At 66.6% G+C, this 455197-nt stretch carries 424 protein-coding genes, 14 tRNA genes, 3 rRNA genes, 11 pseudogenes and 1 other annotated feature (2 of these 453 cut by a window edge); of the genes and pseudogenes, 255 read left to right on the forward strand and 197 right to left on the reverse strand.

Annotated elements, in window-relative coordinates; genetic code table 11:
- A protein-coding gene (locus ACJEIK_RS05520) for a 4-hydroxy-3-methylbut-2-enyl diphosphate reductase (protein WP_318986864.1) crosses the window boundary here: on the forward strand, window positions 1–375 show its final stretch. 636 nt of this gene lie to the left of the window's left edge; the window shows 375 of its 1011 coding nt (coding positions 637–1011); its start codon lies off the left edge, out of view; the stop codon is at window positions 373–375.
- A gap of 20 nt (window positions 376–395) precedes the next feature.
- Here ACJEIK_RS05520 and ACJEIK_RS05525 read toward each other — a convergent pair whose 3' ends face one another.
- Window positions 396–1514, reverse strand: coding sequence for a DUF6542 domain-containing protein (locus ACJEIK_RS05525; protein ID WP_409431159.1), 1119 nt, complete (start codon window positions 1512–1514; stop codon window positions 396–398).
- Window positions 1515–1597: 83 nt separating this feature from the next.
- On the opposite strand from ACJEIK_RS05525, the gene ychF reads away from it, so the two are divergent.
- Window positions 1598–2689, forward strand: coding sequence for a redox-regulated ATPase YchF (ychF, locus tag ACJEIK_RS05530; RefSeq protein ID WP_409431160.1), 1092 nt, complete (start codon window positions 1598–1600; stop codon window positions 2687–2689).
- 12 nt (window positions 2690–2701) lie between these two features.
- On the opposite strand, the gene ACJEIK_RS05535 is transcribed toward ychF, so the two are convergent.
- The 5 genes and pseudogenes from ACJEIK_RS05535 to ACJEIK_RS05555 all read right to left on the reverse strand — a co-directional run bounded on the left by ACJEIK_RS05535 (window position 2702) and on the right by ACJEIK_RS05555 (window position 9192).
- Window positions 2702–5527 (reverse strand): class I SAM-dependent DNA methyltransferase, encoded by a 2826-nt coding sequence (locus tag ACJEIK_RS05535; RefSeq protein WP_064860383.1) that lies wholly within the window; start codon window positions 5525–5527, stop codon window positions 2702–2704.
- Between the two features lie 112 nt (window positions 5528–5639).
- Window positions 5640–6761, reverse strand: coding sequence for an XRE family transcriptional regulator (locus tag ACJEIK_RS05540; protein ID WP_073697082.1), 1122 nt, complete (start codon window positions 6759–6761; stop codon window positions 5640–5642).
- Complete coding sequence (locus ACJEIK_RS05545) at window positions 6754–7092, reverse strand: hypothetical protein (protein WP_409431161.1); 339 nt, start codon at window positions 7090–7092, stop codon at window positions 6754–6756. Before ACJEIK_RS05545 ends, ACJEIK_RS05540 begins: the two co-directional genes overlap by 8 nt.
- A gap of 517 nt (window positions 7093–7609) precedes the next feature.
- Entirely contained in the window at window positions 7610–7747 is a 138-nt protein-coding gene (locus ACJEIK_RS05550) for a hypothetical protein (protein WP_163692738.1), read from the reverse strand.
- A 228-nt stretch (window positions 7748–7975) separates the two neighbouring features.
- Window positions 7976–9192 (reverse strand): annotated as a pseudogene (locus ACJEIK_RS05555) (IS110 family transposase).
- 296 nt (window positions 9193–9488) lie between these two features.
- Between ACJEIK_RS05555 and ACJEIK_RS05560 the strand changes: the two are divergent.
- Together ACJEIK_RS05560 and ACJEIK_RS05565 are read left to right on the forward strand one after the other, a co-directional pair.
- Window positions 9489–9888 (forward strand): annotated as a pseudogene (locus ACJEIK_RS05560) (VOC family protein).
- Between the two features lie 28 nt (window positions 9889–9916).
- The gene (locus tag ACJEIK_RS05565; protein WP_064858224.1) at window positions 9917–10663 is read left to right on the forward strand and encodes a class I SAM-dependent methyltransferase; all 747 of its coding nucleotides are present in this window, start codon (window positions 9917–9919) and stop codon (window positions 10661–10663) included.
- A 5-nt stretch (window positions 10664–10668) separates the two neighbouring features.
- On the opposite strand, the gene ACJEIK_RS05570 is transcribed toward ACJEIK_RS05565, so the two are convergent.
- Window positions 10669–11247, reverse strand: coding sequence for a TetR/AcrR family transcriptional regulator (locus tag ACJEIK_RS05570; RefSeq protein WP_346415183.1), 579 nt, complete (start codon window positions 11245–11247; stop codon window positions 10669–10671).
- Between the two features lie 48 nt (window positions 11248–11295).
- On the opposite strand from ACJEIK_RS05570, the gene ACJEIK_RS05575 reads away from it, so the two are divergent.
- Window positions 11296–12156, forward strand: coding sequence for a phytanoyl-CoA dioxygenase family protein (locus ACJEIK_RS05575; protein ID WP_409431162.1), 861 nt, complete (start codon window positions 11296–11298; stop codon window positions 12154–12156).
- Window positions 12157–12175: 19 nt separating this feature from the next.
- Here the strand turns inward: ACJEIK_RS05575 and ACJEIK_RS05580 are convergent, their stop codons facing one another.
- From ACJEIK_RS05580 to ACJEIK_RS05595, 4 genes are all read right to left on the reverse strand, one after another.
- The gene (locus ACJEIK_RS05580; protein ID WP_135356691.1) at window positions 12176–12403 is read right to left on the reverse strand and encodes a hypothetical protein; all 228 of its coding nucleotides are present in this window, start codon (window positions 12401–12403) and stop codon (window positions 12176–12178) included.
- Between the two features lie 111 nt (window positions 12404–12514).
- Entirely contained in the window at window positions 12515–13207 is a 693-nt protein-coding gene (locus ACJEIK_RS05585) for a guanylate cyclase (RefSeq protein WP_267324817.1), read from the reverse strand.
- 177 nt (window positions 13208–13384) lie between these two features.
- Complete coding sequence (locus ACJEIK_RS05590; protein ID WP_409431163.1) at window positions 13385–14215, reverse strand: adenylate/guanylate cyclase domain-containing protein; 831 nt, start codon at window positions 14213–14215, stop codon at window positions 13385–13387.
- A 34-nt stretch (window positions 14216–14249) separates the two neighbouring features.
- On the reverse strand, window positions 14250–15137 hold the full coding sequence (locus tag ACJEIK_RS05595) for an alpha/beta fold hydrolase (protein ID WP_409431164.1): 888 nt from the start codon (window positions 15135–15137) through the stop codon (window positions 14250–14252).
- 137 nt (window positions 15138–15274) lie between these two features.
- On the opposite strand from ACJEIK_RS05595, the gene ACJEIK_RS05600 reads away from it, so the two are divergent.
- The 5 genes from ACJEIK_RS05600 (at window position 15275) to ACJEIK_RS05620 (ending at window position 20219) form a co-directional block, all read left to right on the forward strand.
- The gene (locus ACJEIK_RS05600; RefSeq protein WP_409431165.1) at window positions 15275–15910 is read left to right on the forward strand and encodes an Mce protein; all 636 of its coding nucleotides are present in this window, start codon (window positions 15275–15277) and stop codon (window positions 15908–15910) included.
- Complete coding sequence (locus tag ACJEIK_RS05605) at window positions 15907–16536, forward strand: hypothetical protein (RefSeq protein ID WP_061001190.1); 630 nt, start codon at window positions 15907–15909, stop codon at window positions 16534–16536. The genes ACJEIK_RS05600 and ACJEIK_RS05605 overlap by 4 nt, the downstream gene beginning before the upstream one ends.
- A gap of 79 nt (window positions 16537–16615) precedes the next feature.
- On the forward strand, window positions 16616–17854 hold the full coding sequence (locus ACJEIK_RS05610) for a WS/DGAT domain-containing protein (protein ID WP_409431651.1): 1239 nt from the start codon (window positions 16616–16618) through the stop codon (window positions 17852–17854).
- A gap of 63 nt (window positions 17855–17917) precedes the next feature.
- Window positions 17918–18379 carry a DoxX family protein gene (locus ACJEIK_RS05615; RefSeq protein ID WP_409431652.1) on the forward strand — a complete coding sequence of 154 codons (462 nt, stop codon included), beginning with the start codon at window positions 17918–17920 and terminating at the stop codon, window positions 18377–18379.
- 112 nt (window positions 18380–18491) lie between these two features.
- On the forward strand, window positions 18492–20219 hold the full coding sequence (locus ACJEIK_RS05620; RefSeq protein WP_061001192.1) for a DUF3556 domain-containing protein: 1728 nt from the start codon (window positions 18492–18494) through the stop codon (window positions 20217–20219).
- Here ACJEIK_RS05620 and ACJEIK_RS05625 read toward each other — a convergent pair.
- Window positions 20209–21006, reverse strand: a complete 798-nt coding sequence (locus ACJEIK_RS05625) for a FadR/GntR family transcriptional regulator (RefSeq protein WP_061001193.1) — start codon at window positions 21004–21006, stop codon at window positions 20209–20211. The genes ACJEIK_RS05620 and ACJEIK_RS05625 overlap by 11 nt on opposite strands.
- 194 nt (window positions 21007–21200) lie before the next feature.
- Between ACJEIK_RS05625 and ACJEIK_RS05630 the strand changes: the two genes are divergently transcribed.
- The 3 genes from ACJEIK_RS05630 to ACJEIK_RS05640 are packed head-to-tail and all read left to right on the forward strand — an operon-like array spanning window position 21201 to window position 24299.
- A complete protein-coding gene (locus ACJEIK_RS05630) occupies window positions 21201–22346 on the forward strand; it encodes a thiolase family protein (RefSeq protein ID WP_409431166.1) in 1146 nt (381 codons plus the stop codon).
- Window positions 22343–23143, forward strand: coding sequence for a crotonase/enoyl-CoA hydratase family protein (locus tag ACJEIK_RS05635; protein WP_318986257.1), 801 nt, complete (start codon window positions 22343–22345; stop codon window positions 23141–23143). The genes ACJEIK_RS05630 and ACJEIK_RS05635 overlap by 4 nt, the downstream gene beginning before the upstream one ends.
- A 13-nt stretch (window positions 23144–23156) precedes the next feature.
- Window positions 23157–24299 carry an acyl-CoA dehydrogenase family protein gene (locus tag ACJEIK_RS05640; RefSeq protein WP_318986256.1) on the forward strand — a complete coding sequence of 381 codons (1143 nt, stop codon included), beginning with the start codon at window positions 23157–23159 and terminating at the stop codon, window positions 24297–24299.
- Between the two features lie 91 nt (window positions 24300–24390).
- On the opposite strand, the gene ACJEIK_RS05645 is transcribed toward ACJEIK_RS05640, so the two are convergent.
- On the reverse strand, window positions 24391–25137 hold the full coding sequence (locus ACJEIK_RS05645) for a fasciclin domain-containing protein (RefSeq protein ID WP_226520904.1): 747 nt from the start codon (window positions 25135–25137) through the stop codon (window positions 24391–24393).
- Window positions 25138–25270: 133 nt separating this feature from the next.
- Complete coding sequence (locus tag ACJEIK_RS05650) at window positions 25271–26491, reverse strand: MFS transporter (RefSeq protein WP_318986282.1); 1221 nt, start codon at window positions 26489–26491, stop codon at window positions 25271–25273.
- A gap of 111 nt (window positions 26492–26602) precedes the next feature.
- On the opposite strand from ACJEIK_RS05650, the gene ACJEIK_RS05655 reads away from it, so the two are divergent.
- Window positions 26603–27118 (forward strand): gamma carbonic anhydrase family protein, encoded by a 516-nt coding sequence (locus ACJEIK_RS05655; RefSeq protein WP_409431167.1) that lies wholly within the window; start codon window positions 26603–26605, stop codon window positions 27116–27118.
- A gap of 54 nt (window positions 27119–27172) precedes the next feature.
- Here ACJEIK_RS05655 and tet(V) read toward each other — a convergent pair whose 3' ends face one another.
- Window positions 27173–28456 (reverse strand): tetracycline efflux MFS transporter Tet(V), encoded by a 1284-nt coding sequence (gene tet(V), locus ACJEIK_RS05660; RefSeq protein WP_409431168.1) that lies wholly within the window; start codon window positions 28454–28456, stop codon window positions 27173–27175.
- Window positions 28457–28686: 230 nt separating this feature from the next.
- The gene (locus tag ACJEIK_RS05665) at window positions 28687–29478 is read right to left on the reverse strand and encodes an enoyl-CoA hydratase (protein WP_318986254.1); all 792 of its coding nucleotides are present in this window, start codon (window positions 29476–29478) and stop codon (window positions 28687–28689) included.
- Between the two features lie 122 nt (window positions 29479–29600).
- Between ACJEIK_RS05665 and ACJEIK_RS05670 the strand changes: the two genes are divergently transcribed.
- The 4 genes from ACJEIK_RS05670 (at window position 29601) to ACJEIK_RS05685 (ending at window position 33763) form a co-directional block, all read left to right on the forward strand.
- The gene (locus tag ACJEIK_RS05670; RefSeq protein ID WP_318986253.1) at window positions 29601–30701 is read left to right on the forward strand and encodes a CaiB/BaiF CoA-transferase family protein; all 1101 of its coding nucleotides are present in this window, start codon (window positions 29601–29603) and stop codon (window positions 30699–30701) included.
- A 27-nt stretch (window positions 30702–30728) separates the two neighbouring features.
- Window positions 30729–31481: a 3-hydroxyacyl-CoA dehydrogenase gene (locus ACJEIK_RS05675; RefSeq protein WP_226520909.1), complete on the forward strand. Its 753-nt coding sequence runs from the start codon at window positions 30729–30731 to the stop codon at window positions 31479–31481.
- A 14-nt stretch (window positions 31482–31495) separates the two neighbouring features.
- Window positions 31496–32497, forward strand: a complete 1002-nt coding sequence (locus ACJEIK_RS05680; RefSeq protein ID WP_293018595.1) for a nitronate monooxygenase family protein — start codon at window positions 31496–31498, stop codon at window positions 32495–32497.
- A gap of 120 nt (window positions 32498–32617) precedes the next feature.
- On the forward strand, window positions 32618–33763 hold the full coding sequence (locus ACJEIK_RS05685) for an acyl-CoA dehydrogenase family protein (RefSeq protein WP_409431169.1): 1146 nt from the start codon (window positions 32618–32620) through the stop codon (window positions 33761–33763).
- 165 nt (window positions 33764–33928) lie between these two features.
- Here the strand turns inward: ACJEIK_RS05685 and ACJEIK_RS05690 are convergent, their stop codons facing one another.
- On the reverse strand, window positions 33929–34051 hold the full coding sequence (locus ACJEIK_RS05690) for a hypothetical protein (RefSeq protein WP_020099274.1): 123 nt from the start codon (window positions 34049–34051) through the stop codon (window positions 33929–33931).
- Window positions 34052–34387: 336 nt separating this feature from the next.
- On the opposite strand from ACJEIK_RS05690, the gene ACJEIK_RS05695 reads away from it, so the two are divergent.
- The 3 genes from ACJEIK_RS05695 to ACJEIK_RS05705 are packed head-to-tail and all read left to right on the forward strand — an operon-like array spanning window position 34388 to window position 37901.
- The gene (locus tag ACJEIK_RS05695) at window positions 34388–36604 is read left to right on the forward strand and encodes an MMPL family transporter (protein ID WP_409431170.1); all 2217 of its coding nucleotides are present in this window, start codon (window positions 34388–34390) and stop codon (window positions 36602–36604) included.
- Window positions 36601–37269 carry a TetR/AcrR family transcriptional regulator gene (locus tag ACJEIK_RS05700; RefSeq protein ID WP_409431171.1) on the forward strand — a complete coding sequence of 223 codons (669 nt, stop codon included), beginning with the start codon at window positions 36601–36603 and terminating at the stop codon, window positions 37267–37269. The genes ACJEIK_RS05695 and ACJEIK_RS05700 overlap by 4 nt, the downstream gene beginning before the upstream one ends.
- Before the next feature lie 2 nt (window positions 37270–37271).
- The gene (locus ACJEIK_RS05705) at window positions 37272–37901 is read left to right on the forward strand and encodes a class I SAM-dependent methyltransferase (protein ID WP_226520912.1); all 630 of its coding nucleotides are present in this window, start codon (window positions 37272–37274) and stop codon (window positions 37899–37901) included.
- On the opposite strand, the gene ACJEIK_RS05710 is transcribed toward ACJEIK_RS05705, so the two are convergent.
- A complete protein-coding gene (locus tag ACJEIK_RS05710) occupies window positions 37888–38616 on the reverse strand; it encodes an NAD-dependent deacylase (RefSeq protein ID WP_226520913.1) in 729 nt (242 codons plus the stop codon). The genes ACJEIK_RS05705 and ACJEIK_RS05710 overlap by 14 nt on opposite strands.
- Before the next feature lie 61 nt (window positions 38617–38677).
- On the opposite strand from ACJEIK_RS05710, the gene ACJEIK_RS05715 reads away from it, so the two are divergent.
- On the forward strand, window positions 38678–39040 hold the full coding sequence (locus ACJEIK_RS05715) for a GntR family transcriptional regulator (protein ID WP_226520914.1): 363 nt from the start codon (window positions 38678–38680) through the stop codon (window positions 39038–39040).
- A gap of 121 nt (window positions 39041–39161) precedes the next feature.
- Here ACJEIK_RS05715 and ACJEIK_RS05720 read toward each other — a convergent pair.
- From ACJEIK_RS05720 to ACJEIK_RS05790, 15 genes are all read right to left on the reverse strand, one after another.
- Window positions 39162–39235: transfer RNA gene (locus ACJEIK_RS05720), tRNA-Ile, on the reverse strand.
- 5 nt (window positions 39236–39240) lie between these two features.
- Window positions 39241–39312, reverse strand: a tRNA-Arg gene (locus tag ACJEIK_RS05725).
- A gap of 3 nt (window positions 39313–39315) precedes the next feature.
- Window positions 39316–39403: transfer RNA gene (locus tag ACJEIK_RS05730), tRNA-Ser, on the reverse strand.
- Window positions 39404–39407: 4 nt separating this feature from the next.
- A tRNA-Ile gene (locus tag ACJEIK_RS05735) sits at window positions 39408–39481 on the reverse strand.
- 60 nt (window positions 39482–39541) lie between these two features.
- Window positions 39542–39618, reverse strand: a tRNA-His gene (locus ACJEIK_RS05740).
- Window positions 39619–39620: 2 nt separating this feature from the next.
- A tRNA-Ser gene (locus ACJEIK_RS05745) sits at window positions 39621–39705 on the reverse strand.
- Between the two features lie 4 nt (window positions 39706–39709).
- A tRNA-Glu gene (locus ACJEIK_RS05750) sits at window positions 39710–39780 on the reverse strand.
- Between the two features lie 4 nt (window positions 39781–39784).
- Window positions 39785–39856: transfer RNA gene (locus ACJEIK_RS05755), tRNA-Gln, on the reverse strand.
- 4 nt (window positions 39857–39860) lie between these two features.
- Window positions 39861–39945 (reverse strand) — tRNA-Tyr (locus ACJEIK_RS05760).
- A 1-nt stretch (window position 39946) separates the two neighbouring features.
- Window positions 39947–40022 (reverse strand) — tRNA-Asn (locus ACJEIK_RS05765).
- Window positions 40023–40079: 57 nt separating this feature from the next.
- Window positions 40080–40574, reverse strand: coding sequence for an HNH endonuclease (locus ACJEIK_RS05770; RefSeq protein WP_409431172.1), 495 nt, complete (start codon window positions 40572–40574; stop codon window positions 40080–40082).
- A 63-nt stretch (window positions 40575–40637) separates the two neighbouring features.
- Window positions 40638–40711: transfer RNA gene (locus tag ACJEIK_RS05775), tRNA-Leu, on the reverse strand.
- 5 nt (window positions 40712–40716) lie between these two features.
- Window positions 40717–40806: transfer RNA gene (locus tag ACJEIK_RS05780), tRNA-Leu, on the reverse strand.
- Between the two features lie 182 nt (window positions 40807–40988).
- Window positions 40989–41243 (reverse strand): hypothetical protein, encoded by a 255-nt coding sequence (locus ACJEIK_RS05785; protein ID WP_293018584.1) that lies wholly within the window; start codon window positions 41241–41243, stop codon window positions 40989–40991.
- Window positions 41244–41303: 60 nt separating this feature from the next.
- Complete coding sequence (locus ACJEIK_RS05790; RefSeq protein WP_409431173.1) at window positions 41304–42500, reverse strand: PucR family transcriptional regulator; 1197 nt, start codon at window positions 42498–42500, stop codon at window positions 41304–41306.
- A 130-nt stretch (window positions 42501–42630) separates the two neighbouring features.
- Here ACJEIK_RS05790 and ACJEIK_RS05795 point away from each other — a divergent pair, with 130 nt between their 5' ends.
- Together ACJEIK_RS05795 and ACJEIK_RS05800 are read left to right on the forward strand one after the other, a co-directional pair.
- The gene (locus ACJEIK_RS05795) at window positions 42631–44136 is read left to right on the forward strand and encodes a flavin-containing monooxygenase (protein ID WP_409431174.1); all 1506 of its coding nucleotides are present in this window, start codon (window positions 42631–42633) and stop codon (window positions 44134–44136) included.
- A gap of 34 nt (window positions 44137–44170) precedes the next feature.
- Window positions 44171–47314 carry a cytochrome P450 gene (locus ACJEIK_RS05800; protein ID WP_409431175.1) on the forward strand — a complete coding sequence of 1048 codons (3144 nt, stop codon included), beginning with the start codon at window positions 44171–44173 and terminating at the stop codon, window positions 47312–47314.
- Here the strand turns inward: ACJEIK_RS05800 and ACJEIK_RS05805 are convergent.
- Entirely contained in the window at window positions 47287–48555 is a 1269-nt protein-coding gene (locus ACJEIK_RS05805; RefSeq protein ID WP_138248212.1) for a uracil-xanthine permease family protein, read from the reverse strand. The two genes, ACJEIK_RS05800 and ACJEIK_RS05805, sit on opposite strands and share 28 nt — an antisense overlap.
- Window positions 48556–48618: 63 nt before the next feature.
- On the reverse strand, window positions 48619–49146 hold the full coding sequence (locus ACJEIK_RS05810; RefSeq protein ID WP_409431176.1) for a DUF1697 domain-containing protein: 528 nt from the start codon (window positions 49144–49146) through the stop codon (window positions 48619–48621).
- Window positions 49147–49200: 54 nt separating this feature from the next.
- On the opposite strand from ACJEIK_RS05810, the gene ACJEIK_RS05815 reads away from it, so the two are divergent.
- Both ACJEIK_RS05815 and ACJEIK_RS05820 read left to right on the forward strand, forming a co-directional pair.
- Window positions 49201–49644 (forward strand): PPOX class F420-dependent oxidoreductase, encoded by a 444-nt coding sequence (locus ACJEIK_RS05815; RefSeq protein WP_409431177.1) that lies wholly within the window; start codon window positions 49201–49203, stop codon window positions 49642–49644.
- A gap of 18 nt (window positions 49645–49662) precedes the next feature.
- Window positions 49663–49851 (forward strand): DUF5302 domain-containing protein, encoded by a 189-nt coding sequence (locus ACJEIK_RS05820; protein ID WP_226520921.1) that lies wholly within the window; start codon window positions 49663–49665, stop codon window positions 49849–49851.
- Here the strand turns inward: ACJEIK_RS05820 and ACJEIK_RS05825 are convergent.
- From ACJEIK_RS05825 to ACJEIK_RS05835, 3 genes and pseudogenes are all read right to left on the reverse strand, one after another.
- The gene (locus ACJEIK_RS05825; RefSeq protein WP_409431178.1) at window positions 49848–51131 is read right to left on the reverse strand and encodes an acyltransferase family protein; all 1284 of its coding nucleotides are present in this window, start codon (window positions 51129–51131) and stop codon (window positions 49848–49850) included. The genes ACJEIK_RS05820 and ACJEIK_RS05825 overlap by 4 nt on opposite strands.
- Before the next feature lie 44 nt (window positions 51132–51175).
- A pseudogene (locus tag ACJEIK_RS05830) lies at window positions 51176–52396 on the reverse strand (MFS transporter).
- A 5-nt stretch (window positions 52397–52401) separates the two neighbouring features.
- On the reverse strand, window positions 52402–52923 hold the full coding sequence (locus ACJEIK_RS05835; protein ID WP_061005372.1) for a helix-turn-helix domain-containing protein: 522 nt from the start codon (window positions 52921–52923) through the stop codon (window positions 52402–52404).
- Window positions 52924–53024: 101 nt separating this feature from the next.
- Between ACJEIK_RS05835 and ACJEIK_RS05840 the strand changes: the two genes are divergently transcribed.
- Complete coding sequence (locus tag ACJEIK_RS05840; RefSeq protein ID WP_293018570.1) at window positions 53025–53810, forward strand: aldolase; 786 nt, start codon at window positions 53025–53027, stop codon at window positions 53808–53810.
- 24 nt (window positions 53811–53834) lie between these two features.
- A complete protein-coding gene (locus ACJEIK_RS05845; protein WP_409431179.1) occupies window positions 53835–54713 on the forward strand; it encodes a dihydrodipicolinate synthase family protein in 879 nt (292 codons plus the stop codon).
- A gap of 6 nt (window positions 54714–54719) precedes the next feature.
- Here the strand turns inward: ACJEIK_RS05845 and ACJEIK_RS05850 are convergent, their stop codons facing one another.
- Window positions 54720–55016, reverse strand: coding sequence for a DUF732 domain-containing protein (locus ACJEIK_RS05850; RefSeq protein WP_409431180.1), 297 nt, complete (start codon window positions 55014–55016; stop codon window positions 54720–54722).
- Window positions 55017–55136: 120 nt separating this feature from the next.
- Between ACJEIK_RS05850 and ACJEIK_RS05855 the strand changes: the two genes are divergently transcribed.
- Window positions 55137–55715: an HhH-GPD-type base excision DNA repair protein gene (locus ACJEIK_RS05855; RefSeq protein ID WP_267324842.1), complete on the forward strand. Its 579-nt coding sequence runs from the start codon at window positions 55137–55139 to the stop codon at window positions 55713–55715.
- 69 nt (window positions 55716–55784) lie between these two features.
- On the opposite strand, the gene ACJEIK_RS05860 is transcribed toward ACJEIK_RS05855, so the two are convergent.
- Entirely contained in the window at window positions 55785–56447 is a 663-nt protein-coding gene (locus ACJEIK_RS05860; protein ID WP_226520928.1) for a nitroreductase family protein, read from the reverse strand.
- A gap of 33 nt (window positions 56448–56480) precedes the next feature.
- Here ACJEIK_RS05860 and ACJEIK_RS05865 point away from each other — a divergent pair, with 33 nt between their 5' ends.
- The 5 genes from ACJEIK_RS05865 (at window position 56481) to ACJEIK_RS05885 (ending at window position 59904) form a co-directional block, all read left to right on the forward strand.
- Window positions 56481–56630, forward strand: a complete 150-nt coding sequence (locus ACJEIK_RS05865) for a DUF1059 domain-containing protein (RefSeq protein WP_064859942.1) — start codon at window positions 56481–56483, stop codon at window positions 56628–56630.
- 114 nt (window positions 56631–56744) lie between these two features.
- On the forward strand, window positions 56745–58169 hold the full coding sequence (locus tag ACJEIK_RS05870; RefSeq protein ID WP_409431181.1) for a CHAD domain-containing protein: 1425 nt from the start codon (window positions 56745–56747) through the stop codon (window positions 58167–58169).
- Window positions 58170–58269: 100 nt separating this feature from the next.
- Window positions 58270–58698 carry a MarR family winged helix-turn-helix transcriptional regulator gene (locus ACJEIK_RS05875; RefSeq protein WP_293018695.1) on the forward strand — a complete coding sequence of 143 codons (429 nt, stop codon included), beginning with the start codon at window positions 58270–58272 and terminating at the stop codon, window positions 58696–58698.
- A gap of 8 nt (window positions 58699–58706) precedes the next feature.
- The gene (locus ACJEIK_RS05880; RefSeq protein WP_409431182.1) at window positions 58707–59102 is read left to right on the forward strand and encodes a nuclear transport factor 2 family protein; all 396 of its coding nucleotides are present in this window, start codon (window positions 58707–58709) and stop codon (window positions 59100–59102) included.
- A gap of 61 nt (window positions 59103–59163) precedes the next feature.
- A complete protein-coding gene (locus tag ACJEIK_RS05885) occupies window positions 59164–59904 on the forward strand; it encodes an SDR family NAD(P)-dependent oxidoreductase (protein WP_293018561.1) in 741 nt (246 codons plus the stop codon).
- Between the two features lie 67 nt (window positions 59905–59971).
- Here ACJEIK_RS05885 and ACJEIK_RS05890 read toward each other — a convergent pair whose 3' ends face one another.
- Complete coding sequence (locus ACJEIK_RS05890) at window positions 59972–61000, reverse strand: hypothetical protein (RefSeq protein ID WP_293018559.1); 1029 nt, start codon at window positions 60998–61000, stop codon at window positions 59972–59974.
- A gap of 45 nt (window positions 61001–61045) precedes the next feature.
- Window positions 61046–61807 (reverse strand): hypothetical protein, encoded by a 762-nt coding sequence (locus tag ACJEIK_RS05895; protein WP_409431183.1) that lies wholly within the window; start codon window positions 61805–61807, stop codon window positions 61046–61048.
- A gap of 207 nt (window positions 61808–62014) precedes the next feature.
- On the opposite strand from ACJEIK_RS05895, the gene ACJEIK_RS05900 reads away from it, so the two are divergent.
- Entirely contained in the window at window positions 62015–63151 is a 1137-nt protein-coding gene (locus tag ACJEIK_RS05900) for a mannosyltransferase (protein ID WP_409431653.1), read from the forward strand.
- On the opposite strand, the gene ACJEIK_RS05905 is transcribed toward ACJEIK_RS05900, so the two are convergent.
- Window positions 63135–63407 (reverse strand): 4a-hydroxytetrahydrobiopterin dehydratase, encoded by a 273-nt coding sequence (locus ACJEIK_RS05905; RefSeq protein WP_061001910.1) that lies wholly within the window; start codon window positions 63405–63407, stop codon window positions 63135–63137. The genes ACJEIK_RS05900 and ACJEIK_RS05905 overlap by 17 nt on opposite strands.
- A 174-nt stretch (window positions 63408–63581) precedes the next feature.
- On the opposite strand from ACJEIK_RS05905, the gene ACJEIK_RS05910 reads away from it, so the two are divergent.
- Window positions 63582–64469 (forward strand): hypothetical protein, encoded by an 888-nt coding sequence (locus ACJEIK_RS05910; RefSeq protein WP_409431184.1) that lies wholly within the window; start codon window positions 63582–63584, stop codon window positions 64467–64469.
- A 73-nt stretch (window positions 64470–64542) separates the two neighbouring features.
- Window positions 64543–64926, forward strand: a complete 384-nt coding sequence (locus ACJEIK_RS05915; RefSeq protein WP_064860509.1) for a (deoxy)nucleoside triphosphate pyrophosphohydrolase — start codon at window positions 64543–64545, stop codon at window positions 64924–64926.
- Window position 64927: 1 nt separating this feature from the next.
- Here ACJEIK_RS05915 and ACJEIK_RS05920 read toward each other — a convergent pair whose 3' ends face one another.
- Window positions 64928–65200, reverse strand: coding sequence for a hypothetical protein (locus ACJEIK_RS05920; RefSeq protein ID WP_061001917.1), 273 nt, complete (start codon window positions 65198–65200; stop codon window positions 64928–64930).
- A 93-nt stretch (window positions 65201–65293) separates the two neighbouring features.
- A complete protein-coding gene (locus ACJEIK_RS05925) occupies window positions 65294–65461 on the reverse strand; it encodes a hypothetical protein (RefSeq protein WP_110767632.1) in 168 nt (55 codons plus the stop codon).
- Window positions 65462–65529: 68 nt separating this feature from the next.
- Between ACJEIK_RS05925 and typA the strand changes: the two genes are divergently transcribed.
- Entirely contained in the window at window positions 65530–67434 is a 1905-nt protein-coding gene (gene typA, locus ACJEIK_RS05930; RefSeq protein ID WP_061001920.1) for a translational GTPase TypA, read from the forward strand.
- Between the two features lie 48 nt (window positions 67435–67482).
- On the opposite strand, the gene ACJEIK_RS05935 is transcribed toward typA, so the two are convergent.
- Window positions 67483–68355 carry a hypothetical protein gene (locus ACJEIK_RS05935; protein WP_064860508.1) on the reverse strand — a complete coding sequence of 291 codons (873 nt, stop codon included), beginning with the start codon at window positions 68353–68355 and terminating at the stop codon, window positions 67483–67485.
- 64 nt (window positions 68356–68419) lie between these two features.
- Between ACJEIK_RS05935 and ACJEIK_RS05940 the strand changes: the two genes are divergently transcribed.
- Window positions 68420–70327 carry an ABC transporter family substrate-binding protein gene (locus tag ACJEIK_RS05940; RefSeq protein ID WP_166427960.1) on the forward strand — a complete coding sequence of 636 codons (1908 nt, stop codon included), beginning with the start codon at window positions 68420–68422 and terminating at the stop codon, window positions 70325–70327.
- On the opposite strand, the gene ACJEIK_RS05945 is transcribed toward ACJEIK_RS05940, so the two are convergent.
- Window positions 70314–71615: a chloride channel protein gene (locus ACJEIK_RS05945; protein ID WP_409431185.1), complete on the reverse strand. Its 1302-nt coding sequence runs from the start codon at window positions 71613–71615 to the stop codon at window positions 70314–70316. The two genes, ACJEIK_RS05940 and ACJEIK_RS05945, sit on opposite strands and share 14 nt — an antisense overlap.
- Window positions 71616–71634: 19 nt before the next feature.
- On the opposite strand from ACJEIK_RS05945, the gene mshB reads away from it, so the two are divergent.
- Window positions 71635–72522, forward strand: a complete 888-nt coding sequence (mshB, locus tag ACJEIK_RS05950; protein ID WP_409431654.1) for an N-acetyl-1-D-myo-inositol-2-amino-2-deoxy-alpha-D-glucopyranoside deacetylase — start codon at window positions 71635–71637, stop codon at window positions 72520–72522.
- 90 nt (window positions 72523–72612) lie between these two features.
- Complete coding sequence (locus ACJEIK_RS05955; RefSeq protein WP_082761914.1) at window positions 72613–73065, forward strand: hypothetical protein; 453 nt, start codon at window positions 72613–72615, stop codon at window positions 73063–73065.
- Between the two features lie 302 nt (window positions 73066–73367).
- Here the strand turns inward: ACJEIK_RS05955 and ACJEIK_RS05960 are convergent, their stop codons facing one another.
- Window positions 73368–74675: a hypothetical protein gene (locus ACJEIK_RS05960; protein WP_409431186.1), complete on the reverse strand. Its 1308-nt coding sequence runs from the start codon at window positions 74673–74675 to the stop codon at window positions 73368–73370.
- A gap of 213 nt (window positions 74676–74888) precedes the next feature.
- On the opposite strand from ACJEIK_RS05960, the gene ACJEIK_RS05965 reads away from it, so the two are divergent.
- On the forward strand, window positions 74889–77468 hold the full coding sequence (locus ACJEIK_RS05965) for a bifunctional FO biosynthesis protein CofGH (protein WP_409431187.1): 2580 nt from the start codon (window positions 74889–74891) through the stop codon (window positions 77466–77468).
- 127 nt (window positions 77469–77595) lie between these two features.
- Window positions 77596–78057 carry a DUF2231 domain-containing protein gene (locus ACJEIK_RS05970; protein ID WP_061005150.1) on the forward strand — a complete coding sequence of 154 codons (462 nt, stop codon included), beginning with the start codon at window positions 77596–77598 and terminating at the stop codon, window positions 78055–78057.
- A gap of 122 nt (window positions 78058–78179) precedes the next feature.
- Here ACJEIK_RS05970 and ACJEIK_RS05975 read toward each other — a convergent pair whose 3' ends face one another.
- Both ACJEIK_RS05975 and ACJEIK_RS05980 read right to left on the reverse strand, forming a co-directional pair.
- Window positions 78180–80207: an NADPH-dependent 2,4-dienoyl-CoA reductase gene (locus ACJEIK_RS05975; RefSeq protein WP_138249641.1), complete on the reverse strand. Its 2028-nt coding sequence runs from the start codon at window positions 80205–80207 to the stop codon at window positions 78180–78182.
- Entirely contained in the window at window positions 80204–80770 is a 567-nt protein-coding gene (locus ACJEIK_RS05980) for a PadR family transcriptional regulator (protein WP_064860503.1), read from the reverse strand. The genes ACJEIK_RS05975 and ACJEIK_RS05980 overlap by 4 nt, the downstream gene beginning before the upstream one ends.
- A gap of 257 nt (window positions 80771–81027) precedes the next feature.
- Between ACJEIK_RS05980 and fdxA the strand changes: the two genes are divergently transcribed.
- Both fdxA and dapC read left to right on the forward strand, forming a co-directional pair.
- On the forward strand, window positions 81028–81348 hold the full coding sequence (gene fdxA / locus ACJEIK_RS05985; RefSeq protein WP_029121628.1) for a ferredoxin: 321 nt from the start codon (window positions 81028–81030) through the stop codon (window positions 81346–81348).
- A 2-nt stretch (window positions 81349–81350) separates the two neighbouring features.
- On the forward strand, window positions 81351–82454 hold the full coding sequence (dapC, locus tag ACJEIK_RS05990) for a succinyldiaminopimelate transaminase (RefSeq protein WP_064860517.1): 1104 nt from the start codon (window positions 81351–81353) through the stop codon (window positions 82452–82454).
- Window positions 82455–82457: 3 nt separating this feature from the next.
- Here dapC and ACJEIK_RS05995 read toward each other — a convergent pair whose 3' ends face one another.
- Window positions 82458–83753 carry a DUF1214 domain-containing protein gene (locus ACJEIK_RS05995; RefSeq protein WP_267324851.1) on the reverse strand — a complete coding sequence of 432 codons (1296 nt, stop codon included), beginning with the start codon at window positions 83751–83753 and terminating at the stop codon, window positions 82458–82460.
- A complete protein-coding gene (locus ACJEIK_RS06000; RefSeq protein ID WP_323848628.1) occupies window positions 83743–84852 on the reverse strand; it encodes a sulfotransferase in 1110 nt (369 codons plus the stop codon). Before ACJEIK_RS06000 ends, ACJEIK_RS05995 begins: the two co-directional genes overlap by 11 nt.
- A gap of 151 nt (window positions 84853–85003) precedes the next feature.
- On the opposite strand from ACJEIK_RS06000, the gene ACJEIK_RS06005 reads away from it, so the two are divergent.
- Both ACJEIK_RS06005 and ACJEIK_RS06010 read left to right on the forward strand, forming a co-directional pair.
- Window positions 85004–86044, forward strand: a complete 1041-nt coding sequence (locus tag ACJEIK_RS06005; protein WP_323848575.1) for a TIGR03617 family F420-dependent LLM class oxidoreductase — start codon at window positions 85004–85006, stop codon at window positions 86042–86044.
- Window positions 86045–86060: 16 nt separating this feature from the next.
- Window positions 86061–86504 (forward strand): MarR family winged helix-turn-helix transcriptional regulator, encoded by a 444-nt coding sequence (locus ACJEIK_RS06010; protein WP_267324952.1) that lies wholly within the window; start codon window positions 86061–86063, stop codon window positions 86502–86504.
- A gap of 4 nt (window positions 86505–86508) precedes the next feature.
- Here the strand turns inward: ACJEIK_RS06010 and ACJEIK_RS06015 are convergent, their stop codons facing one another.
- Window positions 86509–87435 carry a LysR substrate-binding domain-containing protein gene (locus tag ACJEIK_RS06015; RefSeq protein WP_409431188.1) on the reverse strand — a complete coding sequence of 309 codons (927 nt, stop codon included), beginning with the start codon at window positions 87433–87435 and terminating at the stop codon, window positions 86509–86511.
- A gap of 69 nt (window positions 87436–87504) precedes the next feature.
- Here ACJEIK_RS06015 and ACJEIK_RS06020 point away from each other — a divergent pair, with 69 nt between their 5' ends.
- Window positions 87505–90942 carry a bifunctional proline dehydrogenase/L-glutamate gamma-semialdehyde dehydrogenase gene (locus tag ACJEIK_RS06020; RefSeq protein WP_267324853.1) on the forward strand — a complete coding sequence of 1146 codons (3438 nt, stop codon included), beginning with the start codon at window positions 87505–87507 and terminating at the stop codon, window positions 90940–90942.
- Window positions 90943–90952: 10 nt separating this feature from the next.
- Here ACJEIK_RS06020 and ACJEIK_RS06025 read toward each other — a convergent pair whose 3' ends face one another.
- The 3 genes from ACJEIK_RS06025 to ACJEIK_RS06035 form a co-directional block, all read right to left on the reverse strand.
- Complete coding sequence (locus ACJEIK_RS06025; RefSeq protein WP_409431189.1) at window positions 90953–91972, reverse strand: isopenicillin N synthase family dioxygenase; 1020 nt, start codon at window positions 91970–91972, stop codon at window positions 90953–90955.
- A gap of 83 nt (window positions 91973–92055) precedes the next feature.
- Window positions 92056–92292 (reverse strand): hypothetical protein, encoded by a 237-nt coding sequence (locus ACJEIK_RS06030; RefSeq protein WP_409431190.1) that lies wholly within the window; start codon window positions 92290–92292, stop codon window positions 92056–92058.
- A gap of 105 nt (window positions 92293–92397) precedes the next feature.
- Window positions 92398–92940: an NUDIX domain-containing protein gene (locus tag ACJEIK_RS06035; protein WP_374704289.1), complete on the reverse strand. Its 543-nt coding sequence runs from the start codon at window positions 92938–92940 to the stop codon at window positions 92398–92400.
- A gap of 163 nt (window positions 92941–93103) precedes the next feature.
- Between ACJEIK_RS06035 and ACJEIK_RS06040 the strand changes: the two genes are divergently transcribed.
- Complete coding sequence (locus ACJEIK_RS06040) at window positions 93104–94501, forward strand: acyl-CoA synthetase (protein ID WP_064860497.1); 1398 nt, start codon at window positions 93104–93106, stop codon at window positions 94499–94501.
- A 3-nt stretch (window positions 94502–94504) separates the two neighbouring features.
- Here ACJEIK_RS06040 and ACJEIK_RS06045 read toward each other — a convergent pair whose 3' ends face one another.
- Entirely contained in the window at window positions 94505–95830 is a 1326-nt protein-coding gene (locus tag ACJEIK_RS06045) for a hypothetical protein (RefSeq protein WP_267324854.1), read from the reverse strand.
- A 99-nt stretch (window positions 95831–95929) separates the two neighbouring features.
- Here ACJEIK_RS06045 and ACJEIK_RS06050 point away from each other — a divergent pair, with 99 nt between their 5' ends.
- Window positions 95930–96352: a PPOX class F420-dependent oxidoreductase gene (locus ACJEIK_RS06050; protein WP_064860496.1), complete on the forward strand. Its 423-nt coding sequence runs from the start codon at window positions 95930–95932 to the stop codon at window positions 96350–96352.
- Between the two features lie 10 nt (window positions 96353–96362).
- Here the strand turns inward: ACJEIK_RS06050 and ACJEIK_RS06055 are convergent, their stop codons facing one another.
- From ACJEIK_RS06055 to ACJEIK_RS06065, 3 genes are all read right to left on the reverse strand, one after another.
- The gene (locus ACJEIK_RS06055) at window positions 96363–97112 is read right to left on the reverse strand and encodes a hypothetical protein (RefSeq protein ID WP_138249636.1); all 750 of its coding nucleotides are present in this window, start codon (window positions 97110–97112) and stop codon (window positions 96363–96365) included.
- 224 nt (window positions 97113–97336) lie between these two features.
- A complete protein-coding gene (gene dapD / locus ACJEIK_RS06060; protein WP_064860512.1) occupies window positions 97337–98269 on the reverse strand; it encodes a 2,3,4,5-tetrahydropyridine-2,6-dicarboxylate N-succinyltransferase in 933 nt (310 codons plus the stop codon).
- Window positions 98270–98440: 171 nt separating this feature from the next.
- Window positions 98441–100255: an NAD(P)/FAD-dependent oxidoreductase gene (locus tag ACJEIK_RS06065; RefSeq protein WP_267324855.1), complete on the reverse strand. Its 1815-nt coding sequence runs from the start codon at window positions 100253–100255 to the stop codon at window positions 98441–98443.
- Between the two features lie 114 nt (window positions 100256–100369).
- Here ACJEIK_RS06065 and ACJEIK_RS06070 point away from each other — a divergent pair, with 114 nt between their 5' ends.
- From ACJEIK_RS06070 to abc-f, 6 genes are all read left to right on the forward strand, one after another.
- Window positions 100370–101416 carry a 2,3-butanediol dehydrogenase gene (locus ACJEIK_RS06070; RefSeq protein WP_133425586.1) on the forward strand — a complete coding sequence of 349 codons (1047 nt, stop codon included), beginning with the start codon at window positions 100370–100372 and terminating at the stop codon, window positions 101414–101416.
- Between the two features lie 14 nt (window positions 101417–101430).
- Entirely contained in the window at window positions 101431–102225 is a 795-nt protein-coding gene (locus ACJEIK_RS06075) for an acetoin reductase (RefSeq protein WP_133425587.1), read from the forward strand.
- A 23-nt stretch (window positions 102226–102248) separates the two neighbouring features.
- Window positions 102249–103529, forward strand: a complete 1281-nt coding sequence (locus ACJEIK_RS06080; RefSeq protein WP_133425588.1) for a GAF domain-containing protein — start codon at window positions 102249–102251, stop codon at window positions 103527–103529.
- Window positions 103530–103555: 26 nt separating this feature from the next.
- Entirely contained in the window at window positions 103556–104620 is a 1065-nt protein-coding gene (gene dapE / locus ACJEIK_RS06085) for a succinyl-diaminopimelate desuccinylase (protein WP_212812648.1), read from the forward strand.
- On the forward strand, window positions 104617–104979 hold the full coding sequence (locus tag ACJEIK_RS06090; protein ID WP_212812647.1) for an RNA-binding S4 domain-containing protein: 363 nt from the start codon (window positions 104617–104619) through the stop codon (window positions 104977–104979). Before dapE ends, ACJEIK_RS06090 begins: the two co-directional genes overlap by 4 nt.
- A gap of 143 nt (window positions 104980–105122) precedes the next feature.
- Window positions 105123–106712, forward strand: coding sequence for a ribosomal protection-like ABC-F family protein (gene abc-f, locus ACJEIK_RS06095; protein WP_409431191.1), 1590 nt, complete (start codon window positions 105123–105125; stop codon window positions 106710–106712).
- A gap of 228 nt (window positions 106713–106940) precedes the next feature.
- On the opposite strand, the gene ACJEIK_RS06100 is transcribed toward abc-f, so the two are convergent.
- Both ACJEIK_RS06100 and ACJEIK_RS06105 read right to left on the reverse strand, forming a co-directional pair.
- Window positions 106941–107777 carry a type VII secretion target gene (locus ACJEIK_RS06100; protein ID WP_409431192.1) on the reverse strand — a complete coding sequence of 279 codons (837 nt, stop codon included), beginning with the start codon at window positions 107775–107777 and terminating at the stop codon, window positions 106941–106943.
- Between the two features lie 71 nt (window positions 107778–107848).
- Window positions 107849–109504 carry an AAA family ATPase gene (locus tag ACJEIK_RS06105; RefSeq protein ID WP_409431655.1) on the reverse strand — a complete coding sequence of 552 codons (1656 nt, stop codon included), beginning with the start codon at window positions 109502–109504 and terminating at the stop codon, window positions 107849–107851.
- Window positions 109505–109605: 101 nt separating this feature from the next.
- On the opposite strand from ACJEIK_RS06105, the gene ACJEIK_RS06110 reads away from it, so the two are divergent.
- From ACJEIK_RS06110 to ACJEIK_RS06140, 7 genes are all read left to right on the forward strand, one after another.
- Entirely contained in the window at window positions 109606–110181 is a 576-nt protein-coding gene (locus tag ACJEIK_RS06110) for a TIGR00730 family Rossman fold protein (protein ID WP_133425593.1), read from the forward strand.
- Between the two features lie 11 nt (window positions 110182–110192).
- Window positions 110193–111974, forward strand: a complete 1782-nt coding sequence (gene fadD6, locus ACJEIK_RS06115) for a long-chain-acyl-CoA synthetase FadD6 (RefSeq protein ID WP_409431193.1) — start codon at window positions 110193–110195, stop codon at window positions 111972–111974.
- Between the two features lie 183 nt (window positions 111975–112157).
- Window positions 112158–112982: a dihydropteroate synthase gene (folP, locus tag ACJEIK_RS06120; RefSeq protein WP_267324953.1), complete on the forward strand. Its 825-nt coding sequence runs from the start codon at window positions 112158–112160 to the stop codon at window positions 112980–112982.
- Window positions 112983–112996: 14 nt separating this feature from the next.
- Window positions 112997–113920, forward strand: coding sequence for a glucosyl-3-phosphoglycerate synthase (locus ACJEIK_RS06125; protein ID WP_409431656.1), 924 nt, complete (start codon window positions 112997–112999; stop codon window positions 113918–113920).
- A 46-nt stretch (window positions 113921–113966) separates the two neighbouring features.
- On the forward strand, window positions 113967–114272 hold the full coding sequence (locus tag ACJEIK_RS06130) for a DivIVA domain-containing protein (protein WP_060999033.1): 306 nt from the start codon (window positions 113967–113969) through the stop codon (window positions 114270–114272).
- The gene (locus ACJEIK_RS06135; RefSeq protein WP_409431194.1) at window positions 114269–114850 is read left to right on the forward strand and encodes a DNA-3-methyladenine glycosylase I; all 582 of its coding nucleotides are present in this window, start codon (window positions 114269–114271) and stop codon (window positions 114848–114850) included. Before ACJEIK_RS06130 ends, ACJEIK_RS06135 begins: the two co-directional genes overlap by 4 nt.
- A gap of 153 nt (window positions 114851–115003) precedes the next feature.
- Window positions 115004–115171 carry a DUF3117 domain-containing protein gene (locus ACJEIK_RS06140; RefSeq protein WP_005059648.1) on the forward strand — a complete coding sequence of 56 codons (168 nt, stop codon included), beginning with the start codon at window positions 115004–115006 and terminating at the stop codon, window positions 115169–115171.
- Window position 115172: 1 nt separating this feature from the next.
- Here ACJEIK_RS06140 and glgA read toward each other — a convergent pair whose 3' ends face one another.
- A complete protein-coding gene (gene glgA / locus ACJEIK_RS06145; RefSeq protein ID WP_409431195.1) occupies window positions 115173–116342 on the reverse strand; it encodes a glycogen synthase in 1170 nt (389 codons plus the stop codon).
- 77 nt (window positions 116343–116419) lie between these two features.
- On the opposite strand from glgA, the gene glgC reads away from it, so the two are divergent.
- A complete protein-coding gene (gene glgC, locus ACJEIK_RS06150) occupies window positions 116420–117634 on the forward strand; it encodes a glucose-1-phosphate adenylyltransferase (RefSeq protein ID WP_061010717.1) in 1215 nt (404 codons plus the stop codon).
- Here glgC and ACJEIK_RS06155 read toward each other — a convergent pair.
- From ACJEIK_RS06155 to ACJEIK_RS06180, 6 genes are all read right to left on the reverse strand, one after another.
- Window positions 117631–118224, reverse strand: coding sequence for a DUF4126 domain-containing protein (locus ACJEIK_RS06155; protein ID WP_406775606.1), 594 nt, complete (start codon window positions 118222–118224; stop codon window positions 117631–117633). The genes glgC and ACJEIK_RS06155 overlap by 4 nt on opposite strands.
- 72 nt (window positions 118225–118296) lie before the next feature.
- Complete coding sequence (locus ACJEIK_RS06160; protein ID WP_406775607.1) at window positions 118297–118971, reverse strand: methyltransferase family protein; 675 nt, start codon at window positions 118969–118971, stop codon at window positions 118297–118299.
- 8 nt (window positions 118972–118979) lie between these two features.
- Window positions 118980–120617, reverse strand: a complete 1638-nt coding sequence (locus ACJEIK_RS06165) for an ABC transporter permease (protein WP_409431196.1) — start codon at window positions 120615–120617, stop codon at window positions 118980–118982.
- Entirely contained in the window at window positions 120614–121537 is a 924-nt protein-coding gene (locus ACJEIK_RS06170; RefSeq protein ID WP_406775609.1) for an ATP-binding cassette domain-containing protein, read from the reverse strand. Before ACJEIK_RS06170 ends, ACJEIK_RS06165 begins: the two co-directional genes overlap by 4 nt.
- Window positions 121534–122187, reverse strand: a complete 654-nt coding sequence (locus tag ACJEIK_RS06175) for a TetR/AcrR family transcriptional regulator (protein ID WP_061007091.1) — start codon at window positions 122185–122187, stop codon at window positions 121534–121536. Before ACJEIK_RS06175 ends, ACJEIK_RS06170 begins: the two co-directional genes overlap by 4 nt.
- Window positions 122188–122593: 406 nt before the next feature.
- The gene (locus ACJEIK_RS06180; RefSeq protein WP_234789560.1) at window positions 122594–123352 is read right to left on the reverse strand and encodes an O-methyltransferase; all 759 of its coding nucleotides are present in this window, start codon (window positions 123350–123352) and stop codon (window positions 122594–122596) included.
- Between the two features lie 237 nt (window positions 123353–123589).
- On the opposite strand from ACJEIK_RS06180, the gene sigE reads away from it, so the two are divergent.
- The 4 genes from sigE (at window position 123590) to tatB (ending at window position 126927) form a co-directional block, all read left to right on the forward strand.
- Window positions 123590–124423 carry an RNA polymerase sigma factor SigE gene (sigE, locus tag ACJEIK_RS06185; protein WP_082762086.1) on the forward strand — a complete coding sequence of 278 codons (834 nt, stop codon included), beginning with the start codon at window positions 123590–123592 and terminating at the stop codon, window positions 124421–124423.
- A 90-nt stretch (window positions 124424–124513) separates the two neighbouring features.
- Window positions 124514–124921 carry an anti-sigma E factor RseA gene (rseA, locus tag ACJEIK_RS06190; protein ID WP_061007153.1) on the forward strand — a complete coding sequence of 136 codons (408 nt, stop codon included), beginning with the start codon at window positions 124514–124516 and terminating at the stop codon, window positions 124919–124921.
- Between the two features lie 84 nt (window positions 124922–125005).
- Window positions 125006–126499, forward strand: coding sequence for a S1C family serine protease (locus ACJEIK_RS06195; protein WP_409431197.1), 1494 nt, complete (start codon window positions 125006–125008; stop codon window positions 126497–126499).
- Window positions 126499–126927 (forward strand): Sec-independent protein translocase protein TatB, encoded by a 429-nt coding sequence (tatB, locus tag ACJEIK_RS06200; RefSeq protein ID WP_061007151.1) that lies wholly within the window; start codon window positions 126499–126501, stop codon window positions 126925–126927. The genes ACJEIK_RS06195 and tatB overlap by 1 nt, the downstream gene beginning before the upstream one ends.
- Window positions 126928–126932: 5 nt before the next feature.
- On the opposite strand, the gene ACJEIK_RS06205 is transcribed toward tatB, so the two are convergent.
- Window positions 126933–127640, reverse strand: coding sequence for a TetR/AcrR family transcriptional regulator (locus ACJEIK_RS06205; protein WP_082934543.1), 708 nt, complete (start codon window positions 127638–127640; stop codon window positions 126933–126935).
- Window positions 127641–127783: 143 nt separating this feature from the next.
- Here ACJEIK_RS06205 and ACJEIK_RS06210 point away from each other — a divergent pair, with 143 nt between their 5' ends.
- The 3 genes from ACJEIK_RS06210 to ACJEIK_RS06220 all read left to right on the forward strand — a co-directional run bounded on the left by ACJEIK_RS06210 (window position 127784) and on the right by ACJEIK_RS06220 (window position 131697).
- Window positions 127784–128869, forward strand: coding sequence for an oxygenase MpaB family protein (locus ACJEIK_RS06210; protein WP_064857796.1), 1086 nt, complete (start codon window positions 127784–127786; stop codon window positions 128867–128869).
- A gap of 41 nt (window positions 128870–128910) precedes the next feature.
- Window positions 128911–130602 (forward strand): aldehyde dehydrogenase family protein, encoded by a 1692-nt coding sequence (locus ACJEIK_RS06215; RefSeq protein WP_409431198.1) that lies wholly within the window; start codon window positions 128911–128913, stop codon window positions 130600–130602.
- A 183-nt stretch (window positions 130603–130785) separates the two neighbouring features.
- Window positions 130786–131697, forward strand: a complete 912-nt coding sequence (locus ACJEIK_RS06220; protein WP_409431199.1) for an acyl-ACP desaturase — start codon at window positions 130786–130788, stop codon at window positions 131695–131697.
- Between the two features lie 3 nt (window positions 131698–131700).
- On the opposite strand, the gene ACJEIK_RS06225 is transcribed toward ACJEIK_RS06220, so the two are convergent.
- From ACJEIK_RS06225 to ACJEIK_RS06245, 5 genes are all read right to left on the reverse strand, one after another.
- Window positions 131701–132705: a beta-ketoacyl-ACP synthase III gene (locus ACJEIK_RS06225; protein WP_212812625.1), complete on the reverse strand. Its 1005-nt coding sequence runs from the start codon at window positions 132703–132705 to the stop codon at window positions 131701–131703.
- Window positions 132706–132734: 29 nt separating this feature from the next.
- Window positions 132735–133868, reverse strand: coding sequence for an Mrp/NBP35 family ATP-binding protein (locus ACJEIK_RS06230; RefSeq protein WP_061007146.1), 1134 nt, complete (start codon window positions 133866–133868; stop codon window positions 132735–132737).
- A 43-nt stretch (window positions 133869–133911) separates the two neighbouring features.
- Window positions 133912–135414, reverse strand: coding sequence for a lytic transglycosylase domain-containing protein (locus tag ACJEIK_RS06235; RefSeq protein WP_409431200.1), 1503 nt, complete (start codon window positions 135412–135414; stop codon window positions 133912–133914).
- A 119-nt stretch (window positions 135415–135533) separates the two neighbouring features.
- Window positions 135534–136127, reverse strand: coding sequence for a DUF1003 domain-containing protein (locus tag ACJEIK_RS06240; protein ID WP_409431201.1), 594 nt, complete (start codon window positions 136125–136127; stop codon window positions 135534–135536).
- Window positions 136124–137437, reverse strand: a complete 1314-nt coding sequence (locus ACJEIK_RS06245) for a magnesium transporter MgtE N-terminal domain-containing protein (RefSeq protein ID WP_061007144.1) — start codon at window positions 137435–137437, stop codon at window positions 136124–136126. Before ACJEIK_RS06245 ends, ACJEIK_RS06240 begins: the two co-directional genes overlap by 4 nt.
- 25 nt (window positions 137438–137462) lie before the next feature.
- On the opposite strand from ACJEIK_RS06245, the gene ACJEIK_RS06250 reads away from it, so the two are divergent.
- Window positions 137463–138428, forward strand: a complete 966-nt coding sequence (locus ACJEIK_RS06250; RefSeq protein WP_061007143.1) for a CoA ester lyase — start codon at window positions 137463–137465, stop codon at window positions 138426–138428.
- A 10-nt stretch (window positions 138429–138438) separates the two neighbouring features.
- Here ACJEIK_RS06250 and ACJEIK_RS06255 read toward each other — a convergent pair whose 3' ends face one another.
- On the reverse strand, window positions 138439–138669 hold the full coding sequence (locus tag ACJEIK_RS06255) for a DUF4190 domain-containing protein (RefSeq protein WP_061007142.1): 231 nt from the start codon (window positions 138667–138669) through the stop codon (window positions 138439–138441).
- Window positions 138666–139325, reverse strand: coding sequence for a DUF4190 domain-containing protein (locus ACJEIK_RS06260; RefSeq protein ID WP_409431202.1), 660 nt, complete (start codon window positions 139323–139325; stop codon window positions 138666–138668). The genes ACJEIK_RS06255 and ACJEIK_RS06260 overlap by 4 nt, the downstream gene beginning before the upstream one ends.
- Before the next feature lie 80 nt (window positions 139326–139405).
- On the opposite strand from ACJEIK_RS06260, the gene ACJEIK_RS06265 reads away from it, so the two are divergent.
- The 6 genes from ACJEIK_RS06265 to ACJEIK_RS06290 all read left to right on the forward strand — a co-directional run bounded on the left by ACJEIK_RS06265 (window position 139406) and on the right by ACJEIK_RS06290 (window position 144966).
- Window positions 139406–139906, forward strand: coding sequence for a general stress protein (locus ACJEIK_RS06265; RefSeq protein WP_029121280.1), 501 nt, complete (start codon window positions 139406–139408; stop codon window positions 139904–139906).
- Window positions 139907–140074: 168 nt separating this feature from the next.
- Window positions 140075–141484 (forward strand): ABC transporter substrate-binding protein, encoded by a 1410-nt coding sequence (locus tag ACJEIK_RS06270; RefSeq protein WP_374704282.1) that lies wholly within the window; start codon window positions 140075–140077, stop codon window positions 141482–141484.
- Window positions 141481–142359 carry a carbohydrate ABC transporter permease gene (locus ACJEIK_RS06275; protein ID WP_061004138.1) on the forward strand — a complete coding sequence of 293 codons (879 nt, stop codon included), beginning with the start codon at window positions 141481–141483 and terminating at the stop codon, window positions 142357–142359. Before ACJEIK_RS06270 ends, ACJEIK_RS06275 begins: the two co-directional genes overlap by 4 nt.
- A 1-nt stretch (window position 142360) precedes the next feature.
- Window positions 142361–143197, forward strand: coding sequence for a carbohydrate ABC transporter permease (locus tag ACJEIK_RS06280; protein ID WP_409431203.1), 837 nt, complete (start codon window positions 142361–142363; stop codon window positions 143195–143197).
- A gap of 3 nt (window positions 143198–143200) precedes the next feature.
- The gene (locus tag ACJEIK_RS06285; RefSeq protein ID WP_064858965.1) at window positions 143201–144376 is read left to right on the forward strand and encodes an ABC transporter ATP-binding protein; all 1176 of its coding nucleotides are present in this window, start codon (window positions 143201–143203) and stop codon (window positions 144374–144376) included.
- Window positions 144373–144966 (forward strand): suppressor of fused domain protein, encoded by a 594-nt coding sequence (locus ACJEIK_RS06290; RefSeq protein WP_409431204.1) that lies wholly within the window; start codon window positions 144373–144375, stop codon window positions 144964–144966. The genes ACJEIK_RS06285 and ACJEIK_RS06290 overlap by 4 nt, the downstream gene beginning before the upstream one ends.
- Before the next feature lie 3 nt (window positions 144967–144969).
- On the opposite strand, the gene ACJEIK_RS06295 is transcribed toward ACJEIK_RS06290, so the two are convergent.
- On the reverse strand, window positions 144970–145248 hold the full coding sequence (locus tag ACJEIK_RS06295) for a hypothetical protein (protein ID WP_409431205.1): 279 nt from the start codon (window positions 145246–145248) through the stop codon (window positions 144970–144972).
- A gap of 87 nt (window positions 145249–145335) precedes the next feature.
- Window positions 145336–146442, reverse strand: a complete 1107-nt coding sequence (corA, locus tag ACJEIK_RS06300; RefSeq protein WP_409431206.1) for a magnesium/cobalt transporter CorA — start codon at window positions 146440–146442, stop codon at window positions 145336–145338.
- A 136-nt stretch (window positions 146443–146578) separates the two neighbouring features.
- Here corA and ACJEIK_RS06305 point away from each other — a divergent pair, with 136 nt between their 5' ends.
- Together ACJEIK_RS06305 and ACJEIK_RS06310 are read left to right on the forward strand one after the other, a co-directional pair.
- On the forward strand, window positions 146579–147721 hold the full coding sequence (locus tag ACJEIK_RS06305) for an NADP-dependent malic enzyme (protein ID WP_061004157.1): 1143 nt from the start codon (window positions 146579–146581) through the stop codon (window positions 147719–147721).
- A gap of 5 nt (window positions 147722–147726) precedes the next feature.
- Window positions 147727–148587, forward strand: coding sequence for a glycine betaine ABC transporter substrate-binding protein (locus tag ACJEIK_RS06310; protein WP_061009865.1), 861 nt, complete (start codon window positions 147727–147729; stop codon window positions 148585–148587).
- Between the two features lie 311 nt (window positions 148588–148898).
- On the opposite strand, the gene ACJEIK_RS06315 is transcribed toward ACJEIK_RS06310, so the two are convergent.
- Both ACJEIK_RS06315 and ACJEIK_RS06320 read right to left on the reverse strand, forming a co-directional pair.
- The gene (locus tag ACJEIK_RS06315; RefSeq protein ID WP_061004151.1) at window positions 148899–149729 is read right to left on the reverse strand and encodes an SDR family NAD(P)-dependent oxidoreductase; all 831 of its coding nucleotides are present in this window, start codon (window positions 149727–149729) and stop codon (window positions 148899–148901) included.
- A gap of 29 nt (window positions 149730–149758) precedes the next feature.
- Entirely contained in the window at window positions 149759–150595 is an 837-nt protein-coding gene (locus ACJEIK_RS06320; protein WP_061004153.1) for an SDR family oxidoreductase, read from the reverse strand.
- A 240-nt stretch (window positions 150596–150835) separates the two neighbouring features.
- Between ACJEIK_RS06320 and ACJEIK_RS06325 the strand changes: the two genes are divergently transcribed.
- Together ACJEIK_RS06325 and ACJEIK_RS06330 are read left to right on the forward strand one after the other, a co-directional pair.
- On the forward strand, window positions 150836–151732 hold the full coding sequence (locus ACJEIK_RS06325; RefSeq protein ID WP_409431207.1) for a TIGR04222 domain-containing membrane protein: 897 nt from the start codon (window positions 150836–150838) through the stop codon (window positions 151730–151732).
- Complete coding sequence (locus ACJEIK_RS06330) at window positions 151729–152823, forward strand: DUF692 domain-containing protein (RefSeq protein ID WP_409431208.1); 1095 nt, start codon at window positions 151729–151731, stop codon at window positions 152821–152823. The genes ACJEIK_RS06325 and ACJEIK_RS06330 overlap by 4 nt, the downstream gene beginning before the upstream one ends.
- Here the strand turns inward: ACJEIK_RS06330 and ACJEIK_RS06335 are convergent.
- Together ACJEIK_RS06335 and ACJEIK_RS06340 are read right to left on the reverse strand one after the other, a co-directional pair.
- On the reverse strand, window positions 152820–156464 hold the full coding sequence (locus tag ACJEIK_RS06335) for a multifunctional oxoglutarate decarboxylase/oxoglutarate dehydrogenase thiamine pyrophosphate-binding subunit/dihydrolipoyllysine-residue succinyltransferase subunit (RefSeq protein ID WP_409431657.1): 3645 nt from the start codon (window positions 156462–156464) through the stop codon (window positions 152820–152822). The genes ACJEIK_RS06330 and ACJEIK_RS06335 overlap by 4 nt on opposite strands.
- Before the next feature lie 207 nt (window positions 156465–156671).
- Window positions 156672–157442, reverse strand: coding sequence for a hypothetical protein (locus ACJEIK_RS06340; RefSeq protein ID WP_061006162.1), 771 nt, complete (start codon window positions 157440–157442; stop codon window positions 156672–156674).
- A gap of 159 nt (window positions 157443–157601) precedes the next feature.
- On the opposite strand from ACJEIK_RS06340, the gene ACJEIK_RS06345 reads away from it, so the two are divergent.
- Together ACJEIK_RS06345 and ACJEIK_RS06350 are read left to right on the forward strand one after the other, a co-directional pair.
- Window positions 157602–158888 (forward strand): multidrug effflux MFS transporter, encoded by a 1287-nt coding sequence (locus ACJEIK_RS06345; RefSeq protein WP_409431209.1) that lies wholly within the window; start codon window positions 157602–157604, stop codon window positions 158886–158888.
- 186 nt (window positions 158889–159074) lie between these two features.
- A complete protein-coding gene (locus ACJEIK_RS06350) occupies window positions 159075–160880 on the forward strand; it encodes a DHA2 family efflux MFS transporter permease subunit (protein ID WP_409431658.1) in 1806 nt (601 codons plus the stop codon).
- A gap of 450 nt (window positions 160881–161330) precedes the next feature.
- Here ACJEIK_RS06350 and ACJEIK_RS06355 read toward each other — a convergent pair whose 3' ends face one another.
- From ACJEIK_RS06355 to ACJEIK_RS06365, 3 genes are read right to left on the reverse strand one after another with little or no spacing between them, the layout of a single operon-like run.
- Entirely contained in the window at window positions 161331–161939 is a 609-nt protein-coding gene (locus ACJEIK_RS06355; protein ID WP_131808739.1) for a hypothetical protein, read from the reverse strand.
- A 33-nt stretch (window positions 161940–161972) separates the two neighbouring features.
- Window positions 161973–163325 carry an FAD-binding oxidoreductase gene (locus ACJEIK_RS06360; RefSeq protein WP_409431210.1) on the reverse strand — a complete coding sequence of 451 codons (1353 nt, stop codon included), beginning with the start codon at window positions 163323–163325 and terminating at the stop codon, window positions 161973–161975.
- The gene (locus ACJEIK_RS06365; RefSeq protein ID WP_409431211.1) at window positions 163322–166747 is read right to left on the reverse strand and encodes a TM0106 family RecB-like putative nuclease; all 3426 of its coding nucleotides are present in this window, start codon (window positions 166745–166747) and stop codon (window positions 163322–163324) included. The genes ACJEIK_RS06360 and ACJEIK_RS06365 overlap by 4 nt, the downstream gene beginning before the upstream one ends.
- Before the next feature lie 11 nt (window positions 166748–166758).
- Between ACJEIK_RS06365 and ACJEIK_RS06370 the strand changes: the two genes are divergently transcribed.
- The gene (locus ACJEIK_RS06370; RefSeq protein ID WP_204158508.1) at window positions 166759–167139 is read left to right on the forward strand and encodes a DUF2200 domain-containing protein; all 381 of its coding nucleotides are present in this window, start codon (window positions 166759–166761) and stop codon (window positions 167137–167139) included.
- Here ACJEIK_RS06370 and ACJEIK_RS06375 read toward each other — a convergent pair.
- The gene (locus ACJEIK_RS06375) at window positions 167136–167675 is read right to left on the reverse strand and encodes an LppP/LprE family lipoprotein (protein WP_061006180.1); all 540 of its coding nucleotides are present in this window, start codon (window positions 167673–167675) and stop codon (window positions 167136–167138) included. The two genes, ACJEIK_RS06370 and ACJEIK_RS06375, sit on opposite strands and share 4 nt — an antisense overlap.
- A gap of 111 nt (window positions 167676–167786) precedes the next feature.
- Here ACJEIK_RS06375 and ACJEIK_RS06380 point away from each other — a divergent pair, with 111 nt between their 5' ends.
- Both ACJEIK_RS06380 and ACJEIK_RS06385 read left to right on the forward strand, forming a co-directional pair.
- Window positions 167787–169673 carry a DEAD/DEAH box helicase gene (locus tag ACJEIK_RS06380; RefSeq protein ID WP_061006169.1) on the forward strand — a complete coding sequence of 629 codons (1887 nt, stop codon included), beginning with the start codon at window positions 167787–167789 and terminating at the stop codon, window positions 169671–169673.
- Complete coding sequence (locus ACJEIK_RS06385) at window positions 169670–170770, forward strand: acyltransferase (protein ID WP_135356703.1); 1101 nt, start codon at window positions 169670–169672, stop codon at window positions 170768–170770. The genes ACJEIK_RS06380 and ACJEIK_RS06385 overlap by 4 nt, the downstream gene beginning before the upstream one ends.
- Here the strand turns inward: ACJEIK_RS06385 and ACJEIK_RS06390 are convergent.
- Window positions 170767–171870, reverse strand: a complete 1104-nt coding sequence (locus tag ACJEIK_RS06390; protein ID WP_409431212.1) for a DUF5685 family protein — start codon at window positions 171868–171870, stop codon at window positions 170767–170769. The genes ACJEIK_RS06385 and ACJEIK_RS06390 overlap by 4 nt on opposite strands.
- A gap of 97 nt (window positions 171871–171967) precedes the next feature.
- Between ACJEIK_RS06390 and ACJEIK_RS06395 the strand changes: the two genes are divergently transcribed.
- A complete protein-coding gene (locus ACJEIK_RS06395) occupies window positions 171968–172693 on the forward strand; it encodes a siderophore-interacting protein (RefSeq protein WP_409431213.1) in 726 nt (241 codons plus the stop codon).
- Here the strand turns inward: ACJEIK_RS06395 and ACJEIK_RS06400 are convergent.
- Genes ACJEIK_RS06400 through ACJEIK_RS06410 form a run of 3 tightly spaced genes read right to left on the reverse strand, consistent with a single transcriptional unit; the run spans window position 172690 to window position 175928 of the window.
- A complete protein-coding gene (locus ACJEIK_RS06400) occupies window positions 172690–173262 on the reverse strand; it encodes a TetR/AcrR family transcriptional regulator (RefSeq protein ID WP_135356706.1) in 573 nt (190 codons plus the stop codon). The genes ACJEIK_RS06395 and ACJEIK_RS06400 overlap by 4 nt on opposite strands.
- Window positions 173262–174509, reverse strand: a complete 1248-nt coding sequence (locus ACJEIK_RS06405) for a cytochrome P450 (RefSeq protein ID WP_409431214.1) — start codon at window positions 174507–174509, stop codon at window positions 173262–173264. Before ACJEIK_RS06405 ends, ACJEIK_RS06400 begins: the two co-directional genes overlap by 1 nt.
- Window positions 174510–174563: 54 nt before the next feature.
- Window positions 174564–175928 (reverse strand): FAD-binding oxidoreductase, encoded by a 1365-nt coding sequence (locus ACJEIK_RS06410; RefSeq protein ID WP_409431215.1) that lies wholly within the window; start codon window positions 175926–175928, stop codon window positions 174564–174566.
- A gap of 101 nt (window positions 175929–176029) precedes the next feature.
- Here ACJEIK_RS06410 and ACJEIK_RS06415 point away from each other — a divergent pair, with 101 nt between their 5' ends.
- On the forward strand, window positions 176030–176377 hold the full coding sequence (locus tag ACJEIK_RS06415) for a hypothetical protein (RefSeq protein WP_409431216.1): 348 nt from the start codon (window positions 176030–176032) through the stop codon (window positions 176375–176377).
- Here ACJEIK_RS06415 and ACJEIK_RS06420 read toward each other — a convergent pair.
- Window positions 176364–177002 (reverse strand): TetR/AcrR family transcriptional regulator, encoded by a 639-nt coding sequence (locus ACJEIK_RS06420; RefSeq protein WP_234785446.1) that lies wholly within the window; start codon window positions 177000–177002, stop codon window positions 176364–176366. The two genes, ACJEIK_RS06415 and ACJEIK_RS06420, sit on opposite strands and share 14 nt — an antisense overlap.
- An 80-nt stretch (window positions 177003–177082) precedes the next feature.
- Between ACJEIK_RS06420 and ACJEIK_RS06425 the strand changes: the two genes are divergently transcribed.
- From ACJEIK_RS06425 to ACJEIK_RS06435, 3 genes are read left to right on the forward strand one after another with little or no spacing between them, the layout of a single operon-like run.
- A complete protein-coding gene (locus ACJEIK_RS06425; RefSeq protein WP_409431217.1) occupies window positions 177083–178030 on the forward strand; it encodes an oxygenase MpaB family protein in 948 nt (315 codons plus the stop codon).
- Between the two features lie 28 nt (window positions 178031–178058).
- Window positions 178059–178889, forward strand: a complete 831-nt coding sequence (locus ACJEIK_RS06430; protein ID WP_409431218.1) for a uracil-DNA glycosylase — start codon at window positions 178059–178061, stop codon at window positions 178887–178889.
- Between the two features lie 3 nt (window positions 178890–178892).
- Complete coding sequence (locus tag ACJEIK_RS06435) at window positions 178893–179945, forward strand: LLM class flavin-dependent oxidoreductase (protein WP_409431219.1); 1053 nt, start codon at window positions 178893–178895, stop codon at window positions 179943–179945.
- Here the strand turns inward: ACJEIK_RS06435 and ACJEIK_RS06440 are convergent.
- From ACJEIK_RS06440 to ACJEIK_RS06450, 3 genes are all read right to left on the reverse strand, one after another.
- Window positions 179942–180388, reverse strand: a complete 447-nt coding sequence (locus ACJEIK_RS06440) for a nitroreductase family deazaflavin-dependent oxidoreductase (RefSeq protein ID WP_135357945.1) — start codon at window positions 180386–180388, stop codon at window positions 179942–179944. The genes ACJEIK_RS06435 and ACJEIK_RS06440 overlap by 4 nt on opposite strands.
- Complete coding sequence (locus ACJEIK_RS06445; RefSeq protein ID WP_267324884.1) at window positions 180385–180831, reverse strand: HIT family protein; 447 nt, start codon at window positions 180829–180831, stop codon at window positions 180385–180387. Before ACJEIK_RS06445 ends, ACJEIK_RS06440 begins: the two co-directional genes overlap by 4 nt.
- A gap of 83 nt (window positions 180832–180914) precedes the next feature.
- The gene (locus tag ACJEIK_RS06450) at window positions 180915–181382 is read right to left on the reverse strand and encodes a VOC family protein (RefSeq protein WP_267324885.1); all 468 of its coding nucleotides are present in this window, start codon (window positions 181380–181382) and stop codon (window positions 180915–180917) included.
- 27 nt (window positions 181383–181409) lie between these two features.
- On the opposite strand from ACJEIK_RS06450, the gene ACJEIK_RS06455 reads away from it, so the two are divergent.
- Window positions 181410–182237 carry an AraC family transcriptional regulator gene (locus ACJEIK_RS06455; RefSeq protein WP_267324886.1) on the forward strand — a complete coding sequence of 276 codons (828 nt, stop codon included), beginning with the start codon at window positions 181410–181412 and terminating at the stop codon, window positions 182235–182237.
- Between the two features lie 17 nt (window positions 182238–182254).
- On the forward strand, window positions 182255–183631 hold the full coding sequence (locus ACJEIK_RS06460; RefSeq protein WP_267324887.1) for an amidase: 1377 nt from the start codon (window positions 182255–182257) through the stop codon (window positions 183629–183631).
- Here the strand turns inward: ACJEIK_RS06460 and ACJEIK_RS06465 are convergent.
- Window positions 183628–184590, reverse strand: coding sequence for an esterase family protein (locus tag ACJEIK_RS06465; RefSeq protein WP_267324888.1), 963 nt, complete (start codon window positions 184588–184590; stop codon window positions 183628–183630). The two genes, ACJEIK_RS06460 and ACJEIK_RS06465, sit on opposite strands and share 4 nt — an antisense overlap.
- Before the next feature lie 76 nt (window positions 184591–184666).
- Window positions 184667–185155 (reverse strand): DNA-deoxyinosine glycosylase, encoded by a 489-nt coding sequence (locus ACJEIK_RS06470; RefSeq protein WP_267324889.1) that lies wholly within the window; start codon window positions 185153–185155, stop codon window positions 184667–184669.
- Between the two features lie 42 nt (window positions 185156–185197).
- On the opposite strand from ACJEIK_RS06470, the gene ACJEIK_RS06475 reads away from it, so the two are divergent.
- Both ACJEIK_RS06475 and ACJEIK_RS06480 read left to right on the forward strand, forming a co-directional pair.
- Window positions 185198–186277, forward strand: a complete 1080-nt coding sequence (locus ACJEIK_RS06475; RefSeq protein WP_061010184.1) for an adenylate/guanylate cyclase domain-containing protein — start codon at window positions 185198–185200, stop codon at window positions 186275–186277.
- Between the two features lie 67 nt (window positions 186278–186344).
- On the forward strand, window positions 186345–187145 hold the full coding sequence (locus tag ACJEIK_RS06480) for a family 16 glycosylhydrolase (protein ID WP_064858941.1): 801 nt from the start codon (window positions 186345–186347) through the stop codon (window positions 187143–187145).
- Here ACJEIK_RS06480 and ACJEIK_RS06485 read toward each other — a convergent pair whose 3' ends face one another.
- Both ACJEIK_RS06485 and ACJEIK_RS06490 read right to left on the reverse strand, forming a co-directional pair.
- Entirely contained in the window at window positions 187146–189257 is a 2112-nt protein-coding gene (locus ACJEIK_RS06485) for a heavy metal translocating P-type ATPase (RefSeq protein WP_135357952.1), read from the reverse strand.
- Window positions 189254–189457: a cation transporter gene (locus tag ACJEIK_RS06490; protein WP_061002753.1), complete on the reverse strand. Its 204-nt coding sequence runs from the start codon at window positions 189455–189457 to the stop codon at window positions 189254–189256. Before ACJEIK_RS06490 ends, ACJEIK_RS06485 begins: the two co-directional genes overlap by 4 nt.
- Before the next feature lie 97 nt (window positions 189458–189554).
- On the opposite strand from ACJEIK_RS06490, the gene ACJEIK_RS06495 reads away from it, so the two are divergent.
- The 5 genes from ACJEIK_RS06495 (at window position 189555) to ACJEIK_RS06515 (ending at window position 193014) form a co-directional block, all read left to right on the forward strand.
- A complete protein-coding gene (locus ACJEIK_RS06495) occupies window positions 189555–189767 on the forward strand; it encodes a hypothetical protein (protein WP_061002755.1) in 213 nt (70 codons plus the stop codon).
- Between the two features lie 79 nt (window positions 189768–189846).
- Window positions 189847–190398, forward strand: a complete 552-nt coding sequence (locus tag ACJEIK_RS06500) for a hypothetical protein (protein ID WP_061002758.1) — start codon at window positions 189847–189849, stop codon at window positions 190396–190398.
- Between the two features lie 65 nt (window positions 190399–190463).
- Window positions 190464–190937, forward strand: coding sequence for a hypothetical protein (locus ACJEIK_RS06505; RefSeq protein ID WP_061002760.1), 474 nt, complete (start codon window positions 190464–190466; stop codon window positions 190935–190937).
- Window positions 190938–190976: 39 nt separating this feature from the next.
- A complete protein-coding gene (locus ACJEIK_RS06510) occupies window positions 190977–191459 on the forward strand; it encodes an isoprenylcysteine carboxylmethyltransferase family protein (protein WP_162563442.1) in 483 nt (160 codons plus the stop codon).
- Window positions 191460–191775: 316 nt separating this feature from the next.
- A complete protein-coding gene (locus ACJEIK_RS06515; RefSeq protein WP_409431220.1) occupies window positions 191776–193014 on the forward strand; it encodes a DUF222 domain-containing protein in 1239 nt (412 codons plus the stop codon).
- Between the two features lie 154 nt (window positions 193015–193168).
- Here ACJEIK_RS06515 and ACJEIK_RS06520 read toward each other — a convergent pair whose 3' ends face one another.
- The gene (locus ACJEIK_RS06520; RefSeq protein WP_133425698.1) at window positions 193169–195124 is read right to left on the reverse strand and encodes an ABC transporter ATP-binding protein; all 1956 of its coding nucleotides are present in this window, start codon (window positions 195122–195124) and stop codon (window positions 193169–193171) included.
- A 20-nt stretch (window positions 195125–195144) separates the two neighbouring features.
- Entirely contained in the window at window positions 195145–196878 is a 1734-nt protein-coding gene (locus ACJEIK_RS06525; protein ID WP_409431221.1) for an ABC transporter ATP-binding protein, read from the reverse strand.
- A 147-nt stretch (window positions 196879–197025) separates the two neighbouring features.
- Between ACJEIK_RS06525 and ACJEIK_RS06530 the strand changes: the two genes are divergently transcribed.
- Entirely contained in the window at window positions 197026–197538 is a 513-nt protein-coding gene (locus ACJEIK_RS06530) for a DUF3558 domain-containing protein (RefSeq protein WP_061002656.1), read from the forward strand.
- Entirely contained in the window at window positions 197535–198074 is a 540-nt protein-coding gene (locus tag ACJEIK_RS06535) for a DUF3558 domain-containing protein (protein ID WP_061002649.1), read from the forward strand. Before ACJEIK_RS06530 ends, ACJEIK_RS06535 begins: the two co-directional genes overlap by 4 nt.
- Here ACJEIK_RS06535 and ACJEIK_RS06540 read toward each other — a convergent pair.
- Window positions 198071–198574 (reverse strand): histidine phosphatase family protein, encoded by a 504-nt coding sequence (locus ACJEIK_RS06540; protein ID WP_135357957.1) that lies wholly within the window; start codon window positions 198572–198574, stop codon window positions 198071–198073. The two genes, ACJEIK_RS06535 and ACJEIK_RS06540, sit on opposite strands and share 4 nt — an antisense overlap.
- A 52-nt stretch (window positions 198575–198626) precedes the next feature.
- Here ACJEIK_RS06540 and ACJEIK_RS06545 point away from each other — a divergent pair, with 52 nt between their 5' ends.
- The 3 genes from ACJEIK_RS06545 to ACJEIK_RS06555 are packed head-to-tail and all read left to right on the forward strand — an operon-like array spanning window position 198627 to window position 203930.
- The gene (locus ACJEIK_RS06545; protein WP_064858936.1) at window positions 198627–199766 is read left to right on the forward strand and encodes an exonuclease SbcCD subunit D; all 1140 of its coding nucleotides are present in this window, start codon (window positions 198627–198629) and stop codon (window positions 199764–199766) included.
- Window positions 199763–202387: an AAA family ATPase gene (locus tag ACJEIK_RS06550; protein ID WP_064858935.1), complete on the forward strand. Its 2625-nt coding sequence runs from the start codon at window positions 199763–199765 to the stop codon at window positions 202385–202387. Before ACJEIK_RS06545 ends, ACJEIK_RS06550 begins: the two co-directional genes overlap by 4 nt.
- A 37-nt stretch (window positions 202388–202424) precedes the next feature.
- The gene (locus ACJEIK_RS06555; protein ID WP_409431222.1) at window positions 202425–203930 is read left to right on the forward strand and encodes a GMC family oxidoreductase; all 1506 of its coding nucleotides are present in this window, start codon (window positions 202425–202427) and stop codon (window positions 203928–203930) included.
- Window positions 203931–203932: 2 nt separating this feature from the next.
- Here ACJEIK_RS06555 and ACJEIK_RS06560 read toward each other — a convergent pair whose 3' ends face one another.
- Window positions 203933–205135: an acyl-CoA dehydrogenase family protein gene (locus ACJEIK_RS06560; protein ID WP_138249539.1), complete on the reverse strand. Its 1203-nt coding sequence runs from the start codon at window positions 205133–205135 to the stop codon at window positions 203933–203935.
- Between the two features lie 78 nt (window positions 205136–205213).
- Here ACJEIK_RS06560 and ACJEIK_RS06565 point away from each other — a divergent pair, with 78 nt between their 5' ends.
- Window positions 205214–206470: an alpha/beta hydrolase gene (locus tag ACJEIK_RS06565; protein WP_409431223.1), complete on the forward strand. Its 1257-nt coding sequence runs from the start codon at window positions 205214–205216 to the stop codon at window positions 206468–206470.
- A gap of 1 nt (window position 206471) precedes the next feature.
- Here ACJEIK_RS06565 and ACJEIK_RS06570 read toward each other — a convergent pair whose 3' ends face one another.
- The 4 genes from ACJEIK_RS06570 to ACJEIK_RS06585 are packed head-to-tail and all read right to left on the reverse strand — an operon-like array spanning window position 206472 to window position 211856.
- A complete protein-coding gene (locus ACJEIK_RS06570) occupies window positions 206472–208148 on the reverse strand; it encodes an ABC transporter family substrate-binding protein (protein ID WP_409431659.1) in 1677 nt (558 codons plus the stop codon).
- Entirely contained in the window at window positions 208148–209983 is a 1836-nt protein-coding gene (locus tag ACJEIK_RS06575) for a dipeptide ABC transporter ATP-binding protein (protein ID WP_409431224.1), read from the reverse strand. Before ACJEIK_RS06575 ends, ACJEIK_RS06570 begins: the two co-directional genes overlap by 1 nt.
- The gene (locus tag ACJEIK_RS06580; protein WP_409431225.1) at window positions 209980–210885 is read right to left on the reverse strand and encodes an ABC transporter permease; all 906 of its coding nucleotides are present in this window, start codon (window positions 210883–210885) and stop codon (window positions 209980–209982) included. Before ACJEIK_RS06580 ends, ACJEIK_RS06575 begins: the two co-directional genes overlap by 4 nt.
- Entirely contained in the window at window positions 210882–211856 is a 975-nt protein-coding gene (locus tag ACJEIK_RS06585) for an ABC transporter permease (RefSeq protein ID WP_409431226.1), read from the reverse strand. Before ACJEIK_RS06585 ends, ACJEIK_RS06580 begins: the two co-directional genes overlap by 4 nt.
- Window positions 211857–212079: 223 nt before the next feature.
- Between ACJEIK_RS06585 and ACJEIK_RS06590 the strand changes: the two genes are divergently transcribed.
- The 7 genes from ACJEIK_RS06590 to ACJEIK_RS06620 all read left to right on the forward strand — a co-directional run bounded on the left by ACJEIK_RS06590 (window position 212080) and on the right by ACJEIK_RS06620 (window position 220647).
- Window positions 212080–212325, forward strand: a complete 246-nt coding sequence (locus tag ACJEIK_RS06590; protein ID WP_135357966.1) for a hypothetical protein — start codon at window positions 212080–212082, stop codon at window positions 212323–212325.
- A gap of 265 nt (window positions 212326–212590) precedes the next feature.
- Window positions 212591–212839 (forward strand): hypothetical protein, encoded by a 249-nt coding sequence (locus tag ACJEIK_RS06595; protein ID WP_135357967.1) that lies wholly within the window; start codon window positions 212591–212593, stop codon window positions 212837–212839.
- 118 nt (window positions 212840–212957) lie between these two features.
- The gene (locus ACJEIK_RS06600) at window positions 212958–213662 is read left to right on the forward strand and encodes a response regulator transcription factor (RefSeq protein WP_409431660.1); all 705 of its coding nucleotides are present in this window, start codon (window positions 212958–212960) and stop codon (window positions 213660–213662) included.
- Window positions 213640–215244, forward strand: coding sequence for a sensor histidine kinase (locus tag ACJEIK_RS06605; protein WP_061002644.1), 1605 nt, complete (start codon window positions 213640–213642; stop codon window positions 215242–215244). The genes ACJEIK_RS06600 and ACJEIK_RS06605 overlap by 23 nt, the downstream gene beginning before the upstream one ends.
- A gap of 23 nt (window positions 215245–215267) precedes the next feature.
- Entirely contained in the window at window positions 215268–217163 is a 1896-nt protein-coding gene (locus tag ACJEIK_RS06610; RefSeq protein WP_409431227.1) for an ArnT family glycosyltransferase, read from the forward strand.
- A 288-nt stretch (window positions 217164–217451) separates the two neighbouring features.
- A complete protein-coding gene (locus ACJEIK_RS06615) occupies window positions 217452–218708 on the forward strand; it encodes a glycosyltransferase (protein ID WP_409431228.1) in 1257 nt (418 codons plus the stop codon).
- A gap of 34 nt (window positions 218709–218742) precedes the next feature.
- The gene (locus tag ACJEIK_RS06620) at window positions 218743–220647 is read left to right on the forward strand and encodes an ArnT family glycosyltransferase (protein ID WP_409431229.1); all 1905 of its coding nucleotides are present in this window, start codon (window positions 218743–218745) and stop codon (window positions 220645–220647) included.
- A gap of 80 nt (window positions 220648–220727) precedes the next feature.
- On the opposite strand, the gene ACJEIK_RS06625 is transcribed toward ACJEIK_RS06620, so the two are convergent.
- Complete coding sequence (locus ACJEIK_RS06625; protein WP_409431230.1) at window positions 220728–221141, reverse strand: PaaI family thioesterase; 414 nt, start codon at window positions 221139–221141, stop codon at window positions 220728–220730.
- Between the two features lie 242 nt (window positions 221142–221383).
- Here ACJEIK_RS06625 and cysD point away from each other — a divergent pair, with 242 nt between their 5' ends.
- From cysD to ACJEIK_RS06645, 4 genes are all read left to right on the forward strand, one after another.
- Window positions 221384–222334, forward strand: coding sequence for a sulfate adenylyltransferase subunit CysD (gene cysD, locus ACJEIK_RS06630; RefSeq protein WP_207546812.1), 951 nt, complete (start codon window positions 221384–221386; stop codon window positions 222332–222334).
- A 1-nt stretch (window position 222335) separates the two neighbouring features.
- A complete protein-coding gene (gene cysN / locus ACJEIK_RS06635) occupies window positions 222336–224183 on the forward strand; it encodes a sulfate adenylyltransferase subunit CysN (protein WP_064858925.1) in 1848 nt (615 codons plus the stop codon).
- Window positions 224180–224926: a 3'(2'),5'-bisphosphate nucleotidase CysQ gene (locus tag ACJEIK_RS06640; RefSeq protein WP_133425649.1), complete on the forward strand. Its 747-nt coding sequence runs from the start codon at window positions 224180–224182 to the stop codon at window positions 224924–224926. The genes cysN and ACJEIK_RS06640 overlap by 4 nt, the downstream gene beginning before the upstream one ends.
- A gap of 317 nt (window positions 224927–225243) precedes the next feature.
- Entirely contained in the window at window positions 225244–225969 is a 726-nt protein-coding gene (locus tag ACJEIK_RS06645) for a hypothetical protein (protein ID WP_135357971.1), read from the forward strand.
- Between the two features lie 8 nt (window positions 225970–225977).
- On the opposite strand, the gene ACJEIK_RS06650 is transcribed toward ACJEIK_RS06645, so the two are convergent.
- Both ACJEIK_RS06650 and ACJEIK_RS06655 read right to left on the reverse strand, forming a co-directional pair.
- A complete protein-coding gene (locus tag ACJEIK_RS06650) occupies window positions 225978–227132 on the reverse strand; it encodes a hypothetical protein (protein WP_135357972.1) in 1155 nt (384 codons plus the stop codon).
- Window positions 227125–228051, reverse strand: coding sequence for a metal-dependent hydrolase (locus ACJEIK_RS06655; protein ID WP_061002629.1), 927 nt, complete (start codon window positions 228049–228051; stop codon window positions 227125–227127). The genes ACJEIK_RS06650 and ACJEIK_RS06655 overlap by 8 nt, the downstream gene beginning before the upstream one ends.
- 110 nt (window positions 228052–228161) lie before the next feature.
- Between ACJEIK_RS06655 and ACJEIK_RS06660 the strand changes: the two genes are divergently transcribed.
- From ACJEIK_RS06660 to ACJEIK_RS06675, 4 genes are read left to right on the forward strand one after another with little or no spacing between them, the layout of a single operon-like run.
- Window positions 228162–228782, forward strand: a complete 621-nt coding sequence (locus ACJEIK_RS06660; RefSeq protein WP_135357973.1) for a TetR/AcrR family transcriptional regulator — start codon at window positions 228162–228164, stop codon at window positions 228780–228782.
- A 45-nt stretch (window positions 228783–228827) separates the two neighbouring features.
- Complete coding sequence (locus ACJEIK_RS06665) at window positions 228828–229106, forward strand: hypothetical protein (RefSeq protein WP_061002634.1); 279 nt, start codon at window positions 228828–228830, stop codon at window positions 229104–229106.
- Window positions 229107–229159: 53 nt separating this feature from the next.
- Entirely contained in the window at window positions 229160–229756 is a 597-nt protein-coding gene (locus tag ACJEIK_RS06670; RefSeq protein WP_064860608.1) for a cysteine hydrolase family protein, read from the forward strand.
- 27 nt (window positions 229757–229783) lie between these two features.
- Window positions 229784–230254, forward strand: coding sequence for an Rrf2 family transcriptional regulator (locus tag ACJEIK_RS06675; RefSeq protein WP_061002640.1), 471 nt, complete (start codon window positions 229784–229786; stop codon window positions 230252–230254).
- 104 nt (window positions 230255–230358) lie between these two features.
- Here the strand turns inward: ACJEIK_RS06675 and ACJEIK_RS06680 are convergent, their stop codons facing one another.
- Complete coding sequence (locus ACJEIK_RS06680) at window positions 230359–230979, reverse strand: TetR/AcrR family transcriptional regulator (RefSeq protein ID WP_064860609.1); 621 nt, start codon at window positions 230977–230979, stop codon at window positions 230359–230361.
- A gap of 77 nt (window positions 230980–231056) precedes the next feature.
- Between ACJEIK_RS06680 and ACJEIK_RS06685 the strand changes: the two genes are divergently transcribed.
- Together ACJEIK_RS06685 and ACJEIK_RS06690 are read left to right on the forward strand one after the other, a co-directional pair.
- Window positions 231057–231947 carry an alpha/beta fold hydrolase gene (locus tag ACJEIK_RS06685; RefSeq protein ID WP_064860610.1) on the forward strand — a complete coding sequence of 297 codons (891 nt, stop codon included), beginning with the start codon at window positions 231057–231059 and terminating at the stop codon, window positions 231945–231947.
- Window positions 231947–232603: a maleylpyruvate isomerase family mycothiol-dependent enzyme gene (locus tag ACJEIK_RS06690; protein WP_064860611.1), complete on the forward strand. Its 657-nt coding sequence runs from the start codon at window positions 231947–231949 to the stop codon at window positions 232601–232603. Before ACJEIK_RS06685 ends, ACJEIK_RS06690 begins: the two co-directional genes overlap by 1 nt.
- On the opposite strand, the gene ACJEIK_RS06695 is transcribed toward ACJEIK_RS06690, so the two are convergent.
- Complete coding sequence (locus tag ACJEIK_RS06695) at window positions 232575–232964, reverse strand: VOC family protein (protein ID WP_064860612.1); 390 nt, start codon at window positions 232962–232964, stop codon at window positions 232575–232577. The genes ACJEIK_RS06690 and ACJEIK_RS06695 overlap by 29 nt on opposite strands.
- A gap of 74 nt (window positions 232965–233038) precedes the next feature.
- Here ACJEIK_RS06695 and ACJEIK_RS06700 point away from each other — a divergent pair, with 74 nt between their 5' ends.
- Both ACJEIK_RS06700 and ACJEIK_RS06705 read left to right on the forward strand, forming a co-directional pair.
- Entirely contained in the window at window positions 233039–234052 is a 1014-nt protein-coding gene (locus tag ACJEIK_RS06700; RefSeq protein ID WP_064860613.1) for a nitronate monooxygenase, read from the forward strand.
- A gap of 20 nt (window positions 234053–234072) precedes the next feature.
- Window positions 234073–234570 (forward strand): DUF4232 domain-containing protein, encoded by a 498-nt coding sequence (locus tag ACJEIK_RS06705; protein WP_061007303.1) that lies wholly within the window; start codon window positions 234073–234075, stop codon window positions 234568–234570.
- Here ACJEIK_RS06705 and ACJEIK_RS06710 read toward each other — a convergent pair.
- Genes ACJEIK_RS06710 through ACJEIK_RS06720 form a run of 3 tightly spaced genes read right to left on the reverse strand, consistent with a single transcriptional unit; the run spans window position 234557 to window position 237404 of the window.
- Complete coding sequence (locus ACJEIK_RS06710) at window positions 234557–235438, reverse strand: DUF4097 family beta strand repeat-containing protein (RefSeq protein ID WP_064860614.1); 882 nt, start codon at window positions 235436–235438, stop codon at window positions 234557–234559. The two genes, ACJEIK_RS06705 and ACJEIK_RS06710, sit on opposite strands and share 14 nt — an antisense overlap.
- A gap of 20 nt (window positions 235439–235458) precedes the next feature.
- On the reverse strand, window positions 235459–236103 hold the full coding sequence (locus ACJEIK_RS06715; protein WP_064860615.1) for a response regulator transcription factor: 645 nt from the start codon (window positions 236101–236103) through the stop codon (window positions 235459–235461).
- Window positions 236091–237404 carry a sensor histidine kinase gene (locus tag ACJEIK_RS06720; protein WP_064860616.1) on the reverse strand — a complete coding sequence of 438 codons (1314 nt, stop codon included), beginning with the start codon at window positions 237402–237404 and terminating at the stop codon, window positions 236091–236093. The genes ACJEIK_RS06715 and ACJEIK_RS06720 overlap by 13 nt, the downstream gene beginning before the upstream one ends.
- Before the next feature lie 184 nt (window positions 237405–237588).
- Between ACJEIK_RS06720 and ACJEIK_RS06725 the strand changes: the two genes are divergently transcribed.
- A complete protein-coding gene (locus ACJEIK_RS06725) occupies window positions 237589–238485 on the forward strand; it encodes an LLM class flavin-dependent oxidoreductase (protein WP_409431231.1) in 897 nt (298 codons plus the stop codon).
- Window positions 238482–239729: an amidohydrolase gene (locus ACJEIK_RS06730; RefSeq protein WP_409431232.1), complete on the forward strand. Its 1248-nt coding sequence runs from the start codon at window positions 238482–238484 to the stop codon at window positions 239727–239729. Before ACJEIK_RS06725 ends, ACJEIK_RS06730 begins: the two co-directional genes overlap by 4 nt.
- On the opposite strand, the gene ACJEIK_RS06735 is transcribed toward ACJEIK_RS06730, so the two are convergent.
- Complete coding sequence (locus tag ACJEIK_RS06735; protein ID WP_409431233.1) at window positions 239669–240160, reverse strand: hypothetical protein; 492 nt, start codon at window positions 240158–240160, stop codon at window positions 239669–239671. The genes ACJEIK_RS06730 and ACJEIK_RS06735 overlap by 61 nt on opposite strands.
- 179 nt (window positions 240161–240339) lie before the next feature.
- Between ACJEIK_RS06735 and ACJEIK_RS06740 the strand changes: the two genes are divergently transcribed.
- The 3 genes from ACJEIK_RS06740 (at window position 240340) to ACJEIK_RS06750 (ending at window position 243636) form a co-directional block, all read left to right on the forward strand.
- Window positions 240340–240981: a DUF1942 domain-containing protein gene (locus ACJEIK_RS06740; RefSeq protein ID WP_409431234.1), complete on the forward strand. Its 642-nt coding sequence runs from the start codon at window positions 240340–240342 to the stop codon at window positions 240979–240981.
- A gap of 248 nt (window positions 240982–241229) precedes the next feature.
- On the forward strand, window positions 241230–242906 hold the full coding sequence (locus ACJEIK_RS06745) for a class I SAM-dependent DNA methyltransferase (protein ID WP_061010752.1): 1677 nt from the start codon (window positions 241230–241232) through the stop codon (window positions 242904–242906).
- The gene (locus tag ACJEIK_RS06750; RefSeq protein ID WP_204158348.1) at window positions 242893–243636 is read left to right on the forward strand and encodes a hypothetical protein; all 744 of its coding nucleotides are present in this window, start codon (window positions 242893–242895) and stop codon (window positions 243634–243636) included. The genes ACJEIK_RS06745 and ACJEIK_RS06750 overlap by 14 nt, the downstream gene beginning before the upstream one ends.
- A gap of 331 nt (window positions 243637–243967) precedes the next feature.
- Here the strand turns inward: ACJEIK_RS06750 and ACJEIK_RS06755 are convergent.
- Window positions 243968–244040: transfer RNA gene (locus ACJEIK_RS06755), tRNA-Arg, on the reverse strand.
- A 158-nt stretch (window positions 244041–244198) separates the two neighbouring features.
- On the opposite strand from ACJEIK_RS06755, the gene argS reads away from it, so the two are divergent.
- The 6 genes from argS (at window position 244199) to rho (ending at window position 252837) form a co-directional block, all read left to right on the forward strand.
- Window positions 244199–245851, forward strand: a complete 1653-nt coding sequence (gene argS, locus ACJEIK_RS06760; RefSeq protein WP_061003010.1) for an arginine--tRNA ligase — start codon at window positions 244199–244201, stop codon at window positions 245849–245851.
- Window positions 245852–245874: 23 nt separating this feature from the next.
- A complete protein-coding gene (gene lysA / locus ACJEIK_RS06765; protein ID WP_409431661.1) occupies window positions 245875–247245 on the forward strand; it encodes a diaminopimelate decarboxylase in 1371 nt (456 codons plus the stop codon).
- Complete coding sequence (locus ACJEIK_RS06770; protein ID WP_061003014.1) at window positions 247242–248561, forward strand: homoserine dehydrogenase; 1320 nt, start codon at window positions 247242–247244, stop codon at window positions 248559–248561. Before lysA ends, ACJEIK_RS06770 begins: the two co-directional genes overlap by 4 nt.
- The gene (thrC, locus tag ACJEIK_RS06775) at window positions 248561–249628 is read left to right on the forward strand and encodes a threonine synthase (protein WP_409431235.1); all 1068 of its coding nucleotides are present in this window, start codon (window positions 248561–248563) and stop codon (window positions 249626–249628) included. Before ACJEIK_RS06770 ends, thrC begins: the two co-directional genes overlap by 1 nt.
- 5 nt (window positions 249629–249633) lie before the next feature.
- A complete protein-coding gene (thrB, locus tag ACJEIK_RS06780; protein ID WP_409431236.1) occupies window positions 249634–250563 on the forward strand; it encodes a homoserine kinase in 930 nt (309 codons plus the stop codon).
- Between the two features lie 291 nt (window positions 250564–250854).
- Complete coding sequence (rho, locus tag ACJEIK_RS06785) at window positions 250855–252837, forward strand: transcription termination factor Rho (protein WP_409431237.1); 1983 nt, start codon at window positions 250855–250857, stop codon at window positions 252835–252837.
- A gap of 66 nt (window positions 252838–252903) precedes the next feature.
- On the opposite strand, the gene ACJEIK_RS06790 is transcribed toward rho, so the two are convergent.
- Window positions 252904–253440, reverse strand: coding sequence for a TetR/AcrR family transcriptional regulator (locus tag ACJEIK_RS06790; RefSeq protein WP_409431662.1), 537 nt, complete (start codon window positions 253438–253440; stop codon window positions 252904–252906).
- A gap of 212 nt (window positions 253441–253652) precedes the next feature.
- Here ACJEIK_RS06790 and fadD1 point away from each other — a divergent pair, with 212 nt between their 5' ends.
- The 18 genes from fadD1 (at window position 253653) to ACJEIK_RS06880 (ending at window position 269789) form a co-directional block, all read left to right on the forward strand.
- Window positions 253653–255215, forward strand: coding sequence for a fatty-acid--CoA ligase FadD1 (gene fadD1 / locus ACJEIK_RS06795; RefSeq protein ID WP_409431238.1), 1563 nt, complete (start codon window positions 253653–253655; stop codon window positions 255213–255215).
- A gap of 77 nt (window positions 255216–255292) precedes the next feature.
- Window positions 255293–255634 carry a YciI family protein gene (locus tag ACJEIK_RS06800; RefSeq protein ID WP_061003022.1) on the forward strand — a complete coding sequence of 114 codons (342 nt, stop codon included), beginning with the start codon at window positions 255293–255295 and terminating at the stop codon, window positions 255632–255634.
- 61 nt (window positions 255635–255695) lie between these two features.
- Window positions 255696–256889 carry an RNA polymerase sigma factor gene (locus tag ACJEIK_RS06805; protein ID WP_409431663.1) on the forward strand — a complete coding sequence of 398 codons (1194 nt, stop codon included), beginning with the start codon at window positions 255696–255698 and terminating at the stop codon, window positions 256887–256889.
- 128 nt (window positions 256890–257017) lie between these two features.
- Window positions 257018–257254 carry a 50S ribosomal protein L31 gene (rpmE, locus tag ACJEIK_RS06810; RefSeq protein ID WP_020104122.1) on the forward strand — a complete coding sequence of 79 codons (237 nt, stop codon included), beginning with the start codon at window positions 257018–257020 and terminating at the stop codon, window positions 257252–257254.
- Window positions 257255–257354: 100 nt separating this feature from the next.
- Window positions 257355–258434, forward strand: a complete 1080-nt coding sequence (gene prfA, locus ACJEIK_RS06815) for a peptide chain release factor 1 (RefSeq protein WP_060998862.1) — start codon at window positions 257355–257357, stop codon at window positions 258432–258434.
- Window positions 258434–259258 (forward strand): peptide chain release factor N(5)-glutamine methyltransferase, encoded by an 825-nt coding sequence (gene prmC / locus ACJEIK_RS06820; RefSeq protein WP_205848794.1) that lies wholly within the window; start codon window positions 258434–258436, stop codon window positions 259256–259258. The genes prfA and prmC overlap by 1 nt, the downstream gene beginning before the upstream one ends.
- Window positions 259259–259303: 45 nt before the next feature.
- Entirely contained in the window at window positions 259304–259963 is a 660-nt protein-coding gene (locus ACJEIK_RS06825) for an L-threonylcarbamoyladenylate synthase (protein WP_064857753.1), read from the forward strand.
- The gene (locus ACJEIK_RS06830) at window positions 259960–261156 is read left to right on the forward strand and encodes a glycosyltransferase family 4 protein (RefSeq protein ID WP_020104126.1); all 1197 of its coding nucleotides are present in this window, start codon (window positions 259960–259962) and stop codon (window positions 261154–261156) included. Before ACJEIK_RS06825 ends, ACJEIK_RS06830 begins: the two co-directional genes overlap by 4 nt.
- A 259-nt stretch (window positions 261157–261415) precedes the next feature.
- On the forward strand, window positions 261416–261889 hold the full coding sequence (locus ACJEIK_RS06835) for a hypothetical protein (RefSeq protein WP_064857760.1): 474 nt from the start codon (window positions 261416–261418) through the stop codon (window positions 261887–261889).
- Between the two features lie 8 nt (window positions 261890–261897).
- The gene (atpB, locus tag ACJEIK_RS06840; protein ID WP_020104129.1) at window positions 261898–262650 is read left to right on the forward strand and encodes a F0F1 ATP synthase subunit A; all 753 of its coding nucleotides are present in this window, start codon (window positions 261898–261900) and stop codon (window positions 262648–262650) included.
- Window positions 262651–262726: 76 nt separating this feature from the next.
- Window positions 262727–262990 (forward strand): F0F1 ATP synthase subunit C, encoded by a 264-nt coding sequence (locus tag ACJEIK_RS06845; RefSeq protein WP_020104130.1) that lies wholly within the window; start codon window positions 262727–262729, stop codon window positions 262988–262990.
- 9 nt (window positions 262991–262999) lie between these two features.
- Entirely contained in the window at window positions 263000–263524 is a 525-nt protein-coding gene (locus ACJEIK_RS06850; protein ID WP_064857754.1) for a F0F1 ATP synthase subunit B, read from the forward strand.
- Window positions 263525–264865 (forward strand): F0F1 ATP synthase subunit B/delta, encoded by a 1341-nt coding sequence (locus tag ACJEIK_RS06855; RefSeq protein ID WP_064857755.1) that lies wholly within the window; start codon window positions 263525–263527, stop codon window positions 264863–264865.
- 35 nt (window positions 264866–264900) lie between these two features.
- A complete protein-coding gene (gene atpA / locus ACJEIK_RS06860; protein ID WP_020104133.1) occupies window positions 264901–266550 on the forward strand; it encodes a F0F1 ATP synthase subunit alpha in 1650 nt (549 codons plus the stop codon).
- A gap of 7 nt (window positions 266551–266557) precedes the next feature.
- Window positions 266558–267478, forward strand: a complete 921-nt coding sequence (locus ACJEIK_RS06865) for a F0F1 ATP synthase subunit gamma (RefSeq protein ID WP_020104134.1) — start codon at window positions 266558–266560, stop codon at window positions 267476–267478.
- A 24-nt stretch (window positions 267479–267502) separates the two neighbouring features.
- Window positions 267503–268933 (forward strand): F0F1 ATP synthase subunit beta, encoded by a 1431-nt coding sequence (gene atpD, locus ACJEIK_RS06870; protein ID WP_029105840.1) that lies wholly within the window; start codon window positions 267503–267505, stop codon window positions 268931–268933.
- A gap of 36 nt (window positions 268934–268969) precedes the next feature.
- Window positions 268970–269335: a F0F1 ATP synthase subunit epsilon gene (locus ACJEIK_RS06875; RefSeq protein WP_064857757.1), complete on the forward strand. Its 366-nt coding sequence runs from the start codon at window positions 268970–268972 to the stop codon at window positions 269333–269335.
- A gap of 7 nt (window positions 269336–269342) precedes the next feature.
- Complete coding sequence (locus ACJEIK_RS06880) at window positions 269343–269789, forward strand: DUF2550 domain-containing protein (protein WP_043397045.1); 447 nt, start codon at window positions 269343–269345, stop codon at window positions 269787–269789.
- 1 nt (window position 269790) lies between these two features.
- On the opposite strand, the gene ACJEIK_RS06885 is transcribed toward ACJEIK_RS06880, so the two are convergent.
- Entirely contained in the window at window positions 269791–270372 is a 582-nt protein-coding gene (locus tag ACJEIK_RS06885; RefSeq protein WP_064857758.1) for a cob(I)yrinic acid a,c-diamide adenosyltransferase, read from the reverse strand.
- Between the two features lie 71 nt (window positions 270373–270443).
- Here ACJEIK_RS06885 and murA point away from each other — a divergent pair, with 71 nt between their 5' ends.
- From murA to rrf, 4 genes are all read left to right on the forward strand, one after another.
- Window positions 270444–271697 carry a UDP-N-acetylglucosamine 1-carboxyvinyltransferase gene (gene murA / locus ACJEIK_RS06890; protein WP_020104139.1) on the forward strand — a complete coding sequence of 418 codons (1254 nt, stop codon included), beginning with the start codon at window positions 270444–270446 and terminating at the stop codon, window positions 271695–271697.
- A gap of 387 nt (window positions 271698–272084) precedes the next feature.
- Window positions 272085–273601 (forward strand): 16S ribosomal RNA (locus tag ACJEIK_RS06895).
- Window positions 273602–274032: 431 nt separating this feature from the next.
- Window positions 274033–277138: ribosomal RNA gene (locus ACJEIK_RS06900) — 23S ribosomal RNA — on the forward strand.
- A gap of 150 nt (window positions 277139–277288) precedes the next feature.
- Window positions 277289–277402 (forward strand): 5S ribosomal RNA (gene rrf, locus ACJEIK_RS06905).
- The 16S, 23S and 5S rRNA genes sit together here, the layout of an rRNA operon.
- 71 nt (window positions 277403–277473) lie before the next feature.
- Here rrf and ACJEIK_RS06910 read toward each other — a convergent pair.
- The 3 genes from ACJEIK_RS06910 to ACJEIK_RS06920 form a co-directional block, all read right to left on the reverse strand.
- Complete coding sequence (locus tag ACJEIK_RS06910) at window positions 277474–277983, reverse strand: methylated-DNA--[protein]-cysteine S-methyltransferase (protein WP_409431239.1); 510 nt, start codon at window positions 277981–277983, stop codon at window positions 277474–277476.
- A complete protein-coding gene (locus ACJEIK_RS06915; RefSeq protein ID WP_409431240.1) occupies window positions 277980–279500 on the reverse strand; it encodes a DNA-3-methyladenine glycosylase 2 family protein in 1521 nt (506 codons plus the stop codon). The genes ACJEIK_RS06910 and ACJEIK_RS06915 overlap by 4 nt, the downstream gene beginning before the upstream one ends.
- A 321-nt stretch (window positions 279501–279821) precedes the next feature.
- Window positions 279822–280640: a hypothetical protein gene (locus ACJEIK_RS06920; protein WP_409431241.1), complete on the reverse strand. Its 819-nt coding sequence runs from the start codon at window positions 280638–280640 to the stop codon at window positions 279822–279824.
- A 161-nt stretch (window positions 280641–280801) separates the two neighbouring features.
- On the opposite strand from ACJEIK_RS06920, the gene ACJEIK_RS06925 reads away from it, so the two are divergent.
- Window positions 280802–281764 carry a DUF1214 domain-containing protein gene (locus tag ACJEIK_RS06925; RefSeq protein WP_409431242.1) on the forward strand — a complete coding sequence of 321 codons (963 nt, stop codon included), beginning with the start codon at window positions 280802–280804 and terminating at the stop codon, window positions 281762–281764.
- 1 nt (window position 281765) lies between these two features.
- Here ACJEIK_RS06925 and ACJEIK_RS06930 read toward each other — a convergent pair whose 3' ends face one another.
- Together ACJEIK_RS06930 and ACJEIK_RS06935 are read right to left on the reverse strand one after the other, a co-directional pair.
- Entirely contained in the window at window positions 281766–282062 is a 297-nt protein-coding gene (locus tag ACJEIK_RS06930; protein WP_061005366.1) for a hypothetical protein, read from the reverse strand.
- A 43-nt stretch (window positions 282063–282105) separates the two neighbouring features.
- Complete coding sequence (locus ACJEIK_RS06935) at window positions 282106–283707, reverse strand: adenylate/guanylate cyclase domain-containing protein (protein WP_061005368.1); 1602 nt, start codon at window positions 283705–283707, stop codon at window positions 282106–282108.
- Between the two features lie 64 nt (window positions 283708–283771).
- On the opposite strand from ACJEIK_RS06935, the gene nucS reads away from it, so the two are divergent.
- A complete protein-coding gene (gene nucS, locus ACJEIK_RS06940; protein WP_061005370.1) occupies window positions 283772–284452 on the forward strand; it encodes an endonuclease NucS in 681 nt (226 codons plus the stop codon).
- The gene (locus ACJEIK_RS06945; RefSeq protein WP_374704309.1) at window positions 284449–284739 is read left to right on the forward strand and encodes a hypothetical protein; all 291 of its coding nucleotides are present in this window, start codon (window positions 284449–284451) and stop codon (window positions 284737–284739) included. Before nucS ends, ACJEIK_RS06945 begins: the two co-directional genes overlap by 4 nt.
- A gap of 6 nt (window positions 284740–284745) precedes the next feature.
- Here ACJEIK_RS06945 and mce read toward each other — a convergent pair whose 3' ends face one another.
- Window positions 284746–285222 carry a methylmalonyl-CoA epimerase gene (gene mce, locus ACJEIK_RS06950; protein WP_061007289.1) on the reverse strand — a complete coding sequence of 159 codons (477 nt, stop codon included), beginning with the start codon at window positions 285220–285222 and terminating at the stop codon, window positions 284746–284748.
- Between the two features lie 83 nt (window positions 285223–285305).
- On the opposite strand from mce, the gene ACJEIK_RS06955 reads away from it, so the two are divergent.
- From ACJEIK_RS06955 to ACJEIK_RS06965, 3 genes are all read left to right on the forward strand, one after another.
- Window positions 285306–286487, forward strand: a complete 1182-nt coding sequence (locus ACJEIK_RS06955) for an acetyl-CoA C-acetyltransferase (RefSeq protein ID WP_061007298.1) — start codon at window positions 285306–285308, stop codon at window positions 286485–286487.
- Between the two features lie 63 nt (window positions 286488–286550).
- Window positions 286551–286910 (forward strand): DUF3817 domain-containing protein, encoded by a 360-nt coding sequence (locus ACJEIK_RS06960; protein ID WP_061007288.1) that lies wholly within the window; start codon window positions 286551–286553, stop codon window positions 286908–286910.
- Window positions 286911–286923: 13 nt separating this feature from the next.
- Complete coding sequence (locus ACJEIK_RS06965; protein ID WP_061007287.1) at window positions 286924–287811, forward strand: tetratricopeptide repeat protein; 888 nt, start codon at window positions 286924–286926, stop codon at window positions 287809–287811.
- 51 nt (window positions 287812–287862) lie between these two features.
- On the opposite strand, the gene ACJEIK_RS06970 is transcribed toward ACJEIK_RS06965, so the two are convergent.
- Window positions 287863–288723 carry an alpha/beta fold hydrolase gene (locus ACJEIK_RS06970; protein ID WP_064857941.1) on the reverse strand — a complete coding sequence of 287 codons (861 nt, stop codon included), beginning with the start codon at window positions 288721–288723 and terminating at the stop codon, window positions 287863–287865.
- Window positions 288724–288766: 43 nt separating this feature from the next.
- On the opposite strand from ACJEIK_RS06970, the gene ACJEIK_RS06975 reads away from it, so the two are divergent.
- Window positions 288767–289366, forward strand: coding sequence for a TetR/AcrR family transcriptional regulator (locus ACJEIK_RS06975; RefSeq protein ID WP_061007285.1), 600 nt, complete (start codon window positions 288767–288769; stop codon window positions 289364–289366).
- Here the strand turns inward: ACJEIK_RS06975 and glgB are convergent.
- Complete coding sequence (gene glgB / locus ACJEIK_RS06980) at window positions 289353–291527, reverse strand: 1,4-alpha-glucan branching protein GlgB (RefSeq protein WP_061007284.1); 2175 nt, start codon at window positions 291525–291527, stop codon at window positions 289353–289355. The genes ACJEIK_RS06975 and glgB overlap by 14 nt on opposite strands.
- Complete coding sequence (locus ACJEIK_RS06985; RefSeq protein WP_061007297.1) at window positions 291524–293590, reverse strand: alpha-1,4-glucan--maltose-1-phosphate maltosyltransferase; 2067 nt, start codon at window positions 293588–293590, stop codon at window positions 291524–291526. The genes glgB and ACJEIK_RS06985 overlap by 4 nt, the downstream gene beginning before the upstream one ends.
- A 182-nt stretch (window positions 293591–293772) precedes the next feature.
- Between ACJEIK_RS06985 and ACJEIK_RS06990 the strand changes: the two genes are divergently transcribed.
- Both ACJEIK_RS06990 and ACJEIK_RS06995 read left to right on the forward strand, forming a co-directional pair.
- Window positions 293773–296391: a glycosyltransferase family 1 protein gene (locus ACJEIK_RS06990; protein ID WP_061007283.1), complete on the forward strand. Its 2619-nt coding sequence runs from the start codon at window positions 293773–293775 to the stop codon at window positions 296389–296391.
- A 62-nt stretch (window positions 296392–296453) separates the two neighbouring features.
- Window positions 296454–297233, forward strand: coding sequence for a virginiamycin B lyase (locus ACJEIK_RS06995; protein ID WP_409431664.1), 780 nt, complete (start codon window positions 296454–296456; stop codon window positions 297231–297233).
- Here ACJEIK_RS06995 and ACJEIK_RS07000 read toward each other — a convergent pair.
- Window positions 297230–298327 carry an FAD-dependent oxidoreductase gene (locus ACJEIK_RS07000; RefSeq protein WP_409431243.1) on the reverse strand — a complete coding sequence of 366 codons (1098 nt, stop codon included), beginning with the start codon at window positions 298325–298327 and terminating at the stop codon, window positions 297230–297232. The genes ACJEIK_RS06995 and ACJEIK_RS07000 overlap by 4 nt on opposite strands.
- Before the next feature lie 103 nt (window positions 298328–298430).
- On the opposite strand from ACJEIK_RS07000, the gene ACJEIK_RS07005 reads away from it, so the two are divergent.
- Entirely contained in the window at window positions 298431–298877 is a 447-nt protein-coding gene (locus ACJEIK_RS07005) for a MarR family winged helix-turn-helix transcriptional regulator (protein WP_061007280.1), read from the forward strand.
- Between the two features lie 10 nt (window positions 298878–298887).
- Here the strand turns inward: ACJEIK_RS07005 and ACJEIK_RS07010 are convergent, their stop codons facing one another.
- On the reverse strand, window positions 298888–300882 hold the full coding sequence (locus ACJEIK_RS07010) for an ATP-dependent DNA helicase (protein ID WP_061007279.1): 1995 nt from the start codon (window positions 300880–300882) through the stop codon (window positions 298888–298890).
- Window positions 300879–302156, reverse strand: a complete 1278-nt coding sequence (locus tag ACJEIK_RS07015; protein ID WP_061007278.1) for a nicotinate phosphoribosyltransferase — start codon at window positions 302154–302156, stop codon at window positions 300879–300881. The genes ACJEIK_RS07010 and ACJEIK_RS07015 overlap by 4 nt, the downstream gene beginning before the upstream one ends.
- Before the next feature lie 53 nt (window positions 302157–302209).
- On the opposite strand from ACJEIK_RS07015, the gene clpS reads away from it, so the two are divergent.
- The 8 genes from clpS (at window position 302210) to ACJEIK_RS07055 (ending at window position 308193) form a co-directional block, all read left to right on the forward strand.
- Window positions 302210–302521 carry an ATP-dependent Clp protease adapter ClpS gene (clpS, locus tag ACJEIK_RS07020; RefSeq protein ID WP_082761918.1) on the forward strand — a complete coding sequence of 104 codons (312 nt, stop codon included), beginning with the start codon at window positions 302210–302212 and terminating at the stop codon, window positions 302519–302521.
- A 3-nt stretch (window positions 302522–302524) separates the two neighbouring features.
- Window positions 302525–303106, forward strand: coding sequence for a DUF2017 domain-containing protein (locus ACJEIK_RS07025; protein ID WP_061007277.1), 582 nt, complete (start codon window positions 302525–302527; stop codon window positions 303104–303106).
- Window positions 303103–304122, forward strand: a complete 1020-nt coding sequence (locus tag ACJEIK_RS07030; RefSeq protein WP_061007276.1) for a P1 family peptidase — start codon at window positions 303103–303105, stop codon at window positions 304120–304122. Before ACJEIK_RS07025 ends, ACJEIK_RS07030 begins: the two co-directional genes overlap by 4 nt.
- Window positions 304123–304147: 25 nt before the next feature.
- Window positions 304148–304807 (forward strand): rhomboid family intramembrane serine protease, encoded by a 660-nt coding sequence (locus ACJEIK_RS07035; protein WP_061007275.1) that lies wholly within the window; start codon window positions 304148–304150, stop codon window positions 304805–304807.
- A gap of 138 nt (window positions 304808–304945) precedes the next feature.
- Window positions 304946–305713 (forward strand): cyclic nucleotide-degrading phosphodiesterase, encoded by a 768-nt coding sequence (locus ACJEIK_RS07040; RefSeq protein ID WP_061007274.1) that lies wholly within the window; start codon window positions 304946–304948, stop codon window positions 305711–305713.
- A gap of 39 nt (window positions 305714–305752) precedes the next feature.
- Entirely contained in the window at window positions 305753–306535 is a 783-nt protein-coding gene (gene rph, locus ACJEIK_RS07045) for a ribonuclease PH (RefSeq protein ID WP_061007273.1), read from the forward strand.
- Entirely contained in the window at window positions 306525–307133 is a 609-nt protein-coding gene (gene rdgB, locus ACJEIK_RS07050) for an RdgB/HAM1 family non-canonical purine NTP pyrophosphatase (protein ID WP_409431244.1), read from the forward strand. Before rph ends, rdgB begins: the two co-directional genes overlap by 11 nt.
- Before the next feature lie 148 nt (window positions 307134–307281).
- Window positions 307282–308193, forward strand: coding sequence for an endonuclease domain-containing protein (locus ACJEIK_RS07055; protein ID WP_234785413.1), 912 nt, complete (start codon window positions 307282–307284; stop codon window positions 308191–308193).
- 41 nt (window positions 308194–308234) lie between these two features.
- On the opposite strand, the gene ACJEIK_RS07060 is transcribed toward ACJEIK_RS07055, so the two are convergent.
- Window positions 308235–308855, reverse strand: coding sequence for a TetR/AcrR family transcriptional regulator (locus ACJEIK_RS07060; protein ID WP_061007271.1), 621 nt, complete (start codon window positions 308853–308855; stop codon window positions 308235–308237).
- A 55-nt stretch (window positions 308856–308910) separates the two neighbouring features.
- Here ACJEIK_RS07060 and ACJEIK_RS07065 point away from each other — a divergent pair, with 55 nt between their 5' ends.
- Window positions 308911–309798 carry a haloalkane dehalogenase gene (locus tag ACJEIK_RS07065; protein ID WP_061007270.1) on the forward strand — a complete coding sequence of 296 codons (888 nt, stop codon included), beginning with the start codon at window positions 308911–308913 and terminating at the stop codon, window positions 309796–309798.
- Between the two features lie 3 nt (window positions 309799–309801).
- Here ACJEIK_RS07065 and ACJEIK_RS07070 read toward each other — a convergent pair whose 3' ends face one another.
- Together ACJEIK_RS07070 and ACJEIK_RS07075 are read right to left on the reverse strand one after the other, a co-directional pair.
- Window positions 309802–310140 (reverse strand): DUF3817 domain-containing protein, encoded by a 339-nt coding sequence (locus tag ACJEIK_RS07070; RefSeq protein ID WP_061007269.1) that lies wholly within the window; start codon window positions 310138–310140, stop codon window positions 309802–309804.
- Window positions 310137–310508 (reverse strand): hypothetical protein, encoded by a 372-nt coding sequence (locus tag ACJEIK_RS07075; protein WP_061007268.1) that lies wholly within the window; start codon window positions 310506–310508, stop codon window positions 310137–310139. Before ACJEIK_RS07075 ends, ACJEIK_RS07070 begins: the two co-directional genes overlap by 4 nt.
- Window positions 310509–310717: 209 nt before the next feature.
- On the opposite strand from ACJEIK_RS07075, the gene ACJEIK_RS07080 reads away from it, so the two are divergent.
- The 3 genes from ACJEIK_RS07080 (at window position 310718) to istB (ACJEIK_RS07090) (ending at window position 313571) form a co-directional block, all read left to right on the forward strand.
- Window positions 310718–310804, forward strand: a tRNA-Leu gene (locus tag ACJEIK_RS07080).
- A 412-nt stretch (window positions 310805–311216) separates the two neighbouring features.
- Window positions 311217–312761 carry an IS21 family transposase gene (istA, locus tag ACJEIK_RS07085; protein WP_109558051.1) on the forward strand — a complete coding sequence of 515 codons (1545 nt, stop codon included), beginning with the start codon at window positions 311217–311219 and terminating at the stop codon, window positions 312759–312761.
- Between the two features lie 54 nt (window positions 312762–312815).
- Window positions 312816–313571, forward strand: a complete 756-nt coding sequence (istB, locus tag ACJEIK_RS07090) for an IS21-like element helper ATPase IstB (protein ID WP_074360265.1) — start codon at window positions 312816–312818, stop codon at window positions 313569–313571.
- Window positions 313572–313850: 279 nt separating this feature from the next.
- Here the strand turns inward: istB (ACJEIK_RS07090) and ACJEIK_RS07095 are convergent, their stop codons facing one another.
- Window positions 313851–313982, reverse strand: a complete 132-nt coding sequence (locus ACJEIK_RS07095) for a hypothetical protein (protein ID WP_110784233.1) — start codon at window positions 313980–313982, stop codon at window positions 313851–313853.
- A gap of 222 nt (window positions 313983–314204) precedes the next feature.
- On the opposite strand from ACJEIK_RS07095, the gene ACJEIK_RS07100 reads away from it, so the two are divergent.
- Window positions 314205–315293, forward strand: coding sequence for a fatty acid desaturase family protein (locus ACJEIK_RS07100; protein ID WP_406775737.1), 1089 nt, complete (start codon window positions 314205–314207; stop codon window positions 315291–315293).
- Between the two features lie 3 nt (window positions 315294–315296).
- On the opposite strand, the gene ACJEIK_RS07105 is transcribed toward ACJEIK_RS07100, so the two are convergent.
- Window positions 315297–315455 carry a hypothetical protein gene (locus tag ACJEIK_RS07105; RefSeq protein WP_406775738.1) on the reverse strand — a complete coding sequence of 53 codons (159 nt, stop codon included), beginning with the start codon at window positions 315453–315455 and terminating at the stop codon, window positions 315297–315299.
- A 411-nt stretch (window positions 315456–315866) separates the two neighbouring features.
- On the opposite strand from ACJEIK_RS07105, the gene ACJEIK_RS07110 reads away from it, so the two are divergent.
- Window positions 315867–317012, forward strand: a complete 1146-nt coding sequence (locus ACJEIK_RS07110) for a glycosyltransferase (protein ID WP_234785414.1) — start codon at window positions 315867–315869, stop codon at window positions 317010–317012.
- Between the two features lie 32 nt (window positions 317013–317044).
- Complete coding sequence (locus ACJEIK_RS07115) at window positions 317045–318022, forward strand: glycosyltransferase (RefSeq protein ID WP_204158620.1); 978 nt, start codon at window positions 317045–317047, stop codon at window positions 318020–318022.
- 37 nt (window positions 318023–318059) lie between these two features.
- On the opposite strand, the gene ACJEIK_RS07120 is transcribed toward ACJEIK_RS07115, so the two are convergent.
- On the reverse strand, window positions 318060–318938 hold the full coding sequence (locus ACJEIK_RS07120) for an NYN domain-containing protein (RefSeq protein WP_409431245.1): 879 nt from the start codon (window positions 318936–318938) through the stop codon (window positions 318060–318062).
- Window positions 318939–319020: 82 nt separating this feature from the next.
- Between ACJEIK_RS07120 and ACJEIK_RS07125 the strand changes: the two genes are divergently transcribed.
- The 4 genes and pseudogenes from ACJEIK_RS07125 to gyrB all read left to right on the forward strand — a co-directional run bounded on the left by ACJEIK_RS07125 (window position 319021) and on the right by gyrB (window position 324218).
- Window positions 319021–319896 carry a formylglycine-generating enzyme family protein gene (locus ACJEIK_RS07125; RefSeq protein WP_409431246.1) on the forward strand — a complete coding sequence of 292 codons (876 nt, stop codon included), beginning with the start codon at window positions 319021–319023 and terminating at the stop codon, window positions 319894–319896.
- 219 nt (window positions 319897–320115) lie between these two features.
- Window positions 320116–320819, forward strand: a pseudogene (locus ACJEIK_RS07130) (GntR family transcriptional regulator).
- 70 nt (window positions 320820–320889) lie between these two features.
- A complete protein-coding gene (locus ACJEIK_RS07135; RefSeq protein ID WP_409431247.1) occupies window positions 320890–322242 on the forward strand; it encodes an arylsulfatase in 1353 nt (450 codons plus the stop codon).
- Between the two features lie 62 nt (window positions 322243–322304).
- Window positions 322305–324218, forward strand: a complete 1914-nt coding sequence (gene gyrB, locus ACJEIK_RS07140) for a DNA topoisomerase (ATP-hydrolyzing) subunit B (protein WP_406802721.1) — start codon at window positions 322305–322307, stop codon at window positions 324216–324218.
- Window positions 324219–324222: 4 nt separating this feature from the next.
- Here gyrB and ACJEIK_RS07145 read toward each other — a convergent pair whose 3' ends face one another.
- A complete protein-coding gene (locus tag ACJEIK_RS07145; RefSeq protein WP_406802719.1) occupies window positions 324223–324543 on the reverse strand; it encodes a DUF202 domain-containing protein in 321 nt (106 codons plus the stop codon).
- Complete coding sequence (locus ACJEIK_RS07150; RefSeq protein WP_406802718.1) at window positions 324540–324908, reverse strand: YidH family protein; 369 nt, start codon at window positions 324906–324908, stop codon at window positions 324540–324542. The genes ACJEIK_RS07145 and ACJEIK_RS07150 overlap by 4 nt, the downstream gene beginning before the upstream one ends.
- Window positions 324909–325109: 201 nt before the next feature.
- Here ACJEIK_RS07150 and ACJEIK_RS07155 point away from each other — a divergent pair, with 201 nt between their 5' ends.
- The 10 genes from ACJEIK_RS07155 to ACJEIK_RS07200 all read left to right on the forward strand — a co-directional run bounded on the left by ACJEIK_RS07155 (window position 325110) and on the right by ACJEIK_RS07200 (window position 333801).
- Window positions 325110–326561 (forward strand): ABC transporter substrate-binding protein, encoded by a 1452-nt coding sequence (locus tag ACJEIK_RS07155; RefSeq protein WP_406802717.1) that lies wholly within the window; start codon window positions 325110–325112, stop codon window positions 326559–326561.
- 28 nt (window positions 326562–326589) lie between these two features.
- The gene (locus ACJEIK_RS07160; RefSeq protein ID WP_406802716.1) at window positions 326590–327477 is read left to right on the forward strand and encodes an ABC transporter permease; all 888 of its coding nucleotides are present in this window, start codon (window positions 326590–326592) and stop codon (window positions 327475–327477) included.
- Window positions 327474–328223: an ABC transporter ATP-binding protein gene (locus tag ACJEIK_RS07165; RefSeq protein WP_406802715.1), complete on the forward strand. Its 750-nt coding sequence runs from the start codon at window positions 327474–327476 to the stop codon at window positions 328221–328223. The genes ACJEIK_RS07160 and ACJEIK_RS07165 overlap by 4 nt, the downstream gene beginning before the upstream one ends.
- Before the next feature lie 29 nt (window positions 328224–328252).
- Window positions 328253–329737 (forward strand): SulP family inorganic anion transporter, encoded by a 1485-nt coding sequence (locus ACJEIK_RS07170; RefSeq protein ID WP_406802714.1) that lies wholly within the window; start codon window positions 328253–328255, stop codon window positions 329735–329737.
- Window positions 329738–329833: 96 nt separating this feature from the next.
- Window positions 329834–330427 carry a DsbA family protein gene (locus ACJEIK_RS07175; protein ID WP_406802744.1) on the forward strand — a complete coding sequence of 198 codons (594 nt, stop codon included), beginning with the start codon at window positions 329834–329836 and terminating at the stop codon, window positions 330425–330427.
- Window positions 330428–330819: 392 nt separating this feature from the next.
- A complete protein-coding gene (locus tag ACJEIK_RS07180; RefSeq protein WP_061007255.1) occupies window positions 330820–331020 on the forward strand; it encodes a hypothetical protein in 201 nt (66 codons plus the stop codon).
- 354 nt (window positions 331021–331374) lie between these two features.
- Window positions 331375–331659: a type VII secretion target gene (locus ACJEIK_RS07185; protein ID WP_409431665.1), complete on the forward strand. Its 285-nt coding sequence runs from the start codon at window positions 331375–331377 to the stop codon at window positions 331657–331659.
- A 3-nt stretch (window positions 331660–331662) separates the two neighbouring features.
- Window positions 331663–332208, forward strand: coding sequence for a WXG100 family type VII secretion target (locus ACJEIK_RS07190; RefSeq protein WP_409431248.1), 546 nt, complete (start codon window positions 331663–331665; stop codon window positions 332206–332208).
- Complete coding sequence (locus tag ACJEIK_RS07195; protein ID WP_409431249.1) at window positions 332097–332957, forward strand: hypothetical protein; 861 nt, start codon at window positions 332097–332099, stop codon at window positions 332955–332957. The genes ACJEIK_RS07190 and ACJEIK_RS07195 overlap by 112 nt, the downstream gene beginning before the upstream one ends.
- A 61-nt stretch (window positions 332958–333018) precedes the next feature.
- A complete protein-coding gene (locus ACJEIK_RS07200; RefSeq protein WP_409431250.1) occupies window positions 333019–333801 on the forward strand; it encodes a hypothetical protein in 783 nt (260 codons plus the stop codon).
- Window positions 333802–333859: 58 nt separating this feature from the next.
- On the opposite strand, the gene ACJEIK_RS07205 is transcribed toward ACJEIK_RS07200, so the two are convergent.
- The gene (locus tag ACJEIK_RS07205; RefSeq protein WP_409431251.1) at window positions 333860–334450 is read right to left on the reverse strand and encodes a TIGR03086 family metal-binding protein; all 591 of its coding nucleotides are present in this window, start codon (window positions 334448–334450) and stop codon (window positions 333860–333862) included.
- A 99-nt stretch (window positions 334451–334549) separates the two neighbouring features.
- On the opposite strand from ACJEIK_RS07205, the gene ACJEIK_RS07210 reads away from it, so the two are divergent.
- On the forward strand, window positions 334550–335968 hold the full coding sequence (locus tag ACJEIK_RS07210) for an SDR family oxidoreductase (RefSeq protein ID WP_293019500.1): 1419 nt from the start codon (window positions 334550–334552) through the stop codon (window positions 335966–335968).
- A gap of 25 nt (window positions 335969–335993) precedes the next feature.
- Here the strand turns inward: ACJEIK_RS07210 and ACJEIK_RS07215 are convergent, their stop codons facing one another.
- Entirely contained in the window at window positions 335994–337283 is a 1290-nt protein-coding gene (locus tag ACJEIK_RS07215) for a DUF2786 domain-containing protein (protein ID WP_293019498.1), read from the reverse strand.
- 203 nt (window positions 337284–337486) lie between these two features.
- Between ACJEIK_RS07215 and ACJEIK_RS07220 the strand changes: the two genes are divergently transcribed.
- On the forward strand, window positions 337487–337879 hold the full coding sequence (locus tag ACJEIK_RS07220) for a DUF4267 domain-containing protein (protein WP_409431252.1): 393 nt from the start codon (window positions 337487–337489) through the stop codon (window positions 337877–337879).
- An 18-nt stretch (window positions 337880–337897) separates the two neighbouring features.
- On the opposite strand, the gene ACJEIK_RS07225 is transcribed toward ACJEIK_RS07220, so the two are convergent.
- Window positions 337898–338797 carry a hypothetical protein gene (locus ACJEIK_RS07225; protein WP_293019495.1) on the reverse strand — a complete coding sequence of 300 codons (900 nt, stop codon included), beginning with the start codon at window positions 338795–338797 and terminating at the stop codon, window positions 337898–337900.
- Between the two features lie 8 nt (window positions 338798–338805).
- Window positions 338806–339141 (reverse strand): hypothetical protein, encoded by a 336-nt coding sequence (locus ACJEIK_RS07230; protein WP_293019494.1) that lies wholly within the window; start codon window positions 339139–339141, stop codon window positions 338806–338808.
- Between the two features lie 449 nt (window positions 339142–339590).
- On the opposite strand from ACJEIK_RS07230, the gene ACJEIK_RS07235 reads away from it, so the two are divergent.
- A protein-coding gene (locus ACJEIK_RS07235) for an IS3 family transposase (protein ID WP_409431666.1) occupies window positions 339591–340831 on the forward strand; the annotation gives its coding sequence in 2 pieces (ribosomal slippage) (window positions 339591–339876 and window positions 339876–340831; 1242 coding nt in all).
- Window positions 339866–339983: a sequence feature (AL1L pseudoknot), on the forward strand. (Overlaps the previous gene by 118 nt.)
- Window positions 340832–341069: 238 nt before the next feature.
- Window positions 341070–341840, forward strand: a complete 771-nt coding sequence (locus ACJEIK_RS07240) for an NgoMIV family type II restriction endonuclease (RefSeq protein WP_293017736.1) — start codon at window positions 341070–341072, stop codon at window positions 341838–341840.
- A gap of 4 nt (window positions 341841–341844) precedes the next feature.
- Here ACJEIK_RS07240 and ACJEIK_RS07245 read toward each other — a convergent pair whose 3' ends face one another.
- Window positions 341845–342930: a DNA cytosine methyltransferase gene (locus ACJEIK_RS07245; RefSeq protein WP_293017734.1), complete on the reverse strand. Its 1086-nt coding sequence runs from the start codon at window positions 342928–342930 to the stop codon at window positions 341845–341847.
- 172 nt (window positions 342931–343102) lie between these two features.
- Here ACJEIK_RS07245 and ACJEIK_RS07250 point away from each other — a divergent pair, with 172 nt between their 5' ends.
- Window positions 343103–343555, forward strand: a complete 453-nt coding sequence (locus tag ACJEIK_RS07250; RefSeq protein ID WP_409431667.1) for a very short patch repair endonuclease — start codon at window positions 343103–343105, stop codon at window positions 343553–343555.
- Here the strand turns inward: ACJEIK_RS07250 and ACJEIK_RS07255 are convergent.
- On the reverse strand, window positions 343499–344434 hold the full coding sequence (locus ACJEIK_RS07255; protein WP_103850854.1) for an IS3 family transposase: 936 nt from the start codon (window positions 344432–344434) through the stop codon (window positions 343499–343501). The genes ACJEIK_RS07250 and ACJEIK_RS07255 overlap by 57 nt on opposite strands.
- Window positions 344431–344721, reverse strand: a complete 291-nt coding sequence (locus tag ACJEIK_RS07260) for a transposase (protein ID WP_103850853.1) — start codon at window positions 344719–344721, stop codon at window positions 344431–344433. Before ACJEIK_RS07260 ends, ACJEIK_RS07255 begins: the two co-directional genes overlap by 4 nt.
- A gap of 446 nt (window positions 344722–345167) precedes the next feature.
- On the opposite strand from ACJEIK_RS07260, the gene istA (ACJEIK_RS07265) reads away from it, so the two are divergent.
- Together istA (ACJEIK_RS07265) and ACJEIK_RS07270 are read left to right on the forward strand one after the other, a co-directional pair.
- Window positions 345168–346778 (forward strand): IS21 family transposase, encoded by a 1611-nt coding sequence (istA, locus tag ACJEIK_RS07265; protein ID WP_406775775.1) that lies wholly within the window; start codon window positions 345168–345170, stop codon window positions 346776–346778.
- Between the two features lies 1 nt (window position 346779).
- A complete protein-coding gene (locus ACJEIK_RS07270) occupies window positions 346780–347577 on the forward strand; it encodes an ATP-binding protein (RefSeq protein ID WP_138247680.1) in 798 nt (265 codons plus the stop codon).
- Between the two features lie 568 nt (window positions 347578–348145).
- On the opposite strand, the gene istB (ACJEIK_RS07275) is transcribed toward ACJEIK_RS07270, so the two are convergent.
- Together istB (ACJEIK_RS07275) and istA (ACJEIK_RS07280) are read right to left on the reverse strand one after the other, a co-directional pair.
- Window positions 348146–348901, reverse strand: coding sequence for an IS21-like element helper ATPase IstB (gene istB, locus ACJEIK_RS07275; RefSeq protein WP_074360265.1), 756 nt, complete (start codon window positions 348899–348901; stop codon window positions 348146–348148).
- Between the two features lie 54 nt (window positions 348902–348955).
- Window positions 348956–350500, reverse strand: coding sequence for an IS21 family transposase (gene istA, locus ACJEIK_RS07280; RefSeq protein WP_109558051.1), 1545 nt, complete (start codon window positions 350498–350500; stop codon window positions 348956–348958).
- 218 nt (window positions 350501–350718) lie between these two features.
- Here istA (ACJEIK_RS07280) and ACJEIK_RS07285 point away from each other — a divergent pair, with 218 nt between their 5' ends.
- The 4 genes and pseudogenes from ACJEIK_RS07285 to ACJEIK_RS07300 form a co-directional block, all read left to right on the forward strand.
- Window positions 350719–351585: a DUF262 domain-containing protein gene (locus ACJEIK_RS07285; RefSeq protein ID WP_409431253.1), complete on the forward strand. Its 867-nt coding sequence runs from the start codon at window positions 350719–350721 to the stop codon at window positions 351583–351585.
- Complete coding sequence (locus ACJEIK_RS07290; protein ID WP_293017728.1) at window positions 351572–352327, forward strand: MAE_28990/MAE_18760 family HEPN-like nuclease; 756 nt, start codon at window positions 351572–351574, stop codon at window positions 352325–352327. The genes ACJEIK_RS07285 and ACJEIK_RS07290 overlap by 14 nt, the downstream gene beginning before the upstream one ends.
- Window positions 352324–353403, forward strand: a complete 1080-nt coding sequence (locus ACJEIK_RS07295; RefSeq protein ID WP_293017726.1) for a DNA cytosine methyltransferase — start codon at window positions 352324–352326, stop codon at window positions 353401–353403. The genes ACJEIK_RS07290 and ACJEIK_RS07295 overlap by 4 nt, the downstream gene beginning before the upstream one ends.
- Before the next feature lie 267 nt (window positions 353404–353670).
- A pseudogene (locus tag ACJEIK_RS07300) lies at window positions 353671–353885 on the forward strand (IS1634 family transposase); the annotation flags it as partial.
- 15 nt (window positions 353886–353900) lie between these two features.
- Here the strand turns inward: ACJEIK_RS07300 and ACJEIK_RS07305 are convergent.
- From ACJEIK_RS07305 to ACJEIK_RS07325, 5 genes are read right to left on the reverse strand one after another with little or no spacing between them, the layout of a single operon-like run.
- Window positions 353901–355622, reverse strand: coding sequence for a hypothetical protein (locus tag ACJEIK_RS07305; RefSeq protein WP_293017724.1), 1722 nt, complete (start codon window positions 355620–355622; stop codon window positions 353901–353903).
- On the reverse strand, window positions 355619–356722 hold the full coding sequence (locus ACJEIK_RS07310) for an AAA family ATPase (RefSeq protein WP_293017722.1): 1104 nt from the start codon (window positions 356720–356722) through the stop codon (window positions 355619–355621). The genes ACJEIK_RS07305 and ACJEIK_RS07310 overlap by 4 nt, the downstream gene beginning before the upstream one ends.
- Window positions 356719–358593 carry a DUF1998 domain-containing protein gene (gene drmB / locus ACJEIK_RS07315; RefSeq protein WP_293017720.1) on the reverse strand — a complete coding sequence of 625 codons (1875 nt, stop codon included), beginning with the start codon at window positions 358591–358593 and terminating at the stop codon, window positions 356719–356721. Before drmB ends, ACJEIK_RS07310 begins: the two co-directional genes overlap by 4 nt.
- Entirely contained in the window at window positions 358593–361829 is a 3237-nt protein-coding gene (locus ACJEIK_RS07320) for a helicase-related protein (RefSeq protein WP_293017718.1), read from the reverse strand. Before ACJEIK_RS07320 ends, drmB begins: the two co-directional genes overlap by 1 nt.
- Window positions 361826–363445 carry a nuclease-related domain-containing DEAD/DEAH box helicase gene (locus ACJEIK_RS07325; protein WP_293017740.1) on the reverse strand — a complete coding sequence of 540 codons (1620 nt, stop codon included), beginning with the start codon at window positions 363443–363445 and terminating at the stop codon, window positions 361826–361828. The genes ACJEIK_RS07320 and ACJEIK_RS07325 overlap by 4 nt, the downstream gene beginning before the upstream one ends.
- A 99-nt stretch (window positions 363446–363544) precedes the next feature.
- Between ACJEIK_RS07325 and ACJEIK_RS07330 the strand changes: the two genes are divergently transcribed.
- A complete protein-coding gene (locus tag ACJEIK_RS07330; RefSeq protein WP_293017716.1) occupies window positions 363545–364684 on the forward strand; it encodes an RNA polymerase sigma factor RpoD/SigA in 1140 nt (379 codons plus the stop codon).
- A 107-nt stretch (window positions 364685–364791) separates the two neighbouring features.
- Here the strand turns inward: ACJEIK_RS07330 and ACJEIK_RS07335 are convergent, their stop codons facing one another.
- The gene (locus ACJEIK_RS07335) at window positions 364792–365388 is read right to left on the reverse strand and encodes a hypothetical protein (RefSeq protein WP_293017714.1); all 597 of its coding nucleotides are present in this window, start codon (window positions 365386–365388) and stop codon (window positions 364792–364794) included.
- Window positions 365389–365711: 323 nt separating this feature from the next.
- On the opposite strand from ACJEIK_RS07335, the gene ACJEIK_RS07340 reads away from it, so the two are divergent.
- From ACJEIK_RS07340 to ACJEIK_RS07350, 3 genes are all read left to right on the forward strand, one after another.
- On the forward strand, window positions 365712–366266 hold the full coding sequence (locus ACJEIK_RS07340; RefSeq protein ID WP_293017712.1) for a hypothetical protein: 555 nt from the start codon (window positions 365712–365714) through the stop codon (window positions 366264–366266).
- A 199-nt stretch (window positions 366267–366465) separates the two neighbouring features.
- The gene (locus ACJEIK_RS07345; protein ID WP_409431254.1) at window positions 366466–367791 is read left to right on the forward strand and encodes an RNase H family protein; all 1326 of its coding nucleotides are present in this window, start codon (window positions 366466–366468) and stop codon (window positions 367789–367791) included.
- Window positions 367792–367831: 40 nt separating this feature from the next.
- Window positions 367832–368785: a metallophosphoesterase gene (locus ACJEIK_RS07350; protein ID WP_409431255.1), complete on the forward strand. Its 954-nt coding sequence runs from the start codon at window positions 367832–367834 to the stop codon at window positions 368783–368785.
- A gap of 286 nt (window positions 368786–369071) precedes the next feature.
- Here ACJEIK_RS07350 and ACJEIK_RS07355 read toward each other — a convergent pair whose 3' ends face one another.
- The 3 genes from ACJEIK_RS07355 to ACJEIK_RS07365 form a co-directional block, all read right to left on the reverse strand.
- Window positions 369072–370385, reverse strand: a complete 1314-nt coding sequence (locus ACJEIK_RS07355; protein ID WP_052536990.1) for an IS256 family transposase — start codon at window positions 370383–370385, stop codon at window positions 369072–369074.
- Window positions 370386–370510: 125 nt separating this feature from the next.
- Window positions 370511–370906: a hypothetical protein gene (locus ACJEIK_RS07360; RefSeq protein WP_409431256.1), complete on the reverse strand. Its 396-nt coding sequence runs from the start codon at window positions 370904–370906 to the stop codon at window positions 370511–370513.
- 74 nt (window positions 370907–370980) lie between these two features.
- Complete coding sequence (locus ACJEIK_RS07365) at window positions 370981–371679, reverse strand: endonuclease/exonuclease/phosphatase family protein (RefSeq protein ID WP_293021436.1); 699 nt, start codon at window positions 371677–371679, stop codon at window positions 370981–370983.
- Between the two features lie 176 nt (window positions 371680–371855).
- Here ACJEIK_RS07365 and ACJEIK_RS07370 point away from each other — a divergent pair, with 176 nt between their 5' ends.
- Window positions 371856–372470 carry a DUF2510 domain-containing protein gene (locus ACJEIK_RS07370; RefSeq protein WP_293021438.1) on the forward strand — a complete coding sequence of 205 codons (615 nt, stop codon included), beginning with the start codon at window positions 371856–371858 and terminating at the stop codon, window positions 372468–372470.
- 105 nt (window positions 372471–372575) lie between these two features.
- Window positions 372576–373595 carry a hypothetical protein gene (locus tag ACJEIK_RS07375; RefSeq protein WP_409431257.1) on the forward strand — a complete coding sequence of 340 codons (1020 nt, stop codon included), beginning with the start codon at window positions 372576–372578 and terminating at the stop codon, window positions 373593–373595.
- 201 nt (window positions 373596–373796) lie between these two features.
- On the opposite strand, the gene ACJEIK_RS07380 is transcribed toward ACJEIK_RS07375, so the two are convergent.
- From ACJEIK_RS07380 to ACJEIK_RS07425, 10 genes are all read right to left on the reverse strand, one after another.
- Complete coding sequence (locus tag ACJEIK_RS07380) at window positions 373797–374498, reverse strand: SDR family oxidoreductase (RefSeq protein ID WP_409431258.1); 702 nt, start codon at window positions 374496–374498, stop codon at window positions 373797–373799.
- A 188-nt stretch (window positions 374499–374686) separates the two neighbouring features.
- On the reverse strand, window positions 374687–375142 hold the full coding sequence (locus ACJEIK_RS07385) for a hypothetical protein (protein WP_409431259.1): 456 nt from the start codon (window positions 375140–375142) through the stop codon (window positions 374687–374689).
- On the reverse strand, window positions 375132–376217 hold the full coding sequence (locus ACJEIK_RS07390; protein WP_293021445.1) for a hypothetical protein: 1086 nt from the start codon (window positions 376215–376217) through the stop codon (window positions 375132–375134). Before ACJEIK_RS07390 ends, ACJEIK_RS07385 begins: the two co-directional genes overlap by 11 nt.
- Window positions 376218–376273: 56 nt before the next feature.
- Complete coding sequence (locus ACJEIK_RS07395; RefSeq protein WP_293021446.1) at window positions 376274–376537, reverse strand: hypothetical protein; 264 nt, start codon at window positions 376535–376537, stop codon at window positions 376274–376276.
- 13 nt (window positions 376538–376550) lie between these two features.
- Complete coding sequence (locus tag ACJEIK_RS07400) at window positions 376551–377075, reverse strand: hypothetical protein (RefSeq protein WP_293021447.1); 525 nt, start codon at window positions 377073–377075, stop codon at window positions 376551–376553.
- A gap of 7 nt (window positions 377076–377082) precedes the next feature.
- On the reverse strand, window positions 377083–377904 hold the full coding sequence (locus ACJEIK_RS07405; protein ID WP_293021449.1) for a hypothetical protein: 822 nt from the start codon (window positions 377902–377904) through the stop codon (window positions 377083–377085).
- A complete protein-coding gene (locus ACJEIK_RS07410; protein WP_409431260.1) occupies window positions 377897–378331 on the reverse strand; it encodes a hypothetical protein in 435 nt (144 codons plus the stop codon). The genes ACJEIK_RS07405 and ACJEIK_RS07410 overlap by 8 nt, the downstream gene beginning before the upstream one ends.
- The gene (locus ACJEIK_RS07415; protein WP_409431261.1) at window positions 378310–380889 is read right to left on the reverse strand and encodes a hypothetical protein; all 2580 of its coding nucleotides are present in this window, start codon (window positions 380887–380889) and stop codon (window positions 378310–378312) included. Before ACJEIK_RS07415 ends, ACJEIK_RS07410 begins: the two co-directional genes overlap by 22 nt.
- A 3-nt stretch (window positions 380890–380892) precedes the next feature.
- Window positions 380893–381180, reverse strand: a complete 288-nt coding sequence (locus ACJEIK_RS07420) for a WXG100 family type VII secretion target (protein WP_293021455.1) — start codon at window positions 381178–381180, stop codon at window positions 380893–380895.
- Complete coding sequence (locus tag ACJEIK_RS07425; protein ID WP_135357610.1) at window positions 381180–381482, reverse strand: WXG100 family type VII secretion target; 303 nt, start codon at window positions 381480–381482, stop codon at window positions 381180–381182. Before ACJEIK_RS07425 ends, ACJEIK_RS07420 begins: the two co-directional genes overlap by 1 nt.
- 275 nt (window positions 381483–381757) lie before the next feature.
- Between ACJEIK_RS07425 and ACJEIK_RS07430 the strand changes: the two genes are divergently transcribed.
- Complete coding sequence (locus ACJEIK_RS07430) at window positions 381758–382714, forward strand: mechanosensitive ion channel family protein (protein WP_293021458.1); 957 nt, start codon at window positions 381758–381760, stop codon at window positions 382712–382714.
- Window positions 382715–382752: 38 nt separating this feature from the next.
- Here the strand turns inward: ACJEIK_RS07430 and ACJEIK_RS07435 are convergent, their stop codons facing one another.
- Window positions 382753–383058 carry a GreA/GreB family elongation factor gene (locus ACJEIK_RS07435; RefSeq protein ID WP_293021460.1) on the reverse strand — a complete coding sequence of 102 codons (306 nt, stop codon included), beginning with the start codon at window positions 383056–383058 and terminating at the stop codon, window positions 382753–382755.
- A gap of 181 nt (window positions 383059–383239) precedes the next feature.
- On the opposite strand from ACJEIK_RS07435, the gene ACJEIK_RS07440 reads away from it, so the two are divergent.
- On the forward strand, window positions 383240–384967 hold the full coding sequence (locus tag ACJEIK_RS07440; RefSeq protein ID WP_409431262.1) for an SWIM zinc finger domain-containing protein: 1728 nt from the start codon (window positions 383240–383242) through the stop codon (window positions 384965–384967).
- 174 nt (window positions 384968–385141) lie between these two features.
- Here ACJEIK_RS07440 and ACJEIK_RS07445 read toward each other — a convergent pair whose 3' ends face one another.
- A complete protein-coding gene (locus ACJEIK_RS07445) occupies window positions 385142–385357 on the reverse strand; it encodes a FitA-like ribbon-helix-helix domain-containing protein (RefSeq protein WP_226521144.1) in 216 nt (71 codons plus the stop codon).
- Window positions 385358–385551: 194 nt separating this feature from the next.
- On the reverse strand, window positions 385552–387531 hold the full coding sequence (locus tag ACJEIK_RS07450) for an OPT family oligopeptide transporter (RefSeq protein ID WP_409431263.1): 1980 nt from the start codon (window positions 387529–387531) through the stop codon (window positions 385552–385554).
- Between the two features lie 137 nt (window positions 387532–387668).
- Here ACJEIK_RS07450 and ACJEIK_RS07455 point away from each other — a divergent pair, with 137 nt between their 5' ends.
- Both ACJEIK_RS07455 and ACJEIK_RS07460 read left to right on the forward strand, forming a co-directional pair.
- A complete protein-coding gene (locus tag ACJEIK_RS07455; protein ID WP_071288080.1) occupies window positions 387669–387866 on the forward strand; it encodes an antitoxin Phd in 198 nt (65 codons plus the stop codon).
- Entirely contained in the window at window positions 387863–388246 is a 384-nt protein-coding gene (locus ACJEIK_RS07460; protein ID WP_226521146.1) for a type II toxin-antitoxin system death-on-curing family toxin, read from the forward strand. The genes ACJEIK_RS07455 and ACJEIK_RS07460 overlap by 4 nt, the downstream gene beginning before the upstream one ends.
- Here the strand turns inward: ACJEIK_RS07460 and ACJEIK_RS07465 are convergent.
- The 3 genes from ACJEIK_RS07465 to ACJEIK_RS07475 form a co-directional block, all read right to left on the reverse strand.
- On the reverse strand, window positions 388243–389871 hold the full coding sequence (locus tag ACJEIK_RS07465) for a peptide chain release factor 3 (protein WP_409431264.1): 1629 nt from the start codon (window positions 389869–389871) through the stop codon (window positions 388243–388245). The genes ACJEIK_RS07460 and ACJEIK_RS07465 overlap by 4 nt on opposite strands.
- Before the next feature lie 69 nt (window positions 389872–389940).
- A complete protein-coding gene (locus ACJEIK_RS07470; RefSeq protein WP_409431265.1) occupies window positions 389941–391752 on the reverse strand; it encodes a sulfatase-like hydrolase/transferase in 1812 nt (603 codons plus the stop codon).
- Between the two features lie 192 nt (window positions 391753–391944).
- Complete coding sequence (locus ACJEIK_RS07475; protein WP_409431266.1) at window positions 391945–393768, reverse strand: fatty acyl-AMP ligase; 1824 nt, start codon at window positions 393766–393768, stop codon at window positions 391945–391947.
- 205 nt (window positions 393769–393973) lie between these two features.
- Here ACJEIK_RS07475 and ACJEIK_RS07480 point away from each other — a divergent pair, with 205 nt between their 5' ends.
- Both ACJEIK_RS07480 and ACJEIK_RS07485 read left to right on the forward strand, forming a co-directional pair.
- Window positions 393974–394357, forward strand: a complete 384-nt coding sequence (locus ACJEIK_RS07480; protein WP_409431267.1) for a DUF6153 family protein — start codon at window positions 393974–393976, stop codon at window positions 394355–394357.
- Between the two features lie 47 nt (window positions 394358–394404).
- On the forward strand, window positions 394405–395058 hold the full coding sequence (locus ACJEIK_RS07485) for a DUF305 domain-containing protein (protein WP_409431268.1): 654 nt from the start codon (window positions 394405–394407) through the stop codon (window positions 395056–395058).
- A gap of 162 nt (window positions 395059–395220) precedes the next feature.
- Here ACJEIK_RS07485 and ACJEIK_RS07490 read toward each other — a convergent pair whose 3' ends face one another.
- Together ACJEIK_RS07490 and ACJEIK_RS07495 are read right to left on the reverse strand one after the other, a co-directional pair.
- Window positions 395221–397584: a lysylphosphatidylglycerol synthase domain-containing protein gene (locus ACJEIK_RS07490; protein ID WP_409431269.1), complete on the reverse strand. Its 2364-nt coding sequence runs from the start codon at window positions 397582–397584 to the stop codon at window positions 395221–395223.
- Window positions 397585–397632: 48 nt separating this feature from the next.
- On the reverse strand, window positions 397633–399414 hold the full coding sequence (locus tag ACJEIK_RS07495) for a penicillin-binding transpeptidase domain-containing protein (RefSeq protein WP_409431270.1): 1782 nt from the start codon (window positions 399412–399414) through the stop codon (window positions 397633–397635).
- A 126-nt stretch (window positions 399415–399540) separates the two neighbouring features.
- Between ACJEIK_RS07495 and ACJEIK_RS07500 the strand changes: the two genes are divergently transcribed.
- The 3 genes from ACJEIK_RS07500 to ACJEIK_RS07510 all read left to right on the forward strand — a co-directional run bounded on the left by ACJEIK_RS07500 (window position 399541) and on the right by ACJEIK_RS07510 (window position 401621).
- On the forward strand, window positions 399541–400278 hold the full coding sequence (locus ACJEIK_RS07500) for an SDR family oxidoreductase (RefSeq protein WP_346415384.1): 738 nt from the start codon (window positions 399541–399543) through the stop codon (window positions 400276–400278).
- Between the two features lie 168 nt (window positions 400279–400446).
- On the forward strand, window positions 400447–400677 hold the full coding sequence (locus ACJEIK_RS07505; protein ID WP_406775977.1) for an ATP-binding cassette domain-containing protein: 231 nt from the start codon (window positions 400447–400449) through the stop codon (window positions 400675–400677).
- 46 nt (window positions 400678–400723) lie between these two features.
- A protein-coding gene (locus tag ACJEIK_RS07510) for an IS5 family transposase (RefSeq protein ID WP_371824527.1) occupies window positions 400724–401621 on the forward strand; the annotation gives its coding sequence in 2 pieces (ribosomal slippage) (window positions 400724–401070 and window positions 401069–401621; 900 coding nt in all).
- Between the two features lie 170 nt (window positions 401622–401791).
- On the opposite strand, the gene ACJEIK_RS07515 is transcribed toward ACJEIK_RS07510, so the two are convergent.
- Window positions 401792–403198 carry an IS1380 family transposase gene (locus ACJEIK_RS07515; protein WP_016341434.1) on the reverse strand — a complete coding sequence of 469 codons (1407 nt, stop codon included), beginning with the start codon at window positions 403196–403198 and terminating at the stop codon, window positions 401792–401794.
- Between ACJEIK_RS07515 and ACJEIK_RS07520 the strand changes: the two genes are divergently transcribed.
- A complete protein-coding gene (locus tag ACJEIK_RS07520) occupies window positions 403148–405034 on the forward strand; it encodes a solute carrier family 23 protein (RefSeq protein WP_244872969.1) in 1887 nt (628 codons plus the stop codon). The genes ACJEIK_RS07515 and ACJEIK_RS07520 overlap by 51 nt on opposite strands.
- A 210-nt stretch (window positions 405035–405244) precedes the next feature.
- Window positions 405245–405377, forward strand: a pseudogene (locus tag ACJEIK_RS07525) (IS256 family transposase); the annotation flags it as partial.
- A 98-nt stretch (window positions 405378–405475) separates the two neighbouring features.
- Here the strand turns inward: ACJEIK_RS07525 and ACJEIK_RS07530 are convergent.
- Window positions 405476–406021, reverse strand: coding sequence for a hypothetical protein (locus ACJEIK_RS07530; protein ID WP_135355698.1), 546 nt, complete (start codon window positions 406019–406021; stop codon window positions 405476–405478).
- A 608-nt stretch (window positions 406022–406629) separates the two neighbouring features.
- Here ACJEIK_RS07530 and ACJEIK_RS07535 point away from each other — a divergent pair.
- The 3 genes from ACJEIK_RS07535 (at window position 406630) to ACJEIK_RS07545 (ending at window position 408963) form a co-directional block, all read left to right on the forward strand.
- On the forward strand, window positions 406630–407109 hold the full coding sequence (locus ACJEIK_RS07535) for an MspA family porin (RefSeq protein ID WP_409431271.1): 480 nt from the start codon (window positions 406630–406632) through the stop codon (window positions 407107–407109).
- 428 nt (window positions 407110–407537) lie between these two features.
- A complete protein-coding gene (locus tag ACJEIK_RS07540; RefSeq protein WP_061004163.1) occupies window positions 407538–408221 on the forward strand; it encodes an MspA family porin in 684 nt (227 codons plus the stop codon).
- A 46-nt stretch (window positions 408222–408267) separates the two neighbouring features.
- Window positions 408268–408963: a hypothetical protein gene (locus tag ACJEIK_RS07545; protein WP_084377652.1), complete on the forward strand. Its 696-nt coding sequence runs from the start codon at window positions 408268–408270 to the stop codon at window positions 408961–408963.
- Between the two features lie 229 nt (window positions 408964–409192).
- Here ACJEIK_RS07545 and ACJEIK_RS07550 read toward each other — a convergent pair.
- Window positions 409193–410119: pseudogene (locus ACJEIK_RS07550) on the reverse strand (IS1380 family transposase); the annotation flags it as partial.
- 167 nt (window positions 410120–410286) lie between these two features.
- Between ACJEIK_RS07550 and ACJEIK_RS07555 the strand changes: the two are divergent.
- On the forward strand, window positions 410287–411600 hold the full coding sequence (locus ACJEIK_RS07555; RefSeq protein ID WP_052536990.1) for an IS256 family transposase: 1314 nt from the start codon (window positions 410287–410289) through the stop codon (window positions 411598–411600).
- Between the two features lie 122 nt (window positions 411601–411722).
- Window positions 411723–413042, forward strand: coding sequence for an ISL3 family transposase (locus ACJEIK_RS07560; protein WP_073698465.1), 1320 nt, complete (start codon window positions 411723–411725; stop codon window positions 413040–413042).
- A gap of 6 nt (window positions 413043–413048) precedes the next feature.
- On the opposite strand, the pseudogene ACJEIK_RS07565 reads toward ACJEIK_RS07560, so the two are convergent.
- A pseudogene (locus ACJEIK_RS07565) lies at window positions 413049–413540 on the reverse strand (transposase); the annotation flags it as partial.
- A gap of 467 nt (window positions 413541–414007) precedes the next feature.
- Window positions 414008–414349, reverse strand: a complete 342-nt coding sequence (locus ACJEIK_RS07570; RefSeq protein WP_244872621.1) for a hypothetical protein — start codon at window positions 414347–414349, stop codon at window positions 414008–414010.
- Window positions 414350–414674: 325 nt separating this feature from the next.
- Here ACJEIK_RS07570 and ACJEIK_RS07575 point away from each other — a divergent pair, with 325 nt between their 5' ends.
- The 4 genes and pseudogenes from ACJEIK_RS07575 (at window position 414675) to ACJEIK_RS07590 (ending at window position 418086) form a co-directional block, all read left to right on the forward strand.
- Window positions 414675–416279 carry an FMN-binding glutamate synthase family protein gene (locus ACJEIK_RS07575; RefSeq protein ID WP_371824558.1) on the forward strand — a complete coding sequence of 535 codons (1605 nt, stop codon included), beginning with the start codon at window positions 414675–414677 and terminating at the stop codon, window positions 416277–416279.
- A gap of 120 nt (window positions 416280–416399) precedes the next feature.
- Window positions 416400–416670: pseudogene (locus ACJEIK_RS07580) on the forward strand (DUF4235 domain-containing protein).
- Between the two features lie 157 nt (window positions 416671–416827).
- Window positions 416828–417391 (forward strand): CsbD family protein, encoded by a 564-nt coding sequence (locus ACJEIK_RS07585; protein ID WP_409431272.1) that lies wholly within the window; start codon window positions 416828–416830, stop codon window positions 417389–417391.
- A 26-nt stretch (window positions 417392–417417) separates the two neighbouring features.
- Entirely contained in the window at window positions 417418–418086 is a 669-nt protein-coding gene (locus ACJEIK_RS07590) for an IF2 family translation initiation factor (RefSeq protein ID WP_244872620.1), read from the forward strand.
- A gap of 286 nt (window positions 418087–418372) precedes the next feature.
- Here ACJEIK_RS07590 and ACJEIK_RS07595 read toward each other — a convergent pair whose 3' ends face one another.
- On the reverse strand, window positions 418373–419770 hold the full coding sequence (locus ACJEIK_RS07595) for a chloride channel protein (RefSeq protein ID WP_212812414.1): 1398 nt from the start codon (window positions 419768–419770) through the stop codon (window positions 418373–418375).
- A 75-nt stretch (window positions 419771–419845) separates the two neighbouring features.
- Window positions 419846–421005 (reverse strand): IS3 family transposase gene (locus ACJEIK_RS07600; RefSeq protein ID WP_110783901.1). Its coding sequence is split into 2 segments (ribosomal slippage): window positions 419846–420714 and window positions 420714–421005, totalling 1161 coding nucleotides; the frame shifts between segments, so codons are not numbered across the junction.
- A 274-nt stretch (window positions 421006–421279) separates the two neighbouring features.
- On the opposite strand from ACJEIK_RS07600, the gene ACJEIK_RS07605 reads away from it, so the two are divergent.
- From ACJEIK_RS07605 to thpD, 5 genes are all read left to right on the forward strand, one after another.
- On the forward strand, window positions 421280–421756 hold the full coding sequence (locus ACJEIK_RS07605) for a MarR family winged helix-turn-helix transcriptional regulator (protein WP_061004315.1): 477 nt from the start codon (window positions 421280–421282) through the stop codon (window positions 421754–421756).
- An 821-nt stretch (window positions 421757–422577) separates the two neighbouring features.
- Window positions 422578–423120: a diaminobutyrate acetyltransferase gene (gene ectA, locus ACJEIK_RS07610; RefSeq protein ID WP_061004313.1), complete on the forward strand. Its 543-nt coding sequence runs from the start codon at window positions 422578–422580 to the stop codon at window positions 423118–423120.
- Between the two features lie 75 nt (window positions 423121–423195).
- A complete protein-coding gene (gene ectB / locus ACJEIK_RS07615; protein WP_212812413.1) occupies window positions 423196–424482 on the forward strand; it encodes a diaminobutyrate--2-oxoglutarate transaminase in 1287 nt (428 codons plus the stop codon).
- A 40-nt stretch (window positions 424483–424522) separates the two neighbouring features.
- Window positions 424523–424915 (forward strand): ectoine synthase, encoded by a 393-nt coding sequence (locus tag ACJEIK_RS07620; RefSeq protein WP_061004310.1) that lies wholly within the window; start codon window positions 424523–424525, stop codon window positions 424913–424915.
- Window positions 424912–425796 carry an ectoine hydroxylase gene (gene thpD, locus ACJEIK_RS07625; protein WP_133427341.1) on the forward strand — a complete coding sequence of 295 codons (885 nt, stop codon included), beginning with the start codon at window positions 424912–424914 and terminating at the stop codon, window positions 425794–425796. The genes ACJEIK_RS07620 and thpD overlap by 4 nt, the downstream gene beginning before the upstream one ends.
- 303 nt (window positions 425797–426099) lie before the next feature.
- Here the strand turns inward: thpD and ACJEIK_RS07630 are convergent, their stop codons facing one another.
- Window positions 426100–427212, reverse strand: a complete 1113-nt coding sequence (locus ACJEIK_RS07630; protein ID WP_409431273.1) for a hypothetical protein — start codon at window positions 427210–427212, stop codon at window positions 426100–426102.
- Between the two features lie 134 nt (window positions 427213–427346).
- Here ACJEIK_RS07630 and ACJEIK_RS07635 point away from each other — a divergent pair.
- Window positions 427347–428532: pseudogene (locus ACJEIK_RS07635) on the forward strand (FAD-binding domain).
- Between the two features lie 129 nt (window positions 428533–428661).
- On the opposite strand, the gene ACJEIK_RS07640 reads toward ACJEIK_RS07635, so the two are convergent.
- Window positions 428662–429384: an alpha/beta fold hydrolase gene (locus tag ACJEIK_RS07640; RefSeq protein ID WP_409431274.1), complete on the reverse strand. Its 723-nt coding sequence runs from the start codon at window positions 429382–429384 to the stop codon at window positions 428662–428664.
- A 285-nt stretch (window positions 429385–429669) separates the two neighbouring features.
- Between ACJEIK_RS07640 and ACJEIK_RS07645 the strand changes: the two genes are divergently transcribed.
- The gene (locus ACJEIK_RS07645) at window positions 429670–429978 is read left to right on the forward strand and encodes a DUF3040 domain-containing protein (RefSeq protein ID WP_061009540.1); all 309 of its coding nucleotides are present in this window, start codon (window positions 429670–429672) and stop codon (window positions 429976–429978) included.
- Between the two features lie 225 nt (window positions 429979–430203).
- Here ACJEIK_RS07645 and ACJEIK_RS07650 read toward each other — a convergent pair whose 3' ends face one another.
- The 4 genes and pseudogenes from ACJEIK_RS07650 to ACJEIK_RS07665 form a co-directional block, all read right to left on the reverse strand.
- Window positions 430204–430497, reverse strand: a complete 294-nt coding sequence (locus ACJEIK_RS07650) for an ANTAR domain-containing protein (RefSeq protein WP_110917505.1) — start codon at window positions 430495–430497, stop codon at window positions 430204–430206.
- A 343-nt stretch (window positions 430498–430840) separates the two neighbouring features.
- Window positions 430841–431482 (reverse strand): annotated as a pseudogene (locus ACJEIK_RS07655) (1-acyl-sn-glycerol-3-phosphate acyltransferase); the annotation flags it as partial.
- A gap of 30 nt (window positions 431483–431512) precedes the next feature.
- A protein-coding gene (locus ACJEIK_RS07660; RefSeq protein WP_212806691.1) for an IS3 family transposase occupies window positions 431513–432696 on the reverse strand; the annotation gives its coding sequence in 2 pieces (ribosomal slippage) (window positions 431513–432444 and window positions 432444–432696; 1185 coding nt in all).
- Window positions 432697–433443: 747 nt separating this feature from the next.
- Window positions 433444–433707: a hypothetical protein gene (locus ACJEIK_RS07665; RefSeq protein WP_061009545.1), complete on the reverse strand. Its 264-nt coding sequence runs from the start codon at window positions 433705–433707 to the stop codon at window positions 433444–433446.
- 153 nt (window positions 433708–433860) lie between these two features.
- Here ACJEIK_RS07665 and ACJEIK_RS07670 point away from each other — a divergent pair, with 153 nt between their 5' ends.
- The 6 genes from ACJEIK_RS07670 to ACJEIK_RS07695 all read left to right on the forward strand — a co-directional run bounded on the left by ACJEIK_RS07670 (window position 433861) and on the right by ACJEIK_RS07695 (window position 440155).
- The gene (locus ACJEIK_RS07670) at window positions 433861–435654 is read left to right on the forward strand and encodes a thiamine pyrophosphate-requiring protein (protein WP_061009555.1); all 1794 of its coding nucleotides are present in this window, start codon (window positions 433861–433863) and stop codon (window positions 435652–435654) included.
- Window positions 435654–436106, forward strand: coding sequence for a hypothetical protein (locus ACJEIK_RS07675; RefSeq protein WP_082761787.1), 453 nt, complete (start codon window positions 435654–435656; stop codon window positions 436104–436106). Before ACJEIK_RS07670 ends, ACJEIK_RS07675 begins: the two co-directional genes overlap by 1 nt.
- 86 nt (window positions 436107–436192) lie before the next feature.
- On the forward strand, window positions 436193–436816 hold the full coding sequence (locus tag ACJEIK_RS07680; RefSeq protein WP_409431275.1) for a gluconate 2-dehydrogenase subunit 3 family protein: 624 nt from the start codon (window positions 436193–436195) through the stop codon (window positions 436814–436816).
- Window positions 436817–436877: 61 nt separating this feature from the next.
- Window positions 436878–438482: a GMC family oxidoreductase gene (locus tag ACJEIK_RS07685; protein WP_133427350.1), complete on the forward strand. Its 1605-nt coding sequence runs from the start codon at window positions 436878–436880 to the stop codon at window positions 438480–438482.
- 97 nt (window positions 438483–438579) lie between these two features.
- Window positions 438580–439623 carry an enolase C-terminal domain-like protein gene (locus ACJEIK_RS07690; RefSeq protein WP_409431276.1) on the forward strand — a complete coding sequence of 348 codons (1044 nt, stop codon included), beginning with the start codon at window positions 438580–438582 and terminating at the stop codon, window positions 439621–439623.
- A 91-nt stretch (window positions 439624–439714) separates the two neighbouring features.
- On the forward strand, window positions 439715–440155 hold the full coding sequence (locus ACJEIK_RS07695) for a hypothetical protein (protein ID WP_234785588.1): 441 nt from the start codon (window positions 439715–439717) through the stop codon (window positions 440153–440155).
- 41 nt (window positions 440156–440196) lie between these two features.
- Here the strand turns inward: ACJEIK_RS07695 and ACJEIK_RS07700 are convergent, their stop codons facing one another.
- From ACJEIK_RS07700 to ACJEIK_RS07715, 4 genes are all read right to left on the reverse strand, one after another.
- Window positions 440197–442026 carry a glycoside hydrolase family 15 protein gene (locus ACJEIK_RS07700; RefSeq protein ID WP_082762300.1) on the reverse strand — a complete coding sequence of 610 codons (1830 nt, stop codon included), beginning with the start codon at window positions 442024–442026 and terminating at the stop codon, window positions 440197–440199.
- A gap of 94 nt (window positions 442027–442120) precedes the next feature.
- Complete coding sequence (locus tag ACJEIK_RS07705; RefSeq protein WP_061003474.1) at window positions 442121–443137, reverse strand: SDR family oxidoreductase; 1017 nt, start codon at window positions 443135–443137, stop codon at window positions 442121–442123.
- Between the two features lie 12 nt (window positions 443138–443149).
- Window positions 443150–443764: a DUF4383 domain-containing protein gene (locus ACJEIK_RS07710; RefSeq protein ID WP_162563861.1), complete on the reverse strand. Its 615-nt coding sequence runs from the start codon at window positions 443762–443764 to the stop codon at window positions 443150–443152.
- A 379-nt stretch (window positions 443765–444143) separates the two neighbouring features.
- Window positions 444144–444629 carry a nitroreductase family deazaflavin-dependent oxidoreductase gene (locus ACJEIK_RS07715; RefSeq protein ID WP_061003490.1) on the reverse strand — a complete coding sequence of 162 codons (486 nt, stop codon included), beginning with the start codon at window positions 444627–444629 and terminating at the stop codon, window positions 444144–444146.
- A gap of 426 nt (window positions 444630–445055) precedes the next feature.
- Here ACJEIK_RS07715 and ACJEIK_RS07720 point away from each other — a divergent pair, with 426 nt between their 5' ends.
- Window positions 445056–445691 (forward strand): hypothetical protein, encoded by a 636-nt coding sequence (locus tag ACJEIK_RS07720; RefSeq protein ID WP_205848878.1) that lies wholly within the window; start codon window positions 445056–445058, stop codon window positions 445689–445691.
- A gap of 22 nt (window positions 445692–445713) precedes the next feature.
- On the opposite strand, the gene ACJEIK_RS07725 is transcribed toward ACJEIK_RS07720, so the two are convergent.
- Window positions 445714–446841 carry a sensor histidine kinase gene (locus tag ACJEIK_RS07725; RefSeq protein WP_409431277.1) on the reverse strand — a complete coding sequence of 376 codons (1128 nt, stop codon included), beginning with the start codon at window positions 446839–446841 and terminating at the stop codon, window positions 445714–445716.
- Window positions 446841–447575, reverse strand: a complete 735-nt coding sequence (locus ACJEIK_RS07730) for a response regulator transcription factor (protein ID WP_409431278.1) — start codon at window positions 447573–447575, stop codon at window positions 446841–446843. Before ACJEIK_RS07730 ends, ACJEIK_RS07725 begins: the two co-directional genes overlap by 1 nt.
- A 137-nt stretch (window positions 447576–447712) precedes the next feature.
- Between ACJEIK_RS07730 and ACJEIK_RS07735 the strand changes: the two genes are divergently transcribed.
- From ACJEIK_RS07735 to ACJEIK_RS07745, 3 genes are all read left to right on the forward strand, one after another.
- Window positions 447713–448012, forward strand: coding sequence for a hypothetical protein (locus tag ACJEIK_RS07735; RefSeq protein WP_409431279.1), 300 nt, complete (start codon window positions 447713–447715; stop codon window positions 448010–448012).
- Between the two features lie 96 nt (window positions 448013–448108).
- Window positions 448109–449296, forward strand: coding sequence for a CaiB/BaiF CoA transferase family protein (locus tag ACJEIK_RS07740; RefSeq protein ID WP_409431668.1), 1188 nt, complete (start codon window positions 448109–448111; stop codon window positions 449294–449296).
- A complete protein-coding gene (locus tag ACJEIK_RS07745) occupies window positions 449289–450437 on the forward strand; it encodes a thiolase family protein (protein ID WP_064860010.1) in 1149 nt (382 codons plus the stop codon). The genes ACJEIK_RS07740 and ACJEIK_RS07745 overlap by 8 nt, the downstream gene beginning before the upstream one ends.
- Here ACJEIK_RS07745 and dmpG read toward each other — a convergent pair.
- The 3 genes from dmpG to ACJEIK_RS07760 are packed head-to-tail and all read right to left on the reverse strand — an operon-like array spanning window position 450434 to window position 452516.
- Window positions 450434–451441, reverse strand: coding sequence for a 4-hydroxy-2-oxovalerate aldolase (gene dmpG / locus ACJEIK_RS07750; protein WP_064860009.1), 1008 nt, complete (start codon window positions 451439–451441; stop codon window positions 450434–450436). The genes ACJEIK_RS07745 and dmpG overlap by 4 nt on opposite strands.
- On the reverse strand, window positions 451438–451893 hold the full coding sequence (locus tag ACJEIK_RS07755; protein WP_064860008.1) for a hypothetical protein: 456 nt from the start codon (window positions 451891–451893) through the stop codon (window positions 451438–451440). The genes dmpG and ACJEIK_RS07755 overlap by 4 nt, the downstream gene beginning before the upstream one ends.
- Entirely contained in the window at window positions 451890–452516 is a 627-nt protein-coding gene (locus ACJEIK_RS07760) for a TetR/AcrR family transcriptional regulator (protein WP_064860021.1), read from the reverse strand. Before ACJEIK_RS07760 ends, ACJEIK_RS07755 begins: the two co-directional genes overlap by 4 nt.
- Window positions 452517–452594: 78 nt before the next feature.
- On the opposite strand from ACJEIK_RS07760, the gene ACJEIK_RS07765 reads away from it, so the two are divergent.
- The 3 genes in view from ACJEIK_RS07765 to ACJEIK_RS07775 are tightly spaced (each overlapping or abutting the next) and all read left to right on the forward strand, a layout consistent with a single transcriptional unit that may run on beyond the window.
- Window positions 452595–454109, forward strand: a complete 1515-nt coding sequence (locus tag ACJEIK_RS07765) for a bifunctional 3-(3-hydroxy-phenyl)propionate/3-hydroxycinnamic acid hydroxylase (protein WP_409431280.1) — start codon at window positions 452595–452597, stop codon at window positions 454107–454109.
- Entirely contained in the window at window positions 454106–454975 is an 870-nt protein-coding gene (locus ACJEIK_RS07770; RefSeq protein ID WP_409431281.1) for an alpha/beta fold hydrolase, read from the forward strand. The genes ACJEIK_RS07765 and ACJEIK_RS07770 overlap by 4 nt, the downstream gene beginning before the upstream one ends.
- A protein-coding gene (locus tag ACJEIK_RS07775) for a VOC family protein (protein WP_409431282.1) crosses the window boundary here: on the forward strand, window positions 454972–455197 show its 5' portion. It continues 758 nt past the right edge of the window; only the first 226 of its 984 coding nucleotides appear in the window; its start codon is at window positions 454972–454974; its stop codon lies off the right edge, out of view. Before ACJEIK_RS07770 ends, ACJEIK_RS07775 begins: the two co-directional genes overlap by 4 nt.

Genomic DNA, 455197 nt, shown 5'->3' on the forward strand with positions numbered 1-455197 from the left:
CCGCCCAGCGACGACATCTGCTACGCCACCCAGAACCGCCAGGTCGCGGTCAAGGCGATGGCTCCCGAGTGCGAACTCGTGATCGTCGTTGGCTCGCGGAACTCGTCCAACTCGGTTCGTCTGGTCGAGGTGGCCCTGAACGCCGGCTCCAACGCCGCGAAGCTCGTCGACTACGCCGAGGACATCGACCCGGTCTGGCTCGAGGGCGTCACGACGGTCGGCGTCACCTCAGGCGCGTCGGTACCGGAAATCCTGGTGCGCGGCGTGCTCGAGCGCCTCGCGGAATTCGGCTACGACACCGTCCAGCCGGTCACCACCGCCAACGAAACGCTGGTGTTCGCGCTGCCGCGCGAGATTCGTCCCGCCCGGCACTAGTTCTTCGAACGCAGACGCGGTCAGTCCCAGTTGTGGGGCTGACGCGGCCGGCGTTCGCGGGGCTCGGCTGCCGCATCGTCGTCGGCACCGCGGTACCGCACCCGGGAGACGGGGTGGTGGGCGCCGCTGGGCGGTGCGTTGCGCGACGGGCGGGCCGGGGACTGGTAGCGGTCGCCGGGCTCGTACGGATCGTCGGCGTAGCGACGCCGCCGCGGCTCGGCTGCGGACGGACGCTGCGGTCGCTCGTAGCGGTCCCGCTCCCGCGGCTCCCGGTAGTCATAGCGCTCCTGCGCGGCGCGGCGCGGCTCACCGGCCGGACGCGGACGGCGCCGGGGCTCGTCGGGCACGGCATACGAATCGGTGGCGGCCGGGCGGGGACGTGCGGGCCGCGGCCGACGCATCTGGCCGGGCACCGGTTCGATCAGCTCGGTGTCGCCGGCCTGCGCCCGAGCGCGGGACGGACGCGGCGCGCGCTGCGGATCGGCAGCGCTGCGGCGCGGCGACTCCGCCGCCGAACGACGCGACGAGGTGGCACGGGTACGGGAGCTGCGGGGCGTCTGGCCTGTCGTCAGCTTGGTGAGCTTGGCCGACAGCGTCGCGGCGAGACCGGCGGGCGCGACGTCTTCGTCGTCGGCCTGACGGCGGCTGCGGCGCGGCTTGGGCTCGGCGACGGCCTCTTCCGTGTCGTCTTCCTCGTAGGTCAGGAACTGCGGCAGGACGAACCAGCGGATCAAACCGAGGATCAGAACCGTCGCCGCGGTGAAGAACATCGTCGGGAAACGCTCGATCAGCGGATAACCGCAATTGATCAACAGGTCCTTGATGCCGGCGATCTTGTCGCTGTGGAACATGAAATACGCGCCCGGCACGGCGACGAAAAGGATCAGCGGGGGCTGGATGACCGCGGTGAAAATCCCGGACCGCCGCACGCCGAGCACAGCGAGTACACAGCCGGCCACGTAGCAGAAAGTGAAGAAAGCGCTGAGTTCTTTGTCACCGGTGCCGGCGTCGTAGGCGAAGCCGATCGCGGTGGCTGTGACGGCCAGCACAATGGCTCCCCACCAGGGGATTCCCGGGATGCTGGGCAGCGCCGAGCGGCGATCGAGGGCGGCTTCGGGCCCATGATGCTCTGCTGACACTCCTAGACCGTACCGGCAATCTGGGCCACTGTGCCTGCAGGTGGGCGTTGGGACGGTGTGGCGTCTCCTAAACTAACGAACTCGTGGGTCTGAACCTGGGAATCGTCGGTCTGCCGAACGTCGGGAAGTCGACGTTGTTCAACGCGTTGACACGTAATGACGTGCTCGCGGCTAATTATCCGTTCGCAACGATCGAACCCAACGAGGGTGTCGTCCCGCTGCCCGACCCGCGGCTCGACAAGCTCGCCGAGATCTTCGGTTCCGAGAAGACCGTCCCGGCGCCCGTGACGTTCGTGGACATCGCCGGCATCGTCAAGGGCGCGTCCGAGGGCGCGGGCCTGGGCAACAAGTTCCTGGCCAACATCCGCGAGGCCGACGCCATCTGTCAGGTGGTGCGCGCCTTCGCCGACGACGACGTCGTCCACGTCGACGGCCGCGTCGACCCCAAGTCCGACATCGAGGTCATCGAGACCGAGCTGATCCTCGCCGACATGCAGACGCTCGAGAAGGCGCTGCCGCGGCTCGAGAAGGAAGCCCGGACCAACAAGGACCGCAAGCCGATCGTCGAGGCCGTGGCGGCGGCCCAGGCGGTGTTCGACGAGGGCAAGACCCTGTTCTCCACCGGCAAGGACTGGTCTGCCCTGCGTGAGCTCAACCTGATGACCGTCAAGCCGTTCCTGTACGTCTTCAACGCCGACGAGTCGGTGCTGACCGACGAGGCCCGCAAGGCCGAGCTGACTGCGATGGTCGCCCCGGCCGAGGCCGTGTTCCTGGACGCCAAGATCGAGGCCGAGCTGCTGGAGCTCGACGACGAGTCCGCCGCCGAGCTGCTGGAGTCCATCGGCCAGACCGAGCGCGGCCTGGATGCGTTGGCGCGCGCCGGTTTCCGGACGCTGAAGCTGCAGACCTACCTGACCGCGGGACCCAAGGAATCGCGGGCGTGGACCATCCACCAGGGCGACACCGCGCCTCGCGCAGCGGGCGTTATTCACACGGACTTCGAGAAGGGCTTCATCAAGGCCGAGGTCGTGGCGTTCGACGACCTGGTCGAAGCCGGCTCCATGGCCGCCGCCAAAGCCGCCGGAAAGGTGCGGATGGAAGGCAAGGACTACGTCATGGTCGACGGTGACGTGGTCGAATTTCGCCACGGACAACCATCTAAGTCAAAGTCGTGACCGGTCGGTCCTTCACGGCGCGGCTGCCGTGAGTCGGTAGGTGGTGGTGTAGGCCTCGGGCCGCCCGCCGCCACCCGGTGCGATGGCGGCCTCGGGATCAGACGCGGCGGCCAGGTTCAGGGCCAGCAGTTGCGCCAGCAGGTCTTCCTCTGGATTGAACCCGTACGCGCGGACAACGGCGGCATCGAGAACGTCGTGTAGCGCCCGCAGTTCCGACTTCCCAGGGGTACGCAGCGCGTCGTACTGCTCTCCCAGCGTGATGCCCTTGGCGAGCTTCGCTTCGCGGTAGTCGATGATGGCGGCCATCGCTTGCGCGACCTCAGCCACGGCCTCTCCTGGTGAGGTCGGCCACGGAAACGAATCCCATACCGTGGTCGACGTGTAGCGAAGGTCGGACTTCAATTTGGAGCACCGCTCCTCGAACCACGCTCTATGAAGCGCCGACGACACGACGCCGAGGGTGTAGTCGTCATCGAAGGCAATGACGGTCATCGAATCGTCGGGTCGGATCGACGTGTCCACGAATTGGAAGACGGAGACCCGCTGCTCTGCCGCCACCCGAGACGTCGCGATGTAGCGCTGCAACGGAGCGAACGCCTCGATCATGTCGTCGCGCCGATACGAATGCTGCCACCACTTGTTCAGGAAGTTCTTGTTGTGCCAACGCACCTGTGCTTTCGAATTGCGTTTGAGGATCGCGGCATTCGCGGTGGCCTCCTTCTCGGCAGCCGCTTCCCGGTCTGGCAGCACCAGCTTGCGCAGCCTCGCCAGGGCACCTGGAGCAGCGACCTTGACGTCCAGCGCGTCGTCGTGGGGGAGGTCGATGATGAAGTTCTGGGGTCCGAGGGAGTGGAGCAGCACCTTCCCACCGAGGACTGGGTGAATGAACGCCGCCGAACCGGGGTCTGTCTTGCCAAGGTCGGCGGCCTCGCCTCCGGTCAAACGGAAGGCATCGATTTTTCCCGTCGTCTGGCCTTGGAAGATCCGCTTCGGGGCCTTGTTTTGGGGCAGCGAGGCGGCAGTCCCGACGTCGGTGACCGGCCTCAGGCTGGCGGCGATGTCTTCGACTTCGAGTCGGAGTTGCCCATTGTTCAGCCAAAGGACCTTCTTCGCGGGTGCGTGGTTCGCGCCCTTCACCCAGTTGACGATGGACACGTGAACCACGGCGTCACCCGACCACGGGGTGACCGAGACGGCTTCGAAGATCACCCCATCGTTCTTGACGACGTAATCGAGTGACGCCTTCCGCGAGTCGCCGTCGCGTACCGCCTGCGTAGCGACAAACCCCGCTCGGCCGCCCTGGGGTAGTGCCTTGTGCGCCAGGGGAAACCAGTAGGTGACGAAGTCACTCACGCCGGGGTTCGGATACTTCCCGTCAAGGTCTGATACGTAATCGGCACCGAGTTCGGCTGCCATCTTCCGCCGACCCAGATAGGGCGGGTTGCCGATGAGCACGTCCGCGCTGGGCCACTCCGAGAAGAGAGCGTCGCGGCAGCGAATCGACTCGTCGAGGTTGTCCAGGGGGAGTGCGTCGACGTACTCCTCCAGCTCGTCGGCAGCCAGCTTCTTTGCCATCATCATGGTCACCTTTGCCACCTCGACGGCGAAGGCGTTGGTGTCGATTCCCATGAAGTGATCGGGCGTCACGTAGGAGATCGTCGCCTGGCCGGACTTGGTGCGGCGGCGAGCAGCGATGCGATTCTTGACCTCGACCTCAAGGCGGCGCATCTCCCGATAGGCCACGTACAAGAAGTTGCCCGACCCGCACGCCGGATCGAGCACTCGGTAGCTGGCCATTGCTAGCTGAATCTGCTCCAGGTCGCCGATCGTCTTGGCGGCTTCGATTCGCTCCATCCAGGGGTCCACGATGCAGGGGATCACCACTCGGGCGATGTCGGCCTGAGACGTGAAATGAGCGCCGTAGGCGTGACGTTCGTCCTTGTCCATCGAGGTCTCGAACAGAGTGCCGAAGATCTCGGGGCGGACGGCAGCCCAGTTCGTTGTGCACGCCCACCGAATGGCATTTAGCTCGTCTCGGTTCATCTCAATCGGCGTGATGTTCTCGAAGATGCCGCCGTTGAAGTAAGGCGTCCCGACGAACTGGCCACCCTTCGTCCGACCGGGCGTGTTCATCTCTCGGAACAGTGAGCCGAGCAAGTCGTAGGCGTCGCGGCCAGATTTGGCCTCTTCGACAACGCGGGTGAAGAACTTCTCGGGCAGCAGGCCGATGTCTTCGGCGAACATCGCCACGACCGACTGGAGAACGAAGTGCTGAGCATCCAGCCGAGGGACCCCGCGATCCTTCATCGAGCGAAACACGCTGGAGACTTGCGCCGCCGCCTCGCGCGTGACCTGAACGAGGTCGTTGCCGAATAGCGGTGTCTCGGGCTCCGGCAAGAGGAACGCGAGCACTTCTCTCCGGTTGACCAGATCATCGAGCTTCAGTACGTCCATTGGAGCGTCGAGTTGGAGGTCGAAATCGTAGACCCAGAACTCGTCAAAGTTGCAGAGCACCACGTAGTTCGGGCGGTGGGGCACCACCTGGATCCAATACTGGAAGGCCTGTCGGAAGTGCTTCGAGAGGTCGGTCCCGGCCTTCTTCATCTCGATGATGCAGCGCGACTCCCAGAGCAGATCGGCGAATGAGGTGCCCTTGGTCTCGGCCTTCCGAACGCGTGCCTCCAGGGTTGCCCCGGCCTCTCGGACGCCGCCGTTTCCGAACGCTTTGAACAGTCGGTCGAGGAAGACCTGAGCCTCGCCCTTCTCGTCACCCTTGAGGAGGTTATGCCGGTACGCGATGAACTCGGCGAGATCCTGCTGGAGCGTCTCAGGCTGCACGGCCCGGCCCCTGAGTCGGCGCGAACGCTTTCGATGGTGTCGAGGCCATGACAGGCACTGTAAAGCCGTCCACTGACGTCACCCGAGGGGACACGGCGACCGCTCCCGAGCGTCACTCGTCTTTGACGAGGCGCAGAACCGGGCGCTGATCTTCCTCTCCCAGGAGGTCGCGCAGCTGCCCAGGGCTGATCTTGAGGACATCCGCGAGAACGGGTACGCCCGCGCCGTGCTGACCAGCCAGCTCGACGCCCTTCCGCAGAAGCGTTGCTACCTCACCGGGGTACGCGCTGGTGGGGTCCGCCGACGGGTCGTACGTCATGGCCAATCGTTGGTAGGCCCGCCGTGCGGACGAATCAGTCGTGCGATGCCGCTCCACCATCCGACGGACCAACGACTTTGGCGAAACACCCCACGTTCGACCCAGTCGATGCAGGGCCGGTAGATCGAGCCTCTCGGGCAGTACCGCGTCCATAGACGCGGCAGGGGTTAGAAATGCCGCAGCAAACTCGTCTGCCTCACGCTCCACCGCCTGGCTCGACTCGCCGGAGTCTCCGTGAAGGAGCAAGTGGCCGACCTCGTGAGCGATCGAAAATCGATGTCCGAAGACGTTCTCGCTGCGCCGGGGCGTTGTGATGATGATAGGACGGTCCACGATCACTACCGAGAAGGCGTCGACCGCATCGATCTCGCCTAGCGGACGCACTGCTACCACGATGCCGTGAGATTCCACGGTGGCTACCAAGTGCTTCACCGGCCCATCGGGGAGGTTCCAGTGCCTGCGCAGCATCGCAGCGGCGTCCGCAGGCGCGGTGCCAGGCTCAATTTGCGGTAGGTCCGGTACCGGCAGCTTGACGTACCTCTCAAGCGCGAAGGTCAGTTCCCACATCAGTGTTGCCGTCGCGACTGCTCGTTGACGGTCGCTCGCGCGAGCGGATCTCAAGCTCCGAAAATGCGCATGGACGGTATCCATACGGGCGAGAGGGCGGCCCACCCCGAAGAACCCCGGTCGCACCCTCAAGGCCTTCGCCATTCGATCGATAACGTCAGGACGCGGCGAGTTAACGCCCGCCTCGTACTGGCCGATCGCGGCAGGCGAAACGCCCACTTCTGCGGCGAGGTCCGTCTTGCTTATCGCAAGGCGCACACGGGCCTGGGTCAGCCGCGCTGGGTCGAATCGACCATGCGTTTGACCGGCCTCGGGCCAGTCGAACAAGCTTGGCGGATCATCAGTCATCCGTGCTCGGGCGCTCCTGCGGCCGCGGCTCGACCGAGGGACCCTCGGGCGTGCCGCTGTCGAACGAGTCCGCACTCGACGTATCGCGATCGGTGTCGGAGGTGGGCTCCCAGATCGACTCGAGCCCACGAACTTCGACCTTGCCGGTGGCTTCGTCCAGAACGGCGACGCCCCAACTTATCGACTGCAACTGCCACGGCGACGATTCAACCATCACCAGCACCACCGGCATCTTGTCGCCTGCTGCCCGCAACGTGTGACCGAGTTCGCCGCCCGGAGGATCGTCGTCGTCAGCCCGGCCCTCGTCCACCAGGACGGGATCGAACAACATCGGCGGCGGGGGAGAAGCGGAGAAGCCATTCTTCCGCGTCGGACTCGAAGCGAAGAAGCTGACCGCATCCGCAGAGCCGGGGACCCGCCACACGTACACCAGGCAATCGTTGACCACCGGGATCTGTAGCCAGCCGGAGTGAGCTTCTGCGACTGGAAGCCGCGCCCCGTCAGCGCATCATTGGTGTCGTCCAGCAGGTCACGCCACTGACTTCCGAAGGCCATCGAGTATCGAGTGCCCGCGACTTGATGAGCGTCTGCGAAGCGATTATGTCGAGACCGTATGACCTCGACCAGCGCGTCACGGACTGTTTTCGCGTGCGGGCCGAGAGCATTGGTGGGGGAACTCGGAACCATGAAGGCGTCTCCTGTATCCGCGTCCGGGAGCGTGGATCGAACTGGACGCGACTTTAGTATTGCACACGTTTCGCGCGTAGCTGCTATATCTGCAATGTGAAAACGCGCATCGGCGAGCCGGGCTGGCGACCGCCGGGACGGTGAGCGGCCGAACAGGTTTTCTAACCGCCGATACGGCGGCGCATCCAGGTTGGCGGCGGCGGCATGGTGCCCTCGCGGACGCGGCGAGCGATGTCGAGCGGCGACGCGAAGCCCCAACCCTGGCCCATCGAGTGGACCAGCACGTCGTGGGAGACCACCAGGGCGCCCAGCCCGGGTCGTCGCCGTGCTCGTATGAGGGCTCGATGCCGAGAAGGTGTCCCCAGAACGTCGACATCCGGACCGGGTCGACACAGTCGATCGTCACTCCCGACCATTGGTTCGGCACCGCGGCACTCCCCTCCCTCTGTGGATCAATCATGCGCTTGGCGGGCGACCGCGGGAAGCGCTCGACGAGGCGAGCTTGATGCTCCTATTTCTGTTAATAGTCAAGCGGCGTGGTTGAGCTGGGTGTTTAACCATTGGCGGTAGGTAGCGGCGAGGGTGTCGTCGCGTTTGAGGCCGCGTTCGAGGCGGGAGATGTCGTTGGGCCATACGCCGAAGTGGTCGGCGACGGCGGTGAGAGTGATGTTTGTGGCTCGACGAGCCGGGCGGAGGTCGCTGTAGTCGTCGATCGGGCTGGGTGCGGTGAGGTGTTTGAACATCTCGCGGGCGATAGCGCGTTTGAGCATCCGCAGGATCTCTTTTTTGGACCGGCCGGCGGCGGTCTGGCGGGTGACGTAGTCGCGGGTGCGTTGGTCGTGGGCCATGCGGACCAGGGCGATGCGGTACAGGGCGTTGTTGGCGGCGCGGTCGCCGCCGCGGGAGAGTCGGTGGCGGCTGGTTTCCCGGACGAGGCCGGGATGGGAGCGACACCGGTGAGCATCGCAAAGGAGGCTTCGCTGCGGAGCCGTTGGGGGTTGGTGCCGGCGGTGATGATCAGTTGAGCGGCGGTGTCCGGGCCGACGCCGTGGGCGGCCCGGAGTGCAGGATTGAATGCAGCAGTGAGGGTGTCGAGCTCAGCAGTGATTTCGTCGGCCTGATCTTGCAGGAAGGTGACGCGGCGGGCCAGTGTTTTGCAGGCCGTCAGTACTGAGACCGTGACGGGATCGTTGTGTGTAGCGGGTCGGCATCTGGACAGCGCGGCCACGAGCGTCAGCGTGGTGGTGTAGCCGCGGTAGCGCTCGCGTATCTCGGCGGGAGCGGTGACGAGGAGGTCCTTGATCTGCTGGATGGCTGCGGTGCGGGCTTTGACGGCGCCGCGACGGGCGGTCAGCAGGGCTTTGAGTGCATTGGTGTGGGGGTCTTTGGGGACGGCTGGGCTGTTGCTGGCCAGCGCGGCGCGGGCGGCACTGTAGGCATCGAGCGGGTCGGATTTTCCTTGCCTGCGCCTGGCTGCCCGGTCGGGTCGGTTGACTTCAACGACGTGAATAGCGTTGGCCTGCAATGCTTGTGTGAGTCCGGCGCCGTAGCTGCTGGTGCCCTCGACTCCTGCGGTCACGATGTCACCAAAGCTGCGGGCCCAGCAGATCGCGGCCCAGTAGCCGGTGGGGTTGGTGCGGAATTCGGCGTCGCCGAGCGGTTGGCCGGTGTCGGTGATGGCGGCGACGTGGATGGTGTCCAGATGGGTGTCGGCGCCGATGACGACTCGGCGTGGGGATGTCACGATGGTGGTGTCCTCTCCGTAGTAATGAACCGTGCGGGTGGGTGACAACCCTGCGGGGCGGGCAGACAAGACATTGATGAGGAACGGCCAGGCTCCTGATTAGGTCATGTCCGCCCCGCTGGGCTCTCGGGGCAACGCTTGCTCGCGCGTCGCTGGTGAGACAGATCAAGTCGAAGACAACCCAGCAGGGCGTCAGTCGGTGGGAGGGTCATCACCAGCGGCGAACGAGCAAGGTCATCCTCGCCCGAACGGGTTGAACACAATCAATGTCGGTGGTCGCCGATATCGTGCGCAGCATGAAGCTTGTTTCCACCCGCATCATCACCGCCGACGTCCCGAGCCTGGTCGGCTTCTATGAATTGGTGACCGGGGCCGAGGCGGTCTGGGCCAATGAACTGTTCGCGGAGATCCCCACGCCGGTGGGCACTTTGGCGATCGGCAGCGACAAGACCGTGCCCTTGTTCGGGGCGGGTTCCGCCGAGCCGGCGGCCAACCGGAGCACCATCATCGAGTTCATCGTGGATGACGTCGACGCGGAGTACGAACGGCTGCGAAGCCGGTTGGACGAGGTCGTCACCGAGCCCACCACGATGCCGTGGGGTAACCGGTCGCTGTTGTTCCGCGATCCCGACGGCAACCTCGTCAACCTCTTCACGCCCGGTGAGAGACGATGCCAAGGCCAAATTCGGGGCGTAGTAGCTGATATGCGGCATAGCATCTGCTGGTGAGCTTCGTCGTCTCGCCGGACGCGTACGGCCGCTACATGGGCCGATACGCCGAGCCGCTCGCGGACGTCTTCGCCGCCTTCGCCGGGATCACGGCCGGAGCGAAGGTGCTCGACGTCGGCAGCGGACCCGGCGCGCTGACAGCGCGGCTGCTGGCGACGGGCGCCGAGGTTGCGGCCATCGATCCGTCGCCGCCGTTCGTCGATGCGATCCAGGCGCGGTTCCCCGGGCTCGACGCCCGCCTCGGGACCGCTGAGGAACTGCCTTACGACACTGCGACTTTCGACGCCGCGCTCGCCCAACTGGTGGTGCATTTCATGACCGATCCCGTCGCCGGCATCGGGCAGATGGCGCGGATGACCCGGCCCGGGGGCGTCGTCGCGGCGTGCGCGTGGGACGGCCCGACGGGTGCGCTGGCACCGTTCTGGGACGCCGTCCACGTGATCGACCCCGACGCACAGGACGAGGCGTTGCTATCTGGCGCGCACAGAGGCCACCTCACCGAGATCTTCGACGCCGCCGGGCTACGCAACGTGACAGAGGATGCCATCGCCATCGACGTGCTGCACCCGAGCTTCGAGGAGTGGTGGGAGCCGTACACGTTCGGTGTCGGACCGGCCGGGGACTACGTCCAGCGCCTCGATGACGAGAGGCGCGGCATGCTGAAAACCGTTGCGCGCGAACGTCTTGGCGACGGACCGTTCACCGTGACGGCCACGGCGTGGGCGGCGCGCGGCACCGTCTGATCCCGTCACGAAATGCCGAGTGTCGCGGCGACCAGATGCCAGAGCCGTTCGGCGGCAAGATCGGGATCGGCACGCGGTGTGGCCCGGAGCTGTTGGGCGATGCTGTGCCGCAGTCCGCCGATGACGAACGCCCCGGCGCTGTCCGCGTCGATGTCGTCGGGCAAGTCACCGTCGTGCTGCCCGCGGCGGATGTTGTCGGCCGCTGCCTCGCTCATCGTCTGCAGATGAACCGCTTCGAGTTCGGCGAGTTCGGGGTCCAGCGTCGCGCGGCCGAGCAGGATCGGCGCCAGCTCATCGTCGAAGTGGTAGACGACGAAACGGCGGGTGCGCTCGCGCTCCCGGACTCCCCAGTCGGCGTCGACGGGTAGGTGCACGTCGGCGATGGCATGGCGCAGCCCGTGATAGAAGTCGTCGTAAACCGCTGCGAGAAGCCCACTTTTGGAACCGAAGTGGTGATAGAGGGCGCCGGTGCTGAGCTGCGCCCGGCGGGTCAGTGCGCTCAGTTCGAGCACGCCGTTGCCGCGCACCAGTTCGTCGCGCGCGGCGGTCAGAAGTTGTTGACGTCCGATCGGGGCACGTGCCATAGTCCAAAACATAACAGAACTTGGTTATGTTTCGGCGGGAGTGGAGCAATGAGCACTGAAGTGTCATCGCTGGCGGACTTGAGCGGCGACCTGGCCGGCACCTATCGCCGGACCGAAAGCAGCGGCGCGACCGTCGACCCCGCGATCGTCGATGCCGATCTCGCCACGATGACGCGCGACGGCTACGTGATCCTGCCCGATCTGCTCAGTGCGACCCAGCTGGACGAGATCCGCGCCGCCGTGACGCCGATGCTGGATCGACACGGCCGCAACGGTTTTGAGGGACGGTCGACGCAGCGCATCTACAGCGTGCTCAACAAGACCGCGGCGTGCGACGTCATCGCCGACCACCCGCGCGTGCTCGCACTGCTGGACCGGATGTTCCTGCCCAACTATCTGCTGTCGATGCTCCAGGTGATCAACATCCTGCCGGGGGAACAGGCGCAGATGCTGCACACCGACGACGGCTTCTACCCGCTGCCGCGGCCCCGCGCCGCGTTGGGCGCGGCGACCATCTGGGCCATCGACGATTTCACCGCCGACAACGGCGCCACCGATGTGGTGCCCGGCAGCCAGCTCTGGGGTGACCGGTTGCCCGGCGACGACGTCGAGCGCAAGCCCGTCGTGATGAGCGCCGGGTCGTGTGTGTTCTTCCCCGGCACGCTGTGGCACGGCGGCGGGGCGAACCGCACCGACCTTCCGCGGCTGGCGGTCACCGCCCAATACTGCGAGCCGTGGCTCCGGCCTCAGGAGGCATTCACGTTGTCGATGACCCGCGACACCGTCCGCCGGGTATCGGAAGACATACGCCGCATGCTCGGCTACAGCATTCACCCGCCCTTCATCGGGCAGGTGGACGGCATGCACCCGAAGCGGCTGCTGGAGATCGCCGGCGATCAGTACGCCTGATCGTCGACGATCAGGCGGATCAGTACGGCACGTCGGTGGCGCCGGCGGAGGTGTCCTTCTCGTCGTGATTCGACTCGTGGAACCCGAAGTCGTACGGGTTCGGGCCCTGCTGCGGCAGGTCGAATTCGTCACCGCCGTAGGGGACGTCGGGGTCCGGGTCGGCTCCCGCCATCGGAGCGAGACTTACGGCGCCGCCGATCGCGGCCGCTGCAATCCATGGTGCAACCAGCGCGATTTTCTTTCGCATGCCGCCTCCTGTGAGCTGCCCGTTTGCTGGGAATTTGCGCACAAATGCTAGTCGCCTATTGACTTCATTGACGGCGATTGAGTTTATTGGCCGGCTTTCCGGGCGGACATGTCAGGCCAGGATTTCGATCTCGTCGCCCAAGTGGTAGCCCGGCGTCAACGACAGCGAATCACCACTCCAGAACGACCCCGGATCGAAATAGTTCTCGCGTTTCTCGGTGACCAGCAGACCCATTTCCTCGTAGGTGATGGCCACCGTCTCCGCGCAGTAGGCGGTCTCGAGCCCGGCCGACCGCCGGCGGTTCTTGTCGCGCTCGGCGGATTCGCGAACCTTGCGGTGCACCAAGGGAATTCCGCGTGTGTAGTCGCTGATCACCGGCGCCCGCCCGCGGAACCACCGACCCGTCAACCGGGCGGTGGTGGGAAACGCCGTGCCGTCCATGCGGGCCACCACTTTCAGGGCCAGGTCTTCCTGCTGGCGGGTGGCATACGGCGTGAGCTGGCGCAGCCAGCACCGCTGTCCGTACACGTACACCCACCGCTCGACGGCGGCGCGCAGATCGTTGAGTTGCACACCGCGGTGATGACTGCCGCTCCACAGGCATTCGAGTTTGTCGCCGAGTTCGGCGTGCCAGATCAGCGGCGGCAGGTCGTCGATGGCGACCGTCATGCCGACGTGGTTCACGGGGGCGTTGGTGAGCGTCTGAATGGCGCGGTCGGGCTTGGAAGCCCCACGGAACAACCAGATGTCGCCCGTCCGGGTCTCGGCCAGCGCCCGCTCCACTGTCACCGCGTTTCCAGTCATCTGGGCAGCTTAGACATTCCCCGGCGCTTCGCTCGTCCATAATCACTGCATGCGTGGCGTGTGGAAGTGGGTTGGCCTGGCCGGTGTCGCGGGCGTGGTCGCCGGTGGCGTGTTGGTCGCGCGCGATCAGCGCAAGCGCGAGTCATACACGGCCGACGATATTCGCGCCCGGTTGCATCAGCGGCTGGCCGAATCCGGCGGGAGCCAGCCCACGGCATAGAGCCGATGGTCCCCGGTGAAGCCCTTCAGCTCCGCCACCCGGCCGCTGTCGAAAGTGATGTCCGCGCAGGAAGCCGAGGCGGACAAGGTATCTCGGACGGCCTTGCTCACGAGCACTTCACCGCCGTCGGCCTGGCTCGCCACCCGCGCCGCCATGGCGACGTTGCGCCCGAACAGGTCATCGCCGCGGCGCACCGACTTGCCGGTGTGAATCCCGATGCGGACCCGGACGCCGCCGGGCGCCTTCGCCAACTGCTGCTGCATGTCGATGCTGCAGCGCACGGCCTGCTCGGGCTCGGCGAAGGCGATCATGAAACCGTCGCCCTGACTCTTCACGACCAACCCCGACTGCTTCTTGACACACCGGCCGACCAGCTTGTCGTGATGATCGATCAGCCGCACCCAGGCTCGGTCACCCATGCGCTCGTTGAGCGCCGTGGACCCTTCAATGTCGGAGAACATGATCGCCACGCGGCCCGTCGGCGCCAGCTTGGCCAGGTCCGGCCGCTCGACCTCGGCCCAGCCGGCGAGCTCCTCGATCGACGACCACATCGCACCGCCGAAGCCCTCTTTGTTGATGAGGTTGGCGGTCTGCCACATCGTCTTCACCGCCGCGCGGCCGCCGGCCAGAAGCAGATTCGTGCGGGGCTCGGACGGCGCGCGCAACTCCGCGATCTCCTGCCGCGCGGCCCGCAGCCGGCCTCGCGTTACCCGCAACGCGATGGTCTCGACGACGACCACCACGGCGAGCACACAGCTGGCGATCAGCGAGATCGTCGATACCGTCACCGCTCAAGTATCGAGGCGACGGGCCGCGATCGGGTCATTGACGGACGAACTGCACCACCGCGTCGGTGAACGCGTCGTTGTCGTCGCCTGCGGCGGTGTGCCCGGCGTCGGACAGCTCGACGAACTGCGCGCCCGGCACCTTCTGCAGAAAGTCCTGCACGCCTTCGGTGCTGACGACGTCGGAGAGCTTGCCGCGGATCAGCAGGATCGGGATCTCGAGGCTGATCGCCGCGTGCTCGAGCATCTCGGCGCGCTCGAACGGGTCGTCGCCGGGCGCGGTGAGGAATGCCGGGTCCCAGTGCCAGAACCACTTGCCGTCGTGCAGCCGCAGGTTCTTCTTGAGTCCCTCGACGCTGCGCGGCCGGGTGCGGTGCGGCAGGTACGCCGCGACGGCGTCGGCGGCCTCTTCCAGCGAGGCGAAGCCGTCGATGCCGCTGAACATGAAGTCGCGAATTCGCGCGCTGCCGCTCTTCTCGAACCGCGGCACGACGTCGACCAGGACCAGTTTGGTCACCAGTTCGGGACCGGCTTCGTGCGCGACGGGCAGGCTGGTCAGGCCGCCCATGCTGGCGCCGATCAGGGCTACCGGCCGGCCGATCTGATAGATCACCTGCAGCGTGTCGCCGGTCAGCGTCTCCAGTGAGTAGTTCGCCGTGGGGGAACGGTCGCTGTCACCGTGCCCGCGGCTGTCCAGTGCGACGACGTGGAAGCCGGCGTTCGCGAGAATCTGGCCGGTGTTCTTCCAGGAATGCCGGTTCTGGCCGCCGCCGTGCAACATCAGGATGGTGGGCTTGTCCGCGGCGGTGTCCGCGTCGCGGTTCCACTCGTCGGCGACCAGGGTCAGTTCGTCGATACCGCGGAATCGCACCGTCTGTGCATTGCTGCCGCCATCGGCCGGGGAAGTGCGTTCGTCGGTGCTCACTGGGAATCCTCTCGTCACTTCTCCTGCACGTTACCGAGCTGTGCTAACTGAACCGAACATGACCCTGGTCACCCCGCGGTCTCTAGACTCGGCCGAGGTGTCGCCGCCCGGCCGGGCGTGCGGCGAGAGGAAGGCATATGGCTGACGAGCACGGGCGGCACAGGAATCCAGACGAGGTGGACGACGACGACGCGGGCGCCCCGGACGTGACCCCGGATGCCGACGACGACACCCCGGCCGTTTCCGATGAGGAAGCCCTCGCTTTCCTGAAACATGCTGCACCCCAACGGGATAACCGGGTGTTCGCGGCCTTGGTCGTGGGCGTGCTGGTGGTGGGTGCGCTGGGCGCGTTGGTGGCCTGGCTCGGTCAGCGTGAGCTGCAATTGCGTCGCGACGACGCCCTGCACGACATGTACCTGACCGCCGGTAAACAGGTTGCGGTGAATCTCACGACCATCGACTACCGGCACGTCGACGACGACATCAAGCGGGCGCTGGACACCTCGACCGGCGCCTATTTCGACGACTTCAAACAGCGTTCGGTGGCTGTGGTGGACTCGGTGAAACAGCAGCAGTCGGCGTCGGTCGGCACGGTCACCGAGGCCGGCGTGGAGTCGGCGAACGACACCACTGGTGTGGTCCTGGTCGCGGTCAAGGTGCACACCGAGGTCGGCAGTGGGCCACCGCAACGCGACCGCTACTGGCGCGTGCGGTTGACGATGCAGAAGGTGGGCGACAGCGTCAAGGCGTCGAAGGTGGAGTCGATCCAATGAGCAAGCACGAGATGGACGAACCTGATGAGCCGGCCGACGCGGAGGTCGAGTCGACGGAGCCGGAACAGGATGTGGCCGAGGCGGTCGAGACGGAGTCGGCGGCGCCCAATGCTGCTGTGCGGCAAGTGAACCCGCACCGGGTCGGTGGCATCGAGTGGGCGCGGGTGACGGCGTACCGGGTCCTGCCGGTGCTGGCCCTGGTGCTCGTGATCGCGGCCGGCGGACTGTGGTATCTGACCACCAAGCACAGCAATGACGCCCAGCGGGCCGCCGTGATCAAGCTGGCCAGCGACGGCACGGTCACCCTGCTGTCGTACCAGCCGGACACGGTCCGTCAGCAACTGACGGACGCACGCAAGCTGCTCACCACACCGTTCCTGGACGAGTACACGACACTGACCAAGTCGGTGATCCCCGGCGCCGAACAGCGGCACATCGCGGCGGCGACGTCGGTGCCCGCCGCCGCCGCGGTCTCGGTCGAGGAGAACCATGCCGTGGTGCTGGTGTTCGTCAACCAGACGGTTCGCGTCGGTGACCAGCCGCCGACCAGCACCCCGACCAGCGCGCGAGTGACCCTGGAACGACTGGGGGGCCAGTGGCTGATCGCCAAGTTCGAGCCGGTGTGATGGTCGTGATTTGTGCACGATTTTCCGCGGTGGGCGCGGATTTTCGTGCACAAATCCCAGGGTGGTGGACGTGACCCGGATGGCGGCGGCCGACGCCCAGAGTTTCTGGATGTCGGCGAAAATCCCCAACGACATGTTTCTGGTGTGCGGGTTCGACGGTGTGCCCGCTGACCTGGACGCCGCGCTGGCAGCGGTCCGCCGCAACGTGGCGGCGTGCCCAGAGTTGTTGGTACGCATCGACGATTCGCGTCCCTGGCGCTATCCGTCCTGGGTGCGCTGCGATGTCCCCGAGATCGTCGTGCACGAACCCGGGGACCGCACGTGGTCCGGGTGCCTGAGCGCCGTGTGCGCGCTGGCTGCCAGTGACCAGCTCGACGCCACCGTGCGGGCATGGCGACTGCACGTCTTCGCGGGCGTCAACTGGATACCGGAGACGACACGGCCGGGCACCGTCGCCGTTGTGCAGATGTCGCACGCCCTCGCCGACGGGCGGCGCGCGACGGCACTCATGGGCCGGATCTTCGGCCGGGACCAGCCGGTGCCGGCGGTGGTCGAGTCGCGGCTGGGGACGTGGGCGCTGCCGTACCTGGCGTGGCGGGCCAGCGCTGCTCATCGCCGGCTCGTGCACGACACGGAGTCGGGTGCTGTTGCCGCACCGGCCGATTCGTGGCCGGTGCAGGCGACCAACAACGCGCCGGCGGGCCCCGACACCATGCGGACGGTGGTGCGTCACCGTACGGATCTGCCCGGGCCGACGGTGACGGTCGGCGTGCTGGCGGCCATCTCCGAGGCGCTGGCGGCCGAGCTGGGCGGGGTGACCGCGCTCGGGGCCGAGGTGCCGATGGCCAAGACGGGGGTCCGCCGGGCGTACAACCACTACGGCAACGTCGGCGTGGCCCTGCACCCGGATTTGCCTTTCCACGAGCGGGCGGCCCGCATCGAGTCGGAACTCGCCATGCGGCGGCAGCGGTTCGAGCATCCCGCGGCCGCGGCGAGCGGTGCCGCCACCGCGGCGGTGCCGGCCCGGCTGCTGCGTTGGGGCACTGAGCAATTCGATCCGCACGTGCGGTCGACGACGGCCACCGGCAACACCGTGGTGTCGAGCGTGCACCGCGGCGCGGCCGATCTGACATTCGGCGGCTGCCCGGTGGTGTTGACCACCGCGTGCCCGGCGTTGTCGCCGATGATGGGCCTGACGCACGGCGTGCACGGCATCGGGGACACCGTCACGATCAGCGTGCACGCGTCCCCGTCGGCCTTACCGGATGTCGATTCGTATGTGGAACGGTTGTCTGCGGTGCTGGACGCCGGGGGCTAAATTCATCGCGTGACTGCTTACGCGTTCTCGATCCTGCTGCTGCGGGTGGTGCTCGGTCTGACGATGGCTGCGCACGGATACAACAAGTTCTTCGGTGGCGGCCGCATCCCCGGTACGGCCGCCTGGTTCGACAGCATCGGCATGAAGCCCGGCATGCTGCACGCCCGGCTGGCTGCCGGCACCGAAATCCTGGCCGGCCTGGGCCTGGCTGCCGGCTTCCTGACGCCGATCCCCGCCGCGGGGTTCGTGGCGCTGATGGTGGTGGCCGCATGGACCGTGCACCGCGAAAACGGCTTCTTCATCGTGAAATCCGGCTGGGAGTACAACCTGGTGCTGGGCGTCGCGGCCGTGGCGATCGCGGGCACCGGTGCGGGCCGCTACAGCCTGGACTGCCTGCTCTTCCACAACACCGGCTTCTATCACCTGCTGCACGGCTGGTGCGGTCTGGCCATCGCGGTGGTGCTGGGCCTGGCCGGTGGCATCGGGCAGCTGCTGATCTTCTTCCGTCCGCCCGCCAAGGCCTGAGCACCTGTCGTCGGCCCGGGGCGCGGGTTTCTCGAATGCCGGCGACCTGGCTACCGGACGAACTGAGGGGATCTGATTCCGTCAGACTAGAACACGTTCTAGTCTGACGGGCATGGGTTTTCTCACGCAGGACACTCCTGTCATCGACTTCGAGGAGTGGAACAAGGGCAGCCGCGCGCAGAAGATCGTCCCGATGGCCCGGCACTGGGCCGAGACGGGCTTCGGCACCCCGGTGGCGCTGCACCTGTTCTACGTCGTCAAGATCGGCCTGTACATCCTGGGTGGCTGGCTGATCGCGTTGTCCACCAAGGGGATCGACGGATTCACGAACGTCGCCGCGTGGTGGACCGAGCCGATCGTGTTCGAGAAGGTCGTGCTCTACACGATGCTGTTCGAGGTGATCGGCCTCGGCTGCGGATTCGGCCCACTGAACAACCGCTTCTTCCCGCCGATGGGCTCGATCCTGTATTGGCTGCGGCCGAAGACCATTCGTCTGCCACCGTGGCCCGGCCGCATCCCGCTGACGCGCGGCGATGCCCGGACCCCCGTTGATGTGCTGCTCTACGCCGCGCTGCTGGTCCTGCTCGTCGTCGCGCTGTGCGCCGACGGCACCGGTCCCGTCCTGCCCGGCGCGCATGTCGGCGTGCTCCCGATGTGGCACATCTGGGCCATCCTCGGGGTACTGGCGCTGGCGGGCCTACGCGACAAGGTCATCTTCCTGGCCGCCCGCGGCGAGGTGTACGGCTCGTTCACCGTCGCCTTCCTGTTCGCCGGCTACGGTGTCGACCTGATCATCGCCGCCAAGCTCGTGTGCATGGTGATCTGGCTGGGCGCCGCGACGTCGAAACTCAACCACCACTTCCCGTTCGTCATCTCCACGATGATGAGCAACAACCCCGTCCTGCGGCCGAAGTTCATCAAGCGCGCGTTCTTCGAACACTTCCCGGACGACCTGCGCCCCGGTCGCCCGTCGCGCTTCATGGCGCACTTCAGCACCCTCATCGAAGGTGCGGTGCCGCTGGTGCTGTTCTTCAGCCACGGCGGCTGGCCGACGTACCTCGCCGCGTTCGTCATGCTGTGCTTCCACTTCGGCATCCTGTCCGCGATCCCCATGGGTGTGCCGCTGGAGTGGAACGTCTTCATGATGTTCTGCGTCGTGACGCTGTTCGTCGGGCACGCCGACATCGGCATCACAGACCTGACGTCGCCGTGGCCGCTGGTGCTGTTCGCGGTCGTCGCGGGCACCGTCGTCATCGGAAACCTGTTCCCGCGCAAGGTCTCTTTCCTGCCGGGCATGCGGTACTACGCCGGCAACTGGGACACGTCGCTGTGGTGCATCAAACCGTCCGCGTCGGAGAAGATCGAGAAGAACATCGTCGCGATCGCCAGCATGCCCGCGACCCAGATGGAGCGGTACTACGGCAGCCCCGAGAACGCGCAGATGTACCTGTACATGGGCTACGCGTTCCGCGCCTTCAATACCCACGGCCGCGCGCTGTTCACGCTCGCGCACCGCGCCATGGCCGGACAGAACGAGGACGGCTACACCCTGACCGACGGTGAGCGCATCGTCTCGACCGCCATCGGCTGGAACTTCGGCGACGGCCACATGTCGAACGAACAGCTCGTCGCGGCGCTGCAGGAGCGGTGCCACTTCGAGCCGGGCGAGGTGCGGATCGTCATGCTCGATGCCCAGCCCATCCATCAACAGACGCAGCAGTATCGCCTGGTCGACGCCGCCACCGGCGAGTTCGAGCGCGGCTACGTGAAGGTGCGCGACATGGTGACCCGCCAGCCGTGGGCCGACGATGTCCCCGTGTACGGCGTGACTAGCGCATGACGTCGCGGACCTTGAGGTCCTCCATGCCGGCGAACAGCAGGCTGTTCGCGACGTCGAGGTGCTTGCGCCAGTGCGCTTCGGCGGCCGCGGCGTTGCCCGAGCGCATGAGCGTCATGAGTCGGCGGTAGGACTTCATCAGAATGTCGTAGTCCGACTTGGACATCGGCCGGTTCTCGCGCATCGCGAACGCGATGTGGCGGACGGTGATCTCGTGCAGCATGCCGGCGACGATGGCCAGCGTCGCGTTGCCCGACAGCTCGACCATGCGCTGGTGGAAGTCGCCGGTGGTCTCGGCCATGCGGCCCGTCTCGAGCCCGGACGGAACGTACTCGGCCAGCATGGTGTCGAGTTCGTCGAAAGTGGCGGTGTTGCCCTGCTCGGTCAGCAGCCGCACGACGGTCGGTTCGATCCCGGCGCGCGCGGTGGTCACGTCGGCGATCGTCGCGCCGGACAGCTCCAGCAGCAGACCCGCTGGGCGCGCGACGATCTCGGGTCCGGGGACGCGGACACGGGCACCGGTGCGCGACCCGCGGCGTACCTCGACCAGGCGCTCGGATTCCAGGACCCGAACGGCTTCGCGCAGGGTCGGGCGGCTGACCCCGAAGTGGGCCATCAGCTCGGCCTCGTTGGGCAGGAAGTCGCCTTCCTTGAGCTGACCGTCGACGACCATCCGGCGCAGGGTGCCGGCCACCAGTTCCGCGGTTTTGGGGGAGCGGATGGGGCCGCTGGCCGAGGATGGCACAGTACGTGGGTCGATCATCGGCGACAACGGCGGAGTCTGCGCCATCTGGGCCCTCCTTGAACCGTTTGTGCTGGCCTCGTCTTAGGCAACTCAGTAAACCATGTGAGGCGGCGTGACCCCGTCATTCGCGGAAATGGCGCCGATCTACCAACTAGTAGGTTGACCTAGTAAACCTTCTGTTCTATGTTCGCATATGACCAGGTCTTTACGGGTGTCAATTCATGTTGAAGGAGAAGTCCGTGGCTGAAGCAGTCATCGTCGAGGCGGTCCGCTCGCCCATCGGGAAGCGCAACGGCGCCCTGTCGGGTGTGCACCCGGCAGAACTCTCGGCTCAGGTGCTGGGCGCCCTGGTGCAGCGCGCCGGCGTCGACCCGGCACTCGTTGACGACGTGATCTGGGGCTGCGTCATGCAGGCCGGCGAGCAGGCGCTCGACATCGCCCGCACCGCGGTCCTGACCGCCGGCTGGCCCGAGACCGTCCCCGGTGTCACCGTCGACCGCCAGTGCGGCTCCAGCCAGCAGTCGGTGCACTTCGCCGCCGCCGGCGTGGTCGCCGGCCACTACGACGTCGTCGTCGCCGGCGGTGTCGAGTCGATGTCGCGTACCCCGATGGGCTCGTCGCTCGCCAACGGTGGCCACCCGTACCCCGAGGCGTTCCGCGCCCGTTACGACCAGACCCCCAACCAGGGCACCGGCGCCGAGATGATGGCCGAGAAGTGGGGCCTGTCCCGCACTCAACTCGACGAGTTCTCGTTGCGGTCGCACGAAAAGGCCGCTGCCGCACAGGATGCCGGTGCGTTCAAGGACCAGATCGTCGCCATCAAGGACCAGGACGGCAATATCGTCACCGAAGACGGCGGCATCCGCCGCGGCGGCACCGTCGAATCCATGGCCGCCATCAAGCCGGCCTTCAAGGAGGACGGCGTCATCCACGCCGGCAACTCGTCGCAGATCTCCGACGGTTCGGCCGCGCTGCTGATCATGTCCGCCGAGAAGGCAAAAGAGCTGGGGCTCAAGCCTCTTGCCCGCCTGCACACCGGCGTGCTGGCCGGCGCCGACCCGGTGATGATGCTGAGCGCCCCGATCCCCGCCACGCAGAAGGCGCTGGCCAAGTCCGGCCTGAGCGTGGGTGACATCGGCGTGTTCGAGGTCAACGAGGCCTTCGCGCCCGTTCCGATGGCCTGGCTCAAGGACATCGGCGCCGACGAGAACCGGCTGAACCCGAACGGCGGCGCCATCGCCCTCGGCCACCCGCTCGGCGGCTCCGGTGCCCGCATCATGACCACGCTGCTGCACCACATGCGGGACAACAACATTCAGTACGGCTTCCAGACCATGTGTGAGGGCGGCGGTCAGGCCAACGCAACCATCCTGGAACTGCTGTGACCTCGGTGTCCGCCGAACCCGGCGCCCTCTCCGAGCGGCGCGGCAACGTCCTGCTGATCACGATCAACCGGCCCGATGCGCGCAATGCCGTCAACCAATCAGTCAGTGTTGGCGTCGGCGACGCGCTGCAGGCCGCGCAGGACGACCCGGAAATCCGGGCCGTGGTGATCACCGGCTCCGGCGACAAATCGTTCTGTGCCGGTGCGGATCTCAAGGCGCTCTCGCGCGGTGAGAATCTCTTCCACCCCGATCACACCGACTGGGGCTTCGCCGGCTACGTCAGCCACTTCATCGACAAGCCCACCATCGCGGCGGTCAACGGCACCGCCCTGGGTGGCGGCACCGAACTTGCGTTGGCCAGCGACCTCGTGATCGCCGAGGAAAGCGCGAAATTCGGCCTGCCAGAAGTGAAGCGGGGCCTGATCGCCGGTGCCGGCGGCGTGTTCCGGATCGTCGAGCAGCTGCCGCGCAAGGTCGCGCTGGAACTGCTGTTCACCGGTGAGCCCATGACGGCCGCGGACGCGCTGCGCTGGGGCCTGATCAATCAGGTGGTCCCCGACGGCACCGTCGTCGACGCGGCACTGGCTCTGGCGGAACGGATCACGTCCAACGCGCCGCTGGCCGTGCAGGCCAGCAAGCGGGTGGCGTACGGCGCCGACGACGGCGTGGTGACCGACGAGAAGGACGGCTGGAAGCGCACCAACCGCGAGTTCGTCACCCTGCTGCAGTCCGAGGACGCCAAAGAAGGCCCGCTGGCGTTCGCACAGAAACGTCAGCCTGTATGGAAAGCCAAGTGACGGAGAAGAAATCGTGAAGCGGACAGTATTCGAAGCGGAGCATGAGGCGCTCCGGGAATCCACCCGGCAGTACATCGAGCGTGAGCTCGTCCCCAATGCCGAGAAGTGGGAAGAGCAGCGCATGGTCGACCGGTCGGCGTTCGTCGCCGCCGGCAAGTATGGCCTGATCGGGTTCAACATGCCCGAGGAGTTCGGTGGTGGCGGGTCCGATGACTTCCGCTTCAATGCCGTCATCGACGAGGAGCTGGCTCGTTACGGCGGCCCGGCGCCGTCGCTGAGTCTCCAGAACGACGTCGTCGCACCGTATTTCAAGCACCTCGCGAACGACGAGCAGAAGGCGCGGTGGATGCCGGGCATTGCCAGCGGCGAGCTGATCCTCGCTGTCGCGATGACCGAGCCCGGCGCCGGCAGCGACCTGGCGGGCATCCGTACCTCGGCGGTGCGCGACGGCGACGACTGGATCATCAACGGCTCCAAGACCTTCATCTCGTCGGGCATCAACTGCGACCTCGTCGTGGTGGTGTGTCGCACCAATCCCGAAGCCGGGCACAAGGGCTTCACGCTGCTGGTCGTCGAGCGCGGGATGGCAGGCTTCGAGCGGGGTCGCAAGCTCGACAAGATGGGTCTGCACGCGCAGGACACCTCGGAGCTGCACTTCGAGAACGTGCGGGTACCGCACGCGAACCTGCTCGGCCAGGAAGGCCGCGGCTTCTACCACCTGATGCAGAACCTGCCGTCCGAGCGGCTCGGCATCGCGATCTCGGCGATCGCCGGCGCGCGCGAATCCTGGCGCCAGACACTGCAATACGCCAAGGACCGCAAGGCCTTCGGGCAGCCGATCGGCAGCTTCCAGCACAACCGGTTCCTACTGGCGGAGATGGACACCGAACTCGACGTGTGCGAGCGGTACATCGACCGGTGCCTGGAGGGCGTGCTCGACGACGACCTGTCGGCCGTCGAGGCAGCCAAGGCCAAGTGGTTCTGCACCGAGACCGCCAAGAAGGTCATCGACGGCTGCGTGCAGCTGCACGGCGGCTACGGCTACATGATGGAGTACCGCGTCGCCCGCGACTACTGCGATGCCCGCATCCAGACGATCTTCGGCGGCACCACCGAGATCATGAAGGACATCATCGGCCGCGACCTCGGTCTGTAGTCGGCACCGCCGACGCGGCCTGTAGCCCCGCACAAAACCAATCGGCGCCCCCGCACAACGTGGTGCGGGGGCGCCGATTTCGTTTGTCTGACTAGCGCGCGGCCGACGTGGTGGTCGGGGCCGCCGACGTCGACTCGGCGGCGCTCGGAGCCGCGGAGGTCGACGTGGTAGTGGTGGCCGACGTCGAGGACGTGGAGGTCTCGCTACCCGCGGCGGTGACCGGGGCCGGGGCGTCCGCCATGTCCAGCACGGTGTCGATCACGTAGATGCGGGCGTTGCTCGCCTCGATGGCGCCACACACGAGCTTGGCGGTGTCGTTGACCTTGATGTCGCCACCGTCGCCGGTCACCTTGATCTGGGTGCCCTGCTGCGTCGGGCGCTGGCCCTTGACGGTGTCATTGCCCAGCACGCCCAGGAAGACGTGGTAGTAGTCCAGGCTGGTCAGCGCGGCCGGGTCGGCCTTCAGGGCCTCCAGCTTGGCCGGATCCAGCGCCGCGAAGGCCTCGTTGGTGGGCGCGAAAACCACGTACGGGCCGTTGTCCAGCACGCTGGTGATGTTCACGGCGGGGTTCAGGCCACCGGACACCGCCGAGTTGAACGTGCTGATCGCCGGAATCGCGGCCAGCACCTGGCTCACCGGCTTGTTGACCAACGTCTTCAGGTCGGGCATGCCTGCCTTGACCTTGTCGCAGCCGGGGCCCTGGGGGTCCACCGTCTTGTTGGTCGGCGGCGGCAGCGGCGGCGGGTCCGCGTATGCGGACACTGCCAGCGGCAGCGATGCGGTCAGGGCGGCGACGGCCGCGGTTACGCCCAGAAATCTGCTGGTGCGAGTCTTCATGGTTCGGCTCCTCAGCTGTTCATGACGCGCACCCCGCCCGACCGGGGAGACCCCATCCGGGGCGTGGCGCCCGTCGAATGGTAATGGCTGGCGCTGTGAAACAGCAAAATCAGCTACCGGCGGTCCGTTTTACTCAAGTGGTTCTGACCTGCACTTTTCGTACGCTGAAGCACAGCGCTGCGGCGACCGCGCACAAGCCGGCCGCCAGTTGAAACGCCAGGTCATAGTTACCTTGTAGATCACGAAGCCAGCCGGCTGCGGCCGCTGCGACCGCGGCGCCGACCTGGTGCGCGGCAAACACCCAGCCGAACACCACGGGGGACCGATCACCGAAGTAGTCGCGGCACAGCGCGATCGTGGGCGGCACTGTGGCAACCCAGTCCAGGCCATAGAAGACGATGAACACCCAGGTGCCCGGGTCGGCGTGCGGAGAAAGCAGCGAAGGCAGCAGCATCAGCGAAATCCCGCGTCCGACGTAATACACAGTGAGCAGGAGTCGCGGATCGACGCGGTCGGTGAGCCAGCCCGAACAGACCGTGCCGGCCACGTCGAGGACGCCAATGGTGGCCAGCAGGCCCGCCGCGACGGTCGTCGGCATGCCGTGGTCGCCCGCCGCGGGGATGAAGTGGGTGCCGATGAGCCCGTTGGTCGTCATGCCACAGATCGCGAAGCTGCCGGCCAGGAGCCAGAACACCGGTACCCGGGCCCCGATGACGAGCCCGTCCAGTGCGGACCGGAAGCCGTTCGCGGGTGCCGCGGTGGGTGCGGGCGGATGGTGGCGCATGACGATGACGACGGGTGCGATGACCGCGAACGCGGCCGCGGCGACGGTGAGGCAGGCCCAGCGCCAGCCGTGGCGGGTCGCGACCTCGGCGACGAGCGGCAGGAAGATCAGCTGCCCGGTGGCGCTGGCCGCTGTCAGCACGCCCGTCACCAGGCCGCGGCGCTCGTCGAACCAGCGGGTGGCGACGGTCGCCACGAATCCCATCGAGATGCATCCGGTGCCGATGCCGACCAATACGCCCCAGCACGCCACCAGCTGCCAGCCGGTCGTCATCCGGACCGACAGCGCCGAACCGGCCGTGATCAACCCCAGCGCCACCGTCAGCACCGGCCGGACGCCGAACCGGTCCATCAGGGCCGCCCCGAAGGGGGCGGTGACTCCGAACAGCGTCATGTTGACCGACATCGCCAGGCCCACGGTGGCGTGCGACCAGCCGAACTCGTGGTGCAGCGGTGTCATCAGCACGCCGGGCACCGCCCGGAAACCGGCGGCGGCCAGGATGGCGAGGAAGCTGACGGCGGCCACCGTCCATGCGGCGCGAGTCGGCGCGGTCGTCGAGGTGAGCGTCACCGCACCACTCTGGCCGGTGGGCAGAGCCCGGGCCAGTGGCAGAACCGACACGAACCGCACAGATTGCGCCACGCTCTCGGCCGTCGGTGCATGCGTCCTAACATGGCCCGCATGTCAGGACCATTGATCCGTCCCATCCAGGGCCACGCCCCGCAGCTGCACGACGAGTCGTGGGTCGCGCCGACCGCATCGGTGCTCGGCCAGGTGACGCTCGCCGAGCGGGCCAGCATCTGGTACGGCACCACGCTGCGTGCCGAGTTCGAGCCCATCGAGATCGGCGAAGGCTCCAACATCCAGGACGGCTGCACAGTGCACGTCGACCCGGGCTTCCCTGTCAAGGTGGGTGCCGGCGTCAGCGTCGGGCACAACGCGGTCCTGCATGGCTGCACCGTCGAGGACGGTGCGCTGGTGGGCATGGGGGCCATCGTCCTCAATGGAGCGACGATCGGCGCCGGGTCGCTGGTCGCGGCCGGAACCGTTGTGCCGCAAGGTTTCGTGGTGCCGCCGGGCACCATGATCGCCGGGGTGCCGGGCAAGATCCGCCGCGAGCTGACCGAGGACGAGATCAACCACAACCGCATCAACGGCCAGGTTTACGAGCACCTGCTGACGCTGCACCGCGGTTAGAACCAGGGATTCGTGCACGATTTTCCGCGGGCAGCGCGGAAAATCGTGCACAAATCACAGGGGATGGGCAAGTTCGTCGGCGCGCATCTTCGCGATGACCCAGGCGAAGGCCGTCAGCACCGCCGGCACGACGCCGGACACCACGAAAATCCATTGCATCGGAACGATTTTCGACAGCGGGCCGACGATCGCGTAGGACACCGGCAGGAACACCAGCGAGACGAAGAAGTCGAGACTCGACACCCGCCCCAGCATCTCGGTCGGTACCCGCATCTGCAGCAGCGTTCCCCAGATCACCATGCTGGCGCCCTCGCCGATGCCGACGAGGAACGTCGCGGCCAGCATCACCGGAAACGACCACGTGCTGCCGACCACGACCAGGGGCAGCGCGCCCAGGCCCCAGATCACCATCATCGCGGTCAGGTAGTGCCGCGGCATCCGCGCTGCGGAAACCGCAAGCGCGCCAACGGCACTGCCGATGCCGAAGCCGGCCATGATGAAACCGTAGGCACGCGGGCCGTCCTCGAAGCGTCGTTCGGCGATGAACGGCACCAGCACCTCGATGGGTCCCAGCACCACCAGCACGTACACGCTGGCGACCAGCAGGGTCCACAACAACCACGGCGTGCGGGTCATGAACCGGAAACCGTCGCGCAGGTCGTGCAACACGTGCTTGTGCTCGACCGGTTCCCCGTCGGCCGGGGTGACGCTGGGCCGGGTGGCCACCAGCAGGACCAGTCCGACGGCGAACAACACTGCGACGGTGGTCGCGCCGACGCTCGGGAACGTCAGCCCCACGAGGACGCCGGCGGCGGCCGGCCCGATCGCCTGCTGCAGCACGGGGCGCACCACGCCCTCGATGCCGTTGGCCGCCAACAGTTGTTCGGCCGGCAGGATGCGGGGGAGCAGCGCGCTGTATGCCGGGAAGAAGAAGGCTGCGGCGATGCCGAGGCACGTCGCCGCCACCGCCATGTGCCAAATGCGCAGCGCCCCAGTTGAACTGAGAACGGCGACGGCCGTCACCGCGGCGAGGTTGACGGTCTCGACGGTGATGATGATGTTTCGTCGGTTCAGCCGGTCGGCCGCGATGCCACCGACCAGCACGAAGCACACCAGGCCGGTACCCAGACAGGTCGCCACCAGCGACAGCGCGGCCGGATCGTTGTCCAGCGCGATGACCTGCAGCGCGGCCACGACCGTCCACATGCCCTCGGCGAAGATGGACAGCGAGACGGCCGCGATGAGCAGACGGTATTCGCGGAAACGTAAGGGCGCGAACACCCGCCAGCGGTCAGTGGTCCGCGGTTCTGGCGTTTCGACGTCGAACTGGGAACTCACCAGTCCATCGTCCCGCGCCCGTCAAGCGATTTAGCCGCCGAAGGGCGTGTGGCGGGTCGACGACGTGCGCGACGAATGTGCCGTCAGATCACCGATTTCATGGATTCGGTGACCTGACGGCACGCTCACGAAGTTGCCTGGCCCCCGCGGCGCCGGGAGGGTGCAGTCAGAGCGTCAAATCGGCGAATCTGGCGATCTGTGGGCACGCTCGGTGCGCCAACCGACACGGGTCAGACGTCGGAGTAGACGGGCAGCCGGCGCTGCTGGAAGGACGCGACGCCCTCGCGGAAGTCGGCGGCGTGCAAAAGCTGGATCTGCCCGGCGGTTTCGCGGGCGAAGGTGTTGTTCAGCTCGGTCAGGGTGGCGTCGTTGACGGCCTGCTTGGTCTTGCGCAGGGCAACGGCCGGACCGGACTTGAGCGCCGCGAGCACCCGGTCGACCTCGGCGTCGAGTTCCTCGGCGGCGTGCACGGAACTCACCAGCCCGGCGGCAAGAGCCTCGGATGCGGGCAGCTTCTCGGCCAACAGGGCCATCCGCATCGCCCGGGCCCGGCCGATCGAGGCGGCAACCAGAGCCGAGGCGCCGCCGTCGGGCATCAGGCCGATCTTGGTGAACGCCAACAGGAAGGACGACTTCTCCGACGCCAGGATGATGTCGCACCCGAGGGCCAGCGACACCCCGACGCCGGCGGCGACGCCGTGCACCACCGCGACCGCGGGCTTGGGCAGGTTCACCAGCGCCGCGACGGCCCGGTTGGCGGCGTTCAAAACCGCTGCGGCATCGAATTGCTTGGCGTCCTGGTCCTCGGCACTCAGGCCCGCGCCGGAGCAGAAGCCGCGACCGGCGCCGCCCAGCCGCACCACCTTGACCTCGGGATCCGTCGCGGCCTGGAGCACCGCGTCGCCGAGGAGTTCGAGCATTCCCAGCGACAGTGAGTTCAGCGTGTCCGGCCGGTTGAGCGTCACGGACAACACGCCGTCGTCCAAAGCGACGGTCAGATCGTCTGATCCGGTGTAAGTCATTCAGTACCCCAGTTTCACGGGCGGGCCAGATGCCCGCACTAGACAGACTTCGTTATACAAGTAAGCTATGTCGCGGTCAATACGACTGGGATCAATTCGATCTACACGAGGTGCGTAAAAAGATGGCTGGACCCCTGCAAGGACTGCGCGTTGTCGAGCTGGCCGGCATCGGCCCCGGGCCGCACGCGGCGATGATCCTCGGCGACCTGGGCGCCGACGTCGTGCGGGTGGACCGGCCCAACAAGGTCGCCGGCGTGCCCATGCCGGCTCGCGACACGATGCTGCGCAACCGCCGCTCCATCACGGCCGATATGAAGAGCGACGAGGGCCGCGAGCTGGTTCTGAGCCTGATCGCCAAGGCCGACGTCCTCATCGAAGGCTTCCGGCCGGGCGTCACCGAGCGGCTGGGTCTGGGCCCCGAGGACTGCGCCAAGGTCAACGAGAAGCTGGTCTATGCGCGCATGACGGGCTGGGGCCAGACCGGCCCGCGCGCGCTGCAGGCCGGCCACGACATCAACTACATCTCGCTCAACGGTCTGCTGCATGCTGTCGGCCGCAAGGGCGAGCGCCCGGTGCCGCCGCTGAACCTGGCCGGTGACTTCGGCGGCGGTTCGATGTTCCTGCTGGTCGGCATCCTGTCCGCACTGTGGGAGCGGCAGTCCTCGGGCAAGGGCCAGGTCGTCGACGCCGCGATGGTCGACGGCTCCAGCGTGCTCATGCAGATGATGTGGAGCTTCCGCAGCCAGGGCATGTGGAGCGACGAGCGCGGTACCAACATGCTCGATACCGGCGCGCCGTACTACGACACCTACGAGACCTCCGACGGCAAGTACATGGCGGTCGGCGCCATCGAGCCGCAGTTCTACGCCGAGCTGCTGGCCAAGCTGGAGCTGGACCCGGCGTCCCTGCCGGCGCAGCAGGACGTGAGCCGCTGGCCCGAGCTGCGCGACATCTTCACCACCGCCTTCAAGGCGCAGACTCGCGATCACTGGGCCAAGGTCTTCGAAGGTTCGGATGCCTGCACCACGCCGGTGCTGAGCTTCGCCGAGGTCGAGACCGAGCCGCACATCACCGAGCGCGACACGTTCTTCCGGTTCGCCGACGGCGGCGACAACCTCGAGCCCATGCCGGCGCCGCGGTTCTCCCGCAGCGTGCCGGGCACCCCGACGCCGCCCCGCGCGCCCGGTTCCGACACCGAGTCGGTCCTGCGCGACTGGGCCTGAGTTTCCAACCAGAAGGGAATTGCATCAATGCAGATCAAAGATTCCGTCGCCGTCGTGACCGGCGGTGCGTCGGGCCTGGGCCTGGCGACCACCAAGCGTCTGCTCGACGCCGGCGGCAGCGTCGTCGTCATCGACCTCAAGGGTGAGGACGTCGTTGCCGAGCTGGGCCCGCGCGCCAAGTTCGTCGCCACCGACGTCACCGACGAGGCCGGTGTCAGTGCGGCGCTGGACGCGGCCGAGGAGATGGGTCCGCTCCGCATCAACGTCAACTGTGCGGGTATCGGCAATGCCATCAAGACCCTGAGCAAGGACGGCGCGTTCCCGCTGGCCGGTTTCCGCAAGGTGGTCGAGGTCAACCTGATCGGCACCTTCAACGTCATCCGGCTGTCGGCCGAGCGCATCGCCAAGACCGAGGCGGTCGACGGCGAGAAGGGCGTCATCATCAACACCGCTTCCGTGGCGGCGTTCGACGGACAGATCGGCCAGGCCGCGTACTCGGCGTCCAAGGGTGGCGTCGTCGGCATGACCCTGCCGATCGCCCGCGACCTCTCGCGTGAGCTGATCCGCGTCTGCACCATCGCCCCCGGCCTGTTCAAGACCCCGCTGCTGGGCTCGCTGCCAGAAGAGGCGCAGAAGTCGCTGGGCCAGCAGGTGCCGCACCCGGCTCGCCTGGGTGACCCGGACGAGTACGGGTTCCTGGCGCAGCACATCATCGAGAACCCGATGCTCAACGGTGAGGTCATCCGCTTGGATGGCGCGATCCGCATGGCCCCGCGGTAATAGGGAGAGAGCTGATGGCCATCAAGACGAAGTTCACCGAGGCCTTCGGTGTCGAGCACCCGATCGCCCAGGGCGGTATGCAGTGGGTCGGTCGCGCGGAACTGGTTGCCGCCGTTGCCAATGCGGGTGGTCTGGGTTTCATCACCGCACTGACGCAGCCGACGCCGGCTGATCTGGCCAACGAGATCGCCAAGACCCGCGACCTGACGGACAAGCCGTTCGGCGTGAACCTGACGATCCTGCCGTCGATCAACCCGCCGCCGTATGACGAGTACCGCCAGGTGATCGTCGATGCCGGCATCAAGATCGTCGAGACGGCCGGCTCCAACCCCGGCCCGCACCTGCCGATGTTCCACGACAACGGCATCAAGGTCCTGCACAAGTGCACCTCGGTGCGCCACGCGGTCAAGGCCCAGAGCCTGGGTGTCGACGGCATCAGCATCGACGGCTTCGAGTGCGCCGGCCACCCCGGTGAGGACGACGTGCCCGGCCTGGTGCTGATCCCCGCCGCGGCCAAGGAGATCGAGATCCCGATGATCGCCTCGGGCGGCTTCGGAGACGCGCGCGGCCTGGTGGCCGCCCTGGCGCTCGGTGCGGACGGCATCAACATGGGCACGCGCTTCATGTGCACTGTCGAGTCGTGCATCCACCAGAACGTCAAGGAAGCCATCGTGGCCGGCGATGAGCGGGGCACGGAGCTGATCTTCCGCAGTCTGCACAACACCGCGCGGGTGGCGTCCAACGTCGTCTCGCGTGAGGTCGTGCAGATTCTCGCCGATGGTGGCCAGTTCGAGGACGTCAAGGATCTCGTGGCCGGCGTGCGCGGCCGCAAGGTGTTCGACAACGGCGACATCGACGCCGGCATCTGGACCGTGGGCACCGTCATGGGCCTGATCCACGACATCCCGACGTGCGATGAGCTCATCAGCCGCATCGTCGGCGAGGCCGAGGAGATTATCACCGGCCGCCTGGCCCGGATGCTCGGCGCGGGCGAAGCCGAACTCGCCGGCGTCTAGCCGCAATTCATGCGCTGAGGGCCGTGACTCCCACCGGGGCACGGCCCTCACTGCGTTCGGTGGCGGCCGGCGGGGTAGCTTTTGGCCATAGGCGACCCGGCCCGCGTTAAGGACTTTGATATGCAGCGCAGCTTGTTCGAGGTAGATCACGACGACTTCCGCGCTTCGGTGCGCGAATTCGTCTCTCGCCACATCGAGCCGAATGAAGACAAATTCATCGAGCAGCGCTACATCGACCGTGAGGTGTGGCTGGAAGCCGGCCGCAATGGGTATCTGGGGCTCGAGGTGCCCGAAGAGTACGGCGGCAGCGCCGCGGGGGACTACCGCTTCAATACCGTTCTGTGTGAAGAGCTTTCGCGTTCCAGCGCCGCCGCCGCGTCGGCGTTCACCATCCACTACGACTGTGCCGCACCATATCTGGTCACGCTGACCACTGAGGAACAGAAGCGGCGGTGGCTACCGAAGTTCTGCACCGGCGAGATGATCACCGCTATCGGGATGACCGAACCGTCCGGCGGATCGGATCTGGCCGCGTTGAAGACCACCGCGGTCAAGGATGGTTCCAGCTATGTCATCAACGGTTCAAAGACGTTCATCACCAACGGGACCCAGGCCGACATGGTGATCGTCGCCTCGAGAACCGCGCCGGAAAAGGGCTCTAAGGGCATCACTCTGTTCGCTGTCGAAACGGGCATGCCGGGGTTCACGCGGGGGCGCAAGCTCGACAAGGTGGGCCAGCCCGAAGCGGACACCGCGGAGCTGTTTTTCGAAGACGTCCGGGTCGATGAGTCGGCGATCATCGGTGAGGTCGACCGGGGCTTCATCCACATGATGACGCTGCTGCCCCAGGAGCGGATCAGCGTCGCCGTGGCCAACCTCGCCCACGTCCGGCGGATTCTTGAAGACACCGTCGAGTACGCCAAGGAGCGCAAGGCGTTCGGCCAGGCCATCGGCTCCCTGCAGTGGAACAAGTTTCTTCTCGCTGACATGGTCACCAAACTCGATGTGGCGCAGGCCTATGTCGACAACTGCGTGGTGGCGCACCTGAGTGGCCAGTTGACCGCCGTCGATGCGGCGAAGGCCAAGTACTGGAGTTCGGTGGTGCAGAACGAAATCCTGGACAACTGCGTCCAGATCCACGGCGGCTACGGCTTCATGAACGAATACCGGGTCGCCTGCGCGTGGAAGGATGCCCGCGTCACCAAGATCTGGGCGGGCTCCAACGAGATCATGCGTGAGGTCATCGGCCGCGACCTGGGGCTGTAGCCGTCGGCGCGGCCGGGCCCCAGAGACAACAAAAGCCGCCGACCGTATCGGTCGGCGGCTTTGACGCTGGAAATCACTCCGGCGGGTCCTCGCGTGCGCACGCGATGTGTGCGCAGCGGCGTCGTGCTTCGGCTCGGCGTCAGACCCGCGGGTGAACCCGCGGAATCAGACAGCCTCGGCGAGGTCGGGGAACTGCTCGGACGTGTCACCCTCGATCAGGACGTCCCCGTGGTACAGGGCATCGAAATCTACTTTGATGACATCTGCGTTGGTGTCGTCGATCCACATGTCTATGAGGCTATGGGTCGCTATTAAGAAATCTTTGAGTCACGATTCGGAAAACGTTGGCAATTCTTACCGCTGGGTAGGTTGGCCTACTCCGACCCCTAAGTGACCCGCGGGTAGCTCACATTCCGCAAGGCCACGGGTGATCTTGATGCACAGTCCTGGCCCACTATCGCGGCTTAGTTCACTGGCGAGTAGCAAACATGATTGTCGTCACCGGGATCGTGCCTGGTCGGTCACCTGAACCGGACGTCAATAAATCTCGTGACCACGGTGGGCAACCATTGACAAACCTGAGTTATCGCCGATAACTTAGCGGCGTTAGCAGAAGGGGATTGCATGCTGAATCGCATCGCGTTGCTGGCCATCGCCGCGCCGAGGAGGATTCTGGCGGTGGCTGGGTTGGTCCTGATCGCCGCGGCGATCTTCGGCGTCCCGGTCGTCAAGACCCTGCCGGCGGGCGGTTTTCAGGACCCGAAGTCGGAGTCGTCGCAAGCAAGCCGGCTACTGGCCACCAAGTTCCATCAGGGCGACATGCCGATGCTGGTTACCCTCACCGCGCCCGACGGGGTGCACGGGCCGGCCGCCACCGCGGCGGCCCGCGACATCGTCGACCACCTGAAGGCCTCGCCGCATGTCGCCTACGTGTCCTCGGCCTGGACCGTGCCGCCGGCTGTGGCCGGCGAGCTGATCAGCAAGGACGGCAAGTCCGGGTTGATCGTCGCCGGCATGAACGGCGGGGAGAACAACGCGCAGAGATACGCCCAGGAGCTCGCCGACCAAGTGGTCCACGACCGGCCCGGTGTCACCGTCAAGGCCGGTGGCGGGGCGATCATCTACTCCCAGATCAACACCCAGACCGAACACGACCTGATGCTGATGGAATCCATCGCGGTGCCGCTCAGCTTCCTGGTGCTGGTGTGGGTGTTCGGCGGACTGGTCGCCGCCGCGCTACCGATCCTGGTCGGCGGCCTGGCGATGACCGGCACACTCGCGGTGCTGCGCACCATCACGTTCTTCACCGACGTGTCCGTATTCGCGCTGAACGTGGCCACGGCCCTCGGGCTGGCCCTCGCCATCGACTACACGTTGCTGATCATCAGCCGCTATCGCGACGAAGTGGCCGAAGGGCAGCCTCGGGACCGGGCATTGATCCGCACCATGGTCACCGCGGGACGCACCGTGTTGTTCTCCGCGATCACGGTCGGGCTCTCGATGGCCGCGATGCTGATATTCCCGATGTACTTCCTGACTTCCATCGCCTATGCTGGCATCGCGACCGTCGCGTTCGCGGCGGCAGCCGCGGTGATCGTCACGCCGGCGGCCATCTGGCTGCTCGGCGACCGGCTCGACGCCCTCAGCTTGCCGCATCTTTTCCGGCGTGACACCACGCCCAAACCCGTGCAGGAGACGTTCTTCTACCGCACCGCCAAGGCGGTGATGCGCCGCTCGGTGCCGGCCGGTCTGGCCGTCGTCGCGCTGCTGTTGGTGCTGGGCGCGCCGTTCCTCGGCGCGAAATGGGGTTTCCCCGACGACCGGGTACTGCCGGCCACGGCCTCCGCACATCAACTGGGGGACCAGCTGCGCGACGACTTCGCCAACAACTCGGCGACCGACATCACGGCCGTCATTCCCGACGCTGCCGGACTGAGCCCGGCCGCCTTCGACACGTATGCCGCCGACCTCTCGCGCATCGCTGCTGTCACCGAAGTGACTTCTCCCACCGGAACTTTCGTCGGCGGCCGAAAAGTCGGCCCGGCCGGTCCCAATGCGGCGATCGTCGACGGCAGTGCCTTCCTGACGATCGGCAGCAGCGCGCCGCTGTTCTCGGACGCGTCCGAGGCGCAACTCGATGCGGTGCATGCGGTGCGCGGGCCGGACGGGCGGCTTGTGCAGTTGGCGGGCGTCGCGCAGATCAGTCACGACAGCGTGCAGGCCGTCACCGACCGGTTGCCGTGGGTGCTGGCCGTCATCGCCGTCATCACGCTCGGGCTGCTGTTCCTGCTCACCGGCAGCGTGGTGCTGCCGGTGAAAGCCGTTGTGCTCAACGTTCTTTCGCTCACCGCGGCATTCGGTGCGCTGGTCTGGATATTCCAGGACGGACACCTCGGCGCGCTCGGCACCACCGCGACCGGGACGTTGGCTTCCAACATGCCGGTGCTGCTGTTCTGTATCGCGTTCGGGCTGTCGATGGACTACGAGGTGTTCCTCGTCGCCCGCATTCGTGAGTTCTGGCTCGTCGAACAGGACAACGACGAGAGCGTCGCCCTCGGCCTGGCCCACACCGGCCGGGTGATCACCGCGGCGGCTCTGGTGATGTCGATTTCCTTCGGCGCGCTGATCGCCGCCGAGGTGTCGTTCATGCGCATGTTCGGGCTCGGGCTGACCATTGCCGTCCTCGTCGACGCCACCCTCGTGCGGACGGTGCTGGTACCGGCCTTCATGCACCTCATGGGACGGTGGAACTGGTGGGCGCCGGCGCCGCTGGCCCGGCTGCACAAGCGCATCGGGATCAGTGAATCGGTGCCCGAACCGTCGGTATGTGGCACCCGATGACAACGGCCAGACGGCGTCGTGCCCCGCGCGGTTCCGGGGACCAGCTGCGCGACGAAATCCTTGATGCGGCAACCGAATTGCTGCTGGAAACGGGCAGTGCCAAGGAGGTGTCCATCCGGTCGGTCTCGCAGCGGGTGGGCGTCACGCCGCCATCGATCTACCTGCATTTCGCCGACAAGGACGCCTTGCTGGACGCGGTGTGCGGCCGGTACTTCGAGCGGCTGGACGAGGTGATGCAGCAGGTGGCTGCCGAGCAACCGACGACCATCGACCGGCTACGCGCGCAAGGGCTGGCGTACGTCCGCTTCGCCCGCCAGAACCCCGAGCTCTACCGGATCGCCATGATGTCCGAGGGCCATCCGGACAGCGACGTGGACCAGGCCCTGAACACCGCGGCGTTCGTGCACATGCGGGATTCGGTACAGGCCCTGATGGACGAGGGCGGCTATCCGGCCGGCGACGTGACAGTGACGGCGCTCGGGTTGTGGACGGTGGCGCATGGTCTTGCGGCGTTGTTCATCTCGCGGCCGTATCTGCCGTTCGGCGATGTCGAGGAGTTCGCGGACCGGGTGCTCAGCGCCGCGTGCCTCGGTGGCATGGTGAGAGGACTGGGCGGACCGGACGTGGCCCCGCAACAGCTGGTCGAGCGATTGAAAGGTTCCTGACGATGACCGACACTTCGGTGGACAACCCGTTCTTCGCTCGCATGTGGATCGCGATGTCGTCGCGCGAGCGCAAGTTCATGACCAGGCTGCGGCAGGAGAATCTGGCCGGACTCCGCGGCCGGGTGCTGGAGATCGGTGCCGGAACCGGAACCAACTTCGCCTTCTACCCGGACACCGTGACCGAGGTGGTGGCTGTCGAGCCGGAGGTCCGGCTGGCACCGCTGGCCCGGAAGGCGGCGCTGACCGCGCCGGTACCGGTGACGGTCCGCACCGAGACCGTCGAGAACTTCGACGGCGACGACCTTTTCGACGCCGTGGTGTGCTCGCTGGTGCTGTGCTCGGTCGACGAGCCGGAAAGTGTGCTGCGGCAGATGTATTCGCGGCTCAAGCCCGGCGGCGAGCTGCGCTACTTCGAGCACGTCGCCAGCGGCGGGGTGCGTGGCCGGGTGCAGCGATTCCTGGATTCGACGTTCTGGCCCAAGATTTCCGGCAACTGTCACGCACACCGGGAAACCGAGCGGAGCATCGTCGGTGCAGGATTCGAGGTCGCCGATGCCCGGCGCGTGCTGATGCTGCCGGGCTGGGTGCCACTGGCGGAGGTGGCGCTGGGCCGCGCCGTCAGGCCTGCTTGATGGTCGGCAGCAGTTCGGGCAACCGCTGCAACAGGGTCGGCAGCGCGGTGGCCGCCGTTTCCCGCAGGGACACCGTGGCCTGATCCGAGAACGGGGTCGGCTTCGGATTCACCTCGATCACCGGAATGCCCTGCTGCACCGCGGCTTCCGGCAGTGACGCCGCCGGGTACACCACTGACGATGTACCGACGGTGATGACGAGGTCGGCCGCGCTGACCGCCGCGACAGAGTTGTTCCACGCGTCGGAGGGCAGGTTCTCGCCGAACCACACCACATTGGGCCGAATCAGGCCGCCGCAGTAGCACTCTGGCGGTTCGATGGCGATTTCGGGCTCCGGCATCGGCGGCAACGTGCCTTCGAATTCGGCTTTGCAACTGTCGCAGTGGAAGTGGAACAGGCTGCCGTGCAGGTGATGGACCCGCGTGCTGCCGGCCCGCTCATGCAGGTTGTCGATGTTCTGGGTGACGATGTCGACCTCGGTGTAGTCCTGCCATGCGGCGACTGCCCGGTGCCCGTCATTCGGAGACACATTGCCCATCATGTGATGGCGCCACAGATACCAGGCGAACACTCGCTCGGGGTGGCGGCGCCAGGCGTCCGAGCTGGAGATCTCGTAGGGGTCGGTGTTGGCCCACAGGCCGGTCTCGGCATCCCGGAAGGTCGGCACGCCACTGTCGGCGGACATCCCCGCACCGCTGAACACCGTCACCCGCATTGGACCACGTTATCGGGTTCTGGGTGATCTGGGCCACCTCGTCGTCGGTCATACTCGGCTGGTGACCGATTTCGGTGAGTGGGTCCGCCTCGATCCGCACGCGGGGCCGTTGTTCGACCAGTTGCGGCTGCAGATCATCGACGCCATTCGTACTGGGCGGCTGCCCGCCGGCACCCGGCTGCCCACCGTGCGCGAGCTGGCCGGCACGCTGGGCATGGCGGCCAACACCGTCGCCCGCGCCTACCGTGAACTCGAGACCGCCGGCGTCCTCGAAACCCGGGGACGGTCAGGAACTTTCGTGGCCGCCGCTGACCCGGCTGCCGCGGCGATGGTGGATGCGGCCAATGCCTTCGCCGACACCGCCCGGGCGTTGGGTGTGCTGAAAGCCGATGCTTTGCGATATCTGGACGCGGCGTTCGAGTAGGCGGTTACGGCGGTCTTCGCGAGTGTGCGAGTGGAGTGCCCATTTCGCGGATCCGACGAGCTGTGTGCACGCTCGCGCGTCGGTCCAGACTGCTCGTGGGCTTCCCATGGGTGCGCATGGGTGCGCAGGACGGGGATTGAACCCGCGACATCCGTCTTATAAGGACGGCGCTCTGACCGACTGAGCTACCTGCGCATGTGCGCCCCTGGAGAGATTCGAACTCCCAGCCATCTGCGTCGAAAGCAGGTGCTCTTCCGTTGAGCTACAGGGGCATTTGGCGGAGGCGGCGGGAGTTGAACCCACAACCGCTGGACAGCGGCCACGGCTTAGCAAGCCGCTGCATTACCGTTCTGCCACGCCTCCGAGGTTGTCCGGGGTGGGCTCGAACCACCTGCCTCCGCCGTATCAGGGCGGCGCTCTAACCAGATGAGCTACCGGACACTGGGTTAGTGCCGCGGATTGCAGTCAGTGGGTGACTGCAATCCGCGGCGTTGTCGAAGTTGGGGTGTGCGACGGGACTCGAACCCGCTTCGCCCAGGATCACAACCTGGGGCCTCGACCGCTTCGGCATCGCACACAGCGGAAGACAGAGGAGTCGAACCCCAGGGCTTGCGCCCCGCGCCCGTTTTCGAAACGGGATGCGCCACCACGGCGCGCTGTCTTCCTGAGTAGTCCGTGGGAGAGTTGAACTCCCGCCGTCTGGTTGAGAACCAGGTGTGCTGCCGCTACACCAACGGACCGTCGTTGACCCGCCAGGATTCGAACCTGAACCGGCTGAACCAAAATCAGCAGTGCTACCGGTTACACCACGGGTCATCGGTGCGTACGGAGGGATTCGAACCCCCTTGTGCCCGAAGACAGCTGGTTTACAGCCAGCCGCGACACTCCCGCGTCGCCGCGCACGCCTGGCTACCCCGGCAGGAGTCGAACCTGCAACCTACTCCGTAACAGGGAGCTGCTCTGCCAGTTGAGCTACGGGGCAATGTGCTCCGTCGTGGCGGGGCGAGAGGTGATGGACCTCCGCCCCGCCCAACGGGTTTCAAACCAACTCGGGGACCCGGTAGCGATCCCGATCACGGGGTTCGTAGGGCTCCCAGAGCAACCGCATCCCGGCTTCCTCCGGCGTGCGGTTACCCTTGCGACCGTTGCACGGTGCGCACGCCGTAATGAGGTTCAGCCAGGTGTCTTGCCCGCCTCGCGACACCGGCTCGATGTGATCCACAGTCTCCCCATGGCCGCCGCAATAGCCGCACGTGTAGCCGTCGCGAGACAGTACGCCCTCACGGGTGACCCGGTTGTGCGGCCGGTACGGCACGTGGACGTACTGATGTAGCGCGACGGATGCGGGCAGCTCGATCACGGTCGAGGGGCTGTGTATGTGCACGGCCGGGCTGTGGCGTTCGATCACGTAGACCGAACCCCGCAGCAGCAGCCGGACCGCCTCCTGCCAGGTCACGTGGGTCAGCACGCGGTAGTCGGCGTTGTACACCGCCACGGCCCGGTGACTGGCCTTGTGTTGTCGGAAATGCCTCATGCCGCGTGCCTCCTTTCTGATTGTTGTCGTTGGGCAGCGGTTGGAGCGACCAGCGGCCCGTTGTGCCCCGCGAGGGAGTCGAACCCCCAACACCTGGAACCTAAATCCAGTGCCTCTTCCAGTTGGGCCAGCGGGGCATGCGTGCGCTCGGCAGGACTTGAACCTGCACGCCGGGGCTACCGGCACCCGGGTTTGAGCCGGGCGCGTCTGCCGAAGTTTTCGCCACGAGCGCGAATGCCAACACTATGGAGTTCTCAAAGTTCTTACAGAGCAGGGTGATTCGTACCGCACTGCATGCCCGGATCGATCCGGTGCGTGGTCAATGATGCGCACCGAACCCGGTGCTGTCCAGTGGGTATTCTTCCGTATTCAGCTGCAGTGCAATGCAATTGGGTGCGCTGAACTACAGGAATGTCAGGCGACGTTCCTGCCAGGGATGACGGCAAAGATATGGAATTTGTGAGAGTTGTCTTCTGGCGCGAGCTTGCGGCCGGGGCGCACGCCTGCGTCCGCGACGGAAGGACGGCGGAAGCGCATGAGCTGCCAGAAAACGCTGCTCTGCTCACTCGATTCGTGCCGGGCTATGGAGCCGGCGGTGTCTGCGTACGACAAAGCCGCCGTCGGCGTCGAAGACACCTCGGCGAGCTGGTCGTCATGCAGAAAAGTCACGGAATCAACGGTAACAGCGCCGGGCGACAAAACCGAGTGGATATCTCCGGCGGTGAAACCTCAACCGCGCCAGTGCAACACGTCGAGTGCGACGCCTACCTCGACGCTGTTGTCGGCCAACGGGCGGGGCAGCAATTCGTCAGCGCGGGCAAGCCTGCGCAACAAGGTGTTGCGGTGGGTGAACAGTCTGCCGGCGGCCCGGGACACATTGCATTGCTCGCGGACGAACATTCGCACCGCCGAATGCAATTCGGGGCTCGCTGATTCGAGGTCACCCAGCACCCGCTTGACGAACACCGCGGCGCGATCGGCGTTGGTGGTCAGTAGCGAAACCATCTCGATGTCGGTGAACTCGGCGACCTGCTGCGGCGAGTGCAACCGCGCCATCATGTGTTGCGTGGTGAGGGCATCGAAGTGGCTGCGCCGGAACCCGTCGACCCCGGCTCCCGTCGGCCCGATCGCGACCCGCACCTCGCGTCCGGCGGCATGTGTCAGTGAGTCGACATCGACAGGGCCGGGTGCCCACACCCATCGGGTGGCGGAACTGGCCAGCACGCTGAGTGGTCGGCCACCCGCGGCTTGTCCGAAAGCCTCGGCGGCACGGTCCAATTGAGACAGGTCGCTGCCCGGATCGTCGGTCCAGATGACGGCTGCGGTGTGGCTGCCGCCGAGTCCGTAAGCCAGACGGCTTTCCGCGCGCTGGCGGGGGATGGGAGCGCCTTCCAGGAGCAGTGCGACCGTCGCGCGCCGCTCGGCGTGGCTGCCGCGGGTGAGCTCGTCTCGCTCGAGTTCGATCTGGGTGGCGATGGCCGCCAGGGTGGCCTCGATGAAGTCGCTGATCGACTGTGAACAGACGTCGAGCATCGCGTGTAGGTCGGCGGGATCGGAGGTCATTTCGAAGGCGATATCCATCAGGCGTCGCCATGCCACGCCTTCGCCGACTCGGTAGGCATCCAAGGTGTACGAGTCGACGCCGCGCCGGACCATTTCCCGGGCGACGCTCATCGGCTCGGCGCCCGCGTTGGGCGGCACCGGCGCGCCGGGCTCGCGCACGTTGGCCGCACCCCAGAACAACAAGTTTGAGCGGTTGCTCCGGCTGACGGCCGCCGCCAGCTCAGGATCGGAGGCGATGGCCGGATTGGCGCCCAGAACTGCCCGGTCGAGTTCCTCGAGCCATTCCGCGGGGGCGTTGACGACCACCTGCGCGCACTGTCGAATCAGGTCGCGTACCTGCGGTGACGGCCCCGTTGCGCCCATCCTGCCAGGCTAGCGTGCTGGTGCATAGTGCACCAGTGATCGGGAAGTCTGAGATGTTTTGACCTTCAGCCGGCGGCCGGCAGGCACCAACATTGTTGCCACGCCCACCACCGCCAACAGGGAGTCTGCAATGGAGCACACCGCCAACACCACCCAGGTCGACGTCCTGATCGTCGGCGCCGGAATCTCCGGCATCGGTGCCGCCTACTACCTGCAGCAGGAACATCCCGGCCGGTCGTACGCGATCCTGGAATCCCGCGGCGCGACCGGCGGAACCTGGGATCTGTTCCGGTACCCCGGCATTCGCTCCGACTCCGACCTGCACACCTTCGGTTACGAGTTCAAGCCGTGGCGCGACGAGGATGCCATCGCCTCCGCCGACAAAATCCTCGCGTATCTGCGAGAGACGGTCCGCGAGAACAACATCGACCGCAACATCCGGTTCCACCACAAGGTGCTGGGTGCCGCGTGGGACAGCGGCACCGCGCGGTGGCTCGTCGACGTCGAGCGCACCGACACCGACGAACTGGTGCAAATCTCCGCCAACTGGCTCTTCTGTGCCGGCGGCTACTACCGCTACGACCAGGGCTTCACCCCGCAGTTTCCGGGCCGCGACCGCTTCGCCGGCCAGGTCGTGCACCCGCAGCACTGGCCCGAGAACCTCGACTACACCGGCAAGAAGGTCGTCATCATCGGCAGCGGGGCGACCGCGGTGACGCTGGTGCCGTCGATGGCGGCCAAGGCCGCGCACGTCACCATGCTGCAGCGGTCGCCGACGTACATCCTTCCGGTGCCGTCCAAAGACGCGTTCGCCAACGTGGCCGGTCGCGTGCTCGGCGCCGACCGCGGCTACGCGCTGGCCCGGCGCAAGAACGTCATCCGGCAGCGCGCGGTCTACACCTTCTGCCAGAAGTACCCGGCCGTCGCTCGGCGGTTGATCCGCTGGACCAACGCCCGCGAGCTGCCCGCGGGCTATCCCGTCGACACCCACTTCAGCCCCGACTACAAGCCGTGGGACCAGCGCCTGTGTACGGTGCCCGACGCCGACCTGTTCAAGGCGATCGGCAGCGGCAAGGCCACGGTGGTCACCGACCGCATCGAGACTTTCACCGAGACCGGCATCGAACTGGAGTCCGGGCAGCACCTGGATGCCGACATCATCGTCACCGCAACAGGTTTGAATGTTCAGCTGTTCGGCGGGATGACGCTGACCGTCGATGGTCAGGCGGTGAACCTCTCGGAAACCGTCGCCTACAAGGGCATCATGCTGTCGGGCGTGCCGAACTTCGCCTTCGCGTTCGGCTACACCAACTCGTCGTGGACACTCAAGGTCGGCCTGCTGTGCGAGCACTTCTGCCGACTGCTGAGCCACATGGACGAACGCGGATTCGACAGCGTTCGGCCGGAGTTCGACGATGCAGGCATGGCGACCAAGCCCCTGCTGGACTTCGCGGCGGGATACGTGCAGCGCGTGGCGGACACGCTGCCGCGGCAGGGCGCGCAAGGACCCTGGGTGATGTCGATGAACTACAACTTCGACCGGGAGGTGCTGCGGCACGGCGCGGTGGCAGACCCGAACTTGCGGTTCGCCGCCGCCCGTCGCGCAGAAGTCCAGGAGTTCGCGCCGGTTTCTTGATCTGCTCTCAGGGCGGCCGTTTACGCTGGCGTGAATGGAGAGCTTCTCGCCAGCTGTGCCGCCCGAGATTCCTGGTGTCCCTTCAGCTGTCGGCGTCGAGTTGCCGTCCGGGCCAGTGCCCGGACGGCCTTATTCGTTGCCGCTGGACTTGCTCACCGAGCAGTACGGCCCACTGTTCTACGCGGACCTCGGGCCGGGCCGCCGCCTCTATGCGTGCTCGCTGGCGCTGGTCGACGAACTGTGCGATGAGAGCCGGTTCAGCAAAGCGCTGACGGGCCGGTTGGCCAGGTTCCGTCCGGTGGTCGGCAACGGGCTCTTCACCGCGTACCCCGGCGAGGAGGGCTGGCAGGAAGCGCACGACGTCCTGATTCCCGGCTTCAGCTTCAGCGGGCTGCGCAGCTATCACCCCGCGATGCTCGACATCAACCGGCAACTGATCGCGCAGTGGGATGCCGCCGTGGGGACTCGAACGGTGGATGTGGCCGGTGATCTGGCGAAGCTGGCCATGGACACCGTCGGCCTGGCTGGGTTCGGGGCCCGGTTCGATTCCTACCAGCACGACGGACTTGCCGATATCCCAGCGAGTTTCGCGGCCACCCTGAACCAGGTGCTGCTCGGAGCCAACGCCGACCAGACGGTCTTCGAGACCGAGCGCGGGAAGTTGTTCAGCTTCATCGTGGACCTGATCGCTCAGCACCGTGCGGGCGACGTGGACCTCGACGATCTCCTGGCCCTGATGCTGCAGCCCGGGCCCGACGGGACACCGATCCTGGACGACGACAGCATCCGAAACCAGATCGCCACGTTCCTGGTCGCCGGCCAGGACACGACGTCGATACTGATGCCGACGGCGCTGTACAGCATCGTCAAGAACCCGGCAGTGCTGCACCGGGCGCAGGCCGAGGCGGACGCGGTTTTCGGCCCCGACGACGACCACGTGCCGGCATTCGACGAGATCGGCAAGCTCACCTACATCCGCCAGATCATCGATGAGGCGCTGAGGCTGTCGCCGCCGGTGCGGGAGTTCGATCGAATGGCCCTGGCGGACACCGTCATCGGCGGCCAGTACCCGGTGCGGCGGGGTGAAGCCGTGACGGTACTGACGTCGTCGCTGCACCGGCAACCGGAGTGGGGCGACAACGTCGAGATCTTCGATCCGGACCGGTTCGGCGCCGACCGGGCCGCACAGCGACCGGTCAACCTGTTCAAGCCGTTCGGCACCGGAGCGCGGTCCTGCATCGGCCGGCAGTTCGCGCTCCACGAAGCAACCATGGCGATCGCGACCCTGGTGCACCGCTACCGGTTCGTCGACGTCGAGCACTACACGTTGCGTACCCACAGTGACGTGCTGCGCAAGCCGGAGGGCTTCTACGTCGAACTCATTCGCCGCACCCCGGAGGAGCGCAGGCAGGCTGACGCGGCCGTCGCGGCCGCCCCGGTGACGCAGTCCCGCGCGGCGGTCCCGGCCGGTACGAAACTGCTTGTGCTGCATGGGTCGAACCTCGGCAACTGTCGGTCGCTGGCACAGCAGCTGGGGGATGAAGCCGTCGACCTCGGCTACGAAACGACCGTCGCCGCACTGGATTCCGTGACCGGCGCACTGCCGGAGGATGGCGCGGTGGTGGTCGTCGCGGCGTCGTACAACGGCATGCCGACCGACGATGCCCGCGCCTTTGTGGAATGGCTGGACGGATCGGACGCCACGGCGCCGGCGGTGCCATACGCAGTTCTCGGTGTCGGCGACCGCAACTGGGCCGAGACGTACATGGCGATACCGCGGCGCATCGACGCCCGGCTCGCGGAACTCGGTGCCACGCAACTACTTCCGATGGCCGAAGCCGACACCTCGGGCGACTTCGCCGGTGTGGTCGAGGATTTCTCGGTGGCACTGTGGAATGCGCTCGGCGGTGTGTTCGGCGCCATCGTCGCGGATGAACCCGTGGCCGACGAGCCACTCTATGACCTACGCGCCATCGACGGACCGGTCACCGCCGCGATCGACGCCCGCCATCACGTGCAACCGGCGACGGTGCTCGACAACATTCCGCTGGTGGACACCGGCTCCGAGTTCGGACAGGACAAGCGGTTGATCCGCATCGCGCTGCCCGACGGTGTCGACTATCAGACCGGCGACCACCTCACGGTGTTACCGGACAACAGCTCCGTCCTGGTGGACGAGGTCGGTGAATTGCTGGATTTGCGCCTCGATCGCCGCATCTCGATCAATCCGCGGCGCAGCACGCGGCGGGCCATCCCGATCGACCGGGAAGTCACTGTGCGCGAATTGCTTACGCACTTCCTGGAACTCCGCAAGCCGGCGAGCCGTAGCCAGCTGCTGCGGCTCGCCGCCGCGAACCCGTGCCCACCGGAACGTGCGGCGCTGACTGCGCTGGCCGACGATCCCGAGGCCCGTGCCCTGAGCATCACCGATTGTCTGGCGGAGTTCCCCGCCACCAAGCTGAGCCGCGAAGAGTTGCTGGAACTCTTCGAACCGATGTCCCCGCGCCATTATTCGATCGCCACGTCGTCCCGCCGCCGGGTCCGGGAAGTCGAGCTGGTGGTCGGGGTGTTGGAAGGCCCGGCCCGGTCAGGTTCCGGTGTGTTCCGTGGCGTCTCGTCCAGCTACCTCGCGGATGCTGTTCCGGGACAGCAGATTCGGATGCGGGTGGACCCGGCTCGGCAGGCGTTCCGCGCCGGCGCCGATCCGACCCGCAACGTCATCCTGGTCAGCGCCGGGACGGGCGTCGCTCCGTTCCGTGGATTCATCGGAGACCGGCTGGGCGCACTGGAGGCGGGGGAGCCGTTCACTGCCGCGCTGTGCTTCTTCGGTGTGCGTCATCCCGACGTGGACTACCTGTTCCGCGACGAGGCCGAGGACGCCGAACGTTTGGGCATCGTGCGGATGCGACCGGCGTTCTCCCGAGCCGGTGACGAGGTCAAGTACGTGCAGGACCGGATCGCCGCGGACGCCGACGAGGTCTGGGACATGCTCGGCAATCCGGACAACGACACCCACGTCTATGTGTGCGGCGACGGTGCCCGGATGGCGCCGGCCGTGCGGGCCGCGTTCCAGGACATCTATCGCAGCCGGACGGGCGCCGACGACGACGCCGCCCGCGCCTGGCTGGCCGAACTCGTGAGCACCGACCGCTACGTCGAGGACGTCTGGGCCGGCTGACGGGTCCCGCGGACGGCGGTGAGCCCCCGCATGCCGTGGTAGATCACCAGCGCCGCAACGGAACCGAGCGCGATGCCGGTGAAGGTCAGCGGGCCGGCCTGCCAGGTGAAGTCGGCGATACCGATGATCAGCGGGATGGCGGCGGTCATCTGGTTGATCGGCTGCGAGAAATCCACGTGGTTGGTCAGCCAGATCCGCACCCCGAGGATGCCGACCAGCCCGTAGAGCACGATCGTCGCCCCGCCCAGCACGCCGGGCGGAATGGCCGAGATGGCCGCACCGACCTTGGGACACAACGACAGTGCGACGGCCACGGCAGCGGCCACCCAGTACGCGGCGGTCGAATAGATGCGCGTCGCCGCCATCACCCCGATGTTCTCGGCGTAGGTGGTGGTGGCCGAGCCGCCGCCCGCACCGGCCAGCACGGTGGCCACTCCGTCGGCCGCCAGCGCCCGGCCCATCAGTGGGTCCAGGTCTTTACCGGTCATCTGGCCCACCGATTTCACGTGTCCGATGTTCTCGGCGATCAGCGCGATCACCGCCGGCAGGAACATCGGCAGGACGGCCAGGCTGAACGACGGGCCGTGAAACTCGGGCAGCCCGATCCACGGGGCGGCGGCGATGGCCGCGGTGTCGACATCGCCGAGCGCCAGCGCCAGCAGGTAGCCGATGACCACGGCCAGGAAGATGGCCAGCCGGCCGACGATGCCGCGGAAGAACGCCAGCGTCGCGACCAGGAGCACCAGTGTCACGAGCCCGACCACCGGCCCCTTCTCGAAGTTGTGCTTCGCCGCCGGGGCCAGGTTGAACCCGATCAGCGCGACGATCGCACCGGTGACCACCGGCGGCAGCGTCACATCGAGCCAGTGCGTGCCGACCAGATGCACCACGCCGCCGACCAGGATCAGTAGCAGGCCCACGGCGATCAAACCGCCCAGCGCGCTACCGGTTCCGTGCGCGGCGACCGCGGCGGTGACCGGCGCGATCACCGAGAAGCTCGACCCGAGATAGCTCGGCAGCCGGTTTCCGGTGATCAGCAGGAACGCGATGGTGCCGATGCCGGAGAACAACAGCGTGGTGGCCGGCGGGAAGCCGGTCAGCACCGGCACCAGGAACGTCGCGCCGAACATCGCCACCACGTGCTGGGCGCCGATGCCGATGGTGCGCGGCCAGCTGAGGCGTTCGTCGGGGCCGACCACAGCGGCGTCCGGCCCGACCGGCGTCCAGGAGAGCGGAATCATCCGGTCATATTGCCGGACCGGATTCACATTCGCTGTCTGTCAGCGCGTTTGGCGGGGGATGAACTAGCCGCCCGCAGCCAGCACCTTCTCCACCGTCCGCAGATTGCGGGTGGTGGTGGACGACTTGTATCGCTTGTTGCCCATGGTTTTGCTGATCGCGCTGCCCAGGGTGTCGCCGCGGGCCACCTGCCAGTACAGGACTCCGTGACCGCGGCTGATCAGTTCGTCGCCGACCGGTTCGAGCGCGGCGAGTTCGTCGAGCACATCGGGGTCACTGACGAACGTGATGTACGAGTGGTGGCCCTCGACCTCGCGTTCGAACGGGTAGTCCGCCGAGATGGTCTTCAGTTCGTCCATCGGGTACACCAGCACCCAGGCGTCGTATCCGAACGATTCCCGCAGCGCTGCTTCGGCTTTCGTGCGTACCGTCGCCGCCTTCGCGGCACTCGACAGCACGACGTTGCCGCTGGCGAGCAGCGTCTTCACATCGTCGAAGCCGGCCCGTTGGAACGTTGCGGCGACCTCGGCCATCTTCAGATTCACCCCACCGACGTTGACGCCGCGCAGGAACACCGCGTACCGCGTCGTCATACCAACTCCGTCATGACGCCCAATGGTAGGCAGTTGCGCCGTACGCTGGGAGCCATGACCCGTCAGGTCTTCGAAGACAAGCTGCTCGCGCTGATCAGTGACAATTCGCTGGGCGTGCTGGCCACCATCAAGCGCGACGGTCGACCGCAGTTGTCGAACGTGTCCTACTACTTCGACACACGGGCCGTCACCATCGGAGTGTCGGTCACCGAGCCCCGGGCCAAGACGCGCAATCTACGGCGCGACGCCCGGGCATCGATCTACGTCCGATCCGATGACGGCTGGGCGTACGCGGTGGCCGAGGGCGACGCGGTGCTGAGCCCGCCCGCCGCGGCACCCGACGACGACACCGTCGAAGGCCTGATTGCCTTGTACCGCAACATCTCCGGTGAGCACCCGGACTGGGACGACTACCGGCGGGCCATGGTGGCCGACCGCCGGGTGCTGCTCACCATGCCGATAACCCATCTGTACGGGCTGCCGCCGGGCGTGCGCTGAACGCGCTAGTCTGCGTGCATGGCCGAGAACTCCGCCGAAGGTTCAGCATCGTCCGACGAGACCAAGCGCAAATTCCGCGAGGCGCTCGAGCGTAAGAAGGCCGGCTCCGCCGGCGGCACCGCCCACCAGGACGGCGGCGCCAAGCAATCCAAGTCGCACGGTGCGGTCGGCGGTGGCCGCCGGGAGTTCCGCCGCAAGAGCGGCTAATCCCGGGCCAGCGCCCGAGCCGCGGCCAGAGCCACCAGCATCACCGAAACACACTGCAGGCCGGTGTCTTTCAGGCCCCAGCCGACTGACGCGAGCGTGGCGGCGCCGGCGATGACCAGCAGCGTGCCGACGGCGGCGCTCCGCCAACCAGACGCCGAGACCCGCCCGCCGTCCCACAGCGGGAGCGGATTGTTCTCCAGCGGACGCAGCAGCAGGAACAGCCCGGCGACCAGTGCCGTCATGATCGTCAGCTGGTAGACGCTCAGCACCAGGAAATGCGGCTGGCCGGGGTAGCGGGGCAGACCCGCGAAGTCGAAGGCCAGGTGCATGCCGAGCAGAGCGGGCATGTGCCACAGGTACAGCGTCATGGCGCCGGTGTTGCCGATCACCGCGAGCCGCCACACCTGCGGCCGGGCGGCCCAGCGGCTGATGGCCGGGGCGGCGGCAATCGCGAACGCGCACATCATGATTGCGTGGCCGGCGAGCAGCAGCGACGGCGGCGTCATGTTCTTGATGTGCTGCGTCTCGATGCCGACGAGGCTCAGCTCATACGGTCCGACCCAGACCAGCGCCACGTTGACCGCCAGCATCCCGAGGCCGACACGCAACGCCGTCGGGGTGGTCAGCAGCCCGCGCCGATACGCCACCCCGAGCATGCCGGGGATCAGCCACACCACGAAGTTCAGGTAGCCCAGCGCGGACCAGGCGTGATCGTTGATGCGGATGGCGTCGACCAGGGCGACCAGGGCGTAGGTACCGGCCACCGAAGCGACCAGCTGGCCACGGGTGGTGATCCGCGCCAGCAGCGGCACCGCGGCCAGCACCAGCACGTAGGCGCCCAGGAACCACAGCAGCTGCGTACTGATGCCGGCGACGGGCTCATAGACATGGACCGGCAGCAGCGGCTTGAGGATCAGCAGTGCCGCGGCCCAGAAGGCCAGGTAGTAGAACACCGGCCGGTACAGCCGGGTGCAGCGCTTGAGCAGCCAGCCGCCCCAGCTGGTCCCGGCGTCATACGAGCCGACCGACGCCGCGACACCGGCGAAGAAGAACAGCGGCATTATCTGAAATACCCAGGTCAGGGCCTGGAACACCACGGACGTGGTCAGGAGGTTGCCCCAGCGGAACACGTCGTGGTCGATGATGCTGGTCGCCATGATGGTGTGCCCGGCGACGACGCCGACCAGCGAGACGATGCGGATGACGTCGATGGCGCGGTCACGGTCGGCCGGTGTGCGCTGCGCGATCTCGGCAGCCGAAGGAAAGACGCGGGTGGTCATGCCTTTGAACGTAAGGGGCAGACCCCTAGGTATTGCTACTCAAATCAGGCTGACCTGCGGCGTTCCTGCCACAGGACGGCGCCCAGGCAGACTGCCGCCAGGACCGCGATGACGACGGCGAAGCTGACCCCGGCCTCCTGCAGGCCCCAGCGCTGAGCGGCGAAGCCCAGGCTGACGACCGGCAGCGAGATGGCCACGTAGGCCACCACGAAGTACGTCGAACTGACTTCGGCGCGACGCTCCGTCGCGGTGCCCTCCACGACGGCAGCCAGGCCCCGGCTGAAGCTGATGCCGTGGCCGACGCCGGCCACGACCGCGGCGACCAGCAGGCCCGCCAGCGATGACAATTGCAGTGCGACAGCCAGAATCACCATGCCCGCGACGAGAATCGCGCAGCCCAGCGCGACGGCCCGCGGGGGATGCAGGCGGCGTCCGGCGAGTTGAGCGACGGTGGAGGCGACGAAGATCGATGCCGCAACGGCGCCACCGACGGCGTGGTTGTCGATGCCGATGACGCTGCTGACGAACGACGGCGCCACCGCTGTGAAAAGGCCCATCACCGCGAACCCGGCGAAGGCGGCGGTGGCGGCGAGGACGAACGTCGCCCGGACCTCGGCGGGAACCGACAGCCGCTGGAAGCCGATCCGGCCGGTGCGGCTCGAGGTCTCCGGCACGAGCCACACCGCGGCGATGGCCAGCACGGCCAGGGCGATGTGCACGAGGAACGGCAGCTGCAACGGGTGCGGCGCGTACTGCACCAGCAGGCCGGCCACGACGGGTCCGGCGCCCAGCCCGCCGATGTTGGCGATCGTGGCGCCGGCCGCAGCTTGCTCGCGACGGTTTTCCGGTACGGATTCGACGACGGCGGCCGTCGCGGTGCCGGTGAAGATGCCCGCCGACAGCCCGGAGAGCAGCCGCCCGACCAGCAGCAGCGGCACGCTGTCGGCATTGAGGAAGACGACGGCGCTGGCGATGGCGGCGACCGCGCCCGCGATCAGCACCGGCCGTCGGCCGACGGCGTCGGACTAGCGGCCGAACAGCAGCAGCGCGACCAGCACGCCGATGGCGTAGGCCGAGAAGATGACCGTCGTCGTCAGGACCGCGAAGTGCAGGTTGTGGGCGTACAGCGCGTAGATCGGTGTCGGCAGCGTGGTGCCCAGCATGATGGCGGCGAAGGCGTAGGCGAGCAGCGGGAAGCCGAGGCGCGAGGTCACGGTTCGAGTCTGGAGCACGGGTAGGGCAACACGCGCGGGACCCGCTGGCATTCCTCTCAGCGGCGCGGCGCGGGAGATGTCACGACGATCACCTCGGCGGTCTCGTCGCCGACCTGGCGGAGCTTGTGCTGCGTGGCGGCGTCGAAATAGGCGCAGTCGCCGGCGGACAGTTCGACGAGGCGGCCGTCGTAGTTGAGTTCGACGGTCCCGGCGTGGACGAACACGAACTCCTGACCGGGATGCGTCGGGTGCGCATGGGCGGCGAACTGACGGCCCGGGCGGACGACGAACGGCGACATGGCCTTGCCGAGCATGCCCGCCGCGATCGCGTGATTGCGGGCGGAGCCGCGGTCGGCGGCGCGTTCGACGGCGAACGTGCTGACTTCCGGGTCATCGGAAAAGAGTTGCGCCACATCGACATCGAGGGTTCGCGAGATTTTCAGTGCGGCGGCGATCGACGGCACGCTCTGGCCGCGCTCGACCTTGGACAGGTAGCTCTTGGTCAGCCCGGTGCCGGCTGCCAGCTCTTCCAGCGTCATCCCGCGTTGCTGGCGCACCGCACGCAACAAGCCACTCACGTCGCTCAGGATATCGCATTGACTGCATGACACTTTGTGTCCTATGGTCTGCAATGTGTCATTGAGGTGCGGGCCCCGCACCCGATCCGAGGGGAGTTCCGATGACCGACACCATGCATGACTCCAAGGGCGAACTGATGCAGCGCGCCGAGGACGGGATGAACCGCCATTTCGCGGACTCGAATCTGAGCGTCCGCGAGAAGCTGGCACTGACCTGCCGGGCGCTGTTCGACGCCGGTCACGACTCGGGTCTGGCCGGGCAGATCACTGCCCGCGCCGAAGAACCGGGCACGTACTACACGCAGCGGCTCGGACTCGGCTTCGACGAGATCACCGCCGGCAACCTGCTGCTCGTCGACGAAGACCTCAACGTCCTGGACGGTGGCGGAATGGCCAACCCCGCCAACCGTTTCCACTCGTGGATCTACCGCGCCCGGCCGGACGTGAACTGCATCGTGCACACGCACCCGTTCCACGTCGCGGCGCTGTCGATGCTCGAAGTGCCCTTGGCGGTGTCGCAGATGGACATCGCACCGCTGTACGACGACTGCGCTTTCCTGAAGGACTGGCCGGGCGTGCCGGTGGGCAACGAAGAAGGCGAGATCATCTCCGGCGCGCTGGGGGACAAGAAGGCGATCCTGCTGGCGCACCACGGCCAGGTGGTGGCCGGCGCCAGCGTCGAGGAAGCCTGCTCGCTGGCCATGCTCATCGAACGCGGGGCCAAGCTCCAGTTGGCCGCCATGGCTGCCGGCACCATCGCACCGCTGCCCGACCGACTGGCCCGCGAGGCCCACGACTGGACGCTGACCCCCAAACGCAGCGTCGCCAACTTCGCCTACTACGCGCGACGTGCGCTGGTGCGTCACCCCGACGCCCTCGACCACTGACCGACCCTGAAAGGACCTGACCCAATGACCGAGATCTACGGCATCATCGCCTACCCGATCACCCCGTTCACCACTGACGGCGACAACGTCGACACCGAGACGCTGGCCGCCGTCGTCGAGCAGCTGGTCAGCACCGGCGCGCACGCGATCGCTCCGCTGGGCAGCACCGGCGAATCGGCATACCTCACCGAGACCGAGTTCGATGCCGTCGTCGACACCACCGTGGCCACCGTCGGCGGCCGCGTCCCCGTCATCGTCGGAGCCTCGGATCTGTCCACTGCCAACACCATTCGACGCGCACGGTACGCCCAGCAGGCTGGCGCCGACGCAGTGATGGTGCTGCCGATCTCGTACTGGAAGCTGGACGAGCGGGAGATTTTCCAGCACTACGCCAGCATCTCGGCCGCCGTCGACCTGCCGATCATGGTGTACAACAACCCCGCCACGAGCGGCATCGACATGGCGCCCGAACTGCTGGTGCGGATGTTCAACGAGATCGACAATGTCCGCATGGTCAAGGAATCCACCGGCGACCTCACCCGGATGCTGCGCATCAAGGAGCTCTCCGGCGGCGCACTGCCGTTCTACAACGGCAGCAACCCGCTGGTGCTCGACGCCCTACTCGCCGGCGCGTCCGGATGGTGCACGGCCGCACCGAATCTGCGCCCGCAGCCGTGCGTCGAGCTGTACGACGCGGTCCGCGCCGGTGATCGGGCCCGCGCACAGGAGATCTACGACGACCTCGCGCCGCTGCTGCGCTTCATCGTTGCGGGCGGGCTGCCGACGACCGTCAAAGCCGGCCTGGATCTTCTGGGGCGCAATGCCGGTGACCCGCGTCCGCCGCTGTTGCCGCTCGACGAGGACGGCCGCGCGGAACTCAAAGGGCTGCTGGCCAGCGCGTGAGAGCGGCTACTGGACCGGGCAGGCGTACTTGCGGGCCACGTCCATCACACGCTGCTGCGCGCCGGGCCCGATGACGCCCTGTGCGGCCAGCTCGAGATTGATGTAGCCGGGGATGCCGCCGATGCACGCCTGGTGCGCCACGCGCCAGGCGGTGTCGGGGTTCAGGTTGTAGCCGTTGCGCTCCAGGCCCTGCAGGTACTGGTCGAACTCCGGCGTGCCCTGGTCCGGTATGGCGCTGGCCGCGCCGGCCAGCGCCACCGCGGTAGCCACCGCCGCGAAAAAAGCCGCGACTGTACGTCTCATGTCCGTCCCCCTACAGGCGTTTCCACCGGATATCGGTTTACACGTTCGCATATTGCGCCGCGACGGGAACTCTGAACCGTCGTAATCGGGCTGCGCTCACCAGGGTCCTAGACTGGCGTGATGTCGAAGCTGCAGCTGGTTCAGGAGCCGTCCGCCGACGCACTGCTCGAGTCCAACCCGTTCGCGCTGCTGGTCGGAATGCTTCTCGATCAACAGATTCCGATGGAAGTGGCGTTCGCCGGGCCGAAGAAACTCGAGGACCGGATGGGCTCGCTCGACGCCCGTGAGATCGCCGACTACAACCCCGACAAGTTCGCCGAGTTGTTCGCGCAAACCCCTGCGGTGCACCGGTTTCCGGGCTCCATGGCCAAGCGCGTGCAGGCCCTGTCGCAGGTGATCGTCGACGAGTACGACGGCAACGCCGCGGCCCTGTGGACCACGGGCGACCCCGACGGCAAAGAGGTGCTGCGCCGGCTCAAAGCGCTGCCCGGGTTCGGTGAGCAGAAGGCCAAGATCTTCCTGGCGCTGCTCGGCAAGCAGTATGGCGTCACGCCGGAGGGCTGGCGCGCCGCGGCCGGCGACTACGGCAAACAGGGGACGCACATGTCCGTCGCCGACGTCGTCGACAAGGGCTCGCTGGACCAGGTGCGCGCCTACAAGAAGCAGATGAAAGCGGCCGCCAAGGCAGCCAAGGCCTGACCGTTGACTCCGCGTTCACGGCGATCTTTGTCGAGTGGCTGACGCCGTAGACGCAGGATCAACGGGAGATCAGAGCGGCGGACCGTCGAACCGCTCGCGGGTGGCGAACTCCGACACCGGACGCCGGGTCAGCTTCGTCACCTGCTTGACGGGCTTGCCCAGCGGCAGCATGCAGGCCACGGCGTAGTTGTCGGGGATGCCGAGCAGCTCGCGCACCTTGGGCTCCTGCGCCACCACCATGGTCGTCAGCACGCCGCCGTAGCCCTCGTTGCGCGCCGCCAGCAGGATGCCCCAGACGAACGGGTAGATCGACGCGCCGCTGATCACGCCGATGCGATCCAGGTGCTGATCGAATGCCGCTGCCACGCCGAGGTCCAGGCACACCACGAGTACCACGTCGGCGCCCAGGAGGGTCCCGGTGACCATGCCGTCCGGTACCTCGGTGGCTTCGACGACGACCGGGTCAACACCGCAGGGCCGCAAGGGGTTCCAGGGCCCTTCGCCGGCGGCGATCTGCGCGATGTACCGCTGCGCCCCGGGCTTGGACAGTTCGCCCAGCTTCTTGCGGGTTTCGACGTCACGCACCGCGATCACCCGGGCGCCCTGCCGGTTGCCGCCGCTCGGGGCGAAGCGCGCGTTGTCGAGGATGCGCTCGAGCACCTCGTCGGGCAGCGGCTCGCCGCTGAACTTGCGAACCGCCCCGGTCGTGCGCATGACGTCGTAAATCTCCATACCGACCATCATGCGTATGGGAAGGTGATGTGTATGGCTAAGACACACTTGAACTGCCCCTGTGGCGAGGCGATTTCCGGCAGTGACGAGGACGATCTGGTCGAGAAGGCGCAGGCCCATCTCGCCGAGCAGCACCCCGGTCGCGAATACGACCGGGAAATGATCCTCTTCATGGCCTACTGAGCCGGTAACTGAGCGAGCGTGGCTGCCGTTGGGGGGTAGCCACGCTCGCTGCTGTCCACGGTCCAGCAGGTCGTCGCTGGTTTGGCGGCTTGGCCGAAAGGCAATGCCTCGGGTATGTACGGGGTTCTGGAGCGCGAAGGCAAATGGGACGTCGACGCCGAATTTCAGCTGCCCGACCTGCACGGCATCATCGCGGACGCCGACGTTGTGCACGACACCGTCGACCTGACCAGCGACTACTACGACACTGCCGACCGTGATCTGCTGGCACACCGCGTCCAGCTCCGCCGTCGCACCGGCGACGCCGACACGGGATGGCAGCTCAAGGTCCCGGCGGGTGATGGACGCGTCGAAATGCACTGGCCGTCCACCGAGGCATTGCCCGACGCCGCTGCCGAACTGCTCAGCGGCATGAGTCTCGGCAAGCAACTTGCGAGTGTCGCAACCATTCACACGGTCCGGGATCGGTACCGGCTCGCCGAACCGCGATCCGGTGAGCTCTATGCCGAGGTCGCCGATGACTCGGTGCGCGCGTGGGCGGACGAGCGGCTGCTGGCGTGGCGTGAGGTCGAGGTCGAACTCGGAACCCGCGCCCCGTCGGTTCCGAAGCGCCTCGTCAGGCGGCTGACGGCAGCCGGTGCCCGGCCGTCGCGTTTTCCGTCGAAGCTCGCCCACGTGGTGCCGGCGGTCCTGTCGGTCGAGCCGGCCTCGCCGGCGGCGCGCGCAGTGCTGCGGTATGTCAACGCGCAGATCGACCAGATCGTGTTGGGCGACATCGAGTTACGACGTGGCCACGACCCGATCCACGACACGCGGGTGGCGATCCGCCGGCTGCGGAGCACACTGCGGGTGTTCGGCAAGGTGCTCGACCGATCTGCGACCGACCAGTTCGATGACGAGCTGCGCTGGTTCGCCGGGCTGCTCGGGGAGGTCCGCGATTGTCAGGTGCAGCAGGGCCGATTCACCGAAGCGCTCGACGAGTTGCCGGAGACTCTGATCCTCGGGCCCGTGCGGGCCCGGGTACGCAATGAGCTCCAGGCGGTGGAGCTGCCGGCGCGCAAACGCATCACCGAGGCCATGGACTCGCCGCGTTACCTGGCGATCATGGCGGTGCTGCGTTCCTGGCGCACGGCTCCACCCGTCGATCCGGAGACCAGCACCGCCAAACTCGTCAAGCGCGCGCGAAAGGCCCAGCGGAAAGCGGACCGTCGGCTGGTCGCGGCGCTCGGCGTCGACGACAGTGACGCCGCGCTGCTGCATGGTGCCCGGAAGGCGGCCAAACGCGCCCGATACGCGGCGGAGCTGTGCCAGGACATCGGCGGCGCCAAGCAGACGAAGCGAACGGTCAAGCACTACAAGCGGTTTCAGTCGATCCTGGGCGATCACCAGGACACCGTGGTCGCGGCTGATCTGTTGCGTCGCTTCGCGCTGGCGAGCGGCACGACGGCCGGCGAGAACGGATTCACCTTCGGCCTGCTGTACGGCCGCGAACAGCGCATCGCCGATGACTGCCGACGGCAGGCGCGCGAGATGTTGTGATGCGACCGGCATACTGACGGGCGTGACGCCGAGAAAGGTGGGGCAGAGGCCCGAGCGGGGATGGCTCACGCCGAAACAACAGCGGGCCTGGGTGGCCTACATGCGGGTGCAGCTACGGATGAACTACGAGATGAACCGGCAGCTGCAGGCCGACTCCGGGTTGTCGCTGGCCGACTACGACGTGTTGGTGGCGCTCAGCGGCGACAACGATGCCGGAATGCGGGTCAGCGACCTCGCCGCGCAGATCGGCTGGGAGCGCAGCCGACTTTCACATCAGCTGCGGCGCATGGAGGAACGGGGTTTGACCGAGCGCCGTCCGAGTGCCGAGGACGGCCGCACCTCCAACGTCGTGCTGACCGCGAACGGTCGGCGCGCGATCACCGAGGCCGCACCCGGGCACGTCGACCTGGTGCGGGCGCTGTTCTTCGATCCGCTGCCCGACAACCTGCTGGGCCCGTTCACCGCCGCTTTGGAGCACATCCACGTCAACCTCGATCACAACAGCTCGCTGCCGCCGGCGCCGAGCTAGATTTTTAGGTGATTTATCACCTAAAAATCTGGGAGTTGGCAGTGAGTGACGTCATTACCCGCCTGATGGAAGCCAATCTGCTGGCCGTGTTCGACGAACGCGATCCGCAGCGCCGTGCGGCCGCGATCGCTGAGACCTACACGGAAGACGTGGAGTGGGTCGATGATGACGGCACCGCGGTCGGCCGCGACCAGCTGAATGCCAAAGCTGCTGAGCTGCAAGAGAAGCTGGCTGGTCTGCATTTCGTGAAGGCGGGGCCGGTCCGTCAGACCCGCGGCCTCGGTTTCCTGGCGTGGGAGGTTCGCACCCCGGACGACGTCATGGTGGCTTCGGGATTCGACGTCGCGGAGGTTGCCGACGAGCGTATCGTTCGGCTCTGGACAGTGCTGAACGCCGGGGAATAGGTGATACATCACCTAAGTTGATAGGGGTGAAAGCGAAATCTAGAGAGAACGGAGCCCGATCATGGGACAGCTCGACGGCAAGACGGCACTGGTCACCGGAGGGACGTCGGGCATCGGCCTGGCGACCGCAAAGCGCCTCGCCGCCGAGGGCGCGTACGTCTTCATCACCGGGCGCGATCGTGCTCGCCTCGATGAGGCTGCCGCAGCCATCGGCGCTCACGGTGTGCAGAGCGATATCAGCAAGCCCGAAGAACTCGACAACCTGGCCGCCGAGATCGCCAAGCACGGCGCGGGTCTCGACATCGTCTTCGCCAATGCCGGCGGCGGGGACTTCGCCACCCTCGCCGAGGTGACACCGCAGCACTACCGCGACAACTTCGACCGCAATGTGGCGGGCACGGTGTTCACCGTGCAGAAGACACTGCCACTGCTCAATGACGGAGCCTCGGTTGTCCTCGCCGGTTCCACCGCGGCGTCGGAAGGGGTCCCGGCCTTCGGGCTCTACGCCGCGTCCAAGGCCGCCATCCGGTCGCTGGGCCGGACCTGGGCCGCCGAGTTGGCCGACCGCAATATCCGGGTCAACACCATCGTTCCCGGCCCCATCGAAACCCCGGGGCTGACGGGCCTGGCGCCCGCCGGCCAGAAGCAGGACCTGCTCGACGGTTTTGCCGATCAGGTGCCGTTGAAGCGTGTGGGTCGTCCTGACGAAATCGCTTCCGCCGTGCTGTTCCTGGCCTCGGACCAGAGCAGCTTCATGACCGGCGCGGAGCTGGCCGTCGACGGCGGTCAGATCCAGCTCTAGCCCTACCCAGAAAGAACGCCCGGGGCGTGGTGACCCCGGGCGTCCTTTTCTGTGCATCGAGTGCGGGTTACGGCACCACCGACGAGCCGATGGTGGGCATGAACTGGCACTGCTTCTCGGTCGTCGTGACCTGGCCGAAGATGGTCGACATGATGCTGCCCGAGCCGGTGTCGACGATGGCGGTCAGCGTCGTCGGGCCCTGCGGGTTGATGTCGGCCTGCGGCTTGAGGGTCGCGCTGCCCGACTTGCCGGTGGTCAGGTTGACCCAGGTGACGTTGAGCGGCAGCTTCTGTTCGGCGGCCGGGCCGGGCGTGCCGACGGCGGTGAACACGTAGGCGGTCTGGCCAGGGCCGGGGCCCGGGGTCGGAATCTTCGCGGGGCCGGCCACGCTGATGGCCGTCGCCAGGACGTTGCCGCCGTCGGCGAGGCAGCCGTTGCTGATCGACGGGTACATGAAGTCCTGCGTGATCGGCGTGCCCGGACCGAACGCGCCCGCCGGAGCGGGAGCGGCCGCCGGCGCGGCGTCGGGAGCCGGGACTGTCGCCGCGGCCTGGGTGACCGGCGCGGCGGCCGGCGCAGCTTCCGGAGCAGGAGCAGGAGCGGGTGCCGGAGCGGGCGCAGGTGCTGCGGCGGGAGCCGGGGCAGCCTCGGGCGCGGGTGCGGGCGCCGCCTCGGGGGCCGGTGCCGGAGCAGCCTCGGCCACCGGGCCGACGGCGTGCACCGGGTCGACGCCGGCCGGCAGGTGGGCCTCGGCGCCTGGCACCGCACCGGGGGCCGGCACGTGGTTCGCGGCCGGGTCGGCGGCGAACTGGTTCACGGCGTTGGCCAGATTCTTCGAATCCGACGGTGCCGCCTTGTTCCCGGCGAACGCCCGGGCTGCTGCCATGAGCAGCTCCGCGGCGCCCGCCGGGTCAGCGGCGGCCTGCTGGATCACCGGGGCGAGAGTCTGCATGGCCGGCAGGCCAGGAGCCTGAAGGCCATCGATGGGCAGCGGCAACGGCAGTGGCGACGCTGGATCAGCGTGCGCGACGGTGGCTGCGCTGATCGTGAGTGCGACGGACGCGCCGAGTGCGACGAACAGCTTCCTCGATTGCATGACTCTCTCCCCGGTTTCGTATCGGTTATCTGGTTACGGCGCGGATCACGGCAAGCCGGAGGTGATGACCGGCGCGAGGCTGGTCAGGCTCATGATCCCCGGCACGACGCCCGGGATGGCCTGTGCCGCGGGAGCGGCAGCCGCCACGGCGGCGGGTGCGGTGGCCAGCGGCGATGCTGCAGCCGGAGCGGCAGCCAGCGGAGCCGTGGCGGCGGCCAGCGGGGCGGCGGCGGCCGGAGCAGCGGCAGCCAGCGGAGCGGCCAGCGGTGCGGTCGCGGCGGCGAGCGGCGCAGTCAGCGGCGAGGTCGCAGCGGTGGCGGCGGTCGCGGCCGGAGCAGCGGCAGCAGCCGGCGCGGGCAGCAGGTTCGCCAGCGGGGTGCCGGCCGGCAGCAGCGAGGTCAGGTCGCCCGGGAAGGCGATCTGCTTCGGCAGCGGCACGGGCGAGCCCGGGATCTGCGGCAGGTTGATGTTGGCCGACGGGATGATGCCCTGGGCCGGCGCGGCGGCAGCGGGTGCGGCGGGTGCGGCGGCAGCCGGAGCGGTGGCGCCGGGGACCAGGTTCTGCGGCAGGGTCACCGATGCGGTGGCGGCGGGTGCGGCCGGCGCGGCGGCCGGCGCGCCCGAGGTGAGGGCCTGGGTGACACCCGACAGGGCCTGGGCCGGAGCCTGAGCGAGTTCGTTGACCAGCGGCGTGCCGGGCACGACGGGGGCCGGGGCCGCGGGGGCCGGGTCGGCAGCGGCGACCGCGCTCAGGGCGATCGCCACCGGGACTGCGCCGGCGGCGGCAATCATGCTGGTGGCCAACATTTTTCCAGTGGTGCGTGTGCGCATTTTGGGGGTCCTCCCGGTCCAGTCGTGGCGCGTCAGAACCGAAGCTATTCAGTTACTGGTGTTACTCAAGTGACACGTGTGGCATTTATGGATCCGTTACTGATCGGAAGGCGAAGGGTGACCGACCGTTACAGTCATGCGATAAACACCGCCACGCGATCAGTTCTGCGCTGGGCGCCGCTGATGCTGGCGCTCAGCGTCGCCGCGCGCTTCGCCTGGACCTACCTGGTGCCCAACGGAGCCAACTTCGTCGACCTCCACGTCTACGTCGGCGGCGCGGCGAGCCTCGGCAGCGGTCACCCGCTGTACGACTACGTCTACGCCGACCAGACCCCGGACTTCCCGCTGCCGTTCACGTATCCGCCGTTCGCGGCGGTGCTGTTCTATCCGCTGCATTTCGTGCCGTTCGGTTTGCTGGCGTTCTGCTGGCAGGTCGGCATCATCGGGGCGCTCTACGGCGTGGTGTGGATCAGCCTGCGGCTCATCGGATTCGCCGATCCTGGGCACCGGCTGGCGATGGCGTGGACGGCCGTCGGCATCTGGACCGAGCCGCTGCGCAGCACCTTCGACTACGGGCAGATCAACGTCATCCTGGTGTTGGCCGTCCTCTACGCCGTCTACAGCACGCGGTGGTGGTGGTCCGGTCTGCTGGTCGGTCTGGCCGCCGGGGTGAAGCTGACACCGGCGGTGACCGGGCTCTATTTCCTGGGCGTCCGCCGGTGGAGTGCTGCGGTGTTCGCGGCCGTCACATTCGCCGGCACCGTACTGGTGTCGTGGCTGGTGCTGCGGGGTCAGGCGCTCTACTACTTCACCGACCTGCTCGGCGATGCCAACCGCATCGGTCCGGTCGCGACGTCGTTCAACCAGTCCTGGCGCGGCGCGATCTCGCGAATAGTCGGCCACGACGCCGGTTTCGAGCCCGCGGTGCTGATCGCGGTGGTGCTGACGGCCGTGCTGGCGGTGTTCGCCTGGCGTGCCGTCTACGGCCCCGACCGGCCCGATCGACTGGGCGCGCTGCTCGTCGTGCAGTTGTTCGGACTGCTGTTCTCACCGATCTCCTGGACGCACCACTGGGTGTGGCTGATCCCGCTGATGATGTGGCTGTGGCACGGGCCGTTCGCGGCGCTGCGTTCCGCGCGGGCGCTGCGCTGGACCTGGCTGGTGCTGCTGCTGATCGGCGTGCCGTGGCTGTTGAGCTTCGCGCAGCCGACGATCTGGGTGATCAGCCGGCCGTGGTACCTGGCCTGGGCGGGGCTGATCTACCCGGTGATGACGGTGCTGACGCTGGTGTGGATGGCCCGGCTCAGACGAGCCCGTTGATGTCTTCGGCCATCGCCACGTCCTTGTCGGTGATGCCGCCTTCGGAATGCGTTACCAGTGCGAAAGTCACTGTGCGCCAACGAATATCAATGTCCGGGTGGTGGTCCTTGGCTTCCGCGTGGATTGCCACCCGGCGGACGGCGTCGATGCCGTCGAGGAATGCCGGGAACTTCACGGACCTGCGTAGGGCGCCGTCGGCTCGTTCCCAACCCTCGGGCAGTGCGGCGTCTACTTGTTCATCGGTGAGGACGGCCATGGTTTCGAACGTACTCCGGCCCAGGCTCCTACGCCGAGGGTGTCGGCTACCGGTGGTGGGCGCCGGCGCGTCGTCTCGGTAGCCGTCACGCTCGACGTGCGGTCGGACCGATTTCCTGTGGATAACCAGGTTCGCGCCGGCGTTTCTGTCGGTGCCGGCTTCGAAAGTGGCGGCATGGACGAACCATTCCGCGGATCGGACGCGCTACGCACCGGCACGCTCACCGAACATCGACTCCGCACGTACTTCCGCGCGGTCTTTCGCGATGTGTACGTAGCCAACGACACCGTCATGACCGCCGATCTCAAAGCGCGGGCCGCCTGGCTGGCGACCGGACCCGATGCGGTGCTGGCCGGAATATCCGCGGCAGCGGTCCATCGCGCCGAATGGCTTGACCCCAGCCTGCCCGCAGTCGTCGTGCGCAGCGATCGGCGCCGTCCGTCAGGTTTGGTCGTCCATTCGTATGACCTTGCGCCGGAAGAGATTTGCATCGTGAACGGCATGCGGGTCACGACACCGGCACGTACTGCCTTCGATATCGGCCGCCTGCTGCCGGCGCCCGAAGCGGTTCCGATTCTCGACGCGCTGATCCGGTCCACCGCGCTGGACGTTTCAGATGTCTGGGCCATTGCGGCTGCGCACCCCGGCCTGCGTGGCGTCAGAAAGCTCGGCAGCACGGTGGGGATAGCCGACGGTGCCGCCGCGACGCTGCTGCAATCGCGCGTACGGACGCTGCTGGCGAGTGCGAATCTGCCGCCCCTGGAAACCAAGGTCCTGGTGGGCGACGAGCTCGGGCCGATTTTCACCCACGCTCACATGGGATGGCGACAGTGGCAGGTGGTCGTCCAATGCGACGAGGACCTCGACTGGACCTTGGAACGACGGACGTGGCAGTTCGAGTACACGGAGGACCTGGAACGCATCGGGTGGCGCAATGTGTGGGTGACCGCGCCCATGATGCGTGAGCCGCGACGAGTGGTGTGGCGCGTCAACGAAGCGATTCAGGCTGCGCGGCGGCGACTACTGACGAAGCGCGGTGTCGAACGTAGCGCTTGGCGGTGACGACACACGGCTGATCGCCGCAGTAGCCGCCACGCTCGGCGTAGCAAGCCGGGAGGCAAGTAGGTTCAGAGCCGTGATCGTCGTCGCGGGCGCCCTCATCGCCGATGCCAGGCTGCTGGTCGCGCAGCGCAATCGGCCGCCGGAACTCGCCGGCCTCTGGGAGCTGCCGGGTGGGAAGGTGGCGCCGGGAGAGACCGACGCGCAGGCGCTGGCCCGCGAACTACAGGAAGAACTTGGCGTCACGGTGACCGTCGGGGAAAAGCTGGGCGAGGACGTGCCGTTGTCCGACACCGTCATATTGCGGGCGTACCGGGTGTCGACAGACGACGCGCCCCATGCCCACGACCACCACGCCGTCCGCTGGGTGGGGGCGGCCGAACTCGAAGACCTGCCCTGGGTGCCCGCCGACCGCGCGTGGCTGGCCGAGCTGACGGCCGCGCTGACTCAGTCGCGCTGACTCAGTAGTGCAGCTTGTCGCCGACGACGCGCGCCGACGCCATCGCGGTGCCGTGCTGCGCGGTGTACAGCGGGTGCAGCAGCGCGGGGTACTTGCAATGCGGGCAGTCGGTCTTCGGTTTGTTCACCGTGGAGAACGCCAAATGGTGACACGCAGCACACCGCACCACGAAGAATCCGCCGGCCCAATTGGCCAATCCGGCGAATATCGCGGCCGTTGCGCCGAGCGCCAGCACGAACCCGACCAAGCCGGTCAACACTTCGTAGATTGTCATGACGACGACCTCCTCGCGCTGGTTCTCTGGAACTGACGAGACGCTTCCACGGTACTCGCGAAACCAGTAAAGAAGCAGGTCAATCGCTGTATATCAGGCCTTGCGGGCGCGCTTGTAAACCTTCTCGAGATCCTTGCCGTGGATCCCGTGGTGTGCCGCCTTCTGCACCTTGTGCAGCACCAGCGGACACCGCTTGCACCGGGGCTTGCTGCGGCAGCACTTCTTCTTCGGTTTAGCCCCGGCGAGCTTGCTGGCCTTCATCGATTAGCAGTTTTGCCAGGCCGTCCGCGGTTTCGCAAACCGGCCCCCTCGCTGCGACAATCTTTGGCGTGAGTGAGCAGGCCAGCGCCGGATTCAGAAATGTCGCCATCGTCGCACACGTCGACCACGGCAAGACGACCCTCGTCGATGCCATGCTGCGGCAGTCCGGAGCCCTGGACCGGGGTGACGACTCCACCGAACGCATCATGGACTCGGGTGACCTTGAAAAGGAAAAGGGCATCACGATCCTGGCCAAGAACACCGCGGTGCACCGGCACAACGCCGACGGCACCGTGACGGTCATCAACGTGATCGACACCCCCGGCCACGCCGACTTCGGTGGCGAGGTCGAGCGCGGCCTGTCCATGGTCGACGGTGTCGTGCTGCTGGTCGACGCCTCCGAGGGCCCGCTCCCGCAGACCCGCTTCGTGCTGCGCAAGGCCCTGGCCGCGCACCTGCCCGTCATCCTCGTGGTGAACAAGACCGACCGGCCCGACGCCCGCATCGCCGAGGTCGTCGAGGAGAGCCACGACCTGCTGCTCGACGTCGCCTCCGACCTGGACGAGGAAGCCCAGGCCGCGGCCGAGAAGGCCCTCGACCTGCCGACCCTGTACGCCTCGGGCCGCGCCGGTGTCGCCTCGACCGTCCAGCCCGCCAACGGCGAGGTGCCCGACAGCGAGAACCTGGACCCGCTGTTCGACGTGCTGCTCGAGCACATCCCGGCGCCCAAGGGCAACCCGGATGCCCCGCTGCAGGCGCTGGTGACCAACCTCGACGCGTCGGCCTTCCTCGGTCGTCTGGCGCTGGTGCGCGTCTACAACGGCAAGATCAAGAAGGGCCAGCAGGTGGCCTGGATGCGTGAGGTAGACGGCGCGCCCGTCATCACCACCGGCAAGATCACCGAGCTGCTCGTCACCGTCGGTGTCGAGCGCACCCCGACCACCGAGGCCGTCGCCGGCGACATCGTCGCCGTCGCCGGTATGTCCGAGATCATGATCGGTGACACCCTCGCCGACCTCGAGCACGCGCACGCCCTGCCGCGCATCACCGTCGACGAGCCGGCCATCTCGGTGACCGTCGGCACCAACAGCTCGCCGCTGGCGGGCAAGGTTTCCGGTCACAAGCTGACCGCGCGAATGGTCAAGTCCCGCTTGGATTCCGAGCTGGTCGGTAACGTCTCGATCCGCGTCGTCGACATCGGCCGGCCGGATGCCTGGGAAGTCCAGGGCCGTGGTGAGCTGGCGCTGGCCATCCTCGTCGAGCAGATGCGCCGCGAGGGCTTCGAGCTGACGGTCGGCAAGCCTCAGGTGGTCACCCGGCAGATCGACGGCAAGCTGCACGAGCCGTTCGAAGCCATGACCATCGACTGTCCCGAAGAGTTCGTCGGCGCCATCACCCAGCTGATGGCCGCCCGCAAGGGCCGCATGGAAGAGATGACGAACCACGCCGCCGGCTGGGTCCGCATGGACTTCATCGTGCCGTCGCGTGGCCTGATCGGCTTCCGCACCGACTTCCTCACCCTGACGCGCGGTACCGGCATCGCCAACGCCGTGTTCGACGGCTACCGCCCGTGGGCCGGCGAGATCCGTGCCCGCCACACCGGCTCGCTGGTCTCCGACCGCAGCGGCTCGGTGACCCCGTTCGCGATGATCCAGCTGGCCGACCGCGGTCAGTTCTTCGTCGAGCCGGGTCAGGACACCTACGAGGGCCAGGTCGTGGGCATCAACCCGCGCGCCGAGGACCTCGACATCAACGTCACCCGTGAGAAGAAGCTGACCAACATGCGCAGCTCGACCGCCGACGTCATGGAGACGCTGGCGCGGCCGCTGGAGCTCGGCCTGGAGCAGGCCATGGAGTTCTGCGCCGAGGACGAGTGCGTCGAGGTCACCCCCGAGGTCGTGCGGGTGCGCAAGGTCGAGCTGACCGCCAGCCTGCGCGCTCGCGCCAAGGCCCGCGAGAAGGCCCGCAACTAGCTCTCACCGAACCGAAAGGCCGGCCGGCGCACGCGTTTTCGCGAAGCGCTAGCCGGCTTTCTGGTTTTGGTCCAGCCAGACGACACCCTCGTCGGCCGCCTTGATCAGCGCGCCGCGCTCACCGAAGTACGTGGACACCGCGCCGACCCACGGCAGCGCGCTCAGGCGCTGCCACCACTTGGTCGGCTGCGGCCGCTTGGCGATCTCGTCGAACGTCGCGCGCAGGATGCCCGCCAGCTGCCAGATGCTCTTGACGACGACGACCGGCAGCGACGACGTGACGGCCTCCAGGGGCTTCCAGCCGTCCGGCGGGGTGTCGGGCAGCGTCTCCGGCTCCGGGGCCTGCGGCACGGCCAGGTCGTCTAGCAAGTCCGCCGGCAGCTGGCGTCGGCACAACACCGCGGCGAGCAGCCGCACCTGCTCGCCCCGATCGGTGACGCCGTATTCGCGGGCCACCGCACACAGCACGATGGCGTGGTTGATGAAACCGGCCAATTCGCTCACCGGCAGTACCCGGGCCAGCACACCGAACGCCCCCGGCGTGGCCACCAGCACGGTGTTCAACGCGCCGACGCGGTGCACCCACCAGTGGATGCGCTCGTCCCGGCTCAGCCGCTCCCACGCGGCGGTACCCGGCAGGTCAGCGGCGTTCATCAGGTGGGCGCCCGCGTTCAGCGCCCGGTCCGCGGTGCTGGGGCTGCGGCCGGCCTCGGCACGCCGGTGCCCCACCCGCAGCCGACGGACCAGGCCGACCAAACCGCGCGGCGGGGTCAGGAGCCGGTGGGTGCGCCTGCGGAGCCCGATCGGATCAGCTTGCGACAGCACGTTGAGCAATGGGTTGATGACGGCGACGGCACGGCTCAGCGCGTCGGCGACGTCGGCATCGGACAGCGGGGTGTACGGCTTCGGCAGCAGGCCCATACCGGAGATTGTGGACCACATCAGGGGCGAGCGGCGCGACGGGGATTTGCGGCGGGGGCCTCGGATGGTGGCTCGGGCTCACCCGGCGGATACCCTGAACGGCGTGCCGACCGCCCGCCGCCAGCTGATGACGACAGGCGCACTGGTGTCGGTCCTGGCGCTTGCGGGCTGCACCGTCAGTCCGCCGCCGGCGCCGCGCAGCACCGAGACGACCAAGACCGTCGTCCCTCCGCCGCCCAAGATGAGCCAGATCATCATGGCCATCGACTGGATCGGGCCCGGGTTCAACCCGCATCTGCAGTCCGACCAGTCGCCGGTCAACGCGGCCATCTCGGCACTGGTCCTGCCGAGCTCGTTCCGGCCCATCGCAGATCCGGCGTCGCCCTCGGGGTCGCGCTGGGAACTCGACCCGTCGCTGCTGCTGTCGGCCGACGTGACCAATCAGAACCCGTTCACCGTCACGTACAAGATTCGTCCCGAGGCGCAGTGGACCGACAACGCGCCCATCGCCGCCGACGACTACTGGTACCAGTGGCGCCAGATGGTCAGCCAGCCCGGCGTCGTCGACCCCGCCGGCTACGACCTGGTGACCGGTGTCCAGTCGGTCGACGGCGGCAAGACGGCCGTCGTCACCTTCGCCCGGCCGTACCCGGCCTGGCGCGAACTGTTCAACAACATCCTGCCGGCGCACATCGTCAAGGACGTGCCGGGCGGTTTCGGTGCCGGGCTGGCGCGGGCCATGCCGGTGACCGGCGGCCAGTTCCGCGTCGAGAGCATCGACCCGCAGCGCGACGAAATCCTGCTGGCGCGCAACGACCGCTACTGGAGTGTGCCGTCGGTGCCCGACCAGGTGCTGTTCCGGCGCGGGGGATCGCCTGCGGCCCTTGCTGATTCGATCCGCAACCGGGATACCCAGGTGGCCCAGGTGCACGGCGGGCAGGCGACGTTCGCGCAACTCGCGGCCATCCCGGGCGTGCGGACCGCGCGGATCGTCACCCCGCGGGTCATGCAGCTGACGCTGCGCGCGCAGCGGCCCGCACTGACCGACGTCCAGGTGCGCAAGGCACTGCTGGGCCTGCTCGACGTCGGCCTGCTGGCCGCTGTCGGCGCGGGCAGCGACAACACCGTGACGCTGGCCCAGGCGCAGATCCGGACCCCGTCGGACCCGGGCTACGTGCCGACGGCGCCGCCGGCCCTCGACCGCAACGCCGCGATGGACCTGTTGGTGCGTGCCGGGTACAACATCGAGCCCGACGTCGCGCCGCCGTCGCCTCCCGGCATGCCACCGCCGCCCGGCCACGATCGGCTGGTCAAAGACGGCAAGCCGCTGGGGTTGGCCATCGGCGTCGCTGCCAACGACCCGACGTCGGTCGCGGTGGCGAACACGGCGGCCGACCAACTGCGCAGCGTCGGGATCGAGGCCACCGTGCTGGCCATGGATCCGGTGGCCCTGTACGCCGAGGGACTGGAGCGGGTCGACGCGATCGTCGGCTGGCGTCATGCCGGGGGCGACCTGGCGACGGTGCTGGCATCGCGCTACGGCTGCCCGGGATTGGACGCGACGGCGGTCTCCACCGCCACGCCGCCGGCGCCCACGGGGCAGCCGACGGCGTCAACCTCGAAAACCGCTGTGCCGCAGCCCTCGACGCCGACGGTGACGTCGACGGCGCCGACCATCCCGCTGCCCAAGCCGCTCGGCGGCGATCAGCTCGTGCAGGCGCCCAGTAACTTGACCGGCATCTGCGACCACGCGATCCAGCCGAAGATCGACGCGGCGCTCGCCGGTACCGAGAAGATCGCCGACGTGCTGAACGAGCTGGAGCCCAAGCTCTGGGCCATGGAAACGGTGTTGCCGATCCTGCAGGACACCACGATCGTCGCCGCGGGGCCGACGGTGCAGAACGTCAGCCTGACCGGCGCAGTCCCGGTCGGGATCGTGGGCGACGCCGGCAAGTGGGTCAAGGTCCCCTGAGTTGTTTGTGCGCCGGCTTCGGCTCGGTGGTCTTCGCGCGAGCGGCTGACTGCTCCCGCAGCAGCCGGATGCCGTGTGACGAGTACGCGGCCACGGCGAAGACCAGCAGCAGCCAGATCGGCGGATGCGCCAGCTCCCAGACGAACAACGCCGCGAATGCCGGTGCCCGCTGGGTGATCGCGAGGACGCCCGCCGCGCAGGTCAGTGCCACCGCCGGTACGTGCAGATGCGTATCGGCCAGGCCGTTGAGGGCGAACGTCGCGACGGTGCCCGCGGCGGCGCCGGTGGCCAGCGCCGGCGTGATCAGGCCGCCGACCGCGCCGACCCGCAGATACAGCGCGGTGAGCAGTGGTTTGAGCACCAGGAGAACGACCGCGGCGGCGAGGCTCAGCTGCGCGTCGACGCTGACGATCAGCACGCTGCGGCCGTTGCCCGGCAGCTCGGGCCGGTAGATCGAGCAGATGCCGGTCACCAGCCCCGCCAGTGCGACGCCCGGGATGAGCAGCCAGGAGGTCAGCTGCGGCTTGGGCCCCGCTGACGTCATCAACCGGTTGAACGTCAGGCCGATCACCACCGCCAGCGGTGCGATGGCCAGTGCCAGCGTGGTGAATTGGTACGACAGTGCCGGATCCGGCCAGGTGAGGTCGCGCTCGAAATGGGTGACCGGATGCGACACCGCGACCGCCAGGCTCGACGTGATGAGCGCCGTGCCGACGACCTTGGGATGCCAGGTGCCCATCATGACGCGCGCGGCGAAGAACGCCCCGCCCAGCGGCACGCTGTACACCGCGCCCAGGCCGGCGCCCGCCGCACACGACAGCAGAATCTCGCGGTCGCGGGCCGTCAGCGTTCCGAGCGTCGACGACGTCAGCCGCCCGAGCCACGTCGTCCCGTAACTGCTGAGCACCGCGGCCAATTGACGCGGCGCCGTCTCCCGGCCGAGCGATGCACCGGTGCCGACGGCGAGCGCCTGTAGCGCGGCGTCGGCCGCCATCGGCAGGTGCTGCATCGGCTTCTTGCCGGCGATGGTCGCCGACAGCGACGGAGTTCCGCAGCGGCGGCGCAGGATCCACCAGCCGAGTCCCGCGAGCGCCCCGCCGATCGCAGGTGCCAGCGCGCGCCGAACCGGCGAACTGGCGCCGATGCCGTCGAGCAGGAGCCCGTACGAATAGTGATAGGCGAGGTGTTCGACGGCGTGCAGCAGTGAGACGGTCGCCGCGCCGGCAACCCCGGCGAGCAGGCCGGTGAGCAGCACCGCACTCCCGAACTCCAGCGCACGTCGCGTCACCCGGTGAATGTATGCCAGCCTGGGGGACATGGAGACCCCACGGCTGCTGTTCGTCCATGCCCATCCGGATGACGAGACACTGACTACCGGAGCGACCATCGCGCACTACGCCGCCCGCGGCGCCGACGTCCGGGTGGTCACGTGCACGCTGGGCGAAGAGGGCGAGGTCATCGGTTCGCAGTGGGCGCAGCTGGCGGTCGACGGAGCCGACCAGCTGGGTGGCTACCGCATCGGCGAATTGACTTCGGCGCTCAGGGAATTGGGCGTCGACCGGCCGCGGTATCTGGGTGGGGCCGGCCATTGGCGCGATTCCGGTATGGAAGGCAGCCCGGCGCGGCACCGTCAGCGGTTCGCGGACGCCGACATGGACGAGGCCGTCTCCGAACTGGTGGTGGTGCTGCGGGATTTCCGCCCGCACGTCGTCGTCACCTATGACCCCAACGGCGGCTACGGGCATCCCGACCATGTCCAGGCGCACCGGGTGACGACGGCTGCGGTCGCCGCGTCGGCCGGGGACGGTCATCCGGGCGAGCCGTGGCAGGTCCCGAAGTTCTACTGGACCGTGATGGACGGTGAGTCGATGGCCGAGGCGCTGGAGTCCATCAACGAGGTCGAGCTGCCCGACAGCTGGGTGCGGATCCCGGCCAGTGCGCTGCCGTTCGATCTCGGTCACCGCATCGACGCCGTCATCGACGCGCAGGACAGCCTGCCGGCCAAGGTCGCCGCCATGCGGGCCCACCAGACGCAGGTGACGGTCGAGCCGAGCGGCCGGGTCTTTGCGCTGTCCAACAACATCGCGCTGCCGATCAGCCCCGTCGAGCACTACCTGTTGGTCGACGGCACGGCGGGCGAACGCGACGACCGTGGTGTGGAAACTGACCTACTCAGCGGGATAAACCTCGCGTGACACCGGGGAGCGGGGGAGTAGGGTAGCCGCCATGGACGCGGATCTGGACCCCAACTTGCAGCACCTGCAGGGCCTCGGCGACAACTATCAGTGGGTCGTCGGCTCCCTCGTCGGGCTGCTCGACAGCATCCCGACCTGACGTCTGCCCCGCCGCGCGCCGACTCCGGTCGGGCGCGCTCATTGATGCTCGGTGTGCTGGCGTTCGATGGCGCCTTGTCGGCCGTCGCCGGCGCACTGTTCCTACCGCTCTATCTCGGCCCCGTGCCGTTCCCGATCAGTGGCCTGCTCAGTGGTCTCGTCAACGCGGCCCTGGTCTGGGCCGGCCTGCAGTGGACGTCCCGCCCTCGCCTGGCCGCGCTCCCGATGTGGGCCTGGTTGTCGACCGTCGTGATCCTGCTGCTCGGTGGCCCCGGTGATGACGTCGTGTTCGGCGGCGCCGGAATCATGCAGGCCTCACCGTTGATCTTCCTGCTCCTCGGTGCGACGCCGCCCGGTGTGGTGCTGTGGCGCCATGCTCAGCGGCGCGCCGCACTGCCGGATTAGCGTCCGCTCTGCCTGCCTCGTAATCGGCGAATGTGCGACCAGGTCGCCTGAACCGTCGGGAGGGACGATCTGTGTGCACCGCCGCGGCATTTCCGCATCGACTCCGCACTGAGGGCGACAACTATCGAGTAGATGACGCCGTGGCCGCAGGGTCGATCGTGGTGCCTGGTTGATCCTGCGGTTGTGGCGGTAAAGGTCGAGTGCCTGACGCCGCTGACGCAGAGCCAACGACGGTGTCGGTGATTCTGCGGTCAGGGCGGTGATCGGCGTGTGACAAGAGCAGGCGAACCTGGGCGCCTGGCTCAGCTATTGGCTGAGTGACTTCCCGAACCGGCCTTCTGGCCGCCACCGGCGCCCTGCGACTGGCCGGCGCCCTTCTCGCCCTTGGCCTTCTCGCCCTTCGCCTTGCCGCCGCCGACCTTGTCGCCCTTGGCGGGCTTCGTCGTTCCGGTGGTGCCGGTCTGGTTATCTGCGCCGGCGTTGTTGTTCTTGACCTCGGTCTTGTCGCCGGGCTTCTTGTCGCGGGTCTTGGTGGGCTTGGGCGCCTTGACCTCGTCCTGCGGCTGGGCCGATCCCGCGGGGTCGCCGGCGGCCGGAGCGCCGGCCTTGGGCTCGTCGGTCTTGGGCTCGGTCTTCGGGTCGGTCTTGGGTTCGGTCTTCGGGTCCGCCTTGGGCTCGGCCTTCGGGTCGGCCGGCTGCTGTCCGACGTCGGTGCCCGCGGGCTGCGTGCCCTTGTCGTCGGCCTTGCCCTTGTCGTCCGCCTTCGTCGGCGTCTCCGCAGGCTTCTCGGTGGACTTCTCCGCAGCCTTGTCCGCCGGGTTCTGCGCGGCGGTCGGCGCGAGCTTGGTCGCCGGGTCGGTCTGCGCGGCGGCCTTGGCTGGGGCCAGGCCGGCGGCCAGGCTGGTCAGCGTGGTCTGCACCGTCTTGGCGATCGACTCGAGCGTCGTCTGCGTGGCGGCCAGCGAGCCGATGGGCGGCAGCGGCGGAATCGGCGGGATGATCCAACCGAAGAAGTAGTTGAACTCCGCGATACCGAAGTTGATGACGTCATTGACCGAGTAGCGGATCGCATTGCCGATGCCGTTGACCCACACGCCCAGGTTGAGCGGATCGTTCACGATCGGGACGACCGCCTGGTAGAAGATGTTGTCCGAGACGGGCCGGATCAGCGTCCAGTAGAAGATGTCGGTCTGCGCCGCGATCGTGCCCGTGAACGGCACGAACCAGTTCAGCCAGTAGAGAACGTCGGTGGCGTAGTCGACGCCCCAGTCGACCCACGCCTGAATGCCGGTGTACGCGTTGGTCAGCCAGTCACTGGCCGCGTTCTGCGGCGTGACGACCGGCCCGGCTGCCAACGGTGCGGCCGCCAGCGGGTTCGGCCCGACCTTGGGGACGACGCCCGCGGCAGGGAGCTTCGGCGCCGGCGGCGCCATGTTGCTCGCCGCGGCCAGCAATTTGACCATGGCCTCGGTCAGGTGCGGTTGGACTGCGGTCGGGTGCGCCGGCACCGCGACGTCGGCGGGAACCACCTGCACCGGGGTCAGCGCGAGGGCCGTGGCGGTCGCAGCAGCGGCGCCCGCCATCACATACGAGCGGACAGAAACGGACACCATGGCTCCTCGAAATGATCGCGTCCCGACCCTCTGAACTTACGCGGTCGTCACCAAATTCGGCTAATAGTCTGCGTGTTTGCTGTGTGTGTCTGGGCATGGGGCCCGCGCCGCGCCGACCTGCTGGCGCTACTGTGGCCGGTATGCCAGGCGCAGTGGTTTCAGAATGTGAGACGCGTGGATGAACGTCGACTTCAGCGGGGTTACACGGAAGTGGCTCTGAACCCCCAGAACGGCGCCGACCTGCCTCTGCCCGTGGTCCCACCGCTCGCCGCCCCCGCATCGTCGTCCGCCTTGCGTCGCGTCCTGCGCCGCGCCCGTGATGGCGTGTCGCTGAATGTGGACGAGGCCGCCATCGCGATGACGGCCCGCGGCGACGACCTCGTCGACCTGTGTGCGAGCGCGGCCCGTGTCCGTGACGCGGGGCTGGAGGCAGCGGGACGGCGCGGCGCCGCCGGCCGGTTGCCGGTGTCGTATTCGCGCAAGGTCTTCATCCCTGTCACGCATCTGTGCCGCGACACCTGCCATTACTGCACGTTCGTGACGGTGCCCGGCAAGCTGCGCGCCCAGGGCATGGGCATGTACATGGAGCCCGACGAGATTCTCGACGTGGCCCGCCGCGGCGCCGAGATGGGTTGCCAGGAGGCGCTTTTCACCCTCGGTGACCGCCCGGAGGACCGCTGGGACGAGGCCAAGCAGTGGCTCGACGAGCGTGGCTACGACTCGACCCTGGATTACGTGCGGGCCATGGCGATTCGCGTCCTCGAGGAAACCGGTCTGCTGCCGCACCTGAACCCCGGTGTCATGAGCTGGTCGGAACTGTCGCGGCTCAAGCCGGTGGCGCCGTCGATGGGCATGATGCTCGAGACGACGTCGCGCCGACTGTTCGAGACCAAGGGGCTGGCGCACTACGGCAGCCCCGACAAGGACCCGGCAGTGCGGCTGCGCACCCTGGACGACGCCGGCCGGTTGTCCATCCCATTCACCACGGGCCTGTTGGTCGGTATCGGTGAGACCCTCACCGAGCGGGCCGAGACCATGCACGCGATCCGCAAGTCGCACAAGGAATTCGGGCACGTCCAGGAAGTCATCGTGCAGAACTTCCGGGCCAAGGATCACACCGCCATGGCGGCGACGCCCGATGCCGGGATCGACGATTTCCTGGCCACCATCGCGGTGACGCGCCTGGTGCTGGGCCCCAAGATGCGCATCCAGGCGCCGCCGAATCTGGTGTCCCGCGAGGAATGCCTGGCGCTCATCGCCGCCGGTGTCGACGACTGGGGTGGCGTGTCGCCGCTGACCCCCGACCACGTCAACCCGGAACGGCCCTGGCCCGCGCTCGACGATCTGGCTTCGGTGACGGCCGAAGCCGGTTACGACCTGGTGCAGCGGTTGACGGCGCAGCCGTCGTACGTACAGGCCGGGGCGGCGTGGATCGACCCGCGCGTGCGCGGACATGTCGACGCCCTGGCCGATCCGGAGACCGGGTGGGCGCGCGACGTCAACCCCGTCGGTCTGCCGTGGCAGGAACCCGACGAGGCGTCAGAGTCGTTGGGCCGCACCGATCTGCACACCGCGATCGACACCGAGGGCCGGCTGACCGAGATGCGCAGCGACCTGGGTAGCGCGTTCGGCGACTGGGAGTCCATCCGGGAGAAGGTCTCCGAGCTCGCGGCCCGTGCGCCGGAGCGGATCGACACCGACGTGCTCGCTGCCCTGCGGTCGGCGGAGCGTAACCCGGGCGGCTGCTCCGACGACGAGTACCTTGCCCTCGCCACCGCCGACGGTCCGGCGCTCGATGCCGTTGCGGCGCTGGCGGATTCGTTGCGGCGGGACGTCGTCGGCGACGATGTCACGTTCGTGGTGAACCGGAACATCAACTTCACCAACATCTGCTACACCGGCTGCCGGTTCTGCGCCTTCGCGCAGCGCAAGGGTGACGCCGACGCGTACTCACTGTCGACCGACGAGGTCGCCGATCGGGCCTGGGAGGCGCATGTCGCCGGGGCCACCGAGGTCTGCATGCAGGGCGGCATCGACCCCGAGTTGCCCGTCACCGGATATGCCGACCTGGTCCGCGCAGTGAAGAAGCGGGTGCCGTCGATGCACGTGCATGCCTTCTCGCCCATGGAGATCGCCAACGGCGTCACGCGCAGCGGCATGTCGGTGCGGGAGTGGCTGACGTCGCTGCGCGAGGCCGGCCTGGACACCATCCCGGGCACCGCGGCCGAGATTCTCGACGACGAGGTCCGCTGGGTGCTCACCAAGGGCAAGCTGCCGACCGCCGAGTGGATCAACGTGGTGACCACCGCACACGAAGTGGGGCTGCGGTCGTCGTCGACGATGATGTACGGGCACGTCGACACCCCCAAGCACTGGGTGGGACACCTCAACGTGCTGCGCGGAATCCAGGACCGCACAGGCGGTTTCACCGAGTTCGTGCCGCTGCCGTTCGTGCACCAGAGCAGCCCGCTGTATCTGGCCGGCGGGGCGCGCCCGGGCCCGACGCACCGCGACAACCGCGCCGTGCACGCACTGGCGCGGATAATGCTGCACGGCCGGATTCCGAGCATCCAGACCTCATGGGTCAAGCTCGGCGTCGAGCGCACCCAGGTGATGCTGCAGGGCGGCGCCAACGATCTGGGCGGCACGCTGATGGAGGAGACGATCTCCCGCATGGCCGGTTCGGAGAACGGCTCGGCCAAGACCGTCGCCGAGCTGGTCGCCATCGCCGAAGGCATCGGCCGCCCGGCCCGCCAGCGCAGCACCGATTACTCGCCCCTCGCTGCCTAGCCCTCCCCGCGAGCAGGGGTGCTGCCCCGCGCCCTCTCCCGCGAGCGGGCGTGTCTGTACGGGCTTTCGCGGTGTGTCGCGTGCACTTTGCGCACGCTCGCGCGCCACGAGTGTCACGCTGTGATGCGTGAACACCATTGGTGACCTGCCCGCGCATCCGCTGCTGGTGCACGCGATCGTCGTCCTGACACCGCTGACGGCCGTCCTGACGATCCTGTGCGCCGTGTGGACGGCCGCCCGGGAGCGGCTGGTGTGGCTGACGCTCGCGCTGTCGGTGACGACGGTCATTCTGACGCCGTTCGCGATCGAGGCCGGCGAGGCACTGATCCACCAGCTGCCCAAGAACCCCGTCCTGCGCGAGCATGCCGAACTCGGCGATACCGCAATCTTTTTCGTCATCGGGCTGTTTGTCGTGTCGTTGGCGATCGCTGTCCTGCACCGGTGGGGCACGCGGCTCGGGGACAGGGAGAAGCTGGCCCGCGTCGTGGTCGCGGTGCTGGCCGTGGTCATCGGCGTGGCGACGATCTATCAGATCGTGCGGATCGGCCACACCGGTGCCCGTGCCGTCTGGGGAGACTTCAGCCTGTAGCGCGGGGCGCGGTGTGGGGCGACACTCCTACGCCGAGCGTGGCGCTTGCTCATGACGACACGCCGCGCCGAGCTCGGCAACGCCCACTCTCGACGTAGGGCCGCGAGCCGCACAGTGTTGGACTAGAGCTTGGCAGCCAGCTCGGTGCCCTGGCGGATGGCCCGCTTGGCGTCCAACTCTGCCGCGACGGCCGCCCCGCCGATGATGTGCGGTTCGATGCCGGCCTGACGCAAGCCGTCTTCGAGGTCGCGGACGGACTCCTGTCCGGCGCAGATCACCACGTTGTCGACCTCCAGGACGCGCGCCCCGGACCGGTCCGAACCGAAGCTGATGTGCAGCCCGGCGTCGTCGATCTTCTCGTAGTTGACGCCGGAAAATTGCTGTACGCCTTTGGCTTTGACCGACGCCCGGTGCACCCAGCCGCTCGTCTTCCCCAGTCCGCGGCCCTGGGCGCCCTTGGTGCGCTGTAGCAGGTACACCTCGCGCGCCGGCGGCAGCGGGATCGGGGTGGTCAGCCCGCCGCGCGAGTCGCCGCCGTCGGCGATGCCCCACTCAGCCCGCCATTCCTTGAGGTTCAAGGTGGGGGATTCATCGACGGTGAGGAATTCGCTGACGTCGAAACCGATTCCGCCGGCGCCGATCACGGCCACCCGCTTGCCGACCGCCGCTCCGGTCAGTGCCTCCGCGTACGACAGCACCATCGGGTGGTCGATGCCCGGGATCGCCGGCATGCGCGGCGCGACGCCGGTGGCGAGGATGACGTCGTCGTAGCCGGACAGTTCGTCGGCCGACGCCCGGGTGTTCAGCCGGACGTCCACACGGTGTTTGGCCAGCATCGTGGTGTAGTACCGGAGCGTCTCGTTGAACTCTTCCTTGCCGGGAATCCTTCGCGCCAGGTCGAATTGGCCGCCGATGTGGCCGCCGGCCTCGAACAGCGTCACGTCGTGCCCGCGCTCGGCGGCGGTGACGGCCGCAGCCAGGCCGGCCGGTCCGGCGCCGACGACCGCGATCCGCCTGGTCGTCCGGGTCTTGCCCAGTACCAACGTGGTTTCGTGCCCGGCTCGTGGATTCAGCAGGCACGACACGGTTTTGTGCACGAACGCGTGGTCCAGGCAGGCCTGGTTGCAGGCGATGCAGGTGTTGATCTCGTCGGCGGCGTCGTGCTGTGCCTTGCGCACCCAGTCGGGGTCGCTCAGCAGCGGCCGGGCCATCGAGATCAGCTGCACCGCACCGTCGGCCAGGATCTGTTCGGCGGACTGCGGCATGTTGATCCGGTTGGAGGCCACCACGGGGATGCTCACGTGCTGGGCCACCGCGTTGCTGATGTCCGCGAACGCGCTGTTGGGTACCGACGTGACGATGGTCGGCACCCGCGCTTCGTGCCAACCGATTCCGGTGTTGATGATCGTCGCGCCGGCCGCTTCGATTTCCGTTGCCAGCGTGAGGATTTCCTCCCACGTCTGGCCGTCCTCGACGTAGTCGGCCATGGACAGCCGGTAGCAGATGATGAAGTCGTGGCCGACGGCCTCGCGGGTGCGCCGGACGATCTCGACGGGGAACCGGCGACGCTTCTCGGGGTTACCGCCCCAGGCGTCGGTGCGCTTGTTGGTGCGCGGCGCCAGGAACTGGTTGAGCAGATAGCCCTCGCTGCCCATGATCTCGACGCCGTCGTAACCGGCCTCGCGGGCCAGCAGCGCGCATTTCACGAAGTCGTCGATGGTGCCTTCGACGTCGCGCAGCGCGCGCGGCCGGAATGGATTGATGGGCGCCTTGATCGACGACGCGCTGACCGAAAGCGGATGGTACGCATAGCGTCCCGCGTGCAGCACCTGCAGCAGAATCTTGCCGCCTTCGGCGTGGACGGCCGTGGTGATCCGGCGGTGCCGACGGGCATCAGGCGACGAGATCATCTCGGCGGCGAACGGCAGCAGCCAGCCGGTGCGGTTGGGGGCGTATCCGCCGGTGATGATCAAACCGACGCGGCCCCGGGCCCGCTCGGCGAAGTACTCGGCGAGCTTGCCGGTGTCGCGGGCGCGATCCTCCAGGCCCGTGTGCATCGAGCCCATGATCACCCGGTTGCGCAGCGTCGTGAACCCAAGGTCCAACGGGGACAACAGGTTCGGATAGGGCGTTGAATGCGGCGCGGTCATCGGTTTCCTCTCAATGCCAGCAGAACTTCGTCCAACCAGTCCACCGATCCCTCCTCGGCGCGGATACCGCCGCGCAGCACCAGGTACTGATGCAGCGCGCTGCCGGTGAGCCAGGACGGGTCGGGGAACTGACGTTTCTCATAGCCGCGGTAGGTGTCGAGCAGCGCGGCGCGTTCGGCGCGCAGCGCGCGAATCTGCTCGCACAGGGCTGCGGTGCTGTCCGCGGACCCGTACGTCGCACCGCGCAGTTTCACCGCGAGTTCGCGCGTACGAGCGTCGGTCACGGAACTGCCGCGGCCGGTGAGGGGTTCGGCGATCCAGCGTTCGAGTTCGGCCCGGCCGGCGTCCGTCACCGTGTAGACCTTCTTGTCCGGACGCCCGTGCTGCGCGACGACCTCGACGCTGACCCAGCCGTCGGTGCCCATGGTGCGCAGCGTCTTGTAAATCTGCTGATGGGTGGCGGCCCAGAAGTAGCCGATCGATCGGTCGAACCGGTTGGCCAGTTCGTAACCGGAACCGGCTTGTTCGCACAGCGCCACAAGGATGGCGTGGGGGAGAGCCACGGCCCGAGCCTAGGCGCTACCGGCGGTCCTATGCAACAGATTGCAAAGCGAAAAATGACACGCGTAAAAAGCTGTGGTGGGAACTAGTCGGACGGTATGTGCAACGTCTAGTATCAGTAACCACGCGCCACCCTTCCCGGGCGGCGCGTAAAGTTAGGTGACACTGAGCCAGACGCTTCGGTACGGGCGCACCATACTGACGTCTGCTCGTTGTATTCCTGACGAGCCAGCAGCCCACTGGAACAGGAGAACCACCGGTGACGTACGTCATTGCCGAACCCTGCGTCGACGTCAAAGACAAGGCATGTATCGAAGAATGCCCGGTCGATTGCATCTACGAGGGTGCACGCATGTTGTACATCCACCCCGATGAGTGCGTGGACTGTGGCGCTTGTGAGCCCGTCTGCCCCGTCGAGGCCATCTACTACGAGGACGATGTCCCCGATCAGTGGAGCGGATACACCCAGAACAACGCTGACTTCTTCGCCGAGCTCGGCTCGCCGGGTGGTGCGTCGAAGGTCGGCCAGACCGACAACGACCCGCAGGCGGTCAAGGATCTCGCGCCGCAGGGCGAGTGACCCTGTCCGCTCGAACCAAGGTCTCGGCTGCCCTGCCGGTGTTCCCCTGGGACACCCTGGCTGACGCAACCGCGACCGCGCGTGCCCATCCGGACGGCATCGTCGATCTGTCCGTCGGCACGCCTGTTGACGACGTCGCGCCGGTGATCCGGGAGGCGCTGGCCGCTGCCAGTGCCTCACCGGGTTACCCGACGACGGCCGGTACGCCGGCCGTGCGCGCGTCGGCGGTGGCTGCGCTGCAGCGCCGCTACGGCATCACCGGCCTGCCGGAGCAGGCGGTACTGCCGGTCATCGGCACCAAAGAGGTCATCGCCTGGCTGCCGACGCTGCTCGGGTTGGGGGCCGCCGACACCGTGGTGGTGCCCGAGCTGGCCTACCCGACGTACGACGTCGGTGCGCGGCTTGCCGGTGCCCAGGTGCTGCGCGCCGATTCGCTGACCCAGATCGGGCCGCAGACGCCCGCGCTGGTGTACCTGAACTCGCCCAGCAACCCGACCGGCAAGGTGCTCGGTGTCGACCATCTGCGCAAGGTTGTCGGCTGGGCGCGTGAGCGCGGTGTCGTCATCGCGTCCGATGAGTGCTACCTCGGCCTGGCCTGGGACGCCCAGCCGCTGTCGGTGCTGCATCCCGACGTCTGCGACGGCGACCACACCGGTCTGCTGGCTGTGCACTCGCTGTCCAAGACCTCGTCGCTGGCCGGCTATCGGGCCGGTTTCGTCGCCGGTGACCCGGCTCTGGTCGCGGAACTGCTCGCGGTGCGCAAGCACGCCGGCATGATCGTCCCGACGCCCGTGCAGTCCGCCATGGTCGCCGCTCTCGACGACGACGAACACGAACGCGTCCAGCGCGACCGCTACGCCAAGCGCCGCGACGCGCTGCTGGCCGCGGTCCGCGGCGCCGGTTTCACCGTCGACCACTCCGAGGCGGGTCTGTACCTGTGGGCGACCCGCGGCGAGTCCGGGCGCGCGACGGTCGCGTGGCTGGCCGAGCGCGGCATCCTCGTCGCGCCCGGCGAGTTCTACGGCCCGGCCGGCGAGCAGTTCGTGCGCATCGCACTGACCGCGACCGACGAGCGCATCGCCGCCGGCGTTTCGCGTCTCGCGTAGGACTCAGTACTGGCGGTAGCGCCGTTGGACGTGTTCCTGCCGGATCCGGATCTGTTCGCGACGTTCGTCGGCGCTGACGGTCCGGGTGGCTTCGGGTAGGTGCTTGCGCACCTCGTCGCGGCTGACCACCGTCACGGTCGCGGTGGGCAACTCCGCCGGCGGCTCGCTGTACGTCCACCGCACCGTGAGGAAGCCCTGCGAATGTCCGGCGGTGTCAAGCCAATTCGGCACCTGCGGGTCGACATCGGTGATGACGTAGCGCAGCCGGCCATCCAGGTCGGGCTCGGTCTGAAAGCCGTTGAGGCTGCTGACGTGATTGGCGTAGTCGAGCGATTCGCCCCACAGATTCGACAGGTGGAAGCCCAGATACGCCGGCGACACAGAAACATTGAGCTCTACCAGCAGCGCGTCGTCGGGCCGCAGATCGTAAGTGCCGCCGGAATACACATTGGTGCACTGGCCGCCGCCCGTCGCGAGGTTGGCGGGCATAGGGGCGTTGAGCGCGTTGCGCGGCATGAAGGTGATGCCGTCACCGTTCTTGTCGCCGTGGGCTTCGAGGACGACGTCGTAGAACTCATTCCAGAACTTCATCTGGTTCTCGACGAGGTCACCGATCCGCCGCAGGCGGGTCGCCGTGGACGACGGTGTGAGCGTCGCGGGATGTGTTCCCTCGGCACCGATCTGCACGATGTGGAGGTCTGGGCAGGCTTCGTGCTCCCAATCGTGAAAGAGGATGCGAGCGATCACATATCCGGCGTTCGCGTCTTCGGTCGCGGTGGCGATGAAATTGCCGGTGTGGCCGGCCGGCGGCCGCGGCGCCAGCAGAATCTCGAAGTGGCCATCGTCGTCGACGACAAGCGCTGCAGAGTCCAGCATGCCGGTGACGACGCGCCCGCCCGGGCCGAGCTCGGACAGGGAGCCGGTGTCGCCGGCGTACACCGTGTGCGTCTCGAAGATCATGTACTGCGGCGGTTTTGGCCCCGCCAGCTTGCCGCGAATGCGGTAATTCCGGCTGCCGTCGATGGCTGCCGACAGATAGAGCGCATCGGCGTTGTCGATGGTGGCCTTGTCGATGGGCTGGATGGCGCGCCGGAAGTAGGGAAACTCGGGGTCTTCGGAGAAGGCGCGTTCGATGGCGCTGAACGCGAAACCCATGAGATACCGGTAACCTTCCGCGACGCCGAGTGGGGTGGCCGGCGGCGCGTGCAGTTCGGGGGAGTCGACCGCATCGCGCGCCCGGCCGAGCGCGGCCATCATGTCGGTCCACGCTGCGCGCACGGATTCGAGTTCAGCTGACATGAGCGTCCTTTTCTTCGTTGTCCCAGTGGTATTCGTCAAACAGGCCGGCAAGGCGCCGGTGGATGTCGTGCGGATCGAGCCCGAACTCGGCGAGGCTGTACCGATGCGTGGTCTCGTGGCCGGGACGGCGTTCGGCGGCCGTGAAAGCCTGGTCGGCTTCCGGACCGGCGACGAGTCCGAGGTCGTCATAGACGCGGCGCATGGTCGCCGACGGTGCGCCGACGAGCTCGCGGTAGTCGACGACGCTCGCCCGCACCTCGGGGTGACGTGCCAGCACTTCGAGCGGGTGCAGATAGGTGTCGACCGACTGGTCGGCCAGAACCCGCAGCGAGCCGGCAATCAGCCGGCCATCGCGCCCGCGGAGCGACCACTCGGTCTGCATCAGCTTGAGCAGGCTGGGAATCGTCTCGTACGGATTACGCATCGGCACAATGATTCTCGCGTCGGGGAAGACCTCGATCAGGGTCTCCACCCGTCCGCAGAACGTCGGGTTCTTGCTCAGGTGGGTGCCGCCACCGCGCAGCGCGATCTGACGCCGGACGCATTCCCTGTAGAACGCCATCAGGCGAAGCCGCTTCCGGGCCGGCCACCGGTCGACGTGATAGAAGTCCAGCTCGCCCATGTAGGGGAACGCGACGATCCAGAACCCGGAACTCAGCGACCACGTCAGGAATGCGTCATCTTCCTCAGGGACGAAGAAACCCGTCTTGTGGATGTCCTCGGTAGGGGCGAACACCTGTTCCTCGATGTCGTCGAGCCGCCGGCGCAAGCGTCCGCCGGTCGCGGCGTCGACGCGAAACAGCAAGCGCAGCAGCTTCTTCTCCAGTAGCGACGGAAAGAACAGCTCGTACATCAGGGCGTAGCTGAACTGCGGGTCCTGCGCCATCAAGCGGTGCAGGTACGTCGTCCCGCTACGCGCGTGACCGATGCAGAACGTCGGAGCGCGAACCTCGGTGCGGCGCAACGCCGGAAACAAGATCGGGTCGAGTGCGAAGCACAGTGCGTGCAGTGCCGCCACCAATGGCACGCCGACGGCGAATCGCACAAAGGGTACCCACCGCCGCTGGGAACGGGCGTCCCGCCGCAGTAGGCGAAGCATCGTGACGTAGTTGGACCAGTCGAAGTAGAAACGCGACACAGGTGTTCCTCGAGCCGTGGAGTCGGAATGGGTCTGTCGCCACCGTAAGGAGAGGTATTTGACTTTGTCAATCAATTGACAATGTCAACCAGGCTGGCTAGCGTCCTGGCGTATGCAGGTGTTCGCCGCGATGTCGCCCGAGTTGCCGCTGACCCACGTGCCGGCCTACGCGCGCCGGATCGAGCGACTCGGCTTCGACGGCCTGCACATCGCCGAGACGACGCACGACTCGCTGGCCGTGGCACTGCTGGCCGCCGAACACACTGAGCGACTGACGATCCGGACGGCCGTCACCCTGGCTTTCGTCCGTAGCCCGATGCTCACCGCATATGCGGCCTGGGACCTCCAGACCTTCTCCGGCGGGCGGTTCGAACTGGGTCTCGGCACGCAGATCCGGCAGAACATCGAGGACCGCTTCGGTATGCCGTGGAGCGAACCGCGGGCGCGCATGGTCGATTACGTCAGTGCGCTCAAAGGCATCTTCGAAGCCTTCAGAACTGGTGGGCCCGTGCAGCACGAGGGTGACGCCTACCGCATCACACGCCTGCAGCCGTACTTCAACCCGGGGCCGAATGACATGGCGCCACCACGGATCTGGCTGGGCGCGGTCAATGCTCGGATGTGTGAACTGGCCGGCGGGGTGGCGGACGGCGTTGTCACGCATTCCACCAATTCCGACCCGGACTACCTGAGCGAGGTTGTGCGCCCGGCGCTTCGGCGCGGCGCGGAGGATGCCGGCCGCTCCGGATTGCCGACTCTCGTGGCGTCGGCTGCCGTTGCCACCGGCAGTACCGACCTGCTGGTCGAGCAGGACCGTGAGCGGCAACGCCGGATGCTGGCGTTCCTGCTCTCGACGCCCGCGTACGCGGCGACCCTGAAAAGAAAAGGCTGGCACGGCTTGGCCGACGACCTTCGTGCCCTCATCAAACAGCAACGGTGGCACGACCTACCGACTGTGCTCAGCGACGCCGTGCTCGACCAGTTGGTAACGACCGGGCGATACGATCAACTGCCGAATCTGCTGCGTGCCAAGTACGACGGCATCGCGGGCGGGGTGGTGTTACCGCCGGTCGGTGCGGACGAGAACGAGGATGAACCGGTGCGGTCCTGCGTCCGGGACCTGCGGAACGGAGCGGGCGATGGCGTCGATTAGGGCATCGAAACGCAAGATGGAATCGGTGGATTCGATCAGTGCCGCCCTCGCGCAGGTGGTGCGGTTGAGCCTGAGCCGTGCGGCCTTCAAGCGACAGGCCACCAGTGCCGACACCGAATTGTCCCAGCCGTCCTACGCGCTGCTGCGGGTCCTGATCGACGAAGGGCCGCAGGCTGTCGGGCAATTGGCTGCCACGGCGCACATGGACGTCGGCATGACCACGCGGCGCGTCCAGGCCCTGGTCGACGCCGGCCACGTCACCCGGCATGCCGACGGTAACGACGGGCGGGTGTCCATCGTGCAGGTCACCGAAGCGGGACAACGTGCGGCCGACGCGCTGCAGGACGTCCGTCGCGAACACCTGGCGCGCGCACTCGCGGACTGGACGGCCGACGATCTGCGTCAGCTCGGTGTCTTGCTGAACCGCTTCGTCAACGACACCAAGGAAACTCCGATCTAGCGCCTCAATCCACGTCGAGCTGCGCCGGCACTGCCGAAGCAAGAGCGGCACGGCACGCCACGATGGCCGGTGTCTTGCTGATGGCGGTCCGCGTCGCGGTGAACACCACACGCCGACGCGGATCGACGTCGACGACGCGTACTGCCGGACGGCGCCGGACCCGCATCAGGTCGGGAAGGATGGCGACGGCGTTGCCGTTCTCGATCAGCGCGATCTGGGCTTCCAGGTCGTCGGTTTCGAAGCGCACGTCGGGCTCGAAACCTGCTCGGCGACAAAGCTGTTCGGCCCAGTGCCGGGAAGCGGTGCCTTCGGGCTCCATGGTCCACGGCAGGTCGGCGGCGTCTTCGACCGACGTGATGCGGTCCCACGGCTCTCCGCTCGGTGGTACGGCCAGCCGCAGCAGGTCGGTGGTCAGCGGTGCCCGGTGCAGATCGGGATACGCACGTGCGGCATGGCCCGGATACTCCTCGGCGATCACCAGATCGAACTCGCGCAGCCAGGTCTCGTAGAGCGCCTGCTCCGGTTCTCGTTGCGACATCGTCACGCGCAGCCGCGGATGGCGCGTCGCCAACTCCGTCAGCATCTGTGGCATGAAGGCCGACGCGGCCGATTGGAAGACGGCCAGACGGACGGTGCCGGACGCCTCGTCGCTCTGTACCGCGACGTCGGAGGCGGCCTGCTCGAGCCGCGCCAGGATGACCGCGGTGTGCTCGACCAGCACCTCGGCAGCCGGGGTGAGCCGCAGCCGCCGCCCGACCTTCTCCAACAGCGGCACGCCGACCTCGCGCTCGAGCTGGCTCAACGCCTGCGATATCGACGACGGGCTCTGGTGCAACGCCTCGGCGACCTCGGACAACTTGCCGCGCAGACTCAGCTCGTACAACAGGCGCAGCCTGCGGGTGTCGAGCAGATCGGCACGCTGATGTTTCATCTCTACTTAAACTTTCATGTCAGAAAACATCGCTTTATTTTAAGTGTCCAACACGCTCATGATGGGCAGATGACACAGCTGAGCCGTGAAAAGGACGACCTGCTGAACGAGGTGGTGGGCCAGGTCCGGTCCTGGCTCGACGAGGCCGCCCGCCTGCCCGCCCCCTCGGCCGGCCGGCGCTTGGCGGACGTCCTTCGCGATCCACATGGCCTGGATTTCACCGTCGGCTTCGTCGACCGCGTGATCCGGCCCGAAGACCACAAGGTCGCCGCTGCCAACCTGCGCGCCCTCGCGCGCAACGCCCCTGGCTTCCTGCCGCTGCATGAACGGCTGCTGATCAAGCTCGGTGCCCTGGTATCGGTGATCGCGCCCGGTCTGGTCATCCCGGTTGCCCGGAAGGTGTTGCGCGAGATGGTCGGTCACTTGCTGGTCGACGCGTCCGACGCCCGCCTCGGACGGTCCATCGCACGGATCCGCAATCGTGGCGTCAGCCTCAACATCAACCTGCTCGGTGAGGCCGTGCTCGGCCAGGCCGAGGCGTCCCGCCGGCTGAAGGGCACTGAACAGCTGCTCGCCCGTCCCGACGTCGACTACGTGTCGATCAAGGTCTCGGCCACCGTGCCCCCGCACTCGCCGTGGGCGTTCGACGACGCCGTCGACCACATCGCGGCCAACCTGCTGCCGTTGTTCACCCAGGCGGCGACCGCGCCGACGAAGAAGTTCATCAACCTCGACATGGAGGAATACCGCGACCTGGAGCTGACGATCGCGGTGTTCACCAAGCTGCTCGACCGGCCCGAACTGCTCGGCCTCGAAGCCGGGATCGTGCTGCAGGCGTATCTGCCCGATGCGCTGAGCGCGATGATGCGCCTGCAGGACTGGGCTCGGGCGCGCCGTGAACGGGGCGGCGCCGGCATCAAGGTGCGGTTGGTCAAAGGCGCCAACCTGCCGATGGAACACGTGGAGGCCTCGCTGCACGACTGGCCCGTGGCGACCCTGCCGACAAAACGGGACACCGACACCAACTACAAGCGGGTGCTGGATTACGCACTGCAGCCCGAGCATGCCGCGAACGTGCGCATCGGCGTCGCCGGGCACAACCTCTTCGACATCGCCTATGCGTGGACGCTCGCCGGCCGTCGCGGCGTCCGGGATCGCGTGGAGTTCGAGATGCTGCTCGGGATGGCCGAGGCGCAGGCCGAAGCCGTCCGGCGCACCGTCGGCGGTCTGCTGCTGTACGTACCGGTGGTGCACCCCAAGGACTTTGACGTGGCGATCGCCTACCTCGTGCGCCGGCTGGAGGAGGGCGCCAGCCAGGACAACTTCATGTCCGCGGTGTTCGAGCTGCACGACGACCAAGCGCTCTTCGAGCGCGAGAAGGACCGGTTCGTCGCGTCGCTCGCGGATCTCGTGGCTGAGACTGTCATTCCGGTACCCAACCGTCGCCAGGATCGTCGTACCGACGATCCGCGCGCGGCGATGAGCCCGGCCGGCGGTTTCGCGAATGTCGCCGACACCGATCCGGCACTGCCGGGAAACCGGCTGTGGGGGCGGGCGATCACCGAGCGGGTCGCCGCGTCGACAGCCGGCGTCGAGCTGGTTGCCGAGCACACCGTGTCGAGCGCGGGCGCGCTCGACGGGATCATCACCGACGGGGTGACGGCAGGCGCGACATGGGCTGCGTTGACCGGTGCCGAACGGGCAGCGGTCCTTCGGCGTGCGGCCGCGACGTTGCAGGCGGGGCGGGCGGTACTGCTGGAGGTCATGGCGTCCGAGTGCGGCAAGACGCTCGATCAGGGTGATCCCGAGGTCTCCGAGGCCATCGACTTCGCGAATTACTATGCGGCGCAAGCGGAAAACCTCGACATTGTCGACGGTGCCGTCGCGGCACCGGCGGGATTGACCGTCGTCACACCGCCCTGGAACTTCCCGGTGGCGATCCCCGCCGGATCGGTCCTGGCCGCGCTGGCCGCGGGCAGCCCCGTCATCATCAAGCCCGCCACCCAGGCCAGGCGGTGCGGATCCGTCATGGTGCAAGCGCTCTGGGACGCCGGCGTGCCGCGCGACGTGCTGCAGTTGGTGCACCTCGACGAGGGCGAGCTCGGGACGCAATTGGTATCCGACCCGCGGGTCGCCCGCCTGATCCTCACGGGCGCGTTCGAGACCGCGGAACTGTTCCGCAGCTTCCGGCCCGACCTGCCGCTGCTGGCCGAGACCAGCGGCAAGAACTCCATCATCGTCACCCCGCATGCCGATCTCGATCTCGCGGTCAAAGACCTGGTGTACTCGGCCTTCGGGCATGCCGGACAGAAGTGTTCGGCGGCGTCGCTCGGCATTCTGGTGGGCTCGGTTGCCCGCTCCGCGCGGTTCCGCGACCAGCTCGTCGACGCCGTCACGTCGCTGAAGGTCGGCTATCCGTCAGACCCGACCGTGCAGGTGGGACCCATCATCGAACCCGCCCACGGCAAGCTGCTGCGGGCCCTCACGCAGCTCGCACCGGGTGAGCAGTGGCTGGTGGAGCCGCGCCGACTCGACGACAGCGGACGGCTCTGGTCACCGGGAGTGAAGACCGGCGTGCGGCGCGGCTCGGAGTTCCACCTCACCGAATACTTCGGTCCGGTCCTGGGCCTCATCGCCGCCGATGACCTCGACGAGGCGATGGCCATTCAGAATGAGGTCGACTACGGCCTGACGGCGGGCCTGCACAGCCTGGACCGCGATGAGATCGAACGTTGGCTCGACCGCGTCGAGGCCGGCAATGCCTATGTGAACCGTTCGACCGTCGGGGCGATCGTGCGGCGGCAGCCCTTCGGCGGGTGGAAGAAGTCGGCGGTCGGTGCGGGCGCGAAGGCCGGTGGTCCGAATTACCTGATCGGGCTGAGTGATTGGCGTTCCGCGCCGGCGACCCGGACGGCCGCCATCTCACCGTCGGTGCGCACGATCCTCGACGCCGCAAAGACTTTCGCGCCGGACCCGGGGGCACTGGACTTCCTCGAGCGGTCCTTCGGATCCGACGCACATGCCTGGGCGACGGAGTTCGGCATCGCGCGCGATGTGTCCGCCCTGATGGCGGAGAAGAACGTCTTCCGCTACCTGCCGGTGCCGGTGACGGTACGCGCCGAGAATGCTGATCCGGCGGCCGTGCTGCGGGTCGTCGGGGCGGGAATCCTCGCGGGTTCCCGCGTGACCCTCTCCACCCCGGTTCCGCTCGACCCGTCGGTTGCCGACACGCTGGCCACCGCGGGCGTCGTCTGCCGGGCGGAAGATGCCCCGTCGTGGCGGAACGCCCTGCGGGACAACGCGCCCGGCCGCGTTCGCCTGCTCGGCGGCAGCCGCGAACAGTTCGCTCGCGACAGCGCCGGCAATGTCGGGATCGCGCTCTACGCGGGGCCGGTTGTCGAAGCGGGGCGCGTCGAGCTGCTGACGTTCCTGCACGAGCAGGCGATCGCGGTGACGGCGCACCGATTCGGCTCTCCGACGCCGTTGTCGGAGAATCTCTTCCGGTGACGTCGAGTCCTCAGAGCGCGTAGGCCAGTTTGAACTTGTCGAGCAGATACGGCCCCGACACCACCGGTTCATAGCGCGGCGGGTTGTCGGCTGTCGCGCAGGTGGGGATGCACTCGATGACGGCATCGAAGTTGGGTTGGTGGAAGAACGGCAGGCTGAACCGCTCTCCGCCGGCACCGTTGCTCACCACGCGGTGCACGGTGCTGACCCAGCGGTCGTTGGTCCACCGCGCGAGCAGGTCGCCGATGTTGATGACGAACGCGCCGGGAACCACAGGCACATCGAGCCATTCGCCGTGGTTATTGAGAACCTGCAGCCCGCGCTGAGATTCGTCCTGCAACAGGATCGTGAGATTGCCCCAGTCACTGTGCTGGCTCAGCCGGATTTCGCCCGCCGGCCGATTGTCGGCCGGGTAGTAGTTGGCCATCAGGTTGGAGTTGTGCCGGTCGATCGACGCGTCGAACCAATCCTCGCGCAGGCCAAGGGCGAGTGCGAAGAGCCGGGACAGCTCGGTCGCCAGTAGTTCCATTTCGGCGTAGTAGCGCTCGTAGGCGCCGCGGAAGCCCGGGAGTTCGGGCCACCGCTCGGCGACGGCCACCCGCTCATCGGTCCAACCGTCGCCGCCCAGGCCCTCGGGGTTGCCGAGCGGAAAGTGGACGAACTTCTCGACGCGGTCCGGCGCCTGGTGCTCGGCCTCGACGTCCGCGCCGTCGTTGGTGGCCGAAAGCTTGCCCGCACTGCTGAATCCACGGGCCAGTGGGTCGCCGGGCAGTGCCCGGACCCGGTCCTTCTCTGCCTGTGGCAGAGCGAAGAACTCACGGAGGGCACGGTTGACGTCGCTGATGGCCTTGTAGGGCACGCCATGGCCCACGAGGAGCAGGAAGCCGCTCGTCTCGCAGCAGCGGCCGATCGCGTCGGCCACCGCCTGGCGGTTCGCCGGGTCGCCGGTGCGCGCGCTGCTGATGTCTATGACTGGGACGAAGCCGTCCTGCAGGACGACACGGTCGACTATCACTTCAGGTTGGGTCATGCGTTCGACGCTAGAACCTCAACCTAAGTTGAGATCAAGTGTGAAAATTCTTCTCGCGCAACATCGTCGGTCGGGGCCGCCTACTACTGACTCTGGTGCACCGTGGTGTCGACCCGTGGCGCCTGCGCGTGCGGCTGGATGTCCTGGAGCCACTGCAGCTGATCGATACCGTGGTTGTTGTGTGCTGCCACAACGGTTTCCGGTAGGGCCTTCTGCGTGTCCTCCGCGAATGACCACACGATCGGGGACACCAGGATTCCGACTCCGAGTGCGCCTGCGAGAATGTAGCGGCCCAACGCCTGCCGTGTACTACTAGTCATCGTTTTCATGCCGTTGCCTCCTGGGGTGCTATGCCCAGATCAACAGGCGCCCGAATCGGCGTCATCCCAGGTGGCGCGATGTTTACCCGAGTTGGCAGGATCGCCTTACCGCGTCGTGTGCAACCGCAGGAGTGTCCACGCAGCCAACGATTGCGCATCGGTGATGTCGCCGCGCCGGATCATGTTCTCGATCTCCTCGGCGGTGAACCACTCGCTGTGCATGTCCTGCTCTTCGTGCTCACGCTCGTGCTCGCCCTCGGTGATGCCGGTCGCGAGGTAGGCCCAGCCGCGTTGGCTGCACATCCCGGGTGCGACATCCAACTGGCCCAGCACCTCCCACGTCTCGGCGCGCAGCCCGGTCTCCTCACGGAGTTCCTGGGCAGCCAGATCGGCGGGCGCGGGCTCGTTGCCGCCCAACGTGCCCGGCGCGGTGCCCTGCACAAACTCCCAGCGCCGCAACCCGATTGGGTAGCGGAACTGCTCCACCATCCGGTAGCGGTCGCCGTCGCGGGCAATCACCAGCGCATAGGTGGGTTTGTCCACCACGCCGTAGATGCCGGTGGTGCCGTCGGGGCGGCGGATGTCGTCTTCGCGCACCGACATCCAGGCGTTGCGGTAGACCTCACGGGAGCCGACGCGTTCGATCACAGCTCCAGTATCGCGGATGGTTGGCGGTGGCCCCTGGTTGTCGTTCCGAACAGGAGAAGTGCCACCTCCGCGGCACCGGACATAGGGGCGCCGACGACCATCCGCGAACAATTTTCTGCCGCGGAATGATCGTTGTATCCGAATAGGCGAGTAGCCTCGCGATGTGCTGCTGACCTCTCTGAACCCCGCCGCCGTGGCCGCCGGACACGACCTCGAAGACGCGGTACGCATCGACGGCGCGGTCCTTTCACGCAGCGATCTGGTCGGGGCCGCGACGTCGGTGGCCGAGCGGGTCGCGGGCGCATCGCTCGTGGCGGTGCTGGCTAGGCCCACCGCCAAGACGGTGCTGGCCATCGCCGGCTGCCTCATCGCCGGGGTGCCGGTGGTGCCGGTGCCGGCCGATGTCGGTGCTGCCGAACGCCGGCACATGATCACGGACTCCGGGGCGCAGGCGTGGCTGGGGGAGACGCCTGACGAAGCCGAAGGATTACCAGTCATTCCGGTGCGGTTGCACGCCCGGTCCTGGCATCGCTACGCCGAGCCCTCGCCGGATTCGACGGCGCTCATCATGTACACCTCAGGAACGACGGGGCTGCCCAAAGGTGTGCTGATCAGCCGCCGCGCCATCGCGGCCGACATCGACGCGCTGGCCAAAGCGTGGGCCTGGACCCCGGCCGACACCCTGGTGCATGGCCTGCCGCTGTTCCACGTCCACGGCCTGATTCTCGGCCTTCTGGGTTCGCTGCGTATCGGAAATCGCTTCGTGCACACCGGAAAACCCACGCCGGCCGCGTACGCCGCGGCGGGTGGCTCGCTGTACTTCGGGGTGCCGACCGTGTGGTCACGCGTGGTGGCCGATGCTGCCGCCGCCGAGGCGTTGCGGGGCGCGAGACTGCTGGTGTCGGGCAGTGCGGCGCTGCCGGTGCCGGTGTTCGACGACCTCGTGCGGCTCACCGGGCACGCGCCCGTCGAGCGCTACGGCAGCACCGAATCGCTGATCACCCTGTCGACCCGGGTCGACGGTGACCGCAGGCCCGGCTGGGTCGGGTTGCCGCTCGACGGCGTGCAGACCCGGCTGGTCGCCGAGGACGGGTCGCCCGTTCCGCACGACGGGGAAACCATTGGCCGCCTGGAGGTTTCCGCGCCGACGCTGTTCAGCGGGTACCTCAACCGGCCCGAGGCGACGGCCGAAGTGCTGGGAGACGACGGCTGGTACCGCACCGGCGACGTCGCCGTCGTCGACGCCGAGGGCATGCATCGCATCGTCGGGCGAGAGTCGGTGGACCTGATCAAGTCCGGTGGTTTCCGGGTCGGCGCCGGGGAGATCGAGACCGTCCTGCTGGGCCACCCGGGCGTGTCCGAGGCCGCGGTCGTCGGCGTGCCCGACGACGACCTGGGCCAGCGGATCGTCGCCTTCGTGGTCGGCTCCGCATCGGCGCAGGAACTCATCGACTTTGTCGCGCAACAGCTTTCGGTGCACAAGCGGCCGCGCGAGGTGCGCCTCGTCGACAGCCTGCCCCGCAACGCCATGGGCAAGGTGCAGAAGAAGCTCCTCGTCTAGCGGCTAGGGCAGCCGGCTCGCCGGTCCGTTCTCGGTCTCCGGCTGGATCAGCCGGAAGTGAGATTCGCTGCGCTGCATGTGCCGTCGCTGGTAGTCGCCCTCGATGTGCTTGCCGTCAACCGTGCCGGTCAACATCAGCCGGTCGGGACCGTCCAGGCGAAAGTTCAGCACGGTGGGCGGATTCGATTCGTGCTTCTTGATCTCCAGTCTGTCGCCGCGGATCTCGAACTGGTAGACGGTCACGTAGCCCGCCGGGACCTGGGTGACGAAGCTCGTATAGTCGCCGACCCGGTCGGCGATCGCGACATTCGTCCACGGCGCCGGCGAGGTCTGCTGCAGCGTCGCCTGTTGGCCTTCCACCGTGAATGACGTTGCGCGCCAGACTCCGTCGATGTCCGATTCCCCGTGCCGAATTTGCTGGTAGGTAACGACGCCGAACGTCGCGACCAGCACGGTGACGACGCCTGCGATGGTGAACTTCGCCACGGTGCCGGTCCGGCGCAACCACCGCCTGCCCGAACCCGACGCCGGCCACAGCACGACCGGTTCGGAAGTGCCACGCTGGAATACCGTTCGAGCGAGGCTTTGCCAGTACGGCGTGGTGATCGCGACGGCGATGAACAACAGCGCGCCGGACACCAGCTTCACCGGGACGTCGTAGAAGAGGTTGAGCAGGAACACCTGGCCCATGGCCACGATCGCGATCAGCGCGCCCAGCAGCCACGTTCGCCGCCACAGCAAGAGGACACCGGCGACGAATTCGACCAGACCCGTGGCCATCGAGTAGGGGTCCGAGGCGCCCATGAAACCCCACAGCGTGTTCATCATGCTGACGTCGCCGACCATCTGGATCTGATAGCCGGGCAGCATCATGTAGGCCATCTGCGTCGGAATGAGCTTGGCCAGACCGTAGAGCAGCATCGAGACGGCCAGCCCGAACCGGGCGAACACCAGCAGCAGTGCGGCAAGGCTGCGGTAGTTGGGCCGTTGCCGGTCCAGCGCAGTCCACACCGCGGTGATCAACAGGGCCACCAGGATCCAGCCGAGGTGCAGGCACCACTCTGCCATCGAATCAGCGCCGCCGTTGATGTTCAGGTGTGCGCCCTCGCCGCGGGTGACGAAACTGCCCAGGTTTGCGAGCCCCTGAAGAAGCGGGGCCATCAATAGGCTCAGGCCCAGATTGCCGTACACCGAGAGGATCAGGATTCCGCCGCCGATGGTGAACAACAGCCGGAACGCCAGCTTCTGTGCGTCGGTCCATTCGGGCGCCGAGGTCTCGTCGGGGTCGGTGGGTGCCAAGGTGTCCGCGTCGCCGGTCGTCGTGCTCACCGGATTGACGCTAGCGATGAATGTGCGCCGATGTCCCTGGGGGAAAACCTCCAACTTCCCGGCGGGAATACCGCACGTCTTCACGGCCTTGTAGAGCGCATGCAACTCACAGACGAAGCCCGCGCCCTGATCGGGGATGGGGCCAACGCGACGCTGGTGACTCTGAATGCCGATGGCAGCCCGCAGGTTTCGGTGGTGTGGGTCGAACTGCAAGGTGACGAGCTGGTCAGCGCGCACCTCGCGGACTACAAGAAGCTGCGCAACATGCGCCGCGACCCCAGGGTCGCGGTGACCATCGTCGGCACCGACCGGGGCGCCGCATCGGTGAACCCCTACCTCGCGATCAGTGGCACCGCCCGCATCGTCGAGGGCGGGGCGCCCGAGGTCCTGACCCGGCTGACCAACGTGATGGCGCCGGACTTCAACGGCCAGTTCCCACCGGCCGGCGCGCCGCCCGGGTACCTCACCCGCATCACCATCGAGAAGGTGACGGGCGTCGGCCCGTGGGCGGCGCAGTCTTGAGGGGCGTCGCTCAGTAGCTCACGGACTGTTGGACGTGACCGAATTCGACGTCCTTGCCGTTGAAGATGCCGTGGCAGGCGAGGGTCACCTGGTAGGTGCTGAAGGTCGGAACGCCGTCGATGTGCAGGCTCGCATTGCCCTTGGCCGGCAGGTTGAGCTGGCGGTGGGTCGGCGGGATCAGCTTGTTGTCGGCGACGGCGTCGTACGTGCACGTGCCGGCGATGTCCGCGGAATTGGTGACGTTCACCGTGACCCCGGCCAGCCCGCCGGTGCTCACGTTCATGGTGACGGCGTCGTGGGGTGGCTGTGCTTCCGGTGGTTGCGGCGCGGCGACGCACTGGTCGCCGACGAGGACCCGGCCCGCCGTGCATTTGATCGGCTTCGGCTCAGGTGCCGGAGCCGGGGCCGGAGCGGGCGCCGCTGGGGCCGGCGCGGGAGCGTTGAACGTGTAGTCCGACCATGGGCCGCACCAGTCGCCTTCGAGGTCCTTCTTGCGGCAAGCCTGTAGGTGGATCGTGTGCGGCCCGAAATCTTTGAATGTCGTGGTGTAGGTGGCCCTACCGCCGTTGATGCACTTGAATTCTTTCTCGACCTGATAGCTGTAGGCGATGATGTGCACGGCGTCGACCACATAGTCCCCGTGGACGCGGGGGCAACCTGCGATGAGGCAACTGGCCGTGGTGTCCTTGATGACCTGGCAGGTGACGTCGAGGCCGTTGGGCAGCACGTCGGCGCCGGCCGTCGGGACCGGTAGGAACATGACCCCGGAAACCGTTGCGGCAGCGAGGTATCGGCTGAGTGTTCGTATTCTGCTGCCCATGGTGGCCCCTACGCAGTCGTGACGATGTTCGCCCTTTTCAAGGCATGTCACTGACGCTATCGACGGCCCGCGAGACTCGATATAAGGGAAATCCCTACGATTGGCCGGCATACAGAAAGGGCCGCCCGGCGTTGCCGAGCGGCCCTTTTCCGAAGTACAGCCGGTCAGTTGGCGTGCAGCGCCTCGTTGAGCGTGATGCCGGTGCCGTCGCGCTTGACGACCTCGACCGCGCCGCTGACCGAGTTCCGGCGGAACAGCAGGTTGTTCGAGCCGGAGAGCTCCTTGGCCTTGACGGTCTGGCCGTCGGCGGTGGTCACCTTGGTGCCGCCGGTGACGTACAGGCCGGCCTCGATGACGCAGTCGTCGCCGAGTGAGATGCCCAGACCGGCGTTGGCGCCCAGCAGGCAGCGCTTGCCCACCGAGATGACCTCCTTGCCGCCGCCCGACAGCGTGCCCATGATCGACGCGCCGCCGCCGACGTCGGAGCCGTCATCGACGACGACGCCCGCGGAGATGCGGCCCTCGACCATCGAGGTGCCCAGCGTGCCGGCATTGAAGTTGACGAAGCCCTCGTGCATGACGGTCGTGCCCGACGCCAGGTGCGCGCCCAGGCGGACGCGGTCGGCGTCGGCGATGCGCACGCCGGTCGGCAGCACGTAGTCGACCATGCGGGGGAACTTGTCGACGCCGAAAACGGTGACCGTGCCACGACGACGCAGCTTGGCGCGGACGGTCTCGAAGCCCTCGACCGCGCAGGGGCCGAAGTTGGTCCACACCACGTTGGTCAGCAGGCCGAAGATGCCGTCCATGTTGGCGCCGTGGGGCGCGACGAGGCGGTGCGACAGCAGGTGCAGCCGCAGGTAGGCGTCGTGCGCGTCGGCGGGCTTGTCGTCGAGCGAGGCGATGGTGGTGCGCACGACCTCGGTGCGCACGCCGCGGTCCTCATCGGTGCCGACGAGGGCTTCCAGCTCAGCGGGGACCGGGCCGGCCGCGGCGTCGGCGTTCAGTTCGGGTGCCGGGAACCAGGTGTCGAGGACGGTTCCGTCGGCGGTGATGGTGGCGATGCCGATGCCGGATGCACCAGAAGAAGAAGTCACGTTGGCCAAGGTTACTGAACCAGCGCTGAGCTGGGGGCACCACCCACTCGCGACCTGGGGTCACCACCCACTCGCGAGCTGGGGTCGCCACCCACTCGCGAGCAGACGTAAAACTGTCGTTTTCGCCGTTGAAAAGACAGTTTTACGTCTGCTCGCGGGGAGAACCGCGGCTCACTGGAGGTGGTGGACCGCCTGCAGGCCGTAGACCGGTGTCGGGATGCGCTCGTAGCGGGCCTTCAGCTGCAGCGCCAGGTACAGCGAGTAGTGCCGCGACTGGTGCAGGTTGCCGCCGTGGAACCACAGGTTCTCCTGCTGCGTCGGCTTCCACATGTTGCGCTGCTCGCCCTCCCACGGGCCGGGGTCCTTGGCGGTCCCGCTGCCCAGGCCCCACACCTTGCCGACCCGGTCGGCGATCTCCTGGCCCATCAGGTCGGCGGCCCAGCCGTTCATCGAGCCGTAGCCCGTCGCGTAGACGACGACGTCGGCCGGCAGCTCGGTGCCATCGGCCAGCACCACCGCGTTCTCCGTCAGGTGCGACACCTGGCCGTGCGCCAGCTTGATCGAACCGTCGGCCACCAGCTCGCACGCGCCGACGTCGATGTAGTAGCCCGAGCCACGCCGCAGGTACTTCATGAAGAGGCCGGAGTCGTCGTCGCCGAAGTCCAACTCGAAACCGGCGGCCTCCAGCCGTGCGTAGAAGTCCTTGTCCCGCTCGCGAATTGCGTCGTAGATGGGCCGCTGGAAGTCGGCCATGATGGCGTAGGGCAGCGATGCGAAGGTCAGGTCGGCCTTCTCGGTCGTCATGCCGGCGGCCACCGCGCGCTCCGAGTACAGGTCGCCGAGACCGAGCTCCATCAGTGAATCCGACTTGACGATGTGCGTCGACGAGCGCTGCAGCATCGTCACGTCGACGCCGTTCTCGTACAAGGCTTTGCAGATGTCGTGTGCCGAGTTGTTGGAACCCACCACGACGACCTTCTTGCCGACGTACCGGTCCGGGCCGGGGTGCTGACTCGAGTGGTGCTGTTGTCCGGCGAAGATGTCCTGGCCGGGCAACGTTGGGATGCTGGGCTTCCCGGACATGCCGGTCGCCAGCACCAGCTGTGTCGGGTGCAGCGTCATGCGCTCACCGTCGCGATTGACCTCGACGGTCCACCGGCCCGCTTCGGAATCGTAAGTGGCCGAGAGGCATTCGGTTCGCGACCAGTACGGCACCTCCATCACCTTGGTGTAGAACTCCAGCCAGTCGCCGACCTTGTCCTTCGGCGCGAACACCGGCCAGTTGGCCGGGAACGGCAGGTAGGGCAGGTGGTCGTACCAGACGGGGTCGTGCAGGCACAGCGACTTGTAGCGCTTGCGCCACTGGTCGCCGGGCCGCTCGTGCTTGTCGACGACGATGGACGGCACCCCGAGTTGCCGCAGCCGCGCACCCAGGGCGATGCCGCCCTGGCCACCGCCGATCACCAGCACATAGGGCTGCTTCTCGCGTCCCAGTGTGGCCTCTTCCTCGGCGCGCTTCTCGGCCCACGAGCGCGGGTCGGGATCGGATCCGTGCACGGCGCCGAGCACGCGCGTTGCGCCCTTGCGCTCCTCGTGCCCTTTTAGTTCCTGCAGCGTCGTCAGCAGCGTCCAGCCTTCGTCGCCGCGCAGCCGCAGGTGTCCCGAGCCGCGCCCGGTGGCCGTCTCGAACTCGATGAACGCCGACGTCACGTCGCCGTCGGCCGTGGCGGGTTCACGTGTCCGGAAGCCGGACGGGGTGGTGTCGGCCAGCCGGGTGCGCAGCATGTCCGCGATCTGGTCGCGACCCTCGACGGTCTTGATGTTCCAGGTGAAGGCGACGAGGTCGCGCCAGAAGCTGTCGACGGCGAACATCCCGACGGCGCCGTCGATGTCCTGTGCGGCCAGCGCCGCCTCGAAGTTGGCGAGCCAGGTCTCGACGCGCTGCTGCGGTGAGACGGCGGTAGTTGGTTCCAGTGTTGCGGTCATGTGACTCAGGACACAGCCAGAGCACAACCTCGGACAAGAGTTGCACCACGTTGCAGCGTTGCAACCTCCTGCAACTCTGTCGAGGTGTGGCCCCGGTCACATACAACTGGTCGCATGAGAGCAGCTGTCTACTACGGTCCCAACAAAGTCTCGGTCGAGGACGTCGCCATCCCGGCGCCAGGCCCAGGCCAGGTGCAACTACAGATCGGCTTCAACGGCATCTGTGGCACCGACCTGCACGAGTACTACGCCGGCCCCATCTTCGTCCCCACGCAGCCGCATCCCCTGACCCATCAGGAGTTGCCGCTCACGCTGGGCCACGAGTTCTCCGGCACCATCACCGCCGTCGGCGCCGGCGTCACGGGCTGGCGTGAGGGCGACCGGGTGGCCGTCGAACCGATCTACAAATGCGGCCACTGCGGCCCGTGCGCGGCGGGCAACTACAACGTCTGTCAGCAGATCGGCTTCCACGGCCTGATGTCCGACGGCGGTATGGCCGAATACACCGTGGTGCCGACGAACATGCTGCACCGGCTGCCCGACAACGTCTCGCTGGAACTCGGTGCGCTCGTCGAACCGATGTCGGTGGCCTACCACGCGGCGACGCTCGGTGACGTCAAACCCGGTGATACCGCGATGGTATTCGGCGCCGGTCCCATCGGCATCGGATTGTGGTTCGCCTTGCGCGGCAAGGGACTTCAGGAGATTTTTGTCGTCGAGCCGTCGCCGACGCGGCGGGCCGCCATCGAAGCACTCGGTGCCGTCACGCTCGACCCGACGGTCACCGACGTGCCCGGCTTCATTGCCGACCACACCTACGGCGCCGGGGCCGACGCGGCGTTCGACGCCGCCGGCGTCACTCCCGCGGTGGAGACGGCACTTGCCTGCGTCGGCTCCCGCAAGCCGATGGTCAGCGTCGCGATCTACGAAAAGCCGCTGCAGACACCACTTTTGAACCTGGTGATGAACGAATCCCGCATCCAAGGCTCGCTGTGTTACACCGGCGCCGACTTCGAGGCCGTCATCGCGTTGATGGCGCAGGGCGCCTACGACACCAGCGGATGGGTGGCCCAGATTCCGATCGGTGATGTGGTCGCCGAAGGATTCGAGGCCCTGCATGCGGGGAACAAGATGAAGGTTCTGGTCGACCCGACGCGATGAGCGGAGAAACAGCAATGACATTGGCAGGGAAGGTAGCCCTTGTCACCGGGGCCGGACGTGGCATCGGGCGCGGTATCGCGCTGCGGCTCGCGCGTGACGGCGCAGACGTCGCGCTCGTCGACGTCGAAGCCGATCCGCTGGCGGAGGTGGCCGCCGAGGTATCCGAGATCGGCTGCAAATTCACCACTTTCGTCGCTGACGTCAGTCAGCGGGATCAGGTGTTCGCCGCAGTCGACTATGTGGCAACCGAACTCGGCGGCCTCGACATCATGGTCAACAACGCCGGTGTCGCGTTGGTGGGCCCGCTCGCCGACGTCACGCCCGAGGATCTGCAGCGGTTGTGGTCGATCAACGTCGACGGCGTGCTGTGGGGCATCCAGGCCGCCGTGGCGAAATTCAAGGAACTCGGGAACCAGGCGGACGGCAAGATCAGCAAGATCATCAACGCCTCGTCGATCGCCGGGCACGACGGCTTCGCCATGCTCGGGCCGTACAGCGCCACCAAATTCGCCGTGCGCGCCCTGACCCAGGCCGCCGCCAAGGAGCACGCCGCCGACGGCATCACCGTCAACGCCTACTGCCCCGGAGTGGTGGGCACCGACATGTGGGTCGAGATCGATAAGCGCTTCGCCGAACTCACCGGCGCTCCGGTCGGCGAGACGTACGCGAAGTTCGTCGGCGGGATAGCCCTGGGCCGTGCGGAAACACCGGATGACGTCGCCGGGTTCGTCTCGTACCTGGCCGGACCCGATGCCGACTACATGACAGGGCAGGCCGGTCTGATCGACGGCGGTCTGGTTTATCGCTGACATGCGGAGCACAATCGGCGATGATGCAGAGCCCGGCCGTGCCTGAACCAGCGGTAGCAGTTGGTGAGGACCCGCGCAGTTACGCGCGGTTGATGTCGGCTGTCTACGACGCGACCATGTCCGGAGGGCGGGCCCCGGCGCGGCCCCGGGACGTGATCGGCGAGTCGTGGCAGCGGATGCTGGCCCGCGGCGTCAACCCCGACACCCACATCCCGCCGGTCATCGAAGCGTCCGGGCTGGATGCGCTGCGCAAGTCATCGGGTCTGCTCGCCGTGCTCGACGACGTGTCACGCGGACTGGAATCCATTGTCGCCGAAGGGGACAACATCCTGGTGCTGGCCGACGCGCGGGGCCGGGTGCTGTGGCGGTCCGGGTCCGCGGCCGTGCTCGGCAAAGCCGACCGGCTCGGCTTCGTCGAGGGCGCCAACTGGGGCGAGGGTGCCGTCGGCACCAACGCCATCGGGACCGCGCTGGCGTCCAACCGGGCGGTGCAGGTGTTCTCCGCCGAGCATTTCCTGCGCAGCCACCATGCCTGGACCTGCGCCGGCGCCCCGGTCCGCGACCCGCGCACCGGCCAGGTGATCGGCGTCGTCGACGTCTCCGGCCCGGCCGCGACGGTGCATCCCACCACCGTCGCGCTCGTCGACGCGGTGGCCCGGCTGGCCGAAGCGCACCTGCGCGAGCAGCACGAGGGGACGCTGAACCGGCTGCGGATGGTCGCCGCGCCGATCCTGGCCCGCATCGGCGCTCCCGCGCTGGCGGTCGACGCCGACGGCTGGGTCGCCGCCGTCGACCAGATGCCGCTGCACAACCGGATTCTGCTGCCCGACGAACTGGCCCCGGGGCGTGCCTGGATCCCGACCCTCGGGCGGTGCGACGTCGAGATTCTGCCCGGCGGATGGCTGGTCCGGCCATCGGTTGCCGCGGCCGACGACGACGCGACCGCCACCCGCGTCGTGCTGGACCTGCGCGGTGCGCCGGTGCTGGAGATGGCCGGGCAGTTCGGTGGGTGGCGCCACGACATCTCGCTGCGGCACGCCGAAATCCTGCTGGTGCTGGCGATCCACCGGAACGGGAGGTCGGCATCGGAACTCGCCGAGGACCTGTACGGCGACCGGAGTCGGGTGGTGACGGTGCGGGCCGAGCTGTCCCGGATGCGAAAGCAGTTGGCGGGCTTGATCCTTGGCAAGCCCTACCGGTTCGGCGACGACGCCGTCATCGACGTCCGCTACCCGGCCGACCGCTCGACGCTGCTCGGCGCCTCGACGGCACCGGCCATCCGGGCCCTGCGCGCCGTCGCTTGACTCGGCCCACCGACTAACCTGGCTGAATGCTGGATCTCACCGCCGACCCGATCGCTCTGACCGCCGCGCTGGTCGACATTCCCAGCGAATCGCGGCACGAGCAGCTCATCGCCGACGAGATCGAGACCGCGCTCAAGGCCCAGGCCCCGCATTTCGAGGTGATCCGCAACGGCGACGCCGTCCTGGCCCGCACCAACCTGGGCCGGCCGTCGCGCGTGCTGCTGGCCGGGCACACCGACACCGTCCCGGCCGCGGACAACCTGCCCAGTCGCCTCGTCGGCGAAGAACTCTGGGGCTGCGGTACCTCCGACATGAAGGCCGGCGACGCGGTGTTCCTGCATCTGGCCGCCACCGTCGCCGAGCCGACACACGACATCACCCTGGTCATGTACGACTGCGAGGAGATCGAGTCCAGCGCCAACGGCCTCGGCCGCATCGAACGTGAACTGCCCGACTGGCTCAAGGCCGACGTCGCCATCCTGGGTGAGCCCTCGGGCGGCCTCATCGAGGCCGGCTGCCAGGGCACCCTGCGCGTCATCGTCCACGCCACCGGTACCCGCGCACATTCGGCGCGATCGTGGCTGGGCGACAACGCGATTCACAAGCTCGGTGCCGTCCTCGACAGGTTGACGGGCTATCAGGCGCGGCAGGTGGACATCGACGGCTGCGTGTACCGCGAGGGCCTGTCCGCGGTCCGGATCGACGGCGGTATCGCCGGCAACGTCATCCCGGATGCCGGCTCGGTCACCGTCAACTTCCGGTTCGCCCCGGACCGCAGCGTCGAGCAGGCCCTCGCGCACGTCCACGAGGTGTTCGCCGGTCTCGACGTGCGCATCGAGCTCACCGACTCGGCCGCCGGTGCCCTGCCCGGTCTGACGCAGCCGGCCGCCGCCGCGCTGGTCGCCGCGGCCGGGGGACAGGTGCGGGCCAAGTACGGCTGGACCGACGTGGCCCGCTTTGCCGCCCTTGGCATTCCGGCCGTCAACTACGGGCCGGGCGACCCGAACCTCGCGCACAAGGTCGACGAGCGGGTGACGACGGCGGACATCACCGCGGTCACCGACATTCTGCGGCGGTACCTGACAAGTTGAGTAGCGTTCGCGTCGACAGCTGGATCTTCGCCGTCCGGATCACCAAGACCCGGTCCCTGGCCGCCGCGGCCTGCCGGGCCGGGCATGTGCGCGTCAACGGCGTCACGGTGAAACCGGCGCAGCTGGTCGGTCCGGGTGACGAGGTGCGCGTCCGGCTCGAGGGCCGCGAGCGCATCGTCGAGGTCATCCGGCCCATCGCCAAGCGGGTCGGCGCCGCCGTCGTCCCCGAGTGCCTGATCGACCGCAGTCCGCCGCCACCCGCCAAAGAGACGATGCCTGCCGTGCCCGTCCGCGACCGGGGCGCGGGCCGGCCCACCAAACGTGAACGGCGGCAGCTGGATCAGCTGCGCGGGTACTGAGCGGAGATTAATCAGTTGCGCCCGTGAGTACTGTGGGTCTTGCAACTGCTGTCAACCGAGGTGGGCCGAAAACATGCTGGGAGAAGACATCTCCGGATAACCGGAGTACGCCCTCGCCCTGTCACTCTCACGAGAGCTTTTGCATGTCTTCTATCACGTGTTCCCATTTGTCGTTCTCCTGGCCCGACGACACCGAGCTGTTCTCGGACCTGTCGTTCACCGTGGGTGCCGGTCATACCGGACTTGTCGCCCCCAATGGCGCGGGTAAGAGCACGCTTCTCAAACTCATCGCCGGAGAGCTGCAACCGACCGGCGGCAGCGTCACCGTCGACGGCTCTCTCGGCTACCTGCCGCAGACGCTGCCGTTCGCAACCGACCTGACTGTCGCCGAAATACTCGGCGTGGCACCCATATTGGCGGCCCTGACGGCACTGGCGGACGGTGACGCCTCCGAGGCGGTGTTCACCGCCATCGGCGATGACTGGGACATCGAGGAACGCAGTACCGCGCAGCTGGCGCGGCTCGGCCTCGACGTCCCCCTCGACCGGGTGCTCGGCACCCTGTCCGGCGGAGAGGTCGTCACCCTCGGGCTGGCCGCGCAATTGCTCGGGCGTCCCGATGTTCTGCTGCTCGACGAGCCCACCAACAATCTGGATTCCGCTGCGCGGCAACGGCTCTACGACGAACTGGACCGCTATCCGGGCATCTTGCTGTTGATCAGCCACGACCGTGCACTGCTCGACCGCATGGATCGCATCGCCGAACTGCGTGACGGCGACGTCCAGTTCTACGGCGGCAATTTCACCGCCTACCAGGACGCGGTCGCCGATGCGCAACGTGCTGCGGTCGACGAGATGCGCAACGCGGAGTCGCAGCTCAAACTCCAGAAGCGCCAGATGCAGCAGGCCCGGGAGCGCGCCGCCCGTCGGGCCGGCACCGCCGCCCGCAACCTCAAAGACGCCGGACTGCCGAAAATCATTGCCGGGAAACTCAAACGCAATGCTCAGGAATCGGCAGGTCGCGCCGACGAGGTGCACGAAAAACGAGTCGACGACGCCCGCGCCCGTCTCGACGCCGCCGAACGCGCGGTGCGAGACGACGACGTCATCGCCCTCGATCTGCCGAACACGGAAGTGCCCGCAGGCCGGACGGTGCTGAGCGCGACCGGGCTCAACATCCAGCGCGGTGGTCGGATGCTGTTCGCCGACAACGGAATCGACCTGGACATCCGCGGACCCGAACGCATCGCCCTGGCCGGTCGCAACGGCGCGGGCAAGTCCACGCTGCTCAAGATGATCAACGGTGACCTCCAACCGGATATCGGAACCCTGACCCGGGGTGGCGGCCGGATCGCCTATCTGTCGCAGCGCCTCGACCTGCTCGACGAGCAGCGCAGTGTCCTGGAGAATCTGATGGCCTGGGCGCCGACCCTCAACATCACGCGCAGGCGGCATCTGCTGGCGCAGTTCCTGTTCCAGGACAACAGGATTGATCTACCGGTCTCGGTCCTGTCTGGCGGCGAGCGGCTGCGCGCGACGCTGGCCTGCGTGCTGTACGCCGAACCGGCGCCGCACCTGCTGCTGCTCGACGAACCGACGAACAACCTCGACTTGGTCAGCGTTGCGCAGCTGGAGTCCGCGCTCAACGCCTACCGCGGTGCGTTCATCGTCGTCAGTCACGACGAGCGGTTTCTCGACGCGATCGGCATCGAGCGGCGGATGACGCTGCCGTAGACAGGCGATTCACTCTGCGGTGTGGGCGAAGAAGTGCGAGTGGTGTGAGCCCTGGCCGCAGGGTGAATGCCGGATGGCGTTGATTCTGCGGTGTGGGCGGGAAAGTGCGAGTGGTGTGGACCCTGGCCGCAGGGTGAATGCCGGGTGGCGTTGATTCTGCGGCTGGGGCGCAATAGTGCGAGTAACCAGGACCCTGACCGCAGGGTCAACCGCCGGGCGAGGCCTGGCCTAGATGTCCTGCGGCCGGGTCTGGGCCGGGCGGCGTGGCGGGGGACCGCCGGCGCCCGACGGACCGGCCGCCGGGCCCTCGCCTTCACCCGCGTCACCTGCCTGACCACGGTGCTCGACCGACAGGATCCGCTTGTCGTCCTCGCCTTTTTCGTGGCGCTCCGGATCCCGGCGCTCCCGGTCCCGATCGTCGGCATCCGACTTCTCATGTTCGCCAACGGAATCCACGTCACTGAGCCCGCCCAGACCCGATCCCGCCGCGTGCCCGGCACCTACACCTTCGATGCCACCCAGGCCGCTGGCGATCCCGCCCAGCACCCCGGTCAGGCCTTGTGCGATCTGCCCCGGAATCTGTCCCAACGTCTGCGCCACGCCTTGGGCGATCTGGCCGGCCTGCTGGCCCACCTGCCCGAGCGTCTGCGCCACGTCGCCACCCCCGGCGGCGGGGCTGCCGGGGACCGCCGCGCCGAGCCCACCCGGCGTGCCGGCACTGACGCCGCCACCGGCCCCGCCTCCCGGGATGCCCTCGGCGGCCGAAGACAACCCACGCGCGCCCTGCTCGTCACCGGCCCGGTATGCCTCGGCGGCGCGGTGCAACTGCTCGGACATCTGCTGGCCGGCCGCGCCCGTCGACTGCAGGATGCTGTCGCGTCGCGCCATCACCCCACCGAGCGCCGTATTCATGCCGTGGGCGATCAGCCCGTGCGTCGCCGCGGGGCCGACCGACTGACCGAGACCCGCGCCGTTCTGGAGCTGACCGAGCCCAGCCGCGACCGCGTCGTGCACCCGGGCCATGCCCAGCACACCCTCGGTATTGACGTACAGCGGATCGCCCATGATCTGCCCCCTCGAAGACCTGTTGCGGTCAATCCTATGGCGACGTCGATGACGTGCCCTGCGGCAAATGGTCATGCGCGATCGGCGGCGACCTCCGCCGCCACGGCCCGAGCCTGCCTGCCGAACGCACAGTCGACGCCGACGCGGTCGAAACAGTCCGCGGCCCGGACATCGCCCAACAACGCCGCGTCGTGCAGGACGCGCAGCGCCACCGCCGACTGGCCGCCCCGCTCGGCGGCGCGGAGCGCCTCGCGGGCGGCGGCGATCGCGCCGTGGTGGTCCCGCCGAGCGGCGGTGGTCCAGGCGCGGGCCAGGGCCAATTCGGGCGCGAACAACATCGACTTCAAGCCGTGCCTGGCTTCGGCACGGGCCAGAGCCCGGCCCGCCTCGGCGGTGGCCCCACGCTGGCCGAGCGCCCGCGCCAACAGCATCCATGCCAGCGGACCCCACGAATATCCGGTGCGCGCCAGTACTTTCGTCGCGCCCTGCAGTACTTCGATCGCCGCGTCGAGCTCGCCTCGTGCGATCAGAATGTCGGCCAGCAGCACCTCGCCGATGGCCCGCCCGGGCTGTTGGGACTGCGTGAAGTCGATCAGCTCCTGGGCCAGCTGCTGAGCCTTGTCCGGCTCGCCGGCCAACAGCAGGACCGTGGTCTGCCCGAACCCGCTGGTGAACCGCAACAGACCCGGCTGCCCGGCGGCCAGGGCGCGCTCGGCGAAGCCGTCCACCTCGGTCAACCGGCCTGTGCGAGCACAGCTCAGCGCGGCCGCCGACGCCGCCCAGCCGACGGCGGTGTCGCTCGGTTCGGCACTGGCCAACACCGAGTCGGCGAGCTGCATGGCCCGGTTCAGATTGCCGGCGTTCATCGCGAACGTCGCCGACAAGGCGTCCAGGGTGACCTGCGCCGCCGGCGTCTGGACGCGGCTTCTGACGGTGCGCAGGAAAGCCGTCGCCCGCTCCGGTTCGGAGAGCATCCAGAACTGGTTGGCCGCGCGGGGCAGTGCCCACATCATCAGGGCCGGTTCGGTCAGCGCGGACGCGTCGACCTCGGCCAGCACCGCGTCGGCATCGACGCCGCGTCCCTGCCAGGCCAGGGCATAGCTCAACGTCACCCGGGTGGCCAGGCCGCCGGCCGGCAGCGCCGCCCGCCCCAGCCGTTCCGCCAGTTCGAGATCGCCGAGGCGCAGGGCATCGTCGGCGGCGGCAGCGAGTTCGGCGACGGGTAATGCGTCGCCGCCGTCGAGCGCCCGCACCACACGCCGCAGCCGGCCGACGACGCCGTCGCCGTCGGGTGGCGGCGGCGCAGAATCGTGCGGCACCACAGCACGGACCGGCTCGTCAGCAGTCACCGGAACCACCAACCGGTCCCGAACCAGCGACGAAAGACCCTCGGGCAGAGACTGATTCGATTCCGCCGTGACGATGACCCGGGCCGCTCCCGACACCGCGAGCTGATACACCAACGACGCCGACAGCCGGTCGAGCAGATGCCCGTCGTCGACGACCAACAGCAGTCCGGTCCCGAGCGCCTCCCGCGCCGCGCGCAGCACCTGGATCGTCCGGCCCGTCTCGGGCACCGTGAACAGCCGCTCGAAAGCACCGAACGGCACCCGCGAATCGGCGGCGGTGCCGGTGATCCAGGCTGCTCGTTCGAAGCCGGGCGCCAGCTCGTCGAAAGCCACGCGCGCCGATGTGGTCTTGCCAGACCCGCGGGCACCCGTCAGCAGCGCACCGGCCCGGGTTTCGACGCCCGCTTTCAGCTGGCTGAGCACCACGGTCCGATCCTATGGCTGCGCGGCGGACGGCATCGCTCGATTAGCGTTGTGCTGTGCTGGCCGACAACACCCCCGAAAATCCCTACGCCGTCTGTGTCTACTGCGCCGCCGGTCCCCGTCATCCCGAATTGCTCACCCTCGCCGGCGATGTGGGCCGGGCCATCGCCGCGAAAGGCTGGACCCTGGTGTCCGGCGGCGGCAACGTCTCGGCGATGGGCGCCGTCGCCGACGGAGCCCGCGAGAACGGCGGCCGCACCATCGGCGTCATCCCGAAGAAGCTGGTGCATCGCGAGCTGGCCGACGTGAACGCCAGCGAGCTGATCGTCACCGACACCATGCGCGAGCGGAAGCAGATCATGGAGGACCGGTCCGACGCCTTCATCGCGCTGCCCGGCGGTATCGGCACCCTCGAGGAGTTCTTCGAGGCCTGGACGGCCGGCTACCTCAACATGCACGACAAGCCGCTGGTGATGCTCGATCCGCACGGCCACTACGACGGCCTGCTGGCCTGGCTGCACACGCTGGTCGACACCGGTTACGTCCAGCGGGCCGCGCTCGACCGGCTCATCGTCGTCAAGGACGTCGACGAGGCCATGGCTGCTTGTGCGCCGCGTGACATCGCTCACTAGGCTCACCGGGCATGAGTGACGAGACATCACGCACCGGCGTCGGGCTGCTCGATATTGCTAAGCAACTGCCCGGTTTCCTGTCCGACGCCCCGGTGATCCTTCGCGGCCTGATCACCGGCTTCGGTGCCAGCCCGACGGCGAAGACGTCCATCGGCAAGGTGTTCCAGGAACGCGCAGTGGCCAACAAGGACAAGGTCTTCATCAAATTCGAGGACCAGCGCATCACCTACGGTCAGGCCAACTCGACGGTCAACCGCTACGCGTCGGTGCTCGCGGCCAAGGGCGTCGGTCCGGGTTCGGTGGTCGGCATCATGCTGCGCAACTCGCCGGACGCCGTGCTGCTGATGCTGGCGACCGTCAAGTGCGGCGCGGTCGCCGGAATGATCAACTACAACCAGCGCGGCAATGTCTTGGCGCACAGCCTCGGCCTGCTCGGCGCCAAGGTCCTGGTCACCGAGTCGGACTTTCACGAGCCCGTCATCGAGTGCGGTGCCGCTGCGGAGCTGACGACGGGTCTCATGTCGGTCGAGGAGCTACGCGAGCTGGCCGTCGGCCAGTCGACCGCCAACCCGGTGGGCACCAGCCAGATCCTGGCCAAGGAGAAGGCGTTCTACATCTTCACCTCGGGCACCACCGGGATGCCCAAGGCCAGTGTCATGACGCACTACCGCTGGCTGCGCGCGCTCGGCGGATTCGGCGGGCTGGGGCTGCGCCTGAACAGCAGCGACACGCTGTACTGCTGCCTGCCGCTGTACCACAACAACGCGCTGACGGTCGCGACGTCGTCGGCCCTCAACGCCGGTGCCGCGCTGGCGCTGGGCAAGTCGTTCTCCGCCTCGCGGTTCTGGGACGAGGTCATCAAGTACGACGCCACCGCCTTCATCTACATCGGCGAGATCTGCGGCTACCTGCTGAACCAGCCGCCCAAGCCCACCGACCGCGCACACAAGGTCCGGGTCATCGCCGGCAACGGACTGCGCCCCGCGATCTGGGACGAATTCACTTCGCGCTTCGGCATCAAGCGGGTATGCGAGTTCTACGCCGCCAGCGAGGGCAACACCGGCTTCGTCAACGTGTTCAACATCGACAAGACCACCGGCATCTGCCCGTCGCCCGTCGTCTACGTGGAGTACGACCTGGAGACCGGCGAGCCGGCCCGCGGGCCCGACGGCCGGCTGCGCAAGGTCAAGCGCGGCGAACCGGGCCTGTTGCTCAGCAAGGTCAACAACCTGCAGCCGTTCGACGGCTACACCGACAAGGCCGCCAGCGAGAAGAAGTTGGTGCGCAACGCATTCAAGGACGGCGACGTCTGGTTCAACACCGGTGACCTGATGCGGTCGCAGGGCTTCGCGCACGCCGCGTTCGCCGACCGGCTCGGCGATACCTTCCGGTGGAAGGGCGAGAACGTCGCCACCACCGAGGTCGAGGCCGCGCTCGGCGCCGACGACCAGGTGGAGGAGTGCACGGTGTACGGCGTCGAGGTGCCGGGCTGCGGCGGCCGCGCCGGCATGGCGTCGGTGCAGCTGCGCGAAGGCGCCGAATTCGACGGCGCGCGCCTGGCCAAGGCCGGCTTCGAGCACCTGCCCGCCTACGCGGTGCCGCTGTTCATCCGGATCGTGCCCGAGCTGGCGCACACCTCGACGTTCAAGAACCAGAAGGTGGACCTGCGCACGCAGGGCTACGGCGACGAGGTATCGGACCCCATCTACGTGCTGTCCGGCCGCGACGAGGGTTACGTGCCGTTCTACCCCGAGTACCCCGTCGAGGTGAAGGACGGCAAGAAGCCGCGCTGACGCAGGCCATCAGCCCGTCACCACGTCATCGACGTCTCCGGGTCGCTCGGTGCAGTTCACGTCGAGACCGTTGGGGCGGCGAAATCGGCGGATTTGCGGCAGCCCGATAGCCTGGGAGTCGTGCAGTCCTGTCCAAGGGGCCAGTTCCTGGGTCGCCAGGTGGCCGGCGATCGCGCGCTGATCATGGCGATCGTCAACCGCACCCCGGATTCCTTCTATGACCGGGGGGCGACCTTCAGCGACGGCGCGGCCAAGGACGCGGCGCACCAGAAGATCGCGGAGGGTGCCGACGTCATCGACATCGGCGGCGTCAAAGCGGGACCCGGCAGCACCGTCGACGCCGACGAGGAGATCGCGCGCGTGGTGCCGTTCATCGAGTGGCTACGCGGCGAATACCCCGACCAACTGATCAGCGTCGACACCTGGCGCGCGAACGTGGCCAAGCAGGCCTGCGCGGCCGGGGCCGACCTGATCAACGACACCTGGGCCGGCGCCGATCCCGGGCTGCCCGAGGTGGCCGCAGAATTCGGGGCGGGGCTGGTCTGCTCGCACACCGGCGGGGCAGTGCCGCGCACCCGGCCCTTCCGCGTCAACTACGGCGTCACCGAACGGGGTGTGGTGGACGACGTCATCGCCGAGGTCACGTCAGCGGCGCGGCATGCCGTCGATGTCGGCGTCTCGCGCGACGCCATCCTGATCGACCCGACGCACGATTTCGGCAAGAACACTTACCACGGTCTTAGTTTGTTGCGCCATGTAAAAGATCTTGTAAATACCGGATGGCCAGTCCTGATGGCCCTCAGTAACAAGGATTTCGTGGGGGAGACTTTAGGTGTCGAACTGACCGAGCGCCTGGAGGGGACGCTGGCCGCGACGGCACTCGCCGCCGCTGACGGCGCCGCCATGTTCCGGGTGCACGAGGTGGGCCCCACCCGACGCGTCCTGGAAATGGTCGCTTCGATCCAGGGCGGGCGTCCACCGAGCCGAACAGTGAGGGGACTCGCGTGACCCTAACGCCCGATTTGACCGCAGAAGGCATCGCTCGCCATGCCTGGCTGGCAGAACGCAGCTGGAGCCGGCCCTCTTGGACCATCGCCGAGCTCGAGGCCGCCAAGGCCGGCCGGACCGTCTCGGTCGTGCTGCCCGCGCTGAACGAGGAAGAGACCGTCGCCGACGTCATCGACAGCATCAGCCCGCTGCTGGGTGGTCTGGTCGACGAGCTCGTCGTGCTCGACTCCGGTTCCACCGACGAGACGGAACTGCGCGCCATCGAGGCGGGCGCCCGGGTCGTCAGCCGCGAACAGGCCCTGCCCGAGGTGCCGGTCCAGCCCGGCAAGGGCGAGGCGCTGTGGCGCTCGCTGGCGGCCACCACCGGCGACATCGTCGTGTTCGTCGACTCCGACCTGCTCGACCCCGACCCGATGTTCGTGCCCAAGCTCCTCGGCCCGTTGCTGCTCGCCGACGGTGTGCATCTGGTCAAGGGCTTCTACCGGCGGCCGCTCAAGGTCGGCGGCTCCGAAGACGCCAACGGCGGCGGCCGGGTCACCGAACTGGTGGCGCGCCCGCTGCTGGCGTCCCTGCGACCCGAGCTGACGTGCCTGCTGCAGCCGCTGGGCGGCGAGTACGCCGGCACCCGGGAGCTGCTGACGTCGGTGGGGTTCGCACCGGGGTACGGCGTCGAGATCGGTCTGCTGATCGACACCTACGACAAGCTGGGCCTCGACGCCATCGCCCAGGTCAACCTCGGCGTGCGCACGCACCGCAACCGGCCGTTGACCGAGCTGGCGGCGATGAGCCGTCAGGTGATCGCCACGCTGCTGTCGCGCTGCGGCATCAGCGATTCCGGCGTCGGGCTGACCCAGTTCTTCGCCGACGGCGACGCCGTCACGCCCCGCACCTCGACGGTGTCGCTGATCGACCGTCCCGCCATGAACACCCTGCGCTGACCCGCCTCGGCGGCACTTGTCGGTGCCATCCGGCAGGATCGTCGGTGTGACGCTGATTTTGATCTACCTCGTGGTGCTGATCCTGGTCGCGGTGGTGCTGTTCGCCCTGGGCACCGTGCTGTTCGGTCGCAGCGAGCAGCTGCCGCCGCTGGCGCGGGGCACCACAGCCACCGTGCTGCCCGCATCCGGTGTCACCGGTGCCGACGTCGACGCCGTCAAGTTCACACAGACCCTGCGCGGGTACAAGACCAGCGAGGTCGACTGGGTGCTGGACCGGCTGGCGCAGGAGCTGGACTCGCTGCGCGGCGAGTTGACGACGCTGCGTGCGCAGACCGCGGACGCCGAGCAGTGACTGCCGTCGAGCAGACCAGGTGCGGGTGGGTCGACATTGGAGAGACTGCGGACGCGGTGTTGTACCGCGACTACCACGACACCGAATGGGGCCGTCCGCTGCGCGGCACGCAGGCGCTGTTCGAGCGCGTCTCGCTGGAGGCGTTCCAGAGTGGCCTGTCCTGGCTGATCATCCTGCGCAAGCGAGAGAACTTCCGGGCGGCGTTCAAGGGTTTCGACGTTTCCACGGTCGCCGGCTTCGGGGAGAAGGACATCGACCGGCTGTTGGCCGATCCGGGCATCGTCCGCAATCGCGCCAAGATCGAGGCGACCATCGCCAACGCCCGGGTGATCGACGAGGGTCTGGACCTCGATGAGCTGCTGTGGTCGTTCGCGCCGGCGGCGCGGCCGCGGCCGGCCGACCTGGCGCAGGTCCCGGCGACCACACCCGAATCGGTGGCCATGGCCAAGGAACTCAAGCGCCGCGGTTTCCGGTTCGTCGGCCCGACCACGGCGTATGCGTTGATGCAGGCCACCGGGATGGTCGACGACCATGTCGAGGCCTGTTGGGTGCCCCGGTACAGCTTGTCGGAGGCGTGACGGGCGGGTCTTTCACACCCTCCGGTAGCGATAGGGAACAATAGACATAGTTCAGTTGCAGTTCAGTGCCGTGAGCCGACCCGCTGAGTGGGTGGCTCCGGCCTTGATCCGGGACCGTGGATGCGGTCCGGGCGCGTGCGGAGGGAGCACCCGATGGCGGCGATGAAGCCCCGGACCGGCGACGGTCCACTGGAAGCAACCAAAGAGGGGCGCGGCATCGTCATGCGGGTACCGCTGGAGGGTGGCGGTCGTCTGGTGGTCGAACTGACCCCGGATGAGGCCGCAGCCCTGGGCGACGAACTGAAGAACGTCACCAGCTAGTTCAGCCGCAGACGCTCCGATAGATGTCGAGCGTCTGCTGGGCGACCTGCATCCAGGAGAACTCCTCGATGCACCGCCGACGGCCGGCCTGCCCGAATGTGCGGGCCTGTTCCGGGTTCCGGACCACCGCGTTGACCGCGTCCGCGAGCCCTGTCTCAAACCCCACCGCGTCCTCGGCGTCGTAGTGCACCAGTAATCCGGTGGTGCCGTCGTCGACCACCTCGGGAATGCCGCCGACGTCCGAGGCGACCACGGCGGTGCCGCACGCCATGGCTTCGAGGTTGACGATGCCGAGCGGCTCGTAGACCGAGGGGCAGACGAAAACTGTTGCCGTCGCCAGGATTTCCCGGATCTTCTCGAGCGGCAGCATCTCCTGGATCCAGTGCACTCCGGCGCGCGTCGCGCTGAGCTCTTTCACCGCGGCCGCCACCTCGGCGGCGATCTCCGGGGTGTCGGGCGCGCCCGCACACAACACCAGCTGCACATCGGGGTCGAACCGGTGGGCCGCCGCGATGAGGTGGCCGACGCCCTTCTGCCGGGTGATCCGCCCGACGAACGCCGCGATCGGCCGGTCCGGATCGATCCCGAGGTCGACCAGGGTCTGGCCTGCCTCGACGGGGTACCAGTCGTCGGTGTCGATCCCGTTGCGCACCACGTGCACTCGCGCGGGGTCCAGTTGCGGGTAGGTGGCCAGGACGTCGGCCCGCATGCCCACGCTGACCGCGATGACGGCGTCGGCCGCTTCGATCGCCGTGCGCTCGACCCACGAGGAGATGCGGTAGCCGCCACCGAGTTGCTCGGCCTTCCACGGCCGCCGCGGCTCCAGCGAGTGCGCCGTCAGCACGTGCGGGATGCCGTGCAGCAGCGCCGTGAGGTGCCCGGCCATCCCGGTGTACCAGGTGTGCGAATGCACCACATCCGGCATGGCGGCCGGACCGGCGAACGCGTTGTTGACCATCGCCAGGTCCGCCGACAGCGTCGTCAGGGCCGCGTTGGCCCCGGCGAGCAGCGGATCGGGCTGGGCCACGAAGGCGTCCCGCCGGTGCACGCCCATGCAGTGGACGTCGACGTCGCACAGCTTCGTGAGCTGGCCGACGAGTTCGGTCACATGCACGCCCGCGCCGCCGTAAACCTCCGGTGGATACTCCCGCGTCATCATCGCCACCCGCATGTCGATGACGTTAACGCGTGCGGCGGGTTGGGGCGTATGTCTGGCCGCTTCGGTTGGTGGCTACTAGGTTTGGTGGCATGAGGGAACAGCCGCAGGTGCTGGGAATCGTCTTGGCCGGCGGTGAGGGCAAACGGTTGTATCCGCTGACGGCGGACCGCGCCAAGCCCGCCGTTCCGTTCGGCGGCGCCTACCGACTGATCGATTTCGTCCTGTCCAACCTGGTCAACGCCCGATACCTGCGGATTTGCGTTCTGACGCAATACAAGTCGCACTCACTGGACCGGCACATCTCGCAGAACTGGCGGCTGTCGGGTCTGGCGGGCGAGTACATCACCCCGGTCCCGGCGCAGCAGCGGCTGGGCCCGCGCTGGTACACCGGCTCGGCCGACGCCATCTATCAGTCGATGAACCTCATCTACGACGAGGACCCGGACTACATCGTGGTTTTCGGCGCCGACCACGTGTACCGCATGGACCCCGAGCAGATGGTGCGGTTCCACATCGAGAGCGGAGCGGGCGCGACGGTCGCGGGCATCCGGGTGCCGCGGGCTGAGGCGTCGGCGTTCGGCTGCATCGACGCCGACGAGTCGGGCCGCATCCGCAGCTTCATCGAGAAGCCGTCCGATCCGCCGGGCACGCCCGACGACCCGGAGCAGACGTTCGTCTCCATGGGCAACTACGTGTTCACCACCAAGGCGCTCATCGATGCCATCCGGGTGGACGCCGAGAACCACGACTCCGACCACGACATGGGCGGCAACATCATCCCGCAGATGGTCGCCGACGGGATGGCGGCCGTCTACGACTTCAACGACAACGAGGTCCCCGGCGCCACCGAGCGCGACCACGGCTACTGGCGTGACGTCGGGACGCTGGACGCGTTCTACGACGCCCACATGGATCTGGTGTCGGTGCACCCGGTGTTCAACCTCTACAACCGGCGCTGGCCCATCCTGGGGGAGTCGGAGCATCTGGCCCCCGCCAAGTTCGTCAACGGCGGTTCGGCGCAGGAATCGGTCGTCGGCGCGGGCAGCATCATCTCGGCTGCGTCCGTGCGCAATTCGGTGCTGTCGTCCAACGTCGTGATCGACGACGGCGCCATCGTCGAGGGCAGCGTGATCATGCCGGGTGCGCGCGTCGGTCGCGGCGCCGTGGTGCGGCACGCCATCCTGGACAAGAACGTCGTCGTCGGCCCCGGCGAGATGGTCGGCGTGGACCTGGAGAAGGACCGCGAACGCTTCTCGGTCAGTGCCGGCGGCGTGGTCGCGGTCGGTAAGGGCGTCTGGATCTAGACGGTCGCGTCGGTCGTGCTCCGGCGCCTTCTACGCCGCAGCAGCGCCACCGCCGCCCAGATCAGCAGCGCCAGCGCGACCAGAACCAGCACCGGCAGCACGATCGCGACGATCACCAGGCCGACACTGGCCACGTCTTCCACGGTGCTCAGCACGGGCGCCGCGAGCTCGCCGGTGGCGACGTTCGCGACGGGCCGCACCGTCGACTTGGTCAGCGACACCACGAGTGCGGTGACCGCCCCGATCACCACGGGAATCCACTGGCCGGAACTGGCGAACGCGCCCGGATCGGTGACCGCGGCGGTCTGTGCCGCGGTGCCGGAGCCGAAGACGATGCCGCCGGAGGTCGGCCGCACGAACGTCTGGATGGTGTCGTTGACGCTGTCGAGTGCGGGCACCTTGTCGGCGACGATCTCGACCACCAACAGCACGGCCACGATGCCGATCACCCAGCCGTTGGTCAACCACGCCCACGGGTGCGGTAGCTCCACGAGGTTGGTGAAGCGTCCCAGTAGGCCCATCGCCAGCAGGGGGATGTAGGCGTTGAGGCCCGACGCGGTGGCCAGACCGAGCCCGGTGAACAGTTCCACCCGTTCAGTCTCCGCGATTTGTGCACGATTTCCCGCGCTGTCCGCGGATTTTCGTGCACAAATCGCTCGGTGTCACCAGACGTAGGGGACCAACCGGTAGCGCACCTTGCGGGTGTAGTCGAGATAGCCGGGCAACTCGGTGCGCAGCATCTTCTCCTCGTCGAAGATTCGGGCCATGAGCGCCGGGGCAGCGACGAGCACCGGGACCAGCCCCCAGTAGGAGCCCAGTGCCAGCGGGGTCGCGAGCATCATGATGAGGGCGCAGATGTACATCGGGTGCCGCACGATCCCGTACAGACCCGTCGAGATGACAGGCTGATCGGCCTCCACGGAGATACTCGCGCCGGCGAAGTTGTTCTGGATGACGACCCACTGGGCCGCGACCAGGGACACCCCCACGACGACGTTGCCCAGGACCACGACCGCCGTGGGCACGTGGGTCCAGCCGAAGCGCCAGTCGAGGGCGCTGACCACACCGGTCCCGACCACCGACGCGAGGATCGCCCAGATGGCCACCTTCTGCACCGGTCGGGTCTCGGCCTTCGGGCCGCCGTGCATCCGTCGCGCCAGCGCCTCGGGATGCTTGACGGCCAGGTACATGCTCGGGCCCATGGTGGCGACCATGAAGACCGCGATGAAAACCCAGGCCTGCCAATAGTGGATGGTGCCGGCCGGCACGCACAGCAACACCGCGAAGAAGACGATGCCCCCAGCCGCCGAGGCGAGTGCCTGCAGAGCGAGTTTCATGATTTCTCCTACCGTAGATCCCGGCGCCGGAAAGCCAAGGCGCCCAAGATGATCAGAGTTGCGTCCAGAACCAGCAGCCACACCAGTGGCGTCGCGGTGAAGCTGCCCGACCCGACCCGCGGGATGTGGCTGAACGGATCGAGGTCCAGCACCCAGTGCGGTGAATTCGCCAGCGAACCAAGCAGATACACCGCGATGAAGCCGACCAGGGCGCCCCACGCCACCGGGGCGAACCGCGGCACCGCCCCGAACAACACTGTCGTCACCGCGATCAGGAGCCAGATGGCGGGCAGTTGCACCGCTGCCGAACCCAGCACCAGGGGCAGTTTGCCGCTGATGTCGCCGGCCGCGGCGCCGTAGGTCACGCCGGCCAGCAGCCCGGACGTCAGCATCGCGACGGTGGTGCCGGCCAGCGCGATCGCCAGATAGCCCGTCAGCCAACGGATCCGGCTCACCGCTCCGGCGAGCAGTGTCTCGGCACGCTGGCCGGTCTCCTCCTGATGGGGCCGCAGGGCCAGGGAGACCGCGAACGCGGCGGCGACCATGCCGAGCATGTTGAAGGCGATCCCCATGAAGGCCTCCTCCAGTGCGCTGGTACCGCCGAGGCGCGTGATGATGTCGCGGGCCGAGTCGCTGCCGCCCAGCTCGTCGCCGATACCGTGGACGACGCTGCCGACCAGCAGCCCGTACAGCCCGAGCCCGACGGTCCACACCAGCACCGAGCCGCGGGTCAGTCGCCACGCCAATCCTGTTGGGCCACGGAGCATCCCGTTGGCCCGTGGCCGGCCGCGCCGTTCGGCGAACATCCCGGCGCCGACATCGCGACCATTCTGAAGTTGGTACGCCAGTACCACCAGGGCGGCGGTCAGCGTCACGTGCAGGGCCAGCACGCCGAACCGGTCGCCGGCGTACGGGCGGACCAGAAGTGACCAGCCCAGGGGAGATACCCAGGACAGCTCGCTGCCGCTCGCGTCGCCCACTGCCCGTAGCGTGAACGCGGCGCCGAGGACGCCGAAGGCGGTACCGCGTGCGACGCGGGCACTGGCGGAGAGTTGTGCGGCCACGGCCGCGACGGCGGTGAACACCAGCCCGGAGGCCGCCAGCGCGCAACTGAAGGCCAGTGAACCGGTCACGGGCACATCGGTATTCAGCAGTCCGAGGAAGCCGAGCAAGCCGGTGAGCACCGAGCCGCCGCCTGTCAGCAGCAGCGCGGCGGTCAGGCTCGCGTTGCGGCCGACGGCCGTCGAGTCGATCAACTCGGTGCGTCCGGCCTCTTCGTCGGCGCGGGTGTGCCGGATCATCGTCAGGATGACGGCGACGGCGATCAGCACGTGGAACATGCCGGCTTTCCAGATGCCGGCCGCGCCCAGGCTGTCGTTGTAGATGTTGCCGTAGATCGCGCGCTGGGCCGGGCTGGCCATGATGCTCGCGGCGAATCCGGCGCGGGCCGCCGCGGTGGGGTAGACGGCCTCGATGCTGCCGATGTACACCGTCGACAGTGGCAGGGACAGCAGCAGCACCCAGAGCGGCAGCACGATGCGGTCGGTGCGCAGGTAAAGACGAAGCAGCCCAAGGGTTCCGGTGAAGCTGGATGCCCCGGCGGCGGGCCGGGCGGGCCGGGCCGGGCGGTCCACGGCGGCGGTCATGCCCGCACCTGCTCGGATTCGCGGCGGCTCCGGCCGTTGTCGTAGTGCCGCAGGAACAGGTCTTCGAGGGTGGGTGGCTGGCTCACCAGTGAGCGCACGCCGGCATCGCCGAGTGCCTTGATGACGGCGCCGAGGCTCTCCGATTCGACGCGCGCCGTGAGCGTCCGGCCGTCGAAGAAGATGTCGGAAACCCCTGGGAGATGGTCGATCCGGCCCGGGTTGTTGATCATGTCGGCTTTGATGGTGGTGCTCGACAGGTGCCGCATCGACTCCAGCGTCCCGGTCTCGACGGTCCGGCCGGCGCGGATGATCGTCACCCGCTGGCACAGTCGCTCGGTCTCGGCCAGGATGTGGCTCGACAGCAGGACGGTGGTGCCGCGGCCGGCGGCCTCGGCGACGCACTGCTGGAAGATGTTCTCCATCAACGGATCCAGGCCGCTGCTGGGCTCGTCGAGCAGCAACAGGTCGGCGTTCGAGGCAAACGCGGACACCAGCGAGACCTTCTGCCGGTTGCCCTTCGAGTAGGTGCGGGTCTTCTTGGTGGGGTCCAGGTCGAACCGCTCGGTGAGCTCGGCGCGGCGCTTTTCGTCGATGCCGCCGCGCATCCGGGCCAGCAGGTCGATGGTCTCGCCGCCGGTCAGCGTCGGCCACAACGTGACATCGCCCGGCACATAGGCGATGTGGCGATGCAAGGCCACGGAGTCGGTCCAGGGGTCGCCGCCGAGGAGGCGGACCGAGCCGGCGTCGGCGCGGACGAGCCCGAGCAGGATGCGGATCGTCGTCGACTTGCCCGCGCCGTTGGGCCCCAGGAAGCCGTGCACCTCGCCCCGTTCGACCCTCAGGTTGAGTCCGTCGAGTGCCCGGACCGCCCCGAAGTTCTTTGTCAGGGTGTCGATTTCGATGGCGGCGTTCACATTCACTCCTCAGTGGTGGTGACGATGGGTTGGCCTGCTTCGCGCTGCGCCAGGAATGCTTCGTACATGGTTGGGTCGGCCATCAGGCCGTTGGTGTAGAGCTCGAGCGAGGGCAGCAGCATGTCCTGCGCGTAGTCGTGCAGCACCTGGCGGAAATCTGTCGGGTTGGGGTGCAGCTGGATGTAGGTCAGGAGCGCACCACCGCTCGTCAGAGCCAGGAACCGGGCGCGGGCCTTGGGATCGCGGCTGGGCTTGAGAGTCCCGGCGCGCACACCCTCTTCGAGGTAGCCCTCGGCGTTGTCGATCATGCTCTGCCACAGCGACTTCGCGAGGTCGCCGCCGGTCTGCAGGGCCTGCATCAGATAGGCGGTCATGGGCGCGAAGGATTCGATCTCGGCGAGCTGCGCGAACCACGCGCTCGGGCTGGCGTTCTGCATCGACTCGGTTTTAGCGGCCCGAACCGTTTCGATGACGTAGGCGTCGCAGGCTTCGCGCAGCTTCTCCTTCGAGCCGAAATGGTGGATCACCAATGCCGCGCTGACCCCGGCGGCCGTGGCGATGCTGCGGACGCTGGCCGAGAAGCCGTGCTGGCCGAACTGTTCGATCGCCGCGTCGCGGATTCGGGCGACGGTGGTGAGGTCCTCGACTGAACGCATGTTTAGTACGTTAAACACGCGTTCAGTCGGGCGTCAAGGATCTGACCGTCAAGAGCCCGTAAAGATTCAGCCGCGGACCGTTGACTCTGCAGCGTGGGCGCGGGTTACTCGACCTTTTGCGCCCTGGGTGCAGGGTCAATGGGATTCGCGGTGTGCCCACTGTTGACTCTGCGGTGTGGGCGCGGGTTACTCGACTTTTTGTGCCCTGCGTGCAGGGTCAGCGGGATTCGCGGTGTGCCCACCGTTGACTCTGCGGTGTGGGCGCGGGTTACTCGGCTTTCTACGCCCTGGGTGCAGGGTCAAGGCGATTCCCGGTGTGCCCACTGTTGACTCTGTGGTGTGGGCGCGGGTTACTCGACTTTTTGCGCCCTGAGTACAGGGTCAACGCGGCCGACGCGCAGTGGCGTCAGTCGCGGACCGCGGCCAAGAGCCCGTCGCCGAGCGGGACGAGGACCGGGGTGAGCCGCTCGTCCTCGGCGATGGCACGGGTGGCCTCGCGCACCGCCGTCACGTCGCGGTCGTTGGCGGCTGCGTCGCCGGCGCGACCGCCGAGCGCCGCGCGGTGCACCACGATCACGCCGCCCGATCGCAGCAGGCGGACGCCCTCGGCGACGAACTGCGGCTGATCGGCGGGCTCGCCGTCGATGAACACCAGGTCGTAGGACTCGTCGGCCAGCCGGGTCAGGACTTCCTGCGCGCGGCCCACGATCAGCCGGGTCCGGGACGGTCCGACGCCCGCGGCGACGAACGCCTGCTTGGCCAGCCGCTGATGCTCGGGCTCGACGTCGATGGTGGTCAGCACGCCGTCCTCACGCATGCCGGACAGCAGCCACAACCCGCTGACGCCGGCGCCCGTGCCGACCTCGACGACGGCCTTGGCCGATGCGATCTTCGCCAGCACGCTCAGCAGTGCGCCCACGGCCGGGGTGACGGGGTTGGCTCCGCTCTCCTCGGCGCGCTCCCGGGTCGCCGCGGTGATCGGCTCCTCGGTGATGGACCGCTCGGCGTGCTTGACGATGGCCTCGGCCGTGCTCGGCTTGGGTGCAGCGGCCGGTGCGGCAGCGACGGGCTGGGCCGGCGCCTGGGCGGGTGCCGCTGGAGCCGGCTGTGCCGGATCAGGCTGGTTGCTGCCGGCCGAAACCGTCGGGTCATCGGTGCTGGACATGTGCGCAGCGTAACGAACGCCCAGCACGCCGCCGGTCAGTACACGCGCAATAGGTCGGTGGTCTCAGCCGGCCGCGGAACGATCCTGAGCGACGGCGCGCCACGCCCGGGGTGCAAGGTTAAGTTTTGGCGAACATATAACGGGTATTCGCAGGTCATGGAGCTGGCGCGGGGTTTCTCAGGAAAAGTTCAGTTTGCTCATACATCAACCTCACCAGGGTGGGGAACCGTAATCGCCATGCACGCGAGTGTGAACGATCTGCAAGCCGATTCCGGACTCCGGCAGTCGCCGGACATTCGCGGGATCGGGAATATCGGACTCCAGGTACCGGTTTCTGCTGATGCGTCATGTGTCGACGACGCGGAACCTACGGAACTGGAGATTGCCACGACCGCCATGCCGGCCCCCACAAAGCTTGCCCCGACCCACATGTCCCATGTCCCGGTCGCCGAAGCCGAGCTGGATTGGGCTGAAGTCAGCGACGAATTGACCGGCACCGCCGTCTTCGATGCCACTGGCGATGTGGCCACCATGCCGTCGTGGGACGAGCTGGTCCGTCAGCACGCCGACCGCGTGTACCGGCTGGCCTACCGCTTGTCGGGTAACCCGCAGGACGCCGAAGACCTCACCCAGGAGACGTTCATCCGGGTGTTCCGCTCGGTGCAGAACTACCAGCCCGGCACGTTCGAAGGCTGGTTGCACCGCATCACCACCAACCTGTTCCTGGACATGGTCCGTCGCCGCACCCGTATCCGCATGGAGGCGCTGCCGGAGGACTACGACCGGGTGCCTGCCGACGACCCGAACCCCGAGGAGCTGTACCACGATTCGCGGCTCGGGCCGGACCTGCAGGCCGCACTCGACTCGCTGCCCCCGGAGTTCCGTGCCGCTGTGGTGCTGTGTGACATCGAAGGCCTGTCGTACGAGGAGATCGGCGCGACGCTGGACGTCAAGCTCGGCACCGTGCGCAGCCGCATCCACCGTGGCCGGCAGGCCCTGCGCGAGTACCTCGCCAGCCATCCGGGTGACTACTCCGAGGCGGCCGCGGCCATCTCCGCCAAGTCCGCCTGAGCGTTGTGACGTATCCGTCCCAGGTTGTCGCGCTACATTCAGTAGTAACGGCAACACGGACGAAGGCGTGGCGCGGAGAGGAGCTCGGTGATGGTCGACCGGGGACAGTTGTTCCGTCGTGCGTTCTCCTGGCTGCCCGCGCAGTTCGCCTCGCAGACCGACGGCCCCGTCGGCCCACGGCGCTTCGGGTCCACGGAGCACCTGGCCATCGAGGCTATCGCCGCATTCGTCGACGGTGAGCTGCAGATGGGTGCGCACCTGCGCGCGGCCCATCACCTGTCCCAGTGCCCGGATTGCGCCGCCGAGGTGGACGCGCAGGGTCAGGCCCGGAGCGCATTGCGCGATTCCTGCCCGATCATCGCGCCCACGTCCTTGCTGGGCGCCTTGGCGAACATCCCGAACGACACATCGACGCAGTTCGCGGATATCCAGGCGTCCGGGATCGAAGACCGGGACTTTGCCGATCGGCCGCCGCGGGAACGTCGTCGTCGCCGGTAGGGTTGAGCCTGAATTTTGAGTGACCGCCACGCCCGCTCAGGCGGGTCGGGCAGACAGAGCCAGTAGATGGGGAGTGCAACACCGGTGACGAATCAGGACATGTCCGGCGATCGCCCCCGTCTGGCTCCGCGTCCGGTGACGCGCACCCCGGTCGACCCCGCGTCGCAGCGCGCGTTCGGCCGGCCCGAGGGCTTCACCGGTTCCTTCCTCGCCGAGGACCAGATTCGTAACCAGGGGGAGTACACCCCCACCAATCAGGCGCCCGATCCCGTGCTCGCCGAAGCCTTCGGCCGGCCCGGTGGTGGCGTCGATTCGCTGCAGCGCCATCCCGCCGATGCCGGCGCGTTGGAGGCCGAGGGCAAGGACGACGACGAGGCCGTCGCCGACCCGTGGCGTGATCCGTCGGCCGCGCCGTGGCTCGGCACCCCCGCGCTGCCCCCGCCGCCTCCGGTGGTGGTGGCCGCTCCCGTCGGCAAGCTCGGCGTGCGCGACGTGCTGTTCGGCCGCAAGGTCTCGATGACGGCCCTCGCGGTGCTGGCCCTGCTGTCGTTGGTCATCGGCATTCTCGGTGGCGTCGTCGGACGCAAGACCGCCGAGGTGGTCGAGGCCTTCACCACGTCCAAGGTCACCTTGAAGACCAGTGACGGCGGCGACCTGCCCGAGGGTCGGTTCGCGAAAGTCGCTGCCGCCGTGGCTGATTCGGTGGTCACCATCGAGGCGATGGGCGATACCGACGGATCGCAGGGCTCCGGCGTCGTCGTCGACGGCCGCGGCTACGTCGTCACCAACAACCACGTCATCTCCGACGCGGCCAAGAACCCCAGCCAGTACCACATCTCGGTGGTGTTCAACGACGGCAAGCAGGTGCCGGCCAACCTCGTCGGCCGGGACCCCAAGACCGACCTCGCGGTGCTGAAGGTCGACAACGTCGACAACCTGACCGTCGCGAAGTTCGGTGATGCAGAGAAGGTCAAGGTCGGTGACGAGGTCATTGCGGCCGGCGCCCCGCTGGGCCTGCGCAGCACCGTCACGCACGGCATCATCAGCGCGCTGCATCGCCCCGTGCCGCTGTCCGGCGAAGGGTCCGACACCGACACCGTCATCGACGGCATCCAGACCGACGCCTCGATCAACCACGGCAACTCGGGCGGCCCGCTGATCAACATGAACTCCGAGGTCATCGGCATCAACACGGCCGGAAAGTCGTTGTCCGACAGCGCAAGTGGTCTGGGCTTCGCCATCCCCGTGAACGAGGTCAAGGCCACCGTCGAGATCCTGATCAAGGACGGCAAGATCTTCCACCCGACGCTCGGCCTCAACGCCAAGTCGGCCAGCGACAAGGTCGCCTCGGGCGCCCAGGTGGTGAACGTCGTCGCCGGCAGCCCCGCGGAGAAGGGCGGCATCGTCGAGAACGACGTCGTGGTGAAGGTCGGTAACCGCAAGGTCGCCGACGCCGACGAGTTCGTGGTCGCGGTGCGGCAGCTGCAGATCGGTCAGCCGGCGCCCATCGAGGTGATCCGCGACGGCCGGCACGTCACGCTCACCGTCGTGCCCAACGCAGACACCCCGGCCAGCTGATGTTCGGCAACATCGGATGGGGCGAGATGCTCGTGCTGGTCATCGCGGGCCTCGTCATCCTCGGCCCGGAGCGGTTGCCCGGTGCCATCCGATGGACGGCCGGCAGCCTGAAACAGGTTCGGGAGTACCTCAGCGGCGCGACCAGCCAGCTGCGTCAGGACCTCGGGCCGGAATTCGAGGACCTGCGCCAGCCCCTCAGTGAGCTGCAGAAACTGCGCGGCATGACGCCGCGCGCGGCACTGACCAAGCACCTGCTCGACGGTGATGACTCGTTCCTCACCGGCGCCTTCGACACCCCCGCGCCTCCGGATCAGACGAAGCCGCTGACCACGCCCGAGGTCAACGGCATTCCGCCCACCCCGGGCGCCCCCGGGGCCGCCCCGCAGCCGCAGTCGGGGACGACGCAGTTCGACCCCGACGCGACCTGACGCCGCTAGAGATTCAGGGCCGGTAAGCGCGCCGGATCCCGGTAGCGATCCGAGTTCGCGGCGATCTCCGCGGCCGGCGGCAGGATTTCGTCCGCCGCGAGGTAGACGCCGCCCGCGCGCAGTGAGTCGTCGAGCATCAGCCAGATCCAGCGGGTCAGATCGGCAACCAGCGCGTCCTGCGTGTCGCGCAGCGGCTGCTCGAGCCAGTGCCCCGCGGCGGTCTCGACGAGGCCGACGATGCTGTACGACAACCGCTCGGCGTCGGCCCGCACGTCGAAGGCCGCCACGTACACCTTGAGTACCGCGGTCAGCAGGTTGGCGATGGTGATCTTGATGTCGGCGAAGGCGTTGAAGCCCTCGTCGATCGAGCATCGCTGCAGGTAGCGGTACAGATTGGGGTGCTGGGTCAGGAAGTGGACGTGCGCGCTCACGCCGGCCTTGACGATCTGCGCCATGCTGCCCTCGGGTTGCCACACCGGCGCGAGTTCGGCCGTGATCATCTGGGCGGTCCGGTGCGCGACCTCGCGTTGCAGGTCGGCGGCGTCGACGAAGTGCCGGTACAGCTTGGTGCGGCTGACGCCCACATGCGCGGCGATCTGTTCGGTCGACGTCTGGGGCCCGTGTTGCTCGATCACGACGAGGGCAGCGTCGATGAACTCAGCGCGCCTGCGCTCGCGTTGTCCGGCCCAGCGACCGGTGGTGGCACTCGCCATGGCTCCTTGTTTACCTCATGTACCTGGTCGGGAGTTACCTGATGCAGCCAATCGGTGGGAGTCTAGCTATCTAGTGGTACGTGCCGTACCATTTAGCGCACCGCGCCAGTGGGTGGCGCCTTCATGTTCAAAGGGGAACGACGATGGATGCTGTCGCCACTTTTCGCCGCGTCGCCGGGCTACCGGTCACGGACACAGAGCTGACGCCCGCGGTCGACTACGGCTTCTTCGGACCCGACTCCGTCACCTGGCGGGTGTGGAGCTACCCGACGTCGCTGCTGCTGGGCTTCGCCCGCGCCGTGACCATCGAGCACCTCGACCCGTACCTCGCCGCCGCCGTGGACGCCAGCGGCCAGGTGTACGCCCGCACCCGGCTGCGCTACGACCGCACCATGCAGTACTTCGCGCTGGTGGCCTTCGGTGACGCCGAGGCCGTGCTGGACGCTTCGGAGATCCTGGTCAAGATTCACGGCAAGGCCATCGGAACGGAGCCGATCACCGGCAAGCCGTTCGACGCCAACGACCCGTACTCGCAGCTGTGGATCCACCTGACCGCGTGGCACTCGATCCTCTACACCTACGAGATGTTCGGCCCCGGCAAGCTGACCGAGGCCGAGGAACTGCAGTACTGGGAAGAGTGCGCGCGGGCCGCGGAATTCCAGACGATCAACCCCGACGACGTGCCGCGCACGCGGGAGGGCATCCAGCAGTACTTCGAGCAGTACCGGCCGCAGATGGCCGGCTCCGAGGTGGCCCAGAACATGATGAACTACCTCGTCGACCTGGGCTATCACATCCTGCCCGAGCGGGTGCCGAGCTGGATGCGCCGCGTGTTCAACTGGCCGATGCGCCGGGCCATCATCGCGACCATGCCGAAGTGGATGCGCACCCTCGGTGGTATCCCGCAGAACTACTCTGACGACTTCGTCGCCAAGCTCATCGCGCGGCCGCTCCTGCGCGCGGTGGCGAGCGTCCCGCGCCTGGAACTGGCGATCCTGGACTTCACCACGCCGCACACCACGCCGATCGTCGGCCCGACGCTGATGAAGATTCCCGCCCAGAACCCCGTCACCTACACCCCGGCCGAGGCGCGGGCGAAGTGGGGCCGGACCACGCCGTTCGAGCAGTACCAGCAGCTCGTCGCCAAGCGGGCGCTCGGCAAGGGCCCCAAGCCGTACGAGCACAACCACAGCGACGCGCTGCTGGAATTCGAAGCGCACGCCGGCTGATTCCGGCCCATACCGACCGCACCACCGGGAGAATTCAGTACATGACGGACATTGCGTACACGGCCCTGGTGGACCAGGCGCTGAATGAGCTCGCCGAAGGCGAGAAGGCCTGGGCGGCAACCTCTCTGGCGCGCCGGCGCGAGATTCTCGACGACGTGCAGCAGTTGGCGGTGCAGCACGGCGCCGAGTGGGTCGAGGCCGCGATCCGGATCAAGCAGCTGAATCCGGAATCGCCGCTGGTCGGTGAGGAGTGGATTTCCGGCCCGTACCCACTGGCCGCCGGGGCGGCGGCGTTGTCGGCGAGCCTGGCCAAACTGGAGGCCGGCAAGAGCCCGCTGGACGGTGCCACGTTCGGCACCGCGGCGGGCCGCACGACGGTTAACGTGTTGCCGCTCAACGTCTTCGACAAGTTGTTGCTGTCGGGATTCAGTGCGCAGGTGTGGCTGCAGCCGGGCGTCAGCCGCGACGAAGCCATCCGGACCGCCGGCCTTGCGCAGCGGGATCCGGGCAAGAGCAACGGGATCGGCGTCGTGCTCGGCGCCGGCAACATCACCTCGATCGCGCCGCTGGACACCGTCTACGAGCTGATCGCCAACAACCGGGTGGTGGCGCTCAAGCTCAACCCGGTCACCGATCCGCTCCTACCGGTGCTGACGAAGGTGCTGGCGCCGTTCATCGCGCTCGGCGCGGTGCGGATCCTCACCGGTGGCGCGGATGTCGGCACCTACCTGGTGCAGCACGACGCGGTGGACCACGTGCACATGACCGGCAGTGCGCTGACGCACGACGCCATCGTCTTCGGTGTCGGGGAAGAGGGCGCCCGGCGCAAGGCAGCCGGCGAACCGATCCTGCACAAGGACATCACCAGCGAGCTCGGCGGGGTGTCGCCGACCATCGTCGTGCCCGGCAAGTGGAGCAAGGCCGATATCGCGTTCCAGGCCAACCACATTGCCACGCAGCGGCTGCACAACAACGGCTACAACTGCGTGGCGTCGCAGGTCGTGGTGCTGTCCTCGAAGTGGGCGCAGCGCGATGAGTTCGTGGCGGCCCTGACCAAGGCCATCGCCGCCGCGCCCAACCGCGCCGCCTACTACCCTGGCTCCGACTCCCGCGTCGCCAGCGCCGAGGCCACGTATCCGAAGGCGCAGCGCCTCGGCGACCGGGTGCTGGTGGTGGATCCCGAGGACCGCACCGCACTGCTCAACACCGAGTACTTCTCGCCGGTTTACGGCGTCGTCGATCTCGACAGTGACGGTGTCGAGTTCGTCCGCGAGGCCACCCGCCTGGCCAACGAGGACTTCGTCGGCACCCTGGGCGTCAACATCGTCGCGGCGCCGGCCACCATCAAGGCGCTGGGCAAGGCGTTCGACGCCATGATCGAGACGTTGCACTACGGCACCGTGGCGGTCAACGCCTGGACCGGCGTCGGCTACCTGACGCCGCACGCCACCTGGGGCGCGTTCCCCGGCCACACGCTGAGCGACGTGCAGAGCGGAATCGGTGTGGTGCACAACGGTTTCCTGCTCGAGAAGCCCGAGCGAACCGTGGTCCGCGGGCCGTTCCGCCCGTCGCCGCGCTCGCTGATCGGGGGAGAGCTGTCGATCTCGCCGAAGCCGCCGTGGTTCGTCAACAACCGCACGGCCGCCTCGACCGGACGGCTGCTCACGGCGTTCACGGGCAAGCCGAGCTGGGCCAAGCTGCCCGCGATCTTCGTCTCGGCGCTGCGGGGCTGATGGGTTTCCCCGGGGGTCGTTGATCAAAGAGCCCGGTCTGTGGTCACGCCACAGGCCGGGCTTTTTCGTGAACTGGTTGTCATGATCTGGCCATCGAACGCTAACCTACGCTACCGTAGGTTACGGTACCGTAGGTTCGTGAAGGTGTGGACCGACGCCGACCACCGATGAAGGGATTGACCCATGGACACCCAGGCCGCAGTGCTGTACGAGCTGGAGCCCGTCGTCGCGCAGAACCTCGACCGGCACCTGAAGATGGCGAAGGAATGGTTCCCGCACGACTACGTGCCGTGGAGCCGCGGGCGGGATTTCGCGTTCCTCGGTGGCGAGGACTGGCAGCCGGAGGATTCGCCGCTGGACCCGGTCGCCAAGACGGCCCTGACCGTCAACCTGCTGACCGAGGACAACCTGCCGTTGTATCACCGCGAGATCGCCACCCGCTTCTCGCGTGACGGCGCCTGGGGCACCTGGATCGGGCAGTGGACGGCCGAGGAAGGTCGCCACAGCATCGCGCTGCGGGACTATCTGGTGGTCACTCGCGGCGTCGATCCCGTCGCCCTGGAGCGGCTGCGCATGGAGCACACCGTCGCCGGCTACGACGCCGGGGATCGCAGCGCGCTGTCGGTGCTGGCCTATGTGTCGTTCCAGGAACTGGCCACGCGCGTCTCGCACCGCAACACCGGCCGGGCCTCGGGCTGCCCGCTGGCCGACCAGCTCCTGGCCCGGATTGCGACCGACGAGAACCTGCACATGGTCTTCTACCGCAACCTGATGGCCGCGGCGCTCGACATCGCCCCGGATGACGCGATGGTCGCCATCCGCGACGAGGTCATCAACTTCGCCATGCCGGGTCTGGGCATGGCCGACTTCGCGAAGAACGCGCTCACCATCGCCAAGGCCGGCATCTACGACCTGCGCATCCATCACGACGACGTGCTGGTGCCGGTGCTGCGCTTCTGGAACATCTTCGAGCGGGGCGATTTCGGACCGGTCGGTGAGCGAGCGCGCGAGGAACTGATCGGGTTCCTGGGCATGCTCGACGAGCGCGCGCGGTTCTACGAGGAGAAGCGCAAACTGGCTGCCGTGGCGGGCTGAGTGCTACCCGGGGAGCCGGATCACCTGGGCGGCGTAGGCCAGGCCCGCGCCGTACCCCAGGAGTAGCGCAACGCTGCCCGGCTTTGCCTCGCCGGTGTCCAGCAGGGTGTACATCGCGAGCGGAATCGAGGCGGCCGACGTGTTGCCGGCATCCTGGATATCTTGGGCGACAACGGTTTCCGGGCTGAGTCCGAGCCCCTTGGTGAGCAGCTCGTTGATCCGGCCGTTGGCCTGATGGGGGATGAACACGTCGATGTCGTCGACCGTCAGGCCGGCAGCAGCGATGGCGCGCTTGCCGACGTCGACCATCTGGAAGGCCGCCCAGCGGAAGACGGTCTGGCCCTCCATGCGCAGGAAAGGCCTTGGGCCGGAGGGGTTCTCGGTGTAGTCGATCCAGCTGAGGTCCTGCACGATGGCGCTGGACTGCTCGCCGTCGCTGCCGGCGACGGTCGGCCCGATGCCCTGCTCCTCGGTCGGTCCGACGACCACCGCGGCGGCGCCGTCGGCGAAGATGAAGGCATTGCTGCGGTCGGTCATGTCGATGGCGTCGGACAGCTTCTCCGAGCCCACCACGAGGATGCGGCCCGCGCTACCGGATCGGATCATGTCGGCGGCCACGCCCAGCGAGTAACCGAATCCCGCACAGCCCGCGGCGATGTCGAACGCCGGAATGCCCTGTGCGCCAATCTCTGTGGCGACCTGAGGACCGCACGGCGGGGTGTTGCGGAAGTTGGTGCTGGTGGCCACGATGACGGCGTCGATGTCCGAGCCGGACAGCTCCGCCGCGGCACAGGCCCGGCGCCCGGCCTCGCACGCCATCGTGACGGCGGACTCGTCGGCACCGGCGAATCGCCGGTTCTTGATACCGGTGCGGGAGTAGATCCACTCGTCCGACGACTCGATGGTCTGACAGATCTCGTCGTTGGTGACGACGCGGCCCGGGCGGTAGGCCGCCACGCTCAGCAGGCCGACGTTCTGTGCGCCGCTGCGCGTATGGATATGTGTCACTTGAGGTTTCCTGTCGGACGAGGGAGGGGTCAGCGCCCGGCCGGGTCGAGCCCGAGCGACATGCCCGCCAGTCCGCGCTTGCGGCTGGACAATTTGTCGGCGACACCGCGCAGTGCTTTTCCGGCAGCCGAGTCGGGATCGGACAGCACCAGAGGCACACCGGTGTCGCCGGCGCTCACGAGCTGCGGGTCCAGCGGGACCTGGCCCAACAGCGGAACCTCGGCACCGACTGTGCGCGTGAGGCTTTCGGCGACCTGCGCGCCGCCGCCCGCGCCGAACAGCTGCATCGTGGTGCCGTCGGGCAGGGTCAGTCCGGACATGTTCTCGACGACGCCGACGATGCGCTGACGGGTCTGGACCGCGATGGCGCCGGCGCGCTCGGCGACCTCGGCGGCAGCCATCTGCGGTGTGGTGACGACGAGGATTTCGGCGCCTGGGATCAACTGCGCCACCGAGATGGCGATGTCGCCCGTGCCGGGCGGCAGGTCGAGCAGCAGGACGTCGAGGTCACCCCAGTACACGTCGGCCAGGAACTGCTGCAGCGCCCGGTGCAGCATCGGCCCGCGCCACACCACCGGGGTGTTGCCCTGGGTGAACATCGCGATGGAGATGACCTTCACATCGTGCGAAACCGGCGGCAGGATCATCGAATCCACCTGGGTGGGGCGATCCTGCACACCCATCATCCGGGGCACCGAGTGGCCGTAGATGTCGGCGTCGAGCAGGCCGACCGACAGGCCCTTGGCGGCCAGCGCGGCTGCCAGGTTCACCGTCACGCTGGACTTGCCGACGCCACCCTTGCCCGACGCCACGGCGTACACCCGGGTCAGCGAGCCGGGCTGGGCGAACGGGATGACCGGTTCCTTGTCGTCGCCGCGCAGCAGCTTGCGCAGCTCGGCGCGCTGCTCGTCGTTCATCACGTCGAGGGTGACCTTGACGGCCCCGGTGCCCGGCACGTCGGTGACGGCCGCGGTGACCCGATCGGTGATCTCGGTTTTCTTCGGGCAGGCCGACGTGGTCAGATAGATCTCGACGTGCACAGCGCCATCGGACTCGACCGTGATGTCCTTGACCATGCCGACCTCGGTGATCGGACGGCGCAGTTCAGGATCGATGACTTTGCCCAGTGCGGCGCGCACGGCGGCTTTCAGCTCAGCAGACATTACTCGCGAGTTTATAACTGCCGGTCAGCGCACCGGCAGCTGGTCATGGTAGGCCAGGAAAGGCGGGCGGCGGCGGACCCATGGCCTCCGCGGGCAGCGGACCGGCGGGAGCCGGTGCTGCCGGGACCGCCGCCGGACCGGGCGCGGGTCCCGGTGCGGCGCCGACCGGGCCGGCGGCCGGCGTGCCGACGCCCACTGCGGTGATCGGAATGGGTCCCGGGGGAGCCGGTGCCGGCGCGACGGGCGCGGGCGGCGGAGCTTGCGGCAGCAGGAACGGCGGCAGGTTGAACGGGTTGGGTGCGGGTGCGTCCAGTGCCGGCGCATCCGGGGCGGGGATGGGCGCCGCGCTCGGCACCGGGCCGCCCTGCAGGCAGAACACCGCGCAGTTCTGTTTCGGTTCGGCGGGGCCGGGCAGCGGACCCATACGACCCATCTGCAGCGCGGGCGTCATCGCCAGCGGATCGTCGGACGGCAGGCCCATGGCGTTGATCGGCAGTCCGGGCCCCAGTCCCTCGGGGTTGTCCAGGTGCTGGTCGCCGATGGCGGGCGGCGGGCCGACGATCGGTGGCAGATCGACCGGGGCGATACCGGTGACGTAGGCCTTGGCCCAACCCAGCACGTTCTGGGCGTAGGGCATCGAGTTGTTGTAGCGCAGGATCGCGGTCAGCACCTGGGACGGATCACGCAGGTTCAGCCCGCCGCTGCACAGGTAACGCGCCGCGGCCAGGGAGGCGTCGTAGACGTTCTGCACGTCGGGCTTGCCGTCGCCGATGGCGTCCGCGGCGTACCGGGCCCAGGTGCCGGGCAGGAACTGCATGGGTCCCAGCGCCCGCGCGTAGGTCACCCGCCCGGCCGAGATGCTCTGCACGATGACCTCGTTGCCGGCCAGCGTGCCGTCGAGGACAGGTCCGAGGATCGGGGTGAGCGCCGTGCCCCGCGCGTCGGTGGCGCCGCTGTTGGCGTGGCCGGACTCGATGCGGCCGATACCGGCCAGCAGGTTCCAGCTGATCCCGCAGCCCGGTGCGTTGGTCGCCATGATCTTCTCGGCGGTGCGGTAGGCGTTGAGGACGACCGGCGGGATGCGCAGACCGCCGGGCGCCATCACCAGCGACGCCGGCGGCGGTGACAGCGCGGTGGTGGGGTCCATGTGCAGCGCGCGGGGCATCTGATCGGACGCGACGACCGTCGTACCGGCCCGGTTGCGGGGGCCGGGCGTGGTGGGGGTGACGGCCGCCAGCGGCGTGACGCCCGTGGTGGCGCTGGTGTGCGCGGTTGTTTGCCGAGTCGGCGCCGAACCGCCGACGGCAAGCATCAGGACCAGCGGCGCGACGACCGCGACACCGGCCAGCGGCCGGCGCAGTGCCTTGGCGATCTGCCGGCGACGGCCGGGTGCGGGTTCGGCAACGATGTCCGTGTCGTCGTCGACGGCCGCGTCGTAATCCTCGATGGTGTCGTCGACCAGCGCGGAGTCGCCGGAAAGTGCGTGGGATTCGGTAGTAGGCGCAGCGTCGTCCGCGAAATCAGCGGTGTCGCCCCCGTTGTGCACTAAGCCATCCTATGAAAGTGGAATACCGGAGTGACCCCGGTGACCTGTGTTGTGATCCAAGTCACCATACCTACTCCGCGGTCGGTTGTCGTAGCAATGATTCCGGAGAATAGAATCTCTTATTCGGCCGCGGTGGCGGAGTCGGCGGCGTCGGCCGGAGTGCCGCTGAAAGCGTCGTCGTCCTCGACCGGCGGCCGGGATTTTCCGGTCTTGCGTTTGCCGGATCCGCCCTTGCCACCGTTCTGCTGAGCAATCAACGCCCGCAGCTCGTCGAGTTCGCGGCGGAGGTAGTCGCGGGTCGCCACCTCGCCCACGGCCAGTCGCAGCGCGGCCAGTTCGCGGGCCAGGAACTCGGTGTCGGCCTTGGTCTGGGCCGCGCGCCGGCGGTCCTCTTCGAGCGACACGCGGTCCCGGTTCTCCTGGCGGTTCTGTGCCAGCAGGATCAGCGGCGCGGCGTACGCGGCCTGGGTCGAGAACGCCAGGTTCAGTAGGATGAACGGATACGGGTCGAATTGCAGGCTGATCGCGATCAGGTTGAAGGCGATCCAGATGACCACGATCACCGTCTGGATGAGCAGATATTTGCCCGTGCCCAGGAACCGGGCGATCGACTCACTGAACTGGCCGACGGCCTCGACGTCGACCCGCGGCGTCAGCCGGAAACGGGACGTGCGCGGGATGTCCAGGCGCTGCCGCGCCGAAGGCTCGCTCACCGGCCGGCTCCCGAGATGTTGTCAGTGATGGCCTGCGTCGAGTCCGGCCCCGGTTCGTCCGCGCTGCGCCAGCCCGACGGCAGCAGGTGGTCGAGCAGGTCGTCGACGGTGACGGCGCCCAGCAGGTGGTTCTCGTCGTCGACCACCGGTGCGGACACCAGGTTGTACGCGGCGAAGTAGCGCGTGACCTCGGCCAGTGAGCTGGTCGGGGACAGCACCGGCAGGTCGCTGTCGATGATGCCGCCGACCTGGCTGGCAGGCGGTTCGCGCAGCAGCCGCTGGGTGTGTACACAGCCCAGGTAGTGGCCGGTCGGTGTCGCGGTCGGTGGCCGGGTGACGAACGTCAGCGACGCCAGTGCCGGCGTCAGCTCGGGGTCGCGGACGCGGGCCAGTGCCTCGGCGACGGTGGTATCCGGGGTGAGCACGACGGGCTCGGGCGTCATCAGACCACCGGCGGTGTCGGGCGAGTGCTGCAGCAGTCGGCGCACCGGCTCGGAATCCTCGGGGTCCATGCGGTCCAGCAGCACGGCGGCCCGGGTGGCGTCGAGCTCACCGAGGAGGTCGGCGGCGTCGTCGGGGTCCATCTCTTCCAGCACGTCGGCGGCGCGCTCGGTGCCCAGCTGGTTGAGCAACTCAGCCTGTTCGGGTTCGGAGAGTTCCTGCAGGATGTCGGCCAGGCGGTCGTCGTCGAGGGCCTTGACGACTTCGTGGCGGCGCTTGGCCGGCAGGTCGCGCAGGGCGTCGGCGACCTCGACCGGACGCTGACCGTCGAACTGCTCGAGCAGTTGTGCCACCCCTTGTCCCGGCAGCGCGAGCGCCGACGGTGTCAGCCCGGTGACGTTCTGCCAGTCGACCACGTGCACCGTGGTGCGCCGGCCCAGCCGGCGGTGGCGCACCGCGACGCGGGTGACCAGCCAGTCGCGCGAGCGGGCCTGCTCGATTGCGAGGTCGACCACGACGACGTCGACGCCGGCGAGCTGTTCGAGCTGTGGGTCGGTGACGCGGACACGGGTGTCCAGAATCTGTCCGAGCACGAGGGCCTCGCCGGGGCGCTGTTCGAACCGGCGCAGCGAGATCGTCGCCCCCGTCAGGGTGACCGAGTTGTGCTCGATGGACGTCACCCGCAGGATCGGGACGAAAATCCTTCGGCGCGTGGTCAGCTCGACGACGAGGCCGAGCACCCGTGGTTGGTGCCGGACGATGCCCATGCTCACGACCACGTCGCGGACCCGGCCGACCGACTCTCCGTCGGGGCCCAGCACGACCAGTCCAGCGAGTCTGGCCACGTAGACCCTGTTGACCGCCACCATGCACCACAGGGTAGAGAGTGGGGTCGTGGAGAACCTGTATCGGCCCCGCCGTACCTGCCTGTCCGTCCCGGGTAGTAGCGACAAGATGATCGCCAAGGCGAAGACGTTGCCCGCCGATCAGGTGTTCCTCGACCTCGAGGACGCGGTGGCCGCCGACGCCAAGGCCACGGCACGGACGCGGGTGGCACAGGCGCTGTGCGAGCCGGGCTGGGCGGGCCAGCTGCGCGGCCTCCGGGTCAACGACTGGACCACACCGTGGACGTACGCCGACGTGATCGAGGTCGTCACCGCGGTCGCGCGCGGCGGTGGCGAGCTTGACGTCATCGTGCTGCCGAAGGTCAGCGACGTCTCGCACGTGCAGGCCCTCGATCTGTTGCTGACGCAGCTGGAGCGCACGCACGGACTGCCCGTCGGCCGCATCGGCATCGAAGCGCAGATCGAGGACGCCAAGGGGCTCGTCAACGCCGACGCCATCGCCGGCGGGCCGCGGGTGCAGGCACTGATCTTCGGGCCGGGCGATCTGATGGCGAGCCTCAACATGCGCACGCTGGTCGTGGGGGAGCAGCCTGTCGGTTACGGCGTCGGCGACGCCTATCACCACGTGCTGATGACGATCCTGGTGGCAGCGCGGGCACACGGCATCAACGCCATCGACGGCCCGTACTTCAAGGTGAAGGACACCGAGGCGTTCACGCGCGTCGCCGGGCAGACCGCGGCGCTCGGGTACGACGGCAAGTGGGTGCTGCACCCCGACCAGATCGCCGCCGGGAACGAGATCTTCAGTCCGCGGCAGGCGGATTACGACCACGCCGAGCTGATCCTCGAGGCCTACGAATGGCATACCTCGCAGGCCGGCGGCGCCCGCGGCGCGGTGCTGCTGGGCGACGAGATGATCGACGAGGCCAGCCGCAAGATGGCGCTCGTGATCGCGGGCAAGGGCCGCGCGGCCGGGATGACGCGCACTGGCGAGCGGTTCACTCCGCCCGCGTGAGCGGGCCGGCCTAGCCGCCGAGGATCAGGACGACCAGAAACAGGTTGAGCAGGAACGCCAGCGCGCCGCACACGATGCCGATCACGGCCAGCAGGCTCCCGCGGGTGCCGCTGCCGGGGATGCGCTCGTAGGCGACCACGCCGAGCCCGACGCCGATGAGCGCCACGGGGCCCAACACCACGCCGGCCAGCGCGCACACGACCGAGCCGACCGCCAGCCGGTTCACCCGTGCGCCGATCACAAGGTCGGGTCTTGGCGTGATGCCCAGTCGACCAGCACCACGAAGCCGACCAGGCCGACGATGAGGGTGATGGCACCGATGACGATGCCTGCGATCGCCATGTTCCTGCCGTTGGTCTGCGGCCGGCCCTTGCTCTGCGCCAAGGCGACGATGCCCAAGATGATGCCGAGCAGTGAGCCCGCCGGGCCGAACACGAAGCAGATGAAGTACAGCGGCAGTGCGATCAGTGAACTCACCAGTGACCCGATGGCCATGCCGTCGCTGGACCTCGGTGCCGGGTACGACGAGTACAGCGGCGGCGGCAGGTAACCGGCCGGCGGCGGAAATCCTGGTGGCGGTGGGAATCCCGGTGGCGGTGGGGGCGTCGCCGGTGGGCCGTACGGACCCGCGGGCGGGGCGCCGTAGAAGCCTGGCGGCGGCCCGGGAGGTGCGGGAAACGGACCCGTCGGTGGCTGCGGCGGGACCTGCGGCGCCGGGGTGGGCGGCGGCTGCTGCCAGGGCGCACCGGTGGGCCCGGTTTCTTCGATCGCGGGGTATTCGTACACCGGATAGTCGCTGGTCGCTTCGGCATCGGTGCCGGTCGGCCGGGGCGCGGAACCGCCCGGCCCCGACGGATCCCAGGAGGGTTGGCCCGACTGCCCGCCCGGACTTGTCATGCCGACCAACCTAGCGCACGAGTTCATGGCATCGTGGTAGCCGAAACGCGTTCCGAGGCGAGTGACAGGAGACCAGGGGAATGACGAATCCGCTGCAGCCCGACCGGACCCCGGGCCCGGGTGGACAGCCCGGATTGCCGACTCCGCCGAAGGGCTGGCCCATCGGTTCCTACCCCACCTACGCCGAGGCGCAGCGCGCCGTCGATTACCTGTCAGACCAAGAGTTTCCGGTGCAGCACGTGACCATCGTGGGCGTCGACCTGATGCAGGTGGAGCGCGTCACCGGGCGGCTCACCTGGCCGCGGGTGCTGACCGGCGGCATCCTGACCGGTGCGTGGCTGGGTCTGTTCATCGGGCTGGTGCTCGGGCTTTTCGGCACCAACGCGTGGGGCTCGCTGTTCACCGGCCTGATCGCCGGCATCTTCTTCGGCTTGATCACCTCGGGCGTGCAGTATGCGATGTCGCGCGGCACAAGGGATTTCAGCTCCACCATGCAGCTCGTCGCGGGTCGCTACGACGTCCTGTGCGATCCGGTTTGTGCCGAGCAGGGCCGCGACCTGCTGGGCCGCCTTTCGCTGTAGTGGCCGGCGGCCCCGCCGCCTGATCCCCTCCGGCCCCGCCGCCTGATCCGCACCTGGCTCGCCGCTCAGGCACACGATCGGCTCCTGACGTCGCCGATATGTTGCACGGCACACCTTCTGCGCTCTACGGTTTGCGCGCGGGAGGTTCCCGTGAGACAGGAGGCGTCCGTGGTGCGCGCGGGAAAGCTGCGGGCTGCGCTGGCATCAGGTGCGGCGGCGTGCACGGCCGCCACGTTGGTATCCGCCTGCGGTTCCGGTGCGGGCGGCACCGTCGTCAACTTCTACACCTCGGCCAATGAGATGGCGACGTTCTCGGCCGTCGCCAAGCGGTGCAACGCCGAACTCGGCGGCCGCTTCAGCATCAAGCAGATCAGCCTGCCCAAGGGCGCCGACGATCAGCGGCTGCAGCTGGCCCGCCGGCTGACCGGCAACGACAAGACCCTCGACATCATGGGCCTGGACGTGGTGTGGACCGCGGAGTTCGCCGAAGCCGGCTGGGCCGTGCCGCTGGCCGACGACCCGGCCGGAAAAGCGGAAGCCGACGCCGCCGACGACACCCTGCCCGGACCGCTCAAGACGGCGCAGTGGCAGGGCCGCCTGTTCGCCGCGCCCATCACGACCAACACCCAAATGCTCTGGTACCGGGCCGATCTGATGCCCGAGCCGCCGGCGACCTGGGATGACATGGTGGCGCAGGCGACCAAGCTGCACGCCGCCGGTGGACCCAGCTGGATCGCCGTGCAGGGCAAGCAGTACGAGGGCCTGGTGGTCTGGTTCAACACCTTGCTGACCAGCGCCGGCGGCAGCGTGCTGTCCGACGACGGCAAGACCGTCACCCTGACCGACACCCCCGAGCATCGCGCCGCGACCGTCAAGGCGCTGCAGGTCATCAAGTCGGTGGCCACCGCGCCCGGCGCCGACCCGTCCATCACCCAGACCGACGAGGGGACGGCCCGGCTGGCACTCGAGCAGGGCAAGGCCGCGCTCGAGGTGAACTGGCCGTTCGTGCTGCCGTCACTGCTGGAGAACGCGGTCAAGGGTGGCGTGCCGTTCCTGCCGCTGAACGAGCGCGCGGAGCTCAAGAGCGCCATCAACGACGTCGGTACCTTCGCGCCCGACGATGCGCAGTTCACGACGGCCTACGACGAGAGCAAGAAGGTGTTCGGCTTCGCGGATTACCCGGGGGTGCAGCCCGGGGTGCCGGCCAAGGTCACCATCGGTGGGCTGAATCTGGCTGTGGGCAAGGACAGTACGCACAAGGCCGAGGCCTTCGAGGCCATCCGGTGCATGCGCAGCGCGGCCAATCAGGAGTTCACGTCGGTGGAGGGCGGGCTGCCCGCGGTGCGCGCGTCGCTGTACGACGATCCCAAGTTCCAGGCCAAGTATCCGCAGTACGCGGTGATCCGTCGCCAGCTCGCGGATGCCGCGGTGCGGCCGGCCACGCCGCAGTATCAGGCGGTGTCGACGCGGATTTCGGCGACGCTGGCCCCGATCACCAAGATCGACCCGCAGCGCACCGCCGACAAGCTGGCCTCCGAGGTGCAACAGGCGATCGACGGCAAGGGGCTGATCCCGTGAGCCGTGGAACCGCCGACAGGCGCCTCGCCTATGCGCTGATCGCGCCCGCCGTGCTGGTGATGCTGGCGGTGGCCGCGTATCCCGTCGCCTACGCGGTGTGGCTGAGCCTGCACCGGGACAACCTCGCCGCGCCGGCGGAGACCCGGTTCGTGGGTCTGGACAACTACGCGACGATCCTCACCGACCACTACTGGTGGACGGCCTTCGTGGTCACGCTCGGTATCACGGTGGTGTCGGTGGCCATCGAGTTCGTGCTCGGCATGACGCTGGCGGTGGTGATGCACCGGACCGTCTTCGGCAGCTCGGTGGTGCGCACCGCCATCCTGATCCCGTACGGCATCGTGACCGTGGCCGCTTCCTACAGTTGGTATTACGCGTGGACGCCGGGCACCGGCTACCTCGCGAATCTGCTGCCCACGGGCAGCGCGCCGCTGACCGAACAGCTGCCGTCGCTGGCCATCGTGGTGCTCGCCGAGGTGTGGAAGACGACGCCGTTCATGTCGCTGCTGCTGTTGGCGGGGCTGGTGCTGGTGCCGCGGGAACTGCTCGACGCCGCCCAGATGGACGGCGCGGGCCGCTGGCAGCGGTTCGCGAAAGTCACGCTGCCGCTGATGAAGCCGGCGATCCTGGTGGCGCTGCTGTTCCGCACGCTCGATGCGTTCCGCATCTTCGACAACATCTACGTGCTCACCGGCGGCACCAACAACACCGGCTCGGTGTCGATCCTGGGTTACGACAACCTGTTCAAGGCGTTCAACATCGGCCTGGGATCGGCGATCAGCGTCCTGATCTTCGCGACCGTCGCGATCATCGCGTTCATCTACATCAAGATCTTCGGTGCCGCGGCGCCCGGTGCGGAAGCCGAGGTGCGGTGACATGAGCGATCAGACACGTGGTGGCCAGCTCGCCGGCTGGGGCGTGGTCAACGTCCTGGTGGTGGTCTACGCGCTGCTGCCGGTGCTGTGGATCTTCTCGCTGTCCCTCAAGCCGACGTCAACGGTCAAGGACGGCAACCTGATTCCGCGTCAGGTCACGTTCGACAACTACAAGGGCATCTTCACCGGCGGCGGCTTCGGCTCGGCACTGATCAACTCGATCGGCATCGGGCTGATCACCACCGCCATCGCGGTGACGATCGGTGGCATGGCGGCCTACGCCGTGGCGCGGCTGGACTTTCCGGGCAAGCGGCTGTTGGTCGGCCTGTCGTTGCTGATCGCGATGTTTCCGCAGATCTCGCTGGTGACTCCGTTGTTCAACATCGAGCGCACCGTCGGGCTCTTCGATACCTGGCCGGGTCTGATCCTGCCGTACATCACCTTCGCGTTGCCGCTGGCGATCTACACCCTGTCGGCGTTCTTCCGGGAAATCCCCTGGGATTTGGAGAAGGCCGCCAAGATGGACGGTGCCACGCCGGGGCAGGCCTTCCGGAAGGTCATCGCACCACTCGCCGCGCCCGGCATCGTCACGGCAGCGATCCTGGTGTTCATCTTCGCCTGGAACGACCTGCTGCTGGCGTTGTCGCTGACCGCCACCCAGCGCGCCATCACCGCGCCGGTGGCGATCGCGAACTTCACGGGCAGTTCGCAATTCGAGGAGCCGACCGGTTCCATCGCCGCCGGGGCGATGGTCATCACGGTGCCCATCATCATCTTTGTTCTCATCTTCCAACGACGGATCGTCGCGGGCCTGACGTCCGGTGCGGTGAAGGGGTAGTTCATGGCCGAAATCGTTCTGGAGAACGTCACCAAGAGTTACGACGGCGGCGCCACGGCCGTGCAGGACCTGTCGCTCACCATCGCCGACGGTGAGTTCCTGATCCTGGTCGGGCCGTCGGGGTGCGGAAAATCCACCACTCTCAACATGATTGCCGGCCTGGAGGACATCAGCTCCGGCGAACTGCGCATCGGTGGCGAGCGGGTCAACGAGAAGGAGCCCCGCGACCGGGACATCGCGATGGTGTTCCAGTCCTATGCGCTCTACCCGCACATGACGGTGCGGCAGAACATCGCGTTCCCGCTCACCCTCGCGAAGATGCCGAAGGCCGAGATCGCGGCCAAGGTCGAGGAGACCGCGAAAATCCTTGACCTGACCGCACTTCTGGACCGCAAGCCCGCCCAGCTGTCCGGTGGCCAGCGTCAGCGCGTGGCGATGGGACGCGCCATCGTGCGCAGTCCCAAGGCCTTCCTGATGGACGAGCCGCTGTCCAACCTGGACGCCAAGCTGCGGGTGCAGATGCGCACCGAGATCGCCCGGCTGCAGGCCCGCCTCGGCACCACCACCGTCTACGTCACGCACGACCAGACCGAGGCGATGACGCTGGGGGACCGCGTCGTGGTGATGAGCGGCGGTGTCGCACAACAGGTCGGCACCCCCGACGAGCTGTACAACGAGCCGGCGAACCTGTTCGTCGCGGGCTTCATCGGCTCCCCGTCGATGAACTTCTTCCCGGCCACGCGGACCGACGTCGGGGTGCAGCTGCCGTTCGGTGAGGTCACCTTGAGCGACGAGGCCCGCGCGGCGCTGGACCAGCAGCGACCGTCGGCCGACCTGATCGCGGGCGTGCGTCCTGAGCAGTTCGACGACGCCTCGGTGATCGACGCCTACGCGCGCATCCAGTCGCTGACCTTCGAGGTCGACGCCGAGCTGGTGGAATCGCTCGGCGCGGACAAGTACGTGCACTTCCGGCTCGAAGGAGCCGGCGCCCAGGCGGCGCAGCTGGATCAGCTGGCCGACGACACCGCGGACGCCGGATCGAGCGAAAGCACTTACGTGGCACGGGTTTCGGCCAAGTCGTCCGCGACGGCGGGCAGTCGGGTCGAGCTGGCCCTGGACACGTCCAAACTGACGCTGTTCGACCCGGCGACGGGTCGCAACCTGTCATTGGCGCAGTGACCGACGTTCTCAGCGCGGTGCGCGCCCGTCTGACAACGCATTTCGCCGAGCGTGGCAGCACCGCCGAGCCGGTCGGCGCCAGCGTCACCTTCCTCGGCGCCGACCCCATCGAGGTGCTGCGTTACGGGCCGACCGACGGCGATGTGTATCACTATGCGTCGCTGGGCTGTTCGCGCTACCCCATGACCGACCCGATGGACATGGTGGCCGACGGGGTCAGCGGCCCGCGGGCGGAGGCGGTGCTGTCCCTGCGTGGCCCGACGCCGACGGCACTGGCCCGCTCGATCGCGGTGCTGGCATCGGCGCCGGCCGTCGAAGGCCTGATCCTGGAACCGGATGCGCTGATCGATCTCCAGCAGCCGGTCTGGCAGGGCGCGGCCTTCACCGCATTCCTGTTGGGCGCCAGCGAGATCGGCGACGTCGAGCTGCCCGAGCCGTATCAGCCGGTGCGGATCCTGAGTGCCACACCCATCACCGCCACCGAGGCCGCCTGGGTGCGGCTCAAGGGTGCGGACGCCATGCGTGACGCCTGGCGGCAGGACGGTGTCGACGTCCTCGATCAGCGGCGCCGGGCCGCCGAGCCCAGCTGACCGCTACGAGGTGTTGTTGGGGCAGGCGACGTCAGCCCACACGACGTCACCCTCGGCGGGTTCGTCGGAGGACGGGTTGTTGACCCGGACCACGGTGCAGCGGGGCAGGAGCACCGGCTTGTTGCCGTTGAGCCAGTTGATCCTGACGGTGTAGCCCTCGGCCTCGAGGTCTCTGATCACGGCGTCCGCGCCATTGGCGTGGGCGGCCGGCGCGGCGACGCCGGCAAGCGCAGCACTTGCGATGGCAACCGCCACCGCAAGGGATTTGGTTCCGAGCTTCATCTCGAAATCATGACTGGCCTGCGGCATCCCGCGACGCGTTTTACGAAAGATGCCGTTCACTCGCGCGTTGCCACGCGTTCGCCATGATTACAGCCAGTGGTTGTGGCGGAAGGTCCGGTACAGGCCCGTGCACACCAGCACCATCACCGTCAGGACGGCGAAATAGCCGTAATGCCAATGCAGTTCGGGCATGTTGTCGAAGTTCATGCCGTAGATGCCGGCGATCATCGTGGGCATCGCGGCAATGGCGACCCACGCCGAGATCTTGCGCATGTCCGCGTTCTGTTCCATGCCGACCTTGCCGAGCGCGGCCTGCACCAGCGAGCTCAGCATGTCGTCGAAGCCGGTGATCTGGTCGGCGGCCTGACTGTTGTGGTCGTGGACGTCGCGGATGTAGCGGCGGACTTCCTTCGAGATCAGGTCGTGGTGGTCGGACAGCAGCCGCTGCAGTGCCATCGTCAGGGGGTTCACCGAGTGCCGCAGCTCGACGACTTCGCGCTTGAGCAGGTAGATGCTCTCGATGTCGGTCTGGGTGTGCGGCGAGAACACGGCTTGCTCGATGGCGTCGATGTCGGTCTCGACCAGCGCGGTGACATCGAGATAGCTGTCCACCACATGGTCGGCGATGGCGTGCATCACCGCGTAGGGGCCCAGCGTCAGGATGGTGGGGGACTCGTCCAGTCGGTGCCGCACGCCGGCCAGTCCGCTGTGTTCACCGTGCCGGACCGTGACCACGAACTCGGGGCCGACGAACACCATGATCTCGCCCGTCTCGACGATCTCCCGGGCATTGGCCACGGACTCGTGCTCGATGTAGCTGACCGTCTTGAGCACCAGGAACAGGGTCTGGTCGTACCGCTCCAGCTTGGGCCGCTGATGGGCGCAGACCGCGTCCTCGACGGCCAGTTCGTGCAGCCCGAAGACGTCGGCGACGGCTTGCATCTGGTGCTGGTCGGGCTCGTGGAGCCCGATCCACACGAAGGCCTCCGCGCCGGCCGCGCGCAGTTCGCGCACCTTGGAGACGGCTGCGCCGTGGGTGTATTTGCCGGGTAGCCGCGCGCCCATGGAGTAGACGCCGCAGTCGACGGTGGCGCGGGTGACCGGCACGTGGATGGAGCTGGCATCGAGCCCGGCAGGCGCCTTTTTCGGGACCGGGCGGAAGTTCGATGGTTGGAGTGCGCGGAACGAGGGCATGCGGCTGACCTCCCGTGGGGCGGACTTCTCGGATCAGTAGACCAGTCGCAAATGCTACGCGGAACCGGCGAGTAACAATTGAGTGAAGTAGCCTGACGCGGTGTCAGATAAGTCAGGTGCTGTGCGCACACCCCAGGTGGTCATCGATGATGCGGAGATTTTCGCCGCCCACGAAGGGGGCAAGCTCTCCGTAGCCCTCAACGAGCCGCTGGATACCCAGCGCGCGTTGTCGATCGCCTATACCCCGGGCGTCGCGCAGGTCAGCCGTGCCATCGCGGCCGATGCGACCCTGGCGAAGAAGTACACCTGGGCCAACCGTCTGGTCGCCGTCGTGAGCGACGGCAGCGCGGTGCTGGGCCTCGGTGACATCGGCCCGGCGGCCTCCCTGCCGGTCATGGAGGGCAAGAGCGCCCTGTTCAAGACCTTCGGCGGCCTCGACTCCATCCCGATCGTGCTGGACACCAAGGACCCCGACGAGATCGTCGAGACCCTGATCCGGCTGCGTCCGACGTTCGGCGCCGTCAACCTGGAGGACATCTCCGCGCCGCGATGTTTCGAGATCGAGCGCCGCGTCATCGAGGCGCTGGACTGCCCCGTCATGCATGACGACCAGCACGGCACCGCCATCGTGGTGCTCGCCGCGCTGCTGGGCGCCACCAAGGTGCTCGAGCGCGACATGCACAACCTCAAGGTCGTGGTGTCTGGTGCCGGTGCGGCCGGTGTGGCCTGCACCAACATCATGCTGGCCAGCGGCATTCGCGACATCATCGTCCTCGACAGCAAGGGCGTCGTGCACTCCGGTCGTGACGACCTGAACTCCTTCAAGGCCGAGCTCGCCGGCCGCACCAACCCGCGTGGCGTGACCGGCGGCATCGCCGAGGCGCTCGACGGCGCCGACGTCTTCCTGGGCGTCTCGGCCGGCCTGGTGCCCGAGGAATTCATCGCCGAGATGGCGCCCAACGCCATCGTGTTCGCCCTGTCGAACCCGGACCCGGAGATCCACCCGGACGTCGCCCGCAAGTACGCCGCCGTCGTGGCGACCGGCCGCAGCGACTTCCCGAACCAGATCAACAACGTGCTGGCGTTCCCCGGCGTGTTCCGCGGCGCCCTGGACGCCGGTGCCCGCCGGATCACCGAGGCCATGAAAGTGGCTGCCGCAGAAGCCATCTTCTCGGTCGTGGGTGATGATCTGTCGGTCGACTACATCGTGCCCAGCGCGCTCGACCCGCGCGTGGGTCCGGCCGTGGCGGCCGCGGTGGCCGCCGCGTCGCAAGCCTGAGCACCATGAGCCGCCGGGTCGCGGCGGGCGGTGTGGCGCTGGCCGCACTGCTCACCGCGGCGACGGCGGGCTGCAGCAGCGGGCAATCCGTGCCGGGGCCGCCGGCGGTGACCGTCGGCGCCGCGCCGACCAGCGAGTCGAAACTGCTCGCTCATCTGTACTCGGCCGCACTGGGATATTTCGGTATCCCGACCCGGGTGCACCTGGTCCCGGATCCTGTTGCGGCCCTGGACTCCGCCGATGTGACGGTGGCGCCGGGGCTGACCGGCGAACTGCTCGCCAGGTTCGTCCCACACGCCACGGCACGGGCCGACGAACAGGTGTACCGGTCGATGATCTCGGCGCTGCCCGAAGGCGTCGCCGCCGCCGATTACACCGCGTCGGCGCAGGACAAGCCGGCTGCGGCGGTCGCCGCGGCCACCGCGGACCGTTGGGGCGCAAAGGATGTCGCGGCGCTGCCGGGCCATTGCGCCGGACTCTCGGTCGGAGTGGTGACGGGGGACGCGCACCCGGCTCGCGTGGGCGACTGCGTCCTGCCGGCCGCTCGTGAATTCAAGGACACCGCAAGCCTTTTCGACGCACTCAAGGCGGGTGCGGTGACCGTGGCGTGGACCTCGACCGCGGCGCCGGCCGCGCCGTCCGGCGTGACGGTGCTGACCGACCGGACCGCACTGATCCGCGCCGAGAACGTGGTGCCGCTGTATCGGCGCAACGTTCTCGCTGAGCAGCAGGTGTTGGCGCTCAACGGAATTGCCGGTGAACTGGACACCGCGACGCTGACCGACATGATCGGTCAGGTCGACAAGGGGGCCGATCCGGCCGCGGTGGCGGGTGCGTGGCTGGCCCAGCACCCGCTGGACCACTAGCCGAGCTGGCAACCCGCGGTGATCGCCGGTGATCCACACGCAACGGCGCTCACGAGCGGTGCGTAAACCTGGTGAGAAGTGCGTGGTTTCAATCCCGGGGGATCAGTAGTCGTCCTGATTGAAGCCACGCACCGTTCCGCGCTGCGAATCGTCCCTGGGTTCAATAAGAACTCGCGGATCGTCGCCCCGGTTGCACTCAGGGACTTTTCGCCCCGCCGCTGTTGGTGAACAACTTCAACCCGACCTCCGGCCGCCTCGCATCTCGGCGCCCGAGGGTAGGGCCAACCGCCAAACGACTATGCCCGGGAGACTCAACCGAGCCTGGGCAGGACCCGTCCCGCGATCGCCGCGAACAGCCCCTGGTAGGCGCCCGACCCGGTGATGCGGACGATCACGTCGACGATCTTGGCGTCCGGCCCGACCAGCACGCGGGCATGGCCCTTACGGACCGCTTCGAGAATGATCTGGGCGGCCCGTTCCGGGGTGGTCAGGGCGCCCCTGTCGAACAGCTTGTTCAGGCCCGCGGAGTCGATGTCGGCGGCCGCGGTCGAGTTGCGCACGATGTTGGTCTTGATGCCGCCCGGGTGCACCGTGGTGACCTTCACCGGATGGCCCGCCAGCTTCATTTCCTGCCGCAGCGCCTCGGTGAAGCCGCGGACGGCGAATTTGGCTGCGTTGTAAGCGGATTGGCTGGGCACCGCGAACAGGCCGAAGATGCTGGAGACGTTGACGACGTGCCCGTCGCCCGAGGCGATCAGGTGCGGCAGGAAGACCTTGGTGCCGTTGACGACGCCCCAGAAGTCGACGTCCATGACCCGCTCGATGTCCTTGAACTGGCTGACCTCGAGATCACCGGTGAACGCGATGCCGGCGTTGTTGTAGACCTGGTTGACCTTGCCGAAGTGCTTGACCACGTCGTCGGCATACAGCTCGAAGGCCTCCCGCTCGGCGACGTTCAGCCGGTCGGCTTTCACTTCGGCGCCGATGGCCTTGACCTGTTCCTCGGTCTTGGCCAGGCCCTCGGTGTCGATGTCGCTGATCGCCAGCGACGCACCCGAGCGCGCCAGTTCAATGGCCAGCGCCTGGCCGATACCCGACCCGGCTCCGGTGATCACGCAGACCTTGCCGGCGAATCCCTCCATGACCGCTCCTTTGCGTTGGGTGGTGGGTGTCAGTGCGAGCGCGACGGCATCACGCGGGACGTGACGCGGGAGAACAGATCCTGGTACGCGCCCGAGCCGGTGGCCCGGATGATCAGGTCCAGCAGCTTGGCGTCCGGTCCGACGAGCACGCGGGCGTGGCCCTTGCGGACCGCCTCCAGGATGATCTTGGCGGCGCGCTCGGGGGTGGTCTTGGCCAGCTTCGCGTCGAAGGTCTTGGCCAGCTCCTTCGGGTCGATGCCTTCGACCGCGGTGGAGTTGCGGGCGATACCGGTCTTCACGCCACCGGGGTGGACCGTGGTGACCTTGACGGGGTGGCCGGCGAGCTTCATCTCCTGGCGCAGCGCCTCGGTGAAGCCGCGGACGGCGAACTTGGAGGCGTTGTAGGCGGCCTGGCCGGGGACGGCGAACAGGCCGAAGACGCTGGAGACGTTGACGACGTGCCCGTCGCCCGAGGCGATCAGGTGCGGCAGGAATTCCTTGGTGCCGTTGACGACGCCCCAGAAGTTGACGTCCATGACCCGCTCGATGTCCTTGAACTGGCTGACCTCGATGTCGCCGGTGAAGGCGATGCCGGCGTTGTTGTAGATCTGGTTGACCTTGCCGAAGTGCTCGGCGACGGCGTCGGCGTAGAGGGCGAAGGCCTCGCGCTCGGTGACGTTGAGGCGGTCGGCCTTGACGGGGGCGCCGATGGCCTTGATCCGCTCTTCGGTCTCGGCGAGGCCCTCGGTGTTGACGTCACTGATCGCCAGCTTGGCGCCCGAGCGGGCGAGCTCGATGGCGAGGGCCTGACCGATACCCGATCCGGCTCCGGTGACGACACAGACTTTCCCGGCGAAGCCCTCCATGAACACTCCCTTGTGGTCGATGCGCTGCTGTTAGCGACAGTAGCCGGTACCGCCGGTGTCGGATAGCACCGGGTGGTGCCGCAGGAGCGGCGGTACTCAACGGTACCAAACCGCTCCCAACCTGTGAATCATGCAAGGAAACGGCCGCCGTGAGCGCATTTTGTCGCTTCTCGCCGCCGTTATGGAGACGCTCGCTGCACTGCTCCGCTTCTTCGACCCGACGGCAAGGAGTTGATTCCGATGACAGCATCATGGAGCCTGACCGGACCACAGTTTCTGGGCGTCTATTTCGTCACCTACCTACTTGCGCTCGCGCTGATGTACGGCTTCCGGGCCGTGTTGACCCACACGGAAAGCGATCCCGAGAACCCGCGGCCGCTGCTCGATCCCTACGAGACCGCGTACCTGGCGGGCGGCTCGGGACGTACAGTCAGCGCCGCGATCGCAAACCTGGCCTTGAGCGACCGGCTTCTGGTTTCCCGCAGCGGTGCGCTCACCGTTCCCGCCGACGTCGAACCGCTCGACGACGTCGATGCTGCCGTCGCCGCCGGTGTGTCCACGACGCGCCGCCGGCGGAGCGCGATGCGGCGGCTGCGCAAGCACCCGCACATCGTGGCGATCGGTGATCGGCTGCGCGGCCGGGGTCTGCTTCTCGACGACGGTTCGACCACCGTGTTGCGCGCCTGCGCGCTGCTGCCGTGCGCGGTATGGGTGGTCGGCCTCCTCCGCTTGATCAACGGCATCGAGTTGCACCACAGGGTCATCCTGCTGACGGTTTTCCTGGTGGCCACCGGTCTGTCGACGCTCGTCCTGGTACGCGCATTTCTCGCCGACGCGGCGCACCGACCGTCCGACTCGGGGAAACTCGCGCTCGAAGGCATGAAGAACCGGTACGAGTCCGGCGTGGGCCTGAACGATCCTGCGACGGAGACCCGGCGGGCCGACGCGCTACGGCAGGCGCAGGTGGTCGGCGTCGCGCTGCTCGGTTTCGCCGCGCTGACAGACGACGATCTGCGCACGTCGCTGATCGGCAGTGCCGGTGTCGGCAGCGGAGGCGGTTGTGGCAGCGGCAGCAGCTGTGGCGGAGGGGGTTGCGGCGGCGGTGGCTGTGGCGGCTGCGGCGGGTGCGGCGGATGACCGCCGGCGCACTCGGGCCGGCCGTCGGCATCGGCTGGCGGCCCGAGATCGACCTCACCATCGAGCGACTGCCCGGTGTCGAATTCATGGAGGTGATCGCCGAGGGCATCCGGCCGGGCGCCCTCCCGGAGTCGTTGGTTGCCGTGCGCGGCCGCGGAATTCCCGTTGTGCCACAAGGAATTTCGCTCTCCTTGGGTGGTGCGGAGCGGCCCGAATCCGCCCGGCTGAAGCACCTCGGCGACTGTGCGGTGGCCCTCGGGGCCCCGTTGGTCAGCGAGCACATCGCTTTCGTGCGCGCCGGCGACCGCGAAGCCGGGCATCTCCTGCCCGTGCCGCGCAGCCGGGCCGCACTCGACGTCGTCGTGGCCAATGTCCGGATCGCCCAGGACGCGCTGCCCGTCCCGCTGGCCCTCGAACACGTGGCGTCCGTCGTGTCATGGCCCGACGACGAATTCACCGAGGCACAGTTCCTGCGGGAGGTCATCGAGCGCACGGGCGCGCACCTGCTGCTGGACGTGGCCAACCTGTACACGTCGGCCGTCAACTTCGGCGCCGATCCGCTCGCTGCGCTCGACACGTTGCCGCTGGATCGGATCGCCTACGTCCACGTCGCCGGTGGAGCGTTGCGCGACGGCGTCTGGCACGACACCCACACCGCCGATGTCGCCGAGCCGATCCTGGAATTGCTCGCCGAGCTTGCGCGCAGAACCGAGGTGCCCGCCATCATGCTGGAACGCGACGGCGCCTACCCGGCGCCCAGCGTGCTGTCACGCGAGTTGGCCGCCATCAGGGCGGCTGCCGGACGCGTCGGTGACGACGCGGTTCGGCCCTGGGCTGCGGGACTGGACCGCTTGCCCGGTCGGGTGGCTGCTGAACCGTCCGACATCACCCGTCGGGCCCTGGCCACTGCCGAGGACTCGCTGCTACAGGCGCTGCTGGGACTGTCCGGCCCACCGCCGGGATTCGACGAACATCGTGTTGCGGTGGCGGGGGCCGCCTTGGCGCACAAGCGCGCACACACGCACACGAAAATGGGCTTGCGTGCGAAACTTCGCGAGAAGTTCGCACACAAGCCCACGTCCGGTGTTTAGGGGGCGAAGGCCTCGTCGAGGATGGCCTGCTGCTCGATGGCGTGCACCTTCGAGCTACCCGACGACGGCGCGCTCATGGCCCGGCGCGAGATGCGCTTGATGCCGGGCAGCTTCTCCGGCAGCAGCTCGGGCAGGCTCAGGCCGAACGTCGGCCACGCGCCCTGGTTGGCCGGCTCTTCCTGCACCCAGAAGTACTGCTGCACGTTCGGGTACTGGTCCAGCGTGGCGTTGAGCCGGCGCTTGGGCAGCGGGTACAGCTGCTCGATGCGGATGATCGCGATGTCCTCGCGCTTGTCCTTGGCCTTGCGGGCCACCAGCTCGTAGTACAGCTTGCCGCTGGTGAGCAGCACCCGGGTGACCTTCGACCGGTCGCCGATGCCGTCTTCGTAGGTCGGCTCCTCGAGCACCGAGCGGAACTTGATCTCGGTGAAGTCCTTGACGTCGCTGACCGCGGCCTTGTTGCGCAGCATGGACTTCGGGGTGAAGACGATCAGCGGACGGTGGATGCCGTCCAGGCCGTGCCGGCGCAGCAGGTGGAAATAGTTGGCCGGGGTCGACGGCATGGCGACCGTCATCGAACCTTCGGCGCACACCTGCAGGAACCGCTCGATGCGGCCCGACGTGTGGTCCGGGCCCTGGCCCTCGTGCCCGTGCGGCAGCAGCAGCACGACGTCGGAGAGCTGACCCCACTTGGCCTCACCGGAGCTGATGAACTCGTCGATGATCGACTGCGCGCCGTTGACGAAGTCACCGAACTGGGCTTCCCACAGCACCATGGCGTCGGGGTTGCCCACCGAGTAGCCGTACTCGAAGCCGACCGCCGCGAACTCCGACAGTGCCGAGTTGTAGATCAGCAGCTTGCCGCCGGTCGGGGTGCCGTCGGTGTTGGTGGCCAGCAGCTGCAGCGGGGTGAACTCCTCGCCGGTGACGCGGTCGATGAGGACGGCGTGCCGCTGCGTGAACGTGCCGCGCTGGGTGTCCTGACCGGAGAACCGGATCAACCGGCCCTCGGCGACCATCGAGCCCAGGGCGAGCAGCTCACCGAAGGCCCAGTCGATCTTGCCCTCGTAGGCCATCTCGCGGCGCTTCTCCAGCACGGGCTTGACGCGCGGGTGCACGTTGAAGCCCTCCGGCACCGCCAGGTGCGCGTCGCCGATGCGGGCCAGCAGCGACTTGTCGACCGCGGTGAACAAGCGTTGCGGGATGGTCTGGTCGGTTTCCACCGATTCGCTGGGCTCGATCTCGTGCTTCTCGAGCTCGCGGACCTCGTTGAACACCCGCTCCAGCTGGCCCTGGTAGTCGCGCAGCGCGTCCTCGGCCTCTTTGATGGAGATGTCACCACGGCCGATGAGGGCTTCGGTGTAGGTCTTGCGGACGCCGCGCTTGGTGTCGATGACGTCGTACATGTACGGCTGCGTCATCGACGGGTCGTCGCCCTCGTTGTGGCCGCGGCGGCGGTAGCACAGCATGTCGATGACGACGTCCTTCTTGAACGCCTCGCGGAAGTCGACGGCCAGGCGGGCCACCCAGGCGCACGCCTCGGGGTCGTCGCCGTTGACGTGGAAGATCGGGGCGCCGATCATCTTGGCCACGTCGGTGCAGTATTCGCTGGAGCGCGAATCCGTTGGCGCCGTGGTGAACCCGATCTGGTTGTTCACGATGATGTGGATGGTGCCGCCGGTGCGGTAGCCCTTGAGCAGCGCCAGGTTGAGCGTCTCGGCGACCACGCCCTGGCCGGCGAACGCGGCGTCGCCGTGCAGCATCATCGGCACGATCGAGAAGCGGCCGTGCGCGTCGCTGTCGTCGTGTTCGTCACCGACCAGCAGGTCTTGCTTGGCGCGGACCAGGCCCTCGAGCACCGGGTCGACGGCCTCGAGGTGGCTGGGGTTGGCCACCAGCGACACGTCGATCTCGTTGTCGCCGAACATCTGCAGGTAGTGACCGGTGGCGCCGAGGTGGTACTTCACGTCGCCGGAGCCGTGCGCCAGCGCCGGGTTCAGATTGCCCTCGAACTCGCTGAAGATCTTGGCGTACGGCTTGCCGACGATGTTGGCCAGCACGTTGAGGCGGCCGCGGTGCGGCATGCCGATGACCACTTCGTCGAGCCCGTGCTCGGCGGCCTGGTCGATGGCGGCGTCCATCATCGGGATGACGGCCTCCGCGCCTTCCAGCGAGAAGCGCTTCTGCCCAACGTATTTGGTGTGCAGGAAGGTCTCGAAGGCCTCGGCGGCGTTGAGCTTGGACAGGATGTACTTCTGTTCGCCGACGGCCAGCTTGTCGTGCTTGACCTCGACGCGCTCCTGCAGCCACTTCTGCTGCTCGGGTTCGAGGATGTGGGTGTACTCGACACCGACGTGGCGGCAGTAGGCGTCGCGCAGCACCGACAGCACGTCGCGCAGCTTCATGAACTGCTTGCCGGCGAAGCCGTCGACCTTGAACTCGCGGTCCAGGTCCCACAGCGTCAGGCCGTGGGTGTTGACGTCGAGGTCGGGGTGGCTGCGGAAGCGGGTCTTGTCCAGGCGCAGCGGGTCGATGTCGGCCATCAGGTGACCGCGGTTGCGGTAGGCCGCGATCAGCTCGATGATGCGGGCGTTCTTGTGGGCGATCGAGTCCGGGTTGTCGATCCGCCAGCGCACCGGTTCGTAGGGGATGCCCAGTTCGCGGAAGATCTCGTCGAAGAAGGCGTCGTCGAGCAGCAGGTGGTGCACGGTGCGCAGGAAGTCGCCGGACTCGGCGCCCTGGATGATGCGGTGGTCGTAGGTCGACGTCAGCGTGATGAGCTTGCCGACGCCGAGCTCGGCGATGCGCTCTTCACTCGCGCCCTGGAACTCGGCCGGGTACTCCATGGCACCGGCGCCGATGATCGCGCCCTGGCCGCGCATGAGGCGCGGCACCGAGTGCACGGTGCCGATGGTGCCGGGGTTGGTCAGCGAGATGGTGACGCCGCTGAAGTCCTCTGCGGTCAGCTTGCCGTCGCGGGCGCGCCGGACGATGTCCTCGTAGGCGGCGATGAACTGGCCGAATTGCATTGTCTCGCAACGCTTGATGGCCGCGACGACGAGCTGGCGCGAGCCGTCCTTGTTCTGCAGGTCGATGGCCAGGCCGAGGTTGGTGTGCGCCGGCGTGACGGCCGTCGGCTTGCCGTCGACCTCGGCGAAGTACCGGTTCATGTTCGGGAACTGCTTGACCGCCTGGACGATCGCGTAGCCCAGCAGGTGGGTGAAGCTGATCTTGCCGCCGCGGGTGCGCTTGAGGTGGTTGTTGATGACGACGCGGTTGTCGATCATCAGCTTCGCGGGGATGGCGCGCACGCTCGTGGCGGTCGGCACGTCCAGCGACGCGTTCATGTTCTTGACGACGGCGGCCGCGGCGCCGCGCAGCGTCTGCGTCTCGGAGTCCTCGGCGGGCGCGGGTCCGGCGGCGGCCTTGGCGGGGGCGGCCTTGGCCGGCCCGGCGGCGGGAGCCGGTGCGGCCGGTGCGGCCTGCGGGGCCGCCGGGGCCGCGGGTGCGGCGGCGGGGGCCGGGGTTGCCGCGGCCACGGAATCCGTTGTGTCCGTTATGGGTTCGGGGTTGTAGTCACGAAGGAAGTCGTGCCAACTCGGGTCCACCGAGGACGGGTCCTCACGGAATTTGCGATACATCTCTTCGACCAGCCACTCGTTCTGACCGAATGGTGAAGGTGATGTGCTCACGGCCGCTATTCGCCTCGTTTCCTTCTGTCCGACGAGCGCTGGACCTCAGCCCGGCGTTCCCGCCATCTGTTGTGTTGGCGGTCGCCCGCCCGCGTGCCGCCTAAGGCTAACCCGTCGGTCGATTCCTTGGACGGCGGAAGCCCACCTATTGGTGGATCAATCTGCCGAGAGTTTGCTATCGCGTGCCTCAGGTAGCACGAGCAGCGTCTGCCGCCACCGCGCGGGGGCAGGCCCGAAGGCCGCGCGGGCGTTCTCGATGATCTTCTTGCTCATCAACCGGTTACCGACACCGCCGATCACCGCGCCGACGCCGACCGGCAGCAGCTTGCCGAAGGCGATGGCGCCGCGCTTGAGCGTGTACTTCTTCACGAAGAACTTCAGCAGCCGCGAATTCAATTGCGAGACAGCCGGTAGCGGTACCGTCGCGGCGCCGTCGGCCAGCCACGCGCCGCTGGTGCGGCCGGTGCCGAGCAGGTCCCCGATGGCGTGCTTGCCCTCGTCGCCGACGAGAACGGCGAGCACCAGCGCGCGACGACGTTCCCGCTCGGTGACGGGGATGCCGTGCACCTCGGCCACCGCCAGCGCGAACACCGCGGTCGCTTCGAGGAACACCACCGTCTCGCCGGCGACCGCCGACATCGCGACGAGAGTGCCGATGCCGGGGAAGGCCGCGGCCGATCCGACTGCGGCGCCGCTGGCCATGGTCGCGGCCAGGTAGTGCTTCTCGAGTTTGGTGATGATCTCGGCCGGGGTGGCACCGGGGTTGTGCTCACGCAACCGGTTCACGTAGGCGGCCACGGCCGGCGCCTGCACCCGGGCGCCGCCTTCGAGGATGTGCGAGAGCGCCTTGGCGGCAGCGCCAGGGTTCTCGGCGTGGGCGTCATGCTTCACAGGCAACTGCCCCTTCATGCTGGAGCGAGCACTCATCGGCCGGCCTCTCCATCTCCGTACTCAGGAATTCAGGCTAACGCGTGGTCAACGATCGGCGCGCCATCTGAGTGCCCAGCACCGGCTGAGCCGGTGATCACATCTGAATGCTGCAGGTTTGCCGGGAAGAAAAACCGGTATGCATTGCTAACCATATTCATGGCAGCATCGCCCCTTGTGGATCTGACAGCGGTAGGCGACGCCACCGATAGTGGCGTGCCCGCCGAGGCCCCGGACGTACGTCCGGCGCCGAGCCGTACCCGGATGATCGTGGTGCTCGGCCTGCTGGTCGCACTCGGTCCACTGACCATCGACATGTACCTGCCGGCGCTGCCCCGGATCGCCTCTGAGCTGGGGTTGTCGTCGTCGGTCGCGCAGCTGACGCTGACGGGGACACTGGGCGGCCTGGCCCTCGGCCAGCTGATCGTCGGCCCGCTGTCGGACGCGCTGGGCCGTCGGCGGCCGCTGGTCGCGGGCATCCTGCTGCACATGGCGGCCTCGCTGTTGTGCCTGTTCGCGCCGAACATCGAGGTGCTGGGCATCGCCCGCGCGCTGCAGGGTGTGGGTGCCGCAGCGGCCTCCGTAGTGGCCGTCGCCGTCGTGAGTGACCTGTTCGAAGAGTCGGTCGCGGCTGTCGTGATGTCGCGGTTGATCCTGGTCCTGGGCGTGGCGCCGGTGTTGGCGCCGTCGCTGGGCGCGGCAGTGCTGCTGCGCGGTTCGTGGCACTGGGTGTTCGCCGCACTCGCCGTACTGGGCGGCGCGATCCTGGCGGTGGCGGTGCTGGCCCTGCCCGAGACTCTCGCCGTCACCGACCGGCGCCCGCTACAACTGCGGGCGATCCTGCGAACGTACGTCGAGGTGCTCAGCGATATCCGTTTCGTCGTGCTGGTCCTCGTCGGTGCCCTCGGCATGTCGGGCCTGTTCGCGTACATCGCCGGTGCCGCCTTCGTCCTGCAGGGGCGGTACGGCCTCGACCAGCAGTCCTTCGCGCTGGTGTTCGCCGCCGGGGCCATCGCGCTCATCGGCTCCACCCAGTTCAACGTCGTGCTGCTGCGCCGGTTCGAGCCGCAGAAGATCGCGCTGGTCGCGCTGGTAGCCGCGTCGGTGTTCGGCCTCGCGTTCGTCGCACTGGCGGCGTTCCATGTGGGCGGGCTGGCGGGTTTCCTGATCCCGGTCTGGGCGATGCTGGCCGCGATGGGTCTCGTGATTCCGAACACACCCGCCGTCGCGCTGGCCCGTCACCCCGACGCCGCCGGTACCGCGGCGGCCGCACTCGGTGCGGCCCAGTTCGGGCTCGGCGCGGCGGTGGCTCCACTCGTCGGCGCGCTGGGCAACGGCGAGTTGGCGCTCGCGGGCGTGATGACGACGGGTGTGGTGGTCGCGCTGTTCGCGCTGCTGGTCGTGGGGGACAAGGGCGAGTCGGGCCACGAACGTCATCGGCATTAGGTCGGTGGGGACAGTGCCGAACTGCTGACTTGTTCGGATCCGCGACTGTCCGTAGCGTCGAAGTCGAGACCGGCACATCGGCCGGCCACCCGAACTTGATACCCACTGCATGCATATGTTGATTTCCGCCGGGGTTCGCCGGTGAGCACTGCGCAGGTCAGTAGACCGTGGAACGCCCTCTGGGCCATGATGTTCGGCTTCTTCATGATCCTGGTGGACTCCACGATCGTCGCTGTCGCCAACGTCGTCATCATGCAGAAGCTCGGCACCGATTACGACGGTGTCATCTGGGTGACCAGCGCCTACCTGCTGGCGTATGCGGTACCGCTGCTCGTCGCGGGACGGCTCGGTGACCGCTTCGGGCCACGCAACCTCTACCTGGCCGGCTTGGCGGTGTTCACGCTGGCGTCGTTGTGGTGCGGCCTGTCCGGCAGCATCGGGATGCTGATCGCCGCGCGCGTCGTGCAGGGCCTGGGTGCGGCGCTGCTGACGCCGCAGACCCTGTCCACGATCACCCGGATCTTCCCGCCCGAGCGCCGCGGCGCGGCCATGAGCGTGTGGGGCGCCACGGCCGGGGTGGCGACGCTGGTCGGTCCGCTGGCCGGCGGCGTGCTCGTCGACCACCTCGGCTGGCAGTGGATCTTCTTCGTCAACGTGCCGATCGGCATCGTCGGCCTGGCGCTGGCCTGGGTGCTGGTGCCGGAACTGCCCACCGAGCGGCACCGGTTCGACGTCCTCGGCGTGGTGCTGTCGGGTGTCGGCATGTTCGGCATCGTGTTCGGTCTGCAGGAGGGGCAGACGCACGACTGGGCCTGGTGGATCTGGCTGGTGATCGTCGGCGGGCTGGGCTTCATGGCCGCCTTCGTGTACTGGCAGTCGGTCAACCCGGACGAGCCGCTGATCCCGCTGACGGTGTTCCACGACAACGACTTCTGCCTGTCCAATGTGGCCGTGGCCACCATCGGCTTCTGCGTCACCGCCATGATCCTGCCGGTGATGTTCCACGCTCAGGCCGTCCTCGGCCTGAGCGCGACGGAGTCGGCTCTGCTCACCGCGCCCATGGCGGTGGTGTCCGGGATGCTGGCACCGCTGGTCGGCAAGCTGATCGACCGGTACCCGCCGCAACCCATCGTCGGGTCAGGATTCTCCGCGCTGGCCATCGGCCTGACGTGGTTGTCGTTCGGGCTGACGCCGGACACCCCGCTGTGGCAGCTGGTGCTGCCGTTCGTCGTCATGGGCATCGGCATGGCGTTCATCTGGTCGCCGCTGGCGGCGACCGCCACCCGCAACCTGCCGCCGCGGCTGGCCGGCGCCGGCTCCGGCGTCTACAACGCGACGCGGCAGGTCGGTTCGGTGCTCGGCAGCGCCGGCATGGCCGCCTACATGACGTCCCGGATCACCGCCGAGATGCCGACGGGCGGCCGGCCTGTCGCCGGCGAGAGCGCGCCGGTGACCCTGCCGCCGTTCCTGCACGAGCCGTTTGCGGCGGCGATGTCGCAGTCGCTGCTGCTGCCGGCGTTCGTCGCGTTGTTCGGCGTCGTCGCCGCGCTGTTCCTGCGCGGTCAGGCGACGGCCGCGCCGCTGGTTCGGCCCCGGACCTCGGTTCCAGAACAGGCCGAGCCCAACTACTTTCCCGACGACGACGAGTACGTCGAGTACACCGTCGATCGCGCGGCGTTCGACGCGGTGGATGAATCCGACCCGTGGGAGTGGCACGACGTGCCCGCCGAGCCGGATGAGCTCGACGAGGACTACGCGCCCTACGAGTCCGAAGAACCCGACGAGGACTACGCGCCCTACGAGTCCGAAGAACCCGCCGAACCCGACGAGCCGCGCACCTCACCTATTGCGATGCGCGTCGACCACTGGCACAGTCCGCGTCGCCCGGAGGTCGTGGTGGCTGATACGACTTCGCCGCCTCGCCGGGGCCGGCACTACCGCGAAGACGACGAGGCCACCGATCCCGGCGTCTACGGCCTGCACTCGATGTGAGTCACGATGGGTTCGCCGCTCGTGCAGTCAGATCACCGAAATCGCTGAATCGGTGATCTCTTCGCACGCTCATGCCGCGGGATCGCCATCAATCCACACGAGTGTGCGATGTACGTATGTAGAACACCGCGGATTCAAGCGATTGCCGCTACACAGTGGACTGCAGGGTGCGTGAGTTCAATCGCGATGGCAATCTGCGGTCGTGATTGAGCTCAGGGATCTCCGACCTCCTGAGAAAGTACCTGGCTTCAGTCGGGACGACTGCCAGTGACTCTCTACTGAAATCAGGTATCTCTGCGTGTATTCGACGGGCCGGTGCGCTGGGCACGCGACTAGCAAATCTCTTGAGGTGGTTGAGATTTAGCTGACGCAGAGAAAGTCCGATCAGCCGCCTGCACAGACACACGGTCAACGCGCAGAATGCGAATGCTTGTCGAGCTCCGCCCGCGCTCAGTAGACCCGGCTGCCCTGCGCTGACAGCACGAAACCGTGGGTCTTCCGGTCCTGGCCCCAGGCCGCGCCGGGATTCTGGATCTCGCAGGTGAGGGATCCGTCGCCCGCGGTCGCGCACACCTCGTCGTTCTCGTCGACGGATCCCTTGGCACCGGGGACGACGATCTTCTGACCGGGCGCCAGCTCCCGGTAACTGGCGGGGTCGACGGGTGCGCCGCCGTTCTGCGTTTCCTTCTGCTTCACATCCGCCTGGCCGTAACTCGCCACGCCCCCGGCCGCGACCTCCACCTGCGTCACGCCCGCCGGTACGCCCGGCAGCTTCCCCCAGCACGTGATGCTGGAGTAGTACTGCCAGGAGTTCGGTCCGTCGTACAGCTCGCAGTGCACGTCGCCGGTGGCCTTGAACCGGTATGACGACCAGCCGTAGTGGTTGGGCCCGGCGTAGTCGCAGAGGTTCACCGCGGCGTAGCCGTCGAACCCGGTGATGACCGCGGGCGCGCGGCTCGGATCGGGAGCGGCGCACGACGGCGTGGCCTGGCCGGCAGGTGCCGACGTCATCGCGAGCAGGGGCAACGTGAGGGCAACCACCAGGGCGTATCGGCGCACCATATTGACGCTACCGGCCAATGTGGCCGCGAATCAGCGGAACAGCACCGCGGGATTGAGGTACCCGGTCGGGTCGAACGCCGCCTTCACGGTGCGCATGGCAGCGATGTCGGCGTCGGCGCGCGACATGATCAGGTAGTCGCGCTTGCGGGTGCCGACACCGTGTTCGGAGCTGACGTTGCCGCCGCAGTCGGCGATCAGGGCCATCATCGCGGTGTAGAGGGCGTGTTCGGTTTCGCCGGAGACGTTGCAGCGCACCAGGTTCAGATGCAGGTTGCCCTCGCCGATGTGGCCGAACAGCACGGGGATGGCCTCGGGTGCGTGCTCGGCCACCAGGGTGACGGCGCGGTCGGTGAACTCATGGACCTTCGAAAGCGGCAGCGACACATCGAATTTCAGTGGCGGACCGTACCAGCCCAGCACATCGCCGATCGATTCGCGCACCTGCCACAGTCGCTGGGATGCGCTGACGTCCATGCCCACTGCGGGCTCGCCGACCAGCTCGGCAGCCTCCAGCGCCGAGGCCAGCAGCTCGGTCTGATCGGTGTCGCCGGCCATCTCGATCAGCAGCTGCCAGGCACCGTCCACCGGGGCGGCGACGCCGAGATGTTCTGCGGTCAGCGTGCTGCCGCGTGCGTCGATGAGCTCGAGTGCGGCAATGCCTTCCGTATCGCGGAATCGGCGGCCGGTAGTGATCAACGCGTCCAGATCGTCGAACCCCGCCACCGCCGTAACCCGGTGCGGCGGAGCCGGATACAACCGGAGATCGAGTCCGGTGATGACCCCGAGCGTGCCCTCGGCGCCGACGAACAGCGAGGTCAGGTCATAGCCGGTGTTGTCGCTGCGCACCTGGCTGTGCCGGCGCACCAGCGAGCCGTCGGGTAGCGCCACCTCGAGACCCAGAATCTGCTCGCGCATGTTGCCGTAGCGCACGGTGCGCAGGCCACCCGCATTGGTCGACGCCATGCCGCCGACGGTCGCCGAATCGCGGGACGCGAGGTCGACGCCGAACACCAGCCCCGCTGCCGCGGCGGCGTGCTGCACGGCGGCGCAGGTCGCCCCGGCTCCGACCCGGACCCGGCATTCCTCGGTGTCCACCGCGCCGATGGCCGACAACCGTTCCGTGGACAGCAGGATGTCGTCGCGCTCGGGCACGGTGCCGGCCACCAGCGACGTGCGTCCGCCCTGCACCGTGACGTATGCGCCGGCATCGCGGCATGCCCTCAACACCGCCGCGACCTCCTCGTCGCTGCCCGGGCGGACCAACGCCTGCGCGTGGCCGCGGTAGCGGCCGGTGTGATCGACGATCCGGCCGGCGAGCACATCGGCATCGGTGGTGACGTGGCCCGCTCCGACGATCGCGGCCAGCCGGGTGAGCAGTGTCATTGCGCGCCGGTCACCGACAAGAACGCACCGAGCTCGATCATCCCGTCCGGGGTCGAGGGCAGGTAGTCGGTCAGGAACGTCGAACGCACCACGTAGGCGGCGTATTTGGCGCGGCTGATCGCCACGTTGAGCCGGTTGCGGTTCAGCAGGAACGCCATGCCGCGGGGTACTTCGGCGATGGACGACGCCGTCATCGAGACGAACACCACGGGCGCCTGCCGGCCCTGGAACTTGTCGACGGTGCCCACCTGGACGTCGCCGTAGCCCGACGCGTCCATCCGCTCGCGCAGCAGTACCACCTGCGCGTTGTACGGTGCCACGATCAGGACATCTTCGGGACCAAGGGTTTTCGTGCCGTCCTCGTCGGTCCACTGCCTGCCCACCAGGCCGCCGATGGCGGCGACGATCGCCTCGGCCTCCTCGGGGCTGTCGGTCGCATTGCCCTCGTGCTCGACGGTCATCAGGTGCACACCTGGCTCGATACCAGTCAATCGCCGTGCGCCGCTGACGCTTTCGGCCGCCAGTAGCCGGTTGTCGTAGGACAGCGCCGACACCGGGGCGCACACCGCAGGGTGCATCCGGTACGACACGTCGAGGAAATAGCCGCGTTCGGCGGGCAGGGTATGACTGCCCTCGACGAGCCAGCTCAGGGCCGACTCGTCGACCGGCTCGGGGTGGGTGCCCTGGCTGACCTGCGGCAGCTGCTGCGGGTCACCGAGCAGCAGCAGATTCCTCGCCGCCGGGGCGACGGCGATGGTGTTGGCCAGGCTGAACTGGCCGGCCTCCTCGATGACGAGCAGGTCCAGGCAGCCTCGCGGGACCCGGCCGTCGTTGGCGAAATCCCAAGCGGTGCCGCCGATGACGCAGCCGTTGCTGTCCTCGATGAAGCGCGCGTACTGGTTGTCCGGCACGTCGGTGAACGGCGCGTCCTCGGGGGCGCGCTTCTTGCCGACCGCGCGGCCGTCGACCCCGGCCTTGACCACGCTGCTGAGTACGTTCTCCACGACGGCGTGCGACTGCGCCACCACGCCGATGCGCCAGTGGTCGCGGCTGACGAGGTCGGCGATGACCTTCGAGGCGGTGTAGGTCTTGCCGGTCCCCGGCGGCCCGTGCACCGCAAGGTACGACGAGTCCAAATCCCGCAGGGCGGCGACGATATCCCGGGCCGCATCGCCGGTGCGGGGGAGTGCTCCCGTGGACACCGTGCGCGGGGCGGACCGCAGCAGGATGTCGAGCGCCGCATCCGGCGGTAACGAGGGCAGGCCGGCGGCGACGTCGGCAGCCGTGGTCTCGATCGAATTCCGCAGCGGTTTGGTGTTCGGCGGCGGACCCGGAGTCAGGGCGAAGGGCAGCTGCGGGAACTGGTCGCCGTCCTTGCCGGTGCGGTGCATGATCAGCACCTCGGTGCCGTCCTCGTTGCAGTCCAGCACCTTCGCGGTACCTGAGGCGCGCATGTCGGGATCGTCGGAAAGACCTGGCGGAGAGGGTGGTTCGTAAAGCGCGAACACCTCGGCGCCCGGTGGGACCGAGCCGGCGGCGATCTCACCGCGCAGCAGCACTTGGCGTTGCGGCTTGCGGGCCTTGGGCGGGGTGTTCCAGTCCACGGCGATGTGCGGGGTGGTCGTGGCCACGAAAACGTCTGTGCAGTCGGCCCATTCGTCCACCGGATTGTTGATCCGGTCGAAATGCTCCCACCAGAACGGCTTTTCCTCGCGCTGGTGGTACCCGCGGGCGGCCGCGATCATGGCGACGGCCTGCTGCTTGTCCGAGCGTGCCGCGGTGCCGTCGCCCGCGTACTTCGCCAGCGCGCGCTGCGTCGCGTCATCGGCCAGTGCCGCGGTCTCGGGTTGCGTCAACCCGCCGCGGGCCTGTGCGCGTGGCGCGATGCCCGCGGCCCACGCCACCCCGAGCAGCCACTCGCGCAGCCGCAGCGTCGAGCGGCAGTCGTAGTGGTTGTAGTCCTCGATCTCCTTGAGAACCGTTGCGGCTTCCTCGTGTTCGCCGGCCGCCTCGAGTTCGGTGTAGCGCGCGTACTGCGTGATGGAGTCGGTGGCCTTGGTGACCTCGCCGACACGCAGCTCGCCGCCCATGTACAGCGGCTCCAGATACTTGATGCTGTAGCTCTCGGTGCCGACCCGAATGCTCTTGCGCACCAACGGCAGCAGGTCGACCAGCACACCGCTGCGCAGCAGTTCGTCCACCTCGGCCTCGCCGACGCCGTAGCGCCCGGACAGCCGCAGCAGCGTGCTCTTCTCGTAGGCCGCGTAGTGGTAGATGTGCATGTTGGGGTAGCGCTTGCGTTGCCTGCGTACGAGTGCGAGGAAGTCGACGAGCGCCTTGCGCTCACTGGCGCGGTCATGCGCCCAGATTGGGTGGAATTCCCCGGTCGCGGTCAGGGTGCCCCACAGGTACTCCAGGCCCCAGTCCCGGCCGTTCTCGGTCCACAGCGGGTCGCCCTCGTAGTCGAAGAACAAGTCGCCGCGGTCGGGTTCGGGCAGCCCGGTGAGCGGCTGCGCGTCGATGACCTCGAACTGCGGCTTGTCGTCGATCGGGGGAGCGACCTGCAGCCGTGCCTGGCCGACGAGGTTCGCCACGATGCGCGACGATAGGCCCGGTACCGCACCGCTGTGCTCGGCCAGTTGGTGCATGGTGGTGATCCCCGCATCGAGCAGCCGGGCCCGCTGGCTGACCCGCATCCCGGCCACCAGCAGCAGGTCATCCCGCTCGCGGACCTCGACTTCGCAGTCCTCGCATTGGTGGCAGGCCCGTAGCGTCGGGGTCTCCCAGGACACAGGCGCTTCGCCGGCCCGGTGCTCGTCGAGCAGCCGCTGCAGCGCCGCGCGCCGCGGCAGGTACACCGGAAGCAGTTCGGCCACCGGATAACTGGCGATGGTGCCGTCGCCGAGGACCAGGTCTACCTCGGGCGCCACCGGCACGCCGGCCTGTGCCAGGGCGTCGGCGTAGGCCGCCAACTGCAGGAGCGCCTCGACCTTCACCGAACGCGCCAGCTTCGTGTCCCGTAGGCGGTAGCGGCCGTCCTCCAGGATCAGGAAGTCGGCGAAACCCAGGAAGCGGCCGTCGAACATCGCGGCCTGATAGATCACCGGCGCACGGCGGTCGACGGCGGCGCGGGTGGCCTCGGCGGCGCCGATCAGCCCGGCCACGGTGTACGGCCGCGGCCGGCCGATCATCGTGACGTTGTCCCCGGACGCCTCCCGCAGCTGCTCCAGATGCCGCTGCTCATGCGCGTCACCCAGCTCGGCGGTGCGGGCCAGCAGGTCGTCGTCCACGACGGCCTTCGGCCCCCAGCCCAGCAGCCCGTCGAACCGGCGCAGCAGCGCGTACTCGCAACGCGCCGCCGCCGCGAGATCCGATGCGCTGTAGATGACCGGCGCAGCGTGATCGGTCGGACTGAGGAACACGTCGCCACCATATGGCAGCCCGCCGACAGAGCGGGGTTACCTTGGCTGGAGTGAGCAGGATTTTCACCACGAGCGTCGCGTCGGTCTATCCCCACTACGTCAACAAGGTGGAGAAGAAGGGGCGCACCACCGCCGAACTCGACCAGGTCATCTGCTGGCTGACCGGCTTCGACCAGGCCACTCTGGCCGAACACCTGAAAGCGGAGACGACGTTCGAGGACTTCTTCGCCGCGGCGACGCTGAACCCGAACGCCGCGCTGATCACCGGCCTGGTGTGCGGCGTCCGCGTCGAGAATGTCGAGGACCCGCTGATGCGCAAAATCCGCTACCTGGACAAGCTGGTCGACGAGTTGGCCAAGGGCAAGGCCATGGAGAAGGTGCTGCGCACCTAGTGCGTGTTGCCGATCAGCTCGACGCCGTTGCCATTCCAGTGGAACCGCACGATGCTCTTGAGCCCGGTGCCCGGGTTGGTGTAGCTCAGGGCGACGGTGTCGCCGGTGGTCTGGGCCAGGTCGATGCCGTTGAATCCGTAGGTGTCGGGCACCCCCGTGGGGATCAGCTGGCCCAGGTGGAACATCACGGCGCGGGTGTTCGGCTGCTCGGCGTTGGTGTTCGCTTTCACAATCACCACCGACAGTGGCGCGCACTGGTTGTAGTTGCCGGCCAGCGGCTCGGGGCTCCAGCCCTGCTTGCTGCGGGGATCGGCCGGCAGCGTGGACACCGCCTTGGCGATGTCGGGCGCCGTGAGGCTGACGGCGCAGGGGTCGGCCGGGGCGGCGGTGGTCTTCGGACCTGCGACGACGGTCGGCGCGGCGGATTTCGTGGCGGCCGCCGGCGCGGTCGGGTCGGGGGTCTTGGAGGCGGTGGAGTCGCCCGACCCACAGGCGGACAGGCTTGCCGCCGCGAGTGCGGCCACCGCGATCGTCATCAGTTTCGGTTCGGCGCAGCGCACCCGGCCACCCTATAAGGCGGACCAGGGCGAGTCCGGTCAGCCATGCTGGGCGTACCTGGCCTGATAACCCTCTAGACTCCTTGCATAATGACGACGTCTTCACCCGAGGCCGACCCGGATTCGGGCGGCCCCACCACCACCGCTGATCCCGCTGCAGAAACCTCCGCCGACACCGGCGCCGAGGTCACGTTCGCCGACCTGAATATCCGGCCGGAGGTGCTGCGGGCACTGACCGATGTCGGATACGAATCACCGTCGCCCATCCAGGCGGCCACCATTCCCGCGATCCTCAACGGCTCCGACGTCGTCGGCCTCGCCCAGACCGGTACCGGCAAGACCGCCGCGTTCGCGGTCCCGGTGCTGTCCAAGATCGACCCGACCAGCCGCAACACGCAGTGTCTGGTGCTGGCGCCGACGCGCGAGCTGGCCCTGCAGGTGGCCGAGGCGTTCGGCAAGTACGGCGCGCACCTGAACGTCAACGTCCTGGCGATCTATGGCGGCTCGTCCTACACACCGCAGCTGGCCGGCCTCAAGCGCGGCGCGCAGGTCGTGGTGGGTACCCCGGGCCGCGTCATCGACCACCTGTCGAAGGGCAGCCTGGACCTCTCGCATCTGGACTACCTGGTGCTCGACGAGGCCGACGAGATGCTGCAGATGGGCTTCGCGGAGGACGTCGAGCGCATCCTGGCTGACACCCCGGAGTACAAGCAGGTCGCCCTGTTCTCGGCGACCATGCCGCCGGCCATCAAGAAGATCACAGCCCGGTACCTGCACGACCCGGTCGAAGTGACCATCAAGGCCAAGGCGCAGACGGCCGAGAACATCACGCAGCGTTACATCCAGGTGGCCGGCCCCCGCAAGATGGACGCCATCACGCGACTGCTCGAGGTCGAGCCGTTCGAGGCGATGATCGTCTTCGTCCGCACCAAGCAGGCCACCGAGGAAGTCGCCGAAAAGCTCAGGGCCCGTGGCTTTTCCGCGGCCGCGATCAATGGTGACATTCCGCAGGCAGTCCGTGAGCGCACCATCAACGGGCTCAAGGACGGTTCGATCGACATCCTGATCGCGACCGACGTCGCGGCGCGCGGCCTCGATGTCGAACGCATCTCGCACGTCCTGAACTACGACATCCCGCACGACCCCGAGTCGTACGTGCACCGCATCGGCCGGACCGGTCGCGCGGGTCGCTCGGGCACCGCGCTGCTGTTCGTCACGCCGCGTGAGCGGCACCTGCTCAACTCGATCGAGCGCGTCACCCGCAAGAAGCTCATCGAGTCCCAGCTGCCGTCGGTCGACGATGTCAACGCGCAGCGCGTGACCAAGTTCCGCGACGCCATCACCGACTCGCTCAGCGCGCCGGGCATCGAGCTGTTCCGCCGCCTGATCGAGGACTACGAGCGCGACAACAACGTGCCGCTGGCCGAGATCGCGGCGGCGCTCGCCGTACAGACCCAGGGCGGCGAAGAGTTCCTGATGAAGGAGCCGCCGCCGGAGAAGCGGCGCGAGCGTCCGGACCGCGACGACCGCGGGGATCGTGGCGATCGCGAGCGCAAGCCGCGCTCGACGCGTGACGACCTGGCCACCTACCGCATCGCGGTGGGCAAGCGGCACAAGGTGATTCCGGGCGCCATCGTCGGCGCCATCGCCAACGAGGGCGGCCTGAACCGCAGCGACTTCGGGCACATCAGCATCCGTGTCGACCACTCGCTGGTCGAGCTGCCCGCCAAGCTGAGCAAGGACACGCTCAAAAAGCTTGAGAACACCCGTATTTCGGGCCAGCTGATCCACCTGGAGCTGGACAAGGGCGGGCGCTCGGGTGGTTACGAGGATCGTGGCGGGCGCCCCGACCGGGGTTCGTACTCCGACCGTGGTGGCCGTCAGGACCGCGGACCGTACAAGGGCCGGGGTCGTGACGACGACCGGCGCGGTGGACACGGCGAAGGTCGAGGCGAGGGCAAGCGTAAGTACAAGTGACCCGGGTTGATTCGCTCACCGGGGTCCGTGCTGTCGCCGCACTGCTGGTGGTCTTGACCCACGCGGCCTTCACGACCGGCAAGTACACCCAGACCTATGTCGGGCTGATGTACTCACGCGCGGAGATCGGTGTGCCGATCTTCTTCGTGCTGTCGGGGTTCCTGTTGTTCACCCCGTGGGTGAAGGCGCTGGCTCGGGCCGACGCCGAAAAGCCCTACGACGCACCGTCGGTGCGGCGTTACGCCTGGCACCGGGTACGGCGGATCATGCCGGCGTATGTGGTGACGGTGTTGGCGGCCTACGCGCTGTATCACTTCCGGACGGCCGGCCCCAACCCCGGGCACACCTGGCTGGGGCTGTTGCGGAATCTCACGCTGACCCAGATTTACACCGACAACTACCTGTTCTCCTGGCTGCATCAGGGCCTCACCCAGATGTGGAGCCTGGCGGTGGAAGTTGCTTTCTACGTTGCCCTTCCGGTGTTGGCCTACCTGCTGATGGTGCTGCTGTGCCGGCGGCAGTGGCGGCCGGGCCGGCTGCTGGGCGCGTTGGGGGTACTGGCCGCGTCGAGCCTGGCATGGCTGACGCTGGTGCACACCACCGATTTCCTGCCCGACGGCGCCCGCCTCTGGTTGCCCACCTACCTGATCTGGTTCGTCGGCGGCATGCTGCTCTCGGTGCTGTCCGTGATGGGGGTGCGGGCCTACGGATTCCTGTGCATCCCACTGGCATTGGTCTGCTATCTCATCGCGTCCACGCCCATCGCCGGCGCGCCGACGACGTCGCCGGCGACGCTGGGGGAGAGCCTGTGGAAGGCGGTGCTCTACGCGTCGATCGCCACGTTGGTCGTCGCGCCGCTGGGCCTGGGGAACCGCGGCTGGTACGCGCGCCTGCTGGGGAGCAGGCTGATGGTGTTCCTCGGTGAGATCTCGTACGAGATCTTCCTGGTGCATCTGGTCATCATGGAACTGGTGATGGTCGAGGTGATGCACCAGCACATCTGGACGGGATCGACCTTCGCGCTGTTCACGCTAACGATGCTGTTCACCGTTCCGGCGTCGTGGCTGTTGCACCGGTTCACGCGGGTGCGGAACTAGGAACAGTCGCAGCAGTCGCAGCAGCCGTCACAACAGCAGCCGTCGCACTCGCAGCAGCCATCGCAGTCGCAGCAACAGCCGCTGCAGTCGCACGCGAAGCAGCCGTCGAACCAGCCCGCCTTGCGCTGGGCCTTCTCCTCGGGATTCTCTTCGCCCGTTTCGATTCCGACGACGTCGTCCAGCGGCAGCTCACCGGACGACGCCACCGGCGCGCCGGAGTCGGGCGGCACATCTGTCGCCGTGTAGCCCGCGTGGCTGAACGTCCGCGACACGGCCCGCCGTAACTCGCCCGTCAGCAGCCGGTGCACCAACCGTCCGTCGGTGAATTCGACGTCGGCCAGGGCGAGTTCGATGCCGAGCACCGCGTCGTCGCACATGGTCCGGACGTCGTCGATCGGGGTTGCAGTGGCGGCCACCGGATTCCACTTCCCGTGCACGCGGTCGTCGTGCAGATCCTCGACCGCGTCGAGCAGGTGCGCGACGCGCCCGAACAGCTGACCGACCTCGCGCAGCGGTTGGCTGTTCGCCGGCCGCCCGGCCAGCACCGCGGTGTGGGCGAACGCCGCGGCCACGGACGTCTCGGTGGGTTCGGTGACCGCGAGCAGTGAACTACCAGGTGCCGCAGCGGCTTCCAGTGACGCCTGCCGCCCGATGGCAGCCATCAGCACACCGGTGTCGAAGCCCATCGCGGTACCGACTTCAGTACCTTGACGCGACCACCGGTCGGCGATCCGTAGGGCCGCGGGCCGGACACCGGCCGCGGCGAACACGCCGTCACCGTCATCGACGTGGTCGCGCACCCGGGCCGCGGCGAGCACCAGTGAGACCACGGCCGCCAACCGGACCGACTCGCCTATCGCGACATCGGCCTTCCGCATGCCCCGCAACGGGCAGCGGCCGGCTTCCCGGCGTCCGGGCATGGCGGCGGACTGCGCCTCCACCAACGCCGACACCACCAGTCCGTCGTAGTTGGTCGCCACGCGGCCGCCCTGCCCGTAGTCGTCGCGAAGTGCGAGACACAGGCCGCACAACTGGGCGGTCCACACCGCCGCGAGTTCCTTACCGAGCCGATGCCGGCAGGGCCGGAGGATGCCGAACACGGCTTGAAGATAGCTGTGGCCAGCGCAGATCGCAGGCAATCAACCAACCCCATCAATTAGGTTATGCTGCCCTAAGAGTCCAATCGGAGGGTGATACATGACCGAGTCGAAGCCGTCGCGTGGAATCCAGGGCGCGCTGGTCAAACTGTGGCGGGGTGGCGACTACGAGCTGACCGTCACCGGCCGCACCCAGATCACCCCGAACTACCTGCGGCTGCACTTCACCACCGGGACCCTGTTGGACGAGCGACCGGTGCACCCGACCATGTGGGTCCGGGGCTGGTTCCCCGATGGCGACAAGGCGCACCAACGCGGTTACACGCTGGTCAACCCCGATCCGGCGGCCGGCACCACCGACATCGACTTCGCGCTGCATGACGGCCTGGCCACCCGCTGGGCCCAGGACGCCAAGCCCGGTGACACGCTCGAGGTGACGCTGCTCGGCAGCAGCTTCGAGTTGCCCGAGCCCGCGCCGGCCGGTTATGTGTTGGTCGGCGACGCCGCGTCGCTGCCGGCGATCAACTCGCTGCTGCACGCCATCGGCGAGGCGCCTGTCCAGGTGTATCTCGAGGCCGGCCACGACGACGACCGCGATCTCCAGGTGGGCACCGGCGCGCCGGGGCTGACGGTCACCTGGGTCGACCGCAAGAACAACGGCGAGGCGCTGGTCGAGACGGTGCGTGCCTCGGCATTCGACGCGTCCGACCACTTCGGCTGGGTGGCGTGCGACAACCGGACCACCCGGTCGGTGGTGAAGGTGCTGCGCGAGGATTACCAGATTCCGAAGAAGTCGATCAAGGCGCGGGCGTACTGGGAGGCCTAGTCGGCCGGAACCAGCTGAGGCACGACGAATTCGTCGATCATCGCGCGTTCGTCGTCTTCGTCGGCGCCGGGGAACATCAACAGCGACACCAGCATTCGGACCAGCCAGTTGGCCCGGCGGTGCGCGGCCTCGACCTCCAGCTCGGGCCACGATGCGGACAGGAACGCTGCCACCAGCCCGGTGATGACGTCGGACTGCGCCGCGACCTCGCCACCGATGGGCCGCTGGGTCGCGACGAACCACGATGACAGGGCAGGACTTTCTCGGACACTGCGCAGGGCGATCGCGACACCGTCGAGCAGTCGGGTGCGCGGGTCGGTGATGTCGGCGATCTGCTCGCCGACGTGAGCGAACACGCGGAACGCCTCGCGGTGCACGTAAGCCAGGTGGAGTACGTCGCGGTTCTCGTAGTACCGGTACAACGTGGCGCGGGAACAGCCTGCCGCCCTGGCGATTTCGAGCATCCCGACGGTCGCGGCGTCCTGCTCGGCGAACAGGCGGTCGGCTGCGTCCAGGATGGCCTCGGCCGCGACCTCGGTGCGTCGGCCGGCGAGCCAGTCGTTTGCCATCAGCCGATCGTAAACGGCACCGAAAGCGGGCGGCGCACGTAGCTGCCGCCGGCCCACTCGATGTTGTCCTCGTCGACGGTGAATTCCGGTATCCGGGAGAGCAGTTCGGTCAGTGCGACGCGGGACTGCATCCGCGCGGCCGCCGCGCCCAGGCAGTGGTGCGCGCCGTGGCTGAACGTAAGGATGTTGCGCGGGGCGCGCGTGACGTCCAATTCGCCTGCGTTGGGGCCGTATTGGCGTTCGTCGCGGTTGCCCGAACCGTAGAGCAGCAGGGCCTTGCGGCCGGCGGGGATGGTGGTGTCGCCGATGGTGACGTCGCGGGTGGTGGTGCGGGCCAGGCCCTGCACCGGTGAGGTGAGCCGGAGCAGTTCGTCGACGGATTCGGTGATGAGGTCCGGGTTTTCGACGAGCAGCCGGCGTTGATCGGGGTGCCGGTGCAGCAGTTGGACTGAGCCGCCCAGCATGCCGGTGGTGGTGTCGTTGCCGCCGGTGACCATGGTGAACGTGAACGCGAGTATCGACAGCACGCCGGTGATGTCGCCGTCGGCGCCGATGCCCGCGGCGACCAGGTGCGACACGGTGTCGTCTTCGGGCTCCTTGCGGCGGCGCTCGATCAGTCCGGTGAAGTACCCCATCATGTCGCCGAGCGCGCTGCCCAGCGTCTCGAGCGCACCGCCGAGGCCGCCCTCGGCGGTGTTGGCCGCGACGATGGCCTCGGTCCAGCCGTCGAACTGGTCGCGGTCTGCTTCGGGAACACCCAGGTAGTGCGCGACGACCATCGACGGCAGCGGCTTGAACAGCTCGGCCACGATGTCACCGCCGCCGGCGGCCTTCAGCGTCTCCAGCCGCTGCACGACGAACTCGCGGACCTTGGGCTCGACGGCCTCGACCTGGCGCGGCGTGAAGCCGCGCGACACGAGCTTGCGGAACTCGGTGTGCACGGGCGGGTCGGTCATCACCATTGGCGGGTTGTCCTGCAGGCCAATGAGTTCCAGTTCGCCGTAGTTGACGGTCAGGCCCTCTGCCGAGGAATACGTCTGGTGGTCGCGCGCCGCGGTCCAGATGTCGGCGTGCCGGGACAGCACGTAGTAGTCGGCGCCGGGATTGTCGGCGGGCACCACGTGGTGGACGGGATCGTGGTCGCGCAGGGACCGGTACATCGGCCAGGGGTCGACCCACCCGGCGGAATCGGCAAGCTGGAACGCCACGGGGGAGCCGGATGTCTCGTGAGACAAAATCGCCGTCATGTCTTATGTGTACGGCGGTGGACCTGATGTGTCAATGCCTGTTCGTGCCCCACATCAGATTCCCGCGCCCGGATTCAGGATGTTGTCGGGATCCAGCGCCGCTTTGATCCGGCGGTTCAGTTCCATGACCTCCGGGCCGAGTTGGCCGGCCAGCCAGGGCCGCTTGAGTCGCCCGACGCCGTGCTCACCGGTGATGGTGCCGCCCAGCGACACGGCCAGGTCCATGATCTCGCCGAACGCGATGTTGGCGCGCCGGGTGTTCTCGGCGTCGTTCGGGTCGTGCACGATCAGCGGGTGGGTGTTGCCGTCCCCGGCATGGGCGATCACCGAGATCAGCAGGTCGTGCCTTTGGGCGATCTCACCCACGCCGTCGACCAGGTCCGCCAGCGCGGGGAGTGGCACACCGACGTCCTCCAGGAGCAGTGGGCCCTTGGCTTCCACGGCCGGGATCGCGAACCGCCGGGCGGCCACGAAGGCCTCGCCCTCGTCGGGGTCATCGGTCGAGAACACCTCTGTCGCACCGGCTTCGGTGAACACGCGGGCCATGAACTCGGTGTCCTCGACGCCCGCCGGACCACGGTCGTCGGAGGCCGCCACCAGCATGGCCTTGGCCTTGCGGTCCAAGCCCATCTTGAGCTTGTCCTCGACCGCGTTGATGGCGACGTCGTCCATGAACTCCAGCATCGACGGGCGAATCCGGCCGGTGACGGTCACGACGGCGTCGGCCGCCGCGCGCACCGAGTCGAAGCTCGCCACCACGGTGCAGCCGCGGTGCTGTGGCGGCAGCAGCCGCAGTGTCGCCTCGGTGACGATGCCGAGGGTGCCCTCGCTGCCGACGAACAGTTTGGTGAGGCTCAGTCCCGCAACGTCTTTCAGGCGCGGCCCGCCGAGCCGGACCGCGGTGCCGTCGGCCAGGACGACCTGCAGGCCCAGCACGTAGTCGGTGGTGACGCCGTATTTCACGCAGCACAGGCCACCGGCGTTGGTGGCGACGTTGCCGCCGATGCTGCAGATTTCGAACGACGACGGATCGGGTGGGTACCAGAGCCCGTGCGCGGCAACGGCTTTCTTCACCTCGGCGTTGAGCAGACCGGGTTGCACGACGGCGGTGCGGGTCGCCGTGTCGACGACGATGTCGCGCATCCGTTCGGTGGTCAGCACGATGCCGCCGTCGACCGCGGTCGCGCCGCCGGAGAGGCTGGTGCCGGCACCGCGCGGCACCACCGCGATCTTGTGTTCGTTGGCCCACCGCAGGACCGTCTGCACCTCTTCGGTGCTGCGCGGCCGCACGACCGCGATGGGGGTGCCGGCGTCGGGATCCAGTGCCCGGTCCTGACGGTAGGACGCGACGATGTCCGGATCGGTGACGACGGCGTCGGCGGGCAGGTCGGCGAGAAGGCTCGGCAGCGCGGTGTGCACGGGGCAAGTCTAGGAGCCGCCTGCCGACCAGCTACGGAGCGCGTCATATTCCGTGGGTATTAATCCCATGTAACGGCCGTGTTACCGGTATCCTCAGCAATGTGTACAGCAAGGCCTTGTTGGCCGAGATGGAGGCGCTGCGCGACAGCCGTCGCGGGGCGCATGTGTCTGCGACCGCGATCGAGCTCCATGTGCGCGCCGTGAGCCATAGCGTGCGCACGCGCCGCCCGGCTTTCGTGGCCGATGCAGCGCTCGATCTGATCGCGTCAGGTTCGGTGACAACCGTTGCCGCACTGGAGCTTTGGATGGCGGGTCTGTGGCAGCGGGTGCCTGGGGGCTACCTGATCGACGACCGTGAACTGATCGCCCACCTGTCGTCGGGTCCGGTGCGGCGCTGGGTGCGCCGGGTGTGGCTGAAGCTCAACAGCGAGTCGGTCATCCCGTTCTGACGGCACCGGCAGTTGTGCGGACTCCGCGTAATGCGGCAAACAACAGGTCGTTCAGCATGTCGATCAGATCGTCCCGGTCGACGGTGATCGCCCCGACGAGGACCGCGGTGAGCGTCTCACCGACCCCGCCGATGACGAACTGCGCCGCCAGCTGCAGATCGAGTGGTCGCAGTTCGGAGCCGGATTCATTCAGTCCGGCGACGATGCCCGCGAACCGCTGAGCCTCGGCGAGGCGGCGTGGGCCGAGGACGGGTGAGGAGCCGGACTCGATCAGGACCACGCGGCCCTTGCGCGCATCGGTCAGCAAGAGATCGGCCAGTGCCCCGAGTGCCGCGCGTGAGCGAGCGCGCGGACCGCCGTCGGTATCGGCGATCGCGGCGAGTCCGTGCTCTTCCAGTTCGGCCACGATGTCGTTGAATACCGCGATGTGCAGGTCTTCGATCGTGGGAAACGACTCGGCGAAGTAGCGGGCCGCGAGGCCGGCTTGTTCTGCTACGCCACGCAGGGTGGTCGCGGGGATGCCCTTGGTGCCCATCAGCTCGAGTCCGGCGGCGACGAACCGACGCCGTCGCTCGGCGATGCGGTCGGCGCCGCTGAGGCCGCCGTAGTGCCGTGACCCACTCACGAAACCAATCTTGACACAGGTGTGGACAGATGGTTGCCTGCTCTTATCTATCAACGCTTGATGACAGATTGGATGTGCTCATGACCAGCACGGCAGCACCTGCCCCGGCGGTAATCGAGCCATGGCAGCCCGGTCAGCCGCATGCTGAGCTGGCGGCCGACGTCCGGTGGTGGTTGGGCTCGCCGCTGAGCCTCGGACTCTTCGGCCGGCTGGCCCTCGACCAGGTGGCGTACCGTCCTGTCGCCGCGGCGGTCGACCGTTCAGGGCGGTTCCAGGAGAACTTCACCGACCGCGGCATCCGGTCACTGACGTACGGCATGTTGATGTTGTTCGGCGATGAGGCGGACCGCCGCTTCGACACCGAGGAACTCAAGCGCCTTCACGCCGCGGTGAAGGGCACCGGCAACGGCGAGTTCGCCGACACCAGGTTCAGTGCGCTCGACCCCGACCTATGGAAGTGGATCGCGGTGAGTGGATTGAATGTCCTCTATCGGGGATACCTCGCCGTGTGTGGGCGTGATCTCGACGCGGCGGAACGCGAAGTCGTCTACCAGACCACCCGCTGGATGCTGAGCTACCTTGAGCTGCCCAGCGCGCGGGCCAAACTGCCCGAGACCCTGGCTGACATGGAGGCGTACTACGACCGCGTCGCCGAACAGCACCTGGCGGACAACGCATTTCTGCAATATGCCGACGAAAGCTTCGACACGTTGCCCGTGCCGGCCTCGCTCCCCAAGCAACTGCGGGTGCTCCTGCTGCCGCTGTGGAACGTGGTGACACCGATGGCGTTGCGGGTCCCGAAGGTGCTTGGCCGGCGCCACGCCCACCCGAAGATGCGGGAATTGCTCGACATTCGATCGACACCCGTGACGCGCCTGGAATATGCGCTGTATCTGAAGGCGTCGCAGCTGGCCTGGCGGTATCTGCCACGCGCCGTCGTCCTTGATCCGTTGGCGTACAACCGGTACCGCTACGAACGGCTGCGGTCGACGTACCACGGCGTGCAATTGGACAGCTTCGCCGCTTAGCCGCGCCGCGTAGGGGCAGAATCTTGGGGTGCTGCCACATCCCCGAACCGGAGTGTTGTTCCCGTCCCCGGTCCCGGCCGGTTCGGGCTGGCCCGGGGATCCCGCTGACGCCGGCACCCCCGTCGCCCGTACCGCGGCGCAGGTTCGGGCCAGGGCCCGCCGCTGCACCGAGGTGGCTGACCTCGACGCTCAGGTTTCGGTGTGTCGTGCGTGCCCGCGCCTGGTCACGTGGCGTGAGGACGTCGCGATGCGGACGGTGGCCAAGCGCAAGGCCTACGCCGGTGAGCCGTACTGGGGCCGGCCGGCGCCGGGGCTCGGCGTGGATCGGCCGCGTATCTGGGTGCTGGGTTTGGCGCCGGCCGCGCACGGTGCCAACCGGACCGGCCGGGTGTTCACGGGTGACCGGTCGGGCGACTTTCTCTTCGCTTCGTTGCACCGCGTCGGCCTGGCCAGCAGCGCCGCGAGCATCGATGCGGCAGATGGATTGACCCTCAAGGATATTCGGGTGGTCGCCGCGGTCCGGTGCGCGCCGCCGGACAACGCGCCGACGCCGGAGGAACGTCTCACCTGCGAGCCGTGGCTGAGCGCGGAGTGGCGGTTGACAGGCCAGGACGTCCGGGTCGTCGTCGCACTCGGTGGCTTCGCCTGGAAGGCCGCGCTGGAGTTGACGGGAGCGGGGCGGCCGTATCCGAAGTTCGGTCACGGCGCGCTGGCGGCGCTTCCCGACGGGCGGAGCCTCCTTGGCTGCTACCACCCGAGCCAGCAGAACACCTTCACCGGCAGGCTCACCCCGGCCATGCTGGACGATGTGTTCATCACGGCCAAGGGAATCGCATCCCGCCCGGAAGGGTTGGATTAGATCGTGCAGTTGTCTGTCCTCGATCTCGTCCCGGTCCGTAGCGACCAGTCCACCGTCGACGCCTTCGCCGCCACCGTGCGCCTCGCCAAGGTCGCCGATGAGCTGGGCTACACGCGCTATTGGGTGGCCGAGCACCACAACATGCCCGCGGTCGCCGCGACCAGTCCGCCCGTCGTCCTGGGCTACCTGGCCGCGCAGACCGCGCGAATCCGGCTGGGCTCGGGCGGCGTGATGCTGCCCAACCACGCGCCGTTGGCGGTTGCCGAGCAGTTCGCGCTCCTGGAGGCGGCGGCCCCGGGCCGCATCGACCTCGGTGTCGGCCGTGCACCGGGGACCGACCCCGTCACCTCGATCGCGCTGCGCGGCCCGGCCGGACGCACCGACGAGGACATCCACCGCTTTCCCGAGTACCTCGACGACGTCGTCGCGCTGATGAGCCCCGGCGGCGTCAAGGTGTCCCTCGAGGGGCGAAACCTGTTGGACAAGAACTACATCCTGAAGGCCACCCCGTCGGCGGTGAGCCCGCCGAAACTGTGGCTGCTGGGCTCGTCGATGTATTCGGCGCACCTCGCCGCAGCCAAGGGGCTGCCGTACGTGTTCGCCCATCACTTCTCCGGCCAAGGCACCGAGGAAGCACTGGCCACGTATCGCGAAGAGTTCCGGCCCAGCGAATTCGCCGACAAGCCAACCACGTTCATGACCGTCAACGCCTGCGTGGCCGAGACGCGCGACGAGGCCGAACAGCTGATCCGCCCCAACCTGCAGATGATGGCGTGGCTGCGCACCGGCGAGCCGCTACGTGCGCTGGACCTGGTCGAGGACTCGGAGCACAACGAGCTCACCGCGACGCAGCAGGCCATCGTCGCCGCGGGAATGGAGCGGGCCGTCGTCGGCGCCCCGGCGGAGGCCGCGGACCAAATCCGGCGGCTGGCATCACATTTCGGGGTCGACGAGGTGATGGTCAGCCCCGTCGCCGCCGCGCACCGGGGCTGCGATCCAGCCACCGCCCCGGCTCGCGAGACGACGCTACGGCTGCTCGCCGAGCAGCTGCTCTAGCGGGGCGTCAGCGCGACCACCGGGATGGGCCGGGTGGTGCGCTTCTGATAGCCCGCGTACCGGTTGGCGTTGTTCTTGTTCACGACCTGCCACAGCCGCCCGTAGTCGGGGTCGTCCCTGCCGACGACGCGGGCCGTGACCGGGATTCGCTTTGTCCCGACGTTGATTTCGATCTCGGGGTTGGCCTTCAGGTTGAAGTACCAGCCGGGCGCCGTCGGCTCGCCGCCCTTGGACGCGACCACCAGATAGGCGTCGCCGTCTTTGGCGTAGGTCAGCGACGTGGTGCGCGCCAGGCCCGTCTTGGCGCCGACGGTGTGCAGCAGCAGGCTCGGTGGCACACCGGGGAACTGGTGTCCGATCCGGCCCTCGGTCTTCTGGTAGATCCGGTCGTGCATCTTCAGCAACGGGAGGCCGAGGTATTTCTCCCACAGGGGCATACTCATGTGCTCAAGTCTGCCTGCGGATCAGAAAGGCGCGCCACCGCCTCCAGTAGGATCTTTCCGCTGGTTTCCCGGTCCGGATCGCGGCGCAACAGCATGCCCTTGGCGAACGCCAGTTTGTCGCCTGACTTGCGCGGGACGACGTGCAGATGGATGTGGAACACCGTCTGAAATGCGGCTTTGCCGTCGTTGATCGCGATGTTGTTGCCGTCGGCATGCAGCCCGGACTCACGCGACGCCTGCGCGATGCGCTGACCGAGTTTGGCCATGCCGGCCACCACGTCCGGCGGGGTGTCGACCAGGTTCTCGTAGTGCTGTTTGGGGACCACCAGAGTGTGGCCGCGCGAGAACGGGCGGATGTCCAGGAACGCCACGTAGTCGGCGTCTTCGTAGACGCGCACCGCGGGCGCCTTTCCGGCGATGATGTCGCAGAACACACAGGCCATCACTTCACGGTAGGCCAGCTCGCTCGCTCAGCGACCGTCGCATCCCACAACGTCGCTTGCACCTCGCCTCTGGATCGTGCGACTCAGACGTTGCTCGCCGCCCACTCCGACAACCGGCGGTCGCGCTCTGCGGCGTCGACGTCTTCGACCCGCGTCATCACCGCCCAGCGCTGACCGAACGGGTCGACGATCGACGCGAACCGGTCACCGGTGACGAAAGTCTGTGTCGCCTCCCGGATCGTCGCACCGGCGCGCTCGGCCCGCTCGACCACCGCGTCGACATCGGGGCAGTACAGCACCACTGAATGCGTGACCGGACCGCTGCGCGGTGGCGCGATCAGTTCGTAATCGGGATTGGGATCGGACAATTGCAGCCGGCCGGTACCGAAGTCCAGCTCGGCGTGTGCCACGGTGCCGTCACTCGCGTCCATCTTCTCGATGAGCCGGGCACCGAACACCTCGACGTAGAAGTCGATCGCGGCGGCAGCTCCATCGATCACCAGGAACGGGGTGAGGCTGGTGTAGCCCTGGGGAATTGGTTGCACGCTCATGGCACCCAGTTTCGTAGGGTCAGTGGTGTGGTGGCTTGGAAAAACCCGACACCAGCTCCGAAGCTGGGTGTGGTGGGCCGTGCCAACACCGGCTCGGTGTTCGACCTGCAGCAGTGGCAGCCGTCCGCCGCGGCAGCGGCCTGGGTCGAGAACTTCTGGTCCGTCACTTGGGATTTACGGGGCGCCGAGCCCTTCGACAGCACCGTCATCACCTTTCCCGCCGTGCACCTGACGCACGAATGGGGCACCGACAACGTTCGGCACGGTCAGCGCTTGCCGGCGACGCTGGTGCACGGCGTGGTCGAGCGGGTGTTCACCACCACGCTCACCGGGTCGGGTTCGGTGGTGGGGGTGCGGTTCCGGCCCGGCGGCTTCGCGGCCCGGTTCGGCCGGGACGCCGGCACTCTGACCGGCCGGGTGCTCCCCATTGACGACGAATTGCTTGGTACCCCAGCATCTTTCCCCGACGACATCGCCCGGGCCGCGGCGGCGATGGACGACGTGATCGGCAACCACACCGGCGTGGACCCCACCTATCGTGACCTGTTGAAATTGCTCGACCGGGTCCGTGCGGATCCACAGCTACACCGCGTCGAACAGGTGATGGCGCTGTCGACCTGGAGTGAGCGGACCACCCAGCGGGTGTTCCGCCGTTACGTCGGAGTGCCGGTGAAATGGGTGCTGTGCCGCTACCGCCTGCAGCACGCGGCGCTGCAGATCGAGACGGTGCCGGACCTCGACTTCGCCGACCTGGCGGTCCGGTTGGGGTGGTACGACCAGGCGCATTTCAGCAACGACTTCCGCGCCATGCTCGGCTGCACCCCGGGGGAGTACGCCACAAAACATCGCCGGTGATGGGTAATCTGCGCCGCATGGACCCTCGTGAGCTGGCGTTCGCCGGTGCAGCCGAACAAGCCAGGATGCTCGCCGCCGGCGCGGTGACCGCACCCGAACTCGTCGAGCTGTACCTGGACCGGATCGCGCGCATCGATTCCGAATTACGTTGTTATCGAACAGTTCTGGCCGAGAACGCCAGGGCCCAGGCGCGAGCCGCACAGGACCGGCTGGACGCGGGGGAACGGCTGCCGCTGCTCGGGGTGCCGATCACCGTCAAGGACGACACCGACGTGGCGGGTGAGGTGACCACGTTCGGCAGCAGCGCGCACGGTCCGGCCGCCACCGCGGACGCCGAGGTGATCCGCCGACTGCGCGCCGCCGGCGCGGTGATCCTGGGCAAGACCACGGTGCCCGAGATGATGATCTGGCCGTTCACCGAGACGCTGACCTACGGCGCGACGCGGAACCCCTGGAATCCGGGATACGCACCGGGCGGCAGTAGCGGCGGCAGTGGCACCGCCGTCGCGGCCGGGCTGGCGGCGATGGCACTGGGATCGGACGGGATGGGCTCGATCCGGATTCCCGCCACCTGGTGCGGGTTGTTCGGCATCAAACCGCAGCGGGACCGGGTGCCCATGAGTCCGCACGACGATTCGTGGTGCGGCCTGGTCACCTACGGGCCACTGGCCCGCACCGTCGAAGACGCAGCCCTGTTCCTCGACGCCACCACCGACGGTGGCTTCGTGGACGCCGCCCGGCGGGCACCCGGACGCTTGCGGATTGCGTTGAGCACCAAGGTGCCACCGTTGGTGACGGCACGGGTCGGCGCCGCGCAGCGCGCCGCGGTGGAGCAGGCCGGTGCGTTGCTGCGCGAACTGGGGCACGACGTCGTCCATCGCGATCCCGACTACCCGCGGGCGGCGGTGTACGGCCACGCCCTGCCGCGCTACTTCCGCGGGGTCTACGACGACGTCTCCGCGCTGCCGCACCCGGAGCGCCTGGACCGTCGGACCCGGGCCTTCGCCAGGATCGGTGGGCTGATCTCGCCGCGACGGATCGATGCGATCCGCGCCGGCGAACCCGCACTCGCCGCCCGGGTGCAGTCGGTGTTCGACACCGTCGACGTCGTGATCACGCCCGGGACGGCGACCGGACCGTCTCGGATCGGGCAATATCAGCGTCGCGGCGCCGTCTCGACCCTCGCGTCGGTAGCCGCGCGGGTGCCCTTCCAGGCCATGCTCAACGTCACCGGTCAGCCGGCGGCCGTCGTGCCCTGGGGGTCGGACGCCAACGGCATTCCGACGTCGATTCAGTTGGTGGGCAGGCCTTTTGACGAGGCGACGCTGCTGTCGCTGAGTGCGCAGCTCGAGGTTGCGCGGCCCTGGGCGGGCCGGCGGCCTCCGGTCGGTTAGCGCGCGCCGAGCGCGGCCTGGATGTCCGGTTTCATCTGCTGGAGCTGCTGACCCCAGTAGGCCCAGGTGTGGGTGCCTGTCGGCGGGAAGTTGAAGGTGGCGTTGTGCCCGCCCGCCGCCTGGTACGCGCCCTGGAATTTGGTGTTCGACGCGAGCGTGAAACTCTCCAGGAACTGCTGTGGCACACCACTTGTCGCGCCCGCAAGATCGTCCGGCGTGCCGGTGCCGCAGTACACCCAGAGGCGGGCGCCGGACGAGGCGATCCTGCCGACGTTGACCGTCGGGTCGTTGCGCGCCCACGCCGGATCACCGGGCGGCCCCCACATGGCGCCGGGGTTGAAGCCGCCGGAGTCGTTCATCGCCAGCCCGACCATCGACGGCCAGAACGAGTCGGACAGGTTCAGGAATCCGGACAGCGAGCCCGCATACCGGAACTTGTCGGGATGGTCCGCCACATAGATCAGTGCGGTCGAGCCGCTCATCGACAGCCCGACGACCGCGTTGCCACCGGTCGAGATGTGTTTGTTGGCGGCCAACCACGCCGGCAGTTCACTCGTCAGGAAGGTTTCCCACTTGTAGGTCTGGGTGGTGCCGTTGCCGACGGCCGGTTGGTACCAGTCGGTGTAGAAGCTCGACATGCCGCCGACCGGCATCACGACGGACAGGCCGGAGCCGTTGTACCACTCGAAGGCCGGGGTGTTGATGTCCCAGCCGTTGGTGTCGTCCTGGGCGCGCAGACCGTCCAGCAGGTAGAGGGCGTGCGGACCGCCGGCCTGGAATTCGACCTTTATGTCGCGGCCCATGGCCGCCGACGGCACGTTGAGGTATTCGACGGGTAGTCCTGGTCGGGAGAATGCGCCGGCCGGTGTCGCCGTGAAGAGGCCACCGAGCGTCAGCGCCGTGAGCGCCGCACCCAGAAACTTCGTGAATCCCGGCAGGTTATTGGCAATGCGTGACATGGGTAAACCCCCTGGGTCCGGATGCGGATACACACCGCATCCGCGCGGCATACCCTCGTCGGCCAGGGTGAAACGCTCAGCGGACGACTTGCCATACCGCGAGTTTGTCGGCGAACGACATGGTCAGCGCGCCACTGCTCGACGGCAGCCGGGCGGCGGGCAGCGCGATGTCGGCCTGCTGAAACAACGTGTACGCCGTCAGCCCGTTGACGAAGCTCCGTTCGACCGTCGGGTGCTCCGCCAGGAACGTATGGAAATCGTTGAGCACCAACGTCTTCCGGTCGATGTTCGCATCCAGGCTGCCGACGCGCCGGCAGCTGTGCACGACGTCCCACAGCGCCACCCCGGCGTCGGTGACGGCCTCGATGCGGGCGGCGTAGGGCAGTTCCGCGTCGAATCCGACGACCGAGCCGAGTAGCCGCCAGAACTGGTTGCGGGTGTTGGCGTAGTACTCGCCGGTGTCGAGTGACTTCTCGCTGGGAAACGAGCCAAGGATCAGCACTCGTGGGTTGGCGCCGACGATTGCCGGCAGCCCCGTGCGGAGCGGCATCTCTGGCTCGGTCATGTGCCCATTCTGCGGGGCTGGCGGGCGCGATAGGTTGGCCGGGTGAGCGAACAAGCTGCCGAGCCGGTTGACCGTGAAGAGCTGACCGACTGGCTGCTGTCCGAAGGCTTCAGCGAAAAAGAGATCGACGAGTCGTTCGCACCGACGCTGTTGCCCGCCCGGCGCGCCCTCGGCGATGACGGGGTTCGGCTGTCGGCGCGGGACATCGCGGCCCGATGGGACATGGATATCGATCTGCTGCAACGGATTCTGCACGCGGCGGGCCGGCCCCGGTCCGATGACCCCACTGCCGCGCTGTACCTGACGGCGGACAGTCAGCTCGTCGGCTATGCGCAGCAGTGCCTGGGCTTGGGTCTGCCGCTCGAGCAGGTCATCGCCGTGGTTCAGGTGATGACGGACGGTTTCGCGAAAACTGTCGAGGTCATGCAGTTCGCGGCGCTGTCCGCGATCCTCCAGACCGACGCGACCGAGTTGGAGAACGCCAAGGCTGTCGCCGCGCTGACCGGATTCGTCGCGCCACTGCTGGGTCCGATGGCCCAGGACATGCTTCGCACACAGATGCTGCACGCGCTGCTGCAGCAGGAGGTCGCCGCCACCGAGCGGCTGACTGGGCCGGCGCTGCCGGGTGCGGGCCTCGTGTCGATCGCCTTCGCCGATCTCGTCGGTTTCACCAGCCTGGGCGAGGAACTGCCGCCCGAAGGACTGGAGCGGCTGTCGCAGCGGCTGGCTGATCTGGCGCGCACACTTGCCCAGCCACCCGTCCGGTTCATCAAGACCATCGGCGACGAGGTCATGCTCGTCAGCCCCGAACCGGTGCCGCTGCTGAACATGATTCTGGACCTCGTCGACGCGGCCGAAGCCGATGAGAGCCTGCCGCGGCTCAAGGCCGGCATGGCGACGGGAATGGCCGTGAGCCGGGCCGGGGACTGGTTCGGCGGTGCGGTCAACAAAGCCAGCCGAGTGACCGGGGTCGCCCGACCGGGGGCCGTGCTGCTGGCCGATTCGGCGCGGGAGGCAATTGGTGACGCAGCCGGTTTCGAATGGTCATTCGCCGGTGCGCGACGGCTGAAAGGCATCCGTGACGAGGTGAAACTGTTCCGCGCCCGCCGCGGCGAGGAGTAGCCGCGGCGCCGGTACCAGACGTGCACCGGCTTGCACGAACGCCGGGACGCGGCTTACATGGGTAGGCATGCCAGACATTGATCGTCGCAGCATGCTGTCGATGGCGGGGCTGGGCCTGTTGGCCGCCACGCTTCCCAACGCCGAGGCCCACGCTGATACGCCAGGAAAACTCATCTTCGTGGACAACTTCGACGGGCCCGCCGGATCGTCGCCCGACACCTCGAAATGGGAGATCGCGACGGCCCGCGAGTCGATGGAGAACCCCACCTACTGGGAACTGCCCGAACACGTCGGCCAGTACCGCAACGACCGCAAGAACCTGTTCCTGGACGGCAAATCGAACCTGGTGATCCGCGCTGCCAAGGACGGGAACACCTACTTCAGCGGCAAGATTTTCGGCACCTTCAAGGCCGGTATCGGCCACACCTTCGAAGCCCGGATCAAGCTCAACTGCCTGACCCCCGGCTGCTGGCCGGCCTGGTACCTGGCCAACAACACCCCGGGCATCGGCGGCGAGGTCGACATCATGGAGTGGTACGGCAACGGGAGCTGGGCGCCCGGCACCACGGTGCACGTCAACCTCAATGGCGGCGAACATGTTTCGCACAACATCACACCCGACACCGCGTGGCACAACTGGCGTTGCCAATGGGACGACGCCGGCATCCGGTTCTGGCTGGATTACACCGACGGCGCGCAGCCGTACTTCAACGTGCCGGCAAAGTCGTTGCCCAACTGGCACTTCAACGATCCCGGCTACACCCTGTTCCCGATTCTCGGCCTCGCCGTGGCCGGTTCCGGGGGCGGCGACCCGTCGGGGGGAACCTACCCCGCCGACATGCTGGTCGACTGGGTGAAGATCTGGTAGCTACCGGCTGGGCTTGAAACTGCGCAGCCGCAGGCTGTTGCTCACCACGAACAGCGAGCTGAAAGCCATTGCCGCGCTGGCGATCATCGGGTTGAGCATGCCCGCCGCCGCCAGCGGGATCGCCGCGACGTTGTAGGCGAACGCCCAGAACAGGTTGCCCTTGATGGTCTTGAGCGTCGCTCGGGACAGCCGGATAGCGTCGCCCGCGGCCCGCAGGTCCCCACTGACGAGGGTGAGGTCCGACGCCTCGATCGCGACGTCGGTGCCGGTGCCCATGGCCAGCCCCAGGTCTGCCTGGGCAAGGGCGGCAGCGTCGTTCACGCCGTCGCCGACCATGGCCACTACGCGGCCCTGGTCCTGCAGGCGCTTGACCTCGTCGACCTTGTCCGCCGGCAGCACCTCGGCGATCACCGTCTCGATGCCGACTTCAGCGGCCACCGCGCCGGCCGCGCGGGCGTTGTCCCCGGACAGCAGGATAGGTGTCAAACCCAGCTTCTTGAGTTCGGCAATCGCTTCGGCGGCAGTGTCTTTCACCGTGTCCGAGACGACGATGACGCCCGCGATCGCGCCGTCGACCGCAACCCATACCGGCGTGCGGCCCTGTGCTTCGGCGTGCCGCGCGGCGGTCTGCAATTCGGGGGCGGCCTCAGCGGTGAGCCAGCTGCGCCGCCCGACCGCGACCTCATGGCCGTCCACCACACCGGTGACGCCGCGACCGTCGTGATTGACGAAGTCGGTGACCGCCGGCAGCGGGCCGTCGGCGGCGGCCCGGGTCGCGATGGCCTGGGCGATGGGGTGCTCGGAGGCGTGCTCCAACGCGCCGGCGAGGCGTAATACGTTGTCGGACTCGGCATGTACCGCCGCCACTGTCATCTTCCCGGTCGTCACCGTGCCGGTCTTGTCCAGCACGACGGTGTCGACCTTGCGGGTCGATTCCAGCACCTGCGGGCCCTTGATCAGGATGCCCAGCTGCGCGCCGCGTCCGGTACCGACAAGCAGCGCCGTCGGTGTGGCCAGGCCCAGGGCGCAGGGGCACGCGATGATCAGCACCGAAACCGCGGCGGTGAGGGCGGCACTGACCGTGCCACCGGCGACCAGCCAGCCCACCAGTGTCAGCAGCGCCAAACCGATGACGACGGGCACGAACACCGCCGACACCCGATCCGCGAGCCGCTGCACATCGGCCTTGCCGCTCTGTGCGTCGGCCACCAGCCGCGCCATCTGCGCCAGCTGGGTGTCGGCGCCGACACGGGTGGCCTTGACCTCAAGGCGCCCACCGGCATTCACCGTTGCGCCGGCCAGTTGATCACCGGGACCGACCTCGACAGGCACCGACTCGCCGGTCAGCATCGACGCATCGACGGCGGACGTCCCGGCCATCACCACGCCGTCGGTGGCGATCTTCTCGCCGGGGCGGACGACGAAAGTGTCGCCGACAGCCAATTCTTCGATGGGCACCCGGATTTCACGGCCGTCGCGAAGCACCGCGACGTCCTTGGCGCCGAGGTCGAGCAGCGCGCGCAGTGCCGCGCCGGACTGTCGCTTGGCGCGGGTCTCGAAGAACTTGCCGGCGAGGATCAGGGTCGTGACGGTGGCGGCGACCTCCAGATAGAGGTGCTCGCTACCGGTGCTCAGCATCCACGCCGACCACAGGTACGACGTGAGAACGCCCAGCGATACCAAGGTGTCCATGGTCGCCGCACCGTGCCGCAGGTTGGTCCACGCGGCGTGGTGCAACGGCCAGGCGCCCCAGAACACCACGGGGGTGGCGAGTGTCAGCGCCCACAGGGGCCAGTGCGGGAATTGCAGGGCCGGAATCATCGACAGCGCGATGACGGGGATCGTCAGGGCCAGTGACACCAGCAGGCGCGGCAGGTAGGCCGTTTCGGTGGTGCCGTCAGCCTTGTCGATGCTCGCGGTGTAGCCGGTGGCCTCGACGGCCGCGACCAGTTCGTCGGTGGTCACGCTGTCCGGGTAGGTGATGGCCGCCTGCTCGGTCGCGAAGTTCACGCTGGCGTGAACACCGTCGATCCGGTTGAGCCGCTTCTCGATTCGGGCCGCGCATGACGAACACGTCATGCCGCCCACCGACAGTGTGACCGACGTGGTCATGCCGGTTGGACGACGTCGTATCCGGCGTCTTCGATGGCGGCGGCAACGGCGGCGCGGTCGGGCTCGCCGTCCACCCGTACGGTTCCGGCCTTGAGGTCGACCTCGACGCCGGTCACGCCGGGCAGCGGCTCGACAGCTGAGGTGATGGACGCGACGCAGTGTCCGCACGACATTCCCTGAACTTCAAGTACCTGACTCATGCCTCGAGTATATACCCATAGGGGGTATAGGTAGTGCTGTGATTCGGGTCTCTGTGGAATCTGCTCTTTTAGTCGCTCCGGGTGGCATCCTGGTTCCATGGCGCGCAAAGAAATCGATCCGGTCCGGGCGAAGAGTGCCCTCGCGGTAGCGAAGGAGCACCCGGGCATGCTGCTGTTCGTGGCGTCGCCGGTGATCGCCGCCATCGTGCTGGTCGGCGTGTTCGTCAGCACGGGCTGGGCCGTGTTCCTGGCGTTGGTAGTGCTTGGGCTGGCCGTCTTCGGCGGTTCCGCGCTGCTGCGTAAGCGCTGATAACGCCCTTTTCGCTTTGTACTTTCGCTTCGGGTGAAACGCTGTCCTGTTGCATGTGTAACGGTGTAATCATGTAAGCATGAGGCAACGTCATTCTGGCCAGGACCGCCGCGGCGGCTGGCAACAAGCGCAGCAGCCCGACGCGGGCGACGCCGCCGACTGGTTCGCCGGCCGGCTCCCGGAAGAGTGGTTCGCCGGTGACCCGGATGTCACGGTGGACCGCGAGGAGATCGTGGTCATCGGGCGCCTGCCCAAGCCCGAGAATCCGGAAACGGCCGCTCGGGCTTCCGGGCGGGTGGCGCGCTTCCGGGAAGAGACCCGGTCCGAGCGCATGCGGATCGCCGATGAGGCCGAGGCCCGCTACGGCCGCAAAGTGGCCTGGGGCGTGTCGGTGGGGGAGTCGGAGCGAATCCTGTTCACCCACTTGGCCGTTCCGGTGATGACCCGGCTCAAGCAGCCCGAGCGTCAGGTGCTCGACACGCTGGTCGACGCCGGCGTGGCGCGGTCGCGGTCCGACGCGCTGGCGTGGTCGGTCCGGTTGGTCGGTGAGCATGCCGAAGAGTGGCTCGCGAAACTGCGTGATGCCATGACCGCGGTCGACGATCTTCGTGCGGAGGGCCCGCAACTCTGATCAACCATTGACGTTCGCTGCCGCGTGGGTGCAGGCTCAAAGGACCGGCCCGATGGGAGCGCGTCATGAGCGATCGGTTGTTCAATTACATCGGCGAGATGCTGTGCGGCGGCCTGGATGCCGACCTCGCGTCAGCCCGTGTGCTCGGGCCGGGCGACTTCACGAAATTCCTGACGGATGACGTGCGACTGCACGTCATCCAGGGACGGTTGGCGGCCGAGGAATGGGGCAGCGCCGAACAGCACGGCCCGGTGCGAGTGCTGGCCACGCACATCATCATCACCGAGCATGGGCTGCTGTACGCGGCCGAGGTTGGCGGTCCGAATCCCGGCTACTACCTCGCGGCGCCGCGGGCCCTGCTCGAACCTGTTGCCGACCACATCGCCGACAGCCCACCGCCGTCGGGCACGGCCGCTGCGGTCGACTGCCGACTGGACCACGACCTCACTTCCATCTGGCAGTTCGAGAGTGCACTGCGGCACCGCCTCGAGTCCGATCCGGTCATCCGGGTCCAACTGACGTCCGCGTTCGCGGCCTGACCCATGGGCTCTCCGGCGTCCCTGCGGCGCCAAAGCCTCGTGCGCAGTGCAGTTTTCACCGTTGTCGTACCCGGGACCATGGCCGGCCTGATCCCGTACTCGCTGACCGACGGTTGGCGACGGGTCGGCGACCTCTTCGGTCTCCCTGGCGCATGGGTGGGCGGCGTGGTGCTGGTTCTTCTCGGGCTCCCGGTCCTGCTCGCGGCGATCTACAAATTCGCCAGTGACGGGCTGGGCACGCCGTTGCCGGGAGCGCCGACGCACAATTTGGTCGTGACGGGGCCGCACCGGTACGTCCGCAACCCGATGTACCTCGCGGTCGCGACCGTCATCTTCGGTCAGGCATTGGTGCTCGGTCAGCCTGTACTTCTCTGGTACTTGGTGTTTTTCATGTTGGCGACGGCCGCGTTCGTGTACTTCTATGAGCAGCCCGCGCTGTCGAGGCAATTCGGCGACGAGTACCGGCGCTACTGCGCGTATGTCCCTGCCTGGGTGCCACGGGTAACGCCGTATCGACCGTAGGTCTGATGGGCTACGAGGGAGCCCTCGGTGCTTGAGGCCCCCGCTGCCTCCGCGCGTCCGGCGCCGTGTGACGTCCGCGGCCACTTCGAGGCTTTCGGCACCGTGTCGCGCCTGCCGCAACTTTGCGTCTGCGGCCATGTCGACGCCTCCGGCGCCACGTCCGGAGTCGGTGACGGCGCTGGCCCTGGCCTGGTACGGCAGTGCCATTTTCAATACGCTCCGTCAGGTCTCGGCACCGTCGCGAAAGGCGTTATTACACCCGAAAATCCGTGCGCCCAACCCTTGCGATTCGAACAGATGTTCGATACAATGTGTTATGGGAATCGCACCGAATCTCCAACCGCTTCTCGACCACCTGCGTGACGTGGCCATCCCCGAGGGCATCACCGGGGATGCCGCACTTGGTGTGCTGCAGACGCTACTGACAGTGCGTGGTGTGGTCGATCATCTGGCCGCGACGGTGACCGGGGTTCTGGACCGCTGTGGTGTGGCCGCAGAGCAGGGCCGGTCGCCGCGCGAGCTGCTGATGTCGTTGGGGTGCGCACCGTCAGTGGCCGAACGGCTGATCCGGGTCGGTAACGCCTTACCGATGCTGCCTACACTCGCCGCGCACGCCGGCGACGGCGCGATCTCCGGCGAGCATGTCGACGCGATCGTCAAGGGCATCAACCACATTCAAGCCCGCGCACCCGGCCCGGTGGATGACGAGGCCCGGTTCGCCCAGGTCACCGACCTACTGGGGCAGTTCTTCTCCGGCGCCACCCCCGCCGACATCGGCAACCGAGCCCGCCGGCTGGGCAACCGGCACGCCGCCGCCGAAGGCGGGCTGCCAGCGGCCGAGGACCGGTCGATCAACACCGCCGACCACCGTGTCACCAGCGACGGGCGAGTGCAGGTCCGCGCGGATCTCGATGCCGAGGTCGGTGCCAAATACCTCGCCGCGATGGAAGAGCACTCGGCACCGCGACCCGAACCTGACGGCAGCCCGGATGTGCGTTCGGCGGGCAGGCGGCGGGCCGATGCGCTGGAAGCAGTGTTGGATATCGCGGCCCGCGGCGGAGATGTGGCGTCGGCGCCGCGTACCCAGTTGCTGCTGTCGGTGCCCGCTGACACCCCGGATTTGGCGACGTTGGAGTTCATCGGGTCGATCAGCACCATGACCCTGGACCGGCTGACCTGCGACACCACGGTCACCACGATCATCGTCGACGGCGAACAGGTACCCCTGGACATGGGCCGGGAGAAGCGGCTGTTCCCGGCGCATCTACGCAAAGCCCTGTATCTGCGGGATGAGTGCTGCATCAAATGCGGCGCACCCCCGGGACGCACCCACGCCCACCATATTCGACACTGGCGCCGCCACGGCGACACCAGCCTCGACAACGGCTGCCTGCTCTGCCCGGCCTGCCACGCCAACATCCACCACGACGGCTGGGACGTCGTCATGGGCATCGACCGACACCCCTGGCTCATCCCACCGGCGACCGTCGACCCGGACCGAAAACCGATACCCGCCTACAACCGCCGCACCATGCGCCTCGACCACGCCGCCTAACACCTAAAGCAATGCGCACCTTGACAACTCAACAGTGACAACGCACCGCGGGCCTGCCGCTTCGGCGGCGCAGCGGCAGGCCCGCGCACCCGCCGAATGCAGGAAACCTGCCACCGGCGATGTCCGGCTCAGTAGTGGGCATTGCGCGAAGCCGTCAGGCCTGCGTCATCTTCCAATAGGCCCCGCGCCGCTGGAGTAGTTCGTCGTGGGATCCGCGCTCGACGATCCGCCCGGCCTGGACCACGAGGATCAGATCGGCGTCACGGATGGTGGAAAGTCGGTGCGCGATAATGAAACTCGTCCGATTGCGGCGGAGCTCCGCGGTGGCCTGGGCGATCAGAAGTTCGGTGCGGCTGTCGACGGAACTGGTGGCCTCGTCGAGGATCAGCAGCTGGGGTTGCCGGACCAGCGCTCGGGCAATGGTGATCAGCTGCTTCTCGCCGGCGCTGATGTTCACGCCGTTCTCGTTGAGTCGCGTCCGGTACCCGTTGGGCAGCGTGTGCACGAAATGGTCGACGCGCGCGGTGCGGGCCGCCTCGATCACCTCGGCCTCGGTGGCGTCGGGACGTCCGTAGGCGATGTTGTCGTAGATGGTGCCGCCGATCAGCCACGTGTCCTGCAGCACCATGCCGATGCGCGAGCGCAGCTCGGCGCGGCTCATCGTCGCGATGTCGCGGCCGCCCAGCAGAATTCGGCCGGAATCCGGCTCGTAGAACCGCATCAGAAGATTCACCAACGTGGTCTTGCCGGCCCCCGTCGGCCCGACGATGGCCACGGTGGTGCCCGGATCGGCGACGAACGACAGGTCCTCGATGACGGGATTTCCGGGTAGGTAGGAGAAGTTGACCCGCTCGAACTCCACGAGGTCCGGTGCAGCTGAGACGCGGTCGGGCTCACTCAAGAAACGGTCCGGCTCACCCGAGCCACGCCCTCGCTCCGCGGGGGCAGGGTCTGGCTCAGCCGAGCCCGCGACCAACCCCGGCCCGGCCTCCAGGACGGTCTCTTCGTCAGCGTCCAGGAACTCGAAAACCCGCTCCGCGCTGGCCATCCCGGACTGCATGGTGTTGTACATCGACGCGATCTGGGTCAACGGCTGGTTGAACTGCCGCACGTACTGGATGAACGCCTGGATGCTGCCCAGGCTGATCTGTCCGGTCGCCACCTGGATGCCACCGACCACCGCGACGCCGACGTAGCTGATGTTGCCGATGAACGTCGTGATCGGGGAGACCAGCCCGGAGAGCGACTGCGCGCCGAAACTCGCCTGGTACACATCGTTGTTCAGCTCGCGGAACTTCTCCTCGGCCAGCGCCCGGTGCCCGAAGGTCTTGACGACGGTGAAGCCGCTGTACGTCTCTTCGATGTGGGCGTTGAGCCGGCCCGTATTGCGCCACTGGGCCATGAACTGTTGTCGCGACCGCTTGGTGATGATCCGCGTCGTCAGCAAGGTGAGCGGCACCGTCAGCACGGTGATCAAGGCCAGCAGCGGCGAAATCCAGATCATCGCCGCCAGCACCGCCACCACCGTCAGCGCCGACGTCAGCAGCTGGCTGACGGTGATCGTCAGCGATGTCTGGACATTGTCGATGTCGTTGGTGACCCGGCTGAGAATCTCGCCACGGGGGCGGGAATCGAAGTACGACAACGGCAGTCGGTGAATCTTGTCCTCGACGTGTGAGCGCAGCGTGAACATGGTGCGTTGCACGATGGTGTTGAGCAGCCGTGCCTCGGCCCACACCATCACCGCGGACACCAGATACAGCAGCAGCGCGAGAGTCAGCACGTGGCCGATCGCCGTGAAGTCGACGCCCTGGCCCGGAACGACATCGGACCCGGCGAGCAGGTCGGCAAAGGTGTTGTCGCCGCGCGCCCGCGCCGCAGCGACCGCCTGCTCACGGCTGATACCCGCCGGCAACCCGCGGCCCAGCACCCCGTTGAACAGCAGGTCGGTGGCGTGGCCCAGGATGCGGGGCCCGATCACGCCGACCGCGATCCCGGCGATGCCCAACAGCATCACCACTATCACCCGACTGCGTTGCGGCGCCAGTTGTTTCACCAGCCGCAGCGCCGTGCCACGGAAGTTCTCGGACCGCGAACCGGACGCCAGCATGGCGGCCGAGGGCGGCCGGGTCACGCCACGCCTCCAGCCACAACCGCCTGCGAATCGGTGAACTCGCGATATACCGCGCACGACTCGAGAAGCTCGGCATGCGTGCCGGTGCCGACCACCCGGCCGTTGTCCATCACGACGATCTGATCGGCCGTGACGACCGTCGAAAGCCGTTGGGCGACAATGATCACCGTGGCATCGGCGGCCACCGCGGACAACGCGGCCCGCACCCGGGCGTCGGTGTGGACATCCAACGCCGAGAATGCGTCATCGAACAGGTACACCGCGGGCCGCCGGACCACCGCGCGGGCGATGGCGAGGCGCTGGCGCTGGCCACCGGAGAAATTCGTGCCGCCCTGTGCGACGGGCATGCCCAGCCCCTCGGGGTGGTCTGCCACGAAGTCGGCCGACGCGACGCCGAGCGCCGCCCACATCTCGTCTTCGGTCGCGTCGGCCTTGCCGAACCGCAGGTTGTCGGCGACCGTGCCGGAAAACACGTGCCCGCGTTGCGGCACCACCCCGATCGTCGACCACAACTGTTCGGGGTCGTAGTCGCGGACGTCGACGCCGTCGACCATCACGGAGCCTGAGGTGACGTCGTACATCCGGCACAGCAGTGCCATCAGCGTCGACTTGCCGGAGCCGGTCGATCCCACGATGGCCGTCACCGTCCCGGGTGACGCAGTCAGTGAAACCCCGTGCAACACAGGGTCGTCGGCCCCGGGATACCCGAAGGTGGCTGCCGTCACCTGGATCTCTCCGCGCCGAACCTCCGGCACCACGGGCGCGGCGGGCGCCACGATCGACGGCTCGGTCGCGAGCACATCGGTGATCCGCTCGGCGCACACCGACGCGCGCGGCAGGATCACCAGCACGATCGTCACCATCAGCACGGCCATCAGGATCTGCATGAAGTACGAGAGGAACGCGATCAGCGACCCGACCTGCATCTGGCCGTGATCGATGCGGATACCGCCGAACCAGATCACCGCCACGCTGGACAGATTCACCACGAGGGTCGTCGCGGGCAGCATCAGGGCCTGCCACCGGCCGACGGTCAGGGTGGTGTCGGTCAGCTCGTGATTCGCGTCGGCGAACCGGGCGCGTTCGGCGTCCTCGCGCGAGAAGGCCCGGACCACGCGGATACCGGTGAGCTGCTCGCGCAGCACGCGATTGATGTTGTCGATCAGCCGCTGCATCCGGCGGAACAGCGGCAGCAGCCGGGAGATGATCAGGTAATTGCACACCGCCATCACCGGCACGCTGACCAGCAGCAGCCACGACAGGCCGGCGTTCTGGTGCACGGCCATCGCGATGCCACCGATGCACATGATCGGCGCGGTGATCAACATGGTGCAGGTCATCTGCACCAGGACCTGGACCTGCTGGACGTCGTTGGTGGTGCGGGTCATGAGCGTGGGCGCCCCGAACCGCACGGCTTCGGCGTTGGACCAGCCGAGCACCTGGCGGAACACCGCCCAGCGCAGGTCGCGGCCGAAGCCCATGCCGGCGCGCGAACCGAAGTAGACGGCGCCGACAGCGCACAGCACCTGCAGCGCGCTGACGCCGAGCATGACGGCGCCGAGCCGACCGATGACGGCGGTGTCGCCGCGTGCGACGCCGTGGTCGATGATGCGGGCGTTGAGCGTGGGCAGATACAGCGAGGCCAGCGTGCTGATCAGTTGCAGCGTCGCCACCACCGTCAGCTGCCGCCGATACGGCCTCGTGTACTGCCGCAGCAGTGCCCAGAGCATGCGGTTACTGTGGCACACCCGAGAATGCTTGTAGAAAGACCAGGTCAGTCGGCATGTCGGTGGTTGACCTCAGAACCTGCCGCTACAGTGCATGGCGTGACCCGCAGACAGGTGAAGACCGCCGCCGCGACCGTGCTTGCCGCGGCGATGATTCCGGCGATGTCCGCCTGCTCGGACGACAGCAGTAGCGGCGGCGCCCAGGCGGGCGGCCCGTCGGGCCCGGCTGCATCCGGCCCGGCCAAGCACGGCCCCATGTTCCCGGTGTGCGGCGGCGTCAGCGATCAGACCGTCACCCAGCTGACCCAGGTCACGGGCCTCGTCAACACCGCGAAGAACTCCGTCGGCTGCCAGTGGCTGGTCAACGGTGGCATCCTCGGTCCGCACTTCTCGTTCACCTGGTATCGGGGCAGCCCGATCGGCCGCGAACGCAAGACCGAGGAACGGACGCGGGCCGACGTCAATGACATCAATATCAACGGCCACTCCGGTTTCGTCGCACTCGGCGAGGACCCGATGATCGGCAAGAGCCTGTGTGAGGTCGGCATCCAGTTCGACGACGACTTCATCGAATGGTCCATCAGCTTCTCCCAGAAGCCGTTCCCTGATCCGTGCGACATCGCCAAGGAACTGGCCCGGCAATCGATTGCGAACGCGAAATGACACGACGGAAACTGGCTGGAGCGGTCGCCGTGATGTCGGCGCTGGCGCTGGTGGGTTGCGCCCGCTCGGTCGAGGGCACCGCGATGAAGGAAGGCGCCGGCGGCGGCAGCGAGCACTCGGCGGATTCGTACCCGAACCTGCTCAAAGAGTGCGACGTCCTGACCAACGACGTGCTGGCCAAGACGGTCGGCGCGGACCCGCTGGACATTCAGAGCACCTTCGTGGGTGCGGTCTGCCGGTGGCAGGCGCTGAACCAGTCGGCGGGCCTCATCGACATCACCCGGTTCTGGTACGAGCAGGGCAGCCTCGATGAGGAGACCAAGGTCGCCCAGCACCTGAACTACAAGTACGAGACCAAGGCGATCGCCGGCGTGAAGTCGATCATCATGCACCCGAATGATCCCAACGGCTCGTGCGGCGTGGCCAGTGACGCCGCCGGTGTCGTGGGCTGGTGGGTCAACCCGCAGGGGCCGGGCGCCGACACCTGTGGCATGGCCACCAAGCTGATGGAGCTGACGCTCGCCACCAACTCCTAGCGGGGGATGTGGAACTGGTCCAACGTGGCGCTGCGCAGCTCAACCTGAGACCAGTGCCGGTCGGTGTGCAGGACCGCGATCGCTGACGTCGGGTACTTCATCGCAATCTGACCGGCGACGTCAGGGTCGCTCGCGTCGAGCGACGCCAGACTCAGCGCGAGCGATGACATGACCGGTTCGTGGCCGATCACCAGCAGCGTGTTCGCTGCCTCCGGCGCGCCGTTGATGACCTCGATGGCGATGCCTGCCGTGGCGTCGTAGAGGCGCTCGACGAATGTCACGGGCGCGCTGATGCCGGTGCGCTCGAGCGTCTGTCGGGTCCGGGTGGCGGTCGAGCACAGGACGGCGTCGACGGGCGGGAGATTTTCCCGAATCCAGTCTCCGGCCAGTGCCGCTTCGCGGATGCCGCGCTTGGCGAGCGGCCGCTCATGGTCGGCGACCCCGTCGGGGTAGTCGGATTTCGCGTGCCGCAGCAGGATCAATGTTCGGGTTCCCGTCACCCGCCCACCGTAGATCCCCGGAGTTGTCGGTGCCGGGTTTTACACTCGCCGCATGCGTTTCGTCCACACCGCCGACTGGCAGCTCGGTATGACCCGGCATTTCCTGGGCGGTGAGGCGCAGCCGCGCTACTCGGCCGCACGCCGTGACGCGGTGGCGCGCCTCGGTGCGCTGTGCGCCGAGGTCGGTGCGGAATTCGTCGTCGTGGCGGGGGACGTCTTCGAGCACAACCAGCTCGATCCGCGTGAGGTCAGCCTGTCACTGGAGGCCATGCGCGCCATCAAGATTCCGGTGTTCCTGTTGCCCGGCAACCACGATCCGCTCGATCCGTCGTCGGTGTACACCAGCACACTGTTCCTCGCCGAATGCCCGCCGAATGTCACGGTGCTCGACGGCGTGCACGAGCTGCGCCCCGGGGTGCAGATCGTCGGTGCGCCGTGGCGCTCCAAGAAGCCGACCACGGATCTGACGGGCGATGTGGTTACCGATCTTCCCGCTGACGGCGTCACCCGAATTGTGGTGGGCCACGGCGGGGTTGACGTGCTCGATCCCGATCCCACCAAGCCGGCGCTGATCCGGCTGGACACCATCGAGGACGCTGTACGGCGGGGTGCCGTCCATTACGTGGCGTTGGGGGACAAGCACTCTCGCACCGAGGTCGGCAGCACCGGCCGAGTGTGGTACTCCGGGGCGCCCGAGGTCACGAATTACGATGACATCGAAGCGGATTCGGGCCACGTCCTGGTGGTCGACGTCGACGACGCGGATCAGTCGGTGACGGTCGAGGCCCGGAGGGTTGGCCAGTGGCGGTTCGTCACGCTGCGCCGGATCGTCGACACGGATCGCGACATCGCCGACCTGGACCTGAATCTGGATGGCCTCCCGGACAAGGAACGCACGGTGGTCCGTCTGGCGCTGACCGGCTCTCTGACCATCTCCGACAAGGCTGCACTCGACGTCTGCCTGGATCGCTACGCACGGCTGTTCGCCGCGCTGACCACGTGGGAACGGCACACCGACCTCGTCGTGGTCCCGGCAGACGGTGAATTCTCGGACCTGGGCATCGGCGGGTTCGCCGCGGCGGCGGTCGACGAACTGGTCGGCACCGCAAGCACTTCGGGCGACGACGCCGACGACGCGCGCGCGGCTCTTGCGCTGCTGCTGCGGCTGGTCGATCGGGGGAGCGCGGCATGAAGTTGCACCGGCTGGTCCTGACCAATTACCGCGGTATCACCCACCGCGAGATCGATTTTCCCGAGCGCGGCGTGGTGGTGGTCGCCGGCGCCAACGAGATCGGCAAGTCCTCCATGATCGAGGCGCTCGATCTGCTGCTGGAGTCCAAGGACCGCTCGACCAAGAAAGAGGTCAAGCAGGTCAAGCCGACCCACGCCGATGTGGGTGCCGAGGTGACGGCCGAAATCTCCACCGGCCCTTACCGGTTCGAGTACTACAAGCGGTTCCACAAGAAAGCCGAGACGCGGCTGACCATCCTCGCGCCGCGCCGCGAGCAGCTCACCGGCGACGAGGCACACGACCGTGTGCGGGGGATGCTCGAGGAGACGGTCGACACCGAACTCTGGCGGGCCCAACGCATTCTGCAGTCTGCCGCCATGGTGCCGGTCGATCTCGCCGGATGCGACGCGCTGGCTCGGGCACTCGATGTCGCGGCCGGCCAGGCCGGTGCGCTCGAGGGCGCGCTGTCGGGCAACGAGCCGTTGCTGGTCGACCGGATCGATGCCGAATTCTTGAAGTACTTCACGCAGACCGGCCGTCCCACCGGCGTGTGGGCCGACGCCATCAAGGGACTGAAGGCCGCACAGGCCGAGGTCGCGGCGCGTACCGCCGCGGTCGCCGAAGTGGACGAGGCGGTCCGCCGCCACGGCGAGCTGACGAAGGAATTGGCCACGGCCACTGAGCAATTGGCCGCCGCCGAAGTGCGGCTGGCGGCAGCTCGGGAAGCGGCTACCGCAGTGGCGCGAGTCCGTGACGACCTCGCCCAGGCGCGCGTGCAGACGCAGGCCGCGGTGGCGACCTCGACGGCAGCACGGAGCGCACTCGATGAACGGCAGCGGCTGCAGGCCGACGTCGAGCAGCGGACCGGCAGCATCGGTGAACTGACAGCAGCCGCCGAGCACGCCGCGCAACAGCAGGTGGCCGCGGCGCAGCTGCAGCAGGCCGCCGATACCGCCGTGGCGGTGGCGCGGTCCGTGGTGGACGCCGGTCGCGTGCGGCTGGACGCGGCGCGGCGCGTGGTGGACCAACTGTCCCAGCGTGCCGAGGCCGCTCGGCTGGCCGGCCTGCTGGAGCGGGTGCGGGCCGCCGCGGACGAACTGGCGGCGGTTGCCGATCAGCTCGGCAAGATCACGCTGACCGCAGCGGGCATGCGGGCCATCGAAACGGCCAACGCAGCCGTGGACCGGGCTGCCGCGGCCGCTGAACTAGCCTCGGCACGAATCGAATTGGTGGCGCACGCTGACGTCACGCTGCGGGTCGGCGACCAGGATGTGACGTTGTCCGCCGGGGCGGAGTGGGCCACGAGCGCCGGCGGCCGGACCGATGTCGAGCTCCCCGGACTGCTGACGGTGCGGGTGCTGCCCGGCACCCCGGCGGCGGACACCAGTGCCGTTCTGGATGCCGCGCGCAATGCGCTGGCGGCTGCGCTCCAGCCGCACGGGGTCGCCGATGTCGAGGCCGCCCGGGCCCTGGACGCCCGGCGGCGCGAACTCGAGGCCGAGCGCGATCGGCTGACCGTCACCCGGCAGACCCTGCTGGGCGCTGACACGGTCGAGGCGCTCGAAGCCCGGCTGGCCGGGCTGCGGGAGCAACTCGGCGACACCGATCCCATCGACGTCGGGGCCGCGCGGGCCGAGCTGGAGGCCGCCGATGCCGAACAGCGCCGGGCGGCAACCGATTACGAGCAGTGCCGCGACACTGCCACTGCCGCGGCTGCTGCGGTGGCGGCCGCGCTGACCGCGGCGACGGTCGCCCGCGAGAAGGTGACGGCGGCGACGACCGCGCTTGCCGAGGCCACCGCGCGACTGACCCGGCAGCGTGAACTCGAAGACGACGCAGCATTGACCCAGCGCGTCGCGGTGCTGGCGGAGCAGGCGGCCGCTGCCGCCGCGCGCGAACAGGAACTGGCCGCCGCGCTGGCTGCTGCCGCACCCGAGACCGTCGACGCGGAACTGGCTGCGGCCACCGCGGATTCGGCCCGGCTCACTACCCGCCGCCGCGAACTCGATGACCAATTGCGGGACGTGGCAGCGCAATTGAAGGTGTACGGGACGCAGGGCCGGCAGAGTCAGCTCGATGTGGCCGAGGTCGCGCTGCGGCACGCCGAGTCCGAGCACGCCGCCGTCGGCCGGCGCGCCCGGGCCGCTGAATTGCTGCGCACGGTGATGGGCCGGCATCGTGAGCAGGCCCGGCAGCGGTACGTGGCACCGTTCCGCACCGAGGTGGAACGGCTGGGGCGCATCGTGTTCGGTGACAGTTTCGCCGTCGAGGTCGACAGTGATCTGCGGATTTGCAGTCGCACCGTGGCGGGCACCACCGTGCCGTACGAGAGCCTGTCCGGTGGGGCCAAGGAACAGTTGGGGATCGTCGCCCGACTGGCCGGAGCGGCGTTGGTGGCCAAGGAGGACACCGTCCCGGTGATCATCGACGACGCGCTGGGGTTCACCGACGCGGGCCGGTTGACCCGGATGGGTGAGGTGTTCGACGCGGTCGGCGGCGACGGTCAGGTGATCGTGCTGACCTGCAGCCCCGAGCGTTATGCCAGCGTCGGTGACGCGACGCGCATCGAGCTCACGGCATAGGCCGTTGGCGGGGCGCGTTTCGTGACAGACTTCGCCCGTGATCGCTGACTTCGTCGTCGTGGGTACCGGCTCGGCCGGTGCGGTGCTGGCTGATCGACTGAGCGCCGACGGCGCCGCGCAGGTGGTGGTGCTGGAGGCCGGGGCCGTCGACAAGAACCAGTTCATCCACATCCCGGCGGCCTTCTCGAAGCTGTTCCGCGGCGAGTTCGATTGGGATTACTCGACAGAACCGCAGCCCGAACTCGCCGACCGCCGCATCTACTGGCCGCGCGGCAAGACCCTCGGCGGCTCCTCGTCGATGAACGCCATGATGTGGGTCCGCGGCCTGCCCGCGGACTACGACGAGTGGGGTGAGCTCGCCGGCGAAGAGTGGTCGTACGCGGCCGTGAAGAAGTACTTCGACCGGATCGAGGCCGGGCCGCTGGTGCTCAGCCCACAACGCAGCCCCCGCGGTATCACCGCCGCGTGGCTGGAGGCCGCCGAGCAGTCGGGTCACGAAGGCTTCGTCGAGACCAGGGTCTGTCAGCGCCGCGGCGCCCGCTGGAGCACCGCCGACGCCTACCTGCGGCCGGCACTCCGCAGGTCGAACCTGCATCTGCGCACCGGTGCCACGGCCACCCGGGTGCTGATCGAGGACGGCCGGGCGGTCGGCGTCGAATACGAGGCCGACGGTCGTCGCCAGGTCGTCCGGGCGCGCCGCGAGGTGATCCTGTGCGGCGGGGCGATCAACAGCCCGCAGCTGCTGATGCTGTCCGGTGTCGGTCCGCGCGAGCATCTGGCCGAGCACGGCATCGAGGTCGTCCACGATGCGCCGGGCGTCGGCTCGAATCTGCTCGATCACCTGGTGGTGCTGCTCGGGTTCGAGGCCAACTGCGACACCCTGATCAGCGCGGAGAAACCGCTGCAGCTGCTCAACTATCTGACCCGCCGCCGCGGCATGCTCACCTCGAATGTCGGTGAGGCGTATGGCTTTGTCCGCAGCGATCCTGATCTGGCTCAGCCCGACGTCGAGCTGATCTTCGCCCCCGCGCCGTTCTACGACGAGGGCATCGGCGAGCCGTATCCGCGCGACGCGGTCGCGATGGGGCCGATCCTGGTGAAGCCCAAGAGCACCGGCACCATCCGCTTGGCGTCGGCGGACCCGCTGGCCAAGCCGATCATCGATCCGCACTACCTCTCCGACCCCGAGGGCGCGGACCGCAAGGCACTGCTGACGGGCCTGCGGATGCTGGCGGACATGACCGAGGCGCCGGCGTTGAAGGGACTGCTCGGCGACATCGCCCGCCCGGTGGGCGCGCACGATCTCGACGACCGCACGCTCGAGCTGGCGCTGGCCACCACGTCGCACACGCTGTATCACCCCACCACCACGTGCCGGATGGGCAGCGACGAGGCCAGCGTGGTCGACCCGCAGCTCCGCGTCCGTGGTGTCGCGGGGCTGCGGGTCGCCGACGCTTCGGTGATGCCGACCATCATCCGGGGCCACACCCACGCCCCGAGCGTGCTGATCGGTGAAAAGGCCGCCGACCTCATCACCGCCTGAGGTCAGAAGTAGGCGTTCGCGGGAATCGCGGTGCCGTGCAGCAGGTTCTGTCCGACCACCCGGGCCTTGTAACCGACGGGGTTGTGCAGCGTGATGGTGCGGATGTTGCGCCAGTGCCGGTCGAGGTTGCGTTGCCGGCTGGCCGCGCTGGCGCCGCCGAGCTCCAGCAGCTTGGTGGCGGCGCGCGGCGCGATGTCGTCCAGGTGCACCTTCACCTTGGCGGCCTGCAGCTGGGCCTGGGCGGTCAGCTCGGCGTCGGGCACCCCGTCCGGGCCGGTCGAGTCGATGGCCGCCGCGATGGCTGCCGCCGCGTCCAGCACCGCGGCCCGCGCGATGTAGGCGGAGCTGGCCAGTTCGCCGAGCTGGCGCTGCAGCAGCGGGTCGTCGGTCGGCGACGCTGCGGAGGCATGGCTGAAACTGCGCTCACGGGACCGCAGCAGCGCGATCCCGTCGTCCACGATGTTCTCGAGGATTCCGGCCACCACGGCGTGGATGTACAGCTGCAACAACGTGTACTGCACCGAGGGCACGGGCTCCGCGTCATACGGCGTGTCCGAGAGCACCTCGTCGGGCAGCACCGTCACGTCCTGGAACCGCGTGGTGCCGGTTCCGGTGCGGCGCTGGCCGAAGCCGTCCCAGTCGTCGATGATCGTCACGCCCGCGCGGTCGGCCGGGACGATGACAATCGCCACCGAATCATGATCGGTCGTCGCCGTCACGGTCAGATAGTCCGAGAACAGGGTCCCGGTGCTGTAGAACTTCTCGCCGGTCAAGGTGAATCCGCCGTCGTGGCCGGGCGCCAAGCGGGTGTTGAACACGAGGCTGCCCACCGCGTGGGAGCCCTTCTCGCTGAACGCATTGCCGAACACCTTGCCGTCGGCGACCTTCTGCAGCCAGGTCCGCGATCCGGGCTGGTCCAGGGTGCGCAGTCGCTCCTCGACGAACCAGAAGTGCGTGCGGAAGATGTGCGCCACCACCGGATCGGCCCGGGCGACGTCGATCACGGCGGAAAACAGCTGCGGCACCGTGACGCCGGCGCCGCCCAGTTCGGTGGGCAGGCGCAGGGTGCCGAATCCGGCCCGTTTGAGCGCGGCCACCTGGTCGAAGGGGTTCACGTCGTCCAGATCGCGGTCTTTGGCGCCCGCGGCGATATCGGCCAGCAGGTCGGTCCACGTGGTTGTGTCGGGGAGGTCGAGGATCGTCATGCTCCAGTTCTACGTACCAGCACAGTCACAGGCACGGCTTACGCTCGCCCCGAACCAAACGCGGCACAATGAGTGGCGATGACCATGAACGCCAAGCGCCGCAAGGCGCACGACAAGCTCGCGGCACTGCCGGGGGTGCGGTCGGTGCGGCGCCCGGTCCGGTCAAGTGGCGCAGAGGGATTCGATCTGTTCTACGTGCGGACCGGACCGCCGGGCGAGCATCCGCTGGTGATCATCCCGGGCGGGCCGGGTGCGGCGTCCATCGGGCACTATCGCAATCTGCGCCGCCGGGCGACGGCCGCGGGTCTGGACGTCATCATGGTGGAGCACCGCGGCGTCGGCATGTCCCGGCACGACGACGCCGGCGCCGACCTGCCCGCTGAGGCGTTGACCATCGAAGCCGCGGTCGACGACATCGCGGCGGTGCTGGACGACGCCGGCGTCGAGTCCGCCGTGGTCTACGGCACGTCGTACGGCAGCTACCTGGCGGCCGGTATGGGTGTGCGCCATCCCGATCAGGTTCACGCGATGGTGCTGGACTCGCCGCTGCTGTGCGCCGACGACATCGACGCGGTGCGCGACGCCACCCGGGCCGTGCTGTGGGACGGCGCCGACCCGTCGACGGAGGGGCTCGCCAAACGGGTGCGGGGCCTGGCCGCCGACGGGCAGCTGACGCCCTGGGTGGTGCAACTGGCGACGGGACTGTACGGCCTGGTCGGTCCGGAAGTGCTGGAGCAGCAGCTCGAGCTGCTGCTCACCGGCCGGGGCCTGCTGTGGGGCGCCATCGGGCACAGCACCAAGCTGTTGTTCGAGAGCAAGACGCCGTACCGGCACGAACCCGACCTGGTCGAGCACATCGGCTACCAGGAGCTCAACTACGCCCCCGAACCCGACGGTCTGCCGCTCGATCCGGCGTTGGCGTACCGCGAATCCGCAACCGGCGACCCGGATTTCGTCGCGGAACCGTTCGACCTGGTGGCCGCGATGCCGGGATTCGGCTGGCCCACCGTGGTGATCTCCGGTGGCCGGGATTTGATCACACCGCCGGCCATCGCCCAACGGGTTGCGGGGCTGATTCCGGATGCCGTGCTGCTGGAACTGCCCAGCGCCGGACACAGTGTGCTCGACATGCGCGAGAGCGCGGCACTGACCATCGCCGCCGCGGTGTGCGCCGGTGAGTACGCGGGATTACCGGACCGGGCAACGGAATTGGACAACGTGCCGCCGGACTTCACGGTGCGCCTGATGGTCAAGGGCATCGCGACGGCTGCGGCCGCCGAGTCGCTGGTGCCGGCCGGGCTGCCGCGGGCCATCCGGCAGCTCAGGACCTGGTAGTTCAGGACTTGGTGAAGCCGATCGTCATGTAGTTCAGGTCTCCCAGGCCCGCTGGGCCGTAGTTGGCCAAAGTGCTTCGCACCGCAGCATTTCCGGGTGATTGGGCCAGCGGCAGGCTGAATGTTTCGGCCCACAGCATCCGATCCAGCTGGTTGGCCAGGGCCTGTGCCTTGACGGGTTCGAGTTCGTCGAGCGTCTGCTCGATCTTGGCGTCGATCTCGGGTGTGCCGATCTTGCCGAAGTTGCTCTCGCCGTCCGAGGCGTAGATCTGGGTCAGACCACTCAAGGGGAAGGCGTCCCCCTGCCAGGCGAAGGCGGCGATGTCGAAGTTACTCGGAATGATGTACTGGCTGAAGAAGTCTGCGCCCGAGGACACCACGAGTTCCAGCTTGACGCCGATATCAGCGAGGGTTTTCTGCGTCAGCTGCCCGATCTGCCGGCCGCTCGGGGCGTCGTAGAAGACGATCCGCACCTTCAACGGCTTCCCGTCCTTCTCCCGCACCGAGCGGCCGGTGGGCAGTTTCCAACCGAGCGCGTCGAGTTCGCGTCGGGCTCCTGCAGGGTCGAAAGGTGTCCCGCCGCTGTTGTTCTGGTAGCCCTCCTGCCCGGCGACGTAGATGTGGTTGTTGAGCGGCACCGGGTTTTCCACCAGGCCGTGCTGGAGGACCGTCACGATGGTCTTCCGGTCGATGCCCATGGCGATGGCGTGGCGCAGCGCCGGGTCGGCGAGGATCGAGCCGGGCGCACCGTTGAACGTCAGGTGCGACCAGCTGGGCCCGGGCGCGGTGCGAATGTCGACGCCTCTGGTGCGCCGGGCGCGCACCATGTCGTCGATCGACCCCAGCCCGGTGGCATCGATGGCGTTGTTCTGCAACGCCGGGATACGCGCGGCGTCATCGAGCACGAGGAACGTGATGCTATCGAGCAGCGGCCGGGCGCCCCACCATTTCGGATTGCGGGTCAACGTGATTCGCTGCGCGCCGCGGTCGACGTTCGAGACGACGAACGGACCGGCCGACGGCCCGGGCTGGTTCAGCTGTCCCTTGTTGAACACCTCGGGATCGGTCGTCGAGACCTTGGGCAGCAACATGCCGTTGCCCGCGAACATGCCGCGCCACTCGGCATAGGGCCGGGCGAACGTCATGACGGCCTGCCGGTCGTCGACGCCGTGGGTCACCGAGGCCACCCGCTCGCTGCCGTTGGGGCTGGCGATCTGGAACCGGGGGTCCTTGCCCGTCGTCGCGGTGACCTGCGCGGCGATGTCCTCCCACGTGATCGGGGTGCCGTCGGTCCATACCGCCTTGGGATTGATCGTGTAGGTGACCACCTGCGGATTGGTGCCGGTCAGCTGGATGTCGGTGAAGTAGTCGTGGTTGACGGTGGTCGAACCGTCGGGCCCGACGATGAAGGCCCGCGGCAGCGTGGGCCGCAGCAGCGCGGCGGTGTCCACGGTGTTGCCGTCGATGTTCAGGGTGTTGAAGTTGTCCGGAAACGCCGTCAGGGCCAGGCGCAGATTGCCGCCGTCCCTCAAGGTCGAGGGATCTCGCGGGTTGAGGTCGTTCGCCGCACCGAGTTTCGGTGCGCCGGCGCTGGATCCGCTGTACTCACTCGAGCATCCGGCCACCAGCGCGACGAGGGTGAGGATGGCGACCACCAGTTGACTGCGACGTGAAGCCATCATTCACCTCCCGGCTGCGGCACGGCATCGAGCAGCCGCTGGGTGTACGGGTCCTGCGGGGCGCCGAAAACCTGTGCGGCGTCACCCTGTTCGACGACGGCGCCCTTGTACATCACGGCCACGGTATGGGCGAGATGGCGGACCACCGAAAGGTCGTGCGAGACAAACAGATACGACAGGTCGAAGCGCTCCTGCAGGTCGAGCAGCAGGTTGATGATGCCCGCCTGGATCGAGACGTCCAGCGCCGACACTGGTTCGTCGAGCGCCAGAATCCTGGGCTGACGCGCCAGGGCCCGGGCGATGCCGATGCGCTGCTTCTGGCCACCGGAGAACTCGGCGGGGTAGCGGGCGGCGTCCTCGTGCCGGAGGCCGACGATGCCCAGCAGTTCGGTGACGCGGTCGTCGATGCGGTCCTTGTCGAAGCCGCCGACCCGCAACGGTTCGGCCAGCACGTCGAACACCGGCAGCCGCGGATCCAGCGCTGCCACGGGATCCTGGAACACCACCTGCAGGTCGCCGCGCAGTTCGCGGCGCGTGTCGCGGGTCAGGCCGGCCACGTCGTGTCCGAGCACCTTGATCGAACCCGATTGCGGCGCGGTCAGATTCAGAATCTGATGCAGCGTCGTGGTCTTGCCGGAACCGGACTCGCCGACGATGCCCAGGGTCCGGCCCTGCTGCAGCTGCAGGCTGACGCCGTCGACGGCACGCAGCTCGCCGACCTTGCGCCGCAGCATCCCGCCGCTGAGCTTGAAGGTCTTCACCAGGTCGCTGACCGCGAGCACCACCGGCCGGTCGACATCGTCGTCCGCCACGACTTCGGGTTCGGTTGCCACCCCGTAGATTTCGGCCGCACTGCGACCCGTCACCTGGTCGGTGTGGATGCAGGCGGCGGCGTGCCCGGGTGCGACCTCCAGCAGCGCGGGCTCGGCCGCCCGGCAGTCGTCGTCGGCCAGTGGGCAGCGCGGCGCGAAGGGGCAACCCGGCGGAAGTGCCGCCATCGACGGCGGTGCGCCGGGGATCGGCACCAACCGCGAGCCTTGCGGCGCGTCGAGCCGTGGCACCGAGCCCAGCAGGCCGACGGTGTACGGCATCACACGGTCGCGGTACAGGTTCGCCACCGGAGCCGTCTCCACGGCCCGGCCGGCGTACATCACCATTGCGCGGTCGGCGAATTCGGCGACCACACCCAGGTCGTGCGTGATCATCAGCACCCCGGCGCCGGTGACGTCGCGCGCGGTGCGCAGCACGTCGAGGATTTGCGCCTGCACCGTGACGTCGAGCGCCGTGGTGGGTTCGTCGCAGATGATGAGGTCCGGGTCGTTCGCGATCGCGGTGGCGATGACGACGCGCTGGCGTTCACCGCCGGACAGCTCATGCGGGAACGCGCGCGCCCGGGCCGCCGGCTGCTTGATGCCGACCAGCTCCAGCAGTTCCACCGCCCGGGCCCGCGCGGCCCGCCGGTCCATCGAACGGTCATGCACGCGAAGGGCTTCGGCGATCTGGTCGCCGACGGTGTACACCGGGGTGAGCGCCGACATCGGGTCCTGGAACACCGTGCCGATCACCCGGCCGCGCACCTGGGACATCGCGTCGTCGTCGAGCCCGACGAGCTGCTTGCCCTGCAGCTTCACCGAACCCGTCACCTGGGCGTGCTCGGGCAGCAGGCCCACCACCGCCATGGCGGTCGCCGATTTACCGGCGCCGGATTCACCGACCAGCGCCAGCACCTCGCCGGGGGCGATGTGGAAGTTCATGCCGCGCACCGCCGAGACGTCCTCGTCGGACGTCTGGAAGGTGACCGTGAGGTCGCGCACCTCGAGCAAGGGCGCGCTCATCGCTTCACCACCCGTCGCCGACGGGGCCGGGCCGAGGGATCGAGCGCGTCGCGCAGGCCGTCGCCGATCAGGTTGGCGCACAGCACGATCAGCACCAGCACACTGGCCGGGAACAGGAACACCCAGGGGAACGTGGTTACCGACGGGGTGCCGTCGGCGATCAATGTGCCCAGGGAAACGTCGGGCGGCTGCACCCCGAAACCGAGGTAACTCAAACCGGTTTCGGCCAGGATCGCGATGCCGACGTTGAGTGTGGTGTCGATGATCAGGATCGACGCCACGTTCGGCACGATGTGCCGGGCGATGATCCGGGCGTGGCTGACACCCATATACCTTGCGGCCGTGACGAACTCGCGTTCGCGCAGGCTCATGGTGAGGCCGCGCACCATGCGGGAGCTGATCATCCACGAGAACGCCGCCAGCAGAATCACCAGCCACAGCACCGTGCACTGGTGCCGGATGCGGGGCGTGACGATCGCGATGAGGATGAATCCGGGGATCACGAGCAGCAGGTCGACGATCCACATCAGCACTCGATCGCGCCAGCCACCGAAGTAGCCCGCCACCGAGCCGACCGTCGCGGCGATGACCGTCGAGATCACGGCGACGCACACGCCGATCAGCATCGACTTCTGCATGCCGCGCAACGTCTGCGCGAGCACGTCCTGCCCGAGGGCATTGGTGCCGAACAGGTGCCGGCCGTCGGGAGGCTGCAGCAGGGCGTCGAAGTCCATGTCGGTGTACGCGTAGGGGAGCAGCGGCGGCAGGGCGTAGCAGCCGACGAAGAGCGCCACCAGCAGCACGAGCGACACCACGGCCGGGCGGTTGCGGACGAAGCGCCGCGCCACCAACGTGCGGCGCGATGCGAAGCGGGCGCGCGGCAGCCCGAACTGGACGCTCATGAGACCCGCACCCGGGGGTCGAGGGCGGCGTAGACGACGTCGGACAGCAGGCCGCCGATCAGGATCGTCGTCCCGGAGAACAAGGTGAACGCGGCGACGATGTTGGCGTCCTGGCCTTGAATGCCCTGCACCATCCATTCGCCCATGCCGTGCCAGCCGAAGATCTTCTCGACGAACACCGCACCGGTGACCAGGCCCGCGACGCCGTAGGCGAACAGCGTGGCCATCGGGATGAGCGCGGTGCGCAGCCCGTGCTTGAAGAGCGCCCGGCGCCGGGTCAGGCCCTTGGCTCGGGCGGTCCGGATGAAGTCCTGGCCGAGCACGTCGAGCATCGCGCTGCGCTGGTAACGGCTGTATCCGGCGATGGCACCGAGGGCCAGGGTGGAGGTCGGCAGCACCAGGTGCTGCAGTCGGTCGACGAACCCTTGCCAGCCGCCCGCCGCGTAGGGCGAGGTCTCGCCGGTGTATTGGAACAGCTGGAAGCCCAGCACCTCGTTGACACCGAGCGCGCCGAGGATCAGCAGGTTCGCGATGACGAACGTCGGGGCGCTGAGAATCAGCAGCGCCAGCACGGTGATGGTGCGGTCGGAGAATCGGTACTGCCGGATGGCGCCCCACGCCCCGATGATCACGCCGATGATGGAACCCAGGATAGACCCGATGGCCACCAACCGCAGGCTGATCCACACCCGTCGCCCCAGTTCTTCTGAAACCGGTTGCCCGGTAACGGTTTTCCCGAAGTCTCCGTGCACCGCGCCGGACACCCAGTTGGCGTAACGCGGCAGCAGTGGCTTGTCGAGACCCAGGTCGTGGGCCTTGGCGTCGATGACGGATTGCGGCGGCCGCGGGTTGCGCTGCAACAGGTTGTCCAGCGGATGGAAGGTCACCGACGTCAGCGCGAACGTCAGGAACGTCGCCAGCGTCAACAGGATCGCGTAGTTGAACAATCGGCGGATCAGGAACCGCGTCATGGGCCGCTCGCTGGAATCCGCATCTGGACAGGTTAGGAGATCCCGGCGCACTAGTGCGGGATTGGCGCCCACTGGCTGCGGCCGCTTCGGCGTGAGCTGGTGACGTGCCAATTCTGACTCGGCGGAATACCTGACGGTCCGGGCGACTTGAAAACGATGACCGCCTGCGTGCCCCAACGGTGTTGCGAAACGTGGCGGATCGCATCCAGGTGGGAGACCCGCGATGAGTCGAACCAAGAATTCTGAAGCAAACAACAAGTGGGCCATCGGCGTTATCGCCGGGAGCATGGTCGTCGGTGTCACGACCGTGGTGCTTGTCGGAGCGCAGGCACAGTCCTTGCAATCGACATCGGCCAACGGCACCTCGGTCAGTTCAGTCGTCAGCGCCACGACGGTCGGGCCGATCATCAGCGCCGCGCCGGCAATTACCGGACCCGCTCCGCTGTACCCGGGGCAGGACCCGGGCTGATGAGTTTCGCGGCGGGGCGCCTTCACACGCCCGGCCCAACTCTCCTGCAACTGGTTGGCCGGTAACAGTTTTCCTGGCTCGCGTGCCCGGTGGTCCCAAACTTCCAGAGCCAGTCCAGCGGCCTCTCAGGTGGGCAATTGCGGCGTTGGCGAACTGGCAGAACCAGTTCAGCGCGCTGTGAGAGTGGCGCGCTTGACTCGAAATATATGACCGGCCGCGCCCCGACGGCGCGGTGAAGCGGTCCCGAGCACACGGGAGGCAGATCATGAGTCGACCAGAGACTTCCGGCATCACCTTGAAATGGGCGATCGGCATCATCGGCGGCAGCGCGGCGGCGGGTGCCGTAGCGGTATGTGCGGGCGTGCTGGCGGCCCCGTCGGAGACGACGACGGCCAACAGCACGTTGATCACGCCGACGAGCACGACCGCCCCGGTCACCTTCGCGGCACCGTCCATCACCGGCAAAGCGCCGCTGTGGGCCGGACAATCGCCGGACACCAACCCGCAGGGTTAGCCGGCTTTCACAGCTCGCACATAGATTCGCCACAGTCGCGGCCCACAACGATGCGAATAATGGAGCTGTGACAGGTCCCAGCAGCACCGCCCGTGACAGTGAAGCCCCGCGCGTCGTCATGCACCGCGCCGACGGCAAGTCGATCAACGTCCTCGTGGTCGACGACGAACCCGTCCTCGCCGAGCTCGTCTCGATGGCGTTGCGCTACGAAGGCTGGGACATCGCCACGGCCGGCGACGGCGCCAGTGCGATCGCGCTGGCCAAGGACAACCCACCCGACGTCGTCGTGCTGGACGTGATGCTGCCCGACATGAGCGGGCTCGACGTGCTGCGCAAGCTGCGCGAGCAGATCCCGGGCCTGCCCCTGCTGCTGCTGACCGCCAAGGACTCGGTCGAGGACCGGATCGCCGGCCTCACCGCGGGCGGCGACGACTACGTCACCAAACCGTTCAGCATCGAGGAAGTGGTGCTGCGACTGCGCGCGCTGCTGCGGCGCACCGGTGTGGCCAACGAAGCCGGCGGCGCGCAGATCGTCGTCGGCGACCTGGTGCTCGACGAGGACAGCCACGAGGTGACGCGCGCCGGCGAACAGATCACGCTGACCGCTACCGAGTTCGAGCTGCTGCGCTACATGATGCGCAACTCCAAGCGGGTGCTGAGCAAGGCCCAGATTCTCGACCGGGTGTGGAGCTACGACTTCGGTGGCCGCTCCAACATCGTGGAGCTGTACGTGTCGTATCTGCGCAAGAAGATCGACAGTGGTCGCGAGCCCATGATCCACACCTTGCGTGGCGCCGGATATGTCCTCCGACCTGCCCGCTGAGGCCGGCACGCGGATCTGGCAGCCGCGGACCTGGTCGCTGCGGGTCCGGCTGCTGGTCACCCAGGTGCTGCTGCTGGCGCTGGTCATCGTCGGCGTCGGCGCGGCCACCGAGTTCGCGCTGCAGCGTTTTCTGCTGCACCAGTTGGACGACCAGGTACTCGAGGCGGGCCGGCGCTCGGCCGCCATCTTCGAGCTGCCCCCGCCGCCCATGGCGCCGCCGTTGACCGGTGGGGTGCCCCGGCCGTCCATGGACCCGCATTTCCGGATGCGCTTCGACCCCGAGGCCGGCCCCGGCCCCGGCTTCCTCAACGCGCCCGGTCAGGCCGTCGGCACCATCGGAGCGGTGGTGTTCCGCGGCCAGGTCGACGCCGGTGTCATCACCTCCGAGGGCAGTCGTGACTCGGTGACCACCACGGCCACAGCACAATTGGCGCAGGTGCCACCGGATCGCAAGATTCGCACCATGGACATCGACGGGGTGGGGACGTACCGGGTCATCGGCCTGCATCCCCGGCACGGCGGTCCGCAGACCATCGTCACAGGCCTGCCCACGCGGCACGTCGACAACACCCTGCTGTGGGTGCTCGGCATGTTCTGCGCGGTGGGCGCTCTCGCGCTGATCGGGGCGACGGTGGTCGGGGTGTGGATCATCCGCCGCCAACTCGCCCCGCTGTCAAGGGTTTCCGCCGCCGCGCGTGACGTGGCCGACCGGGAACTGGACCGGGGAGAGGTCCAGTTGCCGACGGAGATCGTGCACGTCGACCCCGTCGCCGCGCACACCGAGGTCGGGCAGCTGGGTTCGGCGCTCAACCGCATGCTGGACCGGATCGCCGGCGCGCTCGCAGCCCGCCATGCCAGCGAGACGCGAGTGCGTCAGTTCGTGGCCGACGCCAGTCACGAACTGCGCACGCCGCTGGCGGCGATCCGTGGCTATACCGAACTGGCGCAACGCAAGAGCGAGCAGCTGCCCGCCGATGTCGCCCACGCGATGAACCGTGTCGAATCCGAGACGGTCCGCATGACGCGGCTCGTCGAGGACATGCTGCTGCTGGCCCGGCTCGATGCCGGCCGGCCGCTGGAGATGGAGAACGTCGACCTGTCCCAACTGGTCGTCGACGCCGTCAGCGACGCACACATCGCCGGCCCCGATCACGACTGGTCGCTGGATCTGCCCGAGGAACCCGTGACCATCGCGGGCGATCCGGCGCGGCTGCACCAGGTGCTGGTGAACCTGCTGGCGAACGCGCGCACGCACACGCCGGCGGGCACGTCGGTGACGATCTCGCTGTCCGCCGATGCGGACGCCACCGTGATCAGCGTCGCCGATGACGGCCCGGGCATTCCAAAGACGTTGCAGCCCGAGGTGTTCGAGCGGTTCGCCCGTGGCGACTCGTCGCGGTCCCGTCAGGCCGGCAGCACCGGATTGGGGCTGGCCATCGTCGCGGCCGTGGTCAAGGCGCACGGCGGCACCATCAGCGTCGACAGCCGCCCCGGAGCGACGGTGTTCACCGTGCGCCTGCCCGCGGGCCCGGCCGATCAAGCCTCACAGCCACCGCACAGCGTCGCCTCGACGTCCGCCTAACCGACGCGCCCACAATCAGACTGGTGAATTCCGCACCACGCCGCCCATTTGGCGAGCGACTCCAGCTCGGGCTCCTGCTCGCGGGCACCGCTGTGCTGTACCTGTGGAACCTGTCGGTGAGCGGTTGGGCCAACAGCTTCTATTCAGCGGCGGCGCAGGCCGGTGCCAGCGACTGGACCGCAATGCTGTTCGGCGCCAGCGACTCCGGTAATGCCATCACCGTCGACAAGACGCCGGGCGCGCTGTGGGTGATGGACCTGTCGGTCCGGCTGTTCGGGCTCAGTTCCTGGAGCATCCTGGTGCCGCAGGCCCTGATGGGTGTGGCGGCGGTGGCGGGGCTGTATGCCGCGGTGCGCCGCGCCGCCGGGTCTGCCGCCGCGCTGCTGGCCGGCGCGGTGTTCGCGCTGACGCCCGTGGCCGCCTTGATGTTCCGCTTCAACAATCCTGACGCGCTGCTGGTCCTGCTCCTCGTGGTCGGTGCCTACTGCGTGCAGCGCGCCTGCGAAAAAGACGCGGGCCGTTGGTGGTTGGTCGCCGCGGGCGTCGCCGCCGGATTCGCGTTCCTGGCCAAGATGCTGCAGGCGTTCCTGGTGCTGCCGGCCTTTGCGGCCGCATACCTGGTCGCGGGACCGTCGCCGGTGCGGACCCGGTTGTGGCGGTTGCTCGGCGGCACGGCGGCCATGGTCATCTCCGGCGGCTGGTACCTCGCACTGGTCGAATTGTGGCCGTCCTCGTCGCGCCCGTATGTCGGCGGATCGCAACATGATTCGATCATCGAACTGGCCCTGGGCTACAACGGCGTCGGCCGGCTGAACGGGAACGAGCCCGGCGGCCTGGGCAACCCGAACTTCGACGCGGGGTGGGATCGGCTGCTGGGCACGAGCATGGGCACCTACGCGGGGTGGCTGCTGCCCGCGGCGCTGATCTGCCTGATCGCGGGATTGGTGCTCACGCGCCGGCTGCCGCGCACCGATCCGACGCGGGCCGCGCTCATCCTCTGGGGTGGGTGGCTGGTGTGCACCGCCGTGGTGTTCAGCTTCGCCAACGGGATCGTGCATCAGTACTACACGGTGGCGCTCGCACCGGCCATCGGAGCCTGCGTGGGAATCGGGTCGGTGCTGTTGTGGCGCAACCGCGCCGGCTGGCCGGCCCGACTGACCATGGCTGGCACCGTGGTCGCGACGGCGGCGGTGGCTGCGCTGCTGCTGGGCCGCGCTGACGTGACGTGGCTGCGGACGTCGGTGCTGATCGTCGGCGTCGTCGCCGCCCTGCTGCTGCTCGCGCCGCCTCGATTCGGCTCCGCACGCCTGGCGGTGGCCGTGGCGGTCCTGGTGTGCCTGGCCGCCCCGACCGCGTATTCGATTGCCACCGCGAGTGTTTCGCATACCGGAGCGATGCCGTCCGTGAGCGGGCCCGGCGGCCGCAGCGCCGGCTGGGGGCCGCCGCCCGGACACGGCAAGGCCCGCGGTCCCGCCGGTGGGCCCGGCCATGCGATGGGCGCACCGCCGCCAGGCTTTCGGCCCGGCGGCGGACTGTTCGAATCGCCGGTGCCGGGAGTGGCCTTGACGTCGCTGCTCGGCACCGACGCCGGGAAGTACCGCTGGGCGGCGGCCGTCGTCGGCTCCACCAACGCTGCCGGCTACCAGCTGGCCGCCCGCGTCCCGGTGATGGCGATCGGCGGCTTCAACGGCACCGATCCCGCGCCCACGCTGGCACAGTTCCAGCAGTACGTCGCTGCCGGTCAGGTCCACTACTTCGTCGAAGGCAGCGTCAAGATGGGCTGGGGACCCCACGGGCAGGACGACGCCAAGCAGGAATCTCAGCAGATCGCCACCTGGGTCGGCCAGCACTTCACCGCCACCACCGTCGACAACACCGTCGTCTATGACCTGACGCAGCCGCTGGCCCAGCCGCACTGACCCTGCCGCGTTGACTCTGCGGTGTGGGCGCTCTCTACTCGCACTTTTGCGCCGTGGCCGCGGAGTCAACGTGGGCGCGTGTTGATCCTGCGGTGTGGGCGCTGTCTACTCGCGCTTTTGCGCCGTGGCCGCGGAGTCAATGTGAGCGCCGTGTTGATCCTGCGGTGTGGGCGCTGTCTACTCGTGCTTTTGCGCCGTGGCCGCGGAGTCGACGACGGCCTCAAACACATAGCTCGCCCATAGCTTCAGCCCAGGGCGGCCTAAAGGTACCGGCTGAAGATCAATGTCATGACGAACCTGGTCGAGCGCGACGCCGAGCAACGCTTCACTACGCGCCCAAATGCCGCCCTCGCCGCACGCGCCGCCGGCGTCCCGGTGCTGGACATCGTGGTCCCCGTGTACAACGAGCAGGTCGCACTGCCCGGCTCGATCCGCCGGTTGCACCGCCACCTCGAGGAGCACGTCCCGTACCCGGTGCAGATCACCATCGCCGACAACGCCAGCATCGACGACACCCCGCGGGTCGCCGCCGAGTTGGCCGCCGAGTTGGACAACGTCCGCGTCGTGCGACTCGAGCTCAAGGGCCGGGGGCGGGCGCTGCACGAGGTGTGGTCGCACTCGCAGTCGCCGGTGCTGGTCTACATGGACGTCGACCTCTCCACCGACCTGGCCGCCCTCGGCCCGCTGGTGGCGCCGCTGATCTCGGGCCACTCGGACCTGGCGATCGGCACCCGGCTGGCCCGGTCCTCCCGGGTCGTGCGGGGGCCGAAGCGGGAGTTCATCTCTCGCTGCTACAACCTGATCCTGCGCGGGGCGCTGTCGGCGAAGTTCTCCGACGCCCAGTGCGGCTTCAAGGCCATCCGGGCCGACGTGGCCCAGGCGCTGCTGCCGCTCGTCGAGGACACCGGCTGGTTCTTCGACACCGAGCTGCTGGTGCTGGCCGAGCGCACGGGCCTGCGTATCCACGAGGTCCCCGTCGACTGGGTGGACGACCCCGACAGCCGGGTGGACATCATCGCCACCGCGGCCGCTGACCTCAAAGGCGTCGGCCGGCTGTTGCGCGGCTTCGCAAACGGCAGCATCCCGGTGAACACCATTGCCGCGCAGCTGGGTTCGTCGACCAGGGCGGCCGCACCCCGTTCGCTGCTGCGCCAGGTCGTCCGGTTCGGGACCATCGGCGTCGCGTCGACGCTGGCCTACCTGCTGCTGTTCATGATGATGCACGCCGCGCTCGGCGCGCAGACGGCCAACCTGATCGCCCTGCTGATCACCGCGATCGCCAACACCGCCGCCAACCGGCGCTTCACGTTCGGAGTCCGCGGCGGGGGAGCGGCGAGCGCGACCCGTCACCAGTTCGAGGGGTTGATCGTCTTCGGTATCGCCCTGACCATCACCAGCGGCGCGCTGGCCGGGCTGCACGCGTTCGCGCCGCACGCCCACCACCTCCTCGAGCTGAGCGTGCTGGTGGCCGCCAACCTGGTCGCGACCGCGGTGCGGTTCGTGCTGCTGCGTGGTTGGGTGTTCCACCCGCAGCGTGCGAATTGACCTGCCTACCAATCGCTTCAGAGGAGACCCGCACGTGATCGCCACTGCACCCACCGTCGCTCAGCTACCCAAACCCCGTCGCCGCCCGGCAATCTGGGCCCGCCCCGTATGGGAACGGTCCGCGCTGCTGACGCTGCTGGCCGCGACCGCCGTGCTGTACCTGTGGGCGCTCGGCTCGTCGGGCTGGGCCAACTCGTACTACGCCGCCGCGGCCCAGGCCGGCACCCAGAACTGGGAAGCGTGGCTGTTCGGTTCGTTTGACGCCGGCAACGCGATCACGGTCGACAAGCCGCCGGCGGCCCTGTGGCTGATGGGTCTGTCGGGCCGGCTCTTCGGATTCAGCGCGTTCAGCATGCTGCTCCCGCAAGCACTCATGGGTGTGGCGTCGGTCGGGATGCTGTATGCGACGGTCCGTCGCACCAGCGGTGCGGCGGCCGGACTGTTGGCCGGCCTGGTGCTGGCGGTGACTCCCGTTGCGGCCCTGATGTTCCGGTTCAACAACCCGGACGCACTGCTCGTGCTGCTGCTGATCACCGCGGCCTACTGCACGGTGCGGGCCATCCAGTCGAAGGACTTCGCCGTCTCCGCACGGTGGATGACGGCGACCGGCGTCGTCGTCGGCTTCGCCTTTCTGACCAAGATGCTGCAGGCCTTCCTGCCGGTACCAGGACTGGCATTGGTGTTCCTGGTCGCCGCGCCGTTCAGTGTCGGGCGCCGGATCAGCGCGCTGCTGATGTCCGGTGTGGCCCTGGTGATTTCGGCCGGGTGGTACATCGCGCTGGTCAGCCTGTGGCCTGCCGACGCCCGCCCGTACATCGCCGGGTCCACCGACAACAGCCTGCTGCAGTTGGCGTTGGGCTACAACGGCATCGAGCGGATCACCGGCGGTGACCGTCCCAGCGGTGGCCCCGGCGGCGGCATGCGGGACAACCTGTTCTTCGGCGGGCACGCCGGCATCACCCGACTGTTCGGCCCGTCGATGGGTGTCGAGATCTCGTGGTTGCTGCCCGTGGCGCTGCTCGGCCTGGTGCTGTTGCTGTGGGCCGGCCGTCGGGCATCACGTACCGATCTCGGCCGCGCCGGTGTATTGCTCTGGGGCGGTTGGCTTCTCGTGACTGGCGTGGTGTTCAGCTTCATGGACGGCACGGTGCACCCGTACTACAACGTCGCGCTCGCTCCCGCGGTGGCTGCGTTGGCGGGTATGACGGTCGCGCACCTGTGGCAGCGCCGGGAGGCATTGTCGGCTCGCCTGCTGCTGGCGCTGCTCCTCGTCGTGACGGCCGGCTGGGCGTTCGCACTGCTGTCACGTACTCCGGACTGGATGCCCGCCCTGCGCTGGAGCATCGCGGTGGCGGCGGTCCTGGCGGCGGTGGCCATCGTGGCCGTGGGGGCGCGCTCCGGACGGTTCACCGCGGTAGTCGCCGGTATCGCGATCGCCGCGGCCCTGGCCGGGTCGGCGTCGTTCACGCTGTACAACGTGGCGCAAGGTCACAGCAGCGGCCCCGGCTCGATGTCCGGTCCGCCGCGGCCCGGCGGCGACGCCTGGCCGGGCGGTGGTCCCGGCGGCCCGGGCGGCCCCGGTCGCGAGGGGCCCAACGCCGAACTCGAGAACCTGATCCGCGGTGCGAACAACCGGTGGGCGGCAGCCACGGTCGGGTCCTTCCAGGCGGGCGATCTCGAATTGAGCACCGGCAAGTCGTTGATGGCGATCGGCGGATTCTCCGGCGGCGACAACGCGCCGACCCTCGCGCAGTTCAAGCAGTACGTCGAGGACGGCCAGATCCACTACTTCATCGCCGGCGATCACAAGCGCGGTCCCGGACCCGGCGGCGGTCGCGAGCGGGGGAGTGCCGCGGAGATCACCGCCTGGGTGACGGCGCACTTCGCCAAGCTCGATGTCGGCGGCGCGACCGTCTACGACCTCGAAGCGCCGCACTGATCGCTGCCCGCGTCTGTGCCTCGGATTGCAGCCACATGCCGGCTGCGATCCGAGGCACAACGTGAATCAGGCGTCTGCGCTCAGCCGATCTTGTAGGTGCCGACGGCCTTGGCCACCGGATCGCCGGCCGGGGTCTCGATCTCGACTTCGCAGTGCGCCAAGGACTTTCCGCGGTGCAGCACACGGCCGACGCCGACGAGGTCGGTCGACCGGGCGGGCGCCAGGTACTGGACCGACATCGAGATCGTCACGCCGCGAAGCGATTCCGGATCGCGCTCGGTGGACCACGCCGCAGCCATGACCGTGACGTCGGCCAGTGCGGCGATGGCGCCGCCGTGCACCATGTCGGCGAGCGTGGTGTTGGTCGGGTCCCACGGCATCCGCAACCGGACCTCTGGGGCGTCGAGCGCTTCGGCGACGATGCCCAGCTTGGCGACCAGCGGGGACTGCGGGATGAACTGCGCCATGACCTCGGCGCCGGTACTCGGGCTCATGCATCGAAGTCTGCGTGCCGCGGGTAGTCGGTTCAATTACCTGGCAGGTAAGGATGGCTGTCGGGTACGAAGCGTGGGCCACAACCGCCGAACGGTTCGAGACGGTGATCGGGAAGTCAGCAACCGCCGGCTGCGTTGTTCTCCCTGATCTGCGTGGTTACAACCGTTGACACTCCACCACCGGACACGTAAATTCTGACCATGGTTCTTAACTTGACCAGTTCTACCAACTTTACGGGGAAATGATGACCGTCACTCCCGACGCCGCCGAGGCGTCCAAGGTGGACCAGCGGGCCGCCAAATACGAATTGAGCCATCTGCGATCGCTGGAGGCCGAGGCCATCCACATCATCCGCGAGGTCGCCGCGGAGTTCGAGCGGCCGGTGCTGCTGTTCTCCGGTGGCAAGGACTCGATCGTGATGCTGCACCTGGCCATCAAGGCGTTCGCGCCGGGCCGGCTGCCGTTCCCCGTCATGCACGTCGACACGGGCCACAACTTCGAAGAGGTCATCGCCACCCGCGACGCCCTCGTCGAGAAGCACAACCTGCGCCTGGTCGTGGCCAGCGTGCAAGAGGACATCGACGCCGGCCGCGTCGTCGACAACGGCCCGTCGCGCAACCCGCTGCAGACCGTCTCGCTGCTGCGCGGCATCCGCGAGAACAAGTTCGACGCCGCCTTCGGTGGCGCCCGCCGCGACGAGGAGAAGGCCCGCGCCAAAGAGCGCGTCTTCAGCTTCCGCGACGAGTTCGGCCAGTGGGACCCCAAGAACCAGCGCCCCGAGCTGTGGAACCTGTACAACGGCCGGCACCGCAAGGGTGAGCACATCCGCGTCTTCCCGCTGTCGAACTGGACCGAGTACGACATCTGGGCCTACATCGGCGCCGAGGAGATCGCGCTGCCGAGCATCTACTACGCGCACGAGCGCCAGGTGTTCGAGCGCGACGGCATGCTGCTGGCGGTGCACGAGTACCTGAAGCCGAACGACGACGAGCCGGTCATCACCAAGACCGTGCGCTTCCGCACCGTCGGCGACGTCACCTGCACCGGTTGCGTCGAGTCGGAGGCTTCGACCGTCGAGGAAGTCATCGCCGAGACCGCGGTGTCCCGACTGACCGAGCGCGGCGCGACCCGCGCAGACGACCGGATTTCTGAGGCCGGCATGGAAGACCGCAAGCGGGAAGGCTACTTCTGATATGGCAACGTTGCTTCGTATCGCCACTGCTGGCTCCGTCGATGACGGCAAGTCCACGCTGATCGGCCGGCTGCTCTATGACAGCAAGGCCGTCATGGAGGACCAGCTGGCCGCCGTCGAGCGCACCTCCAAGGAACGTGGCCACGGCTACACCGACCTCGCGCTGGTCACCGACGGCCTGCGTGCCGAGCGGGAACAGGGCATCACCATCGATGTCGCCTACCGCTACTTCGCCACGGCCAAGCGGAAATTCATCATCGCCGACACCCCGGGGCACATCCAGTACACCCGCAACATGGTCACCGGCACCTCGACGGCGCAGCTGGCCATCGTGCTGGTCGACGCCCGCCACGGGCTGCTGGAGCAGTCGCGCCGGCACGCCTTCCTGGCATCGCTGCTCGGCATCCAGCACATCGTGCTGGCCGTCAACAAGATGGACCTGATCGATTGGGACCGTGAGCGTTTCGAGAAGATCCGCGACGACTTCCACGAGTTCGTGGCCCGCCTCGACATTCAGGACGTCACCACAATCCCGCTGTCGGCGCTGGCCGGCGACAACGTGGTGACCAAGTCGGACAAGACGCCGTGGTACGAGGGTCCGTCGCTGCTGAGCCACCTCGAAGAGGTGTACATCGCCGGTGACCGCAACCTCATGGACGTGCGGTTCCCGGTGCAGTACGTCATCCGGCCGCAGACTCACGAGCACGCCGACCACCGCAGCTACGCGGGCACCGTCGCCAGTGGCGTCATGCGCCCCGGTGATGAAATCATCGTTCTCCCAGCGGGAAAGACCAGCACCATCACCGCGATCGACGGACCCACCGGTCCGCTAGAGGAGGCCTTCGCGCCGATGGCGGTCTCGGTCAGCCTGGCCGACGACATCGACATCTCGCGTGGCGACATGATCGCCCGGGTACACAACCAGCCGCACACCACGCAGGAATTCGACGCCACCGTGTGCTGGATGTCCGACGACGCGGCGCTCGAGCCGGGCCGGGACTACATCATCAAGCACACCACCCGCACCACGCGGGCCCGGGTGTCTGATCTGGACTACCGGCTGGACGTCAACACCCTGCACCGCGACAAGAGCGCAACGGCGTTGAAGCTCAACGAACTCGGCCGCGTCACGCTGCGCACGCAGCAGCCGCTGTTGCTCGACGAATACTCGCGCAACTCGGTGACGGGGTCGTTCATCCTGATCGACCCGGATACCAACGGCACCGTCGCCGCGGGCATGGTGCGTGACACCACGCCGGCCGCCAGCCGGTCGGCCAGCCCGAACGCGGTGCGGCACACGAACCTTGTGACCACCGAGGACCGGCTGTCCAAGGGCAGCACGGTGTGGTTCACCGGCCTCTCCGGCTCGGGCAAGTCGTCGGTCGCCATGCTGGTCGAGCGCAAGCTGATCGAATTGGGCCGTCCCGCATACGTTCTCGACGGTGACAACCTGCGCCACGGGCTGAACTCCGACCTGGGCTTCTCCATGGCCGACCGCTCGGAGAACCTGCGCCGCCTGGCACACATCGCCACCCTGATGGCCGATTCGGGCCAGATCGTGTTGGTGCCGGCGATCAGCCCGCTGGAAGAGCACCGCGAGTTGGCGCGAAAGGTCCACACCGACCAGGGATTCGAGTTCTTCGAGGTGTTCATGGACACCCCGTTGGCCGACTGCGAGGCCCGTGATCCCAAGGGTCTGTACGCCAAGGCGCGTGCCGGTGAGATCACGCACTTCACCGGTATCGACAGCCCGTATCAGCGGCCGAAGAACCCGGACCTGCAGCTGTCGCCGGACGACCTGGATGCCCAGGCGCAGCGCGTGGTCGACATGCTGGTGGCACCGCGATGAACGATCATGAGGTCGCCGAGCGGCTGGCCACCCGCGCGGGTGACCTGCTGCTCGACGTGCGGGCCGAGTACGCCACGGCCGACGCAACCGAGCGGAAAGCGGCGGGGGACAAGCGCTCTCACGAGTTCCTGATGACGGAGCTCGCGCGGCTGCGTCCCGGCGACGCGGTGCTCTCCGAGGAAGCGACGGAGGAGGAGCGGGCCAACAACGCCCGCCTGACCTCCGACCGGGTGTGGATCATCGACCCGCTCGACGGCACCCGCGAGTTCTCCGAACTCGACCGTGACGACTGGGCCGTGCACGTGGCGCTGTGGGAATCCGGCGAGCTGGTCGCCGGCGCCGTGGCGCTGCCCGCGCAGAACACCACGCTGCACACGCCCGAGGTGGCCGCGCCCCGCGCGGTCGACGGCCCGCCGCGCATCGTGGTGTCCCGCACCCGGCCGCCGGCCGTCGCGCTCGCCGTACGGGACGCGCTCGACGGGGTTCTGGTCGAAATGGGTTCGGCCGGAGCCAAAGTCGCGGCCGTGATCCAGGGCCGGGCCGACGTCTACGTCCACGCCGGTGGTCAGTTCGAGTGGGACTCCGCCGCGCCGGTCGCAGTGGCCCGTGCGGCCGGGCTGCACACCTCGCGCATCGACGGCTCGCCGTTGGTCTACAACCGCGAGGACCCGAAGCTGCCCGACCTGGTGGTGTGCCGGCCCGAACTGGCCGAACGGGTACTGGCGATCACCGCGACGCAGTAGCTCTCGAGGTCGGCGAAATGGCTGTGGGAATGCACGTTCCCGCAGCCATTCTCGCATCTTCGACGGCCGCGTCGACCACCCACGCAGCGGTCCGTAGCGGCGAAAATCCCTGAGTGCAATCGAAGTGGTGATCTGCCGATGGGTATTGATCTCAGGGACCTATGCCGGTCTGATGAAGTACCTGTCTTCAATCACGATGTCTGCCGATGCCGCCTGATTGAAGCTACGGATTTCTCTGGCCGGCTGCGTCTCCCCGCGGTGCGTAGAGCCGAGAATTGGCGTCGGGACGCTGTCATATCGCGTGCCAGGATTCTGATGTGGGGTTCTCCGACTGCAAGTGCATGCTGACCGGCGTCAGCATCGACTTCATCGGCACCATGGCAGTCATCCTGCGATGCACGCCATCCGGTTACGAGCCGGTGAGCCTGGGCATTTCGGGCGACTACGACGGTGCCGGTCACTTGGATGGGCTACGCGCAGACCCGGGCACCGAATTGCTCTATGACCATCTCAAGCGCTGCCTACGCAACGGTCGATTGGTGGCGACCTATGGGGATGACGGCCTCGACACCGACGATGACTACCGACTCGACCGGATGATCGGTCTCATCGAGAACTATTGGATGGAGGACGGCTACCAACAGCCGACGGTCGCGCTGGACGGTGCGCCCCTCGTCTACGCCACCATCGCACGGCCCATCTGGGATGCCATCGCGACCACCGCAAGCTCGGGCCCAGCCACGCTGCACACCATCTTCGGCGATCATCCGATACCGCACGAGATCTTCGGAGCCCACGAGGCCGAAGTCGACGTACAACTGCGGGAGCTGGCGCGGATCGTCGATTTCGTGAGTGCCCACGGGCTGCGGTGGGCCCAACCCTTCGACCCAGACCAGCGGTACCCGACCGACGGAGACCAGCGGGACACTGACGTGAACAACGAGCGCGTCGCGCAGGCGCGTCTCGACTACCGCGACAATCCGGCCGTGCTGGCCGGGCTCGACGCGTATGTCGAGCGCCTCAAGGAAGAGGGCCTCGCCTGAGGCAGTGGTTACGCCGCCGCGGTAACCGCCAGCGGCGCATCCGATTTGGCCGGTGCGACGGTACGTACCGCAACGATGCACAGGATCGCGATGACAAAGCACATCACCGTGTACCACAGGCTGCCGATCGGATCCCCATGCGCGGTAACGCCGTTGACCGCCCCGAAGTACGCCGGCAGTGCGCCGAACCAGAGCGCCGCCATCACGACCAGGTAGGCGACGGCGTAGCCGATCAACCATGACGGGCTCGTGTAGCGCGGCTCGGTCGGGCTGGCCACGGTCCCGCGCAACCGCCGCCACTGGGAGATCAGCGCCCAGACCGCCACCGCGCACACCGCCACCAGTTCGGCCGCGTAGGCGATGCCGCCCGCGGTGCTGCTGCCGGTCACCCCGCCGATCACGGTCGCGGGCAGCGGCAGGATCGCCGTACCCAGCGACGCCAGCACCCCGGCAACCACGGTGCGCCAGACGATTTCGAAGCCGCTGAAGCGGCGGCCCAGATCGGCGTGCCGGCCCACGAAGAACTGCACGCACAACGCCAGCGACATCGGCCACAGCGCGGCGAAGACCACCACGCTGGGCAGCGGCACGGAGTCGAACATCGGCTGGTTCATCGGGTTGTGCACCGACCATTCCCACCACCGCAGTTGCGGGCCCAAGTGGTCGAAGATCTCATAGAACGCGTGGTGGACGAATCCGACGCACACCGCCCCGACCAGCGTGCCGTACCGCCGGAAAACCCCTAGGCTGCGGACGATTTCGAATGCGACGGTCGTCATCATCGGGTAGATCGCCACGATGTACAGCGGCAGCCGGCCCCACAGGAAGTCGACCGTGAACACGTTGTGCGCGAACATGGTGTCGACCCGGTCGGCGATGCCGAAGGCCGCGGGGAAGTACAGCGGCGGCTCGATGATCAGCAGGTAGGCCACGGCGCCGAACCACAGTGCGATGTTGGTGGCGTCACCGTGGCGACGCCAGCGGATGATCGCGTAGACGAGCGTCAGCACCGCGCCGGTGATCACCGTCAACTCGAGGACCGGCAGGGTCCAGTTCTCCAGCTGCAGGGGATTGCGGACCTCGAGCAGGCCACCTGCAGTCTGGCAGGAGAAACCAAGGCGCCCGGCAAGATCCGCGAACGTCGGCGAACACAGGTCAGACATGGGCGTTCTGCTTTCCGGCGGTGTACCAGTGGGTGACGTCGTAGCCGGCGTCGTAGCGCTCGAACCATTCGGCCGCGAGTTCGGGCAGCTTCTCGTGTTCCGGATTGTGGCCCGGGATCTGGCTGCGGACGATGCCCGACAGCGCCACCAATTGCTCGCGCACCGGCAGATCGTGGAACGCGCTCGTGAACGGTCCGAAGTCGGGAATCCGGCCCAGCTTCTTCAAGATGGTGTTCTTCCGGCGCTCGAGCGCGAACGCCGACAGCGCGTCGACCTTGCGGACCTCCAGCGGCAGATGCTTGTTGAACCCGTTGCACGCCATGCGGATGCAGTCCATGACGTGTTTGAAGATCGACGGCGCCACCCGCATGCGGTACCAGGGATCGTCGACAAGGCCGTTGTAGATGATCAGCGCCGAGCTCCGGTGCTCGACCTCTTCGACGAAGTGCCACAAGAACAGTGACGCGACGCGATCGTCGCCCGGCGCGAACAACGTGTCGTCATGGTCGAGCATCAGCTTGAACACCGGTGTGAACGTCGCCTCCAAGTCGGCGGTGTAGGCCAGCCGGTACTTGAGGGGCTTGTTGGCGACGAGATCGTCGAACGCGGCGATCACCTCGTCGAGCGTCTCTTTGAGCTCCGGATGAGCCTTGATGAGGCCGCGGGCATGCGCCCGGTGGGCCATCGAATGCTGTCCCTCCTGCCGTACGAAGGCGTCGGCCTCTTCGGCGATCACCGGGTCGGTCAGCAGTGGCTTGGCCTCGGCCATTGTGCTGACGATCATCTTCTCGAACGCAATTGCCAAGAAGGACACGGCATTTGCCATTGCGGAGAACGCGGGGTTGGTCTCGTTCCAGAGGAACGGCACGGGGTGGTCCGCGAAAGCGAACCGCATCTTGCGGACCTGGAGGTCGGTCACTGGGGCACCTCGATCAGTAATCATACAAACTATGTCGCCTGTGTATGGTTACAGTGTCGCTGTGCATCCGTCAATGCCCGGAGCAGTGCCGGCCGTGTACCGTCCGGCGAATGGCACGCAAACGTCGCGGTTGGGGTGGGGAGCCGCCCGCCGATGACGACGAGGCGACCCGGCGCATCGTCGCCGCGGCAGTAGAGCTGCTGTCCACCACGGGCGCGGCCATCACCATCGCCGATGTCGCCGAATCGCTCGGCGTCATCCGGCAGACGGTGTACCGGTACTTCCCGACGGCCGACGACCTGATGCGGGCGGCGGCCATCGCCTCGGTCGACGGATTTCTGGACCAACTCAGCGAGCACGTGCGCGGAATACACGATCCGGCAGACGCCATGACCGAAGGCGTCCTCTACACACTCGACGCAGTGACTCGCACGCCGCACCTCGGCATCCTGATGTCGGCGCCCTACGTCAGCACTCACAGCAGCGACATGGCTTCCGCCGAGGCACAGGACTTTGGCATGCAGATGATCACCCGATTCGACGTCGACTGGGCCGGCTACGGGTACGACGACGTGGCGCTGCGCGAGCTGGTCGAATTCACGCTGCGCATCATGCTGTCCTACTTTCTCGCGCCGGCCGGGGACGGTAGAACCCCCGACGAGTTGCGGTCCTTTCTCCGGCGCTGGCTGGGCGCGGCGATCCTGGGACAGCGGTCTGGCGGGGCCCGCTGAGCCAGCGGTGGCGATAACGCCCGGTCAGGGCTAATTTGGGTTCGTATGAGCACACATTTGTCCACTCGTCGTTTGATGGCCGCGGCCGGCGGGGCCGCACTCCTTGCGATGGGCGTGCTCACCGCGGGTTGTAGCAACAACGGCGGGCAGTCACCGTCGACGACCACCACCACGACGACGACCACGTCGACGTCTGCTTCGGTGGTGCCGACCGAGAAGAGCATCAGCCCCACCGGCGGCAACCTGTTCAGCCCCGGCGTCACCGCCCCGGGCGCGCCGAGCGTGGCACCCGGCCTGCATCCGGGCCTCAACGGCAACAACTGACTGTCGACGAAAAACGGCTCCTGGAAACATCTTTGAGCCACTAGGCTCACAGGATGACTCGCCCCACCCTGCGTGAATTGTCCAGTCTCCCTGTCGAACCGGTTCGCCTCGCGGACTCGGCCCTGGTGCTGATCGACTGCCAGAACACCTACACGCAAGGGGTGATGGAACTCGAGGGCGTGCAGGCCGCGCTCGACGAGACCGCCGCACTGCTCGACCGTGCCCGCACCGCGGGCATCCCCGTCATCCACATCCAGCATGACGACGGGCCGGGCTCCTTGTACGACATCCGCGCCGACATCGGTGCCATCGCCGACCAGGTGGCCCCGCGCGGCGACGAGCCGGTGGTCATCAAGCAATTCCCGAACTCGTTCGTGCAGACCGAGCTCGACGAGCGGCTCAAGGCCCTCGGCGCCTCGAACCTGGTGCTTGCCGGGTTCATGACGCACATGTGCGTGAACTCCACCGCGCGCGGCGCGTTCAGCCTCGGATACGCGCCGACGGTCGTGGCCGCCGCGACCGCGACGCGCACGCTGGCCGGCCCTGACGGTCAGCCGGTGCCGGCCGCGGCGCTGCAGGCGGCGAGCCTCGCGGGCTTGGCCGATCTGGTGGCCGTGGTGGCTCCCAACGCCGCAGCTATTCCGGACTAATCCGGCCCGGAATGGCATGATTGGCTGATGCGGATGTCAGCCAAGGCGGAGTATGCCGTCCGCGCCATGGTCGAGCTGGCCGCCGCCGATGAGGGTGTGCTGGTCAAAACCGACGACCTGGCCAAGGCGCAGGGCATCCCCGCGCAGTTCCTGGTCGACATCCTGACCAACCTGCGCACCGACCGTCTGGTGCGCAGCCATCGCGGCCGCGACGGCGGCTACGAACTGGCCCGGCCGGCCGCCGACATCAGCATCGCCGACGTCCTGCGCTGTATCGACGGTCCGCTGGCAAGTGTGCGCGACATGGGGCTGGGGGATCTGCCGTACTCGGGGCCCACGGCAGCCCTTACCGACGTGTGGCGCGCCCTGCGTGCCAGCATGCGCTCGGTGCTCGAACAGACCAGCCTCGCCGACGTCGCCGGCGGCAATCTGCCCGGCCACGTCAGCGAGCTGGCGGGGGACTACCGCACGCAGGAAGCGCGCCGCGGCCACAGCTAGCCAGCCCCTAGCCCCACCTCCCTTGCCGCGAGCGCCCGTGTTTGTACGCCGACACGCCGTATTTCGCGTGCACTTTCGTCGCGCTCGCGGAGGACGAGCGTGCGCTAACTGCCCGCCGCCGCGATGCCCGCAATCAGCATCCGCAGCCCGCCGTCGAAATCGTCCTCGACCGATACGGTGACGGCCACCTCGGACAGGGCGGCGATGTGCGGGTACTGGGCGCCTGCGGCCGATCCGATCCGGGCCGCGGTCTCGGCGGCGTCACCCGAGAACGGCCCGGCCAACTGGGCCTGAGCCGAGCCGGTCACCAATCCCAGCACCGCGTGAAACGCTGACAGCCTGGCGGCGTCGGATAGACCTGCCCGCTCGAGTGCGCCGACGAGCGCATCGGCGACAGCGAACCCGGTGGCCGACGCCATGCGTCGGGTCAGCACGAGGGGGATGGCGGCCGGGTGGGCCCGCACGCCGTGCCACATGGCCGACGCTGTCGCATGGACGTCAGCGGCCCAGTCGTCGGTGGGCTCGGGCACCACGATGCCGGCGGCCACCGCGGCGACGACCAGTTCCTCCAGTCCCTCTTTGTCGGCGACGTAGTTGTACATCGTCATCGGCCCGGTGCCCAGCGCGGCCGCCAGGGACCGCATGCTCAGCGCCGCCAAGCCGGATTCATCGACGATTCGCAGTGCAGCCGAAGCGATTTCGTCCGTGGTGAACCGTGCGCGCATGAGCAACCCCTTGACAAGTACGTCGTACGTGTTGAAGTGTAGACGATACGTACAGCGTACTTATGTGAGGAGTTGTGATGACATCAGCGATCCCGGTCGAGCGCGTGGACTTCGCCAGCGGTGGTGACCGTTGCGCCGCGTGGCTCACGTTGCCGTCGAGTCCCGGGCCGCACCCCGCCGTCGTCCTGGTGCACGGCCTCGGCGCCACCCGCGACATGATGCTGCCGCAGTACGAGCAGCACTTCGCCGCGGCGGGCATTGCCGTCCTGTCCTTCGACTACCGGTTCACCGGTGCCTCCGGAGGTCAACCGCGGCAACGTATTTCGATTCCCGAACAATGCCGGGACGTCGACGCCGCGATCGATTTCCTGCAGCGGCACCCGCAGGTCGATGCCGGCCGGATCGGCTTGTGGGGCACGAGCCTCGGCGGCATGAACGTGGTGCGGGTGGCCGGCAGACGGAACGACATCGCCGCCGCGGTGGTGCAATGTCCCATCACCCACGGGCCGGCATCGGCCCGCAGCGTCGGCATCTGGGGAGCTCTGCGACTGACGCCGGCGATCGTCGACGACGCGGTGCGTGCGCTCCTGCGGCGGGAACGTCGCTACGTGCCCATCGTCGGACAGCCCGGGACCGACGCACTCGTGACAGTCGCCGGAGCCGAGGACGGCTGGCGGTCGACAGTGCCGGCCGGCGCGGCGTTCGACAATCGGATCACCGCGCTCGACGCCGCGCTGTTGATCACGAGATCGGCGTTGCGTCATGCGGCGACGGTCCAGGCGCCACTGCTGGTGTGCGTCTGCGATGACGAGACGTTGATGGAACCGCGCTACGCCGAGGCGGTGGCCGACCGCGCGCCGCGCGGGATCGCGCGGCACTACGCGTCCGACCACTTCGCCATCTACCACCCACCGCTGGTGCGCCAAGTGCTCGACGACCAGGTCGCCTTCCTGGCGGAGCATCTCTGATGTCGGCGCGTGATGTGTTGCGCGCCAACGACGAACGCTTCGCCGACGTCATTGCCGCCCTGACGCCGCAAGAATGGGCCTCGCCGAGCCTGTGTGCGGAATGGAGCAATCGCGACGTGCTGGGACACCTGGTGGTCGGATGCGGTCATCCGGTCGGTGCGTTCCTCGGCGCGATGATCCGGCACCGGAACTTCGACCGCGCCAACACCGCCACTGCCACCGAACGCGCACGAGGCCGCAGTGCCGAAAGCCTGCTGGCCGATTTCCGTGCCGCGAGCGCCCAACCGTCCGGCGTCGGCCGGTACTTTCCACCTCGGCTACTGCTGGGCGACCACATCACCCACGAACTGGACATCCTGTTGGCCATCGACCGGGAACCGGACATCCCGCCCCAGCTGCTCGATGCGGTGCTGGACACTCAGGTGGCTTTCCCCAACCCCTTCGTCCCGGCGTACCGCAACAGCCAGGGGCTCCGGCTCCGCGCCATCGACACCGGATGGCGTCACGGCACGACCGGGCCGACGGTGGAAGGCACGGCCGCCGAGCTGATCTCGGTGCTGGGCAACCGGCCGAAGGTGTTGCCCCGGCTGCGCGGACCGGGTGCCGAGGTGCTGGCCGACCGGGTGCTCAGCCGCCTGAGCCGTACGGCCGGGTGAGGATCTCCAGGTAATGCCCGCTGGGATCCTGGAAGTAGACGCCCCGGCCGCCGTCGTTGCGGTTGATCTCACCGGGATGCTGTCCGCGCGGGTCGGCCCAATGTTGCAGTCCGCGTTCACGAATCCGGCCGTAGATCGCGGTGAACTCATCCTCGGAGACCAGGAACGCGTAGTGCTGGGGGAGCACGGCGGTGCCCTCCGGCATCTGGGCGAAATCCAGGCTGACGCCGTGGTTCAGCTCGACGGCGAGGAACGGTCCGCCTTCGACGGCGGGAGGTAAACCGAAGAGCTCGGTGAAGAAGATGGCCGCGGCCGGGCGGTCGGTCGAGTGGACGATGGTGTGGTTGAAAGTGATGGCCATATTCCTCCGTTCTACCCGTTCATGTGCGTCGCGTCACTCCCGGTGTGAGGGGCCTCGCCTGTCATGATGGGGATATGGCGTTCGACCTGCGTGAGCTGGCAGTTCCGGTGATTGTTGCGCCGATGGCCGGTGGGCCGACGACGCCCGAGCTGGCGGCGGCGGGTTCGGCGGCCGGCGGTCTGGGTTTCGTCGCCGCCGGCTACCTGACGGCCCAGGCGCTCGCCGACCGCATCACCGCCGCACGCTCATTGACCACCGGCCCGCTCGGTGTGAATCTCTTTGCCTCGCAGCCCAGTACCGTCACGGCCCGCGAGATCGAGCGGTACGCCGGCGAACTCGCCGGCGAAGCCGCCCGCTACCGGGCCACCCTCGGCGATCCGACGTTCAACGACGACGATTGGGCGGCCAAGCTCGACGTCGTCGCCGACCTGCGGCCAGAGGTCGTGTCCTTCACCTTCGGCGGACCCACCGCCGACGAATGCGCCCGGCTGCGGCAGGCCGGCATCACCACGGTCGCGACGGTCACCACCGTGGCCGAGGCCCAGCTCGCCGTGGCGTCCGGGGTCGACGCCCTCGCCGTGCAAGGCCCCGGCGCCGGTGGCCACCGCGGTACCTACGACCCGCTGGCCGCCCCCGCCACGCAGCCACTCACCGAACTGCTCGCCGACGTGCTCGCCGCCACCGAACTGCCAGTCGTCGCGGCCGGTGGCCTGATGACCGCCGACGACGTCGCCGCCGTGATCGCCGCCGGTGCGGTGGCCGCACAACTCGGCACGGCGTTTCTGCTCGCCGACGAGTCGGGTTCGAGCCCTGTGCACCGCGCTGCGCTCGTCGATCCGCGGTTCACCGAAACCGTTGTCACCAAGGCCTTCTCGGGACGCTATGCCCGCGGACTGCGTAACCGCTTCATCGATGAGCACGACGAGCAGGCGCCGCTGGGCTATCCCGAGGTGCATTACCTCACCAGCCCGCTGCGCAAGGCGGCGGTGGCGGCCGGTGATCCGCACGGGACCAACGTGTGGGCGGGTACCGGATTTCAGAAGCTCCGATCGGGGTCGGTCGCCGACATCATGGCCGGACTCGGGTGAGTGTCGTGAAAGGAGCAGGTATGCGAGCCGTTGTCGCGATCCCGTTGGTGGTCGCGTGTGCCTGGCCGATCACCGTCGCGCATGCCGACCCAGTCCCCGTACCGCGGTGTGCCAGTGCGCAGCTGACACCGAGCCTCGGTCCGCCCGACGGTGCCGCCGGGACGACGTTCTATCCGGTGATCCTGAAGAACTCCGGTGACGCCCCGTGCAGCATGTCGGGTTATCCGGCGGTGTCGTTCATCTCGGGCTCCGACAACCATGCGGTCGGCGTGGCCGCGAGTCAGGATGCGGAATCCGTCATCGGTGTCGTGGTAATCCAACCCGGCCAGTCGACCTCGGCAAACCTGGGCATCGTCAACGCCGGTAACTTCCCGGCCGATTGTGATGCGGTGCCGGTCAGCGGTTTACAGGTCAACCTGCCCGGTGACACCGATCCGATCATCATCGGCCACGCTGATACCGCTTGTGCCAGTACGGCTTACCCGACGCTGCGGGTGGGGCCGTTCACCGGCGCGTAGCGATGCTGATGCTGCCGTCGTCGGTCCGTGCGGTGATCTGCGCGACGGCGCGGGCCGGGTCCTCGGTCTGGGGCACCCGCACTTTCGCCTGATCGCCGGCCTGCGCCCGGACCAGATACGGTCCGCCGGACGGCACGGTGATGTCGATGTCCGAGTCGCGGTTGGTGATGTCCACGGTACGTGGGGCGACCTCCCGGAAGTCCACGCCGATGTGACCGTCGGTGGACTCGGCGACGAAGGCATCGGTGACCACGATGGGGGCGCGGGTCTGGATGTCACCACTCTGCGTATGGATTTCGATCCGGCGGGCGTTGCCACCGAGCACGACGGCGCCGTCGGTGTTGTGCACAATCAGCTGATCCAGGTCGGTCTGGCTCAGCATCACGCCGACCTGCTGTTTCGTCGTGACCGACAGCCGGTGCGCGACATCAGGCGGCAACGTCACCATGATTTCCCCGGGTGGGCCGAAGTCGAACAGAGGTGACGGTTCACCGGTCACCGTGAGGCTGACAGCGCCGCCATTTCGCGTGACCTGCAATGCCTGGTGGTCGTCTTTTGCGGTGTTGAGTAGACGCATCCGGACGCGTGGTTCGCTGACGTTGCGGTCGCTGGTGATCCTGATGGCCGTCGGCATGTCGCCGGTGTCGATCGTCAGGGAGCTGAAATCGGCCGGCAGCGTCTCGGTTTCGGCGGCGACGCGCACCGAGCTGATGCCCCAGGCCAATCCGCCGATCCCGGCAGCCGTCGACAGCGTCACCACGATGGCGGTCACCACCAGCAGCGAGCGCATCGCCGACCGGCCGCCCGGAGTCAGGACCGGCGGCGTGGCGGCGTCGGCGAGCGGTGCGGTATCCAGATTCGAATTCATGGGAAAGTCCTTTTCTCTCTTCAGGATTCGAGATAGCGCAGGACGGCGAGGACCCGCCGGTTCTCGCTGTCGTCGGGGGTCAGGTCCAGCTTGGTGAAGATCGACGCGATGTGTTTCTCGGCGGAGCCGATCGAGACTTGCAGCAGCGCGGCGATGGCCGAGTTGGTCTTGCCTTCTGCCATCAGCTGCATGACTTCCTGCTCGCGTGGGGTGAGCACGGCCAGGGTGGAGCGGCGGTGCGTGCGCACCAGGATTTGTGACACCACTTCCGGGTCCAGGACGGTGCCGCCGGTGCCCACCGTGGTGACGGCGTCCAGGAACGCCGGGACGTCAGCCACCCGATCCTTCAGTAGGTACCCGAAACCCTTTGTGTCCGAGGCGATCAGGTCGGCCGCATACCGTTCCTCCACGTAGTGCGACAGCACCAGCACCGGTGACTCGGGATTCTGGCTGCGGAGCAGGGCGGCGGCGCGGATGCCCTCGTCGGTGAACGTCGGCGGCATCCGCACGTCGACGATGACGAGATCAGGGTTGTGTTCGTTGACGGCGCGCAGCAGCTCCGTGGCGTCGGGCACCCCGGCGAGTACGTCGTGGCCGGCGTCGATCAGGATGCGCTCGATTCCCGCGCGCAGCAGGGCCGAATCCTCGGCGATCACAATGCGCATGGCAGTACCGCCGTCACCGTCGTCGTTCCGGTCTCGGGGCTGGAGACGGCGAAGGTGCCCCGCGCCGCACGCACCCGCTCACCGAGTCCACGCAAGCCCGTCGTGTCGTCGCCCGTGGTCTGGGCCCCGCCGATGCCGTCGTCGAACACCGAGATGTGCAACTGGTCGGTGGGCTCGTGGTAGCGCACCGTGACCACGGCGTGGGTTGCCTTGGCGTGCTTGGCGATGTTGGTCAACGACTCGGCGACGACGAAGTACGCCCACGACTCGACCTCATCGGAAAAGCGTTTCGGTAGTTGCAGTTCCAGCGTCACCGGCACCCCGGCGGTCTCGGTGCGCTGCACCACCGCCGACAGCGCGGCGTCCAGGCCACGGTCGGCCAGGATCGTCGGCGCGATGCCCCGCACCACATTTCGCAGTTCGAGGAGTGCGGCCTTGGCGTCGTCGTGTGCCTCTGCGATCAGCTTGCGGGCTTCGGGGAGGTCCGAGTCGAGCTTGGTCTGGGCCAGCCCGATCGTCATGGCCAAAGACACCAGCCGGGGCTGCACACTGTCGTGCAGGTCGCGTTCGATCCGGTGCCGTTCGGTGGACGCCGACGACACCGCGCCGCGGCGGGCCTGGTGCAGGGCACTGACCTCGTGCTGCAGCGCCGCTGTCGGCGATGCCGGCAGCAGCCACCGGTCGACGGCGGCGTCCACCCGGGGGCCGAACACCAGGATGGCTGCGGCGGCGGCCAGCGCGATGACGGCCAGCAGCCAGGACAGCGGCGGGGAGATGAAGCTGAGTCCGGCGGCGGCGTCACTGTTGTGGATCGCGTTCGCCGCGGCGGGTCCGATCAGCGCGAAGGCCAGTAGGGCGAACGCGAGGCTGACCGCGAAGATGTCGAAGACCATGCGCAGATAGCTGTGCGCCAACACCTTCCAGAACCGGCCGCTGCTGACGTCCAACCAGAGCTGGTGCGCCCACCCCTGAAAACCGCTGTGGGGCGTCAGCTTTCGGTAGGGGACGGCGATGCAGAAGCCGAACACCGCTTCGCTGCGCACCCGCTCCACCCGGTCGGTGGCGCGCACGGCGTAGACGAACACCACGCCGCCGAACACCGTCCCGATCACCGAGGGGATCGACGTGACGGCGAGGATGAGCAGGGACAGCGGTATCCAGAACCAGATCATGCCGGCGACCGCGCCGACGATCATCGACGATGTGGGGACGACACCGAGGTCGGACGCGCGCGGCGCCGGCGGTGCCGTTGTCGGATGTGCCGGCTGGGCCGACGCGGGGTCTGTAGCTGTTGCGACCATGCGTCCAACTTAGGCACCGGCGCAGTCTGGAGACACGGCGTTTTCCCGCGACATCTCTGGGGGTAAACCCCCACCGGTTCTCCCTGTACGGGGCCGTGCCGGCCGGCTACTGGACGGAGTCCGGCCGGTCAACGCGGTCCTCGCGCTGGACGCGCATGCCAGAATCGGCTGTGTGCAGATCGGGATGACGATGCCAGTGATGGAGCCCAACCTCGATGCGGCGACGCTGACGGCGTGGGCGCGAGTGATCGACGGAGGGCCCTTCTCGTCCCTGTGCTGGGGTGAGCGCATCGCGTTCGACAATCCCGATTCCCTGACGCTGCTCGGTGCTCTGGCGGCCTGGACCGACCGGGTGCGACTGGTCACCACGGTGATCGTTCCGCAGTTGCACGATCCGGTGATGCTGGCGAAAGCGCTTGCCACGGGCGACATGCTCAGCGGTGGACGGCTGACGGTCGGCCTCGGCGTCGGTGGCCGGCACGAGGACTACAACGCCGTGGGCGCCGACCCGAAGACGCAGACCATGCGCGGCATGGCGGAACGCGTCGCGCTGATGAAGCGGGTCTGGGCGGGGGAGAAGCTCACCGACTCCGTGTTGCCCGTCGGCCCCGCGGCTGTGCAGCCGGGCGGCCCCCGACTGCTGGTCGGCACCATCGGCCCGAAAACCGTACGCAGCGCGGCCAATTGGGCCGACGGCATGGCCGGCACCACCTTGGACCTCAACGTCGAGCGCGAGAGCGAACTGTTCGACGTCGCCCGGGAGGCGTGGGCGGAGGCGGGAAAACCCAAGCCGCACTTGGCGACCTCGTTCTGGTTCGCCCTCGGTGACAAAGACGAGGCACGCAACCAGGTGCACCGGCACCTCCGCCGGTACATGAACTGGATTCCGGAGGAATACGTCGACGCGATGGCGCCGACGACGGGCTGGGCCGGCACCGAAGACGAATTGCTCGACGTGCTGCAGAAGTTCGATGACATCGGCACCGACGAGGTGCACCTCATTCCCACCAGTTCGGACATCGACCAGCTGCGCCGGGTGGCCGACGTGGTCAGGGACTTCACGGGAGAGGCATCGCTATGAGTCGTGCGACGGACGTGCTGGCCGGTCTGCCCGAGGTACGGGTGTGGCAGGAGGACCTGTACCGGAACCTCCACGAGCACCCGGAGCTGTCACACCAGGAACATCGCACCGCAAAGCTGGTGTCGGACAAGCTGACCGAGCTCGGCTACCAGGTGACCGACGGTATCGGCGGCACCGGCGTCGTGGGCATCCTGCACAACGGTGACGGTGCATCGGTGTTGATGCGCGCCGACATGGACGCGCTGCCCGTCGCCGAGGCGACCGGACTGCCCTACGCCAGCACGGTCCGGTCCACCGATGCCGCGGGCAAGGACGTGCCCGTCATGCACGCGTGCGGCCACGACACTCACGTCACCTGTCTGCTCGGTGCGGCCGCGCTGCTGGCCGAGGGGCGAGATCACTGGCAGGGCACCGCGATCGCGTTGTTCCAGCCGGCCGAAGAGGTCGGTGGCGGCGCCGCCGGCATGGTCGCCGACGGGCTGGCGGACGTCGTCGGCAAGGTCGACGTGGCGCTGGGACAGCATGTCGCTCCGGCGCCGGCAGGATTCGTCGGCACCCGCAGCGGGCCGGTCATGGCGGCGGCCGACAGCATCCGCGTGACGGTGTACGGGCGCGGCGGCCATGGCTCCATGCCGAACGCCACCATCGATCCCGTCGTGCTGGCCGCGATGATCGTCGTCCGGCTGCAGACCATCGTGTCGCGCGAAGTCGCGCCGACCGAAACCGTCGTACTCACCGTCGGCAGCATCAATTCCGGCACCAAGAGCAACATCATCGGCGACCACGCCGTGCTGGAACTGAACCTGCGGACCTACGACGAAGCCGTGCGCAGCGCGATCATCGCGGCCGTCAAGCGCATCGTCGTCGCCGAGTGTCAGGCGTCGGACTCACCGAAAGAACCGGAATTCGAGTTCTACGACCAGTTTCCGGTGACCGACAACGACGAGGCCGCCACCGCCCGGGTGCATGATGCGTTTGTCGAACAGTTCGGCGACCGCGTGCTGGCCATCCCGCAGGCCTCGGCGAGTGAGGATTTCAGCGACATTCCCCGGGGGCTCGGAGTGCCGTACACCTATTGGATGTTCGGTGGCATCGAAGCCGCCGAATTCACCCGGGCCGCCGAAGCCGGCCGGATCAACCAGGACATCCCGGTGAACCACTCGCCGACATTCGGCCCGGTGATTCAGCCGACGCTGGACACCGGCACCGAGGCACTCGTGGTGGCCGCGCTGTCCTGGTTGTAACCCTTTGGGCGGTAGGCGATCTCGAACAGGCAGGCGGCCAGGACGCACAACGCGATGGCCTCGATCATCTGGATGATCAGCATCGTCCACGTCGTGTGCGCGACGGCGACGAAGAACTGCATGTTGGGGATGACGACGAACAGGCCGCTCCAGATGCCCCACCAGGCGGCCTTGCCCAGCCCGCGGCCCGGGTACAGCCGCAGGAACAGGAAGCACAGCATCGTCAGCTGCAGGACATACGTGAACCCGAGAAACGGGAACAGGTCCATGATTTCGGCCAGCGGGCGCTGCGGGTAGTCGGCCGCCGGGTAACTGTTGCCGAACAGTGCCGGTCCCGCGGTCTTGTGGAAGACGACGTCGAGGATGAACGTCAGGATCGACACCGGCACCGCGATCACCAAGAAGCGTCCCCACCCAAATTGCTTGCCCATGACATCCTTTCGGTCGCGAGATTCGGATCGTTGATATCTCGGTTGGGCGCGCCGCGGGTCGCGGCTTCCCGGCAGCCGGACAGTGCCTGACGAAAAGATCCGGCAAAACTGCGTTTGACCAGCACTTCGACGGGTAACCTCCGCGTTGGACACTGCCTCGGTGTGGGACGGGAGTAACGGTGAAGATCAAACTTGTGGCGCCCGTGGGCATCGCCGCGATCGCGCTGGGTATGGCCGGCATGACGGCGGGATCCGCCTCGGCGGCCAACAACATCAAGCCCTTCGGTCAGCAGGAGACGCTGAACGAGATCGGCTACACGGTCAAGGGCTTGAAGCCGAGTTCGGACCCCGTGCCGCACAACGGCCAGCTCTACTCGGCGACCGTGACGGTCGAAGGGGTCGGCGGCTGGGCCAATCCCATCACCGCGTTCTTCAACGCCCGTGCCGAGAGTGGCGCGAACTACCGGGTGATCGGCGGCGGTCTGCCGTCGGCGCCGCCTGGCGGGACAACGACCGGCAAGCTCTACTTCGACGTCGTCGGCGACGTGCCGAACAGCGTCGTCTACAACGATGGCATGCAGGACCTGCTGGTCTGGGTGCCGCGCGGTCCCGTGGGCGGCGCCTCCGAGGACGATTCGGACACCCCGGTCGGCACCAGCGAGATCATCAGCGCCCCGCCCGCCGAGAGCGCACCGCCGGCCGAGGGAACCCCGACAGGGGGCAATCTGTTCGCCCCAGAAGTCGTGGCACCGCCGCCGTTCGATCTGTCGGAAGCGGACGTGGCGTCGCCGGGCTACAACTCCGGTAGCGGCCGTCGCTGAGGCTTCAAACAGGGGTCGCACGAATCCCGACGGACGTTCGGCGGGTTGTCGCCATCCCACACGCCGCTGGGTAGGCGCCCTCGGTACGGCACGTTGCCCAGGCGGCCTTTGGGACGTGCCAGGTGTGGCAGACGTTCGTGTCCCACCGGAGACACCGTGCTTCCGCCAGCTGTGTGTCCTGAGATGGCATCGGTGGCTTCGGTGTGCCCTCACGCAACATGTCGTACCCGCAAGGCAAGATGCTTCACATGGTGCTCAGGTCGACCGGGGGCGACTCGGCAGCGCTACGAAAGGCGCGGGGTGCGTTTTTCACGCCCGCCTCTGTTGCCCGCTACGTCACTGATTGGGCTGTTCGTGCCACGCACGAGCGCATCCTCGAGCCATCTTGCGGCGAGGCCTCCTTCTTACTTGCGGCCGTCGATCGCCTGACCGAATTACGCGGTACCGGTGACACCGATCAGCTCGCTGCACTAGACGGCATCGAGCTTCACGAGGACTCCGCTCGCGCTGCCCGTGGACTACTCCGCAGCGCAGGGGTTGATGCCAATGTCGCCGTCGGCGATTTCTTTTGTGTTGACCCAACCGGTTCGTACGACGTAGTGATCGGTAACCCGCCTTACATCCGCTACCAGGATTTCGCGGGTATTGCGCGGTCGCGGTCTCGTCAGGCGGCTCTAAGGGCTGGCGTGGGCCTTACGAACTTGGCTTCCAGTTGGGCGGCCTTCGTAGTGCACTCGGCTCTGTTCCTGCGTGCTGGCGGTCGCATGGGTCTAGTGCTACCTGCCGAACTTCTTAGCGTGAACTATGCCGCCGAGGTGCGTCGATTTCTGCTCGCATCGTTCGCTCGCGTCGATCTGGTGCTGTTCACAGAACGCGTGTTTCCCGACGCTCAGGAGGATGTGCTGCTTCTCCTTGCCGACGGCTACCTGCAAGGACCGACTGACCACGCCTCGGTCTACCAGGCCCGCAATGCCGCTGAGCTAGGGACCATTGCGGCGGGGCGCACGTGGACGCCGATCAGCCCTGAGGACAAGTGGACGCCGTCGCTGCTGTCTGCGAAGGCACTCGACGCGTACACCGGCCTGTTGTCCAGTGGCAGGTTCACAGTGCTGGAAACGTGGGGCGACACGACGCTGGGCATGGTCACTGGCAATAACAAGTACTTCGCACTCTCGCCTGCTCGAGTCGCCAACCTTGGCCTCGAACCTACGGACGTCCTGCGATTGTCGCCGCCCGGCAGTCGCCATCTGCGTGGGCTCGCATTCAGCGCTGCGGCGTTGAATGAATTGGGCCGCAACGGATCTGCGACGTGGCTGTTCCGTCCCGAAGGTGAGCCATCCCCAGCAGCGCGAGCGTACATCGCAGCCGGCGAGGCGGCGGGCGTGAATACTGCCTACAAGTGCCGGGTGCGCAAGCCGTGGTGGCGTGTGCCACGGCTTGCCCCAGCCGATTTGCTGCTCACGTACATGAACGCCAACGCTGACACGCCTCGACTGTCGACCAACACGGCAAGGGCGGCGCACCTGAATTCTGTACATGGTGTGTACCTGGGACCCAAAGTGCGCAAGCTGGGTAAGGCGTTACTCCCGCTAGCTTCGCTGACTTCCATGACGCTGGTCGGTGCTGAGACCGTAGGGCGAGCCTACGGTGGCGGGATGCTCAAGTTAGAACCCCGTGAAGCCGACCGGCTTCCAGTCCCAGCAGTGGATGTGGTCGAAGCTGCGGCGGATCGGTTGGCAAATGTACGCCCGCAGGTTGCCGGCTTGTTGGGTAGCGGAAAGCTGATCGAGGCCTCGAAGATCGTCGATGACGTGCTGCTTGTGGGGGAGTTGGGAATGTCGCGCGCCAATGTTCGTGTGCTGCGCGACGCGCACGCTGAATTGACGGCACGACGAGTTGCGCGAGGTCGTCGTGGCTCGAATTGACGACCTGCTGGTTGAGGCGATCAAGGCTGCTGGACCTAAACCTAGCGATGATGCGCCGCAGCGAGAGAAGAACCCGTGGGCTCTAAAGATCAGCACCACACTGGCACTGGCGATCGCTCAAGAGTTGCGCGAGCGTGGGATGGAGGGCGCACGTCCCGGCGAACCCGGTGGCCCGGGTCTGTCGGGCGCTGAGAGACGACTTGCGGGTGGCCTGGGCGCCAAGAAGGTTGATGTCACGTGGGCAACCGAGGAATCGGGGCTGATGCTTGCGTGCTCGATCAAGACGATCATGTTCCGCGACGGACAAAGCGGTGGCTTTCAGAAGAACCTCACCAATCGACGGGCTGACCTGCTGTTCGAGTCGACCACTTTGCACCGCCGATTTCCGTTCGCGGTCGTATCCGGGTTCTTCTTCTTTGACAAAGAGGCGGCGGCCGACGATACGCCGCGACGCAACAGTACGTTCGACAATGTTTTTCCACGCTTCAATTTGTTCACTGGCCGCGCCGATCCATCCGACCGCGATGAGCAGTTCGAACGGCTTTATGCGTTATTGGTCGACTCCAATCCCTTTGCGCCGTCAGTGGTTTGCTATGAAGTAAACAATCCGCTGGAGCCGGTCGAACTCCAAACAGCCTTCGATGAATTGGTGATGCTCACCGTAGAACGCAACTTCGACATGTACGAGTCAGCCGACGATGGCAAGATCCGCAAGTCGCGCAGCAAGTAGGCCCAATACTCCTGACTGACTGCTCGCATTCACGGCGAGTCGGGCGCCGTAGCGCATCGCCTGCGTTGCTTGTCTGGATCCTCGGCAAGAACGAAGTTGGGCGTACGCCCGTCGGAATGTGTCGCAGGTGTGGACGCCATCGGCGTCCGTGGGACATTACCGGGATGTGTTCGCTTTCGAACTCGGTCACAGTGTGAGCGGCGTATCAGTGTTGAACTCTCGGTAGCACCGGGGATTGCCTCGGTTGCGGCGTATGGCGAAGGTCAATCCGCCGCTCGACAGCAACGGCTAACAGGAAGATCGTGCGACCAGCAAGAATGAGTTTGATGAGTGCCCCCGGCAGGATTCGAACCTGCGGCCTTCTGCTCCGGAGGCAGACGCTCTATCCCCTGAGCTACGGGGGCGCTTGATGCTGGCGAGCCAGCGGCGCCGTTGGGCGATCACAGACTAGCGCATCGGTGACCGACCTCCCGAATCGGCGTCAACCGCCAGGAACAATCCGTCAAGCACCGGGCGACACCGATGACAAGCGTGAGCAGCTCAGCCCATAGGATGGACCCCCGTGACCCCCGCCGATCTGGCTGAACTGCTCAAGAACACGGCCGCCGTGGTCCTGGTCGAACACGACCTGGACCTTGCCGCGCTGCCCGAAACAGTCGCCATCGAGCGTCCGCGTAACCCCGAGCACGGCGATTACGCCACGAACCTGGCGCTGCAGCTGGCGAAGAAGGTCGGCGTCAAACCGCGTGACCTGGCCGAATGGCTCGCTGAGCGGCTGATCGACGCCGACGGTATCGCTGAGGCCACTGTTGCCGGCCCCGGCTTCGTCAACCTGCGCATCGAGGCGTCCGCGCAGAGCGTCGTCGTCCTCAACGTGCTGGGCGCAGGCGACCGCTACGGCACCTCCGAGGAGCTCAAGGGCCGCCACATCAACCTGGAGTTCGTCTCGGCGAACCCGACCGGCCCCATCCACATCGGCGGCACCCGCTGGGCTGCCGTCGGTGACGCGCTGGGCCGTCTGCTGGCCACGCAGGACGCCACGGTCGTCCGCGAGTACTACTTCAACGACCACGGCGGCCAGATCGACCGCTTCGCGCGCTCGCTGGTCGCGGCCGCCAAGGGCGAGCCGGCCCCGGAGGACGGCTACGGCGGCGACTACATCAAGGACATCGCGGCCGACGTCGTGGCCAAGCGGCCCGACGCGTTGAGCCTGCCGGCCGATGAGTGCCAGGAAGTCTTCCGCGAGCTCGGCGTGGATTTGATGTTCGGTCAGATCAAGCAGTCGCTGCACGACTTCGGCACCGACTTCGACGTCTACACCCACGAAGACTCGATGCACACCTCAGGGCGGGTGCAGGAGGCCATCGACAAGCTGCGCGACAACGGCTCGATCTACGAGCAGGACGGCGCAATCTGGTTGCGCACCACCGACTTCGGTGACGACAAGGACCGCGTCGTCATCAAGAGCGACGGCAACCCGGCGTACGTCGCCGGCGACATCGCGTACTACCTGGACAAGCGCCAGCGCGGCTTCGACCTGTGTATCTACATGCTCGGTGCCGACCACCACGGCTACATCGGCCGACTGAAGGCCGTCGCGGCCGCGCTCGGCGAGGACCCCGACACCGTCGAGGTGCTGATCGGCCAGATGGTCAACCTGGTCAGGGACGGCCAGCCGATGCGCATGAGCAAGCGCGCCGGCACCGTCATCACCCTGGAGGACCTGGTCGACGCCATCGGCGTGGACGCGGCCCGCTACGTGCTGATCCGGTCGTCGGTGAACAGCCCCATCGACATCGACCTCGGGCTGTGGGCCAGCGCGTCCAACGAAAACCCGGTCTACTACGTGCAATACGCGCACGCGCGGCTGTCGGCCCTGGCGCGCAACGCCGCCGACCTCGGCCTGCAGGTGGACCTCGGACACCTCGACCTGCTGAGCCACGACCGCGAAGCCACCCTGATGCGCACCATCGGTGAGTTCCCGCGCGTCCTGAAAACCGCTGCTGCCCTTAGGGAACCGCACCGCGTGTGCCGGTACCTGGAAGACCTGGCCGGTGACTACCACCGGTTCTACGACTCCTGCCGCGTCCTCCCGATGGGCGACGAAGAGCACAGCGACCTGCACCGGGCGCGGCTCGCGCTGTGCGCGGCCACCCGCCAGGTCATCGCCAACGGTCTGCAGATCCTCGGCGTCAGCGCTCCGGAGCGGATGTGAGCGGGCAGCCGACCGGCAACGTGGTGCCGGAGAAGCCGCAGACGTCCGACGAGGTCAACCTGTTGGCGCCGAATGTCTGGCCGCGCAACCTGGTTCGGGGCGCCGATGGTCAGGTCAGTGTCGCCGGGGTCACGGTCGGTGCCCTGGCCGAGCAGTTCGGCACACCGCTGTTCGTCATCGACGAGGACGACTTCCGGTCCCGCTGCCGCGAGATCGCCGACGCCTTCGGTGGCGGCGAGCACGTGCACTACGCCGGAAAAGCGTTCCTGTGCGCCGAGATCGCCCGCTGGGTCGCGCAGGAGGGCCTGTGCCTGGACGTCGCCACCGGCGGCGAGTTGGCCGTGGCGCTGCACGCCGACTTCCCGGCCGAACGAATCACGGTGCACGGCAACAACAAATCCGTCCCCGAGCTGGCCGCCGCGGTCAAAGCTGGTGTCGGGCACATCGTGCTGGACTCCGAGATCGAGATCGAGCGCCTGGAGGCCATCGCCGGCGCGGCGGGTGTCGTGCAGGACGTCCTGGTCCGCGTGACCCCGGGCGTCGAGGCGCACACCCACGAGTTCATCTCCACGGCCCACGAGGACCAGAAGTTCGGTCTCTCGCTGGCCAGCGGCGCGGCCATGGAAGCGGTGCGCAAGGTCTTCGCCACCGACAACCTGCGCCTGGTCGGCCTGCACTGCCACGTCGGCTCGCAGATCTTCGACGTCGCCGGGTTCGAGATCGCGGCCCATCGTGTCATCGGGCTGCTGCGCGACGTCGTCGCCGAATTCGGCGTCGAGAAGACGGCGCAGATGTCGGTCATGGATCTCGGTGGGGGACTCGGTATCTCGTACCTGCCCAGCGACGACCCGCCACCCATGAAGGAACTGGCCGACAAGCTCAAGGCCATCGTGAAGGCCGAATCCGAGGCCGTCGGTCTGCCGACCCCCAAGCTGGTCGTGGAGCCCGGCCGCGCCATCGCGGGCCCCGGCACCATCACGCTGTACGAGGTCGGCACCGTGAAAGACGTTGCCGTGTCGGCCGACAAGTACCGGCGCTACGTCAGCGTCGACGGCGGCATGAGCGACAACATCCGGCCGTCGCTGTACGACGCCCAGTACGACGCCCGGCTGGTGTCGCGCGCCAGCGACGCCCCCGCGACGCTGGCCCGGATCGTCGGAAAGCACTGCGAGACCGGCGACATCATCGTCCGCGACACCTGGGTGTCCGAGGATTTGGTGCCCGGTGATCTGCTGGCAGTCGCCGCCACCGGCGCCTACTGCTATTCGATGTCGAGCCGGTACAACCTGCTGACCCGTCCCGCCGTCGTCGCGGTGAAGGACGGCAAAGCACGCCTGATCTTGCGCCGGGAGACCGTCGAAGACCTGTTGAGCCTGGAGGTGAGTGGTCAATGAGTGAAAAGCCAATCGGCGTAGCAGTTCTCGGACTCGGGAACGTCGGGACCGAGGTGGTCCGGATCATCGAGGACAGCGCTGACGACCTGGCTGCTCGCATCGGTGCGCCCCTGGAGTTGCGCGGCGTCGGTGTCCGCAAGGTGGCCAAGGGCCGTGGCGTGTCGGTCGACATGCTCACCGACGACATCGAGGCGCTGGTGTCGCGCGACGACGTCGACATCGTCATCGAGCTCATGGGCCCCGTCGAGCCGGCCCGCAAGGCCATCATGGCCGCGCTGGAGCAGGGCAAGTCGGTGGTCACCGCCAACAAGGCGCTGATGGCGCAATCCACCGGTGAACTGGCCCAGGCGGCCGAAAAGGCGCGCGTGGACCTGTATTTCGAGGCGGCCGTCGCCGGCGCGATCCCGGTGATCCGGCCGCTGACCCAGTCGCTCGCGGGTGACGTCGTGCTGCGGGTGGCGGGCATCGTCAACGGCACCACCAACTACATCCTGTCGGCGATGAGTGAGACCGGCGCCGACTACGCCGACGCGCTCGCCGAAGCCGGTGTGCTGGGCTACGCCGAGGCCGACCCGACCGCCGACGTCGAGGGCTACGACGCCGCCGCCAAGGCCGCCATCCTGGCGTCCATCGCGTTCCACACCCGGGTCACCGCCGACGACGTCTACCGCGAGGGCATGACGAAGGTCAGCGCCGCAGACTTCGAGTCCGCCAAGGCACTGGGCTGCACCATCAAGTTGCTCGCCATCTGCGAGCGCTTGACCACCGGCAAAGGCAAGCAACGGGTTTCGGCTCGTGTGTACCCGGCGCTGGTGCCCCTGGACCACCCGTTGGCCTCGGTCAACGGCGCGTTCAACGCGGTCTTCGTCGAGGCCGAGGCCGCCGGCGAGCTGATGTTCTACGGCCGCGGCGCAGGTGGCGCACCGACCGCGTCGGCCGTCATGGGTGACGTCGTCATGGCCGCGCGCAACCGCGTGCAGGGTGGCCGCGGGCCGCGGGAATCCAAGTACGCCAAGCTGCCCATCGCCTCGATCGGCGCCATCGAGACCCGCTACTACGTCAGCATGAACGTGGCGGACAAGCCCGGTGTGTTGTCCTCTGTCGCAGCCGAATTCGGCAAGCGTGAGGTCAGCATCGCCGAAGTCCGCCAGGAGGGCATGGAGGACGAGTCCGGCCAGCGCAGCGGCGCCCGCATCGTCGTCGTCACCCACCGGGCAACCGACGAAGCGCTGTCGGAAACCGTTGCGGCCCTTGCCGATCACGAAGCAGTGCAGAGCATCAACAGCGTGCTGCGCATGGAAGGAACCAGTAAGTAATGAGCGTGCACAAGCCGTGGCCCGGCCTGATCGAGGCCTACCGGGATCGTCTGCCCGGAACCGAGAACTGGACGCCGGTCACCCTGCTCGAGGGTGGCACCCCGCTGATCCACGCCAAGCGGCTGAGCGAACTGACCGGCTGCACAGTGCATCTGAAGGTCGAGGGGCTCAACCCGACCGGTTCGTTCAAGGACCGTGGCATGACCATGGCCGTCAGTGACGCCGTGGCCCGCGGCCAGAAGGCCGTGCTGTGCGCGTCCACCGGCAACACCTCGGCCTCGGCGGCCGCCTACGCGGCGCGCGCCGGCATCACCTGCGCGGTGCTGATCCCGCAGGGCAAGATCGCCATGGGCAAGCTGGCGCAGGCAGTCATGCACGGCGCCAAGATCATTCAGGTCGACGGCAACTTCGACGACTGTCTGGAGCTGGCCCGCAAGCTGACCGCCGACTACCCGACCATCGCCCTGGTCAACTCGGTCAACCCGGTCCGCATCGAGGGCCAGAAGACGGCCGCGTTCGAGATCGTCGACGCCCTCGGCACCGCCCCTGACGTGCACTCGCTGCCCGTCGGCAACGCCGGCAACATCACCGCCTACTGGCGCGGCTACAGCGAATACCACCGCGACGGCGTCTCCGACCGGCCGCCCCGCATGCTCGGCACGCAGGCCGCCGGCGCGGCGCCGCTGGTGCTCGGCGAGCCCGTCAAGAACCCCGAGACCATCGCCACCGCGATCCGAATCGGTTCTCCGGCTTCGTGGGACGGCGCCGTGGCGGCCAAGGAGCAGTCGGATGGCCGCTTCCTCGCCGCCACCGACGAGGAGATCCTGGCCGCGTACCACCTGGTCGCCAAAGCTGAAGGCGTGTTCGTCGAGCCGGCCTCGGCCGCCAGCATCGCGGGTCTGCTCAAGTCCATCGAGGACGGCTGGGTCAAGCCCGGCTCGACCGTGGTCTGCACCGTCACCGGCAACGGCCTCAAGGATCCCGACAACGCCCTCAAGGGCATGCCCGAGGTCAAGGCCATCCCCGTCGACCCGACCGCGGTGGTCGAACAGCTCGGACTGGTCTGACGCCAGTGACCGAGAACCTGCCCGCCGGCCTGCTCGCCACCGCCGTCGTCCCCGCCTCGAGCGCCAATCTCGGCCCCGGCTTCGACAGCCTGGGCCTGGCGCTGAGCCTGTACGACGAGATTCAGGCTGAGACAACCGATTCCGGCCTCGCCATCGAGGTGACGGGGGAGGGGGCCGGGCAGGTTCCGGACGACGAGTCCCATCTGGTCGTGCGGGCGATCCGGCGTGGCCTGGCCGCCGGCGGCGTATCGGTTTCGGGTCTGAACATCAAGTGCCGCAACGTGATTCCGCATTCGCGTGGCCTCGGCTCGTCGGCCGCTGCGGTGGTCGGTGGCCTGGCTGTCGCCAATGGTCTTATCGCTCAGTCGGGTTCGCAGCCGCTGACGCTCGAGCAGCTGGTCCAGCTGTCGTCGGAATTCGAGGGCCACCCGGACAACGCCTCGGCCGCCGTGCTCGGCGGTGCCGTGGTGTCCTGGACCGAACCGGGCCCGACCTACGCGGCCGCGCCGCTGACGCTGCATCCCGACATCCATCTGTTCCCGGCGATTCCGCAGGTGCGGTCATCGACCGCGGAGACCCGGGCGGTGCTTCCCGAGCAGATCGCGCACAAGGACGCCACGTTCAACGTCAGCCGTGCCGCCCTGCTGGTGGTGGCGCTGACGCAGCGCCCCGATTTGTTGATGGCCGCCACCGAAGACGTGATGCACCAGCCGCAGCGCGCGGCGGCGATGCCGGCCTCCGCGGAATATCTGGCGATGCTGCGGCGTTCTGGGGTGGCAGGGGTGCTTTCCGGTGCTGGACCTGCGGTTATCGCATTCAGTACCGAGCCTGAACTGCCGGCCGAAGTCCTCGAATTCGCCGCGGCCAACGGTTTCGCCGTCGAGAAGATGGCGGTGGGCCAAGGGGTCCGCTGGACTGTCGGCGCCGGCGTCTGACGGAAAGCACACGCCGGAGTGGCAATTCTTGCTTCATTGTCGGATGAGAGATATTCTCGCAGCGTCCAGCAATCGCAGGCTCTAGTACCTGCGCCTACGGTAGGACGACCACTCTTCTCTTAGATGTTCAACTCGTGGACTGATGGTTCGCCGCACGGCGGCAAATCCTGGCGCTTGGCTGTTGCACTGCGCAGCCGACCCGGCATTTGACGAATGCGGTTCGGGGAAGCCGTCCGACTGCGAACACAACCCTCGCCTGATCAGCTGCGCGAGGGCACAGAAAGGAAATCCGTGACTGATACGGACCTCTTCACCGCCGACGGCAACACTGATGCGCCGGCAACTGAAGCGCCGGCGGCCGGACGCTCCGGATCGCTGACCAGCCTTCTGCTCCCCGACCTGCGCGCGCTCGCCGCCGAGGTTGGCGTCAAGGGCACCTCCGGGATGCGCAAGAGCGAACTGATCGCCGCCATCCGCGAGCACCGTGGCGAGGCCAACGGCGCCAAGACCGAGGCCAAAGCCGCCAAGGCCGAAGCCAAGAACGAGACCAAGACCGCCGAGGCCGTGAACGGCACCGACGCCCCCAGCGAGGCCAAGGAAGCCCCGGCGGCGAGCAACACCGACGCTGCCGCCGGTGACGCCCCCGCGGCCGAGCAGGCCCCGCGCCGCGAGCGCCGTGGCGCATCGCGCCGGGCCGGCGCGCCCGCCGACGGCGACGCCGGTGATGCCGGCGACAAGCCCGCCGAGAAGGCGGACAAGGCCGAGAACACCGAGAACGCCGACGCCCCCCGCGAGGAGCGGAACCGCGAGCGGAACGCCGACAACAGCAACCAGGGCGGCAACAAGGCCGAAGGTAACCAGGGCGGCAACCGCGAGCAGGGTGGCAACCGCGACCGCGGCGGCGACAACCAGGGCGGCAACCGCAACCAGGGCGGCAACCGCAACCAGGGTGGTAACCGCGACCAGGGCGACAACTCCAACAACAACGACGACGACGACGACAGCCGCCAGGGCCGTCGCGGCCGTCGGTTCCGTGACCGCGACCGTCGTCGTCGTGGCGAGCGCGGCGACAACCAGGGCGGGAACGCCGAGACCGAACTGCGCGAGGACGACGTCCTGCAGCCGGTCGCCGGCATCCTCGACGTGCTGGACAACTACGCGTTCGTCCGCACGTCGGGCTACCTGGCCGGGCCGAACGACGTCTACGTCTCGATGAACATGGTCCGCAAGAACGGACTGCGCCGCGGCGACGCGGTGACAGGCGCCGTGCGGGTGCCGCGCGAGGGTGAGAACACCGGCGGCGGCGGCAACAACCCGCGCCAGAAGTTCAACCCGCTGGTGCGTCTGGACAGCGTCAACGGCGGTCCGGTCGAGGCCGCGCGCAACCGCCCCGACTTCACCAAGCTGACCCCGCTGTACCCGAACCAGCGGCTGCGCCTGGAGACCACGCCGGAGCGGCTGACCACGCGTGTGATCGACCTGATCATGCCGATCGGTAAGGGCCAGCGTGCGCTGATCGTGTCCCCGCCGAAGGCCGGTAAGACGACGATCATGCAGGACATCGCCAACGCGATCACCAAGAACAACCCGGAATGCCACCTCATGGTGGTGCTCGTCGACGAGCGCCCGGAAGAGGTCACCGACATGCAGCGCTCGGTGAAGGGTGAGGTCATCGCCTCGACCTTCGACCGGCCGCCGTCAGACCACACCCAGGCCGCCGAGCTGGCCATCGAGCGGGCCAAGCGCCTGGTCGAGCAGGGCAAGGACGTCGTGGTGCTGCTGGACTCGATCACCCGTCTGGGCCGCGCGTACAACAACGCGTCGCCGGCGTCGGGCCGCATCCTGTCCGGTGGTGTCGACTCCACCGCGCTGTACCCGCCGAAGCGTTTCCTCGGCGCGGCGCGCAACATCGAGAACGGTGGCTCGCTGACCATCATCGCGACCGCGATGGTCGAGACCGGCTCCACCGGTGACACCGTCATCTTCGAGGAGTTCAAGGGCACGGGTAATGCCGAGCTCAAGCTCGACCGCAAGATCGCCGAGCGTCGCGTGTTCCCGGCCGTCGACGTCAACCCGTCCGGTACCCGTAAGGACGAGCTGCTGCTCGGCCCGGACGAGTTCGCGATCGTGCACAAGCTGCGTCGCGTGCTGTCGGGTCTGGACCCGCACCAGGCCATCGACCTGCTGATGAGCCAGCTGCGCAAGACCAAGACCAACTACGAGTTCCTGGTTCAGGTCTCGAAGACGGCCCCGGGCAACATGGACGCCGACTAGGCGCCGGCCCACGCAAAAGCCCCCGAAATCAGCCGATTTCGGGGGCTTTTGCGTGGGGTCGTCGATTTACGGCTGGGCCTTCAGGCCTGGCATCACGTACCGCCGCACGTGCGCGAGCAGTTCGTCGGCACTGTTGGCGTCCAACCGCTGTCCGGGCATCGTGGCCAGCGACAGGATGACGCGCGCGATCCACTCGGCGGCGTCGTCGACATCGGTGTCGGGGTGGATTTCGCCGTTGTCGCGGGCGGCGACGAGGTAGCGGGACCAGAAATCGGCGAGGTCGGGCACCAGGCCCTGCACGCCCGCACCGGCGCAGGCGGCGAACTCGTCGGGCTCCTCGACGCGCAGCTTCATCAACAGCGCGCCGGGGTCGTCATAGGCGGTGCGGCCGTGCTGGATTCCGGTGACGATCTGGTTGTCCAGGCCTTCGATCGACGCGAGCATGGCGTGCGCGTCGGTCCAGTAGGCGTTGTTCAGCCGGACGATCGCGGCGCCCAGCAGCGTCACCTTGTCGGGGAAGTGCCGGTACAGCCACCCGCGGGAGACGCCGGCGGCCTCGGCGACCTCGGACACCGTCGTGGCGCGAATTCCCTTGGCGCGCATGCACTCTTCGGCGGCGTCGATGAGTCGATCGCGCACGCTTTTCGGGGATTCTGGGCTTGCCACCGGGATGTCTCCTCACATGTCAACCGGGCGAACGACGATTCTGCCAGGGCGCTGCCGCTATTGCGCTACCCGTCAACCATGGTAGACACTTTCAAGAATCTGTTCACTCCGGGTGGTCTGCGTGATCGCCCACCGCACCGGGAGCCCAAATGGCGGACACCCTTCAGCAGTTGCTTCGCGAACGCGCCGACCAGGACACCCTCGCCGTGAAGTACGGCGAGACAACCCGGACCTGGCGAGAGTATGTCGGCGAAGCGCGGGCGCAGGCCGCCGCACTGATCGGCCGGGCCGACCCACTGCGGCCGCTGCACGTGGGCACCCTGCTGGGAAACACCCCCGACATGCTGACGGCGCTGGCCGCCGCGGCACTGGGCGGCTACGTGCTGTGCGGCATCAACAACACCCGTCGTGGTGCGGCGCTCGCCCGCGACATCGCGCGCGTCGAATGCCAGATCGTCCTGGTCGACGACAAGCACCGCGATCTGCTCGACGGCCTCAGCCTGCCCGGCGTCACCGTCATCGACGTCACCGCGACCGAATGGCCGCAGCAGGACCTCATCCCGCATCGTGAAGTCGGGCCCGACGACACCTTCATGATGATCTTCACCTCCGGCACCAGCGGCGAACCCAAGGCCGTCGAGGTCGCGCACTCCATCGTGCTGTTCTCCGCGGTGGCGCTCGTACAGCGCTACGAACTGACCGACAAGGATACCTGTTATCTGGCGATGCCGCTGTTCCACTCCAACGGCGTCTACGCCGGCTGGGGCGTCGCACTCGCGTCCGGCGCGGCGATGGCACCCGCGCAGTTCTCCGCGTCGCGGTTCCTCCCGGACGTCCGCCGCTACGGCGCGACCTACATGAACTACGTCGGCAAGCCGCTGGCCTACATCCTGGCCACCGCCGAGCAGTCCGACGACCACGACAACCCGCTGCGCGTCGCGTTCGGCAACGAGGCCGCCGACCGCGACATCGACGAGTTCAGCCGCCGCTTCGGCTGCAGCGTGTGGGACGGCTTCGGCTCTACCGAGCTCGCGATCATCATCACCCGCTCCGAGGGGACCCCGGCCGGCAGCGTCGGCAAGGGCTTCCCGGGTGTCGCCATCTACGACCCCGAGACTGTCCAGGAGTGCGAGGTGGCGCGCTTCGACGGCACCGGCGCCCTGATCAATGCCGAGGCCGCCACCGGCGAGCTGGTGAACACCGACGGCAGCGGCATGTTCCGCGGCTACCACAACGACCAGGGCGCGACGGACGAGCGGCTTCGGCACGGCATGTACTGGTCGGGCGACCTGGCCTACCGCGATGCCGACGGCTGGATCTACCTCGCCGGCCGCACCGCGGACTGGATGCGCGTGGACGGTGAGAACATCACCGCGGCGCCCATCGAACGAATCCTGTTGCGCCATCCCGTGATCAGCCGCGTCGCGGTCTATCCGGTGCCCGACGAGTTCGTCGGCGACCAGGTGATGGCCGCGATGGTGCTGCGCGACGGCCAGACCCTCGACCCGAAGTCGTTCGCGGAATTCCTGGCCGCACAGCCCGACCTGTCCCCGAAGTCGTGGCCGCGGTACATCTGGCTCGCCGACGACCTGCCCAGCACCGCGACCAACAAAATTCTCAAGCGGGAACTGGTCGCGTTGGGCGCCGATCCGGCCGGCCGGGTGGTGTGGGAGCGCGACGGTACGGAGTACGCACCGCGCGCCGAAAACTGATTTCGGCGGTCGTGTCCCCGCAATGGGTTCCCGTTCGTCTCACTGCTGTTGGACGATCAACCCAGAAGGAGACAACGATGAAATACGCAACGCTGATCTACATCAAGCCGGGCAGCCACGACACCGACATCACCGAGGAAGAACACGCGGCCCTGAGTGCCGAGTACGCGGCGCTTCGTCAGGAACCGCAGTGCGTCGGTGGCGGTCACCTGCAGCCCGTCGAAACCGCGACATCGGTGCGGGCCGACCTGATCACCGATGGTCCCTTCGCCGACACCAAAGAGGTGTTCGCCGGCTACTTCGTCATCGACGTCGACAATCTCGACGAAGCCCTCAAATTCGCCCAGCGGATCCCGGCGGTACGACTCGGCGGCGGCGTCGAGGTACGGCCGCTTTTCGACGTCCCGGGCGAGGGGTAGGGCGAGCGAAGCGACGGGGAGGGGCAACGGGGCGAGCGAAGCGACGGGAAGGGTTGAGCTACTGATCGACGCCATCTTCCAGCGCGAGTGGGGCCGGGTCCTGGCCGCGCTCATCGGCATCCTCGGCGACTTCGAACTCGCCGAGGATGCCGCGCAGGAGGCGTTCGTGCGTGCCGCCGAGCGGTGGTCCCGCGACGGTGTGCCCGATGCGCCGGTGGCGTGGCTGGTGCGCACCGGCCGCAACGTGGCAATCGACCGGTTGCGCCGCGAGCAGACGCTGCGCGCCAAGACCCGGCTGCTCCACGCGGATCAACAGGCGACGACCATGGACGAGATCGACCTCGACGACAGCACCATCGGCGACGAGCGCCTGCAACTGATGTTCATGTGTTGTCATCCGGCGTTGGCGCGCGAAGCCCAGGTGGCGCTCACGCTGCGGGCCCTCGGCGGGCTGACGACGGCCGAGATCGGGCGGGCATTCCTGGTATCCGAGGACACCATGAAGCGGCGGTTGTCCCGCGCCAAGGCCAAGATCAAGGCGACCAACATCCCGTTCGCCCTGCCGGCCGACCCGATGCTGCCGGACCGGGTGGCGGCGGTGCTCGCGGTGATCTACCTGATCTTCAACCAGGGCTTCACCGAGCGGGACGACCTCGCCGGCGAAGCGATCCGACTCGGCCGCCTGCTCGCCGACCTCTTGGCCGACGAACCCGAGGCCTACGGGCTGCTGGGCCTGATGCTGCTGCACGATTCGCGGCGCGCGGCCCGCGTGGTCGATGGCCAGGTGGTGCCCCTCGCCGAGCAGGACCGGACGCGCTACGACCAGGCCAAGGTCGACGCCGGGCGCGCCGCCCTCGACCGCGCGCTGGCGCTCCGGCTGGCCGCCGGGCCATACGTCCTGCAGGCCGCCATCGCCTCGCTGCAGGCCGAGGATGAGATCGACTGGCACGAGGTCGTCGTCCTGTACGAGCGGCTCGAAGCGCACACCGGGTCGCCGGTCGTGGCGCTCAATCGGGCGGTGGCCGTCGCCGAGGCGGGCGATCCCGCGCGGGCGCTCGGGCTCATCGATGCCCTTGACCTGGGCGAATACCGCTATCTGCCGTCGACACGGGCGGAATTGCTGCGCCGTTTGGGCCGGACCGACGAGGCGCGCAGCGCGTTCGAGCGCGCCCTGACCTTGACGACGACCGAGCCGGAACGACGATTTCTGCAGCGTCGGCTGGCTGAGCTGGGACAGCGCTCCGCCGAGGAATAGTCACCGGCCCGAAGGCGTTTAGGACCTTGGCGGCTGACCTGGCATAATCGACCGCCGAACCCCCTCGGTTCCGGTTCACGTCCGAATTCTCGGGCGACCCGGCGCCATCGAACACAGAGGACCATGAAATGAAATCGGGTATTCACCCCGCATACGTCGAGACCACCGTGGTCTGCGGTTGCGGCAACAGCTTCCAGACTCGTAGCACCAAGGAAAGCGGCAACATCGTTGTCGAGGTGTGCTCGCAGTGCCACCCGTTCTACACGGGCAAGCAGAAGCTTCTCGACACCGGCGGCCGCGTGGCCCGCTTCGAGAAGCGGTACGGCAAGCGCACCGCCGGCTCGAAGGCCGCGTCCGAGAGCTAGCTTCGACGGGCGGCGCCCGATCTGTCGCATTCGCGTCAGGTCCGGGCGCCGTTTTCGTATCCAGCGTCCGGCACCCCAGAACAACCGCAGGAGTCCGAAAGTGGCAGAGACAGATACCGCGCCCCGCATCGAGGCACTGCTGGCCGAGCACGCCGATCTCGAGCGGCAGCTGGGGGACCCGAACCTGCACGCCGACGCCGGTGCCGCCCGCAAGGTCGGTCGCCGCTTCGCGCAGGTGTCGCCGATCGTCGTCACCTACCGCAAGCTCGAGGCCGCCCAGGGCGACCTCGAAGCCGCCCGCGAACTGGCCGCCGAGGATGCCGCATTCGCCGCGGAGGTGCCCGAGCTGGAGGCCCGCGTCGCCGAGCTCGACGCCAAGCTGACGGACCTACTGGCCCCGCGCGATCCGCACGACGCCGACGACGTCGTCCTCGAGGTGAAATCCGGTGAGGGCGGCGAGGAATCGGCGCTGTTCGCGTCCGACCTCGCGCGCATGTACATCCGCTACGCCGAGCGCCACGGCTGGACCGTCACCGTGCTCGACGAAACCTGGTCGGACCTGGGCGGCTACAAGGACGCCACCATCACCATCGCCAGCAAGGGCGATTCCGCCGACGGCGTGTGGTCGCGCATGAAGTTCGAGGGCGGCGTGCACCGCGTGCAGCGCGTGCCCGTCACCGAATCGCAGGGCCGCGTGCACACCTCGGCCGCCGGGGTCCTCGTCTACCCGGAGCCCGAAGACGTCGAGCAGGTGCAGATCGACGAATCGGATCTGCGGATCGACGTCTACCGGTCATCGGGCAAGGGTGGTCAGGGCGTCAACACCACCGACTCGGCGGTGCGTATCACGCACCTGCCCACCGGCATCGTCGTCACCTGCCAGAACGAGCGCTCGCAGCTGCAGAACAAGGCCCGCGCCATGGTGGTGCTCGCCGCGCGCCTGCAGGCGCTGGCCGAGGAGCAGGCCGCGTCCGACGCCTCTGCGGACCGCGCCAGCCAGATCCGGACCGTCGACCGCAGTGAGCGCATCCGGACCTACAACTTCCCCGAGAACCGGATCGCCGACCACCGCATCAACTTCAAGGCCCACAACCTCGACCAGGTGCTCGACGGCGACATGGACGCGCTGCTCGACGCCCTCGCGGCCGCCGACAAGCAGGCCCGGCTCGCGCAAGAGTGATCCGTCAGGCCATCACTGAGGCGGCCTCGCAGCTGGCCGCCGCGGGTATCGATTCCGCCCGGGTCGACGCCGAGTACCTCGCCGCCCACGCAGCCGGGGTGGACCGGGCCCGCGTGATGTTCACCGAGCCCGACCCGGCGTTCTATCCGCGCTTCCGTGAACTGGTGGAGCGGCGCGCGCAGCGAATTCCGTTGCAGCACTTGGTCGGAACCGCGGCCTTCGGTCCGGTGGAAGTGCACGTCGGTCCCGGGGTGTTCATCCCGCGCCCGGAGACCGAGGCGCTGCTGGAGTGGGCCATGAACCAGCCGCTGCCGCCGAGCCCGGTGATCGTGGATCTGTGCACCGGCTCCGGCGCACTGGCCCTCGCCCTGGCACACACCTGGCCGCAGGCGCACGTTGTGGCCGTCGAGAAGTCCCCGGAGGCCTTGGTCTACGCCCGGCGCAACTGCGCGGGCAGTGCCGTCGAGGTGCTCGAAGCCGACGTCACCGTTCCCAGCCTGCTGTCAGACAGGACCGGCACAGTGGACCTGCTGGTGTCCAACCCGCCGTACATCCCCGACGGCGCCGACCTCGACCCCGAAGTCATCGACCACGACCCGGCCGCCGCCCTGTTCGGCGGGCCCGACGGCATGGCCGTCATCGTGCCGATCATCGCGCTGGCGGCCCGGTTACTGCGTCCGGGCGGCAAGGTGGGCATCGAACACGACGACACCACAGCCGATCAGGTGGTGGCCGCGTTGGATCGCGACGGTACGTTCGGTGACATCACCGCGCGGCGCGATCTGACCGGGCGGCCCCGGTTCGTCACCGCGACCCGACGGTAAAACGGGTCATGGCAGCCGACGAAACGCTTGCGTGAGGAGTGATGGATGGAGACGTTCGACTGCGGTGATGCGGAGAAGCGCGCCACCGGGATCGCCTCGGCTATCAGTGCGCTCAAGGGCGGCCGCCTGGTCGTGCTGCCCACCGACACCGTCTACGGCCTGGGTGCCGACGCCTTCAACAGCGAGGCCGTCGCGGCGCTGCTCGCCGCGAAGGGGAGGGGCCGCAATATGCCGGTCCCGGTTCTCGTCGGGTCTTGGCGCACCATCGACGGGCTCGTCTACGCCGTGCCCCCGGCCGCGCGGGACCTCATCGAGGCGTTCTGGCCCGGCGCGTTGAGCCTGGTCGTGCGCCAGGCCCCGTCGCTGTCGTGGGACCTCGGTGACACCAACGGCAGCGTGATGCTGCGCATGCCGCTGCACCCGGTGGCGATCGAGCTGCTGCGTGAGGTCGGTCCCATGGCGGTGTCCAGCGCCAACATCTCGGGGCAGCCGCCCGCGGTCAACGCCGACGAGGCGCGGGCGCAACTGGGCGACAAGGTCGAGGTGTACCTGGACGCCGGGCCGGCGACCAAGCAGGCCGCGTCCACGATCGTCGACCTGACCGGCGCGACGCCGCGCGTGCTGCGGGAAGGGCCGATCGCCGTCGCGCAGATCGCCGAAGTGCTCGGCGTCGAACCGGAGTCCCTGACCGGCGAGGTGTCGTGACCGTAGTTGCCGACGCAGGCCGGCTGCTCGCGCAGATCGATCGGGGCACCGGGGTTCCGCTCCGCGAGCTGGTGCTGGTCGGTCTGACCGCGGCGATCATCACCTACTTCGCCACCGGCTGGGTGCGGGCGCTGGCGTTCCGTTTCGGTGCCGTCGCCTACCCGCGCGAACGCGACGTCCACGTCCAGCCGGTCCCGCGCATGGGCGGGTTGGCGATGTACGTCGGGGTGGCCGCCGCGGTCTTGCTGGCGTCCCAATTGCCCGCACTCACCCGAGGTTTCGTGTATTCGTCCGGTATGCCGGCGGTGGTGGTGGCGGGCGGCCTGATCATGCTGATCGGCCTGATCGACGACCGCTGGGGCCTGGACGCCCTGACGAAGTTCGCCGGCCAGATCACCGCGGCCAGTGTCCTGGTCACCATGGGCGTCGCGTGGAGTGTGCTGTACATCCCGATCGGCGGCGTCGGCACCATCGTGCTGGACCAGGCGTCGTCGATCCTGCTGACCCTGGCGCTGACGGTGTCGATCGTCAACGCGATGAACTTCGTCGACGGCCTCGACGGCCTGGCCGCCGGCCTCGGGCTCATCACCGCGTCGGCCATCTGCATCTTCTCGGTCGGGCTGCTGCGCGACCACGGCGGTGACGTGCTGTTCTACCCGCCGGCCGTCATCTCGGTGGTGCTCGCCGGCGCCTGCCTGGGCTTCCTGCCGCACAACTTCCATCCGGCCCGCATCTTCATGGGGGACTCCGGGTCCATGCTCATCGGCCTGATGCTGGCGGCGGCGTCGACGACGGCGGCGGGCCCGATTTCGCAGAACGCCTACGGCGCGCGCGACGTTTTTGCTTTGCTGTCGCCATTCCTGTTGGTCGTTGCGGTGATGTTCGTACCGGCCCTCGACATGCTGCTGGCCATCGTGCGCCGCACCCGTGCCGGACTCAGTCCGTTCAGTCCCGACAAGATGCATCTGCACCACCGGCTGCTGCAGATCGGTCACTCGCACCGACGCGTCGTGCTGTTGATCTACCTATGGGTGGGCATCGTGGCGCTGGGGGCGGCGAGCACCATTTTCTTCGACCCCCGGTACACCGGTGCGGTGATGCTCGGGGCCATCCTGCTGGCCGCCATCTTCACCCTGATTCCGCTGCTGCGGCGGCGCGATGACCTGCCAGAAGGCGAGTACGACAAAAAGTAGTAGGTGCCCGTTTTCGGGTGCTCACCATGTGGTACGGTTCTGGCAGAACCCGAAAAACCTCGCGGGTTGCCGGCCCGGCCCATCGGTTCACACAAGCCGATCGGCGCCGAATGACGACCGACAAAGGGAGCTTCCCCTTGGGTGATTCCAGTGTGCCCGACGCGCTCGATGTGACCTTCGATACGCTCTGTGGGCACGCACACAGGATTGCCAGGTATATGGGGACGGCACTCGTGACCGCGGGATTGAGGTGAACACCATGACGACACCAGCGCAGGACGCGCCTTTGGTGTTGCCGGCAGTGGCTTTTCAGCCCTTGCGTTTGTTTGCTATCTCGCTCCTCGTGACAGCCATCGCGCTCGGTGGCGGATACGCAGTGAGCGGCAATCTGAAGTTCGGCGCCTTCTTCGGTCTGGGGATGGCGCTCGGTCTGGCCAACGCCATGATGGTCCGTCGCGCGGTTGCCAAGGTCACCGCCAAGGACCACCCCCTGAAGATGCAGATGGCCGCCAACTCCGCGATGCGGTTGGTCGCGATCTCGGTGATCGCCCTGCTGATCACGTGGTTCTTCAAGCCAACCGGTATCGGCGTGCTGTTCGGGGTGGCATTGTTCCAGGCGATTCTTGTCATGAGCACCGCATTGCCGGTGATGAAGAAGGTCCGTGCCGGCCAACGTAACGGTGGCGGCGGCGACCAACCAGAAGCACACGACGGATCAGAAGCAAAGGACTGACGACCCAAGTGATTCAACAATTCACCGCCGAGGCCGCCATCGAGGTCGGCCACCACGAGCAGCACGAGCTGTGGGGCTACACCTTCAACGTCGACACGATCATCGCCACCAGCGTGGCCGCGGTCATCGTCATCGCGTTGGCCTTCATCGTGAAGGCCAAGGTGACCTCGACCGGAGTGCCCGGCGGTGTGCAGCTGTTCTTCGAAGCCATCACCATCCAGATGCGCCAGCAGATCGAGACCGCGATCGGTATGAAGATCGCGCCGTTCGTGCTGCCGCTGGCCGTCACGATCTTCACCTTCATCCTGATCTCCAACTGGCTGTCGGTCCTGCCGGTGCAGTTCGGTGGGGAAGACGGTGGCGCCAAGGAACTGCTGGCCCCGCCGGCCTCGGACATCAACTACGTGCTGGCGCTCGCGCTGTTCGTGTTCCTCTGCTACCACGCAGCGGGCATCTGGCGCCGTGGCGTCTTCGGTCACTTCAAGAAGCTGCTGAAGGGCCACGTCGCGGTCCTCGCGCCGATCAACATCGTCGAGGAGATCGCCAAGCCGGTTTCGCTGTCTCTGCGACTCTTCGGCAACATGTTCGCCGGCGGCATCCTGGTCGCGCTGATCGCGATGTTCCCCTGGTACGTGCAGTGGGCGCCGAACGCCATCTGGAAGACCTTCGACCTGTTCGTCGGCCTCATCCAGGCGTTCATCTTCGCGCTGCTGACGATCCTGTACTTCAGCCAGTCGATGGAACTCGACGAGCACCACTAAGTACCCGCAAGACCTGTAGGAACCACAAATAAGACCCTGGTAGCGCAGCTACCAGTTACCAAGGAGGAAAAAGAGAATGGCCGACGCAGCAACGAACGCCACTATCATCCAGGGCGCCCTCATCGGCGGTGGCTTGATCATGGCCGGTGGCGCCATCGGTGCCGGTATCGGTGACGGTATCGCCGGTAACGCGCTGATCTCGGGCATCGCCCGTCAGCCGGAGGCCCAGGGCCGCCTGTTCACCCCGTTCTTCATCACCGTCGGTCTGGTGGAAGCCGCGTACTTCATCAACCTGGCCTTCATGGCGCTCTTCGTGTTCGCCACCCCGGGCCTGTCGTAATCCGTCGACATGGGTGAATTGAGCGCAACCATCCTGGCCTCGGGCCAGGCAGCAGCGGAAGGCGGCGGGGGTCAGAACTTCCTGATCCCCAACGCGACCTTCTTCGTCGTGCTGATCATCTTCCTGATCGTGCTCGGCGTGATCGGCAAGTGGGTTGTGCCACCTGTCAGCAAGGTCTTGGTCGAACGCGAGGAAATGCTCGCCAAGACCGCTGCTGACAACCGGAAGTCGGCTGAGCAGGTGGCCGCCGCAGAGGCGGACTACAACGCGGCGATGGCGGGTGCTCGCATGGAGGCTTCGGCCATCCGTGACGAGGCCCGCAACGAGGGCCGCAAGGTCGTCGACCAGGCGCGTGCAGCGGCGAGTGGTGAGGTGGCCGAAACCCTCAAGGGTGCCGACCAGGCACTGTCCGCACAGCGGCAGTCCACACAGACCGAACTGCAGTCGTCGGTCGACAACCTGTCCCAGACGCTGGCGAGCCGCATTCTCGGCGTCGAGTTGGCGGCTGACGTGAAATCAGGCGGGAGCCAGTAGATGGAAATCTTCATCGGGCAGCTGATCGGCTTTGCCGTCATCGTGGCCATCATCTGGAAGTACGTGGTACCTCCGGTGAAGGGCATGATGGCCAAGCAGCAGGAGGCCGTTCGCGTCGCGCTGGCCGAAAGTGCCGAAGCCGCACAGAAACTCGCGGACGCCGACAAGATGCACGCCAAGGCTCTTGCCGACGCGAAGGCGGAGTCGACCAAGGTGACCGACGAGGCGCGGCACGATTCGCAGCGCATCGTCGAGCAGCTCACCGAGCAGGCCGCAATCGACGCCGAGCGGATCAAGGCGCAGGGCGGCCAGCACGTCGAGCTCATGCGCCAGGGCGTCATCCGCGAGCTCCGTCAGGAGCTGGGCGCGGAGTCCGTCGCCAAGGCTGACGAGCTGGTGCGTCGCTACGTCGCCGAGCCCGGCGCGCAGGCCGGCACCGTCGACCGCTTCCTGGACGATCTCGAGCAGATGGCGCCGTCCTCGGCCGAGGTCGGTACCCACGCCGAGGTGAAGCTGCGGGCCGCGAGCCGGGAATCACTGACCGCGCTGGTCGAGAAGTTCGACGCGACCGCCAACGGCCTGGACGCGGCCGCGCTGACCGCGCTCGCCGATGATCTGGCTGCCGTCGCCCGGCTGCTGCTGACCGAGGTCAACCTCGGACGGCACCTGGCCGAGCCCGCCGACAACCCCGCCCCCAAGGTCGCTCTGCTGGACGCGGTGCTGTCCGGCAAGATCGGCGCCAACGCACTGGAACTGCTGCGTGCCGCGGTGTCTTCGCGGTGGTCGGAGCAGTCCGACCTGGTCGACGCCATCGAGCACGTCGCTCGCCTGGCACTGATCAAGCGGGCCGAGGTCAGCGGTGACGTCGCCGAGGTCGAGGATCAGCTGTTCCGGTTCAGCCGTGTGCTGGACGCGCAGCCGCGCCTCTCGACGCTGCTCGGTGACTACGGCACCCCGGTCGACGGCCGAGTTGCCTTGCTGGACAAGGTCCTTACCGGTGCCAACGGCTCGGCCAACAGCACCGTCAAGGCGCTGCTGACGCAGACCGTGAGCCTGCTGCGCGGTGAGCGCGCCGACCAGGCCGTCCTTGATCTGGCCGAGCTGGCAGTCGCCCGCCGCGGCGAGGTGGTCGCCCACGTCGAAGCGGCCGCGGCCCTGTCGGATGCACAGCGGACCCGGCTCACGTCGGTTCTGACCCGCATCTACGGCCACCCGGTGTCCGTCCAGCTGCATGTCGATCCGAGCCTCCTCGGTGGTCTGACCATCACCGTCGGCGATGAGGTGATCGACGGCTCCATCTCGTCACGACTGGCTGCCGCCTCCAACCGGCTGCCCGACTAACTCCGAAACACCCAAGACTAGGAAGACCAAAAACCATGGCAGAGTTGACAATCTCGGCTGCTGATATCGAAGGTGCCATCGAGAACTACGTAACGACGTTCTCGGCCTCGACCGATCGTGAAGAGATCGGCACTGTCGTCGACGCCGGTGACGGCATCGCACACGTCGAGGGTCTGCCCTCGGTCATGACCCAGGAACTCCTCGAGTTCCCCGGCGGTGTTCTGGGCGTGGCCCTGAACCTCGACGAGCACAGCGTGGGTGCGGTCATCCTGGGTGAGTTCGAGAAGATCGAAGAGGGCCAGCAGGTCAAGCGCACCGGCGAGGTGCTCTCGGTGCCGGTCGGCGACGAGTTCCTGGGCCGCGTCATCAACCCGCTGGGTGAGCCGATCGACGGCCAGGGCGAGATCAAGGCCGAGACCCGTCGTGCCCTCGAGCTGCAGGCCCCGACCGTGGTTCAGCGCCAGAGCGTCAGCGAGCCGCTGCAGACCGGTATCAAGGCCATCGACGCCATGACCCCGATCGGCCGCGGCCAGCGTCAGCTGATCATCGGTGACCGCAAGACCGGCAAGACCGCCGTCTGCGTCGACACCATCCTGAACCAGCGCGAGGCCTGGGAGACCGGTGACCCGAAGCAGCAGGTGCGCTGCGTCTACGTCGCGATCGGCCAGAAGGGCACCACCATCGCCAGCGTGAAGCGCGCGCTGGAAGAGGGCGGCGCCATGGAGTACACGACCATCGTCGCGGCTCCCGCCTCTGACCCCGCCGGCTTCAAGTGGCTGGCCCCGTACACCGGCTCGGCCATCGGCCAGCACTGGATGTACAACGGCAAGCACGTCCTCATCGTGTTCGACGACCTGTCGAAGCAGGCCGACGCCTACCGCGCCATCTCGCTGCTGCTGCGTCGCCCGCCGGGCCGCGAGGCGTTCCCGGGTGACGTCTTCTACCTGCACTCGCGTCTGCTGGAGCGTTGCGCGAAGCTGTCCGACGAGCTCGGTGGCGGTTCGATGACGGGTCTGCCGGTCATCGAGACCAAGGCCAACGACATCTCGGCGTTCATCCCGACCAACGTCATCTCGATCACCGACGGTCAGTGCTTCCTGGAGTCCGACCTGTTCAACCAGGGTGTCCGCCCCGCCGTCAACGTCGGTGTGTCGGTGTCCCGCGTCGGTGGTGCCGCGCAGATCAAGGCGATGAAGGAAGTTGCCGGCTCGCTGCGTCTGGACCTGTCGCAGTACCGCGAGCTGGAGGCCTTCGCGGCCTTCGCCTCGGACCTGGACGCCGCTTCGAAGGCTCAGCTGGACCGCGGTGTGCGCCTGGTCGAGCTGCTGAAGCAGCCGCAGTACAGCCCGCTGGCCGTCGAGGACCAGGTCATCGAGATCTTCCTCGGTACCCAGGGCCACCTGGATTCGGTTCCGGCCGAAGACGTTTCGCGCTTCTCGTCCGAGCTGCTCGAGCACGTGAAGGCCAGCCACGCCGACATCCTCACCGGGATCAAGGAGACCAAGAAGCTCTCCGAGGAGAACGAGGAGAAGCTGGTCTCGGTGATCAACGAGTTCAAGAAGGGCTTCGCCGCCACCGACGGTAGCTCGGTCGTCGTCAAGGAAGCAGAGGCCGAGGCCCTGGATCCTGCTGAGCTCGGCCAGGAGTCGGTCAAGGTCAACAAGCCGGCACCGAAGAAGGCCTAGGTAACCAATGGCAGCCACACTGCGCGAGCTACGCGGACGTATCAAATCCGCCTCGTCGATCAAGAAGATCACGAAGGCGCAGGAGCTGATCGCCACGTCGCGGATCGCCAAGGCGCAGGCCCGGGTTGATGCAGCCCGGCCTTACGCCACCGAGATCACCAACATGCTGACCGAGCTTGCGGGGGCCAGCGCGCTGGACCACCCGCTGCTCGTGGAGCGGGCGAACCCGCGCCGTGCCGGCGTCCTGGTGGTGTCGTCTGACCGCGGCCTGTGCGGCGGTTACAACGCCAACGTCCTGCGTCGGGCCGAGGAACTGTTCACGTTGCTGCGCAACGAGGGCAAGGAGCCGGTGCTGTATGTCGTCGGCCGAAAGGCCTTGGGCTACTACAGCTTCCGTCAGCGCCCCGTCGCCGAGTCCTGGACCGGCTTCTCGGAGCGTCCGGAGTACGCCAACGCCAAGGAGATCGCCGACACCCTGGTGACGGCGTTCATGGCGGGTGCGGACGACGAGGGTGACGAACCGGGTGCCGACGGCATCTTGGGCGTCGACGAACTGCACATCGTGTCGACCGAGTTCAAGTCGATGCTGTCGCAGACGGCCGAGGCCGTGCGGATCGCCCCGCTGGCCGTCGAGTACACGGGGGAGCCGACCGAGGTCCACACCCTGTACTCGTTCGAGCCGAGTGCGGACGTGCTGTTCGACGCGTTGCTCCCTCGCTACATAGCGACCCGTGTCTACGCGGCACTGCTTGAGGCCGCGGCCTCGGAGTCGGCTTCGCGTCGACGCGCCATGAAGTCGGCAACGGACAACGCCGACGACCTGATCAAGGCCCTGACCCTCGCCGCGAACCGCGAGCGCCAGGCCCAGATCACCCAGGAAATCAGCGAAATCGTCGGTGGCGCCAACGCGCTGGCCGACGCGAAATAGGCCCCGTAGGAAGCGAAGAGAGATATGACTTCTGCCGTAGAGACCAAGACCACTGGTCGCGTGGTTCGCATCACCGGCCCGGTGGTGGACATCGAGTTCCCGCGTGGCTCTGTGCCCGAACTGTTCAACGCTCTGCACGCCGACATCACCTTCGGTGCGCTGGCCAAGACCCTGACCCTCGAGGTTGCTCAGCACCTCGGTGACAACCTGGTGCGCTGCATCTCGATGCAGCCGACCGACGGCCTGGTGCGTGGCACCGACGTCCGCGACACCGGCGCCTCCATCTCGGTGCCTGTCGGCGACGGCGTCAAGGGCCACGTGTTCAACGCCCTGGGTGACTGCCTCGACGAGCCGGGTTACGGCAAGGAGTTCGAGCACTGGTCCATCCACCGCAAGCCGCCGGCCTTCGCCGACCTGGAGCCCCGCACCGAGATGCTGGAGACCGGTCTTAAGGTCGTCGACCTGCTCACGCCGTACGTGCGTGGTGGCAAGATCGCCCTGTTCGGTGGTGCCGGTGTCGGTAAGACGGTTCTGATCCAGGAGATGATCAACCGTATTGCCCGCAACTTCGGTGGTACCTCGGTGTTCGCCGGCGTCGGTGAGCGCACCCGTGAGGGCAACGATCTGTGGGTCGAGCTCGCGGACGCGAACGTGCTCAAGGACACCGCCCTCGTGTTCGGCCAGATGGACGAGCCGCCAGGCACCCGTATGCGCGTCGCCCTGTCGGCCCTGACCATGGCCGAGTACTTCCGCGACGAGCAGAACCAGGACGTGCTGCTCTTCATCGACAACATCTTCCGGTTCACCCAGGCCGGTTCCGAGGTCTCGACCCTGCTGGGTCGTATGCCTTCGGCCGTGGGTTACCAGCCGACGCTGGCCGACGAGATGGGTGAGCTCCAGGAGCGCATCACCTCGACCCGTGGTCGTTCGATCACCTCGATGCAGGCCGTGTACGTGCCCGCTGACGACTACACCGACCCGGCCCCGGCCACCACGTTCGCCCACCTGGACGCCACCACCGAGCTTTCTCGTGCGGTGTTCTCCAAGGGCATCTTCCCGGCCGTGGACCCGCTGGCGTCGTCCTCGACGATCCTGCACCCCAGCATCGTCGGCGACGAGCACTACCGGGTTGCTCAGGAAGTCATCCGAATCCTGCAGCGCTACAAGGACCTTCAGGACATCATCGCCATCCTCGGTATCGACGAACTGTCGGAAGAGGACAAGGTGCTGGTGTACCGCGCCCGTAAGATCGAGCGCTTCCTGAGCCAGAACATGATGGCCGCCGAGCAGTTCACCGGCCAGCCGGGTTCGACGGTGCCGCTGAAGGAGACCATCGAGGCGTTCGACCGTCTCGCCAAGGGCGACTTCGACCACCTGCCGGAGCAGGCGTTCTTCCTCATCGGTGGTCTCGACGACCTGGCGAAGAAGGCCGAAAGCCTCGGCGCCAAGCTGTGACCGCTGTAGTTACTCGAGCACGGAAGGTGGTGTGACATGGCCGAAATGGACGTCGAGATCGTCGCCGTCGAGCGCGCGCTGTGGACAGGCAAGGCCACATTCGTCTTCACTCGCACCACCGCCGGCGAGATCGGCATCCTGCCCCGGCACATCCCGTTGGTCGGCCAGCTGGTCGACGACGCGATGGTCCGGGTCGAGCGCGAGGGCGAGGATGATCTGCGGATCGCCGTGTCCGGTGGGTTCCTCTCGGTGACCGAGGAGACCGTGCGGATTCTGGTTGAAGATGCGGCGCTGGAGTCGGAGATCGATGCGCATGCGGCCAAGGCCGATGCCGCGTCCGACGACGAGGCGACCGCTGCGTGGGGCCGGGCGCGTCTGCGCGCCGTAGGCCAGCTCGACTGATACCCCGATGAGCGCGTCCATGTTGATGATGGTCGCGCTCGTCGGCGTGTTGGTGCTGGCTGTAGCCGCACTGAGTTATCGCTTGTGGAAGTTGCGCCAGGTTGGCGGCACCGCCGCCATCCTGCGCGACTACCCAGCTGCCGGCGGCCACGGGTGGCGGCATGGAGTCATGCGCTACCGCGGTGGTGAAGCCGGCTTTTATCGTTTGTCGAGCCTGCGCTGGTGGCCGGACCGGACCCTGTCCCGTCGCGGCCTGGAAGTGGTCGGGCGCCGTGCCCCACGGGGCGACGAATTCGATATCATGACCATCGAAACGGTCATTCTCGAGCTGCGCGACAATAGTCCCGAACGGCGCAGCGGCTACGAAATCGCTTTGGACCGTGGAGCTTTGACGGCTTTCACGTCGTGGCTCGAGGCCCGGCCGTCGCCGCGGTCCCGCCGCCGCGCGGTCTGAATCACGCTTGCTGCGCGCCACCGCCCGGTTGCCAGAGCACATCACCATCCGGATTCGCGACCCGCGACAGGATGAACAGCAGATCCGACAGCCGATTCAGGTATTTGGCCGGCAGGACGCTGACCGAATCGCCGTGTTCATCGATCGCCTGCCAGGCCGCCCGCTCGGCCCGGCGGACCACGGTGCGCGCGACGTGCAGGTAGGCGGAGAGGGGAGTGCCGCCGGGCAGGATGAACGACGTCAGCTTCGACAGCGGCTCGTTGAATTCGTCGCACCAGGTTTCCAGCCGGTCGATGTACGGCTGGGTGATCCGCAGCGGCGGGTATTCCGGATTCTCGACCACCGGGGTCGACAGGTCTGCGCCGGCGTCGAAGAGATCGTTCTGAATTTGCAGCAGTACCAAGCGGATTCGCTCATCGGGCGCACCCGCGGCGACCGCGACGCCGATCGCGGCGTTGGCTTCGTCACAGTCCGCGTACGCCGCCAGGCGCGCGTCGTTCTTCGACACCCGGCTGAAATCGCTGAGGCCGGTCGACCCATCGTCGCCGGTCCGGGTATAGATGCGGGTCAGGTGCACAGCCATGGTCAAACCGTACTCGCGGAGACCTCTTCGTGGCCTGACACCGGCCTGCGCCGCTGTTTACACTTAGCCGCGTGAGCGAGCGTTTCGTGGTGACCGGGGGTAGCCGGTTGTCCGGCGAAGTTGCCGTGGGGGGCGCCAAGAACAGCGTGCTGAAGCTGATGGCCGCGGCATTGTTGGCCGAGGGCACCACCACGATCACCAACTGCCCGGACATCCTGGATGTGCCATTGATGGCCGAGGTGCTGCGTGGTCTCGGCGCCACCGTCGAGCTCGACGGCGATGTTGCCCGCATCACATCACCTGACGAGCCCAAGTACGACGCGGACTTCGCCGCGGTCCGGCAGTTCCGCGCTTCGGTGTGTGTGCTCGGTCCGCTGGTGGGGCGCTGCAAGAAGGCGAAAGTCGCATTGCCTGGTGGCGACGCGATCGGTTCGCGGCCGCTGGACATGCACCAATCCGGTCTGCGCCAACTCGGAGCGCGATGCAACATCGAGCACGGTTGCGTGGTCGCCGAGGCAGATCACCTGCGTGGAGCGGAAATCCAGCTCGAGTTCCCGTCGGTGGGTGCGACCGAGAACATCCTGATGGCGGCAGTGCTCGCCGAGGGTGTGACGGTCATCCACAACGCAGCGCGTGAGCCGGACATCGTCGATATCTGCGACATGCTGAACCAGATGGGTGCCAAGGTCAGTGGGGGAGGGACCTCGACGCTGACCATCACCGGGGTGGACAAGCTGCATCCGACCGAGCACCGGGTGATCGGTGACCGGATTGTGGCCGCGACCTGGGGGATTGCCGCGGCGATGACGCGCGGCGATGTCGCCGTGACGGGGGTGGACCCGCAACACCTCCAGCTGGTGCTGCACAAGCTCCACGATGCCGGCGCGACGGTGACCCAGCACGACAACGGTTTCCGCGTGGTCCAGTACGAACGGCCGAAAGCCGTTAACGTCGCGACGCTGCCGTACCCGGGATTTCCGACCGACCTGCAACCGATGGCCATCGGTTTGGCGTGTATCGCCGAGGGCACCTCGATGATCACCGAGAACGTGTTCGAAGCCAGGTTCCGGTTCGTCGAGGAGATGATTCGCCTGGGCGCCGATGCCCGGACCGACGGTCACCACGCGGTGGTCCGCGGAATTCCGCAGTTGTCGAGTGCGCCGGTATGGGCGTCGGATATTCGCGCCGGAGCCGGTCTGGTGTTGGCGGGATTGGTCGCCGATGGCGACACCGAGGTTCACGACGTTTTCCACATCGATCGCGGGTATCCGTTGTTCGTCGAGAACCTCGTGAGTCTGGGCGCGGAGGTCGAACGGGTCAGTTGACGGCCATTGGCGTGTCGCATTGAGCGTTCCGATGGACGCCGTGCGACGCGTTTCGGTCGAAAAACCGGCCGTATGCAGGCGTTTTGTAAAATCAAGATCGGCCCGCTAATGTATTCCAAGTCAGCAGCGAGCGGGGCCGAAAAAGCCCAGAGCAAGAGCTTGACAGCCCGATCAAGAGATAGTAGGTTGGTGGGGTTGCCCGAAAACGGCGTGTTGTTTGAGAACTCAATAGTGTGTTTGGTGGTTTTTGTTTGTTGTTTTTGACCGCACTCCGTGTTTTCCCGTTTGTGGGGTGTGGTTGTTTTTTTGATGCCAGTTTGTTTGGTGTCTTTTGTTTAGGTCAGATTGTTCTGAACTTGAATTCTGTCGGGTTTGTCCCGAAGTTTTTGTTTGGAGAGTTTGATCCTGGCTCAGGACGAACGCTGGCGGCGTGCTTAACACATGCAAGTCGAACGGAAAGGCCCTTCGGGGTACTCGAGTGGCGAACGGGTGAGTAACACGTGGGTGATCTGCCCTGCACTTTGGGATAAGCCTGGGAAACTGGGTCTAATACCGAATAGGACCACGCGCTTCATGGTGTGTGGTGGAAAGCTTTTGCGGTGTGGGATGGGCCCGCGGCCTATCAGCTTGTTGGTGGGGTAATGGCCTACCAAGGCGACGACGGGTAGCCGGCCTGAGAGGGTGACCGGCCACACTGGGACTGAGATACGGCCCAGACTCCTACGGGAGGCAGCAGTGGGGAATATTGCACAATGGGCGCAAGCCTGATGCAGCGACGCCGCGTGAGGGATGACGGCCTTCGGGTTGTAAACCTCTTTCAATAGGGACGAAGCGTGAGTGACGGTACCTATAGAAGAAGCACCGGCCAACTACGTGCCAGCAGCCGCGGTAATACGTAGGGTGCGAGCGTTGTCCGGAATTACTGGGCGTAAAGAGCTCGTAGGTGGTTTGTCGCGTTGTTCGTGAAAACTCACAGCTTAACTGTGGGCGTGCGGGCGATACGGGCAGACTAGAGTACTGCAGGGGAGACTGGAATTCCTGGTGTAGCGGTGGAATGCGCAGATATCAGGAGGAACACCGGTGGCGAAGGCGGGTCTCTGGGCAGTAACTGACGCTGAGGAGCGAAAGCGTGGGGAGCGAACAGGATTAGATACCCTGGTAGTCCACGCCGTAAACGGTGGGTACTAGGTGTGGGTTCCTTCCTTGGGATCCGTGCCGTAGCTAACGCATTAAGTACCCCGCCTGGGGAGTACGGCCGCAAGGCTAAAACTCAAAGGAATTGACGGGGGCCCGCACAAGCGGCGGAGCATGTGGATTAATTCGATGCAACGCGAAGAACCTTACCTGGGTTTGACATGCACAGGACGCCGGCAGAGATGTCGGTTCCCTTGTGGCCTGTGTGCAGGTGGTGCATGGCTGTCGTCAGCTCGTGTCGTGAGATGTTGGGTTAAGTCCCGCAACGAGCGCAACCCTTGTCCTATGTTGCCAGCGGGTTATGCCGGGGACTCGTAGGAGACTGCCGGGGTCAACTCGGAGGAAGGTGGGGATGACGTCAAGTCATCATGCCCCTTATGTCCAGGGCTTCACACATGCTACAATGGCCGGTACAAAGGGCTGCGATGCCGTGAGGTGGAGCGAATCCTTTCAAAGCCGGTCTCAGTTCGGATCGGGGTCTGCAACTCGACCCCGTGAAGTCGGAGTCGCTAGTAATCGCAGATCAGCAACGCTGCGGTGAATACGTTCCCGGGCCTTGTACACACCGCCCGTCACGTCATGAAAGTCGGTAACACCCGAAGCCGGTGGCCTAACCCTTGTGGAGGGAGCCGTCGAAGGTGGGATCGGCGATTGGGACGAAGTCGTAACAAGGTAGCCGTACCGGAAGGTGCGGCTGGATCACCTCCTTTCTAAGGAGCACCATTTACATGCCCTGATCCAGGGTTTCCCCCATCCCCGCAACAGTGCGGGACTTGGTGGTTGGGATTGTCGCCGGCGCCTGTAGTGGGCTTGTCCGGCGGGTGCATATGACGACAAACGTGCGGCCGGCTGGAAAGCGTTGGTCGTGAAGAATTGCCAGACACACTGTTGGGTCCTGAGACAACAGGCCCGTTCGCTCCCCTCCTCATGTGGGGGTGGGAGACACCGCTCCGTTGGGGGTGGTGGGGGTTGTTGTTGCCTCACCGGTTTTGGTGGTGGGGTGTGGTGTTTGATTCGTGGATAGTGGTTGCGAGCATCTAACGCGCGCAGTATTGGTTGCCGGCGGCTTTCGGGTCGTTGGTTTTTCCTTCTGTGTGTGTTGATGTGCAATTTTGATTCTTGTTTATCAATTGGTTTTTGTGCGTAAGTGTTTAAGGGCGCATGGTGGATGCCTTGGCATCAGAGGCCGATGAAGGACGTAGGAGGCTGCGATAAGCCTCGGGGAGCTGCCAACCGAGCGTTGATCCGAGGATGTCCGAATGGGGAAACCCAGCACGAGTTATGTCGTGTTACCCACGCTTGAATATATAGGGTGTGGGAGGTAACGCGGGGAAGTGAAACATCTCAGTACCCGTAGGAAGAGAAAACAATTGTGATTCCGTGAGTAGTGGCGAGCGAAAGCGGATGAGGCTAAACCGTATGCATGTGATACCGGGTAGGGGTTGTGTGTGCGGGGTTGTGGGACCTATCTTTCCAGGGCTATCCCTCTGGAGGGCAGTAAGAAAATGTCGTGGTTAACGGAAGTGGCTTGGGATGGCCTGCCGTAGAGGGTGAGAGTCCCGTACGTGAAAACCCGATGTCTGCCTTGATGGTGTTCCCGAGTAGCAGCGGGCCCGTGAAATCTGCTGTGAATCTGCCGAGACCACTCGGTAAGCCTAAATACCTTCTGATGACCGATAGCGGATTAGTACCGTGAGGGAATGGTGAAAAGTACCCCGGGAGGGGAGTGAAATAGTACCTGAAACCGTGTGCCTACAATCCGTCAGAGCCCTCCTTTGGTGGGGTGATGGCGTGCCTTTTGAAGAATGAGCCTGCGAGTCAGGGACATGTCGCGAGGTTAACCCGTGGGGGGTAGCCGTAGCGAAAGCGAGTCTGAATAGGGCGTATCCCGTAAGGGTGTAGTGGCATGTTCTGGACCCGAAGCGGAGTGATCTACCCATGGCCAGGGTGAAGCGCGGGTAAGACCGCGTGGAGGCCCGAACCCACTTAGGTTGAAGACTGAGGGGATGAGCTGTGGGTAGGGGTGAAAGGCCAATCAAACTCCGTGATAGCTGGTTCTCCCCGAAATGCATTTAGGTGCAGCGTTGCGTGTTTCTTGCCGGAGGTAGAGCTACTGGATGGCCGATGGGCCTCACCAGGTTACTGACGTCAGCCAAACTCCGAATGCCGGTAAGACAAAAGCGTGGCAGTGAGACGGCGGGGGATAAGCTCCGTGCGTCGAGAGGGAAACAGCCCAGATCGCCGACTAAGGCCCCTAAGCGTGTGCTAAGTGGAAAAGGATGTGCAGTCGCGAAGACAACCAGGAGGTTGGCTTAGAAGCAGCCACCCTTGAAAGAGTGCGTAATAGCTCACTGGTCAAGTGATTGTGCGCCGATAATGTAGCGGGGCTCAAGCACACCGCCGAAGTCGCGGCATCCGCAAGGATGGGTAGGGGAGCGTCCTGCATCCGGTGAAGCAGCCGAGTGATCGAGTTGTGGAGGGTGTGGGAGTGAGAATGCAGGCATGAGTAGCGAATAGGCAAGTGAGAACCTTGCCCGCCGAAAGACCAAGGGTTCCTGGGGCAGGCCAGTCCGCCCAGGGTGAGTCGGGACCTAAGGCGAGGCCGACAGGCGTAGTCGATGGACAACGGGTTGATATTCCCGTACCCGTGTGTGTGCGTCCGTGATGAATCCATTGTGCTAACCATCCAAATGGCACGTGATGATCCTTTCGGGGATCACGTGTTGCCGGCTGCGTGGGACCCTGGTGGGTAGTAGTCAAGCGATGGGGTGACGCAGGAAGGTAGCCGTACCGGTCAGTGGTAATACCGGGGTAAGCCTGTAGGACGAACGATAGGCAAATCCGTCGTTCATATGTCTGAGAGGTGATGCATAGCCGAGTGAGGCGAATTCGGTGATCCTATGCTGCCAAGAAAAGCCTCTAGCGAGTGCACACATGGCCCGTACCCCAAACCAACACAGGTGGTCAGGTAGAGAATACTAAGGCGTACGAGTTAACTATGGTTAAGGAACTCGGCAAAATGCCCCCGTAACTTCGGGAGAAGGGGGACCTCCATACCGTCAAGGCCCTTGCGGCCGGCAGCGGGAGGGGGTGGCACAAACCAGTGAGAAGCGACTGTTTACTAAAAACACAGGTCCGTGCGAAGTCGCAAGACGATGTATACGGACTGACGCCTGCCCGGTGCTGGAAGGTTAAGAGGACCTGTTAACTCCTTCGGGGGTGAAGCGGAGAATTTAAGCCCCAGTAAACGGCGGTGGTAACTATAACCATCCTAAGGTAGCGAAATTCCTTGTCGGGTAAGTTCCGACCTGCACGAATGGCGTAACGACTTCTCAACTGTCTCAACCATAGACTCGGCGAAATTGCACTACGAGTAAAGATGCTCGTTACGCGCGGCAGGACGAAAAGACCCCGGGACCTTCACTACAACTTGGTATTGGAGTTCGGTACGGTTTGTGTAGGATAGGTGGGAGACTGTGAAGCGCACACGCCAGTGTGTGTGGAGTCGTTGTTGAAATACCACTCTGATCGTATTGGGCTTCTAACCTCGGACCGTCTATCCGGTCCAGGGACAGTGCCTGGTGGGTAGTTTAACTGGGGCGGTTGCCTCCTAAAATGTAACGGAGGCGCCCAAAGGTTCCCTCAACCTGGACGGCAATCAGGTGTTGAGTGTAAGTGCACAAGGGAGCTTGACTGCGAGACCTACAAGTCGAGCAGGGACGAAAGTCGGGACTAGTGATCCGGCACCCCCGAGTGGAAGGGGTGTCGCTCAACGGATAAAAGGTACCCCGGGGATAACAGGCTGATCTTCCCCAAGAGTCCATATCGACGGGATGGTTTGGCACCTCGATGTCGGCTCGTCGCATCCTGGGGCTGGAGCAGGTCCCAAGGGTTGGGCTGTTCGCCCATTAAAGCGGCACGCGAGCTGGGTTTAGAACGTCGTGAGACAGTTCGGTCTCTATCCGCCGCGCGCGTCAGAAACTTGAGGAAACCTGTCCCTAGTACGAGAGGACCGGGACGGACGAACCTCTGGTCTACCAGTTGTCCCACCAGGGGCACCGCTGGATAGCTACGTTCGGACAGGATAACCGCTGAAAGCATCTAAGCGGGAAACCTCTTCCAAGACCAGGTTTCTCACCCTTTTAGAGGGATAAGGCCCCCCGCAGACCACGGGATCGATAGACCAGACCTGCACACTTAGCAATAAGTTTAGGGAACTGGCACTAACCGGCCGAAAACTTACACACACCCAAAAAACCAGTGTGTAAGCAAGAACATTGCACATCAACGTGCCCGCAACCACACCACAATCAGAATCGAACAGACCACACCCCACCACCAAACAACCCCCACAAAGGGGGATTGTCACGGCCGGTAGAGGATTAAATAAATAGAGTTACGGCGGCAACAGCGGCAGGGAAACGCCCGGTCCCATCCCGAACCCGGAAGCTAAGCCTGCCAGCGCCGATGATACTGCCCTGCACGGGCGGAAAAGTAGGACACCGCCGAACACAAATTACCTCAGCCCCCCGATGAAAATCGGGGGGCTGAGGCATTTTGCGTTCAAGATGTTTTGCATTTCTCAATCGAATAGCGTCGGCTCTTCGGTTCCTGACCGGCTTTTCTCGAGATCGAGCAGGAGTTTCTTGCGGTCCGATCCACCGCCATATCCAGTCAGGCTGCCGTTGGCTCCGATGACTCGATGGCAGGGCACGATGATGCCGACGGGATTGTGGCCATTGGCCAGTCCGACTGCACGAGACGCACCCGGTGATCCGACCTGCAGCGCGATCTCGCCGTACGAACGGGTTTCGCCGTACGGAATGGTCAGCAACGCACCCCAGACCCGGCGCTGGAATTCGGTGCCGATGAGGTCGAGTTCCAGATCGAACTCCTGGAGTTCGCCGGCGAAGTAGGCGGTGAGTTGGTCGACGGCCTCCGGAAAAGCCGTCTCGTCGGGCTCCCAACCGTCATGACTTGGCTCGTATGTCTGATCGTCCATCCGCAGATGCCGGATCCGCCCGTCGCGACCGGCGATCGTGATGGTTCCGACCGGACTGTGCATGGTCCGGGTCTGCAACGTGGCGGTCATGCCTGCTCCTGTTGTGGTGAGTGCGACGGGTTGGTGGTCAGGGGCGGCCACTGGTTGACCGCGTGATCCAGAGAGGTCCACAGGTGTTGAGTGGCGTAGGCACGCCATGGCCGCCAGTGTGCACTGTGCTCGATCAACTGGCGTGAATTGTCCGGCAGCCCAGCTTGTTTGGCGGCTGCCTGGACGCCGAGGTCGCTGGCGGGAAAGGCATCGGGATCGCCGAGGCCACGCATCGCGATCACCTCGGCGGTCCACGGTCCGATGCCGGGCAGTTCGGCCAACTGAGTTCTGGCCTGCAGCCAGTCCGACCCGGCGTCGAGCTCGAGGGTGCCGGCGGCGAGGGCGTCGATCAGCGCGACAAGTGTGCGTCGGCGGGACTCAGGGAACGCCAGGTGGCTCGGATCGATCTCGGCCAGTTGGATGACGGACGGGAAGACATGGGTCAAGGCTCCCGCCGGGTCGTTGATGGGCGTGCCGTACGCCAGCGCCAGCCGGCGCGTGTGCGTCGCGGCGGCCTTCATGGATACCTGCTGCCCGATCACCACCCGGAGCGCCAGCTCGTTCTCGTCGACGGTGCGGGGGATGCGTTGCCCGGGCGCCTTCGCGACGACGGGCGCCAGGTGCCGGTCGGCGTTGAGGACGTCGATGACGGCCTCCGGGTCGGCGTCGAGGTCGAGCAGTCGCCGGCACCGGGCGATGGCGGTGGCCAGGTCCCGGAAGTCGTCGAGGATCAGCGTGCACTGGACGTGATCCACGCGTGGCGACAGTCCGACGATGCCGGTCCCGTTGGGCAGCCGCAAAGTACGTCGGAACGTGTCGTCGCGTACCTCTTCGACGCCCGGCACCGCGCCGGCCGCCAGGTGGCCGAACACTCCCTCGTATGCGAAGGGCGTCCGCACCGGCAGCCGGACGGAAAGTGTTCCCGTGCCCGGGGTTTCGTTGGGTTCGAAGCGCGCCTGCGCCCGGAGCCGCAGTTCGGTCGGCGTCAGCGCACATACTTCGCGAATGGTGTCGTTGAACTGGCGGATGCTGGAGAAGCCGGCGGCGAACGCGACGTCACCGAAGGGCAGTTTCGTGGTCTCGATGAGGACCCGCGCGGTCTGGCTCCGCTGAGCCCGGGCCAGCGCCAAGGGGTTCGCGCCCACCTCGGCCTGGAGCAGCCGCTCGAGTTGGCGGGTGGTGTAGCCGAGTCTGGCGGCCAGGCCCGTCACGCCTTCGCGGTCGACGGTGCCGTCGGCGATCAGTCGCATGGCGCGGGCCACGACGTCGGTGCGGATGTTCCACTCCGGTGACCCCGGCGATGCGTCGGGCCGGCAGCGCTTGCAGGCCCGGAAGCCGGCCCGCTGCGCTGCCGCGGCGGTTGGATAGAAGCGGACGTTGCGCGCGAACGGCGGCCGGACCGGGCAACTGGGGCGGCAATAGATGCCCGTGGTGAGGACGGCCGTGACGAACCAACCGTCGAACCGGGCGTCCTTGGATTGGACTGCCCGGTAGCAGCGGTCGAAGTCGTCGTACATGTCTTCGACAATGGCATGCGGCGGACCCGAGTACTAGCGGAAAATCGACATCAACGTCGTTGGCGAGACATATTTAATCATTTGTCTCGTAAATGGCTGACGCGCGAGTGTGGCCCTGTTATAACTGGAACGCGTTCTAGTCGGGGTACAGGGGAGTCGCATGCCGATCAACAGTCGTGAGCAGTTGCCAACTGGCGCAGCCAGATTCGTCGGCCGGGTCGGTGCGCTGGCCGTCGCGCTGGGGATCGGCGTGGCGGTGGCGAGTAGTCCTGGCATCGCCTTCGCCGCACCGAGTGATGCCGCGGGGACATCGTCGGACGGTCATGCGAAGGGTGAGACTGCGGCCAAGGGTGACGGCGACAAGGCCGATGCGGACAAGCCGAAGAAGGACAAGGGCGTCAAGCGCCCTGGCGCGGTGAATCCGGGGAAGAAGTCGTCGAAGCGGCCCGCGGATAATGCCGATGCGGAGAAGCCGTCGGCTGCGAAGAAGGCGACCGACGCCGGTAAGACGTCCGAGCCGGACGCGAAACCCACGATCAAGAAGGTCGCCACCACGCCCACCGTCACAGCCGCGCAGAAACCCTCGAAGGTGCAGGCGGCGGTGGCGACGGAGGACGCACCCGTGAGCAGTGCGCCACGGGCACATGTGGCCGTACCGGTCGCAACGCTCGGTGCACCGGTTGCCGCGGCTACCGCGGCCGTGTCGCATGCGCTCTCGGCGGTGGGCCTGAACGGGGCGGCGAACGCGTCCGGGAACCCCGTCGCGCCATTGCAGAACGCCGCGCTGTCCGCGCTGCTGGGCGTCACCCGCCGCGAGACCGCATCCACCTCCGCGACAACGTCATTGGCGGCCGCGCCGACGTCGCTCCAGAGCGCCGCCACGGTGCTCGGCACGTCGCAGCAGCTGGCCGGCGAGCGGACCGCCAACGCCATCGTGAACACGCTGCCGATGCAGATCATGAAGGCGATCCTCAAGTTCGCGTTCCAGCTGAATGCCAAGCAGCAGTACTCGCAGGTCGGCGGACCCGACCAGGAGAACCTGGACCAGCTGAACCAGGCGGTCGACGAGTACGCCCAGCAGGCCGCCATGGAGTACCAGCTGCTCAACCCGATGCGGCCGACGGTGCTGGAAATGGTCATGCCGCCGCATGATTGGTTCGGCCAGTCGATCACCGGCACGCGCATCCTGTACGACAACCCGGACACCATTTACCGGATGATGGCGGTCAACTCGACGTCGACGTACGTGATCAGCGGGAAGTTCGGTCCGGGGGAGAGGCCCGCGGAGACCCACCTTCAGTGTGCTGACGGGCCTCGGCGGAAAGACCGCTGCGGTGCTCAATGCCAAGGACATGCAGATCAACCCGGACGGCACCTTCACGGTCACGGTGAGTTCGCGTCCGGCCGAACCGGGCCAGACCAACCATCTGCAGATCCCGACCGACACCACGCTCATCGTCGCGCGGAACACGCTGTCGGACTGGAACACTCAGGATCCGATGAGCTTGTCCATCGAGCGGGTCAGCGGTCCGCGAAACAGCCTGTTCGCGCAGATCGGAGGCTTCGACATCCCCGGTCTGGGACCGGCGGTCTCCGGCAACCCGTTCCTGACCAACCTGGTCTCACTGATCCCGCCGCTGCCGGTGATGCCGCGGTTCCTGCAGGGCCTGGAAGCGTCGGTGATTCTCGCGCTCGGGCTGCGGATGGAACCGCAGTACATGGACGTGGCGACCAAGGATTCGTCGGGAAAGACGAAGCCGCCCAACGTCTTCACCGATCCCGAGAGCAACGCGACGTTCCTGTCGACCCAGGTGCAGAGCCCAGGGTACTTCCAGCTGGCTGACGACCAGGCGCTGGTCCTGACGATCAAGCCCGGCGACGCCGGCTATTTCGTCGTGCCGGTGACCAACGACTGGACCATCACCAAGAACTACTGGGATCAGCAGACCAGCCTGAACATCGCGCAGTCGGTGGCCAACGCGGACGGCAGCTACACCATCGTGGTGTCGCCGACCGATCCCGGTGTGGCGAACTGGGTGTCCACCGGCGGCCTCAACCAGGGGACCATCTCGATCCGCTTCCAGGACCTCGACCCCACGGGCACCAACCTGCCGAAGGTGAGTTCACAGGTGGTGGCGCTCAGCGACCTCGGCTCGGTGCTGCCCGCCGGAACGACGTATGTCACTGCGGCGCAACGGCAGGCGGCACTCGACGAGCGCAAGGCCGGGTTCGACAAGCGCTTCGCGCCCTACCCTCAGGTGTGATTCACCATTCGTGGTTCGGGCACTGCACGTCGACGTAGACAGTCGCCGCCACCGGGCCGCCCGGTTTGAAATTGCCCGGGTTGTTCACGCCGGTGACCCAGCAGATGTTGAGCGGCTTGACGTCGAAACCGTTGGTCCAGTTGATCTGGACGAGGTAGCCCTCGGCCTGGAGGTTGTTGATGACGTCGGCCGCCGAACCCCCGGTGTCGTAGCTGGGGTCGGCAGCGGCCGGCGGAGCGAGCGCGAACGACACGGCGAGCGCGCCGACGGCAGCCGCCATGACGGGATGTCGCTTCATAGGCACCATGATCCTCCGGATCTGTGTGAAGCAGATGTGAATCTCAGGCCAGGATCGCCAGTTGTGTCGGCTCGGACATGCCACGCAGCGTCACGGTGTCACCCAAAGCCCAGTGCGCTCTTTCGGATTCACTGACGGCGTCGAGCATGCTCGCCGCGGCCGCCAGATGGCCCGGTACGGACTTGGCGAGCTCGCACAGTCGAGCCGCCTCGTTGACGGGTTCGCCGATCACCGTGTACTCGAACCGCTCCTTGGCCCCGACGTTGCCGGCCACCACGGTGCCGGCCGCGACACCCAGACCCGCCTGCAATTCGGGCACTTCGTCACGCAGTCGCGACGCGATGGCCCGGGCGGCCGCCAGGGCGTCACCTTCGGTGCACTGCAACGACACCGGCGCCCCGAACACCGCCAGCACCGCGTCACCCTCGAACTTGTTGACGAACCCGTGGTGCCGGTCCACCTCGTCGACGATGACTGCGAAGAAGCGGTTCAGGAGGTCGACGACCTCGACGGCCGGGCGGCTGGTCACCAGCTTGGTGGAGCCGATGACGTCGACGAAGATCACCGCGGCGTGCCGTTCTTCGCCGCCCAGTTGCGGCTTCTCCTGCTCGGCGAGTGCCGCGACCTCACGCCCGACGTGCCGGCCGAACAGGTCGCGGACCCGTTCGCGTTCCCGCAGCCCGTGCACCATGGAGTTGAATCCGCGCTGCAGCTGGCCCAACTCGGTGCCGTCGAAGACCACCAGATCAGTGGTCAGGTCGCCCTGCTCGACTCTGCTGAGCGCTTGCCGCACGATGCGGATCGGGCTGGCCGTCAGCCACGCCACGATCCACATCAGCAACGCGCCGAAGACCAACGCGAACACCGCGAGCACCAGCACCGCGAACGCGAATTGGGTTGGGGTGAGGGTGCTTTGGGTCAGCGCGAACACCGCGGCCAGCAGCACGCCCAGCATCGGCACGCCAGAGCCGAACGCCCACACCACCATGGTTCGGCCCATGATCCCCGGCGCCAGCCGAGATGGCGGCCGTCCGGCCTGGAGTGCGTCGGCGGCGACCGGCCGCAGCGCGAACTCGGTGTACAGGTTGCAGCTCGTGGACACGACGATGCCGGGGAACGTGACGCCCAGTAGCAGTTTGGGAATGAACTGGGTGTCGTGCAGTGCGTAGAGCGTCGTCAGCAGTACGGCGCCGAGGCCCCACAGGGACAGCAGCACCCGCGTGAGCTGGCCCGGTGCGCGGAACGTGTTGCGCTGGTCCTCGACTGTCGGGGTGCGTTCCTCGATGGCCCAGCGCACGCTCTGGATCACCCTGTTGGTCGCCCACACCACGCCGACGAGGAAGGCGAACAGGATGTACGCGGGTGCCACGATCGTGGTGATCCACCAGACGTCGGCCCGGAAGACGTTGGGGGTCGGGAACAACACCGTCTCGATGAGGATCGAGACGCCGACGCCGATCATGTTCGCGACGATCACGAACGTGGTCAGGATCAGCTGAATGCGGATGCGGCGCCGGCGCTGGGTCTCGGAGACACGTCCCAGAATCCACGATCCGTATTCGGGTGTGGCCTGCAAGCTGGCACGCGGCGTGATGGCTTCCCGTATCCGCGCCAGGCGCGTCGTCCCGGGCTGGTCCGCAGTCATTGGCCGTCAGCCTAGTTCGTGGGGCGAGTCCGGACCGGGATTCAATACCCCTAAGGTGGGTCGGGTGCGTCTCGTGATCGCCCAGTGCACCGTTGACTACGTCGGACGTCTGACCGCACATCTGCCGTCGGCCCGTCGCCTGCTGCTGTTCAAGGCGGACGGATCGGTGAGTGTGCATGCCGACGACCGCGCCTACAAACCACTGAACTGGATGACGCCGCCGTGCTGGACCGTCGAGGAGGCAGCAGTGGACGGCGTTTCGGCTCTGGTCTGGGTCGTCGAGAACAAGGCCGGCGAGCAGCTGCGGATCACCGTCGAGGACATCGAGCACGACTCCAGTCATGAACTCGGGGTCGATCCCGGTCTGGTGAAGGACGGCGTGGAGGCGCACCTGCAGGAACTGCTCGCCGAGCACGTCGAGTTGCTGGGTGTCGGTTACACGTTGGTGCGACGCGAGTACCCGACGCCGATCGGTCCGGTGGACCTGTTGTGCCGTGACGAGACCGGGGCGTCGGTCGCGGTGGAGATCAAGCGGCGCGGGGAGATCGACGGCGTCGAGCAGCTGACGCGGTACCTCGATCTGCTCAACCGGGACAGCGTGCTGGCGCCGGTCGCCGGGGTGTTCGCCGCCCAGCAGATCAAGCCGCAGGCGCGCACATTGGCCACTGATCGTGGAATCCGTTGCGTGACTTTGGACTACGACAAGATGCGCGGCATGGACAACGACGAGTTCCGGTTGTTCTGATGCCGCGGCGACGTCCGGAGCGGCCTCGGCGCGATCCGCCGCCACTGCTCGGGCTGTCGTCGCGCCGGGTGGAGACCGGACCCGACGGATATGACTACGAGGTGCGGCCGGTGGCCGGATCCCGCGCCGTCAAAACCTATCGGTGCCCCGGATGTGATCACGAAATCCGCCCGGGCACAGCGCATGTGGTGGTGCTACGGGTCGATGACGCCGAAGACCGCCGCCATTGGCACACGCCGTGCTGGGCGAATCGGGGGAACAGAGGACCGACCCGACGGTGGTCCTAGACCGCTCTAGTGGGCCGCATCCTTGGCGGGCTCGACCAGCTCGATCAGCACGCCACCGGCATCCTTCGGGTGGATGAAGTTGATACGCGAGTCGGCGGTGCCGCGGCGCGGGGCTTCGTACAGCAGGCGGACGCCGTCGGCGCGCAGGCGCTCGGACAGGGCCTCGATGTCGCTGGTGCGGTAGGCCAGCTGCTGCAGGCCGGGGCCGCGGGTGTCGATGAACTTGGCGATGGTCGACTTCTCGTCGAGCGGGGCCAGCAGCTGAATCTGGGCGCTGCCGACGGGCGCGCCACGGACCGAGAGCATGGCCTCGCGGACGCCCTGGTCCTCGTTGACCTCTTCGTGCAAGACGATCATGCCGAGGTGGTCGTGGTACCACCGGATCGCGGCGTCCAGATCCGGCACGGCGATACCGACGTGATCAATAGCGGTCACGAGGGCGCTGGCCAGCGCCGGACGGGCATCGACGTGTTCGGTGGTCATAACGTAAAGGTAACCTGATACGACCGAATTTGCGCCTGTGTGATCGGCCACATTAGCCGTTACAGATTTGTTGGAGGATGGAAATGACGACCTCGGTAATTGTTGCCGGAGCCCGCACTCCGGTGGGCAAACTGATGGGTTCGCTGAAGGACTTCTCGGGTAGCGACCTGGGGGCCATCGCGATCAAGGGCGCGCTGGCAAAGGCTGGAGTCGACGCCTCGCTGGTCGATTACGTGATCATGGGCCAGGTCCTGACCGCCGGTGCCGGCCAGATGCCGGCCCGCCAGGCGGCCGTCGGTGGCGGTATCCCGTGGGATGTGCCGTCGCTGACCATCAACAAGATGTGCCTGTCCGGCATCGACGCCATCGCGCTCGCTGACCAGCTGATTCGCGCCGGTGAGTTCGAGGTCGTGGTGGCCGGTGGTCAGGAATCCATGAGCCAGGCCCCGCACCTGCTGCCCAAGAGCCGTGAGGGCTACAAGTACGGCAACGTCACCGCGCTGGACCACCTGGCCTACGACGGTCTGCACGACGTCTTCACCGACCAGCCGATGGGCGCTCTGACCGAGCAGCGCAACGACCAGGACAACTTCACCCGCGCCGAGCAGGACGAGTTCGCCGCGCAGTCGCACCAGAAGGCCGCGGCCGCGTGGAAGGACGGCGTCTTTGCCGACGAGGTGGTTCCGGTGTCCATCCCGCAGCGCAAGGGCGACCCGATCGAGTTCGCCGAGGACGAGGGCATCCGCGGCAACACCACCGCCGAGTCGCTGGGCGGCCTGCGGCCGGCGTTCCGCAAGGACGGCACCATCACCGCCGGTTCGTCGTCGCAGATCTCCGACGGCGCGTGTGCCGTCGTGGTCATGAGCAAGGAAAAGGCCGAGTCGCTGGGTCTGACCTGGCTGTGCGAGATCGGCGCGCACGGCGTCGTCGCCGGCCCGGACTCGACGCTGCAGAGCCAGCCGGCCAACGCCATCAAGAAGGCCGTCGAGCGTGAGGGCATCACCGTCGACCAGCTCGACGTCATCGAGATCAACGAGGCCTTCGCCGCGGTGTCGCTGGCCTCGACCAAGGAGCTGGGCGTCGACGGCGACAAGGTGAACGTCAACGGTGGCGCCATCGCCATCGGCCACCCGATCGGCATGTCCGGCGCACGCATCACGCTGCACGCGGCGCTGGAGCTGGCCCGCAAGGGTTCGGGTTACGCCGTCGCGGCGCTGTGTGGCGCCGGTGGCCAGGGCGACGCCCTGATCCTGCGTCGTCCGTAGTTTTCCGCGAGGTGTGAACTACACCTCGTAGTAGTCAGCCCGTCACTCGGGCACAATGGCGCCATGAACGCTGTTGTGCCCCGGGTGGCGGGCTGGTTTCGTTTGATCGCTCTGGCCGAGGCTGTCAGCTGGGTCGGACTGCTGACCGGCATGTACTTCAAGTACCTCGGCACGCCCCGCACCGAGGTCGGTGTGCAGATCTTCGGCATGGTCCACGGTGTGGTGTTCCTGGCTTTCGTGGCGACCGGGCTGATCGTCGGTTGGGCTGCGCGGTGGTCGCTGGTCACCTGGGTGCTGGCGGCGCTGTCCAGCATCGTGCCGCTGGCCAGCGTGGCCTTCCTGCGCTGGGCCGAACGAAGCGGCGCGCTGGCAGTCGGGGCCCGTGCCGCTGAGGGTGAACCGGAGCCGTCGGCCGTCGCGTGACAGACTGGACAGCGTGACTCGTCCGCGTCCTATCGGTCCCGCGCTGGCTGGCGCGGTGGACCTCTCCGCGCTCAAAAACCGTCCCGCTGAAGGTGCTGCCGCTGCCGGTGGCGAGCCTGGTGGCATCGAGATCACCGAGGCCAATCTCGAAGCCGAGGTGCTGATCCGCTCCGGCGAGGTGCCGGTCGTCGTGCTGCTGTGGTCGCCGCGCAGTGACTCGAGTGTCCAGCTCGGGCAGACACTGTCCGCGCTGGCCGCCGAGGACGGTGGCAAGTGGTCGTTCGGCACCGTCAACGTCGACACCTCACCGCGCATCGCGCAGATGTTCGGCATCCAGGGTGTCCCGACGGTCGTCGCGCTCGCCGGCGGGCAGCCGATCACCTCGTTCGAGGGTGGCCAACCGGCAGACCAGCTGCGCCGCTGGGTGGACTCGCTGCTGCAGGCGACCGCCGGCAAGCTCGGTGGCGGCGCCGAGGGTGAAGAGGAACAGGTCGACCCCGCTCTCGCGCAGGCCCGGGACTTCCTGGACAACGGAGACTTCGACGGCGCCTTGGCCGCGTATCAGGCGATCCTCGAGGCCGACCCGGCGCACGTCGAGGCGAAGGGCGCGGTGCAGCAGATCGCATTCCTGCAGCGCGCGTCCGCGCAGCGCCCGGAGGCCGTGCGCCTCGCCGACGCATCACCCGACGACATCGACCTGGCCTTCGCCGCCGCCGACGTGCAGCTCTTCCAGCGCGACGTCGACGGCGCCTTCAACCGGCTCATCGCGCTCGTCAAGAAGACCTCGGGCGACGACCGCACTCGCGTGCGCACCCGGCTCATCGAGTTGTTCGACCTGTTCGACCCGGCCGACCCCGAGGTCATCGCGGGCCGGCGCAACCTTGCCAACGCCCTCTACTGATATCCCGCGAGAAGACGCAAAACTGTCGATTTCGGCCTGAAGTTGACAGTTCTACGTCTTTTCGTGGGTCGGGGGTACCGCCAGCTCGGGTTCCATTGCGGGCGCCGAGGCCCAGAAGTCCGTGACGGCCGCAGCGATCGCGTCGGTGTCGACCAACAGCGGGCCGACGTGTCCCGAGCCAGTGAGGGTGACGACGCGTGCGTCCGGCATGGTTTTGGTCGCGGCGCGGGCGTCGGCGGGACTCCAGTGCTGATCGCCGAGATCGCCGGTCATCAGCAGCGTCGGGACGGTGACGTCGGACAGCCGGCCGGCCAGCGAGTGCCAGCTGTGCATGTATCGGACTGTGCGCCTTGCTGATTCGCGGTCCATTGCGCGGAACGCGGCTTTGAGCTCGGCAGCCCGCTCGGTACGCGCGATGTCGGCGCCACCGAGAAGCACGTCGAACAGGATTTTGGTCAGCAGGGGATTGGGGCCGAGCAGTCGGTAGGCCGCGGCGAGCGGATAGGTCTGGGTCCAGCGCTGCCGTCGGCTGACGGGTAGGACGGGCGCGGCGATGGTGGTCAGGCTGCACAGGCGGTGCGGTTCGGTGGCCGCCAGCATGATGCCGACGTGGCCACCCCAGGCGTTGCCGATCCAGTCGACCGCGCCGAGGCCGAGCGCGTCGAGCACTTCGCATGCGGCACTTGCACATTCACCGAGGCTGAAATCCCGGTGGATGGGGCTGCTCGTGCCGTATCCGGGTCCGTCGATGGTCACCACCTGTCGTTGGGTGGCCAGGGCGTCGGCGAGCGGGCCCCAGCTGCGCGAGTCCACCCAGAGGCTGTGCCACAAGACGGCGGGCGGACCGGTCCCGGTGCGGCGTACGTGCAGCTCGCCGAGACGGGTGGGGACGTGGGTGTCGAGTGTCGTCATGACGACCTCCATACAGTCTGTATGCTGCTACCATACAACTTGTATGGTCACGGTCAAGGGGGATTCACGGGAGCGGCTCATCGCAGTCGCGACCGAGTTGTTCGGCGCGCAGGGCTATCACCAGACCGGTACCGAGGAGATCGTCCGCCGCAGCGGAGTCACGCGTGGTTCCCTCTATCACCATTTCGCCGACAAGGAAGCGCTCTTCGAAGAGGTCTTCGACCGCGCCGATCAGGTCGTGAGCGCCCGGGTTCGGGCCGCTGCCGCGGCGGCCGCCGAACGCGGCGAGGACGCGTGGTCGGTGTTCCTCGCCGGCTGGGATGCCGTGCTGGACACCGCGGTTGACGCGCCGCTGCAACGCATCCGGGTGGTCGACGCGCCCGCGGTGCTCGGCTGGCAGAAATGGCAGGAGCGCAACGCGCGGTACACCCTGGCCAATATCGAGGCCGGCCTCGTCAGCCTGCTGGAGCAGGGTGTGCTTGCGCCGCAGCCGATTTCACCGCTGGCTGTGCTGCTGATGGGGCTCAGCAATCAAGCCGTCGCCGCCATCGCCGGCGCATCCGATCCCGTTCGCGCGCGTCGCGACACCGGTGCCGCGGTGCGCCGTCTCCTCGACGGGCTGCGGGACTCTAGGCGGGCTTGAGCCAGAGCGCCGACAGCGGCGGGAGGACCAGGACGGCGGAGGCGGGACGGCCGTGCCAGGGCTCGTCGGTGGCCTCGACCGCGCCCATGTTGCCCGCGCCCGCGCCGTTGTAGACCGTGGCGTCGGTGTTCAGCAGCTCCTGCCAGGTCCCGGAGTGCGGGAGGCCCAGCCGGTACTGCGAGTGCTCGCTGCCGGAGAAGTTGAAGACACAGGCGATGGCCGACCCGTCGTCGCCGAACCGCAAAAAGCTCAGCACGTTGTTGTTCGAGTCGTTGGCGTCGATCCACGAGTAACCCTCTGGATTACTGTCGCGCGACCACAGCGCGCGGTTGTCGCGGTAGATGCCGTTGATGTCGCGGACCAGGTGTTGGACCCCGGTGGAGAAGCTGTGTTCGCCGAGTTGGAACCAGTCCAGCCCGCGTTCCTCGGACCATTCGGCGCGCTGGCCGAATTCCTGTCCCATGAACAGCAATTGCTTGCCCGGATGTGCCCACTGGTAGGCCAGCAGCTGTCGCAGGCCGGCGGCCTTGGCGTGATCGTCGCCGGGCATCCGGGTCCACAGGGTGCCTTTGCCGTGTACGACTTCGTCGTGGCTGATCGGCAGTACGTAGTTCTCGCTGTAGGCGTACAACATCGAGAACGTCATTTCATGGTGGTGGTAGCTGCGATGGACCGGGTTGTGGCTGATGTAGTCAAGGGTGTCGTTCATCCACCCCATGTTCCACTTCATCGAGAAGCCAAGGCCGCCAAGGTTTGTCGGGCGGGTGACGCCGGGCCACGAGGTGGATTCCTCGGCGACGGTGACGATGCCGGGGACCAGCTTGTGAACGGTGGCGTTCATCTCCTGCAGGAACTGCACTGCCTCCAGATTCTCCCGGCCGCCGTAGATGTTGGGCGTCCAACCGCCTTCGGGACGCGAGTAGTCCAGGTACAGCATGGAGGCGACGGCGTCGACGCGGAGACCGTCGACGTGGAACTCCATCAGCCAGTACAGCGCGTTGGCCACCAGGAAGTTGCGGACTTCGTTGCGGCCGAAGTCGAAAACGTAGGTGCCCCAGTCGAGTTGCTCGCCGCGCCGGGGATCGGCGTGCTCATACAGTGGCGTGCCGTCGAAGCGGCCCAGTGCCCACGAGTCCTTGGGGAAGTGGGCGGGCACCCAGTCGACGATCACGCCGATACCGGCCTGGTGCAGCGTGTCGACCAGGTACCGGAAGTCGTCGGGGGTGCCGAGCCGTGACGTCGGCGCGTAGTACGACGTCACCTGGTATCCCCAGGACCCACCGAAGGGGTGCTCGGCCACCGGGAGGAGCTCGACGTGCGTGAAGCCCTGCGCCACCACGTATTCGGTGAGTTCGACTGCCAACTCGCGGTAGCTCAGGCCGGGGCGCCACGACATGAGATGCACCTCGTAGGTGCTCATCGGCTCGAAGACCGGATTGAGTTCGGCGCGCGCGGTCATCCACGCCTCGTCACCCCAGACGTAGTCGCTGACAAAGGTTTTCGATGCGGTCAGCGGCGGCACCTCGGTGCTGAAGGCCATCGGATCCGCGCGATCGCTGACCGACCCGTTGCCGGTGTGGATCCGGAATTTGTACAAACTGCCGGCCTCGAACCCGGGCCAGAACAGTTCCCACACCCCGGACGAGCCCAGCGCCCGCATCGGGGCCTCGCTGCCGTCCCAGTGATTGAAGTCGCCGATCAGGTTGACGCCCTTGGCGTTGGGAGCCCACACGGCGAATGAGAAGCCGTCGACTACTCCGTCCGGAGTGGTGAACGAACGGGGCTGCGCGCCAAGGATTTCCCACAGCCGTTCGTGCCGGCCCTCGGCCAGCAGGTGCAGATCCATGTCACCGAGCGTCGGCAGGAAGCGGTAAGGGTCGGCCGTGGTGTGCACGACGTCACCGGGATATTCGACTTCGAAGCGGTAGTCGGCCAGATCGGTGAACGGCACCTCGACGGCGAACACGCCACCCTCGATGGCCTCCATCGGGTAGCGCTTCTTGCCGATCAGCGCGGTGACCCCGGTGGCGTGCGGGCGCAGGGCCCGGATGACGGTGCGCTTGCCGTATTCATGCGCACCCAGGATCGAATGCGGGTCGTGGTGTTCACCGGCCAGTAGCCGGGCCAGGTCGACCACGGGTGGCCGCAGGTTGCTGGTCACGGCTGCCTCCGCAGGAGGTTCAGCCGTTTGTCGTACGGGATTTGCGGCATGTTCAGTACGTGGGCTACCGCTCTGCCCGGGTCCAGTCGAACGTAATTTGCTGCGCCCCATTGGTATTCCTCACCGGTGATCTCGTCTCGTACCCAGAACCGGTCGTGGTCCTCCATACCGAGGGCGCCCATGTCCAGCCAGAGCGTTGCCTGCTCGGGGCCGTATGGGTTGAGCGTCAACACCACAAGGACGGTGTCGCCGGTAACCGGGTCGAACTTGCTGTACGCCAACATCGAGTCGTTGTCGACGTGATGGAACTTGATGGTCCGTAATTGGCTGAGTGCCGGGTGCACGCGCCGAATCTCGTTGAGCCGGGTCAGCAGCGGCTCCAGGGACCGTCCGCCGGCCAGCGCGCCATCGAAGTCTCGTGGCCGCAACTGGTACTTCTCCGAGTCGAGATACTCTTCGCTGCCTTCGCGGACGGCCACGTGCTCGAACAGTTCGTAGCCGGAGTACACGCCCCACGACGAGCTCAGGGTGGCCGCCAGCACCGCCCGGATCGCGAACATTCCCGGACCGCCGTGCTGCAGGCTGGCATGCAGGATGTCGGGGGTGTTGACGAACAGGTTGGGCCGGTAGAAGTCGGCGTACTTGGCGATCTCCTGGCCGAACTCGGTGATCTCCCACTTGTACGTGCGCCACGTGAAATACGTGTACGACTGCGTGAAGCCGAGTTTCGCGAGTCCGTACAGACGGGCCGGGCGGGTGAACGCCTCCGACAGGAACAGCACGTCGGGGTCGATGTTCTTGGCTTGCGCGATCAGCCACGCCCAGAAATTCGCCGGCTTGGTGTGCGGGTTGTCGACGCGGAAGATCTTGACGCCGTGCGACATCCAGAAATTGACCACGCGCAGCACCTCGTCGTACAGGCCGGCCGGGTCGTTGTCGAAGTTGAGCGGGTAGATGTCCTGGTACTTCTTCGGAGGGTTCTCGGCGTAGGCGATGGTGCCGTCGGGCAACACCGTGAACCATTCCGGGTGCTCCTTGGCCCACGGGTGGTCGGGCGCGCACTGCAGCGCCAGATCGAGTGCCACCTCCAGGCCGTTGTCGCGGGCTGCGGCGATCATGTCGTCGAACTCGGCGATGGTGCCCAGGTCCGGGTGCACCGCGTCGTGACCGCCCTCGTCGCTGCCGATGGCCCAGGGGGAGCCGACATCGCCGGGCGCCGCGGTGACGTTGTTGTTCGGGCCCTTGCGGTGCACCTTGCCGATCGGGTGTACGGGCGGCAGGTACAGGACGTCGAAACCCATTGCGGCAACGCGTGGAATGGCCTTCGCGGTCGTGGAGAACGTGCCGTGGACCGGCTTCCCGTCGGCGTCCCAGCCGCCGGTGGACCGGGGGAAGAGCTCGTACCAGGCACTGAACCGGGCCCGTGGACGGTCGACCCAGATGCCGTATTGCTCTCCGCGCGTGATCAATTCACGTAGGGGGTACTTGCGTAGCAGGTCCGTGACATCCTGCGCCAACGCTGCCGCGGCTCGGATGTAGGGATCGCCGGCTTCCCGCAGCCGTCGCGCGGCCGCGAGTAGCGGGGCGCGGTCGTCCTGGGGGACCGCGGTGGCGGCGCGCTCCAGGAGGGTGGCACCGACCAGTAGGTCGTTGGTCAGTTCGGCCTCGCTCTGGCCGGCTTCGAGCTTGACGGTGATGGCGTGTCGCCACGTCGCGATCGGATCGCCCCAGCCGTCGACCCGGTACGTCCACAGGCCGACGGCGTCGGGGGTGAACTGGCCATGGAACACGTCGGGAGTGAAACCCGGGGCCATGGGCAGCCGGGTCGGCTTGACCTTGGCCCGCGGTGGGGCCGGCACCGGTGTTGCGCCCGGCGGGGTGTCGGCGAGTTGCGGGTAGAGGGGGCCGTGATACCGCACCACCAGGCTTGCGGCGACGGCGTCGTGACCTTCGCGCCAGACGGTCGCGCTGATCGGAACCACTTCGCCGACCACGGCCTTGGCGGGATATCGGCCTGCGGACACCACTGGTGCGACGTCGTCGATCTCGATCCGACCGGCCACCCAAACCACTCCTTACCCGGGCACACGCCACCACGCGCCGTAGTGGCTCAAAGGCCCGCCCGTGCTCTGATACCCACCGTAGTGGCCGATGACACCACAGGGGCAGTGAGCGGCTGGATGCGTCGTGCACAGTCGCTGAACTGACCCTGCACGTGAAAAAAATGTCAGTAAGGTTGGCTCGTGTGAAAGCCCTCCGCCGGTTCACCGTCCGTGCCCACCTGCCCGAACGCCTCGCCGCCCTGGAGCGGCTGTCCATCAACCTGCGCTGGTCCTGGCATACACCGACCCAGGAGCTGTTCGCGGAGATCGATCCGGTGCTGTGGGAACAGGTCGGCGCCGATCCGGTGGCGTTGCTGGGTGCCGTGAGCCCGGCGCGGCTGGACGAACTGGCGGCGGACGACGACTTCGTCGGCCGGGTGAACCACCGGGCCGCCGAGCTGGACAGCTATCTGAGCCGCCCGCTCTGGTACCAGGAGCAGGCCGACCTCGCCGAGGACGGCGGCCCCGCCATGCCGAAGGGCATCGCGTACTTCTCCATGGAGTTCGGCGTCGCCGAGGTGCTGCCCAACTACTCGGGTGGTCTGGGCATCCTCGCGGGCGATCACCTCAAGTCGGCGTCGGATCTCGGCCTGCCGTTGATCGCGGTGGGGCTGTACTACCGGTCCGGCTACTTCAAGCAGTCGCTGACGGCCGACGGCTGGCAGAACGAGAACTACCCGTCGTTCGATCCGCAGGGCCTGCCGCTGCGGCTGCTGACCGGAGCCGACGGCCAGCCGGCGCTCGTGTCGCTGAACCTGCCGGAATCGCAGGTGTTGCGGGCCCGGGTGTGGGTGGCGCAGGTCGGACGAGTTCCGTTGCTGCTGCTCGACTCTGACATTCCGGAGAACGATCACGAGCTGCGTTCGGTGACCGACCGGCTGTACGGCGGCGACCAGGAGCACCGGATCAAGCAGGAGTTGCTCGCCGGTATCGGTGGCATCCGCGCGATCCGGGCGTTCACCGAGATCGAGGGCATCCAGGCGCCCGAGGTCTACCACATGAACGAAGGCCACGCGGGCTTCCTTGGCGTGGAACGCATTCGGGAGTACATCAGCGGATCGGGACTGGACTTCGAGACCGCGCTGACGGTGGTCCGGTCGTCGACGGTGTTCACCACCCACACCCCGGTGCCGGCCGGCATCGACCGGTTCCCGGTGGAGATGGTCCGCCGCTACTTCGACGACACCGTGGCCTCGCCGCTGCTGCCCGAGGTGCCGCTGTACCGGGTGGTCGCGTTCGGCGCCGAGGACGACCCGGACAAATTCAACATGGCGCACATGGGTTTACGTCTCGCGCAGCGCGCCAACGGGGTGTCGCTGCTGCACGGCCGGGTCAGCCGCGGCATGTTCAACGAACTGTGGCCGGGCTTCGACCAGTCCGAGGTGCCCATCGGGTCCATCACCAACGGCGTGCACGCGCCCACCTGGGCCGCGCCGCAATGGCTGGAGTTGGGCCGCGAGCTGGTCGGCGTTGAGGGGATGGAGGCCGTCGACCAGGCGGCCGGGGAGCCGCAGCTGTGGCAGCGGTTGCACGACGTCGACCCCGGTCACCTCTGGTGGATCCGGTCGCAGCTGCGCGAGATGCTGATCGCCGATGTGCGGGCCCGGCTGCGCCGTTCCTGGCTCGAGCGTGGCGCCACAGAAGCCGAATTGGGCTGGATCGCAAACGCTTTCGACCCCTCGGTGTTGACCATCGGATTCGCGCGTCGAGTGCCCACGTACAAGCGGTTGACGTTGATGTTGCGCGACCCGGAACGGCTGGAAAAGCTGCTGCTCGATGAGTCGCGGCCGGTGCAGCTGATCGTCGCCGGCAAGTCGCATCCGGCCGATGACGGCGGCAAGGCGCTGATCCAGCAGGTGGTGAAGTTCGCCGACCGGCCCGAGGTGCGGCACCGGATCGCCTTCCTGCCGGACTACGACATGTCGATGGCCCGCTTGCTCTACTGGGGCTGCGATGTGTGGCTCAACAACCCGCTGCGTCCGCTGGAGGCTTGTGGCACCTCGGGCATGAAGAGCGCGCTCAATGGCGGGCTGAACCTCTCGATCCGCGACGGCTGGTGGGACGAGTGGTACGACGGCGAAAACGGTTGGGAAATACCGACTGCCGACGGGGTCACCGATGAGACGCGTCGCGACGACCTCGAGGCCGCGGCGCTGTACGACCTGATGGAGCACTCGGTGGCGCCGAAGTTCTACGAGCGCAACGAGCACGGCGTGCCGATGCGGTGGGTCGAGATGGTGCGGCACACGCTGCAGTCCCTCGGACCGAAGGTGCTGGCGTCGCGCATGGTGCGCGACTACACCGAGAAGTACTACGCGCCTGCGGCCCGGTCGTTCCGGCGCACGGTGGAGCCGATCGACGGTGTGCCGTTCGGTGCGGCCCGCTCGCTGGCGGCCTATCGCCAGCGGGTCACCGAGGCGTGGCCGAAGATTCAGATCACCGACGTGGACAGCTACGGGCTGCCCGATACGCCACTGCTGGGTTCAGAGTTGTCGCTGACCGCCACGGTGCAGTTGGCAGGGCTGCGCACCGATGAGGTTGTGGTGCAAGCGGTTCTGGGCCGGGTCGATGCCGGCGACCAGTTGGTCGACCCGGTGACGGTGCCGATGGCGCACACCGGCTCCGGTGAGGGGGGCGTCGAGGTGTTCTCGGCGACCACGCCGCTGCCGGTGGCCGGGCCCGTCGGTTACACCGTTCGGGTGCTGCCGCACAACGCATTACTGGCCGCCGACAACGAGCTCGGGCTGGTCACGCTGGCGTGAGCGCACTGACTGTTGCGGTCGATGGTGGACCGTACGCGCTGGCGGCCGGCCCGGATGGCGCGATGTGGGTGACGTTGGTGGCGGCGGGCGCGGTGGCCCGCATCGACGCCCGGGGTGAGGTGCGGCGGTTCGACGTCGGCGCCGACAGCCGGCCGATGCAGATCTGCGCGGGTCCCGACGGCGCCGTGTGGTTCGCCTGTTCGGGAACTGACCGGTTGGGTCGGATCACCGGTAGCGGCACCCTGTCGTTCGTCGAATTGGACACGGGCAGTGCACCGTTCGGTATCACCGTCGGGCCCGACGACGCCGTCTGGTTCACCGCCATGGACGCCGGGACGGTCGGCCGGGTGGGCGCCGACGGCGTCGCGGAGGTGGTTGCCGTGCCGCGCGGGATGCCGTCGATGATCACCGCGGGCGGCGACGGCGCGTTGTGGTTCACGCTGAATCAGAAGTCCGCGATCGGACGACTCACTGTCGCCGGCAAGCTCTCGACTCGGCCGACGCCGACACCGTCGGCAGGGCCGGTCGGCATCTGTGCGACGCACGATGACGCGGTGTGGTTCACGGCAATCGGCGCGGACAAGCTGGGTCGCATCCCGCTGAACGACGCCATTCAGGAACTGGATCTGCCGGGCAAGCCGCACGCGGTGGTCGCCGATGAGGCCGACGGCGTGTGGGTGAGCCTGTGGGGCGCCGACGCTATCGCGCGAGTCACCGCTGATGGGGAGGTCTCGACGTTCGATCTGCCGCCGGGCAGCGAGCCGCACGGGTTGGCAGTCGATCGGGACGGCGCGCTGTGGGTGGCGCTGGAGTCCGGGTTCGTGGTGCGGCTGCCGGTCTAGCGCGCCACCGGCTGGACAGTCTGGTCGAAGTCGATGATGTGGTGGCCCTGCAACCACATCATCGAGCGGCCACCGTCTTTCGCGGCCTGCCGGAACACCACCGGCAGGACCAGGTCACGCAGGAGCCGGCCCACCGGTCCCGCGGCCTTACTGTTGGCCGACCGGTGTCCGTGCCGGACGATCTTCTCCACGCGCCGTCGGCGCAGCGACTCGAACGTCGTGAATGCCGTTGGGATATCAGGGCAATCGCGCAGGCACTGCGCGAGAATCACGGCGTCCTCGACGGACATCGACGCGCCCTGGCCGGCCGATGGCGCGGTGGCGTGGGCGGCGTCGCCGGACATCAACTGGTGCAGCCAGTTTCGCCAGTCGACGTCGGTCATGTCGGACAAGGCGCCGCGTTCTGGCTCGCGCGCCATCGGCGGGTTGGCGAACCAGACGGTGCCACCGTCCGGGGTGGGAAACCAGGCGAAGAAGCAGCGGGTGCCGAACTGCATCCGGAATTCTCGCGGCGGCACGTCGACGGTGAAGTTCGGGATGTAGCCGCCGACGTTGAGCACCGGCACGTAGCGCGGCGTGCGTGCCGCCGGATCGACCATGCGGCGCACCGTCGAGTGGATACCGTCGCAGCCGATGAGCAGATCACCGGTTGCGCTGCTGCCGTCGGCGAACTGTGCCCGGACGCGGCCATCGGAAGCCGTTGTCGCGGAGACGAATTCTTTGCCGTAGTCGTATCGGGCGCCACGTGCCGCGGCCAGCGCGTTGAGTTCGCGGTAGAGGTCCGCGCGCCGCATCATGACCGACAGTTGTCCGTCGGGGCGTTGTGCGGCCATCGGGATGCGACCGAGCTCCTTGCCGCTGCCGGTGATGAAGCTGATGGTGTCGTTCGGATAGCCCAGGTTCTCGAGTGGGCCCGCAGCGTCGACGGCCCGGAGCGCGTCCATGCCGTTGGCTTGGAAGTTCAGCCAGGCCCCGCGCCGGTCGGCACCCGACGGGGAGCGTTCGTACAGGTGGGCGTCGATACCCACGCGCTGCAGTGCGATGGCCAGCACCGGGCCGGCGACTCCGGCGCCGATGATGAGTGCTTCGGTCATACGCGTTCCTCGGTTCGTGCCCAGATAGTTTCGACAATCAGATAGCTTGATTATCAAGCAATAGGATGAAAGGCGGATCGCTCGATTGTCAAGCGAAAACCCGGTGGCCGACCGTTTGGGCGCGGCGGTACAGGACTACCAAGCTGCGGTCGACGACTTCGACCGCGAAGTCGCGCGTCTGCTCGGCATCAACACGACGGATGCGCGCTGCCTCGAGATCCTGATCCAAGAAACACCTGGTGTCACGCCGCGGGAGTTGGCCGACCGGTTGGGCCTGACGACCGGCAGCGCCACGACGATGCTCGACCGCCTGGAGAAGGTCGGGTACGTGACGCGCTCAGCGCATCCCAGCGACCGGCGCAAACTGCTGGTCCACGCCACGGATGTCGCGCGGGAGCGGGCCTTCGCACTGATCGGCCCGCTGGTCGATGCGGGACAGCGCACCCTGCTGAGTCGCTACAGCGTCGAACAGCTGGAACTGATCACCGAATTCCTCACGCGGGCAGCTGAATTGCAACGCGAGCACGTCGCGCGGCTGCGGGGGATGTGAACGGGCGGCGTCAGCTCGACGCAGCCAGCCGCTCCAGTGCGCTGCGCACCCGGACCGGATCGGTCGTCGACCAGTACGGCGGCAGTGACGACTGCAGGAACCCGCCGTAACGGGCCGTCGCCATGCGGGAATCCAGGATGGCGATGACGCCGCGGTCGTTGACGCTGCGCAGCAGCCGACCGGCGCCCTGCGCCAACAACAGCGCCGCGTGCGATGCCGCCACCGCCATGAACCCGTTGCCGCCACGCGCTGCGATGGCCCGCTGTCGCGCCGTCAACAGCGGATCGTCGGGGCGCGGGAACGGAATTCGGTCGATGATCACCAGCGACAGTGACGGTCCCGGCACATCGACGCCCTGCCACAGCGACAGCGTGCCGAACAACGAGGTCTCGGCGTCGTCGGTGAAGCGGCGTACCAGGGTTGACGTCGAGTCGTCGCCCTGGCAGAGCACCGGGGTGTCCAGGCGCTCGCGCATGATCTCGGCGGCGGCCTTGGCGGCCCGCATCGACGAGAACAGTCCGAGGGTGCGTCCGCCGGCGGCGGTGATCAGCTCGTAGATCTCGTCGAGCTGTTCCTGCGGAGCGGCGTCGCGGCCCGGCGGCGGCAGGTGCTTGGCGACATAGAGGATGCCCGACTTGGCATGGGAGAAGGGCGATCCCACGTCCATGCCCTTCCACTTCGGCGGCGTCGCCGTGCTGTCTTCCGGAACCGACAAGCCCCAGGCCCGGGCCATCGACTCGAAGCGCCCGCCGATGGTCAGCGTCGCGGATGTGAGCACCGCGGTCACCTCGCCGAACAACCGGCCACGGAGCAGCCCGGCCACCGACAACGGCGCGACGCGCAGGATGTATCGCACTGAGCCCCTGGACTCTTCACGATCCAGCCACACCACGTCATGGCGGTCGGGGATGGCGGGAACGAACGAGTCGATGATGCGCGACGCGGTGTCGGTCAGGTCGGTCAGCGCGGTCACGGCCTCGCTGCGCGCGGCCGCCGCGGTGGGATCCGACGGCGCGGTGTCGATCGCCATCTTGACCTTGTCCGTCGAATCACGAACCACCGTCAGGTACGTGGCGAGTTCGTCGTCGAGCACGTCGATACGGCCCGGTTCCATGTCGTGGATGGCCGACCCGAGCGTGGCGATGGCGGCCTCGAGGCGTTCTGCCAGTTCAGGTTCCACCAACCGGGCGGCCCGGCGGAGCGCCACCGCCATGGACGTGGCGGACAGTTCGCCGGTGGCCACACTGGTCACGCGGTCGACGAGTTCGTGGGCCTCGTCGACCACCAGCAGCTGGTGTTCGGGCAGGACGTTGACCTCGGAGATGGCGTCGATGGCGAGCAGCGCGTGGTTGGTGACGATGACGTCGACCGCCCCGGCCTTGGCGCGCGCCTTCTCGGCGAAACAGTCTGTGCCGTAAGGGCACCGGGTGGCGCCGATGCATTCGCGGGCGCCGACGCTGACCTGCGACCAGGCCCGGTCCAGCACGCCCGGCACCACCTCGTCGCGGTCGCCGCTCTCGGTGTCCGACGACCACTCGATGAGCCGCTTGACGTCGCGGCCCAATGCCGACGCGGCGACGGGGTTGAACAGTTCCTCTTGTGGCAGGTCTTCCTCGACAGAGTCGCTGCTGTGAACCTTGTTCAGGCACAGGTAGTTTCCGCGGCCTTTGAGCAACGCGAACTCGGGGCGGCGAGGCAGGTGCGGGGCCAGGGCGTCGGCCAGGCGGGGTAGGTCGCGGTCCACCAACTGGCGTTGCAGCGCAATGGTCGCCGTCGACACCACCACCGGCTGATTCGACGCGATGGCATGCGCTATCGACGGGACGAGGTACGCCAACGACTTTCCGGTGCCGGTGCCGGCCTGGACCGCCAGGTGCTCACCCTTGTCGAAGGCGTTGCCGACGGCCTCGGCCATCTCGATCTGGCCGCTGCGTTCGGCGCCGCCGAGAGCGGATACCGCGATGGACAACAGCCCCGAAACCGTCGGATCGGTCTTGCGGCTCATGCACCCACCAGTCGGGTCGGGATGGCCGGCTCGCCGGCGGAGAGCTTGAGGCCATCCCACGGCAGGCTGTGCAGCCCGGCTGCGACGCGGGCGCGGGCGTCGTCCAGCGAGGAGTCGTACACGACCGCGCCGGACCGCGCCAAAGGAACTGTCAGCACCCGGCCGTCGTCCGCGGGCACTGCGTCGGCGGGGTGCACCACCTCTTCGACGATGGTTCCCGACTCTTTCGCCAATCGCATCGCGGCTTTGCGGCCACCGTGAGATTCCTTGTGGCTGCTGCGTTTTGCCACGGGCATGCCGTCGACCTCGACGAGCTTGTAGACCATCGACGCCGTCGGCGCACCGGAGCCCGTCACCACCGAGGTACCCACGCCGTAGACGTCGACGGGCGCGGCGGCGAGCCCGGCGATCGAGTACTCGTCGAGGTCGCCGGACACCACGATTCGGGTCTTGGTCGCGCCCAACCCGTCGAGCTGGTCGCGCACCTGGCGGGCCATGACGCCGAGGTCGCCGGAGTCGATCCGCACCGCGCCTAGCTCGGGCCCGGCCACGGCGACGGCATTGGCCACGCCCTGGGTGATGTCGTAGGTGTCCACGAGCAGCGTCGTCCCGACGCCCAACGCGTCGACCTGGGCGCGGAACGCGGCGACCTCGTCGGGACCGCTCGCCGCGGTGTGCACCAGGGTGAAGGCGTGCGCGCTGGTGCCCCGCGCGGGGACGCCGTAGGTCCGCTGGGCCTCCAGGTTCGACGACGAGAAGAACCCGGCGATGTACGCCGCCCGCGCGGCCGCGACAGCTGCCTGCTCATGCGTGCGCCGCGAGCCCATCTCGATGAGTGGCCGGCCGCTCGAGGCGCTGACCATACGGGCGGCGGCCGAGGCGATCGCGGTGTCGTGATTGAAGATCGACAGGACCAGGGTCTCGAGGATCACGCACTCGGCGAACGTGCCGTGGATCGAGAGCACGGGGGAATCCGGAAAGTACAGCTCACCTTCGGGGTAGCCGTCGATATCGCCGCGGAACTCGTAGTCGGCCAGCCAGCGCAGCGTCTCGGCATCGAGAAAGTCCAGCGAGGCGAGCGCGGCGTCGTCGAACCGGAACTCGGCGAGCGCCGACAGGAACCGTGCGGTCCCGGCGACCACGCCGTACCGGCGACCGAAGGGCAGTCTTCTGGCAAACACTTCGAACGACGCGCGGCGATGTGCGGTGCCGTCGCGCAGGGCGGCAGCGAGCATGGTGAGCTCGTATTTGTCGGTCAGCAACGCGGCGGTCACAGACCTCACCGTACTGGTTCTGCGACCCGCGACCACCCGGCTATTCTGGGCTCATGGTTCTGGGTGCCAGCTCGTCGACGGTCGTCGCGCGGACAAGCCCCGCGACTGATGTCGAAGAGGTGGCCGGCCTGGACAGTCCGTGGGTGACCATCGTCTGGGACGACCCGGTGAATCTGATGACCTATGTGACGTACGTCTTCCAGAAGCTGTTCGGTTACAGCGAGGTGCGCGCCACCGAGCTGAAGATGCAGGTGCACACCGAGGGCAAGGCCGTCGTCTCGGCGGGCAGCCGCGAGTCGATGGAGGTCGACGTCACCAAACTGCACGCAGCCGGACTGTGGGCAACCATGCAGCAGGACCGCTGAGCGGTGCGTAAGTGGAAGCGCGTCAACACGTCGTCGGGCGTGCGCATCAAGTCCGGCCTGGAAGCGCATGAAGTCACGATGCTCAGGAACCTCGTCGGCTCGCTCATCGAGATGCTCGACGATCGCGAATCCTCCTCACCGCGTGACGAACTCGCCGAACTGACCGGCATGAAGATCGGGCCGTCGCAGGCGCCCGACGACGACACCATGCGCCGGCTGCTGCCGGACTTCTACCACGACCCGGCCAAGCATCCGGACGGCCGCGCTGCCGGGGAGAGCCTCAACGGTGCCCTGCGCAGCCTGCACGAGCCCACCATCGTCGACGCCAAACGGCAAGCCGCGCAACGGCTTCTGGATTCGCTGCCGGACCCGGCCGGAAAATTCGAGCTGACCGAGGAACAGGCCGAGTCCTGGGCGTCCGCGATCAACGACGTCCGGTTGGCGCTCGGTGCCATGCTGGACATCGGACCCGATGGGCCGCAACGGCTTTCACCGGATCACCCGATGGCCGGGCATCTGGAGGTGTATCAGTGGCTGACGTATCTGCAGGAGTATCTGGTGCTGAGCCTGCTGGACGAGCGGTGACGGGCTCCATCACCGACGTCGCCGGCATCCTGGTCGGCAATCACCACCGCATCGAAGACGCCACCCTGGGCGGTGGCTGGGCCACCGGCACCACCGTCGTCGTCGCCCCGCCGGGAACCATCGGCGCGGTCGACGTCCGTGGGGGAGCGCCCGGCACCCGCGAGACCGACCTGCTCGACCCGTCCAACAGCGTGCAGCACGTCGACGCGATCGTGCTCACCGGCGGCAGCGCCTTCGGGCTCGCCGCGGCCGACGGCGTCATGACCTGGCTGGAGGAACACGACCGCGGGGTGAAGATGCCCGGCGGGCGGGTGCCCATCGTGCCAGGAGCGGTGATCTTCGACCTGCCGGTAGGGGCGTGGGCGAACCGGCCGACGGCACAGTGGGGTTACCAGGCTGCGGACGCTGCCGGCACCGACGTGCCCACCGGCAACGTCGGCGCTGGCGCGGGTGCTCGGGCCGGAGCACTCAAGGGCGGCCTCGGCACGGCGTCGGTGACGCTCGACAACGGCGTGACGGTCGGCGCGCTGGTCATCGTCAATGCGGCGGGGCACGTCGTCGACCCGCAGACCGGGCTGCCGTGGTCGGCCGACCAGATCGCCCGGTTCGGGCTGCGGCCGCCGCCGCCCGACCAGATCGAGGCGTATGCGACCCGGGTGAAGGACCCGAAGCCGCTCAACACGACCATCGCCGTCGTCGCGACCGACGCCGCGCTCAGCCCCGGCGGCTGTAAGAAGGTGGCCGTCGCCGCGCACAACGGGCTGGCCCACACCATCCGTCCGGCGCACACCGCCGTCGACGGTGACACCGTCTTCGCGCTCGCGACCGGCCGGGTGCACATCGAGCCGGACCCCGCGACGCCGGAGCAGATGAATCCCGAGACGCGACTCATCTCCGAGATCGGGGCGGCCGCCGCCGACGCACTCGCGACCGCCGTGATGGTCGGCGTGCTGGCTGCCGAGTCGATCGCCGAGATTCCGACCTACCGCGACCTGCTGCCGGGAGCCTTCGGATAAGGCGTTGCGCCGGTAACCTGGCCCTATGAGCTACGACTTGTCTCCCACGTCGTCGAAGCCGAAGCCGCCCGCGACGTGGAAGGTCGGCGGCGTCACGATCGTCAGCTTCGTCGCGCTGCTGTGGCTCATCGAAGGCTGGGATGCGCTGCATCAGCAGAGGCTCAATCAGGACGGCATCCGGCCGCTGGAGTCCGACGGGCTCTGGGGCATCTTGTGGGCGCCGCTGCTGCACGCCGACTGGGCGCACCTGATCGCGAACACCGGCCCGGCCCTCGTGCTCGGGTTCCTGGTGACGCTCGCCGGCATGGGCCGCTTCCTCGGGGCGACGTTGATCATCTGGATTCTCGGTGGCTTCGGTACCTGGCTGATCGGCAACATCGGCGCGCCGCGCGGCGTGGAGTCCGTCCACATCGGGGCGTCCGGGCTGATCTTCGGTTGGCTGACGTTCCTCATCGTGTTCGGGTTCTTCACGCGGCACGCGTGGCAGATCGTCGTCGGGATCATCGTGTTGTTCGTGTACGGCGGTGTGCTGTGGGGCGCGCTGCCGGGGACGTTCGGCGTGTCGTGGCAGGGTCATCTGTGCGGTGGCATCGCCGGCGTGCTCGCCGCGTATTTGCTGAGCAGTCCGGAAAGGGAAGCGCGCGAACGGCGTAAGGGTTCGGCCCTGCCGTCGATTCCGACGTAATTTGCTGAATTCGGAATTCGCCGCACGCGGTGTTGCCGGAAGCGTGATCGGTATCGCTTTCGGGACCAATCGAGAAACTGGCCGCCCAATGGTGGCGTCTTTTCGTCGCGGGACGTGTTGACGTGGCAAGCTAGGGGTGTGCGCCTCACCATTCTCGGTTGCTCCGGCAGCGTGGGTGGGCCGGATTCTCCGGCCTCGGGCTATCTGCTGACCGCTCCGGACACCACACCGATGGTCATCGACTTCGGTGGCGGCGTGCTCGGCGCACTGCAGCGTCATGCTGATCCGGGCGCCGTAAATATATTGCTGTCACACCTGCATGCCGACCATTGTCTGGACTTGCCCGGGCTCTTCGTTTGGCGGCGGTATCACCCGAATCCTCCGGTCGGTCGCGCGTTGATGTTCGGTCCGGCGGCCACCTGGCACCGGCTCGGTGCGGCGTCGTCGCCGGAGGGCGGCGAGATCGACGACATCACCGACATCTTCGATATCCAGGTCTGGGTTGACGGTCAGGACGTCGAGATCGGCGCGCTGACGGTGACGCCCCGGCTGGTGTGTCACCCGACCGAGTCCTACGGCATGCGGTTCACCGATCCGTCCGGCGCGACGCTCGTCTACTCCGCGGACACCGGTTACTGCGACGCGCTGATCGATCTGGCCCGCGGCGCCGACGTGTTCCTGTGCGAGGCGTCGTGGACCGACTCGCCGGACCGTCCGCCGAAGCTGCACCTGTCCGGCACCGAGGCCGGGCGCGCGGCCCGCGAGGCCGGCGTCAAAGAGCTGCTGCTGACGCACATCCCGCCGTGGACGTCCCGCGAGGACGTCATCAGTGAGGCCAAGGCCGAGTTCGACGGACCCGTGCACGGCGTCGTCTGCAACGAGTCGTTCGACATCACCCGCCGGTAACTCGGCGCCGCGCTCACGGCGGACCGCTAGGGTTGTCGGGTGTCCCGACGAGAAGACGGTCGCCTTGACGACGAACTCCGCCCGGTAAAGATCACCCGAGGATTCACCAAGCACCCCGCTGGGTCGGTATTGGTGGAGTTCGGCGAGACGCGGGTCATGTGCACCGCCTCGGTATCCGAAGGTGTGCCGCGCTGGCGCAAGGGGTCCGGACTGGGCTGGCTGACCGCCGAATACGCGATGCTGCCGGCCGCCACGCACGACCGCTCCGACCGCGAGTCGGTGAAGGGCCGCGTCGGTGGACGGACCCAGGAGATCAGCCGGTTGATCGGCCGCTCGCTGCGCGCGTGCATCGACCTCAGTGCCCTGGGCGAGAACACCATCGCCATCGACTGCGACGTGCTGCAAGCCGACGGCGGCACCCGCACCGCCGCGATCACCGGCGCGTATGTGGCGTTGGCCGACGCCGTCACCTACCTGGCGGCGGCCGGACGCCTGAAGGACCCGCGTCCGCTGTCGTGTGCCATCGCCGCCGTGTCGGTCGGTGTGGTCGACGGCCGCGTCCGCACGGACCTGCCCTACACCGAGGACTCGCGCGCCGAGGTCGACATGAACGTCGTCGCCACCGATACCGGGACCCTGGTCGAGGTGCAGGGCACCGGCGAAGGCGCGACGTTCCCGCGCTCGACGCTCGACAAGCTTCTTGATGCCGCGCTGGCCGCCTGCGACCAGTTGTTCGCGCTGCAGCGCGAGGCGCTGGAGCAGCCGTACCCGGGTGTGCTGCCGGAGTCCTCCGCACCGGCCAAGAAGGCATTTGGTGCCTGAGCTCCTCGTCGCTTCACGCAATGCGAAGAAGCTCGCGGAGTTGCGGCGGGTGCTGGACGCCGCCGGTATCACGGGTCTGACGTTGTTGTCGTTGGACGATGTGCCGGCGTTCCCCGAGGCGCCCGAAACTGGCGCTACGTTTGAAGAGAATGCGTTGGCCAAAGCTCGTGATGGCTTTGTGGCCACTGGAATCCCTTGTGTTGCAGACGATTCCGGAGTGTCGGTCGATGCGTTGAACGGCATGCCCGGGGTGCTGTCGGCTCGGTGGGCCGGCGGGCACGGGGATGACGCGGCGAATCTCTCGTTGTTGTTGGGCCAGATTCAGGACGTGCCCGACGAGCGGCGGGGTGCGGCGTTCGTGTCGTGCTGCGCGCTGGTGTCTGCCGCGGGTTCCGTCGTGGTCCGGGGTGAGTGGCCCGGTGTTATCGCGCGGGAGCCGCGGGGTACGGGTGGTTTTGGGTATGACCCGGTGTTTGTCCCGGCGGGTGGTTCTCGGTCTGCTGCTGAGCTGAGTGCGGCCGAGAAAGACGCGGCGTCACACCGCGGGCGGGCGCTTGCACAATTGGTGCCCGCGCTGCGGGAGTTGGCTGCGGGTTAGTCGCGCGTAGGCGCGTGATCGCCGCCCAACGCAACTGCAGGGCGGTTTTCGGGCTGACTTTCCGCCGCCCAGTTGCGTTCGGGCGTTATCCACAGGCTCTGCTCTTCCGTCCTGGCGCTATGCACGAACCGCTGGGCACACTGCGCTGGTGGGGGAGCCATTCATTGGGAGTGAGGCGTTGTCGGCGGGGCGCCTGACCCGGCATCAGTTGCGGACGAACTTCGTGGCCGTACACAAGGATGTCTATGTGCCGAGAGGCACGAAGCCGACCGCGGTCGTGCGCGCGAAAGCGGCGTGGCTGCGATCGAAACGCCGGGGTGTGCTGGCGGGTTTCTCGGCGGCAGCGTTGCATGGCGCCAGGTTCATCGGGCCGGAGATTCCTGCCTACATCTGTGACCGCTACTGCCGCGGCGAGCGGGGTGTGGTGGTGTGGCGAGACACTCCGGCTGACGACGAAGTGTGCCGCATCGGCGAGATGTTGCTGACCACGCCATTGCGTACCGCGGTTGATCTGGCGCGAAAGCTCCCTGAGGATGTCGCTGTCGCGGCGATTGATGCGTTGGCCCGTGCGGCACGGCTGACGGTGGCTGACATCGAGTTGGCGGCGGCGCGTCATACCGGTCAGCGGGGCATTCTCCAGGCGAGGAAGACAATTGCGCTCGTCGACCCGAAAGCTGGATCGCCGAGAGAATCAGCGTTGCGGCTGTTGATCATTCGGTCTGGCCTCCCGAAGCCGGAGAGCCAGCACTCGATTTACAACGAGTACGGCGCGTTGCTCGGTGTTGTCGATTTCGCGTGGCCGGAGTTGAAGATCGCCGTCGAGTACGAGGGTGGGCACCACACCGATCCGGAAGCCGTCCGCCGGGACATCGCGAGAATCGAGAGCATGGTTGAAGCGGGTTGGCTCGTAATTCGGGTGACTGTGCGCGACCCGGCGGGAGTGGTGTTGCGTCGCCTCATCAACGCGCGCGCATCGCGAGGCGCGGTCGACGATGTGGCCTGGCGGTTTCCGCGGGATGAGGCGGAAAGATTGTGGCGCGCTGAGATGTGGGCGTCGTAGTTGTGATGCCGGGCTGCTCCAACGCAACTGCAGGGCGGTATTCAGGCTAGATTTCCGCCGTCCAGTTGCGTTCGGGTCAAGTAACCGTCGATGAAGTCGTGCAGTGCGGGAGCGAGGTGCGCGACGCCGGCGTCGTTCAGCTTCGCCAGCAGGATGATGCCCTGATACTGCGCGAGTAGTGCGTGCGCGAGCTGCTGTGGATCGGTGCCGGGGCGCAGCGCTCCGGCCGCTGAGGCCTCGGTGGCGATGACCGCCATATGGTGTTCCATCGTCTTGAGGGTGTGGGCCAGGTGCTCGCGCAGATCGTCGTCGGTGGTGGACAGTTCCGCGGCGAAATTGCCGAAGGGGCAGCCCACGGCGCGGCCGAATTGGGCTTCGAGCGCCGACTGGATGGCGCCGATGGCGTCCGGGATGGCATGCAGCTTGTCGGCCGGTGTCGCGGCGGGGGAGCCGGTCAGCTGGCGTTGAAATGCCTTGGCGTGTAAGTCGACAACGGCTTTGGCGAGCTCCGATTTCGACGGAAAGTAGTGATAGAAGCTGCCCTTTTTGATGTCGGTCGCGCGGCAGAGTTCGTCGACGCCGACGGCTTGGTAGCTGCGTTCGAGGAACAGCCGTGCGGCGGTGGCGACCAAGCGGTCGCGGGCGTCGGAACTTCGGGGCATCTGTGGATCGTAATTACTAGTTGACCGGTCGGTCAACTAGTGGCAAGTTGACGACATGACTACCGCTGAGGTCTTCCGTACGCCCGACGAACGCTTCGCGAATCTGCCGAGCTACGACTTCGCCCCCAACTACGTCGACGTCGACGGGCTGCGCATGCACTACCTCGATGAGGGGCCCCGCGACGGCAAGCCCATCGTCTGCTTCCACGGCGAGCCGACGTGGGCGTACCTGTACCGCAAGATGATCGACCCCTTCATTGAGGCCGGGCACCGGGTGATCGTCCCCGACTACGCGGGCTTCGGCCGCTCGGACAAACCGACCGACCGGCGGTGGTACAGCTATGACCGGCACGTCGAGTTGGTGACCCAGGTGCTGGGCGAGCTCGGCTTGCAGGACGCCACCGTTGTCGTGCAGGACTGGGGCGGACCGATCGGCTTGCGCTGGGCGGTAGAGAACGCGGATCAGGTTGGCGCCCTGGCGATTTTCAACACCGGGCTGTTCACGGGTCGGGTGTCGAAGGGCTTCATGGCGTGGCGTGCGTTCGCGGAGGCCAACCCCGACCTGCCCGTCGGCTTCGTGATTCAAGGCGCGACGACGACCGACCTGCCGCCTGAGGTCGTCGCTGCCTACGACGCGCCGTTCCCGACCGTCGAGTCGAAGGCCGGCGCCGCGCAGTTCCCGCTCCTGGTGCCGATCGCGGAGGACGCGGCGGGTGCGACGGAGATGAAGGCCGTGACCGATGCGCTGTCCCGCTGGGAGAAGCCGGCGCTGGTGGCGTTCTCCGACCAGGACCCGGTGTTCCCGTATCCGCGCGCGGGCGAGGCGTTCGTCGACCTGCTTCCGACGGTCGACGAGCAGGTGCGGATCGAAGGGGCGTCGCACTTCCTCCAGGAGGATCGCGGCGAGCAGTTGGCCGTCGAGGTGCTCAAGCACCTGGGCTGACGGTCAGAGGTCGAAGCGCTTCTTCACATCTTCGGTGCGGAAGTGCTCGACGATGATGCCGATCAGCGGGACGGTGCCGGCGAACAGGACGCCGATGGTCTGCCCGAGCGGCCAGCGGACCTTGACCGCAAGGTTGAACGTGCAGAGCAGGTAGGCGAAGTACACCCAGCCGTGGACGATGCCGATCCAGTTCAGGCTGGCGTCGTTGAAGATGTAGTGCGCGACCAGCTCGTAGCAGAGGGCGATGAGCCAGAGACCGGTCGCCCACGCCATCACGCGGTAGGCGGTCAATGCCTTGCGGATGGTGTCTTTCGACAGGGTGGTCGGCTGCGACTCGGTCATGTGGTGGTCCTGTCCTGTTTGTCGTTCTCGGCCAGTTCGGCGAGGTAGGCGTTGTATTCGTTGAGGGTGGGGTCCGCGGTGTCTTTGGCGGCCTTGGGGCGCTCGGGGAGCAGGCCCTCGGGGATTTCGGTGGGCTCATTGGTGGCCGGCGCTACGGGGCCTTGATCTTCGTAGCGGACGAACTTGTAGTAGCCGTAGAAGCAGAAGGCACCGAACATCGGCCACTGCAGGGCGTAGCCCAGGTTCTGGAAGGTGCCGGCGCTCGACTGGAAGCGCGACCACTGCCACCAGGCCAGGGCCATGCAGCCCAGGGCAGCGACGGTCACCAGCACGATGAGCGCTGGCCTCCTACGCCGTGTAGTGGACATATGGCAACGGTACCGCGCGCGGGTTTGGGTTTGCGATTCGTGCCTGCTAGGACGCCGGACGTTCGACGCATGGCCGCGGCACAGGGCGCGACTTGGGCCCGATGAACTCGCCGGGGTTGCGCATCGGCCCTCCATCAAGCGTTGGGATCAACGTATGACGACGGTCCGACAAGTTCTGGCTGTGCTGTACCGGTATCCTCAGGGGGCCCGCGGGCGTGATGAAATTGGCAAACATGCCGGCTTTAGGTGCCGGTGCTCGTGAGAGTTTGTGGGTTCGAGTCCCACCGCCCGCACCATAGAGTGCTTGCTGCATTCATCGCGAGAGCGAACGGCCTGGTATGGGTCGATCGCTGCAGCGATCGACCCGCCGGCCTGTGTTTGGGCAGCTCTTGCATTGTTGAGGTGAATCCAAAGAGCTCTGTCTGCACTCAGAGCGGCGGGCCTTGAGTCGGTCGACTGGAGGGCGTGCGGCGATGCGCGGATCAGGCGTCGCTGCCGGAAGCGTCTGCAGACCCTGCATTAGGTGTCAGCGGTCACGTATTTCCCCAGGTTTGAGGGGTTGTCCGTCACGTAATTCCCCACCCTGGCTGTCACGTAATTCCCCACCCTGGGCGGTGTGTCTGCCTGGTGTGGGCCTCGTTTACCGGTTCGCTCTGCATCCATCTGATGGTGGATGGAAGGGCGCTGATGGCGAGGAGAAGTATCGTGATGCTCGATTTGGTCGAGTTGTTCACCCACTGGCACGCGGGCCGTTCGCAGGTCCAGTTATCGGAGTCGCTGGGCATTGACCGCAAGACCGTCCGCAAATATTTGGCTCCGGCGGTCGCGGCGGGTATCGGCCCGGGTACGGAGCCGCTGACCGCGCCACAGTGGTCGGAGCTGATCGGCGGGTGGTTCCCGGAACTGTCCGATCCTGCGGCGCGGGCGCTGACCTGGCCGCTGATCGAACCGCACCGGGACCAGATCAAGACCTGGCTCGATGCCGATGTCACGATCGCCACGATCGCTCAGCGGTTGCGGGACGAGCATGCGGTAGCGGTGTCGGAGTCCTCGGTTCGGCGTTGGATCGCAACACATTTCGCGGAAGAGGTGGCACGAGCGAAGGTGACCGTGCCGCGCGGGCCGGTCGAGCCGGGCAGTGAAGCGCAGATCGACTACGGTCGCCTGGGCATGTGGTTCGATCCCGCGGTGGGCCGCCGGGTGGCGGTGTGGGCGTTCGTGATGGTGTTGGCGTGTTCGCGGCACCTGTTCGTGCGCCCGGTGATCCGGATGGACCAAACCACCTGGTGCGCTTGCCATGTCGCGGCGTTCGAGTTCTTCGGCGGGGTCCCGGCCCGGTTGGTGTGTGACAACCTCAAGACCGGGGTGGACAAACCCGACCTGTATGACCCGAAGATCAACCGCGCCTATGCCGAGCTGGCCACCCACTACGGCACCCTGATCGACCCGGCGCGGGCGTTCAAACCCAAAGACAAACCCCGCGTCGAACGGCCCATGCAATACATCCGGGATTCGTTCTGGCGCGGCCGCCAGTTCGACGGGCTGCCCGCGATGCAAACCGACGCCCAGCGCTGGAGCATCGAGGTGGCCGGGGCGAGGTCGTGTCGGGCACTGGAGGGCGCGCCGCCGTTGCGGGTGTTTGAAGCGATCGAAGCCAGCGCGTTGATCGGGTTGCCGCCCAGAGTATTTGAACTGTCCACCTGGTCGATCGGCACCGTCGGCACCGACGCGCACCTCAAGGTCGGCAAGGCGTTGTACTCGGTGCCGTGGCGGCTGATCGGGCAACGCCTGCATGCCCGCACCGCCGGCGACGTGGTACAGGTCTTTCACGCCGATGCGGTGGTGGCCATCCACGTGCGCCGCCCATCGGGGCGCTCGACCGACTTCGCCCATTACCCGCCGGAGAAGGTCGCGTTCGCGATGAAAACCCCGACCTGGTGCCGGCGCACCGCCGAACTGGTCGGCCCGGCCTGCGTCGCGGTGATCGCCGCGTTCATGGCCGACAACGCCATCCACCATCTGCGCGCCGCGCAAGGAGTGCTCGGGCTGCGCGACAAACACGGCTGCGACCGGTTGGAGGCCGCGTGCGCCCGCGCCATCGCCGTCGGTGACCCGTCCTACCGCACCATCAAAGGCATCCTGGCCGCCGGCACCGAACACGCCGGCGACGAACCGCCCGCCAGCACCGGCGCGGCGGGGGCGTTTCTGCGTGGCCCCGACCAGTTCGGCACCGATACCGGCATCATCGCCTGATCGTCACCAATTCCACACTGCTGCAACATAATCAACCTTCAAAGGAAGCCCACCATGTCTATCTGTGATCCGGCGCTACGCACCGCGCTGCGCACCCTGAAACTGTCCGGCATGCTCGACACCCTCGATGCCCGGCTCGCCCAAACCCGCGACGGCGGCCTCGGCCACCTCGAATTCCTGCAAGCCCTCTGTCAAGACGAGATCGCCCGCCGCGAATCCGCCGCTCTCACACGGCGATTGCGCCGCGCCAAGTTCGAAGAACAGGCCACCTTCGAAGACTTCGACTTCACCGCCAACCCGAAACTGCCCGCCGCGATGCTGCGCGACCTGGCCGCCCTGCGCTGGCTCGACGCCGGCGAATCAGTCATCCTCTACGGCCCCGTCGGCGTCGGCAAAACCCATGTGGCACAAGCACTCGGACATCACGTAGCCCGCCGCGGCGGGGACATCCGCTTCGTCAAATGCGCCCGCATGCTCGCCGACCTTGCCGGCGGACACGCCGACCGCACCATCGGCCAGCGCATGCGCGAGTACACCCGGCCCCTGGTACTGATCGTCGATGACTTCGCGATGCGTGAGCACACCACCACCCAATCCGACGATCTCTACGATCTGGTCTCCGACCGGGCCATCGCTGGCAAACCCCTCATCCTGACCAGCAACCGCGCCCCCAAAGACTGGTACCCGCTGTTCCCCAACCCCGTCGTGGCCGAATCCCTACTCGACCGACTGATCAACACCAGCCACCAAGTCCTCATGGACGGACCCAGCTACCGACCCCGGAAACGACCCGGCCGCACCACCACCTAGACAACGCCCGCCCCGACCGGTAAGACCAACACGAGGCCCACACCTGGGGAATTACGTGACAGCAACCCCTGGGGAATTACGTGACCGACGACAATTAGGCGACTCGCACGGATCAGCCACCGTCGCCCCCGCGCCGCCGGAGTTCGATCGGGCGTTGGCCGTCGAAACTGCTTGGAGGATAGCCAGATTCGGCCAAGTGATCAGACACGGACAATCGCCGACCGCCGAATCGTTCAATCGCGGCGACGAAAAGCGTTGAGCCGCTTGGCGTTACCTGTGTCAGTGCTTCTTTGAATGCAAGACGCCGTCGGTCGACGCCTGACCGGTCTTGGCGCGCTTCTCGGCGCGTTTCTCTTTGAGCGACTTTCCGGTCTTCTTGGTCATGCTCTGTCGCGGAGATTTGTCAGACATGACAGCCCCTTTGTTCGGGGGCCTGTGCGGTCCCAATCACCTGACCCTACGCGCACCGCGGACGGCCACGCAATGCGCTCGAGCGCGCCGTGCCGTCATCGCCTGGTCCGAACGCTGCGTGAGCGCCCCATGGCGCCGTTTCGAAATGGGGCCTAGGCTGGTGGGACACGCACCCCAGGTGGCCGAGACCGGTGCCACGCGCGTCAACGGACCGGAATTCTTTTGCCCATCAGTGATATTGCCGCGTATGCCCGTCTGTCTCCGGCAGACGTCGAGGCGATCGGTCTTGAACTGGACACCGTTCGCGCCGACGTCGAGGAATCCCTCGGCGCGAAGGATGCGACCTATATCCGGCGCGCCATCGCGTTTCAACGGACTCTGGACGTCGTCGCTCGACTGCAGATTGCCGGGAGCCGATCCAGGATCGGTTGGGCGGTGGGGGTCGTGGCGTTGGCGTATGCGAAAGCCGTTGAGAATATGGAGATTGGGCACAACGTCAGCCACGGCCAATGGGACTGGATGAACGATCCGGAAATTCATTCGAACACTTGGGAGTGGGACATGATGGGGCCGTCCGCGCAGTGGCGGTACTCGCACAACTACCGCCATCACGTCTTCACCAACGTGGTCGGCGTGGATGACGATCTCGGGTTCGGAGTATTGCGGGTGACCCGTGATCAGCCGTGGAAGCCCTCGGATCTGTGGCAGCCTTTACGAAACCTGTTCTTGGCCTTGGTCTTCGAATTGGGAATCGCCCGCCATGGCTATCACTCCGAAGCGGAACGAGCAGGCAGCGAGGACGGCAGGCAGGCTGCGAAGGAGGCGATGCTGAGGAAGATCGCGCGGCAGACCGTCAAGGATTACGTCGTTCTGCCCGCGGTCAGCCTGCGCCGCTGGCGCCGAACGCTGACCGCCAACGCGACCGCCAACCTGCTGCGCAACCTCTGGTCGTATGTGGTGATCTTCTGCGGACATTTTCCCGACGGCGTGCAGACGTTCGCCCCGGAAGTCCTGAAGACCGAGACCGGAGCAGAGTGGTATCTGAGACAGATGCTGGGTGCCGCGAACTTCAAAGCTGGTCCGGTGCTGGCATTTTCGAGTGGAAACCTGTGCTACCAGATCGAGCATCACCTGTTTCCCGACTTGCCGAGCAATCGGTACGCGCAGATCAGTGTCCGGGTCCGTGACTTGTGCGAGAAGTACGACCTGCCCTACACCACCGGCTCGCTCATCTCTCAGTACCTACAGACCCTGCGGACCAACTTCCGGCTGGCGTTCCCGGACAGCGGCTGGGCCGCCATCCGCGGATAGCCGTCAGTGGTCGAAGACGGCCTTGATTTTGGTCCGCGCCTGTCCGGCGTCGGCTGCGTGATGCGCCTTTTGTTCGTCGAACGGACCGCGGTCTTCGATGCCGAAGCCGAAATAGCTCTTGGTGGCTTTCCAAGCGGTTTTGGTCCTTGTTGCGATATTCATGATCGTTCCCTCTGGTTCTCTTAGGTGATGAAGGACGGCGCATTGGCAGAATGCGTTATGCGCCTTCGGCTTTGGCTTTCGGCCGCCCAGACGGGCAGGTCGGCAAGTTGTTCGCCACGGTGATCCGGGGCGCTGCGAGATCACGTCGATGCTGTGGGCTCGACACAACTCAAGTTCTCGATAGGTGCCACACTACACCGTTTGAGCTGCAGGAATCTTCACCCCGGCCGTCGGGGCAGCCGTTTCGGGTGTAGCGTCGAACGGGTTGGGAACCAACCAGCCCGCCGGGCGTAGTCAAGTCAGCATCTTGCCGTTGAATTCCTCGAGCAGCCGCTCGCGCCGGACACATCGGTGACCTCTATGCGACGGGACTGCCGTGAAATCTCCACTCAGTATTCGGATATCCAGGTGCTGAATCCCGGACGTGCCGGCTCGCCAAGTTTCGGGATCCTCGGCACATTTCCACCCACGCGATGTGGCCTGGCCGCTTTCAGTGCGGCGCTGAGTCGCGGGTTGGCCGCCAACGGCGCCGACGTGAGCGTGGTGCGTGTTGCGGATGGGTGCTCTGCCAGCGATAGCCGTGTGGTCGGTGAACTGGTCAACGGATCGCCGGCGTCAGTCGCCGCGGCCGTGGACCTGCTCAGCAAGAGTGACGTCGCGGTGATCCAGCACGATTACGGAATCTATGGCGGCACTGACGGAGATGAGGTCGTGGAGATCATCGGCGGGCTGCGGGTGCCGTCGATCGTGGTCGCCCACACGGTTCCGAGGGATCCGACCCGGCGCCAGCGCTCCGTGCTGGAGGCGGTGATGACGCATGCTGACCAGGTAGTGGTGCTGTCCGAGGCCGCCAGGGCGCAACTGCGTCACGGGTTCGACGTCGATCAGCGGAAAGTCACCATGATCGCGCGTGGGGCGACCCTCCCCAGCGGCGTGCGCCCCGGTCGTGGTGGACGACCGACGCTGTTGACCTGGGGTCTGCTGGGGCCGGGCAAGGGCATCGAGCGGGTCATTGATGCGATGGATTCACTGCACCGCCTCAATGGCCGGCCGCGTTATCTCGTTGCCGGCCAGACCCATCCACGGGTGCTGGCGGCCGACGGCGAGGCCTACCGCGATGCCTGTACCGAGAGGGTCCAGCGCGCCGGCGTAGGGCACTCCGTGCATTTCGATGCCGGCTACCGCAACGGGTCGTCTCTGATCGAGCTCATGCTGTCCGCCGCGGCGGTGGTGCTGCCGTACGACTCCACCGATCAGACGACCTCTGGCGTCTTGGTCGACGCCATCGCCAGCGGCCGACCGGTGGTCGCGACGGCTTTCCCCCACGCCACTGAATTGCTGTCCACCGGGGCGGGGATCGTGGTGGGCCATGACGACCCCGAGGCGTTGCGGTCGGCTCTGCATGCAGTACTGACCCAGCCCAGATTGGCCGGCTCGATGGCCGCCGAGGCCCGGCGGTTGGCCCCGTCGATGACGTGGCCGATCATCGCCAGATCGTATCAAGCTGTGGCACAACATATTCTGAGCAGAAGGCCGGAGCGGATGTGGCTGGGGTAGTGCCGTACCCCAAGTTCGACCACCTGCTTGCGATGACCGATCGGCAGGGCACTTTCGCGTGTGCCTGTGGCGTAGAACCACGCCGCGAGAGTGGCTACTGCACCGACGATATGGCCAGGGTCCTGGTAGTGGCCAGCCGTGAGCCGGACGCCGGCGACGAAGTCCACGTGCTGGCCAAGTTGGCGGTGAAGTTCCTGAACGGCGCGCAATCATTCTCGGGTGGCTGCCGTAATCGGATGGACCGTAACGGCCACTGGGCTGACGATTTCGCTTTCGACGACTGCTGGGGTCGATGCCTGTGGAGCTTGGGCACGGCCGCCGCACACAGCGATCTCGGTTTGGTCCGTAGTCTGTCGGTGGTGCAGTTCGGGCGCTCTGTTCGTGGTCGCTCCACGCGGCCTCGGGCGATGGCATTCGCGGCACTCGGTGCCGCGGAGTTGCTCAAGGTCGATCCCGGCCATGTTGAGGCGCACCGGCTCATCGACGACTACGCCACAGGTGTTGCGGCGCCGGGTGATGATTCGGATTGGCCGTGGCCGGAGGCTCGCCTGACATGCGCAAACGCATTGCTACCCGAGGCGATGATCGCCGCCGGCGATGCGCGCGGGGATTCGGCGCTATGCCAGCGCGGACTGGACCTTCTGGAGTGGCTGATCGATTGCGAAACCATTGACGGGCGCCTGTCGGTGTGTCCTGTCGGCGGCTGGGCGGCCGAGGAAGCGCGGCCAGGCTTCGATCAGCAGCCGGTTGAAGTGGCGGCGCTTGCCGATGCCTGCGCCCGAGCCGCGGGCGTTGATGCCAGTGCCATCTGGCCCAATACCGTGCGGGCTGCTGCGGCGTGGTTCCAGGGCGTCAACGACGTCGGAGCTGTGATGTGGGATCCGGCAACCGGCGGCGGATTCAACGGATTGCACGCCGACGGCGCCAACCCCGATCAGGGCGCCGAGTCGACGCTCGCGGTGCTATCCACATTTCAGCAGGCGCACCGACTGATCGCCGTGACGCAATGACTTCCGCGCGGCGGGTGCTGGTCTTCCGGTGCGTTGATCAGTTGTCCGCGGTCGTTGCGCGCAACCGCACCATTCGCGTCGTTGAGCTCTCGTCCAACTCGACGACGTCGGTTCGCGAGCGCAGGAAATCGCTGAAAGACTTGAATCCCAAAGCTTTTTCGCTGAACGAGGGATCCATCCGCTTCATCTGTGCCTTGACCGCGGAGTTGTGCAGCCAGTCGACGTCGTCCTTCTCCAGCCCGATCTGCAACGCGCGGGTCAGCAGGGCACTGGCGGAAGTCTGCGGGTCTGGCGGTTCAGGCTCGTCGTTCTCGGTCTTGGCGGCGCGACGGGTGCGCTTCGGCGGCGCGGGTGCGGACGGGGTTTCCAGCGCCGGGACGCCGGGCAGCGCGTCGTAGGTGACGAACTCGTCGCACGCCGCGGCGAGTGCTCGGCTCGACGAGCCCGCCACGCCGATCCCGACTACATACCGGCCGAGGCGCTTGCAGCGCTGAGCCAGCGGAATGTAGTCGGAATCGCCCGCCGCGATGACGACGTGGGTGAGGTCGGGCAGCCGGAACATGTCTTCGACGGTGTCGACGGCCAGCCGGATGTCGGCGCCGTTCTTACCGTAGGCCGCGGCGGGGAAGAGCTGCACGAGGTCGACGGCGCGGCCGACGAGCTGCTGCTGGTAGCCCGCGTTGACCTCGGCGGACCAGTCGGCGTACGCGCGAGTGAGCACCAGCGTGCCGAAGGACGACGCGAAGTCGAGGACCGCGCCGACGTCGACGGTGGCCGTCGTCAATCGGTCTGGATCGAGTCCCTTGGCCTTGTCTTTCTGAAAAGAGTTGCGGCCGTGGACCTGGTCGTAGCGCGAGATGACGATGTTGTCGAAGTCCAGGAAGACCGCGACGCGGGTCGCGGCGGTGTCGGTCATGAGCCCAGTCTGGTGCATCGGGGGAGTGTCGAGGCGCGGAATTCGCCGGGCGCGTCGCGCATCGGCTGCTTAACCTGTCGGGATGCTCACGGAATTGACCGCCCTCCCCGGCGGGTCGTACCGCATGGGATCGCATGACTTCTACCCTGAGGAAGCGCCGGTGCATGAGGTGACGGTCGCGCCGTTCTCGATCGAACGGCACCCGGTCACCAATGCCCAGTTCGCCGACTTCGTGGCCGCGACGGGGCACGTGACGGTCGCCGAGCAAGAACTCGATCCGGCGCTGTTCCCCGGCGTCCCGGCCGACGACCTCGTCCCCGGCGCGCTGGTGTTCCAACCGACGACGGGCCCGGTGGACCTGCGGAACTGGCGCGCCTGGTGGACGTGGGTGCCCGGGGCGTGTTGGAAGCACCCGAAGGGACCGGACTCATCCATCGAGGACCGGCTCGACCATCCGGTGGTGCAGGTCGCGTACCCCGACGCCGCGGCCTACGCCGCCTGGGCGGGGAGGCGGCTGCCGACCGAGGAACAATGGGAGTATGCCGCCCGCGCCGGGGCGACCACGGTGTACGCGTGGGGTGACGAGGTCCGGCCCGACGGGCAGCTGATGGCCAACACCTGGCAGGGCCAATTCCCGTATCGCAACGACGGCGCCCTCGGCTGGGTCGGTACCTCGCCGGTTGGCACGTTCCCGCCCAACGCTTTTGGCCTGTTCGACATGATCGGCAACGTGTGGGAGTGGACCCGCACCCGCTACACGCCGCGACACCAGGCCCACGCTGAGGTGTCCGGTTGCTGTCCGCCGCCCGGTGGCGACCCGTCGGTGATGCAGACCCTCAAGGGCGGCTCGCACCTGTGTGCGCCGGAATACTGCCATCGGTACCGGCCGGCGGCGCGGTCGTCGCAGTCGCAGGACAGCGCGACGTCGCACATCGGCTTCCGCTGCATCGCCGATTGAGGTGGCGAAAGCGGCCTCTAAACGCCGCCGCATAGTCCCTGGCCTAGGGCTTTACCTTCGATCGGGTGGCGTAACACGCTACGTATCGCCACCTGTGGTCATCGGTGGCACAGTGAGTTCATGACCCGCCGCCCGCACATCCCGCCGAAGGACTTTCCCCGTCCTGCGGCCCGGGAGTACGCGGGCACCCGCGCCGATGCAGCCCGCTGGGCGCGCGACGTGCTGCGTGGCCAGATCCTCGACGGCGTGTACGGCGGCCTGGCCGCGGCGCGGCCGCTGCGCCGCCGGAGAACGAACTGGCCGCCGAATTGGGCGTGAGCCGCAACGCAATTCGCGAGGCGCTTGAACTCCTGCGCGGCGAGGGATTGATCACCCGGGTGCAGGGCGCCGGGACGTTCGTCACGGGCGCGAAGCTCAGCCAGCGGATCGACCGATTGGAAGGCCTCGCCGAATCGCTTGCCGGGCATCAACTTCCGGTGGAGAACACCGTGATGTCGGCACGTGAGTCGGTCGCCTCCCCGTTCGTCGCGGCGAAACTCCAAGTGGCCGAAGGCGCGCCGATACTCTTCATCGAGCGACTGCGGTCGGTGGGCGGGGTGCCGCTGTCCCTGGACACCACGTCGTTGCGGATCGGGGCCATCCCGGTCGACGCCAATCTGGCCGACCAGGAAGTCTTCTCGCTGATCGAGACCGAACTCGGGATGCGCCTGGGCTGGGCCGAGATCACCGTCGAATCGGTCTCGGCCGACGCCGACACGGCCAAGCTCCTGCAAATCCGTCCCGGCGCACCGCTTCTGCTGCTGCACCGGCTGACCCACCTCGAAGACGGCACCCCCTTCGACCTTGAAACCGTGCGGTACCGCGGCGACCGCTGTTCGTTGATCACCACCGCCGCACGAGACTCCGCGCCGCCGCCACCGTAGCCGGCACTTCCGCAGTCGATCACCCAATCCCCTTACCGATTAACACAATCGACAGAGAGGTAGTACAACCATGCCCGAACAACCCAACATCGTCTATTTTCACGTCGACAATCTCGGCATGGGGGAGCTCGGCTGCTACGGCGGCGGCATCCTGCGCGGGGCCGACACGGTCCGGATGGACGCCTTCGCCGCCGAGTCGCTCAAGCTGTCGCACTTCGTCGTCGAACCACAGTGCACGCCCACCCGTTCGGCATTGATGACGGGCCGGTACCCGATCCGGTCCGGCAACCACACCATCGCGCTCGGCGGCAACGGCGGCGGCATCGTGGCGTGGGAACGCACCATGGGCGACATCCTGTCCGAAGCCGGTTATGCCACAGCCTGTTTCGGTAAGTGGCACATCGGTGCGGAGGACGGCCGCTGGCCGACTGATCACGGCTTCGACGAATGGTACGGACCGGCCCGCACCTACGACGAGTGCCTGTGGCCCGACGACCCCTGGTACAAAGCCGAGCGCGACGGCTACTCCTACATGTACGACGGCACCAAGGAAGGTGGCGTCACGACCACCGACCAGCAGCTGACGGTCAAGCTCAAGGGCGAGGTCGACGGCGAATACGATCGCCGGGCAAAGGCTTTCATGACGCGCAGCGTCGATGCGGGCAAGCCGTTCTACCTGTATCACAACCACTCGCTGATGCACTTCCCGATGGAGGTCCGCCCGGAGTTCAAGGGCAAGAGCACCAACGGCAACTGGGGCGACTCGCTGCTGATGCTCGACCACGACTTCGGCAGCATCCTGGACTACCTCAAAGAGCTGGGCATCGAGGACAACACCATCGTGATCATGGCCGGCGACAACGGCGCAGAGGATCACCTGGCCGGCCGGGGTACCGCGGGCTTCTTCGACGGCTCCTACTTCAGCTCGGCCGAGGGCGGCATCCGGACACCGTGCCTCATCCGGTGGCCCGGTCATGTGCCGGTGCGGGAGAGCAACGAGATGGTGCACGTCACCGACATGTTCCCGACGCTGCTGCGCTGGGTGGGTTGCGACGTACCCGACGACCGCATCATCGACGGCATCGATCAGCGCGAATTCTTCGGCGGGGCAGAGGAATCCAAGCGCGACGGCTGCATGGTCTGGCTCAACGAGGAGCTGCACGCGGTGAAGTGGTCGCAGTTCAAGATCAACTTCAAGCGGCAGCAGCACTTCCACGACCCGGAGATCCCTTTGGGCTTCGCCCGCATCACCAACCTCCTCGAGGACCCGAAGGAACGCGAGGCCGTCAACCAGACCTGGGTGCGGTGGTGGGTCATGCAACACGCCTACCGGTTCATCCAGGAATTCGAAGCCAGCGTGGAGACCGAACAACTCATCCCGGCCGGGGCGCCCATCGATTTCGTCCCCGAACGCAACCAGTAACACCAGCGGAGTACGGCCCCTGCACGTCAGGGGCCGTACTCGACTGTCGAAGGAGTGCAGCCGTGTCCAGCTATGGCGCCCAATCGATCACGATTCTCGAAGGGCTCGACGTCGTCCGGAAACGCCCCGGTATGTACATCGGGTCGACCAGCGAGCGCGGCCTGCATCACATGGTGTGGGAGGTGGTCGACAACGGCGTCGACGAAGCCATGGCCGGCCACGCCAGCCGCGTCGATGTCACGCTGCTCGACGATGGCGGCGTCGAGGTCAGCGACGACGGCCGCGGCGTCCCGGTTGCCATGCACGCCACCGGGATTCCCACCGTCGACGTCGTGATGACCCAACTGCATGCCGGCGGCAAGTTCGACGGCGACTCCTATCAGGTGTCCGGCGGGCTGCACGGCGTCGGGGTCTCGGTGGTCAACGCGTTGTCGACACGGCTCGAGGTGTGCATCAACCGGGACGGGTACGAATGGTTTCAGCACTACGACCGCTCGGAGCCCGGCACCCTGCAGAAGGGTGAGCCGTCGACCCGCACCGGCACCACTGTCCGATTCTGGTCGGACCCAGACATCTTCGAGACCACCGAGTACAACGCCGAGACCATTGCCCGCCGCCTGCAGGAGATGGCGTTCCTGAACAAGGGGCTCGTGCTGTCGCTGACCGACCGGCGGGTGCCCGCCCCGGAGACCCGTGTCTTCCACCACCCCGGCGGGCTGATCGACTACGTCCGCCACATCAACCGGACCAAGAGCGCCATTCAGCCGAGCATCATCGCGTTCGACGGCGCGGGGGACGGCCACGAGGTCGAGATCGCCATGCAGTGGAACGCCGGTTACTCGGAGTCAGTGCACACCTTCGCCAACACCATCAACACCCACGAGGGTGGCACGCACGAGGAGGGCTTCCGCGCGGCGCTGACGAACGTGGTGAACAGGTACGCCAAAGACAAGAAACTGCTCAAGGACAAAGACCCCAACCTCACCGGTGACGACATCCGGGAAGGCCTCGCCGCCATCATCTCCGTCAAGGTCGCCGAACCGCAATTCGAAGGGCAGACCAAGACCAAGCTCGGCAACGCGGCCATCCGCTCGTTCGTGCAGAAGGTGTGCCACGAGGAGCTGACGCACTGGTTCGAGGCGAATCCGGCGGAGGCGAAGGTCATCGTCACCAAGGTGGCGTCGTCGGCGCAGGCTTGTGTCGCGGCGCGTAAGGCGCGGGAGTTGGTGCGTCGCAAGAGCGCCACCGACATCGGTGGTCTGCCGGGCAAGCTGGCGGACTGCCGTTCCACCGATCCGACGAAGTCGGAACTGTATGTGGTGGAGGGTGATTCGGCCGGTGGCTCGGCCAAGAGTGGCCGGGACTCGATGTTCCAGGCGATCCTGCCGCTGCGCGGCAAGATCATCAACGTCGAAAAGGCGCGCATCGACCGGGTATTGAAGAACACCGAGGTGCAGGCCATCATCACGGCGCTCGGTACGGGTATCCATGACGAGTTCGACCTGTCGAAGCTGCGGTATCACAAGATCGTGTTGATGGCCGACGCCGACGTCGACGGCCAGCACATCTCGACGCTGCTGCTCACCTTGTTGTTCCGCTTCATGCGACCACTCATCGAGCATGGTCATGTGTTCCTGGCCCAGCCGCCGCTGTACAAGCTGAAATGGCAACGCAGCGAACCGGAATTCGCCTACTCCGACCGGCACCGTGACGCGCTCCTGGACGCGGGGCTCAAGGCGGGGAAGAAGATCAACAAGGATGACGGCATCCAGCGCTACAAGGGTCTGGGTGAGATGGACGCCAAAGAACTGTGGGAGACCACGATGGATCCGTCCGTCCGCGTCCTGCGTCAGGTCACGCTCGACGACGCCGCGGCCGCCGACGAACTGTTCTCGATCCTGATGGGCGAGGATGTCGAAGCCCGCCGGGGCTTTATCGTGCGCAACGCCAAGGACATTCGTTTCCTCGACGTGTGACGAATCAGCCGAGCGGCATGAGATAGATCAGCACCAGCACACCTTCGGCGATCACCGCGAGGCCAACAGCCGGCAGGTACCGCATACCGGAGTAGTGCCCTTGCGCCAACTGTCGACGCCGGCTCACCCCGATCCGGCACACCACGGCGGCAAGCACCGCGACGGCGGCCACGAGGGCGATCCGCGTCGCGTTGTGACCACCGCGGAAGGTATCAACGTTGCGCAGCAACACCAGAACTCCCGAGGTCGCGATTGCCAGCGCTGTCCGGTTCCAGGCCAGGGCCGTGCGTTCGGCCTGCAGTCCGCGATCCTGGGCGACCGTCATCGCACTGTGGCGCTGAGCGCCAGGACGACGGTGATCAGTCCGATCAGCGCCAGGCCGGTGGTCAGGAAGGTAGGAGCCGAGGCTTGCGGCAGCGGCTCCTCGTTGCGGATGGCCCGATCCACCTGGCTCCAGCGCCGCAGTCCCGCGACCGCCGTCAACACGGCCATGACGCCGACGCCGACGCCCAGGACGTGCCGCAGGCCCGGGATGGCCAGCTCCGGCATGAACTGGACGACCGCCACCGCGGCGGCCATCAGACCGAGCGACGTGCGCTGCCACGCCAGGAACGTGCGCTCATTGGCGAGGGTGAACCGGTAATCGGGCTCGATCGGGGTACGCGCGGCCGTCACGCTCGAAATGTCCATGGCTACAAGACTTTCCGAAAACTCTGTGTCGTGCCAGGGCGCCCGAGGTGGCGTAACAGAGTGTTAATTCACGGTATCCGCGGCGCGGCGCAATCCGGTCGAATAGGCCTCTGACCTGCGGTTTCCACCGTCGCAGATGGCGTAACTACCGCGCAACCTCAGATGACAGCGAGGTAACAGAAACGGTTGACCCTTGTGGACATGGACAAGCAACAGCGCACTGGCAGCCCGTGGCAGGCCCGCTCGGTTGCTCTGCTGACCGCACTCACGGTTGGTGGAGCCCAACTGCTGACAGGGTGCGGCCTGCTGTCGGAACCCACCGTCGTCGTCAACGTCGGCTACCAATCCAAGACCATCAACACCGTCAACGCCGGCACGCTTCTGCGCGATCGTGGCGACTTCGAGAACCAGCTCAAAGAACTGGGCGCGGCCACCAACACGAAGTACCGGGTGGTGTGGCAGGACTTCGCGTCCGGTGCGCCGCTGACGGCGCAGATGATCGCCACCCACGTCGACATCGGATCGATGGGCGACTACCCGCTGCTGACCAACGGCTCCAAGACCCGCAAATACGATGACGCGGCAACGGAATTGGTCGCGACCACCGGCTACAACCTGCGCGGCTCGCTGAACCAGGTGGTGGTGCGGCCGGACTCGTCGGCGCGCACCCTCGCCGACCTGAGCGGTAAGAAGGTGTCCACCAGCCTCGGATCGGCCGGCGACGGCATGTTGTCGACTGCGGTGAAAACCATTGGCATCAGCAAGGACTCACTGCACGTCGTCAACCAGGACCCGTCGGTCGGTGCGTCGTCCATCGACGGCGGTCAGGTCGACGCCCTCGCGCAATTCGTGCCATGGCCGCAACTGGTGATCTACCGCAACCAAGGACGGCTGCTCTACGACGGTGGTGACAACAACGTGCCCACCTTCCACGGCGTCGTCGCGCGCCGGCAGTTCGTCGACGGCCATCCCGAGGTGATGGCGGCGTTCCTGCGGGCGATGAAGAGCACCACCGACGAGATCGTCGCGCATCCGCTCAAGTCGGCTCTGCGGGTCAGTGCGCTGACCGGGATCGAACCCGAGGTGATCTATCTGTACAACGGCCCCAACGGCTTCGTGAGTTTCGACATGACACTCAAGGACCAGGTGCTCGCCGCCTTCAAACCGATCAAGGCCTACCTGGTCGGACGCGGCGCGGTGACAAAGGATTTCGACGTCGCCAGATTCGTCAACGACGGATACCTGCGGCAGTTGTTCGGACCCGACTACGCGCAGCGGCAGGCCAGTGTGGCCAATCCGATGACGCTCGCCGGTGTCGATGAGGTGTGCGGACTGCCGGTCAACGACGCGGCGCAGGCCTCCGAAGTGTGGGTGTCCGGCACCGACACCGCGGTCTCCGCGACGCCGAGCTGCCTGCTGCGCCGCCTGGCCGCGACACCGCACGTCCGCGCCGCCTACGTGCCCGACACCTTGACCGGACTGCGCATCTTCGGCGATCACGCTGTCTGGCTCGACGATCCGGATGCCCCGCCAACTCAGCGGTACAAGCCGTTCGCCACCGCCGCCGGTGCGGACACCTACCGGACCACTCACCCACAAGCAGCCGCCATCGGCTACACCGCCGCCATCGGCCAATCCCGCACCGCGGGCTGATCACACCATCAGGAGAGAAAGGAAACGCATGACCGAGCTCATGACCAGACCCACGTTGGCCGTCCCTCGCCTGTGGTCGCCGGCGAACCGGACCGGAAAACCGATGCGGCACAAGATGACTGCTCTGCTGTCGACGTCCGCCGCGCGGCGGGTCCCGGCGCTACTGCTGCCGCTGATCCCGATCGCCGTCTTCCTGACGCTGTGGCATCTGCTGACCGCCCACAACGTCGTCGCCTGGCTGCGTTTCAACCGGATGCCGGCCCCGGAGGCCGTGTTCCACACGCTGCTGACGCGGGCCAGCTCGAGCGGCTTCTACGACGACCTACTGGCGAGCCTGCAACGCATCCTGCTGGGCTTCAGCCTGGCCGCGGTGGTCGGCATCGGGCTGGGCGTGCTGATCGGTCGGTCGGAGATCGCGCGAATGACGTTGCGGCCGTTCATCGAACTGATCAGGCCCATCCCGGCGATTGCGTTGGTGCCGCTCACCATCCTGCTGTTCCCGTCCAGCGAGCAGGGCATCGTGTTCATCACGTTCTTCGCCGCGTTCTTCCCGGTGGTGGTCAGCACCATTCACGCCATGGACTCGATGCCGAAGGTGTGGGAGGAAGCCGCGCAGACCATGGGTGCCGGGCGAATGTCGTTGTTGCTCCACGTGATCATCCCGGGTGCGCTGCCGGGGATTTTCGCCGGACTCTCGGTCGCGATGGGCGTGGCCTGGATCTGCGTGGTCAGCGCGGAGATGATTTCGGGCCAGTACGGCATCGGGTATTACACCTGGCAGGCCTACGGGTTGCTCGACTACGCCGGTGTGGTGGTCGGCATGATCTCCATCGGAGCGCTGGGACTTGGGACCGCGTGGCTGGTGGAGCGGGTCGGACGGCGGGTCAACCGCTGGCTGCCGAGGGCCGCCCGATGAGCGCCGGCGCTGTCGATCTGCAGCAGCTGCAACTGGGCTTCAACGGTGTGGTCGCGGCCAACATCAGCCTGGCCATCGAGGGCGGCGAAGTGGTCGTCTTCCTCGGGCCGTCCGGCTGCGGCAAGTCGACCATCCTGCGGGCGCTGGCCGGGCTGCTCAAGCCCATGGGTGGCACCGCCACGGTGGACGGTGCACCGGTCACCGGCAATGCGGCCCAGTGCGCCATGGTGTTTCAGGAAGACGCGCTGTTCCCGTGGCGCAGCGCGCGCAAGAACGTCGAGTTCCCGCTCAAGCTCCGTGGCGTGCGCGGCAAGGAGCTCAAGGAGACGGCGACGGCGCGGCTCGAGCAGGTCGGGCTCGGGGCCTACCTGGACCACCTGCCGAGCCAGCTCTCGGGCGGCATGCGGCAGCGGGTGCAGCTTGCCCGCACGCTGGCCTGCAAGCCGCGGGTGATGTTGATGGACGAGCCGTTCGGCGCCCTGGATGCGCAGACACGGCTGGAGATGCAGCAGTTGCTGATGTCGGTGTGGGAGCAACATAAGATGACGCTGCTGTTCGTCACCCATGATGTCGACGAGGCGCTGCTGCTGGCCGACCGGGTCGTCCTGCTCAGCCACCGGCCCGCCACCGTCGCCGACGTCATCACCATCGAGCAACCCCGCGCCCCCGAGGCGCAATTCGAGGAGTCCTACCAGCGGCGCCGCCGCGACATCCTGGACTTCCTCGGTCATCGCCCGGCCGCCTGACCAAACTGGCTTCCCGCCAAGGAGATTCGATGAGCATCACCCTGCCTGGGTTCCGCGCGCCCGCATCCCGTCCCGAGCGGCCGTCCCTGCTGTCACCCGCCGTGCTGCGCACCGAGGTGCTGGCCGGGCTGGTCGTCGGGCTGGCGCTGATCCCGGAGGCCATCGCCTTCTCCGTCATCGCGGGCGTCGATCCCCGCGTCGGGCTGTTCTCGTCGGTGACCATGGCCATCACCATCGCGTTCGCCGGGGGACGCCCGGCCATGGTGTCGGCCGCGACGGCGGCGGTGGCACTGGTCGTGGCGCCGGTGGCCCACGAGCACGGTGTCGGGTATCTGGTGGCCACCATCGCGTTGGCCGGGGTGATCCAGATGCTGCTGGCGTTCCTCGGAGTCGCCAAGCTGATGCGGTTCATCCCGCGCAGCGTCATGGTCGGCTTCGTCAACGCACTCGCGATCCTGGTGTTCGTCGCCCAGCTCCGGCATCTGATCGACGTGCCATGGCTGGTGTATCCGCTGACCGCGGCGGGCATCGCGATCATGGTGCTGCTGCCCAAGCTGACCACCGCGGTGCCGCCACCGCTGGTCGTGGTGCTGGTGCTGACCGTGGCCGTCGTGGCCTTCGGCTGGCACGTGCCCAACGTGGGAGATCAAGGGGCCCTGCCGGATTCGCTGCCGCTGCCCGGCATTCCGGACATTCCGTTCACCGTGCACACGCTGCAGATCATCGCGCCGTATGCGTTGGGCGCAGCGCTGGTCGGGCTGCTGGAATCGCTGATGACGGCCAAGCTCGTCGACGACATCACCGACACTCCGTCGAGCAAGACCCGCGAGGCGTGCGGACAGGGCGTGGCCAACGTGGTGACCGCGCTGTTCGGCGGCATGGGTGGTTGCGCGGTGGTGGGGCAGACGATGATGAACGTCAAGATCGCCGGCGCCCGGACCCGGCTCTCGACGCTGCTGACCGGGGTGTTCGTCCTGATCCTCGTGCTGGCGCTCGGGGACCTGGTCGGGCGGATCCCGATGGCGGCGCTTGTCGCGGTGATGATCGTGGTGTCCGTCGCCACCTTCGACTGGCACAGCGTGGCGCCGCGGACGCTGAAAGTGTTGCCGCGCAGTGAAACTCTGGTGATGGTCATCACGGTGTGCGCGACGGTCGCCACCGGAAACCTGGCGATCGGCGTCGCGCTCGGGGTGCTTGCCGCGATGGTGGCGTTCGCCCGCCGGGTCGCGCATTTCACCACGGTGTCCGCGGTGGAACCGGGGACGTACCGGGTGAGCGGCGACCTGTTTTTCGTATCGAGCAATGACCTGATTCATCAGTTCGACTACGCGGGTGATCCCGCCGACGTCGTCGTGGACTTGTCGGGCACCGCGGTGTGGGACGCCTCGTCGGTCGCGACGCTGGATGCGATCCGGACGAAGTACGCGTCGCGCGGGAAGACGGTGCGGTTCATCGGTCTCGACGACGCGAGCGCGGACCGGCTGAACCGGTTGTCGGGGCGCCTCGGGATTTAGCGGCGGCGGGTTGCGACGTTGCGCCATGATGGAGGCGTGAACGTGAACTGGCGAGGTGTCCTCGGTGTCGTTGTCGGGCTGCTGATCGGACTACTCATGGGCGGACCGATCGCCGGCCAGGCGCACGCTGCCGCGGCCGCACCCGCCGGGGACGTCATCTCCATCGGTGACCCGCACGCGCTCGGACAGATCGACCTCTACCTCGACCCCATCTGCCCGTTCAGCGGCAAGCTGATCCGGTCCGACGGCGAGGAGCTGGGGCGGCGCATCGACAACGGCGCGCTGCGGGTGAACGTGCGGTTCGTGAACTTCCTCGAAAAGTATTCGGCCAGTGGCACATACGACCAGCGTGCGATCTACGCGGCCTTCGTCGCGGCCGGCGAGTCGAAGTCGAGTGATGTCGCGTGGCGCTTCATCCAGCAGATTTTCGCGACGGAGAACCAGCCGCGTGAAGGCGGCGAGACGGACCTGAGCAACGACCAGTTGGCCGAGCTGGCGGGCCGCGCGGGCGCCCCGCAGTCGGCGCAGGACCTGATCCGGCTCGGCTTGCCCGTCGGCTACGACTCCAAAATCATCGCCGCCAACAACCTCAAGCTCCTGCACGAGTTCCCGGAGCCGGGCGTGCCGCTTGTCGTCATCGATGGACAGGTCGTCAACGACGAGGAGTGGCTGAGCCGGCTGCCGAGCTGAACTGCGCAGTCACCTCGTGACGGGAGCCCGGTGCTGGTGCCGGGCGTACCGGCGCACGTAACGGGCGGCACCGGGCTCGTCTGGGGCAGGTGGTTGCTCTGGCGTGCTACGTCGAGCGTGGCGCTTGGCGTGGTCTGTCGCGGCGTGTCGGCGCAGTAGGCGTCGTCACGTTCGGCGCAGGGCCCACGCGCCACGTACCCGACGTCAGCCGATCGTGTCGGGTATGGGGGCCTCGTCGTTCCTGCCGTATCCCCCGATCGGGGGACAGGACTTTCACCCGGCGCAGGGGCCGGTCGGCGGATACAGGTCGACGGCGGTCGACGGCATTCTTAGTTCAACACCGGAACACACCGGAAAGAACTTGAAAAGCCTTATCCGCCAAAGGAGTCGACATGAACATCACCCGCCGCATCGCCGCCGGATTCGCCCTCGCCGCCGCGCCGGCCGTCATCTTCCTCGGTGCCGCCACCGCGCACGCCGACGTTACGACAGCCAGCAGCCCCGTCGGTACGCACCACGCGTTCCCGCACCAGCAGAACGCCCCGCAGCCGGGCAGCCCGGTGCATCACCACCACCAGCACAACCACCGCTGAGACTTTCTGTCCCCGCTGAGGCCGCCCCTGTCATCGACGGGGCGGCCTTACGCACCTATGCGCCGGGGAGGCCCTAGTGCCGGCGAACAGCGGTCGTAGTGGACCGCGCCAGCCAGCTCAAACTGCTTGTCTGCGTCAGGCAGTTGTCCGGGCTTCGTACCTCGAGCGCGGCAGTCGGCGTGGTCCATCTCGGCGTGTCGACTCAGGAGACGACACGTCTAAGGCCGACTGCGTATCAATGCAACGTCGGCGATGCCAAGCCGTAGCGCGATCCGAATGAATATTGGTGCGGACTGCCATTAACGCGATACGCGATAATGAACTTCGACGCATGTACGGGGGAGGTAGATGATGTTGCTGGTCGATCCTGAGATTCTGCGAGCCTTGGCTGCGCAGGCAGACGGTGCGAGTACCACGATTTCGTCCGCAGACGTCGCTGGAAAGACAACTTCTGCGGCCGACGGACTTGCGGGTTCAACTACTCAGTGGGCCGCCCGAACCGTGGGTGAGCACTTGTCCCAGGTGGCTGCCAAGCTCGCCGACAGTGTTGCCAAGATGGGGCAAGCGGTTCGTGGTGCGGGCGATAAATACGAAGTGGCCGACGACGCGCTCGCGGGCAATTTCGACGGATTGTTCTAGCGGATGCTGCCGTCTCGTACCACGCTCATGGCCTGGAATCCAGACTCGTTGATCACGTCTGCAGCCGCAATCAATTCGGCTGCAGGAAATGTCTCGGGCGCAGTGAAGAAAATCAACCAAGCTTGCCAAGAGATGCCAGAGATGAAGTCATGGTCGGGCCGGGCGCACGATGCGGCTGCTGCGATGTTTACCCGTGCCGACCGTGATGCTTCGAAGTTCTCCGATTATGCGGCTGCCGTGGCGTCGGCGTTGAGCGGTGGCGCGGAGTCAATCGGTAGCGCGCGCAGGACGTTGCTGGCGAAGGCCGATGAAGTTGATGCCGGGCCGCTGAATGTGACTGATCAGTGGGTCGTGCTGATCGACCCTGTGATGACGTCCGAAGATGAGCTGGCCAAGCTGAAGGCACGGGCGCAAGAGGAGCAAGGGGTCATCAACGCATGCTCATCGCCGTCGGCGACGCTGACGACTCAACAGCGAACGCGGTGGTGGCAGCTGGCAACAAATTCGGGTTCGTGGAGGCCGGGCCAGCGACTGATATCGGTGGACTGATGCTCCCGACAGCGCAGCGGCCGCCAGACCAGGTACCGGACCCGACGACGCCTGTCGGCATGGTGAGCCAGGAGGCGATCAGAGCCGCCGATGAACAGCAGAAGGTTCGCGAGGTGATCGAGTCGACGAACGAGAACGGCGAGGCGGTGACGACGGTGATCAAACAAGACGGGAGCAAGTCGGTCAAGACGCGTATGGACCCGTTCGAGTGGCCGACCAAGCAGAGCTTTTACCAGATCGAGGAATTCGACAAGAACGGCAAGTTTGTGGCAAGGACGAGCTCTTGGCACGATCTGACCAACGATGTCGACTACACGTCGATAACCTATGCGGACAATTCAAACCTACTTATGTCCATGGATTCCACGGGATGTAGGAATGCTGGATTCACCACGGCGGACGGACGACACAGTCAGGTACCTGTCGATTTGATTGACAGAATGTCGATGGCGACAGGTGCGGGGATGTCGGGCTTGGAGAAGCACATCGCGCGAGGCGGGTCATTGCCGATGGTGACAGCGGAATCTCTCGAAAATGTTGGCAAGACAATGAAATACGGTGGCCCGGCACTCGCGGCGGCAACCACGGTGTTCGACATGATGATGGCGGATACGCCGAAGGAGCGGTGCGTTGCTCTTGTGTCCGGCGTCGCTGGTGGCGGTGGCGGCTGGGGATGGCGGAAGCTGGCGCGGCGCTGGGCCTCGCAACGGGTCCCTTTGCGCCGGTGGGCGTTCCGCTCTTCGCCGTGATCGGTGGCGGCATCGGGGCATTCGGCGGCGCAGAAATGGGTAAGTTCGTCGGGGAGGTCGTGTGTCCATACTGAACTTGCCCGAGCCTGCGAATTGGTCGAAGGCTGGTGCGCGCCTGGTCGTCGCGGGCATCGTTGTACTTGCGGGGTTGGTCTACTTTCTTGTCCGTGGAATCCTCGCCGGGTTGCGCGGCAATCTCTTGACGACGGTGCTGGTGCTCGGAATCGTCACGTTTCCCGTATTGATGATGGCGGCGCTAGCACTGGCGGCGACAGGCAAGACGCAGCTGCGAACGTCGGGAGACGCGACAGGCTTCACGGTGTTGCCCGACAAGCGGTTCAGCATGCTGTACTTCACCGGGATGGCGGTACTGGCCCCGTCGGCCATCCTTTTCGCAGTGTTCGTCCCACAAGGTGCGATCGACATTCCCATGTCGCGAGGGATGCAGGTCTTCTCACCCGTGCTGTTCGTAACAGCTGCGGTGATCGCGATCGGTGCGCTGATCCTCGGAGTGCGGCGTGAGGGAGTCGGCTATTTGAGATTCACGCCATCGGCGATCGAGATCGCCGATGTACTCAAAACCCGCGAAGTGGAATGGGATGACATTGTCGATGTCAGGGACCATTCGGACACGAAGAACGGCAACAGAACCGGTCGATCAGTGGTGCTGTGCTTCCGGGATGGCGGGGAAGCGGTGATCGGAGCGCTGAACATGTACGTGCCGACCGGCGTACCGCTCTACTGGATGGTGCGGCACTACTGGCGGCATCCAGAGGATCGGGCGGAATTGCGGGACTCGCGCGCTCTAGACCGGTTGCGTGCCGGACGATTCGATCTCGGGTAGAGATCGGCGGCAAGTAGTTCGCTCGAAGCCGAACGCCCCTGTCATCGACGGGGCGGCCTTACGCACTGGGGCTGACGGTCCTGCCGAGGAATGCCATCAGCTTGGTGGTGCGTGACGCACCCGCCGGCGCGGGCTGCTCCGGACCGAAGGCACCCGGGCGCCGGAGCATCTGTGCCGGCACCGACTGGACCAGCCCCTCGGACAGGGTGAGTAGGTCGTCGGGCAGCTCGATCGACTCGCCGAGCGACTGGCGCAGATCCCAGGTGTGCAGCGCCAGATCGGCAATCGGGAACATCAGCGCCCGGCGCAGCGGAACCTCGCCTTGCGGGGACTTGCGCGGGGCATCGAGATCTGCGGTGGGTAGCGCGTCACGAAGCCGAATTGCCAACGCGCTCAACTGATCGGCGGGGTTGCCGTACATCCAGTCCGACGGTTCGGACGGTCCGTCCCAGAGCTCGCCGTCTTCGGCGAGCACGATGATTCGGGTGGCACTGCCGGTCGCGTGGGCCACCAACTCGCGCACCGTCCAGTCCTGCAGGATCGACGGATCGTTCCAGCGCTCGGCGGGAACGTCACGGACGGCGGCGGTGAGCAGGTCGAGGGCCTCGACAGCCAACACGCCAAGCTCGGGAGTCGTGTCTTCGCTCATAAAGGCCACCGTACGAGCAGGCACCGACATCGATCCAAGAATCGAGCGAGCCGGTTCGCTAATTGGCCTGCCGCGGCCCCGTCCCCGTACCCTTCGACGGTGACCGCGATCGACCCTGACCAGCTCAGCACCTGCCTGAAGGTGCTGGCTGAGGTGAGCGCGCTGCCCCCCGAGCACCCCGACGCCATTGCTGTCCGCCAGGCCACCGCGAAGATGTTCAAGGAGCTGAAGAAGGAGCGCCGGGCCGCCGCACGCGACAAGATCGCGGCCGCTGATCGCGCCGTCATCGCCGCGACCGCCACCGGTGCGCCGGGACGCATCGACGACGAGACGCAGGGGCTGCCCCTGGTGTCCACCGCGGTCGGGGCCACGGCGGGCACGCTGCTGCGCTCACAGCACTGCTACATCTGCAAGAACCACTTCACGGTGGTCGACGCCTTCTACCACCAGCTGTGTCCCGACTGCGCTGCGTTCAACCGGGCCAAGCGCGACGCCCGCACCGACCTGACCGGTCGCACCGCGCTGCTCACGGGTGGGCGCGCCAAGATCGGCATGTACATCGCGCTGCGGCTGTTGCGCGACGGCGCGCACACCACGATCACCACCCGGTTCCCCAACGACGCGGTGCGCCGTTTCGCCGCGATGGAGGACAGCGCCGACTGGTTGCACCGGCTGCGCGTTGTCGGGATCGACCTGCGGGATCCGGCCCAGGTGGTCGCGTTGGCTGACGAGGTGGCGGCACAGGGGCCGCTGGACATTCTGATCAACAATGCGGCGCAGACGGTGCGCCGCCCACCGGGCTCGTATGCCGCGCTGGTGGAGGCCGAGCGCACCCCGCCGCCGGAGTTGGTGGACGTCATCACCTTCGACCATGTCAGCGACGCGCACCCGCATGCCCTGGCCGGCAGTCTCGGTGAGCACCCGACGGCGCACGCCCTGACTTCGCTTGCGCTGCAAGCTCGTAGCGCGTCGCCGGAGCGGATTGCCGCCGGCCTCGCGATCGACGCGGGTGGGCTGCTGCCGGATACCGCGTCGATCAACAGCTGGACCCAGCGGGTGCACGAGGTTGACGCGATGGAGCTCCTCGAGGTGCAGCTGTGCAACCAGACGGCGCCGTTCATTCTGGTGAGCCGGTTGCGTCCGGCGATGGCCGCCTCGTCCGCGCGGCGCAAGTACGTGGTGAACGTGTCGGCGATGGAAGGCCAGTTCAGCCGCGGCTACAAGGGGCCCGGGCATCCGCACACCAACATGGCCAAGGCCGCGCTGAACATGCTGACCCGCACGAGCGCGGGGGAGATGCTGGAGCAGGACGGCATTCTCATGACCGCCGTCGATACCGGCTGGATCACCGACGAACGCCCGCATCCGACCAAGCTGCGGCTGGCCGAGGAAGGCTTCCACGCGCCGCTGGATCTGGTGGATGGTGCCGCGCGCGTGTATGACCCGATTGTGCGCGGGGAATTGGGCGAGGACCTCTACGGGTGCTTCTTGAAGGATTACGCGAAGAGTCCTTGGTAGCGCGACCCGTCGGGCCGAGCACCGCTCACCCCGCGATTGGGCGGCGCACATCCAGCTGGGCAAGGTCGGCGGCGATTCGCCCGGCTGACCATCCGGCACCGTCGGACGCCGCCATCACGCGGGGGATCGTCGATGGGAAGAGCTTGTCGGTGAGGTCATCGGTTGCCTGGCTGCGTGCTGCCAAGACGGGAAGGAGCCTGTCGAAGTCTAGTTCGGTGGCCGCCGTCGTGGAGGTGGCGGTGAGGCGTTCACCGATGCGTGCGGCGTACGCGAGGAGAAATGACTGGCGAAACGAGCGGGTCCGGGCTTGCGTGCCGGTGGTCGTGCGGCCCACCGCCAGCATCGCGCGGTTGGCCTGGACCAAGAGCGAAGTAGAAAGCAGCTCAACGAATTCCAGATCGCAGTCGGCACCGATGACGGCGACGAATCCGACCTTCTCCGCGCACACGATGCGACACCGGTTGGCGGTCGCCACGGCCTGCACCAATGCTGACTTGGCGATGACGTAGGGATTGTCGATCCAGATTCGACGAGCGGTGGCCTCGGCTGCGCGGCCGCGTTCGTGGTCTCGGATCGCGTGGTGCAGTGAGTATCTGCTCATCAGTTCTTGCGCCTTGGCTGACAGGGTTTCGGCTTCTTCAGGAAAGTTGGTGGCCTCAGCCTTGGCCAGCAGCGCGCGCACCCGGCTGAGCGCTTTGGCGTCGGCCGTATTCGGCTCGACCGCCGAATGCTGGTTCTCGCCGGGCAACGGCTGCAATGGCTGGAGTTTCGGGAGAGTTCCCAAGAACCCAAGCACGTTGAGTACGACGGTCAACGCCGCGTGGTGGTCGACGGCATTGCGGTTCGCCCAGTCCCGTAGCTGCCAAGCGCCGGGCACGACTGTCGCGGGCAACGCGGCGAGTTCGGCGCGCCACCGCGGGTGCAGGGTGGAGACGGGATACTGCCGGGACTCGCGCACGACGGCCTCGGCCACATACCCGGCCGCTGACGTGTCGAGGCGGCGGCGGGCGAACTCGTGCAGATCGTTGGGTGACCAACCCACCCGCCACGCGACGGCGATCGCGTCGGTCAGCGCCGCTTCGGCGGCAATGTCGAGATCATTTGCTCGACTGGGGAATTCGTTCAGTAGCTCGGCGGCGTGGAAGTCCGCGTCGTGGACGGGGCAGTGCGCGTAGTTGTGCAGCGCAGCGGTGAGGTGGTCGAGGATGGCGGCCCGGTCGTACCCGGGATCGGTGCCTCCGCGTTCTCGCCGGGGCGATGTGCGGCGGCGGTCGTGGTGCTTGGCGGTGCGCTTCTGGCGGTTACGGCGGCTCATGCCGGGAGTCTGGCGCAACGGTCCGACAAGTAGCCGCGACCACCGCGCACACCGCCGCAGTGTGGTTCGGGCCGCGTCGCCGGCGCGGCGCACCTACGCGGTGAAACGCTGGAGCTGGTAGATCGTGCTGAGCGCGGGTACGGACGGACACGGCCGGAGCAACGTGCCCGCACGCGGCGGCGTGACGCCCTACGCTGCGAACCATGTCGATCGACCGTGTTGGGCTCGTCGTCGGTGGTATTCGTCTGGCGTCGGGGGTGTCGTTCCTAGTCGCCCCGGCTCGGGCGAATCGGCTCTGGGGTGACCCCGAGAAGCCGACGGGATCCACGTGGTTGCTGCTGCACTCGATGGGCTACCGCGATGCGCTGATCGGCGGGCTGCTCGCCGCGGCGGCGCTGCGTGGTCGGGACACCCGCGGTTGGTTCCTGGCCTCGGGCGGTGCCGATGCGGCGGATCTGTTGGGCGGCATGGGTGTTCATCATGAGATGAGGCCGTCGCAGAAGTACATCGGTCTCGGCGGCGCTGTCGTCGGGATCGGTGTCGGGTTGTGGGGTGCGACGCGGCGCAGGTCTCGTGGAGCCGCCGCCACTGCCTGATCGGGGGTTGGGCGCGCGTTATGCCGCCATCCGTGCCGCGGTCGCTGCGGCGATCTGGTTGAGGTGGTTGGTGGCGACCTGCACCGAGCTCTGGTGGGGGAGTGCGTCGACGTACTCGTAGGTGATGTGCGGCAGGGTCGGTGGGTTGGTCGCGTAGAAGGCGACGGCCCGGTCGATGGCCTCGACGAGGGCGGGGCCGCCCACGATCGGGTCGGTGACGAACGCCAGCACCTGCTGCGCCAGGCTGCCCTGGCCGGTGAGGCCGGCGATCAGCGCGAGGGCCGCGTTGATGCTGATCCCGAGTTGGACGGCGGCCTTGTAGACGGCGCTGATGTCGGCGCCGGCCTGGTTGGTGGGCGTGGTGGTGTAGAGATCGCCGGGATTGGCGAAGTCCCACCAGGTGTCAATGCCGTTGCTGTCCTTGGGGATTTGCGCGGCCGTCAGGTTGGTCGTGGCGATGCCGCGGCCGCCCGGGTCGGTGCCGCCGGGGAAGGTGTGGCCGCGCATCCGCCACGGGTTGCCGAAGGTGTAGCCGCCGATCAGGTTGGGCTTGGCCCATTGCAGGCTGCCGGTCATGACCTCGGCGAGGACCCGGGAGGCGGCCTCGGCGCCCTGGCTGTAGCCGCCGAGGGCGAAGGTCTGCTTCGGGTAGTTGTTGATCCAGCCGATGGCGTTGGTGACCGCGATCCGCACCGATTCGGCGTAGCTGGGGGAGAGCGGCGCGCCGGGCGGGATGGGGCCGAACGTCCATGGGGCCTGGATGGGGACTTCGAAGACGAGGTCGGGGTCGGCGGCGTGGACGACGTCGGAGGGGTAGCCGGTGCCCGGGGCGGCCCAGGTGCCGGCAAAGGTCAGGACGGCGTGGCGGACGTGGTAGACCCCGGAGATGTTGGCGGCGATATCACTGAAAGTGGTCATCGCTCAGCTCATTTCGCGGTGGTGGGGAGTCCGTTTGCTTTACGCCACTGGATGGCGAACTCCATGAGTTCGATGAGGACGTCGCCGCTGTCGCGGGTGATGCCGTCGCTGAAGGTGTGCACCCAGGCGATCTGCTCGGCGGTGGTCACCTGCTGTTCGAAGGCGTCGAAGGTGCCCTGGTAGGTCTGGCCGTTGTGGACGGAGTTCCACGGCCCGCGGTTGGGGTCGTCGACGATGTCGCCGATGTTGCGCGGGTGACGGGCCAGGACGGCGCGCCAGGGTTCGGGCATGCCGTTGGCGGTGACGCCGGAGATGTCGGTCTGGAGTGATTGTGCATCAGCCATGGTGGGGCCTCCTGATCGTTGTTGCGCCTCGTTGGCGAGAGGGTTTGCGATGCGCGTGGCTGACTGGCGCCGGGAATTGAACCCGGGACCTGTTGTGTCGCCTCGCGTGTCGCCATCGTCCGCCCTTATTTGACTAGGTCGTCCAATTCCCACAGTAGGCGCGGATTGATAGGCCGTCGAACTTGATGCTCCTATCTTTGTTAAAAGTCAAGCGGCGTCGGTGAGCTGGGTGTTTAGCCATTGGCGGTAGTTGGTGGCGAGGGTGTCGTCGCGTTTGAGGCCGCGTTCGAGGCGGGAGATGTCGTTGGGCCAGAGGCCGAAGTGGTTGGCGACGGCGGTGAGAGTGATGTTGTGGGCTTGACGAGTGGGGCGTAGGTCGCGGTAGTCGTCGATCGGGCATGGTGAACTACCCCAGGTTTTGTTCCGATCTTTATAGGAGGATCAGGAACATGCCCCGTCAGTATTCGCCGGAGTTTCGACAGCGTGCGTTGCGGTTGTTGGACACCATGATGGAAACCTCGGAAGTTTCCGAGTTCGAAGCCATCAAGTCAGTGGCCAGCAAACTCGGTGTCGCGGAGGAATCGGTACGTCGGTGGCGACGCATAGCCCAAGTGGATGCCGGCGAACGCGTTGGCACGACCAGCGCCGAGCATGCCGAAATCCGCAAACTCAAGCGTGAAGTCGCCGAATTGCGCAGAGCCAACGAGATTTTGAAGTCTGCGTCCGCGTTTTTCGCAGCGGAGCTCGACCGCCCCGTGACGAAATGATCGCCTTCATCGATGCGCATCGCGATCAATTCGGGGTCGAGCTCATTTGCCGTATCCTGCGGGCAGCAATCCCCGGTTTCCTCACCTCCCGCGGGTACCGGGCCGCGCGGGTCCGCCCGCCTTCAGATCGCGCGATCCGAGACGAACAGCTGATTGCCGACCTGCGCACCGTGCACCGAAAGAACTTCTCGGTCTACGGCGTACTCAAGATGCAACATGCGATGAAACGACGCGGTTGGCACCTGGGCCGAGAACAGACCCGGCGGTTGATGCACAAGGCCGGCCTGCGTGGCGTGCATCGGGGCAAGCCGGTGTTCACCACGGTCACCGACCCGGCTGACCAGCGGCCCGCCGATCTGGTCAACCGCCGGTTCACCGCGACGGCGCCGAACCGGTTGTGGGTCGCCGACATCACCTATGTGCGCACCTGGCACGGGTTCTGCTACACCGCGTTCGTCACTGATGTGTGCACCCGCAAGATCGTCGGCTGGGCGGTGGCGGCCACGATGCGTACCGAGGATCTGCCCTTGCAGGCATTCAATCATGCTGTATGGCAGTCTGATTCAGATCTTTCTGAGTTGGTCCATCATTCCGACCGCGGATCGCAGTACCTGTCGCTGACATATACCGACCGGCTCGCCGAGCTCGGGATCGCACCGTCGGTGAGGTCTCGCGGCGATAGCTATGACAACGCCCTCGCCGAAGCGGTCAACGCCGCCTACAAGACCGAGTTGATCACCCGCGGCAAACCCTGGCGCAGCGTCGACGACGTCGAACTAGCGACCGCCGAATGGGTGGCCTGGTACAACCAGGAACGCCTGCACGAAGCCCTCGGCTACGTCCCACCAGCCGAGTACGAGGCTGCCCTCACCGGCACCTCACACCCCGCGAGCCAGCCAACCCCGGCCCTGGCAACCCAGTAGGAACAAAACCCGGGGTAGTTCACACGACACCCCATCAGCGCTATCGGTGACCTACCAACCGGCCGGGGCACGATCTAGCCCTAGGAATCGACCAGCATTCCAGGCTTGCATAGTGCTCACCGGCCAGCGGCTCGGTAACCAGCTTCACCCGACCGGACCATTACCGATCGAAGGCTCGCTGATCAGGTCCCATTAGGCCGTAGACTCGGCAGGTGCCCGGATCAGAATACGTTCGACCGTGAACGCGCCTTTCGCATGCGCACTTCTCGGCTGGAAGAAGAAGGTGCGGAGCCAGGGGTTTGTGCCGAATACCGCTGACAGCGACAACGCGGCATCGGTAGCGCTGGCGGCGGCGATCCTCGACCAACTCGGTGTAGCTAGAGAGGTTTCGTCGGGGGTCAAGAATCCGCAAAGCGGGCGTCCGCTTGAAGTCTCGGTCGCCGGAACGCTAAAAATCGATTTGCCGCAGCTTGATCCTTCACGAAACTGGATTGTTGACGAGCTAACCCACCCGATCACTGATTTCTTACAGTACGAACATCTGAAGAAAGTTGATCAGCTAGTCAAGGAGAATCCTGAGCTACGGACGACTCTGGGTACGGACTACATTATCAAACCTGATGTGGTGGTTGGACTTCCGGCTCGTCACGCCGATGAGCCGCCGTTTCTGCACGCCGCCATCTCGTGTAAATGGACAATTCGCAGCGACAGGGTCCAGAACATTCGGCACGAGAACAACCAGATGATTCGGCATCGTCGAGAGCGTCTCCCTCACCTTGTGACCGTTACAGCCGAACCGTTGCCGAGTCGGCTGGCAGCGATCGCGCGCGGAACTGGCGAGGTCGATGCCGTTTATCACATCGCGTTCGATGCTCTCGACGACGCCGTGTTGAAATTGGCACTCCACAAGCAGATCTCGGCCGACCAAGTCGATGCTTGGAACGAGGTGACCAGCCAGGGCCGGGTCCGTCCGTACAGTGATCTTGCTGAGACGCTCGCGCTCTGGTGATCTTCTATAAGTGATCCTTGATGTGCTTCGCGATAGACCGTGCTAGCCCAGCTGGCACCGCGTTCCCAATCTGCTTGGCAATTTGGATCTTTGATCCGCACCACAGGTAGTTCTCCGGGAAATCTTGAAGTAGTGCGGCCTCGTAATGAGTTATCGGTCGGTTGACGCGGTGACGACCGCTCTCGTCCCACTGTGGGTGAAGGTACGCACCTTTTTCCGGCTTGAAGAACTCGGTCCTGATCGTGTGAGACGGCATATCCCACCTCATTCGACCCATCACATCGGTTGTGCCCGTTGGCTTTTCCCGCCAGCAGCGGGGAAGGAGATGCTCAGGTACGTCGAAACGGCCGCCGCCCGGGGGTACGTGGTCGTAGCGCTGCCGTGACAGCTCGGTCGGGTTTCTTCCCAGATGAATATCCAGGCCCTTGAATGCTCCTGGAACGACCTCACCGAAGAACTCCACGGTTGATTCTGGCAGTGCTGTCGAAACAGGTTTCTCCGGGGCTTTGCCGATGCGGCGTTTTGTCGTCACCCAGCGCCTTATCCCAGGGGACGACGGGTGACGAGCGTGAGTAGCCTTCGGCAGCTCGATCGGCCCGATCCGGGAGCCTATAACGATTGTCCGGATGCGGCGCTGTCCGACTCCAAAGTCGGCTGCGTTCAGGTGGTCGAACGTGAGGTGGTACCGGGAGAGCGCTCCATTATCAGCTTCACTGAGCAATAGCTCGAACTCTGGCGTGCGCATGAACCGATCGACATTCTCGATGACGAACACTTTCGGATTCGCTGATTTGACGACTCTCAGATATTCCCGCCACAGCTGATTGCGCGGGTCATTAACATCTTTGGACCCCAGATTTGAGAATCCCTGACACGGTGGGCCGCCGATGACGACATCTGCGTTCGGGATCTCCGAGGACTTAACGGTGGCTATATCCCGCCAGAGCGTGTGGTCCTCGCCAAAGTTCGCTGCGTAGGTGGCAGCGGCATAGAGATCCCACTCGACGGCGAGGGTAGGTGTAAACCCTGCCGCCGTGAAACCGCTGGTCATGCCGCCGCACCCGGCGAACAGGTCGATGATGGTGGGCACGACAGAATCGTACGACCGCCCACCGACAACGTGTGGGACCGGCACGCATGTCACCCGAGACCTGGGTGAATGCCGCAACGTGGGACTGCAGATGTCCCACTGAGGGAACCGTGTCTTTAACCTGGATGGGGTGGTCGAGTCGTGGGCCTCATCCTCTGGGGTGCGGGCGAGCATGCAGTCGAACAAGGGCAGGGACACAAAGCCGGAACTTGCCCTGCGGTCTGCTGTCCACGCCTTGGGGCTCAGGTACCGTGTCTCGGCGCGTCCGCTGAAGCAAGTCAGACGTACGGCCGACCTGGTATTTACCAAAGCCAAGGTAGCCGTGTTCTTGGATGGATGCTTCTGGCACGGCTGCCCCGAACACCACACCGTGGCAGTTACGAACTCCGCGTTCTGGGCGGCGAAGGTCGAGGGGAACAGGACCCGCGACCGGGACACCGATCGCCAGCTGGAGGACGCTGGATGGGTCAGCGTTCGGGTATGGGAACATGAGGACGCAGAAGAGGCTGCTCGCCGTGTGCGCGACGTGGTGTGTGCTTGTGGTTCCCCCGAGATCGTGGAGGGTTCCTTATGCCGCTTCCGGCGTGATGTTGGATTCCCTGATCTCGTAGTTGACCGGCGATAACCCATCGGCGGCGCTGTGCCGACGCTGGTGATTGTAGAAGGTGTAACACCAATCGATCACCACAGCCTGCGCATGAACGGTATCACGGAACATATTGCGGGACAACACTTCCCATTCCAATGAAGAGAAGAACGCTTCCGCGGCGGCGTTATCGAAACACGACCCCACACGGCCCATCGACTGCCGAATACCCAAGGTCCGGCACAACGTGGTGAACACCTTCGCGGTATAAGTGCTGCCGCGATCGGTGTGAAATATGACCCGTTCGGACTCCTCATCGCGCCAGATCGCTTGGCGGCCACCGCGGGCAGCTACGGCCATGTTGATTGCCGCGCACGCCAACTCGGCATCCGGGTGCAGTCCCATCGCCGCCCCCAACAACCGCCGACTGTAGAGGTCGATCACCGTCGCCAGATACAGCTTCTGCCCGCACTCGGTGGGAATCTCGGTCATATCGCCCACCCATTTACAGTTCGGCGCGGCCGCAGTGAAGTCCCGTTTGACCAGGTCAGGGAACTTCGGTGCCGTCTGGTCCTGGCGGGTCAGGCCACCCCGGCGACGGATCTTGCGGGCCACCAACCCCTGACGGCGCATCGAATCGGCCACCGTGTTCTCCGACACCTGCCAGCCCAGATCCCGCAGGTCAGCGACCAGCCGCGGCGACCCATGCAACCCCTTTGCTCTGACAAATGCGGTGCTGACTGCCTCATCGAGTGCCACGCGGCGCCGGTCGGTGTCGGTGTGCACCCCATCATGGTTGCCGGCCCGGCCAAGCCACTTATAGAACCACGACACACCAACACCCAACAGCGCGCACGTGATCGTATGGGGCACACGGTATTTGGTCCTCTGGTCGGCGATGAAGCGTGCCACGCTCACTTCGTCGCCTCCTTCACCCACAGGACCACTGATCGCTTGAGGACATCACGCTCCATCCGCAACTCAGCCACCTCGGCACGCAGGCGCTTGAGCTCGGCAACATCGTCCTTGGACAGCTCACCGCGACCTTCCCGCGCTTCCCGCGCCCGGGTCACCCAGTTGCCCAGGGTGCCCTCGTTCACCCCCAGATCCCGAGCCACCGCCGCGATCGACTTACCCGTCTCCTCGACGATCCGAACAGCCCCCTCACGGAACTCCCGGTCGTACTTCTTCCGCTTCTCTGACATCGCTACTCCTTATAGCTGATGCCTCCACGGTCTCGGGGGAAGGTCAGCTCGACGTTTGAACCGCCCGTAGCTGCGCCATCCGCGGACGTAGCCGTCGATGCGCCCGGAAACCCCGATCGGCGCGTGGCCTGGCCCGAGAGCGGAATCTGTCCGGGCAGCAGGTCCGGGGGAACTAGAGCGCAGCAGTGACATGCCGCGAGCTGGCCGCCGACTCTCAGGAGGCTTAGGGCGGTCGGGTCGCTACATGGTTGTTCAGTGCAGCCCTGCGAACCGCGTGCCGGAATTGTCGTCTGCCATGAGGATGGGACCAGTGTGACCTGATTTTTGCCAGGGTGATGGGACCACCTGGATTGCCAGTTATGGGACCACCGGCGCGTCGCGTCGGTGGTCTTTTCATTTGTTCGTTCGATCGCCGTGACGGCTCAAGGTCACGGAGGTCGGCGGGCATGGCTTTTCGGGAGGTCAGTGTGAATGAGATCAGGGAAGTGCTGCGGGTGTGGCTGGGGGTGGTGGGACTGCCGGCGCCGGGGTACCGCAGCATTGCCGCGCATTGCGGCCTGGACCGCAAGACGGTGCGCCGCTACGTCGAGGCCGCCCAGGCGGCGGGTTTGCGTCGCGACGACGACGTCAGCGCGGTCGATGATGCGTTGATCGGGATGGTTGCCGAGGCGGTGCGTCCGGTGCGCCCCGATGGCCACGGGGCGGCGTGGGAGCAGCTGGTGGGCTTCGAAGATCAGATCACCGCCTGGGTGGCCGGCACCGGTGAGCATCGGCCGTTGACGGTCACGAAGATCCACACCCTGTTGGCCCGGCAGGGGTGTGTGGTGCCGTATCGGACGTTGCACCGATTCGCCAGCCAGCGTTGCGGTTTCGGCCGCAAAGACCTCACGGTGCGGGTCGCTGATGGCGATCCCGGAGTGGAGTGCCAGGTCGACTTCGGCTACCTGGGGATGCTCACCGACGCTGCTGACGGGCGCCGCCGCAAGGTGCACGCGCTGATCTTCACCGCGGTGTACTCCCGGCACATGTTCGTGTGGTTGTCGTACTCGCAGACCCTGGCCGCGGTGATCGCCGGCTGCGAGGCGGCCTGGGAGTTCTTCGGCGGGGTGTTCGCCGTGCTGATCCCCGACAACCTCAAACCGGTGATCGCCGCCGCGGACGCGGTCAACCCGCAGTTCAGCCAGGGCTGGCTGGACTACGCCGGGCATAGCGGGTTTCTGACCGACCCCGCCAGGGTGGCCTCGCCGAAAGACAAGCCACGGGTGGAACGCGCCGTGCAGTACGTGCGGCGAAACTTCTGGGACGGAGAAACATTCACCAGTCTGCAGCAGGCGCAGGACGCCGCCACAGCGTGGTGTCGTGACACTGCGGGCACCCGCACCCACGGCACCACCTGCGCACGCCCGCTGGAGGTGTTCACCGACGAAGAGCAGCCCCGGCTGTTGGCGGTGCCGCAGGTCTATGACGTGCCGGTGTTCAAGACGGTCAAGGTCCACCGCGACTTCCACGCCGAGGTCGCCAAGGCCCTGTATTCGCTGCCCGAATGCTGGATCGGTCAGTACCTGGACGTGCGCGCCGACACCGAGCTGGTGAAGTTCTATCGCCGCGGCGTGCTGGTCAAGGTCCATCCCCGCCAACCGGCCGGTGGGCGCAGCACCGACCCCGCTGATCTGCCCGAACACAAGACCGGCTACGCGCTGCGCGATGTGACGACATTGATCGCCACCTGCGCCGCGCACGGCCCCAACGTCGGGATCTACGCCGAACGCATCCTCGATGACCGGCTGCCCTGGACGAAGATGCGTACCGTCTACCGGCTGCTGGGTCTGGTGCGCCGCTACGGCGCCGACCGGGTCGAACAGGCCTGTTCATTGTCGCTGGATCTCGATGTCGTCTCGGTGAACAAGATCGCCTCCATGCTCGAGCGTGCCACCGAGACCAGCTCCCCGGCCCTGCCGAAAGCGGTCGGTCACACCGCGACCCGCTTCGCCCGTGATCCTTCCGAATTCAACTCCACCCCAACATCATTGACCATCGTTTCCGAGGAGAACCGCTGACATGACTACCACCGCCCGTGGAGCTACCGACCCGATCGGCGCTGATCTGCTCCGACTGCTCAAAGCCCTCAAGCTCGGTGCACTGGCTGACACCCTGCCCGAACGCGCCGCCTTGGCCCGACAACACAAACTCAGCCACATCGGCTTCCTGGAAACACTGCTGGCTGACGAGGTCTCCCGACGCGAATCCCGCTCCGCGGCACTACGAGCGGCCAAAGCCGGACTCGATCCGAGCATGCGGTTTGATACCTGGACCGCCCACGGCGACCTGCGCTATGACCGCACCCTGCTCGGTGATCTCACCTCGCTACGGTTCCTCGATGCCGGCCAGTCCGCGATCGTCCTCGGGCCCGTCGGCGTTGGCAAGACGCATCTGGCAACAGCATTGGGAAACATGGCTATTCGACGCAGACACACCGTCGTGTTCGGCCGCGCCGACAAACTGTTCACCCGGCTGCGCGCCGCCCGCCTCGACCACACCGTCGACGCCGAGATCCGCCGCCTGGCCGCCGTCGACGTTCTGATCATCGACGACTTCGCGCTACGCCCCCTCGACGCCACCGAAACCAGCGACTTCTACGAAATCGTCGTCGAGCGCCACCGCGCCAAGACCACGATCATGACGTCGAACCGCGAGCCCGCCGAATGGCTGACCATGACCGCCGACACCCTGCTCGCCCAATCAGCCATCGACCGACTGACCTCCGCCGCGCACACCCTGGTCATCGAAGGACCGTCCTACCGCCAACGGACCCGCCCTCAGCTTGACCCAGACCCCGCCGACGAGCATCCTCAATAACGCGCCACGGTGGTCCCATCCCCCTGGCAATCAGGTGGTCCCATCACCCTGGCAAGCGACACGAATCGATGACTTTGCGGCGACCGCACGGTATCTGTCGGAGATTTTTGGAGCTGAAGTTGCAACAATTCACGGCTGCGCAAGCGATGTCGGTCGGTCCTGACACACTAGGGGCCGAGCTTTTCGAGGTCTTCAGCTTGTCGTCGGGGTGGCGACGCTCGCGCCCCAGTAACCTACGTTGCAGACCTACCTGTCGGAGGTGACGAACGCACGAGAAGGAGGTGCGCCGGTGGCGCGTACATGCGAACGGCCGAGTGGCGAGCAGATCGAGCTTGCTGAAGCACAGATCATTGAGCAGTCCAAGCGAATCGACTTCTTTCTCACGGAGTACTCAGTAGAGATTCTGGCGCAGAAGGTCCGAGACGGCGAGTACGTCGTTCCCGCCTATCAGCGAGAATTCACCTGGGAGGATCGATGTCGTCGGTCACGTAATTCCCCAGGGGTTGCTGTCACGTAATTCCCCAGGTGTGGGCCTCGTGTTGGTCTTACCGGTCGGGGCGGGCGTTGTCTAGGTGGTGGTGCGGCCGGGTCGTTTCCGGGGTCGGTAGCTGGGTCCGTCCATGAGGACTTGGTGGCTGGTGTTGATCAGTCGGTCGAGTAGGGATTCGGCCACGACGGGGTTGGGGAACAGCGGGTACCAGTCTTTGGGGGCGCGGTTGCTGGTCAGGATGAGGGGTTTGCCAGCGATGGCCCGGTCGGAGACCAGATCGTAGAGATCGTCGGATTGGGTGGTGGTGTGCTCACGCATCGCGAAGTCATCGACGATCAGTACCAGGGGCCGGGTGTACTCGCGCATGCGCTGGCCGATGGTGCGGTCGGCGTGTCCGCCGGCAAGGTCGGCGAGCATGCGGGCGCATTTGACGAAGCGGATGTCCCCGCCGCGGCGGGCTACGTGATGTCCGAGTGCTTGTGCCACATGGGTTTTGCCGACGCCGACGGGGCCGTAGAGGATGACTGATTCGCCGGCGTCGAGCCAGCGCAGGGCGGCCAGGTCGCGCAGCATCGCGGCGGGCAGTTTCGGGTTGGCGGTGAAGTCGAAGTCTTCGAAGGTGGCCTGTTCTTCGAACTTGGCGCGGCGCAATCGCCGTGTGAGAGCGGCGGATTCGCGGCGGGCGATCTCGTCTTGACAGAGGGCTTGCAGGAATTCGAGGTGGCCGAGGCCGCCGTCGCGGGTTTGGGCGAGCCGGGCATCGAGGGTGTCGAGCATGCCGGACAGTTTCAGGGTGCGCAGCGCGGTGCGTAGCGCCGGATCACAGATAGACATGGTGGGCTTCCTTTGAAGGTTGATTATGTTGCAGCAGTGTGGAATTGGTGACGATCAGGCGATGATGCCGGTATCGGTGCCGAACTGGTCGGGGCCACGCAGAAACGCCCCCGCCGCGCCGGTGCTGGCGGGCGGTTCGTCGCCGGCGTGTTCGGTGCCGGCGGCCAGGATGCCTTTGATGGTGCGGTAGGACGGGTCACCGACGGCGATGGCGCGGGCGCACGCGGCCTCCAACCGGTCGCAGCCGTGTTTGTCGCGCAGCCCGAGCACTCCTTGCGCGGCGCGCAGATGGTGGATGGCGTTGTCGGCCATGAACGCGGCGATCACCGCGACGCAGGCCGGGCCGACCAGTTCGGCGGTGCGCCGGCACCAGGTCGGGGTTTTCATCGCGAACGCGACCTTCTCCGGCGGGTAATGGGCGAAGTCGGTCGAGCGCCCCGATGGGCGGCGCACGTGGATGGCCACCACCGCATCGGCGTGAAAGACCTGTACCACGTCGCCGGCGGTGCGGGCATGCAGGCGTTGCCCGATCAGCCGCCACGGCACCGAGTACAACGCCTTGCCGACCTTGAGGTGCGCGTCGGTGCCGACGGTGCCGATCGACCAGGTGGACAGTTCAAATACTCTGGGCGGCAACCCGATCAACGCGCTGGCTTCGATCGCTTCAAACACCCGCAACGGCGGCGCGCCCTCCAGTGCCCGACACGACCTCGCCCCGGCCACCTCGATGCTCCAGCGCTGGGCGTCGGTTTGCATCGCGGGCAGCCCGTCGAACTGGCGGCCGCGCCAGAACGAATCCCGGATGTATTGCATGGGCCGTTCGACGCGGGGTTTGTCTTTGGGTTTGAACGCCCGCGCCGGGTCGATCAGGGTGCCGTAGTGGGTGGCCAGCTCGGCATAGGCGCGGTTGATCTTCGGGTCATACAGGTCGGGTTTGTCCACCCCGGTCTTGAGGTTGTCACACACCAACCGGGCCGGGACCCCGCCGAAGAACTCGAACGCCGCGACATGGCAAGCGCACCAGGTGGTTTGGTCCATCCGGATCACCGGGCGCACGAACAGGTGCCGCGAACACGCCAACACCATCACGAACGCCCACACCGCCACCCGGCGGCCCACCGCGGGATCGAACCACATGCCCAGGCGACCGTAGTCGATCTGCGCTTCACTGCCCGGCTCGACCGGCCCGCGCGGCACGGTCACCTTCGCTCGTGCCACCTCTTCCGCGAAATGTGTTGCGATCCAACGCCGAACCGAGGACTCCGACACCGCTACCGCATGCTCGTCCCGCAACCGCTGAGCGATCGTGGCGATCGTGACATCGGCATCGAGCCAGGTCTTGATCTGGTCCCGGTGCGGTTCGATCAGCGGCCAGGTCAGCGCCCGCGCCGCAGGATCGGACAGTTCCGGGAACCACCCGCCGATCAGCTCCGACCACTGTGGCGCGGTCAGCGGCTCCGTACCCGGGCCGATACCCGCCGCGACCGCCGGAGCCAAATATTTGCGGACGGTCTTGCGGTCAATGCCCAGCGACTCCGATAACTGGACCTGCGAACGGCCCGCGTGCCAGTGGGTGAACAACTCGACCAAATCGAGCATCACGATACTTCTCCTCGCCATCAGCGCCCTTCCATCCACCATCAGATGGATGCAGAGCGAACCGGTAAACGAGGCCCACACCAGGCAGACACACCGCCCAGGGTGGGGAATTACGTGACAGCCAGGGTGGGGAATTACGTGACGGACAACCCCTCAAACCTGGGGAAATACGTGACCGCTGACATCGACGCAAGTCCCGGTTCATTGAGTCCCTAATCATGGGTCTTCCTATTCCGTTCATCTTCTTCTGGGAGATGCCAGATGGGAAGTTGGAGATCGTGGATGGGTCTCAGCGCCTGCGAACGATCGAAGAGTTCATTTACGGTCGCTTTCAACTTGGTGAGCTTGATCCGTTAACGCATCTGTCGGGGTTCCGGTTCAACGACTTGCCTGAATCGAGGCAGCGCAAGATCAAGAATCGGTCTGTTCGCGGAATCGTCTTGAATGAACATGCTGACGAAGCCGCACGATTGGACATGTTCGAGCGCATCAATACAGGCAGCAAGAATGCCAACAACGCCGAGATTCGTCGGGGAGCACTAGCTGGTCCGTTCCTCGACGTGGTTGTGGAACTCGCTGATCTCCCGCTTTTGGCGCGCCTCGCGCCCATGCCCGCAAAGGCGAAAAAGGAGCGCGGGTACGAGGAGCTCATCACACGGTTCTTTGCCTACGGGGATGGGCTTGAGAGCTATCGTGATCGTCCATCCGACTTTCTTTTCGTCTATTCGAAGAAGATGAACGAGGCTTTCGCCACCGATCCTGCACTAGCAGACACATATCGCGCCCGATTCAATACGGTTCTTGAGTTCGTCTCGCGGAACTTCCCAATCGGCTTCAGGAAGACTGCAAAGGGCACGGCGACTCCAAGGGCACGGTTTGAGGCGATTGCAGTCGGTACCGAACGCGCTCTGACCGAACGCCCAGAACTCGCGGATGCTTCAGCGGAACAAGTCGGTGTGGCCTTGTGGATCGATGGACCCGAATTCCAGAAAATAACCAGTTCCGACGGTGCGAACGCGATCGCTCGTCTAAATGGAAGAATTAATTTTGTTAAGGACAAACTGGTGAAGTATGGCGACCATTGATCTAGTCCCCTTCTTTGAAGAGAGGTTCGCTGAAATCGAGGCATATTCATCATTCCTGCAGAATGTCGAGGAGGCCGCACGCGCGGGTACCCCGCGACTTCGCGGGACTGACGCTCCGATCACGACCGAACAGTCAAAGATTCTGAACTCAAGCTTCTATCTCCAGCTCTACAACTTGGTAGAGGCCACAGTTCTAAGGTGCCTCGAAGCGGTCGTCGCCGCAATCGAAGAAGCAGAGCGCCGGCCCAGCGACCTGAGCGTCGGGCTGAGGACTGAATGGGTGCGATCGATCGCGCGAACTCACAGCGACCTTGCGCCTGATAAGCGCTTGCAAGCAGCACTCGACCTGTGCGAGCAGCTTTTGCAGCAGATGCCGATCAAAGACTTCAGAATCGAGCCTGGAGGTGGCGGAAATTGGGATGATTCCTCGATCGAAAAGCTCTGCGAACGTGTCGGATGCGGACTGACCATTTCTCCGGATGTCTTTCAGGCGGCCAAACGTCACGTCAGGGATGACATGGGTGCGCTGAAGCTCGTCAGGAATCGTCGCAATGGGCTCGCGCACGGTTCGCTGTCTTTTGTGGATTGCAGCGACGGCGTCACTGTGGCCGAGCTCAAAGGGCTTGCCGCCGCCGTCGGCGACTACCTCAGAGAAGCAGTCGATTGTTTTGTGCATTTCATCAAATTTGAAATTGTGGAGAGGGAAGATCAGACGGAGAAGGGAAGGGTAATCGCTTCATGAGCAAGGAAGAGCATACCCCCACCATTCGCGCCATTGATCTATTCTGTGGAGTCGGTGGGCTCACTCACGGACTCGCTCGGGCCGGCATCGAAGTGGTGGCTGGGATCGATATCGACCCGGTATGTAAATACCCTTATGAAGCCAACAACAAGGCGAAGTTCATTGAGGGGGATGTGAACGATCTCGCGGTGCCAGACGTCACCCAAATGATCGGCGGTGCCGACGTCAGCATGATCGCAGGATGTGCGCCGTGTCAGCCGTTCTCTACCTACAGTCGATCTGGCCGAAGTAAAAAGCGGGGCGACGACTGGCAGCTGGTTAAGGCATTCGGGAAGCTGGTCGGAGGCGTGCGGCCAGACCTCGTGACGATGGAGAATGTCCCGCAGCTGCTCGACCATCCAGTCTTTGAGCAGTTTTTGGAGTACCTGGAAGGCTATTCGATTGAATGGTCTGTTGTTCAGGCCGTCGACATTGGCATCCCTCAGACACGGAAGCGGCTTGTACTGATAGCCTCGAAGCTCGGCGCAGATGGGCTTGTTCTTCCGCAAGGCAAGCGAAATACGAGAACGGTGCGTCAGGCAATCGGCCGTCTCCGCCCCATTAAGGCCGGGGAATCAGACCCCAAAGATCGCTTGCATGCCGCATCGCGGCTCAGCGAGACAAATCTTGAGCGGATTCGTCACTCAAAACCTGGAGGGACGTGGCGCGATTGGCCCGACGGACTTCAGGCCGCATGCCACCAGAAGAGCAGCGGTGCGACTTACCCCAGCGTGTATGGCCGCATGTCCTGGGATGAGGCAAGTCCGACGATCACGACACAGTGTTTTGGGTATGGAAACGGACGGTTCGGCCACCCCGAGCAAGATCGAGCCATCTCGCTTCGTGAGGCAGCGATTTTGCAGACATTTCCGCCAAAATACAAGTTTGTGCGTCCTGATGAACCTGTTCGTTTCAGCGTACTTGGGCGGCTCATCGGCAACGCCGTTCCCGTGCGTCTCGGAGAGGTCGTGGGCAAGACGGCGGTAGCGCACGCCTCTCGGTTGATCCGTTCGGGCGGTTCTGATGAGGTCCAGTGACGGGTTCACTCGTCGTGTTCTGAAGACTGACGCGGTTTCAACGAACGGATGCCTGCAATGCCTTACGCGCGATCGGGAGCCAGCTTCCACACAAAGGCAAACTGGCTCTTCAGAATTGAGGGTGTAGTCGGGGCTTGAATCCACCGACTTCCAGCAGTGATCGGGCGATGTAGTGAGTGAGGTTGCGGATTCCTGTCAATGGCCAAGTTGAACTATCCGCTGGTGGCCAGGTGAAAGTATCCACCCCGTGTGGTGATTGTTAGGTCAGCGCACCTGACCATCGTGTTGACCGCCCTCGCAGTCCCGCACGGCATCCAGGAACGTACCGGCCTGAGCATCGCCAAGGTGATGAAACAACTCCGGCCGCTGCCGTCAGCGACCATCGCCATCAACGGCGCCGTCGAGACCTTCCCCCCCCCCAAGTCCCAGCTGACCAGCAAGAAATCCTGGATAGTCTCGGCCACCCAAAACCGGGGCACTAAGCCAAATGTCCTAACTCAGGTGCTACCGTGCGCGTCTTCGTCTGTTTGGATAGCCGAACCGATTGCTCGAGTCAATCCATCGTTCGCGCGCAGCCGGTCCCCGCCAGTGACGCTGCGAAGTCGATCGAGGAACGCTGGCTCATCGACGAAGGTTTGCGCGACTATTGGTTCCGCCGAGGTGACGCTGATGAACGAATCATCTTGCGATACCTCGGCATCCGGGGGCAGCGGAATCCGGACGGTGACAGGCCATCCAAACCTGCGGGATATCGCGATCCGTGCGGCGGGTCGCGTTTCTGGAGCGATCTCTTGATAGAGGTCTTCCGGTCTGGGCACGAGCGGTGAGGATGAGAAAACCTCTACGCCGTCGAGCGTCAACACAGTCTTTGACGTATCCGCGACAAACTCCGCCTTGCCGAGCGTGCAGCCTTCATCTCCGGAAGCCACCTCAACCGCCCATGCCGCGGTGCGGTCGTCGAGCGCCACGCTCCTACTGGTCGTCGACTCTCTGGCGATGCCGCGCAGACAGCCGGCCATCAAGGCGGCGACCGATCGAGTCGTGGTATCGGCGCCCGTCTCCTCTTCTGGCCACGCGAGTAGCTGCTCGAGATCTGGTCGCAGCAGTACCATCAACAACGATTTTGCCGCGACGTAGGGACTGCCGGGACGAAATGGTTCGAACTCCCGATCGGCGTCGATTATTTTCCGGATGTGCACGAGGTTTCGGTCAAGGATGGCTTGAATAGCGGCGTCCGGATCGGCCCTCGTGAGTTCGCCACGAATGGCGTCGAGTACGGCGGTCGGACTCCACGACCGGGCTTGGTCTTGTAGCCCCAGCGTCCGATAAGCGGCCTGAAATGTCATCCGGTCAGCCCGCTGATCCGTTGTCTCCGAGGGAGATTCAAGATCAGTCCCGGTCAGCGCGGACCAGCTCAACCATGGCGGGAGTGCAGCTTCGCCAGCGGGATGGTCGGCGCCCAGTAGGCCTGCCGCCAGTGACAGTGCTTCGCCGCAATCTGCGGCCGCGAGGATTCCGCTGACCGCTCCACGAATCCGGTCGACTCGAGTCCAATCCGTCGTCGTGTCCATTGCAGGCGCCGCGACCTGAACGTCGCCGCGGGCTTCGGACTCGAACAAAGCCGGGCTGATCTGCAGGAGTTCGTCGTGTGGGTGGACATTGGCGTACGCCCGTGCGCGATGCTCGCGAAGTGCTCGCTTGTCCCGAAAATGTATTGCTTTCACGTCGGACAACGTGACCGCTGGCACGTATCTGACGGCATCGAGTGAGCCGGAGTCCTTCAACACCGACTCGGACAGTTCGATGACAACGGGCGCACCCGCTCCGCGTTCAGATGTGACGTGCTCGATGAGGTCAGCGGGCGGCCGCACGGTCAACAGCGGGACCCATCCTGGACAGAGGGCCAATAGATCCGTGTAGTACTTCTCGTAGGATTCGCGCGGCGCGATCATTCGCGAGCTCAGGATACCGTTGAGATTCATCCTGTTGGTCAGGTAGAAAGCCGGCTGGGACACAGAATCGGCTGCCGCCGGTTCCTGCGCTGCCTCGACATCTGTTGTCGGCCCTGCTGACTCGCGCCGAACTTCGGGAGCGGTGGATGCCGACGCAGTTTCAGCACGGCCTAGCGACGGTATCGGTTGATCGTGGTTGTCAGTCGCGGGCGAGCTGGTATCGCCGGACAGGATGGTGTCCAGACCCGACTGACCGTCTTCTCTCACTTCGCCTGCACCAAACCTTCCAGATCACTCACGATGCCTGGTACTGAGGCAGATTCGGACCACGACAAATGCAACTCGTCTCGCGCCCGGGACATCACGACATAGAACGTCATCCGTGTTGACGCCGAGCTCGGATCCATCTTCATCTGCTGCAGTTCCGGCACAAACAATGTGTCGAATTCAAGTCCCTTCAATGACTTGTAGTGCACGAGCGTCACCGCTGGCAAGGTGAAATCGAGCGCCCTGTGGATAGATTTGGACCCGCCGATATACATCTGGACCAGCATTGGGAGCTTTCGCGCAGTCAATCTGTTGAACAACTTCTTCTGGATGACTTGGTTCGGGCAGGCGATCCCGATAGTGCGGTTCGTTCGTCCCTTCGCGTAGCGAGCGACGAAGTCGACGAACTCATTGACGTCTGTGTACCGCCGCAACGTCGGCTTATCGCCATGGCGCTCAGGCGGTTCCGGGACGCCGGTCGGAGCGCCTGAGTAGTACCTTGCCGCGACCGCTGCGATCTCTGCGGTGTTTCGGTAATTACGCCGGAGCTGTAAGTGCTCCGATGCGCCGATCGCGGCCTCGATCTCACGCAACGTCGTGTTGTGCTCGTGGAGTTGTTGGTTCTCGTCGGCGAACACGGTGACATTGGTTGCGACCATGGGCGCTAGTCGGAAGAAATCCAGTGAGAGATCCTGGCCCTCGTCGATGATCAGATCGCTGAGGCTCTTGCGGTCGGGAGGGGCCCCAATGAACTGCAATGCGATTGTCGCCCAGTCATGCTCGTACGAGCCGCTGGCCAGGGTGGGAGGGTTGGTCAGATAGTGGGTGCGCCAGAAATTCCAGAACCACTTGTGGAACGTCGTGACGAGGCCCGCTACATCGACCTCGTTCGCGGCCTGCTCGGTGTACTGCTGAAGGACGTTGCTGTACATCAGCACAGCTGGCTCGCGATCGTCGAATGACATCACTTGCGCCCGGTACAGTGCCATTACCGACTTGCCCGTTCCGGGTGGGCCGCTTACCAGGTAGCTACCGTCGAGATCGAGGTTGTAGATGAGATCCTGTTCTTTCGAGAGGTCCTCGAACGCAGGAAGTTTCACGCGATTCCCCTGACGCTCTCGCCCGCCTGTGCGATGGCGGCATCCAGCACGGGCGTGAAGAACCCAGGCACCTCGTCATTGCCGATCACCATGACGCGGTCCAGGAGGTAGTTGCCGGATTCGCAGCTGGTTTCAGCGACCAAAGTGCATGCGTGGCAGGCCGCGAAGTTCAGACTCGCGAACGTAGAGGCGAGATTTTCGCTGCACAGCGGGTCGGACGAGCACCACATGGCGTCCTGCAGTGCTTCGAGGATGGTCGTTTTGAGCGCCGGAGGTTCTCCCTGTCGGACGAGTCCTCCGAGGGTGCCCTCTGAGTCTCCGGCTGCCGTGTAGATCAGGACGCCGGCTTGCTTCGAGGTCCCGTCGAATGCAAGGCTGCTGCGTGCATATACCCGTTCGCGTAAACTTGTTGCAGCATAGCCTGATTCGAAGGCCAAACGGCGAATTAACATGTGGGCGAAGGTGTGCAGGAGCACGTAGCGCGGCGTGAGGATCGGACCAGTTCGCTCGCGAAGCCGAGCCGCCATGAACGACGCATCCAGTCGTTTCTCCAGCTGAGTAATGCGCGCCTGGACTTCGTCTGATTCCTCCCACACGGTGAGGCGGCTTTCGTCGAGTGATAGAAATATCCCCTCACCGCGAACATCGATGGCGGGCAGCCAGTTCACTGTGTGGTGAAGTGCGGCCTTCACTAATGTGTCTCGACTGCCCGGTGTGACCCGGTGGAAGCCCTCCAGCGCGCGCACTTCACGTAGACGATCTGCCAGCACCGCCTTGTCTATGCGGTCCGTCAGCAGTGACGTGGTCTTGTCCACTTCTCCGCTTCCGGAAGTCAACCCCACGTGCCGTGTGCGGAAATGTGGATCCTCGTGGTTTTCCATCGGCGTCAGGAACGCCGCCCATTCCTCGCTGAGGAGATCGCCGGGCGTGGCCTCCACTGCAGTGCCCCTGCCCGCCTCGCGCTCCAACTCGTCCCGCGCCAGCGCTTTGACGTATTCCTCGCTCACCGAATGGATGCGGGCCAACGTCTCAAGAGTTGACTTGAACATCGGGGAGTCCTCGGTCGTGGTCAGTAGGGCGCGAAACCATATGTCCGCCTTGACGGCCAGAGCTGTCTGGCTGTCAGCGTCAGCGCGCGAAGGGTTCGGAATCTCGATCGATGAGTGCACCAGTGGGAAGTAGACGTTGCTAGCGCCACGCTGGACCGCGAGCGGAATCTCGTCGCAGTTAGTGCGGTCATCGAAACGCTGCCAGGGTTGCCGACCACTGCACGAGACATGGATCGATTTCAGCGACCCTTTCGAAGTGATCCCCATCAGGCTTCGTCGGCTCTTGCAGCTGTGGCAATGCACCTGGAGGGTGTCCAGGCCGCCTGCGCCCTGGCCGGGCAGCGTTTCAAAGAACAGGTTGTCCTTCTGGCACTGTCCCGCTTCAGGACTCGGATTCTTGGAGTGGGCCCAGCGTCGCCAATCGATGTCGTCCATATGCCCTTTGGGGCATATCTGAATCCAACGCATCGGAACAAGCTGTTTACGGCCGGCGCAGCTGCCGCAGGTGGGGGGTTTGCCCTCCTGCTCGAGCGCGCGTGTCCAACGCGTCATGCGGCGACAGTGCTGGCAGAAAAGCCAAGTGGGGAAGCGCGCATAGGGCACGCCAGCAGTCGACGGTGCCCAGGCATTGCTGTCGACTGCGGGCGCGGCGCGGAACTGTGCAACACCGAGCGCGGCAGCGAGTCGTTCACTCTGGATCGTTTCGCCGCGGGCACCCCAGCGGAAGATGTCACACCCGACGAGTGACTCTCCCTTGATGTCAAAGATCGCACCAACGCCGAACGGGACGATCGTCTGAGATTGCCTTATCTTGCGCTGCATTACTTACCCGATCTCCCTGATGCGCCGTGGGCGATATCGATCAACGACTCCATGTCGACGTTCCGCATGGAGCCCAGAGTTGGCCATGCGTCGCCCCTCGCGTTGAACTGTTTGATGAGATTGACCTGCCCCTTGCCGTTAGACCGGTAATAGAGGAGCTTGTCTTCATCGGCGGCGCGCTTTGCGCGGTCCAGCCAGTCTTCTATGAAGCGGTCGAGGTAATTCTGTGCGCCGACCCGTTCCCGTGGCTCGACACGGTCGACGACGTCGACCAGCGCCTCGGCCAGTTCGCGGACGGCCGCAATGCGGTCGACAATTTCTCCTGCACGTCCGTCCGTATCCAATCCCAGTCGATGTCGCACCAAGATCACCAGTGCGGCATGAAGGGCGCGGTCGCGCGAGGGGGGTGAGTAGGGCGTCACGCTGGTTGGCTCGACGTGCCGGTATAACGCTGAGTGGTAGGCGCGGAAGTTCTCGTAGTGTGAGCGGTCGCGAGGCTTGGTCGAACGAAACAGCCCGAACACCAACCCGGGTGCGGAGGAGCGCCCGACGCGGCTGGTGGCTTGAATGTATTCCGCGGTGGCTTTGGGTTGGCCGTTCATCAGCATGAGACCGAGGCGGGGGACGTCGACACCGACGGACAGCATGTTCGTCGTCGCCAGGAAGTCGACCGAATATCGGTCCGAGCATGGCAGATTCAATCGCTCGAGCAGTCGTGGCTGCTGAGCACGAGGAACCGACGAGGACAATTCCTCTACGTCGTACTCGCGCTTTGGTCGACCGGAAATGAGCGCGCCAAGCCGTGCGTGAATGTCATCGCGGGCAATCGTCACGGTACGGCCGAGCTCGCGTAATGAGCTGTGGTAGGCGACTACTGTCCAGTACGCGTCGAGGGCTTCTTCGCTGAGGCCCAGATCGATCGGCGCCTGCAACAGTGCAGCGCCGGTGTGCACCACGGCTGTGTCCGATGTATGGCCCTGCGCCATTAGTCCGACGTAGAGACGCCCAGGACGTACGGTGTCTACGCGGGCGAAGTACGAGTCGTCGGCGTCGATTCCCGATGGGGGGAATAGATCGACAGATCTTCCAAAAAGGCCCTGGATCTGGGCGGTTGCCCGCCGGATAGTTGCAGTCGACGCAATGACTTTCGGTGGCCCGGCGGCTTCACAAAGCAGGTTGATGGCCGCTTCGTACAGACCGACGGTGGTGCCGAGGGGACCGGTCAACAGATGCAATTCGTCCTGAATTATGAGCGTTGGCGGCAGCTTGCCTGCGGAGCGGCCGAATAGTTTGCCAGATTCGGGTACCCACGCTAGCTGGGCAAACTTATCCACGGTGCCGAGCAGGAATGAAGGCGGGCTGTCGTAGAGCGCATCATCGATGACACGCACCGGCAGCTCCTGGTGGAACTCGCAACTTTCTGACGTGCAGAAGAACGCGAAAGACCGGTCCGTTACACGGATTCCGTAGTCTGCGTTGTCCTCGCTGTATTCACGGGGAACGATCTCGGTTCCACACCAAGGACAACGCTCCAGAAGGAATCTGTCATCGGTTTCCCTTGCGTCGCGAAGCTCATCAAAGCGTTCCCGCGCATTCAGGTAGCGGTTGGGTGTCGTCGCCTCACCTACCCACAGTCCCACTGATATCGGCTCATCGCCGAGCACGTCAGTTGCCTTGCGCCGCAGATGTTCACACGCAACGATGGTCGACGCGGTGCGCTGGAACTGCTGGGCCGTGAGTAGCGACAACGTGTAACGGCTCAGTACCGCTGTGCCTGTGCCCCGAGTGCCCTCCAGCAGACGTCTTCGGAAGATCTCGAAGGCGGCGACCAACAGGTAGGCTTCAGTTTTTCCACCGCCGGTCGGGAACCAGATGAGGTCGACAACGTCGCGGTCCTCATGGGTGGCGTCCACCAGCCCACGCAGTGTCGTCAGGAAGAACCCCAGCTGGAATGGATGCCATTGAGCGCCGGGCGAGTAGCTGGTGGGAACGGAAGGTGCGGCGCTTCGCGGACGGCGGGTGCCTGCGAGATCCGCTTTGCTGTGCCGCATCTGAATGAGCATCGCGAGGTTAGCCAAGCGGAAGGCGTCGATGATCTTCACTCGATCAGGATGCTCAGCGAATACCGCAATACCGCCGCGCATGCGGCGAAGTGCGCGATCGAGTCGGTCGACGATCGGACCGACTGCCGGCACGTATCGCGCGTCAAGTGTCGAACCTTTGTCCCGCACTGCGCGTATCCACGATTCATACGGGTCGATGAAGGCGTTGAGCTCGCGGACAAGGTCGTCGGTCGAGATCTTGTCGTCAGCTAACCAGGCGATATCCAGCGCCTGCACTTTCTCGCCCTCAGCGCTGACCCGAGGTACGACGTAGGACGGCATCACTTCGGTGCGGACAACGTGGACTGCACCCTGCTCGTCGTTCCACTCCGGTGAACAGCCGTGGCCAATGGCATATACGCGGGCGTTGCGATGTACCAGCCGGAGCTCTTGTTCTTCGGGATCGTGAGAGGCCATCGCCAGCGTCGGATACTCGAGCACCTCGCCTTGGCCCGCGACCGTCACATCAAATGAGACCTGTAAAAGCATGTCGTCCCATGCGCGTTCGGGATGTTCGTCATCGCTGGTTCGCCCGTTGACCAGCGTGACTGTTACCAAGTTGCCGTGGGGATACCGACGCCAGCGTGTGTGTATCTCGGCTCGTTTGTCCCAGATCGGCTTCGGCTGCGCGCCGGTCTCCGTGATCGAGATCGTTACATCCGGCAGTTGAGTACGTCGCCAGACCCTTCTCGATCCTGCAGACCTCTTGCGGGGGTCGTCGTCGTGCGCCTCTGTCGGGCCGCCGTCGCCGGCTTCTGTTGTCATCAGGAGGTCCTGTGCGGCACGGCCGCTGAGGGTTTCGTACCACGCCGCGCGGGCTGTCACCGCCAGCTCGCTGGCGGTGGTGAAGAAAGACAGTCCCTGCGACGCGGGGAGGAAGTCATTCGCCGCTGAGACGGGATCGTCGCTGAATCGAGCCTCGTCGCCACCTGTCGTTCCGGCGGAGTCCTCGGCGGCCTCGCCCTCGTCCTCAATGTAGCCCGCGAACGAGACTTGGCGCGGAAAGAGAATGCCCATTAGGTAGCGACGATTTGGTGGGTCGAAGAGGATCTCGTCCTGGCTGCCGAATGGCCCGACGAGTTGCCGCCGTACATAGGCAACGAAGTCGGAACGGGTTGCACTCAATGTTGTCACGAGCGTGCCTTGCCGAGCGACTCCAGCGCGGGCAGCGCGTGTGTCTGGTAGAGCTCTGTCATACGGGCGCTGATCGGCGGGTTGGTTGCAATCCACAGCCCCGCACGTGGCCGGCTCAGCATCACGTACAGAAGATCGAGGTCGCGGTCAGACTCCAGGGAATCGATATCGATCGCGCATACGAACCGGTTCTCGAGTCCCTTGATGTTCACCGCGGAGGCCCATGTAAGGCTTGAGCCCGGCCAATTCGCAGCCAATTCCTCGTCGAGCCTTCGCAATGTGCCCCTCCGTACTGCTCGTAATTCCTTGGCTGCACTGGTGTCCCAGTCGCCCCGCATTGACACGATAGTTACATGGCCTGCTGACACTTCCTGGTCGCGCAGCATGCGTAAGTGCGATTCGAGCGCAGCAGTCTCAGCTTCCCTATCGGCAACAACCGCGTACTGGACCTGCGGACCTGCGCCTGCTGCGGCGACTCCTGTGTCGGCACCGGTCAGGGCTCGTGTTTGGAAGACGATCTCGCGCGTGTTGCGGCAGTTTGTGCGCAGATTGGCTGGCACGGGTGAGAACGACTGGATGTACTGCAAGGCTTCGGGATCGAAGTCGCCGTACAGATGTGCTTGACGGTTCTTATCCATGAACATCACCCAGCGACCGGCACTCCAGCCACCCCGGACGGCAGTCTCGAGTTGTCCGAGTGCATCGAAGGTCATCAGATCCTGTGCCTCGTCAACGATCAGCACATCGAAGCTGCCGGCTGAGGAGACCTCGGGCATCGTGCACACCGTGACCCCGGTGCCCACGAGCAAACTTCTAACGAAGGAGGCCAGGATAGGGCTCCGGCAGGTGAATGCGACCGACCTCCCGTCGAGTGCCTGGCGCCGTGCGATCTCGGAGGCGAGGAACGTCTTGCCTGTTCCGGCACCGCCGCTGCAAAGAACGCGAGGCGCTTCACCGATCAGGTCGAGCCGTGAGAATTGCTCATCCGTGAGTTGAACGTATGTAGTTTCGAGTTCACTGGCACGGGCATCGAGTAAAGGGGAGTGGTCGAAGCTCGGGCGGAGGTCCCTCAAGAGTCTGGCGTGGAGTTCCTTTGATATCGGCCGTTTTTGAGGTTGGCGCGCTGTCCAGTAATTGACTGCCTCTCGGAGCGCTTTGCCGAAATCTCGGCGGAACTGTCCGCGACCGCAATAGGTCGGCGCATCCCACGTGAAACTGCTGGTCGCGAGGTCGACATCAGTTGTGACAACGAGAGTGCCAAACGCGATATCGGCCGCTTCTCTGCCAATGCGTTGCTCCAGCCTTTCACTCAGTGCATACATGCCCGACTTCGCCTGCTCGAACGGGCCCTCGCGGTCTTGTCGGTGGTGCCCGCTACGGTCGCTGTATGTCCACAGCCCGCTGTTGCAGGAGACACTCGCCCCCTTGACTTCGATAACCAACACCATTTGCTCTAGTACGAGCACGAAATCCAGTTCCGAGGTCAGCTTGTATTTGTGCGTCGGCAGGTTGAGCGAGTGCAACGCTGTGCCAGCGATGTCGGTCGCTGACAGCGCTTCGAACACTCGCCGCTCTGACGACGTCGCGGCGCCCGCGGCGAGTTCGGCCGGAATCATCTTCAATGTTCTGCCCCCAGATTTTCAGTCGTCTGTAATCCTGCACGAATGGGACCGTGATTTGGTGCAGGTTCGGAACGTTTCGGGAGGTTGGACTCAATGGCGGTAGCAGTCCGCGAACGGGTTCTGGATCGTCTGCGGCCATTCATTCGCGATCAGGTGGTCCGCCGATCTCGACTTGAACGTGTCCTAGGAACATTTGACGTGCCGGCAGATGAGGTGCGACCCGTCGTCGAGCAGGTGCTGATCGATGCTGGTATTGCGATCGAAGAGGACACGCAAAAAACTGGCGAGGGATCGGGCGAAGCGACCCCGCCGCGCGATCTGCGACCTGTCAATCGTCGGACTGCGGTAGCTGCGGCCCGTCGGCGGCTTGCGCAGGATCGGGCGACCAAGAACCACGGTAAGGTGTTGCTGCGGGCTGAGGAAGAAGTCGGCTTGGCGATGTTGATTCGAGGCAAACGCGGGCGGCCACTCGACCAAGGTGATTTCGGCAAGCTGACTGGAGAAGCACGAGCCGCTGCCGACTGCCTCCTTTTGCACAATCAGGGACTGGTGTGGTTGGTCGCAAGGCGGTTCGCACCGCCGGGGATGTCGCAAGAAGACTTGTTTCAGCACGGTGTGCTAGGACTTATCCGTGCCGTCGAATTGTTTGACCCGACACGCGGGAACAAATTCTCTACTTACGCCATGAACTGGGTGCGGCAGTCGATTTCTCGGGGGATCGCGAACGAGTCACGCATGATTCGGCTTCCCGTTCACATGGTCGAGCGTGTGAACAAAGTTTGGACGAAGCGCGAAAGTTTGACTGTTGCCGGGGTGCCGCCTAATAGTCACCAACTCGCTGCTGCCTGCGGACTCAGTGTCGAAGAGGTGTTGGAATGCATCGCGATCGGACCGAATTACATCCTTTCGCTCGATACTCCAGTAGGCGCCGAAGGCGAATCTACGCTCGGTGATCTGCTGGATCTAAGTGATCCGGATCTGTCGCCAGATCACGAACTCGGCGTGGAGCTGATGAAAGCGGCGATTAGCTCGGTGCTTGAACTGCTGGATGATCGGGAGGCAGGTGTGATCTCACTCCGTTTTGGCATCGCCGATGGTGAGCCGAAGACGCTTGAGGAGATCGGCGTGGTGTACAAGGTCACGCGTGAACGTATCCGGCAGATCGAGAAGAAGGTCATGGCCAAACTTCGCCACCCACAGATCATCCAGCAGTTGCGACCCTATCTGGATTAGCCGGTTGCCTATAGCGCATTCGCCATCCTTCGTGCAGAAGGAAGCGGCAAAGGCTGGGGCGTTCAGGTACGTAGATCAGCATTCACATACGTAGTGCGCCCCAGTGCCTACTGCGAATTAAGTGCATTGTTCGCAACGTTGTCCAACGCCGTCGTAATGGCCTCCATGGCTTCCTCCCTGTGTCCTCTTACAAAGACGCCGAGCAGCGCATCTCGGGCATTGTCCGGTATCCAAAAACCGTATTCGGTGTCGTAGCCTGGGGAAAAGTTCTCATTTCTTGCGAAGAAGTAGCCGCCGTCAGGGCTGGGCGATTGGTATGGGTAAGTCTTCCGGGCTTCATCGACTTCGTGCGGAGAAGCGCCTTCCGAAACGTGGGCAAAGCACTTTTGCAAGTATTCACCATCGAGCGCGTAGAGGAGTCCCTCGCCTGTCACTCCCCACGCTGGCGCTGCGTACTCCAGCGCCTTTTCAGGTTCGGAATCGCAGTAGATCACGGCGTCGGTCGGATCCTTGTCGACTCCGTTGATTAGGACAGCGCTGAGCTTGTCAATCGGCACGCCACGATATGCAATCCACGTCCTGTCCGTTGCGGCAACCAAACCATCGAGCGGAGAGAAGACAGCCGTAAGAACGTCGTTGGCTGCATCGGCATTACGCTTCAGGAACGATGCATCGTCGTCCTCGATTAGGTGCCAGATTGGCACTGGGGTTGTCTGGACGAGGTGGCATGGCATGCGCAGGAAAGTACCACTGGCCTCGGATGTTTCAATCTATAGACTCGCTTTGTCCGCAGGGCCGTTCGAGGTCTTCCAGGGGCAGCGTGGCAGGTGACGCTTCGCATGCAGCACACCGCCCGTAGGTCCGGCAGAATCGTTTGGCTAGGTTGTCTTACCCAGGTAGGTCGGTCATGTGCGCGACCCTCTTGTCTGACTTTCTGGCATTCCGCGAGGCTGCACTGAGGGATACGGTGACACCCGCCTGTGGGGTCAGAGCTAGATTTGGGACGAGTGCCAACCAAGGAGTGAATATGCCCTACGACAGCGACGGCGGATTCGTGTCTATGCAAGGCGCACTCGACGCATGGGAACCGATCGCGGTCGCAGTCCTGACGGAAACGGCGAAGAAGTACAACGGATTCGTCACCTATACCGAGCTGTCCAATGCGGTCCAAACTCGTTCGGGGATTGGGCACAAGGGCTTGCTGACGAATTGGATCGGCGGTCTGCTGCAACGTGTCATCTACCACTGCCGTGACAATGACCTTCCGCATCTCAGCTCGCTATGCGTCACCGCCGACGGCACAGTAGGAAGCGGTTACAGCAACGTTCCCCTTATTCTGGGTGACGAGGAGTCGATGACCCTCGACCAACTCGACGATCACGCCGCCAGGACGCGACTTGAGTGTTACCGCTACTTCGGTGCGGAGCTGCCACCAGGCGGGGGCGAGCCGACGCTCACGCCCAAAGCGAAGTCGGCGCGGGAATGGAAACGGGCGCAGACCAAGACGGAAGTAACACTGAGGTTCTGCCCTGTGCACTCAATCGCTCTGCCGGTCACGGGTGTATGCGACGAATGCAACTGACGCTTGTGTGTCTTCGCGATACGCCGGTGCTGTTGTTGTGTGAGACGGATACGCGCTGGCGTGCACAACGTATCGGTGCCCCCCGACATCTGAGGCGGCTTCGTCTGCCATCGCGGACGAAACCGAACTTGTCGGTGGTGCCTGTCAATCTGTAGGGCTCGCAGGAAGCGGGCGTTTCTTCAGAAGGACGGGGAGCCCGATGACCATCTACTTGAACTGTGCTCGCGTCGTACTCGCCGCGGGCGCCTTGGCGCTCGCCGGGCTCTCGGTACCGGCACCGGCCCACGCCGACCAGTACGACTTCGTCGTGTATCTGGACAACAATGGCGTGTACTACTCGTCGGTCTCCGGGGTCATCGACGCAGGCAAGATGACCTGCCGCATCTTGCGTTCTGGTGGTGGCGTCCCCGCGGCGATGGGCTTCCTGGGGCGAGCCGGCTACCATCATCGTCGCCGCTGTCGACGATATGTGCCCGGACACGCAGCCCGTGATCGATGCCTTCCTGAACCAGACTGCGGGCGGCAAAGGCGTGCCGGCATGACGGTCGACCACCTCGATTCGCGGTGCGAATCCGAGACTCCGCGGCCGCGTCCGCGGCCCCGGCGCGTTGACCTCGCGTTCGCGCAGCCACGGCCGGTTGAGTCGATCGTGATCGATGTGGCGGAATCGCACCTGGGCTACTGCTACGTCGCAGTCAGCGTACAGAGATCATGGTCAGGTGTCGTTGCCGCACCGAACGCCGAGGTCGCGGTGCTGAATGCAATCGATGAAATCTGCGCCGGGCGTCCCGAGCACCGGCGCATCCGGTTCTTTCCCTGCGTTGGTAGCGGAAGCCCGCTGTGGCATTACGCGGCCCAGATCTTCACCGCGACAACGGATTGGTGGATCGAGCGTCCAATTCGGGAAGACCGATCACTAGTTGCAAGCGCGGCAGAGCAGTTGGAGCGTGTCAGTCTGTCACTGCCGCCACTTCCCGTGGACCGCGGACCCACCACCGTCGCTACCGATGGCTCGATACGGTGCCGGCACGCTGGCTTCGCTTGGCTGGCGTCCTCAGGCGAGCACGGCCTCGCGGCGTTCGCTGTCTCATCCAAGCGAGTGGGCACCAACCCCGTGCTGATGGCCGAGCTGTGCGCGATCGGTAGTGCGGTGTGCGGCCATCCGTGTCATCGACTGTCGGTGCTGTCTAACAGCCGACCCGCGGTGGCGATGGTGAATCGCTGGAAATGTGGAGATTTCGTCCTCCCTGCGGAGTATCCGGCGGCGGAGCCCACGTCCGATCGGAGCTTGATCGCGATGCAACGTCGGATTCACGCCGAACGGAGCCGGATCACGCTGCGGTGGATACCCGGGCATTGCGGAGAGCCCTTGAACGAGGGCGCTGATGCGCTGGCACGCCTGGCGTCACGCCATCGACGAGGTGATCGAGATTTGAACGATGACGAGTACCGCCGCCGTGCTGCAGGGATCGCCAAGGGCTTCCCGGCGGCATACCGACGGGCTGACCAGTCAGGGAAACCCTGATGGTGGGCCGTCCGCACGGACGAGGTGCGATGATCAGGCTGTGACCGGCTACGACATCATCGGCGATATCCACGGCTGTGCCGATCCGCTGGAGTCGTTGCTCGATGCCATGGGCTATCGCTACACGGACGGCGCGTTCCGGCATCCGAGCCGTCAAGCGGTGTTCGTGGGTGACTTGGTCGACCGTGGACCGCAGCAGCTGCGCGTCCTGGAGACAGTCAAAGCCATGGTCGATGCCGGCAGTGCGCAGATCACCATGGGTAACCATGAGTTCAACGCGATCTGTTACGGCATCCCACGTGCTGACGGTGACTACCTGCGTCGGCACTCCGACAAGAACGCCCACCAGCACCGCGCCTTCTTGGATCAGTTGTCTGCTGAGCAGCAGCGGTACTACCTGGACTGGTTCCGCACCATTCCGCTGTGGCTGGACCTCGGTGGTGTGCGGGTCGTGCATGCCTGCTGGCATGAGCCCGCGATGAAAGTCCTTGAGCAAGAATTGGGTTCGAATATGTTCAGCAGCGATGAGCAGTTCGCCGCGGCGTCGACCAAAGGGCATCCGCTGTACGACGCGGTCGAGACTCTCATCAAGGGACCGGAGTTGAGTCTGGCCGATCACGGCCAGCTGCCGTACCTGGACAAGGACGGTCACGAGCGCGAACAGGCACGCCTGCGATGGTGGAGCACCGGCTCGACACTGAATGAGTTGGCCGAGATGACAAGTACTTTCACCACGCCAGACGGAACGCCGTATCCCGAGCTACCGGCACTGTCAGTTGCCAATGACGACCATGTCTACCGAGGCGATGTGCCGGTCGTGTACGGCCACTACTGGCGGACGGGTACGCCGGTGCACGGCCTCGATTGGACCGACCGAACGGCCTGTGTGGACTTCAGTGCGGTCAAGGGTGGCGCTCTGACCGCGTACCGGTGGTCGGGCGAATCGACTGTGCGGGTTGAGAATTACGTCCAGACTAGTTCTGGGGAAATCTGATCCGGCGGTCGTTAAGTCCAATGGGCGATGACAGCTTCGGATGAATTGCCCGTCGCTGGGCAATCCAACGCTCGCGGGTCGAGGTTCAGCGGAATAGCGATGGCACCTGTGTCGCGCTACTCACGTTGGCAGGGCTGTCTTGCGGGAGCTCTCTCCGCGGGCTGACAACTCGATGAACGGTGCGTCTCGGTCAGCTCGCCGCGTGAGACTTCTAACTGCAGCTGGAGCACACGCCGGTCAACGACAATTGCATGAGGAATTGTCAATACCTGTGGATCGGCTTGTTTCAGGCGACCTCCGTTCCAGTTGATTCGGTCGGTGCCGAGTCCGCCGACGGGGTGATGTCGGTGGGTCGCTCGAGCAGTTTGCCTTTGTGGAAGATCGCGCCGGCCCGGACCAGAGCGACCAGGTGCGGTGCGTTGACGGCTCGCCAGCGGGCTTGCGCGGCGTCGATCAGCTTGTAAGCCATGGCCATTCCGGCGACGCGTGAACCCGGCCCCTTGGTCACCTTGGTCCTCAAACGTACCGTGGCAAACGTTGATTCGATCGGGTTGGTAGTGCGCAGATGGACCCAGTGCTCGGCCGGGTACTTATAGAACTCCAGCAGCACATCGGCGTCATCGACGATCTTGGCGACCGCCTTGGGGTACTTGGCGCCGTAGTCCACCTCGAACGCCTTGATCGCCACCTGCGCGTGGTCGATATCCTCGGCGTTGTAGATCTCCCGCATCGCCGCGATCGCCCCCGGATGAGCCGACTTTGGCAGGCAGGCAAGAACATTGGCCTGCTTGTGAAACCAGCACCGCTGCTCGCCGGTGGCCGGGAACACCTCACGCACGGCCTTCCAGAACCCCAGGGCCCCATCGCCGACGGCCAGCACCGGTGCGGTCATCCCGCGACGTCGGCACGACCGCAACAGATCAGCCCACGACTCGGCCGACTCCCGGTACCCGTCGGTGAGCGCGACCAGCTCCTTGCGGCCGTCAGCGCGCACACCGATCATCACCAGCAAACAGAGCTTCTCCTGCTCCAGGCGCACCTTGAGATGGATGCCGTCGACCCACAGGTAGACGTAGTCGGTGCCCGACAGATCACGGGCCTCGAAGGCCTTGGCCTCGTCCTGCCACTGCGTGGTGAGTCGGGTGATCGTCGTGGCCGACAAGCCGGCACCCGAGCCCAGGAACTGCTCCAACGCCGGACCGAAATCACTGGTCGACAAGCCATGCAGATACAGCAACGGCAACACCTCGGTCATCTGCGGCGACTTGCGCACCCACGCCGGCAGGATCGCCGAGGAAAACCGTTGCCGCTCACCAGTGTCCGGGTCAACACGTTTGTCATTGACCCGCGGCGCGGTCACACTCACCGCGCCCGCCGCGGTGAGCACCTCGCGCTCGCGGTGATAGCCATTGCGCACCACCAGCCGGTGCCCGTTCTCATCAAGCTCACCGGCATGAGCCTCGATGTAGGCGGCGACCTCAGCCCGCAACGCTGCGGCCAGCATCTGGCGGGCACCGTCGCGGACAATCTCATCGAGCAACGACCGCGACGAGCCAGCATCCTCGTTGGATGAATCCGCATCGTGAACTACCGTGAGCATGGGCGTACCTTCCCGAACCAGCGCGCCAACGCCGGCTCTTGATCAGACCTTCGACATTCAGATCATCCTCGGGAAGGTGCGCCCTTTCCTACGCCGCCTCGCCGAGGCTCATCCACAGGTTCTGATCATTGCTCCAATTGCATACCGCATTCGCAGAATGCTGCCGCGCGCCGGACGTCTCGGCTGCGCTCTCCGCCAACGCGGGCATCGTTCACCGGATGCAGCACGTACCAAGTGCCTTTCCTAGTGCTACTTTCGCCACGACCCATTTCGCCACCAGCGACGCCGATGACCTCGTCCTCGGAGGAGAATCCATTGGTGGCGCCGTAGTAGATGTGCAGGTCTCTCAAACCGTTGCCTCGCGTGGCGACGACGTACGGTTTCCCTGGTTGGTCGACGACACGATAGCTTTCTACGCCCGCTGCGCTGGTGATTTGTCGAATGAACTCATGATTCGCCGCAGGTATTCGTGCCTGCGACAGCGCTGCGACCAGTGATTCCGATGCTGGGTTCGGGGTCATGAGAACCTCGCCTTCCGTCTTGATAGTTGTTGTCGCCGAATGCAAGTGTTCTGCTCACGCGCTCATCGATGATGTCACCACAACGACGCGACCAATCCCGAATGGTCGCTCTCGCCTGAGATCCTCGGAGCGTGGTCGAACTCGCACGAGCCGACTTGCTGAGCGAGTTCGGATGCGGCGAATATGTAGTCGAGCCGAAAGCCATTGCCGCCGGGTCGGCTGTACCACGAGTACTCGCGAGTTTTGGGATGCAGCGACCGCCACATGTCCGTGTATCCACATGCCACCAGGCGACCCGGCATTTCGGGGGCGATGAACTTGGTGCCCTTCGGATCTTTGTCGAGGTCGTTGTCGCCCGTATTGAAGTCTCCGATGAGTAGTCCGATGCCACCGCGGCGCGCGCCTGCGATCAGCGCTTCCCAGTAGGGGAGCTTGGCACTGCGTTGCGGCATGTAAACCGCGCAGACGGCCATGCCGTCGATTTCGGCGCACCACAGGTGATTCGCGCCGAGCTGCTCACTGAACGGCCATGAACGGGCGATAGCACGCCGTGACGCGACTAGCACGCTGTTTTGTTTCGGATCAGTGTCGGGGTGGGATGTGGCGTATCCGGAGGCATCAAGGCGAGTGCAGAGTTGGAGGCCCACTTCGTTAGAGCGAAATTCCGTGATTACCAGGACGTCTGCGTCGTATCCGAGCAATCGCGTGGCGACCGCTTCGCCTGATTTCCGACCGCCATGACGGATGTTCAAGGTGGCGATGGTGGTGGTCATGAGAAACCTTCCCACTCAGCGTGGAATCTCCAGCGAGCCGCTCAGTATGAACGAGGGGACCGACAAGCCGGTTCGAATTCAGCCCGGATGAGAGGGCTCCAGGTCGAGCTACGCCGCTTGTCGGTGGTCGGTGTCATTCTGTTCGGCTTGCTTGAAATGCGCCGAGAGGAACCGACATGCCGAACAACTACCCGACCCCCGCGCCGGGTTGGTACCAAGACCCGAGCGGCCAGCCCGGCCAGCGCTATCACGACGGCCGACGCTGGACTGAACACTTCGTGCCCACCGCGCCCTCCGCGCCGGCACCCGCGGTCGCTGTCGCAGTATCAACCGGCGGCGGACCCAACCACGCGCTGCACGCCATCCTGGCCTTCCTGTCTTGTGGCCTGTGGCTGCCGGTCTGGATCCTGGTCGCGATCTTCGGTGGTAGTTCGTCATCGGTCGCTATTGCGTACGGAGGTAATGGTCTTGGCGCCATGGCCCGGACCCGCAGACGTTCCGGCGTCGGCGTGGCAGCCATCTTCGGCGCGCTGTTCCTGCTTGGGCTGGCTCATGAGCATCCGTGGCTGTACGTCGTGCTGATCGCCTTCGCGGTGCTTTCCGTGTTCGCTGCCTGGACGCTCAAGTCGGCCCAGGCGCGCGAAGCTGAGCTGCGCCGGGAACAGTTCGAGCGCGACATGCTCGCCAACCGCGCGGACCGCGAGGACCGGTTCTATGTCCAGGGCGATCCGCGCGGCACCTACGGCGGCTATATGCCTCCCGAGTTCCCGAAGGACAACGGAAATGCATGACATGCAACGTGATTGCACTTTTCGCCGCCGCTGTGTGGTCGGTGAGCTGAGGTGAAGAGTTCTCCAGTCGCAGGTCACGTCAATGTGTTGTGCAACGATGGCCGCATGCCGTCCACCAACTGGTTTGAGCGTCTAACCGGCTTCACTGAGGCCGACTACGAAAGCACTCGTTCGCGTCTGAGTGTCGCCGGCAACCACCTCGTCTCCTCGGTGAATGGCGCGAGGTACTGCATCGGGACACTGCGGACTCCGACCTTGGCGGAGTTGCGAGCGACGATCACCATTCCGGACCGCAGTCGTACCACCGTCACGTGCACGGTCGGCGATGTCGGCGCGATGCACGGAGAACCGGAGTTCGAGGGCGCGCTGTTCCAGGTCGCCTCGCAGTTCAATCTGCTGGAGATGACGCATTACACCGTCACTCCCGAGGGCGGCGTCGCCCGCTACGCCCACGATCACACGCAAGGCCCCGCGTGTGCGATCGCGGCCGGCGCTGGGACCATCTACCGGAATTACTTCGCTCCCGTGAACGGAGTGCCCGGGCAGACCGCGGATCGTCAGCTGAACATGCTTGAGCGAGTTGGGCTTTTGCTGTCCACGCACCTCGGGCGGCCCATCTCGTCGTTGTGGCGGATGGAGAATGGTTACGCGTTGTGCACAGCCGATGGGCTGGCGGCGATCAGCGACTACCTCGCCGCAGCATCTTCTCAGGCTCGTGACTCCTTGGCGGGTGAGCTGGCGATCGGTCTGCACCTTGGCGTGGAGGTCACAGGGGCCGAGCGGCTCCCGCGACGGGCCGTGTCGCAGGCGTACTGCTCGGCGTTGCCTGTCGCCTATTCCGATGTGCCGCAACAGTACTGGGAGGCATTCGCTCGCCTGGCCCTGGAGTCTGCCTATGAAGCAACCCTGCTGGCGGCTGTCGAATCAGCGGCCAACGGTGGGTCGAACATCGTTCTGCTCACGCGGTTGGGTGGGGGAGTGTTCGGCAACGACGACGAGTGGATCGACACCGCCATCCTCAGAGCGCTGAAGATCGTGGAGCCCGCGGGCCTCGACGTACGGCTGGTGAGCTACGGCAGTGTCCACCCGAATATGCGTGCCATCGCCGATCATTGGGCCAGGTAGCCCGTCCGCTGATGAACGCCCTTGCGGCGTCGAGGTCCAGCAAGTCACCCTCCACCTCTTCGGCCCGCGCGCGGAGGGCTTGCCGGCGCGGTGGACGGCAGCCGTCACTCGATGTCCGGTGTTGAGCAGACTGTCGATACCGCCGTCGCCCCGGCCATTCCGGTTCCAACAGCGATGAGAACCGGCGGCAAGGCACGCCGTTCACCTCGACCGGGTGAAGGCCAGGTTCTCGACCGGCCCAGACAGTGCCGCCTTGACCTGAACCGATAGATCATCGACCAGCACCTCGGCCGCGCCGGCTTCCAAGCCGTCGATGATGCGTCGGGCAACCTCGGCCGGAGCCAGCTTGGGTGCGTTGATGCCCTCGGTCATATCGGTGTCGATGTACCCGACATGCACCCCGACCACTTGGGTGTGCTGCGGCTGCAACTCCTGGCGCAGAGAATTGGTGATCGACCAGATTGCGGCCTTCGAGGCGCCATAGGCGCCGGCACCGCCCAGCCAAGACAACACCGAGTGCACATTGACCAGGGCACCCCCGCCATTGGCCGCGAGGATCGGCGCGAAGGCGCGGCTCACCCGCAAGGGCCCAAAGACGTTGGTGTCGAAGGTGTCGGTGATGTCATCCCAGCTGCCGGTCAGCAGATCATCCAGATGGGAGACCCCGGCATTGTTGATCACGATGTCGACGTCACCGGCAATATCCGCCAGTGCTGCAACCGAATCCGCCGAACCGACCTCGAGGCCGTACGTGACCACCTCAGGGCGGTTGTCCTCAAAGACCGTTCGCGCGGTCGAGTAGACCTTGCGCGCTCCGCGGGCCAACACCTCGTCGACCAGGGCTGCGCCCAGGCCCCGTCGGCCACCCGTTACCAGAACCACCTTGCCAGCTACGTCGGTCATGTCGCGTTCCCCTCAGCCTGAATAACGATGTCGTTACTGAGATAGAACCACTCGCATTGCCGAATGTGACCGCTAGTCGTCTGTGGCGTTCGTGACAGGGGAACTTGGGAATGGGGACGTGGCGTGCGGTGTCGGGGCGGTGCCGCTTGCGGTGGGGGGAGTACGGCGCGGTGGCGCGCCAAGCGTCGCTAAGCGCGCGGCGTCGAGAATCTGCCAGGGGAGTGGATCGTCGCTGGCGGTCGCTGGAGTGCGGCCGATACTTGTGCGCTGACGACTCGCTGGAGCTCCGGCAAGTCTGCGGGTAGACCCGGGGCGGTTCCCGTCTCGGTGAGGAGGACGACGTCATTGGCAATCCCGGGTACCGCGACAGAACCGACGGGGACCAGGAGCGTGGCGGGGAGCAACGCGACTTCCATTTGATCGGGATACCGCGACAGCGGCCCGATGAATCGTCCGGTGACGGTCACGATGGCGACGACGCGTTCCGCCGTAAAATTCTCGGTGGCCACGCGCGGGTCAGCGGACGTTGGCATAACCTGGGACAAAGTGATCGCCGATGTCGCAGGTGCACCCGACAGGCCTCGATAGGTAATGCCCGGTGTTGCGGGCAATTTGGCAAGGGTTTCGGCGATGTCAGCCGGCATGCTGGCCTCCTTCAGATGGTTTCGCGGTCGCGTCCCGGCTGAAGCCTGAAGGCTCCAGTGTGGACGGTGCCGGTGAGCTCCCGGGGCGGTGTTCCTCTGGCATTCCGTCGAAGAGCCGGGATTCCAACTCGTCGTATGTCAGAGGAAGCAAACGGTTTTCTGGCTGGATGCCGCCGGCGCGCAAGATGAAGTACCTGCTGGGGTCTGTGATCAGCTCGTACTTCGACACGTACTCCGCCCTCGGCGTCCAGCGCACCCGAGCGTCTAATCCGCTGGCTTCCCAAGCCCACGCGATGGGATCCAGTCGGCAGTTCATCCGAAGAGTTTCGCCGAGGTTCCAGATGATGTACTTCGACACGTCGTCGGCATCGATGAAGAATCCAGCCGAAGCCTCGAGCGGACTGTTCCGCCGCTCGGTCGTCGCGGTCAGCACGTAGTACCCACCATCGGCAGGGTCCACGATGTACGACGTCCAGCCCGGCAGCGGGTACCCACGCCGTAGATGCAGACGGCCCGCCTCCCACCTCGGCTCATCGTGCGCAGGTTGGCCGGCCGAGCCATAGATACGACGCCAGCGCTGCCATCGGCTGATCAGTTTGTCCAGGTGTGGGTCGGCCGAAGGCGTGGTGCCCGCGACATCCGTGCCGCGCGTGCCAGCAATCGGATGCACTGCTCTGGATGAGACATGCTGGCGGAGTTCATATTCCAGCGCTTCGTGGCTTAGTAGGAGAATGTGAGACAGCGATACCGCGTCGGATGCGTCCATCCACCCGCGGTCGGTTGGTTCGCCGTCGACAGTCAAGCTGACTCGGCCGGGAGCCATCTCGGGGTCGGGTTTCGACAACGAGACTCGCGGGTGGAGGCCGCGGCGGTACCACGAGAATGGCGGCGACGAGGGGGATAGGCCGCCTTGATGGTTGAGGAACGACAGGCATTTCTCGGCATCAGCGAGCTGCCTGAACATCCAGTAGCGAACGCGATTGCCGCGTTCCTCAGCTTCGATGTAGAAGACCTTGTCTTCCGGCACAAGGAAATACCGCGGTTCGCCACTGCGGTTGGCTGTGTCTTCAATCATCGTGCGGCCAAGTCAACGACCAGCCGATGAGGCAGAGGGGGATTTCGTTGCTCGCATCAGACTGGCGTCCCTCGGTTGGTGCCAGGTTTCAGGATCAACAGATCGTCGTACTGATGCTGCCGGCAGGCTTCGACAAACTCGATCGCGGCGCTCCTGTCGGACAGAAACTCATCAAACTGCTCAGGTGAAATCACGTAGTACTCTTCGTAACCCACCAGCCCGTTGCTGACGGGGATCGCGACGTAATGTCTTCCGGATTCGAGCTCGGTAGCGATCGAGTAGCGATCTTCTCGCGAGACGAACACATCGCTGAATCTCATGTCATCCTCCGGCCTAGCGCTTGTCCTGGCGCCCGGAGGCATCATCGGCGCGCTCGTCGGCGATCGCGGTGTCCGAGAACTCGGGTTGTTCGCGCAGACTCCAGCCCGACGGAACTGAGTGGGTTTCGTAGTAGTGCTGGAACAGTGCGATGGCTTCGGCGGCAGTGAGCACTTCTGAGGGCCGCACCAGATATGTGTTGTCGCCGTTCTGAATTGGCTCGGTTTCGGCTGAGTCACCGGCACCGCCGGGTCGACCGGTCGTGTACAGGCGGTGCACGCCGTCGGCGTCGTGCTGCTTGACCTCGACCGTGAGACGGTCGGGTGCGATGCCAGTGGCCTGAATCCACTCGTGCGAATAGGGGAATTCGTCGTACGGGACTTCGGGATCCACTGGGTAGATCGAGTAGTAGGTGTACTTGCCGTCTCCGAGGCGATTGATGCCCGCCGCGATTTGAACGGGGATCTCTTCGGTGAACTCGCTCATGCGCATCTTGGCCCTGTTGGACTCAAGGATGTGCGTCGCCTGTTCGAGTCTCATTCACCGCCTACTTGTCCGCGCTCGAGACCCACTGGTTCTCCACACCCTGCACGTTTGTCAATCGACGGGCGTCGACCACAGCCTCGAACACTCCGGCCTCAACCAGTCCGGCACCGACTCGCTGGGCATCGGCAGGGTCATCACTGAGCAACAACACTTCGGCGGTGTCGCCGGCGCGGCGCAGTATGCGCACGGGGATGCCGTCGACCTGGGCCGTGTAAACCCGTTCGAACACTTCGCATTCCGACAACGGCACGGTGGCGGACCACGCTCCGGGACGAACTTGGTCGAAACCCGCTGGGCCATTCTCGGTAAGCGCGGTCAACAACACGGTCTCCGCAGTGGCGTCGGCGAAGAACTCCCGGCCCTGCCATCGCGCCAGCGTGCCCACCACCGGGCTCGGCGGCCGCCAGCGTTTGGCGCCCACCCAGCCGCGGCCCGCCCCCGCGTAGTGCGACAAGCACTTCTGCTCACCATCGGAGCGGATCCGCCAGTACTCGGCCCCGTACGAGAACCGGGTGCGGCTCATACGCCAGACCGGCGCTAGTGAGCCGCCGAGAAGAAAACCATGGGGAAAGTCGCGCCAGGGACGCTCCGAGTCACTCGGCTTGGTGAACGTCGCCAGCCGTGGTTGCTCAAATCGGACCACATCGGCGAAATCGGGAGCAGCGTCAACGCCATACGCCGCCAACAGTTCTGTCGGCGTCCTGAGACCGACTACCGCTGATGCCTCGGTGACATACCCGCCAACTTGGTCGAGTCCGTTCTCTACGATGGCGCTTGCCATAGGGGTGGCAAGGAGTTTCTGCAGCACCAGCTGCTCAGGCACGACGTGTCTCCTCTGCCCGAATGTCCTGCAACCGGTCAGGATCGACCAGCCCGGTCCATCCTGTGTGCTGGTCGCCCTCGAGTCCGATCTCACGGGCGATGTTTGGCGGGCCAACGAACTCCACCCCGATCCTGCCGTCCCGCAGCCGGCGCCTGAGGTACACGGTGTGTCCCGCGAGGGTTGCGCTGACGTTGACCTGAATGACGCCATCGAGAACTGACCTGGGGACCTTGGCCCACGGGTCGTAGTGGCCCGGTTCGGCAGGTGCTTCACCGCGCGCGAACGCGTCGGGTAACTCGACCTCGGGGCCTACATTCAACGCGACCCAGTCGGTGCCACTGAACAAGATTCGAAAGCGCTGCCCGCGGTACTCCGCTACAGCGCCGGTCACCGGTATCTCAGCCATCAGTTCCCCTGCGGGATCCATTCTTTGTCCTTGAGCACGGCCACCAGACGCTGGGTTCCGTCATCGAGGACCTCCCACATCTCGGCGCCGTCTCGCATCGTCACATTCTTGGCGTAGTACTCAGGAATGACATCGTCACCGGACTTGGTGAACCCGTTGCCGGTGAATGGATCATCCCATCCGTCGTAGGCGTTAGTACCGCCCATATCCGTGTTCCGCGGCACTTCGTAGGAACCGGGGGCGTCCGGGTCCGCTTGGAACCGGATGATGTGAGTCCCCGGATCCTCCGGGGTGTACGGAGAGTCGGTGTAGTCCAGACGCAAGCCGTCGTGGATTTGTTGGGGCGTCCCGAGATGAGCCGTGTCGTCGGCCATCGACACCGAACCACCCACTTGGTCGACGTTGAGCCAGGGTTGGTGCCCCATGATGTAGTCATCCGCTCGGCTCGGGACAAAGCCTTTCGTCTCATCGAAGTATCCCGGCGGAATCACCTTCTGCATCACGGTGTCGTCGGTCGGGTGGGGCAGAGCGTCGCGCACGTCGTTGACCAGATCGCGCTCGGCGGGAGTGAGGGCATCGGTAGGCGTGTTGATGAGGTCGATCATGTCGCTCTTGCTGACGCCGTGGTCAGTCATCGCATCGAGCACCCGCTGGTTGTCGCCGAGCTGTTCCGGCGCGAATGACGTTGTGTGCGAACTGTCGTCCATCATCGAGTAGACACGTCCGTCGCCCGGATCGACGTGACCGCCGGGGGCGTGGGGTGTGGCGTCATTCGGACCGGAGAAATGCGTTGAGTCGCCGGGCGCATGGACCGGCGCGGCTGGTTCGTGCGTAGTTGGCGCGGGCTCGTGGGTCGCGGGTGCGGGAGAGTGTTCGGACGGTCCCGCGGGCGGTTCGTGCGATGCTGAACTGCTTGGTGCGGTGTGCGTTTCGGCTTCGGGAGCGCCCGAGTGCGGCTCGGCCGTGTGCGGCACCGGAGGTTCGGTGTGTGGCGCGGGCGCAGGTTCCGGCTTCGGTGCGGGAACTGCTTCCGGCTTCGGCGCCGGAACCTCAACGGGCGCCTTGCCTGCGGCACTGGTCCCCTGCGCGGCCTCCGGCACGCCGACCTTGTCGAGATTGCTGCTGATCTTCCCGGCCTGGCCGGCGACTTCCTCGGCAGCGCTGGCCGCACCGACCTTCGACGCGGCCGTACCGGCATCGCGCGCAACGGTCCCGCCGGCCCGAGCCTCTGCCGCACCGACGCGCGCCGCGCCACCGGCAGCGTCGGCCGCGGGTGCCGCTTCGCCGGCGCCAGGCAGGAAGAACGTCGCGACTTGTGCTGTGTCGTAACCCAATCCACGGAAGGGATGGCCGTTCTTGAAGTCGTCGTAGTCGATCATCGACTTGCCGAGAGTCGTCAAGTCCTTCCGAATGCCAGGATCTGACAACGCCAACGGCGCTGTCAGTGGATTGGCCATCAGCGCGACCTCACCGAGTGCCTTGCCGGTCCCCTCCCAGGCCTTGGCCGCCCCTTCGGGGTCGTAGAGGAAGCGGGTCGGATCAAGCTGCTCGAGCCCGTTGGCCGTCTGCGCGACGAACTTGAACGCGCCCTCGTCGAAGTCGACGATCGCATTGAACGTCGAGCCGAGCGCACCGCCGACCTCCTGGCCGAACACCGCGACGAACTCCTTGTCCGCCCACTTCTCGAGCTTGTCCGTCAACGCGTCGAGGTCCTGCATGCCCTGGGTGAACATCTGCTGCGTCGCATCGGCTTCGCGCTTGATGTTGCCCAGAACCGCCTTGATGTCGTCGGCGATCTGCTTGATCTTGTCGAGGGGATTGTGGCCCTCGAACATGCCGCCGATCGTGCTGAGGATGCCGCTCGGACTCAACTGATGAAGCAGGTCGCGGATCTTGTTCTGTGTGTTCTCGACAGTGGTTGCAAACGAATCGATTTGGCCGGCCAGCTTCTGTGCCTGCGTGTTGATGTCGGTGAGGCCGCCGCTGATGTCGTTGGCGGCCTTTTGCATCTGCGGCGCGTCGGGAATCTGGAATCCGCCCAACGTTGTTCCCGCGGCGGTCATCGGACCCGACCCGCCGCTCATCGACGCGCCGAAGGTGCGCCAGGCGGCCGCGGTCGCACGCATCTGTGCGGGATCGCCGTCGGGCCACAAGTCGCCGACGAACGCTTCGACCAGACTCCATCCCAGCGGCTCGGCGATATCGCCGCCGAACACTGACGGCGCACTGGGCGTCGGATACTTCGGGGGTTCAGTGGGTTTGGTTACCGGCGACTCGCCGCCGCCGACAGTGGAGTGCGCGTTGGCGGTGCCGTAGTTGAACGCCGACATCTGGATGCCGAAGCCGGTCCGGTGTGACGCATTCACGGCCGATGCAGCCGACTGCAGCAACGAGTTGGCGGCGTTCATGTAGCTGCGGGAGAAGACCAATGCGGCCGCATCGTGGCCGAAGCCGGCTTCGTGGCCGGACAGTGCGCCGGAGAGCGTCGTGACCGCGCCGGAGATGCTGTTCGCCTCAGCGCCGACCGACGCTCCCGCCGAGTTGAGCGCCGTCGGATCGACGGTGATCGGGCCGGTCACAGGTCAGGACCACATCTGGTGGTTCTTGCTCGCAGCGGACGAATAGTTCTCGTGAGCGCCCTCAGCGATCTGGCGGAGCCGTGCCAGCGCCTCCCGCATCTCCCGGGCGCCCTCGTTCCACTGCGCCTGAGCCGACCGTTCCGCCTCGCCGGCGTCGCCGTACCAGCTGGAACCCAGCCGAGCGACCGAACCGGCCGCCTGTGCCAGATGCGCTTCGAGATCGCTGTCGAACGCCGCCATCCGGTCGATGACGGCCGCCAGTGCCGCGGGGTTGACGCTGAACTCGCTCATCAGAGGCCCGATCCGGCGATGTGGGCGCCGCCTTCGGCGTCGGTGCTCGTGTACTTGGCCGCCGCCTCGTTGAGCAGCGCCGACATGCGGCTCAGACCGGCCGCCACCTGGGCCGCGCCTTCATGCCATTCCTTCCACACGTCGGCGTATGCCGAGGCCGCAGACCCCGTCCAACCCGTGCCCATCAGGCCGGACACCTCGTTATCCAGGGACGTGATACCAGTGCGGAGCCCGTCCGCGACGGTGGACAGTTCGTGCGATGTCGCGACGAGTTCCGACGGTTCGACCTGTAACTCGGCCATGCGATACCCCCAACGCGTTTGGCTGACGAAAGGGAGCTTACCGAGGGTGCCAGGGGCTCGCTGACGCCAATTTCGTTGGCACTCACAGGTTTTAGACAGGTTCCTGCCAGATTACTGGCAGGAACCGCGTTCAGGGAGCGCCGCCACCGTGAGCCGCACAACGACCAGCCCCATCCACCGACTGGATCTCACGACACCCGAAACCCGCTGGTCCAGCCTGCAGCCGCGAATCGCTGTGGCCAGGGGCTTCGCCGTCCTCTCGTAGGGTCGAACCCGTGCATGTCTACCAACTGGCTTTCGAATGGACCGACACGAACCGACACTGGCTGCTCGAGGTGCCGATCCGGATCGTGTCCTACGGCGTCATCGCCCTGATCGCGCGGTTGGTGCTGCACCGGGTGATCGACCGCGCTACGACCGGTCGGGCCGGCAAAACCATGGCCGTTGACGAGGAATCGCAGGCCAACCGCCCGCCGTTGCTGCGCTACCTGCGGGATCGGTCGGCGTCGTCGAACGCGCGTAAGGCCGCCGAGCGGCGCCGCCAGCGTGCTCAGACCATCGGGTCGGTGCTGAAGTCGACGGTCTCGATCCTGCTGTTGGTGTGGCTGGTGCTGGCGATCCTCAGTGTGCTGGGCGTGAACATCGCGCCGTTCATCGCCTCGGCCGGTGTGGTCGGCCTCGCGATCGGTTTCGGCGCGCAGAACCTGGTCCGCGACTTCGTCAGCGGCATCTTCATGCTGCTCGAGGATCAGTACGGCGTCGGCGACAGCGTCGACCTCGGCGACGTCACCGGCGAGGTGCAGAGCGTCGGGCTGCGCATCACCACGGTCCGCGACGGCGACGGCACGCTCTGGTACGTCCGCAATGGTGAGATCAAGCGCGTCGGCAACATGAGCCAGGATTACGCCGTTGCGCACGTTGAGGTTCCGGTCGCCTTGACCGCCGACCTCGACCGCGCCGAGCTGGTGGCCCTCGAAGCGGCGGAGTCCGCGATCATCGACCCGGCGATCGCCTCGAATGTGCTGGGTGATCCGGAAATGCTTGGCGTGCAGGAGCTCTCACCTGATTCGCTCACCTTGCGGATGTCGGTGAAGACCCGGCCGAACATGCAGGGCGCGGTGCAGCGCCGGATCCGTCGCGCGATTCTGCGCGCCTACGACGAACACGACATCGCACTGCCGTACCCGCAGGGGCGGATTCACGCGGTGGTGGGCGGTCGGGCCGGGGAGTAGGGCCCTGGGCTCCCCGAACAACGTTGGTCGGGGAGCGGTCAGCGTCCGGCCGTCTCCTGCGGATTCACCGTGTCGACCGCCAGAACTGTGATCGCCATGCTCCGCCCGGATTCTGTCACGTATCTCCGGGTTTCGCCGACGTGCGAGGCGACGAGCGCTTTGCCCAGCGGGCATTCCACGGAGCAGGTGTCGCCCAGCGGCTTGGCGTCGGCGGGGAGGACGAGCTGGAAGACGTCCGTGTCGTCGGGGTCGCCGTTGAACGACACGGTGACCCAGGCGCCCGGCACGGCCTGACCGTCGAGGATCAGTTCGTCGCGGGCGTCGATTGTGTTGGTGGATGACATTTCTCGCGGGTGCCGGTCTGCGATGACCGCACCGTGCTGTTCAGCGGCATTCGATGACACCGGGTGTGGGGGAAGAACCCTTGACGCGGTGTTCGGGTGAATTACAGCGTCCACGGTTGTCACTATCCGCCGTGGTGCCTGTGGTGGATGACGCACGTGAGGGTGTTTGCCGTGATGTCACGTGATGTACGTCCGGGTGTCAGTTGGGCTGTGGATGTGTCGTCGATTCGGGCACCATAGTCACGTGCCGCTCTCCGAAACGTCGCTGCTCAACGTTGCCGGCGACGTGATCTTCACACGCGGGGAAGATTACGTCCGCTACGTCCGTGGGCTACGGATCACCAATTCCAAGGCGTACGCATCAATTCAAGCCAAGCGCGTCTACCAGGTGGAGCTCGACTGGTCCGGGCGGCTGCCTGACGGCGTGTGCACGTGCCCGCACAACGCCGACGGCAACTTCTGCAAGCATCTGGTCGCAGTTGGGCTCGCTGCAATCGACAGTGGGCGGGTCGCCGTCGACGATCCCGCCGAAGCCGCGGCCGACGCAACGCTGGAAGCGGTTGTGCAGGCGATGAACGTCGACGAACTACGAAAACTGGTCCTGACCCTCGCGCAGCAGGATGGCGGGGTACGGCGCCTACTTGAAGTTCGTGCCACGGCGGCTTCAGGAAACGAGGCGCCGGCCCAGGCAGAATTCGAAGCGTACGTGCGAAACTCGTTGGAGTTCAGAGGCTATATCGACTACCGGCGGTCGTTTGAGGTCGCCGAAGTAGCCGGCCAAATGCTCGACGAACTCGAGGACCACCTGAACAACGGAGCGGCCGAGGTGGTGCGGCCGGCGCTGCTGCTCGCACTCACCGAGTTGCGCTCGATTCTGGAGCATGTCGATGATTCGTCGGGTTTCATCGGCGACCAATGCCAGCGTTCTGCCGACCTCTATGCACGTGCCTGCCGGCTGGGCACGCCTGATCCGACGAAACTGGCGACGTGGCTGGTGAAGTTCCGCGCGGAGTCGCCGGGATGGCCGATCCTTGTGTTGGCCGACTTCGTCGCTGCGTTCGACGAGAAGGCGTTGAAGACGTACCGCCGGGCGGTTGCCGCGCTGGACAAGAAGCTGGCAAACCAGCCAAACGAGCGACACGAAGTCGACGCCATGCTGTTGGAACTCGCCGATCACGACGGTGATGTCGACCTGGCCGTTCAGCTCCTCAGCGAGGGCACCTATGTCCAGTACGGTGCGATCGTCAATCGGTTGCGTGCTGCCGGTCGCGAGGACGAAGCGGTCGCGTGGATCGATCTCGCTGTGTCCGCCGGCAAAGTCTGGAGCCACGGTGGTGGCAACGAGTATTGGTTGAGCCCCGACCATGTCGCCGAGACGTACAAGAGACTGGGCCGCATCGACGATGCGATCGGAGTGCTGCGCGCCGACTTCGTCCGGCAGCCGTCGGTGGGCTCGTACCGAGTCCTCCTCGATTTCGCCGCCGCCGTCGATCGCGGTGAGGCCGAACGCGTATGGGCCTACGACCATGCGCGACACCTGGCGGCGACGGATCGCTTCGCATTCGGCACAGTCCTGGTTCAGCTCTGCATGAGTGACGGCGACATCGATGCGGCGTGGGACGCCGCCGACCAGTACGGCGCCGGCTCGGCGTGGCGGGAATTGGCCGACCGAGGGGCCAAAGCGCGGCCCGTCGCGGCTGCAGACCTGTACCGGCCGGGGCTCGAGAAGGATCTGCGATACCCCAACTCCCCGCTTTATCCCGACATCGCGGCGAGACTGGCGACGATGGCCAAGCTCTACGAAAAAGGCGGTCGCGGAGCTGAATTCGCGGTTTTCATGGCGCAGCTTCGTGAGCAGTACCGCAGGCGGCCCGCCCTTATGAAGGCGCTGGACGCAAAGCGGCTCTAACGACCTTTCCGTAGCTGTCGTAGCCCGGGCGTAGCGTCCGCGATGACCGACAAACGATGTGTACGGAGCCTCAAACAGGCTCGACGCGATGTGCGGCGAGCGAAGAAACGCAACGCCGGGAGTGCTCTCGACCGACACTTGCCTTAGCGGTGCTCAAGCGGCGTGCAGTCGCGATCAGCGGCGACTGGCGTGAACATGCTGGACGATGTCGTCGGTTGGAAGGCTCCGATCAGGCAACGTCGCGAGGAGCGCTGCGTTGTCCGCTCGCCGGGTGGCCATCTCCAGCGCGCGAATCGCGACAGCCTCGACCGAAGTGTTGGAAGCGCGCGCCAACAGCTCCAGACGCTCTATCAGGTCGTCGGGCACATTGCGGATCTCTAGCGATCGCATCTATCGATGGTACGAGCGCACGTGCGCGATGCAAGCCGTTTGATTTGCACCGAGTATTGGCACGCTGGCTCTCCTGTGGCACATGCGATTTGGAGCCGTCAAGGAAACTTAACGGCTCCAAAACGAACATGTCAGGAGCGGCGGCCCGTCGCCGCGGCGCGCGCAAGCACTGCGCGGACCGCACACTCGACGACTCAGCGCTCAACCAAAACCGGCTCGCTCCCCGCAATCGTGCGCGTCCGCTTGTACATCCACGCCAGCACCGCCGCGAAGGCCACGACGCCGATCACTTCAGGAAGAGACCCGCCGAAACCGGAGAACAGTGCGAACGGCTCGTCGGAACCGGTCCCGGCTACGAACCCTGCGAACACCACCCCGTAGAGGCTCTCGCCGACGATCATGCCGGTCGCCAACAACACGCCCAGTCGCTTCTTGCGTTCCACGTCGCCGCCCGTCCGGTCAGCCCAGCGGTTGTAGAACCAGCCCAGCAGCGCGCCCAGCGGAATGATCAGGGTGAGGCTCATCGGCAGATACATACCCATGCCGACCGCCAGCGGCGGCAGCGCGAATCGGGAAGTGCGGGTGAGGGTCTCGTCGACCACGATGGCCACCACACCGATCACGGCGCCGAGCCCGATCAGTCCCCAATTCAGCGATCCGCCGAAAACGCCCTTGGCCAGTGATGAAATCAGCGCGGCCTGCGGCGCGGCCAGGGCATGGTCGCCGGCCCCGGGAGCGCCGAGGAAACCGAACGCGCGCTGCATCAGGTTGAGCACCGGCGGGATGATCGCCGACCCGAACGCCACGCCAATCACCAACGCCACCTGCTGTTTCCACGGCGTCGCCCCGACCAGCTGGCCGGTCTTGAGGTCCTGCAGATTGTCGTTGGATATGGTCGCGACGCCGAACGTGATGGCCGCCGCGAACAGGGTGAACGCCACGAGCGCCGTGGATTGCCCGCCGGAGGCAGACCCGAACACCACCTTGATCAACACCGCGGCGATGAGGACGGTCAGGATGCCGACGCCGGAGATCGGGCTGTTCGACGAACCGATCAGCCCGGCCATGTACCCGCACACCGACGCGATGACCAGGCCGATGACGAAGATGAACACCAGGCTCGCAGCGATAATCCCGGCCGAATGCCCTTGCAGCACAGTGCCGCGGCTGAAATCCCACAGCAGCACGGCGATCGGCAGCAGCATCACCACGACGGTGCCGACGACGATCGGGAAGGGGATGTCGCGCTCGGTGAGTTCGACGACCTGGCCCTGTCGACGGTCGCGCGCCGACACGAGCGCATCGGTGACGCCCTTGAGGATCGGCCGCAGAATCTTGAGCAGCGTCCAGATCGCCGCGACGGCAATGGCGCCGGCGCCGACGAACCGCACCTCGTGCACGAAGATGCCGTCGATGATGTCACCGATCGGCTCACTGCCGGTGAGAGCGCCGTTGGTGCGGATCGGCAGCAGCACCCCGAACGAGATGACGAGCCCGACGAGCATCGCGATACCGACCGTCATACCGATCAGGTGCCCGACGCCGATCATCGCCATCGAGAGGCCGGCGCTGAACATCGTCCCGCCCGCACCGATACGGGTATATGCGGTAACCGAATTCGCGAGCAGCTTGAGATTCGCCAGCAAGCCGAACGCGGCCGACACCACCGACCCGAACGTGATCACCTTCAGCCCGGTGCGGTTGGCCTCGACTCCTTCGGTGCCGTCACCGACCTTGAGCACCTCGGCGGCGGCGACGCCTTCGGGGTAGGGCAGGTCGGTCCCGGTGACCAGGGCCCGGCGCAGCGGAATGGAGTACATGACGCCGAGCGTGCCGCCGACGGCGCACACCGCGACCGTGGTCCAGTAGGGGAAACCGGTCCACCAGCCGATCATGATCAGCCCGGGCAGCACGAAGATGATCGCCGACAGCGTGCCCGCCGCCGAAGCCACCGTCTGCACGATGTTGTTCTCGACGATCGAGTGGTTGGCGAAGCTGCGCAGCACCGCCATCGAGATCACCGCGGCCGGGATGGCGGTGGCGAACGTCAGGCCGACCTTGAGTCCGAGATAGACGTTGGCGGCGGTGAACACGAGCGTGATGACACCGCCGAGCAGGATGCCGCGGACGGTCAGTTCACGCAGGGTTGGGGTGGCGGGGGTCGCGACGGCCAACTCGTCGTCCTCTCGGTTGTGCGCACTGCGCCGTGATCGCTCGGCGTTCGGGTTTTTACACCGTAGGACGCGGGACAGAAACGTGTGCACTTATCGGTTAGTACCTGAATTGGTACTGATGTAGGTATCATGGGGGCATGCCCTCGCTGAACATTGACTTCGATGATGCCGAGATGGAGCAGATCCGCGCTGCGGCAAAGGCTGATGACCTGTCGCTGAAGAAGTTCGCGCACGCGGCCGTCGTGGAGCGCGCCAGCATGCACAAGCGCAGGGTCGCTGAGGCGGCGCGCGTCGTGGCTGAGCGGTCCGCTGAACTCAATCGGCGATTGGCGTGATCGAGTATCTCGATCGAGAAGATGTCCTCACCGCGGGATCGATTGCGTTTGGCTCCGAGTTGAAGGTGCGTGACTACGGCTTGCTTGACGCCGCGGTGGCTCGGCCGCAAGCGACTGTCTTTGGCGTCGATGCCTACCCGGATGTCTGGGACAAAGCTGCGGCGCTGCTGCAGTCGCTCGCGCGCAATCATGCGCTGGTCGACGGCAACAAGCGCACCGCTTGGGCGTCAGCTTGGACCTTCCTGCACATCAATGGCGACGAACTTGCCCCCGATTTTGACGTCGATCGAGCTGAAGAGCTCATGAACACGGTTGCGACCCAGGAACTTGAATTGAGTGAAATCGCTTCCGCATTAAGAGGTTTTGCAGTGGCGAGTTAGCCCTCGGCCGCCGCCACCAACGACCGCAACTTGATCGACGGGTTGTCGCGCTGGAAACCTTCCAACCGCCACGGCGTCGAAAAGAGCACCAGGTGCACCCCGTCAGTGCGGGTCAGCACCTCACAGGACACCTGCTTGTTCATGAATTCCACGTCTTCCGCGGAGACGACCCGCGCCACCTGGTACGGCAGCGACTCCAGCGTGATGGCCGCACCGATCTCGGTGGCCATCCGGTGCGCGGCGACCTCGAACTGCATGGGGCCGACGGCCGCGAACACCGGCGCCTGCTCGCCACGCTTGTCCGAGCGCAGCACCTGCACGACACCTTCTTGATCAAGCTGCTCGATGCCCTTGCGGAACTGCTTGTGCTTGCTCGGATCCTTGCCGCGCACCACCGAGAAGTACTCGGGGGAGAAGCTCGGAATCGGCGGAAACTCCACGGGCACATCGCGATACAGCGTGTCGCCGGGGCGCAGCGCCTGTGCGTTGGCCAGGCCGATGACGTCACCGGGCCACGCGTCGTCCAGCGTCGAACGCTGCTGCCCGAACACCGACTGCGCGTACTTGGTCACGAACGGCTTGCCGGTCCCGGCGTGCGTCAGCACATCGCCGCGCTCGAACGTGCCCGAGCACACCCGCGCGTAGGCGATGCGGTCGCGGTGCGAGGAGTCCATACCGGCCTGCACCTTGAACACGAACGCGCTGAACGGCGAATCCACCGGGCGCGGCTCGCCCGCGACGTCGACGATCGCGCCGGGCGAGGGCGCCAGGTCGACCAGGACGTCGAGCAGCTGGTTCACACCGAAGTTCAGCGCCGCGGAGGTGAACAGCACGGGCGACGATTCGCCCGACAGGAAGGTCTCGCGGTCGTAGTCCGAGCCGTCCATCGACAGCAGTTCGGACTCTTCGACAGCGGTGTCCCAGTCGCCTTCGGCTGCCGCATGCGCTTCCGAGGCGGGGATGTGCTCCTCCGGCGCGGCGGTCGCGCCACCGGCGGTGCGGGTGAAGCGGATGTAGTGGCCCTTGCGGCGGTCCATCACGCCCTTGAAATCACCGGCGATGCCGACGGGCCAGGTCAGGGGAGTGGTGCGCAGCCCGATGCGCTCGTGGATCTCGTCCATCAGCTCCAGCGCGTGCCGGCCCGGGCGGTCCCACTTGTTGATCACCGTGATGATCGGGATGCCGCGGTGCTTACACACCTGGAACAGCTTCAGGGTCTGCGGCTCAAGGCCTTTCGCGGCGTCGATGAGCATCACGGCGCAGTCGACGGCCGTCAGCACCCGGTAGGTGTCCTCCGAGAAGTCGGCGTGGCCGGGGGTGTCCAGCAGGTTGATGACGCAGTCGCGGTACGGAAACTGCAGCGCCGTCGAGGTGATCGAGATGCCACGGGCCTTCTCCATCTCCATCCAGTCCGACACCGTCGACTTGCGGCCCGCCTTGCCGTGGATCGCGCCGGCCTCGCTGATCACCCGGGCGTGCAGGGCCAGCGCCTCGGTCAGCGTCGATTTACCGGCGTCAGGGTGGCTGATGACGGCGAACGTGCGGCGACGGGCGGCTTCAGCGGCGACCCGGCTGGCGGTGCGGGCGTCGGAGGCGGAACTGGCGGCGGGGGCGGTCTCGGTCATGGCACCCGCCATGGTATTGGCCGACCAGGCAAAACCTGTAATCGCGGCGGCGTGACCTGCGGGTTTTGCCTACGGGCGGAACCGGCACAGCAGGCGGCGGACGGCGCTGCCCGGCTCCGGTGGCCGCCGGCTCACATACGGCCACGGATCGTTGCGCTCCGGTACCGACGCCGTCCGGACCAGCTTGAGCTGTGTCCGCAGATGCCGGCGCAGCTCGTGCAGGCTGGGATCGGCCCAGCGGTTGACGGCCTCGATCGGGTCGGAGGTCAGGTCGTAGAGCTCCCACTGGTCGTCGAGCGGGTCGGTGCGGTAGGTGTCGCCGCCGCGGCTGTTGGCCGCCAGATGCCGCACGCCCGGTTCGGTCCAGGTCGCCGGATCATCGAAGGTGCGGACCAGCTTCCACAGGTGCCCGGAGCCGCCCGCGGCCTCGGCGTTGGTGACGCGCGAGACCAGCCCCTCGAAGTTGGCCGCGACGTTCGCGGGCACCTTGATCCGCAGCAGCGCAGGCGGATTCGTGTTGGCGCCGATCGCCTGTGCCGCGCCCGAGGCGCCGGTGTCACCCTCGAGGATGTTGTCGCGCGTCATCAGGTAGATGGTCCGATCCTGTTCGGCCGCAGCACCATTCACCACCGGCATGAGGTCGCGGCCGGGCAGCGGATGCACCTCGGTGAACGAGGTGGCCAGTGTTTCGGACACGGCGGCGACGTCGACGCCGGCGGCGCCGAGCAGCGTCGGCACCAGGTCGACGTGGGAGGTGGGCGCGGTGACTTCGCGGGCGGCGGTCGCGTCGGAGCCGATCCGGGCGATGACGAACGGCACGCGCGTCGCCTCGTCGTACAGGTTGAACCACTTCTGGTGCAGCCCGCCGTGCGCGCCGAGTAGGTCGCCGTGATCGGAAGTCCGTACCAGCACGGCGTTTTCGGACCCGTTCTCGGTGACGGCGCGGCGCACCCGGTCCAGCGGGCCGTCGACCTCGGCGTGCAGGCGGTAGTACAGGTCGCGGTACTGCTGGGCGTTGCGCCGGTAGGTGCGTTCGATGACGGCGGCCGGACCGTAGCCGGAGTAGTAGGCCTCGCGGAAGGCGGCCTGCGCGGCCGGCTTGTCGCTGAGATCCTCGGTGGCGGTCGGCGCCGCGGGCACGTGCGGCGGCTCGAGGACGGGGTAGTCGAGCAGCGGGCTGCGGCGCACCCAGGCCGGGAACAGCACGATGTCATGGGGATTGACGAAGCTGGCCACCAACAGAAACGGCCGCAGCGCGTCGGCGTCGCCGGCACGCCGCCGCGCGTAGCGGTCTTCCAGCCAGGCGACGACGCGGTCGGCCACCAGCGGGTCCCGCCGAAAACCGCTGTTGGACATGGCCGCGCCGTGCGGCTCGGGCCCGACCCAGCCGGAGAAGCCGTACGGCCCGAGCGGATCGGCGTCGAGGTAGGCCTGCACGGCCACCGGGTCGACGACACCGTCGGCGTCGTTGGTGGCGAGCGGCTTGCCGGTCTTGGGGTCCTCGAGGTCGGCGTGCGAGATGTGCCACTTGCCGTCGTAATGGGTGTCGTACCCGGCGGCGCGCAGCCAGTTGCCCAGCGTCGGCACCTCGCCTTGGCGCAGCCACCGCAGCCGCGAGTCGTCGTACCGCTTGCCGAGGCCGTCGGTCTGCGTGACGCCGTGGAGGTCGGGGTACTGCCCGGTGAAGAGCGTCGGCCGGCTGGGCGCACACGCCAGCGAGCCGGTGTAGTGCCGCGTGAAGCGCACGCCGTTCTCGTCGAACCACCGCCGGCCCGTCAGGGTCCGGTGCCGCCAGTCGAGAACGTCGTCGGTTTCGTACGGCGGGATGGCGCGTTCTTCGTCGGTCATGAGGATGACGATGTCGGGGCGCTGCTCCGTCATCTCGGTGCTCCCATCGGAGGAATGGGCCCCTACTGAGGGGCTACCCCCGATATCCAACACGAGCGGCGAGCACCGCGGCGTAAATTGGCGCGATCGACAAATAACGTTCTGTTAACTCTCATGACTCGCGCCCCAGTGGGCTGCTGCGGCACCAAATCAGAAGTGCCGCAACAGCGCCCGGCGCGCCGATCGTCAGTCGAATTGACCGGCCAGAAACTCCGCCCGCGCGGCGCTGCGGGCCAGCTTTCCCGAGGTCGTACGCGGGATGCGGCCGGCTGCGACCAGTCGTACCTCGGCGACGCGCACCTGGTGATGACGCGACACCGCAGCCCGCACCGCCTCGGCCACCGGACCCAGTTCGGCACGCCCGGCACCCACCGCGCGCTCGGCCACCACGACCAGCTGTTCACCCGAATCACCAGGCACAGCAAAGGCTGTCACGTAGCCGGACCGCACCGCCGACGACGCCTTGCTGACGGTCGCCTCGATGTCCTGCGGGTAATGGTTGCGCCCGTCCACGATGACGAGATCCTTGATGCGCCCGGTCACGAACAGCTCACCGCCGACGTAAACGCCCAGATCGCCTGTGGCCAACCACAATGCGTTGTCCTCGGCGCCGTCGGCGTGGCTGACGGTCTGGCGGGTCTGCAGCTTGTTGCCGAACACCCGCTCGGACTCCTCGGGCCGGCCGAAGTAACCCCGGCCGATGTTGTTGCCGTGCAACCAGATTTCGCCGACGGTGCCGTCGGCGGCCTCGTCGCCGTCGGGCGTCACGATCGTCACCCACTGGTCCGGGATGGCCTGCCCGCACGAGACGTGGGGCACGGCGCCGTCCGCGTGCTTGCCGACGACGACGGCCCGGCCCGCCGCGAGCTCCTCGCGGTCCAGATATGTGGCGCACGGCTTTTCGTCGGCGCCGATGCTGGCGACCGACAGCGTCGCCTCGGCCATGCCGTACGAGGGCTTGACGACGGTCTCGGGCAGCCCGTAGGGCTTGAAAGCCTCCATGAACTGCTCGATGGATGGCAGCGTCACGGGCTCGGAGCCGTTGAGCAGCGTCACCACATTGCTGAGGTCGAGCGGTTCACCGGCCGGCGGCAGGCCACGCTGCGCGCACAGCTCGAAAGCGAAATTGGGTGCGGCCGCGAACGTCCGGCCGTGGGCGGCCTCGTCGGCGAGGCGCCGGATCCACCGGTAGGGCCGGCGGACGAACGCCATCGGGTCCATCAGGCTGATCTGGCCGCCGCACAGCGCGGGGAACATGATCATGATGAGGCCCATGTCGTGATAGAGCGGCAGCCAGCTGACGCTGCGGATGTCGGTGTCCAGACCGCCGGCCAGGATCATCTGAATGACGTTGGTGCACACGTTCCGATGCGTGATCTCCACGCCGGCCGGGGTGCGCGTCGAACCGGAGGTGTACTGCAGGTAGGCCACGTCGTCGGTGCGGGCGTCCGGGGCCACGTACATCTCGGCGAGGGTGTCCGGTACGGCGTCGACGGCGATCACCCGCGGGCGCTCGGCGGCGGGCAGCGTTTTGATGAACGTGCGGACCGCTTCGGCGGCCGCGGTGGTGGTGAGCACCGCGGACGGCTTGGCGTCGGCCAGCACCGCGGCCAGGCGCTCGGTGTGCCCGGCCAGTGCCGGCGCGAACAGCGGCACCGCGATGTTTCCGGCGTGCACGGCCGCGAAGAACGCCGCGACGTAGTCGACGCCCTGTGGCGCGAGGATCGCCACCCGGTCGCGGGGCGCGGTGACCTGCTGGAGCCGGGCCGCGACGGCGTTGACCTGAGCCCACAGGCCGTTCCAGCTGAGTTCGATGATCTCGCCGTCGGGGTTCTGCGCGTAGTCGATGAACCGGTACGACGGACTCTCGCCCATCGCCGCGCGGTTGCGCTCCAGGAACGACGTCAGCGTGATGCCGTCAGGTATGACGATCCGGCCGTCCGGCTGAACGTATTGGTCCAGCGATTCAGCCGCCCCAATAATGCTGTGACTCAAGGCTTCCCGACCCATATGTCGACACTAGTAGCGGGGCTAACTAACCGACGAGTCCAATGACGGTGAAAGTCGCCACTGCGGGAATGGTGATGTGACGCGGCCCACCGGCGATGGGCGCCTGATCGCCATCTGGTCGGCGGCGGCAGCGAGATTCATTCCCGCAGATATACCCCCCTCGGGTACTATGATTTGCAGACCGACACTTGAACCGGAGGCCGACGTGACGCATCGCAGCACGCGTTTACACGTCGTCGGCATGCTCGTTCTGATCGCGGGCATCATCGGCATGCATTCGCTGACCGTCACGTCGGCGCACGGTCCGTCGCATCATCCGCGGCCGGCTGTGCATGAGCATGCGAGCGCCCCGGCGGTGCAAACGTCCTTGTTGGATGCCTGCGACTGCAACGGACACAACGGTTTTCACGCCTGCGTCTTCGTCATGACCGAGCTGCTGACCATCCTGGGCCTGGCTTTGCTGTACTGGCTCGGCGTCGCGCCCGAGCGCAGCGTGCAGGCCCGTATTCGACAGGCGTTGCGGCGCAGGCAAAGAGCCCCGCCGTGGACGGTGCTCACTCTCGCGGAACTGTCGCTCCTTCGAATCTGATGGGCCGCGCCCCGCGTCGACCCAGCCAATTCTCAAGGAGTTCAACCATGTTCAAAATCGCATCTATCGCCACCGCTGTTGCAGCCGGAACCGCCGCTGCCATCGCGCTCGCGGCCTGTAGCCCGCCGAACGAGCAGGCCTCGACGGTCTCCGCCACCACGTCGTCCATGCCGATGTCGGGCCACGACATGTCCGGGCACTCGATGCCGGGGATGTCGGGTTCGAGCACCAGCTCGGCGCCGGCCGCCAACTTCAACGACGCCGACGTCATGTTCCTGCAGATGATGTACCCGCATCACGCGCAGGCTGTCGAGATGGCCAAGCTGGTCCCGACCCGCTCGCAGAACCAGCAGGTCAAGGACCTCGCCGCCGCCATCGAGAAGGCGCAGGCCCCCGAGATGCAGCAGATGACGACGCTGCTCGCGGGCTTCGGCAAGCCCGCACCGTCGGCCACCATGAGCCACTCGATGCCGGGCCTGATGACCCCGCAGCAGATGACCGAGTTGACGGGCCTGTCCGGCGCGGCGTTCGACAAGATGTGGCTGCAGATGATGGTCGAGCATCACCAGGGCGCGGTCACCATGGCCAATGACGAGCTGAAGAACGGCACCAACGCCGACGCCAAGGCCATGGCGCAGGCGATCATCTCCACGCAGCAGGCCGAGATCACCACGATGAACGGCATGCTCGCCAAGATGTGACGGCGGTACCGGGGCCGGTAGCGAGCTGCGGCCCCGGTCTGTCGGCACCTTTCGTTGGGACGCGTCAACTTTCCCTGACCCAGTCAGGGAAAGTTGACGCCTCCAGATCGCATGTGTCACAAGGCGGCCCGACACGCCGACGGCGACACGCCGCAGCAGGGTCTAGATCATGTCCTTCTCGGTCAGCCAGCGCATGACCGGCCAGCCGATGAACACCGGCAGCCAGCACGTCAGGACCCGGTAGAGCAGTACCGAGGGGACCGCGACGGCGGCGGGCAGGCCGAACGCGGCCAGACCACCGATCAGCGCGGCCTCGACAGCGCCGACGCCGCCGGGGGTCGGGGCGGCCGAGGCGAGCGTCCCACCGATCATCGTCACGACGCATACCGTCACGAACGACGTCGATCCGCCGAAGGCCTCGACGCTCGCCCACAAGGCCAACGCCGCACCGAGAGTCGTTGCCGCGCAACCCAACACGATCAGCCCGAGGCGCCGCGGTTCGCGCGCCAGGTTGACCAGGTCGGCCCACACCTCGGTCAGGCGCGGCCGCACCGAGGTGCCGAGCCAATGCCGGGCCCGCGGCACCAACATGAACGTGCCGACCACACCCAGCGCCGCACCGGCGATCAGATACAGCACCGTCGATGACGGCACGAAGTGCGACAGATCAGCCGATGCGCCGGCGGCCGCACTGAAGAAGATCAGCAGCGCCACGTGGGTGAGCACCTGCACCGACTGCTGCAGCGCCACCGCGGCCGTCGCGCGCAAGGCGCCGAGCCCGGCCTTCTGCAGGAACCGCGTGCTGAGCGCCAGGCCACCGACGCCGGCGGGTGTCGTCGTCGCGGCGAAGGTGTTGGCCACCTGCATGATGGTCAGGTTCTTGAAGCTCACCGCCTCCGATGCGCTGGCCCACAACGCCGCCGCGGCGCCCACATACGTCAGCGCCGACACCGCGAGGCCGAGCAGCGCCCACCACCAGTTGGCGGTCCGCAGCTCGGAGAAGAACGTCGGCACCGTACTGATGAACGGGTAGGCGACGTACACCAGCGCCACGAGCAGGACCAGCTGGATGACCTGGTTGCGCGTGAAGCGGGTGATGGTCTCGGTCTGGATGCGGTCGGCGCCGGTCTGGTGCTTCACCTCGTCGCGGGCCGCGGTGATCACGCCGCGCGAATCGGGGATCGACTCCCGCAGCCGCAGCGGCATCGCGGACTTGGTCAGCCGGCGCGACGCGGTCAGCACGGTGTCCTCACCGAACTGCTCGATGGCCGCGGCGACCGCCTCCTCGGCGTCGTACATGGCCGTCGTCGTCACCAACAGCTGCGCGACGTCGGATTGCAGCTGTACGTCGGACGCGCCGTATTCGGAGTTGCCCAACCCGCCGAACAGCACGGTCCGGTCGTCGACCGTCAGCTCCGACGCACGCAGGTCGCCGTGCGAGATCTGGTGGTGGTGCAGCGCGCCGAGCGCACGCCACACCTCGGCGACAGCAGTCTCGTTGGTCAGCGGAGCGCCGCTCGCCGGCGTATGCGCGAACATGGTCCAGCCGCGGTCGAGGGCCGCGAGTGCGATGGTCCGGGTGTTGGCCAGGTCGAGGTCGCCGACGGCGATGGTCATGAGCGCGCGGTGTTCGACGGCGCGGCGCATCGAGGTCTGCAGGGGCGCGGTCTCGTCGTTGCGCAGCGTGATCTTGCGCCAGAGCTGGCTCATGGCGCCGCCCACCCGCTGGTTCGGCCCGTAGAGCTCGACGACGGCGCGCGTCCCGTCGGCTGAATCGGCACTGAGCACCAGTGGTCCGGCGCCGGCCGGGCGGATGACCGTCAGCGCCGATACGTCGAACTGGCGGCGGGCCAGCGCCTGGACCCCGCCCGCCAGCGGAACCTCCAGCGCCGGGGTGCCGCTGACCAGCACCACCAGCGCGCCGACGAACCAGCCCACGGCGAGGCCGAGCAGCGACCGGGCCGGCACGATGGCGCTGACCACGAGGTGGATCGGCACGAACGCCAGCAGCAGCGTCCACCACCAGCGGCGCAGCCGGGCGGGCTGCCAGGGGCCGGACACCGTCAGCACCGCGGCCAGCAGCGCGATCCAGCGCGGGTCGTCGAGGAACTGGGAGAAGACGGTGTTGAGGCGGTCGGAGAGGTCGAAGTGCCAGTTGGGCGCTGCGATGCCGTTGGAGTTGATGGACAGCGACAGCACGGCGATCAGGCCGGCGGCGGCGTACGGACCGAGCAGTTTCCATTGCTTTGTCACGAGCAGGCTCAGCAGGATGACGAACGGCAGCGCCAGGATCGCGATGGCGTACGCGATGTAGACAAGGTTCGACTGCGTCGGCGTGAGCACGCCGACGATCCGCGACACCGACCGTTCCAGCCGGACCCAGTCGTTGCGGGTGATCAGCGAGCTGGTGACGACGGTGACCAGGAACGCCGTCGCGGCCACCAGCCGCAGGATGTCGTTGGTCCGGCGGGTGATCGGTTGCAGCAGGCTGCCCGAGACCGCGACCTCGCGTCCGTCAACCCGCATCAGCCAAGAATCCCAAGTGCGGGGCCCGTTGGCGAAATTGGCACGCCGTTACCCGGCCAGCGCGGCACGCAGGAAGTCCCCGCTGACGGCGACCGCGGGCGCCGACGAATCTCCACCGACGACCAGCGTCGCGAACGCGAGGTCGCCGACGATGCCCGCGAACCAGCCGTGCGAGTGCGTGTTGTCGCCGAATTCGGCGGTCCCGGTCTTCCCGCCAAGCCCGTCGATGTCCTTGAGAGCGGACGCGGTGCCGTCGGTGACGGTCAGTCGCATCATCGCGCGCAGGGAGTCGGCGGTCGGCTTGTCGATCGGGGTCGACGGCGTGCTGGCGGTGGTCTGCTGGCCCGGCAGCAGCGTGGGCGTGATGGTCGATCCGTGCGCGAGGCTGGCCTCGGCGACGGCCAACCCGAACGGGCTCACGGTGACGGTGCCCTGGCCGATGCCGTTCTCGACGCGCTGCGCCGGGGTGTCCGCGTTGGGCACCTTGCCCGTCACGGTCGTGATGCCGGGGATGACGAAGTCGACGCCGATCCCGAGGTTCTTGGCGGTGTTGGGCAGCGCGTCGGCGGGCAGCTTGTCGGCCAGCGCGCCCATGGTGGTGTTGCAGGAATGCGCGAAGGCCTGCTCCAGCGGGACCGTGCCGAGGTCGAACTTGTCCTCGTTGGGGATGGTGCGGTTCTCGATCGTCACCGTGCCCGGGCAGGGCTCGGGGGAGTCGGCCTTCGCCAGCCCCTTCTCGAGGGCGGCCGCGGTGGTGACGGTCTTGAACGTCGACCCCGGCGGGTACAGGCCGGTGAAGGCGATGGGTCCCTGCGCGTTGGCGGCATCGTTCTGCGCCGCGGCGAGGATGGCGCCTGTGCTGGGCGCGATGGCGACGAGCACGGTCGGCCGGGGATCGGTGGCCACGGCGTGCTGGGCGAGGAGCTGCAGGCGCGGGTCCAGGGTGGTGCGCACGGGTTTGGTGTCGGCGGGGGCGTTGTTCGCGAGCTCGTCGGTAGGCTGCCCTTGCTCGTCGACCAGATCCACGGACCAGCCGGCGGTCGCGTCGATGGCCTTCTGCCAGACCTCGGGCAGTCCGCTGATGGCCGGCGAGTGCAGGTTCGGGTCGACGGTCAGCAGTGCGCCCTGCTTGGTGACGGTGACGCCGGGAATCTGGGTGAGCTCGTCGGCGACCTGGGCGAGGTCCGTCTCCCGGAGCTTGACGACGGTGACACGGTCGTCCTGATTTCCGTTGAACTCATTGGTGATCGAGTCGCCGGTGATCGTCTCGTCGAACCGGGCAACCACCGGGGCCAGTGCCGCGGCGGAGTCGAGGTGGTCGCGGCTGAGGGTGATGACGCCGACGGTCTGCCAGTTCAGCAGGGGTTGGCCGTTGCGGTCGACGACAGGCGTCAGCAGCGCTTTGTCTTCGCTGAACTGGAACGTCCCGCCCTGCCGGAGCTTGGCATGCAAAAGCGCCGGGGCCCAGCGGATTTTCCAGTCGTCGCCGACCTTGGTGGCGATTGCTGTTGTGTCGTAACTGAATTCGCGTCCGGGTCCGAACGACCAGGTGTAGGCGAGCTTGGCGGTCGACTTGTTGTCGCCGTCGCCGGGCGTGGCCTTGACGTCGAGCGTGGCGTTTTTGCCCATGCCGTCGAACATGGACTTGATGGCCGGCTCCGACGCGCCGGCATCGGTGGTGTCTTTGGCGGCGGCGCCGGAGTCCTTGCGGTGCAACGCATCAGCAAACGCGTTGAAGGCATCCTCGGGTTCCGGGCCGCCGAAGATCGAGCATCCCGTGGAGCCGAGGAGCAGCGTGCAGGTCAGCAGCAGCGCAGTACGTTTCGTCATGACCCTTCGAGCCAACCATGAGTGGCTATGAATTCCGGCGTTGAAACGCTGGGGCGGGCCGGTATCGCGTAGTGTCCGAGCCGTTCGGTATTCCGCTACGTAGCGGAGCGTATTGAAAGGTCTGGCATGAGTGGTGTGGTGGTGACCGGTGGTGCATCCGGTATCGGCCTGGCGTCGGCCAAGGCGTTGATCGCCGACGGTCGCGCGGTGTCGCTGTTCGACATCTCGCCGCAAGTGGTCGCCGTCGCGGAGTCACTCGGGGCGCACGGCGTCGTCGTCGACGTGAGTGACACCGACTCGATGGCCGCCGCCGTCGAGCAGGCCGCCGTAGCCGTGGACGGCATCGACGGGCTGGTGCATGCCGCGGGCCGGGTGCTGCCAGAGCCGGTCGGGATGTTCACTGTTGAATCGTGGGATGCCGTCGTCGATGTGAACCTGCGTGCGCAAGCGCTGCTGTCCCAACTGCTGCTGCCACATTTCGAGAACGCGCTGGCTGCCGGAGCCGCTCCGGCGATCGTGGGGATCTCGAGTATCGAAGGGCTGGTTGGCAATCCGTTCATCCCGGCGTACTGCGCGTCGAAGGCCGGGCTGCTCGGGCTGACCCGGTCGATGGCAGGTCAGTTGGGGCCGTTGGGAATTCGCGTCAACGCGGTGTGCCCGGGCTTCATCGAAACCCCGATGCTCGCCGACGCGTTGGCTGTTCCTGAGGTGAAGAACGCGTTCCTGTCGGCGGCGCCGCTGGGCCGGCTGGGGCAGCCCGAGGAGATCGGCGCGGCCGTCGCGTTCCTCTTGTCGCCGAAGGCGTCGTTCATCACCGGGACGCAGATCGTCGTCGACGGGGGAGTGACGTCGCGGCACGCTTAGGGGCTTGCGATGAAAAGTGAACCGGTGCAGTCGAATTGGCGTCGTGTTACCGATCTTCCCAAACATGATCGGGGCGAAGGACTTTCAGGTCGGCTGGAAGTCCAACAATGAACGTCGACGCGCTCAGCGCCGCGAAAAACCTTTTGCGATGGCTCATAGGGTTGGTGTGTGGCTCATCTCGATCTGTCAAGGATCAGCTACGGCCTACCTGGCCGTCCGCTTCTCAACAATGTCTCGTTGTGGGTCGGCGAAGGGGAACGTGTCGCACTGATCGGCGCCAACGGTGCGGGCAAGTCGGCACTACTGAAAATCGCGCTTGGGGAGGTCGAGCCCGAGGAGGGCTCGATCGCCCGATCCAGGGGCGTCGGGGTGATGCGGCAGTTCATCGAAGGTGACTAGGGCGTGTCTGACAAAAATTTCAGGCGTGGTACCTGAGACTCGTAGGGTGTCGCGGTTCCAGTTGCTTTCCGATGCCCAGTGGTCGTTGATCGAAGATTTGCTTCCGGTCCGGACGGGTAAGCGGGGCAGGCCTTTTCAGGATGCTCGGTCGATGGTTGAGGGCATCATCTACCGATACCGATGTGGCATTGCCTGGCGTGACGTGCCGGAGGTGTTCGGTCCGTGGCAGAGCATCTGGACGTGGCATCGTCGGATGAGCGCTGACGGTACGTGGGATGTGGTGTTGGCCCGGTTGCTGGCAGCCGCTGATGAGGCCGGGATGATCGATTGGGCGGTGGCAGTTGATTCCACGATCGCCCGAGCACACCAGCACGCCACGAACCTCACCCGTGACACAGGGGGCTGGGTCGAATTACACGAATCTGGCGATCGAGCCGCCTGACCACGGCATTGGCCGCTCCCGCGGCGGGTTGACCAGCAAGATCCACCATCTCGTCGACGGCCGAGGACGGCCCTTGGTGGTGCTCGTGGGCGCAGGCCAATCCCACGACGGCCCGGTGTTCGAGCATTTGCTCGCCCACCTGAAAGTTGACCGCCCCGGCGGCGGACGGCCCCGCACCCGCCCCGATCGCGTCCGCGCAGATAAGGCCTATTCGAGTCGCGCCACCCGCGCGCTGTTGCGGCGACGCGGCATCGGTGCAGTGATCCCGGAACCGTCCGATCAGATCGCCAACCGCAAACGCCGGGGCTCGGCCGGCGGTCGGCCACCGGCCTTCGATGCCGAGGATTACAAGGGCCGCAACGTGGTTGAACGCAACTTCAACGACGTCAAGCAATGGCGCGCACTGGCCACCCGCTACGACAAGCTGGCCATCGTCTACCGTGCCGCGGCAGTCCTACGAGCGGTCACACTCTGGCTGCCCCATTTATCGGACACGCCCTAGCCCGGATTTTGCGTGGTAATTGGTGTGGGTTCGGTGTGATGCCGAGTTGTGTTGTTGGGTAGTGGTTTTCGTGTGGTGGCGTAGAGGTGCTGTCCCGTGTCGCCGGGTGGGGCGGGCTTTCCTGGGGCCTGTGGGTCCTTCATCGTTGATGGGTCCGATGGGGTGGGGTGTTATCCGAAGGCGGTGCGGACGCGGTGCCAGGCGGCGGCGATCGCCGCCGCCCAGCGCCAGGTGGCATCGATGCGTAGCCGCAGTTGGCGGGCGCCGCGGGTGATACGGGCGGCCACGTGCAGGACCCGGTAGCGGAACGTGGTGATCTCGACGCGGGCCAGAGCGCGATCGCTGGCGAACCCGATGAGGCGGGTCCAGGTGACCAGGTCAGCGGCGGCCAGGACGATTTCGAGCCAGGCAGCATTGGCCCAGAAGGAGTGGCAGGGCAGGTTACGCAGCCCGGTGGCTTTGAGTTCGCGGATACGGTCCTCGACGCGGGCGTGCTGGCGGTGCCGTAGTTCCAGACCGGCGACCTGACCGGGTACGACACCCGGTGGTGTGTCGGTGATGAACGCGGTGACCCGCATGCCGTCGGCGTCGGTGAACCGCAACTGCGCGCCGGGGTGGGGGCGTTCTTTACGCAGGATCAGCCGGGTCCCTTCGGGCCAGGAGGCCAGGTTGACCAGGTCGGTGGCTTCAGCGACCCACGCGCCGTCGCGGATCCCGCCGTCGGTGTCGATCGCTGGATACCAGCAATCGCCGAGGTTGAGGGTGTCCACGGCGTCCTGGACGCGGGTATCGACGGGGTACCCGAAGGAGAACCCGGCCCCGGCGGCCCGGCACGCTGCGGCGAATTTGTGGGTGGATCCGGCGGTATCGCAGCGCACCAACACCTTCGGGGCCTCGGGGTTGTCGGGATCGTCGGGGTTGGGCCGCCACGCCGCTGGCAGCGATGCCAAAGCCTGGTGCAGGACGATGATGTGGTCGGAGGCGGTGTTGGAGCCGGCGTTACCGTTGCGCAGCAACCCGGCCAGGGCTTCGCCGCCGGCGATGTCGGGGCGGTCCAGAAACGCCAGCAGCGGGTGCAGCCCGAACGTTTTCTTCCAGGTCGGCGCAGCCCCGGCCTTGTTGTCGGAGTGATCGATCACCAGCGTGGCATCGATGTCGATATGCAGCCAGCCGCCGGTGGTGGGGGCGGCTCCGACAGCCCAGGCCGCTGCCCGCGCCGCGGCTCGGGCTGCGCGCACCCCGGGTAGATGCGCGGCATCGATCCGCTCATCGATCAGCCGCCACATGGTGGTCGTTGAGGCCTTGGCCCCCAGGACGTGCTCCCGGTCACCGCACAGCTGACCGACCGCGTCGATGCAGTCCGCGCCGTCGGCGACCGCGGCCGCCAGATCAGCGAACACCTCCCCAGGCGCATACACCCACGGGCCGCGGTAGGTGTCGGCCAACGCGGCCGTGACCTGCGCCGATAAGCCGGTCCGGTCGGCAAGCTCACGCAGCATGCCCATCCCGGCATGCGACACAACGCCATGGCCGTCGGCGGAAACTTTCACCGGCGATGCCGCCGCGATATTCTTCACCTGCGAAGTGCCTTCCCGTCAGGGTTTTTGAACCGTAGAGAAGTCCAATTATTCCTTGCAGGACAGGCACTTTCGCTTATCTACACACCCCCACAGTCAACATTCCACGAAAAATCCGGGCTAAGCGACATCGTTGTAGGGCTCATTGTCGTCGCGATCATGCTGAGCTGGAAACGAAGCCCGGCTCGGCTACAAATACTTCCCGGGCCGCTAGTCGCAATCGTCGCCGCGACGGCGATATCGTTCGTGCCGCCGCTGAACGCCGACAGAATCGAACTCAACGGTTCGATCCTCGACGCGATCGGCTTGCCGACTCTGCCGCACGGCACCTGGGTGCCGTTTGTACTGGCTGTGTTGACCATCGCGTTGATCGCCAGCGTGGAAAGCTTACTTTCGGCAGTTGCGGTCGACAAGATGCACAACGGCCCGAAAGCCGATCTGAACCGCGAGCTCATCGGTCAGGGCGCGGCCAATATGGTGTCGGGGATGCTCGGCGGGCTGCCGGTAACCGGCGTGATCGTCCGCAGCGCAACCAACGTGGCGGCCGGTGCACGCACGCAGGCTTCGTCGATTTTGCACGGCGTGTGGGTGCTGCTGTTTTCCGTGTTGCTGGCCGGTCTGGTGCAACAAATTCCGAAGGCCGCCCTGGCCGGGTTGCTGATCGTGATCGGTATCCAGTTGGTCAAGTTGGCACACATCCGGCTGGCCTGGCGTACCGGCGACCTGGCTGTTTATGCGATCACAGTCACCGGAGTTCTGTTCCTGAACCTGCTGGAAGGCGTCGCCATCGGCGTCGCCGTCACCCTCGTCGTGGTGTTGTGGCGGGTGGTGCGCGCCTCAGTACATGCCGAACCGATCGACGAGGAGCATCACGAATGGCGTCTCACACTCGAAGGAGCCCTCAGTTTCCTTTCCTTGCCGCGGCTATCGCGCGTGCTGGCCTCAATTCCGCGTGGCAGCCGGGTCACCGTGGAGATCACAGTCGACTTCCTTGATCACGCCGCATACGAGGCCATCGAGGAGTGGGCTCGGCGGCACCGCCTAGCTGGCGGCTCGGTTTGCATCGACGAAATCGGCGAGAGCGCGATGGCAGCGGCCACCGTAGGGCCGCCGATTCGCCGGTCGCACAGCGCGATAGCCCGCGGCCTATCGCCCTGGCGCTCTCACGGCCACCACCCAGGGGACACCGGTTCGATGCTCACCCCGGTGTTGGACGGCGTCGCGCGTTACCATCGCCGACACGCCCCGCTGCTTCGCGAACATTTCAACGAGCTGCGCGGCGGGCAGCGACCGCGCGCTCTGTTCCTGACCTGCGCAGACGCTCGCTTGGTGCCCAATGTCATCACCGCCAGCGGGCCCGGTGACCTTTTCACCGTGCGCAACCTCGGCAACCTCGTTCAGCCGAACGCCGCTGACATGTCGATGGAAGCCGCATTGGCGTACGGAATCATCGAGTTGAACGTCAACACCATGATCATCTGCGGCCACTCCAGATGCGGAGCGATGACGGCATTGCTCTCCGAGGCTGGCCATCGTGACGGCATTCCCCCCGCTGTCGCGGCATGGATCGAACAGGCGCTGCCAAGCCTCGACGCGTTCCGCGCCGGTCACCCCGTCGGCCGGGCGGCGGCCAGGCAGGGGTATGACGCCTGCGATCAGTTGGCAATGGTCAACGTCGCTTGGCAAATTCAGAACTTGAAAGTCCATCCCGTGGTGGGTCCCGCTCTGGAAGAGCAGCGATTGGATACATTGGGGCTCTTCTTCGATATCGCCTCGGGCCGGGTACTGCGTATTACAGAGAGCGACGTCGAAAACCTCGGCGCGCCGAACGACTGACTCTTCCAACAGGGTAAGTCCCTCGGGCCTCGACAGCGGGGTCTCCAATCGGTCTCACGAATCTGCGCCGGCCCGGATGATTGATCGCCGGGATGCGGTTGCGGGCCGGCGGGCCAACTCGGGCGAGGGTGCGGGGCGCATGGTCGCCGGAGCGATCGCGTGATTCGTCGAGGGACCGACCAAAGTCACTCGAGCAAAGGAATCGACGCGATGACCACTGGCCACAATATTGACAGGCCGGCTGTGCTGGCTGATCGACTCACCGCCTGCCGCCCCGATGTGCTGCGCGAGCTGCTGGCAACTTTCATCCACGCCCTGATGGGTCGAAGCCGACGCTCTATGCTTCTCGAAGAGGCAGCCTCGGCGAGGTGCTCTTCACCCCAAACATGAACGGACGCAGTCGTTCTTGTTCAAGCTCCTCTGACGACGACGGGGCTAACCTCAGGCGTGCGTTCCTGCGGCGGCACATGCCGTTTGGGCGTTGTAGGCGTCGTTGTTGAGCTCGGTGGCCACTTTGTCAAGGGTGTCACCGCCGCGGCGGAGTCCCATGATCAACAGGAGCTTCGTCGCGTCCACTGACCATGCCCGCATCGGCGCGGCGATCTCGGGCTGCAGACCCGGTGTCGCCGCCGCGGTCATGGCCGCGGCCGCCGCTTCCCGCAGCGCGGTCCGACCGGTCACGTTACTGTTCCTGACAGTCGGATCTCTGTAGTCGGGAAGGTCCGTACCTTCGGTGGCGTCGGCGAAACCCGAGTAATTGGTCGCGGCGAAATTCAGCGTTGTGGCGAACTGCTTGCAGGCCACCGCCGCCGCGGGATTGACGTTGTCCGAGGTCGGCGCGGGGACCGTTACCATACCCGGAGCCGGCGTGTCCGTCTGTTCTGCGTCGTTGGGGTCGGCGGATGCGGTTGGGACGACCGCTAGCCCGATGCCAAACGCGATGAGAGACGCGGCCAACCCGCGCTCGCAAACATGTGATGACCTCAACAATTCCTCCTGCCGTGTCGGCCTGATCGCGGGCGATGCCGCGCCACCGGACCAGCTGATCTTGCCCTCACCGCCATTGAGCGGCTCTCCGTGCGAGACCACAGCAGAGTCAGGCGAATACGAGGCCGCGGTGATCGACAGAGAGCTCTCATGATCAGGTTCAAGGCATGGTTGTATATATCGAATGGTCGAGTCTACAGCTCACCAAATGATGAACCGCCGCTCAACGCTGGGTGCCCGTGCGGCGTCCATTCGATGCTGTGGACAGCCAGAGGCGCTCTCGATGGGTATGTGGCATGAACTGTTTTCGGTCCGTTTACCGTTTGGACACTCGGCCACTCAATCATACGACGCGACAGTTCCCTTGAATTCGGACCACGAGAGGCGTCACCGCGACCATGCCGAATCGTTTTGCCACCTTGACCGCCGTCTGCATGCTGATCCCGGTTGGGGTTGCGCCACTCGCGTCGGCCGAACCGCCCCCGGATCCCGCGGTGGAGCCGGCGGGAAACGCCGCACCTCCACCCCCGCCGAACAACGGCGCCGTCCCGCCCGCGGCACCGGGGGTCTTGGATACCCCGGACGGTTGGCATTTGACGGTGTCCGCGGTGGCCGAGACCCAGCTGCCGGTGGCGCCGCTGACTACCTCGCTGGCGTCGCGCGAATACCTCGTGGGCGGCACGTTCGCCGGGGCGATCACGGGCTCGGGTAAAACCGAGCTGAACGGCGGAAAACTGGAGGCAGGCTATCAGATCGGCTGCGGCATTACGCAAAATGCTATCGAAACTCTTGTCGGGGCCGGTATTACCCCTTCGATCGGCATACCGTTTGCTGGCAACGATCCGTCCTTCGCTCCGAACCTCACATACCGGGGAAGAATAGACCTCCGTCCCGGCACCGTGTCCACGGTTGCGGTCGACGAGAAAGAGTTCGAGGGGAAAGAAACGCGGGTCACGATCACCGGTTTCCGCATTGGCGTCGACCAATGTGCCGGTCAGTCGTTCATCCGGTCGTACGCGACGTTGACCAGCTCGACCGAGAACACCGAGGACGTCATCACCTATCTCGGTGTCACCAAGGCCGTGTGATGCGGTTTCGCAAGCGCGGCTGTGCCGGCGTCGATTTGGTGCCGCCGCGAAAGCCGCTCATGCAGCGAGACCTCGTGGGTTCAGGGATCGAGGCGCCGGTTCGCCTCCCGCCGACACCGGCGTATCCGTCACCGTGGTCACGCCCTGAACTGTCCGCCGACGTGATCAATCGCGCAGTGACCGAAGCGGTCCCGCGGGTCACGGTGCGTCGCCGGCTGGCCGCGGCGCGATCAAGCCGCGCCAATGGTTCACGTGTGCCGTTATCCGGCGAATCCATTTCAGAAATGGCTTACCAGCTTGAGAGACGCGCACTCGATAGTTTCGGGTGGCAAGTGTTGTTCATCCGTTCACCGTTTAGATACCTGGTCCATCGATCATTCGGCGGAACAGTTGCTTTGGATTACGACGACGAGAGGCGCCCCCGCACAATGTTTTATCGTTTAGCCACTCTGGCCGCTGTTTGCATGCTGGTCTCGACCGGGACAGCTCCGCTCGCCGCGGCGGAGCCGGATCCCAACCCGCCGCCGGTACCCGTCGCAAACGCCGGTCCCCCGCCGGACACCGGCGCCGTCCCGTCGGAGCAGCCGGGAATCGTCACGACCCCGGACGGCTGGCAGTTGACGGTGGCTGCGCTGAACGAGACCCAGCTGCCGGTGGCGCCGCTGACTACCGCGCTGTCGTCGCGCGAATACCTCGTGGGCGCCACGTTTACCGGGTCGATCACGGGCTCGGGTGACACCACGTTGGACGGCGGAAAGCTGGAGGTCGGCTATCAGATCGGCTGCGGCATCGAACTGGATAGGGTCAGGCTGGCTGGCCAGATCGGCATTGGCACGTCGGGGTCGACGCTCGCGGGTCTCGTACCTACCGGCGCCTCGCTCCCGATCAGCGGTACGTTTGAAGTCCAGCCCAAGCCGGGCGAGGTGACCACCGTTTCGGTGACCAAGAAGAAGTTCAAGGCCCAGGATGCCCGGGTCACCGTCAAGGATGTTCACATCAAGATCGACGGCTGCGTCGGTCAGTCGTTCCTGCGGTCATTCGCGGTATTGACGAGTTCGACCGCGGACACCAACGACATCGTCGCTTACTACGGCGTCACCAAGACCGTCTGACATCAGAGGTGGAGCGTGGGTATCCGAGCCGAAGGAGACGCCAGCCATGAGTAGCCGAGATCGCGGGGCGGTCGCCAAGGACGTGATCGCGAGCATTGTGGTGGCCGGTGCGCTCGCCGTCGGTGCGGCGGTCGCCCACGCGGCGCCCGCCGCTGCGGACCCTCCCGCGCCGCCCGCTGATCCGGCGATTCCGGTCCCGCCGCCGCAAGGGCCGACGATACCGATCATCGGCGCGCCTTTAGGGCCTAGTGGGCTTTCGGGATTGGCGCAAATTGGGGCTCCTGCCGCCGGCCCTCTTGGCCTACCCGAGATGCCCGACCCGACCGTCGGCAACGACTTGATGCTGGGCCAGAACCCAATTCCCTCGCCACCGGGCGGCCCCCCAGGCACGCCGCCGAACCTCAACGCGTTCAACAACGCCTACCTGCTCCCGCAGAACGTCGATCCCGCAGCGCCCGGCCAGGGAACGATGTTCGGGGTGGCGCCGGGCGACGAGAATGCGGACATCTCCGGCTTGGACTACCTCAGGCGCCTGCGTGCGATGTATAGCGACGACCGTCTGAAAGGCGGGCTTCTCGGCCAGATGCCACTGGATCAGCTCGGTGAGCCGCTGCCTGGTACCGCGCCCCCGCCCGGTACTGCGATTCCGGCCGGGCTGGGACAGGTCTTGCCGGATCAACCGCCGATCGTTTCACCCGGGCCGCCGCCGGTAAGTCCACCGGGGCCGCCGCCGGCCGGTTAACCTCCGCCGGTCCGTGGTACGCGGACCGCGTCGACGGTCGCTTCGATCAGCCGGTCTAGCCCGGATTTTGCGTGGTAATTGGTGTGGGTTCGGTGTGATGCCGAGTTGTGTTGTTGGGTAGTGGTTTTCGTGTGGTGGCGTAGAGGTGCTGTCCCGTGTCGCCGGGTGGGGCGGGCTTTCCTGGGGCCTGTGGGTCCTTCATCGTTGATGGGTCCGATGGGGTGGGGTGTTATCCGAAGGCGGTGCGGACGCGGTGCCAGGCGGCGGCGATCGCCGCCGCCCAGCGCCAGGTGGCATCGATGCGTAGCCGCAGTTGGCGGGCGCCGCGGGTGATACGGGCGGCCACGTGCAGGACCCGGTAGCGGAACGTGGTGATCTCGACGCGGGCCAGAGCGCGATCGCTGGCGAACCCGATGAGGCGGGTCCAGGTGACCAGGTCAGCGGCGGCCAGGACGATTTCGAGCCAGGCAGCATTGGCCCAGAAGGAGTGGCAGGGCAGGTTACGCAGCCCGGTGGCTTTGAGTTCGCGGATACGGTCCTCGACGCGGGCGTGCTGGCGGTGCCGTAGTTCCAGACCGGCGACCTGACCGGGTACGACACCCGGTGGTGTGTCGGTGATGAACGCGGTGACCCGCATGCCGTCGGCGTCGGTGAACCGCAACTGCGCGCCGGGGTGGGGGCGTTCTTTACGCAGGATCAGCCGGGTCCCTTCGGGCCAGGAGGCCAGGTTGACCAGGTCGGTGGCTTCAGCGACCCACGCGCCGTCGCGGATCCCGCCGTCGGTGTCGATCGCTGGATACCAGCAATCGCCGAGGTTGAGGGTGTCCACGGCGTCCTGGACGCGGGTATCGACGGGGTACCCGAAGGAGAACCCGGCCCCGGCGGCCCGGCACGCTGCGGCGAATTTGTGGGTGGATCCGGCGGTATCGCAGCGCACCAACACCTTCGGGGCCTCGGGGTTGTCGGGATCGTCGGGGTTGGGCCGCCACGCCGCTGGCAGCGATGCCAAAGCCTGGTGCAGGACGATGATGTGGTCGGAGGCGGTGTTGGAGCCGGCGTTACCGTTGCGCAGCAACCCGGCCAGGGCTTCGCCGCCGGCGATGTCGGGGCGGTCCAGAAACGCCAGCAGCGGGTGCAGCCCGAACGTTTTCTGGCTCTTCGCAGTTGAGGGTGTAGAGGTCACCCGTGAGAGCAATGATCAGAACCTGTGGATGAGCCTCGGCGAGGCGGCGTAGGAAAGGGCGCACCTTCCCGAGGATGATCTGAATGTCGAAGGTCTGATCAAGAGCCGGCGTTGGCGCGCTGGTTCGGGAAGGTACGCCCATGCTCACGGTAGTTCACGATGCGGATTCATCCAACGAGGATGCTGGCTCGTCGCGGTCGTTGCTCGATGAGATTGTCCGCGACGGTGCCCGCCAGATGCTGGCCGCAGCGTTGCGGGCTGAGGTCGCCGCCTACATCGAGGCTCATGCCGGTGAGCTTGATGAGAACGGGCACCGGCTGGTGGTGCGCAATGGCTATCACCGCGAGCGCGAGGTGCTCACCGCGGCGGGCGCGGTGAGTGTGACCGCGCCGCGGGTCAATGACAAACGTGTTGACCCGGACACTGGTGAGCGGCAACGGTTTTCCTCGGCGATCCTGCCGGCGTGGGTGCGCAAGTCGCCGCAGATGACCGAGGTGTTGCCGTTGCTGTATCTGCATGGCTTGTCGACCAGTGATTTCGGTCCGGCGTTGGAGCAGTTCCTGGGCTCGGGTGCCGGCTTGTCGGCCACGACGATCACCCGACTCACCACGCAGTGGCAGGACGAGGCCAAGGCCTTCGAGGCCCGTGATCTGTCGGGCACCGACTACGTCTACCTGTGGGTCGACGGCATCCATCTCAAGGTGCGCCTGGAGCAGGAGAAGCTCTGTTTGCTGGTGATGATCGGTGTGCGCGCTGACGGCCGCAAGGAGCTGGTCGCGCTCACCGACGGGTACCGGGAGTCGGCCGAGTCGTGGGCTGATCTGTTGCGGTCGTGCCGACGTCGCGGGATGACCGCACCGGTGCTGGCCGTCGGCGATGGGGCCCTGGGGTTCTGGAAGGCCGTGCGTGAGGTGTTCCCGGCCACCGGCGAGCAGCGGTGCTGGTTTCACAAGCAGGCCAATGTTCTTGCCTGCCTGCCAAAGTCGGCTCATCCGGGGGCGATCGCGGCGATGCGGGAGATCTACAACGCCGAGGATATCGACCACGCGCAGGTGGCGATCAAGGCGTTCGAGGTGGACTACGGCGCCAAGTACCCCAAGGCGGTCGCCAAGATCGTCGATGACGCCGATGTGCTGCTGGAGTTCTATAAGTACCCGGCCGAGCACTGGGTCCATCTGCGCACTACCAACCCGATCGAATCAACGTTTGCCACGGTACGTTTGAGGACCAAGGTGACCAAGGGGCCGGGTTCACGCGTCGCCGGAATGGCCATGGCTTACAAGCTGATCGACGCCGCGCAAGCCCGCTGGCGAGCCGTCAACGCACCGCACCTGGTCGCTCTGGTCCGGGCCGGCGCGATCTTCCACAAAGGCAAACTGCTCGAGCGACCCACCGACATCACCCCGTCGGCGGACTCGGCACCGACCGAATCAACTGGAACGGAGGTCGCCTGAAACAAGCCGATCCACAGGTATTGACAATTCCTCTAGAGGTCATCGGCGCGTCGTTGCCGGGATAGGGGTCGAGGTCTCTCGAAGATGAAGGTTCCTACACGCCTCATCCGAAAGACCTCGACGTGCCTGACGCTACCGGTCGGGCGGGCTTCGCCCGCGCTGACCTGACTACTTTCTGCCGCCTCGACGACCTCGGGTTGGAGGTGACCGGCCAGCAACTGCACCCCGATCGTGCGGTATTGGCATGCCGGGTCAGCGACGACGACTCGTGGTGCCGCCGCTGCGGCGAGCGAGGCGTCAGCCGCGACAGCGTGACACGCGAGCTTGCCCACGAACCATTCGGGTGGCGGCCCACCACCTTGCTGGTCACCCTCCGCCGCTACCGCTGCGCCGGCTGTGCCCATGTGTGGCGCCAAGACCTCGGCAACGCCGCCGAACCACGCGCCAAGCTGTCCCGGCGTGCGTTGCAGTGGGCCTTGAAAGCGATTGTCTGCCAACACCTGACCGTGGCTCGCGTCGCCGAAGCGCTGGCGGTGTCGTGGAACACCGCCAACAACGCCGTCCTGGCCGAAGGGCAGCGAGTGCTGATCGCCGATCCGGCCCGCTTCAACGGCGTGCGGGTGATCGGCGTCGATGAGCACGTGTGGCGGCACACCCGTCGCGGCGACAAGTACGTCACCGTGATCATCGACCTCACCCCGGTCCACGACCAGACCGGCCCTGCCCGGCTGCTCGACATGGTCGAAGGCCGCTCCAAGAAGGCGTTCGCCGACTGGCTGTCCGAGCGACCCCAGCCCTGGCGCGACGGTGTCGAAGTTGTTGCCATGGACGGCTTCTCCGGGTTCAAGACCGCCACCACCGAAGAACTTCCTGAGGCAGCCACGGTGATGGATCCCTTCCACGTGGTGAGGTTGTCCGGCAACGCTCTCGACGACTGCCGCCGCCGTATCCAGGTGGCCACGTGTGGGCACCGCGGCCGCAAGACCGACCCGCTCTATGCCTGCCGACGCACCCTGCACACCGGCGTCGATCTGCTCACCGACCGCCAGAAAGCCCGGCTGGCAGCCTTGTTCACCGGCGACATTCATGTGGAGGTCGAAGCGACCTGGCACATGTACCAACGCGCCGTGGCCGCCTACCGCGAACCCGACCGCACGAAAGGCCGAGCCATGATGGCGGCGCTGATCGACACGCTGAGCGCCGGCGTTCCCAAACCGCTGACCGAGCTGATCACCCTCGGACGCACACTGACCAAGCGGGCTGTCGATGTGCTGGCCTATTTCGACCGGCCCGGCACCAGCAACGGACCGACCGAAGCGATCAACGGCCGTCTCGAACACCTCCGTGGCTCCGCCCTGGGCTTTCGCAACCTCACCCACTACATCGCCCGATCCCTACTCGAAACCGGCGGATTCAGACCCCAACTACACCGTCAATCATGAAGAGCCCGTTTTCTTCCAGGTCGGCGCAGCCCCGGCCTTGTTGTCGGAGTGATCGATCACCAGCGTGGCATCGATGTCGATATGCAGCCAGCCGCCGGTGGTGGGGGCGGCTCCGACAGCCCAGGCCGCTGCCCGCGCCGCGGCTCGGGCTGCGCGCACCCCGGGTAGATGCGCGGCATCGATCCGCTCATCGATCAGCCGCCACATGGTGGTCGTTGAGGCCTTGGCCCCCAGGACGTGCTCCCGGTCACCGCACAGCTGACCGACCGCGTCGATGCAGTCCGCGCCGTCGGCGACCGCGGCCGCCAGATCAGCGAACACCTCCCCAGGCGCATACACCCACGGGCCGCGGTAGGTGTCGGCCAACGCGGCCGTGACCTGCGCCGATAAGCCGGTCCGGTCGGCAAGCTCACGCAGCATGCCCATCCCGGCATGCGACACAACGCCATGGCCGTCGGCGGAAACTTTCACCGGCGATGCCGCCGCGATATTCTTCACCTGCGAAGTGCCTTCCCGTCAGGGTTTTTGAACCGTAGAGAAGTCCAATTATTCCTTGCAGGACAGGCACTTTCGCTTATCTACACACCCCCACAGTCAACATTCCACGAAAAATCCGGGCTAGGTCCACGACCTGCTCCTGAGTGTCGCCCCACCGCAGGTGGTCGAAGCTGCTGGGAGAGTCGACCGTGCCGAGTGCAGCATGCGTGAGTCCGCTACCGAAGCGTCGCAGACGAGGTATGCGAACGCGCTGACGGCATGGGGAGCGGCCGGCGGCTACGAGATCGAAGTGTTCTGGGACGTCTGTACCGACGCCGCGCTCGGGACGAAGGGCGCGTCGTACGTTCCAGGCGGCGGAGTCTGTTGCGTTGAGCCGAATCGACACAATTGCTACCGGTTTTGTCGGCAGCAATCGACAGTTGCTGCAGCCGCCTACGAATTGCGGTTCGAATACCCGCCGGCATCATTCATCGATTGCACATGAGATCAACGTACGCAGTCTTGTACCGAACGAGATTGCCGACGTTCCCGGTAGGTCCTCGCTGTATCCAGGAGTGCTTGACGGCAGTGCCGTCGCGCACCGCGATGACCGTACATTGCTCGATGGGTGCGTTACCGACCTTGTTGAGTATCGGTCGAAGTCCCTGTGCTTCTAGCTCGCTGATCGTGGCCTGGGCCGATTTCTGCACCTCGGGCGCAGCCAGCGCCGGCGCCGCCGAGCCCAAGCTCAACACGATGGCTCCGCACGCAACCACGACGCCCTTGGTAATACCGCCGCCCAACAATTCAATTTCCTTTCCAGAATCCAAATACGTTTATCTGCGTATTCTCAAATTCAATTCTAGTCAGGTTCGAACGTGCGTCGAGGTATTCATATGCGACACATAATGATCGACATGCCAATTTCATGATCGATTCATAGCCATTTCAGACATTGCCAGCTCATGGCGTCCGGATGAGAGGGCCGCTGAGCGAAGCGACGCCCCTCGCGCGGTTGGGGTTGCCCGTCCCGAACGAAGGCACTCCGTGGGGCGCACAGCTATGTTTGTGCCGGCGATCTGGAGGCGCCGATGCCTGAACGGACCGATTCTGGGTATTCCGCCGACAGTGGACCGCCAGATGAAGAGGGTTGATGTGATTCGGTTCGGAATCGTCGCGGCGTTGGTCGCCGTTGCGGCAGGCCTTGCCGTTACTGCGCTTTTCGGTAGTTGGGTGTGGTGGATTGCGGCGGCGGCAGTAGGTGGGCTGGCCGCGGTAGGCGTCTTCGATGTGACGCAACGACGCCATTCTGTGCTGCGCAACTACCCGGTGATCGGACACATCCGATACCTGCTTGAAGCGGTGCGCCCGGAACTGCAGCAGTACTTCATCGAACGCAATTTTGACGGCCGACCGTTCGACCGCGACATCCGCTCACTCATCTATGAGCGGGCCAAAGGGACCGCGGCCGAGCTGTCGTACGGCACTGAACGGGATGTCGACGAGCCCGGGTACGAGTACCTGGTGCACTCGACCGCACCGGTGGAACCGCCGCCGCAGCCCTACCGGGTTCGTATCGGGGGCCCAGACTGCACCCGGCCCTATGACATGGCACTGCTGAACGTTTCATCGATGAGTTTCGGAGCGCTCTCGGCCAACGCGTTGAAAGCCCTGAATGCCGGGGCGCGACGGGGAGGCTTCGCACACGATACGGGCGAAGGCGGCCTGACGCCCTACCATCTCGGGGGCGCAGATGTGGTGTGGGAGATCGGGTCCGGCTATTTCGGCGCCCGCACCGCCGACGGACACTTCGACCCTGACCAGTTCGCCGACAAGGCCGCACACGACGCGGTCAAATGCGTGTCGCTCAAGCTGAGCCAGGGCGCCAAACCTGGGGTGGGCGGTGTGCTGCCCGCGTCGAAGGTGAGCAAGGAGATCGCCGAGTATCGCGGCGTGCCCGCGGGGGAGAAGTGCGTGAGTCCCGCTGCGCACTCGGCGTTTTCAACTCCACGCGAGCTTGTGCAGTTTGTGGGTCGGCTTCGCGAACTGTGCGGCGGCAAGCCGGTGGGATTCAAACTGTGCGTGGGATCGCGGGTGGACTTCTTGGCGATCTGCAAAGCGATGCGCGCCGAGGGGGTGACTCCCGATTTCATCATCGTCGACGGTGCGGAGGGCGGAACAGCCGCTGCGCCACTGGAATACGAGGACCACGTCGGGCTTCCGCTGACCGACGGATTGATGACGGTGCACAACGCACTGGTCGGTACCGGCCTGCGCGACGTCATACGCATCGGCGCCAGCGGCAAGGTTGCCGCGGGCAACGACATCATCAAACGACTCATTCAGGGCGCCGACTACACCAACGCTGCGCGCGCCATGATGATGGCCATCGGCTGTATCCAATCGCAGCGCTGCCACACCAATCACTGCCCGGTCGGGGTCGCCACACAGGACCCGCGACGGGCCCGAGCTCTGGACGTCGACGACAAGAGCGCGCGCGTGTATCGCTACCAGAAGGCCACTGTCGAGCAGGCAATGAAAATCATGGGATCGATGGGCATCGCCGATCCGGCGCTGCTATCACCGCATCTGCTGCGCAAGAAAGTCTCGGCCACCCAGCAGGTCTCGTACGCGGAACTCTACGAGTGGTTGGCGCCCGGTGAACTCATCGAGCAGGCGCCGGAAAGTTGGGCTTTCGACTGGGCGGCGGCCGATGCCGATTCGTTCCGGCCCATCCTGCGATCTCGGCGATTGTCCTGACGCCTGCAGGCCTTTGGCGTTCGAGCTGAGGCGGTTTGGGCGATTGACGTGGACGCGGCCGGGGTAACTCTCAGCCGAGGCCCGGACCAGTCGGGACCGTCAGGTGTGCCAGGGAGAACGATGAGCAAGATATCGAAGTCACTGTATCCGCCGCTGTCAGCTGCGTTCAGCGTGGTGGGCGGCCTGGTGGCCGGCAATGTCTTCAGTGTGTTGTGGGAGCGGATCGACGACTCTGGAGAGGGACCTCCGGCCCAAGGATCTGAACCGCTCGGGCGGGCAAGCCCTGCTCGCCGCCGGTGTGCAGGGCCTCGTCTTCGGTTTGGTCAGGGCTGCCGTAGACCGAGCGGGGGCGCGCAGCTACCGCGCTGTGGCGCGCGAGAATCCGGTGTAAAGCTCTCGCGGTTGGCTACGCGGGTTGACTCACATCACAGGTGCTCGATCGTCAGCCGTTGTCGATGCTTTGTGCCTGTTCAGCGCGCTGTCGGCTCTTCACGGACGGCCCAGGCCCGACCGAACGGTGTTTGAAGGAGACGCAAAACGAGCATGGCATGGTCATGGGCGAACACGAGAAAGCTGATGAGGCACGTAAAGGCCTGGTCGATTCGATCAAGGGCAGAGCAAAAGAGATCGCCGGCGCGGTGACCGGCAACGATTCATTGACCGCCGAAGGGCAGTTGGAGCAGGCGCAGGCGCGGGCCCGCAAGGAGGCCAACGCCATCGAAGCGGTCGCAGACGCCGAAGCCGACGCCGTCACCGGCCTGGCGTCGCAGGCCCGCCACCAGGCGGCCGGCGCCCGGGACGTGGTGCGGTCCGGCACGGACGCCGCGGAAGACGCCGCACAACAGCGGCAGGTGGACCAGGTCCAGCAAGCCACACAAACAGCGCGGCACCGCGCCGCCGAGGAGCAGGTCCGCGCCAGCGTCGAGGAGCAGCGCGAGGAACGGCAGGCGGAAATCCGGGAAACGGCCGACACCGCCGCAGCCGGCAGGGAGGCACGTGACGCGCTCGCCGAACATCGCGCCGCGCAGAGAGATGCGGACGAAGGGCAAGCCGAGGCCCGTCGCCTTCGCGAACGCGCCGAGACCCTCAGTGATCGAACCAACTTGTCCTGAAAGACATTGAGAGCCAAGGAGATATCGTGAGTATCATCGAATTGCCGTTACAGGTCTTGCGCATGCAATACCGCCTGGCCCGGTTTCCCCTGCAGTTCATCGAGGATCGGTGGATCGTCCGCCTGGACGCCGAAGCACCCGCTCGGCTGATCTATGAGCGGTCGCTCGGGGGTTTGGACGCTGCGGTCGGCGGAGTGCTGGGCGATTCCACGCTGCGCCGGCGGGGTGCGGCGCTGGCCCGCCGAAGCGAGGTTCGTGCCGAAGCTGTCGTGCGGAGCATGGACGCCGCCCAACGGCGCAAAGAGGCCGGCGCGCAGCTGGAGGACTCGCTGGAAGAGGCCGCCGACGACCGCGACGAAGCGATCGCCGCCAAGCAGGACGCAGTGGCGGAAGCGCGCGAGCGCGCGCAGCAGCGTAAGCGGCAGGCGGCGGAAGAGGCCGACAAGCGAATCGCTCAGGCCGCGAAGGCCAGCCGGGCCGAGGCCGAACGTAAGCGCGAGGCTGTCAAATCCGCCGAACAACAACGTCTGCAACGGATCGCCAAGGCCGAAGGGAAGGCGGCGGCTGCGGCCGAAGCCGCGCTCGAGGACGCGAGGGTCAAGCGTGCCGCGGCGGCAGCCAAACGCGAGCAGGCTGAGCAGGTCGAAGTACTGGCCGACGCCGAGAAGCAGAACCGGCGGGCGGGTCGGGTCTGACGCAGGCTTCCGAACCGACAGTGGCTTGTCCCGCGACGTTGCCGAGCATGGCGACTGTGCCGAAGGTGTCGCCGATCGTCGACACGAAGATATCGCCGGGGGCAGTGACGTGCCTGCGCGGCTAGGGACCTTCTTGGCAGCTGTCGAGACGCAAGGAAGGTTGACAAACGTGCACCGCTTGTTAGGCAAGCTCACCAGCCAGAGTTAGTTAGTGAGCGCAGATCGCCCCAGCATCTGGCTGCTGCTGGGGCGATTGCTCTGGGCCCAAGCTTGTGGGGAGTTGCCGTTAGTCAAAGGCGCGCAGCGGAGGTCGTTTCGACGATGGACTTGTTCCCGCGTTTTTGGTGATCGGGGGTCGATTGCGGGAAGTGCTATGGCCCAATAATTTTGGTGTCTGACTTCCATGGGCAGTAGGCGTTGGCGTCCCGTCTGGTGATCGGCACGAGCGTTGTTCGGCGCCTACGGCAATAAGGTGACCGGTCGAATCGGCAGTGGCGTCCAGGTCGACACCCCGGCGCCAGAGCTTGATCGTGTAGATGGTGTGCCGGCCGAGTAGGCGAGCGGTGCCGGCCGCCATGGCAACAGCCGTCATCAGCGGCAGGATGATGGCGTACTGGCCGGTGAGTTCGAACAAGGTGACCACGGCGGTGATCGGCGCGCCAGTCGCGGCGCCTAGCATGGCTCCCATGCCGATCAGGCCGCAGGCGCCAGCTGCGATAGCCAGACTGGGGTAAAGATGGTGCGCGGCGACCCCGAAGGCGCTGCCCGCCATCGCCCCGATGAAGAGGGTGGGTGCAAACACCCCGCCTGAGCCTCCGATGCCGATGGTGAGGCTGGTCGCCAAAATCTTGCCGACGAGCAGTAGGAGCAACATGGTTGCCGCGTACCGGCCATCGATCGCGTTCTGTAGAACCGGATAGCCGACGCCATACATCTGAGGCAACGCGATCAACAAGGCGCCCAAGGCAATTCCGCCGACGGCCGGGCGGGCCCACTGTGGTCCCCGCCAGAGCCAATCGCAGGCGTCCTCGACCCAGTACAAGACTCGCGAGAACACCGTTCCAACGACGCCCGCGCCTACTCCGAGCGCGGCATACAGCACGTATTCGACTGGACGGTGCACGGTGAATCCGGGTAGGGACAGGAACGGGTGATCGCCCATCAGGGTGCGCCCTACGACGGCGGCAGCCACGCTCGACAACACCACGACACCGGCTGACTCGGCGGCGAAATCGCGCAGGATCAATTCGAGGGCGAAGAACACCCCGGCCAATGGAGCGTTAAAGGTAGCCGAGATGCCGCCGGCCGCTCCGCATGCGACGAGCAGACAAATCCGATCAGTATCGAGGCGCAGCCATTGCCCCAGTGCGGAGCCGGTAGCCGAGCCGATCTGCACAATCGGCCCTTCACGTCCGACTGATCCGCCGCCACCGATGCACAGCGCCGACGCCAGCGCCTTGACGACCGTTACCTGTGGTTTGATCCGTCCCTTGTTGCGGGCCACGGCGAACATCACTTCGGGCACACCATGGCCGCGCGCCTCGGGTGCAAAATGGTGCACAAGCGGGCCGTAGGCCGCACCAGCGATCACGGGAGCGGCCAGCAGAAACCACCAACCCAGCGCGGGCCAGTGTGCGCTGGGGACACGACCCAACGCCGAGTAGTCGGCGTACCCGGTGAACATCCGAGTGAAAAACTCAACCAGCCAACGGAACGCGAGGGACTGCCCCGGGTTCAGTTGACTCGCGGGGTGTGAATTTCAGGCCGCGGTTGCGACTGGTGTGTGGAGCAGTTCGAACTCTATCGGGGTGAGCCTGCCGAGGGCGCGTTGGCGCCGGCGGCGGTGGTAGGTCCGCTCGATCCAGGACACGATCGCCAGCCGGAGTTCGGCTCGAGTTGACCAACGTCTGCGGTCCAGGACGTTGCGTTGCAGCAGGGCGAAGAACGACTCCATGGCCGCGTTGTCTCCGCAGGCGCCGACGCGGCCCATCGATCCGTGTAATTCGTTGTGCGACAGAGCATGGACGAACTTCCGCGATCGAAATTGGCTACCCCTGTCGGTGTGAACGATCGTCGCGGTCGGTGAGCGCAGTGCCACGGCGTGATCCAGCGCCGCGACGGCCAGCGAAGACTTCATTCGGGAGTCGATCGAGTAGCCGACAATCCGGTTGGAGTAGACGTCTTTAATGGCGCAGAGGTAGAGCTTGCCTTCATCGGTGCGGTGCTCGGTGATGTCGGCCAGCCAGACCTGGTTGGCAGCGCGGGCGCTGAACTGACGCTGCACGAGATCGTCGTGGACGGGCGGCCCGGATCGGCGGTTCAGTCCTCGCTTCTTGGCAAAGACCGACCAGATGCCCTCTTGCGAGCACAGGCGTGCGACACGGTTTTCGCCGGCGATGATCCCGCGCGCGGGCAACTCATCAGCGATGAACCGATACCCGAATGCGGGGTCATCGGCGTGGATGTCGCGGGCAACGTTGATCAGGTGTGCGTCGTCCCAATCCCGCTGTGACAGGGGTGCTTTGCGCCACTTGTAGAACGCCTGGGTGGAGAATCCCAGAACCCGGCAGGTCACCGTGACGGGCACGCCGTCAGCGGCAAGGTCGAGGACCAGCGGGTACATCATTTTGGGTTGGCGTCCCGGGACAGGTAGCCGACTGCGCGGCGCATCACCTCGGCCTCTTGCTCGAGCAGTTTGATCCGTTTGTGCGCTTCGCGCAGCTGCGCGGCCATGTCGTCAGCATCGGCCGCTGAGGCGGGCTGACCGCGGCCATCCTCGCGGTCGGCGATCTTGAGCCAGCGGTGCAGGCAGGCCTCCGAGATGCCGAAGTCCTTCGCGATCTGGCGCAGCGGCGCCTCGCCCTTGCGGGCCACGGCGATGACGTCGGCTCGGAACTCGGCAGGAAACGGTGTCGGCACGAGGTTGATCCTTCCAGCAAGGACGAATCCTCACAGGTCAGGAGTCAACCAAACTGGGGGCAGTCCCCTATTGCAGTATGCAACAGTAGTGCTATCTAGGATAATCGGCTCTCCGAATGGGCGGCGACGATAGTCCCCGGTCGCAGGTGCGGCTGCACAGGAGGCGATCGGCCCGAGTCAGCCGCTAGGCGGTCGGCGTGCGACGCGGTTGTGGTGTGGGTCTGGTCGGGTATCTGGCGCGGCGCAGACTAAAGTTGACTAGGAGGAGGTTCCGGTGAACGCGCAGACCAAGACAACATCCGCCCAATCGGTCGATGCCATTACCGATGCGTTGATTACTGCGTCCCGGCTGTTGGTCAGCATCTCGGCGCGATCGATCGCCGAGGTGGATGACACGATCACCATTCCCCAGTTTCGGGTATTGGTGATTTTGTCCTCGCGCGGTACGACGAACTTGGCGACCCTGGCAGGGCTGCTTGACGTGCAGCCCTCAACGATCGGCCGGATGGCCGAACGGCTGGTCGCGGCCGGTCTGATAGACCGTCGCCCGCATCCCAATTCGCGCCGTGAACTGGTGGTCGAGCTGACCGCGCGTGGCCGCAAGGTCGTGCGCACGGTCACCGCTCGCCGGCGGGCCGAAATCGTGCGGGTCGTGGAGGCGATGCCGGCGCGGCAGCGTGAAGGCATGGTCAGCGCACTCACCGCCTTCACCGAGGCCGGCGGAGAGCCTCCGGCTGAAATCGACTTCTAGCACACCGGTTGTTCGGGGCCACGAATCCTGCACCGGCCCACAGTCGGCGTTCTACGCGCTTCATCTGACGGTGCACGCGACTTGACTCCACGGCCCTGGCGTGTTGGCTGTGGCGCGGCTTTCCCGGGCCGCGGGCGGACCGACCGGCCCTCGGGGCTGGCTCGGTGGTGGGGTGGCCCGCCCGCGGCGGTCCGTGGACATACCGGTTCGCTGCAGCGTTGGCAGCAACGTCACCGCTGATGTAGTTCGACGAGCTGTAGCAGTTGGCCGCACCGACGGCCTCATCGCGGCTTTGGAGCCTGTGCCACAGTAGCATAGTGCCACAGTAGTAATGCGCGTGTTTTCCTTGGTAGCGGCTCAGCGAGGCGTGTATGCAGCGTCTTGGGTTGTCCGACTTATCAATTCGTCGCCGGTTCTAACGGCCCAGATTCGAAGCCCGAGCGCCAATCTCGGCTCTCGTGGGGGAATGCCTGCGAAGAACTCCGATGGCGGGGCCCGCGCCGAGGGTGTTCGTCTCATGGTCTCGTGGGCGATCGATGTTAGTGGGGCTCAATGGACACGTATCGAACAGCCGCCACGAAAATCGCTGCAGCCCTCCAGAACTCGACCTCTATAACAGTTCGATAACGGTGGCGTCGCCGTTGTGTGCGATGACCCGAGGGTGAAACCGCTGATCAGGCAGGCATTTAACAGAAGGCGGAGCGCAACGGCATTGCAATTGGCGTCCTTGATTGAGCGGTCGCTGTGTGTCTACTGTCAGCAAACCCGATGATTTGAACTGACGATGATCGATGACCGTTCGGTGGTGACCTTTCTCTGTGATGCCCGATGCCAACTGTGCCGTCCCGCGCACCGAAACTGCCTTGCTACGCGCCCCTTGTAGCACGGACGCGATCGCAATCCGAAGGCTCGCCGCCGCCACCGGCGTGCTCGATGTGAACTCCACCTATGCGTACCTGCTGCTGGCCACTGATTTCGCGGCCAGCTCCATCGTCGCGGAAAAAGCTGGCGAAATCTGTGGATTCATCACCGGCTACCACCCACCGCCGCGGCCGGACGTCTTGTTCGTCTGGCAGGTCGCGGTGGCGCCGCACGCGCAAGGCCAGGGGCTGGCCGGTGTCATGCTCGACGGGCTGGTGCATCGCATTCGAACCGAACGACGGGGCCATCCGGTCACAGTGGAGGCGACGGTAGCGCCCGGCAATACCGCCTCTCGTAAGTTCTTCGGAGCGTTCGCACGCCGCCATGGCGTGCCAACAGTCGAGTTTTCACATTTTGGCGCCGAGCTACTCGACGCCGACGGCGGCCACGAAGACGAGCCGATGCTGCGGATCGGCCCACTCGTGGCACCACTGCCAAGCTGACGCGCGATACCCCGGGACAGTGCCAAATGCACTGTCCCACTTATGTTTCTGTTTGTCTATTGAAAGGATTCAACCGTGCTTCTCGCCGACGCCGCACACCTGACCGAGAGCGGCCTGCCAGATGTCTTCGATGCGGTGGAATCGGAGGTTCGCAGCTATTGCCGCGCCTGGCCCACCGTCATGGAGAGCGCCAGCGGCTCCTGGATCACCGACAACGACGGGCGGCGTTATCTCGATTTCTTCGCGGGCGCAGGTGCTTTGAACTACGGCCACAACAACCCAGTACTCAAGCAGGCGCTACTCGAGTACCTCGGATCAGACGGGATCGTGCATTCGCTGGACATGGCGACATCGGCCAAACAACGCTTTCTGGAGACTTTCCAGCAGTTGATCTTGCGGCCGCGGGGCCTCGATTTCAAGGTGCAGTTCCCAGGTCCGACCGGCACCAACGCGGTCGAGTCGGCGCTCAAGCTCGCGCGGAAGGTCACCGGACGCGAATCGATCATCAGCTTTACCAATGCATTTCACGGCATGACCCTCGGCTCGCTGTCAGTTACCGGAAACTCCATGAAGCGTGCCGGCGCCGGCGTGCCACTGGTACATGCAACCCCGATGCCTTACGACAACTACTTCGGCGGAGTCACCGAAGACTTCCACTGGTTCGAGCGCGTCCTCGACGATTCCGGCAGCGGCCTGAACCGGCCGGCCGCGGTGATCGTGGAAACCGTCCAGGGCGAAGGCGGTTTGAATATCGCCCGCGCCGAGTGGCTACACGCGCTGGCCCAATTGTGCCGCACCCGCGACATCCTGATCATCGTCGACGACGTGCAGATGGGCTGCGGTCGCACCGGCCCCTTCTTCAGCTTCGAAGCCGCCGGAATCGTGCCGGACATCGTGACCTTGTCGAAGTCGATCAGCGGATACGGGCTGCCGATGGCGCTCACCCTATTCCGGCGCGAGCTCGACGTCTGGGCGCCCGGCGAACACAACGGCACCTTCCGGGGCCACAATCCGGCATTCGTCACGGCCACCAAGGCTCTCGAAACATACTGGAGAGAAACGCAATTCAGTGCCGAGACCGAGGTGAAGGGTGAGTTGATCAGATCGCGACTCGAGGACATCGCGGCACGCCACGATGGCATCGCGGCACGCGGCCGTGGCATGGCGCAGGGGCTCAGATTCGCCGATGCCGCACGTGCCGGTGATGTTTGCCGTCAAGCGTTCGAGCGGGGAGCGTTGATGGAGACCAGCGGGCCGTCCGACGAAGTCGTCAAACTGCTTCCGCCGCTGACCACGTCAGCCGACGATCTGCTGGCCGGCCTGGACATCCTGGCCGAATCGGTCGCCGCGACCCGACCCTGATCCGACTACCGCCAACCTAGACGGAAAGAATGCCTCACCCATGATTGTCCGCACCACCGCAGAGATCACCGGAACCGACCGCGACGTGGCCGCCGGAACCTGGCGATCCAAACGCATCATCCTCGCCGACGACGGGGTCGGATTCTCGTTCCACGAGACCACGATCGACGCGAACACGGTCAGCGAGTTCCACTACCGGCACCACGTCGAGGCGGTGTGGATCACCGAAGGTGCCGGCGCACTGACCAACCTCGAAACCGGCGAGCGCCATCCACTCGGACCAGGCACCATGTACCTCCTCAACGGCCACGAACGACACCAGATCCGGTGCGACGAGCAGCTGCGGATGCTCTGCGTGTTCAACCCCCCTGTCACCGGGCGAGAAGTACACGACGCCACTGGCGCCTACCCACCCCCGCAGTCGGTCGCGTGAGCGCGCCCGGCGCCGCAACCGCTGTAGTCGAGGACCGCTATCCGACTCGGCTCGACCACGCGGTCGAACCCATTCCCCGCAGCGAGCCTGTGGTCTGGGGCATGGAGACTGACGGCCCACTGCTGCCGCACGAACTCATGCGCTTCGACGAGGTCGGTTATCTCGTGCGCCCCGGCACTGTCGCCGATGACCTGATCGGACCGCTGCGGGGCGAAACCGACCGAATCGCCATTGATCTCGAGCCGGGCGACCCACGGATCATTCGGGAACCACGCGGGTCCATCCGCTCGATCTTCGAACCACATCTGCTCAGCGAACTCGTCGCGCACGTGGTCGATCTGGACACGGTGCTGCCGGTGGCGCGCCAACTGCTCGGCGGCGATGTCTACATCCACCAGGCCCGTATCAATGTGATGCCCGGCTTCACCGGCACCGGCTTCTACTGGCATTCGGACTTCGAGACCTGGCACGCGGAGGACGGCATGGCCGACATCCGCGCGGTGTCCTGCTCGATCGCCCTCACGCGCAACTATCCGTACAACGGATCACTGATGGTGATTCCCGGGTCGCACCACACGTTCTACCCCTGTGTGGGGGCAACCCCGGACAACCACCACGGCACCTCGCTGATAGCGCAGCAGGTTGGCACGCCCGATGAGACCACCCTCTCCAAGGCTGTCGATCACCACGGCATCGACCAGTTCACCGGCCCACCGGGGACGGCACTGTGGTTCGACGCGAACCTGCTGCATGGTTCAGGATCGAACATCACGCCCCTGCCTCGGTCGAATGTTTTCCTGGTCTTCAATTCGGTCCACAACCGGCTCGGTGAACCATTCGCCGCACCGCGACCGCGGCCCCGATACTTGGCGGCGAGGTAGGTGCCGCAAGGCGCAATGTGAGCGTGACGCCGTGCCGTTGAGGCGACGCGGCTCGGTGAGCGTCTTCAGCGCCCCGGAGATGGCCCCCGCACTGGCGCCGCCGAGGGTGGCGGCCAGTTCGCCCATCGTGACGTCGGTCTGCTCGGTGAACAATAACGTCGCCAGCGCGCCGCCAAAGCCTTGTTCACCCGATACGTCATCGAAAGCCAGGCGTGCGTGCTCGCTGGTGAAAAGTTTTCGTCAGCAAGCTATTTCGTCAGCGGCTTGCGTTCGCCTTGTGTTTCGCGCTTCAGTGCGCCGTGGTCACCGGTGGCAGGTTTCGTAGCGATGAATGAGTGCCTGTTCGCCAGCCGTGGGCTGATAGACGGCCAGGTCGCGTCGGGTGCATCCGCCGATCGTGACCGCGACCGGGCCTCGCGAAACCCCGTAGCCGCCGATGTGGCCGGAAAGTTGGCTACCTGCGGTGTAAAGGACCGGAGCGGGCAATGCTGCGGCCAGGGGTAGGTGCTGGGTGGCGAGGGCGAGGGCCACGTCAAGGGCGTCGGTGCCCGTTGCTTCGGAAAGCCATACCGGTGGAGTGACGGGTCCGTTGATCTGCATGCTGTCGGTATGAGCGATGGTTTGATCGGTGGTCAACCGGCGCCAGAGTTCGAGTTCGGCGGCCGTCGGGAAGCGCCCGGTATACGCGATCTGGTCTTGTGCCCGTGCTGCGCTGACCGTCCAGTTCAGCACCGCCAGGTAGGGGAATCGGGCTGCGATGGTGCTGACCGCGCCGGCGATGTCCATGCTTTGTGTGCCTTCGGGAAGCTCGATATCCGCTCGGTTCGAACTCCCGATCTCCCTGGGGCTCAAGTGCGCCAACGGGTGACTGATCGTGGACCGCAGTGCAACAGTGGCCCCCGGCAGCGTGGTGCGCAGGGCAATCCAGTTGCGGGCCTGGTCGAGGATTTGCGTTGTGTTCGCAATAGGCCGGTCACTGCTGTCTACGGCGAAGACGTTCCAGCCGCGGCGGATCTCGAGTTCGGTGTGATAGTCGCGGTATCGGCCCGATGCGAGATTTTGGAGGTAGGTATCCACGACCGAGGCCAGCTCGTCGGCGGTGAGGCTCTCCGTGGCGTCGAGGTGGATGGCGAACATCACTGCGCCCTCGGCCCAGTGGTTGGCATAGTCGGCGTGAGCGGCTTGCACCCCGGGCATCGAGCCCAGTTGCGCGCTGAGTCGGTTGATGTCGTCACGGCGGTCGGGCACCCGCGTGTCGCATCCGGATAGTGGCACAAATGCCGCAATCATCGCCATGCAGATTGCGGCGCTGCGCAGGCGCGTTCCGAAGTTCCCGCGATAGCCGGTCCTCCTGGGCAGGGCGGCGCCGCGCTGTCGTACCGACCGGCGCCAACCTCCAATGATCGCGAACGGCAACTGTTGCATTATGCGATAATAGGTAATGCGCTGAAGTGACCGCGTCGCCGGCCACGCGCAGCACGAGGAGGCCGCATGCACAACCAGGGCGCGCGGAGGTTTGCACGCCGTGGCGTGATCCGAAGAACAAACTCATGAAGATCGCCATCGTCGGCGCTGGGATCGCCGGGACCACGGCAGCATTCTGGTTGCACCGCAGCGGCTTCGATGTCACCGTGTTCGAGGCGGCGCCCGAGCTGCGCGACGGTGGCTACATCGTCGACTTCTGGGGCGTCGGGTACGAGGTCGCCGAGAAGATGGGACTCGCAGCACAGGTGCACGCGGCCGGCTACGACGTCGAACAGCTCCGCCTGGTCGACCAGAATGGTGGCCGCGTTGGTGGATTCAACACGCGCGCCCTGCGCCGCATGGCAGACGGACGATTCACCAGTGTGGCACGCGGTGACCTGGCACGCATGATCTTCAACTCCGTCGAGGGTCAGGTGTCCACCAGGTTCGGGTCACGCGTGGTCGACATCGAACAATCAGAGGTCGGTGTCAAGGTGCGCCCGCGCAGCGGGCGACCACAATCCTTCGATTTGGTCATTGGTGCAGATGGCACGCATTCAGCGGTGCGACGGGCGGTGTTCGGCCCCGACGATCGGTTCGAAACCGATCTGGGATACCAGGTAGCGGCGTTCGAGGTCCCCGGCTACCGACCACGCGACGAATTGGTCTATCTCGCGCACAGTAGTCCGGGACGCATGATCAGCCGTTTCGCGATGCGGGGCGATCGCACCATGTTTCTCACCGTGTTCACCGACGATCGGCTACCCGGCCCCGCCCCCCCGCACGATCGACGGCATCAAACACGCCCTGTGGCATGTCCTCGGAACAGCTGGGTGGGAATGTCCGCAAATTCTCGCGGCACTGGAGCGAACAGAGGACATCTATTTCGACCACATGAGCCAGATCATCATGGACCGGTGGTCCAACGGACGGGTCGCGTTGATCGGCGACGCCGCCAGCGCGGTATCGCTGCTGGCCGGGGAAGGCACCGGCTTGGCGATGGCGCAGGCGTACGTGCTTGCCGGTGAACTCAACCGCGCCGACACCGATTACCGTCGCGCGTTCGCGCGCCAAGAGCGTCTGCTGCGCGGATTCATCGAAGGAAAACAAGCCGCCGCTCGCCGCTTCGCCGCAGTGTTCGCCCCGACCACCCCGATGGGAGTGTGGGCGCGCAATCAGGCCACCAAACTGCTCGCGCTGCCCTGGTTAGGTCAGCGGATTTGGCGCCGTGAAATCAGCGATGCGTTAGTACTGCCGCAGTACGGCATGTAACCAAGTCCTCCGGCCGCGGTGGAAGGCCGTCTTGGGCATGATTTACGTTGTGGAGATAGGGATTTCGCGGTACCTCGCATCGACGGGGATGCAGAACGCAACGGACCTTGCGGGGGCGGCGTCAGCGAGCTACCGCATATGCTCGAGCACCAACTCGGCAAGCCGCTGCGGTTGGTCGAACTGAATGTACGTGCGGGCGTCGTCGACGACTTCCAGCCGCGCGTAGGGCAGCGTCTGGGTGAGTCGCGCCGCGTCCGACAGCGGGAAAAAGCGGTCTTGCGCGCCCCATACGACGAGCGCAGGCCGCGGAAAATGCTGCAAACGTTTGGCAGCGTCGAGCGTGTGCTTGCACGAAATCCCCTGTAGCACAGTCTGTAGGTCCGTGCGGATGCGGGCGTCACGAAGCGGGGCAAACCATTCTCTGAGCAGCGCGTCGGGTAACGGCCGGATCGTCAGCGGTACGACGGTCAGCGCCGCTCGTCGAAACCACGGCATACGCAACAGCAGGTCCAGGCCGGCGATGAGGCCGGGAACGTAAGCCCCGGCCGCTTCGATGGGGCGAAAAACCGCGGGCGGAAAGTGTTCGAACGCATCGCAATTGGTCAGCACCAACCGGTAGACAACGTCGGGGTGATGGGCGCACAGAATCTGGCACAAGGCACCGCCGGTGTCGTTTCCGACCACGGTGACGTCGGACAGCTGCAACCGCTCGATGAACTCGGCCAGCATTGCCGCAAGCGCCGGCGGGGACAGGTCGGCACCGTTCATCGGTACCGAGTGCGCGCCCAGCGGTAGGTCCGGTATGACGCACCGCGAATGTCCTTCGAGTAGATGCACCAATGGCTCCCACACAGTGCCGTCGACGAACAATCCGTGGACCAGCAGGACGCACGGTCCGCTACCGCGGTCGCGATAATGCAGTCGGCCCGCACTGAGTTCGACTTCGGGAATGGTGCACCTCCCACAAGCAAGGGGAATTCCGCAGAACCGTTTTCCGTGCAGCGAGCGCTCAAACTCAGAGACGGGGATACACTGCAACTATTGTTATAAGCAACACTATACGGCAACGGCCGGCATGGAACCGGACAGTGACGTGCGGGAATCACCTGGCTGTCGATGTGGCATGGGAGGTGCGCCATGGAGCCGTCGCAACGCGAACAGCAGATTCTTGAACAAATCTCAGATGAGTTGGAGCTGGCCGCACCGCGACTGGCCCGCCAGTTCGATGAAATGACATCTGCGACCCGGATTCGGCGTCGGCGACGCACTGCCGCGGCGCCGGTGTTCCTCATTGGTGCGGCGATGATCGGCAGCGCGGTCTTCGTGGCTCCCGGCATCGCCGGCGGGGTGTATGTCGTTGCGGCGTGCAGCTACGCAATGATGTTCACCGCAGCATTCGGCTGGATCGCCGTGCCGCCCAAAGAGGGTCTTCGCCGCCGCAAGTAGCCCGTCGAACCCGCATGTATCCGCCCTGCCTGCAGCGAGGGCTTCGCGTTGGTCACGGTGGTGCTGCGCCGTTCGCGCCGTTAACCGCCTCGCTCCGGCCTGGTCAACTGGTCGGCGGCCGTGTCAGCGACAAGTGCTGTGGTGCTGCCGTGTTCGCCTCGGTTCCGTGCCCGCACCCGCGGAATGGAGTCCGGGCCCAACGTGAGTCCGAGTGCGTTCGAGAGGTCAGCTGGGCCGACGGTGACAGGCAATGAGCTCGCCCCATTGTCTGTTGGCGGCGGCTGAGGCGATCGGATCGCTAGCCAAGGTGTTGCTGCCATCCACCAACTCAACGAGCGCCGAAGCAATCGTGAAGACTGGTACGTGCTGGCGGCGCGCTGCTTCGAGTAATTCACCGAAGGCGTCGTCGCAGCTGCAGCGCCGTAAGGCCATCAGCACTCCCTCAGCGCGGTCGAGAGCCCGCACTCCGGGGCGGAGCTGAACGGTGGTTAGCTGTTGACGGCTCATGACGGTGTCCATCAGCGTGGCTCGATCGCGGTTTCGACCGCGGTGAGGTTGGTCATTGTTGCTCCTGTCGGATCATCTTGTGGTGTAGTCCTTTTCAGATCGCTGCGTGCTCGGCTACACGCGGGTGCAGGTCGGAGTGCGTGTGCCGATCGCACACCGGGGTGGCGCGTCGCCGCCGAATAACAGGGAGACCGCCAGCGCCAGTGCCGCAGCCATGAGGACTGCGGTGACGATTGCGTGTGCTGCGAGGTGGGAATCACCGCATACGGGCGGCTGCGGCGGCCTGAGGAACTCGGAAGCTTCTCCACCGTGCCGCACATCCCCATTCAGTCCACGCCCGGGCTGCTTCTGGGTATCAACCGGTGAAGACATTGTTCCGCGCGGCCAACCGTTGCCGCAGCAGGCAGCTGATGGTTTGACGAACATGGTCTGCGAGGCCAAACACGACCATCGGGTCCTCGGCATCAATACAGCTCGATGTCCTTATGGGCGTGCCGAATTCGATCGACCACTTCGATGGCAGGGGCGCCAAGCCCATCAGGCCAGTCAATGGGAACGTAGGTGTGATCGGGAAATACGGCAGGCCCAGCATTCGGGCCAGCGGCCCCACGTTGGCCACCATCGGATAGATCTCCTCGGATCCCACGATCGCGCACGGAATGATCGGCGCACCCGCCCGCAGCGCCGCTGCCGCGAAGCCGCCGCGACCGAAACGGGCCAAACGGTACCGATCGCCGAAGCACTTACCCAGCCCCTTGTACCCCTCGGGGAAAACAGCTGCCAATTCGCCGTTCGTCAGGAGGCGGTGCGTGTCCGGAGCGCAGGCCAACGTGTGACCGGCCTTGCGTGCAATCGGACCGAGCAAGGGCAGCGTGAACACCAGGTCTGCGGCCAAGATCCGTACGGCGCGGCGGGCGGGATGGTGGTCATGAACCGCGACCGATGTCATCAGCGCATCGAGCGGCAACACCCCCGCATGGTTGGCCACGATCAGTGCTGGGCTTGACCCTGTTTGGTGGACACAGGGTCAGGCGGCTTGTGCCGTCTGATTGATCCGGTTTTCAAACTCGACGGGGCTGATCATGCCCAGTGCGCTGTGACGCCGGCGGCGGTTGTAGACCCGCTCGATCCAGTCACCGACGGCGAGCCTAGCGGCAGCTTTCGTCGGCCACAACCGCCGGTCGTAAAACTCGACTTTCAGTGTCGCCCATAATGATTCAGTCGCAGCGTTATCCCAGCACACCCCGGTACGGCCCACCGACCGCAGCAGGTTGTTCTCCCGGGCGAACCGAGCCAGCTGCGCCGAGGTGTACTGACAGCCCCGATCGGCATGGAAAATCACCTTCTCCGGCAACGGGCCACGCAACGCGATCGCCATCGTCAACGCCGACTCGACAACATCGGTATGCAGGGTATCGGCGATCGCCCAACCGATCACCCGCCGCGAATGCCCGTCCCGTACCGCCGCCAGATACAACCAGCCTTCCCCAGTCCGCAGATAGGTGATGTCGCTGGTCCACACCGCGTTGAGCACACCGGTATCGAAACGACGTTTGACCAGGTCCGGGATCGCTTCGGCATCCGGGTCCGCCACGGTGGTCGGCGGACCGAAAGTGCGCGGACTGATCCCGAACAAACCTTGGCGGCGCAGTGATGCCGCCACCGTCTTGCACGAGACCACCCAGCCATCCTCCCGTAGATCGGCCAGGATGCGCGGTGCGCCGTTCACCCCGTCGGAGTCGGCATGAAACCCCGCAACTGCGGTGTCGAGGCGCTTACGGCGCTGCTGGGCCGGCGTAGGACCGGCAGCGTCGGCCACACGCCACTTGTAGAACCCCGACCGCGATACCACCAGCAGTCGGCACATCCGCACAATGCTGAAGTTCGCCTTCTCCGCCTCGATGATCCGGTAAGCATCTACCGGTTCTGTTCGGAGGCGAAGAAGGCTGCCGCTTTTTTTAAAAACTCACGGTCCAAACGCAATTCAGCGTTCTCCTTGCGCAGCCGCTCCAACTCGGCGCGCTCATCAACATCAAGCACCCCGCCAGTATCCCCGGCCGACTCGCGGGCCTGGCGCACCCACCGACCCAACAACTGCTCACCCAGATTCATCTCCGCGGCCACATGCGCGATCGGACGTCCCGTCTCGATCACCAGGCGGGCAGCCTGCTCCCGAAACTCCGGGGTGTACTTCTTACGCTTGCCCGCCATACGGACATCCTTCCCGCAGGACCAGCAGTCCCACCAGTTAGGTGTCCACCATCAGGGGTCAAGCCCAGTGCCGGACCGTCGAAGGGAATATTGTTCACACCAACAACGTCAACCCGAAACCATGTGTTGAACAGTGGACGTAACACCGGCAGCACTACCTGTTCGGCGAACTCGGCGTCATAGCCGAACTCATCCACCATGTAGTCGCCCATCAGACGACGGCAGATGAACGAGGTCATCGCTGCCGCGTCACCTACGACGCCGCCCCGATATCGCGGCAACTGTTCAGTGCCGCCAAGGGCAATGCGCTTCGTGGCGACGTCCCCAAGTGCGGTGCTGGTGTTCCGAAGCGGGCCCGTATCGGCGACTTTCCGGCCATCCGCGGAACGTCGGAGCGATGCGTTCCTTCCGGCGTGCGAAGCTCGCCTGTCGAGCTCGATAACGGTTGCGGCGTGGGGACTGGCCATCGTGTACTCCTGTATTTGCGTCGTGGCGCGGCAGATGAGTGATCCCCGCCTCGCCTCATCGCGAAGCTGATCCATTCCCGCACTTGGCAACTATTGCAATATGCTACCGAAACGTTCACGACACAACCCGCGCCTGCGCGGTGACCGCGGCGGCATCAGCGAAGGACGGGATTGATGACCGACTCACGAATACTGCAGTGGCATAGATATATTCGTGTCGTGAACTGGAGTTACAACCTCAGTGGTTGGGGCAGTCAGCGGCCGTTTGGACTCACTGCGCTCAGGGGTTGTCCAGGCAATTCAACTCGATCACGAAGCAACTCCACGAGTGGTCGGGCCCGGCGGGGGCCCGGCCTTCGCCGAAGGCCTCGCCGGTCGCGGCTGAGGCTCCGCCACCTCTCGGATGCCGAGCGATCAGCTGCTGGTAGTTCACCACCACCAAGGCAATGATCAGCAGCACTGCTGACATTGCCGGAATCAGCAACGCCAGATCACCGTCGAGGGCCCGCAGTGCGGCTTCGATCGCGTAGGCGACCGACGACACCGGATCTGCAACTGCCGTCGCGTCCTCAGACCTGGGATTTACCTAAGAGTTGGTCACGGCAGGTGTCAGGAGGCGCAAAACGGGGATGCCGCTATTTGTGATGCTGCGGGCCACGTAGCGCGAGCGCTCGAGAATCGTTGGGAAGTGATCACTTTGTCGGACACGGTTGCTGATGTGTTGTTAGCCCGATTGCGGGACTGGGGTGTGAAACAAGTTTTCGGCTTCCCTGGCGACGGGATCAACGGCCTACTCGCGGCGTGGGGGCGCGCGGACGATAGTCCGCAGTTCGTGCAAGCTCGACACGAGGAGATGGCGGCGTTCGAGGCGGTCGGATTCGCCAAGTTCTCGGGCCATTTCGGCGTGTGCGTTGCGACCAGCGGACCCGGCGCGGTGCATCTGCTCAACGGGCTCTATGACGCCAAGCTCGACCATGTGCCGGTGGTTGCCATCGTCGGTCAGACCGAGCGATCAGCGATGGGCGGCTCCTATCAGCAGGAGGTTGACCTGATCAGCCTGTTCAAGGACGTGTGCAGCGATTACGTGCAAATGTGCACCGTGCCCCAACAGTTGCCCAACCTGATCGATAGGGCAATCCGCACCGCGCTCAGCCAGAGCGCCCCAACCTGTCTGATCTTTCCGTCCGACGTGCTCGAACTCGACTACGAGCCGCCCGGACATGCCTTCAAGCAGGTGCCGTCCAGTCTTGGGCTGAGCCCCGCTCGGGTGGCCGCCGACGATGAGGCGGTACTTCAGGCTGCGGCGATCCTCAACGCCGGGCAGAGAGTCGCGATGCTGGTCGGCCAAGGTGCGCGCGGCTGCGCCGACGAGCTGACCGAAGTCGCCGACCTGCTCGGGGCCGGGGTAGCCAAAGCGCTGCTCGGTAAGGACGTACTGCCTGATGACTTACCGTGGGTGACCGGTTCGATCGGCCTGTTGGGTACCACGGCAAGTTGGCACCTGATGATGGACTGCGACACGTTGCTCACCGTCGGATCCAATTTCCCCTATACGCAATTCCTGCCCAAGCTCGACCAGGCGCGCGGTGTGCAGATCGACCGTTCGGGGCAGTGGATCGGCATGCGCTATCCGTACGAATTGAACATCGTCGGCGACGCCAAGGCGACACTGCAGGCGCTGATTCCGTTGTTACAACGCAAGACTGACCGCTCCTGGCGCGAGAAAGTCGAACACCACGTAGAGAAGTGGTGGAACACCGTCGAACGCCGGGCGATGACCACGGCCGACCCGATCAACCCGATGCGGATCTTCTACGAGCTGTCCCAGCGGCTGCCGTCCAACGCGATCGTCGCCGCGGACTCGGGTTCGTCGGCCAATTGGTATGCCCGCCAACTCAAGTTCACCTCGGGTGTGCGGGGATCGTTGTCGGGCACGTTAGCGACGATGGGTCCGGGGGTTCCGTACGTGATCGGCGCCAAATGGGCTCATCCCGACCGGCCGGGCATCGCCTTCGTCGGTGACGGCGCAATGCAGATGAACGGGCTCGCCGAACTGATCACCATCACCAGATACTGGCGGCAGTGGGCCGACCCCCGGTTGATCGTCGCGGTGCTGCACAACAACGATCTCAATCAGGTCACCTGGGAGATGCGCGCGATGGAGAACTCTCCGAAGTTCGCCGCCTCACAGTCGCTACCTGACGTCGACTACGCCGGGTTCGCGCGCAGCCTAGGTTTGCGCGGCGAAAACATCGACGACGCTGGCGAACTGGGTGCCGCGTGGGAGCGCGCATTGGCGGCCGACCGGCCAACCGTGCTCGATGTGGTGTGCGATCCGGATGTTCCGCCGATCCCCCCACATGCCACATTCGAACAGGCGAAGTCCTTGGTCATGGCAGTGCTCGGCGGCGATGACGACGCGGGCGGGTTCATCAAACAGGGACTCAAACAGAAAGTGCAGCAGTACCTTCCGGGCGAGAAGGACGCGTGATGCAGCTCCTCGAGGAAGCGCTGCATGACATCAGGACCGGCCGTTTCGAGCGCACGCTGGCGGCGCTGACCGCTGTCGGCGCCGCCATCACTGCTGGCGAAATCTACTTCTCGCACGATGCCGCCAGCTTCGGCAACAAGATGATGTATTGGCCGATCGTCGTGCTGCCCACCGCGATCCCCGCCGGCGTGGCCGGGTTCTTCTCCCAGCGTGCGGCGCGCACGGTGCTGCCACTGACCAGCGCAGCGATCGTGATCAACGGACTGCAGGGCACCTACTTGCACTGGCGTGGTATCCGGCAGCGGCCCGGCGGACTGACGAAATACAACATGGAGTCAGGTCCGCCAGCATTTGCGCCACTGCTGGCATCGTTGGTTGGCGGTATGGGCTTGCTCGCAGCAGTGCTGCGCCGAGAGAGCTTGTCGCTGCATCGAGACGGGGCTGACCACTGATGCCGTTTCGTCCACCGTCTCAGCACGCGGTAACTCCGCAGGGGCAAGGCCGGTTCCCGGGGTTTGATGTCCTGGATCAGGCCCATGTGTGGGATGCCGCGACTGCCGGAGTGGTGCTGGCACGGCTGACATTGCCAAATGCTTTGTCATTCTTCACCACTGACGAAGCGGGCGTCGCTGAACCGATGCTTGACCTGCTACTGGGCCAAGACGGCGAACCGAGGGTGCCGGTACTTGCATTGATCGACCAACGACTCTCAGTGGGCGAAACCGACGGCTGGCACTATGACGATCTACCCGAGGACGGCCAGGCCTGGCGCGCCACCCTCGCACACCTCAACGAGGACGCGCAGGCCCACCACGGCACCAAGTACGCCGAATTGTCGCGCCGCAGGCAGGGGCTTCTGCTGCAAGACGTGCAGGACCTCGCTGCTGCCGGCGATCCATGGCACCGGTTGCCCGCCAAGCATGTCTGGAGCCTGTGGATGCGCTACGCCACCACCGCGTTCTACTCACATCCGTGGGCATGGAACGAGGTCGGCTTCGGCGGCCCCGCCTATCCGCGCGGCTACCTCAATCCAGGCGTGAACGCACGTGAAACGTGGGAAGTGGCCGACCATCTCAATGACGACCCGATCCCGTTTGCCGCGCGCGTCGAGCAAGCCCGCAGGGCGCACGACGACATCGCAGGAAGGTCGGCGAGTGGCTGACGGCCATGGGGTACGCGCGCGTAACGAATCCGCCTGGCTCATTCCCAACGATGGGTCACGGATGAATCATCGGTTGCGCCACGACATGCGTCGCTACGACCACAGCGACGAGGTCGACGTAGTCATCGTGGGCGCCGGTGCCGGAGGTGCGACCCTGGCTCAGCGGCTGGCGCGGGCGGGCTGGCACGCCGTCGTGCTCGACGCCGGCCCGTTCTGGGATCCCGATACAGACTGGGTCAGCGACGAGCGTGCCTCGCATGTGCTGTATTGGACCGATCCCAGGCAGATCGGCGGTGCCGATCCGGTTCCTTTGGGGTCCAACAACTCCGGGCGGGGCGTCGGTGGATCGATGGTGCATTACGCAGGGTACGTGCCGCGTTTTCACCCATCGGACTTCCACACGCTCAGCGCCGAGGGCGTGGGCGCAGACTGGCCTATCAGCTATGAACAGCTGCGGCCCTACTACGAGCAGATCGAGGCCGAGCTGCCCGTGGCCGGACAGCACTGGCCATGGGGCGACCCCCACGATTACCCGCACAGTCCTCACCCCGTCGGCGGCAACGGCATGGTCGCTCTGCGGGGCGCGGAGCGGCTCGGCATCCAGATGCGAGTCGGGCCGGTGGCAATTCCGAACGGCCGGTTCGGTAACCGGCCGCATTGCATCTATCGCGGGTTCTGTATCCAAGGCTGCAAAGTCAACGCCAAGGCCAGTCCGTTGATCACCCACATTCCCGACGCGCTGGCCCACGGCGCCGAAATCCGGCCCGACTGCCATGTCACGCGCGTGCTCGTCGACGATCGCACCGGGCGCGCGACCGGCGTGGAGTACCTGCACGCCGGTGTCCTTCGGCGGCAACGCGCCGCCGCCGTCGTCGTCGCCGGCTACGCGATCGAGACACCGCGGCTCCTGCTGCTGTCCGCCACCCCCCGGTATCCCCAGGGGTTGGGCAACGACCACGATCACCTGGGTCGCCATCTCATGGTTCAGGGCGCTCCTCAAGTGGCGGGCCGGTTCAGCGACGAGATCCGCATGTACAAAGCGCCACCACCCGAGGTTTGCTCCGAGCAGTTCTACGAGACGGACCCGACCAAGACCTACCAACGTGGCTGGTCCATCCAGACCGTCAGTCCGATGCCGATCAACTGGGCCGAACATGTTGGAGCGCAAGGCCATTGGGGATGCACGCTGCGTGAGTACATGCGCGACTACGTGCATTGGGCGACCTTGGGTGCATTGTGCGAATTACTGCCGCAGCCTGACAATCGTGTGACGCTGGCCGACGAGAAAGATCGCCACGGGCTTGCCGTCGCGCATTTCGCCTACTCTCAATGCGACAACGACAAGAAGCTGATCAAGGCTGCCGGCGCAGTCATGGGCGACATTTTGCGCGCGGCCGGCGCCGAGGAAGTCATCACGATCGAGCGTTACGCTCATCTTGTCGGCGGGGCACGGATGGCGGCACGCGCAGAAGAAGGCGTCATCGACTCTGAGCACCGAGTGTATGGCGTCGACCGGCTCTATGTCGTCGACGGCAGCACGATGCCGACACAGGGCGCGGCCAACCCGGCGTTGACCATCATGGCGCTGGCCGCGCGCGCTGCTGATCTGATGGTCGACCACGCTGCATGCCGTGCGTCTAGTGAGAAGCGCTGTGCACGTGAATAACTCAACGATCGAGCATGTCGATGTCGAGGTCTACCGCGTCGGCACGCCGCAGGCCGAGGCCGACGGCACCTTGTGTTGGGATGCGACCACTGCAGTCGTGGTGCAGGTGCACGCGGGCGACACCACCGGTCTGGGGTGGACGTATAGCTCGTCATCGGCCGCCGGAGTCATCCGCGAGGAGCTGGCCGCCGTGATCTGCGGCCGCGATCCGTTCGATATCCGAGGGGCGTGGCAGGTGATGCACCGCCACTGCCGCAACTTCGGCACGCGGGGCCTGGTCATGCAAGCGCTGAGCGCGGTCGACATCGCGCTATGGGATCTCAAGGCGCGGCTCTGTGACCTGCCGCTCACCGTGATGTTGGGCCAGGCGCGGTCGGCGGTGCCGATCTACGGTTCCGGCGGCTTCACGACCCTCGATGAGATCGGGCTCGGCGAACAGATATCGGAGTGGCGCGCCGCCGGATGCCGGTCGATGAAAATCAAGATCGGTCAAGATTGGGGAACCGCCGTTGCCCGCGACCTGTCTCGGGTCGAACAGGTGCGGGAGCTTGCTGGTGCAGAGGTGGACCTGATGGTCGACGCGAACGGCGGCTACACGCTCGGCCAGGCCCGCCGTGTCGGCGCCGCTCTTGACGATCTGGGGGTGGTGTGGTTCGAGGAACCGGTCAGTAGCGACGACATTGCGGGTCTGGGCGTCCTGCGTAACGCGCTGCGCTGCGATGTCGCGGCCGGCGAATACGTCAGCGACCTCTACGGCGCGCGGCAACTGGCCCCCGCACTGGACTGCCTGCAACTCGACGCGACCCGCTGTGGTGGCTACACCGGCTGGCTGGGCTGCGCCGCCGTCGCAGCGTCCCGCAATCTGCAGGTTTCGGCGCATTGCGCGCCGGCATTGCACGCCCCTGTAGCCGCCTGCGTTACCAATCTGCGCCACGTTGAGTACTTCATCGACCACACCCGACTGGAACCAGTGCTCTTCAACGGCGTGCCCGCGGCAACTGGCGGCACACTCACCCCCTGCACCACCGAGCCCGGCCACGGCATGTCGCTGGCGCCCACCGCCAAGCGATACCGCCGATCACTGCAGGAGTTCACTCCGTCCATCGACCAAAAGAAACGTCATGAACAGCAACGCAATTGACCACGCGGTTTGCGGCAGCTCCACGTTTGCTTCTCGCGACCCATCGAAGAGCCCTCCGCCGGCTCGGCCACGAATACGCAGAATCGAACTGGTGCGCGCCTGCTGGGCGGCGGCACTGCTGTTCGCGCCGCGACAGGTCATCGGGAACATCCACGACGCCAAGGTCGATGCGAAGAGTGTGCTGATCGCCCGGGCGCTCGGCGCCCGTCATCTCGCTCAGGCCGTGCTGTCTGGATTGCGGCCGAGCCCTGAGGTGCTCGCGTTGGGGGTGTGGGTTGACGCCGTCCATGCGCTGACTGCGCTTGCACTGGCGGGCAGCGATCACTCCCGCGTCCGTACGGGGTTAGCTGATGCGGCGGTCGCAACCACCTGGGCGGGCACCGGATATCGCGACCTTGTCGCCGCTACGGCAACCCCTCCTACGCAACGGCGTCGGCGAGATCACCTGGCGCGCATCATGCTCAGCATGATCCCAGCTGGAGACCCGCTGATGCGGCGGGCGGGCCCGCGGCGTCCGACCACGTTCAGTTGATGGCGAAGATCGACGCCATTGGTGCTCTGCGCTCGCACGGCTCAGGCGCCGTCTTCGGTAAGGGCAAACGAGGCTTCGAAGTACAGCGCATGCACGAAGGCCTGTGGGAGATTGCCCCGCAGCTGTCGTTGCTTGACGTCGTATTCCTCGGTGAACAGTCCTGGTGGGCCGCACGATGCGCGGCTGCGTTCAAACCATCGCACCGCAGCGCGGCGGCGTCCTTGCTGCTGCTCGGCGAGTGCCATCGCGAAACCGCACAGCAGGAAGGCGCCTTCGGCATCGCCGAGCCGAACTCCGTTGTGGCGGAACCGATATAGGTAGCCCTGGGAACTGAGTTGCTTGCGCACCGCCGCCAGTGTGGCTTGGCAGCGCGGGTCATCGGCCGGGACAGCGCCGCGAAGCGCGGGCAACAATAACGCCGCGTCAACCCGTGGGTCGCCCGGGGCACGTTGCCATCGGCCACTCGGGTGCAGGCAGTCGGTGTCGGCATCTGCGACGATCGCATCGGCGAATGCTGACCACTCGCCCGCCTGCGTGCGCGGGGCGATCTTGGCTATCGCGCGCAGCCCGGCGGCACAACTCAATCGCGAATGCGCCCAGCGCGCGTTGTCGAGTTCCCAGATGCCCGCGTCAGGTTGCCGCCACCGTTGCCTGATCGCGCTCACCGCAGCTTCGACTGCCGACCACAGTGTGCGGTCGAGGCGGTCGAGGCGGCCCGCTGTCGCCAACAATGACAAAGCTTCGCCAAACGCGTCGAGCTGGAACTGGCGGTTGACCCAGTTACCGGTCTTGACCACACCGCCACCCGGATATCCGGGCAAGGCCAGTCGGTGTTCGTCGGGCACCAGGCCGCCGACCACCGTGTAGGCCGGTTTGAGCTCAGGGCCATCGGCAATGAGCCGTTCAGCGACAAAGCGCACTGAGCCGTCGAGCAGCTCGCCGGGCCCGGCAGCGGCAACGCCCAGGCCGGCATAGCACTGGTCGCGGATCCAGGCGTAGCGGTAGTCGTAATTGCGCCCTTGTTCGGCCCGTTCGGGAAGCGACATCGTCGCCGCTGCCACCATTCCGCCGCGCGCGCTGGTCAGTCCCCGCAGCACCGCGTAGGCGTGGCACGTATCCCGGTCGGCCAGTGAGCCGGTGAAGGCGGGCACTGCGGCGTGCCAGGCATCTTCGGTGGTGCGCCAGTATCGCCGGGGCTCGACAGGATCTGCCCGAATCGGGCAGTCGGCGATCTCGAGCACCAGATCATGAGTACCGCCGGCGGGCACGATGATCTGCGCTTCAGCCGATCCATCAGGGAGAATCACGATGTCGGCGCCGGCATTCCAGCGGATCCGGAACCGTCCCGACGATGCGGCCAGCCCGCCCGCGAAGCGCTCATCAACGGTCATGGGCAGGGAGCCGAAATCCGCACGAACGTCGAGCCGAGCGCGGACCACGGCGTCGCCGTCAACGGCAATGATGCGGCGCAACACGACCGCGTTGTGCGGGTCGCCGGGAAACGCCAACGCTTCCCTGCATTCAATGATGCCGACGGTGCTGACCCAGCGCGACCGCCAGATCAGTGACCGCGGCTCGTAGTACCCGCCCCACACAAAACGGTTTCCGGCGGGCGTCACCGAATACCCTCCGGCGCCGCCGATGAGCGAGGAGAAGACGGCCTCCGAATCCCAGCGGGGAACACATAACCAGGCGTAATCGCCGCGAGGACCCACTACGACGCCTCGTTCACCGTCGGCCAATAATGCATAGTCGCGCAACACCTCTGGCGAACACAGGGCGGATGTTGCGTCGTCGCCGCGCCCCTGCGCGCCGGCACCCGATGGATCGCGACCGGGTCCGTCATCACTCACCGGCGTCAGATCATTCATGAGAACCTCCCCAACCGCTGCCCCCGGCTCCCGGTACCGGCACGAGCTCTAGCAGCGCGACGCTGCGATCGTCGACTTGATCTGGATCGTTCAATCAGCCTTGCCAGATGCGGTACACGGCGGCGCTCAGCGCTGCGACACCAGCTGCGGCTACCGCAGCAGCGGTCATACCAGCGTGTTGCGACACCCACAGCTGTGGCGACACATCATGTGAGCGCGGGTCGAATATCCCGTGCGCTCCGTGGTCGGCGCCCGCCGCGTCATCGCGAGGTTCCCACAAGTTGTTCGGCCTGTCGGGCTCGACCGGTTCATCGGTCTGCTGGGATACATAACCGTTCCTCGCCAGGTAGCGATCCAAGAGTGCGGGAACACACCGTTGGCCCAATATTGTTGCGGCAGTGCTCATCCCGACCCAATATTGTTTGCGGCGAGGATGCTGTGCAGCGTAAAGAACCGCCCGGGCCGCTACCTCGGGTTGATAGATCGGCGGTACCGGCTGTGGGTGACGTGGCAGCCGCGACAGCACCCAGCTGAACTGGGGAGTGTTGACCGCAGGCATCTGCACAACGGTGATGTGGATGTTGCTCTGATCGTGCATCAGTTCCGTGCGTATCGATTCGGTGAAACCGTTGATGGCGTGCTTGGCGCCGCAGTACGCCGACTGTAGTGGGATGGCACGCGCGCCCAGCGCCGAACCGACCTGCACGATTGTGCCCGCATCGTGTTGCCGCATCCGAGAGAGCGCGGCCATGGTGCCGTGCACATACCCGAGATAACTCACTTCGGTGACTCGACGGTATTCGTCTGCCTTGATCGCGTGAAACGGAGCAAACACCGAGGTGAACGCGACGTTGATCCACACGTCAATAGGGCCGAAGGTCTGTTCGACCAGGGCTGCCGCGGCATCGACCTCGGCGTACTGCGCGACGTCGGTAGGAATGGCCAGCGCCTGTCCGCCGCGTTCCACCACGTCCTTCACTGCGCCTTCGAGCCCGGCCTGGCCTCGCGCGAGCAGCGCGACCTTGTCGCCGCGAGCCCCGAACAGTCGCGCTGCGCAACGCCCGATTCCGGCGCTGGCTCCGGTGATGACGACGGTCCGCGATGTTGTCATAAGCGGTCTCCTTCAAACTGGCTTCGGTGGTGCGGGGCTTTCTCGGCCGGCGATTGTTCTGGGGGACCTTGTGATGACGGGTTTGACCTTTGGGGTGTCGTTGCCGTCGGCATTTGCCGGCTGACAATCCGAGCCCGCCGATATTGCGGAAGATTGCGTGGCGTCCGGCACACTGAGGTCTGGTGTCTGCGTGCGCGGCCGTTTGATCCAGTCCGGCCCCTCGAGCGCGTCAGGAACAAGCCAGTACAAAATCGCGACATTTGCGGCGGCCACCAACCCGTGCACAATAATTTCTGGGGTGTGCAGTCCCAACGGTCCCGGCTCGTGATGGGCGGCGGCGACGGCCCCCGCCACCATCAGCGCCACAAACATCACAGCGCCCAGGGAAGTGACCGCGACCGCGAGGCGACGGTAAGCCGCGCTTAACACTGCCAGAACCCCGAATCCGGCGAAAACGGCGCTGTGCCAAGGGGTCAACGCCAGCACCCATACTGGCGCGCCCGCCGCCCCCTCCTCGGGATGGGTTGCCAAGGAAACGAATCCAGCGGATCCGAGAAGGATCAGCGCCATGCCTTCGCCGACGAGGAACCACCGTCCCGTGCGGAAATGCCGCGGATTACGGCTCACCTGTCGCATCCCCGCGGTGAGACGCCCGAACGGTCCTCTGGTGAGTGGCGACACAAGACTCAACCCTCGCTCGGTCGATCGCGGTCGTAATCTTCTAATGGATTGATCACCTCTCGCCAATACCCCGTCCTCGCTCTTATACGCATCAATCTCCAAACTCTCAGCGAGCGGACAAACCTGGGAACCTCGATGGCCACGCGCCGACTCTGGCCCTTTGCAATGTTCGTTCGGCTCATGATGCCGAATCCGTTGCGTGCGAGTGAGCGCAAGAACCCGCCATCAGCAAGACGCTGCTGCTCTCCGATTCGTGACAACGGCACGGAAGCAACATGTTTCGGTCCGTGACCTCGTATTGCCCTCGATCGGTGAGTCCATCTCGCTACAGGGAGCGCGGGATGAACCGGACGAATGGCATATGTCGCCCTGCTTCCCGGAAATCGGCCTCCGAACCATCGACCTCGAACCCCATGACCCGCGGTAGAAGGAACCTGGCCACCAGGCGGTGACGCGTCGCGTAGCGGGCAAAGATCTCCGCACCCTCATCTGTGTCCAGCGCTACCGCGGTTGCGGGCAGGGTGCGCCACCCCACGTCAATGACGACATCCGGACTGTGCATGACATTCTGGTACCAGTCCGCAGTTGGCCCCCACCCCGAGGCGACGACAAAGCTATCGTCAGCCGGATCGTGCTCGACGACCTCCAGCACCGCCTGACGTGGCTCACCAGACACTCGACCTAGGTGATGAAGCCGCATGATGCGCTCTGCGCACACCCAGCCAAGGTGGGCTCGGAACATATAGAGGGGCAGCCGATACAGCAGCCGGCTCAATCCGTCTGGAGGTCTTACGTGTTTGACGATCTTCACAACTGTCATCCTTTCCGCACCCGTGGATGCGCGTCATGGACAAGTGTCACGGCGTGCCGAATACCAGCCGACCGACGGACTCGTCACACACAATGCTACTGCAACTATTGCGCAGAGCAATTGATTGCGTCGCGACTCCCGCTGGTATCCGCCCATGTCGACACAAAGCCATCAAAGCAATTGCGCTGTAACGAAATAAGCTCCACTGGTTGAGATCGTCGCGCAGAAGGTAGTCGAGGCTGTTGTTGGTTGCAGAGTGAGGGCCCGGTCCGATGCGTTGGGGGCCGGGCAAGGTGGCCATGGCGGCGGTCGTTCCACGCAACCCGGAATGCGCACTGCGGCTCGCCGCAATCGCGGAACGCCGAACTACAACCAGTGACGACGACTCGGCCCGACCAGTGGGGGAGTCCGTGTGAGAATCGGGGCATGGGGCGTGCAGGGGGAAAGGGCCCGATCGGCAGAGTGATCGGGACGCTGTTCGGGTTCGGGATGTTGGCGCTGGCGGTGGTGATCTTCCTCGGGGCCAAGGTCGACCCGGCCGAGTTGATCAGATCGGGCGACGTGGTGACGCCCACCGAACGTGTGCACGTCGTGTATCTCGACCGATCGCAATCGAACATTCGTTGCACGGCAACGACATCTGGCGGTCAGGCTGAGCCCTTGGAGCCGTTCACCGGGGCTCACGACGAGAAGCGTTTCGGTGGCAAGCGGCTCTTCCTGATTCCCCGGGGCAAGTACCACCGCGCGGTCGGCGAGTTGCCGCTCGACCGAGGGCCGGTGACCGTGCGGTGTCCCGGAGCGAGCCGGATTTGGGTGAGTGCGCCGCCGAACGGCCGGTCGTGGCCGATTGTCCTCTTCGTCGTGATCGGGGTGGCGTGCCTCGTGGTGTTCGTCGTGGTGATGGTGCGCCGCCGGGGCGGGAAGAGCGGGCCGTCGTATCCCGTACCGCCGCAACAGGGTTACCCCGGCTACCCACCGCAGGGCTATCCGGGCTATCCGCCGACCGGCTATCCCAATCAGGGCTATCCGCCGAACCCCGATGACCCGAACTCTCCTGGCTAGTTGTGGTCCGGACGCGTTGGGATCAGCCGGCGAGCGACGTTGCGCGGCTGGGCAATTCCACGGTGAACGTCGCACCCGTGCCCACACCGGCACTGGCCGCGGTGATCCGGCCGTGGTGGGCGTCGACGAGGGCCTTGGCGATCGCCAGCCCGATGCCGGAACCGCCGTGCGCCCGGTCGCGCGCCGAGTCGGCCCGGTAGAACCGCTCGAACAGTCGAGGCAGATGCTCGGCGGCGATGCCGTCGCCGTCGTCGGACACCTCGATCCGGACGGAACCGTCAACGTCCGTCGCGACGACTCGCACCGTGCCGCCGGCTTCGGTGTGCCGCAACGCATTGGTCAGTAGATTGGCCAGAACCTGGTCGAGCCGCTGCGGGTCGGCCCACAGCTCAGGCAGTCGCGGGGCGATGTCTGAGTGCAGTTCAACACCTTTGGCGCGGTACGGCGCCGCGAAGGCATCGACTGCTCCGGCGATCAGTGTCGCGGGCACGACGGGCTGCGTATCGACCGACGCCATGTCGCGTTCGGCATCGGACAGTGCCCGCACGTCGGAGCTGAGCCGGGCAAGGCGGCGGGTCTGGTCGCGCAGGACGCCGATGGTCGTGGCGTCGAGAGGGTGGATGCCGTCCTCGATCGACTCCAGATAGGCATCGATGACGGAGACGGGCGTGCGCAGCTCGTGTGCCAGATCGGCCAGCAGCTGGCGCCGGGTGGTCTCGACCGAGCCGAGTTGCTCGGCCATGGTGTTGAAAGCGTCTGCAATGGCGTCGAATTCGGTGCCGAGATGCGGCGGTGAGACGCGGATGTCGTAGTTCCCATCGGCGACGGCGGTTGCGGCGGCGGCGAGTTCGGCGGTCGACCGGTGCATCCGTCGACTCAGATACCAGCTCAGTCCGAGTGCGGTCGTGGCGGCCACCGCGAGTGACATGCCCACCGAGACCGCGGTCGCCTGCCGGAACACATGCTCGTAGGGATGTGGACCGGTGCGCCCGGGGACCAGGACGTCCTGCATCACCTTGCGGAACATCGGCGGGCCGATGATGAGGGCGACGGTCGTCGTGGTGGCGATGGCCGCGACCACGACGACCGCGTTCGTGACGAGGAGCCGACTGCGGATTCCGTGCTTGCTGCGCGGATGGTGCTGGGCCATCAGCTTTCTCCCATCCGATATCCGACGCCTCGCACCGTCGTGACGTAACGCGGCTCGGCCGAATTGTCGCCCAGCTTGCGGCGCAGGTGGCCGACATGGACGTCGACGACGTTGTCGTTGCCGAACCACGATTCACCCCAGACCGCTTCGAGCAGCTGATGGCGCGTCCACACCTGTCGCGGCCGCGAGGACAGTGCCGCCAGCACATCGAACTCGGTGCGGGTCAGCATGATCGGGGCACCGCCGAGCAGAGTCTGTCGGCTGTCGGTGTCGATGTGCAGCTCCCCGAACACGCGTGGCGGCGTCCCAGTCTCGGGGACGGATTCGGGGGCACGGCGGGGCCGCCGCAACATGGCCCGAATCCGGGCCACGACCTCGCGGGGACTGAACGGTTTGGTGACGTAGTCATCGGCGCCGACCGACAGCCCGACGATGGTGTCGATCTCGGTGTCGCGGGCCGTCAGCATCACGACGTACGCGTCGGAGAACACCCGAAGCTGTCGGCATACCTCGATGCCGTCGAGGCCCGGCAGTCCGATGTCGAGGACCACGACGTCGGGGTCGAGTTCGCGGGCGGCGACAAGAGCCGACGGGCCGTCGGCCGCGACTCGTACCTCGAACTGTTCGCGCTTGAGGTAGCTGGCCACGACATCGGCCAGCGCCGCCTCGTCGTCGACGACCAGCGCGCGCAGGCTCGGCGTCGGTTCAGTGCCGTTCACCTGCTCATAGTGCACCCGCGCGGTGGTGCGGTCGACCGGATGACCAGGTCAGCGCCGCGTTCTTTAACGAATCTTCATCGTTCCTCCGGGGAACCCTTGTCGGCCGATTCGAGTCTGGACGACGTCAGAAACCACCGTGAAGGGACATCGACATGATCAGCAAGATCGCTTTCTTCGCCACCGCCGCCGCGGCGCTGGCCGCTGCCACCTTGACCGCCGCCGGCCCGGCGCAGGCCGCCAGTGCGTCCGGCAACAACGGCGCCGACGTCGTCTCCACGCTGCGCAGCGAGGGCTACAACGTGCAGGTCGACGGGGCCCCGAGCGCTCCGCTGTCCGCCTGCACGGTGACGGACGTACACGGGTTGCCGAATCCCGCGGACCCGACCCAGCGCGCGGACACCCGCATGATCAACAACGTCTACGTCGACGTGACCTGTGCGTCGGACTCCTGAGCGGGGTCGCAGCGCGCCGACCGGCGGCGACATGGTTATGTGAGGGGCGTGACCGAAGCGCAGTCGCTGCCGCTGGCCGGGATCACCGTCGTCGCGATGGAGCAGGCGGTGTCCGCGCCGATGTGCACGCGCGTGCTGGCCGACTTCGGCGCCCGCGTGATCAAGGTCGAGAATCCCCGCGGTGGCGACTTCGCCCGCGACTACGACGACGTGGTGCTCGGCCAGGCGGCGCATTTCGTGTGGGCCAACCGTGGCAAACAGTCGATCAGCCTGAACCTCAAGTCCGACAAGGGCATTGCGGTGTTGCACCAGTTGCTCGACCGGGCCGACGCGTTCGTCTCCAACCTGGCGCCGGGCGCCACCGCGCGGTTGGGGTTGTCACCGGAGGAGCTCGGCAGGCGACACCCGCAGGTGATTCCCGTCGAGATCGACGGCTACGGGCCGGGCGGGCCCCTTTCCCAGAAGCGTGCGTACGACCTGCTGGTGCAGGCGGAATCCGGGTCGTGTGCGGCCACCGGCTTTCCGGGGATGCCGGCCAAGCCGGGCCCGCCCGTCGCCGACATCTCCACCGGCCTGTACTCGGCGCTGTCCATCATGGCGCTGCTGTTGGGCCGCGCCCGTGGTGTCTCTGTCGGTGCGGCGCCGTCGGTCGCGGTGAGCCTGTTCGACACGATGACCGACATCATGGGTTACCCGCTGACCTACACCCAGCATTCGGGCGTGAACCAGCAGCCGCTGGGGATGGCATCGCCGGCCGTCGCGCCCTATGGCGCGTTCGCAACGCGCGACGGCCAGACCGTGGTTCTCGGCACGACGAACGACCGGGAATGGCAGCGGCTCGCCCGGGAGATCATCGACCGGCCCGACCTCGCCGAGGATCCCCGATTCGCGAGCAATTCGGACCGCTGCGCGCACCGCGACGAGCTTCACGCTGCCATCGGATCCTGGTGCGCTGAGCGCTATCTCGAGGACATCCAGCGGATCGCCGACGCCGCCGGCATAGGCAATTCGCGGTACAACCTGCCCAGTGAGGTGATCGCACATCCGCACCTCAAGTCCCGCGACCGGTGGCGTCAGGTCAGCACCCCGAATGGCCCCATCGATGCGCTGTTGCCGCCGCCCGTGATCCGCGGCCTCGAGCTGAACATGGGGGCAATCCCCGGACTGGGCGAGCACACAGATGTGATACTCGGCGAATTGGGTTACCGCGCTGAAGATATCGCCGGCCTGCGGGCCGCCGGTGCCATCGGCGATGTCTATGGATCAGGGAGCGACCATGCGTGAAGTCGTCATTGTCGAGGCCGTGCGGACTGCCGTCGGCAAGCGCAACGGGGGACTGGCCGGCCAGCATGCCGCCGATCTCTCCGCGGTCGTGTTGAACGAACTGATGGAGCGTTCCGGAGTGGCCCCCGAACTCGTCGACGACGTGGTGTGGGGCTGCGTCTCGCAGGTCGGTGACCAGTCGAGCAATATCGCCCGCTGGTCGGTGCTGGCGGCCGGCTGGCCCGAGTCGATCCCGGGCACGACGGTCAATCGGGCCTGCGGATCGTCGCAGCAGGCATTGGATTTCGCGGTGCAGGCGGTGATGTCCGGCCAGCAGGACGTCGTGGTGGCCGGCGGCGTCGAGGTGATGAGCCGGGTGCCGCTCGGTGCGGCCCGCCAGACCGGGGAGCCGTACGGGCCGAAAGCACTTGCCCGGTATGACGGTTTCGGTTTCAACCAGGGCATCTCGGCGGAGATGATCGCGCAGAAGTGGGGCCTGTCGCGGGCCCGGCTGGACGAATACTCGGCCCGCTCACACGAACTCGCCGCGGCCGCACAGGATTCGGGCGCGTTCGTCACGCAGATCGTTCCGGTGTTCACCGACGACGGCGGTGTGGTGCACGAGGACGAAGGCATCCGGCGGGGGACGACCGTCGAGAAGCTGGGTGGTCTCAAGCCGGCGTTCCAGGACGACGGCGTGATCCACGCCGGCAACTCCTCGCAGATTTCCGATGGTGCGGCAGCGCTTTTGGTGATGACGCTGGAGAACGCGCTGCAGCTCGGCCTCACCCCGCTGGTGCGGTACGTCGGCGGCGCGGTGACGGGTGCCGACCCCGTCTTGATGCTGACGGGCCCGATCCCGGCCACCGAGAAGGTGCTGCGCAAGACCGGCGTGAAGATCGGCGACATCGGCGTCTTCGAGGTGAACGAGGCGTTCGCCCCGGTGCCGCTGGCCTGGCTCGCCGACACCGGCGCCGACGAGGCCGCGCTCAATCCCCTCGGTGGCGCGATCGCGCTGGGGCACCCACTCGGCGCGTCCGGCGCGGTGCTGATGACCCGCATGATCAACCACATGCGGGACAACGGAATTCGCTACGGTCTGCAGACGATGTGCGAGGGCGGCGGCACTGCCAACGCGACGTTGGTGGAGCTGGTCGCTTAGGCGCTTCCCGCGCTGGTGAGGTCCAGTGCGATGTCGACGAGCATGTCCTCCTGGCCGCCGACGAGTCCACGTCGCCCGGCTTCTTCCAACAGTGTCCGGGCGTCGATGTCGAAGCGTTCGGCGGCAATCTCCGCGTGCCGCAGGAAGCTCGAGTACACGCCCGCGTAGCCGAGCGTCAGGGTCTCCCGGTCGACGCGTACCGGTCGGTCCTGCAGCGGCCGCACCAGATCGTCGGCGGCATCCTGCAACGCATGCAGATCGCAGCCGTGCTCCCAGCCCAGCTTGGTGGCCGCGGCGATGAAGACTTCCAGTGGTGTGTTACCGGCTCCGGCACCCATCCCAGTCAATGACGCGTCGACCCGGTTGGCGCCGTGCTCGACAGCGGCGATCGAATTGGCCACTCCCAGAGACAGGTTGTGGTGGGCATGAATTCCGATTTCCGTTGTGGGGAGCAGAGTTTGGCGCAGGGCATCAACCCGGTCGGCGATGTCGCGCATCGTCATCGCGCCGCCGGAGTCGACGACGTAGACGCAAGTGGCGCCGTAGTTCTCCATGAGCTTCGCCTGCACGGCGAGGTCCGCCGGCGTGGCGAGGTGGCTCATCATCAGGAAGCCGACGGGGTCCATTTCCAGCTCGCGGGCGGCGGCGAGATGGCGTGCGGAGAGCTCGGCCTCGGTGCAGTGGGTACCGACGCGGACGACGGTGACGCCGGCGCGATGCGCGTCGCGCAGCCGGCGCACGGTGCCGATTCCGGGGAGGATCAGCGTCGCGATGCGAGCCCGCGACACCGCGGCGGCGACGGCGGAGATCCACTCCAGGTCGGTGTGTGCGCCGAAGCCGTACACGCAACTGGACCCACCCAGGCCGTCGCCGTGTGCGACCTCGATGGAGGCGACACCCGCCGCGTCGAGCGCAGTCGCGATGGCCACGGCCTGCGCGATGGTGTACTGGTGACGGACGGCGTGCATGCCGTCACGCAGGGTCACGTCGCTGATGTAGATCATGTTGGGGCTCCGGCGTTTTGCGCGGCTACTTCGACGAGCGCGGTCACTCTGGTGCCCGCGAAGGTGCCGATTTCTGGGATGTGGATCGGGCCGATGATCTCGAACTGCACGGCCTGCTTGAGCCGGAAGCCTGGCACCTCAGCGCTGATCCGTTGCACCGCGATGTGTATGTCCCGTTCGATGGCAGCGTGATCGGGGGTGCCGTCGACCAGGCAGTAGAGGGTGTGCCGCGTCGCAGGGGAAGGGCTGAGCAGTGAGATGACCTTCGCATGCCGGGCGCCGACGTTCTGTATTGCGGTACAGGTGGTTTCGATCAGATCGTCGACGCCGGCCCGGATGTCCGGACCGGCGGAGCACGCCGGAATTGATGAGACGATCTCGGCGTAGGTCACACTTCCCGACTTCGCGACGGCAGCGATGATCGGCGCGGTGGTTCCGGCGGACGGCGTCATTGCGCGTTCTCGGCGAGCATCCGGATCGCCGTGTCGTAGATGGCATTGGCATGCATCTCGAACAACTCCAGTAGGTCCACCGAATCACCGCCGAGTTCCCTGGCGATGAACAGGCCGTCGGCGCCGGCGATGGAGTAGTTCACCAGCAGGCGGACCTGGGCGTCGGTGAGTCCCGGTGCCAGCTCGCCGAGTGCTTCGGTGAGCGATGCGGAGGCCTGCGTCCGCGCTTGCAGGAACCGCGCACGGGCTCGTGGTTCCACAGGCCGGCGCTCCAGCGCCAGCATCAGCCCGAGGCGCAGGAAGTCCGGATAGTCGAGCAGGCCTTTCGCGAGCTGCCTGGCCAGTCCGATCACGCGTTCGCGGGGCTCGCCGTCAAGGGGGAGTTCCCAGACGCGCAGCCAGGTTTCGAAGCTGCGGTCGATCACCGCCGCCAGCAGGTCGTCCTTGTCCTTGAAGTGCCAGTAGATGGAACTGGCGGGGAGTCCGCACTTCTTGCTGACCAGCCCGATGCTGGTGCCTTCGTAACCACGTTCAGAGGCAATCTCGTTGGCGGCATCCAGGATTCGCTCACGGGACTGTTCGCCATCGGCGCGCTTGCGGCGGGTCTTGGGTGCTTCGGACATCTTCACTCCCGACTCTTGACTCTGTAGCGATCACTACATTACCGTATCGATCACTACAGAACAAGTGGGAGGCTCCCAATGAGCAGTGCAGACACCTACGACGTCGCGGTTGTCGGGTATGGCCCCACAGGCGCCACGGCCGCCAACCTGCTGGGCCAACTCGGTCTGAAGGTCGTGGTGATCGAGCGGGACCCAGATATCTACAGCCGGGCGCGGGCGATCTCGACCGACGAGGAGGTCCTCCGCGTCTGGCAGTCGGTGGGCCTGGCCGAGCGGCTCCAGCGCGACATGCTGCCGGACCGTCCGGTCGCGTTCGTCGACGCCGACGGGCGCCCCTTCATCGAAACGGTGATCTACGGACGCGGCTGCGGCCATCCGTCGCAGCAGTTCCTGTATCAGCCGGCGGTCGACTCGGTGCTCCGTGAAGGGGTGGCCCGGTTCGCCAACGTCGAGGTGCTGCTGGAGCATGAATGTCTGCGGGTGGCCAACCGCGCCGACGACGTCGAGCTGCTGCTCGCCGACCTGCGTGCCGACGCCTTCAAACGGGTGACGGCCCGCTACGTCATCGCCTCGGACGGTGGTTCGTCGGCGACGCGCGGCGTGCTCGGCATCGGGTACAGCGGACGCACCTACGGAGAGCGGTGGGTCGTCATCGACACCAAGGTGATCAAGGAATGGGATGCGCACGACCGCTTGCGGTTTCACTGCAACCCCGCACGTCCGACCGTCGACTGTCCGACGCCGCTCGGGCATCACCGGTGGGAGTATCCGGCCAAGGCGGGGGAGGACGAGAAGTACCTCACCAGCGACGAAGCGGTGTGGAAAGTGCTGGGCGAGCAGGGCATCACACCCGAGCATGTCGAGGTGCTGCGCGCAGTCGTCTACAGCCACCACGTACGGGTAGCGGACCGCTGGCGCGTCGGACGGGTATTCCTGGCCGGCGATGCCGCGCACGCCATGCCGCCGTGGATCGGCCAGGGGATGTCCGCCGGCGTCCGCGACGCCGCCAACCTGTGCTGGAAACTCGCCGCGGTGCTGCGCGGTCAGGCGCCCGACGCGCTGCTGGATTCGTATGCCGCAGAACGCAAGCCGCACGTCACAGAGGTCACCCGGCGTGCGGTGCTGGTCGGTCGGATCATCACCGAGCGGCGGCCATGGCTGGCCGCCATCCGCAATCACGTCGTGCGGGCGCTGACCAGGATCCCCGGTGCCAATGCCGCGGGTCAGAAGTTCTGGTGGATACCTGACGCGCACTACGACGACGGTTTCTTCGCGTCCACGCACCCCGCGGTGGGCTGGCAGATCCCGCAACCCACGGTGGGCGGCGTGCTGCTCGATGAGCTGCTCGGCGGGCGCTGGACGGTGCTGCACACCGGCGCCGTGCCGACCGGGGCGGCAGCCTGGACGGCCGCCGGCGCGCCGACCCTGCAAATCACCGAACCGAGCCTGGTGCGGTGGCTCCGTGACCGCAAGGCCGACGCCGTCGTCCTCCGCCCGGACGGATTCGTCTACGCCGCAACCTCATCCGGACAACCACTCCCGACTCCGCCGGCCGGACTGAGCCTCACCACCCTGACAGGAGCATCAGCATGACCGCCGCCCTCACCGAACACACCATCACCGTCGCCGGCCGGAAGATCTTTGTCGCCGAAGCGGGATCCGGCCCCGCGGTGCTGCTCCTGCACGGCGGCGGACCCGGCGCCTCCGGTGTCAGCAACTACTCCCGCAACATCGACGGGCTCGCCCAGCGCTACCGGGTCCTGGTACCCGACATGCCCGGCTACGGGCGTTCGTCGAAGGGCATCGACAAGTCCGATCCTTTCGGCTGCCTGGCGGATGCGATGCGCGGTCTGCTCGACGAATTGAGCATCAGCACAGCGCATCTGGTTGGCAACTCCTACGGCGGCGCCGCGGCACTGCGGATGGCGCTGGACACCCCGGGCCGTGTCGGCAAGCTGGTACTCATGGGCCCCGGCGGTATCGGGACCACGCGCGGCCTGCCGACAGCTGGTCTCAACAGTCTGCTGGCGTACTACGGCGGCTCGGGCCCCAGCCGGGAGAAGCTGGCCACGTTCATCCGCAATTACCTGGTCTACGACGGTGACTCGGTGCCCGACGAGCTGATCGACCTGCGCTACACGGCATCCATCGACCCAGAGGTGGTGGCCGATCCGCCGCTGAGTCGACCGTCGGGACCATTCGCGCTGCGGACACTCTGGCGCATGGACCTGACGCGCGACTCACGGCTGGCCTCGCTGCAGACGCCGACGCTGATCCTGTGGGGGCGCGACGACAAGGTGAACCGGCCCTCGGGTGGACCCATGCTGCAGAACATCATGCCCAACGCCGAACTGGTCATGACCAGCCGCACCGGACACTGGATGCAGTGGGAACGCGCCGACCTGTTCAATCAGATGGTCGGCGAATTCCTTTCGGACAGCACGGTATTCCGGCCATGAGCGTGTTCGGAAACGTGTCGCTCGGCTATCTTGTGGTCGAGACGGAGCGGTTCGCCGACTGGCGCCGGTTCGGTCGCGATGCGATCGGCATGCACCTCGATGATCTCGACACCGATGCCCTCCGCTTCCGGCTCGACGAACAGCAGTGCCGGTTCCTGCTCAGGCGCGGGGCGGCCGAGGATGTCACCACACTGGGCTGGCACGTCGACGACCACGAAACCT

Origin of the sequence: Mycobacterium sp. SMC-16 (assembly GCF_046250085.1) — a bacterium.
Classification (GTDB): domain Bacteria; phylum Actinomycetota; class Actinomycetes; order Mycobacteriales; family Mycobacteriaceae; genus Mycobacterium; species Mycobacterium phocaicum.

Excerpts from the sequence above, each read along its gene's own strand:
- ACJEIK_RS05540 (WP_073697082.1), bottom strand. The coding sequence starts at position 6,761 with ATGACTGATGATCCGCCAAGCTTGTTCGACTGGCCCGAGGCCGGTCAA.
- ACJEIK_RS05545 (WP_409431161.1), bottom strand. The coding sequence starts at position 7,092 with ATGTTGTTCGATCCCGTCCTGGTGGACGAGGGCCGGGCTGACGACGAC.
- ACJEIK_RS05570 (WP_346415183.1), bottom strand. The coding sequence starts at position 11,247 with ATGGCACGTGCCCCGATCGGACGTCAACAACTTCTGACCGCCGCGCGC.
- ACJEIK_RS05575 (WP_409431162.1), top strand. The coding sequence starts at position 11,296 with ATGAGCACTGAAGTGTCATCGCTGGCGGACTTGAGCGGCGACCTGGCC.
- ACJEIK_RS05580 (WP_135356691.1), bottom strand. The coding sequence starts at position 12,403 with ATGCGAAAGAAAATCGCGCTGGTTGCACCATGGATTGCAGCGGCCGCG.
- ACJEIK_RS05585 (WP_267324817.1), bottom strand. The coding sequence starts at position 13,207 with ATGACTGGAAACGCGGTGACAGTGGAGCGGGCGCTGGCCGAGACCCGG.
- ACJEIK_RS05600 (WP_409431165.1), top strand. The coding sequence starts at position 15,275 with ATGGCTGACGAGCACGGGCGGCACAGGAATCCAGACGAGGTGGACGAC.
- ACJEIK_RS05605 (WP_061001190.1), top strand. The coding sequence starts at position 15,907 with ATGAGCAAGCACGAGATGGACGAACCTGATGAGCCGGCCGACGCGGAG.
- ACJEIK_RS05610 (WP_409431651.1), top strand. The coding sequence starts at position 16,616 with ATGGCGGCGGCCGACGCCCAGAGTTTCTGGATGTCGGCGAAAATCCCC.
- ACJEIK_RS05615 (WP_409431652.1), top strand. The coding sequence starts at position 17,918 with ATGGCTGCGCACGGATACAACAAGTTCTTCGGTGGCGGCCGCATCCCC.
- ACJEIK_RS05620 (WP_061001192.1), top strand. The coding sequence starts at position 18,492 with ATGGGTTTTCTCACGCAGGACACTCCTGTCATCGACTTCGAGGAGTGG.
- ACJEIK_RS05625 (WP_061001193.1), bottom strand. The coding sequence starts at position 21,006 with ATGGCGCAGACTCCGCCGTTGTCGCCGATGATCGACCCACGTACTGTG.
- ACJEIK_RS05645 (WP_226520904.1), bottom strand. The coding sequence starts at position 25,137 with ATGAAGACTCGCACCAGCAGATTTCTGGGCGTAACCGCGGCCGTCGCC.
- ACJEIK_RS05655 (WP_409431167.1), top strand. The coding sequence starts at position 26,603 with ATGTCAGGACCATTGATCCGTCCCATCCAGGGCCACGCCCCGCAGCTG.
- ACJEIK_RS05665 (WP_318986254.1), bottom strand. The coding sequence starts at position 29,478 with ATGACTTACACCGGATCAGACGATCTGACCGTCGCTTTGGACGACGGC.
- ACJEIK_RS05670 (WP_318986253.1), top strand. The coding sequence starts at position 29,601 with ATGGCTGGACCCCTGCAAGGACTGCGCGTTGTCGAGCTGGCCGGCATC.
- ACJEIK_RS05675 (WP_226520909.1), top strand. The coding sequence starts at position 30,729 with ATGCAGATCAAAGATTCCGTCGCCGTCGTGACCGGCGGTGCGTCGGGC.
- ACJEIK_RS05680 (WP_293018595.1), top strand. The coding sequence starts at position 31,496 with ATGGCCATCAAGACGAAGTTCACCGAGGCCTTCGGTGTCGAGCACCCG.
- ACJEIK_RS05685 (WP_409431169.1), top strand. The coding sequence starts at position 32,618 with ATGCAGCGCAGCTTGTTCGAGGTAGATCACGACGACTTCCGCGCTTCG.
- ACJEIK_RS05690 (WP_020099274.1), bottom strand. The coding sequence starts at position 34,051 with ATGTGGATCGACGACACCAACGCAGATGTCATCAAAGTAGATTTCGAT.
- ACJEIK_RS05695 (WP_409431170.1), top strand. The coding sequence starts at position 34,388 with ATGCTGAATCGCATCGCGTTGCTGGCCATCGCCGCGCCGAGGAGGATT.
- ACJEIK_RS05700 (WP_409431171.1), top strand. The coding sequence starts at position 36,601 with ATGACAACGGCCAGACGGCGTCGTGCCCCGCGCGGTTCCGGGGACCAG.
- ACJEIK_RS05705 (WP_226520912.1), top strand. The coding sequence starts at position 37,272 with ATGACCGACACTTCGGTGGACAACCCGTTCTTCGCTCGCATGTGGATC.
- ACJEIK_RS05710 (WP_226520913.1), bottom strand. The coding sequence starts at position 38,616 with ATGCGGGTGACGGTGTTCAGCGGTGCGGGGATGTCCGCCGACAGTGGC.
- ACJEIK_RS05770 (WP_409431172.1), bottom strand. The coding sequence starts at position 40,574 with ATGAGGCATTTCCGACAACACAAGGCCAGTCACCGGGCCGTGGCGGTG.
- ACJEIK_RS05790 (WP_409431173.1), bottom strand. The coding sequence starts at position 42,500 with ATGGGCGCAACGGGGCCGTCACCGCAGGTACGCGACCTGATTCGACAG.
- ACJEIK_RS05795 (WP_409431174.1), top strand. The coding sequence starts at position 42,631 with ATGGAGCACACCGCCAACACCACCCAGGTCGACGTCCTGATCGTCGGC.
- ACJEIK_RS05800 (WP_409431175.1), top strand. The coding sequence starts at position 44,171 with ATGGAGAGCTTCTCGCCAGCTGTGCCGCCCGAGATTCCTGGTGTCCCT.
- ACJEIK_RS05805 (WP_138248212.1), bottom strand. The coding sequence starts at position 48,555 with ATGATTCCGCTCTCCTGGACGCCGGTCGGGCCGGACGCCGCTGTGGTC.
- ACJEIK_RS05810 (WP_409431176.1), bottom strand. The coding sequence starts at position 49,146 with ATGACGACGCGGTACGCGGTGTTCCTGCGCGGCGTCAACGTCGGTGGG.
- ACJEIK_RS05815 (WP_409431177.1), top strand. The coding sequence starts at position 49,201 with ATGACCCGTCAGGTCTTCGAAGACAAGCTGCTCGCGCTGATCAGTGAC.
- ACJEIK_RS05820 (WP_226520921.1), top strand. The coding sequence starts at position 49,663 with ATGGCCGAGAACTCCGCCGAAGGTTCAGCATCGTCCGACGAGACCAAG.
- ACJEIK_RS05825 (WP_409431178.1), bottom strand. The coding sequence starts at position 51,131 with ATGACCACCCGCGTCTTTCCTTCGGCTGCCGAGATCGCGCAGCGCACA.
- ACJEIK_RS05840 (WP_293018570.1), top strand. The coding sequence starts at position 53,025 with ATGACCGACACCATGCATGACTCCAAGGGCGAACTGATGCAGCGCGCC.
- ACJEIK_RS05845 (WP_409431179.1), top strand. The coding sequence starts at position 53,835 with ATGACCGAGATCTACGGCATCATCGCCTACCCGATCACCCCGTTCACC.
- ACJEIK_RS05850 (WP_409431180.1), bottom strand. The coding sequence starts at position 55,016 with ATGAGACGTACAGTCGCGGCTTTTTTCGCGGCGGTGGCTACCGCGGTG.
- ACJEIK_RS05855 (WP_267324842.1), top strand. The coding sequence starts at position 55,137 with ATGTCGAAGCTGCAGCTGGTTCAGGAGCCGTCCGCCGACGCACTGCTC.
- ACJEIK_RS05860 (WP_226520928.1), bottom strand. The coding sequence starts at position 56,447 with ATGGAGATTTACGACGTCATGCGCACGACCGGGGCGGTTCGCAAGTTC.
- ACJEIK_RS05865 (WP_064859942.1), top strand. The coding sequence starts at position 56,481 with ATGGCTAAGACACACTTGAACTGCCCCTGTGGCGAGGCGATTTCCGGC.
- ACJEIK_RS05870 (WP_409431181.1), top strand. The coding sequence starts at position 56,745 with ATGTACGGGGTTCTGGAGCGCGAAGGCAAATGGGACGTCGACGCCGAA.
- ACJEIK_RS05875 (WP_293018695.1), top strand. The coding sequence starts at position 58,270 with ATGCGGGTGCAGCTACGGATGAACTACGAGATGAACCGGCAGCTGCAG.
- ACJEIK_RS05885 (WP_293018561.1), top strand. The coding sequence starts at position 59,164 with ATGGGACAGCTCGACGGCAAGACGGCACTGGTCACCGGAGGGACGTCG.
- ACJEIK_RS05890 (WP_293018559.1), bottom strand. The coding sequence starts at position 61,000 with ATGCAATCGAGGAAGCTGTTCGTCGCACTCGGCGCGTCCGTCGCACTC.
- ACJEIK_RS05895 (WP_409431183.1), bottom strand. The coding sequence starts at position 61,807 with ATGTTGGCCACCAGCATGATTGCCGCCGCCGGCGCAGTCCCGGTGGCG.
- ACJEIK_RS05900 (WP_409431653.1), top strand. The coding sequence starts at position 62,015 with ATGCTGGCGCTCAGCGTCGCCGCGCGCTTCGCCTGGACCTACCTGGTG.
- ACJEIK_RS05905 (WP_061001910.1), bottom strand. The coding sequence starts at position 63,407 with ATGGCCGTCCTCACCGATGAACAAGTAGACGCCGCACTGCCCGAGGGT.
- ACJEIK_RS05910 (WP_409431184.1), top strand. The coding sequence starts at position 63,582 with ATGGACGAACCATTCCGCGGATCGGACGCGCTACGCACCGGCACGCTC.
- ACJEIK_RS05920 (WP_061001917.1), bottom strand. The coding sequence starts at position 65,200 with ATGACAATCTACGAAGTGTTGACCGGCTTGGTCGGGTTCGTGCTGGCG.
- ACJEIK_RS05925 (WP_110767632.1), bottom strand. The coding sequence starts at position 65,461 with ATGAAGGCCAGCAAGCTCGCCGGGGCTAAACCGAAGAAGAAGTGCTGC.
- ACJEIK_RS05935 (WP_064860508.1), bottom strand. The coding sequence starts at position 68,355 with ATGGGCCTGCTGCCGAAGCCGTACACCCCGCTGTCCGATGCCGACGTC.
- ACJEIK_RS05940 (WP_166427960.1), top strand. The coding sequence starts at position 68,420 with ATGGTGGCTCGGGCTCACCCGGCGGATACCCTGAACGGCGTGCCGACC.
- ACJEIK_RS05975 (WP_138249641.1), bottom strand. The coding sequence starts at position 80,207 with ATGACCGCGCCGCATTCAACGCCCTATCCGAACCTGTTGTCCCCGTTG.
- ACJEIK_RS05995 (WP_267324851.1), bottom strand. The coding sequence starts at position 83,753 with ATGTCAGCTGAACTCGAATCCGTGCGCGCAGCGTGGACCGACATGATG.
- ACJEIK_RS06000 (WP_323848628.1), bottom strand. The coding sequence starts at position 84,852 with ATGCTTCGCCTACTGCGGCGGGACGCCCGTTCCCAGCGGCGGTGGGTA.
- ACJEIK_RS06005 (WP_323848575.1), top strand. The coding sequence starts at position 85,004 with ATGCAGGTGTTCGCCGCGATGTCGCCCGAGTTGCCGCTGACCCACGTG.
- ACJEIK_RS06010 (WP_267324952.1), top strand. The coding sequence starts at position 86,061 with ATGGAATCGGTGGATTCGATCAGTGCCGCCCTCGCGCAGGTGGTGCGG.
- ACJEIK_RS06015 (WP_409431188.1), bottom strand. The coding sequence starts at position 87,435 with ATGAAACATCAGCGTGCCGATCTGCTCGACACCCGCAGGCTGCGCCTG.
- ACJEIK_RS06020 (WP_267324853.1), top strand. The coding sequence starts at position 87,505 with ATGACACAGCTGAGCCGTGAAAAGGACGACCTGCTGAACGAGGTGGTG.
- ACJEIK_RS06025 (WP_409431189.1), bottom strand. The coding sequence starts at position 91,972 with ATGACCCAACCTGAAGTGATAGTCGACCGTGTCGTCCTGCAGGACGGC.
- ACJEIK_RS06030 (WP_409431190.1), bottom strand. The coding sequence starts at position 92,292 with ATGACTAGTAGTACACGGCAGGCGTTGGGCCGCTACATTCTCGCAGGC.
- ACJEIK_RS06050 (WP_064860496.1), top strand. The coding sequence starts at position 95,930 with ATGCAACTCACAGACGAAGCCCGCGCCCTGATCGGGGATGGGGCCAAC.
- ACJEIK_RS06055 (WP_138249636.1), bottom strand. The coding sequence starts at position 97,112 with ATGTTCCTACCGGTCCCGACGGCCGGCGCCGACGTGCTGCCCAACGGC.
- ACJEIK_RS06065 (WP_267324855.1), bottom strand. The coding sequence starts at position 100,255 with ATGACCGCAACACTGGAACCAACTACCGCCGTCTCACCGCAGCAGCGC.
- ACJEIK_RS06070 (WP_133425586.1), top strand. The coding sequence starts at position 100,370 with ATGAGAGCAGCTGTCTACTACGGTCCCAACAAAGTCTCGGTCGAGGAC.
- ACJEIK_RS06075 (WP_133425587.1), top strand. The coding sequence starts at position 101,431 with ATGACATTGGCAGGGAAGGTAGCCCTTGTCACCGGGGCCGGACGTGGC.
- ACJEIK_RS06080 (WP_133425588.1), top strand. The coding sequence starts at position 102,249 with ATGCAGAGCCCGGCCGTGCCTGAACCAGCGGTAGCAGTTGGTGAGGAC.
- dapE (WP_212812648.1), top strand. The coding sequence starts at position 103,556 with ATGCTGGATCTCACCGCCGACCCGATCGCTCTGACCGCCGCGCTGGTC.
- abc-f (WP_409431191.1), top strand. The coding sequence starts at position 105,123 with ATGTCTTCTATCACGTGTTCCCATTTGTCGTTCTCCTGGCCCGACGAC.
- ACJEIK_RS06100 (WP_409431192.1), bottom strand. The coding sequence starts at position 107,777 with ATGGGCGATCCGCTGTACGTCAATACCGAGGGTGTGCTGGGCATGGCC.
- fadD6 (WP_409431193.1), top strand. The coding sequence starts at position 110,193 with ATGAGTGACGAGACATCACGCACCGGCGTCGGGCTGCTCGATATTGCT.
- folP (WP_267324953.1), top strand. The coding sequence starts at position 112,158 with ATGGCGATCGTCAACCGCACCCCGGATTCCTTCTATGACCGGGGGGCG.
- ACJEIK_RS06140 (WP_005059648.1), top strand. The coding sequence starts at position 115,004 with ATGGCGGCGATGAAGCCCCGGACCGGCGACGGTCCACTGGAAGCAACC.
- glgA (WP_409431195.1), bottom strand. The coding sequence starts at position 116,342 with ATGCGGGTGGCGATGATGACGCGGGAGTATCCACCGGAGGTTTACGGC.
- glgC (WP_061010717.1), top strand. The coding sequence starts at position 116,420 with ATGAGGGAACAGCCGCAGGTGCTGGGAATCGTCTTGGCCGGCGGTGAG.
- ACJEIK_RS06160 (WP_406775607.1), bottom strand. The coding sequence starts at position 118,971 with ATGAAACTCGCTCTGCAGGCACTCGCCTCGGCGGCTGGGGGCATCGTC.
- ACJEIK_RS06165 (WP_409431196.1), bottom strand. The coding sequence starts at position 120,617 with ATGACCGCCGCCGTGGACCGCCCGGCCCGGCCCGCCCGGCCCGCCGCC.
- ACJEIK_RS06175 (WP_061007091.1), bottom strand. The coding sequence starts at position 122,187 with ATGCGTTCAGTCGAGGACCTCACCACCGTCGCCCGAATCCGCGACGCG.
- ACJEIK_RS06180 (WP_234789560.1), bottom strand. The coding sequence starts at position 123,352 with ATGTCCAGCACCGATGACCCGACGGTTTCGGCCGGCAGCAACCAGCCT.
- sigE (WP_082762086.1), top strand. The coding sequence starts at position 123,590 with ATGCACGCGAGTGTGAACGATCTGCAAGCCGATTCCGGACTCCGGCAG.
- rseA (WP_061007153.1), top strand. The coding sequence starts at position 124,514 with ATGGTCGACCGGGGACAGTTGTTCCGTCGTGCGTTCTCCTGGCTGCCC.
- tatB (WP_061007151.1), top strand. The coding sequence starts at position 126,499 with ATGTTCGGCAACATCGGATGGGGCGAGATGCTCGTGCTGGTCATCGCG.
- ACJEIK_RS06205 (WP_082934543.1), bottom strand. The coding sequence starts at position 127,640 with ATGGCGAGTGCCACCACCGGTCGCTGGGCCGGACAACGCGAGCGCAGG.
- ACJEIK_RS06210 (WP_064857796.1), top strand. The coding sequence starts at position 127,784 with ATGGATGCTGTCGCCACTTTTCGCCGCGTCGCCGGGCTACCGGTCACG.
- ACJEIK_RS06215 (WP_409431198.1), top strand. The coding sequence starts at position 128,911 with ATGACGGACATTGCGTACACGGCCCTGGTGGACCAGGCGCTGAATGAG.
- ACJEIK_RS06220 (WP_409431199.1), top strand. The coding sequence starts at position 130,786 with ATGGACACCCAGGCCGCAGTGCTGTACGAGCTGGAGCCCGTCGTCGCG.
- ACJEIK_RS06230 (WP_061007146.1), bottom strand. The coding sequence starts at position 133,868 with ATGTCTGCTGAGCTGAAAGCCGCCGTGCGCGCCGCACTGGGCAAAGTC.
- ACJEIK_RS06245 (WP_061007144.1), bottom strand. The coding sequence starts at position 137,437 with ATGGTGGCGGTCAACAGGGTCTACGTGGCCAGACTCGCTGGACTGGTC.
- ACJEIK_RS06260 (WP_409431202.1), bottom strand. The coding sequence starts at position 139,325 with ATGACAAGTCCGGGCGGGCAGTCGGGCCAACCCTCCTGGGATCCGTCG.
- ACJEIK_RS06265 (WP_029121280.1), top strand. The coding sequence starts at position 139,406 with ATGACGAATCCGCTGCAGCCCGACCGGACCCCGGGCCCGGGTGGACAG.
- ACJEIK_RS06280 (WP_409431203.1), top strand. The coding sequence starts at position 142,361 with ATGAGCGATCAGACACGTGGTGGCCAGCTCGCCGGCTGGGGCGTGGTC.
- ACJEIK_RS06285 (WP_064858965.1), top strand. The coding sequence starts at position 143,201 with ATGGCCGAAATCGTTCTGGAGAACGTCACCAAGAGTTACGACGGCGGC.
- ACJEIK_RS06295 (WP_409431205.1), bottom strand. The coding sequence starts at position 145,248 with ATGAAGCTCGGAACCAAATCCCTTGCGGTGGCGGTTGCCATCGCAAGT.
- corA (WP_409431206.1), bottom strand. The coding sequence starts at position 146,442 with ATGCCCTCGTTCCGCGCACTCCAACCATCGAACTTCCGCCCGGTCCCG.
- ACJEIK_RS06310 (WP_061009865.1), top strand. The coding sequence starts at position 147,727 with ATGAGCCGCCGGGTCGCGGCGGGCGGTGTGGCGCTGGCCGCACTGCTC.
- ACJEIK_RS06315 (WP_061004151.1), bottom strand. The coding sequence starts at position 149,729 with ATGGAGGGATTCGCCGGCAAGGTCTGCGTGATCACCGGAGCCGGGTCG.
- ACJEIK_RS06320 (WP_061004153.1), bottom strand. The coding sequence starts at position 150,595 with ATGGAGGGCTTCGCCGGGAAAGTCTGTGTCGTCACCGGAGCCGGATCG.
- ACJEIK_RS06325 (WP_409431207.1), top strand. The coding sequence starts at position 150,836 with ATGACAGCATCATGGAGCCTGACCGGACCACAGTTTCTGGGCGTCTAT.
- ACJEIK_RS06330 (WP_409431208.1), top strand. The coding sequence starts at position 151,729 with ATGACCGCCGGCGCACTCGGGCCGGCCGTCGGCATCGGCTGGCGGCCC.
- ACJEIK_RS06335 (WP_409431657.1), bottom strand. The coding sequence starts at position 156,464 with ATGTATCGCAAATTCCGTGAGGACCCGTCCTCGGTGGACCCGAGTTGG.
- ACJEIK_RS06340 (WP_061006162.1), bottom strand. The coding sequence starts at position 157,442 with ATGAGTGCTCGCTCCAGCATGAAGGGGCAGTTGCCTGTGAAGCATGAC.
- ACJEIK_RS06345 (WP_409431209.1), top strand. The coding sequence starts at position 157,602 with ATGGCAGCATCGCCCCTTGTGGATCTGACAGCGGTAGGCGACGCCACC.
- ACJEIK_RS06350 (WP_409431658.1), top strand. The coding sequence starts at position 159,075 with ATGATGTTCGGCTTCTTCATGATCCTGGTGGACTCCACGATCGTCGCT.
- ACJEIK_RS06360 (WP_409431210.1), bottom strand. The coding sequence starts at position 163,325 with ATGACACTGCTCACCCGGCTGGCCGCGATCGTCGGAGCGGGCCACGTC.
- ACJEIK_RS06370 (WP_204158508.1), top strand. The coding sequence starts at position 166,759 with ATGGCAGCCCGCCGACAGAGCGGGGTTACCTTGGCTGGAGTGAGCAGG.
- ACJEIK_RS06375 (WP_061006180.1), bottom strand. The coding sequence starts at position 167,675 with ATGACGATCGCGGTGGCCGCACTCGCGGCGGCAAGCCTGTCCGCCTGT.
- ACJEIK_RS06380 (WP_061006169.1), top strand. The coding sequence starts at position 167,787 with ATGACGACGTCTTCACCCGAGGCCGACCCGGATTCGGGCGGCCCCACC.
- ACJEIK_RS06395 (WP_409431213.1), top strand. The coding sequence starts at position 171,968 with ATGACCGAGTCGAAGCCGTCGCGTGGAATCCAGGGCGCGCTGGTCAAA.
- ACJEIK_RS06400 (WP_135356706.1), bottom strand. The coding sequence starts at position 173,262 with ATGGCAAACGACTGGCTCGCCGGCCGACGCACCGAGGTCGCGGCCGAG.
- ACJEIK_RS06405 (WP_409431214.1), bottom strand. The coding sequence starts at position 174,509 with ATGACGGCGATTTTGTCTCACGAGACATCCGGCTCCCCCGTGGCGTTC.
- ACJEIK_RS06425 (WP_409431217.1), top strand. The coding sequence starts at position 177,083 with ATGACCAGCACGGCAGCACCTGCCCCGGCGGTAATCGAGCCATGGCAG.
- ACJEIK_RS06440 (WP_135357945.1), bottom strand. The coding sequence starts at position 180,388 with ATGAGTATGCCCCTGTGGGAGAAATACCTCGGCCTCCCGTTGCTGAAG.
- ACJEIK_RS06445 (WP_267324884.1), bottom strand. The coding sequence starts at position 180,831 with ATGGCCTGTGTGTTCTGCGACATCATCGCCGGAAAGGCGCCCGCGGTG.
- ACJEIK_RS06450 (WP_267324885.1), bottom strand. The coding sequence starts at position 181,382 with ATGAGCGTGCAACCAATTCCCCAGGGCTACACCAGCCTCACCCCGTTC.
- ACJEIK_RS06460 (WP_267324887.1), top strand. The coding sequence starts at position 182,255 with ATGGACCCTCGTGAGCTGGCGTTCGCCGGTGCAGCCGAACAAGCCAGG.
- ACJEIK_RS06465 (WP_267324888.1), bottom strand. The coding sequence starts at position 184,590 with ATGTCACGCATTGCCAATAACCTGCCGGGATTCACGAAGTTTCTGGGT.
- ACJEIK_RS06470 (WP_267324889.1), bottom strand. The coding sequence starts at position 185,155 with ATGACCGAGCCAGAGATGCCGCTCCGCACGGGGCTGCCGGCAATCGTC.
- ACJEIK_RS06480 (WP_064858941.1), top strand. The coding sequence starts at position 186,345 with ATGCCAGACATTGATCGTCGCAGCATGCTGTCGATGGCGGGGCTGGGC.
- ACJEIK_RS06485 (WP_135357952.1), bottom strand. The coding sequence starts at position 189,257 with ATGACCACGTCGGTCACACTGTCGGTGGGCGGCATGACGTGTTCGTCA.
- ACJEIK_RS06490 (WP_061002753.1), bottom strand. The coding sequence starts at position 189,457 with ATGAGTCAGGTACTTGAAGTTCAGGGAATGTCGTGCGGACACTGCGTC.
- ACJEIK_RS06495 (WP_061002755.1), top strand. The coding sequence starts at position 189,555 with ATGGCGCGCAAAGAAATCGATCCGGTCCGGGCGAAGAGTGCCCTCGCG.
- ACJEIK_RS06500 (WP_061002758.1), top strand. The coding sequence starts at position 189,847 with ATGAGGCAACGTCATTCTGGCCAGGACCGCCGCGGCGGCTGGCAACAA.
- ACJEIK_RS06505 (WP_061002760.1), top strand. The coding sequence starts at position 190,464 with ATGAGCGATCGGTTGTTCAATTACATCGGCGAGATGCTGTGCGGCGGC.
- ACJEIK_RS06515 (WP_409431220.1), top strand. The coding sequence starts at position 191,776 with ATGGGAATCGCACCGAATCTCCAACCGCTTCTCGACCACCTGCGTGAC.
- ACJEIK_RS06520 (WP_133425698.1), bottom strand. The coding sequence starts at position 195,124 with ATGCTGGCGTCCGGTTCGCGGTCCGAGAACTTCCGTGGCACGGCGCTG.
- ACJEIK_RS06525 (WP_409431221.1), bottom strand. The coding sequence starts at position 196,878 with ATGCTCTGGGCACTGCTGCGGCAGTACACGAGGCCGTATCGGCGGCAG.
- ACJEIK_RS06530 (WP_061002656.1), top strand. The coding sequence starts at position 197,026 with ATGATTCCGGCGATGTCCGCCTGCTCGGACGACAGCAGTAGCGGCGGC.
- ACJEIK_RS06535 (WP_061002649.1), top strand. The coding sequence starts at position 197,535 with ATGACACGACGGAAACTGGCTGGAGCGGTCGCCGTGATGTCGGCGCTG.
- ACJEIK_RS06545 (WP_064858936.1), top strand. The coding sequence starts at position 198,627 with ATGCGTTTCGTCCACACCGCCGACTGGCAGCTCGGTATGACCCGGCAT.
- ACJEIK_RS06550 (WP_064858935.1), top strand. The coding sequence starts at position 199,763 with ATGAAGTTGCACCGGCTGGTCCTGACCAATTACCGCGGTATCACCCAC.
- ACJEIK_RS06560 (WP_138249539.1), bottom strand. The coding sequence starts at position 205,135 with ATGACGATCCTCGACCTCCCCGACACAACCACGTGGACCGACCTGCTG.
- ACJEIK_RS06565 (WP_409431223.1), top strand. The coding sequence starts at position 205,214 with ATGACCATGAACGCCAAGCGCCGCAAGGCGCACGACAAGCTCGCGGCA.
- ACJEIK_RS06570 (WP_409431659.1), bottom strand. The coding sequence starts at position 208,148 with ATGGCTTCACGTCGCAGTCAACTGGTGGTCGCCATCCTCACCCTCGTC.
- ACJEIK_RS06575 (WP_409431224.1), bottom strand. The coding sequence starts at position 209,983 with ATGAGCGCGCCCTTGCTCGAGGTGCGCGACCTCACGGTCACCTTCCAG.
- ACJEIK_RS06580 (WP_409431225.1), bottom strand. The coding sequence starts at position 210,885 with ATGAGCGTCCAGTTCGGGCTGCCGCGCGCCCGCTTCGCATCGCGCCGC.
- ACJEIK_RS06585 (WP_409431226.1), bottom strand. The coding sequence starts at position 211,856 with ATGACGCGGTTCCTGATCCGCCGATTGTTCAACTACGCGATCCTGTTG.
- ACJEIK_RS06590 (WP_135357966.1), top strand. The coding sequence starts at position 212,080 with ATGAGTCGAACCAAGAATTCTGAAGCAAACAACAAGTGGGCCATCGGC.
- ACJEIK_RS06595 (WP_135357967.1), top strand. The coding sequence starts at position 212,591 with ATGAGTCGACCAGAGACTTCCGGCATCACCTTGAAATGGGCGATCGGC.
- ACJEIK_RS06600 (WP_409431660.1), top strand. The coding sequence starts at position 212,958 with ATGCACCGCGCCGACGGCAAGTCGATCAACGTCCTCGTGGTCGACGAC.
- ACJEIK_RS06605 (WP_061002644.1), top strand. The coding sequence starts at position 213,640 with ATGTCCTCCGACCTGCCCGCTGAGGCCGGCACGCGGATCTGGCAGCCG.
- ACJEIK_RS06615 (WP_409431228.1), top strand. The coding sequence starts at position 217,452 with ATGACGAACCTGGTCGAGCGCGACGCCGAGCAACGCTTCACTACGCGC.
- ACJEIK_RS06625 (WP_409431230.1), bottom strand. The coding sequence starts at position 221,141 with ATGAGCCCGAGTACCGGCGCCGAGGTCATGGCGCAGTTCATCCCGCAG.
- cysD (WP_207546812.1), top strand. The coding sequence starts at position 221,384 with ATGATGACCGTCACTCCCGACGCCGCCGAGGCGTCCAAGGTGGACCAG.
- cysN (WP_064858925.1), top strand. The coding sequence starts at position 222,336 with ATGGCAACGTTGCTTCGTATCGCCACTGCTGGCTCCGTCGATGACGGC.
- ACJEIK_RS06640 (WP_133425649.1), top strand. The coding sequence starts at position 224,180 with ATGAACGATCATGAGGTCGCCGAGCGGCTGGCCACCCGCGCGGGTGAC.
- ACJEIK_RS06650 (WP_135357972.1), bottom strand. The coding sequence starts at position 227,132 with ATGTCTGACCTGTGTTCGCCGACGTTCGCGGATCTTGCCGGGCGCCTT.
- ACJEIK_RS06660 (WP_135357973.1), top strand. The coding sequence starts at position 228,162 with ATGGCACGCAAACGTCGCGGTTGGGGTGGGGAGCCGCCCGCCGATGAC.
- ACJEIK_RS06665 (WP_061002634.1), top strand. The coding sequence starts at position 228,828 with ATGAGCACACATTTGTCCACTCGTCGTTTGATGGCCGCGGCCGGCGGG.
- ACJEIK_RS06670 (WP_064860608.1), top strand. The coding sequence starts at position 229,160 with ATGACTCGCCCCACCCTGCGTGAATTGTCCAGTCTCCCTGTCGAACCG.
- ACJEIK_RS06675 (WP_061002640.1), top strand. The coding sequence starts at position 229,784 with ATGCGGATGTCAGCCAAGGCGGAGTATGCCGTCCGCGCCATGGTCGAG.
- ACJEIK_RS06680 (WP_064860609.1), bottom strand. The coding sequence starts at position 230,979 with ATGCGCGCACGGTTCACCACGGACGAAATCGCTTCGGCTGCACTGCGA.
- ACJEIK_RS06685 (WP_064860610.1), top strand. The coding sequence starts at position 231,057 with ATGACATCAGCGATCCCGGTCGAGCGCGTGGACTTCGCCAGCGGTGGT.
- ACJEIK_RS06690 (WP_064860611.1), top strand. The coding sequence starts at position 231,947 with ATGTCGGCGCGTGATGTGTTGCGCGCCAACGACGAACGCTTCGCCGAC.
- ACJEIK_RS06695 (WP_064860612.1), bottom strand. The coding sequence starts at position 232,964 with ATGGCCATCACTTTCAACCACACCATCGTCCACTCGACCGACCGCCCG.
- ACJEIK_RS06700 (WP_064860613.1), top strand. The coding sequence starts at position 233,039 with ATGGCGTTCGACCTGCGTGAGCTGGCAGTTCCGGTGATTGTTGCGCCG.
- ACJEIK_RS06705 (WP_061007303.1), top strand. The coding sequence starts at position 234,073 with ATGCGAGCCGTTGTCGCGATCCCGTTGGTGGTCGCGTGTGCCTGGCCG.
- ACJEIK_RS06710 (WP_064860614.1), bottom strand. The coding sequence starts at position 235,438 with ATGAATTCGAATCTGGATACCGCACCGCTCGCCGACGCCGCCACGCCG.
- ACJEIK_RS06715 (WP_064860615.1), bottom strand. The coding sequence starts at position 236,103 with ATGCGCATTGTGATCGCCGAGGATTCGGCCCTGCTGCGCGCGGGAATC.
- ACJEIK_RS06720 (WP_064860616.1), bottom strand. The coding sequence starts at position 237,404 with ATGGTCGCAACAGCTACAGACCCCGCGTCGGCCCAGCCGGCACATCCG.
- ACJEIK_RS06725 (WP_409431231.1), top strand. The coding sequence starts at position 237,589 with ATGACGATGCCAGTGATGGAGCCCAACCTCGATGCGGCGACGCTGACG.
- ACJEIK_RS06730 (WP_409431232.1), top strand. The coding sequence starts at position 238,482 with ATGAGTCGTGCGACGGACGTGCTGGCCGGTCTGCCCGAGGTACGGGTG.
- ACJEIK_RS06735 (WP_409431233.1), bottom strand. The coding sequence starts at position 240,160 with ATGGGCAAGCAATTTGGGTGGGGACGCTTCTTGGTGATCGCGGTGCCG.
- ACJEIK_RS06745 (WP_061010752.1), top strand. The coding sequence starts at position 241,230 with ATGGTGCTCAGGTCGACCGGGGGCGACTCGGCAGCGCTACGAAAGGCG.
- ACJEIK_RS06770 (WP_061003014.1), top strand. The coding sequence starts at position 247,242 with ATGAGTGAAAAGCCAATCGGCGTAGCAGTTCTCGGACTCGGGAACGTC.
- thrC (WP_409431235.1), top strand. The coding sequence starts at position 248,561 with ATGAGCGTGCACAAGCCGTGGCCCGGCCTGATCGAGGCCTACCGGGAT.
- ACJEIK_RS06790 (WP_409431662.1), bottom strand. The coding sequence starts at position 253,440 with ATGCGCGCCAAGGGAATTCGCGCCACGACGGTGTCCGAGGTCGCCGAG.
- fadD1 (WP_409431238.1), top strand. The coding sequence starts at position 253,653 with ATGGCGGACACCCTTCAGCAGTTGCTTCGCGAACGCGCCGACCAGGAC.
- ACJEIK_RS06800 (WP_061003022.1), top strand. The coding sequence starts at position 255,293 with ATGAAATACGCAACGCTGATCTACATCAAGCCGGGCAGCCACGACACC.
- rpmE (WP_020104122.1), top strand. The coding sequence starts at position 257,018 with ATGAAATCGGGTATTCACCCCGCATACGTCGAGACCACCGTGGTCTGC.
- ACJEIK_RS06825 (WP_064857753.1), top strand. The coding sequence starts at position 259,304 with ATGGAGACGTTCGACTGCGGTGATGCGGAGAAGCGCGCCACCGGGATC.
- ACJEIK_RS06835 (WP_064857760.1), top strand. The coding sequence starts at position 261,416 with ATGACGACACCAGCGCAGGACGCGCCTTTGGTGTTGCCGGCAGTGGCT.
- ACJEIK_RS06845 (WP_020104130.1), top strand. The coding sequence starts at position 262,727 with ATGGCCGACGCAGCAACGAACGCCACTATCATCCAGGGCGCCCTCATC.
- ACJEIK_RS06850 (WP_064857754.1), top strand. The coding sequence starts at position 263,000 with ATGGGTGAATTGAGCGCAACCATCCTGGCCTCGGGCCAGGCAGCAGCG.
- ACJEIK_RS06855 (WP_064857755.1), top strand. The coding sequence starts at position 263,525 with ATGGAAATCTTCATCGGGCAGCTGATCGGCTTTGCCGTCATCGTGGCC.
- atpA (WP_020104133.1), top strand. The coding sequence starts at position 264,901 with ATGGCAGAGTTGACAATCTCGGCTGCTGATATCGAAGGTGCCATCGAG.
- ACJEIK_RS06865 (WP_020104134.1), top strand. The coding sequence starts at position 266,558 with ATGGCAGCCACACTGCGCGAGCTACGCGGACGTATCAAATCCGCCTCG.
- atpD (WP_029105840.1), top strand. The coding sequence starts at position 267,503 with ATGACTTCTGCCGTAGAGACCAAGACCACTGGTCGCGTGGTTCGCATC.
- ACJEIK_RS06875 (WP_064857757.1), top strand. The coding sequence starts at position 268,970 with ATGGCCGAAATGGACGTCGAGATCGTCGCCGTCGAGCGCGCGCTGTGG.
- ACJEIK_RS06880 (WP_043397045.1), top strand. The coding sequence starts at position 269,343 with ATGAGCGCGTCCATGTTGATGATGGTCGCGCTCGTCGGCGTGTTGGTG.
- ACJEIK_RS06885 (WP_064857758.1), bottom strand. The coding sequence starts at position 270,372 with ATGGCTGTGCACCTGACCCGCATCTATACCCGGACCGGCGACGATGGG.
- ACJEIK_RS06910 (WP_409431239.1), bottom strand. The coding sequence starts at position 277,983 with ATGACCGCCACGTTGCAGACCCGGACCATGCACAGTCCGGTCGGAACC.
- ACJEIK_RS06915 (WP_409431240.1), bottom strand. The coding sequence starts at position 279,500 with ATGTACGACGACTTCGACCGCTGCTACCGGGCAGTCCAATCCAAGGAC.
- ACJEIK_RS06920 (WP_409431241.1), bottom strand. The coding sequence starts at position 280,640 with ATGACCATTTCCAGCACCGTCGGCCGCATCGGGTTGAGCAGCTGGTAC.
- ACJEIK_RS06930 (WP_061005366.1), bottom strand. The coding sequence starts at position 282,062 with ATGAAGCGACATCCCGTCATGGCGGCTGCCGTCGGCGCGCTCGCCGTG.
- ACJEIK_RS06935 (WP_061005368.1), bottom strand. The coding sequence starts at position 283,707 with ATGACTGCGGACCAGCCCGGGACGACGCGCCTGGCGCGGATACGGGAA.
- mce (WP_061007289.1), bottom strand. The coding sequence starts at position 285,222 with ATGACCACCGAACACGTCGATGCCCGTCCGGCGCTGGCCAGCGCCCTC.
- ACJEIK_RS06955 (WP_061007298.1), top strand. The coding sequence starts at position 285,306 with ATGACGACCTCGGTAATTGTTGCCGGAGCCCGCACTCCGGTGGGCAAA.
- ACJEIK_RS06960 (WP_061007288.1), top strand. The coding sequence starts at position 286,551 with ATGAACGCTGTTGTGCCCCGGGTGGCGGGCTGGTTTCGTTTGATCGCT.
- ACJEIK_RS06970 (WP_064857941.1), bottom strand. The coding sequence starts at position 288,723 with ATGACGACACTCGACACCCACGTCCCCACCCGTCTCGGCGAGCTGCAC.
- ACJEIK_RS06975 (WP_061007285.1), top strand. The coding sequence starts at position 288,767 with ATGGTCACGGTCAAGGGGGATTCACGGGAGCGGCTCATCGCAGTCGCG.
- ACJEIK_RS06995 (WP_409431664.1), top strand. The coding sequence starts at position 296,454 with ATGTGGGTGACGTTGGTGGCGGCGGGCGCGGTGGCCCGCATCGACGCC.
- ACJEIK_RS07000 (WP_409431243.1), bottom strand. The coding sequence starts at position 298,327 with ATGACCGAAGCACTCATCATCGGCGCCGGAGTCGCCGGCCCGGTGCTG.
- ACJEIK_RS07010 (WP_061007279.1), bottom strand. The coding sequence starts at position 300,882 with ATGAGCCGCAAGACCGATCCGACGGTTTCGGGGCTGTTGTCCATCGCG.
- clpS (WP_082761918.1), top strand. The coding sequence starts at position 302,210 with ATGGTTCTGGGTGCCAGCTCGTCGACGGTCGTCGCGCGGACAAGCCCC.
- ACJEIK_RS07035 (WP_061007275.1), top strand. The coding sequence starts at position 304,148 with ATGAGCTACGACTTGTCTCCCACGTCGTCGAAGCCGAAGCCGCCCGCG.
- ACJEIK_RS07060 (WP_061007271.1), bottom strand. The coding sequence starts at position 308,855 with ATGCCCCGAAGTTCCGACGCCCGCGACCGCTTGGTCGCCACCGCCGCA.
- ACJEIK_RS07065 (WP_061007270.1), top strand. The coding sequence starts at position 308,911 with ATGACTACCGCTGAGGTCTTCCGTACGCCCGACGAACGCTTCGCGAAT.
- ACJEIK_RS07070 (WP_061007269.1), bottom strand. The coding sequence starts at position 310,140 with ATGACCGAGTCGCAGCCGACCACCCTGTCGAAAGACACCATCCGCAAG.
- ACJEIK_RS07075 (WP_061007268.1), bottom strand. The coding sequence starts at position 310,508 with ATGTCCACTACACGGCGTAGGAGGCCAGCGCTCATCGTGCTGGTGACC.
- istA (WP_109558051.1), top strand. The coding sequence starts at position 311,217 with ATGCTCGATTTGGTCGAGTTGTTCACCCACTGGCACGCGGGCCGTTCG.
- istB (WP_074360265.1), top strand. The coding sequence starts at position 312,816 with ATGTCTATCTGTGATCCGGCGCTACGCACCGCGCTGCGCACCCTGAAA.
- ACJEIK_RS07095 (WP_110784233.1), bottom strand. The coding sequence starts at position 313,982 with ATGTCTGACAAATCTCCGCGACAGAGCATGACCAAGAAGACCGGAAAG.
- ACJEIK_RS07105 (WP_406775738.1), bottom strand. The coding sequence starts at position 315,455 with ATGAATATCGCAACAAGGACCAAAACCGCTTGGAAAGCCACCAAGAGC.
- ACJEIK_RS07115 (WP_204158620.1), top strand. The coding sequence starts at position 317,045 with ATGACCGATCGGCAGGGCACTTTCGCGTGTGCCTGTGGCGTAGAACCA.
- ACJEIK_RS07120 (WP_409431245.1), bottom strand. The coding sequence starts at position 318,938 with ATGACCGACACCGCCGCGACCCGCGTCGCGGTCTTCCTGGACTTCGAC.
- ACJEIK_RS07125 (WP_409431246.1), top strand. The coding sequence starts at position 319,021 with ATGCTCACGGAATTGACCGCCCTCCCCGGCGGGTCGTACCGCATGGGA.
- ACJEIK_RS07135 (WP_409431247.1), top strand. The coding sequence starts at position 320,890 with ATGCCCGAACAACCCAACATCGTCTATTTTCACGTCGACAATCTCGGC.
- ACJEIK_RS07145 (WP_406802719.1), bottom strand. The coding sequence starts at position 324,543 with ATGACGGTCGCCCAGGATCGCGGACTGCAGGCCGAACGCACGGCCCTG.
- ACJEIK_RS07150 (WP_406802718.1), bottom strand. The coding sequence starts at position 324,908 with ATGGACATTTCGAGCGTGACGGCCGCGCGTACCCCGATCGAGCCCGAT.
- ACJEIK_RS07155 (WP_406802717.1), top strand. The coding sequence starts at position 325,110 with ATGGACAAGCAACAGCGCACTGGCAGCCCGTGGCAGGCCCGCTCGGTT.
- ACJEIK_RS07160 (WP_406802716.1), top strand. The coding sequence starts at position 326,590 with ATGACCGAGCTCATGACCAGACCCACGTTGGCCGTCCCTCGCCTGTGG.
- ACJEIK_RS07165 (WP_406802715.1), top strand. The coding sequence starts at position 327,474 with ATGAGCGCCGGCGCTGTCGATCTGCAGCAGCTGCAACTGGGCTTCAAC.
- ACJEIK_RS07170 (WP_406802714.1), top strand. The coding sequence starts at position 328,253 with ATGAGCATCACCCTGCCTGGGTTCCGCGCGCCCGCATCCCGTCCCGAG.
- ACJEIK_RS07175 (WP_406802744.1), top strand. The coding sequence starts at position 329,834 with ATGGGCGGACCGATCGCCGGCCAGGCGCACGCTGCCGCGGCCGCACCC.
- ACJEIK_RS07180 (WP_061007255.1), top strand. The coding sequence starts at position 330,820 with ATGAACATCACCCGCCGCATCGCCGCCGGATTCGCCCTCGCCGCCGCG.
- ACJEIK_RS07190 (WP_409431248.1), top strand. The coding sequence starts at position 331,663 with ATGCTGCCGTCTCGTACCACGCTCATGGCCTGGAATCCAGACTCGTTG.
- ACJEIK_RS07195 (WP_409431249.1), top strand. The coding sequence starts at position 332,097 with ATGCTCATCGCCGTCGGCGACGCTGACGACTCAACAGCGAACGCGGTG.
- ACJEIK_RS07205 (WP_409431251.1), bottom strand. The coding sequence starts at position 334,450 with ATGAGCGAAGACACGACTCCCGAGCTTGGCGTGTTGGCTGTCGAGGCC.
- ACJEIK_RS07215 (WP_293019498.1), bottom strand. The coding sequence starts at position 337,283 with ATGAGCCGCCGTAACCGCCAGAAGCGCACCGCCAAGCACCACGACCGC.
- ACJEIK_RS07220 (WP_409431252.1), top strand. The coding sequence starts at position 337,487 with ATGTCGATCGACCGTGTTGGGCTCGTCGTCGGTGGTATTCGTCTGGCG.
- ACJEIK_RS07225 (WP_293019495.1), bottom strand. The coding sequence starts at position 338,797 with ATGACCACTTTCAGTGATATCGCCGCCAACATCTCCGGGGTCTACCAC.
- ACJEIK_RS07230 (WP_293019494.1), bottom strand. The coding sequence starts at position 339,141 with ATGGCTGATGCACAATCACTCCAGACCGACATCTCCGGCGTCACCGCC.
- ACJEIK_RS07250 (WP_409431667.1), top strand. The coding sequence starts at position 343,103 with ATGCAGTCGAACAAGGGCAGGGACACAAAGCCGGAACTTGCCCTGCGG.
- ACJEIK_RS07260 (WP_103850853.1), bottom strand. The coding sequence starts at position 344,721 with ATGTCAGAGAAGCGGAAGAAGTACGACCGGGAGTTCCGTGAGGGGGCT.
- istA (WP_406775775.1), top strand. The coding sequence starts at position 345,168 with ATGGCTTTTCGGGAGGTCAGTGTGAATGAGATCAGGGAAGTGCTGCGG.
- ACJEIK_RS07270 (WP_138247680.1), top strand. The coding sequence starts at position 346,780 with ATGACTACCACCGCCCGTGGAGCTACCGACCCGATCGGCGCTGATCTG.
- istB (WP_074360265.1), bottom strand. The coding sequence starts at position 348,901 with ATGTCTATCTGTGATCCGGCGCTACGCACCGCGCTGCGCACCCTGAAA.
- istA (WP_109558051.1), bottom strand. The coding sequence starts at position 350,500 with ATGCTCGATTTGGTCGAGTTGTTCACCCACTGGCACGCGGGCCGTTCG.
- ACJEIK_RS07285 (WP_409431253.1), top strand. The coding sequence starts at position 350,719 with ATGGGTCTTCCTATTCCGTTCATCTTCTTCTGGGAGATGCCAGATGGG.
- ACJEIK_RS07290 (WP_293017728.1), top strand. The coding sequence starts at position 351,572 with ATGGCGACCATTGATCTAGTCCCCTTCTTTGAAGAGAGGTTCGCTGAA.
- ACJEIK_RS07295 (WP_293017726.1), top strand. The coding sequence starts at position 352,324 with ATGAGCAAGGAAGAGCATACCCCCACCATTCGCGCCATTGATCTATTC.
- drmB (WP_293017720.1), bottom strand. The coding sequence starts at position 358,593 with ATGCAGCGCAAGATAAGGCAATCTCAGACGATCGTCCCGTTCGGCGTT.
- ACJEIK_RS07325 (WP_293017740.1), bottom strand. The coding sequence starts at position 363,445 with ATGATTCCGGCCGAACTCGCCGCGGGCGCCGCGACGTCGTCAGAGCGG.
- ACJEIK_RS07330 (WP_293017716.1), top strand. The coding sequence starts at position 363,545 with ATGGCGGTAGCAGTCCGCGAACGGGTTCTGGATCGTCTGCGGCCATTC.
- ACJEIK_RS07340 (WP_293017712.1), top strand. The coding sequence starts at position 365,712 with ATGCCCTACGACAGCGACGGCGGATTCGTGTCTATGCAAGGCGCACTC.
- ACJEIK_RS07345 (WP_409431254.1), top strand. The coding sequence starts at position 366,466 with ATGACCATCTACTTGAACTGTGCTCGCGTCGTACTCGCCGCGGGCGCC.
- ACJEIK_RS07355 (WP_052536990.1), bottom strand. The coding sequence starts at position 370,385 with ATGCTCACGGTAGTTCACGATGCGGATTCATCCAACGAGGATGCTGGC.
- ACJEIK_RS07360 (WP_409431256.1), bottom strand. The coding sequence starts at position 370,906 with ATGACCCCGAACCCAGCATCGGAATCACTGGTCGCAGCGCTGTCGCAG.
- ACJEIK_RS07365 (WP_293021436.1), bottom strand. The coding sequence starts at position 371,679 with ATGACCACCACCATCGCCACCTTGAACATCCGTCATGGCGGTCGGAAA.
- ACJEIK_RS07370 (WP_293021438.1), top strand. The coding sequence starts at position 371,856 with ATGCCGAACAACTACCCGACCCCCGCGCCGGGTTGGTACCAAGACCCG.
- ACJEIK_RS07375 (WP_409431257.1), top strand. The coding sequence starts at position 372,576 with ATGCCGTCCACCAACTGGTTTGAGCGTCTAACCGGCTTCACTGAGGCC.
- ACJEIK_RS07380 (WP_409431258.1), bottom strand. The coding sequence starts at position 374,498 with ATGACCGACGTAGCTGGCAAGGTGGTTCTGGTAACGGGTGGCCGACGG.
- ACJEIK_RS07385 (WP_409431259.1), bottom strand. The coding sequence starts at position 375,142 with ATGCCGGCTGACATCGCCGAAACCCTTGCCAAATTGCCCGCAACACCG.
- ACJEIK_RS07390 (WP_293021445.1), bottom strand. The coding sequence starts at position 376,217 with ATGATTGAAGACACAGCCAACCGCAGTGGCGAACCGCGGTATTTCCTT.
- ACJEIK_RS07395 (WP_293021446.1), bottom strand. The coding sequence starts at position 376,537 with ATGAGATTCAGCGATGTGTTCGTCTCGCGAGAAGATCGCTACTCGATC.
- ACJEIK_RS07400 (WP_293021447.1), bottom strand. The coding sequence starts at position 377,075 with ATGAGACTCGAACAGGCGACGCACATCCTTGAGTCCAACAGGGCCAAG.
- ACJEIK_RS07410 (WP_409431260.1), bottom strand. The coding sequence starts at position 378,331 with ATGGATCCCGCAGGGGAACTGATGGCTGAGATACCGGTGACCGGCGCT.
- ACJEIK_RS07420 (WP_293021455.1), bottom strand. The coding sequence starts at position 381,180 with ATGAGCGAGTTCAGCGTCAACCCCGCGGCACTGGCGGCCGTCATCGAC.
- ACJEIK_RS07425 (WP_135357610.1), bottom strand. The coding sequence starts at position 381,482 with ATGGCCGAGTTACAGGTCGAACCGTCGGAACTCGTCGCGACATCGCAC.
- ACJEIK_RS07435 (WP_293021460.1), bottom strand. The coding sequence starts at position 383,058 with ATGTCATCCACCAACACAATCGACGCCCGCGACGAACTGATCCTCGAC.
- ACJEIK_RS07445 (WP_226521144.1), bottom strand. The coding sequence starts at position 385,357 with ATGCGATCGCTAGAGATCCGCAATGTGCCCGACGACCTGATAGAGCGT.
- ACJEIK_RS07455 (WP_071288080.1), top strand. The coding sequence starts at position 387,669 with ATGCCCTCGCTGAACATTGACTTCGATGATGCCGAGATGGAGCAGATC.
- ACJEIK_RS07465 (WP_409431264.1), bottom strand. The coding sequence starts at position 389,871 with ATGACCGAGACCGCCCCCGCCGCCAGTTCCGCCTCCGACGCCCGCACC.
- ACJEIK_RS07470 (WP_409431265.1), bottom strand. The coding sequence starts at position 391,752 with ATGACGGAGCAGCGCCCCGACATCGTCATCCTCATGACCGACGAAGAA.
- ACJEIK_RS07475 (WP_409431266.1), bottom strand. The coding sequence starts at position 393,768 with ATGGGTCGGGAAGCCTTGAGTCACAGCATTATTGGGGCGGCTGAATCG.
- ACJEIK_RS07485 (WP_409431268.1), top strand. The coding sequence starts at position 394,405 with ATGTTCAAAATCGCATCTATCGCCACCGCTGTTGCAGCCGGAACCGCC.
- ACJEIK_RS07490 (WP_409431269.1), bottom strand. The coding sequence starts at position 397,584 with ATGCGGGTTGACGGACGCGAGGTCGCGGTCTCGGGCAGCCTGCTGCAA.
- ACJEIK_RS07495 (WP_409431270.1), bottom strand. The coding sequence starts at position 399,414 with ATGACGAAACGTACTGCGCTGCTGCTGACCTGCACGCTGCTCCTCGGC.
- ACJEIK_RS07500 (WP_346415384.1), top strand. The coding sequence starts at position 399,541 with ATGAGTGGTGTGGTGGTGACCGGTGGTGCATCCGGTATCGGCCTGGCG.
- ACJEIK_RS07520 (WP_244872969.1), top strand. The coding sequence starts at position 403,148 with ATGGCCGTCGGCGGAAACTTTCACCGGCGATGCCGCCGCGATATTCTT.
- ACJEIK_RS07540 (WP_061004163.1), top strand. The coding sequence starts at position 407,538 with ATGTTTTATCGTTTAGCCACTCTGGCCGCTGTTTGCATGCTGGTCTCG.
- ACJEIK_RS07545 (WP_084377652.1), top strand. The coding sequence starts at position 408,268 with ATGAGTAGCCGAGATCGCGGGGCGGTCGCCAAGGACGTGATCGCGAGC.
- ACJEIK_RS07555 (WP_052536990.1), top strand. The coding sequence starts at position 410,287 with ATGCTCACGGTAGTTCACGATGCGGATTCATCCAACGAGGATGCTGGC.
- ACJEIK_RS07585 (WP_409431272.1), top strand. The coding sequence starts at position 416,828 with ATGGTCATGGGCGAACACGAGAAAGCTGATGAGGCACGTAAAGGCCTG.
- ACJEIK_RS07595 (WP_212812414.1), bottom strand. The coding sequence starts at position 419,770 with ATGTTCACCGGGTACGCCGACTACTCGGCGTTGGGTCGTGTCCCCAGC.
- ectA (WP_061004313.1), top strand. The coding sequence starts at position 422,578 with ATGCCCGATGCCAACTGTGCCGTCCCGCGCACCGAAACTGCCTTGCTA.
- ACJEIK_RS07620 (WP_061004310.1), top strand. The coding sequence starts at position 424,523 with ATGATTGTCCGCACCACCGCAGAGATCACCGGAACCGACCGCGACGTG.
- ACJEIK_RS07645 (WP_061009540.1), top strand. The coding sequence starts at position 429,670 with ATGGAGCCGTCGCAACGCGAACAGCAGATTCTTGAACAAATCTCAGAT.
- ACJEIK_RS07650 (WP_110917505.1), bottom strand. The coding sequence starts at position 430,497 with ATGGACACCGTCATGAGCCGTCAACAGCTAACCACCGTTCAGCTCCGC.
- ACJEIK_RS07675 (WP_082761787.1), top strand. The coding sequence starts at position 435,654 with ATGCAGCTCCTCGAGGAAGCGCTGCATGACATCAGGACCGGCCGTTTC.
- ACJEIK_RS07685 (WP_133427350.1), top strand. The coding sequence starts at position 436,878 with ATGAATCATCGGTTGCGCCACGACATGCGTCGCTACGACCACAGCGAC.
- ACJEIK_RS07700 (WP_082762300.1), bottom strand. The coding sequence starts at position 442,026 with ATGAATGATCTGACGCCGGTGAGTGATGACGGACCCGGTCGCGATCCA.
- ACJEIK_RS07705 (WP_061003474.1), bottom strand. The coding sequence starts at position 443,137 with ATGACAACATCGCGGACCGTCGTCATCACCGGAGCCAGCGCCGGAATC.
- ACJEIK_RS07720 (WP_205848878.1), top strand. The coding sequence starts at position 445,056 with ATGGGGCGTGCAGGGGGAAAGGGCCCGATCGGCAGAGTGATCGGGACG.
- ACJEIK_RS07725 (WP_409431277.1), bottom strand. The coding sequence starts at position 446,841 with ATGGCCCAGCACCATCCGCGCAGCAAGCACGGAATCCGCAGTCGGCTC.
- ACJEIK_RS07735 (WP_409431279.1), top strand. The coding sequence starts at position 447,713 with ATGATCAGCAAGATCGCTTTCTTCGCCACCGCCGCCGCGGCGCTGGCC.
- ACJEIK_RS07740 (WP_409431668.1), top strand. The coding sequence starts at position 448,109 with ATGGAGCAGGCGGTGTCCGCGCCGATGTGCACGCGCGTGCTGGCCGAC.
- ACJEIK_RS07745 (WP_064860010.1), top strand. The coding sequence starts at position 449,289 with ATGCGTGAAGTCGTCATTGTCGAGGCCGTGCGGACTGCCGTCGGCAAG.
- dmpG (WP_064860009.1), bottom strand. The coding sequence starts at position 451,441 with ATGATCTACATCAGCGACGTGACCCTGCGTGACGGCATGCACGCCGTC.
- ACJEIK_RS07755 (WP_064860008.1), bottom strand. The coding sequence starts at position 451,893 with ATGACGCCGTCCGCCGGAACCACCGCGCCGATCATCGCTGCCGTCGCG.
- ACJEIK_RS07760 (WP_064860021.1), bottom strand. The coding sequence starts at position 452,516 with ATGTCCGAAGCACCCAAGACCCGCCGCAAGCGCGCCGATGGCGAACAG.
- ACJEIK_RS07765 (WP_409431280.1), top strand. The coding sequence starts at position 452,595 with ATGAGCAGTGCAGACACCTACGACGTCGCGGTTGTCGGGTATGGCCCC.
- ACJEIK_RS07770 (WP_409431281.1), top strand. The coding sequence starts at position 454,106 with ATGACCGCCGCCCTCACCGAACACACCATCACCGTCGCCGGCCGGAAG.